Origin of the sequence: Candidatus Pelagibacter sp. HIMB1782 (assembly GCF_052047475.1) — a bacterium.
Classification (GTDB): Bacteria; Pseudomonadota; Alphaproteobacteria; order Pelagibacterales; family Pelagibacteraceae; genus Pelagibacter.
Genome location: NZ_JBNAKE010000001.1, coordinates 342,300 through 803,672 on the forward strand (window position 1 = coordinate 342,300; position 461,373 = coordinate 803,672).

A 461,373-nucleotide genomic window follows, 5' to 3' on the forward strand; every position below is an offset into this window, starting at 1 on the left:
CCTATAATTAACTCAGCTTCTGGATCAACCTCTGCTCTTACTTTGTTAACTGCTTCATCAACTTCAAAAAGTTTTAAGTCTTTACCACCAGTGATATTTACTAGTAACCCTTTAGCACCTTTTAAAGTATAATCGTCAATTAATGGATTGCTAATCGCCATCTCTGCAGCTTTAAGTGCTCTACCTTCACCTTCAGCTTCTCCAGTTCCCATCATTGCTTTACCCATTGAAGCCATTACAGTTTCAACATCAGCAAAATCTAAATTAATTAATCCAGGTCTTACCATTAAATCTGTAATACTCTGAACTCCATGCATCAATACGTTATTTGATAGATTAAAAGACTCTTCAAACGTTGTTTGTTCATTTGCAATTTTAAATAAGTTTTGGTTTGGAATAACAATTATAGTATCCACATGTTTTCTTAATTCTTCCAATCCTTGTTGTGCTCTTCTCATTCTAGAGGGGCCTTCATATAAAAACGGAAGAGTTACAACACCTACAGTTAAAATATTTAATTCTTTAGCAGCTCTAGCGATGACATGAGCAGCACCAGTGCCCGTTCCACCGCCCATACCAGCTGCAATAAAAACCATATTTGCACCTTGAAGTGTATTTACAATTTCATTTAAAGATTCATCAGCAGCCGCTTGTCCAATATCCAATTTTGCACCTGCACCCAAACCTTTCGTCAAATTTAAACCAATTTGAATTCTAGTTTTTGCTTTACTTAACTTTAAATCTTGAGCATCTGTATTTACGGCAATAAACTCTACTCCTTGAAGTTTATTATCAATCATTTCATTTATTGCGTTTCCTCCAGCTCCACCTACTCCTAAAACTAAAAGTCGTGGCTGAAGTTCTTTTATCTCTGGTGCTTTAAAGTTAATTGTCATCTTATTTCCCCTCGTTATTGTTTAAATGTTTTTCCCATTTAAGACTTGCTCGATTTAAGTTTGCTTTTTTTCTTGCTGATGTCTTAAATTTTTCAAATGCTGTTGGTTCCCAAATTTGAAAGGTTTGACCTTGACCAACAAACAACATGCTATTTTTTATTTTTGCATGTTTTAATAATTTTGATGAAAGAGAAATTCTACCTTCACTATCAAACTGTAAATTATTACTTTCAGCTAATATTGATGTTGCAAAATAATCTCTTTTTTCCTCAAAAGGATTTAGAGAGTCTATTGCTGAGGAAATTTTTTCAATTCTGTCTTGAGAGCATGCTTCTATAGAATAATTATTGAAAGATGGGTAACAAATTACTCCATTATAACCTAAATTGGACAAATGAGATCTAAAACTAGCAGGCACAGATACTCTTCCTTTCTTGTCCAATTTGTTCTCGTAAGTAGATAAAAACATGTTTTTTTAATTTTATAAATTCCATAAATGGGAATATTTGGGAATATATGGGTATTTAAAATGATAGTCAAATGTTGATTCTGTGCTTAATTAAAGTCATTTTATGAGGAAAAGTTTAAAATAATGGTTTAAAATTGATGAGTTCTTTCATTTATTTGTTTGCTAAGATAATGAGAGTGCTTATTGAAGCTATATTTAAATTTATGCTTCCAACCTTAAAAATAATTGTATTAATATTTTGTTTTTTCGTTTTTTAAACTGTGAAGTGCCAGATAAACTATAAGCCGGGTTCTGTCATTTAAACCTATCATTTGTCTAGGCTTAAGATCGCTCTTAAGCTCAAGCAACTAACCCTGATGACTAGCCAAGGACGGCTTTTAGTTTTGCAACAATGTCATCTCTACTTAGTCTTGCTCCCAGTGGGGTTTTCCAGCGTTCATTGTTACCAATAGAACCGGTGTGCTCTTACCACACCTTTTCACCCTTGCCATGTTATGGCGGTTTATTTTCTGTGGCACTATCCCTAGGGTTTCCCCCGCCAGGCATTACCTGGCACTGTGTCCTTGTAGAGCCCGGACTTTCCTCTTTAAAAAAAATTTAAAGCGATAAGTCATTTATCTGGCGAGATGAATTTATTATTAAACTTTAAAATTACAAGATAAATTAATTAAGCTTTCTAATTAGGTTTTCGCTTATTAATAAACACTCTTTATCAATTTTGCCATTTACTAGTTCTTGTCTAAATCTCCTCTGAAATGCAAATGTGATAATTTTATTATGTATGTTTTTATTTATTTTTAAGTTTCTGGTATAACCAATTTTATGAAGATTATTGATAAATTTTAATTTTAATAAATTATCTAATTTAAATTCTCTATATCTCTTAATTTTATTTAAATTTAAATCATGCCATATTCCTATTTTATTTTTTGATAAAAATTCCCATGGAAATTTCTCGCCAGGATCTAACTTTCTATCTGGTGCTATATCAGAGTGACCTAAAATTGATTTTGTACTAATTTTAAATTTTTTAACCAAAAACTTTGTTAATTTTATTAATGAGAACATTTGATTTTTTGAAAATTTTTTGTATTTAAATTCATGACCAGGATTGGTTATTTCAATTCCAATAGAATTTTTGTTTAAAGATTTATATTTTTTCCAACTAGAAATTCCTGCATGCCAAGCCTGATAATTTTCAGGTACCATTTTTATAATGTCACCATTATTTTTAATTAAATAATGACAACTAACCTTAGAGTTTTGATTTAATAATTTGTCTATTGCTTTTTTTTCAGATTTCATTCCAGTATAGTGAAAAACTATGAATTTTATCTCACTTTTTTTTCTTCTTTTTGGATCAAAATTTGGGGAATAATTTAGTATTATTTTCATACTCAATTTGGGTACAAATTTAGGCTATTTATTAACAATTTATCGTCACTTTTGAAATTTAATTCTGCTTTAATATTGAATTTTATATAATATAAGTTCTTATGTTAAAAAAAATTTCTATCTTACTATTTTCTTTATGTTTAATTACATTTAACGCTAATGCGGGATCTGATGGTGAATTAACCCTAAATCAAAATAAATCTGAAACCCAAAAAACTAAAGATTGTTTTGAAAAATTAAATAGAAAGACATTTGCTTTCAATCAAGGTCTTGATAAAGCATTAATTAAACCAATCGCAAAAAGTTATAGAAAACTACCTGAAGGTGTTCAAAAAGGAACCTCTAATGCTGTTAAAAATTTATCTACCTTGGTTACAATACCAAATAATGTATTACAAGGTGATGTACGAACAGCTCTCATAAATACAGCTCGACTTGCAGTTAATACAACCGTTGGGCTACTAGGAACTATCGATGTTGCAAACAAAATGGGTTTTCCAAAATATGAAAAAGAAGATTACGGTCAAACTCTAGGTAAATGGGGTTTTGGACCAGGTTGTTATATAGTTTTACCAGTATTAGGACCATCTACGATTAGAGATACAACAGGTTCTTTTGCTAACGTAATGGGTGGAGATCCTTGGTACAATGCTTCTGTACATGGAAACAATGAATTTCTTAGCGAAGGTCTTTATTTAACATCCAAGGCTATTAGTGGCATTGAGTTTAGAGCTAATAATATTGAGTCACTCGAAAACCTAGAAGAAAACTCTATTGATTTTTATGCATCTATAAGAAGTTTATATTTACAAGATCGAGAAAATAAAATTAAAAATATTCAAAGAGGTAACATAGAAGTTATCTATGAGGAAGATGATGGCTGGGAAGAAATTGAAAACAAATAAAAAACTAATCTAAAATATGAAAAAAATACTTATATTTTTACTATTATTAAATTTTAATTTTACAAATTCATTTTCAATAGAAGCTGATGTATTTGTTCAGTCTACTGTTAATAGGGCTGCTGAGACTCTAGGTGGAGGATTAACAAAAGAAGAAAGGATGGATAAATTAAAAAAAATAGCTTTAGATACAGTCGATATAAAAGGAATTGGTTTTTATTCGCTTGGAGTTCATAGAAAAAGTGCATCAGATGAACAAAAGAAAGAGTATGAAAAAGCATTTGCTGAATATTTTCTTCAAAGCTTTTCAAGCAGATTGGCTGAGTATTCAAATCCAATCATAAACGTAGATTCAAAGAAAAAAATTAATGAAAATTACACAATAGTTTCAAGTACTTTAGCAGCTACAGACAAAAGGCCAGCTGTTAAAATAGACTGGCGAGTTTATACAAAAAACAAAGATCAACCTCTAATTCGAGATCTTATTATTGAAGGTTTAAGTTTAGCTAGAACTCAGAAAGAAGAATTTAATTCAATTATTCTTAGTGCAGATGGTGACATTAATGCATTGATCTCAAAACTAAAAGAGTTCTCGAATAGTTAATAACTTTGAAAATTACAACAAAATCAATACTTTTAATTTCAGCTATAACTTCATCTTTTTTTTTAATTTTTACGTTATACAAAGGTATAATTTTATACTTTGTTAATGAGGCGTTAGAAGATACTTTTGTTGGGGGTAGTACGTCTGACATTTCAATTGTATTGTGGTTTATACTTTCAGGAATCTTAATGCTTATAACATTAATGTTTCTTTTTTTTATAAAAATAAAAGATTTAAAAAGTCAAAAAATCATTGTTATAGGATTAACATTTTTTTGGATATCAATCTCTTTCCTTTCAATATTTGTAAGTTTTTCAAATTTATGGATAACTTTAATTACGTTAACAATTGGTGTTATTTCATTATTAGCAATCAAAAATCTTAAAAAAGAAATAGTTAACGAGTTAAACAAAAAAGGCTTAACTGATAAAGAAATATATCTTTTGCAAAAACTAGCTGGGATAACAAAAAAATAATTTTGGTGGGCCCGCCAGGACTCGAACCTGGGACCAATACATTATGAGTGTACTGCTCTAACCAACTGAGCTACAGGCCCAAAACAACATTTAGTTATATCATTTTTATCAAGTTATCAATTAAAGATAAATCAATAATGGTGGGCCGTGTTGGTTACGCTCCAACTACCCCTGCAATGTCAATGCAGTACTCTACTATTGAGCTAACGGCCCAATCTAACTTTCTAAGAAACTTTTTAGTTGTTTAGATCTACTTGGATGTTTTAATTTTCTAAGAGCTTTCGCCTCTATCTGTCTAATTCTTTCTCTTGTTACAGAAAACTGTAAACCTACTTCCTCTAAAGTGTGATCAGTGTTCATCCCTACACCAAATCTCATTCTTAATACTCTTTCCTCTCTAGGGGTTAAAGTAGATAAAATTTTTGTAGTTGCTTCTCCAAGGTTAGATTTTATAGCTTGTTCTAATGGTGCTAGAGCTTTGGTATCCTCAATAAAATCTCCTAAGCTACTATCCTCTTCATCACCAACTGGCTTTTCAAGAGAGACTGGTTCTTTAGAAATTTTTAATACTTTTCTAACTTTGTCTAACGGCATTCTTAATTTTTGTGCTAACTCTTCTGGAGTTGCTTCCCTCCCAAATTCACTTAATATTAATCTTTGGGTTCTAACTATCTTATTAATAGTCTCAATCATATGAACAGGTATACGAATTGTTCTTGCTTGATCAGCTATTGATCTTGTGATTGCTTGTCTGATCCACCATGTTGCATAAGTAGAAAATTTATATCCTCTTCTGTACTCAAACTTATCAACTGCTTTCATTAATCCAATATTACCCTCTTGAATTAAATCTAAAAATTGTAATCCTCTATTTGTATATTTTTTTGCAATTGAAATTACTAATCTTAAGTTAGCCTCAACCATCTCTTTTTTAGCTATTCTAGATTCTTTTTCACCTTTTTGAATTCTACTAACTAATTTTTTAAAATCAGTAACTGAAATTCCAAGTTTATGACTAATTTCAATTAATCTTTCTCTAATATTTTTAAATTCCTCTTTATTTTTTGAAAAGAATTGTTTCCATACTAAATTTGTATCTAAAAATTTCTTAAGATTTGGATTTATTTCATTGCCAACATAAAATTTTATAAATTCATTTCTTGGTATTTTTTGATCCATTGCAAGTCTTAAAAGATTTCCTTCTAAAGAAATAATTTTTTTATTCTCAACATAATGTTTTTGAACAAGTTCTTCTAAAACAGATGGAGAAAGCTGAAGAGATTTAATATTTTCTAAAATATCATTTACAATTTTTTCGTAACCTTTTTCTTTTGCAGGTGTAAAGTTTTGTGAATTTAAAACACAATCTAACTTTTCTTTCTGATACTTAATTAGTTTTGTATATTCTTTAGTTAATGTATTTACTGTTTTTAATACTTTCGGTTTAATTTCTGTCTCCATTGCAGCAAGAGTAGGATTGAAATCATCATCTTCATCTGAAGAACCATCCTCTTTATCTGTTTCACCAGCATTTTTTTGTTTAGCACTTGGTCCAGTTGACTCATCTTCCATATAGTTAGTATCGATATCTATGATTTCTCTAACTAAAATTTCATCATTTTGAAGCTTTTCATTCCACTCGAAAAATTGTTGAGCTGTTATAGGGCTTTGAGATAATGCAATTAACATTACATCTTTTCCAGCCTCTATTCTTTTTGCAATTGCAATTTCTCCTTCTCTTGAAAGTAACTCAACACCTCCCATCTCACGCAAATACATTCTGATAGGATCATCACTTTTTTCAATTGTTTTACCTTCTTCTTTATTAGAATTTTCTTTTTTTCTAAGAACTTTAAAATCTGATTTTTTTTCAACTAATGAAATATTTTCATCTAAAATATGAATAAAAGCTTGAGCAAGATTTTCGTCTGATAAATTTCTTTTACCTAATGATTTGCTAAGCTCTTCATATGTAATAAAACCTCTATGAGTTCCACGACCCATTAATCTAGCAAATGATTTTGTAATAATTCTTTCCACAGCGATAAAATTGAAAGTCTTATATAATGTCAAATTTGTAAAAATCCATTACAAATTTGTCCAGATTAATTGAGATTCTGCTTTTTTTTGAGCTCTTTTAGCTCATTAAATGTGCTCTCGCTCATATCGACTGAGAACTTCGATTCTAACTCTTGAATTCTAAACTCAAGATCATAATTCATTAAATCTCGAGAAATATCTTCAAGCAATTCAATGATTTTCTGCTCATTTTCAGAACTATTTTTTAAGATATATTTTATTGGAGCAAATTTATTTATTTTTTCAATTAGCTGACTATCCAAATTTAAGTCCTGAACAGCTATTTGATTTTCAGATTTTAAAATTTTAATTATTTGTTTAAAGATTTTTTTATTAACTTCAGTAAATAATTTAATATTTTCAATTAAATGAATATTTGATTGCATTAAATTTAAATTGTTAATTACCAAATAAATTAAGGAAAATTCTTTAAGCTCAACTCCAGATAAAGATTGGCTTTCATTGTAATACTTCTTTGTAGCATCTAAAGATTTAGTTGGTTTTTTATAAGATTTTTTATTTTTTTGATTTGAATGAGGCGTTAATTCTGCAATTTTCTCTAAAAAATATTCTAATACATATTTTTTTATATAATTGTCCTTAATAGTTTTTGCTACCTCTCTTAATCTTTTTTCAAAAATAGCCATGGAAGAAGGGTTATTTTCAGTTTGTTTTTTATAGTGACTAAAAATAAATTGATGAATTGATAACTTAGATTGTTTTGTAAATTCTATGAAATTAGCTTTACCATTTTTATTTACATAACTGTCGGGGTCTTCTTTATTTGGTAAAAATAAAAATGAAATTTGTTTTTCTGGTTTTAATTCTTTAATTGAATTTTCTGCAGCTCTTAATGCTGCTTTATAACCACTTTCATCACCATCAAAACAAATAATGATATCATCAAAAAATTGATTAAGTATCAAAATCTGTTTATCAGTAAGTGAAGTACCAAGATTTGCAACAGCATTGTCAATTCCGTTTTTACTTAACCCAACAACATCCATATAACCTTCGACCAAATAAATATGATCTACTTTGTTTGATAATTTTCTAGCTATATCTAGATTATATAAATTCGATCCTTTTTTAAAAAATGAAGTTTCAGGTGAGTTAATATATTTTGCAAGATAATCTAGGTTTTCTATTATTCTTCCACCTAAAGCAATTGGTTGACCAGTTATGTTATTAATTGGAAAAATTAATCTTCCTCTAAATCTTTCAACATAAACTTTCTTTTTTTCATCTAAATAAAACAAACCAGTTTCAATTAAAGTTTGTTCACTATATTTATTTTTTAATTGTTCAAATATATTTGGATTTTTTTCAACATATCCCATTTTAAATCTTTTTACTTCCTCTTTACTTAAAGATCGATTTTTTAAGTACTCTCTAGCATTTGAATATTGTTCGTTTTTGATCAACTCATTATGGTAAAAATCAACATATTCATTATAGATAGATTTATACTCATTCCATTTTTTTTCTCGTTCTTCATCTTTTTTTGAAAACAAATATGGTTGCATACCTGCTAATTGAGCCAAATGTTTAACAGCTTCTCCAAACTTTAAATTTTGAGTTTTCATTATAAAATCAAAAATATTCCCATGTTCTGAAGTAGCAAAACAATGATAAAATTCTTTTTCATCATTAACAGTAAAAGAAGGTGTTTTTTCATTTTTAAATGGAGATAAACCCACAAATTCTTTTCCTCTTTTTTTTAATGAAACTGTTTTTGAAACAACAGTTGATACTTTCAACCTTGTCTTAATTTCATCTAAATACTCTTTGGGGTATTTCATTAACTATTAAATAATTCCTTGATTATTGATCCAGCTTTAGAAAAATCAATTTCATCAGAATGAGATTTCTTTAACTCGCCCATTATTTTTCCCATATCTTTAATGGAACTAGCGCCTAACTTAGCAATTAATTCGGCACATAGTTTTTTGGTGTCTTCTTCGCTTATTTGTTTAGGTAAGAAACTTGTTAAAATTTCATATTCATTTTGCTCAACTTCCAAAAGATCAGTTCTGTTATTTTTTTTATAGATTTCAATAGATTCGGCTCTTTGTTTAACCATTTTTTTAAGAAGATTTTTAATATCCTCATCGTCTGTATCTTTTTTGTCAGGCCCAGAGCGATTAGCGATGTCTAAATCTTTAATAGAAGATAAAATTAACCTGTAGGTTGATATTTTATTTTTATCTTTCAATTTTAGAGCATTTTTATATTCGTTTTCGATAGTGTTCTTTAAAGACATAATTTTTTTAATCTACTTCAAAGAAAAAATTCTTCAAAAGAAAAATTGTTTTTTTACAGTTTTATAATACATCTCTGTTGCGATAATAAAGCAATTATTGTATTAACCTTTAACTCATGAGTTGTAATTGATCAAAAATTCAAAAAAAATAAACTCAAAAAATAATCATCAAATTAATACAGGCGTTTTAGTTCTTGAAAATAAGAAAGTATTTAAAGGAATTGGTATTGGCTACGAGGGTGAGGCAACTGGAGAAGTATGTTTTAATACTTCTTTAACTGGTTACCAGGAAATAATCTCAGATCCATCCTATGCTGGTCAAATTATCAATTTTACGTTTCCACACATTGGAAATGTAGGTACTAATAAAGAGGATATAGAATCTGATAAGATATGGACTAGAGGAGTAATTTTTAATTCAGAAATTACCGATCCATCAAACTATAGAGCTTTTTTACATCTAGATGAGTGGCTTAAGAAAAATAAAATTGTTGGTCTAACTGGTCTTGATACTAGAAGTTTAACTAATTTTATTAGAGATAAAGGAGCACCAAAAGGAACAATTGCTTTCTCAAAAAAGCAAAAATTCAATATAAGCAAACTAACAAATACTACTTTAAAATGGAGTGGGTTAAAAAATCTAGATCTTGCTAAAGAAGTATCAACTCCAAAAAATTATATTTGGAAGGGTTTTAAAACTTGGAAAAAGAAAGATGGATTTGTAAAAAATAAAAAAAATCAATTTCATGTTGTTGCAATAGATTATGGAATTAAAAAAAATATTTTAAGATATTTTTCTGATTTCAATTGTAAAGTGACAGTTGTACATTGCAAGACATCTGCTGAAAAAATTTTAAGTCTTAAACCAAATGGAATATTTTTATCAAACGGTCCTGGAGATCCCGCTGCCACAGGAAAGTATGCGATAAATATAATTAAAAACCTTATTAAAAAAAACATTCCAATATTTGGTATTTGTTTGGGTCACCAGATTCTCGCTTTAGCACTTGGTGGTAAAACAAAAAAAATGAAGTTAGGTCATAGAGGTGCAAATCATCCAGTAAAAAATTTAATTCATGACAATGTAGAAATCACTAGTCAGAACCATGGCTTTGAGGTTGTTAAAGAAACTTTACCGAAACATATTGAAGTCACTCATAAATCATTATTTGATAATAGTATTGAGGGCATTAAGTTAAAAAATAAACCTGTATTTTCAGTTCAATATCACCCCGAGTCTAACCCTGGACCACAAGATAGTGTCTATTTATTTCAAGAATTTATTAACAATATGAAAAAAAATGCCAAAAAGAAAAGATCTTAAAAAAATATTAGTAGTAGGTGCTGGTCCAATTATTATTGGCCAAGCATGTGAGTTTGATTATTCAGGAACACAAGCTTGCAAAGCTTTGAAAGATGAAGGTTATAAAGTTGTTTTAATTAACTCTAATCCTGCAACAATCATGACAGATCCAGATGTTGCAGATAAAACTTATATAGAGCCAATCACCTTAGAAGTTCTAGAGAAAATTCTTATAAAAGAAAAACCAGATGCAATTCTTCCAACTATGGGGGGTCAGACTGCTCTTAATCTTGCAATGGAAGCAGAAAAAAAAGGAATTTTAAAAAAATACAAAATAGAACTTATTGGAGCAAATTCTAAAGCAATTTCTAATGCTGAAGATCGAAAGAAATTTAGAAAAAATATGATTGATATTGGTTTAGATTTACCAAAATCTGAAATTGTTAATAATATCAATCAAGCTTCTAAAGTTCTAAATAAAATTGGTTTACCTGCAATCATTAGACCCGCATTTACCCTAGGTGGTCTAGGTGGTGGAATAGCAAAGAATAAAAAAGAATATCTTAAAATTATAAAAAATGGATTACACGAGTCACCAGTTAGCCAGGTTCTTGTAGAAGAGTGTTTAGAGGGTTGGAAAGAATTTGAGATGGAAGTTGTAAGAGATAAAAAAGACAACTGCATCATCATCTGTTCAATAGAAAATATTGATCCGATGGGAATTCATACAGGAGATTCTGTAACTGTTGCTCCAGCTTTAACTCTTACTGATAAAGAATATCAAGTTATGAGAAATGCCTCTATTGCATGTTTAAGAAAAATTGGGGTTGAGACAGGTGGGTCTAATGTTCAATTTGCAATAAATCCAAAAAATGGACGAATGGTTGTTATTGAAATGAATCCTAGAGTATCTAGATCATCAGCACTTGCATCTAAAGCAACTGGATTTCCAATTGCAAAAGTAGCGGCCAAGCTCGCAGTTGGTTATACTTTAGATGAACTTAAAAATGAGATTACAAAAGTAACACCTGCATCTTTTGAACCAAGCATTGATTACGTGGTAACTAAAATACCAAGGTTTACTTTCGAAAAATTTTCTACTTCTCCTGCAACTTTAGGAACTTCAATGAAATCTGTTGGGGAGGCAATGGCTATTGGGAGAAACTTCAAGGAGTCTGTGCAAAAAGCATTGGTCTCTTTAGAAACTGGTTTTTCTGGTTTAGACCAAATATTCAATTTAAATAAAAAACAAATCGAAAAAAAACTTAAAGAGCATATTCCAAATAAAATGCTTCTTGTTGCTGAGGCTTTTAGAAAAAATATTAGTTTAAAAACAATTTACAGTTTATCTAAAATTGATCCTTGGTTCTTAGGACAAATTAAAGAGATTGTTGACAACGAGTTAATTATTAAAAAAAGAGGTCTTCCAAAAGATTATAATGAATTTAATAGAATTAAATCTATTGGTTTTTCAGACAAAAAATTAGCTGAACTTACTAATACATCAGAAGATATAATAAGAAGAAAAAGAACAGCTCTAAAAGTACTACCTGTATACAAAAAAGTTGATACGTGTGCTGCAGAATTTAAATCATTTACGCCTTACATGTATTCAACTTATCAAAGAAATTTCTCAATAAATTCCGAGTGTGAGGCAGATCCATCAAATAGAAAGAAAATAATAATTTTAGGTGGTGGCCCTAACAGAATAGGCCAAGGTATTGAGTTTGATTATTGCTGTTGTCAGGCAAGTTTTTCATTAAAAGATGCAGGTTTTGAGACGATCATGGTAAATTGTAATCCTGAAACTGTATCTACTGATTACGATACGAGTGATCGGTTATATTTTGAACCTTTGAAAGAAGAGTATGTATTTAACATTATTAAAAAAGAGCAAGAGAAAGGAAATCTAATAGGAGTTATTGCTCAGTTTGGAGGACAAACTCCAATTAAGCTTGCTAAATTTTTAAATGATAACAAACTTCCAATTCTAGGGACACAATATAACTCTATAGATTTAGCAGAAGATCGAGATCAATTTAGAAATTTGTTAATTAAATTAAATTTAAAACAAGCTGATAGTGGAATTGCAAAAACATTCAAAGAGGCAATCAAAATATCAGAGAAAATCGGTTTACCACTAGTGGTTAGACCTTCATATGTTTTGGGTGGAAGAGCAATGGAAATTGTTCATGAAAAAAGTCAACTAAAAAACTTTGTTGAAGAAGCTTTTAAAGCTGCTGAAGAAAATCCAATTCTAATAGACAAGTTTCTTGATCATGCAATGGAAGTTGATGTGGATGCTATTTCTGATGGAAAGGATGTTTATGTAGCAGGTATCATGCAACACATTGAAGAGGCAGGAATTCATTCTGGGGACTCAGCTTGTAGTTTGCCACCTATATCTATTAAACCATATCTAATTAAAGAGATAGAAAATCAAACAAAGAAACTAGCTCTAGCTTTAAAAGTAAAAGGTTTTATGAATATTCAATATGCAATTAAGAAAGATGAAATTTATATTATTGAAGTCAATCCTCGAGCTAGTAGAACTGTTCCTTTTGTATCAAAAGCAAAAGGGATACCACTTGCAAAGATTGCATCAAGAATAATGGCAGGTGAAAAACTTTCTAAATTTAATCTTAAAGATAGATCAAAAGGAATGTATGCTGTAAAAGAAGCTGTATTTCCTTTTAATAAGTTTCCTAATAGCGATTTACTTTTAGGACCTGAGATGAAATCTACAGGTGAAGTAATGGGTTTTGATAAAGATTTTGGAATGGCTTTTGCAAAAAGTCAGATTGCTGCAGCCAACTCACTTCCAAAAGAAGGCCTTGCATTTATATCTTTAAAAGACTCTCATAAAGATGAGGGTATTGATTTAGCTAGAGAGCTAATAAAGCTTAACTTTAAATTATGTGCAACAAAAGGTACTGCTGAATATATAAAAAAACATGGCATGAAATGTAAAATTATAAACAAAGTAAGCAGTGGTAGTCCTCATATTGTAGATGTTTTAGACTCAAATAAAATTGCACTTGTAATTAATACTGGTGGTGGAAACAGTGAGCACAGATTAAATGATGCTATTGCACTTCGAAGAGCAACTCTTAAAAATAAAGTTCCTTATTGTACAAATATGTCCACTGCTCTAGCATGTTTGGAAGCAATTAAATCTTTGAAAACTAAGAATCTAGAAGTTCAAGCTATTCAATAAATATCTATAGAAAAATTATATATTAAGCGTAGATAATAATATAAATTTTATTTTAAAAAAAACCCAATTTGGGTAAAAGATCACCTCATGCATTTACAAAATTACAAAATAATCGAAGATTTAGTCGCTTCAATATATACAAAAGATATATCAGACTTTGGTGACAGATCTTATTACCCTCAAATATTAAAATTAGTAAGCAGAATTAATTTAAAAAATTTCACAAATGAAAATCTAATTTGTGAAAATGAGGTTTTTTGCTCTAGTTCAAATGGAGCAAGTATTAATTTAATTTCAAGAAGTCTTGGTCTTCCAAGAGAAACTGTTAGAAGAAAAGTTTCAGAATTAATCAAGTTAAATTGGTTAATTAGAGACAATTCAAAAATTTATGTTTCTCAAGAATGTAGAAAAAAAAATTTAGAAAATAATGAAATGATTCTCAAAGAATTAATTGAGCTTTCTACAAAAATTTAAATTATGAATAATATTCAACATATAATTTTAAAAAATAAAAAAATAAATGAAGTGATGGTACCTAAAGCTTATTTAGAGAATAATGAATATAACGCTAAATTAAGCTATGAAGAAATGATAAACAAGATTAATGGTAAAGAGAAGAAGAAGAAGAAACTAATCTATTTTGTATCCACTGTTTCTGCCATAGCATTAATTGCTGCAAGCTATTCCTAAACTTAATTTTTTAAATTAAATTTAATATTTACCATCAGTAATAACATTCAAGTTTAATGATTTTGTTGACTATGTGTTTACTCTGATTATATTCAAGTCATGAGTTATCCAGAAAAAACTGAAAATGATGTGCTAATAATTACAGTTGGTGGAGAAATAGATCTAGAAAATTCAGGAAACTTAAGACAACAAGTACACGGAGCTTTAGATGACAATAAAGCTGTATCAGTTGATATGAGTGCTGTAAATTATATAGATAGTTCAGGAATTGCTGTACTGATTGAAAGTAAACAAAGAGCTGGAGAAGGAAGTAAAGAATTTAAAATAATTAAACCTAGCGAAGCTGTAGTTTCAGTTTTAAAACTTGCAAAACTAACAAGTTTTTTTGATATCGAAAATTAGATTTAAACTGATATCTAAAATTTTTTTCATAATATATAATTTAGAATAAAGTTGTAACAATTAAAATGATTAGAGTAATTAAAATAACAAATACTGCTCCACTTCCTAAGTCTTTAATTTTTTTTATTTCAGCATCATATTCTTTTGTTATTTTGTTGCATAATATCTCTATAGCAGAATTAATAATTTCTAATGCCAATAAAGTTACATAAGTAACAAAAATTATTAATTTAAATAAAATTTCAATATTTATAAAAACAAGATATGGTATTAAAAATAACCCTAAAATTAATTCAAGAATAAAAGAATTTTCCTTACAAGCGACATTTAATCCATTAATTGAATTTTTAAGATTAAAGAAAAGTTTTTTTATCATTTAATAAATTACACTATCATATTTTAAATAAATTTGTCTTAATTGTTAATTTGTAGATCTGCCTCTAATTGAACTTAAGAAATTTTAATAAATTTAAATAAATTTTTTTTAAAGTTTAGCAATTTTTTACGCGAGCAATATGACTTAAATAACTTCTAAATTTTATATTATTAGTACCTAAATCATTAGTGTTTTCACTTTTTTTTTTGTTAATAATTTCCAAAAAGATAGTTCCATAAAGAGGCCAGGATTTTTTAATTTCTTTACCGTTCTTATCCAAAGGATTTAATTCATGGTACCAATATTTCCTATTAACATTATATAAAGTTTTTATACCTAAAAATTCATCTTCAATAATTTTTCTTTCAATAACAGAATTTTTTGATGAATAATTTTTAAAATACGAAACCCATTCATCAAAAATTTTTGGATTTTTACCAAAAAGATTAGCTTTAAGATCTGATGATATGTAGTAATCTAAAACAGAATTATTGCAGCTATTAAACATTAACTCAATTTCATCTGTTAAAGGATCTCCATTAATATCTAGAAATTCATATTTGACACCTTTACATAAAACTTGAATATTTTTTTCATTTTTATACCTGGAGATATCATCGCTCACAGTATCAACCTTAATTTTACCCTTTATCTCCATTTTTTCACCGTATAGTACCGAACATTCATTTTTTAAATTCGTTAATAAATACTCGAAGGTGTCTGTTACTTTTGAACCAATATACATATTTAAATTTGATAATGGTTTATATCCTGCAAAAATTGCTATTGCCTCATCGTCTGCAGCTTTTTTAGCTTTAGGTTTTTCTTGTGTGAAAATAATAAATAATGAAAATAAGATAAGAACACCTAAAATTGAAAAAACAAAAATTTTTTTCATCAGAATATACTATAATAAAAAACAAACATATTAAGTCTACTAAATAATCTATCTTTTACTTTCAATAAAAATTATATATTTTTGTACAAAATAGATTGCAGATTCAAAATTTAAATATAAACAAACAAGCTATAATGAATTTAACTAAAAAAGATATTGTCAGTTTGCTGATATTGTTTTTAAGTTTTTTTATAATTACGCTCACATTTTGGATTACTAAAACCTTTGGTAAAAACGTTTATTATGTAGAAATTCTGTACAATATTCATATCGGTTATGAAGGTTTTAAAAACTCACCGAATACATATAAAATAGAGTTTGCTTTATACACATTTTTACCAGCTATTGTTTTAGCTTTTTTAGGTTTACTATTTGGTAAAAAATTAAATATTTTATTGAAGATTAATCAAGAACAAAAAAATTTATGGATTAATAAATATAAAAATTTTATTAAAAAAATTTTTTTTAATAAGTTTTTAAAAATAACATTATTCAATTCTTATATACTTTTGTTTTACTGTTCGTTATTTTTTATACTTCAATTTGGATTCTTTGAATATTTTGAAAAAAGTGCTCGTTATGAAGATTATCCAAATCTTTACAAAAACCCTTATACAATCAAATACAATAAACCACAGAAGAAAAAAAACTTGATATTATTTTATGTTGAGTCACTCGAGTATAATATTAGCAAATTATCTAATGATAATAAATCTGATCCTCTTACGCCCTTCAACGAAATTAAGGGAAAGAATGTTTATAATTTTAAGCACGCACCCTCAACAAATTTTAGTATTGCAGGTGTTGTGGCTAGCCAATGCTCAGTCCCTTTTGTTGTAGTGGTAAATACAAACATGGAAAAACTTCCTAAAGAAAAATTATATTGTTTGAGTGATGTATTGGCTAAACAAAATTATGAACAAGTGTTTTATATCTCCGTTGATCAACAATTTCAGAGTTTTGGACCTTTCAAAGAAAGGCACGGTTTTAAAGTTAATGATGCAAATATAATCAAAAAGGATTTTAGAACAATTGAAAAACCCTCAAATAAAATGGCTTGGGGAGGAGGTGTTTATGATAGCACCTTATTAAATCATGCCAAAAAAGAAATAATTAAAACTTACAAATCAGGAAAAAATTTTAATTTTACAATAATCAATACGGATACTCATCATCCATTTGGTTATTCTCCTGAATGTACAATAGGAGATATAAGTTCAGAAAGCTTACAAGCATACGAAGCTTATAAATGTTCCGGAACTTTAATTAAAAAATTTTTTAATGACCTGGATAGTCTGGGTATATTGGATGAAACTTTAGTTGTTATTTTAGGTGATCATTTAGCTTTTAGGGACCTTATTGGATCTTTAAGTAAAGAGGATGAGAGAAATATTTACTTTAAGACTAATTCAAACAAGAAAATTAACAGAGATAAAATAAATCATTTTGATATAGCACCAACTATTTTAGACGGCCTAGGGATTTTACCAGAAAATAACAAGCAGTTTGGTTTTGGTGTGTCATTATTTGAGGATAAAAAAAATTTTGATTATGATCAACACTACAATTTAGTAATGAGACCAGATATTCTAAGTAATTTTTATATGAGACGTCTATTAAAATTTGTACCGCCTGCAAGGACAGATGGTCAAGATCCTGGTCCAAACGCCACAATGATATTAACAATTGATTGATAATAAATTTAATTAAAAATTAAACAATATTTAAGTAAAACTTTATTATCTTATAATTTTCTTTAAAGAAAGTTTTGTAACTAATCTTATAATTTTTCGCAAAGTATATTTTTTCGTAAACATTAAAAACTTCATTTAATTTTATTTTGTCTTCATTAGAAAGTAACTTAAAAAGTTCTTGATGGGTAAGAGTTTTATTGTAAATTTTTTTTTTATTTCTTATTTTTTTAAACAAAGTTGAATAAAATAATTTTTTATTTAACAGAATTTGAATAGGTTTTATCAACAACAAAATACAAATGAAAATAAATAGATAAAATGAGTTAAACTTCAAATTCTCAAAAGTATTTTTTATAAATTCATTTCTAGATTGTTGATTATATTCTTGAAATTTATTTGTCCAAATATAATCAAAGTAGTCGTAATATAACTTAATCATATTTGATTTAAAAAAATCATTTTCTTTAACTAAATTTTGAGATTGTGAACTATTTGAGGATACGTTGTTAAAGCTAATAATATTAATTTTAGGAATAACTTGTGTAGGATCATATCTAATCCAACCTCTCTCTTCGATGTAACTTTCAACCCATGTATGAGCATCAGATTGTTTAAAAGTATAAAAATTTCCTAATTCGTTATAAGTTCCCCCCATGTAACCACTTACCAATCTTGTGGGTATATTCTGCAATCTTGCAAGAATAGCAAACATGCCTGCATAATATTCACAGTAACCTGTTTTAGTATCAAAGAAAAATTTCTCATAATTATTTGAATTATCTATATTTGGACTTAATGAATAAAAGTATTCACCATTAGAAAAGTGTTCCATTAGTTTATTTAAATACTCTTCATCAGAAGAAGAAGTGTTTTTAATTTTTAAAGACCAATTAAATAGTTTTTCAGAAAATGTATTGGGCAATTTTTTATAAAAATCTTGAAGGTCATCATTTAAATTAATTTGAAAATTAGTAGGTTTTATAAAATAAGGAGTTTTTTTATCAATTTTTTCAGATGTGTTAGCTGTTCCATTTAAGAAATTGTTTTTTACTAATTTGTTATCAAAATAAGAATTATTTAAAATAGGTAGCCAAGTTTTGTCATTGGGATAAACAATTAATTTTGACTTTATACTTTCTAAACTAATTTTTTTTATAATTGAAAAGCTATCTTTATAATTGTTGTGAAAAACTTCATTTGGAGCTGAGACCCAAGATCTTTCCAAGTTCAATAAATCAAATACTTTTACTCTAAAATATATAAGTTCATCAACTTTATCTTCTATAGCGTCGTAGATAAAAACCTTATCATTATTGTTCGATATTTGGCTAAAAGAACCTAATTCGATTTGTTCTGGAATTCCTAAATTATTTTTTGAAGTTTCAAATAATTTAATTTTTACTTCGTAACGAGGAAATATAAAATAAGTTACGCCAATTATTGATAATGCAATAATACCAATTAATAAATACTTTCCTATGTATTTTAAATTAAGTTGAATTACTTTTTGTTGATTTATTGAATAAAGATGAAGAATTGATAGCAGCATTAATAAAATTGAATTAGCTGAACTTAAGAAATCTTGACCATAAATTAGTGAGGTTACTGATAAAAAAATTATTGTAAAATTAAAGAAATAATAATCGTTTTTATTTTTAGCTTCAGAAAATTTAATAAATATTAACAATAAAACTGTATTTAAAAAAAATTCTTTCGACAATGTCTGATCATTTAATTTAAATTGGATATAAATAGCTAACAATCCAACTAAGTAAGAAAAAAAATTCTTAAACTTATATTGATAAAAATTTTGAAATATTGAAAAACCTAAAACTAATAAAAATAAAATTTGATTATAAAAATTCACATCAAACAAAAGTGTGGTCATAGAAAATACTAAAAGCAAATATGAGTTAATTTGAGGATTTAGAAAATTTAATCTAGACATTGGTAATAAATTTTAGCAACTCATTTTTATGTCTTAAAGATTTAGAATAACTAGATGTAAAATTTTTATATTTTAAAGCAAATTTTTTTTTTTGATTATAGAAATATTCAATTAAGTATGAGGCGTACGACAATGATAATTCAAAATTTGAATTGTCAAGCTTTTCTATATCAATCAAAATTTGGTTATTATTATCAATTCTTAAAAATTTTTTTATAAATAGTTTTTTCATAGTTGAATAATGCCTCCAGGAAATCCTAGATAAATTTTCACTTTCTTTTTGCTCCTCTATAGTTTCAAATTCATAATCGATATCATTTTTTAAATTTTGTTTTTCTAAGCTGCTAATTAGAAAACTAGGTGGTTTAATAGGCTCTGGATAAATAAATAGTTTTTGTTTAAGTTTTACAGTACCAAATGCCTTAATGATCCCAAATGGAAATACTGACTCTAATTTAATTCGAGGCATGTCTTGAACACCTCTTTTTTTAAAAAAATATTTTATATTAATCTCCTTGCCACTACTTAAATCAAAATTTTGTAATTTTTCTTTATCTAAAAGAAAATTAAGATTTAATCTGTCTTTTTTGTCTAGTGTTTGAATAAAGAAACTTAAATACACATTTCTGTTATTTGGGACTAAGTAATTTATTGGATCAATCCTGATTGAAACTAAATTTTGATAAGAAATGATAATAGAAATAAAATAAATTATGAAAAGAATAATTGAAATTAAAAGTCCAACATTATTTTGATAAAATATAGAAGAAGCAAAGGCAAAAAATATAAATACTGCCAGTTTAAATCCATTAATATTTGGAAAAATATATAAGTTTTTTTTAGTTAATAAATTTTTATGAAATTCAGAATTTTTTTCTAATTTTTTTTTTATGAACCTTTTCCACTTTTCAAAAATCATCAGGAATATTTATTTTTTTTAATATCTCTTGATCTATAAAATTAATAACATACTTTTTTTCTATAATATTAATTCTATGTTTCAATACATATGGGATAATATCTTTAACATCTTGTATGGTTACATAATCTTTTTCATTCAATATCGCTAATGATTTTGAAATCGCAACTATTTGTTTCAAGCATCTTGATGATATATGAACTTCTGAAAAATTTGAATTAAGAAATTGTTTAACTTCTTGAATATATTTATAAACTTTATCATTAATGTTTATTTCTTGAAGAGAGGTTAAATCCTTAAAATCAAATTGATTATTTCTTTTTATATCTAAATTATTTTTATTTTTTAAAAGAGTAAGTTGTTGCTGATCAGATAATTCATCTAAGGAAAAAGAGATCATAAATCTATCTAATTGAGACTCAGGTAATAAAGATGTACCTGATAAATCAGATGGATTTTGTGTTGCAATTACAATAAACGGATCGGGTAAAGTAAATGTTTCTCTATCTATTGTTACTGACTTTTCTTCCATGGCCTCTAGAAAAGCACTTTGTGTTTTTGGGCTAGCTCTATTTAATTCATCAGCTAAAACTATGTTTGTAAAAATTGGTCCCTTCTTAACTTCAAATTTATCATTTTTTAAAAAATTAAAACCTAAAATATCACTTGGTAAGAGGTCTGATGTAAATTGTATTCTTTTGAAATCTAAATTAAGTGCAGCAGTAATTGATTTTGCAAAAGTAGTTTTTCCAGTTCCAGGAAGATCTTCAATTAATATATGTCCACCAGATAGTATTGCTGCTAATGAAATTTTAATATTTTGATCATTTCCAACAATATCTTTTTTAATAGTTTTAATAATTTCTTTAAACATAAAATTTATTTATAAAAAAATTTCATCCTAAATTAATAGTAATGCCAAATAAAGGCGGGTGGCAAATTGTTAAGTACAAAATGTCTGTCATGATTCTTAAAATTGACTTTTTTAAATTGATCGAAAAATTTATAGCCCAATATAATAAACCAATCTAGTTGACCATTTTTAATATGTTCATTAATTAAACTAGTTAAGTCAATTCTTGTTTGATTTTTTATAAGTGGGATTGAAGTAAATAATCCATATTTATTTTTATAATTTCGAAGAAATTCTATTCCACAGCTATTTACAACATTGGAACTAGGGTATGTATTTTTTAATAATTTAACAAAATCCATGTCCCTCTCAACTATTGTTAAATCTTTATTTTGTATAAATCTTGATAAACTTCCAGTGCCACCCCCTATCTCTACAACATTTTTTATCTTAGTTTTATTTATAATATTAGAAATCTTCTTTGCAGAATTTTCAGAAGATTCTACTATAGCCCCAATATTTCTTGGATCTTTTAAAAATTTCTTAAATATTAAATTCATTTAATATATGTACTTTTCTCAAACTCATGTCTGTACAAAAGAATTATAAAATTTTTAATTGAACTAAACTTAAATGGTACTGTTAGAGTATCATCTTTTTTTTCAATTATATAAAATCCAGACTCCTCCAATCCTTCGCCTACGTTCATCTCATCTATAAAACTATAATGAGAAATTACCTTATTATGAGCAGATAGAATTATATTTTTACCCTTTTTTATTTCTAAATCTAAAACTGCTTCTTTTAATTTTTCTCCAATTTTGTTCCTATCTAGAGGGTGAAATGCAGTATAATGCAAAAGACCAGAGAATATTTTATCTATTTTATTAAATGCAAACAATGCTGTTTCAACAGCTCGACATGAGGGACTGCTAACAACTTCACTTATCTCGATATTGGCATGTGAAAAAGCTTCATTAATTAATTTAGACTCCTCAATTCCCTTTGGTGTTAAACAGGTTGCCTTATACCAAGAAAAATCTCTAGCATTGTACTTATTAAACAGTTCATAAGCATCAAAACCTTCAACTGAATTATTCCATTTTTCTCTTTCTGAATGTCTAAATAAAAGAATTAAACCTCCTTCTTTAACTCTTTCTGCCCAATAAAGTTTCTCTAAAGTATCCTTATCTAAATCAGTACTTATATTTTTTGATTTAAGAAAGTTAAGAATTTCATCCGAAATTTTATATGAAGTATCACTACCTTTAGTTTTGTTAACACTAATTTTTACTATAGTGTAATTATTTCTAAATTCTTGAAGAACAACATAAGTTAAGGAAGTACTCACCAATAAAACAAAAAATGTTAGAATAATATGTGTTTTATTTAATTTATGAACCATTTATAATTTGAGTGGTATGGTACTTTATAAAAAAAAACCCCTCTATTTAATTTTAATAAAGGGGTTTTTAAAACTTTAAAAGTTAAATTACTTTAATTCAAATAATTTTCCTTTTTCGTCTCCAGATGATCCCTCTGTATCATCAGCAGTTGCATAAGTTATAATAAAGTGACCTTTTGTTGCTGATGCCGTTGTTGCTTTTGCAGAAGTAAGCTCTGTAGCTGTAAGTCCTGCTCTAGATCCAGCTGTAAAAAAAGCGACGTTTATTTGTCCCTTTTCAAGTGCAGATGTATTTTGATTATATACTACTTGGCTTCCTCCTGCAGGATCGTAAGGATTTTTGAATACATTTCCATATCCTGAAGTGTCAAAATAGCAAACAGCACCATTTAGGAATTTACCAATATTTTTATCAGAAGCTTCACTATCGTACTTAGTAGTTGATCCTGCACAGTTAGTAGAATAGCTGTTAATTGCACCTGAAACAGTTTGAATACTATTATTTAATAGTGTTAGTTCTGTTTCCATAAATCTTTTAACTGAATTAAAATTAGCAATCGCAACTCTCTCTTTTGCTGAGTCTGTGTAACTTTGATAGCCTACGACACCAACTCCGGCTAATACACCAATAATTGCTACAACAACAAGTAATTCAACCAGTGAAAAACCTTTTTGTAATGTTTTTTTCATTTATTTACCTTTTTTTATCTTTAATTATTTAAATAATATTTGATCTAGATATATTAATTTTTTATTTTTAAGTCAAAGAAAGAATTATCTACATACTTTTGATATATAATATTTCTATATAAACGGCTATTAATACACAAAAAATCTATAGTTTTTTTGTCTTTCGCAAATTACTCATTAAGCAATTTTTTTGCTACATTTTCTATAGAACTTTCATTTTCCTTAATCCAATCTCTGGATTTTTTTGACACTATTCCTTTTACATATTTTTTAGCGTCAAAAAGATTGCTAAATTTTTTTAGAGGTTTTTTTGCTTCCTTGTTTATGTTGGTAGATTGAATTTTATCTAAAATACTTTTAATTTCATACTTTGAAAGTTGATCTTTTAAAAGGTTAAACTGTTTTTCTATTTCATTTTGGATATTTGGATAAAGTTCTTCCTTCATCTGATCTTGAATTAATTTTAATGTTTCATCCTTTGTTTCATGATCTTGATTTCTTTGTTTCATATTATTTTGCAGTATAGAATGACTATTTTGTAATTCTGATGAATGATACATTTGAAGCATTCTCATATTTTGCAAATCTATAACCTTGGAGATTTGATCAAACTTTTCCTGAAGTTTTTCAGACTCACTTTTATTTTTTTGTTTTTCTTCTATTTGATTTATTATTTCAGGTTCAAGATTTTGAATTTTTTGATTTATTTGATCAATTTTTTCAGCTGCTTCGTTTCTATAAGTCGATAAATTATCTAAAGTCTCTTCAATTTTATTATGAAGATTATTTAATGTATTTTCAATCTTTAAATTATAATCTTTTAAATCTTTTATTTTTTCATCAAGTTGTTTTTCAATATTTAAGTTTTCAGTAATTTTTTGCGGGTTGTTTAATTGATTAATATTATCATCTATTTTATTTGAAATTGAGCTGATATTATTTTGAATGTCATCAAACTGAGTATTTAATTGACCAATTTGATCCTCTAAATTCGCAAAATTTTTGTTTGCTTCATCTTCGTATTTTTCAAACTCCTGATGATAATTTTCATTAATATTGTTAAGTTTATTTTCTAAATTTTCCTCAGATCTAGTAAGAGCTTCAGTTAATTTTAAGTCAAGCTCATCATTAAATTTTTCAGAAAAAATATTTTTTTGATTTAATAACTCATCTAATTTCTCTGTAAGTTCAGAGCTATTTAAATCTAAATCATTTATTTTAGCGTTTAACATTTCTAGTTGCTCGTTAGAAAATGTCTGAGGAGTTGTAATTTCTTCTTTGACCACTTCATCATTTAATGTTTTTTCATAATCATTATCTTGATTACTAGTAACACTTTCAGCCACTACATTTGTTAGATTGACTATGTCGTCTACTTCCTCAATCAAATCAATTATTTTTTGATCATTAGTGTTAGAAATTTCATCTTTAAGTTCAATGATACTGTCATCAAGATTGCCAAAGTTAGACAAATCATTATTAGCTTCATCAATGTCACTTAAATTTTGTTCAACAACTTCGTTGTTTAGGAAGATTATTTTATTATTGCTATTTGCTTGTCTTGATTTTGATTGCAAAGATGTTTCCTTAGAAGAAGAAATAACAACGGTTTTATCAGTACCTGTAGACGACATTTTTGTTTCTATGTCATCTTTGAGATCAATTACCTGCTCATTGAAAATTTCCTTAAGCTTTTGAACATAAAGTTGTCTAGATAGTTTAAGTTTTTTATCTTTTAATAATTCGAGCCTAATTTCATCAAGAGTTTTTTTGATGTAAATTGGGGTTTTTTTCATATAATAAATTTTAAGAACGAATCATTTGCAGTTTATCAAATCTATAAATGATAGTAAAAAATTTATAATGTTTGGCTTGGGAAAAAATAAATCAAAAGTTGTTGAAGACGAATCAATTAAAGATAAATCAAAATTTGTTGTAGTAGGTTTTACTGTAATGATTTTTGCTTTATTGGCATTTTTAATTGCCGAAATTTACACTTCAATTCAACTTTCAAAACAAAATAAACTTTTAGCTAATTCCGGAAATATCCAACAAGAGTCTGACAATATTATTATTAAAATGGCCAAAATTGGAAAAGAGGTAAATGAAAGTGAGTATGAGTATATTAAGGAGATAATGAAATTTATGTCTCCAACTGAATTTCAAAATTTCAAAAATTCAATTTCGGGAATGGCGAGTGAATTTAATGTGCAAATTAATAGTTTGAATGAAAGTGAGAGTGATAAATTGGGAAAAAATTATTCAATTAATTACATCGAGTACCAATTCTTAAGTACCTATCAAAACTTAACTTATTTTAAAAATAAAATTGCAGAGAGTGATTTTAAAATAAATATAATTGATGAAAATATTTCTAGAGAAAATGCTAATTCTGAAAAAGTAATAGCTCAAGGAAAAATTGGAGTTTATGTTTTTCCTGGTAAAGAAAAATTACTGAAGGATAAATCAAAAATTATAGAAAAATTCAAAGCAGAAGAAGAAAAATTAGCTGCAAAAAGCAACGCTGAGACTGAAAATTAATAATAGATTTTTATTTTAACCCCAAAGGCTCCCTGATGTAATCATACATTGGTTTTAAAAATTCTAAATAGTCTTCCATAAATGGAAATGCCATTCCTACTTGATCTCTAAATGGAACTATCAAAATAGAAAAAACAATTAATAATAGTATAAGCAAATAAAAGAGTAATCTTGCTCTTCTGCCATCATTTGATTTTTGCTGATCTGCTTGTTGCTGTTCTTTTTCTATAAACTTTTTTGCCTCTAAAATTCTATCTTTTTTAAATAATTTTTGAAAGAAATTTAAATTTTTATCTCTTTCAGTTTTATATTCATCCATATTTTTATCCATCTCTTCTTTTGATGGAGGATCATTCGTTTCTTCATCTGTAAATATTTTAAAATTTGATATAACTTCTGGATTTTCTTTGTTAATTTCCTCTAAATTTTCTTCTCTGATTTCCTCTTCTGGCAAACTCTCCTCATGAGTGGGCAACAACTCTTCTGTATCACCTAAGCCCGTTGTTTGATCTATAGTTTCATCCTCTTGTAGTTGAGCTTTTGTTGTTGCGGCGAAATCCTTAATTTCCGCATCTTCCTCAATATTATTTTCGTTTTCTGTTAAAGAATTTTGATCTTCTTTAAGAGTTTCATCTTGATTGATTGGATTATTTCCTTGATCTGGGTGATAAAACCATACTTCAGAACATGAGCCACATCTAACTTTTGAGCCTTGTTCTGGCATTACTCCATCAGCTAATTTAAATTTTTTTTTCCCGCAAATACAATCGATAATCATATGTTGTAATTTAAAACTAATAATATAAAAAAATACATATGTCTATTGAACAAAAAATTGATGGAAATATAGGAAAATTGTTCGTTGATGGTGAGGTTGATTTAGATAGCTCTCCAGAACTAAGAGATAATATAAAAGACTTAATTGATAATGTTAAGACGATTGAGGTGCAACTCTCAAAAGTGAGCTATATTGATTCCTCTGGTATAGCTGCATTAGTAGAAGGTATGCAACTTTCAAAAAGTAAATCTAAAGAATTTTTTCTAACAGACGTTAGTAATGAAGTGATTAAAGTTATCAAATTAGCTCACTTAGATAAAATTTTTCAAATTAAAAATGTAACAGGTACAAATGCAGCTGAAGTAAGTTCAGAGCCAGAAACCATTCAAGAACCTGAGCAACAAGCAAGTGAAAATGTTGACCTTGCTCCTAGTGAAGAACCTCAGCAACAATATGATAATGAAGAAACAGAAAACAAGGAAACTGAGGAAACAAATCCTAGCATCAAAAGAGATGATGACGATGGAGATAAAATAAAATTTAAAAGATAAGTGCTTTCCTTATCACTGTTTATTATTGGATCTATTTTTGGTAGTTTTTATAATGTATGTATATATAGACTTCCTAATGATTTAGATGTCATTTCAAAACGATCATTTTGTACTTCTTGTAAATATAAAATACCTTTTTATCTAAATGTTCCAGTCATTTCTTACATCATAAATCTCGGTAAATGTAAAAATTGCAAAAGCAAAATTAATATCAGCTATCTTGTAGTCGAAATTTTAACAGCAATTTTATTTGTCTATGCTTACAGTTTGTACGGACTAAATATTAAAACTTTAGCATTCATTATTTTTTATTCAGGATTATTAATTATTTTTTTTACTGACTTAAAATATTATTTAATACTTGATAAAATTACCATTCCATTATCAGTTCTTGGTCTGATTTTTACTTTTTTTAAGCATAATCCTTTTGATGTTGATATATTTAGTTCTATTATTGGTGGGGTAATTGGTTATTTAATTATTTATATTATTAGATTTTTATTCTTTAAAATCAGAAAAGTAGAAGGCATGGGTTTAGGAGATGCCAAATTATTTCTAATGGTTGGTATTTGGCTTGGAGTAAAATCAATTTACTTAATCTTAGCAAGCTCAGCAATCACTGGGGCAATAATTGGTTCATTGATTATTTTTTTTTACAAAAAAGACAAAGATTTTCAAATTCCTTATGGATGCTTTATAGTCATAGCTTCTGCATTGTATCCATATCTAGGATCAGTCTTTTATAATTTGATTTAAAGATATATTGTTAGATAACTGATTCGTTTTAAAAATGAATAAATCTCTAGTAGCTCAAAATATTAAAAAAAATTATCAATTATTAGATAATAGACAATATGGTCTTGCTGAGCAAAATGCATGCAATCTTTTAAAACACGATCCTAACAATCATGAAATTTATAATTTAATTGGAGATATTCATTATAAACAAAATAACTTTGATAAATCAATTTGGTATTATTTTTCTTCACTAGATAGAAATTTTGATCGTAAAGCACTAAATAGATTGGGTACAAATATTTTTTTATTAAATAATAACTCTGCTGCGGAAAAAGTTTTAACAAATCTTTTAGCTCATGACCCTACTTATATAGATGGTTATTTAAGTTTAGGGCTAGTCTATGAACAAAGTAAAAAGTTAGAAAAAGCGATTGAGTGTTACAAAGCTGCCATTAAAATAGATCCCCAAGAAATAAAGGCATACTTAAGTCTTTCAACTTTATACAAACAAGAACAAAAATACGATGAAGCCATAAAAGTTTATCAACAAGGTCTGATAAACAATCCAAGTAATCATTTTATTCTAAGTAACCTTGGAAACTTATTCTATCTACAGCATAAATATGAAGATGCTATAATCTGTCACCAAAGAGCAATTAAAGCTAAACCAGATTCACACGTAGTACATTTTAATTTTGCAAATACCTTACTAAATGCTGGAAAATATTCTGAAGCAATTGAAATGTATAGAAAAACAATTGAACTAAATCCTAACTTTAACAAATCAAAAATTAATTTAGGTACTACTCTTTTATCAATGTCAAATTTTGAAGAAGGTTTCAAAGAATATAATCATAGAATATATGAAGATAAAAATTTTAAATCAGTACTTCATAAAAAAAATTTAATTTGGAATGGTCAAAATATTGAGAATAAAAAAATTCTAATTATTGCTGAAAGTGGGTTGGGTAATACTTTGCAATTTTCAAGATACCTTGAAACATTAAGTCAGCTTAATTGTAAAATTATATTTCAGTGTCAGGAAGAACTGCATCATTTCTTTGAGGATATGGTTTTTATAGAAGAAATTATTAGTAGTGAAAGTGAATATGATGATTATGATTATTGGATACCATTACAAAATTTAATTTATTTACTTACACCGGATCTTAATAGCAATTGTCCTTTTCCATCATCCATCAAAATTAATGACAACAAACTTCTAGAATGGGAAACGCTGATAGAAGTTAATAATAATGTAAAAATTGGTTTAAACTGGCAAGGTAGTAGTTTAAATCCTAGAGTTGCTAATAATTCAGTTTCTCTTAACAATTTTAAAAACATTGTAAAAAATCCATCAGCTACATTCATAAATCTTCAAAAAGGTTCGGCTGTATCTGAAATTGAAAAATTTAATTTGGAGGAAAATATTGTTAATTATGATTTGCTGATGGATGGTGGTTCAAAAAAATTCATCGATACTGCTGCGATAATAAAATATTTAGATCTCGTTATAACAACTGATACTTCAATTGCTCATTTAGCAGGAACACTTGGTACTCAAACTTGGTTATTGCTTCCCAAAATTTCTGATTGGAGATGGTTAAATTCTAAAGATGAAACTATTTGGTACGATAATTTTAGAATTTACAGACAAAAAGTCCAAGGAGACTGGTCAGATGTCTTTTCAAAAGTTGAAAAAGATTGCCAAGAATTAATTAAAAATATTAGCGAATTAAGAAAAACTTAATTTAAATTTTTCCAAAAATTTTTATTTATTTCTTTTGAAATGCTTTTTAGCCTAGAGATCATTAATTTTGATTTCTTTAACAATATTTCGTCTTTGGCTATAGCTTTTTTAAATTCTTTATGTTGAGCAATCATGAATGCATATAATTCTGCTTTATCTTCTGCAGAATTATTTCTTGCATAACCTGAGATAAATCCTTCTACTGAGGTATCTATTCCTGTGCTATCTTTTATCAAATCATCAGAGTAGTCTACCTTATTAATTTTTTCCCAAGTTTCATCTAATTGCATTAATGATAATTTAGAATCTATAATGTGATAGAATTCGTGATGGAACAAAAGTCTAATATAATTTTTTTTTGCTTTTAAGTCTTTAATTTCATTAACGACTGACAAATTTAAATAAAAAACTCCTGGTGATTGATCAACATGACCTGGTGCCAAACCACCTGGTTCAAATCCTAATGATTTGTCAGTTATTTTTTCACAAATCATTACATATTTTAAACCTGAGTTTTGTAAAAAAGATTCTGGATAGATACTTATTTCTTTTATTAGATTATTGGTAATATCCTCATAATTAGACTTTACTTGTCCACAAAAAAAATCTTTTTTGTTTTTAAAATTTTCTTTACTAATCAAAAAATCTATTCCTCTTGAAGAATAAACTTTTTTTGATTTAATATATTCACCTAAAACCTTTAAGCTCAATTTTGAGTTAATATATTTTGCATATCTGTTATATTTTAAATTTTTCTCCAGTGTTCTAAATCGAACTAGGCAATCAACTCCACCATCTTTTTTGCAGCTATCTAATGCTTGTTTGTCTAATTGATTTTGGGGTAAAGATCCCCACATCGTATATAAGTTACCTGAAACAGACTCAACTACACTGCCTCTAAATTTTTTATTGGTTTTTCTATTTTCTTCGATTGTAGAAATGTATTTTTTTACAAATTCTACCCTTTCCTGATAAGCTTTTTTTGCATCCGTGGTTATGCTTCCAGCATATAGATTATTTGGAAATAATAAAAAAAATATAACCAAAAATCTCATTAAACATTTTTGAAAAACTTTATACTAAAACTTGATTTAATATCTCTAAATTGTTCAGAATAACAAGATGCAAATATTTCTAAACTATTTTTTTGAGGGGCATCTGTTAAAACAAAGTTTAACGAATTATCATTAGGTTCCTTTTCTGTTAAATCAAAACTATTAAAATAATCTTTCCATAGAGAAATTTTATCTTTGCAATTATTTAAGTCTCCTTGTTTTTCATTATTAAAAACAATTATTGAATAAACTTGATTTTGAGAATTCGTATAAAAATAATAATTGTTAAAATGATTTGATAATATTTTTGGCTCTACTACAAAACAATTACCATCTACTAAACTTTTTTCACACTCTCCAATTATTTTTAGTTGATCTTTATTGAGTTCCGCTAAAAACAATTGATTAAAGATTTGATCTAGACGGTTTTTTGGAAGTAAAACGTCAGTATTTTTTGGTTTTAACAATTCTGTAAGACTTGAGACATCCAGACCTTCTTGCTCTTCAGTTTTTTTATCAAATATATCTTCTGGTTTATTTTCTTCTTGTCCAGGTAAATCACCTGACTCACCTGAAATTGCATTAAAATTAATTAAAAATAGTAATAAAAATATTTGAATAAATAGTTTCATTTATTTAAGACTGTATAATAATTAACTATTATTAAACATAAATCAATGAGTGAAGTAAATCTATCAACTATTCAAGAAATTAATAAACTTCCAGGTTTAAAAAAAGTAAAAGATGAGGTCAAAAAACTTGTTGCTTACCTTCAAAGTTCTAAAGAAAGAAAAGAAAAAGGACTTGAAGGAGGTCCATCATTAACTCTTCATTTAATTTTTTCTGGAAACCCCGGGACTGGTAAAACAACAGTTGCTAGATTTCTCGCAGAAATTTATAGAGAACTAGGATTAATACATGGCGGTAAACTAATTGAAGTTACAAGAAGCGATTTAGTTGTTGCAGAAAAAGGAAAAACAGCCGAAAGAGCTGCAGATAAATTCAACCAAGCAATAGATAATGTGTTGTTTATTGATGAAGCTTATACCCTGATCAACAAGAAAGATCCAAATGATTATGGTCAAGAAGCTATAGATGAATTGCTAAAATACATGGAAGATTATAGGGATAGACTGATAGTAATTGTTGCCGGTTATAAAAAAAATATGCAAAATTTTATAAATAGTAATGCTGGTTTAGTATCGAGATTTAAAAGAGAAATAATTTTTGATGACTATAATGAGTTAGAGCTTTATCAAATTTTTTATAAAATGTGTAGAGAGAACAGCTATGTAGTAGCAAACGATGCAAGCAATTCAATTAAAAACGCTTGTAAAAAAATAATTGAGGTTACTGGTGAGAGATATTCAAATGCGAGAGATTTAAGAAGATTTTTTGAAGACTGTATTCAAAATCAATCAGTTAGACTAGCTGAAAAAAATAATAAAACAAAATTAGATTTAATGATGATTAAAAAAGAAGACATAGAAAATACAATTGGAGACTTTAAATAGGAAAATGGACTATTTTAAATATTTATAAAAAAAATCACTGTTAAAATTAAAAAAATTATATATTAAGGTAATTTTTATATATAAAAATTATATAATATTATGTCCAATCAAGATTTTTTAAACCCTAAATTTTTAAAGTACTTTATAACAGTATCTGACAAAGGTAGCATTCTATCTGCTAGCACAGAGTTAAATGTTGCTCAACCATCTATAACAAGAGCGATAAAAATTATAGAAAATAGATTAAAAAAAAAATTATTTACTAGAACAAAAAAAGGTGTCTTATTAACTAAAGAAGGAGAAATTTTTTATCTAAATGCAAAGTCAATACTATCATTTAATGATAAAGTCATAGAAAATATAAAATCATTAAAAATTGAGGAAAAAACTAAAATAGTAAATCAAATTACTTTTGGAATCCCTGCTACCTTATCACACTCACATAAAGAAAATATTCTTTGGTTAATAAAAAAAAATAATTCAAATATTAGAATTAAAGTTGTTGAGGATGATAGTTTTGAAATGATTAACTTAATAAAACAAAATAAAATTGACTTTGCTATTACTTGTATAAATACACAAGATAAAAACATTTTAAAATCAAATCTTTACTCTGATCCATTCTGTGTAGCATTTTATAAAGGTCATAAGTTTCAAAACCTAAAAGAAATAAATATTGAAATGATAAGAAAAGAGAAAAATTATATATTTCGAAATACATGTGAATTCTTTTTTTATGACTATTTAGGAAAAAAGGGTGTGGTTCCAGGTTATTCCGAGGTTCAAAAAAATATTAAGATTAGGAAAGAAAATAGTAATGATAGAGATATCATATTTACTAATAGTGATACTACAGCTTCAGCATGTGTAAAAAGTGGATTAGGGGTAGCTATAATTCCTGAAAGTGTTGCAATAGATCACAAATTACTTTTTAAAAAAATAAGCAAACCCTCAATTAATAGGGAAATTTTTTTCATACAAAACAAACAAAACAAAAATACAATCAACACTTCTGATGAAGCTCTTAAAAATGCTTTATGGTTATAAATAAAATTTTCAGTTCAATTTCAAATTTAAAAAAATATTTAGGATTAATTATATTAGTTCTTTTAATTTCCTTTAAAATTCAAGACAGTAGCTTTGTCAAAAGAGTTGAGAATATTTCTTATGATATTTACCAATCTATATTTCATGAAGAAACAGAATTTAACGATGTGCTAATAGTTGATGTTGATGAAAAAAGTATAAACGATATAGGTCAGTTTCCTTGGAGAAGAGATGTTTTTGCAAATTTAGTTTATAAATTAAACGATCTTAATGCATCAGTTATTTCGTTTGACTTCTTTTTTAGTGAAGCAGACAAACAAAATCCTATTCGAGTTTTTGAAGAGTTCAATATTGAGAAAGATAATATTTTAGACTCTGATAAATTATTTATAGAAGCAATCAAAAGCTCAAATATAATTCTTCCAGTTTTGGGGGATATTTCCAAGATTAATAAATTAAACAACTCTAAACCAAAAATGAACTTGATAACTAGAGGAATGGATCCTGAACAATATCTTTATAAGTTTAAAAACAAAATTACCTCATTAGAACAAATGAACAATGAAGCTAAAGGTATTGGAAACATTTCATACTTAGACAATGATGATGGAGTTTTGAGATCTTTGCCAATGTTATTAAAAATCAATAATGATGTATGGCCATCGTTAAGCTTAGAAACTTTAAGACTTTTTCATAATCATAAAAGCATTTTGGTTAAATCAAGCAATAACGGCATAGAACAAATAAAAACTAGAAAATACTCAATAAATACAGATCCAAACTCAATAGTTTTTATAAATTACAAAAAATTTAATAAAAATAATTATGTTTCTGCAAGTGATGTACTAAATGATAAAATTTCTAAAGATAAAATAAAAAATAAAATAATTTTAATTGGAAGTTCAGCACAAGGTTTATTTGATTTTGTTAAAATACCAAACGGTAAAGTAATACCTGGAGTAGAAACTCATGCGCATGCAATAGAAAATATAGTAAACGATGATTTTATAATAAAAAATTTATTAACTGATATAATTGAAAATATTGTTTTACTAACTTCTTTGATTTTAGTTTTAATAATTCCAAAAAGAGTTAATCCAAAATTTAGTATACTATTTTTTATAGGAGTTGTTTTAACTCTTATGTCAACAAGCTTAATATTATATCAATTTAATTATTTTGTAGACGTCCTTTATACAATAATGGGTTCTAGTTTGTTGTTTCTTTTAACCCTATATTTTAGATATCTTCAAGAAAATGAAATTGCAATTGCTAACGAAAAAAAACAAATAATTTTAAAGAAAGAGAGAGAAATAGCAGGAGAAGTTCAGAAAAAATTATTTCCAAATACATTTGAAAATCAAAATATTCTTTGTGCAAAAAATGTCCCTGCAAGAGACGTCTCTGGAGATTATTATGATTACATCAAAATTTCAGATAATGAGTTTTACTTTACTTTAGCAGATGTCTCTGGAAAAGGTGTTAAAGCAGGAATATTAATGGCAAGTGCAGCAGCAGTATTTAGATCCATGGCAAAACTTGAAAAATCTGTTTCAACAATAGCAAGATATGTAAATAACCAAGTTGCTGAGTCTTCATATCAAGGAATGTTTATTACTGCAGTAATAGGAAGATATAAAATAAATGAAAAAAAAATTGAATATATAAATCTAGGTCATGAACCAATAATGGTCTATGATAATAATTTTAAGTTTGAGTATTACAAATCTACCCTCCCTCCCCTTGGAATTATGAAAATGGACAATGATGATTTTTTTCAAACTAGTGAAATAGAGTTGAATAATAAAAACTTATTGATCTATACAGATGGTGTTACTGAAGGATACTTGGAGAATAACAAAGAGCTAGAGGCAAAAGGAGTTGAAAATGAAATTGTTAACAATAAATTTAGATCGCCATCAAAAATTATTAACCATTTAAGCAGTATATTAACTAAAAGAAGTGAGCCTTTAAGAGACGATATTACGTGTTTAATAATTTCTGGATTCTCTAAACATGACTAAAAAAATATTTTCTATCCTAATTTTAATTTTTTCAGCAACAAACGTATATGCTGAATTATTTTTAAGTGAAATTTTAAATAAACCAACTGACTTAAAACAAGCATTAAAATTTGTTGATCAAGAGCAGGATAGAAAAATTAATGAGGCTATTTATGTTTTAGAAATATTAAATGAAAATTATACTAAAGAATTAGAAATCAAGATTAGACTATATTACCTTTATGAAAAAAATAATGACGAATTATCCGCAAAAAAAATACTCGATGAACTCAAAAAATTTAAAAATATACCTCAAGATATCCAAGATAAAATAAATAAAATTTATACTGTAGAGAGTAAATCTGAAACAACAGATCAAATAGTTATGGCTAACGACAAATCGGGTGGCATAAAGTATTCTGAAATACTTAATAACCCAACAGATTTAAAATTAAATTTAAAATTTGCAAAGCAACAAGAAAATTTAGGAAACTACAAGACTGTTATTGCCACCTTAGAGAGATTATCTGATCTTTACTCTGAAAATATCGATCTAAAGTTATATTTGTTATCAATATCATTAAAAATAGACTCTAAAGAAAGGACAAAAGCAATTATTGAAGATATTCAAAAAAGTGAAAAATTAACTGCTGATATTAGAGAAAAATTAAATTCATTAATTAAATCCTTAGAAAATCAAAAAAAAACAAAAAATGAAAATGAGTGGGTAAAATATGTTGATTTTGGTTTCAATCTATTTGAAGAAGACAACGTGAATACTGTTTCAAACTCAAAAACTTTATTCATTAGTGACACTATTAGTAATTATGCTGCAAACACAATATATGATGACACATATAATGAGTTTTTTGTAAGAAGCGGAGCATTTAAAAAACTTTCTGATACTTCAAATTTAAGTTTAAGCTTAAGTAAAAATATAACTGAACAAAATAAAGATAAAAATAAAGAAAATGATCTTGATAGCTTGTTTGTCAATTATAATAAACAATTTGAAAGAAACTATACTTCAGGATATTTCTCAATAAATAACAATAAATTTGTTAATGATGCTGAGAATGTCATTTACAATATGACATTAGAAAATAGATACTTAACTAAACCAAATCAAAATTTTTTAATATCCTCTAACCTAGGTGTTACAGATTATAGGACTGACTCAACATTCGCTTCTGCTGATAATAAAAATAATTCATATTATGGAATATCGACAGGTTACGAATATTTTTTTGAAGATAAAAGTAATATTAAATTTAAGTTAGGTTTTAATGAATATAATGCTAGGCTAGATTCTTATGGATATGAAAACAACTATTATAAAATCTCTACCTCGGGTGAAATTGGATTTTTAAATTATACAGTATCACATTCTAAAAACTCAAATAAATATGATAAAGCAGACACTTTTGTGAAAAGTGACCAAATTAGAGATGATGATATAACAACAAACAGTTTGGTTCTTAATGGAAATTTAGAAAAATTTTTAAATTATGATTATTTGAATAATGTTTATTATAATATTTCTTATTCTGATATAAGTTCACAATCAAATATTTTAAATTATGATTATGACAAGGAAATAATCAAATTTGGATTGACTAAAAGGCAAATGTTTTGAAAAAAATTTTTATCATTTTTGTTACTTTATTTTTAGCAAATAATTTATTTGCTGAGGAAAAAGTTATAGGAGCAATTTCACTTTCAATTGGAAAAATAACAAATCAAAAAGGACAAATCCTTCAAGCAGGAGATAAAGTATACTTTGGTGATGAAATTATATCTGATGGTAAATCAAAATCACAAATAATTTTTTTAGATGAAACAGTTTTAACTATAGGTGAAAGTACCTCAATTACAATTGATGAATTTGTATTTGACCCTAATACTTTAAATGGAAATTTTTTAACTACTTTAAATAAAGGAAGTGTTAAAGTTCTAAGTGGTTTAATTAACCAAAAAAATCCAGAAAACTTAGAAGTAAAAACTGCTGCAGGAACTATTGGTTCTAGAGGAACTGAATTTCAAACTATAGTTGATGAGGAAGAAAATGCTCAAGTTTTACTTATTGGACCAGGTGAGGATAATACTTTGGGATTAAGACCAGGTGCAGTTGAAGTCTTTAATGAGCTTGGAAGTGTAATACTTGATACTCCTTTTTCTTTCACAGAATTAACTTTTAATCAAATTCCAACACCACCTGTAGAAATTACACAACAGCAACTTCAGCAATTTCAAGACGCTATTGATATACAAGCAAATTTAGATGCTCAAAGTTTTGAAAATGCTATTAAAGAGGGATTGTTTGACGACCAACAAATAACAGGAAACGAAATAATAGGAGAACTGATAACAGATGCTCTAAACTTAAGTGATGGAGGATTAACATTTGATCAAATAGCTGATGTATTAGGTGTGGACATTACTCAACTCGTCGGTGAAGATTTACAAGCAGAATTTGAAAATGAAACTACAGAAAATCAAATTGCAATGGCAAATGCTGAAGGAGGTGACGGCCTTGCTTATATTTTACGTTATGGTGGTACAAATTTAGGTGATACAAATTATGGAGACTTTCAAGGTATCACTTCAGGAACTTATACTTACACTGGAAACAATATCAATATGGCGGCAACAAAAGGAACGGGTTCAGGAACTTTTAGTGGTGTAACAACGGTTAATTTTGCATCACAAACAATCAATAACACATATTCAGGAACTCTAACTTTAGATGGAAATGCAAATGTAGATTTTAGTTATTCTTTTACAACTGATTATTCAAATGGGACGGCTACAACATCTATGTGGGGAACAAATAACGGAATATTTAGTATTAATAATTCTAATGGCACCACAGCCTCTACAACTAAATCAGGTGAGAGAGGTTTTGATCCATCAAATTTTACTGCTGCAGCAGGAAATTATTATGCTGATGCTGCGACAGACTTTTTTAACGTTCAAATGAATGGATCACCAAACCCTTCAACAGGTTCTGTCGCTACAATTGCTCTTAATGTTACAGACTACAATGATGATGCAAGCGATACAGAAAATACAATAGATGGTCAAAGAACTGGAATTATGCCATCTAGGAATTAATATATAATAAAAAGTATATTTAAATTTAATTAAAAATTAAGGTCTGTATTTTGAACTTTGAGTTTGTCATAAAAAAAAATTTTTTAAAAATTATAATTATACTTTTTGTGTCTTTGTTTGCTCATAATGTTAAAGCAGAAGTTAAGTATAAAGAAATCTTAAACAATCCTACTGATTTAAAATTAAATTTAAAATATGCAAGAGAACAGGAAAAACTTGGTAATTTTAAAAATGTAATTGCTACTTTAGAAAGATTAACTGCTTTATATCCAGAAAATATTGATCTTAAATTATATCTCTTATCAATTGCGGTTAAGACAGACAGTACAGAAAAAGTTTTGAGACTTGTAAATGAAATAAGACAAACAGATGAAATAGATGAAAATACAAAAAGAAGAGTAGCTCAAGTTTTTGATGATATTAATAAAAAGAAAATTAATGAAACAAAAAAAGAAGCAATGCAACAAGCTAGAGATGTTGTAAACAAAGCTGAGCAAAAAAGAAAAGATAAAGCTCAAATTTCAAAATCAAATTGGATTTTTTATCAAGATTTTGGATGGAAAACAGCACTACATACAAATGTAGGAAGTATTTCTAATTCCCAAACAAAATATTCTTCTGGAGCAATTGTAGATATGACTGGAGTCAAAGGTGATAATATTGAAACAATTAATTATTTGTTAGGTGCAACTTATCAAATAAATAATAACTCAAATTTAAACCTATCTATTGGAACTTCAAGCTCAGAACAAAATAGAGGTACTTCAGACGAAAATGATACAAATTCATTTTCAGCTAGTTATAGTAATTTTTCTGAAAAAAATGTATTCAATGGATCTCTTTCTCTTACAGATACTAATACAAGAAGAGCCGCTGACAGTATTTCAAGAAATTTTAGTTTGAATAACAATTATAATATTTATGGTAACCATAAAATTCTTTCTGGTTTAGTTTTGACTGAGACAAGAGGAAATCAAAATCCTTCAAATGCATCTAAAAGACAGTCTAATACATTTAAAGCAGGTTTGAACGTTGGATATCAATATCTTTTTAGCGATAAACAATCTTTAACTTTAAAATATGCGTTTAATGAAACTGAAGCAATTGCCGATTATAACGGACTAACAGATGACTCTTTAACAATTTCTTACTCAAATAACTTTCCAATTAGTAGTTTTGGAATAAGTTATTCAAAAACTGACAAAGAATACAATCAAATAGATAGTTTCATTCATCCATCAATTATTAGAAATGACAATGTAGAAAACTATACTATTTCTTTGAATGGGAGCTTGGGTCAACTTTTTAATTCAACTAAATTTATTAAAACTTCTCAAAGAATAAAAGAAAATTTAAATACATTTAGTTATAGTTTGTCTTTGTCTGAAACTAACAACAACAGTAACTGGCTTCAAAACGATTATGAAAAGAAAACTTTTAATTTTGGTTTAACAAAAAGAATATATTTCTAATGAAAAAAACATATAAAATCTTTTCAATGAAAATGGCTTTATCTATAACCTTATTAATTTTATTAGGTATTTCATCGTCCTTAGCTAAAGAAATTGGAATTATTGGTTTTGTGGTTGGTGATGCATTTAATCAAGATGGAAAAAAATTAAATGTTGGAGACTCTGTTTATTTTGGAGACACTTTAGTCACTAAAAATGGAGGAAAATCTCAAATTTTATTCATAGATCAAACTGTGATGACTATTGGGTCTGGTACTGAGTTGACTATTGATGAATTTATTTTCGATCCAGAAACTAGCGACGGTAAACTACTTTCAACAATAAAATCAGGTAGTGTAAAAATATTAACTGGAAAAATTACTGAAAAAAACCCTGAAAATTTAGTAGTTGAAACCCCTGCAGGGACAATAGGATCTAGAGGAACTGAATTCAAAGCTTCAGTAGATGCAAATACCTCAAAAAGTAAAATACTACTAATTGGACCAGGACCTAAAAATTCACTTGGATTAAGACCTGGAGCTGTTGAAGTTTCTAATGCTGCTGGAACAGTTCTTTTAGATAAACCTTATTTATTTACAGAAGTAAATCAAAATACTCCTCCGAGACAACCAGTAATAGTTTCACAAAATGAATTAAAAAAATTCCAAGAGCTTGAAATAGAGCCAGAAATAGAAGTAACAGAAAATGAAAATACAGAGGAAGTTTTAGTTGCACAAAACGAAGATGAACAAAATGAAGAAGTTAAACAAATTATTCAAGATGAAATTTTTGGAGAAGATGAAGAGTTAAGTGATCTTGTTGTAGACACTTTAGTCACAGCATTGTCTAAAGATGATGGAGGTATAACCGCTCAATTACTTGGAAAATCTTTTTTGAATAGTGGAAAAAATATACCAAGATCCCTGATTCCAGAAGATGTAAAAAATCAGTTACCAGAGGGTCTGGATATTAATTCTCCAGAGGCAGATGATTTTTTTGCAAACGAATTACAAAATGAACTTGAGAAAGTCATGCTAATTTCAGCAAGGATAGAAAATGTAGATTTTGTTCCAACTGAATTAAATCAATTTAGCGCAGGACTAAATGACATTAAAGTACCCATCGTTAATGACCAGACTGGTGATGTTGTATTTTTAGAAATGGGAGATATAGACTTGAAACCTCAGTTTGCAAACATTGCTAGTAATGGAGGTATTGTTGAAAACTTTATACCTGAGCAGATAATCTTAAGAGGTCAAAACGAAATAGCAATTGATCTTGAAAGAGGTCAAATTTTTGAGCAACAAATTGATCCTCAAATGGAGGAATTAAATCAAAGATTTGAGACAGCACTAATATCTGGTGCCTCTCCTGAGGAATTAGATCAAATTATTTTTGAAATGGATAATGTAATATCTGAAGCTAATCAATCTGCAGAAGCATTTAGTTTAGTATCAATTGAAAACCAATTATCAAATGAAATTAGATTAGATGTTTTTACTAATGAAGAATTTAATCAGACAAAAGAAAGTTTTATATTTAATACAGACGATTATGCACAAAATTGGACAAACGCAGCTGATGAAGGATTGGTTCCAATTTTTCAATTAGATGGAAGTGTAACTTTTGTTGAAGAAGATCAAGCAGATATTGCCTGGCAGGAAGTGGATCAACAATATGAACAACAGTTTGCTGAACAATTTCCTGAAATTTATGAAGCAGAAAAAAGAGCAGAGGAATTAGCGCAAAAAGCAGATCAAGAAGCAAATTTATTATATTCAAGAGTAGATCAGGCTATTGAAGATGGAGCTTCAGAAGAAGAAATAAATCAACTTTATTCAGAAATTGATAGTCAATTAAACGAGATATATTCAGAAGTAGATGCTGCTTTTCAAGAAGTTGCACTAGCTGAAATAAAAACTGAAGTTATTGAAATTGGTGCAAATGAAATTATAGCTGAAAGTAGAGTTGAAGAAGATTTGTTGGCAGAAAGCAAAACAGAAGAAACCGAAACTATCTTTGATCTATCTTTAAGAGGTTATTTAGATCTTGCTTATGGAGACGAAATTGAACTCTTCGATACATCTATAATTGAAACTGACAGTTATAGTATAGGCACAACAACTTATTCTGACTTAAACACTAAATCTAGTGGTACAGAAACATTTACTGGAATAAGCACTACACTTTATGTAGATACTGCAGGAGGAGATGCGGCTAGCGCAGTAGATAGTCCTGGTGATACTGCAGGATCATTTGTACCTACTCACACAATTAATTATAGCTCAAGGACTATAAATCAAGGTATTGTTGCTAGTGATGTTCAAATAGGAAGTGCAGCAGCTAGAGATTTTACTATTGATAAAGATATAACTTATAACTCTACCTCTTCAGGAAATGCTACACCAGCCTCATCTTTTGAAGTAGATATGAGCGGTAATGTTTCTGATATAAATTCTTCCTTGACAGGCGATATAAGCAAAACCTTACCTGCAAGTGGTTATGATGATGGTGGTAGTGTAAGTTATTTTGTAACTGTTGAATCTAATTTTGAAAATTTATCAGGAAAATCTTTTGCTGACTCGGTTTCAACTACTGTAACTGTTCAAACAAAAGATGCTGATGGAACTACAAATCAAATATCTGGATCTTCAACAACTGGAAGAGATTAGATTAGTTATCTATTGTTCCAAGATATTGGTGTAACAGTTACAGCGTTTCTACTTCCAATTGCTTTCACAACTCCAATTTCCTGATTAAGTGTTGTATCGTTATAAACTAATTTGATTTTAATTTTTCTGTTTCCAGGTGTGAAATCGCTTGTATCAGTATTTTGATAGTACACTTTCTCCAATTCGTCTCTCCATTCTGCTATCGTTGGAGCCTCACCTGAAGGTGGTGTTATTTTTAATGGAGTATTGCCTGATCCATCAAACTCTGCAGTCCTGCTCCATCCAGTTGAAAGTGATATGTCGCCTGATGTATCAATTTTGACTGTATCTTCATCATCGATAAAAATACTATTATCCGTTCCATCATCATAAAAAGAAACTTCAGCTCTAACAGGACCTAATAATACATTAATATTATTGTCATCTTCTTCTATAGTTGCTCCTATGAAATCACCTACACTTCCACCAAATCTGACTATGTATCCTTCAACATCTGAGTTAGCTGCTCCGTCTCTTGTTAATATACCAGTGGTAGCTGAGTTCGTAGTTTGCTGGAAGGCAAGATAATCATTTGTATTTGCAGCTGGGTGACTACTAACCCAATTACTTGAGTTAAACGGCCCAACACGAACACTGTTTTGTGATGATCTTAAACTATTAACATTACAACTTGCTTCATTCTCAATATTATTCAGTTGAGTATTACTAAAATTTATTCTCAACCTCCAAAATTCTTTATCTTTCCAGGGCCCTGATGTATATCTCCAAAAACCTGGTCTATAGATCCCTCCCTGACATTCATCTGTACCGTTTACCCAAGCTTGTTTATCATTAGAAACTCCAAGAGCCTTTATTGCATCCAAATCAGCAGATGTTGTAACATTCGCAAGATAACCTTGAATACCACATAAGTTTTTATAACTAGATTGAAAATTTGCTTGATTATAACTTAGCTGAGTATCATTTAATTGATAGTAATGTTCAGCTCCTGTTGGTTTTTGAACATCTCCCAACAAAACTTCAATTTCTCTTGTGCCTGCTGTGGATGCATTGTGTTCAAAGTGCATAGATTTAACTAAATCTAAATAGTTTTGACATAGACCATCACCTGAAATAGTTACAGTTGATGTTTCGTTATTAGTTGCAGTTAGACTAAACTCAGACAATTCGTCTGCACCTACCACTAATTTATCACCTGATTGAGATCCTGATTTAATTTTTATTACTGCTTTAGTTACTCTTCTATCATATAAATTAATAGTTCTTTTTGTTGCTATTCTTACAACTGGGTCTCCAACATTTTCCAATCCTCCATATTCTAAAACTAAACCTCTTATTGAATAATCAGAATAAGAATCATCAGGTCCATTATTCCAATTATGAAGATCATTCCATGTCAACTCTGCGCTATCTGGGAAATGAGTTCCTAATAAATGGATACCGTGTTCTGAACGTTTAACATCATTTGGTTCTCCTGTTCCATTCCAATTTCTAAAAGGCATTCCATCAACAAATACCTCACCAACCTGTTGTCCTGTAGGTGCACTTCTTGTCCAAGTACCATTATTTGCAGAAGGAGAATTAGAAGCTTTTCTGGTTGGAGCAAAAGCTAATCCTCTATTATTATATATAAATTGTTCTGGCCCAGTCATCCATCTCCATATTGAACAATCACTATGTGATCTGTCATCAGCCTTGAAAAATCCATCATCAAAATAATTTTTTGTTCTAGTTCCTGAACTATATTCAACATCACTTCCGCTACCCTCAACACCTTTACCATTAGCTAAGGCAATTTTAGGATCTTTGTAGATTAATCTCATGCCACTCTGACTTTGAGGATTTGAATTGGCAGATGAAACATTAGAGGTGTTTGTGTTTCTGTAGAATTCATTTTGAATTCCTTCAAGTTCCCACATTTCACCATCTCCACTATAACCATTAAAAAAAGTATTGCCGTTAATAGGCTCTCTTGTGTCTAAATGAACTAAATCAAAATTGTTATCATTGACAACGACGACTCTATAAAATCCAGTATTATCGTAACTAGTTCCATCAAGTTGCATTTGATCACTATCTGTTGCACCAGAATCTACGTCATTAATTCTAATTATATCGTCATGATCTAAACCATGGCTAGTCACAGTAAGTCTAGCTGGTGTAGCAGTAGAAATTGCTGTAATTGATTTTGAAGTTGGTGGCGAGCTACTGCTTGTATATTTTTCAACAATATTCCTTAAATATTTATCAGTGGTATTAATTGCCTGACCACCTCTATAAAATTTAATTGTATCAAATTTTTTTAAGGCTAAAAAATCATCAGAAGAATCTGATAAATTTTCATTACTAAATCCTCCACATTTATTTAAATCACCAGGTGTAGTTTGATTTGCAGATTGAGTTAAACCTCCCATCCATCCATTGCCTACTGCTTTTTCAGTTACAATATCATTTTCAGACTCACTAGTTATTGTTGCTAAATAAGCAGATTTTCCAAAATACTCTAACTGTCTTGCTAATGAAAAGGCCTCGTTCATTCTTCGATTTCTATCGTTGAAAATATCATTATTTGAATTTCCGCTTGCTCTTCTGGGAAATTCATAGAATTCGTAAAAATGATTATAACCATCTCTATGTTCCTCAACGTGTAAAGGACCTAAAGAAAATAAAATTGTACGTTCTCCCAATGAAGGCAATGAATCATCATCTTCTGATAACTCAGTTCCATCAGTTCCATCAGTCCCCTCATTTGCATATGGATTTTCTCCCTCTTCTGCCTCTACAACTTTGTTATTAAAATAATAAATAGATTCAAAAGCTTGGTCCCAAACATCAATATCAGCACAAGGTGCGTTTGACTCGTTTCCTGTAAACAAAGTCCAAACTTCAGGATTATATATCGTTGGAGTTTTACTAATATCTAAAGATGATCCTCCTGTGATACTTTCTTCTGCTTGCCAAACTCTATTATTATACCAAACAAAGTCATCCTCAGAATAATCACTTGCAGGATCCCAATCAGAAGGCTTATCATCATGCACTAAAGTTAATACACCTGTTTCTAGGTTCCATCCTGGCCAATCATCACTAGTGTCACTATCAGAGTCTGATGAGGTATCGGCTGAAATTGCTGAAGGAGCATCTTCTGAGGTAGTAACATATTTTAAAAAATCTTCTGTTTCGTTATCATCATCATAATCTCCATCAGAATTTAAATCTGACGGCCCAACATATTTATCCTTTTCTATAGTAGCTCTGGCTACACAAAATTTTGTATCACTATCAACATCATCATTTTCATCATCAGGATCGTCATGATTTAACCTGAAGTAATCAAAGCCACCATATTCAACAACATAACCTGTGATGCAGTCTAACCCTCCTGAAGTACAATTAGGAAATCTTCTAAGATCATTCCAGTTACCGTTTACCCTGCCAGATCTATTTATTTCCATATCAGCGTATGGTTCTGCAGCATTATTAGGTTCTCCAGATTGCCAAGGAACAGTAAAAGAACTATTTAATTCAGAGGTTAGTATTCCCATATTAGGACCAGATTCTGACCTCATATTGGTTGCATTGGCAGTTGGGGACCTCCAATCAGAATTAGAAAGCCATATGAAATGTTGATCACTTGATGAGTCTAATCTTGTACCATAATAATTTTCTCTTGTTTCACCTGCAGCTACATGAAAAGGAGTAACACCTGTACATCCTGAGTCTGTGCTATTGTTACACATTACTGCATCTTTTATGAATTCATTTTCATCTGCACTTTCAATAGAAACGAGGTAACCTCTCATTCCACCACAAGTAGACGCTTCTGCTCTTCTTTTGGCTTCCCACCAATCTATAGAATTTCCCCTGTAACCTATCTCACTTCCAGTCACATTTGGTGCAGTTGAAAAATATTTATAATAATGTCCATAACTAGGATCATCATCTGCAGAGGGTACAAATTGAACACCATCACATCCACTTCCCAAAACCTCTACCCAATCATCTTCTATAAAACCCGTGCCAGATGATTTGCCAAGGTCGTTTTCTAAATAATACAATACATCCTCAAATTCAGCACAATCTCCTTCGTTGTAAGATGACGCTGCACTAAAGGTAGTAAAATCATCCAAGTTATTGCATTGCTCCATGGCTCTCTTAAAAACAGGAATATTAGTATTATCTATACCTGAATTATCGATATTTATTTCACCCGTAACTCCTTCTTGTCCTATGTAAGTATTTAAAGAAATTTTTAACGGTGTTCCCTCCTGACCTGTAAGATCATTTAAATCTTCTTCGGTTAAAGCTATCTTTCCAGTTCCTACATCTCCTTTTTGTACTGGTGCAGAAACTATTAATTCAAGAGGAACTATTTGGCCTTGAGGTCCATTACCACAAGATAAAATTTTGTAATAAACAACATCTTCTCCCGGTGGAACATTTATTGATGGTTCGTCATCAGTTGTTGACGTTACTGGATATTTTAATATTTCTGTTTTCCACAACGTTCCTTTGTTTCCAATCCCATAGATCGTTGCATCATTTTTTCTATCAGCTGCTCTTGATGTATTAAAATCTTTAGCAGTATTACCTGATCCTTCATTAAATTTATAATATGAAACAAGACCTGGTTCAGAACCAGTTAATCTTCTTCGATTATTGTTTGCAATATCAGTTTCAGACCTAGAAACATTCCATATTCTCATCTCCGCAATATTACCAAGCCAAGGAACACTTTGAATAATTGGTTTTCCAGTTAAATAACTGTTAGTATTGAAACCTTGAAGACCTTCTCCTATTGCTAATGGCCAATGGTCATCTCCTGGTAGTGTCTCAGGTGTGTTAGTATAGCCATAAGCTGATCTTGCGCCAATGTCAGCATCATAAGTACCAACCAGTTCACCATTCTGATAGATTCTAACATTATCTGTATCTGTACTACCTGGAGTTCCTCCATCCCATACCCAAGCAATATGAACCCACTCACCTTTAACTGGAGTTCCTACAGATCCATCTCCAGCTAGCACTACCTCTCCCAATCTTGGAGACCAATCATTATTTTTAATTTTAAATACAAGATCCCATAGCCTCCCGTATTCAAAAGCATGCATGTTATAAGTGTTATCGCTATCTTCCTGCATGTTCTTAATCCACATCTCAATAGTAAATTGATCAGAAGGAAAATCCTTAAATCTTTCTACTAAAGCAAATGATCTGTCAGTATAAACTGCATCTCTTCCGTTATTATTTGTATCACCCTGTTCTGAAAAATATATAGATCTAACTACATCCGCATGTCTTTGAACAAAGACCTCGTAAGACATGTCCTCAAATTTAGGATCATCTACTCCAAGATTAGCACTAATCTTTTTTGCATAATAAACATCTTCACTTGAATTAGTAAAACCATGTCTATTCAAACATTTATTATCTGAGTCATCTACATGCAGAGTGTTTTGAATATCGACTAAAGTAAAACTATTTGAGTTAAGTTGATCAGTGATCCATTTTTGACCTTCTTGCAAACCTGTTTCAGCAGCAAGATTTACTTGTTGCATGACAGAATTTCTTGAGACACTTTTTAAGTCATTGTCATAATAAAAAAACATTGCTCCAGTCATAATTGACAGTGCAGAGACCACAGCAATTACAAATACAAGAACAAAACCTCTTTGATTTTTTTTATTATTCATTATGAGTTGCTCCAGAGTTGTTGTCTATCAATGAAATTATGGGTTTGCTTACATCTGTTTGATAACATTCCAATAACTACATCTTCTCCGCCAACAGTCACTGTTTTTTCAGAAATTTTTACAGATGGTTGAACTGATCTTTCTGGAAAATCAAATGTAATTACAGCCTCATCCAATTCACTAGTCAAAGGAACAGTTTGTCGTCTAAATACTTTTTCCCCTTCTCGTCCTTGAATATAACCTTCAATAGTCATTGCAGCTTTTGTTTTGTATACAGTTATATTTTCCATTGCTGTTTCAGAGCAATCAACTCTATCCACATATACTTTTTCTGTGGTAGCTAATTGATTCCCTCTTAAATCTGTAGCAACAATTCTTACAGAGAAATATTTTTTATTTGAGGGTAAATTAGACCATCTAATATCAGAACTATCATTTAAAACTAAATAATACTTATCATCCTTTTGATCAATTCTGAACCTCGTACCATGATCTACATCTTTATCTGCATCATCGTTAGGAACTTCACCAAGATTAAATCTCACAAAATCATTTGTATCTGGTTCTTGCGTACTTGTTGTGTAAATTTCACCTACTATAAAATCTTTAGTATCATCTTCTGCAATATCAAAATTATTATTGTCTGTGATTGCTGTGCCGTTAGCTTCTTTGAAAGAAACCCCTGTTGGTGTTGTATTTTCTATATTGAAACCAATATAAACCTTCTTAATATCTGAAATTCTATTATTGGAAGTATCTTCTGACTGAACGGCATAATAAAAAGAATCAAATTTTGGAGTTCCGTCATTAAATCCATCTGCATAAGCTTGGTATCTAAAAGAACCATCGGCAAAGACATAAACAGTATTACCAGCTGTTGTTGTTACAGATGCTCTTGCGCCGCTATATGAATTTTTGTCTTGAGTATCATACATTTCACCAATGTTGGGAAGTTCAGTGTTATTTGCCCAAACAGCAGTTGTCGCTCTCCAATCCCCACTTAACCTACAATTCATTGACCTACTAGAACCATCTACATTTTGAGCTTTAAAACTACCAGTTTCGGCTGTTCCTCTACTGCCAACTTGAATACAAACGTCTGTAGTAGTAGATTGAACTAATACCTCAACATGCTCTCCGAAGGGATCATAAGATTTACTCAACAATCCATATATTCTATTGATGGTAAAATAATCGTCATCCATATAATAATATAAGTTTTGAGCTTTGGGCATTGGTTTATTTGAATCTGTTTTATTTGGTATAAACCTTGGAAGTCTTGCGATTTGAATATTTGAATACCTATTGTCTGGTTGTGAAAAAGAAACTATAGCAACCGAACCTTTTTGAAACCTTTGAAACCCATCGCCTGTTAAATCTTCTGTATCATCATCACCATCAGGTAAATTTACTTCTGTAGGTGTTGTATCTTCATTAAATGGCCAAGTTGATAATGTATGATCAAATAAATCTCCATCACTATCAAATCTATAATCAAAAGCTGTAAATCTTTGACTATTGGCGCTTGAAACATGAGGCTTATTATCTATGTTAGCTCTAAATTTATTTGGATGGTATGTTAAAGTTACAGTATTTTTAACACCAGTATTACGACCATGGCCACAATTCCATTTATGAGATGCACCAGGATTATAACTTATTCGAGAGAATGATCTTCCTCTACCTCCACAGTTTCTGAAACCAGTATTTGTTGGTCTAGTATTATCAAACCTTGCAAAAAGTCTGTTATACCCATTCTCATTAAAATCGGACATCTTAGATGAATTTGGAGTTGACCATCCTGTAAGCCTACTCATATCAGCATGTGATAAATAAGATCCCTCGTTGTAACCACAATTTCTGGTGTGATCAAACTCATAACCTTTAAAATGATGAAGATGTATAGCCGATCTGTTACCCTGAGCACCCCACCAAGACCATAAATACATATCATAAACCATATCCGCTGGTTCTCCCCACCAATCATTTTTTTCAGATGCAGACAAACCATCCCACTCTGTTTTATCATTGCTTCTTAATGAATTTCTTAATCTAGATGCACTAAATCCAGATGTACCATTTAAACTTTCATAATCTATTCCAGCACAAGCTCTAATTCTTCCATCAGGCCAAGTTTTTTGAACAACACTTGGTCTTTGATATCCTGCGGCAAATCCTAACATATCATCATCCATCCATGCGTTCATATTGTGATTACAATCTGGATAACCACCAGAACAAATCATTCCTTTTAAAACAAAAGAATCATATTCTTCTGTAGATGCTAAAAAAGATGGTGATGCTAAATTTTGTTGTATGTAGAATGACCTTCCATCATCAGTTAAATCATAATTAGGTCCACCATTGTAACTTGAGGTACCTCTTCTTTCATAATTTGCATTTCCATAAGTAAACCCCTTCGCTTCCCAGGTATGCAAATTTACATCCGAAAATTGAGGTGCATCATACTTCATTACTCTAACTGTATAGTCTTTATATGCCTCGTTTTGATTTACCCATGGCTGACTATCACAACTTGTATCCAAATCTGCTTTCAATCTAATCGTAAAGTCTTGGTAACCATCAGAATTAAAAGTATAATTGTCATCTAAATTATCTAAAGTACCTTCAAGTTTTAAAGAACCATCCCACTCCCCATCGTCTCCAGAACTATTATTATTGATATCATCATATCCAGAAGTAACAGTGAGACCTGGTGGTAAATTAGCAGCAGAGGTAGTTGTCACTAATTTCAATCTCATTTCATCATGACTCACACTTGGAATTCCAGTGATGGCAGGAGGTTTTTCGCTATTAAACACTATTGCATCATGTGTTTTTCTTAGACTAGTACCTCCGACTGTTTCTCCTTGATGGAGTATAATTATGTCATCTGAGGTTACAAAGTTAGCAAGCTGAATATCTCTTGTTAAATTATTAGCACATTGAACTTTAAGACTGCCAGTAAAAGGAATAACTGGAGTTCTGCTTTCATGTAGATCTTCTTCATCATAAACATAATAGGTTTTGCCACCGAAGTTAAGATTTCTCATGTAAGAAGAAGCTGTATATTTTTCTGTCACCTTTTCATCTTTGGAAACTAGAGTGATTTCAAAATCAATGTGTTTGCTTCTAATTCTAATTCCAATTTCATCAAAAAATTGAGCCACAGGCATCCAATCAACGTCAACTGTGGTATTAACAGCATCGTCCTCATCACAATTAGTAGTATTCCAAACTTTTTTCTTTAATACTGTTTTGTCAGTAATTGGAGAATAAGGAGCTTTTAACTCATATTTAATTAATTTTCTTTGAATGTTACCGCTATTGTCTTCGGTATCAAAACAAAAGGATACTATTTCTCCATATTCGGTATCATCCGAAACTTCTGTGCCATCTGTATTTAAAACTCTTACAGGTACCTGAACCTCACCATCTGTGCTATCAGGATGTTTATAACCTGCCATTTTGCTATCGTGTTGTAAAACATGCAATGCAAATCTTGCCTCTTGTTTCATGTTATTATGATTTATTTGTCTTACAAAAGTTCCCTGAAAATTACTATAAATTGTGTAAGTAGCACCCATTACGATTGTGGAAACAACAACGGCAACGAGTGCCTCTGTAAGCGATAATCCTTTTTGGGTTATAAATTTTTTTAAATTCATTTTAAGTTCCAGCTAAAAATAATCTTCTAAATTTTTCCTGAATCTTGTCTTGTTTAATAATTATGGTTACTTGTTTTTTTTTAACTGTTTCATAAACGTCAACACCATCTACTTGATCTGTGACTCCATCATTATCTTTGTCAACCGGAACATCTCTCTCGATATCTTCAACTTCTATTAATCTTTTGTCTCCAGTTCTTGCGGGACCCAGATGTTTTTTTAAAAGTGCTCCCCAATTATCTAAATCTGCTCTTACCTTTAAGTTTGTTTTTGAGGCAATATAAACTGGATCCTCAAATTTTGTCATATCCAAATCATTATATGGATCTAAACTACCTTCAGCATTAGAAATAAATGTAATTGGAGAATTTGCTGTAGCATCTGATGCCATATTTTTATTTGGCGTATCATCAGGAACATCTGATCTTTCTAATGATAAAGTAGTATTATTATCATCATCAAAATCAGTAGAGTCAGTAATCTCATACTTTCCTCCAACCCCTTCAATTATAATTTGATCACCATCACCTGGTAATTGGGCTAATCCCTTTACTTTTAAAGAAGCACCTGCGGTGGTATCTTCAAATACTTGAGGATTTCCATATTGGGCAGCTACTGGATTATAAACAGCTGCCAGTTCTTCAAACATTAATTCTACTGCATATGCAGCTTTGTCAAATTTTCTTAAGTTTGCAAAATCTCTTTCCTGATAAGACTGTAGTGTCATAAAAACAGTTATGGCTATACCTAAAACACCAGCTGCTGTCATCCCCTCAACTAAAGAAACTCCTCTCTGAAATTTATACTTTAAATTCATCACATTCGTTTACCGTTATTAAAAAAACCTGTTTTGTAAGTATGTAAATAATCTTTTTTTCCCCCGGCATTTTCAGAAGCTTGAATCTCCCCCCTAGCATTTTCAGGTGCAGAACCGTCAGGTAGAAAACAAAAAAAATTATTAGACGAAGAAACTTTTGTGCAGTTTCCTGTAGTGGATGAACACCTGCTAATTGTCATATGCTCAAGTTTTTTTGTTAAATTTTCAAGCTTAGTCCCTTTATCATCTGTGCCATCAAAATCAGAACACTTAGTTGCAGTAGATTTATGATATTCAACATTATATCTGTTTAATCCTTGAGCCTGCCAAACTTCTAAATCTGCAGTATTGTCGGTAGTATTATTTGAAATTCTAATTGTATAAGCGTTCCCATCTTCTAGTGAAAGCTGTCTTACATAATTTATTTGACCACGAATTGTTGCAAGATCAGTCTCATAATTTTCTTGATCACCGAAATTATCAATAGCTGGAAATCCCACAGCACCTATAATAGCTAGAATACCAATGGTAGTCATAAGCTCTAAAAGGCTAAAACCCTTTTCTTTAATTAGCATATAATTTTAACCTACTGCGTTTCCAATACTGAAGATTGGTAAGTATAAAGCAACCATAAGAACTCCAATAATCGCACCTATTAAAACAATCATTAAAGGTTCAATGATCGACGACAAAGCTGCAACCACGCCATCAAATTCTTCCTCATAATATGTTGCAATTGATTGAAACATTTCTTCCATATTTCCAGTTCGTTCACCAACAGCTGTTAATTGTGAAAGTGCAGGTGGAAATATATGTTCTTCTTTTTGAAGTAAAGCAGATAGAGTTTGACCAGTTACTATTTGTTTACCAATTCTTTCAAGAGCATAAATAAAAACAAGATTAGTTGTAACAGATTTTGAAATTTTGATTGTATCAATGATGCTAACACCTGCTCTTGTTAGATTGGCCATAATCATACACATCCTTGACACGGTTGCCTTGACAATTAAATCTCCAAATAATGGAAACTTTAAAAATCTTTTGTGCATGACATGTCTAAAACCTTCAATATTTTTATACATAAAATTATATGAAACTCTTATCATGATAATTATTCCAACTATTTTCATTAAATTAGTTGGATCAGCAATAAATCTACTTGCATTGACAATCACTAAGGTTGCTCCCGGAAGCTGAACACCCATAGATGCATACATTTTTTCAAAAACAGGAACAACTTTCCACAACATAAAAATTGTAATCACTGTTGCAACTGTCAAAAGCATTACAGGATAAAATAATGCACTTTTTATTCCTGATCTAATTTTTGCATTTTTCTCTAACAACTCTACTAATTTAATTAAAAACTCATCTAACTTACCGCTAGCTTCACCTGCAGAAATCATATTTAAATAAATATTATCAAATATTTTTGGATGTTTAGCAAAAGCGTCTGTTAAATTCATACCACCATTTAGATCTTTGACTATCGAATGAGCTGTCATTTTCATTTTCATATGAACAGTTTGATCTCTAATCATCATTATAGACTCTAAGATGGGTAAGCCTGCTTTGATCATTGTTGATACTTTTTTAGTGAACTGTAATAATTCTTTTGGTGGAACTTTAGCCCAAGGTCCAAAATTTAAATAAATATTTCCTTTTGCAAAAATAATAGGTGCGTTACTTAAGGGAATATCATCGAGAGATGGAGGTCCTTTAGTTTCTGACTTACCATTTCCTTTTTTAATTGAGGTAACAATAATTTTCTTTTTTCTAAGTTCTGCCGCAGCTGATTGTGGATTTGAAGCAGAAATTACACCTGAAATTTTTTTTCCCGCTTGTACTCCCGAGTACTGAAATGATGCCATATATTAAACTACTAGAATTCTTGAATACTCTTCTAAAGATAATATACCTTTTTTTATAAAATTTCTTCCAATAACTTGCATAGTTTTAAAGCCATCCTTAATTGCTACTTCAAGCATCTCATCTCCTCTGGCATCTCTTAAAATTGCAGCCTCTAAGTTAGGAGTTTTTTTTAAAACTTCATAAATACCTTGTCTGCCTTTGTATCCAGTATTATTGCATTCTGCACATCCGGCACCCATTTTGGGTTTAAATGTAATTAATTCCTCATCTTTAAAACCAATTTGTAATAAACTTTCTTTTGTAGATTTTTCGTCATCAACCGTGCATGAGGGACAATTTTTTCTAGCAAGCCTTTGCGCAACAATTAAACTTAATGCTGATGCAACCATAAAACTTGGAACACCCATGTTGACCAACCTTACTACAGTAGAAACTGCATCGTTTGTATGAAGGGTACTTAATAACAAGTGTCCAGTTAATGCTGCTTTAATTGCAATATCTACAGTCGATTTATCTCTTATCTCTCCAACCAAAATTACTTCAGGGTCTTGTCTTAAAAAAGATTTTAATATTGCTTCAAAAGTTAAACCAATTTCATTATTGGCTTGGATTTGTCCAACACCTTTTAAATAAAATTCTACTGGATCTTCAGCCGTCATTATATTTGTTCCAGGACTATTTATTTTTTTTATACATCCATAAAGAGTAGTACTTTTACCACTTCCTGTTGGTCCAGTAACTAAAACCATTCCTTGAGGAGCTGTAATTGCTGTAACTAAATTATCATAATCTTCTTTATCAAGACCTATTTGCTCTAAACCAAGATCAGGTCCAGCAGCTAGCAAACGCATCACAACTCTTTCACCTTCTTTTGCAGGTATAACAGAAAATCTAACATCTATGTCTACATCATCTTCATTTTTTGGTTGTGGATTTTTAAATTGAAGCTTACCATCCTGAGGTAGTCTTTTTTCTGAAATGTCACAACCTGACATAATTTTTAATCTAGTAATTACTGCATTGTAATTCTCCATCAAAAATTGTTTGAATTGTAACTGTTCTTGGAGAACCCCATCCTTTCTAAATCTTATTCTTGCCTCACCTCTTCTAAAAATTTCAATATGAATATCGCTTGTTCCACTAAAAAAAGACTCGTTTAAAACTTTATCAACAAACTCCACAACTGCATTTTCACCTCCAGAACTTTTGGAATTAGGAACCTTAACATTTAAATTTGGTCTAGAAATTGAAGAAGTTTTTTGTTGAACTGTTGTAGAACTTTTTGCCTCTTGAGTTGCTTCAATTACGGATTTAAATTTTAAAGCTTGATCTAAATTAGATGGTTTAGCAACATACAATTCGACATTACATCCAGTCATGCTTTTAATTTTGCCTGCCAATGTAGATTTGGTTGGATCAAATAAAGCAATTTTCAAAATTCTTCCATTTAATTCAAATGGGAGCATTTCATTTTCAATTATAAAATCCTTTGGAAGTTTTTTTACTGCATCTTTTTTAATGCTTTGTTCGGTTAAAATAGTTTTACGTAAAGCATAATTTCTAGAAACAGCTGAAACTATATCATCTTCGCTAACTAAATTATCATTAATTAGATACTCCAAAAGACCTAGGGGTGCCTTCCCATTACTTTCGTATTTTTTTTTAGCATCATTAAAGTTGGCCTCAGACAATTTTCCACTGTTTTTTAATAGATTTGAAATTTTTAAACTTATTTCAGGATTTATTGAGGGCATATGTAAAAATTATAAGTAAAATTATAATTTATACAATATTTGCACTTAAAAATATCAAGAGCTGTGTCTTGTTGTCTTGTTCAGTTTTTTGTTTAAAAAACATACCCAAAATTGGGATTTTTGAGAAAAAAGGAACATAATTTTCTGTATCAGTTCTAGTATTTTTATAAACACCACCAAGAACAGCAACATCACCAGCTGTAATTTGAACAATTGATGTAATTGATTCTTCATTTGTAGTTACACTTCCATCATCCTTTTCATCACCAGGATTATCGTTCGAAAGTTTTAAGTTAAGTTTAACTTTATCACCAATTATTTCAGGAGTTACTGTAATTGACAAGTTTTGTGGGATTTCTTCAGTGCTACCTGCCGCATCTCCCGATGCAGGTATTACTTTAACTAAAGTTGTACCTTGTGTAAGTTTTGCTTGTTCCCCATCCATTGCAAACAATTTTGGATTTGAAACTGTTTCTGTATTAGCGTCATTTACCGAACTATTAATGACAGCTTTCATTTTCGTCATTCCTATATTCCCAAATAAAAGAGCACCACCAGCAACATTTACTGCATCTGAATATAAACCTGTATTAGATAATGCAGCTGTTGAAGTGTTGCTTGGAGTGAATTCAGTTGCTGCACCAGGATTAGAGTCTATAGCGGTGTAAGTAATTCTATCTCTGCCCTCTTGTACATTAGTTATATTAGCTGCTATCAAATTAGCATTAAAATTTTTATTAAATCCATCTGTAGCATTAACAATATAAGCCTCTATCATTACTTGTTTTTTTTCTAAATCGATTTTGTTTAATATATTTTCTGCTTTATTTAATTGTGCGTAAGTTCCTGTGATCACTATTTGATTATTTTTTTCATCATCAATCATTGTCAAACCTTCAGCCTCGCCCATAATTTCTCCTAAAGGTTCGATTAAATCTGATGAATCTTGATAGAAAACTTTAAATATCTCTGTTATTAATATTGGAGTTTCTTCTCCATCATCACTTATTGAACTACCAATTTCTAAAGATGCCAAATTATTATTAGTCTCAATTGTGTTATCTATTTTAGATTTTTCCAAGTTTGCGTAAAACTCTTTAGTATGTACTCTCAATAAGCCAGATTCTTGATCAACTGTCATTATAAGACTGTTAATATCTAATATTGCGTATACAGCAGATCCCCAGTTTATATTTTCAAAATCAATTGTTATTTCTCCATTGACTTCATCACCAATAATTATATTTCTGTCAACTAAGCTAGCGAATAATTTTAAGGCTGATCGAACATTCATATTATTCAATTTTAGACTTACTTCTTTATCTTCTAATTTTTTAATTACTAAATTTCTGTCAATTAATTTAAGAGATTTTTTTTCAGGCTCTTTATTTTCAGTTAAGGAAATTCTTCTTACCAGTTTTTTTTCTTTTTTATTTTTATTTAATATATCTCTAGTATCTTCAGTAAATTGTCCTGACGTTTTTCTAAAATTTTCAGCACTTGCTTTAACATTAAATGATTCAATATCTTGGATAGCTCCTTTATCGTCCTGATCATAAGCCATTTTGGGTCTATCTGAATTGCTGCAATTAGATAAAAAAAGAACAATTAAGATTGATAAAATTAATTTATAAAAAATTTTCATTAATTAAATAAATCCTCAACATTTGTTACTGTATCGCCATCGTCATTATTATCATTGTTATCTGTTTGTAATTCGTCAACAATTTCATTATTTTCTTGATCATTTATATCGCTATCAACCAAATCATCAGATACAGATTGAGGTAATGATGCAATTGCCATACCCACTATTGGAGTATTGATTAAAAACTCATATTCTATGTTGTCTTCCAGCACAATCATTTTAGTCTTTTCGATGGAAACAATTAAACCATCTTTATTACCAATTCGATCTCCTTCCCTAACCAGAAATTCACTTCCACTTATTTCTATAATTGCTAGATTTTTTCTATCAATCTTATAGTCAGTAATACTTTTTTTATCTAAATTTTCATAAAGAATATTTGTATTTATATAAATTGGAATTTTAACTAATTGATTTTCATTTAAAATTACTGTGTTTTTTTCAAAAACATTAAATTCGATTAATTCATTTATTTCTCTTTCATATCTTTTGGCTATTTCAGCTATAGTTTCACTCTCATTTGTTACATGAATAAAGAAAGGCAATAATAATTTTTTTCCAATTAAAATAATATCTTCATCCTCTAAATTATTAAATGATGCAAGTTGTGTTGCACTTAGATTATATCTCTCAGAAATAGAATTTAAATTTTCTCCTTCTTTCACAATGTGAAATCTATTTGGTATTACTACTTTGTCACCAACAACTAGTTTTCTGGTTCCTGGATAAATTGCATTGGCAACTTCTATTTCTTTTAGTGAAAAACCATATCTAAACGCAATTTTTTCGATAGTATCATTTTCAGTTATGGTATGAGTTGTAGGAGTACTAGCTATATCTATTTTTTTTATTTTTGCTCTTTGAAATTTATGATTAGAATCTTTGCTTAACGCAACACCTTTTAATAAATACTCTTTCAAAGAATAAGCAACGATGGGATCAATATTTAAAACTCTTAGAGTTTCTGTGCTTTCAGGTTCAGCCTCTACAACTTCGATTACTTCTTCAGAATTATCAAACAATTCCTCAGCCAATTCTTTTTCACTAATTTCTTCATTTTCTAATGCCAAATCTGTTTCTGGTTCAGTTGTTTCTTCAATTTCTACTTTTATAACTTCTGGCTCTTTAACAATTCCAATTTCATTCGTGAATGGATCGCTGTAAGAATTGCTATGAAATAGTATTAAAAAAAATGATAGTATGAATTTTAATAACATTATTTTTTACCAGCCTTTAATAGTTTTGAAACTACAGTTTCATCATCAAAAACCTCATTCGTGACAGGCTTTAGAGATAATCTTGAATTAAATTTTTTAGTTATTTTTTCTTTAGGCAAATCTTCTACTTTAGGTACTGGCTGTCCTTCGATGGTATATAATGCCAATCGGTCTTGTTTAGAAAATTCTACCAATGCTTCGATCTTTGAGTCATTTACCACTTCATTTTGTGAAAAATTATTCATCATTCCAACAATAGCTTGGTCATTCATTGCAACCCCAGAAAATAAAATGTTGTTTTTTTCCTCTATACCAAAACTTGTTAGTCTTACATCTTTTGGGACTATTTGATTTAAACTGGCATAAAGATTTGCAGTTGTTTTTAAATTTGATCCAAATGAGGCAGCTGTTTTCGTATCTGCTTTTATTTTCTTAATTTTAGCATTGTATCCATTTAAAAGACTTTTTTTACTTTCTAGATCTTCTCCTAAAATTTTCACTGCATTTAATTTAGAAGAATTATCAATTAATTTAAAAATCTTAAACGGCACTACATGCCCTATAAAACCTAAAACAAAAATCATTGAGATCATTAAACAAAAATTACCCAAAGATTTTGATCTCCTGTTAATTTTTAATTGATTAAAATTAGACAACAAATTCACTGACATTATTTCGCTAGTTTCAAGATTAAAAGAATTTAATTTTCTTGATGCAATGCCAATTGCTTCTGAGGTGAGTGATTTATTACTCAATGAGTCGATATATTTTTTTGCACCATCAGAAATTTCAGCGGAGTCTTCAGGATTATAAATTTTTACAACAACATCTCCTAATTGTCTCTCAATTCCTTTTGATACATTTTTAATTTTTGATTTATCTGAAATTACTGTAACAATATTGATAGGATCAAATTCATACTTTGTTTCATACTCAACTAAATACTGTTTTATTTGAGAACCTAGTCTCTCAAAAATTTCATCCCAAAATTCTGTTTCTATACTTTCAACTTCTTCAACTGTATCAAGTAACACTTGGTCTGCTTCAATAATATTTAATTCTGAATATTGAAAACCTTTGTTAGAACAAATAGTAATGCTTTTCTCTTCTTTAGTATAATTTAAAACCACATTTGGAGTTTCGAAACCTTCTTTTCCAAGGAGAATTCCTTGAGTATTAATATGCGCGAACGGTGCAAGATCAATAACTACTGGGTTATAGCCCGCAAGTCTAAATATATTCGAATAAGTTTCTACGAATTTAATCTCCATAGCAACTAAAACTACATCCATTACACCAAGCTCTTCATTTACATTAACTACAGAGTAACTTGTTTCAAATTCATCTAAACTTTCTGGAGTTTCGTCAAACTGATCCCAAAATCCTCCTAAAGAAGTTGCTTCTTTTAAACTTTCTTCATCCATTATTGGAATTTGTAAATTATAAATTTGCGCTTTGGACGTATCTAAAGAAATTGCAACATCTTTTGTTTTGGTTTTAATTGAATCTAAAGCATTTTTTACTTGGTCACTTAAATATGTTGTTGCTGATAAAAAATCTTGATCATCTCCAATTCCTGCTATTTGCTGGTTAGAAAAATTATCAACTTTACAAATACCTTTTTTAAATGAAATTTCTGCTGCTTGAATAAATTTATCTCTAAAAACTACACCTATTACTCTCTCTTTTTTTGAGTGACTTTTTCCTATTAATTTTATGATAGGAGCAAATACTTTTGCGATAGGAGGACCAATTTTATCAATCATAATTTTTAAAAAACTGAATAAAATCACAATAATAAATACCGAATCGGTACACAAGCATTAGTTGTGTTACTTTATATATGTATCAACATTAAAAAAAACTTGAAAAGCAACAACTTTTAGAGCATCAAAACATTTATGAGTCTTCAAGATAAATTAAAATCATACCCAAAAGAATATGATTTATCAGATATTCATATCAGATCGAATCAACCATTTGCAATCAGAGAGAATGGAGAGATTAAAGTTTTTAGTGAAGATATTATATCAAGACAAGATATAGAAACTTTCTGGAAGCAATCTTTAGATAAAGCTCAATATGATTATTTAATCAGCAACGGTGACTTAGATTTTGCTGTTGTTGTTGATGGACAGAGATTTAGAGCAAACGGTTATTATTCTTCTTATGGACCAAGTATGGTTCTTAGAAAAATTATAAGTGAAATTCCTAATATAGAAAAACTAGGTTTACCCCCTGCAGCACATGAAGCGATTACTCATAAAACAGGTTTGGTGCTTGTTACAGGTCAAACTGGTTCTGGTAAATCTACATCACTTGCTGCAATGATAGATCAAATTAATTCCCATAGAGCAGAAAATATAATTACAATTGAAGATCCTATTGAGTTTGTTCATCCTGCTAAAAAAAGTATTATTTCTCAAAGGGAAGTTGGAAAAGATACTGGTAGTTTTGCAAAAGCATTGAAGTCCGCATTAAGACAAGATCCTGATGTAATTTTAGTTGGTGAAATGAGGGATCTTGAAACCATTTCATTAGCATTAACTGCTGCAGAAACTGGTCACTTAGTTTTTGGAACCCTACATGCAAGTAGTGCTTCTTCAACAATTACAAGAATTTTAGACGTCTTTCCACCAGCACAAAAAGAACAAGCACAAACAATGTTGGCTGGATCAATCAGATTAGTAATGTCTCAACAATTATTAAAAAAGAAAGGTGGAGGAAGAATTGGGTGTCATGAAGTAATGACAGGGACGCCAGCAATAAGAAATTTAATTAGAGAAGGTAAAACAGAGCAAATTCAATCTACTCTTCAAACATCTGCTAAAGATGGAATGTTTACAATGGAAAAATGTCTTGAGGGTTTAAAGCTCAAAAAATTAGTTGAGTAGATTAATTTGAACTTTCAGTAAATCTTTGTTGCGGAATTATTGCGGAAAAAGTTCCAGTACCAGTGCAATTACTTTCAGTTTGTTCGCCTAGGCCTCTGTTTACACTTGAAGGATTTGGATTATTTGCTCCTTCACATTTTAAGTTAAAATCTACATTACCTTTTAACTCAACTTCGACTTCTAAAAACTTTACATTGTTAGCTGTGGATTTTGTTATGATATTATTATAAAGATAGTTAGCTGCTAAAAATGCAAAAAAAGCTAAAAAGAATATTTTAATGTTATTTAAATTTTTTTTAAAATTTACCTTCATTCTTATTGTTATAGCTTTTATTCCCAAAAATTCTAATGCAAATATATATGAATTAAATTGTAAAAATAAAAAAAATAGAACCATATGGGTTTATTCAAATAAAAGAAAACAAATCATTTTAACAAAAATTAACAGTTCAAAAACAAAAGTAAATTTCAAGATGGATAGACAAACTCCATCATCTTTTACATCAAACGGTTCAATTGGGGGATTGCAGACTAATGTAACTTACAGTCAAAATTCTAACGAATTAGCAATGTTGCAAAAATCTTTAAGAGGTTCCAACCAATTTTATAAGTGCTCAAAACCAAAACTCATTAAAGAAGAATAGTTAAAAAATTAAAGTTAAAGTTGTACCTGGGCCCACTTCATTGTGTTTGTACTCACAAAATTTAGAAGTTTTCTTTATAAAGTATACCCCCAGACCTCCAGGTCTGACTTTATCTAAATCTCTTGGTTTAATAGTTTCTAGAGGTACTTGTTCACCGTAGTCAGTTATTATTACTTTAAGCTCATCGTCGTTTATAATTTCTAAATTTAAATCAATTTTTTGATCTTTTTTCATTTTATATGAATACCTAATTACATTTTGCAAAGCTTCATCAATTGCTAAAGTTACGCTTGGTATTTCGATATTTGGTAAATTTGATTTACAAAAATCCTCTATTTTAGATCTTATGTCTTTTAACTTAGATGGATTTGAAAGCATTTCTATATTCATAAATAAATTTCAATACTATTACCCAATATGGGTATATTAAATTAAAAAAAATAGTTTATAAAAGAATTATGAAAAAAATTTTACTAATTTTATTTGCATCATTAATATTTTTTCAAAACATAGTCAAAGCAGAAGTTGCTATGATTGGAGTTGTAGATGGAATGGTATGTATGGCATGCCAAGCAAAAGTTGAAAAAGAACTTAAAGCTGCAACAGGTGAAGGTAATGTTGAAGTTTCATGGCCTGAGGGAGTTGCGTTTATAAACTTTGAAAATACTCCAAATTTTTCTGAAGAGGACTTTAAAAAGGTAATTGAGAATGCTGGTTTTGCAGTTGGTAAAGTTGCTACCTTAAATGAAAAAATTATTGATCCAAAATCTGGATTAATTTCATTAAATAAATTTTAATTTTTTACTTTCCAATCTGTTTCAAAAGTCACATAGTTTACTTGTAAACATCGTCTTTCTTTAAGAATACTCTTTTTTTCCATGCCATGCCAAGTATTTGGCCCGCTGGTAAAAAGATAACCATAGTTATTTCTGTAAGGCAATGTTTTAACTTTCTCTAATTTTTCATTATAAAAATCTGTACCAAGATCTTCAGATTCATTAGTTTTATTTACAAAAATTAATCCTGACATTAATTTTTCTTTAATATCACAGTGTGGTTTGAGCCAAAAACCCTCTCTATCACAAATCACCTCTACCCTTACGTATGAGTTAGATAAATCTTTATTGATCATTTTAGATATTGTCTCAAATGTTTCTTTTGACTGAAGTTCATTTATAAATTTTACAAGATTTGGAAATTGCGAACTATTTTCTTTTGTTACAAAACATCTAAATTTTATTGCTTTGCCACCAGAGGAAATACCTTCTCTGAATTCTGCTGCTCCTCCATCAATTGCTCTTGTCCCGTCATAATTCAAATTATGCTCACTTAAATTTGGAATATCTGCTTTAATAATTTCTTCAATTGCTCCATCAGATAGAGCATTGCTATATTCCCAATGGTCAAATGGTGTTTCATATTTTTTTGAATTATTTTTTATGGAATTTAAAAATGACATTAAGATTGAATTTTTTCTTTAATAATTTCTGCTACTCTATTCGTTTCATCTAGTTTTTCATAGTTCCAATTTTCAATTTCCTCACCTAAGTTTCTAGTGATATTTAGTTCTCTAAATAAATTTCTAAATTTTTGGAATCTTTTGTCATTCTTTTTTGGTAAAATATTAGCAACATAGATTGGTTTGCCTGTCAAAGCAGCCTCAGAGATCATGGAGCTAGAGTCACATGTAACAACTATATTTTCAGATAAAGCTAAAGCAGATAGATAAGCTTTTTTATCTACATTCATTATTACTGTATGATTTTCTCCAAAAAACTCTTTTGCATAATGAATAGTATTTATTGGGGTTCTCATTGATGGAATTACTACTAATTGGAAATCATGTTTCTTCATTAGTTTATAAAACATTGAGAAAATGTGTTTCATATTTTTAGTTGAATAATCATAATATTTTGTTGGTCCTCCCATAATTAAGCACCAAATTTTTCTTTCGTCCTGTTTGATAAAAGATTTCAAATAATCTTTATTTTTTTTAATTTCTTTCTCTGAAAGATAATGAATAGCTCCCTTTGTGCTAATAACATTATCGCCATTAATTCCGTCATGTTCTGGAGCAACAATAAAATCAAAATGATTAAAATCTATTTTCGGATCTTGGATATGAATATTAAAAATTTTTTTTTTAGAAATACTTTTTAAGTGAATAGATGGAATTACGCTCTTTCTTCCGCATGAGATTATTAAATCAAAATCATTATCTTCAATCTTTTTATAAACCTTTTGAGAAATTGGAGTAAATTTAGGTGGAACAAGTTTCCAAATATTTTTTAGTTCAACCCTGTGGTGTGCAAAATCAATATCAAGTGCCTTTGCAAGTCCCTCGACTTGACTAATCATTCCATGCATTCCTTGAGTTAATAATAAACCTTTTAATTTAGACATTAATCACTATATAGCTTCCATATGAGTCAAAATCCAACTAAACACACAAAAGTGTTAATAATTGGATCTGGTCCTGCCGGATACACAGCAGCTGTTTATGCTGCACGAGCAATGTTAAATCCTATACTGGTTCACGGAGCTCAACCAGGGGGACAATTAACAACCACAACTGATGTAGAAAATTTCCCAGGCTTTGCAGAAGTAATTCAAGGACCATGGCTGATGGATCAAATGCGAGATCAAGCAAAAGCTGTTGGAACAGAAATGATAGAAGATCATATCGGATCAGTAAATTTAAAATCTACACCATTTGAAGCTGTCGGTGATAGTGGTCAAAAATATACTGCAGATAGCATAATTATTTCAACTGGTGCACAAGCAAGATGGTTAAATATAAAATCTGAACAAGAATTTAGAGGATTTGGAGTTTCAGCATGTGCTACATGCGATGGTTTCTTTTTTAAAGATAAAGAAGTTGCTGTAGTTGGAGGTGGTAATGCTGCGGTAGAAGAAGCCATGTTTCTTACAAAATTTGCATCAAAAGTAAAATTAATTCATAGACGAGATAGTTTGAGAGCAGAAAAGATGCTTCAAAAGAAATTGATGGAAAATAAGAAAATTGAAATTGTTTGGGACTCTGTAGTTGAAGATGTTTTAGGGGATAGTGAGCCAAAAAATGTTAAAGGGATAAAAATTAAAAATTTAAAAACTAAAAAAACAGAAGAAGTTAAATTAGATGGATTATTTATTGCTATTGGTCACGATCCAGCAACACAACTATTTAAAGATCAATTGGAAATGGATAAAGAAGGTTACCTGATTACTAAACCAGATTCTACTGAAACAAACATTCCTGGAGTTTATGCTGCAGGTGATGTTAAAGATAAAACTTTTCGACAAGCAGTTACAGCAGCTGGTATGGGATGTATGGCTGCATTAGAAGCAGAAAAATTCTTATCTCATTAGTTTGAGATTACAATTAATAACTAATTAAAAGGAGAAATGTTATGACTGATAGAGTGCTATTAACTGGAATAAGTGGATGGATTGCTAAACATACTGCAATAGAATTATTAAATTCAGGTTACGAGGTTTTAGGTACTGTTAGAAGTGATAATGTAATTTCTCAAACAAAAGAAACAATTAGTAAATATGCTTCAATAGATAAGTTATCTTTTATAAAACTTGATCTTTTAAGTGATGAAGGTTGGGAAGAAGCTGCAAAGGGATGTAAATATATAATTCATATGGCCTCTCCTTTTCCTATGAAAGTTTCAAAAAATAGAGAAAATTTAATACCAGTTGCAAAAGATGGAACTTTAAGAGTTTTAAATGCTGGTATCAAAGCAAATGCAGAGCAATTTGTAGTTACATCATCAATTGCAGCAATGTTTAGAAAGCCAAATAGATCAAATCCTTATTCATTTAATGAAAATGATTGGACCGATGAAAATTGGGTTGAAGGAGTTAATGATTATTTTCTATCCAAAACAGTTGCTGAAAAGGCAGCTTGGGAATTAATGGAAAGTAAAGGTATTAAAAATAAACTTACTTGTATAAATCCTGGTGGAGTATTTGGAGATGCTTTAGATACCAAAGGTGGGACCTCAATTGAATATGTGAGACAATTTTTAAAAGGTAAATTTCCAGCAACACCTAAATGGGGAATATTAATATCTGATGTTAAAGATGTAGCAAAATCTCATGTTGCTTGTTTAGAAAATTCAAAAGTTGGTGGCAGAAGATTAATTATTGGAAAAGAAGTTAAAACATTACTTGAGACATCAAAAATATTAGCAGAAGCATTGCCAGAGTATGCAAAGAAACTACCTAAAAAAACTTTACCAAATTTTATGGTGAAGTTTATTAGTATGCTAGACTCAAGTGCAAAAACCATGATCCCTGATCTTGAATTAGAGATGAAGCCAGAGACAAAATATGCTGAAGAATTAATTGGTTTTGAATTTAAACCAGCAAGTGGGGCTTTAATTGATGCTGGAAAATCAGTAGTAAGATTAGGCCTAGTATAAAAATTTTGTATAACCTCATCTTTAAATTTCAGGTATAAAATTAATCCAAATGAACAGAAGGAAATTTATAAAAACTGTAAGCCAAATTATGATTGCTTGGGGATTAAGCCCAAAGCTCGCGTTTGCCTCAGAAACTAATAAAATATTATCAGGAAAATTTTTCATAAATGGTAAGGAAGCAGAATTAAATTTTCAGGATTTAAATAGTACTACAATTGAAACAAAAGATGAAAAATCAATAATTAAAGTAAAAGATGATTTTTATTTGATAAGACCTGAAACTAAACTTCAATTTGTCTCAAAAAACTTAATAAAAGTTATTAAAGGTTCTGTTCATGCAGTCTTTGGAAAAAGACAAGAAGAGTTAAATGTTGAGATTCCTCACGGTACAATTGGAATAAGAGGAACTTCTATTTTCATTGATATTGAGCCTAAACAGAACAGAAGTTATTTTTGTAATTGTTACGGAGAAACAGTTCTGTATGACAAAAAAGGGAATTTATTAGAAACTGTAGTTTCATATGGACACGAATCTGGTGCACTTACAGAGGATGGAAAATTTAAAAGGTATGGAATTAATTATTTAAAAAATATTTACGCTTTAAGACACCCAAAAATATTTGATGAAGAAATGGAAAAAGTTGGGTGCATCGTAGAAAACAGCCATTGTACCTTAAAATGATTTTATTTTACTAAATTTGAAATTTGGTCTGATTCAAAAACTTTTTGATCAATATTATCATTTGCAAGTTTAATCATTGCTTTTGCGATTGTTTCTGAATGAATTGATCTCATTTTTCTAAGTGGTCCAACGAATAAAGGGTTGAGAAGCCTAAAAATTATTATTCCAATTTTCTCACCTAACCTGAACTCTTTTCTGTTACCCAATATAAATGAGGGTCTCATAATTCCTATTTTGGAAAAACCTAAACTGAGGATCTCTTCCTCTACAAGGCCCTTATATTTTAAATAATCTCCTGAACTTTTAGAATTTGCATATCCTGAAGATACAAAAAAATAAGATTTAACATTGTTTGATTTCGCAATTTGGGCTACTTGTTTTGGGATATTTAATTCAATTCTTTGATATTCGTTTTTATCAGGAGAATTTTTTTTTGTTGTCCCAATACAAAAAAAACATTCGTCTCCAACAATCTGTTCTTTATGCTTTTCTAGATTATTAAAATCAGTTTTAATTACTTCAACTTTTGAATTGTCTATTTGAATTGGAGAACGAACAAATATTTTAATTTTAGAATAATTATCATTCTGAATAAGTTGATTTAAAACATGACCTCCAACTAATCCAGTTGAACCAAATAGTAGTGAGGTTTTCACTTCTTAAGAAAGACTTTCACAGAAAGATTTTATTCTACCCATGGCTTTTTTCAAATTTTGCATTGAAGTAGCATAAGAAATTCTAAAGTATCCATCTAAACCAAATGCAGAGCCTTGAACAACTGCAACGTTAGATTGCTCAAGTAGTTTTTGAACAAACTCGGTATCAGTTTTCAATTTAGTTTTTTTATTTAACAATCCTTTGCAACTTGGAAAGACATAAAAAGCTCCGTTAGGTGTTAAACAATTTATACCTTTAATGCTATTTAAACTTTTAACTACAAAATCTCTTCTTTCTTTAAAAGCTTTTGATCTCTTTTTTATAAAACCTTGGTTTCCATTTAAAGCTTCAACAGCAGCAGCTTGACTGATTGATGAAGGATTAGATGTAGATTGAGATTGAATTTTACCAATTGCCTTAATGATGTCTTTTGGTCCAGCTGCATACCCTATTCTCCAACCTGTCATTGCATACGATTTACTAACCCCATTCATAGTTAAAGTTCTATCTTTTAATTTAGAATTTTGAGCAATCGTATAAAAATTAAAATTATCATATGCTATATGTTCATAGATATCGTCACTTAAAATATGAACTTTTTTATTTTTAATTAAAACTTTAGCTAAATCTTCAATTTCTTTTTTTGAATAACCTGCTCCAGTTGGATTGGAAGGTGAATTTAAAATCACCCATTTTGTTTTTTTAGTAATAGCTTTTTTTAATTTACTTGCAGTAAGTTTAAATCCTTCTTCTTCTGTGCACTTAACTATCTTTGGTTTTCCACCAGCTAATAAAACCATATCAGGATAAGAAACCCAGAAAGGTGCTGGAATAATAACCTCATCACCTTTGTTTAAAGTTGCCATGAAAGCATTATAAAGAACTTGTTTTCCACCAGTTCCAACAGTGATTTGATCTGTAGTGTAATTAATTTTGTTTTCTCTTTTAAACTTATCTACAATTGCTTTTTTTAAAGCAGGCGTTCCATCTACTGCTGTATATTTTGTGTCTCCACTTTTGATAGCTTTAATTGCTGCATTTTTAATATTGTCTGGCGTATCAAAATCTGGTTCTCCAGCCCCAAGTCCAATTACATCTTTTCCTGCAGCTCTAAGTTCTCTTGCTTTTTGGGTAACTGCAATAGTTGGTGATGGTTTAATTCGTTTTAAACTGTCTGATATTATGCTCATTGAAATATAAATAAATTCTAATACGCTGTTTAATATATGGAAAATACTTATCAAGATTTAATTACAGATATTCAGAGTAAAAATCCAAAAATTGGTGGAAAACTAGAAGGTGGAAAAAAATTCAAAATTAAATCTGATTTTAAACCTGCGGGTGATCAACCAGAAGCTATTAAAAAATTAGTAAACGGTGCAAATAAAGATCAATTTAATCAAGTATTACTTGGAGTTACAGGATCTGGAAAAACTTTTACAATGGCAAAAGTTATCGAGGCTACTAATAGACCTGCATTGATACTTGCTCCAAACAAAACGCTAGCAGCACAACTTTATGGAGAAATGAAAACATTTTTCCCAGATAATGCGGTTGAATACTTTGTTTCTTATTATGACTATTACACTCCAGAAGCGTACGTTCCAAGATCTGACACTTACATAGAAAAAGAGGCATCAATTAATGAGCAGATTGATCGAATGAGACACTCAGCAACTAGATCTCTTTTGGAAAGAGATGATGTTTTAATAGTAGCAAGTGTTTCATGTATTTATGGATTAGGTTCTGTTGAAGCGTACAGTAAAATGACACTAACTCTTCAAAAAAATTATGATTACAACAGAGAAGAAATAATTAAATCTTTAGTTGCTTTACAATATAAAAGAAATGATCAAAATTTTTATAGAGGAACATTTAGAGCAAGAGGAGAATACTTAGAAATATTTCCCTCCCATCTAGAAGATAGAGCTTGGAGGCTTTGTCTATTTGGAGATAAATTAGAACAGATAGAAGAGTTTGATCCTTTAACTGGTGATAAAGTTAGAGAACTAAGTTTAGTAAAAGTCTATGCGAATAGTCATTACATAACTCCTAAGCCTACAATCGAACAGGCAGTTATTAATATTAAAAAAGAATTAGAAATAACTTTAAAAAAACATAGAGCAGAAAATAAATTATTAGAAGCTCAAAGGTTAGAAGAAAGAACTAAGTTTGATTTAGAAATGATTGAAGCAACTGGTTCTTGTGCTGGAATTGAAAACTATTCAAGATTTTTATCTGGAAGAAAACCAGGTGAACCTCCTCCTACTCTATTTGAATATTTTCCAGATAACACTTTAATATTTGTTGATGAATGTCATGTAACTGTTCCACAACTTAATGGAATGTACAAAGGAGATAGATCAAGAAAAAGTACTCTTGCAGAATATGGGTTCAGACTACCATCATGTATGGATAATAGACCCTTAAAGTTTGAAGAATGGGATTTAATGAGAACTCAAACAGTATTTGTATCTGCAACACCAGGACCATGGGAACTAGAGCAAACAAAAGGAAAATTTATTGATCAAGTTATCAGACCAACTGGATTAATTGATCCTGTAGTTGAAATTAGACCTGCAAAAAATCAGGTAGATGATTTGATGCACGAATGTAAAAGGGTGATTGAAAACAATCATCGAGTTTTAGTCACAACTCTTACCAAGAAAATGGCAGAAGATTTAACTGAATATCTTCATGAAAATGGAATTAAAGTTAGGTACCTTCACTCAGATATAGATACTTTAGAGAGAATTGAAATAATGAGAGACTTGAGGATGGGTGTATTCGATGTTTTAGTTGGTATCAACTTACTAAGAGAGGGTCTTGATATTCCTGAATGTGCGCTAGTTGGAATTTTAGATGCAGATAAAGAAGGTTTTCTAAGATCAGAAACTTCTCTTATTCAAACAATAGGAAGAGCAGCAAGAAATGTAGATGGAAAAGTTATTTTGTATGCTGATAAAGAGACTAAAAGTATAAAAAAGGCAGTTGCTGAAACAGATAGAAGAAGAAATATTCAAATAGCTTATAATAAAAAACATAAGATTAGCGCTACATCAGTTAAAAAAGAAATAAGTGACATTTTAGAGAGTGTTTATGAAAAAGATTATGTAAAAATAAGCGAGGGTTCTAATGTTGGTGGAAACTTAAAGAAACATCTTAAAGCACTAGATAAAAAGATGAAAGAAGCTGCATCCAATCTTGAATTTGAAGAAGCCGCTAAAATTAGAGACGAAATAAGAAAGTTGGAAAGTAGCGAATTAGAAATTACATTAAATCCAAAAATAAGGCAGTATGATGTAAAAAATAAACTTTATCCTAAAGGTCGATCAACAATGGGAATGCCAGGAACAAAAGTTAAAAAAAAAAGAGATAAAAAATGGAAGCACGGAAAATAATTATTACTGGTGGAGCAACAAGAATTGGTGCTGCAATTGCAAAAAAATTATCTGGTCCTAATAAAGAAATTTTAATTCATTTTAATAAATCAAAATTAAAAGCTGAGAAGTTAAAAAAAGAACTATCAAATAATGGTACTAAAGTATACTTGGTTAAAGGTGATTTAAGTAAAGAAAATGATGTAAATAAAATTGTTAAATATGCAAAATCAAAACTTAAATATTTTGATTGTTTAATTAATAATGCCTCTTTGTTTGAAAATGATAAATTAGAAAACTTTACAACAGATAGTTGGGGGCAACATTTAAGAACAAATTTAAGAACACCTGCAATGTTATCAAAAGAATTTGCAAAAAATGTTAAAGGAACAAATAACAATATAATTAATATAATTGATCAAAGAGTTTTCAAACTAACTCCGTATTTTTTTTCGTACACAATTAGTAAAACTGGACTTTATACTTTGACTAAAACTAGTGCTATGAGTTTAGCTCCAAAAATTAGAGTAAACGGTATAGCACCTGGGCCGACTATTAAAAATCAAAGACAATCTGAAAAACATTTTAGAAAACAGTATTTAGCAACCCCACTAAAAAGACAAGTTGATGTTGAGCAAATATGTAATGCTGTTGACTTTTTTATAAAAAATATATCTATTACAGGTCAAGTTTTAGCAATAGATAGTGGGCAAAATTTAAACTGGCAAACACCAGATATAATGGGCAAAGAATGAAAAGAAATAATTTTAAGATCGTAAAAATAGATAAAAACAAAAGTCTTTTTAATTATGAAAAGAAAATTCTAATTAATGAACTAATTTTAAATTTAAAACTTGGCTATTATGACTTTGAAAAGAAAAAGCCTCAAAAAGTTAAATTTAGCCTAGAAATTGATTACGAGGATAAAAAGCCATCAAGTGATAAAGATATAAAATCAATTGTTAATTATGGAACAATTGTAAAATTGATCACAAAACTCGTTAAAAAAAAACATTACAACTTTCTTGAAACATTAGCTGAGTCTGTATTTGATGAATTATTCAAAGATCAAAGGATTGCTAAAATAATGTTGAAAATTGAGAAATTAGAAATTCTTAAGCAATGTTCATCTGTTGGTATTCAAATTACCAAAAAAAGAAGTCATGATAAGCTCTGAAATAGGAAAAGAGGTAATTAAAAAAGAGCTCTCGCTAGTCCCTAAACTTCCTGGTGTCTACAGGATGCTAAATGAAAAAAATGAAATCCTTTATGTGGGAAAAGCAAAAAATCTTCCTAATAGACTTAAAAGTTATGTATCTGAAAAAAATCATATAATTAGAACAGAGAGAATGTTGTCTCAAACTAGAAAATTAGAGATAACAACTACTTCAAATGAAAGTGAAGCGCTACTTCTAGAAGCAAACCTAATTAAAAAATTTAAACCAAAATTCAATATTTTATTAAGAGATGATAAGTCATTTCCGTTCATCTTTATTGGTAACAAAGATAAATGGCCACAAATCAAAAGACATAGAGGGAAAAAAACAAAAGAAGGATTTTATTTTGGCCCTTTTGCATCAGCAGGTTCAGCTAACTGGACTATAAAGATGATCCAAAAAATTTTTCATTTAAGAGTTTGTGATGATACTGTTTTTAAAAATAGAGAAAGACCTTGTATTCTTTATCAAATAAAAAGATGTTCTGGACCATGTGTTGGTTATGTTGAAAAAAGTGATTATCAACAAACAGTTGATGATGCTATTGAATTTGTATCAGGAAAATCAAGAAAAATTCAAAAAAATCTCTCAAGTCAAATGGAAAAGGCAAGTGAGGAATTAGATTTTGAAAAGGCAGTAATTTTAAGGGATAGAATTAAAGCTTTAAATATTATTCAATCTTCTCAAAGAATTAACGAAGCAAACTTAGTGGAAGCAGATGTAATTGCTGGATACAAAGAATCTGGAAAAACTTGTATTCAAGTATTTTTTTATCGTTCAAAACAAAATTGGGGTAACCAAGCTTTTTTTCCAAAACATGACCCTGATGAAAAATTAGGAGATATTTTAAATTCATTCGTTTCACAATTTTATGAAAACAAAAGTGTACCTTCTGCAATAATACTATCTGAAGAAATAAGTGAAAAAATTTTAATCGAAAAAACTTTAACTCAAAAAGAGGGAAAACAAATTAATATTAGTGTGGCTAAAAAAGGTTCAAAGCTAAAAGTAGTTAATCAAGCAATAAAAAATGCAAAAGATAGTTTGAATAGAAAACTTTATGAAAGTCAAAATAATCGGGAACTTTTTGATGAAGTTGCAAAAAAATTCAATCTTGAAACAAACATAAATTTAATTGAGGTTTATGATAACAGCCATATCCAAGGTACCAATAGTGTTGGCGCATTAATTGCTTATGGTGATGAGGGATTTATTAAAAAGAGATATCGAAAGTTCAACATCAAACATAAAAAAAATGAGCAGGATGATTATGGGATGATGAGAGAAGTATTAAACAGAAGGTTTAAACGTGCTGTTCAGGAAAAAGATAATTATCTCACTTTTCCTGATTTAGTATTAGTAGATGGAGGAAAAGGACAATATTCAGTAGCAAGAGAAAGTTTAAATGAATTGGGACTTCACGACATTCCCATTATTGCAATGGCAAAGGGTAAATTTCGTAATAGTGGAAATGAAACATTTTTTCACAATGGCAAAGAATATAAATTCTCAAAAAATGACCCTACTCTATTCTTCCTTCAAAGGATAAGAGATGAATCACATAGATTTGCAATCAGTGCCCATAGAGCAAAGAGAAAAAAAGGAATTAGCAAATCTTTACTGGACCAAATTGAAGGTATTGGAGCAATTAGAAAAAGAGCTCTACTAAACCATTTTGGGTCAGCGAGATCTGTTGAGTCTGCTAGTTTGGATGAAATTAAATCTGTTGAAGGTGTTGAAGAAAAAGTAGCAAAAAAGATATATAACTTCTTTCACGAATAATTATGTTAAAAAAAATTCCAAATATTCTGACAATAGGGAGAATAATAATTGTACCCTTCTTTGTTTTAGCATTTTATCTTCCAGGTTTTTATGGTGATCTAACTGCTTTAATTTTATTTATAATTGCTTCATTTACAGATTTCTTAGATGGCATGTTAGCTAGAATGTTAGGCCAAGAATCTAAATTGGGGGAACTATTAGATCCTATTGCAGATAAAATTATAGTCGCTACAGCTCTAATTTTATTGGTGATGGATGGAACAATTAGAAATTATGAAGTTATTGCAGCTATAATAATTTTAACTAGAGAAATTTTAATTTCAGGTTTAAGAGAATTTTTAGCAAAAGGTCAGATTAAACTTCCAGTTTCAAATCTTGCTAAACTTAAAACGGTATTACAAATGGTTGCTATTGGTCTTCTACTTTCAGGAGATACTGGAAATAAAATAATCAACTTTGAAGATTATAATGCTCAAACTATTGGAATTATTCTTTTATGGTTATCAGCTGCGCTTACTTTATTTACAGGTTATGATTATTTGCGAAAGGGTATTGATCACGCAATATCTGAAGATAATAAAGATTAAGCTGCTTTTTTCTTTCTCACCAGTGCTTGATAGCTTTCATTAAGATCAATGATTGTATCACAAACTTTGAATTGATTTTCTGCAATACAAGATACAGGTGTAACTTCAGCAGCAGTACCTGTTAAAAAGCATCCTACAAAATTAGGAAGTTCTGTTGGACTAATTTTTCTTTCATGTACTTTTATATTTTTTGATTTTGCAATTCCAATTACAGTTCTTCTTGTAATTCCATCTAAGAATGAGTCTGGGATTGGTGTGTGAATTTCTCCATTTTTATCTTTAAAAAATACATTGGCCCCTGTTGCTTCAGCAATATTACCCTCATGATCTAACATTAATGAATCTGTATAACCTTGTTTTTCAGCTTCATGTTTTGATAATGTGCAAATCATATACAAACCTGAAGCTTTAGTATCCCAAGGTATAGTATTAGGAGCTGGTCTTCTCCAGTTTGAAATATTTAATTTAATGCCTTCAACTTTTAGTTTTGGATCAAAGTAAGATCCCCACTCCCAAGTTGCAATCGCAACATGAATTTTTGTTTGTTGTGCTGATATAGCCATCATTTCAGTGCCTCTCCAAGCTACTGGTCTTACATATCCGTTTTCTACATTCTGAGTTGCAATTATTTTATTTGAAGCAGTATTTATTTGCTCTTCACTATAAGGAATTTCGAAACCCATTCTTCTAGCAGAATGAAAAAATCTAGATGTATGTTCCTCTAATTTAAAAATAGAGCCATCATAAACTCTTTCACCTTCAAATACACAACTGGCATAATGCAAACCATGACTTAACACATGTAGTTTTACATCTCCCCAATCAACAAGTTCATCGTTGTACCAAATTTTTCCAGATCTTTTATCGTACGGTATCATTAGTGAAAATATTTTAAAATATCAGTGAAAAATATCTTTGTATCTTTGATATGTCAATATAACTTACCCATTATGAAAGAACTTTTATATCTTAAAGACGATCAACTTAAGGGTTTAATTGAAAAATTATTTGTTAGTTACAGAGAGACATTTTCAGACTCTAAAAAAATTTTAGATAAATATTCAATTGGTGTAGCCCACCATAAGGTTATTCACCTAATTTCATCTTATGAAGGTATCTCTATTTCAGATCTTCTAAAAAAATTAAAAGTAACTAAGCAGAGCCTCAATAGAGTTTTAAAAGATTTAATAAAGTTAGATATCGTCATATTTAAGAAAAATGATCAGGATACAAGGGTTAAACATGTGTTTTTAAACGAAAAAGGAAAGAAAATATTTGAAGAAATTTTTAATTTACAAAAAAAAAGAATTTATTCTGCTCTTTTAAATTCAACTTCAGAAGAAGTTGTTAATTTTGACAATGTATTAAATAAAATAATTAATGGATAATTTTTTAGCTCATATTTTAGTAGTTGATGACGACGATGGTATTAGATCATTAGTAAAGAAATTTTTAAACGAAAATAATTATTTAGTAACTACAGCTGACAGTGCTGAAGATGCCTCAGAGAAAATAAAAATAATAAAGTTTGATTTAATTGTGCTCGATATAATGATGCCTGGAAAGAATGGATTAGAATTTATAGAAGAAAATAAAAAAAATCTAGATACTCCGATAATACTTCTTACTGCTAAAGGAGAAGCTAAGGAAAGAATAGAAGGTCTTGAAGTTGGTGCAGATGATTATTTGCCCAAACCATTTGAACCTAAAGAATTAATTCTAAGAATAAAAAACATTTTAGATAAGACAAAAAAAACTGAACAAAAAAGAATTATTGAATTTGAAAATGTCAAAATCGACTTAAATAAACTGTTAATTATTAGAGATCAAAAAGAATTTAAAATTAATAATACTGAAAAGACAATTTTAGAAAAAATGATTAATAGTCCTGGAAAAACATTTTCAAGAGAAGATATAGGAAAATTAATTAATCTTGATAAAGAAAGATCTATTGATGTTATTATTACTAGATTGAGAAAAAAAATTGAAATAGATCAAAAAAGTCCTAAGTTTTTGCAAACAATTAGAGGTGCAGGATATGTTCTCTGGATTGAGTAATTATTTCAAAAAAGTTTTACCAAAAAGATTATTTTATAGAGCACTCTTAATAGTTGCGGTCCCTGTAATTACTATCCAATTAATAATCACCATTGTTTTTTTTGATAGTTTATGGATTAAAACTAATAAAGGCATGACCAGAACCCTGGTTAATGAGATTAGTGCTTTTATAGAAGCTTATCAAAATGAGGAAAATGATAAGCAAGAAGTGAATAATCTTTTTTCATTGTTTCTAGATTTAAATATTGAATTGGTAGTTAATGAAAAATTAAGTGATCAAAATAAAGAAAGATGGTTTAGTCCAATTGATCGAACTTTAAGAAGAGAATTGAAGTCTAAATTTTCTCCTGAAATTTTCTGGTTTAATACTACAAACTATAAAGAACTAGTTGATTTAAGAATAAAATATGAAGATGGATATTTTAAATTTTTAGTTCCAAAAGATCGAGTCACTAGTACCTCTGCAAGAATATTTGCACTGTGGATTACAGTTCCTGCAATTATAATGGTTATTATTTCACTAATATTTTTAAAAAACCAAACGAGACCAATCACAAATTTAGCTCGCGCTGCTGAGAGATTTGGAAAAGGAGAAGACATAGAAGAATTTAAACCCTCAGGAGCACTTGAGATACGTCAAGCAGGTCATGAATTTGACAAAATGAGAAAGAGAATTGAAAGACATCTTAATCAGAGAACTGAAATGTTATCAGGCATTAGTCATGATTTAAGAACTCCTTTAACAAGAATGAAGCTACAATTAGCTTTTCTTAAAGATAAAGATGCAGTTGATAAGTTAACAGATGATATTAACGAAATGGAAAAAATGCTTAATGAATATCTGCAATTTACAAGCTCGTCATATGTTGAAAAAGACGAAATGTTTAATCTTTCAGAACTAATAGAGGAAATTATAAAAAAATATAATAATAAAAACATTTCTCATAATTTAATTCCTAGAATTTACATTAATGGTAGAAAGAACCTTATCAATAGATCTTTAAATAACTTGATTGATAACGGATTAAAATATGCAAACAAAGTTGAAATAAGCCTAACCAAAAAAAATACAAACCTATTTATAATTATTGATGATGACGGTCCAGGAATACCTAAAAAAGAACATGAAAACGTATTTAAACCTTTTTATAAGATGGACAAAGGGAGAAATGATTCAAAATCTAGTGTTGGTCTAGGACTGTCAATTGCTTCTGATATTATCAAATCCCATGGTGGCAACATTATGCTGGAAAAATCAAAATTTAACGGGCTAAGAGTTAAGATCTTTTTGCCGGTCTAGTTTTCTTCTTTTTTTTTGTTTCTAATTTTGAAATTTTATTTTCTAAATTTTCTACTCTCTTTGAAAGAATCTCAAATTCATCCTTACTAGTAAGTTTCATTTTAAAAACAAATTCATCTCTCTTTGACTTAAATATGTTTAAAATTTCAGATGATAAATCTTTTGAAGTTATTAATCCCTGCTCTAGTAGTTTTGCAAATTTATCAATTATAAATTTAGAATTTTTCATATTTGAGATATACAATATAGATATAATTTAAAATGTTCATCAATAATTTTGACCCAGTTGCAATAGAAATATTTTCTTTAGAAATTAGATGGTATTCTCTAGCTTATATAGCTGGTATTTTATTTGGATGGTTAATAGCAAAAAAAATTTTCTTAAAGAATTCTGAAATAAATAAAAACTTTGATGATTATATAACGTACTTAATCATTGGAATTATTTTAGGTGGAAGAATTGGTTATGTATTTTTTTATAATTTTGAATTCTATATCAATAATCTATTAGATATTTTAAAAGTATGGGAAGGCGGCATGTCTTTTCACGGAGGAGTAATTGGTATTGTTATAGCAACTATATTGTTTGCAAAAAAAAATAATCAAAATGCGTTTTTATATTTAGATGTCGTCGCTCTAGTCGCGCCTATTGGAATATTTTTTGGAAGAATTGCAAATTTTATAAATTCTGAACTTTATGGAACTATAACTAATTTACCCTGGGCAGTTACTTTCATACAAATAGATAATCAACCACGACATCCCTCACAAATTTATGAGGCATTATTAGAAGGTTTAATTTTATTTTTAATTTTAGTTTATTTTAGAAGTAGAGGAAATTTTGAAAAAACTGGATTGATTTCTGGATTTTTTTTAATTTTCTATTCAATCTTTAGATTTATTGTTGAATTTTTTAGAGTTCCAGATGATCAATTGGGATACCTAATATTCAATTTAACTATGGGTCAGTTAATAAGTTTTATCTTTTTGATAATTGGATTAATTATTTTCTTTTTGAAAAAAAATGAACAAGTCGACTAATTTACCTCTAGATCAATTTATCAATCACGCTCTTTACGATAAAGAAAATGGTTATTATATGAAAAAAAATCCCTTTGGAAAAGAAGGTGATTTTATTACGTCTCCCAACATCACAAGACTATTTTCAGAAATAATTGCGATTTGGGTAATAACTTTTTGGAAAAGCATCGGTTCACCTAAAAAATTTAACTTAATTGAACTTGGCGCTGGTAATGGAGAAATGATGAAAGTTGTGTCTGAAACATTAAAAAATTTTCCAGATTGTTTTAACTCCTGTAATTTAATGATTCATGAAAAAAGCTCATATTTAATTGATGAACAAAAAAAAAATTTAAATTCTGAAAAAATAATCTGGGTAAATGAAGTTGAAATCGATAACACATTTCCTTGCATTTATCTTGCAAACGAATTTTTTGATGCACTTCCAATAAAGCAATTTTTTAAAAAGGAGAATAATTGGTTTGAAAGGTATGTTAATTTAAAAACTTACAAAAAGGCTGAGTTCAATGATAAAGAAGTTGATATTAAAACAATAGAGCAAGAACTTAAATTTGAAATATCTAAGGACCAAGAAATTATAGAATACTCTCCAGAAGCATTTAAATATCTAGAGAAAATTTGTAAAATTATTGAGAAAAGAGATGGCGGACTTTTAATAATTGATTATGGATATTTAGATCTGAAAATAAAAAATACTATTCAAGCAATAAAAGATCATAAATTTTCAAACATATTAGAAGATATTGGCGACTCTGATATTACATACAATTTAAACTTTAATTTATATGCTAATTATATTAATCAATTTGAAAAACTAGATCATCTAATTACTAATCAAAAAAAATTCTTAACAAGTATGGGAATTTTGCAGAGAGCAGAGATTGTAAGTAATAATATAGCCTTCTCGCAAAAAACTGATCTATTTTATAGAATTAGACGTTTAATTGATGAAAAACAAATGGGAGAGTTGTTTAAAGTAATGTTGATAAAAATTAAAAATAATAAATTTAAAACAGGTTTTCAAATTGATTAAATCTAAAAAACTCTCAAAATATAAAACAATTAAACATGGTTTTTTTAATAGCATCGGTGGTGTATCAAAAAATATTTATAAAAGTTTAAATTGTGGTCCAGGTTCAAATGACAATAGTGCAAGGGTAAAAAAAAATTTAAATATTGTTAAAAATAAAATTTCCAAGAAATCAAAAAATATTTTTTTACTTAACCAAATTCATAGTAATAAATTCGTGTTTATTGACAAAAAGCATAAATCAAAAATAAAACCTAAGGCTGATGCAATTATTACTGACCAAATAAATTTACCTATTGCAGTTTTGACCGCAGATTGTGTGCCAATACTGGTTTTTGATAATCAGAGAAAAATGATAGCTGCAATTCATTCAGGATGGAAGGGTGCTTTTAAGGGAATTATATCAAAAGTGATTAAATTTATGATTAAGAGAGGGTCTAAAACAAAAAATATTACTGCAGTTATAGGTCCATCAATATCAGTTAAAAATTATGAAGTTCAAAAAGATTTTTATAAAAAATTTATAAGAAAAGACAAAACTAGTCATAAATTTTTTAAAATGGGTAAAGAAAAGTTATATTTTAACTTATCCAGTTATGTTAAATCATTAATTCTTAAGTCTGGTGTGAAAAAAATAGAAAAAATTGACGTTGATACATTCGATGCTAAAAATAAATTTTTTAGTGCTAGAAGATCAAAAAGTTTAAATCATGCTGATTATGGTAGAAATATTTCAATAATTATGCTTAATTAGGTTTTTTCATGAAATTATTATCAGGAAACAGCAATAAACCTCTTAGTAAGAATATTGCTAAATATTTAAAATCTAAATTAGTAAATTCAAGTATTAGAAATTTTTCTGATGGTGAAATTTATGTTGAGATTAATGAAAATATAAGAGGAAATAGTATTTTTATCATTCAATCTGTTTCTTCTCCAGCGAATGATAATTTAATGGAACTTTTATTGTGCATAGATGCTTTAAAAAGATCATCTGCCAAAAATATAACTGCTGTAATTCCATATTTTGGTTATGCAAGGCAAGATAGAAAGGTTGTGCCAAGAACCTCAATTTCAGCAAAACTGGTATCTAACCTAATTACAAAAGCAGGAGCAGATCGAGTGGTAACAGTAGATTTGCATGCAGGACAAATTCAAGGATTTTTTGATATTCCAGTAGATAACTTGTTTGCTACTCCTATTTTTGCAAGACACGTTAAGAAAAAAATTAAAAGTAAAAATATGATTTGTGTTGCTCCAGATGTGGGTGGTACTGAAAGAGCAAGATCTCTTGGAAAACTTTTAAATGTTGGTCTAGCTATAGTAGATAAAAGAAGACCTAAACCAGGACAATCTCAGGTTATGAATGTAATTGGGGATGTAAAAGGTAAGACATGTATAATTGTAGATGATATCATCGACTCAGGTGGAACAATTGTAAATGCAGCTAAAGCACTTAAAGATAGAGGTGCAAAAGAGGTTTACGTTTATATTACTCACGGTGTTCTTAGTGGTGAAGCGGTCAAAAAAATTAAAAATTCTGTTATTAAAAATTTGGTAATTACAGACACAATTGATAATAGTGACAAAATAAAAGGTGCAAAAAACATTGAAGTTTTATCTATTTCAGGGCTAATGGGCGAAGCAATTAAAAGAATATCAAATTCTACTTCTGTATCTGATTTATTTAAATAATTACCTTGTGTTATTAAGGATCTTAAGCTAAAAACCCTTGTTTTTATGAATACTTTAGAAGCTAACATCAGAGATACTAAAACAAAAGGCGAGCTAAACTCACTAAGAGATAATGGAGAAGTTCCGGCTATAATTTACGGCGGTGAAGCTCAAAACGAAAAAGTTTCTATATCTAAGAAACTGCTAAAGTCGATGTTAGAAGACTCAAATTTTTTATCTACAATTCTTACATTAAATGTGAACGGTAAACCACAAAATGTACTTCCAAGAGAAGTAAAATATCACATCTTGTCAGACGAACCTATACATGTTGATTTTTTAAGAGTTGTGCCTGGTCTAAAAATTAGAATTGAGGTTCCAGTTAAATTTATTAATCATGAAAAATCACCTGGATTAAAAAAAGGTGGAGTATTAAATATTGTAAGAAGAAAAGTTGAATTAAAATGTCCAAGTGAAAAAATACCTGACAATCTTTTAATTGATTTAGATGGTATTGATATTGGAGTAAGTTTTAAAATTTCGTCAATTAATCTAGATCCTGAAGTTGTACCAACTATTCAAGGTAGGGATTTCGTTATTGCAACACTTGCGGCTCCAACTGTAATGAAAGAGCCAGAAAAACCAGCTGAAGCTGAAGCTGCAGAGGGTGAAGCGGGTGCCGAGGCTGCTGCACCAGCTGAAGGCGATAAACCAGCTGCTGAAGGCGAAGAGAAGCCTGCTGAAGAAAAAAAATAAATTATTTAGACTGAAGTTTGTTTTCCATTAAAAAATTTTTATGCTTTTATTTGTAGGACTAGGTAACCCAACGCCCGATAGTGAAAATAATAGACATAATGTAGGTTTTAAAATTATAGACTCAATAAATAAAAAATTTGGCCTATCAAAACAGAAACCAAAATTTAAAGGTTTGCTTACAACAGGAAATGTTGGAGACAAAAAAATATATGCAATTAAACCTTTAACTTTCATGAATAATTCAGGAATTTGTATAAGAGAATTAATAGAATATTTTAAAATTGATGCCGAGGATGTCATAGTTTTTCATGATGATTTGGATGTGGAATTTGGAAAAATAAAAGCTAAGTTTGGTGGATCTAGTGCAGGTCATAATGGTATAGCTTCAATAGATAAATTTATTGGTAAAGATTATTCTAGAGTGAGAATTGGTATTGGGAAACCAAAAGATAATATGGAAGTAAGTGATTTTGTACTTCAAAACTTTGATGAAGATGAAATGGTTGGATTAGAAAAAATTACAAATAATATTACTGAGTCAATTTCAATATTAATTGAAAAAAAATTAGATCTATTTTCAAGTACAGTTAATAATAAATAATGAGTTTTAAATGTGGAATTGTTGGTTTGCCAAATGTTGGTAAGTCTACGCTTTTTAATGCACTAACAAATTCTAGTAAAGCACAAGCAGCTAACTTTCCATTTTGTACAATTGATCCAAATGTTGGTGTAGTTCCCGTACCAGATGAAAGATTGTCTAAATTATCAAAAGTCTCTAACTCTAAAAAGGTAATTAATACTACAATTTCATTCGTTGATATTGCTGGTCTTGTAAAAGGAGCTTCAAAAGGAGAAGGATTAGGAAATAAATTTCTTTCTCATATCAGAGAAGTTGATGCTGTAATTCATATGATTAGATGTTTTGATTCAGATGATATCCAAAATGTTAATCCTGATGTAAACCCAGTGAGAGATTTTGAAATTATTGAAACTGAAATGATGCTTGCAGATCTTGAAAGTATTCAAAAAAGATTGGAAAAAAATAACAAAAAAAATGTAGATGAGGAACAACTTAAAATTTTAGAAATTGCTCTAGATTGCATAAATAATGATAAAGATATTTCAGTTCTAAAAACACAATTTGATACGAAGCAATTAAATCAAAGCGGTTTATTATCAATTAAGCCAAAAATATATGTTTGTAATGTCGATGAACAAAGCGTTCAAAATGGTAATAAATATACAAATGATTTCATAGAAAAATTTGGGAATGAAAATACACTAATTGTATCCGCTGATATTGAAAATCAAATTAATGAGCTACCTGCTGAAGAGAAAAAAAATTATATGGAAATGATAGGTTTAAAAGAAACTGGATTAAATATGTTAATTCAAAAAGGTTACAATATTCTAGAGCTAGATACTTATTTTACATCAGGTCCTGAAGAAACAAGAGCATGGACAATTAAAAAAAATTGTACAGCTCCTAAGGCAGCAGGTGAAATACATACTGATTTTGAAAAAGGGTTTATTCGAGCTGAAACTATTTCTTATGAAGATTTTATAGCAAATGATGGATGGGTAAATTCTAAAGCAAACGGGAAAATGAGATTAGAAGGAAAAGAATATATTGTTAAAGATGGAGACGTATTAAACTTCAGATTCAACACGTGACCAAATTTTCTTCATACTAAAGTAAACTAAAATAGTTAAAATAATCAAATATACTATAGCTTTAAATCCCATTTGGTGTCTTGCTTCTAAGTGAGGCTCCGCAGCCCACATTAAAAATGTTGTTACATCTTTTGACATCTGTTCAACTGATGCATTAGTACCATCCCCGTACTCTACAATTCCATCTGATAATGGTGCTGCCATTCTGATCTTATTACCATACATATATTTGTTGTAATAAACTCCATCATCCAAAGTTACTCCACTTGGTGGATCTTCATAGCCTTGAAGTAAAGAATAAATATAATCAACTCCACCACCTCTAGCTTTAACTAAAACAGACATATCTGGTGGATAAGCTCCTCCGTTAGCTGCTTGTGCGGCTTTTACATTTTCGTATGGCATTACAAATTTATCCGAAAGTTTTGCAGGTCTAGTAAACATTTCACCATCAGCGTTTGGTCCATCTGTAACTTCAAAAGAAGCAGCGATTGCTTTTGCAGCTGCCTCTGAAAACTCTGGTCCACCCTCTTCTGATAAATTTCTATAGCTCAAATATTTCATTGAATGGCAAGAAGCACAAACTTCCGTATAAACTTGATATCCTCTTTGAAGAGCTGCTCTATCAAATTTTCCAAAAAGACCTTTAAAACTCCAATCTGTTTTAAGATAATCTACTTTTTCTGCAGCAAATGTTTGGACACTATTTAGAGAAAAAAATGAAAGTATTAAAATTAGTTTAAATAACTTTTTCACTTTATTTTATTTTACTTTCTCTGTGTTTTGCGGCTGCTAAGTTTGGTGATCCACCTAAAATAGGCTCTGTTATACTTAGTGGAACAGGTAATGTTCTTTCTTTAAATCCAAGCACAGGGAGAATAACCAAGAAATGTAAGAAATAATAGGCAGTGGCTACTCTTGCAATTAATAAATAAAGACCTTCTGCAGGCATTGCTCCCATGTAACCAAGAATTAAAACGTCTGCTACTAAAATCCAGTAAAACTGTTTATACAAAGGTCTAAATACTGCTGATCTAATTTTTGAAGTATCTAGCCAAGGTAAAGCTGCAAGTATTAAAATAGCAGATAGCATTGCAATTACTCCAAGTAGTTTATCCGGTACTGATCTTAGTATTGCGTAAAAAGGTAACAAATACCATTCTGGAACTATATGAGCTGGAGTTACCATAGGATTTGCCTCTATGTAATTATCTGCGTGACCCAAAATATTAGGCGTATAAAAAACAAAAAATGCAAAAACAATCATAAACATTAATAATGCAAAACCATCTTTAATAACAATGTATGGATGGAATGGGACAGTATCCTTAGATGGTTTTTTGATATCAATACCAACTGGATTATTATTTCCAGGTACATGCAGAGCCCATATATGTAAAATTACAAGTCCTGCTATTAAGAATGGGATTAAATAATGTAGAGTAAAAAATCTTGTTAAAGTTGGATTATCAACTGAGTATCCACCCCATAACCATGTTACAATTCCCTCACCTACTAACGGGATTGCACTAAATAAATTTGTAATAACAGTTGCTCCCCAGAAACTCATTTGTCCCCAAGGTAAGACGTAGCCCATGAATGCAGCTGCCATCATTAACAAGTAAATTACTATACCTATAATCCAAATTATTTCTCTTGGTGCTTTGTAAGAACCATAAAATAACGATCTAAAGATATGAATATACACAGCAAGAAAAAACATCGATGCACCATTTGCATGTATGTATCTAATTAACCATCCGTAGTTAACATCTCTCATTATATGCTCAACACTTTCGAATGCCATGTCAGCATGAGCAATGTAATGCATTGCCAAAGTTAATCCTGTTATAATTTGTGTGATTAAGCAAAAAGTTAAAATTCCTCCAAATGTCCACCAGTAATTTAAATTTTTTGGAGTAGGATAATCCGTTAAATGGTTTGCAAGAGTTAGTAACGGTAATCTATCATTAAACCATTGACCAACTTTTGATTTAGGTTGATAATCGTGATCACTCATAACAGCTGCACTATCCTATTTTAATTGTATTTGCGTTTACGAATTCATATTTTGGAACTTCCATATTCCAAGGAGCTGGTCCTTTTCTAATTCTCCCAGAGGTATCGTAGTGAGATCCGTGACAAGGACAAAACCATCCATTATAATCACCTTTGTCATTCAAAGGCACGCATCCTAAATGAGTACAAACTCCAAGCATGACTAACCATTCAGGATTTTTTGCTCTATCCTCATCTTTTTCTGGATGAATTAATTCTTCCATTTTAACAGATCTTGCTTCGTCGATCTCTTCTTGTGTTCTTCTTCTAATAAAAACTGGTTTTCCTCTCCATAGAACTGTAATTGTGTTTCCAGGTTTGACTGAACTTACATCTACCTCGGTACTTGCTAATGCTTTAACTGAAGCATCTGGGTTCATTTGATCTACCATGGGCCACACTACTGCTGCAGCTCCAACTGCACCTACAGCTGTGGTCGCTGTAAATAAAAAATCTCTTCTTTTTTTTGGCTTTTTATCTGACATTTTAAATAGTTTTTTGTTAAAAAATTAATTTAATATACGATTTCTTATAAGATAACAGTAATTTTTCTACTGAAAGAATGACACATTACGGATGAAACCTAGACCTAAAATTTCACTATACGAGCCAGATATTCCACAGAATACAGCTGCAATTATACGAACGTGTGCCTGTTTAGGGGCGGAATTAGAAATTATTGAGCCTTGTGGATTTTTATTATCTGACAAAAGGTTTAAAAGAGTTGTCATGGACTACATGGACTATGGTAAAATTAAATTCTACCAAAGTGCAGAACATTTTTTTGAAGAAAAAAAGAATCAAAGAATTGTTTTAATGACAACAAAGGGTTCTATAAATTATACTAAATTTAATTTTAAAGCTGATGATACAATATTATTTGGAAGAGAGAGTGCTGGTGTTCCAGAGAAGGTTCATAAGCTGATTGGTGATCGTCTAAAAATTCCAATGAATGAAAATGCGAGATCTCTAAATATAGCATCCTCAGTTGCAATAGTTTTGGCTGAAAGTTTAAGGCAAAATAATTTAATGTAATATGGACAATTCAATTAAAAAAGACCTAGCTAGCAATTGGTTCAAATTATTACAAAATGCAATTTGTAATGACATACTTGAATTAGAAAACAACAAAATAAAATTTGTATCAACTTCTTGGAAAAGAAACTCTAAAAAAGATGAAGGAGGTGGTGAATATAGAATTTTAAAAAATGGAAAAATTTTTGAAAAAGTAGGAGTAAATTTCTCAAAGGTATATGGAAAATTTCCTAAAAAATTTCAAAAAAATATACCAGGAGCTGAGAAAGATCCTAGATTTTGGGCTTCAGGAATTTCAATAGTTATGCATATGCAAAATCCACACATTCCAGCTATGCATTTTAATACAAGATATATCAGCACTCAAAAAAATTGGTTTGGAGGGGGAATGGATGTAACCCCAGCCATCAAAGATGATAATGAAAAAAATAAATTTCATAAAATTTTAAAGTTAATGTGTGATCAACATAATAAAAATTATTATAAAAAATATAAAAAATGGTGCGATGAATATTTTTATTTACCCCACAGAAAAGAAGCTAGAGGAATTGGGGGAATTTTTTTTGATTATAAAGATGATAATTTCGAAAAAGATTTTAAATTTGTAAGAGATGTTGGTATTACTTTTCAAATGATTTTTAATGAAATTATTAGAAAAAAAATTAACAAAAAATGGTCTTTAAAAGAAAAAGAGAAGCAGTATATTAAGAGAGGTCGTTACGCAGAATTTAATTTACTGTATGACAGAGGAACTAAATTTGGATTACAAACTGGTGGTAATGTTGAAGGAATTTTAATGTCATTACCTCCCTTAGCAAAGTGGAAATAAAAAATGGAAAAAGAACCTATAACTTCAAATGGTCTAAAAAAATTAGAGGAAGAACTCATTTTTTTAAAAGAAAAGAAAAGACCTGAAATAGTTGCTGCAATTGCTGAAGCAAGATCGCATGGAGATCTCAAAGAAAATGCCGAATATCATGCTGCAAAGGAAGAACAATCTCACAATGAAGGTAGGATTACTGAAATAAACGACATAATAGCTAGAGCTAATGTAATTGATGTAACTAAATTAAATAATGAGGGCAAAGTAATTTTTGGATCAACTGTATATTTAGAAGACTTAGATAGTGGAGAAAAAATAAATTATAAAATTGTTGGAAAAGATGAGGCTGACTTAAAACAAAAATTAATTTTCTTTCAGTCACCAATTGGAAAAGGATTAATAGGTAAAAATAAAAGTGATCTTGTGGAAATAAACACCCCTTCTGGCACAAAGAATTTTGAAATTAAAGACGTTAAATATATTTAACTTTTTACAATTTTTTCAACTTGTTTATCTGAAATTTGAAATCCATTTTGAACCCAGGTTTCTTCAATAAGTTTTAATTTATTACCTAAAATTTTACCCTCAGGAATTTTATACTTAGACATTAAAATATTTGCTCCAATTTTTAATTCAGGCAATGTTTTATTTTCATAAATTTTAAGTAATTTTAATAATTTATTTTCTACCTTACTTGAAAAGAACAATTTAAAATTAATTATATCAATCACGGTTTGTCTGCCATTATAGTAAAATATTTTATTAAAGTTTTTTTCTGTAAAACTTTTAATATTCACATTTTCTTTGAAAAAATAATGAATTAATTTGAGCCTCTTTTGATCTTTTTTTGAGATTTTAAATTTGTAAATAAAATAATCAGTATTGTCTGTTTCATCAATAATCAGTAATGCAATAATAAAAATAAAGTCAAAGCTACTGATAGCTTTAGAACTGAATGAATTTAGCTTCTTAAAATGATTAATATTTTTAAATTGTGGAAATACTATTTCTAATATTTCTAAACTTTGTTGATCTTCAAATAATTTGAGAAAATTTTTTGATTTAACTGTCTTTTTAAGTTCATCTAATAATCTTTCAGCAGATAAGTTCGAAATACCTTTGATATTTTTTTTAAATATTTTAATTATCTCTGTTTTATGATTTTCAGTTGAGTAATTGATATGAAAACGGAAATATCTTAATATTCTTAAATAATCCTCTTGAATTCTTTTTTCTGGATCTCCAATAAATTTTAAAACACCTTTATTTAAATCTAGCTTACCATTTTGTGGATCAAATAAATTTCCTAAACTATCAGAGTAAATAGCATTAATTGTAAAATCTCTTCTTTTTGAATCTTCTTTCCAATCAGAAGTAAATTCAACTTTTGCATGTCTTCCGTCTGTAGCAACGTCTTTTCTAAGTGAAGTAATTTCATAGTTTTTTTCATTTATTACTGCAGTTATCGTGCCGTGTTCTTTACCTGACTCAAAAAATTTAATTTGATGTTTATTTAGTGCATCACAAACTTCATCTGGTGTAATGTTAGTTGCTAAATCAATGTCATCTACTTCTTCTCGATTTATAATTTTTCTAATACATCCTCCAACAAATCTTAATTCACTATTTTCAGAATAATTGTTAATTGCTTCAAAAATTTTTTTTGCAGGAGTGTTCTCGGATATGTTTTTTATATTTTTACTTATGTAATTAAGATTTTTGGACCTAAAAAAAATTTTATCTAAAAATTTATCCATATATATGGCTGGGGCGCTAGGATTCGAACCTAGGATGCAGGTACCAAAAACCCGTGCCTTACCGCTTGGCTACGCCCCAATATTATAGTTCCTATAACACAAAAAAAATAAATTTATATAGTTTTTGATACATACAACCAACAATTTTTAAATTTCCTCTTAAATTGAACTTTTGCTGAATTACAGTCTTTGACTGATTTATAGTATGCAATAACTGTAGATCCAGACCCAGTCATTCTTACAAACTCAGGATTATTAGTCTTTTCTAAAAATAACTTAATCTTTTTTATTTGTGGGTATTTTGAAATTGCAACATCTTCTAAAGTATTACTTTGATTTTTTAAAAATTTATAACCAAACATATTTTTTTTTGGATTATTAAATTTTGGTTTTTTAAAATTTTTAACGTTAGAATAAATTTTTTTTGTCGCACAACCAAAATTGGGCTTTATTAAAAGCATATTTAGAGTCGGACAATTAAAAAATTTTTTGATTTTATTGTTTGAAAGTAAAACTGAGCTAGATGGGTCCATACCTAAAATAACATCAGACCCTATTTCAGAGCAAACCTCCAAAATTTTCTTTTCACTAATTTTAATTACCTTTTTTTTATTTAAAAAATTTAAAATACTCGCAGCATTAATAGAACCACCACCAAGTCCTGCTTTTTGAGGAATATTCTTTGTTATAGAAACTCTAAATTTTTGATTTAGCAATAATTTTTCTCGATCTAGTATTTGAAAGAGTTTTTGAACAGTATTTTTTTTTCCAATACCTTTCGCAAATTTCCCTTGAAAAGAAATATTATGTTTTTCACCTCCTTTTTTTTTTATTGAAATAACATCATACAAATCAATAAAACTAATGATGCTTTCAATTTTATGTAATGATTTATTTTTTCCTGTTACATTGAGAGCTAAATTGATTTTAGCATGAGACTTTAAATTTAATTTCATTGAATAGATTTAAAGCCAGTAATCAATTTTTTGTTTATATTTTCTCTCATATCATCTTCAGTATCATCAAAGCTCAACACACTATTCCAAAAATATCTCGCCTGAATTTTTTGATCTAGCTTCCACAATATATCTCCGTAATGATCATTTACTATTGGGTCATCAGGCATTAATTCTACAGCTCTTTTTAAATATTTTTCTGCTTCTTTATATTCCTCTATCAAGAAATATGCCCAACCAATTGAGTCAATAATATAGGGATCATTACTTTTTAAATCATATGCTATTTTTAACATTTCCATCGCTTCATCTATTTTGTAATCACGTTCTAACCAAGAATAAGCAAGATAATTTAGGACGTATGCATCATTAGGTCTTATTCTTAATGCATGAAGTAAATCTTCATCTGACTTCTCATAATTACCTAATCTTTCGTAACTCCCACCTCTTCGATATAAAATATCTGATTTAATTACAGATGTATCCTCTAGTGAGGAGATTAATCTTGAATAATTATCAATTGCAAGTTCATAATTTTTAGAGTTTTTGTAAAAATTCCCTAAATCAAAAATCATCTTTGGATTAGGTTTTTTAATATTTTTAAATTTAGACTCGATATAGCTTGTGCCCTTTTCATAATTTTGTTCTTTCACTATTATTTGCGCTTCTTTTTTAACTCTAAACCAATAATAAAACTCATCAGTCTCTTTAAATTTTCTTACTATTTTTTTTACCTTGTTGTATTCACCATCTGCAAAGAAATTTTCTGCAACAAGGGATAAATTAAATTCAAATTTAGGATTTAAGTATATTGATAAATTTAAATAAAAATTTGATTTTTCAAAATTATCTTGTGATGAATAAAGATTTGATATCAAAAATAAAAATTCACTAATTATATCATTGTGGTTTCCACATGAGAAAATTTTTTCAAAACTTTTAAACTTATTATTATCTATCCAGCTTTTGGTTTGAGTTAACAAAAGTGTTGAGCCAATATAATCAATTTGATCAATTACTGACTTTGCCTGATCAAACTCCTTATTCTGAATAAGATAATTTATATAAAAAAATATATATCTTGAATAATCACCTTGTTGACTGTTGATTAAATTTAAAAAGAAAGAGCTAGTTCTTTGATCATTATAATGACATCTTTGAAATGCCTCAGCTATTAATGATAAGTTTCCAAAATTTTTCTTATTAGGTAAAAGTTTTTTATTTTTAAAAGTGTAAATGTACTGCTTTAAAGTCTCAAAAATTACTAGATTAATTCTATTTTCTTCCTGAAATCTCAAACTTTGATCTAAGTAAATATCAGCTTTATCAAAATCATTTTTTTTCAAACTATCAATTATTAATAAAACATATGCATCAAAAAAATTGGAGTTACTTTTTTTTGAGTTATTTTTTATAACATTAATTGCTTGCGCTACTTTGTTTTCCAATACAAGAGAATTAACGTATCTTTTTAAATAATTGTCATGGCTGTTTAATAAAACTTTACTTAAATTGAAATATTTTAAAGCTTCTGAATTATCTCTATTTTCGTAAGCTATAATACCTGAAAAATAATTAGATAAATCTCTTGAGTTGAAATCATTAAAACTTGTACTTTTAGAATAAACGGGTGTCTGATAGGATAACACTAATAACAATATGATTTTAAATATTTTAGATATCATTTAATCCTTGTAAGGTGAAAAAATTGATAAATCAAAACGACAAATTAAACGAAGAATTAATAAATACAATAGAAGCCAATTTTGTATTTGATAAAAAACCTATTAATAGGTTTTCTGAGGTCAAAAAAGAAAGTGACATAAGTCAAAAAAATAAACACGATTTATTAGAAAATCTAAAGAAACAATTAAATTCAATTGAAAATTGTAAACTAAGAAATAATTCCAAAAATATTGTTCTTGGAGAAGGAAATATTGATAGTCCTATAATGTTAATCGGAGAAGCTCCAGGTGAAATTGAAGAAAAAGTTGGAAACCCTTTTAAAGGAGAAAGTGGAGAGCTTTTAGACAAAATGTTAATAGCAATAAATATTAAGAGACAAAATATTTATACAAGTTATGCAATAAATTTTAGACCACCAGAAGATAGAAAACCAACTTCACAAGAAATTAAACGTTACTCAAACTTTTTAAAAGAACATATATCTATTATTGATCCCAAAATTATAATTTTAATGGGTAGCACAGCTATGGAAGCTGTTACTGGGATTAATGAAAAAATATCTTCAGAAAGAGGTAAATGGAAGGAAATAATTTTAAATAATAATACTTATCCTTTAATGATAACTTTTAACCCTTCTTATTTAATTAGATATCCAGATAATAAAAAATATTCATGGGAAGATTTAAAAAAAATAAGAGAAAAAGTTAAAGAGTTAAAATTAACAATTTAATGAAATTAATAGCTGGTGTTGATGAGGTCGGCAGAGGTAGTTTAATAGGTCCTGTTTATGCTGCTGCTGTCATTCTCAAGAAATCTGCGGATCCAAAAATTTTAAAAGACTCAAAAGTGTTGAGTAAAAAAAAGAGAGAATATCTTTTTAATTATATTAAAAAAAATTCAATTTGGTCATTAGGCAAAGCTTCTGTTAACGAGATTGAAAAACTCAATATACTAAATGCAAGTTTACTGGCTATGAAAAGAGCTATATTAAAATTAAAAAAAAAACCAACTCTTGTATTGATAGATGGAAACAAAATTCCACAATTAAAAAATTATAAATTAAAATCGATCATAAAGGGTGATAAAAAAATTCCCTCAATTTCTGCAGCCTCTATAATAGCAAAGGTATCAAGAGATAGATTTGTTGCTACTCTATCAAAAAAAAACAAAGGTTATCATTGGGATAAAAATTTTGGATATGGAACTAAACAACACTTACAAGCATTAAAGAAACTAGGCATAACCAAACATCATAGAAAAACTTTCTCTCCTATATCTAGATTAACTTAATACTACATCTAGTTATCATTAAAATTCGATACACAAATCGAATCTAATTTTTTCAATCACAGGTTGACCGAGGAATCCATTTGGAGTCTAATTAATTTTTTACAAATGAAATCTGATTTTAAAAATAAAATAATTAACGGAAACAGTCTCGAAGAATTAAAAAAAATTCCACGTGAAACTTTTGATTTAATTTTTGCTGACCCTCCATATAATTTACAATTAAAAGGTGAATTGACTAGACCAGATAGATCAAAAGTAACCGCTGTAAACGACAAGTGGGATCAATTTGAAAATTTTAAAAAATATGATGAGTTTACGTATGAATGGCTTAATGAATGCAAAAGGATTTTGAAAAAGGATGGAGCTATTTGGGTTATAGGTAGTTACCATAATATTTTTAGAGTAGGAACTGCAATACAAAATCTAGGTTTCTGGATACTAAATGATGTCATCTGGAATAAAAATAATCCAATGCCTAACTTTAGAGGCACAAGATTTACAAATGCTCATGAGACTTTAATTTGGGCTTCGAAGAGTGAAAAATCAAAATACACATTTAATTATCAATCTTTAAAATGTTTAAATGATGATCTTCAGATGAGATCTAATTGGAATCTTCCTATTTGCAGTGGTTCGGAAAGACTTAAAAAAAATGGAAAAAAGATCCATTCTACTCAAAAACCAGAATCACTTTTACACAGAATTTTACTAGCTACATCAAATAAAAATGATTTAATTCTTGATCCTTTTTTAGGTTCTGGAACTTCTGCTGCAGTTGCAAAAAAACTAGGGAGAAATTATTTTGGTATAGAAAAAGAAAAGAATTATTTTAAAGCTGCTGAGGAACGTTTAAAGGCTACCAAACCAATTGAAGATGATTTGTTAGATACACTTAAAAATAATAGATCAAAACCAAGAATTCCATTTGGATCGTTGGTAGAGCTTGGAATAATTAAGCCTGGAACAAATATTTTTGATAATAAGAAAAAAATAACAGCAAGAATAATGGCTGATGGAAGTATCAAGCACAACCAAGCGGAAGGTTCTATACATAAAGTTGCAGCTACTATTTTAGGAGCTGAAAGCTGCAATGGCTGGACATTTTGGCATTGTGATATTAATGGCCGAACCTACCCAATCGATTACTTGAGACAAAGATTAATTTCTAAAAATTAATTTTTATAAATTTTACCTAAATAACTTTGCAAAAATTTTTTATTCTTAGCCAAAAGCTTTAAAAAAATATTTCTAAAAAAGATCATAATCGGATTTGATAAATGAAAAGCAAATTGATTAAAATCAGATCTTCTATTAATCATTTTCACTCTCTCCAATCTAGAATTATAAAAATCATTTTTTTGGTTAATTATAACTTCATGTAATTGATTGGCTCCTTCTATTGATTGTGAGGCTCCCTGAGCAAAAGAAGGAGAGAATGCAAAAAAAGCATCTCCAACTAAATAAATATTTTTGGGAGTAATAAATGGATTTTTACTTACAAAAACTGGAAACAATTTAATATCTTCAAGACTCTGAAATACTTTTGATGAAATTTTCTTGGATAATTTTTGTTTAATGTTCTCAATAAATGTACTTTCATTACAAAGATTATGGTTTTTTTGCTGATCAGAATTTAACTTATTCTTCAATATCCCAATGAAATTAAAATTTTTATCATTATTAAGTGGATATAATACATAGTGAAAATCTGATCCTAAAAATAAAGAAACATTCTCCTCGTTTATATTATCAAGACTTTGTTTGGATACACTGGCTCTAACAGCGATAGTGTTATTGTAAATTGGTTCTGAATTATTATTTGAAATTAATGACTTTCCTTTTGAAAATACACCATCTGAAATAATTAAATGATCACAAGTTATTTTTTCTTTATCAAAAGTTAAATTTATTGAATCATTACTGGATTCTATCTTGTCTAAACTGCAGTTAAACTGGATTGTATTTTTATCCAGTCCATTTATTAGAAACTGAAGTAATTTTGATCTTTTTAATGTTGTGTACTTACAATCATCAGAATTAAATTCTGAAATATCTAAATCGCAAATTTTCTTTGAATTTTTAATTTCATAAAAATCAATTTTTTTTGGATTAAATTTCTCTTTGTCCGACAAGGAAGAGAAGCCTAATTTGTTTAATAACTTTACGCTATTAACAGATAATTGAATACCATAACCTTCTTCTATTTCTAATGAAGTTTTTTTTTCATAAATTGTGACCTGATAATCTTTATTTCCTTTAAATAAGTTAGCTATAAACAGACCCGAAATACCTGCGCCAATAATTGCTATTTTTTTCATTTTTGACTTTCTAAGAATTTTATTATCTTTTTGGTAAATGTTGGAAGTACATAATTTTCAAGCTTTGTAGGATTTATCCAATTAATATTTTTGTCAAAGTTATGCTTCTTTTTATATTCAATTTTAATATTCATATTCATATTAGATATTTTAAAATTTAAATCTTTATCAAAATTTTTAGGATTATTTAATTGATCCATTGGAAAAATATTTAAATTTTTCAAAAAATTAAATTTATTATTTTTGATTAATAAATATTGATTATTTTTTTTATAAACATTTAATTTATAATATGTTTCCTTGTTAATTTTCTTAAATTTCACTAAATCAAAATTTTTATTTTTAAATGCTTTGCAATTATAAGATAATGGACATTTATTGCATGAAGGGTTTGTAGGTTTACAAATTAATGCACCGAGTTCCATCAAAGCTTGCGCATAATCGCTTGATCTTTTTGTTGATGTGCCAAAAATTTTTTTTTGATCTTGTAAGAATTCTTTTTTAATTTGACTTTGTTTCTTTAAATATAAATATCTTTTTAATACTCTTTCAATGTTTCCATCCAAAGGAATTATTGGTTTGTTAAATGCGATTGCTGAAATTGCACTCGCTGTATAATCGCCAATACCTGGTAATGATTTTAATTCATAAAAATCTCTAGGTATTTTTTTATTGAATTTTTTAACAATTATTTGAGCAGTTTTTTTTAAATTTCTTACTCTTGAATAATATCCAAGACCTTCCCAAAGTTTGGTTAATTTTCTATCATTATATTTTGATAACTTTTCAATATTAGGGATATTTTTAATAAATCTATTAAAATAAGGTATCACAGTAGCAACCTGAGTTTGTTGCAACATGAACTCACTAACCAATGTAAAGTATTGTTTCTTTTCTTGTGAAACCTTATTTCTCCAAGGTAAAGACCTCTTATTTATATCGTACCAATTGAGAATTTTATTTGTTATTATTAGATCTTTCATATGCAATTTAAAAATAATACTAAGCAGAGAAATAATAGCATTCAAGGGTTAAGATCTTTCAAAGACACTTTGCCAAAAAATCTAAAAAAAATTATTAATAAAAAAGGTCATATATATTCAGAAACACTGAGTAATTGGAAATATTTAGTTGGAAATGAATTGTTTAAAGTCTGTTTCCCAAAAACATTCAAAAACTCAAATCGATTTGGTGTGAGTACTTTAGTTGTAATGGTTAAAAGAGGCCATGAGGTAGATGTAGAATATTCAAAAAAAAATATTTTAGATAAAATGAATAATTTTTTCGGCTACGATGTTGTTGAAAAGCTCAAATTTATTAGCTTTGATGACGAACAAAAAACTAGCAGTTTGAATGAAATTAATTCTAATAATGTGGCAATTAGTAAATATCGAGATAAAATCAAAGATGTTAAAAACGAAAAGATTAAAAAATCATTAACAGAATTAACAAAAGTTTATAAAGAAAAATGAAAAAAATTATATTACTTGCCATAATTGTTTTGGGAAGCTTTTCAAATTTAAATGCTGAAGAAATAAAAAGAATTATTGTTGGAAATAAAGAAGCAAAAATAACTATAATTGCGTTTGAGTCACTAACTTGCAGCCATTGTGCTAATTTTCATAAAAACGTTTATCCAGAACTTAAAAAAGAATATCTGGACACAGGCCTTGCTAAAATAGAATTTAGACATTTTCCTTTAGATATTGCCGCCTTCAACGCTTCAAAAGTTGCTCAATGTAAAAATGATGGTAATGCTGATATTTTGGAAAGTTTATATGCTAACCAACAAAAATGGGTAAAGGGAAGCTCTATTGAAGAAGCAAATAAAAATCTTCAAATATTTTTAAAAAATGAAGGTTTCTCTATCGATTTTGAATCTTGTGTGAATAACAAAAATATTGAGGATTTTGTGTTAAATGACCGAATAGAGGGTGCAAAAAATTTCAAAGTAAACGCAACCCCTACGATAATAATAAACAACGAAAAATTCGAAAAAAAACTTAATTATAAAAATTTGAAAAAAGCACTAGAAAAAATGATATAAGTTAGTGCATGGAGTTTAAAAAAATCCAATTAAATGGATTTAAATCATTTGCTGAAAAAACAAATTTCTTAATAGAAGAAGGCCTTACTGGAATAGTTGGTCCTAATGGCTGTGGAAAGTCTAACATAGTTGAATCTTTGAGATGGGTAATGGGAGAGACCTCTGCAAAAAGTATGAGAGGTTCAGGAATGGAAGATGTAATTTTTTCAGGTACATCAAATAAAGCATCAAAAAATATTGCTGAAGTTTCCATAGAAGTAGAGAACAAAGAAAAAGAAGGTCCCATTCAGTATCGTGAATTAGAAAACATTCAAGTTAGACGAAAAATTGAAAAAGATAAGGGTTCTAAATTTTATATTAATGACAAAGAAGTAAGAGCAAGAGATGCTCAAATGTTTTTTGCAGATCTTTCAACGGGCGCACATTCCCCTTCTATGATTAGCCAAGGAAGAATTGGAGCTTTAGTGACAGCAAAACCTACTGACAGAAGAGCAATACTTGAGGAGGCAGCTGGAATTTCTGGTTTACATGTAAGAAGACATGAAGCTGAACTTAGACTCGGTGCGGCTGAAAATAATTTAAAAAGAGCTGATGAATTACGAAGGCAACAAGAAAAACAACTAGCAAATCTTCAAAAACAAGCTGAGGAAGCTACAAAATACAAATTAATTTCAGAAGAAATAAAAAAAATAGAGGCTGGTCTATATTATCTAAGATTATTGGATATCGATAAGGAGATAAGAATAGAAAATGAAATTAATACAGAGGCAGGAGGTGAAGTTGAAAGTTTCAACAATCAGATATCTGAACTTGAAAACTTAATAAAAACTTCAACCGATAAAGTTGCTCCACTTAGAGAAAAAAATATTGAGAATTTATCAAGAATACAGAGACTTAATTTGGAACTACAGAACCTAGATGAGGAAAATACTAGAATTCAAGATGAAATTGAAACAATTAAGAAATCAATAAAGACTTTAGACGAAGACATATCAAGAGAAAATGGAATTATTATTGATGCTAACTCTAATGAAAAAAGATTAAAGGAAGAAAAGTCAGATTTAATTGAAGTAGATTCAAAATATTTTGAAACAGAAAAGTTATCAAACGAAGATCTAGAAAATGCAAAAAATGAACTTGAAAGAGAGCAAAAAGAAGTTGACGAAGTTGTTAATAATTTAGCTGACGATACAATTAAAATAAGTATTGGTCCTATAAAGAATGTAAAAAATTCAATTACTAGAGCAAAAGAATTAATTGATAGTAATGAGATAAATCAAGCAGTTACATTACTAGATAGATGTAATATGGAATTAGACAATTTTATTAATGATTTAAAAAATGAAAAATCAAGAACAGAGCTATTAAGTGTAAATGAGAAATCTCAAAATATAAAAATACTTCAAGAAAAATATGCTGATGCATATAGTAAAAATCAGTCAATAAAGAATGAATCAGTAAAAAGAAATGAAAGAATAAAAACAATAGAGACTGAAATAGAAAGCTGGAAAAATCTTTTATCTAATTCAGAAAAGATGGTAAATGAATTAACTGAAAGAAAAAATAAATTATCTAAACAATTAAATGATTTAGAAAATCAGCCAAGAGTACAAGCAGAAAGAAAAGGTCAAATTACTGAAAATTTAAGAATTTCTGATGAAGAAAAAATAGAGAACGAAAAAATTATAGAAGAAACTGATAAAAAAATTGAAACTTTAAGAGCTCAACTAAATGAAATACAAGAGCAATCAATTCAAATTAGAGAGCGAAAAGCTAGCTCAGGTGCAACCATAGAAGGTTTACAAAAAAGAAAAAATGATTTGCTTGATAGGGTTAATACAGAATTAAATTTAACAGAAGAAAATATTTTAGAAAATTCAAATTTATTTGGAGTTGAAGAACTTCCAAATCATGTTGATCAAGAAGATGCATTAGATAAAAAAAAACAACAAAGAGATCAATTAGGTTCTGTAAATTTAAAAGCAGATGAGGAAACTAGTAAGTATGAAGAAGAAATAAAAAAAATGGAACAAGATCGTAGTGACCTAGTTACCGCAATTGTTAAACTTAAAGATAGTATTGATGAGCTAAATCAAAAAGGAAGGGAAAGACTTGTTGAGGCATTTGAAAAAGTTAACAGAAAATTTAATGAGGTTTATACAAAACTTTTTAATGGAGGAAATGCCAAGCTTGAATTAGTAGACTCTGATGATCCGTTAGAAGCTGGTTTGGAAATGTTGGTCAGTCCACCAGGAAAAAGGCTTCAATCTATAACTTTATTATCTGGTGGTGAACAAGCACTAACTGCCCTATCTTTAATATTTGCAGTATTTTTAACTAACCCTTCTCCAATTTGTGTTTTAGATGAGGTGGATGCTCCTCTTGATGATGCTAACGTTACAAGATTTTGTAGCTTGCTAGAGGAGTTAATTAAAATTACTAACACTAAATTTATAATTGTTACTCACCACGCCTTAACAATGTCTAAAATGAACAGGCTTTATGGAGTAACTATGCCACAAAAAGGGATAAGCCAACTGGTAGCTGTAGACCTACAAAAAGCAGAAAGTATGGTTGCTTAACCAAAATAAATGGCAAAAGACCCTTTTAAAACTCGCTTAGAGATTGCAAAAAGCAAGATTTCTAAGAAAAATCTTTATAACAAGAAGGATAATCCCTCGCCTATTGGAACTGCATTCAAAATGAGCACAGAACTTGTTTCTGCAGTGGCTGTCGGGACAATTATTGGGTTTATTTTTGACAAGACCTTTGGTACTAAACCCTGGTTTATATTAATATTTTTTTTTGTTGGGGTGATCGCTGGAATAACAAACGTGATTAGATCAGCAAAAAAGATGCAAAAATAAGTTAGTACTATGGCAGCAAACCCGATGTCCCAATTCGATGTTTATAGAATTGGACCTGAAATAAAAGTTGGAGCATTTGATATATCTTTTACAAACGCAAGTTTGTTTATGATTATAAGTACAGTTTCTATTCTATTAATTTTTAATTTAGGATCTAAGAAAAATTCAATCTTACCAAATAAAATTCAATTATTAGCGGAACTTAGCTACACCTTTGTTGCTAAAATGATTAGTGATACAGCTGGTTCTAAAGCAAAACCATATTTTGCATTTATTTTTTCATTGTTCATGTTTGTTTTATTTTGCAACATGTTTGGAATGATACCGTACACATTCACTGTAACTAGTCATATTATCGTTACATTTGTTCTTGCTGCATTTATCTTTATTGGCGTAACAGTAATTGGATTTATTAAACATGGTTTTGGATATTTAAAATTGTTTGTACCAAGTGGAGTACCAGCGGTATTACTTCCTTTAATAGTAGTTATTGAAATTATTTCTTATTTAAGTAGACCAATAAGTCTATCAGTTAGATTATTTGCAAATATGATGGCTGGTCATACAATGATGAAAGTTTTCGGAGGCTTTGTAATTAGTCTTGGAATAGTTGGTGGATGGCTTCCACTAAGTTTTTCGGTTGCATTAACTGGTTTGGAGATATTAGTTGCTTTTCTTCAAGCATATGTTTTTGCAATTTTAACCTGCATCTATTTAAATGATGCATTAAATTTACACCATTAATAACAGAGGAGGATATAATGGAATTAGAAGCAGCAAAAATGATCGGAGCAGGTTTAGCAGCAATAGCTTTAGCTGGTGCCGGTGTTGGTATTGGAATAATTTTTGGAAATTATTTATCAGGTGCTATGAGAAATCCATCAGCAGCTCAGAAACAATTTCCTAACCTACTTTTAGGTTTTGCACTTGCTGAAGCAACAGGATTATTTGGATTAGTTGTTGCATTGATTATTTTATTTGCGTTTTAAGTTAATGGTCAAAAAAATATATCTTCATCTAATATTTTTAAGCTTCTTTTTTATTAAAGAAGCTTTTGCCGCTGAAAGTGGAGGTATGCCTCAATTAAATCCAGAGTTTTGGGTTTCTCAGATTTTCTGGTTAGTACTTACTTTTGGGATAATGTATTTGGTTTTATCTAAATTAATTCTTCCAAAAATTAGTAACAACTTAGAGTCTAGAAAATCTCAAATTCTAGAAAATATTGAGGCAGCTGAAAAACAAAGAGAAGATAGTGAGACCAAACTTAAAGAATATGATCAAATAATTTTAAAAAGCAAAACTGAAGCTAATGCTATGTTTAATCAAGCAAGAGAAAAGGCAGTTAAAGATATAAACGCTAAAAGAGACGTTCTTGATAAACAAATAGATGACGAAATAGCTAAAGCGGAAAAAGAAATCCAAGCTTTAAGAGATAATGCGCCTGACAAAATAAATAAAATTGCTATAGAAACGTCATCTGAGTTACTTCAGAAATTGATTGGTGCTGAAGTAAATAATAGCAGTATATCAGCAATTGTTGACGATCTATCTAGAAGAAACGGAGATAAATACTATGGCAATTGATGCAACTTTCTGGGTAGCAATTTCATTTGTAATCTTCATCGGGGTTTTAGTTTACTTTAAAATTCCACAAAAAGTTTCTCAAATGCTTGATGGTATGATTTCTGACATCAAAAATGAGATAGATGAAAGTGAAAAATTGAGAACAGAAGCAAAAACTTTACTCGATAATGCTCAAAAAAAGTTAGATACAGCTAGTTCTGTAAGTAATGAAATTTTGGAAAATGCAAAAAAAGAGTCGGATAAGTTAATAATAGATTTAAATGATAAATTTCATAAATCATCAGAAATTAAAAAAAGTTTGGCTGAAAATAAAATTAGCCAAATGAAAGAGGCTGCATTGAAAGAAATAAAAGATGCTTCAATCAAAATAGCGGTAGACTCAGTAAAAAAAATCATAACTACTTCAGTTGATAAATCTAAACTGGATGCTGTATTTCAAAAAAATTTAGAAGAAACTAAAGAACAGCTAAAAAAAATAAACTCATAATACGGTTACAATTTCCTGAAAAAGCTATAAATTACAGCAATGAATTCTATAGTTATTGGATCTGGATTTGGTGGTATTGCTGCAGCAATAAGACTAAGAGCCAAAGGACACAAAGTAAAACTAATAGAAAAACATTCAGACCTAGGTGGAAGAGCTAGAGTTTTCAAAAAAGATGGTTTTACCTATGATGCTGGGCCAACAGTAATAACAGCTCCATATTTAATTAACGAACTATTCAGTTTGTTTAATAAAAATCCTGAGGACTACATAAAACTAACCCCACTTAAAATTTGGTATCAATTTGTTTTTGAGGACCAAACTAAATTTAATTACTCAGGTGATGAAATAGAAATGAAAAAACAAATTGAAAATTTAAATCAAGAAGATGTTAAGGGGTATGAAGATTTAGTAAATTTTACCAAAAAAATTTTTGAGAAGGGATTTTTAGAACTTGCAGATGTTCCATTTGATAAACCTTTTTTTATGATGAAACAGCTACCAGCATTATTAAAACTTAAGAGTTATAAATCAGTTTATTCATTAGTATCGTCTTATGTAAAAAATGAAAAATTAAGAAGGATGCTTAGTATGCATCCACTTTTGGTTGGTGGTAATCCGTTCACAACTACATCAATTTATGGGCTAATTCTTTATTTAGAAAAAAAATGGGGCATTCATTATTCAATGGGTGGTACGGGAAATATAATTAAAGGATTTGAAAAGTTAATGGAGGAAATAGAAATCGAAATAATAAAAAATACTGAGGTAAAAGAAATTATTACTAAAAATAATAAAATTACTGGTGTTGTAGTTGACAATGAAGAGATTATTGAAGCTGATAATGTTATTTGTAATGCAGACCCTCCTGCTTTTTATGAAAAGATGACTAGTAAAAACTTAAAAAATTCAATGCTGTTTGATTGGAAACAAAAGAGGATGGATTACTCAATGGGTTTATTTGTTTATTATTTTGGAACCAAAAAAGTCTATGAAAACGTTGAGCATCACACAATTAAATTTGGAAACAAATATAAAGAACATCTGGATGATATTTTTGATTATAAAAAATTAAATAACGATATTAGCTATTATCTACATAGACCTTCTGCAACAGATAAGAGCATGGCTCCTGAGGGTAGTGATTGTTTTTATGTATTGGTGCCAGTTCCAAATAATCAATCAAATATAGATTGGCAAATAGAAGGTGAAAAAATGAAAAATCTTGTAGTTGATAAAATGGAGAATGATTTAATGCCAAATCTTAGAGATAATATTGTATCAGACTTTTATCTTACACCTGATTATTTCGAGAAAGAACTAAATACAAAATATGGATCAGGTTTTTCAATTCAGCCTAAATTCACTCAATCAGCTTATTTTAGATTTCATAATAAATCAGAGATTTATGATGGTTTATATTTTGTTGGTGCTGGAACTCACCCAGGTGCGGGAGTACCAGGAGTACTTTCATCAGCAAAAGTATTAGATAAATTGATCTAGAATGTTAACTAAAAATTATTTAGCAACATATGCAAAATCATTTAATTGGGCTGGTTTTTTTTTACCAAAAAAAACTTATGATAAATGTTCTGCGCTTTATGATTTTTGTAGAGAAGCTGATAATATTGCAGATGATCCAGGAAAATTAGAAGACAAAATAATTAAATTTGAAAACTTTAAGAAAGATTTTTTAAATAAAAACTTTCAAAACATTGTTATTAAAAATATTTGGGAACTTATAGATGAATTTAATATTTCAACAAAAGTAATTAATGATTTATTTGATGGGATTAATTCAGATATTAAAGAAAGAGTGGAATTAAAATCAAAAAAAGAGTTATTAATTTACTCTTATAGAGTAGCAGGTACAGTTGGTTTAATGATGGCAAAAATTTTAAAAGTTAATAAGACAAATTCCTTGAAATCAGCTATCGATCTCGGAATAGCAATGCAGCTTACCAATATTTCAAGAGACGTAATTGAAGATAAAAATAATAAAAGAATTTATATCAATGAAAATTTCAACGATATAAAATCTACCATTTCTTTATCTGAAAGATTTTATGAAAATTCTTTTTACTCAATTAAAGAAATACCTTTAAGTTTCAGATTCTCTATTTTAGTTGCAAGACGAGTCTACAGAAAAATTGGACACAAAATAATTAATAAAAATAATTTAGAAAATTATAAAAATTCTGGAAAAATTTATGTAACAAAAATTGAAAAAATTATTGAAACTTTTTTATCAATTTTTGATTTAATAATTTTAACATTTACAAATAAAAATGATAATAACATTGAACATGATCATTCATTAATTAATGAAGAGATAAATTTAAATGAAAGATTTTGATTACATAATTATCGGTGGCGGTTGTGCAGGTTTGTCTTTGGCTTATGAACTTGAAATTTCTGATAAATTAAAAAATAAATCTTTGGCTATAATTGAGCCTAGGGATGAATATAAAAGAGATAAAACTTGGTCATTTTGGAAAGTATTTCCACATAATTTTGATGATTGTGTAAAAAAAAGTTGGGATAATTTTTCTATAAACATTCCTAATGATACAAGATTTATTGATTGTAAACTAACACCTTACCAATCTATAGATACTGGAAAATTTTATGACAAAATTCTTTCAAAACTTAAATTAAATGAAAATATAAAATTTTTTAAGAATATTAATGATATTGAATTATCAAATTCAATAATTTTTAACAGCGTTCCAAATTTTGAAAATAAGCCAAATAATTTGTGGCAACATTTTTGTGGTGTAGAAATTGAAACTGAAAAAGATTTTTTTGATGACCAAATATTTAACTTAATGGATTTTGCATGTGATCAAAAAAATGAGGTTCATTTTTTTTATACTTTACCTTTTTCAAAAAAAAGTGCTCTTGTGGAAACTACCTGGATATCAAATTTAAGTAATGAAAATATAAAAGATTATGATAATCAAATAGATCAATACTTAAAAAATCATTTAAATATCAGAAATTATAAAATCAATTTTAAAGAAGAAGGCTCTATACCTTTATTTAGAAATAAAAATTTAAAAAAATTAAATGAAATATATATTGGATCAGCCGGTGATATGACAAGATTAAGCACGGGTTATACTTTTTTAAATATTCAGGAACACAGCAAATATATAGCAGAAAACATTGAAAATATTTCTAAGGCTAAATTGTTTAAAATTAAAAAAAAATATGATTTTTTGGACAATATTTTTTTGAAAGTTTTAAGAAATAACTCTTCGGATATGGGGGAAATTTTCTTTAAAATGTTCAATAGTTCACCTAAGACTGCTATTAATTTCTTATCTAATAAAAGTAACTTTTTTGAAGATTTAGAAATAATTTTAAAAATGCCTAAATGGAAATTTTTAAAAGAATTATTTTAAATGACTAATCAATTCATTAAAAAAATTAATCTTAATCATTCATTTATATTTTTTTTGCTAGTTAATCTATTTTCTGTCGTGATGTTTAGATTAAATTATTTAGATATTTCATCATCAATATGCTTATTTTTAATTTTAACTATTGGAGTTTCACACGGTGCATTAGATAATATTAAAGGTAAAAAACTCCTTAAATTATTTAATTTTGAAAGAATATATATTTTCTATATCTTTTATATTTTTATAGCAGTTTGCGTCATTATTATTTGGTCACTCTTACCTGCAACCACACTGTTAGTTTTTCTTATAGTTGCAGCATTTCATTTTGGTAAAGAGGATACACAATTTTTAATAAACAAAAAATCGTACTTAATTCAATTATTATACCTTTTAAAAGGATTTCTCATAATTCTTGCCCCTCTTTTTTTTCATTTTGATGATACTGTGAAAATATTCAAATCATTACTTGTTGTTAATGAAAATTTTTATTTATTCTTAGAATTTTTAGAAGAAAAAAAGATAATCGAGATATCAATTATTTTGAGTTCATTATCAAGTATATTTTTATTTATTGATAAGTTTGAGTTAAAAAAATTCACTATTTTTTTCGATTATTTCTCAATTATAATTTTAAATTACTACTTTACTCCTTTAACAGCTTTTACAATTTATTTTTGTTTTTTACATTCTGTGAGGCACTCTATTTCACTTGCAATAGATCTGGATGAAGACAATCTCCAAAATGGACTAAAATTATTTATTTTAAAGGCTTTACCACTTACTCTTTTAACAATCTTTATTTCAATAATTGTATTATTTTTATTAAATGACGTTAATTATATAGATGATGCAATCTTAAAACTAATTTTTATTGGTTTGGCGTCTTTAACCTTTCCACATATATTGCTGGAATATTTTTTAGAGAAAAATGAAAAACAAACAAATTAAAATTTTACTTTCTGCTCCAAGAGGTTTTTGTGCTGGTGTTGAGAGAGCTATAGAGATTGTAGAAAAATCTATTCAAAAATATGGATCGCCGGTTTATGTTAGACACGAAATTGTTCATAACAAGCATGTTGTTGATAATTTAAAAAATAAAGGTGCTATCTTTGTTGAAGAATTAGAGGAAATTAATGACAAATCTAGACCTGTTATTTTTTCTGCGCACGGTGTTCCAAAAAAAATACCAGAAGATGCTGAAAATTATAAAATGACTTATGTAGATGCTACTTGTCCACTAGTTTCAAAAGTTCATAGAGAAGCGGAAAACTTAAATAAAGCTGGTTATCATATTATTTTGATTGGACATGAGAATCATCCAGAAGTAGTAGGCACTATGGGCCAATTACCTAAAGGATCTATTGATTTGGTTCAAAATGAAGCTGAAGCAATGGAGTATAAAACCAATCATAAAGAAAAATTGGCTTATATAACTCAAACAACACTATCCGTTGATGACACTAAAGAAATAATAAAGATTTTGAAAGATAGATTTACAAACATTAAAGAGCCAGCAAAAGAGGATATTTGTTATGCAACAACTAATAGACAAATGGCAGTAAAAAATATCGCAAAAAAGTGTGATATGTTTTTTGTAATAGGTAGTAGAAACTCTTCAAATTCAGTTAGACTTGTTGAAGTAGCAAAAAAATCAGGTTGTCAAAATTCACAACTTTTTCATTCTGAAAGTGAAATTCCTTTTGATCAAATACAGAATTCCAATACTATTGGTATATCATCAGGAGCATCAGCACCAGAAATTCTTGTAGAAGATTTTATTAATGAATTAAAAAAAAAATTTTCTATAAATGTTGAGGAAGTAGAAATTATAAAAGAAAATGTGGTCTTTAAAGTTCCTAACAAATTAAATTAAATGGCTGTATATACTAAGATAAATCAGAGTGATATCGATATAATAAACAACAAGTTTAATATTGAAAAAATTTTAAGTTTCCAAGGAATTACTAAGGGAATTGAAAATACAAATTATATTTTAAAATCCAAAAATAAAAAGTTTATTCTCACAATTTTTGAGAAGAGAGTTCTTCCAAAAGAGATTCCTTTTTTTATGAAATTAATGGATCATTTAAATGATTCAAAAATTATTTGCCCAAGACCACTTAAAACTAAAGACAAAAATTATTTAATTAAACTAAAAAATAAAACAGCTTGTATTGTCACTTTCTTGAATGGAAAAGATAAAAAGAAAGTTAACGAAAGTGACTGCTATGCTATTGGAAAAGCAATAGCTAAAATGCATCTGGTTACTAAGAAGATACAATTTACTAGAAAAAATTCAATGGGTGTAAAATATTTAAAACCTTTACTCCAGAGTATTAAATTTAAATCAAATAAAGGATCAAATTTGAAAAAATTTTTATTTAATAATTTTAATGATATTAAAAAAATTTGGCCAAAAAAACTTCCTTCTGGGATTATTCATGGTGATTTATTCGTAGATAATATTTTTTTTAATAAAAATAAGCTATCGGGAATTATAGACTTTTACTTTGCTGCTAACGATTACTATATGTATGAAATAGCAATCTGTATTAATGCACTATGTTTTGATGAAAAAAATAAAAAATTTGTAATTAATAAAAAGAAAGTTGATAAATTAATTAAGGGATACAACAGTGTTAAGAAAATTAAATTAAATGAAAAAGACAATTTAAATATTTTGTGTAGAGGTGCTGCTCTTAGATATTTGTTAACTAGACTATATGATTATACAAATACTCCAAAAACAGCATTAATCAAAATTAAGGATCCAAACGAATATTATCAAAAACTTATTACCCATAACAATTTGAATAGTTTTGAAGATTATTTGATTTAATGATTAAAATTTATACTGATGGCTCATGTTTGAAAAATCCAGGAAATGGCGGATGGGCAGCAATAATATGTACAGATAATGAAGTGAAAAAAATAAGTGGAAGTGAAAAAGATACAACAAATAATAGAATGGAATTAATGGCGACAATCAATGCATTAAAAGAAGTAAATTCTGAAGATTTGATAGAAATCTACACAGACTCTAAATATGTTAAAAATGGAATTACTGATTGGATTTACAATTGGATTAAAAATAATTGGAAAACATCTAATAAAGAAGATGTTAAAAATAAAGATTTATGGGTTCAATTGCATGATTTAAATAATAATTTTAAGATTAAGTGGAACTGGGTTAAAGCTCATGCTGGAAATCCACTAAATGAAGAAGTTGATTTATTAGCTAAAAAAGCTGCAAGTCTAGATTAATTTAAAGAAATTTTCTGCTGCTGAGATTTCACAAGATCCTGTATCTGCTTCTTCCTGAAGTTTAATAACCTTCATGTTATCAACAAACATCGTGTATCTATTGGATCTAATTCCTAACCCTCTGCCACTTTTATCAACATCTGCACCAATTTCTTTTGTGAAATTAAGAAATGGATCACCCATCATAACAATTTTTTCACCTACATCATTTTGTTTACCCCAAGCATTCATCACAAAGGGATCATTTACTGAAATACAAATTATATGATCAATACCTTTTTCTTTATATTGATCATGCATCTTAATATATCCTGGCAAATGTTTAGCAGAACATACAGAAGTATATGCCCCAGGTAGTCCAAATATTACAACTTTTTTGTCTTTAAAAAAATCTTCTATATTTTTTTTTACAGGCTCTCCATCTTGAAAAACAAAAATTTCTGAATTTGGTAGGTTATCGTTTTCTTTTATTTTCATTTGGATCTATCTTTAATATGTTCTTTTACTTTTTCAATATCATTTTCAATAATATCATAATTTTCTTTCTCATTTAATATAAATTGAAGTTCATTTGGTAACTCAGCTTTAATATTTATAGCACTTTTAATTGCATCAGGAAACTTACATGGATGTGCTGTTGCTAGCACAATATTATTACCATTGAGATTATGTTTATCAAAAGCTCCATAACCAATTGCAGTATGAGGGTCTAAAACAATATTAAATTCTTGATAAACAGACTTAATAATATCAAGTGTTTCGGTCTCGCTCATTCTTGCTGATAAGAAATCTTGATTAATTAAATTCAACTTTTCTTTATCAATTGAATATTTTCCTTCTTCTTTAATTTTCATCATGTCTTTTGATGTTTGTTCTGAATTCTTATCATTCAAATCAAAAATAAGTCTCTCAAAGTTACTTGCGATCTGTATATCCATACTAGGAGAAATAGTTTCTGAAACAGTTTCAGCCTCGTAATTACCGTTTGAAATAGCTCTATGGAGAATGTCATTTTGATTTGTTGCAACAATCAATTTATTAATGGGCAAACCCATTTTTTTGGCTAAGTAACCTGCGTATACATCTCCAAAATTCCCAGTGGGAACAGAAAAATTAGTGGGTTTAGTGTGATCTTCAATAAGATAATAGCTGTAAAAATAATAAACACATTGAGCAATAATTCTTGCCCAGTTAATTGAATTTACACCTGACATATTAATATCTTGAGAAAATTTTGTGTCAGAAAACATTGATTTAACTAAGTTTTGGCAGTCATCAAAATTTCCTTTAATAGCGATATTAAATACATTTTCATGTTTTCCAGTAGTCATTATTTTTCGCTGAACAGAAGAAACTCGATTATCAGGATGTAGTACAAAAATATTTAAATTTTCTTTTCCTTTTATTGCATCTATAGCTGCTGCCCCTGTATCTCCAGATGTGGCAACTACAATATTAATTTTTTCTTTTTGCTTGTTTAAATAAAATTCATAAAAATTTCCAAGAAGTTGCATAGCAACATCCTTAAAGGCTAGTGTTGGGCCATGAAATAACTCTAAGACTGATCGATCTCCTATTTTTATGAAATCAATTACATTTTCTCTCCTAAAAACAGAATAAGATTTATCAATTATTTTAGACAATTCATTTTTATCCATAAAATTTCCTATAAAAGGAAAAATAATTTTTTTTGCTAAATCTGAATAATTAAGTGATTTTAATTCTTGAATTTCTTTTTCACTATAGCTTGGAAGTGAGCTGGGAATGAACAATCCCCCATCATCAGCAAGACCTTTGATAAAAACATCCTTAAATTCGTAAGTTTTAGAAGTATCTCTAGTGCTGACGTATCTCATTTAATAATTTTTTTTTCTAAAATATAGATATATTAAAAGGATTGAAATCGCCATCGAAAACCAAGTAATTGCGTACTTTTTGTGATTGTTTGAAATTTTAGCAGTGATTACTCTTGGTCTTGGGTTTTCATAATTACCATTTAAGTAAATTATATATTTTGAAAAGTTTTTTCCTGTAAATTTTAAAATATCTTCTCTATCTAGTGTAAACCAATAATTTTTATCTACTTCATTCTTAGGTTTGAATGAGCTTGATTTTGATTGAAGCATTAAAGTACCAATAATATTTTTTTGATCAACAACATTAATCTCTGGTTTGTTTTTTTGGTCAAAAGATATCCAGCCTCTATTAATTAAATAATCTTCATTTCCAACTTTAATTGGGTTAATAACTTCAAATCCAGGTTTACCAGTTTCGTTAAGATTATAGAGATAAATTTGTTTTTCAAAATCAATTTGTCCTGATGTTTTTATTCTTAAATAATTTTTTTTTTCTACATTTTGAAGTTCAACAGGATCAATCTTTAAAGAATTTTCAATTTGACTGATTAGATCTAATTTCCAACTCAATCTATACAATTGCCAAAAGCCTAATGACAACAAAACTAAAATTATAAAATAAACGAAAACTGAAAATAGAAGCTTATTCTTCAAGGATTAAATATTAACTTCCCCAAACGTAGATAGCTGCAAACAAGAATAACCAAACAACATCAACAAAGTGCCAGTACCAAGCAGCTGCCTCAAAACCAAAGTGGTGTTCTTTAGTAAAGTGACCCAATCTTCCTCTCCATAAACAAACAGCAAGAAAAATTGTTCCAACAATTACGTGGAAACCGTGAAAACCTGTTGCCATGTAAAATACTGCACCATAAATATGTCCTGAATAATCAAATGTAGCATGATGATATTCGTAAGCCTGTAACAAAGTAAAAAAGAAGCCTAGTGCAACAGTTGCTGTTAATCCTTGAATAAATCCTTTTCTATCATCTTCTAATAAAGAGTGGTGAGCCCAAGTTACTGTAGTACCAGATAATAATAAAACTAGTGTATTGATTAATGGAATGTCCCATGGATCAAAAGTTTCTATGTCTTGTGGAGGCCAAACATTTCCAACAAACTCATTTGGGAACAAACTTATATCAAAATATGCCCAAAACCATGCAACGAAAAACATAACTTCAGAAGCAATAAATAACGTCATTCCATATCTATGATGGATTTGAACAACTGGAGTATGGTGACCTTGATGTTCAGCTTCAATCACAACATCTCTGAACCACATATAAGCTGCATAAATTACAAGAGCTAATCCCAAATACATTCCCCAAGATACATCATTGTGCATATAAAAAATTGCACCAATAGCTAATACCAAGCATGCAAAAGATGTAAATATGGGCCAAGGACTTGGGTCTACTAAGTGATAATCATGTTTTTTTTCAGCTGACATATTTTTTTAATTATGATTGTTTATAATAATCTGTCGAGAAAAAAGTATACGACATAGTTACATCCTGTAAGTTTTTAACTGTTGGATCATTTACCAGTTCTGGGTCCAAATAAAAAGTCATAATATAAGTTGCCTTCTCACCTGCCTTAAGTTCCTGTTTTTCGAAGCAAAAACAGCCTAATTTACTATAATATTTACCAAAACTTGCAGGCGAAACATTGAAACTAGCAACTCCATAAGTTGTTTCATCTCCATAGTTCTCAACCTCAAACTCAATTCTATTGACCTGACCAACCTTAACATCAATGACATTTGATTTAGCTTTAAAATCCCAAGTAAGATTATTTACATTCGTATCAAATCTTACACTTACAACTTTATCTAAAACTATCTTCGGGGCTTCTTTAGATACTTGGGTTGTTCCTCCAAAGCCAGTTACACGACAAAAAAGATCATATAAGGGCACTGCCGCAAAAGATAAACCTAACATTAAACAAAAAATACCTGCTAGAAGTAATGGAGTTAATGTTTTGCTCTTAATCATATCTGCCTATCAAATACGCCAACGTTATATAATGTAAAAACAAACAAAAAAACCATAAAAGCTAAAATTGCTAAAGCAGTAATAATATTTTTTTTCTTTGTTTTTTTATCAGGTGTTATCATAAAATTTTATCTATTAAGAAAAATACAAAAACTAAAAACAAATATAATATGGAGTATCCAAAAATTGTTTTTGCTTTTTTTGCATCAAACTTATTCTTCTTAAATTTGTAAAGTTCAAAACATAAGTAATTATAATAAATTGTCAAAATTAACGATGGAATTAAAAATACTAGACCAACAAAATTAATTGCATATGGGAAAACAATAACTGGCAACATTATTAACGAATAAACAAATATATTTAATTTTGTGCTTTCAACACCATTGGTCAATGGAAGCATTGGAATATTTGCTTTTTTATAATCATCAGATTTATATAAACTTAGTGCCCAGAAATGTGATGGTGTCCAAAAAAAGATAATTAGAAAGAAAGTTAATGGCTCAAGTGAAAGTGAATTAGTGGCTATAGTCCAACCAATTACAGGAGGTAATGCTCCTGCAGCGCCTCCAATAACAATATTTTGAGGCGTTTTTCTTTTAAGCCAAACAGTATAAACCAGCACATAAAACAAAATTGTAAATAACAATAAAGCTGCTGAAATTGTATTTGCAAAATAATCCAAAGCAACAACAGAAAATATTGATAAAGCAATACCAAAAATCAAAGCTTGATTTTTATTAACCTTCCCAGTTGGTATAGGTCTTAAACAAGTCCTTGTCATTAATGCATCTAAATCAGACTCGTACCACATGTTTAAAGCTCCAGCGGCACCAGCTCCAATAGAAACTAAAATAATTCCAATTATTGCATCTTTTGTTGGAATAATATTTGGCGCCATTAACAATCCAACCGCACAAGTAAAAATCACAAGAGACATTACTCTTGGCTTCATGAGTTTAAATAACTCAGAGAAATTGAATACGTCTTCTTGACTTAAATTTCTATTTTTTAACTTAGACTTAATCATTTAATTTTAGACAGAAAACCTAAATACTTTTTTAGGTAGTAGATTTTTCTGCACTCTCTTCATCTTCAAACTTTGGTAATTCATCAAAAGTATGAAAATTTGGAGGAGACGGTACTGTCCACTCTAAAGTTGTTGCCCCCTCACCCCAAGGGTTTTGTGCAGCAGCTTTTTTCTTGTAAAATGCATAAATTAGATTTGCGAAAAATACTCCTAAACCAATTACAGAAATATATGATCCAATTGAAGATATATAATTCCAACCAGCAAATGCATCTGGATAATCTGCATATCTTCTAGGCATCCCCGCTAAACCTAAGAAGTGTTGAGGGAAGAAAATTAAGTTTACACCAATAAATGTTAACCAGAAGTGTAATTGACCTAACCATTCTGAATACTCATAACCACTCATTTTTCCAAACCAATAATAAAAGCCTGCAAAGATTGCGAACACCGCACCTAAAGATAATACGTAGTGAAAGTGAGCTACTACATAGTAAGTATCATGCATTGCTGTATCTACACCTGCATTTGCAAGAACAACACCTGTAACTCCACCGACTGTAAATAAAAATATAAACCCTAAAGCCCAGACCATAGGTGTCTTAAATGATATTGAACCACCCCACATAGTTGCTATCCAAGAAAATATTTTAATTCCCGTCGGAACAGCAATGATCATCGTCGCTGCTAAGAAATAAGCTTTAGTATCCGTGCTTAAACCAACTGTATACATATGGTGAGCCCATACAACGAAACCAACTATTCCAATCGCTACCATTGCATATGCCATACCTAAATATCCAAATACTGGTTTTCTTGAGAATGTTGAAACAATATGACTGATCATTCCAAAACCTGGTAAAATTAAAATGTAAACTTCAGGGTGACCAAAGAACCAGAATAAGTGTTGGAATAATACTGGATCTCCACCTGTTTGAGCATCAAAGAATGCAGTTCCGAAATTTCTATCAGTTAATAGCATTGTGATTGCACCTGCTAATACTGGAAGTGATAAAAGTAATAAGAACGCTGTAACTAAAATTGACCAAGCAAATAAAGGCATTTTATGCAATGTCATACCTGGAGTTCTCATGTTTAAAATTGTAGTAATAAAGTTTACCGCTCCTAAAATTGAAGACGCTCCTGCTAAGTGTAAACTTAAAATAGCAAAGTCCATTGCTGGACCAGGTTGTCCTGCTGTAGATGATAAAGGAGGATAGATTGTCCATCCACCACCAACTCCTGTTTGACCTGGAGGGCCATCCATAAATATAGACATGATTAATAAAATAAATGAAGTTGGTAATAACCAAAACGAAATGTTATTCATTCTTGGAAATGCCATGTCTGGCGCACCAATCATGATTGGTACAAACCAATTTCCAAAACCACCAATCATTGCTGGCATAACCATAAAGAAGATCATGATTAAACCATGACCTGTTACTAAGACATTGTATAAATGATAGTTTCCACCCAAAATTCCATCACCTGGATGCATCAATTCCATTCTCATTAAAACCGAGAATGCAGTTCCGATCACACCTGCAACAATTGCAAATATAAGGTACATTGTACCGATATCTTTGTGATTAGTTGAATACGCCCAACGTTTCCAACCTGTTGGTGTATGATGATCGTCGTGTGATGCAGTTTGTGTATACATATTATTTACTCGCTAGTTTTTTAAATTGATCTTCTTCATTAATTTCTTTTGCAAATTTTATTTTAGCACCAGTAAGCCATTCTTTATATTCTTCTTCAGAAACTACTCTTACTGTAATCGGCATAAAAGCATGTTTAATTCCACAAAGCTCAGAACACTGTCCATAATAAGTTCCAACTTCTTCTGCTTTAAACCATGTTTCATTTATTCTTCCAGGAACTGCATCTCTTTTAACTCCAAAAGATGGTAAAGCCCAAGCGTGTAAAACATCATTTGCAGTAATTAAAACTTTAACTACTTTATTTACCGGAACAACTAGTTCATTATCTACAGCTAATAATCTTGGCTGATTTTCTTTTAAATCTTTATCTTCAATCATGTAAGAGTCGAAAATAATATTTTCATCTGGATACTCATATCCCCAGTACCACTGATAACCAATTGCCTTAACTGTTACATCTGCTTTTGGTATTGAGTCTTGTTTATATAAAATTTTAAACGATGGAACTGCCATCACGATTAAAATTAAACATGGAATTAATGTCCATAAAACTTCTACAGCAACATTGTGAGTTCTTTTTGAAGGAACTGGATTTGCTGATGCTCTAAATCTGATACATGCATAGACCATCAAAAATAAAACGAAAACGCTTATCGCAATTATGATTGGTAATAACAATTTGTCATGAAAATTAACTATATCTCTCATAGATTCCGAAGCTGCTTTTTGAAAACCCAATTGCCAATCTTTTGGCTGGTTGGCAAACGCAACTGCAGGAGTTAAAATTGAAAGAATTGTTAATATAATTTTTTTCATTTTTTTACCCTATATAGAACGTCTTCAAAAAAATTACACTTTAGTTTTCGCGACAAAATATCAATTTATGGCGTATTTTATGATCGATATAGCTGAAATTACAGCTGTTTCAGATCTCAATATATTCTCATTAATTTTCAATGGTTGAACACCACTAAATTTTAGAATCTTAGCTCTTTCCTCTTCAGAAAAATCTCCTTCTGGACCTATAATTACACATGTAGGTTTATCTGTAACCTTCTTTAAATCTACTTTGGTATTTTCAGAATTTAGATCAGTAAAAATTAAATCAACTTTATTGTTATTTAAAAAATCATCTAATGATTTTGGGTCTTCAATATCTGGAACATTAATTCTATTCGATTGCTCTGCTGCTTCAATAATTACTTTCTCTAATCGCTCTTTATTAATTTTACGAACAATCGTTCTATCAAATATTATTGGAATAAATTTTGTAACTCCTAACTCAGTTGCTTTTTGAATCATAAAGTTGAAATAATTTGATTTAATTGGAGAAAATGCCAACCACAATTCTTTTGGATTTTCTTTCTGTCTTAATTGTTTTGTAACATTAAATTCAACAACACCTTTTGAGATATTTAAAATTTTTGCTTCCCATTCACCACTGCTGTTAAATAATGAGAAAGTTTCATTTTCTTTAACTCTCATTACTTTGTTTACGTAATGCGATTGAGATTTATCAAGTGTACCAGTTAAATTATTAGATAAACTTTTAGAAAAATATAATCTAATGTTACTCATATTATTAAATTAGTTTATGAAAAATATTAAAGCAATAATTTTTGACGCTTACGGCACTTTATTCGATGTAAATTCAGCAGCAGAAAAATGCAAAGATAAAATTGGTGATAAGTGGGAGGCTTTTGCAAATTATTGGAGAACCACACAATTAGAATACACTTGGCTTAGAAGTTTAATGAAAAGACATAAAGATTTTTGGCAGATCACTGAAGACAGTTTGGATAAATCAATGAGTGTATTTAAAATAGACAATTCAATGAGAGATGAATTATTAGATCTCTATAAAATTCTCTCACCTTTTGAAGAAGTTCCAGAAGTATTAAAATCTTTAAAAGAAAAAAATTTTAAACTAGCAATACTTTCAAATGGTACACCTTCTCTACTGAATGAATTAGTACAAAGTAATAAATTAGACAATTTATTTGATGATATTTTTTCAATCGAAGAAGTTGGTATTTTTAAGCCTGACTCTAAAGTTTATGATATGCCAACAAAAAAATATAAAATTGAAAAAAATGAAGTTGCTTTTTTAAGTGCAAATACTTGGGATGTATCTGGAGGAGGAAACTATGGATATAATTCTATTTGGGTAAACAGAAATAATAATATATTTGATAAACTAGATTATATCCCTAAGAATAAGATTACTAATCTTAACGAACTAATTAAGATTATCTAATTCTATTCTCCTCAAAATTTTTATTTAACTTCTGAGAAATAGTTTTGGTATTTTTTTTATTCCAATCAGAAAAAGATTTTAAAATTGGAATAACCGAAAGTCCAAATTCTGTAAGAGAATACTCAACTTTAGGAGGCACTACTTGGTGAACCTCTCTATTTATAATTCCATCAATCTCTAATTCCTTGAGTTGTTTTGATAACATTTGTTGTGTGATTGTTTTTAACTCTTTTTTAAGTTTATTAAATCTCACTATTTTATTGTTAAATAAATAAAACAAAATTCTGATTTTCCATTTTCCACCAAGAAAATAAATTGCTCTTTCCGCTGGGCATTCAATATTATTTTTCATAATACTCATCTAAATACCTAATTTTATTTTTCAAGGTATGATTATGCATACTAGTATGAAAATATTGCGTTCTTGCAGAATTTAACCAGATCATTATTTAGATTAAAAATTAACAAAGGAGATTTATGAGCAAAGGAATAAAAGCAGGAGATCAACCTATTTCTATTGATGTTGAAAAAGGAAAAAATTATTTATGGTGTTCTTGTGGACAAAGTAAGAGCCAACCATTTTGTGATATGTCACATAGAGGAACAGAATTTAAACCAGTTAAATTTGTAGCTGAAGAAAATAAAACAATTTATTTCTGTCATTGTAAACAAACTAACAATCAGCCGTTTTGTGATGGTTCACACAACAAATAGACAATGACAAATATTTTAGATTTAGTTGGGAGAATATTTATCTCTCTAGTGTTTTTATTAAGTGGAATTAATAAAATTGGAAATTATGAAGGAACCATTGGTTGGATGGAGTCTTTGGGAATGCCAGGTATTTTTTTAATTCCAGCAATAATTCTTGAGATAGGAGCTCCAATATTAATAATGATTGGATATAAAGTAAAAATTTCTGCTGCTCTCTTAAGTTTATTTTGCATAGCAACTGCAATTATTTTTCACACAGATTTTAGTAATCAAATGCAATTTGTATCATTTATGAAAAATATAGCATTAGCTGGTGGATTTTTATTTTTGGTGATAAATGAATCAAAAGAGTTTAGTTTAGAAAGGAAATTAGCAAAATAAATGTCAAAAATTGAAGTAAGTAAAATTATAGATCCTATTCCAGCGTCAGATGGTGCGGGAGTAAAATTAAAAAGAAGTATTGGTGTTGAACCAAATTATTTTGATCCTTTCTTAATGCTAGATGAATTTGGATCTGAAAATAGCGAGGATTATATTGCTGGTTTTCCCCCTCACCCACATCGAGGAATTGAAACAGTTACTTATATGCTTGCTGGAGATTTTGAACACAAAGATAGCACTGGTGGTGAAGGAAGAATGACTGCAGGTGATGTTCAGTGGATGAAAACAGGAAGTGGAATTATTCATTCAGAGATGCCAGCTATGAAAGAAGGAAGACTTCATGGCTTTCAATTGTGGATTAACATGCCTGCTAAATTAAAAATGAGTAAGCCTGAGTATATTTATATTGATGCTGATAAAATGAGTGTTCATAAAGATGATCAGAAACAAGTAAAAGTTATTGCAGGTAAATTTGAAAATGCTGAAGGACCTGTAAAAGGTCATAATGTAGAGCCAGTTTACTTTGATGTGGAGTTAAAAAAAGATAAAGAATTTAATTTTAATATTCCATCAACTCACAATACATTTATTTATCTAATAAATGGCGAAATAGAAATTGGCAGTGAAAAACATGATAATGTTAAAGATAGTACTTTAATATTATTAACAAAAGGTGACGAGCTTAAAGTGAAAGCAAAAACAGATACTAAATTTCTAGTGATATCTGGAAAGCCAATAAATGAGGAAATTGCAAGAGGTGGACCTTTTGTAATGAATACTAAAGCAGAAATCTTGCAAGCAGTGCAAGATTATCATAATGGTACATTTGTAAAATAAATTATGAATTCAGTAATAATTTCAAAAGCAGGCGGACCAGAAGTTTTAGAATATAAAGAACTTAAACTTGAGGAACCAAAAGCTGATGAAGTAACGATTAAAAACCATGCAATTGGTTTAAATTATATTGATACTTATCATCGATCAGGACTTTATCCATTAACTCTACCCTCTCCAATAGGTCTAGAGGGAGCTGGAGAAATAACTAAAGTTGGTTCAGAGGTAAAAGATTTTAAAGTTGGAGATAAAGTTGCATACTGTGCAGCTCCTCTTGGCGCTTACTCAACTCATAGAAATTATCCAACTAAAAACTTGGTAAAAGTTCCTGATAGTGTTGATTTAGAAACTGCAGCAACTTTAATGACAAAAGGGATAACTACTTTTTATCTTTTACATAAAACTTATCCTGTAAAATCAGGAGAGGATATTTTATTCCATGCAGCAGCTGGTGGTGTTGGTCAAATTTTTGGACAATGGGCTAAAAGTTTAGGATGCAATGTAATTGGTACTGTCGGATCAGATGAAAAAATAGAAAATGCAAAACAAAATGGCTACGACCATGTAATTAATTATAACAAAGATAATTTTGCTGAAAAAGTAAAAGAAATTACTGAAGGAAAAGGATTATCTGTTGTTTATGATGGTGTTGGAAAAAATACTTTTGATGGTTCAATTGAATGTTTAAAGTTAAGAGGAATGTTGGTTTCTTTTGGTAATGCATCTGGACCTTTAGATCCTGTTAATGTTGCAAAATCAATTCAGCCAAAGGGACTTTATTTAACAAGACCAAGCATTATGCAGTATACAACAACAAGAGAAGAGCTGGACGAAGCTGCTAATAAAGTTTTTGAAATGGCTTCAAGTGGAAAAATAAAAGTAAAAATTTCAAAAAAATATTCTTTAAAAGATATCGCACAAGCGCACAAAGATTTAGAATCTAGAGTTCTTACTGGTCCAGCAGTTATACTTCCCTAATTTACATCTACATCCATATCAGACATATGGAGTTTAAGGGCATTTGTTGAAATTTGAATTTCTCTTATAAAAAAAATAATTGATATAATCATGGATAAACAACATGAGCCAAATATTACTCTAGCTGCAAATACTTCATCTAAATAAAGTGCAAAAACTGTAAGCATATTAAATAGGAAGCCAAATGAAGCGAATAAAATTGTCCATCTAAGAAGTGTTATCCTTCCACTTAAATTAATAAACTGCTTCTTCCATTCAGGAGGAATATGCTTTTCATAAACATGCTCATCATGAAGCTGACGAATTAAGATACTTAGAGAGTGAAATCTGTTGCTATAAACACTCATAAGTAACGGAATAGCTGGAAACATTAAGGCAGTTACTGTGTAGTCTATATTCATACGAATCAATTTGATTATGAAACTACCCTTTGTTATTTACAAGTAAAATATTATGAACCAAGTAAAACTTTTCATTGAGTTGACAAGATTAACGAAACCAATTGGTTTCATGCTTTTATTTTGGCCATGCGTATGGGGACTAACATTAGCATATGATTTTAATGCAGGTTTAAATAATTATTTTTTTTTTTGTATCCTTTTTTTATCTGGATCAGTTTTAATGCGATCAGCAGGATGTATTGTTAATGATATTGTTGATAGAAAATTTGATAAAAAAGTTGAGAGAACTAAAAATAGACCAATCGCATCAGGTAGAGTATCTGTAAAGTTGGCAATAATTTATGCAATTTCACTTTGCTTTTTAGCTTTTCTAGTTTTGTTAAATTTTAATTATTTTACAATTTTTATGGCTCTCATTTCAATGCCTCTTGCTTTCACATACCCATTAATGAAAAGAATTACTTATTGGCCACAATTGTTTTTAGGAATTACTTTTAACTATGGTCTAGTTTTAGGATTTATTGCTATTGATAATCAATTGTCATTAGTTTCAATTGCATTTTATATTGGAGCCATATTTTGGACACTTGGGTACGACACAATTTACGGATTTCAAGATATAAAAGATGATGAAATTATTGGTGTAAAGTCAACCTCGATTAAATTTAAAAATGATCCAAAAAAGTTTTTATTTATTTCTTACATTATATTTATTTTATCATTAGCTGTTGTTGGAATTTTAATGGATTTTAAAAGTATTTATTTTTTATTTATGATTTTTCCGATTTACCATTTGCTTTATTACCAAATTAATAAATTAAATACTGCTAATCCAGATGATTGTTTTAAAAAATTTAAAAGCAATAATTTTTTAGGGTTGTTGATCCTTTTAAATATTTTGATTGGAAAAATAATTTAAGATGAGTACAAAACAAATTATAAAAAGACTATATGAAGATTACATCAAGTTATACATTTTAAAAATATTACTAGCTGCTTTTTTTTCTATATTAGTTGCTGTAAGTACTTCTGCAACTGCCTGGCTACTAGATCCAGCAATAGAGAAAATTTTTCTTAATAAAGATAAAACTTTAATAATAATAATCCCTATTGCAATAATAATTGCTTTTTCAACAAAAGGAATTGCTCTATATCAAGCTAAAATTTTAATGATACACATATCAGAGGAAGTAAAAAAAATGCTTCAAATTGATATGTTAAAATCATTTATCAATGCGGATACACAAATCATAGAAAGTAAGCACACAGGAAAATACATTTCAAATCTTAGTTTTGATGTTGATCAAATAACAAGAATGCTTGCAGAAGCTTTTTTAAGTATTTTTAAAGATGGACTAACTTTAATTGGACTACTTTTTGTAATGTTTTTTCAAAATTGGAAACTATCTTTAATAGCGATAATAATGATACCCCTTGCAACTGTCATAGCTAGAAAGCTTGGAAAAAGAATGGGAAAAGTTGCAACAGAAGCACAAGAGAAATCAGGACACCTTAATAGATATTTTGTAGATTTATTTAAAAACCATAAAATAATAAAAATATTTCAAAGAGAAAATTTTGAAAATAAAAGATCAGAAGATTACGTTAACGCTTTAAAAGACAAATCAATTAAAATCAGGTCTGTATATCTTAGATCTACTCCAATCATGGAAGTCTTAACAGGTTTTATGATTGCACTATTAATATTTTACTCTGGTAAATTGATAATTAATGAAGAGCTAAATATAAATAATTTTTTCTCTTTTTTAGCGGCTATGATGCTTGCTTATCAGCCGGTAAAATCTTTAACAAAAGTAAATATAGCCATCAGCCAAGGATTATCAGCAGCAAAACGAATAATCCCCATTATAGATATAAAGAATGAAATTAGTAAAAATGAGAATAGTAAAGAAATATCATTAAGTGAAGGCACAATAAATTTTGAAAATGTAAATTTTGCTTATTACTCAAATCCAGATAAAGAAGTTTTAAAAAATATCTCAGTGAAATTTTCAGGAGGTAAAATGACTGCACTAGTTGGACAAAGTGGCTCTGGAAAATCTACATTACTAAACATGATTCCTAGAATTTATCATCCATTGGACGGTAAAATTAATATAGATAATCAAGATTTATCTGAAATAAACCTCTATTCATTAAGAAAACAGATTTCAATTGTTGATCAAAACACCACTCTTTTTGATGACACAGTATTCAATAATATTAAATACGCTAAACCTGATGCAACAAAAGAAGAAGTGCTTGAAGCAGCAAAACTGTCAATGAGTATAGATTTCATAAATAATTTAGAAAATGGATTTGAAACAAAAATTGGGGAGAATGGCGTAAAGTTATCTGGAGGTGAAAAACAAAGACTTTCAATTGCAAGAGCATTTTTGAAACAAAGTAAAATAATTTTACTAGATGAAGCTACTTCATCACTTGACTCTGATACTGAAGAAAAAATTCAAAAAGCTATAGAGGAGTTAATACACAACAAAACTACTATAGTCATTGCCCATAGACTTTCGACAATTTTAAATTCAGATAGGATTTATGTTATGGAGAAAGGTAAAGTTTTGGATTATGGCAAACACGATGAACTATTGATTAAATCTAATGCCTATAAAAACTTCTATGAAAAACAAATTCAAAAATAAAAATGTTTTTTGTTTATCAACTATTACTTTCTTTAATTTTTTTAATTTCTCCAATCATAATATTATTTAGAATATTAAAAGGAAAAGAAGACAAAAAAAGATTTACTGAAAAGTTTGCAATTTTCTCAAAAAAAAGAAAACCAGGAAAATTGATTTGGTTTCATGGAGCAAGTGTAGGGGAAATACTAAGTGTTATACCTCTAATTGAAAAGTATGAAAAAGATAAATCTATTGATCAAATACTTGTAACAACAACCACTTTAAGTTCAGCAAAAGTAGTTAAAAAATTTAACTTTAAAAAATTAGTACATCAATTTTATGTTATGGATATGGATTTTTTAACATCTAAGTTTCTTGATTTTTGGAAACCAAGTGTTGCTATTTTTATTGACTCTGAGATTTGGCCATCAATGTTCAAACAAGTAAAAAAGAGAAAGATTCCACTTTTATTATTAAACGCAAGAATTACAAAAAAATCTTTCAAAAGATGGAAAAAATTAAAATCATTTAGTTCCTCAATATTTAAATTAATTACTAAAGCGTATCCACAAAACTTTGAAACTATAAAATTTTTAAAAAGATTGGGTGTAAAGAAAATTAAGTATATTGGAAACCTAAAGTATGCAGAAAATTATAGTCAAAAAAGAGATTTGGCAGAAAGTAATTTAAGAAAAAAATTTAAAAATAAAAAAATTTGGATTGCATCAAGCACTCATAAGGATGAGGAAATTTTTTGTGCAAAAGCTCATTTGTTGCTCAAGAAAAAAATAAATAATCTAACTACCATAATAATACCGAGACACGTTAATAGAGTTAAAGAAATCAGCTCGAAACTAGAAAAATTAGATTTAAAAGTAGCTTCTCACACCTCAGGAATAAATAAATTAAATGATATTGATATATATTTAGTAGATACATTTGGCGAAACTAAAAAGTTTTATCAAATGGCTTACTCTGTATTTTTAGGGGGATCGATTGCCAATCGTGGAGGCCAAAATCCTTTGGAAGCTGCTCGTTTTGGGGCGCAAATTTTACATGGACCTAACATTGATAATTTTAAAGACGTCTATAAATTTTTAAGTGACTACAATATTTCTTCAAAAATCAATAATTATAAACAACTTGCATCTAAAATAGTGTTTAATATTAAAAAAAATAAAAGTTTAAAAATAAAAATAATTGGAAATAAAATTTTAAATAACACTATAAAAGAAATTAATTTCCAAATTAAAAATGAAATTTAAAAAACCTAAATTTTGGGATTATCCAAAACCAAATTTAATTGCATTTATTCTTTTACCAATTTCATTTTTTTTACAACTAGTAAAAATCTTAGTTCCTAAAAAAAATAAAAAATTTAAAATAAAAACCATATGTGTTGGAAACTTTTATGTTGGTGGTACAGGAAAAACTTCATTATCTATTAAAATTAATGAACTTCTAAAAACAAATAATATCAAGTCATGTTTTATTAAAAAAAATTATACCAATCAAACTGATGAACAAAAAATTTTAAATAATAATGGAAAAGTTTTTTTATCAAACAGCAGAATTGAAGCTTTGCAAAAAGCTGAAGAAGAAGGATTTGAAGTAGCAATACTGGATGATGGCCTTCAAGATAAATCCATTGATTTCGATTTAAAATTAGTTTGTTTTAATAATAATAACTGGATTGGAAATGGACTTACAATACCTGCGGGACCATTACGTGAAAGTATAAAAAATTTAAAAAATTATGAACATGTATTTTTAAATGGCAATTTAGAAAACTTGGATGTAATCAAAAATGAAATAAATCAAATAAGCTCAGGTATTAACATTCATATCGGCAAATACGTTGGATTAAACATGGACCAATTTGATAAAACAGATGACTATTTAGTTTTTTCTGGAATTGGTAATCACAATACATTTATTTCTATGATTAAATCTTATGGACTTAATATTAAGAAAGAAATTGAATTTCCTGATCATTACCAATATTCAAAAGAAGAAATAGTAAACATACTTAAACAAGCAGATAAGTTTAATTATAAAATTTTGACAACAGAAAAAGATATTTTAAGAATTGATCTTCAAGACTTAAATATAAATAAAATAAATTATATTAAATCTGATTTGGAAATAATCGATGAAGAAAAATTAAATAAAATAATTTTAAGTATATAATGAAAACAATTATTTATTTTTTCCAGTATATTTTTGTCACTATATTTTTTTCATTGTTTAAAATTTTAGGATTAAAAAAATCATCTTATTTAGGAGGCAAGATCTTTGAAAAAATAGGACCATTATTTAGATCTAAAATAATTATTGATAGAAATCTGAAAAAGGCTTTTCCAAATGTAGAGCAACGAAAGACGGATTTGATTACAAATATGATGTGGAATAATTATGGAAGAGTATTTGCAGAATATATGTTTATTAAAGATTTTAGATCAAAAAAATATAACTCAAACATTCAAATAGAAGGAAGTGAGATTTTAGATAATTTTAAAAAAAAAAATCAACAAGCAGTATTTATTTCGGGACATTTTGCAAATTTTGAATTGATGGCAATGCACTTAGAGAAAAGTGATATAGATCTTTGCGCAATATATAGGCCCTTAAATAATATTTATTTAAATAAGATAATGGAAAAAATAAGAAAAAATTATATTTGCAAAAATCAAATTAAGAAAGGCGTTGGTGGTTTAAGAGATTTACTAAATTTTATCAAGGAAGGTTACTCAACTGCATTAATGATTGACCAAAGAGTTTCGGAAGGAACTAAATCATTACTATTTAATGAAAAAGCTTACACAACTACAATTCCAGCTCAACTGGTTAAAAAATTTAATATGCCTGTTATACCCATATTTATTGAAAGATATGATGATATTAAATTTAAAATAAAAATAAATAAGCCCATTTATTTTAATGAACAAAAAACTATCCAGGAAATTACAGACGAATTAAACACTATTCTTGAAAAAATGATCTACTTAAAACCAGAACAATGGATCTGGTCACATAATCGTTGGAAATAAAATCAGGTTTTATCTAAATTTTCTCTTTTTATAAATGCCTCTTTGTAAGAAAAATAGGCTTCTTGTAATTCAACATTCCAATACGTTAATTTATCAAGATCTATTTTTTTTCCAGAAATTGCACATATAACATGATCACCTGGTTCAATAATTTGAATATTATTTGGTAAATATTTTATTTTGGCTAATTTTTTTAACATTTTTAGTTTATATACTTCTATATGAGAATTGGAATAATAGGAAGTGGTGGCAGAGAACATGCAATATGTGCTTCTATAAAAAAATCCAAAAAAATTGAAAAAATTTATTGTTTTCCAGGTAATGCAGGTACTGATAAAATTGCAGAAAATGTAAGTATTGATTTAAACAATTTTGAAATAATTAAAAATTTTATTCATGAAAATAATATTGAACTAATAATTGTAGGACCTGAAAAACCGCTAGTAGATGGACTGGTAGATTATTTAGAAAAATATAAAATAAAAGTATTTGGACCTAATAAATTAGCATCACAACTTGAAGGCTCCAAAATTTTTACAAAAAAACTGTGTGAAAAATTTAAAATTCCTACAGCTAAATTTGGAATTTTTGAAAATATCGAGAGTTCTAAAAAATTTTTAAATGAAGTAACCTTTCCTACAGTTATTAAAGCTGATAATTTAGCATCAGGTAAGGGCGTTTATATTTGTAACAGTTTAAGTGAAGCTATGTTAGCGGTTGAAGAAATATTTAATGGAAAATTTGGTCCCACAAAAAACCTTTTGATTGAAGAATTCTTAGACGGTGAGGAGATGAGTTTTTTTGTTGTATGTGACGGAAAATCATTTAAAACTTTTGACACCGCTCAAGATCATAAAAGAGTACTAGAGGGTGACAAAGGTAAAAATACAGGAGGCATGGGAGCCTACTCGCCATCAAGGTTGATAACAAAAGAATTAGAAAACAAAGTTATTGATAGAATAATTAATCCTACTCTTAAAGGTTTAGAGGAAATAGGAACAAACTATAAAGGATTTTTATATGCTGGCTTAATGATTGTTAAAAATGAGCCTTATCTTATTGAGTATAACGTTCGAATGGGAGATCCCGAGTGCCAAACTATACTGCCAAAACTTAAAACAGATCTTTTTGATGTCATTATTGCTGCTACAGATGGAAAGCTAGATAATTTAAAAATCGAATGGGAAGATTTGAAGAGTTTATGTGTTGTTGTTTGTTCAAAAGGTTATCCTGATGAATTTAAAAAAAATATTGAATTAGAAAATATAAAAAATGTATATGAAAATAAACATAACTACTTATTCCATGCTGGAACAAAAAAAGAGAACAATTCTGTATATGCAACAGGAGGCAGAGTTCTTAACTTTGTATCCACATCAAATGATTTTAGTGAAGCAAGAAAAAATATTTTTGAAAATATAAATAAGTTAAATTGGTCTAATGGTTATTATAGGAGAGATATTGGTTATAAGGTAATTAAGTAATGAGAATAATTTCAGGGAATTTTAAAGGAAAAAAAATTATTCAGCCCAAAGATTTAAATACTAGACCACTAAAAGATCTTACAAAAGAGTCTATTTTTAACATTATAGCTCACTCAAAAAAAATAAATATTGAAGTAGAAAACTCAATAGTGCTTGATTTATTTTCTGGAGTTGGATCTTTTGGAATAGAATGTTTATCTCGAGGAGCTAATTATGTATTTTTTTTAGAAAATTATAATGGAGTTTTGCCCGTATTAAAAAAAAATTTAGATTCTCTAAAAAATATATCAAATTATCAAATCATAGAAAAAGATATTTATAAAAATTTTAATTTTTTAAATTTAAAAACAAAATTTAATTTAATTTTTTTAGATCCTCCTTATAAAGATAAAAATTTCAATTATGTTTTAGAGCTAATTTACAATCAGGATATTTTAGAAAAAAATGGCGTCATAATAGTTCATCGACACAAAAATGATCCTATTGATTTGTCAAAAAATTTTAAATTGGTTGAAGAAAAAAAATATGGAATATCTAAAATATTTTTTTTAAATATTTAAGTTAATAATTTCTTTGTTTCTTTTTTAATTAATTCAACAGCTGGTTGATCAAATGGGTTAATATTTAGTGCTTTACCAATTAAAATTGTCTCTAAAATAAAAAAACAAAAAAGTTCTCCTAAAGTTTTTTCATCTCTTTTTTTGATTTCAAAACTTCTAAAAGGAATATTTTTTTTTCTGAAAACATTTTCTGTAGCTTCTTTTTGAGAAAAAATAACATTATTTAAGTTTTTATTTTTTAGATAATTTTTAGAGGATAGGATGTCAGAATTTTTTATTAAGCTACTTTTGTCGCCACCTACATAAAAAAAAGTATAAAAATTGTTGTTGAAACCGTCTAAATAAAGTTGCATTACACTGTGATTGTCTCTTGGCATTGTTGAAACTATAGGCAAAATACCTTTTCCAGCTTTTCCCAAACTTTCAGCAACTAACTGTTGATACCATTTAAATAAATTCTCTGAATTTTCATCATAATTTATAATTATTGAATTAAATTTATTTTGCTTAATAAAATATAGAGATGAAGCCACACTCGATGTAAGTGAGTTTAAAAATTTTGTATTCTTAATAATTGAATTTAATTGTTTAAACTTATTTGTATTTAGCCCCATGAGCTCAGCTGGCAACATTCCTACCTCAGATAAAACTGAATAACGACCGCCAATATAATTGTTGTGATGAATAATTTCTGCTTTCAACTTCTCTGCAAGAAGATAAAGATAGCTAGGATTATTTTCAGTTATAAATAAGTTCTCATCTTTTTTACTTATTAATATATTTGCATTAACTATTGTTTCAATAGTATTGCCAGATTTTGAAACTATTAAATTGGTATATTTTTTTTTATTTTTTTGTCTGAAAGGTTTTAAATTATCAATAAATGAAAAATTTTTTTTTACTTTTTGATTTAAAAAATCATAGATCGCTTGTGTTCCAAGAATTGAACCTCCCATTCCGATTAATCTATAATATTTATTTTTCTTAAATTTTGAGATGCTTTTTTTAGTATAATTAAATTTATATTTATTACTTAAAGAATTTATTACTTGAATATTGCTATCTAATAATTTGAAAAGAATCTTTTTATATTTATTTGAACTTTTTTTAAATTTAAATGACTTGAACTTTATACCAGAAGAAAGCATCAATTTTCTTTAATTTTTTCAAGTAAAGTTTCTTTTAAATTTTTATTTAATTCTTTTTTTTCATTTTGATTTTCTTCCTGATTTTCTGTTTTTGTGATTAAAGACTTGATTCCATCCTCTGTCTCATCGTCATTATTTTGTGAAATTTTATTTTCCTTTGGCTCTGGTAGTTCATTAAAACTTGGTGGCATTTTAAGTGGCATTTTTTTTTCAACTAAAAATTCATCACTATTTTCTTTTTTTGAATTTACGAACCCTTTTTCTAAGCCACAAGAGGATAAGAATAAAATTATTATTAAAATATTAAGTTTTTTAAACATTTTGATTTGATTTCTTTTTACCAATAATTTCCAATAAAATCATAAAAAATACTCCTAAGCTTATGAATATATCCGCTACATTAAATATAAACCAATGAAAGTCTCCGATATGAAAATCGATGAAATCTGGAACTGCTTTATAAATTAACCTATCAAAAAAATTTCCCAAGGCACCACCTAGTACGATTAAAAGTAAGTACTTTTTAAAGCCACTTTCCCTTGATGAATAAAAAGTAAGTACCAAAATCACTAACAATATTAAAAAAGTTAGCAAGTTATACATGTAATTTTCACTGAATGAAAAAATTCCAAAAGCTATACCTTCATTCCATATAAGATAAATATTTAAAAATTTAGATATATATATTTCTGACTGAAGATTAATTTTATCAAGATAAATTATATATAGTTTTGAAATTCTATCTAAACAAAAAATTGTTATTACAATAGATATAGAAAGATAATTTTTTTTAATAAAATTTTTGAGCACCATCAAGAGCTCTTTGGACAATTAGGTCTGTCACAACCTCCCTCATTAATTTTCCAACAAAGAGAACATTTTGAACCATCTGCTTTAGTTGTAATTGCTTTGATTTCTGAATTTTCCTTAAAAATCACTTCTGCTTTAGAAGTAATGCATAATTCAGAAAAATTTATATTTTGAGTTATATTTTCATATTTTTTATCAAGATATATTTTTATTGTAGCTTCCAAACTTGATCCAATTTCTTTGTTCGCTCTTTTTTCTTCAATGCTAATGTTACAAATATTTCTTATTTTGATTAATTCATTCCATTTCTCATTCAATTTTTCATTATTAAAAGTTGAAGGAAATTTTATAAATTTTTCTAAGTGTATACTTTTTCCATTATTAAAAACTAATCTATAAATCTCTTCAGTTGTAAATGATAAAATTGGTGCAAACCATTTGAGTAGAGAGTCTAAAATTATATTTAACAATAAGATAGTTGATTTTCTTTTATTAGAATTTACTGAATCGCAGTACAATGTATCTTTACGGATATCAAAATAAAAAGCTGAAAGATCCACTGTACAAAAATTTAATAATTCCTTGTAGAGATTATGAAAATCGTAATTTTTAAAATATTTTTTAAATGTTTCATTTAAATTGTACAACTTATGCAAAATATATTGCTCAAGTTCTGGAAGATCTTGAATATTAATTTTCTCATAATCAATTAATTCAAAATTGTCATTCAAGTTACCTAATAAATATCTGAAAGTATTTCTTATTTTTCTATAAGAATCTGCATGCTGATCTAGAATTGAATAATCAATTCTCAAGTCTTCTGAGTAATTAGAAGAAGCTACCCAAATTCGTAAAATATCTGCTCCATATTTTTTTAAAATATCTTCTGGAGCAATCACATTTCCTAATGATTTTGACATTTTTAAACCTTTACCGTCTACCACAAAGCCATGTGATAAAATTGAATCAAACGGCGCTCTTCCCCTAGTGCCACAAGATTCTAATAAAGATGAGTGAAACCAACCTCTATGCTGATCAGATCCTTCCAAATACATTGATGCTGGCCATTTTAGATCATTCCTTTTTTCTAATACAAATGAATGAGTTGATCCACTATCAAACCATACTTCTACAATATCGCTTAGTTTATCATATTCTTTTGCATCATATTTTTTTCCCAAAAATCTTTGAGGATCATCTGAAAACCAACAATCAGATCCCTCTTTTTCATAAATTGCTGCAATATTTTCATTAACCTCATCATCAACTAAAATTTCTTTAGTTTTTTTATTAACAAAAATAGGTAAAGGCACACCCCAAACTCTTTGTCTAGATACACACCAATCAGGTCTAGTCTCTATCATGGATTTTAATCTTTCTTTTCCTTTGCTTGGATAAAATACTGTGTCATCAATAGCTTTCAAAGCTTTGTCTCTTAATTTGTGACTTTCCATAGAAATAAACCACTGTGGTGTTGCTCTATGCACTAATGGAGCCTTTGATCTCCAAGAATGAGGATAAGAGTGAACAAGTTCTCCATTTGATAATAAATTTTTTTGTTCTTTAAGTTTCTCTATTACAATTGGATTGGCTTTAAATATATGTATTCCTTCAAATAATTTAACATTGTTAGTATATTTTCCATCACTATCTACTGTCTCTATAGCTTTGATTCCATTGTTTAAACATAAATTAAAATCGTCAGGTCCATGACTAGGTGCACAATGAACAATTCCTGTTCCTTGTTCAGTAGTTACGAACCTTGCTTCCAACATTGGAATTTCGTACTCGTACCCTAAATTTAAAAATGGATGATTGCAAATTGTTTCCTTAAACTTATCACCTTTAAACTTTTTAATCTCTTTATAATTTTTTATACCACACTCGTTAATTACTGACTCTAGTAAAGCTGCTGCAACAACTATTTTTCTGTTTTGAAAATCTCCCTCATCATTTACTTGCAATAAAACATATTCTAAAGCCTCATTATAAGCTAAAGCTTTGTTTGCTGGTATAGTCCATGGAGTTGTAGTCCAAATTATAATTTCACTTCCTTCTAGATCTTTGTTTTTTGATGACTTAACAGAAAAAGATGTGTAAATCGTATCTGACTTATGATCTTGATACTCTACTTCAGCATCAGCAAGAGCAGTTTTTTCAACAGTTGACCATAAAACTGGTTTATAGCCTCTATACAAACTTCCATCTTTTAAAAATTTACCAAGCTCTCTTACGATTTGAGCTTCTGCATCAAAGCTCATTGTAGAGTAGTAATTATCCCAATCTCCAACAACACCTAGTCTTTTGAATTGACCTTTATGAATTTCAATCCATTTTTCTGCAAATGATCTACACTCTTTTCTAAACTCAACTACAGGAACATCATTTTTATTTTTCTTATTTTTTTTGTATTCCTCTTCAATCTTCCATTCTATAGGTAAACCATGACAATCCCATCCAGGAACATAAATTGAATCCTTACCGTCCATTTGGTGGAATTTTACAATTATATCCTTAAGTATTTTATTTAATGCAGTACCCATGTGAATATTGCCATTCGCATATGGAGGGCCATCATGTAAAACAAACTTTTCTTTTCCTTTACTTGATTTTCTTAATTCATCATAAAGATTAATTCTTTTCCAATAATCTAAGATTTCAGGTTCTCTAGTTGGCAAGTTTGCCTTCATCGAGAAAGCTGTTTTAGGTAAATTTATATCAGGTTTGCTCATTTAGTTTTTTTTGCAATATTTAAATCAGATTTAATTTGTTTTCTAAGTTCATCAACATTCTTAAATTTTTTTTCTTTTCTAATAAACTTTAAAAACTGCACTGATAAAAGCTTATTATAAAGATTTCCAGAAAAATTAAACAAATGAACTTCAAGTAAGATTTTTTTTTGATTAAATGTGGGTCTGTAGCCAAGATTTGCTATACCACTCAATTTTTTTTGATTTTTTTTTCTTAATACTCTTACCGCATAAACTCCTGGCTGCGCTAGCACATAATCCTTAATATCTATGTTGCATGTTGGAAAACCAATTTTTTTTCCAACTTGTCTGCCCTTTTGAACTATTCCGTCAATAGTCCACTCTCTTCCTAAAAATTTATTAGCTCTATTTAAATTACCTTTTTCTAGCAAGTTTCTTATTAACGTTGAAGATACTATTTTTTTACTTTTTAAAAGCGGCTTTGGTTTAATTACTTTATAATTATAATTTTTTTCATTTTGAATAAGTAATTTAACATCACCTTCTCTTTTATTTCCAAATCTAAAATTATTACTTACAAATATAAACTTACAATTGAGTTTTTTATATAAAATTTCTTTTATAAATTTAATTGATTTTATTTTAGAAAAATTTTTATCAAATTTTTTTGTAATTATAAAATCTACTTTTAATTCTTTAAGTAATTCTAATTTTTGATTTACAGACGAAATTTTAAAATTCTTCAATGAATTGTTAAAATACATTTTGGGCATTGGATCAAAATTAATCACACCAATTTTTGAATTATATTTTTTTTTATATGATAGGGCTAATTTAAATAATTTTTGATGTCCTAAATGAAGACCATCAAAATTTCCAATTAATATAATTGAATTTTTGTGGTGATTATTAATATTGAAATTTTTATATAACTTTACCATTTTAATTCTGTTTGAGTAAAATTAACGATAGCTTCATACTCCTTTGAAACTTCAGCAACCCCTTTATTTTGTATTTCTTCTTTGTGAATTCCATTGCAAACCAACAGGGAATGGTAATTTAATAAGTTAGCACCTTTTATATCTGTATTTAGATTATCACCAATTGCCAAAACTCTCTTACCAACATTGTCTATAGACTGATTGTAAACTTCCGCATGAGGTTTACCAAAATAAATTACTTCTCCACCCATTTTTTCAAAAACCATAGCAACTGAGCCTGCACACAACTCTCTTATATTTCCTCTATCAACAATTAAATCTGGATTTGTACAAATCATTTTTTTTGTTGCGTGTTTTTCAAGCAGATTTTTATAATAACTTAAATCATCTTCATGGTCATCGAATAAACCTGTACAAAGTAAATATTCACTTTCATTTAGTTTGGTTGATTTATTATTTTTAAATTCATTGAACAAATCAAAATCTCTAGGAGGACCTATGTGAAAAAAATTCTTTGATTTAAAAGATGTTTTTAAAAAATTTAATGCTGCCTCTCCCGAGGTATAAACATGTTTTGTCAAATCTTCGCTCATGCCCATTTTTTCTAAAAATTTATTTACTGTAGTATTTGGTCTTGGAGCATTGGTTAAAAGAACAAAACTTTTATTTTTTTTCTTTAGTTCATTTAAAGTTGCTATTGCTGAGTTATGTAATTTGACACCATTATGAATGACCCCCCATAAATCTATGTAAAAAAGGTCATAATTATCAGCAATTGACCGAAGGCCATCTAAGTCTAAATTTTTGGTCATTATTTTACCTATAAACCATAATATTTAGATTTTCCTAGCATAATTACTCTGAAAAGATTCTCTTATCTTGAAATAGGCTATGAAATATCTATATGAGGCTCATATTTATATAGAATTATAAAGGAGATTTATGAAGTTTAAACCGTTACATGACAGAGTATTAATCGAAGTTTTAGACAGCAGTGAAAAAACTGCTGGTGGAATAATTATCCCAGATACAGCTCAAGAAAAACCTCAAGAGGGAAAAGTTGTTGCTGTTGGTGGTGGAGCTAAAACAGAAGATGGAAAAACAATTCCAATGGATGTTAAAGTTGGTGACAAAGTTTTATTTGGCAAATGGTCAGGGACTGAAGTCAAAATAGATGGCAAAGAATATAGCATAATGAAAGAGTCTGACATTATGGGTATTTCAAGTAAGTAATTTAATTTAAAGGAGAAAACAAAATGGCAAAAGTTGTTAAATTTGATGCTGAAGCAAGAGCAGCTATGATTAGAGGAGTAAATATCTTAGCTGATACTGTTAAAGTAACTTTGGGTCCTAAAGGAAGAAACGTAGTAATGGATAAATCTTATGGTGCACCTAGAATTACTAAAGATGGTGTTTCTGTTGCTAAAGAAATTGATCTTGAAGATAAGTTTGAAAATATGGGCGCGCAGATGGTTAAAGAAGTTGCTAGCAAAACAAATGATGAAGCTGGTGATGGTACAACAACTGCAACTATTCTTGCACAAGCAATTGTTAGAGAAGGTGTAAAATACGTAACTGCTGGCATGAATCCTATGGACGTTAAGAGAGGAATTGATGCAGCGGTTGAAGTTGTAAAAGAAAACTTAGTAGCATCAGCTAAAAAAGTAAAAGATAGTGATGAAATTGCACAAGTTGGAACAATTTCTGCGAACGGTGATAAAGAAATTGGAACAATGATTGCAAAAGCAATGCAAAAAGTTGGAAACGAAGGTGTAATCACAGTTGAAGAAAATAAAGGAATTGAAACTGAACTAGATGTTGTTGAAGGTATGCAGTTTGATAGAGGTTATTTATCTCCTTACTTTATTACAAATAGTGATAAAATGACTACAGAGTTGGACAACCCTTTCATTCTTTTACATGAAAAAAAATTAACAAACCTTCAGCCAATGGTTCCCCTTTTAGAAGCCGTTGTTCAAGCAGGTAGACCATTAATGATTATTTCTGAAGATGTTGAAGGTGAAGCTTTAGCAACTTTAGTAGTAAACAAGTTAAGAGGTGGTCTAAAAGTAGTTGCGGTAAAAGCACCTGGTTTTGGTGATAGAAGAAAAGCAATGCTTGAAGATATTGCTATCTTAACTGGAGGTCAGGTTATTTCTGAAGATTTAGGAATTAAACTTGAGAATGTTAAACTTGATGACCTAGGTTCATGTAAGAAAGTTAAAGTAGATAAAGATAACAGTACCATTGTTAATGGAAGTGGTAAAAAATCTGATATCGAAGGAAGATGTGCTTCAATTAAGCAACAAATTGATGAAACGACTTCTGACTATGATAGAGAAAAACTTCAAGAGAGACTTGCTAAATTGGCTGGCGGTGTTGCAGTAATCAAAGTTGGTGGTGCAACTGAAGTTGAGGTTAAAGAAAGAAAAGATAGAGTTGAAGATGCTTTAAACGCTACTAGAGCTGCAGTTGAAGAAGGTATTGTAACTGGTGGTGGTTGTGCATTGCTTTATGCTGCTCAAGATCTTAATAAGGTTAAAGCAAAAGGTGATGATCAAAAAGCAGGTGTAGAACTTGTTAGAAAAGCACTTGAAGCTCCAATCAGACAAATTACTAAAAACGCTGGCGTAGATGGTTCAGTAGTTGTTGGTAAATTGTTAGAGCAAAATAAAAAAACACACGGATACGATGCTCAAAGCGAAGAATATTGTGATATGTTTGCTAAAGGTATCATAGACCCGGTTAAAGTTGTAAGAACCGCTCTACAAGACGCAGCTTCAATATCTGGATTGCTAGTAACTACAGAAGCTATGATAGCTGACAAACCAGAAGAAAAAGATGCTGCAGGTGGAGGAATGCCTGGTGGTATGCCTGGAGGAATGGGCGGAATGGGCGGAATGGGCGGAATGGGTATGTAAACCTATTTAACCATTATAAATTATTTGAAAAAACCCGAGTTTAACACTCGGGTTTTTTTTTAGTTTCAAATTTTTTTTATTATGCACTGGTGATGATAATTAAAAATATTATGTCTACTTATAATTTTTATAGTTTTTTCTTTCTCATAATATTTCACTGCTTTGGTTATACCATCTAACCACCATCCTTTTAGACCATAATCATCAAGTACAATTAATCCATCATTGTTTATAAACTTAATAGAATTTTCTATATCTTTTTTAACAAATTCAAAAAGATGATTTCCATCTATATAAATTAAATCAAATATACTTTTATTTTCCAAAAAAAAATCATCTGAAGTTTTCCTACATAATTGAATTTTATTTTCCAATATATCTTTTTCAAAACGTTTATTAACATCTAAAAAATATTGGTCTTGAATATTTTGATTAGAGTGTTGTGTGTTTCCATACCAAGATTTTTGGTAGATTAAATCGCTATATGCAATCCATGGATCAACTAATATAAGTTTTTTTGGATTTAATTTTTGAAGCAATTGCTCAGAGAAATCTCCCTTATGTATACCTATTTCCAGTATAACTGGATTTTTAACTGATAAATATTTTTGAATTAAATCAATTCTACTTTTTGAAAACAATTTTTTAAAAATTTTTTTCATTATTAAAATGTATATTAAAGATGCTATAATAAAACAAAGTAAATTTTGAACAAATGATTATAGGTAAAAATTTTTTTATAATCGAAGTGCCAAAGACAGGTACTAGTTTTTTAAGAAATTATTTTAAAAGATATAAAGATATATCGATTACTACTCATCATGATACAGTTGAACACAATTTAAAATCTAATTTATTTAAAAAAAAATTTAAAGTAGGTGTTATAAGATCGCCATATTTTTGGTATCTATCATTTTGGAAATGGTCATGCATTAAAAAAAATATGTCACCTCTTTATAAAGATTTAACGTCTAAAAGAGTTAAAATGAAAAGGTTAAAATTTTCATCAAATATTTTTAAATATTTGGTGAGTCAAATTTCTAAAGATACAAACGAACTAAAAAAATTATTTTCAGATGCAAATTCAAAAAAAAATTTTAATAAAGTTTTAAAAATTTTACTAAATGCTAAATATAAAAATCTGATTAGTTCAGATTATAGTTTTATGCCTCATAAAAAACTCGGGTATATGAGTCATTATTTTTTTTATCAAAATGTATTAAGAAAAGATTACAATATTCTTTTCAAATCAAATTATAGTTTTGATCAAATGATCAAAAAGTTAAACTCGAAAATTTTTACAAACTATTATTTTAAAACTGAAAACCTAAACCAAGATCTCAAGAACTTTCTAAAAAAAGCAAATATTAAAGAAAAAAAAAATGATAATTTAGATAAAAATTCAACCTCTGACAAAAATAATGAAAATATATTTCAATTTTTTAATAAAAAAAACTTACAATTAATTGAAAAAAAAGAAAAATATATCTTTGACAAATTTAAATATAAAAAAATATCAAAAAGTATAAAGTGACCATAAATCTGTTAAAATATGTCCAAAAGATATAGTGGAAAGTCATTTAAAGATTCTAGTGTAAAGAAGAAACCAAAGTTGAGTTTTAAAGAAAAAAGAAAACTTAAAAAAGAAAAGTTAAAGAAATCTAATTAATCCTCAATATATTAAGATTTATCAAGCCAGATATGACTTTTTTTAAGTTTTAATATCAAATTAAATATGTATAAGAGCCAAATTTTATGAGCAATAATATTAGAAACATCACAATCATAGCACATGTAGACCATGGAAAAACAACTTTGATTGATAACTTAATGAAACAAAGTGGATCATTTAGAGAAAATGAAGTTGTTGATGAAAGATTAATGGACTCTGGGGAACTTGAAAAAGAAAGAGGAATTACAATTCTTGCAAAACCAGCATCAATAAACTGGAATAATTCAAGAATAAATATCATTGACACACCTGGACACAGAGATTTTGCTGCTGAAGTAGAGAGGGTTTTAAGCATGGCTGATGGAGCTCTTTTATTAATTGACTCTGCTGAAGGAGTGATGCCACAAACTAAGTTTGTTTTATCTAAAGCTTTAAAACAAGGTTTAAAACCAATTGTAGTTATTAATAAATTAGATAAAGCAGATCAAAGAGCCAATGAAGTTTTAGATGAAACTTTTGATTTATTTGTAAGTCTTGACGCAAATGAAGAGCAGTTAGACTTTCCAGTGTTATACGCAAGTGGAAGGTCTGGGTGGGCAGATAATGAAGTGGATGGGCCAAGAGAAAATTTAAATCCATTGTTAGACTTAATAGTAGAGCATGTTAAACCAGCTAATTTAGATAAGACCAAACCTTTTGCAATGTTATCAACTTTACTTTACTCAGATAGTTTTTTAGGAAGAAGCTTAGTTGGTAGAATTACACAAGGTACAGCAAAAGCAAACCAACCAATAAAAGCAATAAATTTAAGTGGTGAAAAAGTTGATGAAGGTAAATTAACAAAAATTTTTAGATATGAAGGAACCAAAAAAGTTCCAATTGAAGTTGGAGAAGCAGGAGATATTGTTGTAATAGCAGGATTAGAAAAAGCAAATGTTGCAGATACAATTTGTAATTTGGAAGTAAATGATCCTATACCAGCAACACCGATTGATCCTCCAACAATGTCAATTACAATAACTGTCAATACCTCTCCATTAGCAGGAACTGAAGGAAAAAAACTCACAAGTACTCAAATTAGAGAAAGACTAGTTCAAGAAGCACAAAATAATGTTGGAATTACTTTTTCAGAAAATGAGGGAAAAGATGCATTTGTTGTAAGTGGACGAGGTGAATTAATGTTGGAAATACTTCTTACTCAAATGAGAAGAGAAGGTTTCGAGATGACAGTAAGTCCTCCGAAAGTTTTATTTAAAACTGATGATCAAGGAAACAAACTTGAACCAATTGAAGAAATTACTATGGATTTAGATGAAGAACACTCTTCGAAAGTAATTGACTCCATGAATAGAAGAAAAGGTAAATTAATTGAATTAAAAGATACAGGCACAAATAAGAAAAGATTGATATTTCATGCTCCTACGAGAGGTTTGATGGGATACACAAGTAGGTTTCTAACTCTTACCAAGGGTGAAGGTGTAATTAATAGAATTTTCCACGACTACGGTCCTTTTGAAGGTGAAATGGAAGGCAGAAGAAATGGTGCATTGATTGCAATGGAACAAGGAAAAGCAGTAGCTTTTGCAATCTTTAACCTTCAAGCAAGAGGAGAAATGTTTGTTACCCATAATGATCCTGTTTATCCAGGTATGATTGTTGGATTATCACCAAAACCAGGTGACATGATCATTAATGTCATGAAAGGAAAAAAATTAACAAATATGAGAACACAAGGAACCGATGAAAATGTTGTTCTTACCCCTGTTAGAAAAATGTCAATAGCTGAACAACTAAGTATGCTAAACACTGATGAAGCATTAGAAATTACACCTGATTCATGTAGATTAAGAAAAGCTATTCTTGATCCTCATGAAAGAAAAAGAAGTGAAAAAACTAGCGCAGCAGCTTAACCAAATATTTTTCCTACTAAAAATAATCCTAAAGCTACACAAGGGCCAATTCCAAAAGCAAAAATTAGGGTACCAATTCCAACAGTTCCACCTAAATACCAACCAATAATTACAACTGTTATTTCTAAAAAAGCTCTAACCAATGCTATAGGTAAATTTGTTGTTTTTGTTAATCCTGTCATTAAACCATCTCGTGGACCTGGGCCTAGATTAGCGACTAAATAAATACCGCTACCAAGTCCTACTAAAATTACTGAAAGAACTGCTAGCAAGTATTTTGTAAAAATAGATGAAGGAGGTTGAAAATAATTAAGAGTAAAATCAATCATAGCAGCAATCACAATGATGTTAAATATTGTTCCAAGACCTGGTTTTTGTTTTAAAAAAATCCATAAAAAAAGTACTGCTACACTTACAAAAAAAGTTGCCGCACCAATAGATAGACTAGAGTTTAGGGAAATACCTTCGGCTAATACTGACCAGGGTGAATTTCCAGTTGTTGATAAAATTAATAAACCTTCTCCTAAACCAAAAATTGTTAATCCAAAAATTAAGAAAAATGATGTTGAAAATTTTGGCCTGAAATTCAAACTTTTATTTGAACTCCAATTTACTTTAGGAATATTTTTTATAGATAGAAACATCAAACACTGATACTTTTAAGTTACTTATTTTTATATTATTATCATGAAAAAAATTTTTATTAGTTTAATATTATTATTATTTACTTTTAACTCAAATGCCCATGTTGGTCATTATAATAACTTCAAAAAAATTGAACTTGAAATTTTAAGAAATAATGAAGTTATAGGCTATAATAATTATTCTTTTGCAAGAAAAGATAATGAAACAACTGTAAATAATAAATATAAATTCACAGTAAAACTGCTAGGTGCAACTATTTTTGAAGTGGAAGGTTTTGGTGAAGAAAAATATTTAGGTGATAATTTAATATCCTTTAAATCTAAAACACGTCAAAATAAAAAAGAAAAATTTGTCAATTTAATTTTAAATAATCGAACTAATAAATTTGATATTCAAGGATCTTCTTTTTCTGGTGAAGCTTCTTTAAAGAATACAATTGGAAATTGGTGGAGCCATAAATTGTTACAGGCAGAAAGCCAGATTAGTCCTATTTCTGGAAGTATAAAAGAACAACTAGTTACATTTATTGGCAAAGAAAAGATAACTATCAATGGAAAAGAATTTGAAACTGATCATTTCAAACTCACTTCTAAAGATATGACGCTTCCAGAAGATAAAAGATTAAATTTCGATATATGGCTTGATAAAAAAACTTCTGTAATAGTAAAAGTTACATACGAAAGAATGGGAAGTTGGGAGTATAGGCTTAAAAATATTGAGTAATTTTATCTGTTTATTTTCTTAAAAAGATCATTAGCACTAATCCATCCTGCTTCTAACCTTGGTCCAACAAACCAATCAGCACAAACTCCTAAATTAATTTTTGAATTCCAATAACTTTTAATTCTTAGAGGTTTAGAATTTGATGAATACATCCATCCATGATTTAAAGAAAACAGGACAGTACTTTTTTTAATACCAGTAAGATCAAAAAATTTATTGATTAAAATTTTTGAATTTAAATCTTTATTTTCTTTATTTTTCAAAATTTTTTTATTTGCCCACATTGCAGTACTTTGAAGTGTCCAAAATTCATAATTACTTTTAAATCTTAACTTACTGTTTTCTCTAGCAGCCCAACCTAAAATTTCATCATCAAATAAAAAACTACTAATGTTTTTTCCAGTTTTTTTTATTTTTATCATGACTGTAATATTTGCATCCATTTTTATTTCTTTTTTAATAAATGAATGATTAATAAATTTTTTTGCTAATTTAATTAATTGAGGATGTGGGCAGGTTAAAATAAGATTATCATAAAATTTATTATTGCCATCAGAAAAAGTAAGTTTCCATTTGTTTTTATTGTAATCAATTTTTTTTAATTCTTTTTGAAAATCACAATTGATCTTTTTTAATAAATATTTGCTAATAGCATTATTACCTTGTTTACCAATTATTTTTTGATGGTTTTTATCTTCTTTTATTTTTTTATTTTGAAAAATATGTCGACCCTTCCAATTTTTTAATATTTTTTTTGCTATGAGTTTTGTCGCAAATTTTTTAAACTCAGTAGTCTTAGGGGAAATATATTGAACACCATGATCAAACCCTACTTTTTTATCTAACCTTTTAAACGATGATCTGCCACCAGGACCTCTTGCTTTATCATAGAGATCTACAGAATGTTTTTTATTTAATAAATTTGAAATTGTAGCACCAGATATTCCAGATCCAATTACACAGTAAGTGCTCATTTACCTGCAACTGTCATTCCTTCTATCATCATAGTTGGTGAGTTAATGGAATATTCAAAATCTAAATCACTGGCCAAAGTTATATTTTTAAACATATCTTTGAAATTTCCCGCAATTGTTATTTCGTTTACTGGAAATTTAAATTCGCCATTTTCAATTAGGAAGCCTGTTGCACCTACTGAATAATCTCCTGTAACCAAATTGCTTCCATGGCCTATTGTTTCGGTTACATAAATATGTTTTGAATTACTTTTTAATAAATCTTCAAAACTAATATTTCCATTATCGAAATATAAATTTGTTGTACCACCAGATCTTCCATTTGATTTTAAATTAAGTTTTTTTCCATTGTAAGTATCGACTAAATAATTTTTTAAAACACCATTTTGTACAAGATTTAAAGTATCTGATTTTACTCCCTCTGAATCAAAAATTTGGGACCCAACACCTTTGTTAATATCTGGTTTATCAATAACATTTATTGTTTCTGTAAATATTTGTTCATTGATTTTATCTTTAAGAAAAGATGTTCCTCTAGAAATCGCAGATGACGATATAGCTCCTGCAAAGGCTCCCAACATCCCTTTTGCAATTCTTTTATCAAATATAATGCTTATTTTTTCACTTCCAATTTTATTTGGGCTTAGTTTTCTTATGGTTTGCTCAGAAGCTTTTTGACCAAGTTCTTTTGCGCTTTTAATGTCAGATAAATGACGTTTGCTTGTAAACTCATAGTCTCTTTCCATGCTATTTTCATCTTTGGCAACAGTAACACAAGATGCACTAAATGAAGATGATTTGTATCCATCACAAAATCCGTCACTATTTGCTAAAATAAAATTAGATTTATTTTCAGTAAAACTAGATTCTGTATTTATGATTTTTTCTTCTGAAGATGCAGCACTCTCAAGCTCTTTCAAATATTCAATTTTTTTTTCATTATCAAAATGTGTTTCATCATATAAATTTAAATTTTTTATTTCTTTAGCTAAAAGATCTTTATCTGGTAAAGAATTAAATTCATCTTCAGGAGTATTTTTGGTTGTTTCAAAACATTTTTCTATTAAGGTTTTAATGTTATCATCTAATAAATTTGATGAAGAAATTGATGATCTTTTTTTTCCCAAATAAGTCTCAATACTTATTGCTAATCCATCTGATCTATTAGACTCGTCTAAAGTATTATTTCTAAAATTTACAGTTTCAGAAATTGAATGAACTACTGTTACGCTTGATCCAGTCGCACCTAACTTTTTGGCTAAATCTAAGCAATATGATGCTTTTGATCTTAAGTATTCTTGATCCTTAACCATAATTTAAAGTTTTGTTCCACCAACAGTCATTTTATCTATTAAGATTGAGGGTTGAGCTACTCCAACCGGAACACCTTGTCCAGCTTTACCACAAGTTCCTATACCAGGGTCTAACATCATATCGTTTCCAACCATAGAAACTTCTTTTAAAATTGAAGGACCATCTCCGATTAATGTTGCCCCCTTTATCGGTGAACCGATCTGACCATTATTGATTTCGTATGCTTCGGTACAATTAAATACAAATTTTCCAGATGTAATATCAACTTGTCCTCCTCCAAAACTTACTGCAAAAATTCCTTTGTCTACTGATTTAATCATTTCTTCTTGAGTTTGGTTTCCACTCAACATCATTGTATTTCTCATTCTTGGTAAAACAACGTGTCTATAATTTTCTCTTCTTCCTGAGCCAGTCGATTTGGTGTTCATCAATCTAGCATTTAATCTATCTTGCATAAAATTCTTTAATATCCCATTTTCAATCAATACTGTTTTTTCTGTTGGTGTGCCTTCGTCATCAATAGTTAAGCTACCTCTTCTATTATCTATTGTTCCATCATCAACAATTGTGACTCCTTCGCTAGCAACTTTTTGGCCCATAAGATTATGAAATGCAGAAGTTTTTTTTCTATTAAAGTCTCCCTCTAAACCATGTCCAATAGCTTCATGTATTAAAATCGCTGGCCATCCAGGTCCTAAAACAACTTTCATTTCTCCTGCTGGAGCAGGTTTGCTTTCTAAATTTACCGAGGCAATTCTAAATGCTTCCTCACATACAGTTTTCCAATTGTCATTATTTAGATATTCATCATAAGATTGTCTTCCACCTATTCCATAAACGCCAGTTTCTTTTCTTCCATTTTTTTCTAACATCACAGATACATTAAATCTAATTAATGGTCGGACATCAGTTAATACCTCGCCACCTGATCTTATAATCTCAATAGATTTTTGTTCACCTGCAAAACTTGTAGTAACTTGTTTTACAGATTGATCTTTTTTTCTTAGATACTCATTTACTTTATTTAATACTTCTAATTTCGAATTTAATGTTTTCTGCTCTATGGGATTAATATCCTGATAAAATTTTTTATTAGTTCTTGAAATATCTTGGTTATAAGTACCTTTCATAGACTTCAGTGTAGATTTTAAATTTTCAGAAGATTTTTTTAATGAATCTTTTGATATTTCATTAGAGTGAGAATATGCAACAACCTCTCCTGTAATTGCTCTAAATCCAAAACCTAAATCTGAACTATAGCTTGAGCTTTTAATTTTATTATCATCTAATAAAATAGATTCGGATTTAGTGTCCTCCAAATATAGCTCACCATCATCACAATTTTGTAATGTATCAGATACTATTGCATCAGCATCTTTTCTTGTTAAATCAGATTTGTCAAAAAAATTACTCACTCGGTTTTAGATAGTGCTTTATTATTAATTTTCAACTAATCATTTGGCGCATTTACATGCTTAATTTTAAAGTTAATATAATTTTCTATGAAAGTTTATTTTAATAACTCTTGCAAAATTTGCAGATCAGAAATCAATATGTATAAAAAAGAGAATATTGAAGATATTGATTGGATAGATATTACTGATAACAAAGAAGCAGAAAAAGAAACTTCCAAAAATGACAAAGAACTTTTAAGAAGATTGCACATTAAAGAAAATGATCAAGTAATTGAAGGTGCAGAAGCTTTCCTTTATGTATGGAAGAGAATACCAAAATATAAATTTTTATATAGTTTTTTCAAACTTCCTATCATTTTTACAATTTTTAAATATGGATATGAAATAGTTGCGTATTTTTTGTATTTGAAAAATAAAAAACAATTAAAAAATTAATTAAGAAAAAATATCAAAATTTGACTCAATAAAGACATTGAGAGGATAAACATAATTAAAACTACAGAATACATCAGAGTAATAATTTTATTTCTTTTTCTTCTTAATCTTACAAAATTTTTGTCATCCAAATCTGATATGTCTCTTTCTCCATCAACTTCATAATCATAACTCCATCTCCAAGTTGATTGTCCTAACCTTTCGTCCTGACTATTAAAATATCTGATCCAAGCAAGTATATAACTTAGCAGCACATATAGAATTACCATTGCAATTATTCCATAAAACATAACCAATAATACTTAAATTAAATGAAATAATTAATTGTTATTTTTTGATCTTTTTCTTGCAATTAATTGAGTTAAAGAATCAACCATAGTGTCTGAAGCTTTAAATATTTCATTATTTTTAAATTCATGAGAGATGTTTTTTTCAGGATTAGTTTTGTCTTCAATAACTATACCTTCATCAGGAGAATTATTTTTAATATAAATTAATAATAACCATTCCTCATCAGGAGCCTCATCCCATTTAACAAATATCTCACCTGTTTCAAATCTTCTATCAATACATCGAAAAATAGACATGTGTCTTGTGATGTGTCTTTTATTTAGTTGGAAAACTAAACTACTGGCACTCCTATAAAAGCTTTCAAGAGCAAATTCAATTTTTTGTCTTGCTAATGTGTATTCTTTTTCTTTTCTTAATAATGTTTCCCTATCCTCATTACCTTGAATTTTAACACCTAATGCCTCTACTCTCTCTCTAATTTTTTGATCTCTTATTATTCTATATTTTTCTTTTAATTTCTCAATTCTCTGTTGAAGTCCTGCGTAATCTTCTCTCTTTTCTTTTAATGATATTCTTTCAAGTTTTTCTAATTCTTTAACTTCTCTTACTCTAAATTTTTCAATCTGTTTTTCTAATTTTAATTGTTGTAAAAATTTCTTTTGCTTTTCAGCTTGTTCAATTCTTAATAAAGCCTGTTCTTTTCGTAGGAATAATTTAATTTCTTTTGTTCTTTGTTTTTCTAATCTAATCTCTTCCTTTAATACCTGTTCATTAAGCTTTAATTTTAATTCTTGCTCTTTCCGCTTCTCTTGCTGTAAGGCTAGTTTTTCCTGTCTTTCTTGCTCTTGTTTTTCAAGTTTTATTCTTCTCTGCTCATCTTTTTTAAGAGTTTTATAATTACTGATTGTTTCAGATATTTTATCAAAAAATGCCTGAATATATTTTTCTATATTGAAATTTAATCTGAGTTTAAATTCAGGTTTTAGTGAATTTTGAAAATTAATTATTTTTAAAAGAAAACTTTTTTCTTTAGGTTTCTTTAGAATTTTTTTTTTTACTTTTGAAATATTTTTTTTTTTAACTTTAATTTTATTTGTTTTTTTAATTTTAGGTTTTATTTTTTTTACTTTAGAAATTTTTTTAGACCTTTTTGATTTTAACTGAGGTTTTTTTTTACTTTTTTTAATAGATTTATTTTGTTTTTTTTTTATTTTTTTCATTTAAAGGAAATTATTTTTTATCAATAAATTATTGATAAATATAGTCTCTTGTAACGGGTGTAGAGGTATAGTTTTTGGTTAGCTGAAACTGATATACAACTTGGTCTCCCCATTTAAAAGCCATTTCGCAACCCGCTAAATAGAATTCCCACATTCTATAAAAACGCTCATCAAACATGTTAATAATTTTATCTTTATTATTTATACAATTTTCCTTCCAATGCCTTAACGTATGAGAATAATGCATCCTTAATACCTCAATATCAGCCACAATTAAGCCAGCTTTTTCAATTGGAGTGGTTACTTCACTTAAACTTGGTGTATAGCCACCTGGAAATATGTATTTTGTAATCCATGGATGAGGATCTCTTGGTGGATTTACTGAGCCTATGGTATGAATTAATGAAACTCCATCGTCTTTAAGAAGTTTTTCAACTTGTGAGAAAAATTTTTTATAAAATTTTCTTCCCACGTGTTCAAACATCCCAACACTTACTATCCTATCAAATTTTTCATCAAGTTCTCTATAATCTATTAATTTAAACGTTAATTGGTTTTCTAAATTAAGTTCTTTGGCTTTTTGTTTACAATATTTTAATTGGTTTTCTGATAATGTGATTCCAGTAACTTCACAATTAGCTGATTTTGCAATATCAATTGCTAAAGATCCCCATCCACATCCAATATCAAGAACTTTTTGATTTGGCTTTATGTTTAATTTTTTAATTATATGTTGAATTTTGTTATTTTGAGCAGTCTCTAAAGTATCATTTTCATTTTTGAAATAAGCGCATGAATATTGTCTTTTAGGATCTAAAAATAAATCATAAAGTTCATCTTTAATATCGTAGTGATGTGAAACATTCATTTTAGATTTTTTGATAAAATTAAAATTTGTTAGATATCTATATGAGCCCCTCAATCTATTAATTAAATAACTAAAAAAATTTAAATCTCCTCTTCCAAAATTCATCAAAGATAAATCTAAAAAATCTGTAAGACTTCCATTCTCAATAACTATCTCTCCATCTGTATAAGCCTCACCAAAATAAAGGTCGGGATGAAATAATAATTTATAATGAAGATTTTTATTTAAAATTTTTACTTTAATTGGATTTTTATTTTTTGGTGTGCCTATAACATAATTTTTTGAATTAGCATCAACAAGGATAAACCCATCAGTTTTGAAAACATTATTTAAAAAACGAGCAAGTTGCATATAAATTTACCAATTTATTTAAAATTCAAATTTTCTAGGTCATTAAATAATTTTTTTTCCTCATTGTCAGTCAAAATTTTTAATGGAGGAAGTAAATTTTTATAATTTTGATCTTTTTGACCGAAAAAAGTATGTAAACCAGAGATTAAATTATAGTTTTCAAATGTAGATCTTACATCACATAGTTTTTGATTTTCTGTTTGCTCATTCTTTTTTAAGAAATCATCAAATACTTTTCTTGCTAATTTTGATGTTGCATTTGTTGTTGCTGTGATAATTCCAGAACATCCTAACTCAAGACCTTTCAATAATTTTGACTCTGACCCAGGCATCATAGAAAAATTATTGATTTTAATTTTTTCGAATAAATTATATGAACTATCTTTAACGCCAATTATTTGTTCAGAAAAATTTTCTACTAATTTATATATTATATCTTCACTAAATTTATATCCTGAGAGCTTTTCAAAATTATATAATAAAATTTTACTGTCAGGAATTTGCTTTATTATTTGAGCATAAAAATTAAATACGTCGTTATCTTCATATTTGTAATATGCCGGGGGCATAATTAAAAAATTATTAAATCCCAAAGATTTAGAAATTTTCATTATACTTACTGTATCGCCTAAAGAATTTAATCCTGTACCAATAATAAATTTTTCTCGCTGAACAGAAGTAGGTAAATTATTTATAAGATTTATTTTCTCACTAAGTGAGATTAATTGTGACTGTCCTGTGCTACCAAAAAAAACTACTCCATGACAACCATCATCGATAACTTTTTCTGCATGGGATATGGTTTTTTTAATATCTAATCCTAAATCTCTATTTAATATAGATAATGTAGCTGCATAAATTCCTTTTATCATAATAATATTTTATACTTAATTATAAGTTAAATTAAAAAAATTATTTTAAAAGATTTTTTATGAGAGTTGGAGTATTTTTAAATTATGTAGGTCTAGGTGCAAACATTATGCACCTGAGTTATTGTCATGAAATAGCTAAGATTTATGGACCAATAACACTTATAACTCTAGCAAAAAATCTTGATCAGGCTTTAGAAGATGATGGGTCAATAAAAGAAGTTATTATTTTAGAAAAAAATAAAAAAATTACAGATATACTTAAAATTTCTTCTAAATTAAAAAAATTAAAACTTGATCAAATATATATATTTTATCCTAGCCCTCGGTTATTTATAGCTGGAAAAATTGCAGGTATAAAAAAAGTTTTTTGTTATCCTTTTTTTAAAAAAAAAAAATTACATTTAGTTGATGCTGCAAAAAAATTCACTTGTGAAAAATTAAAGATAAATAATTGTGATACTGAAACAAAATTTCAAATTAGCGAGAAAAAAATTTATCAAACAAAAAAATTTTTTAATTCAAGTACGTTTAATATTGTAATAGGTGCTGGGTCATCTGGTCCAGATACCAGATGGGGAGAAGAAAATTTTATAAGTTTAATAAACAAACTAAACCAAATAGGTGAATTTTTTTTCTATATACAAGCAGGCCCTAATCAAAAAGATATTTCAGAAAAAATTATGAATAATATAGAAAAAAAAAATTGTTTAGATTTAAGTAATAAATCAATAAGAGAGGTAGTTCCATTCTTTGCTTTATGTGATCTCTATGTGGGAAACGATTCATTTATGCATCATGTTACCTCTCAATCTCAAAAACCAGCTATAGTGCTTTTAATAAATTCACCAAGAGCATACACTGATTATAGCAAATACTATCACAGAATAATTCCTCCAAATGCAAGTTTAGATAACATCAACCATAGTTTTCTTTACTCACCAAATTCAATCACTGTGAAGATGGTTGAAGAAAAAATTTTAGAAATAAAAAATAAGTAGATTAATTTATAAGAGTATCCTTAGCTTGATTTACTATTACTGCTAGATTATTTAATTCTGGATTTTTATCTGGGTGAATTTTTTTCATTATTTTTTTATAAGATGTTAAAACTTGTTCATTAGTGTAGTTTTTATTAGGATCAAGGTTAAGAATTTCACAAGCTTCATTTCTTGACATTGATTGTAAACTCTTATTTTGTGTCGAATTATTGAAATTAAATCTACCTGAATTTTTTAAAACTCTAACTAAACTCCACAATCTTAAAATTTGAAATAAAGTTATACCAGCCTTGGTTTTTATTAATGGTAAAACCGCTAATAAGAATGGAATTGAAAAAACATAACGTCCTGCAAATGCGATTAAAATTGCGAATATTACTGAACCAAATATTAATGTATTGCGAAAAATATTTTTAATTTTATTTGATTTAGAATTTACAAACCATTTCAAAAAAAAATAAATTAAAATAAAGATTATTATTGTTACAAAAAAAATATTCATATAATCACTAACTTATGAAAATACCACAACTTAAAAAAAAATTAGAGCTGAAATCCTGTCACAATACATCATGGGAAGATAACTATAGCTGGATACATCAAGAAAATATTTTAGAAGTCTTGCAAGACAAAACTAAGCTTCTTCCAGAAGTAAAAAAATATTTAGAAGATGAAAATGAATATACCGATTATCATCTAAAAAATACGAAAAATGTTCAAAAAATATTATTTGATGAAATTAAAGGTAGAATAAAATTGGATGATGAAAGCTTGCCTTTTAAAGATCATTCATATGAGTATTGGACAAAGACTACTGCCAAAGGAAATTATTCTATAAAATTAAGAAAAAAAATTGGTTCATCAGAAATTGAAGAAATTTGGAATGGAGATAAAGAAAAAGAAAAATTAAATGTTGAATATTTCGGTGTTGGAGATTTAGAGGTAAGTAACAATGATCAATATCTTGGGTACTCACTAGATACCAAAGGTTCTGAGTATTATACAATTTATGTAAGAAATATTAAAAATAATAAAATAATTTCAAAAGAAATCAAAGAAACATCAGGAAGTATAATTTTCAGCTTAGATGATAAGTATCTTTTTTATTCAAAGTTAGATGAAAATCATAGAGCTAGAAAAATTTATAGACATAAAATTGGAGATTTTGAAAATGAAGATGAACTAATCTTTGAGGAAAAAAGTGAAGCTTTCACTGTTAGTATTGGATTAAGTTCTGATGAAAAATATTATTTTATAAACACTTCAGATCACAATACTTCGGAGCAATATTACTTCAATGTAAATGAAGCAAAACCAAATCCAAAATTGATAATTAAACGTGAGAAAGGAATTCTTTACTCTGTAAATTCATGGAATGGAAAGTTTTATAATCATACAAATAAAGATGCAGAGGATTTTAAAATAGATATTTCAGAAGCTTTAGAAAATCAGATTTGGGAGACATTTATTCCTGCAAAAAAAGAAGTCTTAATTGGTGGACTTTCATTTTTAAATAACTGGATAATTAGATCCGAAACATCAGATGCTTTGGACAAATTGTTTGTTATTAATACTTCAACAAATAATGAAGAAGAGCTAATTTTTTCTGACGAAAAAGTATGTGTTCCTGGTGTTTCATTAACTCAAAAAAATAGAGACACAGATGAGGTTTATGTTTCATATTCTTCACCCAAAACACCTTCAAGAGTTTACAAATACAATTTAAAAACTAAATCTAAAATACTTGTGAAAGAACAAGAAATACCATCAGGCCATAATACAGATGATTATATAGTTGAGAGAATAGAGTTTAAATCCCATGATGGAAGAATGGTACCACTTACGATTACAAGACACAAAAATACAAAAATAGATGGAACAGCAAATTTGTTACTATACGGATACGGATCATATGGTAGTTCGATGAGTCCAAGTTTTTCATCAACAAGACTGAGTTTAATAAATAGAAATATTATTTGGGCTACTGCACACATTAGAGGTGGAATGGAAAAAGGAATGAAATGGTGGAAAGAAGGAAAGTTAACTAATAAAAAAAATACGTTTGAAGATTATATTTATGCTGCAAAATATTTGATAGAAAACAACTACACCTCAAAAAGAAAAATAATCGGAATGGGTGGATCTGCTGGTGGTTTATTAATGGGAGCTGTTGTTAATCAAGCGCCTGAATTATTTTTAGGTATAATTATGGCTGTTCCTTTTGTTGATTCATTAACCACAAATCTTGATCATTCTTTACCTCTCACAGTTGGTGAATTTGATGAATTTGGTAATGCCAAAGAAAACAAAGAGCACTTTGATTATATATTTTCATATGCTCCATATAATAATATAAAAAAAATGGATTATCCTCATATGCTAATAACAACTAGTTTAAGTGATAACAGGGTTTTGTTTGATGAACCTGCAAAATTTACAGCTAAACTTAGAGACTATAAAACTGATAATAATTTATTACTTCTTAAAACAGAAATGAATGCAGGTCATGGAGGTAAATCTGGTAGAGATGGAGCAATAGAAGAAATTGCACTCGACTACGCATTTGCATTAAAAATTTCAGAAAAAATTTAATTTTTCAGATATTGAAATCTTTTTAATCATACCTAGATATAAAATGTAAGTCGCCTTTTGGGGCTTGCATAAAATAAACTTGCTTAAAAAAGGAGGATATTATGACAAGTAAGGATCTATCTATATTTAACTCACTAAGACCTTTTTCAATTGGTTTTGACGATATGTTTGATCAATTTGAAAACATGTTAGGTAATGGAAGTTTGACAATGCAATCAAACTACCCTCCATACAACATTAGAAAAACTGGTAAGGATAATTATGCAATTGAAGTTGCATTGGCTGGTTTTAATAAAAATGATGTTGAGGTTGAGTTTGAAGATAATTTATTAACGGTAAGAACAAAACAAGTTGATAAATCTGAGAACAATGATGTTAATGGAGAAATAATTCACAAAGGTATTTCTCAAAGACAATTTGCAAGATCATTCACTATTGCTGATGATGTAAAAGTTAATGGTGCTGAACTTAAAGATGGTCTTTTAACAATATCTTGTGAAAGAATTATACCAGAGCACAAAAAGAAAAAACTTATAGAAATTAAATAAGTTTACCCTTACTTGCGAGGATTTATCCTCGCAGGTAAATTTTAAAAACATCCGTTAGAAGCAAATCCAATTACTAACTTATCTGGATTAATCTCAAATCTTCTCTCACATGGAAAGCCATACTTCTTAGTATTATAAATAAAAATAAAATTACCTTTTTCATTTTCAAAATCTTCATCAGGTTTTCCAAGTTCCATTTGTAATTTACTTGCTGATTGACCAATAAATTCACTCAACTTTTTATTTTCTTTTTGAATAGCTGCGTCTGTTTTTTGCTTAACTGTTTGACAACCAGAAACAAATAAAAAGATAAAAAATATAGTGAATAAAATCTTCAAATTTTTCATATTAATTACACTATCATTACAATTATGGCATAAATATAAACTTATGGGTTGAATTCTGTGAATAAAATGGACTTATTCAAAGTATTATCTAATAGAATCAAATAATTATCAGACTTTAGGAGGACAAATGCTTGATAATTATTTTAATTATAAAAAACACAAAACAGATTTTAAAACTGAAGTCATAGCAGGAACCACAACGTTCTTAACGATGGCTTATATAATGTTTTTAAATCCATTTATCTTATCGGGAGAATTCGCCGGACCCGAAAAAGGTTTCTTTGATTTCGGCGCGGTATATACAGCTACGATTTTAGCAACAGCTTTAGCATGTTTTATTATGGCTTTTTATGGAAAGACTTGGCCAATAGGACTTGCACCCGGAATGGGTATTAACGCATTCGTTGCATTTGGTGTATGTGCGGGAATGGGATACACACCTCAAGAGGCACTTGGTGCTGTATTGGTAGCAGGTGTATTATTCTTAATAATATCTTTAACGCCAATAAGAGCATGGCTAATTAACTCAATTCCAAAAAGTTTAAAATTAGGAATTGGTGCAGGTATAGGATTATTTTTAGCGATTATCGGATTACAAATTATGGAAGTGGTTGTAGATGATCCTGTGACTTTAGTTAAATTAGGTAATCTTGGAGATCCATTAGTTCTTTTAGGATGTGCAACTTTTATAGCAATCATTGTTTTAGAAAAAATGAATGTAAAAGGTAACATCATCATAGGAATTTTGGTATTTAGTATCATTGCTTGGGCTGCTGGCCTTGCTAAATTTAATGGTTTAGCTAGCTCACCTCCTCCAATGACATATCTTTTTGATTTTGATCTGTCTGCTGCAATGACTGCTAGTATGTCTACAGTAATATTCACTTTATTGTTTATCGACTTCTTTGATACAGCTGGAACTTTAACTTCTGTTGCAAACGTTGCAGGTAAAGTTGGTAAAGATGGAAAAGTTCAAGATATCAATAAAGCAATGTTATCTGACAGTGTTGGAACAGTTGCGGGTGCAATGATGGGAACTACTACTGTAACAAGTTATGTTGAGTCTGGTGCTGGTGTAAAAGCAGGTGGTAAAACAGGAATGACATCTCTTGTAATAGGTATTTTGTTTTTAGCATGTATCTTTTTTGCTCCTTTAGCAACTAGTTTACCTAAACAAATTGATGGTGCAGCTCTACTTTTTGTGTCTGTTCTTTTCGTAAGAAATATTACAGATATTGAGTGGAACGATATTTCTGAATCTGCTCCTGCAATACTTGCAATGATAGCAATGCCGTTAACATACAGTATTAGTAATGGAATTGCCCTAGCATTTGTTTCTTACGCATTAATTAAAATATTTACTGGAAAGTTTTCAAGCACTTCTCCAGCAATATGGGTAGTAGCAATACTTAGTGTTGTAAGTTTTGCTGTAAGTTAAATAAGATCTTAACAGGGCTAGTTTACTAGCCCTGTTAACTAATTTCTTTTAATTAATTCTTCAATAGATAATTCTTCGTAATGTTCAGTTGGCTGAACAATCCATGGGTCAGAATCTAGTCTTACAGGACAGAAATCTGGTTCGAAAGTTGATGACTTTTTTTTCCAAAGACAAGCAGTTTTAACTTCTTTTATAAAATCTTTTGTTTGAGGATAATTTTTTAACCACTCAATACTTTTATTTAAAGTTAAACCAGTATCAGAAAGATCATCTATCAATAAAACTTTACTAAAATCCTCGTTATTAGCTAATGAGCTTATTTCTCTAGCAAACATAAGTTCACCTTGCTTATCTTCCATTCCTTCGCCTGAATAACTTTGAATAACAATGTAGGCTATTGGTAATTTTAAAATCCTCGATAAGATATCAAGGATCGGTGCAGCACCTCTCATAATACCAATTAAAACTGTAGGTTTGTATTCCTTGTGAATTTGTATTGCCAGTTTCTCAACAATTTTTATATATTCATCAAAAGAGATTATAAGTTTGTCAGCCATGAAGTTTAGTATCATAAGTAAAAAAATTTAAAAAGGAGAAATGATGAAGGTTTACTGGATTGCTTTGTATAAAAAGATAGATAACCAAGAAAATATTAAAAAATATGGAGCTAAAGTTACAGATATAATTAAAAGTTATGGGGGTGTACCACTAGTAAGAGGAGGAAAGTTTAATACTTTAGAGGGAGAAACTTACCCAAGAACAGTAATTTGGGAATTTCCTAGTTATGAAAAAGCTATGGAGTGTCATGACTCTAAAGAATATCAAGAAGGTTGGGCGCTCGCAAAAGATACTACCGAAAGAAACTTACAGATAGTCGAGGCTTTTAATATTGAATAGGCTCAGGATCTATACTTCTCCAAAGATACCATGTGGCTACAGAACAATATGGGGAAAATCTTTTTTTCAATAAGTTTACATAGCTTTCTGGTGGAAGATATTTTTTATTATAATTTTTTGAAATAGCTCTTAAAAGTCCTATATCTTGTACAGGCCATATATCGGGACGATTATAAGTAAATAATAAAATCATTTCAGCTGACCATCTTCCTATTTGTCTTAGTTTAGATAAATAAATAATTGCTTCTTCATCAGACATACCTGGAATAACTTTGGGATTAAATGTTTTATTTAATACTTGTTCTGCTAAACTTTTTATACCCTTAACTTTTTGTCTACTTAATCCACAGCTCTTTAATTGAGAGCTTGATAATTTATTCACTGTTTTTGCATTAATTTTGTTTTTACATTTTTTTTTAAACTTTAAAAAAACTGAGTTAGCAGCAGCTACACTAATTTGTTGACCAATTATACTTTTACAAAGAGAAAAGAAAACATCTCGCCTTGATGTAAGAACAGTTTCTGATGGTGACTTATATTTTTTAATCAAAAAGGACATTGTTTTATCTTTTTTTGATAAATACTTTTTTGCTTTATTCCAATATGACGGAGTTTTACTCATGACGTGAAACAGATAGTTTTTTTTTCAAATACATTTCTCTTCTAAATATAATTATAGATGAAACAATAACTAATAAAGCACCTAACAAAGTTTTAGAAGTTGGTATTTCATTCCAAATAAAATATCCAAATATTATTGCGAAAACTAATCCAAGATATTTTAAAGGAGAAACCAAACTAACTTCTGAATATTTATAAGATTGTGATAGCCATAAATTTGCAAGACCACCTAATATACCAACCATTGATAACAAAAATAAATCAAGTAAACTTGGCAAGATCCATCCCTGATAAAACGATAAAAAACTTAGAAGCATTATCGAGAATGAAAAGAAAAAACTGATCAACCAAGCAGGTTCGGTTGATGATAATTTTCTTATAGCAATTGCTACATAGGAAAGACCTAAACAAAAAATAATTGGGTAAATATAATACACATTTAAAGCACTAAAGCCTGGCTCAGTAATAAATATTATTCCTAAAAATCCAACTAACACTGCCATCCATCTATATAAACCAACTTTTTCATTTAATAAAAAAATTGAAAAAATTGTAATAAAAATTGGTGCAGCAAAGGAAATACTTACAACAGTTGCCAAAGGTAAATTTCTAAGTGCAACAAATATAGAGACTAAAGCTATAAGTCCCGCTAAGCATCTTTTAAAATGAAGCACAGGTCGCGTTGTTTTATAGAAATCAAAATACCGATCTTTAGGGATAAGGAATAAAATTGGGATTATTCCACAAAAGCCTCTAAAAAACAAAACTTGCCCAACTGGATAATCATCAGACCATTTAACAATTAAATCCATTAGCGAGAAAGCGCATACAGATATAAACATATAAAAAAAGCCCAATTGATTTTTTGATATCATGTGATTAACTTAGATCAATTAAGGTATTTATCAATGGAAATAGCAATTTTAGGTTTAGGATGTTTTTGGGGACCAGAAATAAAGTTCAGCAAGCTTGATGGTGTTACAAAGACAGAAGTAGGATATTGTGGAGGTAACTCTAACAAAACAAATTATAAAGAAGTTTGTTCTGGTACAACCAATCATGCTGAAGTAGTTAAGTTAGAATTTGATCCAAATATAATTTCTTACGAAAATATTCTTGAACATTTTTTTAAATTTCATGACCCCACTACGTTAAACTCTCAAGGGCCTGACTTTGGAACTCAGTATAGGAGTGAAATTTTTTATACAAACGATGATCAAAAAACTATTGCACAAAAGATGGTAGAAAAAGAAAATATCAAACTATCTGGCAAAGTAGTAACAAAAATTTCATTAACTAAAAACTATTGTACAGCAGAAGAGTATCACCAAAAGTATCTAGAAAAAAGATAGTATGTCATTGGTTGATACAGATTGGCTAGAGAAAAATCTCGACAAAGTGAAGATAATTGATTGTTCTTGGCATATGCCTGCTGAAAATAGAAATGCTCAAGATGAATTTGATAAAGAGCATATCCCAAATGCTATTTTTTTTGATTTAGATAAAAATTCAAAACAAGACACTGACCTTCCTCATATGCTTCCAAGCTTAGTGGTTTGGAATGAAATAATTTCAGATTTAGGAATTTCAAAAGATGATCAAATTGTAATTTATGATAATTCAAATGTCATAAGTTCATGCAGAGGTTGGTATAATTTTATTTATTTTGGTCATGATCCAAAATTGGTTAATGTTCTTGATGGTGGTTTTAAAAAATGGAAAAGTGAAAATAAAAAGACCTCAAATATTTCAACAAATTTAAATAAATCTAAATATGAGGGTAATGAATTATCTAAACTTGTAAAAAATAAAGTCTTAATTGATCAAAATATTTCTAAAAAAGAATTCAAAGTAGTAGATGCGCGAAGTAGAGAAAGATTTGAAGGTAAAGCTCCTGATCCAAGAAAAAATGTAAGAAGTGGTTCTATTCCAAATTCAGTATGTTTGCCTTTTACAGAGGTAATAAATGAAAATAAGACTTTTAAAAATAAAGAGGAATTAAAAAAATTATTTCAAAAAATATCAAAAAATTTTGAGGAAAATTTAGTCTTTTCTTGTGGATCTGGTGTTACTGCTTGTGTTTTAGCGCTTGCATATTCTTTAGTTAATACTAAATATCACCCAACCATTTATGACGGATCTTGGTCAGAATATGGAAAAATTTAAATTATGAAAACATCAACTAAAATTACGAGTATAATCGTCATCTTCTTTTTAATTATTGCCATAGTGATTATTGGCAGAACAATGATTGGAAATCATTTTAAGAAAAAATTTAGTAAAAGACCTCCTCCTGGAATAATAGTGACCACAACACAAGAGAGAACTTTTGAAAATGTTATAAGTACATACGGAACAGCGGCACCAGTTAAAACTCAGTCATTTAAAGTTGAAAAATACGAGATATTAAAGCCGATAGATTTTAATAAAAAAGTTAAAAAAGGCGATGTTGTTGCTAATCTTAAGAATAGGAAAATTATTGCTCAATTTGATGGGGTTATTGGAAAAAGAGAATTTTCTGAAGATTTAGAAGTATCAAAATCTTCTTTATTGATTAATTTAGAGGATACTAGCTCACTGTATTGCGATGTTGATATACCAGAAATTTTTGTTCCATTTATAAAAGTTGGTTTACCTGTTGATATAAAGTTTTCTGGATATAAAAATAAAATTTATAAAGGTGAAGTTGACTCCTTCGCAAGCAGAATAAGTCAAGATACCAGATCATTAGCTACAAGAATAAAAATGGATAATAAATCTGGAGAAATTTTACCAGGTTCATTTTTAGAAATTTCAATTAAATACAATGTTAGAAATGGTTTAAGTGCACCTGACACAAGCACAATAGTCGAAGGTGAAAATATATTTATTTATAAAGTGGATGAGAAAAATAAAGTAATGAAAACAAATGTTACTGTAGGTGATAGATATTTAGGATTTGTAGAGATTTTAGATGGATTAAATAAAGGAGATAAAATTGTTGCTGAGGGTACAAAAAAAGTTAGACCAAATTTAACGATTAGACCTATAGAAAAAGGTGCAAAAAAAAAACAAGGAAATTCTGGTTGGGGTAAAAAAAAGGGATCCAAAAAAGCTGAAGAAAAAAAAGGTAAATTTGATTGGTTAAAAAATATTTTTAAAAAATCTGAAAAAGAAAAAAAATAATTAAATGTATATAACCGAAGTTAGTATTAAACGACCTGTTGTTGCTTGGGTAATGTCTTTAATTCTAATTATTTTTGGAATATTTGTTTTTGCGGAGCTACCAGTTCGAGAACTTCCAGATGGAATACAGCCTCCCGTAGTTCAAGTTCAAACAGATTATAAATCAGCGTCAGCAGAAATTATTGATGAAGAAATAACTCAAAAACTTGAAGACGTAATAGGTGGTGCAGAAGGTATTAAAAACATCGACTCTAGTTCTTTGAATGGACGAAGCAGAATTAATATACAATTTAATACAGATATTGATTTAGACGATGCAGCGAATGATATTAGAGAAAGAGTTGCTCGTGTTGTTGACAATTTACCTAGCGAGTCTAATCCACCCCAAATTCTAAAACAAGCAGCAGGTTTCACAACTACAATGTGGGTAGCACTGACATCTCCTACATGGGACGATCTTGATCTTGGAGATTATGCCGAAAGATATCTGATAGATGCTTTTTCAAGTGTTCCAAATGTTGGAAGGATCTTAGTTGGTGGACTAAGAGAGCTTAGTGTAAGAGTTTGGATAGATCCTATCAAATTAGCAGCCAATAACCTTACAATTCAAGAGGTTGAAAGAGCTTTAAGAAATGAAAATCTTAATATTCCTGCTGGTACATTAGAGGCAAATAATAAAGATTTAACTTTAAATATAGATAAGTCTTATTCAAACATAGATACTATAAAGCAACTACCGCTAAGAAAAAATAAAGATAAAGTAGTAATACTTTCTGATGTTGCAAATATAGAATTTGGACCTGTTTCAGAGAAAACTTTATTCAAAGCACAAAGTAAAAATGCACTCAACCTAAAAACTGTAGGAATTGGCATATACGCTAAAAGTGGTGCTTCAACAGTAGAGTTATCAAACCAAATTAAAGCCAAAATTAAAGAGCTGAATAAGTCACTTCCAGATGGACTAAGTTTGGAGATAGCATTTAACAGAGCAACATATATTGGTGCTGCAATCGAAGAAGTTTATAAAAGTTTAATTATTGCTTTTGTTTTAGTAGTTTTAATTATTTATCTTTTTCTTGGAAATCTTAAAGCGGTAATTGTGCCAGCTGTAGCTCTTCCTGTTAGTTTAATTGGTTCATTTCTTGGATTATACATTTTTGATCTCTCAATAAATATTTTTGTATTATTAAGTTTTATTTTAGCAATAGGAATAATTACTGATGACTCTGTAATTATGACAGATGCTATTTATACTAGAATAGAAAATGGTGAAACACCACTAGTTGCTGCTTATAAAGGTTCTAAGCAAATTACTTTTGCTATTATTGCAACTACTTTAATTTTAATTGCAGTGTTCTTGCCCCTTATATTTATTAAAGGAATATCTGGAACTTTATTTAAAGAGACAGCCATAGCGCTATCATTTTCAATTGTAGTATCATCCTTTGTTGCATTAACTCTATCTCCAATGCTTGGAAGTAAGTTTTTAAATAAAAAAGAAAAAGTTAATTTCTTAGTTAAAAAATTTAATAATAAATTTAAATCTTTTACTGGATTTTATATTGATTCACTCAAGTACTGGATAAATAGACAAAAAACTATTTCGATATTTATAATTTTTATCGTTGCAGCATCTGCTTATCTTTTTAATTTTTCAAAAAAAGAATTGCTGCCTATGGAGGATAGAGGTTCTTATTTAATAATAGGTTCGACAGATGAAGGTAGTTCATTTGAATATACTCAAGAAAAAGCTCAGATAATTGAAGGAAGAATATTAAGATTATTGCAAGCAGAAGATAGCCCATATGAAAGACTAATCATGAGAGTTCCTGGATTTGGAAGATCCGCAACATCTTATAACACTTTTATAATAATTGCTTTACTTGATGAATGGAAAAATAGGGAAAAAAATAGTCAAACTGTATTAAGAGAAGCTATTGGACAAGTGGTTTCGGTTCCAGAAACTTTTGCATTTCCAATATCTCCGCAAGGAATAAGAGTTTCAAACTACAACAAACCAGTACAGATGGTTATTTATGGGACAAACTATGAAGAATTAGAAGATATTCAAAATAGTGTTCTAAGAGAATTGAGAAAAAATAGAAATATGTTCAGAATTGAAAGTGATTACACAAAAAACAAACCTGAAGTTAAATTAATCACAAACAAAAATAGAGCTAATGACCTAGGTGTATCTACAGAAAATATAGGTAGAACTCTTGAAACACTTTATGGAGGAAAAAGAGTTACTTCATTTAGTAAAGAAGGAAGAGAATACCCAATAATATTACAACAATATTTAGCTGATAGACGTGATCAAGATGGATTATCAAAAATATTTGTAAGATCTGAAACAACTGGAAAATTAGTTTCAATAGCTAGTCTTGTTGAATTTGAAGAAAAAGGAACTGCAGAGGCACTACCGAGATATAATCGACAAAGAGCTGTTACAATTTCAGCTGCACTATCAGAAAATTACACACTAACTGAAGCTGTTAAATATTTAGAAGATGTAATGATAAAAGTTGCGCCTCAAAACCAAATTACTTGGAAAGGAAAATCAGAAGAATTGAAAGAAACTACAAACGAAATTTATTTAATTTTTGCTTTAGCTTTGTTGACTGCTTATTTAGTAATGGCAGCAACATTTAACTCTTTTGTACACCCTTTCATAATTATTTTGACAGTTCCTTTGGCTGTTTTTGGTGGTTTAGTATTTATTTTATTTTTAAATAGTTCAGTAAATATATTCTCACAAATTGCCTTAATCATTCTTATTGGTATTTCTACGAAGAATAGTATTTTAATAGTCGATTATGCTAATCAAATAAGAACTACAGGTGTTAAAATTCAAGAGGCAGTGTTGAAAGCCTGTAAGCTAAGAATTAGACCTATTATAATGACATCACTAAGTACTATGATTGCTATGATACCGTTGGTTATCGGAAATATAGGTCCTGGTGCTGGAGAGGGATCAAGATTAGCAGTTGGTGCAACTATTTTAGGTGGAATGATTATATCAACATTCTTTACTCTATATGTGACTCCTACAATGTATTTAGCATTAGCAAAAAATACTAAGAGGATTGATGCTGTAGATATAGAGCTGAAAAAACAATTAAATTAAAAAATAATATACTTACTTGTAGTTAATTTATTTTTACAATCTGATAATTGTTTTTTATAAATATTAGACTGTTTCTCAACTCTTTTAGCTAAGTTAATAACCTTGTTATTTTTTTTATAGTTTTTGTAATTTCCCCACCCCTCATGGTATGCAACATATTGTCTAAAAGCATCTTTCTTTGAAACTTTTAAAATTTTCTCAGTTTTGTTTGTATACCAACCAATAAAATCAACACTATCTTTAAATCTTGTTCTTGTTGCAAATTTATTACCTGTTTCTTCTTTGTATTGTTTCCAAGTACCTTTCACCGCTTGAGAATATCCAAAAGAACTAGAGGGTCTTTTGTAAGGAATAACTTTAAATATTTTTTGTCTTGGAGGTTTTGCCAACCAATCAAAACTAGATTCCATCTTTATAATAGCTAATTGTAAATACACTGGCGTACCCCACTTTGCTTCTGTTTTTTTAGCGTGCTTATACCATAGATATCTTTCATTAAATATTGAGCAACCATCTGCAGTATTAGATGGAATTGATGAGCAAGCAGAAAGTAAAATAAAATTAAATAATAAAAAATAATATTTATATTTTTGAAAAAAATATTTCATTAATCTAGTAGTTTTATTTATCAAATTAATTTAAAAGGTAAAAGATGAGTTATTTAGTTTTAGTTAGGCACGGTCAAAGTATTTGGAATTTAGAAAAAAAATTCACAGGATGGGTTGATGTTGATTTGACAGAAAATGGTAAATCTGAAGCAAAAAAAGCAGGTGAATTAATTAATAAAAACAACCTAACAATAGATCTTTATTTCTCATCTGTTCAATTAAGAGCCAAAAATACGTTAAAAATAATTCAAGGAGAATTAAAAGACAATAAAGTTCCTAGTGAGGCATGGGAATTAAACGAAAGACATTATGGTGCACTTACTGGTCTCAACAAAGACGAAATGAAGGTAAAATTAGGGGAAGATAAGGTACATCAGTTTAGAAGATCTTGGGATTTAAGACCTGATCCTCTAGACAAACAAAATCCATATCATCCATCTAATATAGAAATTTATAAAAATATTCCTGAAGATAAAATACCTAGTACAGAGTCTCTAAAAGACACTTATGAAAGAGTAATAGATTTTTACAAAAAGAAAATTGAAATCATAAATAATAAAAATATTTTAATATCTGCACATGGAAATTCAATTAGAGCTCTTTGCAAGTACCTATTTAATTTGGATAATGATGTAATTTCAAAATTAGAAATACCAACAGGTAATCCTTTACTTATTGAAGTAAATGGAGATAAAAAAGTTTTAAGTGCTAAATATTTAGACTCTGATAGAGCTAAAGATCTTTTAGTTTTTTGAAGATTTCCAAATTAGTTAAATGATAAAAATTTTGTTTGCTTTCATATCCATGTAAATCTTTGGTATCAATCAATTTGTTCCAAATTTTAGAAATTGAAAACTTTTCATTAGTTTCATTTTTAAACAATTTTTTACTTAATATCTGACAGCCGATGTAGATATAATTTTTATCTAATTTCTTGGTAATAAGATTATTTTCTAAATTGAAATCACCCTTTAAATTTTTATCAAAACTTAAATTTTTGTTCACTAATAAAAGAATATTTTTTAATTTTTCACTAAAATAGAACTTTTCCATTTTATTAATTTCATCAAAATACTCTTTTGTCCAAACAGTATCAGGATTAAAAACTATAAAATCATCTTCATTAGAATGCTTAATTAAATTTAAAATACCGCCTCCAGTATCTAAAATTTCTTTTCCATCTTCTATAATTTCAATATCAATATCAAAATTGTTATCTTTAAAAAATTTTGGAAAATGATCTTTTAAATAAAAGGAATTTATTAAAATTTTCTTAATTCCCAAACTTTTAATCAATTTAATGCACTTTTCCAACATTGTTACATTATGTAACTCTAACAATGGTTTGGGTGTATCTAATGTTAATGGGTTTAATCTTTTTCCATATCCTGCACATAATATTAACGCTGTATTTATTTTCATAATTTAATTAATAAATTCTGGAAAATTATTTTTTAATAATAATTTTAAATCCTTAAAAATCTTATTCTGTTTTAATCTGTAATCTATCATTTCCCATGCATAAGGGATTAATTGAATATATTTTTTTTTATTATCTCTGTAAGCAAGCCTTGTGAAAATTCCAATGATTTTTAAATTTCTTAGAACTGACAGTATTTCAAAGTCTTGTTTAAATTTAATTAAATTAATTTTTTTATTGGTTTTTATGTAATAATCAAAAATCTTTTTTTTTAATCTGTTGTTAGTTTTAAATCTAACATCATCTATCAATGACGCTAAATCGTAAGCTTTATTTCCAATAAGAGCATCTTGATTGTCAATTAAGCTAATTTGATTTTTAAAATACATTAAATTTGAAACATGAAAATCCCTATGTACAAAAGTAACGTTTTTATTATTAAGTTTAGATAATAATTTATTTATCTCATTTTTAATTTTTTTTTTTAATAAAGATTTATTTTTATTTAATTTTTTTTCAACATACCAGTCGCTAAATAATTTTGCTTCATTATATAAAATTTTATTTTTATATAACTCAAGTTTGTAATTTTGATTTAAAAAATTTTTTATCTTTTTAGTTTTTATACTTTGTAATTTATTAAGTATGTGAATAATATTTTTAAAAAATAAATACTGATTTTTTTTTTTATTTTTTAAAATTTTAAACAATGAAATATTCCCAAAATCCTGAATTTCAATAAAGTTTTTTTTATAATTATGGCTAATCAGATTTGGTGCGGAAATTTTATTTTTTATTAAAATTTTGTTGACCGCATCATAAATTAATAAATTTTTTTCTTTTTCTTTTTTTGCATAAACAACAATAGAGTTATTTTTTTTACTTCTATAAAATGTTCTAAATGATGCATCCCCTTTTATTTTTTGCAAATCTTTTGAATTTTTCATTCTAGTATATTCTTAATCAATGCCTGTGATTTCAACACTTCTATTATTTAGCTCATTTTCATAGTTAAATCTTAATACAATAACTTTTTCTTGAATATCTTTAACTAATTCTGGCCACTCAACAAAAGTTATTAAATTATTATCTTTTTCAAATATGTTTAGATCACTAGTATCTCTTTTATTTTTAATCCTAAATAAATCGTAATGTTTTATCTTCTTGGGACCTACTTGATATTCATTTAATAAATTAAATGTTGGACTTGAAACTTCTGTAATTGGAAAATCTGAACTTTTTTGAAATTCATTAATCAAATATTTTATAAATGTAGTTTTGCCCACACCCATTTCACCATATAAAAATATAATTTCTCCACCTTGCAAAAAATTTTTAAAACTTTTTGCTAAAACTTTTGTTGTTTCTTCTGAACTTATATCGATCTTGCTATTTTTAATAGCGATAGGCATCTGGTTTGAATGGGCCTTCTGTTCCAACACTTATGTAATCTGCTTGTTCTTTTGATAGTTTTGTTAATTTAGCCCCGACTTTTTTCAAATGTAATGTTGCTACTTTTTCATCTAAGTGCTTCGGTAAAACATAAACTTTATTTTCATAATTTTTATAGTTATGCCAAAGTTCTATTTGAGCAATTACTTGATTAGTAAAAGATGCGCTCATTACGAAACTTGGGTGTCCTGTTGCACAACCTAAATTAACTAACCTTCCCTCAGCTAATAGGATAATTCTTTTTCCACTTGGTAATTCGATTTCGTGTACTTGAGGCTTAACTTCTGTCCATTTATAATTTTTCAATGCCTCAACTTGAATTTCATTATCGAAATGTCCAATATTGCACAAGATTGCTCTATCTTTCATATCTCTCATATGATCAGCTGTAACTATATCTTTATTTCCAGTTGCTGTAACAACTATGTCTGCTCTACTAATAGCTTCTTCCATTAAAACTACTTCATAACCTTCCATTGCAGCCTGAAGTGCACAAATAGGATCTGCTTCAGTAACAAGAACTCTAGCACCACTTTGTCTTAAAGATGCGGCACTCCCTTTTCCAACGTCACCAAAACCAGCGACTATAGCAATTTTACCCGACATCATAACATCAGTAGCTCTTCTGATACCGTCAACTAAACTTTCTCTACATCCATATAAATTATCAAATTTAGATTTCGTAACAGAGTCATTAACGTTTATTGCAGGAACTAATAGAGAATTATCTTTCTCCATTTTATTTAATGCTTTAATTCCGGTTGTAGTCTCCTCAGAAACACCTTTTATATCTTTCATCAAATCTTTGTATTCATTGTGCATGATGGCAGTTAAATCTCCCCCATCATCTAATAACATGTTGGGTTTCCAATCAGGTTTTCCAACTATTGTTTGTTTAATACACCATAAATACTCTTCCTCTGTTTCACCTTTCCATGCATAAACAGGAATTCCAGCTTTCGCTATTGCTGCTGCAGCATGGTCTTGTGTAGAAAATATATTGCAAGATGACCATCTTACTTCTGCTCCAAGATCTACTAATGTCTCAATTAGTACTGCTGTTTGGATAGTCATATGGAGACATCCAATAATTCTAGCGCCTTTTAAGGGCTTTTCTTTTGAATATTCTTCTCTTAATGCCATTAAACCAGGCATTTCACTTTCTGCGATAGAAATTTCTTTTCTTCCAAAATCAGCTTGGGAAATATCTTTTACTTTAAAATCATCCATAGCGAGCTTTATACAGTTAAGTTCTATTTTATCAACTAAAGATTATAAACTAGGAAATTGTATTTCTATCAATGCTCCTTGCTTATCTAGCCTATTGGATGCTTCAATTTTTCCATCATGAAGATCAACCAAATTTTTTACAATATTTAAACCTAATCCTGAATGCTCACCAAAATTTTCTGGTCTATTACTGTAAAAACGATTAAAAATTTTTGAAGTATCTTTCTCTTTAAATCCTTGTCCTTCATCTAAAATTTTAACAATAACTTTTTTTTCTAATCCATTTGAAACATTCACGATTACCTCACTACCATCTTCACTAAATGAAATAGAATTATCCAATAAATTAGCAACGATTTGTTCAATCCTATTTTCTATTCCATTAATTAGATACTCTGACTTTCCATCATTTTGATAGTTTATACTTATATTTTTCTTGAATTTATAAATGTTGTTATAATCATCAACAACAGATTGGATAATTGGTTGTATATCTAGTTTTTTCATTTGCTCTTTACTAAGTGCAACTTCATCTTTCAACATTTGTGAATAATCTGTAATTAATCTTTCAATTCTTTGTACGTCATGAGTAAGAATATCTAAAAGCTTAGTTCTTTGATTTATATCTTTTGTATCTTTTAAAATTTCCGATGCACTTTTTAAAGATGCTAGTGGATTTCTTATTTCATGGACTAAATCTGTTGAGAAATTTTCTGCATGAGAAATTCGTTTTTGCAATTCATTAGTCATATCCTCCATTGAATTAGATAATAATCCCAATTCGTCATTTCTATTCTTCAAATTTTCAATTCCTGTTTTGCCAGGGTTTTTTTCTTTTACTTTGATTGTATATCCAACTAGGTTTTGAATTGGTTTAATAAAATATCTGCTAAGTACAAAAGAAAAAATTAAAATTACAAAACCAACTGATATAGCTGTTCTAATTACAAATGCTCTTCTCTCGTCTATAGCTGTCTTAATCTCATTGGCGTTCTCTGAGATAACTATAAAACCTAAATTATTTTCATCACTTTTTACATTTTTAACTGTTGTAACTTTAAATTGATTTAAATTATCTTCTGTAAAAGTATAATAATTTCCATAGTTATCTGAATTATTATACCTTTCTAATAAATTTTTAAATGAAGCCTTTGTTTCATTATTTTGAGAAGAATTATTTTCTTTGTTTTCATCTTCATTGACTTCTTCACTCAAACTTTCAAATTCAATTTTATCTAATCGTGTTGAAAAAGATCGTGGATCAAGATCTAAAGTATCAGTATCACCAATTAATTCTAATTTGTTATCAAAGAAAATGACTCTGTCTAAATTTTGAAAAATAAATCTTGTAGAAAATAAAAATTTTCTAATATCATTTTCCTGAAATTTTATACTCAATCTTTTAATATTATCAGTCGTATTATTAATAATATTAATATGATCTTCAGATTTTTTTTTTAATAAACTTGGTTCAATATTAGTAAGATAAATAAGTGTAAATAAACCAATAATTGTAAATATTACAAAGTTTATAAATAGAAATTTTTTAAGAATAGAAAGAGTCTTTAAGTATTTACTAAACATCAGCTAACATTCCATCTATATCCACTACCATATCTAGTTTCAATAGCTGAAAAATCAGGATCTACTTTTTTGAATTTTTTTCTTATTCTTTTGACGTGACTATCAATAGTTCTATCTTCAATATCTGTATCTTCTCTGTAAGCAATGTCCATTAGTTGGGCTCTTTCTTTAATAATCCCAGGTCTTTTTGCCAATTCTTTAACAATCAAAAATTCAGTAGTTGTTAATTTATCTGGCAATTGTTTGCCATTCCACTCACACTCAAGCTGAGATGGATCAAGTTTTAATCTACCATGTGATATTAAGCTTTTATTTTCCTCTAATGTATTATTTGAGTCTTTTTTTCTTAATTGAACTCTTATTCTTTCAATCAAAACTTTAATTGAAAATCCTCCAGATTTTTTTACAAAATCATCTGCACCTAATTTTAATCCTAGCAACTCATCAATTTCATCATCTTTGGATGTTAAAAATATTACCGGAAGAGAAGTTTTTTTTCTTAATTTTTTAAGTAATTCTTCGCCATCCATTTTAGGCATTTTAATATCAATAACTGCTAAGTCAGGTGGCATTCTAGTAAGACCGATTAATGCACTCTCTCCATCAATATATGTTTGAACTTTGAAACCCTCTTTTTCTAAGGCAATACTAAGACTAGTTAGTATGTTTCTGTCATCATCAATTAGAGCTATAGTTTGTGTTTGCATTTTTATTTTTACATATAAAAATATTAAATTGTTCTAAATTAGGCAATTGAATATAATTAGTGAAGCATTCCCCAATTATCACCAACATTTACATCAACTGTTAAAGGGGTAGAAAAAGAATGATAATCACTTTGAGTAACACTAGTCATCTCATTCTGTATTAACTTGACCATTGTCTTTTCCTCTTTTTTTGGGACTTCAAAAATAAGCTCGTCGTGTATTTGAAGAAGTATTTTTGATTTCAAATTTTTTTCTTCATTCAATTTTTTGTATAATCTGATCATTGCTAACCTCATAACTTCAGATGCTGACCCTTGTATTGGAGCATTAATTGCTGCTCTCTCTTGAAAATTTCTTACATTAAAATTTTTATCATTTATTCCATTAAAATGAGATCTTCTTCCGAATATGTTATTTACATAGCCACTTTTTCTACAAAACTTAATTGTGCTATCCATATAAACTTTAATTTCAGGAAATTTAGCAAAATAGGCATTAAGAAATTCTTCTGCTTCATAATTAGAAACATTTATTTGTTTGGCTAAACCATACTGAGAAATTCCATAAATTATTCCAAAGTTTATTGCTTTAGCCTTCCTTCTGTGGTCTTGATTTACCTTTTTGATATCAATATTAAATATTTGGCTAGCTGTTAATGAGTGAATATCCTCGTTATTGTTAAAAGCTTTTTTAAGTTCTTTAACATCTGCAAGATCTGCTAAAATTCTCATCTCAATTTGATTATAATCTGCGGATATTAATAAATGATCTTTTTTAGCCTTAAACGCTTTTCTTATATCTTTTCCATCTTCAGATTTAATTGGAATATTTTGCAAATTTGGATCACTTGAAGCTAATCTGCCTGTTGTTGTTGCTGCCAATAAAAAAGATGTGTGAACCCTCTTTGTATTTGGATTAATATGCTCTGGCAAAGCGTCGGAGTAAGTATTTTTTAATTTTGAAACCTGTCTCCAATCTAATACTAATTTTGGAAATTCATGACCTTTGAAGGCTAAATCTTCTAAAACACTTGCACTTGTTGCAAAACTTCCCTTTTTTGTTTTTTTTGTCCCTGCAATCTTAAGATCATTATAAATAATTTCTCCTAATTGTTTTGGTGAAGCAATGTTAAATTCTTTCTTAGAAATCTTGAAAACTTCTTTTTCAATTTGTTTAATTTTTTTATTAAATTTAGAAGAAAGAGAATTTAAAAATTTACTATCTACTTCAACACCTTCGATTTCCATAAATGCAAGTATTTTAATTAGTGGTTTTTCAAAAATCTCATAGATATTAAATAATTTTTCAGATTTTAAACTTTTGATAAATTTTTTATATAACCTGAAAGTAACGTCTGCATCTTCTGCTGCGTAATTTTTTGCTGTTTCTAATTCTACCTCACTAAAATTTATTTCTTTTTTGCCAGTACCAACAATTTCTTTAAATGAAATTGTTTTATGTCCAAGATGGATATCCGAAAGGGTGTCCATGTTATGTCTGTTTTTTCCAGCATCCAAAACATAGGACATAAGCATGGTATCCTCCATTGATGAAAGTGAAATGCCAAGTTTGTAGAGAACTATAAAATCAAATTTAATATTTTGACCAATTTTTTTAACACTTGGATCCTCTAATAAATTTTTTAATTTATTGATAACACTATCTTTATTTAAACAATCCTGAGATTTATGACCAACTGGGATATAACAAGCTTTTCCAATTTTTGAACAAAGTGAAATTCCAACTAAATCAGCCTGATGAGGGTCTAACGAACTTGTCTCTGTATCAACAGCAACTTCCCCCACTTCCTCTGCTTCTTCTATCCACTCATCAATTTCATCAATATCTGTAATTAGATGATAGTCTTTATTATTTATTGGTTTTTGTTTTTCAGTAGATTTTAAATTATTTTCAGATCCAGATAACTTTGGTTCACCATAAGCTGAAATTGCAGAACTTAACAATCTATTAAATTCCATTTCTCTTAAAAATTTATAAAGTTTATCTTTATCAACCTCTTTGAGTTTAAATTCTGTTAAGTTTTTATTTACTGGAGACTTATTATCTAGAGTTACAAGTTTTTTACTAATTAAAGCTTTATCTTTATTCTCTATTAAAGTTTCTCTTCTTTTGTTCTGTTTAATTTCATGAGCAGAGTCTAATAATTTTTCTAGAGTACCATATTTATTAATTAATTCTGCGGCTGTTTTAACTCCTATTCCTGGAACACCAGGTACGTTGTCACTACTATCGCCTGCTAAAGATTGAACATCTATAACTTTTGAAGCATCAACACCAAACTTTTTAATCACATCGTCCTCTGTGATAAATTTATTTTTCATAGGGTCAAAAATTCGAACACCTTTTTTATAAAGTTGCATTAAATCTTTATCTGATGAAACGATTGTAACTTTAGCCCCTTTTTTGAGTATTTGATCAACATATGTGGCTATGAGATCGTCAGCTTCATAGTTTGGCAAATCTACAGAAGGTAAATTAAACGCTAAAACTGATTTTCTAATATACTCAAACTGAGGTGCTAGATCATCTGGGGCTTCTGATCGATTAGCTTTATAATCACTATAAATTTCATTTCTGAAAGTCTTTCTGGCAGAATCAAAAATTACAGCAAAATGTGTTGGTTTTTGTAAATTTTGATCAGATTTTGAATCCTCTAATAATTTAAACAACATGCTACAAAATCCACTTACAGCACCTGTGGGTAGTCCATCACTTTTTCTAGTCAATGGTGGTAAAGCATAATAAGCTCTAAAAATATAACCAGAGCCATCAATTAAATAAAAATGATCTGTTTTTTGAATTTTATTCATGAAGATTAACAAATATTACATTGCTAAGAATTTCTGTATATAAAAAAATAAATTTAAACCTTTAAGCTAATATAGCTAGATTATTTTTTATATTTTGAGTATTATTTTACTATGGAACTTACAAAAAACTTAACACAAACAAAAATCATAAAATCTTTGTTAGCTGTGATTCTGGGTTCAATTGCTTTAACTATCTCTGCAAAAATTAAAATTCCATTTTATCCAGTTCCAATGACAATGCAGACATTTGTTGTTTTATTCTTAGGTGTAAGCCTAGGTTATAAAATTGGATTAGCTTCTGTAGGTTTATATTTATTAGAGGGGATTGCGGGATTACCTGTATTTTCAAACTCTCCAGAAAAAGGAATTGGTATAGTCTATTTTACTGGCCCAACGATGGGCTATTTAATTGGTTTTTTAACTGCTTGTTATTTAGCCTCAAAAATTAATACAAAAGATAGTTTTATAATTATTCTAACTAAATTAGTTATTGCAACATCTACAATCTATATCTTGGGTTTAATATGGCTGGGTACTCTGATTGGTTGGGATAAACCGATATTTTCACTTGGTGCAAAACCATTTTTATTAGCAGAACTATTTAAAATTATTATTTTAGCTTTAGCCGCTAAACAAATAATTAAAATAAGAAATATTATCTAGGGGATCTTTTAGATAGAATTCTTTGAAGAGTTCTTCTGTGCATCTTCAATCTTCGAGCTGTTTCAGAAACATTCCTATTACATAATTCAAATACTCTATGAATATGTTCCCATTTAACTCTATCTGCTGACATTGGATTTTCTGGTGGTGCAGCCTTTTTAGCTGGATCTGCCAACAATGCTTTTTCTACATCCTCTGCATCTGCTGGTTTTGCTAAGTAATCAATTGCACCTTCTTTAATAGCTGCAACTGCAGTGGGAATATTTCCATAACCCGTGAGCATTATAATTCTACTATCATTATTAGAAGATTGAATCTCCTTAACGACCTCAAGGCCATTACCGTCTCCAAGTCTTAAGTCCACAACTGCGAAACCTGGTTTTTTACTTTTAACAGATTCAACTCCCTTTTGTACACTCTCAGCTTGAAAAACTTCAAAACCTTTTTTTTCCATAGCTCTTGCTAATCTTTCTCTAAAAGGATTGTCATCGTCTACTATTAAAAGCGACTTATTTTCGAAATCGCTTAGATTTTGTAATTTGGCTTCGTTTTTCATCAGCCTTATATGGGGTCAAAATCTAATATTACAATATATGAAAATTGCGCAAATCAGCCTTGAATTATTTGCTTTACATTGCCTGTGTTTACATTATATGGCTCAAATTATTAAAGTTTTATTAAAAACTTTTTTTTATTAAATTTTTTTTGGAGGCATATGAAATGCAAAAATTTAAGTCAGTTGAAGAACTTATAAATCAACTGAAACCTGAAAAGCCTGTTTATTGTATTAGGAAGAAATCCATAGAGTCTTCGGTTAAATTTTTCTTAGATAAGTTCCCTGGAAAAATTTTATATGCAGTTAAAACAAACCCACATCCCGAAGTTATTCAAACAATTTTAAACACAGGTGTAAACCAATTTGATGTTGCCTCAATTGAAGAAATTAAAGCTATAAGAAAACTTACTCAAAATGCAAAATGTTCTTATATGCATACTGTAAAAAGTAGAGAAAGTATCAAAGAGGCCTATTTTAATTATGGTGTAAAAACTTTCTCATTAGACACAAAAGAAGAGTTAATCAAAATTATTGAAAGTACAAATAATGCAAAAGATTTAGAATTATTTGTAAGAGTTGCTGTTTCAAATGAGCATGCTGAAATTGATTTATCTAAAAAATTTGGAGCACTAACATCTGAAGCTGTAGGATTACTAAGATTAGTAAAACAATATGCAAAAAAAATTGGATTAAGTTTCCATGTTGGATCGCAGTGTATGCATCCAATTTCATATGCTAAAGGTATAAATGAGATTGGAAATATAATTAAAAAAACAAAAATAATCCCTGATACAATAAATGTTGGTGGAGGATTTCCAACAATTTATCCAGATTTAATTCCACAATCATTAGATGAATACTTCAATGAAATTAAAAAAAGTTTGTCTAATTTAAAATTAGAGAAGTTGCCAGAGATAATTTGTGAACCAGGAAGAGCATTGGTTGCAGAAAGTGGTTCAACAATTGTTAAAGTTAATTTAAGAAAAAAACAAAAACTTTATATAAACGATGGAACATATGGAACCCTATTTGATGCAGGCACACCTAACATAGTTTATCCATCTAAAATGATTAAAGAAAATTCAAATAAAATAATTTCAAAAAAATTGACTGCTTTTGATTTCTTTGGTCCTACTTGCGATAGCATGGATTATATGAAAGGACCTTTTTTATTACCAAATAATATTAAAGAAAATGATTACATAGAGCTTGGTCAACTTGGAGCATATGGATTAACTTTTAGAACACAATTCAATGGTTACTATTCAGATGAAATTTATGAAGTTGAAGATAAACCAATAATGTCAATGTATGAAAAAGACGTTAACAGCGCTCATATGGTTGCTTAATGTCAGACCAAAAAAATCCAGGACATAATAGTAAAAGAGATTTTTTAAAAAATCCTGTCGAACATATAGATATTACTTCGTTTGACTCTAGAGCAATTATTTCTTCAATGGAGAAAATGTCATTTGTATCTAGAGAGACTGCAAATGCAGCAAACATTTACAACGAAATGCTTAAAGATAAGGAGTGTACAATTTTTCTTACTTTAGCAGGATCAACATCTGCAGCAGGATGTATGAATATTTATAAAGATCTTGTTAAATACAATATGGTTGATGCAATTGTAGCAACAGGGGCATCAATTGTAGATATGGATTTTTTTGAAGCTCTTGGATTTAAACATTATCAGGGATCTCAATTTCAAGATGATACAGAATTAAGAGACAACTATATTGATAGAATTTACGACACATATATCGATGAAGAAGAGCTTCAAATGTGTGATAAAATTATTTGTGAAATTGCAGATACTTTAGATCCAAGAAGTTATACTTCGAGAGAGTTTATTTTAGAAATGGGAAAATATTTAAAAAAAAATTCAAAAAAGAAAGACTCTTTAATTGAAACAGCTTACGATAATAATGTTCCAATTTTTTGTCCAGCTTTCACAGATTCAAGTGCAGGTTTTGGTCTTGTAATGCATCAAGAAAAAAATCCTAAAAAACATATCACTATAGACTCAGTTAGAGAATTTAGAGAACTAACGGAAATTAAAATCAAATCAAAAGGTTCTGGTTTATTTATGATTGGTGGAGGAGTTCCTAAAAATTTTATTCAAGACACTGTTATTTGTGCTGAGCTTCTTGGTAAAAATGTAGATATGCATAAGTATGCTGTACAAATTACAGTTGCTGATAGTAGAGATGGTGCGTGTAGTAGTTCTACTTTAAAAGAAGCAAGTTCTTGGGGTAAAGTGGATATCACTAAAGAACAAATGGTATTTGCTGAAGCAACAAGTGTATTGCCATTAATAGCTAGCGATGCTTACCATAAAGGTGAGTGGAAAAATAGAGAACGAAAAAACTTCTCAAAAATATTTATATAAAATTGAAATACTTATCAAACAAACATGGTTTCTTAGGAATTGATAATACATTCAACTTCAAAGAAAAAGTAGTAGTCGTTCCATTTGGACTTGAAAAAACAGTTAGTTATGGCGGTGGAACAAAAAATGGACCAAAAGAAATTATCAAAGCTTCTCACCAAGTTGAACTATATGATGAGGAACTAAATTGTGAACCTTACAAAAAAATAGGTATCAAGACATTAAAACCATTCAAAATTGATAAAAATATCAAAGTAGCATTAAATAAAATTTCTAAAATCAATGGGGAAATTTTAGATAAAAAACTATTTCCAATGACTTTTGGTGGTGAACATTCAATTACACCAGGATGCATTGTTCCTTTTACAAAAAAATATAAAAATATTTGTCTTTTACATTTCGATGCGCACGCAGATTTGCGTGAAAGTTATAATGGTGAAAAATTTTCACATGCATCGGCAATAAGAAGATGTTTAGATTATAAAAATGTGTCTTTAGTCTCTTTTGGAATTAGAAATATATCAGAAGGTGAGATTCCATTTTTGAAAAAAAATTCAAATAGAATAGATATCTTCTGGGCAAAAGATAAAAAAAAATGGAATTTAAATAAATTTAAAAAATTAATAAAAAATAAGACTGTTTACTTAACATTTGATGTAGACGGATTAGATTCAAGTATTATGCCTGCTACTGGAACACCTGAACCAGGTGGATTGTTGTGGGATGAGACATTAGAGATAATTAGAATTGCTGCAAAAAATTCAAATATAGTTGGAGCTGACATTAATGAACTTTCTCCAATTAAAGGATTTAACTCATATAATTTTCTTGTTGCTAAATTAGCTTATAAAATTTTATCTTATAAATTTTTATATTAGACTTTAATAGGCTTAAATATTTTTAATAACATTCTAAATGGTATTAACATTATTAATGCTACTAGTATTTTAACACCCAAATCACCCAAAGATAAAGTAACCCAAGGAACTCCTGTTCCATAAAATGATATTGAGAAAAATAAAAAAGTATCAATAGTTGAACCAATTAATGATGAAGTTAGAGGTGCAACAAACCACTGTTTTTTTCTTAAACGATCAAATATTTGAATATCAAGCAATTGGGCTGTAAGGAAAGCCACTCCTGATCCAACTGCAATTCTAATGGATATTAAATCATCGAAGTTTGTTGATAAAAATAAAGTAAAAATAATTCCTATAAAAAAACCAAAATAAACTATTTTTCTCGCAATTATCTTTCCATAAGATCTATTTGCTAAATCGGTTATCAAAAAAGCTACAGGATAACTAAAAGCTCCATAAGTAAGAATTTCATTTAATCCATAATAATTTATTGGAAATTGAACAAGATAGTTTGAGGATAAAACAACCACACCCATCATTAAAGATAGGCTGATAAAAAATTTATTCATTAAGCAGATTTAGCTACTGGCTTTTTTTTATATGGTGATTTTAATAAAATAACTTTTTTAAGTTTTTTTAATCTTGGTGATATATTTTTATTTTTTACAGTTTTTAAGAATTCGTCAAAACTTCCCTTTTTATCAACTGATCTTACTCCTGAATTGCTAACTGTTAATTTTAAACTTCTTCCAGCTAGCTCACTTGTAAATTTTACTTTTTTTAAATTGGGTAAAAATCTTCTTTTAGTCTTATTGTTAGCATGACTAACATTATGACCCTTCATTGGAATTTTACCGGTTAGTTCGCATTTTTTTGACATAATTTCACTGCCTATATAAGGGGAGATATTAAGGGCGTCAAGTTTATTAAAATTAAGAAAGAGTTTTATTTCCAACGATTTCTGAAATATTTTTCACTCCATCTCTAAGAAGTAATTCTTTTAGCTCTTTTTTAATGTTTGCAGCAATGTTTGGTCCTTGAAATACCATCCCTGTATATAACTGAATATAATCTGCCCCTGACAAAAATTTATCATGTGCAGACTTTCCGGAATCAATACCTCCTACCCCAATTATTTTAATTCTACCATTTAACAATTTAAAGAATTTATTAATAAGTAAATTTGATTTTTGTTCAATTGGCTTTCCTGACAACCCTCCTTTTTGGTGTCGTTGAATATTTTTTAAATCATCTCTAGTACTTTCTGATGTATTTGAAATAATTATTGCAGATATATCATTTTCTAAAAGAATCTCTGATATTAATTCTATTTGCTTTAAATCAATATCTGGAGAAATTTTAACTACAATTGGAATTTTGGTTTTCAATTCATTTTTTTTATCTTTAATTGATTTTAATAATTCTTTTAATTTATTTTCATCATGAAAATTTCTTAGATTTTCAGTATTTGGAGAAGAAATATTAATTGTAATATAATCAGCAACTTCATGAAATTTTTCTAATCCAATTAAATAATCATTCAATCGATTATCAGAATCTTTATTTGGTCCAACATTTACTCCAAGTATTCCATTTTTTTTATTTGATTTTATTCTATTTAAAATAGTTTCAGATCCTTGATTGTTAAATCCCAATCTATTAATTAATGCTTGATCTTCAACTAATCTAAATACTCTTGGCTTTTCATTACCATATTGTTTTAAAGGAGTAACAGTTCCAACTTCAACAAAACCAAATCCTAATTTAAACAAAGGATTGTAAACCTCTGCATTTTTATCAAAACCAGCTGCTATTCCTATTGGGTTGCTTAAATCTTTGCCAAATATTTGTGTTTTAAAAATAGGATTATTTTTATTTTCATCAAATACATTTGATACCAAATTAAATTTTAAAGATTGAATTGCTAGAGTATGGGCTTTTTCTGGATCTAATTTGAAAATTAAAGATCTTAAATTTGAATACATTATTTGAGTTTACTCATTATAAGGTCTTTTGTTTCATTAACACCAAAAAAACTTATAAAAAATCCCATTCTTGGTCCATTTTCATCACCGAAAACCACCTCATAAATAAGTTTAAACCAATCTCTTAAATTTTCAGCATAACCATTTTCTTTTCCAGTAGAATAAATCAAAGTTTGAATTTCCTCTGGTGGCATCTGATCATTACATTTTTCTAAAGTTGAAATTAAAGCCACAAGAGCTTTTTTTTCATCTTCAGAAGGTGTTTTGTATTTTTTTTGAGACTTAATTACATCATTAAAATATCTAATTGCGTAACCTACTAATCCATCAAAAATAGGAAAGTTAGTTTCTTGAATATTGGGTTTGTATTTTTTTACAAATTTCCACAATAAATCTTTACTATCTGCATTACTTGTTTCGACTAAATTCAATAACATTGAAAAACTCATAATCATGTCTTCTTTTGGAATACTCCCATTGTGGACATGCCACACTGGATTCATTACTAATTGCTGCTCTGTCTGCTTTTTAGATTTTTCAATGTTATCCAAATATTCATCTACTGCTTTTGGAACTATTTCTTTATAAAGTTTTTTAGCTCTTTTTGGATTTTGATACATATATAGAGATAAACTTTCTGGTGAAGCATACTTCAACCATTGATCAATAGTTATTCCATTACCTTTAGATTTTGAAATTTTCTCACCTTTTTCATCTAGAAAAAGTTCATATGCAAATCCTGATGGATTCTTTTTACCCAATAAATTAATGATTTTTGTAGATAAAATTGCACTTTCAATCAAATCCTTACCATACATTTCAAAATCAACATCTAAAGCAAACCATCTCATTGCCCAATCTACTTTCCACTGTAATTTACAATTACCATCTAAAATACTACTCTCTAATTTTTTACCTTTATTATCGAATATTATTTTAGAATTAGACTGATCAATTTCTAAAACAGGTATCTCCAAAACATGACCTGAGTCAGGACATACTGGTAAAAAAGGACTGTATGTTTTTTGTCTTTCTTTCCCAAGTGTTGGTAAAATAATATTCATTATTCCTTCATAATTTTCTAAAATGATTTTCAAAGTAGGATTAAAAAAACCTGCCTTGTACAAAGATGTGGAACTTTTAAAATTATATTTAAAATTAAAACTGTTTAAAAAATCCTTTAGCATTTCATTATTATGTTCTCCAAAACTATTAAATTTTTGAAAAGGATCAGGTACTTGCGTTAAAGGTTTGTGAAGGTTTTGTTGCAACAATTCTTGATTAGGAACATTATCTGGAACTTTTCTTAAGCCATCCATATCATCTGAAAATGTAATAATTTCTGTTGGTAAATCTGTGAGTTGATTAAGTGCATTAACCATCATTGAAGTTCGTGCAACTTCTCCGAAAGTACCTATATGAGGTAATCCACTTGGACCATATCCTGTTTGGAGAGTAATCTTACCTTTTTTTTCAATAAAAGCTTTTCTTTCACGAAGCATTTTTTTAGCTTCAACAAAAGGCCAAGCACTTGTCTTTTCTAGGACATCTTTTTTAATCATGAATTGCTCTTTTTAACCTTAAACTAGTGATTATATTAATTCTTATAGAGTTGAAATTTATTTACCATAAAATATTGTTCTTTCAAAATGTCTAATTACAAAACTGTTTTTTTTACGCTTGGAATTCTGCAAATAATATTGGGTGTATCAATGTTCATCCCAATTATAGTACAATTCTTTTACTCAGAGATAGACTCTTCTTTCTTTGGCTCATCTATTGTAACCATAATCTTTGGAACTTTATTTTTTTTATCAAATTTAGATCACGATAAAAAACTTAATCTACAACAAGCTTTCTTATTAACTGCCCTATCTTGGATTAGTATTGCAGTATTTGGATCTTTACCGTTTGTATTCTCTAGTATTGAACTTTCAATTACAGACTCTTTTTTTGAAAGTATGTCAGGAATTACTACAACTGGATCTACAATAATCTCAGATTTAGAGAACGCACCAAAGGGTCTTCTTTTATGGAGAGCTATTTTACAATGGCTAGGTGGAATTGGAATAATTGTAATGGCGATTACTTTAATGCCTATAATGAATGTTGGAGGTATGCAATTATTTAAAATTTCAAGTAATGACTCTTCAGAAAAAATACTCCCTAAGTCAAAAGAAATAGCACTTAGATTAATTTATATTTACTCAGGATTAACAGGCCTTTGTGCAATCACTTATTGGATATTTGGTATGGGTAAATTTGACAGCTTAACCCACTCAATGACTACAATTGCTACTGGAGGCTTTTCTAACTACAACGAGTCAATTGGATACTTTAATAGTTTACCAATTGAGATTTCATCAATGTTTTTTATTATATTGGGAAGTATTCCTTTTATTGCTTATATTAAATTTATAAGTGGAAACAAAAAAATTTTTTTAAATGATATTCAAATCAAAACCTTTTTAAAAATTATAATATTCACTGTTATAATTTTATCTATTTACTTATTATTTTCTAATCAAGAAAACTTTAGTTTAAGATCAATATTTTTTAATACTATATCAATCCTGAGTGGTACTGGTTATGTAAACGCAGAATTTGATAAATGGGGCAGTTTTCCTATAACCCTGTTTCTTGCACTGATGTTTATAGGTGGATGCGCGGGTTCTACAGCTTGTGGTGTAAAAATATTTAGAATTCAAATTCTTTATCTATTTATTCTAAACCAATTAAAAAAAATAATTTATCCTAAAGGGGTATTTGTAATTAAGTATGATCAAAGTGCAGTTGATGAAAAGTTTATAGCTTCAATTATTTCATTTATTTATTTTTATATCGTAATATTTTTTATTCTTACTGCATTGTTATCATTAACTGGTTTAGATTTTATTACAGCTATCTCGGGTGCCGCTACATCTATTTCAAATGTTGGACCTGGTCTTGGTCCAATAATTGGCCCCAATGGAGATTTTTCTTCATTACCAGATCTTTCTAAATGGATTTTAACAGTTGGTATGATTTTGGGTAGACTTGAGCTATTTGCAATATTAGTATTATTTTTACCATCATTTTGGAAAAATTAATTATGTCTGAAATAAATAAAACATCCTGGTTAGAATCGATTTCAGTTTACAAAGATATTCGAATGTTAAGAATTTTATTACTTGGTGCAATCAGTGGATTTCCATGGGTCTTGATTGCTAGTAGTTTAAGTCTTTGGTTAAAAGAAGAAGGATTAAGTAGATCTACTATTGGATGGGCAGGACTTATTTTTGGGGTTTATGCTTTTAATTATCTTTGGGCACCAATTATAGATAGAATTCAAATTCCTTTCCTAACTAAAAAATTAGGTCACCGAAGAGGTTGGATTGTTTTAATGCAATTAGTAATTCTATTAAGTTTACTAGTTTGGAGTATTATAAATCCTACAGAAAATTTAGCGTTGATAATTACAGTTGGATTAATCATCGCTATAGCATCAGCAACTCAAGATATAACTGTAGATGCATTAAGAATTGAACAAATTAATGAAAATGAGGGAAAATCAATGGCAGCAGGTGCTGCAATGGCTGTAGTTGGTTGGTGGACAGGTTACAAATTAGGTGGTGTAGTTGCTTTATTTACTGCAGAGTTTTTTGAAAATATTGGTATCCAAGATTACTGGCAAGCAACTTTTTTAATATTAGGTATTTTAATTATTTTAATGAATATTGCTCTGATGTTTGTTCATGAGCCAGTAGAAACTGACAGACAATCAAAGCAAAAGGAAACTGATAATTTAATTAAAGGTAAACTAGGATCTAACAATATTATCACAACTTTTGTTGCTTATATAACTGGAACAATTGGTGGGCCCATTATTAGCTTCTTTAAAAAAAATGGTTTTGCCATAGCTGCAGGAATTTTAGGGTTTGTCTTTTTGTTTAAAATTGGAGAAGCATTCATGGGTAGAATGTCGATTGTATTTTATAAAGAAATAGGCTTTTCAAAAGGACAAATAGCAATCTATTCAAAAGGATTGGGTTGGATCACAACTGTCGTATTTACTTTAATTGGTGGCGTAATGGCTATGAGGGCTGGAACTATAAAAACTATGTTCTTTGCAGGAGGTTTAATGGCGGTTACAAATCTGTTATTTGCTGTCTTAGCATGGACTGGTAAATCTGAACTATTATTTGCAATAGCAGTTATTGCTGACGATATTACTGCAGCTTTTGCAACTGTTGCATTTGTAGCATTTATATCTTTACTGGTTGATCGAACATATACAGCAACACAATACGCATTACTTGCGTCTATAGGGACTGCTGGGAGGACAACTTTAGCATCATCATCAGGAGCTTTAGTAGATTGGTTAAACGGAGATTGGGGAACATTTTTTGTCTTAACAACTATTATGGTTATTCCTTCACTAATATGCCTATGGATGATAAAAAATAAAATTAAAATTGGTGCAAAATAAATTTTATTTTACAGGTAGTTTTTCTAATATTTATAAGAAATCCTCTAAATTTTCAGAAGTAACCTCACAAATATTGTATGGAGAAAAATTTAAAATTTTATCTAAAACTAAAAATTGGATCAAAATAAAATCTAGTTTTGATAATTATACTGGGTACATTCAAAATAAAAATTATTCAAAAGAATTTAAAGCTAATTATAAGGTAAGTAGTTTAAAAGCAAATATCTATAAAAAACCAAATTTAAAAACTAATACTTTTCTATCTTTTGGATCAAAGTTGTCAGTTAAAGAAACTAATAAAAATTTTGCCAGAATTGATAAAAATAAATGGATTAAAAAAAAAGATATAAAAAAAATAAATTATAAAGAAAACAATTTTATTAAAATCTTTAAACAATTTTTGAACATAAAATACATCTGGGGTGGAAAAAGTTACGGGGGAATAGATTGCTCAGCCCTATTACAAATATTTTACTATTATAATAATAAGTTTTTTCCTCGAGATACCAAAGATCAAATTAAATATTTTAAAGGAAACATAAAAAGAAATTATCAAAAGGGAGATATCATTTTTTGGAAAGGGCATGTCGCAATGTGTTTAAATTCCAAACAATTAATACATGCATATGGACCTGAAAAGAAAGTATTGATCATGCCTATAATTAAGACAATTAGAAGAATTGAAAATACAGCAAAACTTAAAGTTAAAAAAATAGCTAAAATTAAAATTTAGCTTCTTCCAAAATCTGGCTTATTAATATCTTGTTTGAGTTTGATTATTTTTGATCTGACTTTTTTAGTTTCAGTAAGCTTGTTAATAATAGATTTATTATTTTTTGAATTAATATCAGATTTAAATGATTTTAAATTTTTAATAAATAAATCAATAGCATTTGAAATATTTTTATTGTTATTAAAAAAAATATCTCGCCACATAATCTCATTAGAAGCTGCTATTCTTGAAAAATCTCTTAGTCCTCCTGCACTATATTTGATTAAATCATAGCTTTGTTTTTTCTCAAAATCTTGAGCTGACTTAACTAAATTATATGCAATTAAGTGAGGCAAATGACTAGTTATTGAAAAAATTTTGTCATGTTTTTCTGGTGACATGATTGTAACTTTTGATCCAATCTTCTCCCAAAATTTTTTCAGAAAATTTAAATTTTTTTTAATTGTATTTTTTTCTTTAATTAAAATACACCATCTACCCTCGAACATGTTGCTCTTTCCATGCTGTGGTCCACTTACTTCAGAACCAGCAATTGGGTGACTGGAAGTCCATGCAATTCCTTTTTTTAAAAATTTTTTTATTATTTTTGATGATTCAATTTTTGAAGAACCAACATCAGTAATTAATGTGTTAGGAGAAATATAATTATTTATTTTCATAATAATATTTTTGTATTCACTCATAGGTGTACAAAAAATAATAAAATTAGATTTTGTTACAGCTTCTTTTAATGAACTAACTACTTTTCCAGGTAATTTAAGATTTTTAATTCTTGATATATTCTTTTTTGACTTTTCATAAATATATACCTTATCTGCTAATTTATTTTTGTGTATAGATCTTAAAACTGAAGATCCAAGTAAACCACAACCTATGATTAAAATATTTTTCATTTAATTAAAAATCTTTCTCACTGCATTCATGAATATTAAATTTTCTCTAGATGAGCCAATAGTTAATCTCAATTTGTTTTTAATATGATAACCATCTTCAGTAGATCTTAATATAATTCCTTTATTTTTTAATTTTTGGTAAAGAAAATTTGCTGAATATTTACAGTCATCAAAATTTAATAGTAAAAAATTTGCCGATACAGCGTTTGAAAAAATATTATATTTTTCGAGAAATTTTTTAAGTCTATTTGCATAATTTAAATTATGTCTAATTGACTTTTGAATGAATTGCTTATCCTTCAATGACTCTATGGCCGCAACTTGAGCCAAACCATTTACATTAAAAGGTGGTTTAATTACATTTAACGCTCTAATTATTTGTTTCGATCCATATCCCCAGCCAATTCTTAATGAGGCCAAGCCAAACATTTTAGAAAATGTTCGTAATATAAATACGTTGTCTTTATTTTTAAATAATTCTAAACCAGAGCTGTAATCATCATTTTTCATATATTCTGAGTACGCGTCATCAATTACTAATAAAATATTTCTATTCAACTTTCTTCTAAGTTCTAAAGTCTCTTTTTTAGTTAAATATGTTCCTGTTGGATTGTTTGGATTTGCAATAAAAACTATTTTAGTTTTCTTAGATACTTTTTTCAATATTTCTTCAATTGAAACTTTAAAATTATTTTCTTTTGCAAATACAACTTTTGCACCAACAATTTTTGCATAAATCCTGTACATTAAAAAACTATATTGAGGAACAATCACTTCATCCTTTGGATGTAGATATAATTGACATAACATTTGAATTACCTCGTCTGAACCTGCTCCACATATTATTTTATCGAAATTGCATTTATATGCTTTAGATATTGCCATTTTAAGATTAGTAGATTTTCCATCTGGATATTTATCTAATACTAAATTTTTTTGAGATATTACTTTTTTTGCTAACGGGCTCATCCCTAAAGCAGACTCATTAGCTGACAATTTAATGACCTTATTAATTTTGTTAATTTTAGATTTGCCAGGCTTATAAGCTTCTATGTTAAATTTTTTAAATTTAGGTGTGCTCATTTTTTTTATTTTTATGAGCTCTTTATAGATAAAAAAACAAATATTTATAGAGAATATGATCTTATTTTAAAAAATTGACATAAATTACAAGTTCTTGTACAAAATTTATGCGCTGATTTAACTGAATTGCGAGCGCTTAAAAAAAACCGCTAAAATAGTTTTTTTTCTCACAATTCATCTAAAGGCCTTAAAATGAATACAGAAAAAAATATTAATACATTAATTATAAAGAAACCTCTTAAATTGGATTGTGGTAAAACTATAAACAATTTTCCAATTGCATTCGAAACTTATGGGTCTTTAAATGAGAATAAAGACAATGCTATATTAGTATTTCATGCACTAACTGGAGATCAATTTGTAACTGGTTTAAATCCTGTTACTAAAAAAGACGGTTGGTGGAGTTTTGCTGTAGGTCCAGACAAAGCAATAGATACCAATAAATATTTTGTTATTTGTTCAAATGTAATTGGTGGATGTATGGGATCTTATGGACCAAGCCATAAAGATCCTGAAACACAGAAAACTTTTGGAACTGATTTTCCAGTTATTACAATTAATGACATGGTGAATGCACAATATAATTTACTTGAACACTTTGGAATTGATAAACTATTTGCAATTACCGGAGGTTCCATGGGAGGTATGCAAGTTCTTCAATTTATCACCAACTTTCCTGATAAAGCTAAAACTGTTATACCCATTGCTACAACCTCAAGTCATTCAGCACAAAATATTGCTTTTAATGAACTAGGAAGACAAGCAATCACTGCTGACAGCGATTGGAAAGATGGAAATTATGAAGCTAATAACACCAACCCAGGTAAAGGGCTTGCTGTTGCAAGAATGGCAGCTCATATAACTTATCTCTCAAAAAAAGGTTTGCAGGAAAAGTTTGGGAGAAAATTGCAAGAAAGAGAAGATTTGAAATTTGGTTTTGATGCAGATTTTCAAATTGAGAGTTATTTGAGATACCAAGGATCTGTGTTTGTAGATAGATTTGATGCAAACAGTTACCTCTACATAACTAGGGCTATGGATTATTTTGATTTAGTTAAACAATTTAATGGAAATTTGTCTGATGCATTTAAAAATACAAAAGCTAAATTTTTTGTTATTTCTTTTACTTCTGATTGGCTTTATCCAACCCAAGAAAATAAAGATATTGTTATAGCTTTAAATTCTATTGGAGCAGATGTTGGTTTCGTAGAAATTGTATCTGATAAAGGTCACGACTCTTTTTTATTAGATGTTCCTGATTTTTTAAACGCACTAAAGAATTTCTTAGACAAATCTTATGCAGAGTTAAACAATGAAAAATGAATTTAAAGTAATATCAGATTTAATTGAAGATAATAAAAAAGTTCTAGATGTAGGTTGTGCAGATGGAACTTTGATGCAATTTTTAAAAGAACATAAAAATATAAATGTAAGAGGACTAGAGATTTCTAAGGAAAAAGTACAAGAATGTATTGCTAAAGGATTAACTGTAATAGAAGGTAACGCAGAGAAAGACTTAAAACAATTTCCTGATAAATCGTTTGACTATGTAGTATTGAGTCAAACACTCCAAGCATTTTTAAGCCCTGAAATTGTTTTAGATGAACTTTTAAGAGTTGGAAAAAAAGCAATTGTAACGATACCAAATTTTGGTAATTGGCAAGTTAGATTGCATCTATTATTTAAAGGCACAATGCCAATAACAAAATCTTTGCCAGAACAATGGCACAGTACACCTAATTTACATATGTGCACAATTAAAGATTTTGTAAATTTTATAAAATTTAAAGAAATTAAAATGATAAAAACTTTAGCTTTAAATAGTAACAACACTTCAAATATTACAAATAGTAATTTAGGAACTAAAAATTTATTTGCTGATCTTGGAATATTTTTAATTGAAAAATAAATGAAAGTTGAAATTATACCCTGCCTACAAGATAATTATAGTTATTTAATTATTGATAATGACAAACAGGAAGCATGTGTTGTTGATCCAAGTGAAGCTAAACCAATAATCAATTACTTAAACGATAAAAATATTAAATTAAAATATATCTTAAATACTCATCATCATTATGATCATGTTGGGGGTAATACTGAATTAAAAAAAAAATTTGGATCTGTTGTTTTAGGATTTAATGGAGATGCAAAAAGGATACCAGAGATTGATATCTTGTTAAAAGATAACGAAATTTGGAATAGCGGAAATTTTAAAGCTAAAATTATTCATATTCCTGGACACACAACAGGACATATTTGTTTTTATTTTTTTGAAGAAAACTTACTATTCACTGGAGATACTCTCTTCTCACTTGGATGTGGTAGAATTTTTGAGGGTACATATGAACAAATGTATAACTCTTTAAATAAATTAAAATCTTTACCTAAAGAAACAAAAATCTATTGTGGCCATGAATATACTTTAAATAATTCAAAATTCTGCTTAGAACATGATTCTGAAAACTCTTCTTTGTTAAAGAAAATAGAATTCATAAAACAACAAAGAAATAATAATTTGCCTACTATTCCATCAACCTTACAAGATGAAATTGATTGTAATATTTTTTTAAGAGCTAATGACCTAAAATCCTTTTCAAAATTAAGGGATTTAAAGGATAATTTCTAACTAATTCAGCTTGACTATAGGCTTCCGGTAACTATATTGCGGTTACTTAAAATTAATATTCATACTATGTCATACGCAGTAATAAAAACAGGTGGAAAACAGTACAAAGTTAAATCTGGTGAAATATTAAAAATTGAGAAATTACCAGATTCAAAGCCTGAAACTAAGATAGAATTTAATGAAATCCTAGCATACGGGGATGATAAAAACATTGAGGTTGGAACTCCTAATATTGAAGGTGCTAAGGTAGAGGCAGACTTAATTAAAAATAGTAAAAATAGAACAATTCTAATTTTCAAAAAAAGAAGAAGACAAAATTCAAGAAGAAAAAATGGACACAGACAACAATTTTCTTTGATAAGAATTAACAAAATTTTTTCAAAAGATGGTAAAGTATTATCTGAAGCTGAAAAAATTAAACCAGCTCCCAAAAAAGAAGAGGTTAAGGAAGCTGCAAGTAAATAGTTATTAGGTAAATTATGGCAACAAAAAAAGCAGGTGGATCATCGAGAAACGGACGAGATAGTGCTGGTCGAAGACTTGGTGTTAAAAAATACGGTGGAGAAACTGTAATACCTGGAAATATAATTGTTAGACAAAGAGGAACAAAAATTTTTCCTGGCGAAAATGTTGGAATGGGAAAAGATCATTCAATTTTTTCTGTTATCAAAGGTAAAGTTGTATTCAAAAAATCTAAATTAGATAGAACTTACGTTTCAGTAAAACCCAATTAATAGTACAACCAAGAAAATGTTGTATTATGAAATTTCTCGATCAAGTTAAAATTTATATTAAGGCTGGAAACGGCGGTGATGGTTCACCAAGTTTTAGAAGAGAAAAGTATGTTGAGTTTGGAGGACCTGATGGAGGCGATGGAGGCAGGGGAGGCTCTATCATTTTAAAATCAGAAGAAAACTTAAACACTTTAATTGATTACAGATATCAACAACATCATAAAGCTCAGCGTGGAGAGAATGGTTCTGGTCAAAATCGAACAGGTAAAAGTGGTGATGATTTGGTTTTAAAAGTTCCTCTTGGAACCCAGGTATTTGAAGAAGATAACAAAACTCTATTATTTGATTTTAATAAAAAAGGAGAAGAGTACATTGCTGCTAATGGTGGCAAAGGTGGTTTGGGAAATACTAGATTTAAAAGTTCTACAAACAGAGCTCCAAGAAAATTTACGAAAGGAACTTTGGGAGAAGAGTTTACAATTTGGTTACAACTTAAAACAATAGCTGATATCGGAATTATCGGATTACCTAACGCAGGAAAATCAAGTTTGTTGGCAGCACTTACAAACGCAAATCCTAAAATTGCTAATTATAAATTTACAACACTTAATCCTAACTTAGGTGTTGCTAGCTATGATGATAAAGAAATCACAATAGCCGATATACCAGGATTAGTAGAAGGTGCCCATGAAGGTGTTGGACTTGGGATACAGTTTTTAAAACATATAGAAAGATGCAAATCTTTATTACATTTAATTGATATTACTAATCTTGATCTTAAGGAATCTTATGATCAGGTTAAAAATGAACTTAAAAATTACAGTTCTAAAATGCTTGAAAAGAGAGAGTTAATTGTGTTTAACAAAATAGATTTAATTGATGAAGACACAGCCAAAGATGTAATTGATGATTTCTCTAAAGATAAAAATTGTGAGATAATGACAATGACAACTTTAAATAAAGAGTCGGTTTCAAAAATTAAGGCAAAATTATTATCCTATGTATCTTAAAAACTCGAAAATTATTGTTATTAAAATTGGTTCATCTTTATTAGTTGATGAAAATAAAAAAATTAGAAAAAAATGGCTTTCAAGCTTTGCGAGGGACATCAAAAAACTAAAAGATAAAAATCAAAAAATAGTCATTGTTAGTTCAGGTGCTATCGCTCTTGGATGTAAAAAAATGAATTTTAACAAAAAAAATATTAAGTTAGATAAAAGTCAAGCAATTGCCTCTATTGGCCAAATTGAACTAATGAATTTATTCTCTCAGACCTTCTCAAAATTCAAATTAAATATTTCACAAATTTTGTTAACTCTAGAAGATACGGAGGAACGAAGAAGATCCTTAAATGCCAAAAGAACATTCGAAAATTTATTCGAACTTGGATTTATCCCAGTTGTTAATGAGAATGATACAATTGCAACAACTGAAATAAAATATGGAGATAATGATAGATTGGCATCTAGAGTAGCTCAAATTACAAACGCTGATACGTTAATTTTACTTTCAGATGTAGATGGCCTTTTTACAAAAAATCCAAAAGTAAATAAAGACGCTAAACTAATAAAAATAGTAAATGATATAAACAAAGACTTAAAAGAAATTAATATCAAAGGAATTAATGAATATGGAAGTGGAGGAATGCAAACAAAAATTGAAGCTGCTAAAATTTGTCAATTAGCTGGCAGCAGTATGATTATTGCAAACGGACTGTATTCAAATCCTATTTCAAAAATTATTGAAAAAAATAATTGTACATGGTTCAGCCCAAAGGTCTCTAAACTTCATGCTAGAAAAAAATGGATAATTAGCTCAATTGCACCTAAAGGAAATATTGTAATTGATGATGGAGCCAAAAAAGCGTTAAAACTTGGAAAAAGTTTACTAGCTGCAGGTATTAAAAATGTATCAGGAAGATTTAACAAAGGTGATCACATAAAAGTTTTAGATAAAAAAAATAATGAATGTGCTAGGGGTTTAAGTTCTTTTTCTTCTGATGAAGTAAAAAAAATTATGGGACACCATTCGAATGAAATTCAAAAATTACTTGGGTATGTTGCAAAATCTGAAGTTATTCATAAAGATGATATGGTAGAAGTATAAATGAATAATTATATGAATTTAATCGGTGAAAGAGCAAGAAAAGCAAGTCAATATAAAATAGACACAAAAGTTAAAAATAGTGTTTTAGCCTCCTATGCTAAAATGCTTGACGAAAACAAAGGTTTAATAATTAAAGAAAATACTAAAGATATTAATTATGCAAAAAAAATAGGATTAAAAGAAAATTTAATTAATAGACTTCATTTAAATCAGAAAAAAATAAACGACATCAGAAATTCTATTATTAGTATTATTAGATTTAAAGATCCTATTAATCATGTTCTAGAAAAGTGGAAAAGACCTAATGGATTAAATATTAGTAGAGTATCAATTCCAATAGGAGTTATTGGTGTAATTTATGAAAGTAGGCCAAATGTTACATCAGATGTTGCAGGTTTATGTTTCAAATCAGGTAATGCAGTAATCTTAAGAGGAGGTTCTGAGGCAATCAATTCAAATAGAATTTTATCAAAACTTTTTAGAAAAGCGCTCAAAAAAAATAAAGTAGATGAAAACTTTATACAATTTATAGACTCTAAAAATAGAAAGATGGTTGATGTAATGCTTTCCAAAATGAAAGAATATATTGATGTTATAATCCCACGTGGTGGAAAAAATCTTGTAAGAAAAGTTCAAGAACTTTCTAAGGTTCCTATAATTGGTCATCTTGAGGGTATTTGTCATACATATGTCGATAAAGACGCTGAATTAAAGATGGCAAATAGAGTTGTTACAAACGCAAAATTAAGAAACACCAGCATATGTGGGGCGACCGAAACTATTATTCTACATAAAAATATTGTTAAAAAATTTAGCAATACAATCCTGGGTAATTTAGAAAAAAATGGTTGTAAAATTTATGGAGAAAAGACTTTGGCTAAATTTTATAAAGGTAAAATTTTTAAAGCTACTGAAAAAGATTGGTCTACAGAATATTTAAGCTCAGCAGTTTCTGTTAAAATAGTAAACAACCTCAATGAAGCTATAAGTCATATTAATAAGTATGGAACAATGCATACAGACTCAATAATTACAAAAAACAAAAAAACAGCTAATCAATTTCTAAAAGAAGTCAAAAGCTCTATTGCTATGCATAACACTTCAACTCAATTTGCAGATGGAGGTGAATTTGGGTTTGGAGGAGAAGTTGGAATTTCTACCAATGTACTACCACCGAGAGGGCCTGTAGGACTTAATCAACTTGTTTCATACAAGTATCAAATTACAAGTAACGGTAAAATAAGAAATTAATTTGAAATCAAATAAGACAAAAATAGGAATTTTAGGAGGATCATTTGATCCTGCTCATAAAGGTCATCTAGCTATTTCAAAAGAAGCAAAAAAAAGATTTGAGCTTAAAAACATTATTTGGGCAATCACAAAAAAAAATCCTTTTAAAAACCAGAGCAAAACCTCAGTTACTGAAAGAATAAAATTCTGTAAAAAAATTATTGGTAACAATTCATTTATAAAAGTGAGATTTTACGAAAATAAAATTAATTCAAATAAAACAATCGATTTAATCAATCATTTAAAAAAAAACAAAAATATTGAAATCTATTTTTTAATGGGAGCAGATAACTTAATAAATTTTCACAAATGGTATAAATCAAAATCTATTTCACAAAAGTGTAATATTTTAGTTTTCGATAGACATGGCTACAAAAAAAACTCATTAAAATCAAAGACATTTAGGGCTCTCGGTAATACCACCCTCAAATTCATAGAGTTTAATAAAGTCAACATTTCATCTTCTCAATTAAGAAAAATTTGATAGTCTAAATTTAATTAATGGATAAAATTTCAGATCTCAAAGAAATTGTAATCACCACATTAGATCTTAACAAAGCTGAAGACATAGTAACTATTGATCTAAAAGATAAAAGTTCGATGGCAGATTATATGATAATAGCAAGCGGTACATCATCTAGACATATACAGTCTTTATCTGAACAAGTGTTAGAAAAGCTTAAAGATAATGGAATTAAAGACTCTAAAATTGAGGGTAAAGAAAGTGGTGAATGGAAATTGGTAGACGGTATAGATCTAATCGTTCATATTTTTCATCCAGAGAAAAGAAAATTTTATGAATTAGAAAAAATCTGGTCAGAATTTATTCCTAAAGAAAAAGTAATGATATGAAAATAATTAAATATTACTCAATTATTTTTTTTTCATTTTTTTATTTAAGTTCAGCAAACTCTTCTGAAGTAGATATTTACAAAAAGATAGATTTATTTGGTGAGGTTTTAGAAAAAATAAATAGAGAATATATTGATGAGATCAATCAATCTGAGAGCATGGACTCTGCTATCAATGGCTTACTTCAATCTTTAGACCCTTATTCCTCTTATATGTCTCCTGAAATTCTAGAGGAAATGCAAACTGAAACTAGCGGTGAATTTGGTGGCCTTGGAATTGAGGTAAGTATGGAAGCAGGAGTTGTTAAAGTTATTTCACCTATTGACGACACACCAGCGTCAAAAGCTGGATTAAAAGCTGGTGATTACATTGTGAAAATTAATGATACTCAAGTTCAAGGGAAATCTCTAAGTGAAGCTGTTGATTTAATGCGGGGCCCAGTAGGTTCAAGTATAGAATTAACAGTTAGACGAAGAGGAGAAAAAAAAGCATTAACATTTAATATCACTAGAGAAATAATTGAAATTCAATCAGTCAAGTCAGAGTTATTAGAAGATAATATTGGTTATATTAGATTAACTTCATTTAATGAAAACAGTAGTGATCAAATAGAAAAACAAATAAAGAAATTAAAAAAAAATAAAAATCTTAGTTCATTTATTTTGGATTTAAGAAATAATCCAGGTGGATTACTAAACCAAGCAATAAGAATATCTGATTTCTTTTTAGAAAATGGTGAAATTGTCTCCACAAAAAGTAGAAAAAAATCTGATAATAGAAAATGGTTTGCAAAAAAAGGAGACATAACTGATGGAAAAACATTATTGGTACTGATAAATTATGGATCAGCTTCAGCATCAGAAATTGTTGCAGGAGCTTTAAAAGACCACAAAAGAGCAATTGTTGTAGGTGAGAACAGTTATGGCAAAGGTTCAGTTCAATCTATTATTCCTCTTAAAAATAGAGGTGCAATACGTTTAACTGTTGCAAAATATTATCTTCCATCTGGAAAATCTATATCTGAGGTTGGTGTACGTCCAGACATTGAAGTGAATGAAGAAGGTGATGATTTTAAAATAAGAACTGACACTGATAATCAACTAAATTACGCAATTAAATTACTCAACGGATAAAATGAAAAAAGATTTACATAATCTTCCACTAAGAAGTGGAGTAGGAATTGTTGTATTAAATAAAGAGAACAAAGTATTTGTTGCCAAAAGAATAGATAACCCTAAAAATTTTTGGCAAATGCCTCAAGGTGGCGTAGATGAGGGTGAAGATTTTTTAAAAGCTGCTTACAGAGAACTTGAAGAAGAGACCAGTATTAAAAATGTTGAATTAATAAAAGAATTAGATGGGACTATAACTTATGAACTTCCAGATAGATTACTTGGTTTGATTTGGAAAGGAAAGTACAGAGGTCAAAAACAAAAATGGTTTTTAATGAGATTTGTCGGGTCAGATAGTGAAATAAATATCAAAACTAAACACCCTGAGTTTTTAGAGTGGAAATGGGTAGAGCTAGACAAAATCACAGACTTAGTGGTTGATTTTAAACTACACGTTTACAAAGAAGTTAAAGATAAAGTAAAAAAAATTCTTAATTAAGAGTTTTTAAAACTTCAATTTTTTGATCTACTAAATATTTAGCTTGATCATTAATATCAGACTTCCCTGCCTCTTCTTCAGCTTTTTTCAGTAAATCCTGTTGAACAGATTTATCCATATCAGACAAATTATAAATTGAGCTTGTTAGAATAGATAAATTATTATTTTTAAACTCTACTATACCATCCTCAACATAATAATTTTCATCACCAGATTTTGAACTAACTTTGATAATACCTGGTTTTAAAAATGAGATAATTGAAATGTGATCTTTTAATATCCCCATTTCTCCCTCAAAAGCAGGTACTACTACTTCCGATACATCTTCTTTGACCAAAAAAGATTTTTCAGGATTTACTATCTCAATTTTAAATTCTTCGCTCATTAAGCTGCAGCTTCTTTTTCCATTTTTTGAGCCTTTTCAATAGCCTCTTCAATTGTACCTACCATGTAAAAAGCTGCTTCTGGCAAGTGATCATATTCACCCTTACAGATTGCATCAAATCCTTTGATTGTAGATTCAAGATCAACTAATTTTCCTGGTGAACCTGTAAATACTTCCGCAACAAAGAATGGTTGAGATAAAAATCTTTGAATCTTTCTTGCTCTTGCTACAACTAATTTATCTTCTTCAGATAATTCATCCATACCAAGGATAGCAATAATATCCTGAAGTGATTTATAAGATTGTAAAATTCTTTGTACATCTCTCGCAACTCTATAGTGCTCATCACCAACTATTCTTGGATCTAAAATTCTTGAAGTAGAATCTAATGGGTCTACTGCAGGATAAATACCAATTTCAGCTATTTGTCTTGAAAGTACAGTAGTAGCATCCAAGTGAGCAAATGATGTTGCAGGCGCTGGATCAGTCAAGTCATCAGCTGGAACATAAATCGCTTGCACAGAAGTAATTGATCCTTTGTTTGTAGTTGTAATTCTTTCTTGAAGATTACCCATATCAGTAGCTAATGTAGGCTGATATCCTACAGCTGAAGGAATTCTACCTAATAAAGCAGATACCTCTGAACCAGCTTGAGTAAATCTAAAAATATTATCAACGAAGAATAAAACGTCTTGTCCTTCTTGATCTCTAAAATATTCTGCAACTGTTAATCCAGTTAAAGCAACTCTTGCTCTTGCTCCTGGGGGTTCATTCATTTGTCCATAAACCAATGCAGCTTTAGAACCAGGACCATCTTGCTTGATTACTCCAGATTCCATCATCTCATGGTAAAGATCATTTCCTTCTCTAGTTCTTTCTCCAACTCCAGCAAAAACTGAAAATCCACCATGTGCTTTCGCAACGTTGTTAATCAATTCCATAATTAAAACTGTCTTACCAACACCAGCACCTCCAAATAGTCCAATTTTTCCTCCTTTGGCATATGGTGCTAATAAGTCGATAACTTTAATACCAGTAACTAATATTTCAGTTTCAGTTGATTGATCATTAAATTCAGGTGCAGCTCTGTGAATAGGCCAGCTTTCTTTGGTTTTAACCTCACCTCTTTCGTCGATTGGCTCACCAATTACATTAATAATTCTACCTAGTGTTTCTGGTCCAACAGGTACCTGGATAGGAGCATTCGTATTTACAACTTCATCTCCTCTTTTTAATCCTTCAGTAGCATCCATTGCAATAGTTCTTACAGTAGTTTCTCCTAAGTGCTGAGCAACCTCTAAAACCAATCTATTGTCACCATTTTTACATTCTAATGCTGTTAAAATTTCCGGTAATTCTCCCTCAAATTTTACGTCTACTACCGCTCCAATAACTTGTGTGATTATTCCTTTGCTCATAATTATAAACTTTCTGCTCCTGATATGATTTCTATTAGTTCTTTAGTAATTGCTGCCTGACGACTTCTATTATATTCGATAGTAAGTTTGTCAACCATTTCACCTGCGTTTCGGGTTGCATTATCCATTGCACTCATTCTGGATCCTTGTTCGCTAGCTGAATTCTCTAACATTGCCTTAAATATTTGTGTTGAAATATTTTTTGGCAACAAATTGCTTAAAATTTCATCTTCATCTGGTTCAAATTCGTAACTTTCATCTGAACTATTTTCACTTCCCTCATCATTTAAAGGAATTATTTGTTGAGCCTGTGGGATTTGCGTAATTACATTTTTAAATTTATTGTAGAAAATTGTACAAACATCAAATTCACCTGCTTCAAATTTTTCAATAATAATTTTTCCTACTTTGTCTGCATCAAAATAATTTGCATTTTTCGACTCTTTAAATGAAATGTTTTCGATTATTTTATCACCATAAATTCTCTTAAGCTGGTCATTGCCCTTTGAACCTACAGTGATAATTTTAAGCTCTTTATTCTCATCTAAAATTTTAGAAAAGTAACTTTTTGCTTTCTTAATTATGTTAGAATTAAATCCACCACATAGACCTCTATCTGATGTCATAACAACACAAAGGTGAACTTTGTCTTGTCCTGTACCAGCTAATAACTTTGGTGCATTTTCTTTATCTGAAATTCCACTAGAAAGGTTTAAAATTACATTGTTCATTTTTTCTGAATAAGGCCGTCCTTTTTCAGCACTTTCTTGTGCTTTTCTCAATTTTGCAGCTGCAACCATTTTCATAGCCTTAGTAATCTTTTGTGTAGATTTTACACTGGCTATTCTTTTTTTTAGGTCGTCTAAACTTGCCATATCAAATTAAGATTTAAGGGTTTCCTTTAATTGAGTAATCATTTCAACTAATAACTTTTCTTTATCCTCTTCAAGTTTTCCTGAACTTTGTATCGACTCAATAATCTCAGGTTTTTCTGATTTACATTTTTCAATGATTTTACTTTCAAAACCTGCAACGTCTTTTAAATCGATATCATCAAGATATCCTTTAACACCACAGAAAACCGAAATTACTTGTTCAGCAACTGTCATTGGAGAATATTGCTTTTGTTTTAAAAGCTCAGTTAATTTTGATCCTCTATTCAATAACTGCTGAGTAGAAGCATCTAAATCTGAACCAAATTGAGCAAATGCTGCCATTTCTCTATATTGAGCAAGCTCAAGTTTCATAGATCCTGAAACTTTTTTCATCGCTTTAGTTTGTGCAGATGAGCCTACCCTTGAAACTGATAAACCAACGTTAATTGCAGGTCTTATCCCTTGGTTGAATAATTCAGTTTCTAAGAAAATCTGACCATCCGTAATTGAAATTACATTTGTTGGAATAAATGCAGATACGTCTCCACCTTGAGTTTCAATAATTGGAAGTGCTGTTAAAGATCCTCCACCATGTTCATCACTCAATTTTGCAGCTCTTTCTAATAATCTACTATGTAAATAGAATACATCTCCTGGATAAGCCTCACGTCCTGGAGGTCTTCTAAGTAAAAGTGACATTTGTCTGTAAGCAACTGCTTGTTTTGATAAATCATCGTAAATAATCAACGCGTGCATTCCATTATCTCTGAAATATTCACCCATAGCACAGCCAGTATATGGAGCTAAAAACTGAAGTGGCGCTGAGTCTGATGCTGTTGCAGCAACAATTGTTGTGTATTCCATTGCACCAGCTTCCTCTAAAGTTTTTTGAATTTGTCTAACAGTTGATCTTTTCTGACCTACAGCAACATAAATACAATATAATTTTTGTTTTTCATCGCCTGATTCATTGATCTTTTTTTGGTTTATGATTGCATCAACTGCAACCGCAGTTTTTCCTGTTTGTCTATCACCAATGATTAATTCCCTTTGTCCTCTTCCGATTGGAACCAAACTATCAATTGATTTTAAACCTGTTTGCATTGGTTCATTAACTGATTGTCTAGGGATAATTCCAGGAGCCTTAACCTCTACTCTGCTCTTTTGTACACTTTTATCTAATGCACCCTTGCCATCAATTGGATTTCCTAAACCATCTACTACTCTACCTAGTAACTCTTTTCCAACTGGCGTATCAACAATTTTTCCAGTTCTTTTTACAACATCACCTTCTTTAACATTTCTGTCATCACCAAAAATTACAACACCAACGTTTTCGCTCTCTAAGTTTAGGGCCATACCTTTAGAGCCATCAGAAAATTCAACCATCTCTCCAGCCTGAACATTGTCAAGACCGTAAATTCTAGCGATACCATCACCAACTGATAAAACCTGACCTACCTCAGTAACCTCTGCTTTATCTCCAAAATTTTTTATTTGTTCTTTTAATATTTTTGTAACTTCTGAAGGATTTATTTCCATTTATGCCTCTATCATTCTATTTTCGATTTGTTGTAATTTACTTTTAATTGAGGTGTCAACCATAGTACTCCCTACCTGTACTACTAAACCTCCTATTAAACTTTCATCATGTTTGTAGTTTAATTTTATTTTTGAACTAAAGTTTTTAGTTAATTCTTCCGTAATTTGTTTAATTTCTTCATTAGATAATTGTTTAGCAGATCTTAATTCGGCTTTTAGTTCTCCCCTTTTTTCTGAACAGATCTCGATGAAACTTTTAAGAATTCTTTCTACAAAAAAGAACCTTCTCTTTTGAATTAAAAAACTAAAAAAATTTTTTAACAATTGATCAAATTTATAATTTTCTGAGATTGTATTAACTACTTTTAATAAATCATCTTGGCTTGTAGTTGGATCTTTTATTAAATTTGAAAAATCTTGGCTTTGTTCTAGCAATTTTAGAACTGAGAGTGACTGCTCTTCTATTTGGGATGTAACATTGCTTTCAGTAGATAATTCATAAAGCGCAAGTGAATACCTTTCTGCTGAAGTAATTGAAAATCCTGTGTCTTTGCTCAACTTGATACCTCTAAAATGTTGAAGATTATTTAAAAATCACGCTCTAATTAGCATATGACCTTTATGTCTTCAAGTGACTGATTGACGAAAAAGTCCTCTTTTTTGGGCCTAATTGAAGTTAATTGGATCAACATCAACTGAAAGTTTTATTCCTTTTGGAAATTTGTATTTTGGAACTGATTTTGCAATAGCATTTTGCAGTTTCATAGATTTTGAGCCTCTAATTAAAAATCTGACTCTAAAATTTCTTTTTAGTCTAAATATAGGAGCTTCAACTGGACCTAATATATTTCCCTCGATATTGTTTTCTAAATAATTTTTAAAGTCATAAGCCTCTTTTTCTAATTTTTTTTGATTTTCACCAGTCATAATCAGAGAAATAAATCTTTGATAAGGTGGAAGTTTATTTTTTTTTCTAATTTCCAGTTCTCTTTTTAAAAATATATCAGGATTTTTATTTGTAATTTCTAAAATCATATTTTTATTATTGTTATAGGTTTGAAAATATACTGTTGCAGGTTTTCCTGTTCTTCCAGCTCTTCCTGATAACTGATGATATAACTGCAAATTTTTTTCAGCTCCTCTTAAATCATTTCCGTTAGCTGATAAATCAATATCAACAACAACAATGCAATTTAAACTTGGAAAGTGAAATCCTTTAGAAATTAATTGTGTACCAACTAATATCTCGGTTTGATTATTTATAATTCTTTCTAATTTGCTTGATGAGTCTTTTTTATTCATTGTATCACTTGAAAAAATTTCAACTTCCTTATTAGGAAATTTTTTTTTAACTTCCTCAGATATCCTCTCTACACCAGGTCCACTAAAGACAAAATTACATTCACCCTCTTTTGAGCAATCTCTTTTTAAATCAGTTTTAAAACCACAATAGTGACATAATAAATTATTTTTATTTTTATGATAAACAAGGTTGATAGTACAATTTGGACAAGAATAGCTAGTTAAACAATTTTTGCACAACACATGAGGTGAAAAACCTCTTCTATTTAAAAAAAATAAAACCTGATCTTTTCTCTCAAGGTGAAAATTTACTTTTTCAATTATTTTATCTGATAACCAAGATTGTTTTTCAAGTTTAGTTTTATTAAGATCTATAATTTCATAATTTGGTAATGAAGCATTTTTATACCTCTCTGTAAGTCTTGATAAAGAATATTTTCCTTTTTGAATATTTTCAAAAGTTTCAATTGATGGAACAGCTGTTACTAAATTAACTGGTATATTTTCAAATGAAGCTCTAGAAATTGCCATATCTCGTGCATTATAAGTTACACCTTCATCTTGTTTAAATGATTGATCATGCTCTTCATCTACAATTATCATACCTAGATTTTTAAAAGGTAAAAATAATGATGATCTTGCTCCTATAATTACTTTAACTTCTCCATTTGATATTCCACTCCAAATTAATTCTTTCTTTTTTTTTGAAACTCCTGAGTGCCACACAGCCGCATTAAAACCAAAATATTCATTAAATTTTTTTTCAAATTGACCTGTTAAACCTATTTCAGGTAACAAAATTAACCCCTGATATCCTTGTTTTATAAGGTTTTTTAAAGCTTCAAAATACACAAGAGTTTTACCTGATCCTGTTGTTCCTTGTAACACATGTACTCTAAAATTTTGGTTAGTGCTTACCATTTCCTCATATGCTTTGATTTGATCTTTGGTTAATTTTATAGATGTATTTTTAATCTCACTTTTAAAATTATTATAAGAACTTAGCTCCTTATTTTCTATTGCATGACTACTTAATAAAATAAGCTTTAGAGCCATTCCTTTTGGAATAATATTGTACTCTGAAAACCAGTTTAAAAATTTAATAGTATTTTTTTTTAGAGGAGTCACATCTAACTTCCTCAAAACTTTTTTTATTTTAAACGTTTTGTTGCTATTTTTTTCAAATTCATCCCAAACTACACCTGTAATTTTTGATTTACCAAAAGGAACTTCTACATAGTCTCCCAATTCGAGATCAATACTACTTTCATAAGTAAATGGATGATCAAAAATATTAGGTAAAAGAATCGGAAATTTCATATTTTTATAATATGAAAAAAAATTAAGAGTGTATTGCTCTTTTATCTACTGATAATGCAGCTTCTTTAACTGCTTCTGAAAAAGTTGGGTGCGCATGACATGTTCTTGCTATATCTTCTGAACTTGCACCAAATTCCATAGCTACACCAATTTCTGCAATTAATTCTCCTGCGTGAGGGCCTATAATATGAGCTCCTAATACTTTATCTGTTTGCTCATCTGCTAAAATTTTTACAAATCCTTCAGCATCATCAATTGCTTTAGCTCTAGAATTTGCCATAAATGAAAACTTACCAACTTTATATTTTTGATTGAGTTCTTTTAATTGTTCTTCTGTTTTTCCTATAGATGCAACTTCTGGAGTTGTATACACGACACCAGGAATTGTATCATAGTTAACATGTCCAGATTGCCCTGCAATATTTTCAGCAACTGCAATTCCTTCATCTTCGGCTTTATGAGCAAGCATTGGTCCTACTATTACATCGCCAATAGCAAAAATATTTTCGACATTTGTTTTAAAAGTTTTGTCAGTTTTTATTCTTTTTCTTTCATCTAAATCAATTCCTACTGCATCTAAATTTAATCCATCAGTATTTGGCTTTCTTCCAACAGAAATTAATACCACATCACATTCAAAATTGTTTTTATTGCCATCTTTATCTACTGTTGAAACAACTGCTCCGTTTTTATTTTTCTGAATTGTTTCAACTTTGTTTTGCATATTAAATTTAATGCCTTGTTTTTTTAAGATTTTCATAAACTCAGATGAAATTTCTTTATCCATTCCAGGTGTAATATGATCTAAGAATTCTACGACCTGAACTTCTGAACCTAATCTCGACCAAACTGAACCCATCTCTAAACCAATGTAGCCACCTCCAACCACAACCATTTTATTTGGTACTTTTTCTAATTTTAAGGCCCCTGTAGAGGAAACAATTACTTTTTCATCAATATCAATTCCAGGTAATGAAACTGGTACAGATCCGGTTGCTATTACTGTTTTTTCTGACTCAATAATTGTCTCATTATTCTTATCATCTTTAATTAAAATTTGATTTTTTGATTTAAAGCTTCCGTGACCTTTAAAATAAGTAACTTTGTTTTTTTTTAAAAGAAATTCAACACCTTTAGTCAATATTGTTACAGCTTTATCTTTACTTTTCATCATCTTTTCAAGATTAAGTTTCACCTCACCTATCTCGATACCCTTATTGGATAAATTTTTAACTTTATGAAATTCTTCAGAGAGATTTAATAAACTTTTTGATGGTATACAGCCAACATTTAAGCAAGTTCCACCTAGTGAACCTCTAGACTCTATGCATGCTGTTTTCAAACCTAATTGTGCAAGCCTAATTGCACAAACATAACCACCAGGCCCTCCTCCAATAACTACAGCTTGAAATTTTTCTGACATTTAAATATCCAAAAATAATCTTCTAGGATCTTCTAGATTTTCTTTAATCATTTTTAAGAAAGAAACAGATTCTTTGCCATCAATAATTCTGTGATCATAAGAAAGAGCTAAATACATGATAGGTCTTATTTTTATTTCACCTTCTACTACCACAGGGCGCTCTACAATGTTGTGCATACCTAGAACACCTGATTGAGGTAAGTTTAGAATTGGAGTTGATAACATTGATCCATACACACCACCATTACTGATAGTAAATGTTCCTCCTTGTAAATCTTCAATTGTTAATTTTCCATCTCTAGCTTTTTCAGAAATATCTTTAATATTTTTTTCAATATCTGCAAATGAAAGCTCATCTGCATTTCTTAAAACTGGAACAACTAAACCTTTATCCGTACCTACAGCAAAACTAATATTATAATAGTTTTTATATATAATTTCATCGCCATCAATTTCAGCATTAACAGCAGGGAAATGTTTCAAGGCCACTACACATGCTTTAACAAAGAATGACATGAAGCCTAATTTAATTCCATATCTACTTTGAAAGTCTTGTTGATTTTCTTTTCTCATTTCCATTATATTTGTCATGTCAACTTCATTAAAAGTTGTAAGTAATGCAGCATTTTCTTGAGCTTGTTTTAATCTCTTAGCAATTGTCTGTCTTAGTCTGGTCATTTTAATTCGTTCTTCTTGACCATATTGAATTTTTCTCTCTGATGGTTTTGGATTTGCTCCCATTAGACCAATTAAATCTCCTTTTAAAACCTGACCATTTTTTCCTGAACCTTGAACTGAATTAACATCAATATTATTTTCAGTAACAATTTTTCTGACAGCAGGAGACAAAGTATCATTTTTATTATCTATTACTGGCGCTGGTTTTGGTGCTACTTCCTCAGTCAAAACTAAGGGCTTAGTTTTTTGAATTTCTGTTTTTTTATCTTCAAAAATTTCTGGTTCTTTTTTATTTGTATCTAATTTTATTACATTGTTTTCAGGAGGAGCTTCTTCAACTTGTTTGGGTTCCTCTTTTTTTTCAGTTGGTGTCACTTTTGCTGAACCATTTTCTGAAACAGAACCTAATAAAGCTCCAACTTCCACTGTGGAGCCATCTTGTGAATTAATTTCTGTTAAAACACCAGTTATTGGTGATGGGACTTCTAAATTAACTTTGTCAGTTTCAAGTTCTACAATTGGTTCATCAGCTTCAACTGCATCTCCAGTTTTTTTTAACCATTTTGCAACCGTTGCTTCTGTAATACTCTCACCAAGTACTGGAACTACTATTTTTTCACTCATTATAATTTAATCAAACACCTTATTAATTATTTCTTGTTGCTGAGAATTATGCCTCTTTGCATATCCAGTTGCTGGAGTTGCATCAGGGCTTCTTCCTATATAAGAAATTTCATTATATTTAGCCTTTAAAGTATCTAATGTCCATTGAATATAATCTCTCACTGAAAACCATGCTCCCATATTCTTTGGCTCTTCTTGACACCAAAAGAATTTAGCATTTTTGGCATAAGGTTTAAGTTCGTTTACTAAAGCTTTTGCTGGGAAAGGATAAAGTTGTTCTATTCTAAACATAATTACATCATCTCTTTTTAATTTTTCTCTAGCGTCAAGTAAGTCAAAGTAAACTTTGCCTGAGCACAAAATAACTTTTTTAATCTCAGAACTTTCTTTAAGTTTAATAAAACCATTTGATTTTGGATCGATCGCATGATCCCACAAAACTCTATGGAAAGTATTTTGTTTGTTAAAATCCTCTAAGTTAGAAACACAGTATTTATTTCTGAGTAATGACTTTGGAGTCATTATAATTAGTGGTTTTCTAAAATCTCTATGCATTTGACGTCTTAATGCATGATAATAATTGGCTGGAGTTGTACAATTCATAACTTGCATATTGTCGTTTGAACATAACTGTAAAAATCTTTCTAATCTAGCAGATGAATGTTCAGGACCTTGACCTTCGTATCCATGAGGTAACAACATTACAAGGCCTGACGCTCTATTCCATTTTCTCTCACCTGATGCTATAAACTGATCAATCACAACTTGAGCTCCATTTGCAAAATCTCCAAATTGAGCTTCCCAAATTGTTAGAGTGTTTGGTTCAACTAAACTGTAACCATATTCGAAACCTAAAACTGCAAGTTCAGATAAAAAACTATCTACTACTTCAAATTGTTTTTGACCTTTGACAATATTATTTAATGGAATATATCTCGAATTATCAATTTGATTTCTTAGTACAGAATGTCTTTGACTAAAAGTTCCTCTACCAGAGTCTTGTCCAACTAAACGAACTGGATATCCTTCAACTAACAAAGATCCAAACGCAAGAGCTTCTGCTGAAGACCAATCAATTCCCACTCCTTTTTCAATCGAGTCTCTTCTCGCATTTAATATTTTACTAATAGTTTTATGAATATTTTTTTCTGATGGTACTGTATTTATTTTTTTTGAAATTATTTTTAATTTCTCCTCATCAAAACCTGATATTCCTCTTTTATCTTTTCCTTTCTCAGGTTTATATCTTGACCATGTACCCTCAAACCATTCTATTTTAGGCTTGTAGTCTTTTGCACTTTTATATTGATCATCTAATAAATCTTTAAATGATTTAACATTTTGATTTAATAATTCTTGAGTAATTGATTTTTCATTAACCAGTTTATTCCCATAAATTTTATATACACTTGGGTGAGATTTAATTTTTTGATACATCAATGGCTGAGTAAACGATGGCTCATCTCCCTCATTATGACCAAACCTTCTGTAACAAATTAAATCTACTACAACGTCTCTATTAAATTTTAATCTGAATTCTGTAGCTATTCTGGTAGCATAAACAACTGCCTCTGGATCGTCTCCATTAACATGTAAAATTGGAGCCTCAACCATTTTTGCAACATCAGAAGGATAAGGTGACGATCTTGCGAATCGAGGACTCGTTGTAAAACCAATTTGATTATTTACAATTATATGAATAGTTCCGCCAGTGTTATGTCCAGGTAATCCTGACATGGCAAAACATTCTGCTACCACACCCTGTCCAGCAAATGCTGCATCACCATGAATTAGTATTGGGATAACTTTGTTTCTGTCTTTATCTTTATGAAAAAATTGTTTTGCTCTAGTTTGTCCTAAAACGACAGGATTTACTGCTTCAAGGTGAGATGGATTATCTGTCAAACTAACATGAACAGAATTTCCATCAAATTGTCTGTCAGAAGATGCACCAAGATGATATTTTACATCTCCAGCACTATCCTCAGAGTCATCACTATATTCACCAGCAAATTCATTAAAAATTCTTTTATATGATTTTTGTAAAACGTTAGCCAAAACATTTAATCTGCCTCTATGAGACATTCCAATTTTAACCTCTTTAATTTGTTGTTGACCGCCAATTTTAATTATTTGCTCAAGTGCAGGAATTAAACTTTCTCCTCCATCTAATCCAAATCTTTTTGTACCAACATACTTAGTTGCTAAAAATTTTTCAAAACCTTCTGCTTGAACTAATTTATTTAAAATTGCTTCCTTACCATTTTTGGTAAACTGAAGAGCTTTATCATCTTGCTCAATTCTATCTCTAAACCATTTTCTTTCATCAGGATTAGAAATATGCATAAACTCATAACCTATTTTTCCACAATAGGTTTTTTTCATAAATTTTAAAATTTCTTTAATATTGGCATACTTTTTATTAATCACTCCATTTAAGAAAATTTTTCTTTCATAGTTTTCTTTCTTAAAACCATAAAACTCCGGATGAAGTTCGTCTAAATATTCAGATTCTCTCATTCCTAAAGGATCAAGATCAGCTAGCAAATGTCCTCTTAATCTATAGGCTCTGATTAATGCAACAGCACTTATTGAATCTTTGTTAGAATCTGCAAGTAATTGAAAATTAAATTTTTCTGAAGTATTTATTTTTTCATTATTTAAATTAGTAATTTCATTTTCATCTATTTTCTTTTGAAGCTCATCGATATTTATTTTTGTTTTTTCTGGTCCCCATGATGGACCATTTATTTCATTTGCAATAACTTTTATTTCATCACCAATTCCTTCAAAGTAATTTAACCAACTTTCAGGGAGATCTTTATCTTTGTTGATGAATTTTAAGTACATTTGTTCAATAAACGCACTATTTGATTTATGTAAAAATGAATTTTTTTCGAAATCAAGATTTTTTGATGATGACATCTTTTTTATTTAATATATCCCTCTAAAAATATTTTTCAATTAGACAGTTTATCAAATAAAGTTTTACCAATTATTGATGGTGATTTTGCGACTGTAATTCCACATTCTTCCATTTTTTTTATTTTATCTTCTGCACCACCTTTACCTCCAGAAATAATTGCACCTGCATGCCCCATTCTTCTCCCTGGTGGCGCAGTAATTCCAGCTATAAATCCAACTGTTGGTTTTTTAATCTTATGGTTTTTCAAAAATTCTGCCGCTTCCTCTTCTGCAGAACCTCCTATCTCTCCAATCATTAAAATTGATTGCGTCTCTTCATCATTTAAAAACAGATCTAAACAATCTATAAAATTTGTACCATTTATAGGGTCTCCTCCAATTCCAATGCATGTCGATTGCCCTAATCCATTTTCAGTTGTTTGAGCAACCGCTTCGTAGGTTAAAGTTCCTGATCTAGATACAATTCCAACTGAACCTCTTTTATGAATATTACCAGGCATAATTCCAATTTTACATTCATCAGGAGTTATAATTCCTGGACAATTTGGACCTATAAGTCTGCTATTAGACCCATCTAATTTTTTTCTAACCTTAAGCATATCTTGAATTGGGATACCTTCAGTAATGCAAACAATTAATTCAACAGATGCATCGATAGCTTCTATAATTGCTGCGGCAGCAAATTTTGCAGGCACATAAATCATAGTGGCATCTGCCCCGACTGCATCTTTAGCTTCAGCTACAGAATTAAATACAGGTCTGTCTAAATGCTTTTGACCTCCCTTTTTAGGAGTAACACCTCCTACTAAATTTGTTCCATATTTTATTGCTTGCTCTGAATGAAAAGTTCCATGTGCACCTGTAAAACCCTGACAAATTACTTTAGTTTCTTTATTAACTAAAACTGACATTTATTTAATAGCCTCAACAATTTTCTTAGCAGCATCATCTAAGTTCTCTGCTGAAATTAATTTTAAACCTGAATTATCTAAAATTTCTTTTCCCTCTTTAAAATTTGTCCCTGCAAGTCGAACTACCAAAGGTACACTAATATTAATTTCTTTTGCAGCGTCCACTACTCCTTGTGCAAGCACATCACATCTCATTATTCCCCCAAAAATATTTATCAAAATTCCCTTCACATTTTTATCTGAAAGAATAATTTTAAATGCTGCAGAAACTTTTTCTTTTGAGGCTCCACCTCCTACATCTAAGAAATTAGCTGGCTCATTACCATATAATTTGATGATATCCATAGTTGCCATTGCTAGACCTGCACCATTAACCATACATCCAATACTTCCATCTAACTTAATATAAGCTAAATCATGTTTGCTAGCTTCAATCTCAGTTGGATCTTCTTCATTTAGATCTCTTAATTCTAAAATTTCAGGGTGTCTAAATAATGCATTAGAGTCGAAATTAACTTTCGCATCTAAACAAACAATTTTTCCCTCTTTTGTTAAAATTAAAGGATTCACCTCAACCATATTAGCATCTGTACTAATAAACATTTTATAAATCGATTTGATTAATGAAATTGCTTGATTTTTCACATCACTGTTTAAATCAAAAATTTTAATTACTGACTCACAATCTGCATCTGATATTTCTTCAGCTATATCAACTTTAGTTGTAATAATTTTTTCTGGATTTGAGCTTGCTACTTCTTCAATATCCATTCCACCCTGATCACTTGAAATAAATGCAATCTTTGAACTCGCTCTATCAACTAAACATGATAAATAAAATTCTTTTTCTATGTTAGAGGATTCTTCAACATATAATCGCTTAACTTCTCTTCCTTCTGGTCCAGTTTGATGAGTTACAAGTGTTTTTCCAAGCAACTCATTTGCTGAATTTTTTAATTCCTCAAGTGTATTAAGAATTTTAACTCCTCCAGCTTTACCTCTACCACCAGCATGAATTTGAGCCTTTAAAACATACTTTTCAGTTTTTAAATTTTTTGCTTTTTCAATCAAGTCATCAACACTTGTTGAAAAAAATCCTGCTGGAACTATTGCTCCATATTTCTTTAAAATTTCTTTTGCTTGATGCTCGTGAATGTTCATTATTATTTTGAAAGATCTGGATCTATTTTAGAAGCAGCTTCCCAAAGAGCTTTTACAGCATCAATAGAGTGCATAAACTCTTTATTTTCTTTTTCATCTAAATCCACTACTTCAATTTTCTCAACTCCGTCTTTACCAATTACAACTGGTACTCCAGCATAAACATTTTCTACTCCGTACTCACCATTTAACTGCACTGCGCAAGGTAATAATTTTTTTTCATCTTTTAAATATGATTCAGCCATTTGAACTCCCGATGCTGCAGGTGCATAAAAAGCAGAACCTTTTTCTAAATACTTGACGATTTCTGCTCCACCGTCTCTAGTTCTTTGATTAATTTCTTCAACTCTCTCTTGAGAAATCTTTCCCTCTTTCACAAGATCCAATAAAGGTTTGCCAGATACTTTTGTAAATCTTGGCATTGGAACCATAGTATCTCCATGACCACCCATAACCATTGCTTCAATCTCTCTTACAGGCACACCAAACTCTAATGATAAAAACAGTTTAAATCTTGAGCTATCTAAAATTCCTGCCATGCCGACAACTTTATTTGCAGGCAAACCTGAAAACTTTTGAAACGCCATAACCATCACATCTAAAGGGTTGGTGATACAAATTACGAAGGCGTTCGGTGCGTTTTCTTTTACCCCTTGAGCTACCTGTTTAATAATTTTTAAATTTATACCAAGAAGGTCATCTCTACTCATTCCTGGCTTTCTAGGAACTCCTGCTGTAATTATGATAACATCAGAATCTTTAATATCTTTATAATCGTCTGTACCTGATAATTTTACATTAAATCCATCAACTGATGATGATTGAGCTATATCTAAAGCCTTTCCTTTAGCTATTCCACTTGCAACGTCAAATAAAACAACTTCATCAACAAGCTGCTTTATTCCAATTAAATGTGCTAGTGTTCCACCTATTTGGCCAGCGCCAATTAAAGATATTTTTTTCATTTATTTCCTCTTATTTCATTGTTGGCATTACAAATTCTGCGTTTGTTCGCACACCTGAAGGCCATCGTGATGTTACAGTTTTAAGTTTAGTATAGAATTTTATTCCTTCCATGCCATGCATGCCACTATCTCCAAATAATGATCTTTTCCAACCACCAAAACTATGAAAGGCCATAGGAACTGGAATTGGAACATTGATACCAACCATTCCTACTTGAATTTTACTAGCAAATGTTCTACCTACATCACCATCTCTAGTATAAATACTTACTCCGTTTCCGTATTCATGATCATTGATTAGTTTTGCAGCCTCTTCAAAAGTTTTAACTCTAACTACAGATAGAACTGGACCAAAAATTTCTTCTTTATAAATTCTCATGTCTTTATTAACGTGATCAAATAAACAACCACCTATATAAAATCCGTTTTCATAACCTTGAAGTTTTAAATTTCTTCCATCGACAACTAATTTAGCACCTTCTTCAACTCCTAAATCAACATAACTTTTTACTTTTTCTAAATGCTCTTTTGTAACCAGAGGTCCCATCTCTGAAGTTTTATCCATACCAGGTCCTACTTTTAAGGCCTCTGCTTTTTTTGAAAGTCTTGAAACTAGTTCATCACCAATATCTCCAACAGCAACAGCAACAGATTGAGCCATACATCTCTCACCTGCAGATCCGTAAGCTGCACCCATCAATCCATTTACTGCACCATCCAAATCACAATCTGGCATGACTACTAAGTGATTTTTTGCACCTCCAAGTGCTTGTACTCTTTTTTCATTTTTAGCTGAATTTTCGTAGATATATTTTGCAATTGGAGTGGATCCAACAAAGCTTACAGCTTTAATATCTTTATTTTCTAAAATTGCATCAACAGCTTCTTTGTCGCCATTAACTACATTAAATACTCCCTCAGGCAATCCAGCTTCACTAAGTAACTCTGCTAATCTAAGTGGACATGAAGGATCTTTTTCTGAAGGTTTTAATATAAATGTATTTCCACAAGCAATTGCTATTGGAAACATCCACATTGGTACCATTGCTGGAAAATTAAATGGAGTAATTCCAGCTACTACCCCCAAAGGTTGTCTCATTGACCAACTATCAACATTTGTTCCAACGTTTTCTGAATATTCGCCTTTTAACAAATGAGGAATTCCACAAGCAAACTCAACTACCTCAAGCCCTCTTGTTAAAGATCCTCTAGCATCCTCAAAAACTTTTCCATGTTCTGATACTATTAACTTTGTTAACTCATCAGAGTTTTTTTCTATTAATTCTTTAAATTTAAATATTATCCTTGCTCTTTGTAAAGGAGGTTTTGCAGACCAAATTTCAAATGCTTTTTTGGCTGCTTCTACAGCTTGATCTAAATCAGATTTACTTGCAAGTCTTACCTCAGACTCTTGTTCTCCTGTTGCAGGATTAAATACTTTTCCTTTTCTATCAGACGAACCTGGAATTATTTTTCCATTAACGAAGTGCTCTATTAATTTCATGAATACGGTCTTTTAAATCAAAAAAACTTAATAGTCTATTTAAACATTGGCCGTAGCTAACATTTTTTTAATTTCTGCAATTGCTTTTGCTGGATTTAACCCTTTAGGACAAGCATTTGTACAATTTAAAATAGTATGACATCTATAAAGTTTTAATTCATCAGCAACTTTTTTTAATCTTGCTTTTCTTTCTTCATCTCTGCTATCAACAATCCATCGATATGCTTGCAGAAGCACTGCTGGACCCAAATATTTGTCTCCATTCCACCAATAACTTGGGCAAGATGTTGAACAACATGCACACATAATACATTCATAAGCGCCATCAAGTTTTGCCCTATCTTCTTGAGATTGATAAATTTCTGTTGTTTCTTTTTTTGAATTATTTTTTAACCAAGGTTCAATAGATTGATACTGTTTATACAAACCATCTAAATCACCAATTAAATCTCTTTTAACTTTCAAGTGCGGTAGCGGATATATGTCTATATCTCCATCAATTTCCGAATGTGGAGTTGTGCACGCTAAACCATTTTTGCCACCCATGTTCATAGCACAAGAACCACAAACGCCATGAGCGCAAGATCTTCTATAAGCTAATGTTGGGTCAATTTCGTTTTTAATTTTATTTAAAATATCTAAAACTTTTGAAGGACAATTATCCATATCGACTTCATAAGTATCAATTCTTGGATTTTCTTCGGTAGAAGGGTCCCATCTATAAACATTTACTTTTCTAAGATTTTTAGAGCCTGTTTTATCTTTAAAATATTTACCTTTTTTGACTTCAGAATTTTTTGGTAAATTCAATTGTACCATTAGTATACCCGCTCTTGTGGTGGGAAATATTGAACTTCATTAGTCAAAGTTGACTTGTGGACTGGTCTATAACTAATTTTTGTATTTTTTCCATCACACCAAGCAAGAGTATGTTGCATAAATTTATCATCATCTCTATTTGGATAATCATCTCTTGCATGAGCTCCTCTGCTTTCTTTTCTGTGATATGCAGATTCTACTGTTGTTACTGCTTGTCTAATTAAATTATCAAATTCTAAAGTTTCAACTAAATCAGTATTAAATACTAAAGATCTATCTTTAACAGAAATAGAGTCCATTCCATCATAAGTTTTTCTAATATCATCAACGCCTTCTTTTAAATTTTTTTCTGTTCTAAATACTGCACATTTAGATTGCATTGTTTTTTGCATTGAAAGTCTAAGTTCTGCAGTACTATTATTTCCATCTGCATTTCTTAACTTATCAAATCTATCTAAACATTTTTGTGTCTCAGTCTCAGGTAGTTCTTCATGAGGAGTTCCAGGTTTAACTAATTCTGCTGCTCTTTTTGCTGCGGCTCTTCCGAATACTACTAAATCAATTAATGAATTAGAGCCAAGTCTATTCGCACCATGAACAGATACACATGCTGCTTCTCCTATAGCCATCAGACCTGGAACAGTTTTTTCTGAGCCATTGACAGTTAAAACTTCTGCTTTGTAATTTGTTGGAATACCACCCATATTATAATGAACTGTTGGGACAACAGGTATAGGCTCTTTAGTTACATCTACATTTGCAAATAATCTTGCAGCATCAGTAATTCCTGGAAGTCTACTTTCAATAATATCTTTATCTAAATGACTTAAGTTTAAATGAACATGATCTTGATCTTTTCCAACTCCTCTTCCTTCATTTATTTCAATAGACATTGATCTACTAACAACATCTCTTGATGCTAAATCTTTTGCATTTGGAGCATATCTTTCCATAAATCTTTCACCCTTAGAGTTAGTTAGATAACCACCCTCACCTCTAGCACCTTCTGTTATTAACGTGCCATGACCATAAATTCCTGTTGGATGAAATTGAACAAACTCCATATCTTGAAGAGGCAATCCAGCTCTTAATACCATTGCATTTCCATCTCCAGTACAAGTATGCGCTGATGTAGCTGAGTAATAGACTTTCCCATATCCACCTGTAGCTATAATTACAGTATGAGCTCTAAATCTATGGATTGTTCCATCATTTAAATTCCATGCAATTAATCCCTTGCACGCTCCATCTTTCATTAAAAGGTCTAATGCAAAATATTCTATAAAAAACTCAGTGTTATGTTTTAAGGCTTGTCCATAAAGCGTATGAAGAATTGCATGACCAGTTCTATCCGCAGCAGCACATGTTCTTTGTACAATTCCATTTCCATAATTTTTTGTCATTCCACCAAAAGGTCTTTGATATATTTTTCCCTCTTCAGTTCTGCTAAATGGAACTCCATATTTTTCTAATTCTAAAACAGCTTTTGGAGCTTCTTTACATAAATACTCAATACTATCTTGATCTCCTAACCAGTCTGCACCTTTAACCGTGTCATACATGTGCCATCTCCAGTCATCTTCTCCCATGTTTCCAAGTGCAGCTGAAATACCTCCTTGTGCAGCAGATGTGTGGCTTCTAGTTGGAAATACTTTTGAAATACAAGCTGTTTTCAATCCAGCTTCGCTTAACCCAACAGCAGCTCTCAAGCCAGATCCGCCAGCTCCTAAGACAACTACATCATATTCATGATCTATAATATTATAAGCGCTCATTATTTTAGATTAAGTAAAATTATTATTGTTAATAATGGGATGATTATAGCAGAAATATAGAGAAGTCTGTTTGCGACATATTTGGTTTTTTCATTAGAAATATAGTCTTCAAAAACCTCACTAATACTTAAGGCAGAAAAAAAATAAGCAAAAATTAAAAATATACTAAATAAAAACTTATTTGTTTTGTTTGAAAAAAAACTAACCACTTCAGAATAATCTCCATCATAAACTGATATGAAATTAATTATAAACCAAAACATTAAAGGGACTAAAATTATTGATGATAATTTTAAAAACACCCATTTTTTTGTAGCTAAATTCATATTAAAAAAAGTTTTTTCCAATTAAGTAAAATAAAATAGTTAAAATTAATGAACCAAAGATCACCATCAAACCTGTTATACGAGTAGTCTTCAGTTCATAGCCATAACCCATATCCATTATTAAATGTCTGATTTCACTAAGTATTTGAAAACTAAAAGACCAAGCTAACCCTATTGCAACAAATTTTCCAATAAACGAATTAAAAAAAAAGTTTATCGAATCATATTTTGGTTCTCCTAAAATTAGCCAAGAAACCCAGACACAAACTAAAGTTATTGCTAAGATATTTATTATTCCAGTAATTCTATGAGAAATAGATACTAATGATGATATGTGCCATCTATAAATTTGTATATGAGGAGAAAGAGGTCTTTTACTTTCCATAAAAATTATTTTTTATTAATGTTTCAGCAATTTCAACTGCATTTAAGGCTGCACCTCTAAGTAAATTATCTGAGACAATCCACATATTTAAGCAATTCTTTTTAGTCTTATCTTCTCTAATTCTTGAAATGAATGTCTCATCTTTTCCAGCCGCTTCAAGTGGTGTTGAATATCCACCATCTTGTCTCTCATCAATAACTTTACAGCCTTCCATTTTCTCAAGACATTCTTTAATTTGATCAATTGTAAATTCTTTTTCTAATTCTAAATTTACTGCTTCAGAATGAGAAACTAAAACTGGTACTCTTACACAAGTTGCTGATAATTCAATATTTTGATCTAGAATTTTTTTAGTCTCATTGGTCATTTTTAATTCCTCTTTTGTGTATCCGTCATCAGCAAATACATCGATATGTGGAATTAAATTAAATGAAATTTGTTTTGTAAAATTTTTTGATTCAATTGCTTTGTTTTCTAGTGCTAGCTTAGTCTGTTCTACTAATTCATCCATTGGTGCTTTACCACCACCAGATACTGACTGATATGTAGCTACAACTACTCTTTTTATTTTAAATAAATCATGGATTGGTTTTAATGGTAAGACTAATTGTGCAGTTGAGCAATTAGGATTAGCAATAATATTTTTTTTTATATTTTTTAAGTCATCTGCATTTACTTGAGGTACAATTAAAGGAACATCAGGGTCCATTCTATAAAAACTAGAATTATCTATTACAATGCTCTCGCTTGCTGCTTTTGAAGCATAAGCTTCTGAAATTTTTCCACCTGCTGCAAAAAAAGTAATTTTTGCTTTTGAAAAATCAAAAGTCTCTAAATTTTCAACTTCTATGTCTTTTCCTTTAAAATTAATTTTTGAACCCGCACTTCTTTCAGATGCAACTAAAAAAATTTCTGAAATAGGCAAATTTTTCCTCTCAAGTACTTCTAGTACTTTTCTTCCAACATTGCCCGTGGCTCCGACTATAGCTATATTCATGATGGGGTTGTTATACTAAATGAAAGGTAAATCGCAAACTTTTCCAGCGCAATTATGTCCATTTACAACAACTTTTACATTTTGCTCAGGATTCCAGTATCCTTTTTTCATCATAGCTATACCAATTACTTTTTTGAAGTGAGGTGAATAGCAAGCAGATCTTAATTCTCCAATTAGGTTGTTGTTTTCATCTGTCAAATCTAGAGAACCTGTTACACTGATTTCATTAATATCAATTTTTATACCCATCAATTTTTTGGTAATTCCTTCTTCTTTTATTTTTATTAATTTTTCCTTACCCAAAAACTTTGCATCACTATCTAAGTTAACATACTTGTCAAAACCACACTCAAACGGGTTATCATTGTTATCCATATCGTTTCCAAATGATAATAGAGCACTTTCAATTCTCTCTATTAAATTAGGGCATCCAGGCTTAACATTAAATTCTTTACCAGCTTCAAATAAATGATCATATAATTTTTGACCAGACTCTGTATTTTGAACATAAATTTCATAGCCACCTTGCTTAGACCAACCTGATTGTGCAATTAAATGGTCAACTCCTTCAAAATTAAAATAATCAAATCCAAAAAATTTCAATTTAGTTATTTTTTCGCCAAATACTTTTTCCATTAACTTAAATGATTTTGGACCTTGAACAGCCATGATGTCTACATTTGGTTCAAAGATTTTCACATCAAATTTATTTCCAATTGCTAATCCTTTTGCAAATAAAATTACATCAGAGTCTGCAATGGATATCCACCATTTCTCCTGACTTAATCTCAGCACTACAGGATCATTAATTAATCCACCTTGGTCATCTATAATAGGACAATAATAACATCTACCATCTTTAGATTTAGATAAATCTCTACAAGTCATTAATTGAACTAATTTAGCTGAGTCTTTTCCTGAAATTTCAACTTGCCTTTCTGCTGCAACATCCCAAATTTGAACATGTTCTTTTAAGTGATGATAAGAATCTTCTACAGATCCAAAGGCTGCTGGAAGCAACATATGATTATAGATTGTATAAGCTGTTACACCTTGTTTTTCTATTCTTGAAGTATAAGGTGTACTTCTAAGTCTTCTAGATTTTGCTATTGAATAATTTTTCATTTATTTAAAAAATCTAAAACCTTGTCCCGCATTTCAAATGCTTTTTCAATCATAATCATATGCCCACATCCTTCAATTACATGAATAGTTGAATTTTTGATTAATTGAGAGAATTTTTTTCCAGATTCTAAATTAACCATTTTATCTAAAGAACCAAAAACAAGCATTGATGGAACCTCGATAGATTCAGCTGCTGTTGAACCATTTTTGTAATTATTACAAGCTATAAGATCTACAGCAAGTATTTCACTTATATCTTTTGGAGATTGAATAATTCTTTCAACTGGATTTCCACCTATAAATTTTTTTGAACCTTCATATCCCCACTTCATCATTAACTTTACTGCATCAGAATCTCCATTTTCTGCAAGCTCAATCAAATCAGGATGAACAGGCATTTTATTAGATCCACCTACAAAGACTATTTTTTTTAGTCTATCTTTGTATCTATGGGAATACTCAAGTATTTCTAAACATCCTTGTGAATGACCAACTAAAATTAAATTTTGAAGATCTAAGGCATCAAATACAAGTTCCAACCATTCTGCTATTTCCTCAATAGTTTTTAAACATGGCCCCTCAGAATTTCCATGTCCTGGTAGATCAATAGATAATACATTGAAATTATTATTTGAAAAAAATTGCTCACTTAATGACCAAACAATATGAGATAAGCCACTTCCATGAAGAAAAACAATGGTATCTTTGTTTTTATCTATACCTTTGCCATTGTCTGAAGCAAAAATACTTTTATTTTCGATTTCAAAATTCAATTAGATTCCTAAACTTTTTTTCTCAGTTCAAACTTCTGTATTTTTCCAGTTGATGTCTTAGGTAGTTCGCAAAAAACAACCTTTTTGGGAACTTTAAATCCAGCCAAAGTTTCTTTACAAAAATCAATTAATTCTTTTTCACTAACAGGCTTATCTTGAACCATCTCGATGAAAGCACAAGGTACTTCTCCCCATTTTTCGTCTGGTTTAGCAACTACCGCTGCTATTGAAACTGAAGGATGTTTAGACAATGTATTTTCAATTTCTATTGATGAAATATTTTCTCCCCCTGAGATAATAATATCCTTCGATCTATCTTGGATTTTTACATATCCATCAGGAAACATAACTGCCAAGTCACCACTATGAAACCATCCATCTTTCATTGCTTTATCGGTAGCTTCTTTGTCTTTAAAGTAACCTTTCATTACTACGTTTCCTCTAATCATGATCTCACCGATAGTTTTTCCATCTTTAGGAACTTCTTTCATCGTTTCTGGATCTAAAACTGTTACTCCTTCTGTATTAGGATACCTTACTCCTTGTCTTGCTTTAATCTCATTTTGTTTATCTTCATCTAAATCATTCCATCCATCATTCCACGCACATTGTGTAACATGACCATATGTTTCTGTAAGACCATAAACATGCATAACTTCAAATCCAAGAGATTTCATTTTTTTAAAAATAATACTTGGCGGAGGTGCTCCAGCAGTTAAGACATAAACTTTATGCTTTAATTTTTTTCTATCACTTTCTGGAGCTCCAGTTATCATATTTAAAACTATTGGTGCTCCTCCAAAATGAGTAATGTCATATTTATCAATAAGCTCAAAAATTTTCTTAACATCAATATTTCTTAAGCAAATTGTTCTTCCATTTAACATTGGAACTGTCCATGGATAGCACCAGCCATTACAATGAAACATAGGTACAACTGTTAAAAAGTTTAAACGATTAGGCATGTTCCAGGCAACAGTACTTCCCGTAGACATTAAGTACGCACCTCTATGATGGTAAACAACACCTTTAGGATTGCCAGTTGTACCTGAAGTATAACTTAAAGATATTGCCTGCCATTCATCATCAGGCATTTTCCAATCAAAATTTTCATCTCCAGTATTTAAAAAACTTTCGTATTCTAAATCTCCAATTTTTTCCAATTTCGATTGATCAGCATGTTTGTCGTTAATGTCTATAACAGTGATATTTTTATTTAAATTTTTTAAAGCTTTTTTTACTTCTACATGTAATTGTCTATCTACAACTAATACCTTCGCATCACTATGATTTAAAATATAATTAATTGTATTGGCATCTAATCTTATATTTATTGTGTTTAAAACTGCTCCTGTCATTGGAACTGAGTAGTGTGCCTCAAAAATTTCAGGAGTATTAAAAGCTAAAAAAGATACTGTGTCTCCTTTTTGAATACCAATTTTAGTAAGTGCACTGGCAAATTTTACTGCTCTTTTATAAACTTCATTCCAAGTATAGCTTCTATCCTCATAAACTATAGCCTCATAATCAGGATAAACATCTTTGGCTCTTTGTAAAAATGTTAGTGGTGTTAATGGAACATAATTTGCATTATTTCTATCCAGATTAATGTCGTAATGATTCATTATTAATTAAATTTAAACTTCATTATATTTGAGCTACCTGAAACTGCAGATTTATAATGATATTCTGCTCTTGGTAACACTTTTTCAAAGTAGAATGTAGCTGTATTAATTTTGTCTGAATAAAACTCTTTATTTTCTTCATAATCTTTAAAACTGATTTCTAAGATTTTTATCCATGAAAAAGCAATCGAAATATAACCAAGTGTTTTTAAATAGTCATTTGCAGCTGCAGAAACATCATCTTTTTCGATTTTACTTTTATCTACAATCCAACCAGTGAACTTTGATAAAATATCAAGATAATATGTAAGATCTTTTGTAAAAGATTTTACCTTTTCATGTTTGTTTTCACATTCAGATTTTATCATTTCTAAAAATTTAGAAATTACATCACCATTTCTATTTATTAATTTTCTAAATACTAAATCAGCAGCTTGAACTGAATTAGTTCCTTCGTATATCGGTGTAATTCTGTTATCTCTGTATAACTGTTCAATACCTTGGTCTTTAGTATAACCGTACCCTCCATGAATCTGCATAGCATCACTCGTAATCTCCATAGCTAAATCAGTAAATAAAGATTTAACTACAGGTGTCATCAAAGAAACATAATCAGAAGCTTCCTGTTTAATTTTTTCATCTGGATGATGAAGACTAACTTCAGTTTGTTGAGACAGCCAAAAGCATAAAGCTCTTTCTCCCTCAATTATTGATTTCATGTTTAATAAAGTTCTTCTTATGTCTGCATGGTCAATAATAAAATCTGCACCATTTGTAGATTTAGAATTATTAGTTTTTCCTTGTTTTCTCTCTTTTGCATAAGCAAGTGAATTTTGGTAAGCAATTTCTGAAATACCCAATCCCTGAATACCGACTACAATTCTTTCAAGATTCATCATAGTAAACATTGCATTTAAACCTTTGTCCTTAGGACCAATCATGTATCCTGTTGCATCATCAAAGTTTAAGACACAAGTTGCCGAACCTTTAATTCCCATTTTTGTTTCAATAGATCCTGTTGAAATACCATTTCTTTGTCCAACCGATCCATCTTGATTTACTAAAAACTTGGGTACTAAAAATAAACTTATTCCTTTTGTTCCAGGAGGAGAGTCAGTAGATCTTGCTAAGACTAAATGAACAATGTTTTCTGTTAAGTCATGATCACCTGATGTGATAAAAATTTTTTGGCCAGTTATTTTATAAGTTCCATCGGATTGACTAACTGCTTTTGTTTTAAGTAAACCTAAATCGGTACCACAAACAGGTTCTGTTAAGCACATCGTGCCACTCCATTTACCTTCTACAATTTTAGGTAAATATTTATCTTTTATTTCATCAGTAGCGTGATGATTAATACAATTGTATGCTCCAATACTTAATTCACTATAAAGTTTAAAAGATAAACTAGCTGAAGACAGCATTTCGTCAAAAAAAGCACTAACTGTTTTTGGCATTCCTTGACCACCATATTTTGGATCGCATGACAATGAAGTCCATCCATCCTCAATATATTTCTGATAAGCTTCTTTGTATCCTGGTGGTGTTCTAACTACACCATTTTCTAAAATTGCTGGATTTTCATCGCCTGCTTTAGCAAGTGGTAAAATTAAATTTTGATTGATTTTAGCTGCTTCTTCTAAAATATCTTTAACCAAATCTGAGCTAACTTCGTTATATCTTTCAAGATCATTATAATTTTTGTTATCTCTTAATTTTTCATAGAGAAACATCATATCTTTGACAGGTGCAGAATAACTTGGCATTTAAAAAGCTTAGAATACTTAGAGATTTATTGCAATTTTGAAATTATCGCATCGCCCATTTGCGAGGTAGATACTTCTTTCATGCCCTCAGAAAGGATATCTTTCGTTCTTAGACCGTCATTTAATACAGCTTGTACAGCATTTTCTAAAGCATCAGCTTCATTATCAAGATCTAAAGAATATCTTAAAGCCATTGCAAAACTTAATACTGTTGCGATTGGATTTGCTAGCCCTTTTCCTGCAATATCAGGAGCTGAACCATGTATAGGTTCATACATTGCTCTCATTTCACCATCTTTATTTTTTGCACCTAAAGATGCAGAAGGTAATAACCCTAAAGATCCTGTTAACATTGAAGCTTGATCTGAAAGCATATCACCAAATAGATTATCAGTAACAATTACATCAAATTGTTTTGGATTTCTAAGTAATTGCATTGCACAGTTATCTGCAAGCATGTGACTTAGCTCAACATCTTTGTATTCTTTTTCATGAAGTTCCTGAACTTCCTCTTTCCATAGTTGTCCAGCTTCCATCACATTAGATTTCTCACAAGAGGTAACTTTGTTTGATCTTTTTCTAGCAAGATCAAAAGCAACTCTTGCAACTCTAGTAATTTCACTAGTAGTATAAGTATGAGTGTTTATTCCTTTTCTTTCACCATTTTCTATTGGTTTAATACCTCTCGGTTCACCAAAATAAATTCCACCAGTTAATTCTCTTACAATCATTATATCTAAACCAGAAACCACTTCTGGTTTAAGTGTTGATGCGCCAACTAATTGTTCAAAACATATTGCAGGTCTCAAATTTGCAAATAATTTTAATTCTTTTCTTAATTTTAATAAAGCTCTCTCAGGTTTTTTTGAAAACTCAATATTATCCCACTTAGGTCCTCCTACTGCACCAAGCATGACAACTTCACTCTCTAAAGCTTTATAAAAAACTTCATCTGTTATTGGTGTACCGTGTTTATCGTAAGAACATCCACCAGCAAGATCTTCATCTATTTCAAAGTCTAAGGATTTTTTATCATTGAACCAATTAATTATTTTTTTAACCTCTTCAATTACTTCAGGTCCAATACCATCTCCTGGTAATAATAGAATTTTTCTTTTTTTAACTTTAATCATTAAAAATCCAAGGTTTTTTATCTTTTAATTGATTTTCAAAATTTTCAATTTTGTCAGATTTTTTTAAAGAAAGAGCAATGTCGTCTAAACCTTCTAGCAAACATTTTTTCTTAAATGGATCTATTTCAAATTTAATTTCGTTGTTTCCATAAATAATTTTTTGATCATTTAAGTCTACAGAAATTTCCTCTTTTCTATTTGCGTATTCAGAAAGTTCTTTTATTTTTTCTTCTTCGAGAATTATTGGTAAAATTCCATTTTTAAAACAATTACTATAAAAAATATCTGCATAACTTGAACTAATCACACAAGTAATTCCAAAATCTAACAATGCCCATGGAGCATGCTCTCTTGATGAACCACACCCAAAATTGTTTCCTGCAATTAAAATTTTTGAGTTATTAAATGGTTCTTGATTTAATACAAAATCATTAATTTCTTTTCCATTATCGTCATATCTCATTTCAAAAAACAAATTTTTTCCAAGTCCAGTTCTTTTTATTGTTTTTAAAAATTGCTTAGGAATAATCATATCTGTATCGATATTTACGATTGGTAAATAAGCTGGAATACTTTTTAATGTATTAAATTTTTGCATTTAACTTTGATACTTTCTTACATCATCTAAATTACCTGAGATTGCAGCTGCAGCTGCCATCCCAGGGCTTACTAGATGCGTTCTACCGCCTCTTCCCTGTCTTCCTTCAAAGTTTCTGTTTGAAGTAGATGCGCATCTTTCCTCTGGTTTTAATTTATCTGCATTCATTGCTAAACACATAGAACAGCCTGGCTCTCTCCATTCAAATCCTGAATTTACAAATATTTTATCTAAACCTTCTTGCTCAGCTTGTTCTTTAACTAATCCTGACCCGGGAACTACAATAGCATTTACATGAGATGATATTTTTTTGTCCTTTAAGATTTTGGCAGCTTCTCTTAAATCTTCAATTCTTCCATTTGTACAGCTTCCGATAAATACTTTATCTATCTTGATATCAGTTGCTGCCATATCGGGTGCTAATCCCATATATTTTAGTGCTCTTTCAATTGAGTTCTTTTTATCCTCATCTTTTTCATTTTGAGGATTAGGTACTTTTCCATCAATTGTAATTACATCTTGAGGTGAAGTTCCCCAAGTAATCATCGGTAATATATCATTTGCATTAAGATTTATTTCTTTATCAAAACTTGCATCAGCATCTGTTTTTAAACTCTTCCAGTATTCCAGTGCCTTTTCCCAATTTTCTCCTTTTGGAGACATGGGTTTACCTTTTAAATATTCAAATATTTTTTCATCTGGAGCAATTAATCCAGCTCTTGCGCCACCCTCAATGGTCATATTGCAAATAGTCATTCTCTGTTCAACACTCAAAGATCTTATTAAATCTCCTGCATATTCAACTACACAACCTGTTCCACCTGCAGTACCAATCTTTCCAATGATTTGAAGTATTACATCTTTAGATGTTACTCCTAATGGAAGTGTTCCATTAACATTAATTCTAAAATTTTTTGCTTTCTTTTGAACGAGTGTTTGCGTTGCTAGAACATGTTCAACTTCAGATGTTCCAATACCAAAAGCTAATGATCCAAAAGCTCCATGAGTTGCAGTATGACTATCTCCACATACAATAACTGTTCCTGGTTGAGTAAAGCCTTGTTCTGGTCCAATAATATGAACAATTCCTTGTCGTTTATCATCCATACCAAAAAGCTGCACACCAAATTCCTTACAATTTGATTCTAATGTATCAACTTGTATTTTAGATTCCTGGTCTGATATCCCTTTAGTTCTATCTGTCGTTGGAACATTATGGTCAGCAACAGCTAAAGTTAAATTAGGATGACGAACTTTTCTATTTGAATTTCTTAAACCTTCAAAAGCTTGTGGACTAGTAACTTCATGAATTAAGTGTCTATCGACAAACAATAAAGCTGTTCCATCTTCTTGCTGATCTACTAAATGATCATTCCAAATTTTATCGTAAAGAGTAGTGGACATTGAAAAAAAAATTATTTTTTTTCTGAAGTACTTTCTGTTGATTGTTCGGCAGTAGCTTCTTCTTTCTTAGGGGCTTCTTCTTTTGGAGCTTCTGCAGTTGGTGCTGCTTCTACTTTAGGAGCCTCTTCCTTTGGAGCTTCTGTTGGTGGCGCTACATTTTCTTCAGTAACTGTTTCAGGTTTTGCATCAACATCAATACCAATTTTTTTTCTAATTTTTTCAGCAATCCTTGCTGATTTACCTGTTCTATCTCTTAGATAATATAATTTTGCTCTTCTTACTTTTCCTGATCTAATAACTTTAATTGAGTCAATTAGAGTTCCATAAAGTGGAAATGTTCTTTCAACACCTTCACCAAAAGAAATTTTTCTAACTGTAAAAGACGAGTTTAAATCTCTGCTTTTTTTTGCAATACAAACGCCTTCAAAATATTGAATTCTCTCTTTTTTTCCCTCTGTAATTCTAACACCTACTTTAACTACATCTCCAGGGTAGAATTCAGGTATCTTTTTTTCTGAAAGTATTTTTTTAACGTTATGTTGATTTATCTCTTCAATTGTTTTCATAGTTATATTTATCAAATTAATTCTTCTTATATTTTTCCCATAAATCTGGTCTTCGGACGCGTGTTATAGCCTCAGATTGAGATAAACGCCAGTGTTTAATTTTACTGTGATCTCCTGACAAAAGTACTTCTGGAACCGCTTTTTCCTCCCAAATTTGAGGTTTTGTGAACTGAGGATACTCTAATAATCCATTTTCAAAACTTTCGTTTACCGTAGAATTCTCATTTCCCAGAACACCGGGTAAAAGTCTCAAAATACTATCAATCACCACAAATGCTGCTGACTCTCCTCCTGATAAAATAAAATCTCCAATACTAACTTCTTCTATATTTCTCGTGCTTAACACTCTTTCATCAACTCCTTCGAAGTGTCCACAAATTATCGAAACCGATTTTTCCTTTGATAGTTCTTTGGCATAATTTTGATCAAATTTTTTTCCTCTTGGAGATAAATATAATATTTTTTCTCCCTCATTTTTATTTTGATCTAATGATTTTGCTAATACATCAGCCTTCATCAACATACCTGAACCACCTCCATAAGGAGTATCATCTACAGTTTTGTGTTTATCATCAGCAGCATCTCTAATGTTTACTACTTTTAAATTCCAAATATTTTTAGACATTGCTTTTCCATATAGACCTTTAGATAAAGGACCAGGAAAAATATCTGGATAAAGTGTAAACACTTGAGCTTGCCACATATACTGTCCTTAGTTTATTTTTTTTCCTCAGCTGGAGCTTCTTCCTTTGGAGCCTCTGCTGCTGGAGCTGCTTCTGCTTTAGGAGCTTCTTCCTTTGGAGCCTCTGCTGCTGGAGCTGCTTCTGCTTTAGGAGCTTCTTCCTTTGGAGCCTCTGCTGCTGGAGCTGCTTCTGCTGCTGGAGCTGCTTCTGCTGCTGGAGCTTTAGGAGCTTCTGCAGCATCTTCCTCTTTTTTATTTCTTTCTTTTTTAGGAACAGCTTTATTTGGATTATTTCCAGCTGCTGGCATAGGGATTAAATCATTTTCACCTAAAATTCTTGCAACTCTTGTTGTTGGTTTAGCGCCTTGACCTAGCCAATATTTAATTCTTTCAGCTTCAAGACCTACTCTTTCTTTTTTATCTTTAGGAAGTAGTGGGTTAAAAAAACCAACTTTTTCTATAAATCTTCCATCTCTTGGGAAACGACTGTCAGCTACAACAACTTTGTAAACTGGTCTCTTTTTAGAGCCTCCCCTTGATAATCTAAGTTTTAACATTTGTTCTCCTTATTTTATTATTTTAGTTTATTAAATAGCTCTGGTGGTATCCCTTGATCAGACATACCTTTCAGATTTCCTTTTGACATCTTTTTCATCATTTCAGACATCATTTTAAATTGCTTAAGCAATTTATTGATAGTGGCTGGATCTGTGCCAGAGCCATTAGCAATTCTTTTTTTTCTTGAACCATCAATTACTTTTGGATTCTCTCTCTCTTTTTTTGTCATTGATAAAATGATAGCTTCGTTTTTTGTTATAATACTTTCGTCAATCCCCGCTGAATCCATTTGAGATTTAATTTTAGATACTCCTGGCATAAAAGACATGATCCCCTCAATGCCTCCCATTTTTTTCATTTGTCTTAATTGAGAAAGGTAATCTTCCATAGAGAATTGACCCTTTTTTAAATTTTCCTCAGCTTTTTTAATGTTCTCTTCACCTAAATCTTGAGCAGCTTTTTCTACAAGAGAAACAATGTCTCCCATTCCTAAAATTCTATTTGCTATTCTATCTGGATGAAATACCTCAAAATTTTCTATTTTTTCACCTATACCCAAAAATTTTATTGGAACATTTGATACATATTTCATACTCACGGCAGCTCCACCTCTGGCATCACCGTCAGCTCTAGTTAATATTATTCCAGACAAGTTAACTGTGTTTTTGAACTCTTTTGCAACTGAAGCAGCAACTTGACCTGTAAGAGAGTCCGCTACAAGAAAAGTTTCTGCTGGATTAATAATGCTCTCAATTTGCTTGATCTCGCTCATCATTTGTAAATCAATTTGAGTTCTCCCAGCTGTATCAAACAAAATTATATCTGCTCCATTTAGATTTGCTGCACTCATGGCTCTTTGGCAAATATCAGTTGGTTGTTGACCTTCAATAATTGGAAGTGTCAAAATATTATTCTGTTCACCTAAAGATCTAAGCTGTTCTTGTGCTGCTGGCCTATAAATATCCAAACTGACCATCATCACTTTTTTCTTTTTGTTATCTTCTAAATATTTAGCTAATTTTGCAGTAGAAGTTGTCTTACCCGAACCCTGCAAACCAACCATCATCATAGGAACTGGTGGTACAGCATTTAAATTTATGTCTGCATTGCTAGAACCTAGTAAGTTTACTAGCTCATCGTAGACAATTTTTACAACCATATCTCCAGGAGAAGTTGATCTTATGATTTCTTGTCCTAAAGCTTTAGGTTTTACGTTTTCAACAAATTCTTTTGCAACATCTAAAGAAACATCTGCCTCAAGCAATGCTTGCCTAATACTTCTCAGGCCCTCATCTACCTGAGCTTCATTCAGAGAGGGTGCTTTTTTTAAAGAAGAAAATATTTCTTCAAATTTATTTGTTAAATTTTCAAACATATATTTTTTTGTTACGCATAGCAGTAACGCACTAGTGGGCGAACTCTCGCTGACTAGTGTCGATCTCTTTGTTTCCAAAGACACCGCAAAGTTAATGTTTTTGCGGAAACGGCAACAACCTATAATAGAGGTTCAAAAAGTCAATAAATAAGTTAAATATCTAATTATGAATATTAAAGCATTTAAAATGGACGGTTTAGGCAATGATTTTGTAATTATTGATAATAGAGAAAAAGTTACAAATCTTACCAAAGACCAAATAATTAAAATTTGTGACAGAAACTTTATAGGATGCGACCAACTTATATTAATTAATAAAGACCAAGATTACGATGCTTCAATAGAATTTTTTAACTCTGATGGCGGGGTTTCTGGTGCATGTGGAAATGGTACAAGGTGTGTGGCTGAGCTATTAGGAAAAGAAAAAAATAAAGACACAATTATATTAACAACTTTATCTGGCCATTTAAAATCTCATATTTTAGGAAAAAAATTAGTATCTACTGAAATTGGTTTGGGCAGAACTAAATGGAATGAAATTCCATTATCTCAAGAATTAGAAACTAAAAACTTAAATATTAAAATTGTTGATTCAAATAATAATGAATTTTTTGGAGGAACGGCCGTCAATGTGGGAAATCCTCATATAATTTTTTTTGTGGAAGACAACGAACAATTCAAAATAGAAAAAATTGGCCCAGAAATAGAAAACCACAAACTGTTTCCAGAAAAATGTAATGTCACAATAGCCACAATAGTAGACAAAGAGTTAATAAAGGTAAAAGTTTGGGAAAGAGGAGCTGGTTTGACAAAAGCATGTGGAACTGCAGCTTGTGCTACTGCCTTTGCTGCTAAGCAGGCAGGACTTGCTAGCGATAAAGTTAACATCGAATTTTCTACTGGAAGATTGACGATATCTATAGATGAAAACAATAGTATCCACATGAAAGGTCCTGTTTCTGATATAAAAGAAATTGATATAGAAATTTAATGGGAATTTTCGAAAAATTTAAATCAGGATTTAAAAAAAGTGCTTCAGCTTTTACATCGGGCCTAAGAGATATAGTTGTCAAAAAAGAAATTGATGACAAAACTTTAGACAGAATTGAAGATTATTTAATTCAATCGGATGTTGGGGTAGCTTCTGCCTCAGAAATTAGAGAAATAATCTCAAAAACAAAAATAGATCCAAACAAAGATTTAACTGCTGAGATAAATAATATTCTTAAAGACTACATTATCTCAGTTATGAAACCTTTAGAAAATAATGAATTTTTTAAAAATAAAGAAAAACTTAATGCCATTTTAGTTTCTGGAGTTAACGGCGTTGGTAAAACAACAACTATTGGGAAAATTAGTAAAATATTAAAAGAAAATGGTAATAAAGTTATGTTGGCAGCATCAGATACATTTAGAGCTGCTGCTATAGAGCAATTAGAAAATTGGGCAAAAAAAATTAATGTTGAAATTACAAAATCTTCACAAGGATCTGATCCTGCATCTGTAGCCTTTAAGGCAATAGAAACTTCTATATCAAACAATTTTAATCAAGTTTTAATTGATACTGCTGGAAGACTGCAAAATAAAAAAAACCTAATGGAGGAATATAAAAAAATAGCAAACGTTACAAAAAAAATAGATGAAAGTGCACCTCATGATGTGATTTTAGTTTTAGATGCAACTTCAGGTCAAAACGTTTTAAATCAAGTTGAAGAATTTAATAAAATTATCCCAATTACAGGCTTAGTGATGACAAAATTAGATGGAACAGCTAAGGGAGGAATACTTCTGGCTGTAGCCAAAAAGTATAAAATACCAATTATTGCACTTGGTTTAGGTGAAAAGGAAGATGATCTGCAAATTTTTGAAGCTGAAAAATTTGCTGATGCGTTTACACAAATTACTTAATTAAATTACTAGATATTAAAGGTTTATAGAAACTACATCTGTAATTATCCTTAAATTTGTAGTGTCCACAGTCCTTTGCAATAGAGGAAATAATGAAATCAAACTTTCCATTAGTTGGATATAAATCTAATTTCTTTTCAACAATATCGTATTTGAAATTTACTTTTAAACTTTTAACAGCACTAATCATTACCAATGTTTTGTTATCCTTTAATAGATAATAAGCAAAATCATCTGGAAAAACTGGAAAATTATATTCCTTTAAAAAATTTTTTGCTTTTCTTGGAAACCATTCATGAGAAATCAATGGTGATGATACTTCTGTTTTATAATCATATATATAAAGATCTTTAGGGTAATCATTGATGTAATTACTTACTTCCCCTTTTGCTAATATAGCCTTTTCTCTTGGTTTAAAATACAAAGCAAAATTTTCATCATGCGAGTTCATTTGATCAAGAAAAAATAAATTTTCAATTGAAGACAAATTTTCTTTAGAAAAGGAGGTTCCTGAAATAAGAAGAGTCAAAAAAATATAAATGAATAATTTCTTCATGATTAGAAATTAATTAGAATTTTTGGAATAAAATTGTTTTGATTGTGGCTTAATTTAAACTTTTTATAAATGAACCTAGTTGGAAAACCATATTATTATCAAATTCCATCATATGATCGTCATGTTTGGTAAAATAAGAGGACTTTGGATCATTTGCTAAATCAAACATCTTCTTTCCCATTGAAAAAGGAACAATTTGATCTTTTTCACCATGCATAACTAAAACTGGAATATTAATATTTTTTATTTTTTCATCATTTTTATATTTATCTTTCAATATTAGAGAGACAGGAATGTATGGATAAAAATTCTTAGCTGCAGCAATCATGGAAGTGAAAGGTGTTTCTAAAATTAAACCAGCATATTTTTTATTTTGAGAAACCTCAGTTGCAATTCCTGTGCCAAGAGACTCTCCATAAATGATTAAATCACTGTCACTCAAACCTTTATTTTTAAGCCAGTTAATTGCACTTTTTCCATCCTCATATAAAGCATTTTCAGATGGTTTTCCTAAATTTCCACTAAATCCACGCCAAGCGATTATTAAAAAATTTACATCCATATTTTTAAAATGATTTAATTTATGAATTCTATTTTCTAGGCTTCCTGCATTTCCATGAAAATAAACAACAGTCTTAAATTTTTTCAAATCTTTTTCATGAAACCATCCTAAAAGGCTAATGTTATCTGCTGTTTGAATTTGAACTTTTTCTATTTCTACTTCTATTTTATCTCCTGAATAATTATTTTCCTGGGGATGATACATTAGGTTTCTTTGAAATATAAAAAGATAAGCTAGTAAAATAAAATATATAACTAAGATCCAAAATATAATTTGCAAAATTAATTTCCTAGGTTTTGGTATCATAATTTTTCTTTGCTAAGTAAACTCCAACAAAAACAAGTGCAGTACCAATATAATGAAATGTTTCTAAATTTTCATCAAACAATATAAATCCGTAAATTGCTGCATAGATAGTAAATACATACAAAGTAAAACCAGTAAGTGAAGCTCCTAAGCTTTCTTGAGCTTTCGTATATAAAGTAAATGCTATAATTCCTGGTGAAACGGCTGCAAATATAGTCCACAATAAAAAATCAGAATTAAATATAGTTTGTTCAAAATAAATTTCTTCTGCCAAATAAAATGGAAATAAACTTACTGCACCAAAAAAAGATATCATAGAAAATCTAGTAAAAATCGATAATTGAGATTTCCAGTAAAATAAATAAATCGAATATAAAGCCCAGCCAATAGCAGCAGCCAACATCCATAAATCTCCAATGGTGAAATTTAAATTTAGAAGTAAATTTAAATCTCCTTTAATAATAATTGCTAAAACTCCAACTAAACACGAAATCAAACCAATAATTTTTAATAAATTAATTTTCTCTTTAAAAAATATTGCAGAAATCATAATTATAAAAATAGGAGATGAGGTATAAATAATTCCCATATTTGTAACAGTTGTCGTTTTACCTGCTAAAAAAGGAAACGCCCCACAAACTCCACATCCCATTGCTCCTAGAAAAAATAATTTTGAGTATTCATTTTTAATAACTTTGAAATTTTTTTTTAATGATGAATATGTGAAAGGTAAAAGAAGTAAAAATACAAACGTCCACCTCCAAAAAGCTAACGAAATTGGGGGCACAAACTCAACACCACCTCTAGCAACAATTAAATTAGATGCCATAAATATTGGTTGAATAAATAAAAGAGATAAAGCTAATAAATTTTTATTTTGATTAGACAATTGTATATTAAGAAAAATTATTTTTTATCGAAAAACGCTTCGTAAACCATCATAAAGATTGCTCCACCCATCAAAATATAAACAGGAAGAACATCAAAAAATCCAATCATCGATGATCTAGTCAACGTTGTTGCAAGTCCTACTAAAAAAGCAATTGCAAGAAGAGAACCTAAAAATGTTGTAAATTTTTGCATTTAATTATTACATTCCTTTTCTAACCAATTAGCAACACCTAAAAATCTTTGATCATCATATTTTGCACCAATTAATTGTACACCCAAAGGTAAATTGTTTTCACCTTGAAGTATAGGTAATGATATACAAGGTGTACCTAAATAAGACCAAACTTTATTAAATTCTGCCGTTCCTGTACTTTTTAAACCTTTCAGTGCTACTCCAGGACTAGATGGGGATAAAACTCCATGATAATCCTCAAAAACTTCCTTATAAGAATCATAACTTCTTTTCATAAAATCTATAGCTTCTGCATATTCTTTTGCAGAATGTTTATTACCTTTTGAAATTGCATCTTGCATATACTTAGATAATTTTTTCTTATACTTTTTATAATAGAGTGAAAAATTATTAGCTAAATCTGTCTCATGAATTATTTGATGGTATTTATGAATATCTTTAAAGTACGAGGGTGTATCAAAAATTTCGATATTATTTTTGAATGATTTTATAAAGTATTCAAATGCTTCTCTTGATTTTTTTCCAAGAAGCTTCCAATGATCAGTTTTGTAAAAAATAAATTTAGGATCAAACAAAGGTCCTTTTTTTGTTTCTGCTAGCATTTCATCACTAGAGTAATGAACTGTTGCTGTATCATAATTATCTTTTTTGATTAAAATTTTAGCAAGAAGAGCAACATCTTCTACCGATCTTCCAAAAACACCAATGTGATCTAATTTTTCAGATGTTTTAAGAACTCCATTTCTACTTATTAATCCATAACTGGGCTTATAGCCAACAACTCCACAATAAGATGCAGGTCTTATAACCGAACCTCCTGTTTGAGAACCAATTGCAAGCGGAGCCATAAAAGAAGCTACTGCTGCAGCAGATCCGCTAGATGACCCACCTGGAGTTCTAGAATAATCATGAGGATTTGTAGTTTTTGGAGGGCCTAAAAAAGCTAATTCAGATGTTGCTGTTTTTCCCATCACAATCGCACCAGCTGAAATTAATAAATCAACTATTTCAGCATTCTGAGAATATGATTTGCCTTTTCTTATTGATGTTCCACATTCTGTAGGCATATCAAGAGTTCCAACAATATCTTTTACTGCAACAGGAATTCCATGAAGTGGACCAAGAGGTTTTCCTAAATTTCTATGTTCATCCGCCTCTGCTGCTTTTTCTAATAAAAGTTTTTTGTCAAAGTGCGCCCATGCTTTTACGTCTTTTTCAAATTTGTTTATTCTGTCGATATAAATTTTGCACAACTCTACTGAAGTAATTTGAGAATCTTTAATTTTTCCAGCAAGTTCTTCAACTTTTAACGAAAAAACATCTGTCATTTTTTTTTATTGTGCAAATAAAGTTTCTGGCAACCAAAGTGCTATTCCTGGGAACATATACATTAAAAACATTGCAAAAATTACAATTGCTAAGAAAGGCATTATTCCTCTAAATATATCCAAAAGTTCTACATTAGATTTTTGAACTCCTTTTAAATAATAGGCTGACATCGCCATTGGTGGAGTTAAGAAAGAAGTTTGTAAATTTAAAGCAATTAACATTGCAAAGAAATATGGATTAACACCAAATACCTCTAACAATGGCAAGAATATTGGAACAAAAATAATCAAAATTTCAGTCCATTCTAAAGGCCATCCTAAAAGGAAAATGATTATTTGAGTAATGATTAAAAACTGCCAAGTAGTAATATTTATAGAAGTAAAGAAGTGCTCAAATACTTCGTGTCCACCTAAATAAGAAAATACTGATGAGAAAGTCCAGGAACCAATAAACAACCACATGATCATTGCAGTTGTCTTAGCGGTTAAAAATACAGACTCTTTAAAGTTTTGCCATTTAAGTGTTTTATAAAACCATGATAAAAGGATTGCTCCAAAAGCTCCTGCTGCAGCTGCTTCTGCTGGAGTTGCAATACCTGCTAAAATAGTTCCCAAAACAAGCATAATTAAACCAAACAGCGGAACGAAAGAAACTAAAACTTCTTTTAGAATTTCACCAGTTGGTGGGATATCTTCTTTTGGAGGTCTAGGAGCTATCGATGGATTTAACCATGCTCTAAATACTGCATAGGCAATATAAAGACCTGCTAAAAGTAAACCTGGGAATATTGCTGCTGCAAAAAGTCTTAAGGGTGATAGTTGGGCTATTACGGAATAAACAATAAGCATAATGCTTGGTGGAATTAAAATTCCTAAACATCCACCAGCACAAATTATTCCTGACGCAAATTTTTTATCATATCCTGCTTTAACCATTGCAGGCCAAGCTAACAGTCCCATCAAAGTTACAACGGCACCAATAATTCCTGTTGCAGTCGAAAATAAAGTACACGTAATTAATGCAGCTACCGCCATTGAAGCTGGGAGCTTGTGTGCAGCCAATCTAATTGCAAAAAATAATTTAGCTACAATTCCTGCTCTTTCAACAAGATAGCCCATGAATAAAAATAAAGGTACAGCAGTAAGAACATTGTTGTCCATCACCGTGTAAGTGTTTTGAACAAACAATTGGAATATACGATTATCAAAAATGTGCTCCATCATTGTTGCATCGTAATATGCAAAATATCCAAACCCAATTCCCATAGCCATTAAAGTAAAGGCAATCGGAAAACCTAAGAGAACTGCAAACAAAAACATACCCATCATCAAAATTGCAATTTCTGGATTTGTTAAACTAAATAACATTTTTATCGTCCTCTTCTTGAGCTGTTCTCATTAAAACTTGTTCTGTTTCTTCAGCCACAACCATTCTTGCTGGCCACTGTCCTGTTTGAATACAAATAATTGATCTGAATACCTCGCTAATCCCTTGAATGATTAATAAAACACCAGCAGCTGGTATCATTGTTTTAACCATATAAATCTGAATTTGAGCTGGACTACTCCAACTAGTCTCTTTTATTTTCCAAGCAAGTGCTGCGTACTCGTACCCATAAAAAGCTAATGCAATTACTCCAGGAAAAAAGAAAATAAAATATAATACTAAATCAATCCAAGCCTGGGTTCTTTGACTAAACAATCTATATATAACATCTCCTCTCACGTGAGATTCCGTAGCTAAACAATAAGCTCCTGACATCATTAAAATTGCACCATACATTTGCATACTAAAATCAAAATTCCATAGCGTTGGAGAATTAAAAACGTAAGCCATCACTACTTCATAAACAGTTCCTCCCATTAAAACTACGATGCACCAAGAAAAAGCTTTTCCCATCGATGTGCTGAGAGTATCTGCAAATTGAATAAATGACTTCATATTAAAGAAATATATTAAAATACGTGTAAAAAAAAGGGGGTTTTTCAACCCCCTTTTAAATTTATTTTAAAGTTAATTAGATTTTAACTTTTTCGATTGGACCAAACTCATTTTCATAAGCTAATTTGTAGTTCGGTTGATTCATCAACAGATACTTCATAGTTCTCTTAGCGTATGCTTTTTGTGAGTCTACTACTTTCTTGAAGAAAGCGTCTTTAGCAGCAAACTCTCCTACAACTTTATCCCAGCCTTTTAATTGCTCAGCTAAAATTGCATCAGATGTTTGGTAAACGTTTACCTTATGCTCGTTCATCAACTTAGCAAGGTCAGTTGAATATCTAACCAATGCTTTGAAGTAGTTATCTGAGTTTGCAGCGTAAGCAGCATTTCTCAAGATAGCTTGATGAGCCGGTGAAAGGCTATCGTATCTTTTCTTGTTAATCGGCACTTCAAACATTTCCTGAGATTGGTGGAAACTTCCTAAGTGATAATGTTTAGATACGTCTTGCATTCCAAACTGTGAGTCTGATGTTGGGTTGTTAAACTCAGCAGCATCAATCAAACCAGTTTTCATGGCTGGTTGGATTTCACCACCTGGTAACTGTCTTACAACCATTCCCATAGCAGTTAAAACGTTAGTCGCTAGACCAACAGTTCTGTACTTCATACCTTTAACATCAGATACTTTAGTTACGTTCTTTTTGAACCAACCAAAAGGCTGTGCAGGCATTGGCATATGGAAGAAACCGTAGTAATTAAATCCTACGCTTTTTACAGCTTCATCGTATAAAGCTCTTCCTCCACCATACTCCATCCATCCCATAACTTCTTGAGATGACATTCCGTATGAAGGACCTGTTCCGAAAAGAGACGCAGCAGGGTTTTTTCCGTACCAGTATGCTGTCACCCAGTGACCCATATCTACTACTCCAGAACTAACCGCTTGTCCAATTTCAGAAGTTTTTACAACTGCTCCAACTGGTTGAACGTCAATTTTTAATTTACCATCTGACATATCGCTAACCATTTTCGCATAGTCTGACGCCATTTCGAAAAAGATGTTAGCACCTGATGGCCAAGCAGCTTGCATTTTTAAAGTAACGTGACCGTCACCTAAAGCAATGTTTGGCATAGCTACTGCTGCTGCTGTTGCTGCACCAGTTGCTGCCGCTGCTTTGAAGAACTTTCTTCTTGAAGGAGTTTTAGAACTCTTCAAAGATTTCTTATTCTTAATCATTTATTCTCCTCTAGTTAATTAACTTGGCGAGCACTAAAACATATTTTCATATTAGAGTCTTTCTAAAAAGTGACCTAGAATGGGTTAGATATAATTTTTTTACAATTATAGGTAGAATTTAAAACTTAAATTAATTTATTATTTTCGTAAATACAGCACTTTTCAGCTGGTATGTGAAGTTTAATTTTTTCACCTGGAATTTCAGTTTCTCTATTAACCTTAGACTTAATTTCAAAATTATCCATTCTTGCAGTAATCAATTTGTAATTTCCAAAATCTTCAACTTTTTGAACATTTACATCAACAAGATTTTCACTTTGATTTTTTGCAATTTTAATAAACTCAGATCTAATTCCTAATTTTATATTTTTACTTTTTAAATTAGACAAGTTTGTATTCGTCTTAATTACTGTATTATTTATTTTAACAGTATTTTCTGAAGTTGCTTCACTATCAAATAAATTCATAGCAGGTGAACCAATAAAGTAACCAACAAAAGTTGTATTAGGTCTTTCAAATAATTCTTTGGGTGAACCTGTTTGTACAACTTCTCCTTCGCTCATCACAATTATATTATCTGCAAATGTCATGGCTTCGTTTTGATCATGTGTTACATAAACTAAAGTTGTTTTGTATTGTTCGTTTATTTCTTTTAAGTTTCTTCTCAATCTAAATTTTAAATCAGGATCAATAACAGTCAAAGGCTCATCCATTAAAACTGCAGCAACATCTTCTCGTACCAAACCTCTTCCTAAAGATATTAATTGTTTTTGATCTGCTGTTAATTTTCGCGCAGGAGAGTTTAAAAAAGATTTTAAATTTAAAGTTTCTGCAACAGAGTTGACTCTTTCATCTATTTTGGCTTTTGAAAAATCTCTGCACTTTAATGGAAAAGCAAGATTTTCAAAAACTGTCATGGTGTTATAAATTACTGGAAACTGAAAAACTTGAGCAATATTTCTTTCTTCTGTTTTTAAATCTGTAACATCCTTATCATCAAATAATATTTTTCCAGCTGATGGTCTTACTAATCCAGAAACAATATTTAACATTGTTGTTTTTCCACATCCAGAAGGACCTAAGATTGCGTATCTATTTCCATTCTCCCAAGTCATCGAAAATGGATTTAATGCATAAACTGGATTTGGATCATTTGGATTGTAAGAATGTGAGATATTACTTAAATCAATTTTAGCCATTGTTTCCTCCAAATGGTGAGGATGCTAATTTACCATCAGCAGCAAAGGCGTAAGCTCTATCTATTTTAAAATCTATTTTAATCTTGTCATGAATTTTAAAATTCAAAACCTCTTCTATAGAAATAATAATTTTTATAGTTCCTCTTTTTAAATGGAGTAAAGTTTCAGAACCACTAATTTCAGCAAGCTCAACTTCAAATTCATGACCATTTTCATTAAGTTCAATGTCTGAAGATCTTAAACCAATCTTTAACCCGCTATCTGTTAACTTTGATAAATGATTGGGCGCTTTAATTTCAATACCTTCAAATCTTATTTGCTCATTAGATATTTCTGCTTCAATAATATTCATAGGTGGGTCGTTAGAAATTTCAGCAACTTTTAAAGAACTAGGGTTCTCAAATATTTCTTTTGCTGGACCTACTTGTAGCACTTTGCCTTCATCTAGAACAATTACTTCTCCATTTAATTCCATGGTTTCTCTTGGGTCTGTAGTAGAATAAATTAAGATAGTTTCATCTGCTAAACCTTTTGAAAACAAACTCTTAAATTCCTCTCTAAGCTGTTCTCTCAATTTGTAATCTAAATTAACTAAAGGTTCATCTAGCAATAATATTTTAGCATTTTTAACTAATGATCTTGCCAGAGAGACACGTTGTTGCTGACCACCAGACAACTCCTGTATTTTTCTGTTTTCATAGCCAACTAACCCAACTGATTTTAAAGACTCCATTACTTTACTTTTGATTTCTTCATTATCGATTTTTCTTTGTCTCAAAGGAAAAGCAATATTTTCAAATACATTTAAATGAGGATAATTAATAAATTGTTGATACACCATAGCTACATTTCTTTGCCAAACTGGAACCTTTAAAAAATCCTTACCATCAAATTCGATAGCACCACTATCTGGAGTTAAAAGTCCAGCTATAGTTTTTAATAAAGTTGTTTTACCTGATAAAGTTCTTCCAAGAATTGTGTATAAATTCCCCTCTTTAAAATTAAAAGACACTTCGTTTAGGTGATACTCTTCACTTGGTTTAAATGTTAAGTTGTTAGCAATTAAATTCATTATTTAATTGCTCCTGATAGATTTCCTTTAGATAGATATCTCTCAACTATGAAGGCTACTATAATTAATGGTGCAACTGAAACCAGAGCAGATGCTGATAAGCTCCACCATGGAGTAACAGATGAGTTCAAAGCAACAATTTTTACCGGTAATAACTGTACTTCTGTGAAAGTTAAAATGAATGCAAAGAAAAAGTCTATCCATCCAAAAATAATACAAAACATACCAGCAACAATTAATCCTGGTATTGAGTTTGGTAGCACCACTTTTAAGAAAGCTTGATAAGGATTACATCCATCAATCAAAGCTGTTTCATCAATCTCTCTTGGAACTTTATTAAAGAAATCAACCATAATCCAAACTGCAATAGGCATCAGTAAAACAATATAAACTACAATCAATCCTATGAGGCTATCTAATAAATTAATTGAACTTAAAAACAAAAAAAATGGAATTGATAAAACAATTGGTGGCATAATTCTTTGAGAAATAAAGAAAAATGTAATGTCATTGTTTTTTACAAAGCCTGCTTTAAAGGTGTATCTGGATAAAGCATAAGCTGACAATGTGCCAAGAATTATACTAATTAAACTTGCAGTACAGGTTACAAATAAACTATTGAAATAAGGTTCTACTATATCAACTCCACCTTTAGCTGGAGACTTTATCAAAACTTTCCAACCCTCTAAATTAGGTTCAAAGTCTACCCATGGTATATACGTAACTCCACCATTTACAGATTGAAAATCTTTAAACGATGTAGTTAAGGCCCAAAGAAAAGGAGCAACAACAAAGACTGCCCAAAAGACAATAAAAAAATATTTTAAAAATGTATAAAGCTTGCTCATAATTTATTCTTTTAAAAGTAATTTAGTTAAAACCTTTGCAATAATTGTTAAACTTATGATCATAATAATTAAGTAAGTAAAAGACATCGAAGCTGCGTATCCCATTTGAAACTCTCTTAATCCTTTAATAAAAATATAAAAACTTGACGTTTCTGTAGAGGTACCTGGCCCTCCTGATGTTAGGACATAAACGGTATCCATAATTTTTGATGCCTCAATTAATCTAATAATTATTGCACCAATTGATATAGGCGCCATTAGTGGGAAAGTTACATAAATAAATTTTCTTACTGGACTAGCTCCATCAATCGCAGCAGCCAAAAATGGTTCTTTAGGTAATGACAATAAACCCGCTAATAAAAGTAGAAACATAAACGGTGTCCACTGCCAAACCTCAACTATAATTACTGTAAATTTAGCTAAAGCTGGGTCTGTTAACCATTTGGGAGATAAACCAAAATTAGATAAAATATCATTAACAGGTCCTAAAGACTCATGAAAAAAAGTTCTCCAAATAACAGTCATAATTACTGGAGTTGTCATCATTGGAACTAAAAATAAAACTCTAAAAAATCTTTTAAATTTGATGTCTTTCCAAACCATATGTGCAAGAGCAAATCCAATCACATACTGGAGAATTACTGTTGTAACAGACAAAAAACTTAATCTAAAAAAAGACTCCCAAAATCTTGGGTCATCTGTAAATAGACGGATATAGTTTTCTATACCTATAAAATCTAAACCTGGATTATAACTATTCCATCCAGATAAACTTAATCGAACTACAAAAATAATTGGAAAAATTAAAATTCCAATCAGTACAAATAGACCTGGAAACAGAAAGAAATATTTATGCTTAAAGTTCATTTATAAAGTTGGATTATATTATTTTTTTTATATGTGGCCATTTTAATAAATGGCCACATAAATTAAGTATTATTATAGTTGGTTGTCTTCCATTTTAACACCAACAGCGTAGGCATCTCTTACTGCTTTTTTACCTACTCTGCTTACAATTGCTTCCCACTCTTTAGCAACTTCGTCTAATGCTTCTTGAGGAGACAATTGTCCTGCTAAAGCTTTAGAAGTTCCTGTAGCGACAGCACTTGTAAACTCAAATACACCTGGAACTCTTAAAGGGAAAACTCTATTTTGACTTTTCTCCATGTCTAAAAGTGTTTGAGTGTAACTGTTAGCGATCTCTGGATCCCAACCCATACTATTAATGTAAATATTAGGGTCGAAGTCAGAGTTTTTGAAAGGGTTAACACCAAATCTACCAATTGCTAAGTCAGCTTGGTGGTTTGCTCCATTTGAGAAGAAGCAAAGATAATCAAACGCCATATCTTTTACTTTACTTTTCTTAGCAACACCAACTGCCCAACCCCAAACAATGTAAGGAGCTTGGTTGTATTGGTTTTCCCAACTATTTGAAACTCTGTTCCAAACTTTGTTGGCACCTGGAAGAGGAGCTGCACCTACTTTGTTTTTAATAGGGCTGTCATCTTGCATCGCTGCAATAAATGCATCATCCCATGAAAAACTAAATAAAGTTTGTCCACCACCAAATGATCCAATTTCGTCACCTAGACCAAAGTTAGTTCCCCCTGGAGGAACATATTTAGTAGCTTCAACCCAATCAGTTAAAGCTTCAACGAAACCTGGATTATTAATGTTTGGTTTCATAGTTTCTAAATCAAAAAAGAAACCACCTGGAGTTCTTGGATTTTTAGCATATGCAACTGATCTGCTGAAAAAAGCTGCGAACATTAAGTCGTCTTTTTTCATAACTTCAGCTGAACCATATTCTAACTCACCATCTCCATCCCAGTCCCAACCATTAAAGAATTTTGCCATCTCAGCATATTCTTTCCAAGTTGTTGGAACTTTTAGATCTTTTCCTGTTTCTGCTTTATATTTTTTTTGCATTTCAGGATTATCAATGACGTCTTTTCTATATTTTAGATAGTGTCTGTCACCATCAACTGGATACTGGTACATAGTTCCATCCCAAGATGATACACCCATATGAGATTTAGTTACGTCTTTCATCTCTGTTGAGTTCATATACTTCTTAGGAACTGGTGCTAAATATCTTTTCCAGTCATTGATAAAGTTAGAAAATCCAAACACAATATCGTAAGGTGCTTGTCCAGCTTGAAAAGGAACCATTGCTTTAGAATACAAATCACCTGCTGGTGTATGAGTAACTTCAACTTTAGCTCCAGTTAATTTTTCAAACTGTTCAGCATGAAGAGCTGTTGGCTCTCCCATTACTGGAATTGCGTGAGTATTTATTTTAAGAGTTTTTCCTTTGTAATTTTTCTTAGACATTTCCTCATAAGAACAATCACCTGGAATATCTCCTGTTGCTTTGATATGTGGGAATTGATCACTCCACTTATCAGCATATGCCATAGGGCTAAATATCATCATACTTGATATTACAGCCGTTAAGCAGGTTTTTATTATTTTCATTATCACCTCTCTTTTTTTTTTACGGAACTAAAACAGCTCGTCCCTTAACCTTACCATCGTTAAGATCATGAAGCGCTTTATTAGCATCGTCTAAACTATACTCCTGCATAGAGAGCTTAACTTTACCTCTGTCAGCTAACTCCATTAATTCATATAATTCAGACCACGTTCCCACTAAATTACCTACAATTGTTTTCTCAGAAATAATTAAATCTACTGCAAGTGATTTAATTTCTTCTCCATATCCAACTATGTAGTAAAAACCACCATTAGAAGTCATTTGAATTCCCATGGCAGTAGATCCTTTTTCACCTACGAAATCAATTACAGCTTCAGAACCTTTTCCTTTTGTTAGTTCTTGAACTTTTTCAATTTCGTTTCCATCAATTAAAACTCCGTGGTCACCACCAAGTTCCATTGCATGTTTCAATGCTGCTTCAGATTTTTCAACAATAATAATATCTGCTGCACACATAGCTTTTAAACATTGAATAGCGATGTGACCTAAACCTCCTGCACCAATAATTGTACAACTCTGACCAGGTAGCAAATGTCTTGTTGCTTTTTTTACCACTCTATAAGCTGTAAGACCTGCATCTGAAAAAGGTGCAACATCTTTAGGCGCTAATACTTTTGGAAGTTTAATTAGATTTCTAACGCTAGTTTTTAATAGTTCAGCGTAGCCACCTTCTTTAATACTTAATCCAGGAAATGCGCCTGCTTCAGCATGCATATCATTACCTCTTCTGCAATCTAAACAAGTTCCTCCTGTTCCAGAAATAAGTGGGTGTAATATTACAGGATCACCCTTTTTAAATTCAGTAACGTCTGAACCTACATCTTCTACCCAACCAGCATTTTCATGTCCCATTACGCATGGTAATAATTTTCCATCTGGATCTTGGATGTGTTTCCATACTCCTTCAATAATATGTAAATCAGTTCTGCAAACTCCTGCAGCACCAATTTTAACTATAACGTCTGACGCCTTTTCAATTTTAGGATCTGGCATCTCCTCACCTGTGACCCAGACCTTTTCTTTCATTTCAGGGTCGTATTTATGCAAAACCTGTGCTTTCATTATTATCTCTCCTTTAATATTTCAGTAACACTATTAAAGTTCTGATGTAGAATGGAGTCAACGGCATCTTTATATGTACAGAAAGTTAACAATTACAACCTGTGGTTGGTTGTTGTATCTAAAAAAACAAATAAACTTTTAAAATGTCAAACTTAAGTCACTCAAACCGCGAACTTAGAAATATCCTACATAAAAGGAATATGAGCTCTTATGAGATGGGAAAAGATATTAACGAAAGTTGGTTAAGATGTATCAGTGAAGGCCTTGATCCATTTAATGATCCTAAACAAAGTGTAATTTCATCAATCGAACTAAAAGAAATAAAAGAGCGAAATGAATCTATCAGAAGAATAATTATTCCTGAACTAGAACTTCTTTATTCCCAAATAGCGGGAACAAATTTTATGGTAGCTTACTCAGATGAGAAAGGATTAGTCTTAGATACAATTTATGACAAATCTTGTTTACAAACTGACGTTGGTAAAACAGTAATACCAGGATCAATTTGGGCAGAAAAAATTTGTGGAACAAATGGTCTTGGATTATCTGTTGAACTAAAAAAACCAACTATCGTTTCAGGTAAAGAACACTTTTTTACTGCTCATGAAAATATATCGTGCTTTGCAAGTCCAATTATAAATTATGATGGTAAAATTATTGGTATTATAGATGCTTCAACAGACTCGATGTCCAGAGAACAACATACACTAGCTTTAGTAAGACTTGCTACTAGAAGTATTGAAACCAAATTATTTATTAAAAAGTTTGAAAACGAATTAATTATTTCTTTTCACCCAAGACAAGAATATCTAACTACAACTAGTGTTGGGATGCTGGCAATAAATGGGGATGGATTAATTGTGGGTGCAAATAACAATGCAAAAATTATGCTTAACGGACTAGTTGATTTGAAAAATGAAAATTTTAATAAAATTTTTACAACTTCATTTTCATCAATTGCGTCAGATATCTTAAATAATAAAACTCTAAAGATAACAGATCATTTAGGTTCATCTGTTTTTGTGGTCAAAAGTCAAAATTTTAAAGAAAGTAAATTTATAGAAACTGGCAAACAAAACAAAACTAACGCTTGTAAAAATTGCGAGGATACAAAAATTAAAAGAGAAAAGTGTATTCTAATTAGATCTACTTTTAGTGAAACTAATAATATTTCTGCAGCATCAAGAAAATTAGGTGTATCTAGAACTACAATTTATAAGCATCTAAATTAATTATTTTTTACTAAAAAATATAAATAAGAAGTTAAAGACGTAACTAGTACAAAAGACATTGCTAATTGAAATGAAGTTATTTCAGAATAATTTAAACTTAATCCTAAATCTATAATAAGGCCGATTATCCATTGCAGAAAAAAAGCACCTATAAATATTAACAAATTATAAGAAGTTAGAGCTTTGCCTGCATTAGATACAGAGAAAGCCATCCCAACTGCTGGCTGAATTAAGGACAAAAATACAGCTGAAACTATGAATAATGCCCAATGAATTGAATCTGTATTTGGACCTAGATAAATAATTACACCCAATACCAATAAACTTAATGGTGAACCATATTTCAATAATCTGATTGCATCATTAACGTTCTTTGAAAATTTCGGAACAAAATAGCCCCATATCAAAAATGATAGCAACATAAAAAAATAAATTAAAAATAACCCTTTTGCACTTTCTTCTGGTGTATACCCAGATACTTTTATCATCCAAGGACCAGCCCATAGTGTTTGGATAGCAAATAATCCTCCAGTGCTAAAAAAGCCCATTGGAATAACACTTCTGAAGAATTGATTTTGCCAAACAATACTCAATTTTGCATCATCGTTTTTCTGACTACCTTTTGAAGTCCACTGAGGAATAAAAATAATTATCAAAATTATACAAACCAAAGTTATGAAAGCTAAAAGCAAAAATATATTTCTCCAACCAATTATAGGTAAAAAAAATTGAACTGGTAAACTTGATGACAACATACCAATTGCACCGACCATTAACATCCATGAGTTTGCACGTTGTTGGGTTTCATCTTGATACCAAATCCGATAAGCTGTCAAAGGCCCCATTAAACAAGCTCCAACACCAACTCCTATAATAATTCTAGATACTAAAAGAGTTAAAAAATTCTGAGCGAGAGCAAATATTAATAAACCAACAATGGTTAATGATAAAAAGTATGAAACAATTTTTCTTGGACCTCTCATGTCTAGCATATAGCCTAAAGGGATTTGTACACTTGCAAATCCTAGAAAATATCCACCTCCCAATAATCCAAGCTCTCCCGCAGAAAGATTAAATTCATTTACTAATTCAGGTGAAATTGTTGCAGTTATTGCTCTTAAGAGAGTAGAAATAAAATATCCTAAAGCAAAAACTAAAAAAATTATAATAGCTTTTGATTTAGCTAGAACAGGTTTATTCATTAAAATTTAGTTAACTTTATTAACGCAATTACCAGTTCTAAAAAATTCTTCTATATTGTCTATTGCTAAATTTCCCATTGCAATTCTAGTATCTTTTGTAGCGCTTCCTAAATGAGGCAAAACAAAAACACTCGGGATTTTTAAATAACCAGGATTTAAGTTTGGTTCATTTTTATAAACATCTAATCCTGCAGCATAAATTTTTCTTCTATTCAATGCATCAATCAAAGCTTCATCATCAACTATATCACCTCGAGCAACATTTGTTATCACAGCACCTTTAGGGAAATACTCAACTGTCTCTTTATTTATTAGGTTTTCTGTTTCCTTTGTAGCTGGGCAACAGATAGATAAAACATCTGAAACTGAAAAAAGACTTTTTATACTGTCATGATAAATTGCGCCCTGCTCTTTATCTTCACTTAATTTTGAACGATTATGATAATGAATAACCATGCCTAAAGATTTAGCAATATTTGCAATTTTTTGACCGATACGACCCATACCTAAAATTCCTAGTCTTGTTCCTGTTAACTGTTTTCCAATTAAATAATCTGCGGACCATTTCCATCCACCCTCACGCGCAGATTCAATTCCTTCTGACGCTCTTCGACAAGCTCCTAATATAAGCAATATTCCTATCTCAGCTGTAGCATCTGACAAAACTTCTGGGGTATTAGTTACGGCAATACCTCTTTTTTTAGCAGCATCTAAATCAATATTTCCAAAACCAACTGCAAAATTTGAAATTATTTTAATACTATCTGGAAGTTTATTTATTGTATCAGCATCTAATTTTTCAGTTAAAGATGATAAAATTCCATCACATCCTTCACTCATTTCAATAATTTTTGATTGTGAATAAAGTTCATCATTTGAATTAAATTTAGCTTCAAATAATTTTGATGCTTTATCTTCACTCTCTCGGATCAGTCTTCTTGTAATTAAAATTTTTTTCATAAAACCCCTATTTTAAAATTTCAGGTTTGGGACCGCCTGTGTACCAATCCAAAACTTCAATTGTATGTAAAATTGGGACTTTAGTACCATGAGAAATTTGGGTAATACAACCAATATTTCCTGTTGAAATAAAGTCAGGATTTAAACTTTCTATGTTATTTACCTTATTTTTTAATAGTTGTTTTGCAATTTTTGATTGTAAAATATTATAAGTTCCTGCTGATCCACAACAAATGTGTCCTTGAGGAATTTCCATTATTTCATTATCAGTTTTTTCAAGTAATGAAATTGGTTGTGAATGAACTTTTTGACCGTGCTGCATTGAACATGCAGAGTGATAAGCAACTTTATATTTCTTTCCTTTAGATTTTATATTTAACTTTAAACTTTCAAAAATGTATTCAGAAATATCTCTTGTAAGATCTGATATGACTTTGGCTTTTTTACTTAACTCTTTGTCATCTCTAAAAATAAAACCATAATCCTTCATGGTAGTACCACAACCAGATGTATTAGATAAAATTGCATCTAAATTTCCCTTTTGATGCTCATCATACCAAGTATTTATATTATTTTTAAAATCTTGGTGAGCATCCTCTTCTTTTCCTAGATGGTGATTTAAAGATCCACAGCAACGAATTTTTTTTGGAACTACGACTTCAACCCCATGTCTATTTAACAATCTGATTGTTGCTTCATTTATTTGAGGTGAAATTTCTTTTTGTACACATCCAGTTAATAATGCAACTCTTGCTATTCTTTTCTTGTCTGAAACTTTATAAATCTCTTTAATAGGTAAAGTTTTTTTTGGAAAAGTTGTTGGCATTAATTCAATCATGTCTTTAATCTTTGTAGGCATCAAGAATTTGAATGGCATTGCCAATTTAACAAAAAAACTTGAAAGTCTAAATACTTTAACATTTGGTAAAGTGATTGATAAAAAATATCTAATTAATTTATCAAAAAAAGATCTTTCATAATTTTTTTCAATATATTTTTTTCCATGATCTATGATGTGCATGTAATTCACACCAGCAGGACAAGTAGTCATGCAGCTATAACATGAAAGACAACGATCGATATGCTTAACAACTTTTTCAGTTGGTTTTCTGTTATTTTCCAACATGTCTTTAATAAGATAAATTCTACCTCTTGGACCATCTAATTCATCACCTAATAGCTGATGTGTAGGACAAGTAGCATTACACATTCCACAATGAACACACTTTTTAAATACTTTTTCTGTAGCAAAATTATCAGAGTCTTTAAGTTGCTGTTCAGTAAATTTTGTCTGCATTAAATTCCTCTATACATTTTTCCAGGGTTTAAAATTCTTTTTGGATCAAAACTTTTCTTAATTTTTTCTGAAATCATTAAACGTATATCATCAACTGTAAAAATTGATTCTCCATAATCATAATCTGCTGAGGTTTTTATTACAGTTAAATAACCCCCAGCTTCCAAAGCTATTTTTTTTAGCTCTTTTATTTTTTCTTCTTTTTGTTCATCAACTTCTATCCAAAACAATGATCCACACCAATCCACAAAATATTTATATTTATTATCTAAAAATTTTAATAAATTTGATCCTTTTGCTGGAGGAATAACCATTCTGATTAAATTATTTTTTGTGTTCTCAAAAATTTCTAAATTATTAATTTTTTTCCAAAATGGTTCTGATTGATAAACATCTAAAGTAGAAGTTTCAAATTTACCAAGTTCAAGCTCTTTACTTAAATTTTTAATTTTTTCCTTAATTGAAATTTTATCTCCTTCTACTCTAAAAGCTAGAAAAGAAGTATTTGATTTTAAATCATTAAATTTAAATACAGAATTTTTTTTCTTTAAGAAATCATCATCCTTTGATTTGTTAGGAACATACACTGCTCCTGATATTTCACTGCTTGAACTTGATAACTTAATAAATAAATCAAAAATCTCTTCAGATTTATCAATATAAATTGCTATTGTATTTGATGAATCTTTTTTTGGTAAAACCTTTAAAGTGATTTCTGTTAAAGCTACTAATGTGCCAAAAGATCCAGCTATAAGTTTTGACAAATCATAACCTGTAACATTTTTAACTACTGTTCCACCTGATTTGATAAGATCCCCTTTGCCGTTTACTCCTTTAAAACCCAAAACATGATCTCTAACACTTCCAACTTTAAACCTTCTTGAGCCTGCATAATTACAAGATAAATAACCTGCAACAGTTCCTTTGTTAGATACACCATTTTTTATATAACCAAAATCAATAGGCTCGAAGGCTAATTCCTGATTATTTTCATCAAGTATTTTTTCAACTTCTTCAATTGGTGTGCAAGCCTTTACTTTAATATACAATTCTTCAGGTCTGTAATCTATTATGCCTGTTAACTTCGAAAGTGACATTGTATTTGCTGATTGAGCTTTATTTCCTATGAAGCTTTTAGAGTTATTTCCTATTATTTCTGTAGGAGAATCTTTTTTGTAAAGTTCTCTAATTAATTCTGAAACTTCACTTTCATTTTTTGGATAATAGATATTATTAGAATCTTGGAAGATCTGGGAATTTATCTTTGCTTTTATGGACATGAACCCTTCCTTCCTCCGCGCACTTTCTAAGAATAGGATATACTTTTCCAGGATTTAACAAGTTTTTTTCGTCTAATGATTTTTTAATATCTAACTGTTGTTGGATATCATTATCATTAAACATCTCACACATAAGTTCTCTTTTTTCAATACCAACTCCATGCTCTCCTGTGATTACTCCTCCAAGTCTTACGCAAGTTTTTAATATTTCTGATCCAAACTCTTCAGTTTTTCTTAACTGCTCTTTATCATTTCCATCAAACATAATTAATGGATGTAAATTTCCATCACCTGCATGAAAGCAATTTGCCACTGGTAAATTATATTTTTCTGAAAGTTTTTTTATTTCAAGTAAAGCTTCTGCGAGTTTACCTCTAGGTATTGAGCCATCCATACAGTAATAATCTGGGGCCATCGCACCACATGCTGGAAAAGCAGCTTTTCTTCCAGCCCAAAAAGATAGTCTTTCTTTTTCATTTTTGCTTAATTTTAAACTTGAACAATTATTTTTTTTACAAATTATCTCAACTTTTTTAATCAACTCATTTACTTCTGACTCTGTTCCATCAAGTTCAACAATTAATAATAATTCGGCATCTCTTGGATAACCAGCTTTGCTAAAATTATCTGTTGCTTCAATAAGAGCTTTGTCCATAATTTCCATTCCAGCTGGAACTATTCCGCTTGAAATTATTTCAGACGCTGCATCTCCTCCTTCTTTAATAGATGGAAAACCAATTAAAGCTGCTTTAACAACTTCTGGTTTTTTCAGAATCTTAACAGTTACTTCAGTAACAACGCCTAATAATCCTTCTGAACCGCAAATTAATCCCATAAGGTCATACCCTTCTTGATCAAAAGATTTTCCTCCAATTTTACAAATGGTTCCATCCATCATTACCATTTCTACACCTAAAATATTGTTTGTTGTGGTTCCATATTTTAAAGAATGAACACCTCCTGAATTTTCAGCCACATTACCACCTATTGAGCATGCTAATTGACTAGATGGATCTGGAGCATAATAAAAACCCTTATGTTCTACAGCATGAGTAATTCCTAAATTAGTAACACCAGGTTGAGTGATCACACATTTATTCTCATAATCAATTTCTAAAATTTTATTAAATTTTCCTAAACCTAAAAGGATGGCATCTTGCAAAGGTAATGCTCCACCAGATAAACCTGTACCAGCACCTCTTGGAACTACTTTGATATTTTCTTCATTACAATATTTAAGAATTTCACTAACTTCTTTAGTGTTTTCAGGCAAGACCACAGCTAAAGGCGTTTGGGTATAAACTGAAAGAGCATCAGTTTCATAAGGTCTCAATTCATCAGCTTCGCTTAAAACATTTTCTGGGTTAGTTAAACTTGATAGTTTTTTTACTATTTGAGATTTATTAGATACAATAGACCTATCAATTTTTGGCAAAGCTATTTCAGACATAGCTTAACCTAGCATTTTTTTGATATTTTCCAATGCGTTAGAAATGTTATCCTGAGATGCAGCAAAGCTAAATCTTACGTAATCTTTGCATGTTTTTCCAAATGCTGTGCCTGGGACAATAGCAACGCCCGCTTCATGCATAGCTCTTTTACAAAACTCTGAACCATCCATTCCAGTTCCTATAACTTTTGGAAATGCGTAAAATGCTCCCCCTGGCAAACTGCATTCTACTCCTGGTAAACTATTTAATCCTTCATGAATTAGTTTTCTTCTTTGTGTGAATTTTTCCATCATCAAATCAATTGAATCGTCTGGTCCATCAAGTGCTGCTATTCCTGCAAATTGAGCTGCAGCATTAACACAAGATACACTATTGATTAATAGTTTATTTATATGTTCAATTAATTTCTCTGGCCAAAAACTCCAACCAAGTCTCCATCCTGTCATTGAGTAAGCTTTACTCCAACCTTCTAAAACAATTAGTCTGTCTCTTAACTCTGGATAATTAAAGAATGTTGGCATTTCTTTATTGTCAAATATTTGTCTACTGTAAATTTCATCACTTAGGATTGTAACATGCGGATGTTTTTTTAAACCCTCTGCTAATTTATCAATTTCAGACTTCTCAACAAAACTTCCAGTTGGGTTGTTAGGGTTAATTAAAATTAACAATCTAGTCTTTTCAGTGATTAAAGATAAAATTTTATCTGCACTAAATTTTAAATCTTTATCTTCTGTTAAATCGTAAGGTACAGCAGTAGAGCCTGTATAATTAATCATAGACTCATAAATAGGAAAAGCTGGTGTAGGATGAATAATTTCTGCTCCTGGCTCCCCAAAACACTGTATAGCATAATGCATTGTAGGTTTACCACCTGGCATTATGATAATTCTTTCTGGATCTACTTCAGCGTTATATCTTTTCTTGATCCATCTAGTAACCGCTTGTCTGCACTCTAAAATTCCATTTGAAAGAACATAGCCATGGTGACCATCATCTAAAGCTTTCTTTGCAGCTTCAACTACATGTTTAGGTGTTTTAAAATCTGGCTGACCCAACCCAAGATGTATCATTGGGTTTCCTTGCGCTTCTAATTTTTTAGCTTCTGCTAAAACTGAAAAAGCACTTTCTGTTCCAAGTCTATCAAGTGACGCTGCTAGTTTCATAATAAAGTTGGAAAATATACATAAATAAAGTTAATTGTCTATTAAGATAAAATTTGAATTTCCTTAATTTATCTTAATTTCTGTAGATTATTTTTGATTGATCAAGATCTTTTACAGATTTACAGCCCATCAAAATCATATTTCTTCTAATTTCTTTTTGCATGTTCTCTAGTAATCTTTCAACACCTTGTTGTCCTCCAGCGCCTAAACTAAAAAGAAATGCTTTTCCAAAACTACAAGCTGTTGCGCCGGCTGCAAGAGCTTTTAAAACATGCGTTCCTCTTCTTACTCCACCATCTAGAATAATTTCTAACTTATCACCTACTGCATCTGAAATTGCTTTAACTTGATCAAAAGGTGATCTCGATCCATCCAATTGTCTTCCCCCATGATTAGATATCATTATCGCTGTACAGCCTATATCAATTGCTCTCTTTGCATCTTCAACAGACATCACACCTTTTAGTGCCATTGGTTTATTCCATTTTTTAATACAGTATTCTGCATCTTTCCAATTCATCGCTGGATCATATTGCTCATTAATATAATCCATTACTGATTTAGCTATGTTTGTTCCTTTGTCGGTTTTGTTTTTAATATTTGCTAACTCAAATTTTTTATTAGTAAAATATTTAAAAACCCAACCAGGTCTCATGGCAAAACTTAATAAACTATCTAATGTAAATTTAGGTGGAGTAGTAAAACCAGTTCTATGATCTCTTTCTCTATTTCCTGCAACTAATGTATCAACAGTAATGCACATACCGTCAAAATTTGCTCTGCTACATCTATCAATTAAATCATCAGTAATTGATTTATCCTTATGGATATAAAGTTGAAATAGTTTTGGACCACTGGAAATATTTGCAACTTCTTCTATAGAGAATGATGCCATCGTTGACATACTATAAATTGTATTAAATTTTTCTGCTGCTCTAGCAGAAGCTTTATCACCTTCTGGGTCATACAAACTTTGCATCGCTGTAGGAGACAAAAATAGAGGCATATCAATTTTTCTACCAAAAACTGTTGTAGATAAATCAGGTTCACCAACACTATTCAAAATATTAGGAACTAAATCACAGTCGTTAAATGAGTCTGTATTTCTGTTTAAAGTTATTTCATCATCAGCACCTCCATCAATATAATGAAATATTGGTGCTGGTAATTTTTTCTTGGCTAATTTTCTAAAGTCATCAAAATTATAGCAATCATTTAAATTCATAAAAGTGTATTAGAAGCTTTTAAAGAAATTAAACATATAACTATTTGCCCCAGGATTTTTATCTCCTATACTTGCATTAGATATATGATTATATGAAAAACCAAATTGACTGCTCTCAGACATATCTAAAGAAATTTGTAACTCAGATTTAAATTCTAAAACGTGACCTAAGTCTTTTCCATCACCTTCGTGATATAATCCTGGAGTAAAACTTGGATTAAAATTTAAAGAACCTATTTTATATTGTGCTTCTACTCCTGTATAAACATAAGCCGCACTATCTGCAGTTATAAGAGCACCAGTAATAGGTGATAAATTTCCAAGAAAAGTATCTCTATTTAAATTTTCATTTTGATGCTGAAAGCCAATTAATTCTGATTTTTTTCCATCGTCACTAAAATCAAACATCCCAGTATAAACGTTAAACTCCGTATTTAAATCTCTCTGTTTAATTTCCTCTGCATTTGATGAAATCGGAAACGCTAGAAATATAAGTAAAATCAGAATTTTTTTTAAATGCATTTTGGATTAATTTTTAAATTTTAGTTTTTTGAGGATTATTGCACCTCCAAGTAAAAATATCAATATTGGCAATAACCAAAGAATATAAGTATTTTTATTTAAACCAGGATCATACAAAATCCATTCTCCGTATTTTTCTTTAAAAAAATCATAAATTTGGTTTTCAGATAATCCTTCCTCAAGTTTTTTATCAACTAAAATTTTCATGCTATTTGCAAAATCTGAATCAGAATCATAAACGGATTGACCCTGACAAATTAAACACCTTAAATTTTTCGTAATCTTATTTCTTTCAAGCTGATCACTAGCAAATGATATTTTTGGAATTAATAATAAAATAATTAAAGCAATTTTTAAAATTTTCATTTTATTATCGAGTTAATTTCGTTAATTAATTTTTCATTTAATGGTCCAATGTATTTTGCAACTATTTTATTTTTATGAATCAAAAAAGTTTCTGGCACACCATATGCCCCCCACTCTATTGAAATTGTACCATCTTCATCTAATAAAATTGTTTCGTATGGATTTCCTAATTTTATTAGAAAATTTTGAGCATTATTAAAATTATCTTTATAATTTAGTCCAATTAAAGTTACTTTATTGTTTTCACTTAATTTCATTAAATAAGAATGTTCTTGTCTACAGGGTACACACCACGAGGCCCATATGTTTAATAAATAAAATTTATTTGAATTAAATATTTCTGACGAATTTACATTTTCTTTGCTATCAAATTTAATACTAGAAAAACTTGGAATATCTTTTTTTATTTCTGACTTGGGAGTATAAATATTTGTATTTTGCAAACCTTTATAAAATATTAAAAAAATAATTATAAAACTTATTACTACTATTGAAGGTATTAATTTATTTTTCATATTCTCTTTTTTAAAAAACTTAATATTCCACCAATACTTAATAATAATACTGATACCCATATCCAAAGCATAAAAGGTTTGTCTTGATATCTAACATTAAAATATTCCTGATTTTGCACTAAGTTTATGACAATAAATTTATCTTTCATTAAAGAAGTTTTAATATCAGCTTCGCTAGTTACTATATTTGGCTGATTGTAAATTCTTAACTCTGGAGTCATTTTATTAATTTTTCCATCTGAAGAAATTATTTTAAAATTTGCTACCACTGAGTTGTAATTTTTTTCACTTCTCTGGTTTACATCTTCAAGTGTAATTTTAATTTTTGAGTTTTCATAACTCTGACCAATTTTAAGATTGGTAATTACTTCGCTAGAAAGTAAATTATTAAATAAAATACTTAAAATTAATAAACTAAATCCAAAGTGAGCAATAGTTTGAGAAATGTTTTTATATTTTTTTGTAAAAAAATCCCTCACAGTAATAAAAAACAAATAAAATGCACTTGAGATTAAAATAGTGTTTACAAGTAAATTTTTATCAAAATTCTTAACTATCAAATAAGATATTAAAATCGATACAAATAATAAAAATATAAGAATTTTTTTACTCTCTAAGTTAGATTTAATCCATTTCAATTGAGGTCCAATCGCCATAGCGATTAAAAATGGAATTAAGAAAGGGATAATTAGTTTATGATAAAACGGTGGACCGACTGATATTTTTTCTGAAGAGATTACATCTAAAAAAATTGGATAAACTGTACCAATTAAAACCACAGATAAGAAATACATCATGAACCAATTATTCAATATAATTGCACTTTCTTTACTTACCCAAAAAAGATTTATTGAATTCTTTTGATCCTCTTTATGAAAAAAGAAAAAAATAAATAAAGAAATAAAAATTAAAACAAACAAAAATATTAATATAAATAGACCTCTTTCAGGGTCGTTTGCAAAAGTATGAACTGAATTAAGGATACCTGATCTAACTAAGAAAGTTCCACACATACTAAGTGTAAATGTAGCGATAGATAAAATTATAACCCAAGAAGTTAAAATCGATTTTTTCTCTAAAACCAATATACAATGTAACAATGTGGTTAATGCCAACCAAGGCATAAGAGATACATTTTCAACTGGATCCCAAAACCAAAATCCTCCCCAACCAAGTTCATAATATGCCCAAATAGAACCTAATAAAATTCCTAAAGTCAAAAATATCCATGAAGCTAAAGTCCATTTTTTTATATGAGTTGCCCAGCTTCCCGAAACCATTTTTAAAGTTGTGGCTGCTAATGCGGAAGAAAATATTATTGATGAACCAACATAGCCTAAATATAAAATAGGTGGATGAATTGCTAATGCTGGATCTTGCAATATTGGATTTAAACCTAAACCTTCTTCAGGAATTGGGAACAAGTAATTAAATGGATTAGAAGTTTTTAGTAAAAAAACAAAAAAACCAATAATTATAATCTGCTGAAATATTGTTGTTAGAGTTTTGTATTTTATTGATTGATTATTTGTTCTTAATAAAAAAATAAAAATAAATAATGTTAAAACCAACAACCACAATAACAAACTACCTTCATGATTTCCCCATGTTCCCGTAATTTTGTAAAATAAAGGTTTAGTAGTATGAGAATTATTAAATACAGTTTCATTACTAAAATCTGAAACTACAAAAGATAAAACTAAACCAAAAAAACTAATAACAACAAAAAATAATTGTAAAAATGAAAATGATAATATTTTAGTATCCAAAATTTCTGAATTTCTAAAATTTTGAACTGAAAAATAAATCAAAATTGAACCACTAATTAATCCTAAAATTAGTGCGTAATATCCAACAACGCTATAAATCAATTAATTTTCCTCCAATGCAGCTTTAACCTCTGGTGGCATATAATTTTCATCATGCTTCGCTAAAATCTTTGTTGCTGAAAAGAAATTTCTGTCTTTCAAAACACCTTCGGCTACAACTCCCTTTCCTTCTTCAAATAAATTTGGGACAGCGCCTGAATAAGTAACATTAATCTCATTTTTAAAATCTGTAATAATAAAATTCACTTCATTAGAATTCATACTAATAGAATTTTTTTTAACCATTCCACCTACTCTGATTTTATTATTTGTCAGCTCAGTTAATGACTTAATCTCTGAAGGAGATTGAAAATAAACTACGTTTTCTTCTAAAGATTTTAGAACTAAAAAAACAGTTAATATTAAAATTAATAAAATAGTCGAAACAAATAGAAATCTTAACTTAACTTTTCGACCATACATCGATCAAAAATTAGTTGTTTGTTGCGTCAGCTAAAATTTCTTTATTTATTCTTTGTGATTTTGCAGAATTAGCTTGTTCAGTGTTAAGTGATCCAAATTTAGCAACAAATTTATTTTGTTCTCTAATAAATTGAACTTTTGTTACTAAATATAAACTTAGGAAACTTAATAAAGTGAAACCAAATGCAGATAACACGTATACTGCATATCCATTCATAAATAATAAGTCGTTAATCATAGTCTATCTAAACCTTTGTTTTTAATTTTTATCAGTTCTGTATTATATTTCATTAAGAAAATTAACAACGAAAATAGAGCAAATGCCGCAGTCATTATCAATAATGGATAAAGCATTGATGAATGAATTGTGCTTTTAGACAAGATATTTATTGAGGCAGGTTGGTGAAGTGTGTTCCACCAGTCAACAGAGTACTTAATTATTGGCACATTAATAATTCCAAGAATGGTAATAAAGGTAGAAATTTTAAATACTTTTTCTTCATTTTCATAAATTCTCCAAGAGATTAGGTATAGAGCATAAAATAGAGCTAAAATTAACATCGAAGTAATCCTCGCATCCCAAGCCCACCATGTACCCCAAGTAGGTTTCCCCCAAATGGAACCTGTTACCAAAGCAATAATATTAAAAACAAAACCTGATGGTGCTAGACTTTTGGATATTAAAAAAAAATTTTTGTTTTTAAAAATAAATCCTGAAATTGATAAAACAGTTATCGAAGAAAAAATTCCAAGAGAAATCCATGCAGCAGGAACATGGACATACATAATTCTAACAGCGTCACTCTGCTTGTAATCTTCTGGAGACAATATGAGTGCTTCAACTAATCCAACAGATAAGACGACAACAAATAAAAATAAAACATATTTTGGTGCCTTCGAAGTAATTTGAAAAATTTTATTTGGCTCTAGAAGTTTAAACATATCTGTAATTTAGGGATTTATTTTAAAAATACTATTGAGAAAAATTATCTGATCAAGAATGAAGAGGGGGAGATAATAAAGAAAGATTAACTTTTAACACTCTTGATCAGAATATGAATAATTTTTATAGAATTAGTGTGGCCTAGATTGGAAATAAATGTGTTTGAATAATGATAGCTAATTAGAAAGCTTGAAATAACTTGAGCCTTTTTTACCTGAAAAAATTTCCTCTATTAATGGATGTTTAATAGGCTCGTCTGAATCGTCCATCAGAAGATTTTGTTCTGAAACATAGGCTTCGTAAGTAATTTCATCATTTTCAGCAAGTAAATGATAAAAAGGCTGATCTTTTCTTGGTCTAACATTTTTTGGAATAGACTGATACCATTCCTCAGAATTGTTAAACTCGAAATCTACATCATAAATAACACCTCTAAATTCGAAGTGCTTGTGTTTAACAATATCTCCAATTGAAAATTTAGCTTTTTGGATTGCCATGATAGTTAGTATGGGTATTTAAAAATAAAAATCAATGTAAAAAATATTAATGTTTTGTGATGTGGCAAATATGTTAATATCTTTTAAGTGAATAAATCTTTTTTAAAATTTGTTACTGATTTTGGACCTCTAGCAATATTTTTTTTCTATTATTACAATAGTGGGAAAAATTTATCAGTAGCAATTCCTCCCTTAATAGTTGCAACTATTATTGCATTAGCTGTTGTTTGGTTTTTTGAAAAAAAAATACCACCGATGCCTTTGTTAAGTGGAATTTTAATTACTTTTTTTGGAGGTCTCACTATCTACTTTAATGATCCAATATTTATTTATGTAAAACCAACAATAATAAATATCATGTTTGCTTTGGCTTTATATTTTGGAAAATACTTTACGAAAGAACCAGTGCTTAAAAAAGTTATGGGTAAATCAATACCTTTGTCAGATATCGGATGGGAAATTTTAAATCGAAGATGGATGTTTTTTTTCTTTGGTCTTGCATTATTAAATGAACTTGTTTGGAGAACACAAACTGAAGAATTTTGGGTCAATTTTAAAGTATGGGGAATGCTTCCAATAACAATAGTGTTTACTGGATTTCAGGTACCTTTAATAAATAAACATAAAATTGATGCGTAATAACTTAAGATTAGTTGTAAACAATCCACATAACAAAATAGAGGAAAAACAATTTTTTGAAAAAGATGAGCTTAAAATAATTTTAGATCTCTATGCTAAGATGGTTTCTGAAGGTTCTTGGAAAGATTATGGTCTCAACATTTCAAGCAAACAAGTTAGCTTTAGTGTATTTAGGAATACAGCAGAAAATGCACTATACAAAATCTGTAAAAATTTTAAGCCAAAAAATAAAAATTTAAAATATTTAATCACAGATACAAGCGGTAAGATTTTAAAAAATTCTTACGAACTTAAGTCTTTACTTAAAAATACTAATTGGAAGAAACTTCAAAAATAAATTATCGTCTTTGACCAAAAAGTCTTAACAACATTATAAATAGATTAATAAAGTCTAAGTATAATGTTAAAGCACCCATTACTGCTTTTTTTCCAACGATTTCACCAGAGTCACTTGCAACATACATGTTTTTAATTTTTTGAGTATCATAAGCAGTTAAACCTACGAAAATTAAAACACCTAAAATTGAAATTACAAAGTACATCATTGAAGACTTTAGGAAAATATTAACGATTGATGCAATAATTATACCAATCAATCCCATCATTAAAAATGATCCAAACTTAGTTAAATCTCTTTTAGTTGTATAACCATAAATACTCATCGCTCCAAAAGTTGCTGAAGTTATGAAGAACACTCTAGTAACACTTAAGCCAGTATAAACTAATAAGATTGAAGACAATGAAAGTCCCATTAAAGCTGCAAACACCCAAAATGTTGTTTGAGCTTTTGAAGCACTCATCTTATTAATTCCAAAACTCATGTAAAAAACGATACCCAAAGGAGCCAACATTACTAACCATTTAAGTCCTGACAAATAAATTGCATTCCCCATTTGTGTTAATCCAACAATTGCTCCTGATTGATCAGTCACGACTGACATCTTAAATGTTATTAATGCAATGATCCCTGTTAACAACACACCTGTTGCCATATAATTGTAAACTTTTAACATGTAGGCTCTTAAGCCTTCATCCATTACAGCTGCAGTTTGTTGCGCTGCTTTTGCTCTGTTCAATATTCCGTTTTTATCAAATTCCATAATATGCTACATATAATAGTCTTTTAATGATTATTCAAGACACCTTAAAAGATTAATAAAAAGTTAACATAAAACATTAATGAATTACAAAAAATTGGGAAATACCGATCTTGATGTAAGTACAATTTGTCTCGGTACAATGACTTGGGGAGAACAAAATACTCAAGATGAAGCATTTAAACAAATGGACTTTGCTTTAAGCAATGGAGTAAATTTTTGGGACACAGCTGAATTGTATGCAGTTCCTCCTCGTAAAGAAACTTATGGAGACACTGAAGAAATAATTGGTAATTGGTTTGAAAAAACAAAAAAAAGAAAAGAAGTTATTTTAGCTACAAAAGTTGCTGGTCCAGCAAGAGATTATTTAAGAAATGGAGAAAATAGTTTTACAGGTCCAAACTTAGAGTCGGCTTTGAACAATAGTCTCAAAAGACTTAAAACAGATTATATTGATTTATATCAACTGCATTGGCCAGAAAGAAATGTAAATAATTTTGGAAGACTTGGTTATGTTCATAAAGAAAATGAATGGAATAAATTTGAAGATGTTCTTGGGGAATTAGATAAATATATTAAAGCTGGGAAAATAAGATACGTTGGTCTTTCAAACGAAACTCCTTGGGGAGCGTTAAATTATTTACAGCTATCAAAAGATAAAAATTTGCCAAGAATGATGTCTATTCAAAATCCATACAGCTTACTAAATAGATCTTATGAAGTGGGATTAGCCGAGGTTTCTATTAGAGAAAAAATTGGATGCCTTGCATATTCGCCACTAGCAAGTGGATACTTAACGGGAAAGTACAGAAATAAAAATTTTCCTAAAGGATCAAGAATGGAAAGAGACTTTGATTTTTGGACAAGATATAGAAAACCTAACACAGAGGCTGCAGTAGAACTTTATTTTAAAATCTGTCAGAAACACAATTTAAATATGACTCAAATGTCTATTAAATTCTGTGAAATTCAAGAATTTATGACAAGTGTAATTATAGGTGCAACTACAATGGAGCAGTTGAAATCAGATATAGAAAGTGTAAATGTTAATTTATCTAATGATGTCATTGAAGAAATCAATCAAGTTCAAACAATTTATCCAAACCCATGTCCTTAATTAAAAAAATATTAATTTTATCAACTATACTTATCTTAAGTTCAAATCATCTATTTGCTCAGGAAGTAAAAAAAATTGGTAAATACAAAGATTGGGAGGCAATGGTGGCATATGAACCTGATGGCAAAGTATGTTTTGCTCAATCAGTACCTGTACTTCAAGCACCAAAATCAAACAAAAGAGATGCAAAATTATTTGTAACTTTTAGACCAGAAGAAAATATTTCAAATGAAGTAAGTGTTACTCCTGGATATGAATTTAATAACAAGAATTCTGTTATTGCAGCATCTGGAAAGAACAAATTTAAGTTTGATATAATGCAACAAGGATTTGCATGGATTGCTGATAACAAAATTGAAGTAAAAATGATTAGTAGAATGAAGAAGGGATCAAGAATAATGATTACTGGATACAATCAAAATGGATCCCAAACAATTGATCATTATTCTTTGCTTGGATTTACCAAAGCGTACAATGCATCAAAAAAAGCTTGCACATAATTAATAATTAAATGAAATCAAAAAATAAAATTGTACTTGCCTACTCAGGCGGTTTAGATACATCCATAATTTTAAAATGGCTTCAAGAAAATTATAACGCTGAAGTAATTTGTTACACTGCTGATGTTGGTCAAGAAATTGATAGAAAAAAAATTTTTAAGAATGCGAAAAAATTTGGTGTCAAAAATATTATTATCCAAGATTTAAAAGATGTTTTTGTAAAAGATTACGTTTATCCAATGATTAGAGGACATGCAATTTATGAAGGCGTGTATCTTTTGGGGACTTCTATTGCTAGACCATTGATTGCCAAAGACCAAATAAGAGTTGCTAAAAAATTTAAAGCTAATGCAGTTTCACATGGTGCTACAGGAAAAGGAAATGACCAAGTAAGATTTGAATTAGGCTATCATTACTTTGGACCAAAAATAAAAATTATTGCTCCATGGAGAATTTGGAAATTAAAATCAAGAACTGATTTAATTAACTATGCGAAAAAACATGGGATACCAATACCAAAAGATAAAAAAGGCGCTCCACCTTTTTCAGTAGATGATAATTTATTTCATACATCAACTGAAGGAAAAGTGTTAGAAAATCCGAAAAATTCTGCGCCTGAATTTATTTACCAAAGAACAGTTTCTCCTGAAAGAGCTCCAAACAAACCTTCATTTATTACCATCAATTTTAAAAATGGAGATCCCTTTGCAATTAATGGAAAAAAAATGTCTCCTTCTAAACTATTAGAAAAGCTGAACAATGTTGCTGGAAAAAATGGAATAGGAAGAGTTGATTTAGTTGAAAATAGATTTATTGGAATAAAATCTCGAGGGGTATACGAAACACCAGGTGGAACTTTATTAATTCATGCACATAGAGCAATCGAATCCGTAACTTTAGATAAAGAAACAATGCATAAAAAAGATCAGATTATGCCAAGATATGCTGAACTTATCTATAATGGTTATTGGTATTCAAAAGAAAGATTTAAACTTCAAAAAATTGTAGACCTTAAAAGAAACAAAGTTAATGGCTCAGTAAAACTTAAACTTTATAAAGGAAATGTAATAATCGAGTCTCGAATAACAAATAGTTCTGCCTACTCTATGAAAAAAGTTTCCTTTGAAGAAAACAAAACATTTAATAAATCTAATGTTGAAAGATTTATTAATTTTCATAAGAAAAAACTACGTTCTTAATTAAATTTAGGTCAATTTAACATTTGTTAAAACTTCTTAAAACTGTATCGTGAAATTATGGATTCATTAAAAAATTGGATGAAAGATGCTGCAAATATTTTATTTGACGACAGTAAAAACGACCTTCGAGCTCTTCCAAAAACTGTAAGATTACAAATTCTTTTAGTTCTAAGTTTTATTTGGACTACGGTTTTCAGTTTATATGTATTCTCATACACAACATTTGCATTTGGTTGGGCAGGTCTTTATGTGGCGCATGTAGGATTAATTTTTGCTGTGTATATGACTTTTAAACAATTTCATAAAGCAGAGGAAAGATCTAGCAGTGTATTTGAAACTAAAAATTTTGACCCATTTAAGATTATGGTAATTGTTTTTGTGATAGTATTTATATTTGTTTTTTCAAAAGGTATTGAAGTATTAACTAGTCCTAATCCAAGTTCTTATTCAATTCCTTATGATGGGCCGTCAAAATCAGTTTTTGAAAAATGGCTTCCATTTAGTAAAGATAAATAATGGACAAGATAGCAAAAAACTTACAACTAGCTTTGATGGTTATTATCTTAATCAGCACAGTTATTGCAGTTGGAATTGAGATGAAAAATATGTTCTTAAATCAATCTGTAACATTAGCTGATCTTCTATTAATGTTTCTTTATCTAGAGGTCCTGGCGATGGTTAGAGTTTTTTGGAACCAACAATCAATTAGTATTACTCTTCCACTGCTTATTGCGATTACTGCTCTTGCACGATTTATTATTTTACAAGGAAAAGAAATGGATCCTACTGCACTTGTTTATGAAGCGGTCGCGATTTTATTAATTGCTGGAGCAATTGTTGTCTTAAGATTGAGACATAGTGATAAATTGGGTCTCAAGAAAAAAAAATCAAAATAATTTAAAATGATGTTTGAAGCTTCAAGGGCTAAGGCCTTAAATCAATTAAATAATTTTATCGATAACGGTCTTGCAGATTATTCTAAATTAAGAAATTTTGATTTTGGTCCTGAAAAAAGATCTAATATATCATGCTTATCTCCATACATAACACACGGAATTATAAACGAAAAAGAAGTCATCCAGAAAACTCTAAGCAAATTTTCTTTTTCAAAAAATGAAAAATTTGTTCAAGAAGTTTTATGGAGAACTTATTGGAAAGGTTGGCTAGAGCTAAGACCAAATGTTTGGGCAGATTATCTTATTGAATTAAATCAAATAAAAAATGAACTTCAAAATAATAAAAATTATCTCTCAGCAATTGAGGGAAAAACAGATATTGAATGCTTCAATGAGTGGGTTAACGAGCTAAAAGAAAACAATTATTTGCATAATCACACAAGAATGTGGTTTGCTAGTATTTGGATTTTTACTTTAGAATTACCTTGGCAATTAGGTGCAGAATTTTTCATGAAACATCTTTATGATGGAGACGCTGCATCAAATACTCTAGGATGGCGATGGGTTGCAGGTGTTCAAACTCAAGGCAAACACTATCTTGCTAGTGAATGGAATATTAAAAAATTCACTAACAATAGATTCCAAAACATAAAATTGAACGAAAATGCTCCTCCGAAAATTTCAGAAAAATCTTATCAAATAATAAAACAAGATTTTACTAACCCACAAAATATTGAAGAAAAAAATCTTTTAATTTTTGATAATAATCTCTCATTTGAAATCACTGACTTTAAAGAAAAAAACTTTAAGAAAATTTACTTAGTTTCTAACAAAAATGAAAATAGATCTATTAAACTCAGTGAAAAATTAGTGAAATTTAAATCTCAGTTAATAGAAGACCAAGGACAAAGATTAAAAAATCAATCTATTGATTTTCAGTTAATTGATATAAGTGAAGTGACAAACATTGAAAATTGTTATGGTTTGTATCCAACAGTAGGTGAAAATTTAGACTACTTAAACTCGAATGATATAAATGTGAATTTTTTATACAGGAGCCTTGATCAGTTAGCTTGGCAATATTGTAATAAAGGTTTTTTTAATTTTAAAAATTATATTCCTAAAATTGTTTCAACCTTGAGCTAAAACCATCGAATCATACCTATAATTCCAGCAGTCGCATAGAAGAATTGAAGTAAAAGAATTCCTTTGTGGCCACCTCTATAAGCCCAAATTCCAATTAAGATAGCTGACAAAAGCAATAAACAAAATCCAAAAAATTCTATTCCTATATTTAAGGCCACAAATAAAGAATATAATATTGCTGTAATAACCCCTGCCCATTCAAAAATTTTATTATTCATAATTTTTATATATCTCTTCACGCTCACTTTTGTTCAAACCCTTTGTTTTTTCTAAAAATTCATTTCTTAACTCTCTTGTTTTAAAAATGTAAAAACAGACTGTATCTTTGCTGTGGTAGATTGCTTTAAGTTCATCATCTATATCGTTTAGCTCATTAGGTATTTCAGTCTTTATGCAAATCATAGAAGTTTTTTGAAATTATTATAAAGGATTGTAGAATAATTGTTCATGTCATTCATATTATCTTTTGCTGATTGATCAAACTTTTTTAAAGCATCACTCCCAAGCTGATCCTCTAAAGCTTTCTTATATTCAGGAACACATCCCCATTCATTGACTGTTGTATCTTTTATTTCTATATGAAATTGAATTCCATAAGCGTGGTTTTGATATTTAAATATTTGATATTTAGTAATCGGTGAGGAAGCCAATAAAGTTATATCATTATTATTTTCAATTCCCTGAACCTCATAGGAATGCCATTGTAAACTTTTTATTTTATCAGGAAATTGTGAAAACAAATTATCGTTTTCTTTTTCTTTAGAAAAATCAATATCCATAATACCAATTTCTGCAGGATTTGATTTAACAACTTTACCACCCACTACCTCTCCTAATAATTGGCAGCCCAAGCAAAAACCTAAATATGGTTTTCTCAAATCTACAACAAATTCTTTAATTTTTTTCTTTTCTTCAATTAACCATGGATATTCTTTTTCCATATAGGTATCCATTGGTCCTCCCATACAAAACATTCCATCAAATTTACTAAGATCCTCTGGTATTTTTTCACCTTCGTCTAACTCTATTGTGGTTAAATTAAATCCATCAGATAGCATTAAATCTTTAATGTAGCCTGGATCCTCTATTTTAATATGTTGTAGTACAATTATATTCATTATGATTAACTTAGCTTAGAACACTTTTTGGAACAATATTTTACTCTATCCCAATTAAGTTTCCATTTTTTTCGCCACGCAAATGGTCTTTTACATACAGGACATATTTTTGAAGGTAAATTTTGTTTTTTCATTTAATATTCTTTAAAATTTTTATTCCAAAGATCTAAAGCTTCATCCCAATTTGGAATATGATCACTTTCATAACCATATGTAGAACCTGTTGCAATTGCTCTAAAATTTCTCATTGCTTTTGAGTGCTCAGTTCCATTTAAATATTTAACCATCAGCTTTCTATCTTTCCAAGCTGTTAAAGTATGCTGGTATCCGTTAAATGGCTTCGTTTCACAAAATATGTTTCCTTCAGCTTTTTGTGCTGCCCTAAAAGATGGGATTGCTAATAACCAAAATCTTAATTTTGAAAAAAAATTTTTTGGCTTTAAACCAGTAATGGCAATATACATAAAGTTTAGTTTGTATTTTGTTTAATAAATTTATCTGCTTCAGATAAAATTAATTTTTTTCTATCAGTTTTCATTTTATCAAAGATACGGACCATCATTGAAAGACGAGGATTTTTTAAAAAAAATTTTCTGTTTCGATCTATGAATCTCCAATAAAGACCATCCATGGTATTACACCAATCACCTTTCTTAAAGTCCATCATTTTCATAAAATATGCAGATCCACAAATATAAGGTTTAGTGGCGAAAATCCCTCCATCACTAAACAATCCCATTCCATAAACATTGGGAACCATTACCCAATCTGATGAGTCTACAAACATCTCCATAAACCACTTGTAAACAATTGTGGGCTTTATCTCACAAAGGTTCATGATATTGGATAAGATCATTAATCTTTCAATGTGATGTGACCAACCATGATTGACTGCATTTTTAATCGCATAATCTAATGGTGGAAGACCAGTAGTACCCTCATACCATGAACTTTTCATTTTTCTATTCTGTTTAAAAAAATTTCCTGTTTCCATTTCATGCGAGTAGGACTGGTAAATTCCACGCATAAATTCTCTCCATCCAATTACCTGACGAACATAACCCTCTAAGGAATTCATTCTAATTTTATTTTTTTTATGAAAATCTAAAATTTTTTGGATTACAAATTCAGGTGTTATTATGCCTAAATTTATATAAGGACTTAAAGCGCTATGAAAAAGAATATTATCTTTTTGATCAACAGCATCCTCATAATCACCAAATAGATTAGATTTTTCTTTTATAAAAAAGTTTAAAAGTTTAACTACATCGTAATATTCAGTAGCAAACCAAAAATTATCTGTACTCCCTGGATGGTTTTTAAATTCCTTCTCAATAATAGGCTTCAATTTTTTTGTGTGACTAGTTTCATTAATTTTTGGAAATTTAGGAATTGATGTATCTTTTGGTAATTTATTTCTGTTATCTTCATCAAAACTCCATTTACCTCCGATTGGATTACCATCTGACCCCATCAATATTCCAGATTTTTTTCTAACATCCTTATAGAAAGTTGCCATAAATGGTTTTTTTGATTTTGATAAATAATTTTTAAAATCTTCTCTAGAATTTAAAAACATTGGTGTTTGAATTACATGCCAATTAATTTTTTCTTTTTTTAGAAATTGAGAAATTTTTTTTTCAAAAAATTTATCCTCTACTTCGAAACTAGAAATTTCTTTTATTTTTTTTTGAGTAATAATTTTTTTTAACTTTTTTAAATAATCATCATGAAACTCTTTGTCTTCAATTTTGACATAGTCTAATTTAAATTTATTTTTCTTTAACTCATCAGCATAAGATCGCATTGATGATAAAAATAATAAAATTTTTTGTTTATGATGCTTTTCATAGGTGCATAAACCCTTGTCTTCGGCCATAAAAAATAGATGGTCTTTTTTGAAGCGGTCAATGTATTTTGTTGGAAATAATTGATTGCCAAGTATAAAAAATAACTTCATATTTAAATATAACTAATAAAAATTTTTATGTCAGAAAAATATCTTATTTTTGGTGCAACTGGTTCGATTGGATCTAGTTTAGCAGAACAATTAAAAAATTCAGGAAATGATATTCATTTAGTTGCAAGAAATAAAAGTGAACTTGCTCCAATTGTAGAAAAACTTGGGTGCTCACATACTGTTGCGGATGTTTTGGAGGATGGATTTATAGAAAAAGTTAAATCAGATATTTCTGAAATTAAAGGATTGGCCTACTGTGTAGGATCCATAGACTTAAAGCCACTTAGAATGATTAATGAACAAGATTTTCAAAAATGTATGAAACTTAATCTTTATTCTGCTGTTGAAGCTATCAAGGGATATCAAGAAACTTTAAAAAAAAATAAAGGTTCAATTGTAATGTTTTCAACTGTTGCCGCACAAAGAGGTTTCACCAATCATGCAATTATAGCGTCAGCAAAGGCAGCTGTTGAAGGTCTGACTGTTTCTTTAGCTGCAGAATTTGCTCCAAACATAAGAGTAAATTGTGTGGCACCAAGCTTAACAAAATCTAAAATTGCTGAACCAATGTTAAAAAATGCTGCTTTAGCAGAAGGTATTGCAAAAGCTCATCCATTAAAAAGATTAGGGGAAGGAAAAGATTCAGCATCACTTGCTAAATTTTTACTTAGAGAAGATAGTTCTTGGATCACTGGTCAAGTTATAGCTGTAGATGGTGGTAGATCTAAACTTTCATAAAGTGAAAAAATTTATTTTTATATTTTTTTTTATTTTTATTTCTGCAACAGCAAATTCTAAAAATTATAATTTTGAAAAATTAGGGTCTTTTAGTGAACCATGGGGTTCAAGTTTCATTAATAATGAAGAATTAATTGTTACAGAAAAAGGTGGCAAAATTAAAATAATAAACATTGTTTCAAAAAATATTTCTGAAGTTGAACATAATTTAAACTATTTTGTTCATGGTCAAGGTGGTCTTTTAGATATTATTCATAAAGATAAAAAATTATGGATTTCATATTCAGAAAATAGAGGAGACTGGAAAACCAGTACCTCAATTGCAAAAGCATATTTAAATAAGAATTCTTTAAATTTTAAAAATATATTTCAAGCTGAACCACCTATTGAGTCTGGATATCATTTTGGATCAAGACTTGCTATCAAGGAAAATTATTTATTTGCTTCTGCGGGTGAAAGGGGCATGAATATGATTGCTCAAGATCCAACTCAACATCCAGGAAGTATTATTAGAATAAATTTAGATGGAACTATTCCAAAAGATAACCCTAAGTTTGAGAATAAGCCAGATTGGCTTCCAGAGATATACCAGATTGGAGTTAGAAATCCTCAGGGTTTAACTTTTTCAGAATTTGATGGAAAAATTTACATGAGCAATCATGGTGCAAGAGGTGGTGATTGGTTTGGAGAAGCGAAAAAAGGAGAAAATTATGGTTGGAAAATTTTAGGGTGGGGAGGAACAAATTACTCTGGAACTAAAATTGGTCCAAAATGGAAACCAGGATTTACAAAAGCCATTCAATATTGGGTTCCATCAATTGCTGCAAGTGCTATTACAATTTATAAAGGTAAAGAGTTTGAGGAATGGAATGGTCACGCATTAATTACTTCTCTTAAAGATAAATCTTTAAGAAAATTAATATTTTCAAACACATCTGAAATCCAAGAGGAAATTATTTTTAAGGATAAAATTGGAAGAATTAGAGACATACAAGTTCACCCAATTAATGGGAAAATTTATTTTTTAGCTGGGGATGATTTGTGGCTAATGGAAAAAAATAATTAATGTAATGAAAGAAAAACCTTATCATCATTTGTCAAATGGAACTTTTCGAAATCCTAAGGGTTCACCTGTTGTAATATCTAGATCAGGGAAATTTTCTTATAGAACTTTCAGTAAACTAAGAAAAAAAATTAGTCTTAATTTTCCAAATGAGCATATTGTCGAAAAAGAAAAAGTTAAATCTGATTTAGAAAAATACAAAAATGATGATTACGTTGCCTGGATTGGGCACGCTACTTATTTAATTAAATTAGGTAATACAACAATTATTACTGATCCTGTTTTTTCAAAAAATGCAGGTCCGTTAATATTTGGACCAAAGAGATTTACTAAACCTGCATTAGATCTTAAGGAAATTCCAAAAATAGATTTATTTTTATTAACTCATAACCATTATGATCATCAAGACATGTCAACTATCAGAAATTTTCCATACAAGGATGCGAAAGTATTAGTTCCACTTAACCTTGGAAAATATTTTAAGAATTATGAAGATGTAAATGAAATGGATTGGTATGATTACAAAAATATAAATAGTGATTTAAAAATAACCTTACTACCAGCAGTTCATTGGTCAAAAAGAAGTCTAACAGACACAAATAAAACTTTGTGGGGGAATTTTTTAATTGAATATAAAAATAGAAAAATTTTATTTGCTTGTGATACTGGTTATGGAAATATCTATAAAGAACTAGGAGAAAAATATGGTCCGATTGATCTTACTATGATCAACATTGGAGCATATAATTTTAAACCAATGTTCGATAAAACTATTTACCATACAACCCCAGAAGAAGCTTTAAATGTAGCAAAAGATCTTAAAAGCAAAAAAGTATTAGGAATGCATTGGGGGACTTTTGTTTTATCTTTAGAGCCAATTATGGAACCACCAATTCGATTTAAAGATAATGCAGAAAATTATGGATTTAAAAGAGAAGATGCAATTACATTTAATATTGGAGAGGTAAAATCCTTAAACGAATTATTATAACTACAATATAGTTATTCTGTGCATAATTCTATTACCTTTAAAAGGGGTAGCTTGGTGGAGCATGGATCTATTGTCCCAAATAGCTAACTGGTCTTTTTCCCATTCTAATGAGTATTGAAACTTTTTTTTAACTTGGTGCTTAAATAATTGTTTTTTAACTTTTTCAGAATTTTTTAAATTTGGAGAAAATCCTACAAGATGTCCGGGGCTGCAATAAATCGTATTTTTAGAGTTTATCTTTTTTATAATTTTATGAATAGATTTCAATTCTTCAATCTTTCTACCCTTCTCTTTTACTCTTTCTCTTGTAGTAACTGAAATTGGTCCTTCAGAAGAGTACCTTCCCTTCACTTTGAGTAATTTATTTTTTATTGATTTAGGCAAATAATCATAAGCTAAGTATTGAGAAGAAAATTCAGTATTTGCTCTACCCTTTTTAGGAACTAGTTTAGAATAAAGCATTGTAAATCTAGGTGGTTTTTTTGTGTAAATTGAGTCTGTGTGAAACTGTTCTCCAAAACTAGGTCCCTTATCTGTTGCTTTCCTTTGAACGACAGTAATTTGCTTATATTTCTTACTTAATCCTTTTAGTCTTGGATAATTTGCTAATTTCCCAAAATGTTTAGCAAACGCTATATAATGTGAAGAATTTAGTTTTTGTCTTCTAAAAAAAATCATACCATAAAGCTCAAGTGCTTTTAAAAAAATTTTAAAATCTTTTTTAGAAATTTTTTTAACGTTACCAATAATCTCAGCCCCAATATTTTTTTTATTGGGAATAATCTTAAACATGTCTAAATTTAATTATTCAGTAATTTACTTTTAGCTTTTTCAAACTCTTCTTGAGTAAGAGCTCCATTTTTATACAACTCATTTAATTTAGAAATTTCAGAACTTAGATCGTTACTATTTGAAGGTCTAATTACTGTTTCTGAATGTGATTCTGTGTCCTCAGGTTTATTTGGTCGATTATCAACTTTAGCCTTAAAACCCTTCATAATTGCAGAACCACCTAAGTAAAAAACAAATCCTAAAATTGGCACTGCTAAAGCAAAAAAAATAATTTTTTCCATTAATTAATCCTCATCCTCATCTCTCCAACCTTTTTCATACATCAAATATCCGGCTAAGATAACAGAAAAAACTCCAGCAATCATTCCAAAATCAAAACCAACTTGTTTGTTATATAAATACCAACCCAATTGAGTGGCTCCAATTGGAACAGCAGTTAATAAGATCATTATTATTGCAATTCTGTATTCGTATTTAGGTTTTTTCATCAGAAATAGCTTATCAAATACAACAGTAATTCAATCAGTTTAAATATCCTTGAGACAATTAAACTTATATAAAAAGTCTTTATTTTTGTGATCTTTTAAAACACTCAATTGTGTTTTTTAATAAACAAGCGATAGTCATTGGTCCCACACCGCCTGGAACTGGGGTTAAAGCTTTTGCATTTTTTGAAACATCTTCGAAATCAACATCTCCAACAATACCTTTATCAGTTTTATTGATACCAACATCAATTACTATTGCATCTTTCTTTACCCAATCTCCTTTTACAAGCTCAGGTATTCCAACTGCTGCAACAATTATATCAGCTTCTAAACATTCAGCTTTTAGATCTTTAGTTTTTGAATGAGTAATTGTTACAGTACAATTTTCTTTCAAGAGTAGTTGGGTCATTGGTTTTCCATTTAAATTTGATCTACCAACTACAACTGCTTTTTTTCCACTTAAATTTGGTTCAATTTTTTTAATTAACAAGTAACAGCCAAGAGGTGTACAGGGAACTGAGCTTTCATAACCCGATGAAAGATTTCCTACATTCATTGGATGAAAACCATCTACATCTTTAGAAGGATCAATGGCTTCAATTACTTTTTGCTTATCTATATGTTTTGGTAATGGTAATTGAACTAAAATACCCGAAACTGTTTCATCTTTATTTAGTTCTTCAATTTTTTCTAAAACAGTTTTTTCTTCAACACTATCAGGATATTTAATTACTTCTGATTTTAACCCTACTTCATTTGCTGATTTTTCTTTATTACGAACATAAATTTGGCTTGGAGTAAGATCTCCAATTAATATCACGGTTAAACCTGGGACTTTATTATATTTAGATTTAAGTCCTGATACTTCTTGTTTTAATTCTTCTCTTAATTCAGCTGCAGCTTTTTTTCCGTCAATTAAAATCATTTTATTTCTAAAATATTATTGGTGCAATGTAGAGCTTCATACACATTTCAATAAACCAAATCAATAGAAGAAGAATGATTGGTGAAATATCTAGTGATCCTAAATTGGGTAAAAAACGTCTAATTTTATTAAGTATTGGCTCAGTTAATTTATAAGTAAGCTCTAAAATTGAGTAAACAAATCTATTTTGAGTATTTAAAACATTAAATGCTATCAACCAGCTTATAACTACATTTGCTATTACAACATAAGAATACAGTTTCAAAATTTGTAAAACTAAATAAAAAATTGCTATCATTTTTTCTCAACATAAATTGACTGACTTGGAAAAGCAAAAGAGGCATTATTTTTTTCTACAATCTGCTTAATTTCAATTGCTAATCTCTCTTTAACTTCTAGAGAATTACTCCAACTATTTGAATTCGTAAAACATCTCACCAATAAATCTATTGAACTATCAGAAAACTTCTCAATTCTAACCGCAACCCCAGTTGATTGATTAAAGTCTTCACTGTTGTTTATATAACTTTCAATTTCCTCTCTTATTTTTTTTAATTGATCAATCGTAGAGTCGTACTGCAACGTGATTATCCATCTAATTCTCCAATTAGATGTTTCGCTAACATTAACCACAGCATTTTCTGCAAATTGAAAATTAGGAATAATCGCTAGAGATTTATCAAACTTTCTTATTGTTGTTGATCTAAAACCAATTTTTTCAACTGTGCCTTCAATAATCCCATCTACTGCAATCCAATCTCCAATTTTAAATCTTTTTTCAACTAATACTAAAATTCCAGAAATTAAATTTTTAAATAAATCTTGTGCTCCAAGCGCAACAGCAACCCCAAACAAACCAAGACCAGCAATAATTGGTCCTATCTTAATACCCCATAATTCTAGTACTGCAGCTAATCCTAAAATAAATATTAAAATCTTAAGTGATTTAATTATCCAACCAATAAGTTCTCTAGTTAAAAGTTTATCTAGTCCACTTAAGATATATGAAATGGGTTCTATAATTTGGTGAATAACCCAAAAAATTAATATCGTAATTAACGTTCTATTAATTGTATCAACTACTTCTCTACCCTCTGTTGAAAAAGTCATGTAGTAACTCGCAATAAAGAAACCTAAAACAATTGGTAAAAATCTAGCTGGACCAATTAATGACTGAACAAAAGTATCATCTAATTTGTTTGTTGTTCTTTTTGAGATAATTTCTAATTTTTTTATAATTAATTTACTAATTAACCCTCTAAAGACTAAAAAAAGTAAGAATATCCCTATTCCAATTAAAATTTGAAAAATATCAACACCAAGTATTCCTTTATTCCAAACAGATAAAAATATTTCAGAAAAATTATTTATTAATTCCATACCTAAATTTTATATAACAAAAACTCTTCTTCTCCAGGATTAAAAAGAAATATCTTTTTCCATTTGATTTCATTCAATATTGACGAGGTTTTTTCACCTATACACATCAAGTTTGTATTCATCCAAAAGTTTTCTGTTTGATAGATTTTTATAAAATTTAAGAAACTAGAGGCACTGTTTTGAGAATAAACATAAACAATATCTGGCATATTCTGCTTTAATTCATTAACAAAATTTTCATCAAAATTTTCAGTATGATTTACTTTATAATTAATAATACGTTTAACAGCATACCCTTCTTTTAATAATTGTTGGTCTAAATCAGTTGTTATTATCTCACCACTCACATAAAGAAGTGGAGTTTCTTTTAATTCATAATTTTGTAGAATTAGTTCTTTAAGATTTGAAACATTTCCTTCTGCTGCAATTGTATTTTGAAATCCCAAACTTCTAGCTTTTTTTTCTGTAGCACTACCAACACAAAAACAAATTAATTTTTTATTTAAATTTTCTATATTTAAATTTTTTACAGCATTAGAACTTGTAAAAATTAAACCACCATAATCACCAGAGTTAATTTCTTCATGTTGAACTTTTTGAACATTAATTAATGGTAGGTGAGATACTTTATGATCTAAAGATTGAAACTTAACTATCATTTCTGAACAATCTTCTATGGGTCTAGTTAACAAAATATGCATTTTACTTTTTATATGAATTATTTGATTTAATTTTTAAAGTGTTACCAACTTCTGTTCCAATTTCTTTAAACATATCAATATTACCAGATTTTTTTTCATAAAATATTTGGGAACCGTCTAATGAGAATAATTCAGCTTCAACTGTAATTCTATCCCCTTCTATAATTGAATGAGCACCTATTGCAGTTTCGCAATCACCTTCCAATACCTTTAAAATGTTTCTCTCTATATGAGCTCTCATATAAGTATCTTTGTGATTTATTTTTTCTAAAACTTTTACAATTTCTTCATCATCCTCTCTAGACTGTAAAGCAATAATACCTTGGCCTGCACTTGGAATAATTTGATCAGTCGAAAAAATTTCAGAAATTTCATTATCTAAATTTAAATATTTTATACCTGCATAAGACAAAACTATTGCATCATAAATACCTTCCTTTAGCTTTTTGATTCTAGTATCTACATTTCCTCTTATTAATTTACAGTTAACATCTGATCTTATTTTTTTAATTTGAAATTCCCTTCTATAAGATGAGGTTCCTACTATTGCATTATGTTTTAATTCCTTAATATTTTTCTTGTCATTTGTTATTAAAATTTCTCTTGGATCTGTCCTTTCTAAAAATGAATTTGTTCTAAGTCCTTCAGTTTCAATTGCTGGCATATCTTTTAATGCATGCACCGCTATATCAATTTTTTTTTCTTTCAGTTCTTTTTCAATCGTACTAGAAAATAAACCCTTACCACCGACCTCTGATAATCTTCGATCCTGGATTTGATCACCTTTTGTGGTTATTGTTTGAATGACAATCTGATCATCTTGTAAATCTAAAGCTTCAATAATTTTATCTTTAGCTTTTTGCGCATATAGCAAAGCCAATTTACTTCCTCTTGAGCCTATTATAATTTGTCTATTCATTAAAAATTTATTTCTTACTTGTATTGAGATTGTACAATTATTAAAAACTATTTGAATGAGTAAAAAACCCTTAATTCTTGGAATAGAAACTAGCTGTGATGAAACGGCAGCATCTATAATAACTGAAAATGACAAAGGAATTCCAACAGTTTTATCCAATATTGTTTCTAGTCAGGTTGATGTTCACAAAGAATTTGGGGGAGTAGTTCCCGAACTAGCCGCAAGATCACATATAGAAAAAATAGATTGGATTGTTAAAAAAGCAATTTCAGATAGTGGAAAAAAAATTGAAGAAATTGATGCTGTTGCTTCAACTGCTGGGCCAGGTTTAATTGTTTGTTTGTCAGTTGGTTTAAGTTTTGGAAAAGCTTTTGCAAGCGCAATTAATAAACCTTTTATAGCAGTTAACCATCTTGAGGGTCATGCATTAAGTCCTAAGTTAAATTCCCATTTAAATTATCCCTATCTATTATTATTAATTTCAGGAGGTCACTCACAATATTTGAGTGTTCGAGGTCTTGGAAAATATAAAAGATTAGGAACAACTATTGATGACGCATTAGGTGAAGCATTTGATAAAACAGCTAAACTTTTAGGAATTGAATTTCCTGGTGGACCACAAATCGAAGTTTTGGCAAAAAAAGGAGATCCTGAAAAATATGATTTGCCTAAACCAATTTTTAATAAAGGTGGATGTAATTTATCTTTTGCAGGATTAAAAACCGCAATTTTAAAAATTGCAAAATCTATAAAAACAGATCAAGAAAAATTTGACTTGGCAGCCTCTTTTCAGAAAACTGTTGAAGAAATTCTTAATAAAAAAACAAAGATTGCATTTGAAGAATTTGAAAAAGAAAATAAATTAAAAGAAAAAGTTTTTGTAGTTGCTGGTGGTGTTGCTGCTAACAAAAAAATTAGATCAATGTTAATTAATTTATGTGAGGCTAAAAATTATAAAAGTATATTTCCACCAATAGAACTTTGTGGGGACAATGCTGCTATGATTGCAATGGTAGGTTTGGAAAAATATAAATTAAATGAATTTAATACTTTAGATTACCCAGCAAAACCTAGATGGCCTTTAGATGAAAAAGCTGCATTTTTAAAAGGTGCGGGAGTACAATTATGATGAATTATTGGTTATTAAAATCTGAGCCAGATGTTTGGTCCATTGAGCAACAAATTAAGGCTGGCAAAAAAGGTGCACCTTGGGATGGTGTTAGAAATTATCAAGCAGCAAACAATTTAAAAAGTATGAAGAAGGGTGATCTATGTTTTTTTTATCACTCTAATATTGGCAAAGAAGTGGTTGGGATAGTAAAAGTAATTAAAGAACACTATTTAGATAAAACTGATAAGACTGGAAGATTTGTTGCAGTAACAGTCCAATTTAAAAGTAAGTTCTCTAAACCAGTAACCCTTGAAAATATCAAAAAAAATAAGGATTTAAGCGATTTAGCGCTTATTAAACAAAGTAGACTTTCAGTAATGCCAATTGATGATAAAAGCTGGAAAATTATAAATAACATGAGTAAAATTTAAAAAAAAAATAATCCATGCCAAAAAAAAAGAAAAAAGTTAAATCTAAAAAAAAAACTAAAGTAAGAAAGAAAACTGCAGTTAAGAAAAAAACTAAAGTTAAAAGAAAAAAATCAAAAAAAATTTTAAAACAAAGTGAAAAACCTGCTCCTGAATTAATTATAAAAACTAAACCTGAGTGGATCAAAAGTAGTTTGGCCAACAAAAGTAAATACGAGCAAAAATATTCTCAATCCATAAAAAATAACGATGAATTTTGGAAAAAAGAAGGAAAAAGAATTACTTGGATTAAACCTTATAAAAAAATTAAAGATGTTAAATACAGTTCTAAAGAAGTAAAAATTAAATGGTTTGAAGATGGAACACTGAATGCATCTGCAAACTGTATCGATAGACATCTAAAAGATAAAAAAGATAAAACAGCAATAATATGGGTTGGTGATGATCCAAAAGATAGTCAAAAAATTACTTACAAACAGCTTCATCAAAAAGTTTCTAAAGCAGCAAATGGTTTAAAAAAATTAGGCATTAAAAAGGGGGATCGGGTTACAATTTATCTTACAATGATACCAGAGCTTGCTATTTTAATGTTAGCATGTGTTAGAATTGGTGCAGTCCACTCAATTATTTTTGGAGGTTTTTCAGCTGACTCTATTTCTGGAAGAGTGAATGATTGTGAGTCTGAATACATAATTACAGCTGATGAAGGTGTTAGAGGTGGAAAAACTATTCCTTTAAAAGAAACAACTGATGAAGCATTAGAGAGTTGTCCCAATGTAAAAAAATGTATTGTTGTTAAACGTACGGGTAATTCAATTAGTTGGAATTATGATAGAGACGTTTGGTATCATGATCTAATTAAAGACGTTCCTTCTCAGTGTGAGCCTGAAGAAATGAACGCAGAAGATCCTTTATTTATTTTATACACATCAGGTTCAACTGGAAAACCAAAGGGAGTTTTACACACAACAGGTGGATACATGGTGTATGCATCTATGACTCATCAATATATTTTTAATTACAAACCAAAAGATATTTATTGGTGTACTGCAGATATTGGTTGGGTAACAGGTCACAGTTATATTATCTATGGTCCTCTTTCGAACGGTGCAACGACTATAATGTTTGAAGGAATACCAAACTATCCTGATAGTTCTAGATGGTGGCAGATAGTAGATAAATACAAAGTAAATACGTTTTATACTGCACCTACTGCAATCAGAGCTCTAATGAGGGAAGGTGATAAGCCTGTCAAAAAAACATCTAGAAAATCTTTAAAATTACTTGGAACTGTTGGTGAACCAATAAATCCTGAAGCTTGGATGTGGTATTACAAAACAGTTGGAAATTCTAAGTGCCCAATCGTAGATACATGGTGGCAGACAGAAACAGGAGGTATATTAATTGCTCCTCAAACAGGTGCTATTCCCCTAAAACCTGGCTCTGCAACAAAACCATTTTATGGAATAAAGCCTATGTTAGTTGATAAATCCGGAAAAGAGATAAAAGGACCTGGAGAAGGAAGGCTTTGTATAGCGCAATCATGGCCTGGACAAATGAGAACAGTATATGGGGATCATCAAAGATTCATAGATACCTATTTTTCTCAGTTTGAAGGTAAATATTTTACGGGTGACGGATGTCGAAGAGACAAGGATGGATATTATTGGATTACAGGTCGGGTAGATGATGTAATTATTGTATCAGGACACAACTTGGGTACTGCTGAAATTGAAAGTGCATTTGTGGCTCATCCAAAGGTAGCAGAGGCAGCAGTTGTAGGTTACCCACACGATATTAAAGGTAATGGATTATATTGTTATGTAACATTAAATGCTGGTGAAAGAGAAACTGGTGAACTTGAAAGAGATCTAAAACTTTGGGTTAGAAAACAAATTGGTCCGCTTGCTACACCTGACTTAATTCATTTCACTCCAGGACTTCCAAAAACAAGATCTGGAAAAATTATGAGAAGAATCTTAAGAAAAATTGCTGCAAATGAACATGGTCAATTAGGAGACACAACTACATTGGCCGATCCAAGTGTTGTAGATAGTTTGGTTGAGAACAGAAAAAATATTTAAAACTGTATTCTATCTTTAAATTCTTTTTTAATAACATCCCATTTTAAAATAACAGAATTTAAAACTATTTTTCGATCAAGAGTTTTTAATTCATCTGCTATCGGTGCCCATTTATACATTGCCAGAGCACTTGGATTGAAAGGACGGTCATTGTGATACTTCTCCCAATCAATTTTAATTAGTCTTTCATCAAATTCTTTTTTTGCTTCTTCGATGATATTCAAAGGCATATTATTTGTAGTTTCATCATCTAAAATTTTTAAAAAAATATCTTTAGCTTTGTCTAGTTCATTAAAACTATAATGAACTTTTAAATATGAAAAAGTGAAGAAAGTTAAATCTTGAAGAGCAACAGAATAAATATTCCATTTAGCTTCATTGACAGACTTCATAAATTCATCATTATCAAAATGAAGAACATATCTTGTCCCCATTCTAGTTTTTAAGTAACTATAAAGTGTAACTTGAGATACCCAGGCAGATTTTGTTTGGATAAACTCCTCTAACTCATCTAAAGTTTTAATTTTTGTTTTAGGAATAAAAGCTTTAAACAAAGAAAAAAAATAAACTTTGAAGTCACTTAAAGATAAATCTTTCCAACTTAATTTTTTTTTATCCATAAAAAGTTAATTTTATTGAAAATATTTGAAAAAATTAACCTAATACGGCTAATTTTACACTTTTATTCTCTTTCATAATGGTTAAGGTTTTATCAGTTATAACTAAAAAAGAGAGGTATACATGGCGAAAAACGCTCAACACTGGGAAAAGACCAGAGGCTTGCTATTTGTAACATTAGCAATCTGGGCTGTATTCTCAATGGGTATATTCCTTTTTGGAGCTGAAATGAACTCAGTTACTGGACCTTTTGGGTATCCATTAACTTATTGGTTCACATGTCAAGGTTCTCTTGCAATATTTGTAATCCTTATTTTCTGGTTTGCAGGTAGACAAGAAAAAATTGATGAAGAGTTCGGCTTCAGTGAAAAAGGAGACGACTAATGATTAAGGGTAATTTTATAGATAACTTGCCTAAAGTTTATGGAATCTACACAGGTGGATTTATAGGTTTCATAATCTTAATGGCGATTGGTGAGCAGATGGGTATGTCTGCAAAAGCAATAGGTATTTGCTTTGTAGGTTTTACCATTTTCATCTACGCAGCAATTGGTTGGCTATCTCGAACAGCCCAAGCAAGTAACTATTACGTAGCTGGAAGAACGGTTCCAACTGTGTTCAACGGAATGGCGACAGCAGCCGACTGGATGTCAGGTGCTTCATTCGTTGCAATGGCAGGTGGTATTTACTTCAAAGGTTATGGATATATGGCTTTGCTTGTAGGTTGGACAGGTGGTTATGTGTTGGTTGCAACTTTATTAGCACCATACTTAAGAAAATTTGGCTGTTACACAGTTCCAGATTTCGTAGGTACTAGATACGGTGGTAATACTGCAAGATTGATGGCTGTTATCGTTTTAACTGTTGCATCATTCACATATGTGACTGCTCAAATTAACGCTACAGGTACTATTGCAGCTGTTGCTTTAGATATCCCATTCCAATACGCAGTATATGTTGGACTAGTTAGTATTTTACTATGTTCAATGCTTGGTGGTATGAGAGGGGTAACTTGGACACAGGTTGCGCAATATATTGTACTAATTATAGCTTACCTACTTCCAGTATTCTGGATCAGTAACAACATTGGTGCGGGTTTCTTCCCACACTTCATGTTAGCTGATGAAGTTGCTAGAATTGGTGAGTTAGAACAACAGTATGGTTTTGTTAAAAACTCTGCTGCTGATTTAGCTACAGTACCTAAAGGGTTAGCTGGTATTACTAAGGCTCACTCTGAAGTTAACGCAACACCTTGGGCTTTCATCTCATTAGCATTAGCAATGATGATGGGAACAGCTTCATTACCACACGTAATGATGAGGTTCTTTACTACTCCAAGTGTAAAAGCAGCTAGAAAATCAGTAGGTTGGTCAGTATTCTTTATCTTCCTACTATATTCTTCTGCACCAATGTTAGCGACACTATCTAAACTTGCTTTGATTGATCCAAACTTACCAACAGGTATTATTGGTAAATCAATTGCAGAAGTTCAAGCAATCGATTGGTATCAAAACTGGAACCAAGCAAATCTGATGTTTGTAAGCGACTTTAACGGAAATGGAACTGTTGAATTAAACGAGTTCTTCATGGGTGGTAAAGCCGTTGTATTAGCAACACCAGAAATTGCTGGATTACCATATGTAATCTCAGGTCTAGTTGCTGCTGGAGGTTTGGCAGCTGCGATGTCAACTGCAGATGGTTTGATTCTTGCAATTGCAAATGCAATCTCGCATGACGTTTACTACAAAATGGTAGACCCTAAAGCTGAGACTGCTAAGAGACTAGTTGTTGCAAGGGTATTACTTGTAGTAATTGGTTTTGCAGGAGCAACTATTGCAGCAATGGAGATCCAAGGTATCTTAGGTTCAGTAATCTGGGCTTTTGACTTTGCGATGTCTGGATTGTTCTGGCCACTTGTACTTGGTGTATGGTGGAAGAGAGCTAATAAAGAAGGTGCTATAGCTGGTATGGTCTTAGGATTAGTTTCTGGTTTTGCGTATCTAATTTGGGTACGAAGTGGTGGAAGCGGATTCTTAGGCATTACTCAGTTAACATTTGGTATCTTCGGATCTACTGTTAGCTTAGTAGCTATGGTTGTTGTAAGTTTAATGACTTCAGCACCTAGCGCTGCAACACAAAAAATGGTTGATGATTCTAGGGTACCTTCGGGTGCATCTGTAATCGGCGGCCAAAAATAAATGATCTTTTTAAGGGGCGATTAATTTCGCCCCTTTTATTTATTTTTAAGATCAAATATAAATTCCTTAATGTCTGCTAACTTTCATCCTTTAGTTTATATAATTGACTACATACTTGGAATTATAATGTGGACTTTAGTTGGAAGAGTAGCAATGAACATCTTTCAAAGGGAAGATTCAAATTTTTTCTTTATGAAAGCTTTTGTAAAATTTACAAATCCACTATTAAAAATTTTTAAACCTGTTACCCCATCTTTCATAATACAACCATTGGTACCACTTTATGTAGCTTGGTTCTTTTTCATGATTAGATTTTATTTGATGCCTTGGATCTTGGGATATTCAGTTATGGGGATGTTGTCTTTTCCTCTTGAGAGTGAAATTTCTAGGCAGATTTATCAATTTTTTAATTCAATTAAATTTTAAAAATTGATACTAGTAAATCTAGATATCAATGAAAAATATACAAATATCACCATCAATTTTATCAGCTGATTTTAGCCAATTAGGTACTGAAATAAAAAGACTTGAGGAAGGTGGAGCTGATATGATTCATGTGGATGTTATGGATGGACACTTTGTTCCAAACTTAACAATCGGTCCTCCAGTAATTAAAGCTCTTAGAAAACATTGTTCATTGAAATTCGATGTTCATTTAATGATTTCTCCAGTGCATAAATACATAGATGATTATGCGAATGCGGGTGCAGATATAATTACTGTGCATCCAGAAGCAACTGATAATTTAGAAGACTCAATAAATAAAATAAAAAATCTAAAAAAAAAGGTAGGAGTATCTCTCAATCCTGAAACAAGTATAGATTTAATAAAAAATCTATTAAATAAAATTGATTTAGTTTTAATAATGAGTGTAAATCCTGGGTTTGGTGGTCAAAAATTTATGCCAGAAGCTTTAGAAAAAATTAAACAATTAAAAAAAATTAGAGAAATAGAAAAACTTAACTTTGATATTGAAATAGACGGTGGGATAAATTTTGATAATTGTAAAATAGCAATTGAAGCTGGTGCTAATATTCTTGTATCTGGTACAACGGTTTTTAAAAGCAATGATGGAGATATTAAAAAGAATATTAATTTATTAAAAACAAAATAAGTTAATGCAATCTCAAAATTCCTTAAATCTTTCTAATGGAATATTTTTTAAGTTAAAATCTTCATTTAAAAAATTATATAAAAATTCAAATTTTTATGAAAAACGAATTTCGAAAACTTTTGATAACAATTTTGAATATAAACCAAGTCCTCATCTTTTATCTTCAATTATAAAGTACCAGAAAAAAAAATATAAAATTGAAGATTTTGTAACTGAAACTATCTGGACAAACAATATTTCTTCTAAAGACTTTAAAAAACTAAACAATTTTTTTTGGTTTTTTAGTTTAGATTTAAAATCATCAAAGAAAACTACTCAATCAATTATTCTTAAATGGATTCATAAGAATGAAAGATTTGATGAAAATATATGGGAATTCAATATTACTGCAAAAAGAATTATTGCTTGGCTTTCCAATCATCAGTTAACTTATGAAGATAGTAATGAAGAATATAGATTGTATTTTAATCATATGCTTCAAAAACAAACTAACCATTTATTAAATGAGATCAAAAATTTAGATGAAACAGAAGAAAAGCTGATTGGATGTGCCGCAATAATTTTAACAGGTTTAGCGTATAAAGATGAGAAAAATTATTTAGAAAGTGGTTTAAATATATTAAAAAATTTAATCAAAAACTCTCTTGATAAACAAGGTTTTCCCAAATCAAGAAATATTCAAAATTTAGTTTTTTATCTTAAATATCTAATCATTATTAGAGAATGGTTTAAAGAATCGCAAAATCAAATTCCAGAATATGTTGATGAAACTATATATTATTTAGGATCCAGTTATGCTTTTATATGGCAAAACATAAAACAAGATATTTTTTTTAATGGAAATTATTCGTCTAATCATAATGAATTTGACCAATATTTAAAACGATTTGGATATACTTTTAAAAATCAAATTAATGAGTTAGCTGGATATACAATATTACAAAATAAAAAAATTATCCTAGCAGCTGACAATGGATCAAATCCTGAAACAATATATACCAAAAATTATCAGGCAGGCGCCTTATCTTTTGAAATTTTTTCTAACGATAAAAAATTAATTTCAAATTCTGGATATTATCCAGATCCAAAAAACAGACTAAATAAATTTTCCAAAAGCACCGCTTTACAAAGTACACTTTCAATTGAAGATTATTCTTCATCTGATTTTATTAAAGCTGGTAATAATTTGTTGATACAAAAAGATTTAAAAATTGATAATAAAAATATAGTTTTTGAGAAGAATTATTGGAAAATTTCAGCTAGTCATAATGGTTACTTTAAAAAATTTAAATTAGATCATCATAGAGAAATAGAATTTTACCCTGAACAATTTAAATTTATTGGTCATGACAAAATAGTGAGAAAAGATCCAGATAAGCAAATTAAATTTGATATTAGATTTCATCTTCATCCCGACTCTAAAGTTATGAAAACACAAAATAATAAGTTTATATTAATACAATTAGAAGATGAGGGTTGGCAATTTAGTTGTGATAACTATGATATAAATATTGATAATGGTTTATATTTCGGTAATAAAAATTCTTATCAAGAAAACCAAAATATATTTATCTCTGGCATGAGTAATGAAAGTGAACAAATAATTAAATGGGAAATAAGTAAAATATAATGAAAAAAATAAAGACTGCTCTTATTTCTGTATCAGATAAAAATAATTTAAAACCAGTTTTAGAAATTTTAAAAAAATATCACATCAAAATTATTAGTTCTGGTGGAACTTATAAAGAAATAAAAAAATTAAAATTTAATTGTTTAGAAGTATCTGATTTTACTGATTCACCTGAAATTTTAGAGGGAAGAGTTAAAACCTTACATCCAAAAATACACGCAGGAATCCTTAATAAAAGAAATAATAAATTACATTTAAATGACTTAAAAAAAAATAATTTTGAAAATATTGATCTAGTAATTGTAAATTTTTATCCTTTCGAAAAAACTTTAGAAACTACAAATAATCATAAAAAAATAATTGAAAATATAGATGTAGGGGGTCCCACAATGGTTAGGTCTGCTGCTAAAAATTATAATGATGTAACTGTGATTACTTCTGCAAATCAATATCAGGAATTAATAGATGAAATGAATAAAAATAATGGAGCTACATCATTAAATTTCAGAGAAAAACTATCAAGAACAGCTTTTACAGAAACTGCTTACTATGATTCAATAATCTCAAACTATTTTAATAAAAAAGCAAACATACACTTGCCAGATAAAAAAGTTTTTTCTGTAAATTTAATTGAAAAACTTAGGTACGGAGAAAATCCACACCAATTTAGTGGGTATTATTCAAAAAATTTAAAAACTAATTTAAAACAAATTCAAGGAAAGCAACTAAGTTATAATAATTATAACGATATATTTGCTGCCTTAACTATTTCAAAATCTTTACCAAAAAATAAAGGTACTGTAATTGTAAAACACGCAAACCCTTGCGGAATATCAATAAATTCAAATCCTACAGAAAGCTATAAATCTGCATTAGCATGTGATCCCATAAGCGCTTTTGGCGGAATTGTCTCTTGTAATTTTAAAATAAAAAAAAATCTTGCCGTAGAGCTTAATAAACTTTTTTTAGAAGTAATTATTGCTAATGGTTTTGATAGTGATGCTTTGAAAATACTTAAAACTAAAAAAAATTTACGTGTAATTGATGCAACAAATTATTCACTTAGTGAAATTACAAAATTCAATTCATCAAATGAAGCATTATTAGTTCAATCTGAAGACTTAAAAATATTCAAAAATAAAGATTTTAAAGTTGTATCTAAAAGAAAACCAAACCCTAAGCTGCTTAGAAATCTAATTTTTGCATTTAATGTTTGTAGATATGTCAAATCAAACGCAATTGTTCTTGCGAAAGATGAATCGATTGTAGGTATTGGATCGGGTCAACCAAGTAGATTAGATAGCTGTGAGATAGCAATTAATAAAATGATAAAATTTAATTTATTTGGAAATAATTTGGTCGCAGCATCAGATGCTTTCTTTCCATTTGTAGATGGAATTGAAAAATTAGTTCAAGCAGGGGTTCAAGCTGTAATTCAGCCTTCTGGATCAATTAGAGACAAAGAAATAATTAAATTTGCAAACGAAACAGATACTGTTCTGGTCTTTTCTAAGACAAGACATTTCAGACATTAGTAACTTTATCTATCTTAGCGGCTAAAATAAAATCATTTTCAGAAAGACCTTTAATAGCATGTGTGGTAATTTTAATATCTGCATAACCCCAACCAAAACTTATATCTGGATGATGTCCCTCTTCTTCAGAAATTTTACCAACTTCATTAACAAAATTTTGACTTTTTATAAAATTTTCAAATTTGAATTTTTTCTGTAAAAAAAATACTTTATTTTCGTCTTCTGTAATATCCCAGCCATCAACTTTCTTTTGATATTTATGAATATCAGATACATCAAAAGGAATAGCTCCTCCTTCGCAAGGTAAACATTTTTTACTTAAAAGATCTTCACTCATAAAATTTGGAGCGGGCAAAGGGGTTCGAACCCTCGACCTTCTCGTTGGCAACGAGACGCTCTACCACTGAGCTATGCCCGCTTATTTAAAAAATATTATAATTAGCGCCTTTTATAAATGCAAGTAATAATAATATCGTTTTAATAATAACCGGTCTCTTCAAGATTTTCTTTGAAAACTTTATTTAGTTTGTCAGCAAAATCCTTATCAAGAATATTTTTCCAATTATTATCTGGTCCTAAATTAAAAAATGAAATCATTTTATTTTTTCTCTTTGAATAGATAGCTTCAGAAAACCCTTCTTTCTTCTCATAATTTTTTAACTTATCAAATAATGTTGAGCTAACAGCATTTTTTAATTTATTGCTGTCTATTTTGCTCTCAATTTTTGTACATTTATTAATAAATTCTATTATTTCTTTGGTAACTGAAAATGTTTTTTCTAAAAGATCCTCATACTTCACAATTTTTATTGGTAAATCTTTTTGTATTTTCCACGATTTATAATTATTGAACCAAGAACTAATAAATTGGAAATTTCCGAAATCTAAGTCTCCTCTGTTATCATAAATATACTTTTTATGATTTATCATCCAAGCCAAAGAATCCTCATAATTTAACTCATAATGATTTGATAAAGATGTAATAACATTTCTTGGATCTCTTATTATGTAAACACAGCCTAAGGAGTTTTCTTTGTTTGTAAAAGGTAATTCATTTATTTTACCAAAAACATTGTGTGTTTTAAAAAAATGTAACTTTTTATCTTTGTTAATTCTTTCTTGAGCTTGAATCCAAAATCTAGAAGTTCCTATCACGTCTTTTGGATTATAAGAAAAACCGTCAAAATGTCTTTTTTCAGGAAACTGCCCAATATATTTTATGTACTCTTGTTTATAAATTCCATCTTTTGAATAATAATAGGAACTAATCAAAGTTCTCAACCAAGTATTTCCACTTTTAGGGTATGAGGCAATCCAGAAAATCATTTATAAAAAAATAATATAGAGTAAAATTTATTTTTTTGTTAATAATTATAAATGAAAAAATTTCCTGATATAATTTCAGTTTTCCCACTAAGTAATTTTATCATGTTTCCAAATACTACTGTTCCACTCAATATTTTTGAACCAAGGTATATAGATATGATAAATGATAGCATGAAAGCTGAAAGGCTAGTTGGAATGATACAGCCAAATTACAAAGATGATAAAAAAAATATTAAACCTGACTTATATCAGGTTGGATGCTTGGGAAAAATTATAAATTTTCAAGAAACAAAAAATGGTAATTTTTTAATAGAGTTGAAGGGATTGACTAGATTCAAGATTTTAGAGGAAATTAAAACAAATAATAAATATCGCTCGTTTAAAGTTAACTTTGATGAATTTCATGCAGATTTAAATAACTCAAAAGAAAATATTAAATTTTCAGATCTTGAATTGATATTCAAAGATCTAAAATTACTTTTTGAAAAAAAAGGATTTATAATAAATTGGAAAGCACTTGAAAAGCAAAGCCTAGATGAAACAATTAATGCACTTGCAATGGCGTCCCCATTTACCTTAGAAGAAAAACAAATTTTGTTAGAAGCTCCAAATCTTGATTTACGAAAAAATAAAATTTCTGAAATACTTAAGACTTATAGTTTTGATTTATACGAAAATAGTACACTTCAATAATTTAAAATAAGTTTCCATTATCAGCCATTTTAATTAGCGACTTGTTTATAAATGAATTTTTGCCAAAAAATTTTACAGACTTACTTAAAACATTTTTATTTATTTTATTGTCTAAATTAAAAAACTCATGAATTAGGTCTATTCCATTAGAAAAAATTACATTTCTTGACTTTGTTTTTTTTTCAAATTCACTATTAACAGAAGCATCTAAACTGAGTCCCAATTCAATTTTAGATCTAATTATATTCGTCAATTCTTGAATATCTCTAATTGTCATATTAAAACCTTGACCAGCTAGAGGGTGTACTCTGTGTATTAAATCTCCAAATGCTAAAATATTTTTATGATAATAATTCCTTAAATTTACAGACATTAACCTAAATGATTTAAATTTTTCTAATCGTTTAATTTGGTAAAAATTATTGTAACTATTCAATGAACTTAACAATGTTTCTTGATTTATTCTTGTTTTTTGATTGATCGAATAAACTATAGATGTTCTATAAGAAGAAATTGGCAAGAAAGCCAAAGGGCCCTTTTTTGTAAAAATCTGTCTTGCGATAATATTAGATATCTTTTTATGGGTAATCACACTTGTGTATGCAAAACTATCATATTTTTTTAAAATTTTTTTATAAAAAAATTTTTTAGTTAATTCATTAGAAAAGTCAGTATTGATTATTAAATCATATTTTTTTGTTAATTTATAATCTAATTTTTTTTGAATTTTTTTTATATTTTTATTTTGATTCAATTCTTTTTCTAAAATTTCATAAAGTTTATAATTCTCTACTATTGAAAATAATTGTTCGTTTTTATTATCAAAATTTAATAAACTATCTTTATCTAAATTTTCTGAGTAAATTTTTATATTTTTAATTTTCCAAATAATTTTTTTAATATCAACAACATGATTGCAAAAGTAATCCACATTACTCTTTGAAATACTTATGGTTCTTGATTTGTCTTGTTTTCGTTTTAAGAAAAAAATATCAACAGAAATACCAGTCTTGGCTAAAGCATTAGCTAAAGCTAAACTTGATAAACCAGATCCTGTAATACAAACTTTCATAATAATTTTAATTTTAACAACAAAAATTAGATGATACAAAGTGGTATAATTGATTTGTATAAATGGATTTAAAAAAAACAGCTAATTTATTACTTAATTTTACTATAAAACGATTAGCAGAAATTTTTGGCATTATAATTTCCTTAACAGGAATCCTGTTATTTATTGCACTTTTTTCTTATTCACCTGAAGATCCTAATTTTATTTTTCCTAAGGATACTGAAATTAAAAATATTTTGGGATTTCAAGGAAGTTTTATTTCTGATCTTTTTTTCCAATCAGTTGGATTTATTTCATTTCTAATATCTATTACCTATATAATTACTGGAATAAATATATTCCTTCATAAAGAATTTTTTTTAATAATTGAAAATACTTTTTTAGCAATAATTTATACTATATTTGGCACCCTTTTTCTTAACTATTTTTATTCTGATGCTTTTACACTTTATATTAATGGAAACGGAGGTTTTGTTGGAGATTATTTTGGTCAAACTTTTTTAAATTCTATCATTCTCATGAATGAAACATTAATTTATTATTTTTTAATCATAATAATAATTACTTTATTTTTAATAAGCATTAATTTTCACCCTATAAAATTCTATAATTTATCAATTAAACTAATAAATTTTTTTTCTAAGAAAGAAAATAAGTCTTATACAGATAGAAGTGAACTAATAAGTGAGTATATTCCTCAAGAAGAAATTAAAAATTTAATACAAGAGGATTTGCCATTTATTAAAGCAGAGAATAAATCAATTAATAAAAGTAAATTTCAATTACCAAAAATAGATTTATTAAAAGTTCCATCTAAGAAAGAAAGAGAAAACTCAAGCAAAAATGAATCGAATGATCCAAAATTTCTAGAAAAAATTCTAATGGATTTTGGAGTTAAGGGAGAAATTCAGAAAGTGAGTCATGGACCAGTTGTAACATTAAATGAATTTGAACCAGCTGCAGGTGTTAAAGTTTCTAAAATTATAAATTTATCTGATGATATTGCTAGAAATACTAGTTCTGAGTCTGCTAGAATTTCAACTATACCAGGTAGCAATACTGTTGGAATTGAGTTACCAAATAATTCCAGAGAAAATGTTTATCTTAGTGAAATTCTTAACAATGCAGACTTTAAAAGAAAGGAAACAAAATTACCAATTGCTCTTGGTAAAAATATTTCTGGAAAACCTATTGTAGGAGATCTTTCTTCAATGCCACATTTACTCATTGCTGGTACTACAGGTTCAGGAAAATCAGTTTGCATTAATACGATTATTTTATCACTTCTTTACCGTCACACACCTGAAAGATGTAAGTTTATATTAATAGATCCTAAAATGCTTGAGCTCTCAACATATGAAGGAATACCTCATTTACTCTGTCCAGTAATCACAGAGGCAAAAAAAGCTGCATCAGTGCTTGGTTGGGTAGTTAAAGAAATGGAGAGTAGATATAGGTTAATGACAAAAGAAGGTGTAAGAAATATCGATGGTTACAATACCAAACATAAGCTTCCAATGCCTTACATAGTTGTAGTTGTCGATGAAATGTCAGATTTAATGTTAGTGGCTGGTAAAGAGATAGAGAATTATATACAAAAGTTATCACAAATGGCTAGAGCTGCAGGCATTCATATTATTATGGCAACCCAAAGACCTAGCGTTGATGTGATTACAGGTACAATAAAAGCTAATTTTCCAACAAGAATATCTTTTCAAGTAACCTCAAAAATAGATAGTAGAACAATTCTAGGAGAGCAAGGAGCAGAACAATTATTAGGAAAAGGAGATATGCTTTATATGTCTTCAGCCAACAGAATAGTAAGAATTCATGCTCCATTTGTTTCAGATAATGAAATAGAAAAAATAAATAATTTTTTAAGATCACAAGCAGAGCCAGATTATATTGATGAAATTTTAAACTTCGCTGATGAAAAAGAATTAGGATCAAATACTGATCAAGGAGATAAAGATGAATTGTATCATCAAGCTGTTGAAATAATTAGATCTGAAGGAAAAGCATCTACCTCGTTTTTACAAAGAAAACTTCAAATTGGGTACAATAGAGCTGCACGAATAATAGATATGATGGAAGCTGATGGAATTGTTAGCAAAGCAAATCATGTGGGTAAAAGAGACGTTCTTTAATGTTGAGGTTGTTACTATTGGTTTGGCTAATTAGTTTATCTAGTGAAGTAAATGCAAATAATAAAAATCAAATAATTAATAAATTAAAAGATACTTTAAATTTAAATTTTGATTTTGAACAAGATATAAATGGAAAAATTGAGTTTGGAAACTGTACAATTCAATATCCAAAAAAAATGTTTTGTGCTTATGATCAAAAAAATAAAGTTATAGTTTCAAATGGAAAATCTTTAGTTATAAAATCTACTTCAAGCTATTACAGGTATCCTTTGGATAAAACACCATTAAATTTTATTTTAGATAAAAATTTCTTATTAAAAAAAATTGCCGAATTAAATGAAGAAATTATTAATAATTCTCTGGTCAAGTTTACAATAAATGAAAATAATCAATCAATAGAGATTTTTTTTGATATGAATAATTATAATTTAATTGGCTGGCAAACTAAGGATGTTTATCAAAATATTGCTGTCACACTTCTTTATTCAGTTAAATCAAATCAAATTGTTGACGAAAAAATATTTAAAATTCCTTTTCAAAATTAAATTTTAACAATTTCTGATTTAAATATTTTCATTCCTCTAGCTAGATAATTATTTAGTGCATTTTTATGATCCAAAGAACACGTATGAAGCCAAACTCTCTCTATATTTTGTTGAAATGATTTTTTAATAGCATTTGATAATAAAAATGAGCCTAATTTTTTATTTTGGTATTCCTCTAATATTCCAAAATATGCTATTTCCACTTCTTGCTTTTCGGAATGAATAATTAATTCAAAAAAACCAACTAAATCTTTTTTATTTTTCAATACAAATGTTTTAACATTTTTGTTGGATACGTATTTGATCCACTGCTCTTCTGTCCATATCAATCTATCAATCCACTTATGTTTTTTACCTATATTTTTATAAAAAAATTTATTTAACTGAAAATCAGTAGGTTCAATCAAATTAACTTTATAATCTTCTGAAGGTCGTTCACTATCTTTTAAATCATGCAGTGAATTTATTTCTAGATAATTTCTTTTAACTTCTTCTGTCACTCGACCATTTTTCCAACACGTTCACCGCCAAATAAATGAAAATGCAAATGAGGGACCTCTTGACCACCATGTTCACTAATATTAGTCAGTGCCCTATAACCATGGCCCACTTCTGTTGAAATACCAAGCTTTTTTGCAACTACGTTAATACCTTTAAAAAGACCCACCATCTCTTCTAATGATGCATTGTTACTAAAATCGTCAAGATCTATATATTTTCCCTTAGGAATTACTAAAGCATGAACTTTCTTTTGTGGGTTGATATCATGAAATGATAAAACATAGTCATTTTCATAAATTTTATTACAAGGTATCTCTCCACGTAAAATTTTAGCAAAAATATTATTCTCATCGTAACTCATTTTTTCCTTTTTTCTAATTCTTCCATTACTTCTTCGATTTTCACATCATTAGCTTCTAAATACATAAGTAAATGATAAAATACGTCAGCTGCTTCATGAATTTTATTTGTATTCTCTTCTATAGATTCAATTAATTCATTTATTTCTTCTAAGACCTTTGCTTTGCTGAGAGGTTTATCTGTAAGTAATTTATTTGTATAAGAACCTTCAACTGGATTATTTTTTCTTTCTCTTGCAAGTTTAATTAGATTTTCTAATGTGTTAAGCATATTAAATTCTAACAGGTATTCCTTTTGAATCCAAATATTCCTTTGCTTCTTTTACTGAGTGTTTACCATAATGAAATATTGATGCTGCTAAGACTGCACTAGCATTTCCCAATTTAATTCCATCAACCAAATGATCTAGATTCCCTACTCCGCCTGATGCAATGACAGGAATATTTACTTTAGATGAAATTTTAGACATGAGCTCAATATCATAACCTACCTGGGTACCATCTCTATCCATTGATGTTACCAATAGTTCACCTGCTCCACTACTTTCCATTTTTGAAGCAAATTCTATTGCATCAATTCCAGTATTATTTCTTCCACCATGTGTAAAAATTTCCCATTTATCAGCATTTTTTTTAGCATCAATAGCAACCACAATGCATTGTGAACCAAATTTTTTTGAGCTTTCAACTACTACCTTAGAATTTTGAACTGCTGCAGTATTAATAGAAACTTTATCTGCTCCACAATTAAGTAATTTATTTATATCATCTACACTTCTGACACCTCCCCCAACTGTTAATGGAACAAAGCATTTTTTTGAAGTTTTTTCTACAACATCATAAATTGTATCTCTATTTTCATTTGATGCAGTGATATCTAAAAAACAAATTTCATCTGCTCCTCCGTCAGAATAAATTTTAGCTTGTTCGACAGGATCTCCTGCATCCTTCAGATCAACGAAGTTAATTCCTTTTACAACACGGCCATTTTTAACATCTAAACAAGGTATAATTCTGTTCTTAAGCATTTACTTCCTTAACTAATTCATCCAATATAATATCACCATCATAAATAGCTTTTCCAACTATTATACCTTCAATATTTTTATTATTTATTTCCTTTGCTTTTTTAATATCAAGTATTGATGAAACTCCACCAGATATTATAACAGGACAATTAGATTTATCAGCAACCTTAACAGTTCCTTCAAAGTTAGGACTTTGTTTCATACCATCTCTATTAATATCAGTATAAATAAGTCTGCTTACACCATAATCATTCACATCATTTAAATAATCTAAAGTTAATTGGTTAGAATTTTCTTTCCAACCAGAAATAGATAAATAACCATCTTTAGCATCTAAACCTAATGCAATTCTATTTGGAAATTTTTCGCAAGCTTGTTTTAAAAAATTTTTATCTTTTATTGCAGCACTTCCTAAAATAACTTTTTCAACACCAACATCAGTATATTTCTGAATACTCTCAAGATTTCTGATACCTCCACCAATTTCAATATTAAGATCAAATTTTTTTACTATTTCTTGAATAATATCTAAATTAATTGTTTCTCCAGTTAAAGCTCCGTCTAAATCTACTATATGCAAGTTTTTAAAACCATGATCTTTATATTTAGCCGCTTGTTCAACTGGTGACATTTCATACTCAATTTTTTTATCAAAGTCTCCTTTTACTAATCTCACACATTTTTTGTCTTTTATATCTATCGCGGGAAAAATTTTCATAATTTTATAAATTACTATAAATATAATCTAATCTAAAGTGAGATTTAAAAATCATCTTGTAGTTATTTCCAACTAAAAAATCATTCACAAATTTAAATTTATCATCAGCAATCTCAATCAATATCAAACACTTATTTTGACTTAAATTATTAATCAAACCTTTCAAGACACTTATTTCATGACCTTCAACATCAATTTTTATACATAATTTTTCATTTTGATAATTTATCATTTCATCACCAACTTTTAAGTTTGCGCTAAATACTTTTGAATCTTTTTTGTCATGATAATCTTCAAAAATAATTGAATTTGTTTTTGCATATCCATGTTTATACCAAGTAATCATTTTAATTTTTTTATTTGAGTCTGATAGTCCTTGATTAAAAATTTTTATATTTTGAAAGTTATTCTTTCCAAGAGTTTTATTAAATTTTTCAAAAGCATCTAAATTTGGTTCAAATGCAATTATTTTTAAATTTTTAAATTTATTTGCAAAATAAAAAGAAAAATATCCAGAATTAGAGCCAATATCTAAAAATATTGAGAAACTATTTTTATTAAATTCTGTTTCTAAAAATTTAACAGCATCATCTTCATATTTTTTGTGTATAATTATTTGTCTATCTACTGGATCTAAAAAATCTAAATAAAAATAAACTTCATTTATTTTATAAAAACCCCTATTTATTTTTAAAAATTTTAATATTCTTATACCTAAAGATGGAATTAATCTTTTTAGAATTGGGAACTTAACAAGATATTTTATCACTATAATTTTAAAAAATTTTGAATAACCTTTAAACCTTCTGCATCACTTTTTTCAGGATGAAATTGTGTCCCAAAAATATTTTCTTTTTCGACAGAACAAACAATTTTTGTTGAATAATCTGTTGTTGCGGAAATCACACTTTTATCGTCTGGGATAAATTCATAACTGTGGACGAAATACATATGAGAATTATTCTTTATATTTTTAAAGATCCTACTATGTTTTAAAATATTGATTTCATTCCATCCAATATGTGGAAGTTTGAGTTTTCCATTTTGATTATCTATTTTCGATACTTTCCCAGATATCCAACCAAGGCCTTTAGTTTCTATTTCTTCATACCCGATATCTGCAAACATTTGTAATCCAACACAAATACCAAGAAGAGGTTTTTTATTATTAATTGCAAATTCATTCAAAGTATCAACTAAACCATTGATATTGTTTAAAGCATCAACACAACTTTTAAACGAACCCTGCCCTGGCAAAACTACTTTATCAGAAAATTTGATCTTTTTTAAATCTGAAGTTACTTCGATATTTACTTTATTTTTAGCAACTTCTTTAAATGAATTTATTACCGAGCTTATATTGCCGGAATTATAATCAACAATTGTTACGTTCATTAAAATTATAATGAGCCTTTAGTAGATGGAATACTCTTTTTACTTCTTGGATCCATTTCCAATGCTTCTCTAAGAGATCTTGCTAAAGCTTTATAACAAGACTCAATAATGTGGTGACTATTATCACCATAAATATTTTCAACATGCATTGTAATGCCGGCAGATTGAGAGAATGCTTGAAACCATTCTTTAAATAATTCAGTGTCCATTTCACCAAGTTTTTCAACTTTTAATTTTACTTTCCATATTAAATAAGGTCTATTTGAAACATCTATTGCAACTCTAGTTAATGTTTCATCCATTGGAATAACTCTGTGTGCATATCTTTTAATACCTACAAATTTCTTTGCAGCTTTTTTTAAAGCTTCTCCAATTGCAATTCCTGTATCTTCAGTTGTGTGGTGAAGATCAATATGAGTATCACCTTTTGCTTTTACTTTCAGATCAATTAGAGAATGCTTTGATAGTTGTTCAAGCATATGATCTAAAAAACCTATTCCAGTATCAATTTGGTATTTACCTTTACCATCAATGTTTAATTCAACATTGATACTGGTTTCTTTTGTTTTTCGAGAAACTTTTCCTTTTCTAGCCATATATTTTAAATGGTATACATACTTAATCCAACTATATCAATATCAGTCTAGATACTTGAAGTATCAAAAATAGTTACCATTTATTAGTTATGACAACAATTGTATTGGTTAGAAAAAATAATGAAGTTGTGGTTGCTGGTGATGGACAAGTAAGTATGGGAAATACTGTTGTCAAAAGCACAGCTTCAAAAGTTAGAAAAATTGAGAAAAGAGATGTCGTAGCAGGATTTGCAGGATCAACTGCTGATGCGTTAACTTTATTCGAAAGATTAGAAGGAAAATTAGAAAAACATGCTGGTAATTTATCAAGAGCTGCAGTTGAGTTAGCAAAAGACTGGCGAACTGATAAATATTTAAGAAGATTAGAAGCATTAATGGCTGTTGGTGATAAAAATAATAGTTATATTATTTCTGGAACTGGTGATGTTCTGGAGCCTGAAGGTGATGTAATAGGAATAGGTTCTGGTGGAAATTATGCCTTAGCAGCTGGAAAAGTTTTAATGGAAGGTAATTTATCTGCAGAAGAAGTTGCAAAAAAAGCAATTAAAGTTGCAGCAGATATTTGTGTTTTTACAAATGAAAATGTTAAAGTTGAAAAAATATAATGGATAATTCAAACGTAACACCTTTGCATCCTAAAGAAAAAACTCAAAAAGAAGAAGCATCTTTAGTAAGTGCTCTTTCACCAAGAGAGATAGTTTCAGAATTAGATCGTTTTGTTGTTGGCCAAAATAAAGCAAAAAAAGCTGTTGCTGTTGCATTAAGGAATAGATGGAGAAGACAGGCTTTAAAAGGTGAAATGAAAAATGAGGTTTTGCCAAAAAATATTTTAATGATTGGACCAACAGGGGTTGGAAAAACAGAAATTTCTAGAAGACTTTCAAAACTAGCAGAAGCTCCCTTCGTTAAAGTTGAAGCAACTAGATTTACAGAAGTCGGATACGTTGGAAGAGATGTAGAACAGATTGTTAGAGACTTAATTGAAATTGCAATTGCAATGGAAAAAGTAAAAAAAAGAAAAGAAGTTTATGCGCAAGCTCAAAAAGCAGCTGAGGAAAAAGTGCTAGATGCTTTAGTAGGGAAAAAGGCAAGCCTTGCAACAAGAGAAAGTTTTAGGAAAAGACTAAGAAATGGTGACTTAGATGACAATGAAATAGAGATAGCTGTAAGCGACACAGGTTCTAACGGTGCATCTTTTGAAATCCCAGGAATGCCAGGTGCTAATGTTGGTATGATAAACATTGGAGAAATGATTGGTAAATCTATGGGAAACAAAGAAAAAAAGAAAAAAATGTCGGTTAAAGAATCACATGAAATTTTAATTAATGATGAATCGGACAAACTAATTGAACAAGATAAAATTGTTAAAGCTGCTAAATTATCAACAGAGAATAATGGTATAGTTTTTTTAGACGAAATAGATAAAATTTCAGCTAGAACTGATAGAGTTGGTGGTGATGTTTCTAGAGAGGGTGTGCAAAGAGATTTATTACCTCTTATAGAAGGAACAACAGTAAACACCAAACATGGTCCAATCAAAACTGATCATATTTTATTTATTGCATCAGGTGCTTTCCAACTTGCAAAACCATCTGATCTATTACCAGAGTTACAAGGAAGATTGCCAATACGAGTTGAGCTAGAAGCTTTAACTAGCGAAGATTTTAAAAGAATTTTAAAAGAACCAGACTACAGTTTAATAAAACAATATGTGGCTCTTTTAAAAACTGAAAATGTAGAGCTCGAATTTTCTGATGATGGTATTGATACAATTGCAAACATTGCATCAGAAGTAAATGCTACAGTCGAAAATATTGGAGCAAGAAGGTTACATACAATCATTGAAAAAATATTAGATGATATCAGCTTTACAGCAACAGACAGAGCGGGTGAAAAAATTATAATTAATAAAGATTATATTAATAAAAACCTTGATAATTTAGTTAAAGATACTGACCTTTCTAAATTTATACTTTAAGTTCTATAAGTAACCCAACTCTACCATTTCTTTTTTAAAGGCTTCTTCAATATTTTTTTTTGTCTCTATATTTAGTAATTTTTTCCAATCATTTTTTGGACCAAGATTAAAAAAAGGTATCTTTTTACCAGTTTGCAAATTTACTTTTCCTTCAAAAAAACCTTTTTGTTCCTCAATTTCTTTCATCTTATGAAAATCGGTTGTCTCAATTACATTTTTAAATTTTTTTTGATTAATAATGAATTTTGTGTTCTTTAATTTATATAAAAATTTTAGAATTTTTTTAAAAATAAAATCTCGATTGTTAATTAAATCTTCATATTTAATTAACAAATATCTATCTTGATATTTAAAAGACTTCCAACTTCTATAATGACTACTCCAATTTCCAGTATAAACTATTATCTGATCATTTTTATCAAGACTATAAATATTGCCACCCATACGTGTAGTATTAATAAGTTTATCTGCAGCTTTCTCGATTGATATATTAGCAAAATTAGCCCAAGAAGTTACAACATTTCTTGGGTCTCTCACAATATAGATTACACCTAAAGAATTTTTTAAATCTGTAAATCGATGGCCTTCTATATCAAATAAATAACTATGGGTTTTTAAAAATTGAATAGAATTTTTTTTATTAAAAGTTTCTTGAGCTGCTATGTAATTTTTAACAATCTCCCTTTCATTCCTAATATTAATTGCCATTTTTTCAAACAATGAAGTTTTAGGAAATTGTTTAATATTTTTAATTAAATCAAAGTTGTATATTCCATCTTTGGAAAAAAAATAAGCAGCTAACATAGATCTTATTAAAGTGTTGCCACTTTTGGGATAAGATGCAAGCCAAACAATCATAATTTAAAAAACTAATAAAATTTTATTTTAACTTTTTTAAATATATATAAAAAGCACCACTTCCTCCATCATGTATTTCTGCATCGGTAATCTCATTAATTATATTCATTAAAATTTTATTATTTGAAATGAATTCAGGAACTGAATATTTTAAAATACTCAAATCTTTTGAAACATAAGGATCTTTCTCGACATCGGAATGAATTCCTTTTCCAGTAACAACAATTAATTTACCAACCTTTTCTTCATATGATTTAAGTATAAATTTTTCTATAGCTGTATTTGCTTGTTCAAGAGTATATCCGTGAAGATCTATAGATCTTACTTGTAATGGATTTTTAAATTCTGGTTTAAAATCTTTATCTAGAATTTTTTCCTTACTTGAAATAAAGGTTTGCCAATCTTTTTTATCTTTATTTGATAATTTATCGTTCAATTATGTTAAAATATTAACTAACTGCCAGTTAGGATTTGCTGAAGTTGTATCTCTAGAAAAAACCCAGGTATCATAAATTTTTTTAATTTTTTCAGGATCTCCAGAAACAATTTTTTTTTCTTTATCTTTAATACAAGTAATAACCTCAGCTATAAAATCTACAGTTACATTTAAAATATTTCCAATTTTTTTGTATTCTTTAATCTCAGCTTTATTAACTCCGATAAAAGTTATTTCTGCAAAATGTCCTCTTTTTGCTCTTTCTTTTAACGCATCATCAAACTGATTGTAAATTTCTCTATTTAACAAAGGTTTAGCGTTTGTAATTTTGTTATCGTTATCACTAAAATCAGTAATAATTGTTTCGTAAGCAATTCTTGCTCCCTTTAAAAATTCTTTTTGAGCCTCATCATCAAAATTTTCTTTAGGTTTTATAGATTTTTCAACTTTAATGTTTTTTAATACTTCCTTAAATTGTGCTGGCGATTTACCTTCGAAACCAGTTCTTTTACCAAGAATTCCTCTTAGTCTTAAAAAAATAAACCCAGCAATCATTGCTAATAGAATGATATCTATATATTCGAAACTATAATTCATGGTTAGATAGTAATTACTCTGTTGATTAATTTCAACCAGCAATTTAGATTAAGGACAAATGAACCCAATATTTTTAAGTATAATTTTAGTTCCAGTTGTTGAAATTTACGTTTTAATTAAAGTTGGATCTGGAATTGGTGCAATTACAACCATTCTGTTAATATTCATAACAGCAATAATAGGCATTTATTATGCAAAATATGAGGGTTTAAACACATTAAGATCAGGTTTTGTACAATTAAATAAAAATGAAATTCCAGCTTTTGAAGTAATGTCTGGTGCAGCTATTGCTTTTGCCGCATTATTATTAATTGTGCCTGGTTTTGTTACGGACCTTATTGGTTTTTTATTAATTTTTCCACCAAGTAGAAAAATATTATTTAAAAAATTTTCAAAAAAAGCAGATAAAAATAAATTTAAAAAAAATAATTTTATTGATGGTGAATTTGAAGATATAGAAGATGACAATGACAGAAAAATTTAAAGTAATTGGAAAATACATTAAGGATATGTCGAGTGAAACTCCTGATCTTGAGACATATTTATTCGTAAAAGATTACATATCTAAATATCAGCTTGGTATAGATATAACCTCTAAACCTTTAAAAAATCAGCATATTGAAGTTAATACTGTTTTAAAATTTGAAGATAAAGCAGGAAATAAAAAGAAATCTCATTTTGAGATAACGTACTCATCGATAGTTAAAATTAATATAGAAGTAAAAGAAAAAGAAGAACTGCAGAAAATAATTTTATGTGATGTACAAACTTCAATATATCCAGATATGGAAAAATCTTTATTAGATCTTTTGCACAATTCTGGTTATCCTGGAATTAAATTTGAAAAAAAAATAGATTTTGAAAGTTTATATAATCAAAAATTTAATTAATAATAATTTTTTTTTAATTGGTCTTTTAAATATTTTTTGTGATTACTTAATTCTTCGTCTGTAGGTTTTACAATTTTTTTGAAATAAGAAATTTTAGAATTATCAAACACTTTTTCACCAATGTATGAATTTTCAAAATTAAGTTTGGGTTCTTTCTGATCAATTAAATTAACATAAACTTTAAATAAAAGATCGCAATCTATTAACGCTGTATGATGAACTCTTCTAGAATTATCTATTCTGAATCTTTTACACAATGCATCTAAACTTGATGCAGAGCCTGGGAATTTGTTTCTAGCCAATTCAAGTGTATCCAATATTTGATTATTAATTTTTTTCTTTCCTAATAATGATAGCTCATTATTCAAATGCGCAATATCAAATTCTGCATTATGAATAATTAAGCTTTTACCTTCTATAAATTTTAGAAACTCTTCAGCAATTTCACTAAATTTTTTTTGTTTTGCTAAAAATTCATCAGAATAACCATGCACTTGGAAAGCTTTTTCTGAAACTTTTCTCTCAGGATTCAAGTAAACGTGAAATTTTTTTTTTGGAATTAAATTATCAAGCTCTAAACAACCAATTTCTACAATTCTGTGGCCTTCTTTAACTGAAATACCAGTTGTTTCTGTATCTAAGACTATTTCTTTCATTTAGCTAATTTCATTTAATATTTTTTTAATTTCTTTTTTAACAGGATTTTTTGTAAATGTATTTTTAATTATATATTGTGATTTTTTTTTTTTATAATTTAGATCAAATTGGATTTCTCTGAATATATTAATAATTTTATTGTTATAGTTAAACCTTTTTTTTATTTTCCTATCAATGTCTTTTTTTTTAGATTGAACAAAAACCAATATATCTTTTTTATTGTAAATTTTATTTTCGAATAATAGCGGAATATCCAATATGACGATTTTTTTATTTTTGTTTTTTTTGAGAAATATTTTTAATTTTTTTCTAACTTCTTTATGAACAATATTGATTATCTTTTTTAAATTATTTTTATTTTCTAATATTGCTTTTATAATTTCATTTTTATTTACAGGAAAAGTTAAAATATATTTCGGCAATGTTTTGTTGAGTTTTGTAAAAATTTTCTTATCTTTTTGATATAATTTCGAAACTTCGTGATCGGCATTAAAAACTGGATATCCAAAATTATTTGCTACAAATGTTTTTCCAGATCCAATTGCTCCAACTATACCTATTCTAATCATTTTTTAATAATTTTAATATTTCATTGTTTACTTGTGGTTCAATCATATGCCATAATTTAAATGCTTCAAAAGCCTGATAAATAAACATTAATTTACCGTTATCTATTTTGTTTCCTAGTTTTCTACCTTCTTTTAAAAAATTAGTTTCACTTGGATTATAAATAACATCATAAAACAGTTTATCGTCCTTAATATTTGAAAAGTCTAAATTAATAGTTTCATTATTTAATCCAAGGCTTGTAGCGTTAATTATTACATCAAAATCAGGCAACTTGCCCCATTCTGTAACACTTATATTTTGGAATTGCTCTTTTAATTTTTCTGCTTTTTCTTTGGTTCTATTGCTAATTGTTATTTCGGATACCCCCATTTTATTTAAAGCAAAAATAATTGAAGGAGTTACTCCGCCAGCACCTAAAATAAAGATTCTTTTATCCTTGATAGTATATTTTAAACTTTTGATAGCTTTTTGAAAACCCACAATATCTGTATTATGTCCAATTAAAAGATCATCTTTCAAAATTATTGTATTTACAGATTGAGTCTGATTTGCTTCGAAGCTTAATTCGTCTAAAAAAGGAATTACAGATTTTTTGAAAGGCACTGTTACGTTACACCCTGCTAATTCTTTTTTTTTAATTTTATTTATAAAATTTTTAATTTGGTTTTCTTCCAATTTAATTTTATCATAAATAGCATTAATATTATTTTCTTTTAGCCAATGATTGTGAAGAATTGGAGACAACGAATGATTTATAGGATTACCAATTACTGCGTATTTCTTCATTTGAGCAAATTTAAATACTCTTTGATTTTTGTGATGGGCAAACCCATAATCGTATCTACATCTCCCTCTATGCTGCTGAACAAATTTCTGCCCTCTCCTTCAATCTGATAAACATTGTAAGCATAAAGATTTTCATCTGTTATTTTGGACAAATAACTTTCTAACTCCATATCTGAAAAATTTTTCATTTTTAGAGTAGCTTTGTCTGTATAATTCCAAATCATTGACCCATTTTTTGAAATACAAACTGAGCTTATTAAAAAATGTGATTTACCATTCAGTTTTTTTAATATTTTCATTGCTTCTTCTCTACTCTCGGGTTTTGATATTAATTCTCCATCTAGGTCAATAACACTATCAGCGCCAAGAACTGTTTCTCCTAGCCTTTTACCACTAACTTTATTTGCTTTTAATTCCGCCAAATTTTTTGAGATAATATCAGGAGTGGCTTTTTCCTTAATTAGAGCTAATTTTACTATATCTTCGTCAATGTTTGAAGGTTCAACGATATTTTCTATATTGTTTTTATCTAAAATATCTTTTCTCACCTTACTTTTGGATGCCAGGATAATTCTATTTTGCATTGTTTAAATATATTTCGTGTATTTTGATAATAGAAGCAGCTGTTTCTTCAACAGATTTTCTTGTAACATCTATTAAGGGCCATTTGTATTTTTTAAATGTTTTTTTTGCTTGAAGAACTTCTTTTTTAATACTTTCTAAGTTAGTATAATCTATATTTTCCTTTTCTTTTAATGAATTCATTCTGTTTTTTCTTAAATCTGCCAATCTTTCGGGTTCTGTACTTAATCCAACAACGCAAGTCACATGAGGATTTTGTTTGAGTTTCTCTGGTAGAGAATTTTCATTAACCAAAGGAATATTTGATGTTTTAAAACCTTTATTAGCAAGATAAATAGAAGTGGGTGTTTTACTGGTTCTACTAACACCAACAAGTATAATATCAGATTTTTCTACTTCGCTTAATAAATTACCATCATCATGATTCATGGTAAATTGAATTGCTTCAATTCTATCATAATATTCATCATTCAAAACATGTTGGCCACTTGGTTCGTGAGTAGCTTTTTGATTTAAAATTTTAGAAAAATTTAAAATTAAATTACCCAGCACACCAAAGCATGGTATCTTTTTTTTTTCACTCTCATTAGCTAAATACTTGGCAAGGTTGTTGTCTACGATAGTATATAAAATTATTGAATTTTCGTTTTTTTTGGCATCTTCTAAAATTTTTAGAATTTGATTTTCTGTTCTTGTGAAAGAATAAGAATGAACTTTATATTCTATATTTAAAAATTGTGCTTTAAGAGCTAAAAATATTCTATCTAAAGTTTCTCCAGTTGAATCTGAAATTAAATAAATTTGATATGTATTACTCATGAAAAAATTGTTAATAAATTTGTATTATTTTAATTAAGTTATAAAATTTTAAATCTCCCTTAAATCTCTTGTAAAAGCTGATTTTTATTAACAATAATAATAAATAGACTAAAACAATCCACAAAAATTAAAATAACCAAAAAAGCTTCATTTTAAACAATTTTAATCGTCAAACATATTGATAAATTGTGAATATAATGTTTATAAAAAATAATCACCTTTATTCACAAGATATATTAATACTACAATAATTATAAAGGCTCTTATATGAAACTTTTAAACAAAGTAATTATTAATAAAGACACTTCATTTAATCCTATATGGATAATGAGACAAGCAGGTCGATATTTACCAGAGTTTAGAAAAATTAGAAAAGAAAATCCTGATTTTATTAATTTATGTTTAAATGATAGTTTATCAGCCGAGATAACTTTACAACCATTAAAAAGATTTGATATTGACGCTGCAATAATTTTTTCTGATATTTTAATGTTACCTTACGGTTTAGGTCAAAAAGTAAGATTTGAGAAAAATTTTGGTCCCAAATTAGATAATCTAGATTTAAACGAGATAGCAAAATTAGATGAAATAGATTTTGTTGAAAAAATATATCCTGTATATAAAGCAATAAAAAAAGTAAGCACTGATCCAATTGTAAAAGATAAAAATACTATTGGATTTGTAGGAGCCCCTTGGACTCTTTTAGTTTATATGATTAATTTAAAATCTCCAAAAAAAGATTTGAATAAAAACTTTTTTAAAGATGAATTTTTAATAAACAGAATTTTATTAATTATAGAAAAATTTTTAAAAGTTCATATTAAAAACCAAATAGACAATGGGGCAAATGTTATTCAAATTTTTGACAGTTGGGCAGGTTTATTAGAAGAAAAAGATCTACCAAATTATATCTACTCTCCTACTTTAAATTTAGTGGACTATGTTAAATCTTTAAATGTACCAGTAATATGTTTTCCAAGAGAAATTAAAAATTATAAAGAGTTTTGTGAAATTGTTAAACCTGATGCAATAAGTATCGATTATAATGTTGATCCTAAAAAAATTCTTAAAAATATAAAAATTCCAGTTCAAGGGGGTCTAGATCCCAAAGTTCTTTTAACAGATTATGAAAATTTAAAAAAAGAAACCTCTAAATATTTGGAAATTTTCAAAGATCACCCATATATATTTAATTTAGGACATGGTATTCTTCCAGAAACAAATCCAGAGATGGTCGAAAACTTAATTAAAATAGTAAAAAATAGTTAAATAATGGATAAAAATCATCCACCAATAAAATATGGGAAAACGGGGGTTTTGCTAATTAACCTGGGCACACCAGACTCAACAAATTGGTTTGATATTAGGAAGTATTTAAAAGAATTTCTCACAGACAGAAGAGTGATTGAAGTAAATCCCATAATTTGGCAAATAATTTTAAACCTATTTATCTTAACCTTCAGACCTTCTAAAACCGCTAAGGCTTATAAAGAAATTTGGATGAAAAATGAAAATATGTCACCACTTCTTTATTATACAAAAAAACAGAGCGAGAAAACTTCTAAGTTATTACAAAAAGATAACATCGTTTTAGATTTTGCAATGAGATATGGAAATCCAAGCATTAAAAGTAAAGTACACAAATTACACGAGATGGGCTGCGAAAATTTAGTAATTCTTCCTCTTTATCCTCAATATGCAGCTGCAACAACGGCAACGGCTTGTGATGAAGTTTATAGAACACTAATGAAAATGAGATGGCAGCCTTCCCTGAAAATAATACCACATTATGAATCTAATCCTCTCTACATAGAAGCATTAGTTAATTCAGTTAATAAAAAAATTAATGAAATTGATTGGAAACCAGACCTAATCATAGCTTCATACCACGGCATACCAAAAAAATATTTTGATAAAGGAGACCCGTATCATTGCTATTGTTATAAAACAACGAGACTTATTTCAGAAAAGTTTAATTCTATAAAAATCAAAACTACCTTCCAGTCAAGATTTGGTCCACAAGAATGGCTTCAACCGTACACTGACAAAACATTAGAAAATTTACCTAAAGAAGGAATTAAAAATATCCTCACAATTTGTCCAGGCTTTTCATCCGATTGTGTGGAAACATTAGAAGAAATATTAATTCAAGGTAAAGAAAGTTTTATAAATGCTGGAGGAAAAAACTTTGATATGGTTCCATGTTTAAATGACAATGATGACCATATTATTTTATTAAAATATTTAATTGAAAAAAATATTTGATTAATGAATACTTATTTGCTTTTTAAGTCCTTACATTTAATTGCTGTTGTTTCCTGGATGGCTGGTCTTTTATATCTTCCAAGAATTTTTGTTTATCATGTTGAAAACAAAGAAAAAAAAGAAACGACTGATATTTTTATTTTGATGGAGAAGAGACTATATAATTACATTATGCGTCCTGCTATGTTGCTAACATGGGCTTTTGGATTAATATTAATTTATTTAATTGGCTTTGAAGTTTTTTCAAATTTATGGATGCAAATCAAATTGGTGTTGGTATTATTTCTATCAATTTATCATGAATATTTAGGCAAATGTCTTCGAGCATTGAAAAATGAAACAAACGTAAGATCTTCTAAATTTTTTAGAATTATTAATGAAGTACCAACTGTAATTTTAATTATTGTAGTATTTTTAGCTATTTTTAAGCCAATCTAGGGTTGAAATAACAAAAACAGCATATATATTATATCTATTGATAAGTCCTTATCAGAAAACTAATCATGAATATTCAAGAACTAAAACTTAAATCATCTGAACAGCTTATTACACAAGCAGAGGAGCTTGGTATTGAAAATGCTAGCACACTAAGAAAACAAGAAATTCTTTTTGCTATTCTAAAAAAAGTTGCAGAAAAAGAAGAAATCACAGGTGTAGGTGTTTTACAGCTATTACAAGATGGTTTTGGTTTTCTTAGAGCAATGGAGTCTAATTATCTTCCAGGACCAGATGACATTTATGTAAGTCCAAGTCAAATAAGAAAATTTGGTTTAAGGACAGGAGATACTGTTGAAGGACCAGTCAGAGCCCCTAAAGAAGGTGAAAGATATTTTGCATTATTACAAGTGAGTAAAATAAATTTTGAAGAGCCAGAAAAAGCAAGACATAAAATTGCATTTGATAACTTAACACCATTATACCCTGACAAACAATTGGTCATGGAAATCGAAACAACTAAGGTAGAAAAAAAACTAGACCTTACTCCAAGACTAATTGATTTAGTTAGCCCAATTGGAAAAGGTCAAAGATCAATAATTATATCGCCACCCAAAGCTGGTAAAACTATGATCTTACAAAGTATTGCAAACTCAATAGCCAAAAACTATCCAGAGTGTTACCTTATAGTCTTATTGATAGATGAACGTCCAGAGGAAGTGACAGATATGCAAAGGACTGTAAAAGGTGAAGTAATTAGCTCTACTTTTGATGAACCGGCACAAAGACACGTAGCTGTTGCTGAAATGGTTATAGAAAAAGCAAAAAGATTAACTGAACATAAAAAAGATGTTGTTATCTTATTAGACTCAATAACAAGACTAGGAAGAGCATATAATGCTGTAATACCAAGTTCGGGAAAAGTTTTAACAGGAGGTGTAGATGCAAATGCGCTTCAGAGACCAAAAAGATTTTTTGGTGCTGCAAGAAATATTGAGGAAGGTGGTTCATTAACCATTATTTCTACTGCTTTGATTGATACTGGAAGTAGAATGGACGAAGTTATTTTTGAGGAATTTAAAGGAACAGGTAATAGCGAAACTGTTTTAGATAGAAAAATTGCAGATAAGAGAATCTATCCTGCAATTGATATAACAAAATCTGGAACAAGAAGAGAAGAACTCTTGTTTGATAAAAATGATTTACAAAAAATGAATGTATTAAGAAGAATAATTGCTCCTATGGGAACTATGGATGCAATAGAGTTTATAAATTCAAAATTAAAAGATACCAAAAACAATGCTGAGTTTTTTAACTCAATGAACAAACCAGCATAAGAATTTTTTATAACATTTTAAGTTTTACAGTGATGCAAATTTGAAGATATAATCTTCAAATGACAATTTATGCTTTATCAACTGGACCTGGTGTTTCAGGTGTTGCAATTGTTAGAATTTCAGGAGAACAATCTTCAAAAGTAATTAAGATCCTTACAGGCAAAAAGGTTCCTCAGCCAAGAGTAGCAACGTTAAGAAAAATCAATAAAATCAACAGTTCTGAGCTAATTGACGAGGGTATAATATTATGGTTTCCAGGGCCTGAGAGCTACACAGGCGAAGATATGGTCGAGATACAAGTCCATGGAAGCAAAGCTGTAGTAGATGCCCTTCACTTTTCTATTTCTCAAATTGAAAACTGTAGATTAGCAGAGCCAGGCGAATTTACTAAACTTGCATTTCAAAATGGAAAAATAAACTTATTAGAAGCAGAAAGTATAGCTGATCTAATTTCATCTGAAACAGAAATTCAAAGACAACAAGCAATTAAAATTATGAATGGTAAGTCAGCAGATCAATTCAATTTTTTAAGAGAAAAACTTTTAAAAATTTTATCTCATGTTGAAGCTAAAATTGACTTCCCCGATGAAGATTTGCCAAACAATATTTTGGATGAAATCAAAAATGATTCAAATGATGTTATTCAAAAAATTAAAAAGATTTTAAATGATCAAAAAGTTGGAGAAAGAATTAGAGAAGGGTTTAAGATTGCAATTCTTGGACCTACTAATGCAGGGAAATCTAGTTTAATAAATCATTTATCAAATAGAGATGTTGCAATTGTTTCTGAAATAGCTGGTACCACAAGAGATGTCATAGAAACTCATCTTAGTATAGATGGTTATCCTGTAATAATATCTGATACAGCAGGAATACGAGAATCTAAAGATGAAATAGAAAAAAAAGGTATTAAATTATCTTTAAATAGAGCCGAAGAAGCAGATTTAAAGCTTGTAGTGGTGGATGCAAAAAGCGTTGATTTGACTGATGTTTTGAAGAGTTTATTAGATGAGAATGCAATTTTAGTTATAAACAAGTCTGATCTTTTAGAAAAAGAAATTGATTCAGAAATTAAAAATATAAATCATGTTTTAATCTCAATTAAAGATAATAAAAATATTGATGAACTAATTTCAAAAATAAAAAATAATTTAAAAAATAAATTTATAACCAGTGATGATATTTTAATTACAAGAGAAAGACACAGACAACATTTGGAACAGTGTTTAGATCATTTGAATAACTTTAATCAAAAAAAAGAAATAGAAGATTTTGATAAAGCAGCAGAAGATTTAAGATTAGCTACTAGACATTTGGGTATGATCGTTGGAAAAGTTGATGTAGAGGAGATATTGGGTAGTATTTTCAACGATTTTTGCATCGGTAAGTAATCCCCTATTTTCCTTATTTTTTAGGTATTTTTTATCCAAAACTATTGATAATTAACGCTTATTTACTAAAAATTAAGCCTGTCTTGTAAATTATGTATTCACATATAAATTCAACCCATGAAAAATGATTTGTCATTTGATGTAGTTGTAATTGGTGGAGGTCATGCAGGATGTGAGGCAGCTGCTGCTTCTGCTCGACTAGGAGTTAACACTGCCCTGTTCACCCATAAAATAGAAACTATTGGTGAGATGTCATGCAACCCTGCAATTGGTGGTTTGGGCAAAGGTCATTTAGTTCGAGAAATAGATGCGCTCGATGGTGCAATGGGAGATGTTGCAGATAAATCAGGCATACAATTTAGATTATTAAATAGAAGTAGAGGTCCAGCCGTACGTGGACCAAGAACTCAATCAGATAGAGCACTTTACCGTAAATTTATGCAAGAAAAACTTGTAAACTACTGTAATTTAAGTATTTTTTCTGATCCTGTAATAAAATTTATTTTTAATAAAAACACTATAAGTGGTTTTGAAACTAAAGAAGGAAAAAAAGTATCATGCAACAAGTTAATACTAACAACAGGAACTTTTTTAAATGGCTTGATACATATAGGTGATGAAAGAACACCAGCAGGCAGGTACGATGAAAAACCTTCAACAGGTTTAAGTGAACAATTAGCAAAATATGATTTTAAAATTGGAAGATTAAAAACTGGAACACCTCCCAGGTTAGATGCAAGAACGATTAATTTTGAAAATCTTGAAGAACAATTTGCAGATGATGATCCTTATTATTTTTCTTTCCTAACTAAAAAAAATTTAAATAAACAAGTGTCATGTCGAATGACTTATACCAATGAGAAGGTTCATAAAATTATAGAAAAAAATTTATCTAAAAGTGCAATGTACTCAGGTAATATAAAAGGAGTAGGTCCAAGATATTGTCCATCTATAGAAGATAAGATAGTTAAATTTGCAGATAAAGTTCGTCATCAGATTTTTTTAGAGCCAGAAGGGCTTAATGATCACACAATTTACCCAAATGGGATCTCAACATCGCTCCCAGCAGAAGTACAAGAAGAAATATGTAATAATATCAGAGGTTTAGAGAATGTTACCATTATAAGACCAGGATATGCTATAGAATATGACTATATAGATCCACGTGAACTATTCTTAACCCTTGAAACTAAGAAGATCGGCAATCTTTATCTTGCAGGGCAAATTAATGGAACAACAGGATATGAGGAAGCGGCTGCACAAGGACTTATAGCTGGTATTAATGCAGCTTTATCTGTTAAAAATTCTGAGCCTTTTATCCTTGATAGATCTGATGCCTACATTGGAGTAATGATTGATGATTTAGTTACTAAGGGAGTAGCAGAGCCATATCGTATGTTTACATCAAGAGCAGAATATCGATTAAGTTTGAGAGCAGATAATGCAGATCAAAGATTAACAGCTAAGGGAATACAAATTGGATTAATTGGAGAGGAAAGAAAAGCTATATATTTAGATAAATTCGACAAAATTGAAAAAATTAATTTAAAAATGAGTAAATCTAATATTTCACCCTCTAAAGCAGAAAAATTCGGAATTAAAATTGCAAAGGATGGAATATTGAGGTCTTCAAATGAGGTGTTAACTCAAAAAGATGTTAATATGAGCAAAATTAGAGAAATATGGCCTGAAATACCATATTTTAACAAAGAAATTGATGAACAAGTAGAAATTAATGCTCATTACATGGGGTATTTAAAGAAGCAAAAAGCAGATATTTTAGCATTTAAGAGGGATGAGAACTTAATTATTCCTGATAAAATTAATTATGATGAGCTTTCAGGTTTGTCTAATGAGGTTAAAGCTAAATTTAAAGAAATAAAGCCTAAAACTATGGGTCAAGCTTTAAGAATTGATGGAATAACCCCAGCAGCTGTATATATTTTGTTGTCACACGTAAAAAGAAAGTCTATTAAGCATATAGCTTAATGGATCAAGAAATTTTAAATTCTTACTCTAGACTTAATGATCTAAATGTTTCACGTGAAACATTTTTAGACTTTGAAAACTATATATCTCTGATTCTGGAAAAAAATAAAAAAATAAACATAATTGGTCAAAATACAGCATCAAAAAATGGAATAATTGAGCGTCATATTATTGATTCTGCGCAAATAATTGATTTTGTTGATTTAAATTGTAATACAACCACAGATTTAGGATCTGGAGCTGGTTTACCAGGAATTATAGTGGCAATTATACTAAAAAACATGAAAAATAAAATGAATGTGCATTTGTATGAAAAAAGCTACCATAAAAGCCATTTTTTAAAAGAAGTTTCAGAAAAATTAAATTTAAATACAAAAGTTTTTCAAAAAAATATTTTTGAGATAAAAAATTTAGAGACAGGAACAATTATGTCGAGAGCATTTAAACCTATGCCGGTTGTTTTAGATTTAGTTTATGAAAATTTTTCAAAATATAAAAATTTAATTTTCTTTATGGGCAAAAACGGAAAAAAAGTTTTTGAAAATTCTAAAAAAAAATGGAATTTGGAATATATAGAAAAGAAAAGTTTAACTAGTAAAGATTCATTTTTAATAAATATAAAAAAAATTAAAAAAAAAAATTAAAAAAAAATTGAAAAAAATTAAATGCAAATTATTTCAGTCATAAATCAAAAGGGTGGGGTAGGAAAAACTACAACAGTAATAAATCTCGCAGCTGGACTGTCAAAACATAATAAAAAAATTTTAGTTATAGACCTAGATCCACAGGGAAATGCAACTACAGGTCTTGGATTATCTAATATGGAAAACTCAAGCGACACAATTTACGGGGTCTTGAATGGAACTAAAGAAATTTATCAAGTAATAAAGAAAACTCAGTTTGAAAATTTGGATTTGGTAACTTCTAATGTTGACTTATCTGGTCTAGAGGTTGAAACAGCTGATGATATAAATAGAGCTTTTATTTTAAAGCGTAAATTAGCCGCTTATTTAAATGATTCTAGAGCATCCTATGATTATATACTGATAGACTGCCCACCTTCACTTAGCCTGTTGACTGTTATGGCTCTTGTATGTTCAAGGTCGCTTTTGGTTCCTTTGCAGACAGAATTTTTTGCTCTTGAGGGATTAACGCAGCTTATGAAGACAATTGAAAGAATAAAAGTAAGTTTAAACCCAGAATTAAAAATCAGGGGTATACTTTTAACAATGTATGACAAGAGAAATAAACTATCTTCACAAGTTGAAAAAGAAGCAAGAGATTATTTTAGCGAAAAAGTTTACTCAACAGTAATACCAAGGAACGTTAGATTGTCAGAGGCGCCTTCTCATGGAATGCCAGTTTTAATTTATGATAAATCATGTCCAGGTAGTAAGTCATATTTTAGTTTTACTGATGAATTTATAAATCAAGAATCAACAATAGGAAGTGCTGCTTAATGGATAAAATCAAAAAGGGTCTGGGGAGAGGTTTATCATCATTGATTGGTGAGGTTAAAGTAGAGCCAGAGAAAAACCAATTACAAATAAGCGATCTTGTGCCAAACAAGTATCAGCCAAGAAAAATATTTGATGAAAATAATTTAATTGATTTAACAAATTCAATTAAAGAAAGGGGAATGATACAACCAATCATTGTTAGAAAGTCAAATGATAGTGAGGGAAAATTTGAAATAATAGCTGGAGAGAGAAGGTGGATTGCAGCACAAAGGGCTGGCTTACACAATGTTCCTGTTGTTATTACTGAAGCTGATAATTTAAAATCTTTAGAATTTGCAATTGTAGAGAATGTTCAAAGGCACGATCTAAACCCTCTTGAAGAAGCACAAGGTTACAGGAGATTAATTGATGAATTTTCTTATGATCAAGAAAAAGTATCAAAATTTATTGGAAAAAGTCGAAGTTATATTACCAATTCTTTAAGACTTTTAAATTTACCAGAAGATGTAATAAAATTAATTGAAACTCAAAAGTTGACAGCTGGTCATGCTAAAATTTTAGTTGGGCTCGATAATGCCAGCTTTGTAGCAAATAAAATCATAGAAAAAAAATTATCTGTAAGACAAGCAGAGAATTTTGTTAAAATTTTCAAAAATAGAAAAAAATCAAGTTTAACAAAAGATACAAATATTATTGCACTAGAATTGTCAGTATCCAATAAGATTGGATTAAATGTAGATATAAAAAATAATAAAAGAAATAAAGGAAAAATTTCTTTTGAATATAAAGATCTAGATCAACTTAATAAAATAATTGATATAATTAAATCTCATTATTAAATTTTTGTAAGGTTTGTTTAATTACAAAATTATATAATAAGTGAACACCAGAGTTTAAATTTTTTTTTATTAAAATCTCAATTTCACTTATTTCAAATATTAATTTTTTTAAATTTTTTATATTCCAACTCATTATTTGTTTTTTAACAATTTCCTTATCTTTCCAAAAAATAGGAGGTCTAGCACTAGAAATTGTTAAATCTATATTTTTATTTTTTTCATAATCTTGAGCTAGAGTTAGAATTCTTTTAGTTTTACTTAAAAAAATTCTTAATACAGCAATACAGTCTTCGTTCTTAAAACTATTTTCATTTAAAATATTGATTGTTTTATTTTTATTTTTTGCCAGGCAATTATCTACTAGTTCTGTTGTGCTATAATCTTCTGATAAGTTAATCAGCTTTGACAAAGTTTCTGTAGTAATTTTTTTCCCATTTTTAACAAAATACTTTATTTTTTTTAATTCATTTAAAAGATTTTCCCTATCGCCTGAGTTTTTATTTAATATTTGATTCAAATTAATTTGAGAAATTGGAATTCTTTCGTCTTTAAAAAAGTCTATAGCTGATTTTAAAAGCGTTTTTTCTGTATCAGGATAAAAAGGAATACATACTAAATTTCTTTCTTTTTCAAATAAAGATCTTAGTTTAGACTTTTTTTCTAGGTTTTCTGCAGTAATAATAACTATATTATTTTCTAAACTTTTATCAAAAATTTCATTTATAACCTTCAGTATTTTATCAGTAGATCTATTGATAATTATTGTTTTGTTTTTATCAAACAGAGATTCAACTAATATATTTTCAAAAAAAATTTTTTCATTTTCTAAAATCTCTTTTTCATCATACTGGAAACGTTCTCCATCACTAAATGCTATTTTATTTATGGTATCCTTTATTAGGCTGGTATTTTTACCATAAAGTAGAAACAATTTTGTTTTTTTTAGATCAATTTTTTCAATCTCGAAATACTTTAAGATCATTTATTTTTTCTTAAATTTAGTATTAATCTTCTAACTATTGATTGAGCAAAATCTTTTTTTATAATTTGGATATAATTCTTTTCCTCAACAGTATCACTTATTTTGTCAATCTTAAATTCTTCTATAAAAAAAATATCCCTTTCTTCTTTGTCTGAGGTAATTTTTAAACTAACTTCCGCTCTTAGATTATATTTAGTTATTTCACCTTTAGAATTTTTTGAAATTGATATTTTCTCAAATTTGCTATCCAGGTCTAATTTTATGATATTATAATCATCTTTACCATTGGCATATCTTGATAATTGAGATTTAATTGCATTGTTAAGATCTCTATCTCCAGAGGAATTTTGTAATTTTAGAATAAAATCAACCCCGTCAAAGCCTTTATATTTAGGCTCAAATCCACATGAGGTGCTTAAGAATAGTATTATTATAATTGGTAATAATTTTTTTATCATTAATTAGATTATAATATTTATAAGCTTATTTGGTATATAAATTTTTTTTCTTATATTTTTATTTGTTAAATATTTTTTTAAGCTTGTATCTAATTGAATCTTATTAATTAAATCATCTTCTTTAAGATTTCTATCAGAGTTAATAATTCCTCTTTTTTTACCATTTATCTGTATTACGTAATTTACTGTTTCTTCATGCAAAAGTTGTTCATTATATTTTGGCCATTCTAATGAGTTTATATTTAATAGTTTAAGACACTCGTTAGCAAAATGCGGAATTATAGGTAACATTGTGATTAAAATTTTTCCATAATTTTCAATCAAGGTTTCTTTCTTATATTTTTTTATTAATTCTTTAGAATAAAAATTTTGCATCTCATGCAAATTTGCAATTAAGATATTGTAACTAAAATTATTAAGACTATTGTTTACTTTTTTTATAAATTTATTAGTAAATTTTTCCAAACTATTGTTTTCTTTTTCGTCATGATTTTTTTTAATTTCTTCAATTACTTTTTGATTTAAATTCCAAAGTTTTTGAATAAATTTATATGAGGATGCAATACCTTCATCTGACCATTGAACATCCTTTTCAGGTGGGCTATCTGATAATATAAATAGTCTAGCGGCATCAGCTCCATAAATATTTATAATTTTTTCAGGATCTACTGTGTTTTTTTTTGATTTGGACATAGATTCTGATGGTCCAATTTTTACTTCTTGTGACGGATCACTTTTCAATACTTTTTTTCCATTTTTAAGATCAACTTCATCTGGACTTAACCAATTGTTATCTTTATCTTTATAAGTTTCATGACAAACCATACCTTGAGTAAATAATCCTTTAAAAGGTTCTTGTATTTCAAAATTATTATTATTATATGAAAGTGCTTGCATAAAAAATCTCGAATATAAAAGATGAAGAATTGCATGTTCAACTCCTCCAATATATTGATCAACAGGCATCCAATATTTCATTTCTTCATAATCAAATCCATATCCTGTCTTTTTTGGTGAACAAAATCTTAGAAAATACCAAGATGAATCAACAAATGTATCTAAGGTATCAGTCTCTCTTGTGAAGTTTTCATTTTCAATTTTAATATTTTTCCAGTCGTGTTCTTCATCTAGCGGGTTCCCATTTGAAGTAAACTTATTTATTTTTGGCAATTCAACAGGGAGCAAATTCTTTGGAATTTTATGAGGGTTTCCATCCTTATCATAGATAATTGGTATTGGACAACCCCAATACCTTTGTCTTGAAATTCCCCAATCTTTTAAACGAAAGTTAATTTTCTTTTTTCCTAATTTATGTTCCTCTAGATATTCAATTGATTTTAGAATTGCCTCGTTAGGTGATTTAAGATTGTTTAAAAATGAAGAATTAATAATATAACCATCATCTGTAAATGCTTTGTCTTTTACTTTAAAGTCTGTTTTATTTTTTTCAGGAGATACGACTGTTTTAATTTCTAAATTATATTTTATTGCAAAATCTAAATCTCTTTGATCATGTGCTGGACATCCAAAAACCGCCCCTAATCCATAATCCATTAAAACAAAATTCGCAAAGTATACAGGAACTTTTAAATTAGGATCTAATGGATTTGAAGCTATGAGATTTGTCTTAAAGCCAATTTTTTCAGCATTAGCAATCGACTCTTCAGTAGTACCTGTTTTAGAACACTTTTGTTTAAACTCTAAAAATTCCTTATCATTTTCATAAAACTTAGAAATAGGATGATCAACAGACAAAGCTATAAATGACATTCCAAAAAGAGTATCAGGCCTAGTTGTGTAACACTCAACCTCACTTATATTTTTAGACGGATCATCAATTTTGAATTTTACTTCACAACCAAATGATTTACCTATCCAATTTTTTTGCATTATTTTTACTTTGTTTGGCCACTCTTCAAGATTGTCTAAATTGGACAATAATTCCTCAGAAAATTTTGAAATTTTAAAAAACCATTGATTTAGTTTTTTTCTTTGCACTTCAGCGCCTGATCTCCACCCTTTACCGTCTATAACTTGTTCATTTGCTAGTACTGTTTGGTCTACAGGATCCCAATTTACATAATTTTCTTTTCTGTAGACAAGACCTTTATCAAACAATTCTAAAAAAAATTCTTGTTGATGTTTATAGTATTCGGGTGAACATGTTGAAATTTCCCTATCCCAATCAATCGCCAAACCCAGTTTTTTCAATTGAGTTTTCATTGTAGATATATTTTTTTCAGTCCATGTTTTAGGATCTAAATTATTTTGTCTTGCAGCATTTTCTGCTGGCATTCCAAAAGAATCCCATCCCATTGGATGCAACACATTATAGCCCTGTAAAGATTTGTATCTTGCCAAAACATCACCAATTGTATAATTTCTTACATGTCCCATATGAATTTTACCCGAAGGATAGGGAAACATTTCTAGGCAATAAAATTTTTTTTTATTTTTTTCTAATTTTGTTTCAAAAGTTTTCTCTTCTTCCCAAATTTTTTGCCACTTACTCTCAATTTCTTTGAAATTATATCTTTCCACTTTGATCGATGGTACTAGTTATCTTTTTTGTCTTTGTTTTGAGCTTCTTTTTTGTAAAGTGTTGCTTTTTTTAATATTTGTTTTTTTAGTTCTGGAGCTAACTCATCATTAATTTCTTTTATGATACAATTAGACATATTATTACATTTTTTATTAAACACTTTGATGTCCAATGCATCTGCCCTAACCTCATTTGTTAAAAATCTTATTGAGATTTTTATACTTTCTCCACTTAAACTTTGATCAGCAGCGTACCAATCAGTGACAATAATACCACCACTATAATTAACAGAGCTTAAAGGCATAAAATCAATTGCATCCAATGAAGCTCTCCATAATTCATTAGAGCTTGCAAAGTCAAAAACACCACCTTTTGGTCCACTAAAAGCATCATTTAATTTGAAGCCTCTTCCTTCTTCAAGGTTTTTTTTAACTCTTAAAGCGGGATCGGCAGGAAACTTTCTTGCATCACTTCCAGGTAACTTAAATTTTCCATCTGGACCTTTGCAAGAAATTAAAAAAATTGGCAGAATAAAAAAAATTGTGAAAATTCTTAAAAAAAGTTTAGATTTATTTTCTCTCACTTTGATCCATCCTGTATTTTGTGAACTGTGGCAACTATTTTAATATTAATAAATAATTTGTATCTATATAGAAAAAATTTCATAAATATAGGTTTTTCAGGGTATTTTAGTGTTGTAAAAATATCACATATTAAAAATTATATTCAAAAATGAAATTAAACAGAAACCATTTATCAGTTTAAATGCTAAAAACACGCTGTTTATTATTAATAATTAACAATAACTTAAGGAGTAATTAATATGAACAAATTTAAAAAAATCGGACTATCTGCATTAGCTGGTTCGCTAGTTGCTTTCTCTGCAAACGCAGGTGAAATGACAGTAACTGGTGGAGCTTCTGTAGGTGTTGAACACATTAACGGTGGTGCTGCTAACGGTGGTAAGTCTTTTTACATGGGTAATCAACTTACTTTCTCAGGTGGTGGTGAGTTAGACAATGGTATGAATGTATCATTATCTTTCGTGATTGACGAATTTGACAATGACACTACTTCAACTTCTGGACCTGCAAATGGTTCAATTTTTGATGGTCACTCACTTTCAATTGGAATGGATGGCTTAGGAACTTTAACTTTCCATGGTGAAGGTGGTGGTTCAGCTGTTGGTGATATGGACGGTTCTGCTGCCGGTGGTATGTGGGATAACTTCCAAGCCGCTGCTGATGAGCCTAAATCAGGTAAAGCATCAGATGATATGATCACTTATGCTCTTCCTTCATTGTATGATGGTTTAGCATTAAATGCATCTTACACACCAACAGGTGATGGTGGAGCTGCTTCATCAACTTCATGGTCTGCAACATACACAGGTATTGAAGGTTTAACTATTGCTTATGGTACTGGTGAAGACAACAGTACATCTGTAGAAGCTGATGCAACTGCATGGAAAGTATCTTATGCATATGGTCCAGTAACTGTAACAGCTACTGACCTTGAGTATGATCATGGAACAAGTACATCAGACAGAAATATGGAGTCTCAAGCGATCTCTTACACACTTAGCGATGAAATTTCACTTTCATACGGTGTAGAAGAAATCACTGATGGTTCTGCATCTTCTGAAACAGCTGAATTTTCAGGTTTCGGAGTATCTTACACAGCTGGTGGTATGACACTAACTGCTAAGTCTCAAGAAGCTAAAAACATCAGCTACTCAACAACTGCAACTGAAGACCAAGAGCTTTGGGTTGTAGGTGCATCATTTGCATTCTAATTTGATTTAGATCAAATAATTTAAAAAGGGCCCCTTTTTAGGGGCCTTTTTTTTATCTTTTACTTATTCAAAGTAAGATATTCCTGCAAAACTAGATAATTTTATAAGATTAATTTGTTTTTTGTTTTTTTTTGTTATTCCACCTAATACAATTTTATCTTTTTTAGTAAGTCTTGATAATAATTTCAATCTATTAATTCCTAAATAATTTTTATTTTTTTTGAATAATGAGGATAAAACAATTTTTTCAACTTTTTGTTTTTCTTTAGTTCTAATTTCTTTAATGTTATGTGCTGATCCAATAATTACAAAATTTTTTTTAAAAGAGTAAGCTAAATGTTTTAAATCAGTATTAAAAGCTGGAATGTATGCACCATCTAAGTTTAATTTCAATGCTAATTTTATGTTATTTGATAAATAAAATTTAATTGATTTTTTTTTACAAAATTTTTTAATTTCTACAATAATCTTTTCATCTAGCAGTTTTGTAGAATAGTTTCTGTAAATTATGATAGTTTGTTTGTCTTGTTTGCTAATATTATTTGTATCAAATTTATTTATAAAGTAATATTTGATCATCTTGTTTGTATGCATAATACTGTAAAAAATTTATTAGATATTGAAAATAATATTAAAAATCATCTTAATAAATTAAATATTAATAATAATCCTAATATTATTGCTGTATCTAAGACTTTTAGTATAGACAAAATCCTACCGCTTATAGATTACGGTCACGTTGATTATGGTGAAAATAAAGTTCAGGAAGCTGTTGAGAAATGGACAGAAGTAAAAAAAAATAATTCAAAAATCAAACTTCACATGGTTGGGAAATTACAAACTAATAAGGTGAAGTTTGCTGTTAAAATCTTTGATTATATTCATTCAGTAGATAGCCAAAAACTTGCAAAAAAAATATTTGATGAACAAAGTAAATTAAATAAAAAAATTAAAATATTTTTACAAGTTAATATTGGAGATGAAAGTCAAAAATCCGGGATAAATAAAAATGATGTAAACCAACTTATTTCTTATTGTAAATACATAGGCCTAGACGTAATTGGTTTGATGTGTATCCCTCCTGTAAATACTGACCCAGAATGCTTTTTTGAAGAAATTAAAAAATTAAATAAGGCCTCAGGTTTAAAGGAATTAAGTATGGGCATGTCTTCAGATTTTTTATTAGCTGTTAAACATCAGGCCACTTATGTAAGGATAGGATCTAGTATATTTGGTCAGAGATATTAAAAGATTTTTATTTTGGAATTTCTTTTAATTAATTTTAGCATAATTAAAAAATCTTTTTTGCTTAAAGCAACACATCCAGCTGTTGGTTTGTAGTCTTTAGTTAGATGAATAAAAATACAACTTCCTAGACCAACGATAGTCTTTTTGTAGTTGTACTTAATTGGAATTAGCAAATCGTACTTATGATCTTTCCTTTTCAATTTTTCATGTCTCATTTTTTTTTCTATTTTAATTAATTTGTTATATTTTTTTGGAAAACGAATATCATCGCACCAACCCATTTCTTTTTTAATTTCTATACTTTTTATTGAAGTTAAAGGTTTTTCTATTCTATCTTTTCTATAATACAAATTTCCAATTGCAAAAGTTCCTTTTGGTGTTTTTTTATCTCCTTCTTTTTTATTTCTGGTAGAACCATTTTCGCCAATACAGCAGTTAAACTTAAATTGATCTATTTCAAGTGTATGTTTATTTTTAACAAAAATTGTCATATTCTCTTTTAGTGAGTAATCAAAATTTAATAATATATAAATTTAGTAAATTATATCAAATTTTTGATGAACTTAGATTAGATTTAAATTTCAACATTATCTTTGTGAGTGATGAAAATTCTTTAAATGAGACAATTAAAAAACTTCATAATTATTTAATTATATCAAATAAAAAATATCTAAATTTCAATCATCAATTTGTTTTAGATAATATACCAATTAATATTTTTAAATTAATTGAAAAAATAAATATTGAATTTTTAAAAATACAATTCAACATTCAGTCTGAAGTTAAAGTAAAAAATTATATTATTAACCTGAATTCAAGAGAAATGATTATGAATAATAAAAATCTTAAATTGACTGAAAAAGAAATAAATACAATTACTTATTTATCTGATTCAAATGAACCAGTAAGTATTAATGAATTAGAAGAAAAAGTTTGGTGTTATCAATCAGATATAGAAACCCACACTGTTGAGACTCATATATATCGATTGAGAAAAAAAATTTTAAACACATTTGATGATGATAATTTTATAATTAGTGAAAAAAATGGTTATAAAATTAAATAAGAAAAACCCATTTTCTAAAGACTTGTTTAGTAGAAAATATAAACAAAAAAGAGTTAAGCCCAAAAAGGGTAAAGGAAGTTTCAAACGAAAGAAAAATTAAATTTATAGTCTTGCTCCAATTTGTTGGATTACTCTTGATGACATTTCAGTACCTTTTTCAAGACATTCTCTTGTAGATAATTTATTAATGTAACCATGTAAAAAACCAGCAGCAAAAAGATCACCTGCGCCTGTAAGATCAACAATTTTCAAATTTTTTTGTATATCACTTTCAACAACTTCATCACCATTAATTGCAACTGCACCTTTTTCTCCTCTAGTTACAATTATTAATTTGTTAAGTTGTTTTGAAAAATTTACAACTTCATCAAAATTTTTTGCGTCAATTAAAGAAGTAATTTCTTGTTCGTTAGCAAAAGTTATATTGAGTTTGTTTTTAACTAAGTTCAAAAAATGAGGTTTGTGTCTATCCACACAAAATAGATCTGAAAGAGACATTGCGACTTTATTTGCACTATTTATAGCTTTATCAAATGCCTTTTTGGGTTCTCCTTCATCCCACAAATAACCTTCTAAAAATATCATCTCACTTTTTTTAATAGCATCAGAACTAATATCATTTTCATTAATTTTTCCTGCTGTACCCAAAAAGGTGCACATTGTTCTTTCTGAATCTGGAGTTACTAATATTAAACATGTTCCTGTTGGCAATTCTTCTCTCTTTTTTGAATAAAAGTATTCCACATTTTCTTTTTTTAATCCTTCTTCATAATTACTACCAAATTTATCATCTGAAACTTTTCCTATAAATCCAGCTTTATTTCCAAGCTGAGATATACCAACTATTGAGTTTGCAACTGACCCTCCTGAAACTGTTTTTTCAATCTTGAGATTTGTTAATAAGTTTTTGAATTCATTTTCATCAAAAAATAATTTCATCGTACTTTTTGTAAGTTTGTTTTTATCAATAAAATTATCATCAACTTTACAAATGACATCCACAATAGCGTTTCCTATTCCTAAAATTTTCATGTTAAGCCTTTTTGGTAATAACAGGTTTTTTTCTATTTGGGTAGCAAGTAGTGCATATTTTACAACTTAACCCATAACAGTCTCTGGCTTTACAGTATTCTCTTCCATAAAATATTATTTGGAGATGAAGCTTAGACCAAGTTTTTTTTGGGAAAATTCTCTTTAAATCTTTTTCAGTTTGAACTACATTTTTTCCATTTGTTAAACCCCAACGTTGTGCAAGTCTGTGAATATGAGTATCAACAGCAAAAGCTGGATATCCAAAACCTTGGGACATTACAACACTCGCTGTTTTATGACCTACACCAGGCAGTTTTTCAAGTTCTTCAAAAGTTTTGGGTACTTTACCTCTGTGCTTTTCTAAAACTTGTTTTGACATTAAGTAAATACTTTTGGCTTTAACTCTAAAAATTCCAATTTTTTTGATTAATTTTTCAATTTTTTTTCTTCCTAATTTTACAAAATGTTCTGGCTTATAATATTTTGGGTATATATCCTTAGTCACATTATTAACATTTAAATCAGTGCACTGAGCAGATAACAGTACAGATATTAATAATGTAAATATATTTTTACTTTTTAAAGGAACGGGTGTTTTAGGATAAATTTTATTTAAAGTTTTAATTATGATTTTTGCTTTTTGTTTCTCATTCATTATGAAAAGTTAAGCAAATCTCTCATCGAATATAATCCTGGTTTTTTTTTCATTAACCATTTAGAGGCAGTTAAAGCTCCATCTGAATAAAGTGCTCTATCAAAAGCCTCATGGTTTAATGTAATTATTTCTTTTCCACTTGAGAATTTTACTTCATGTTCACCAATAATTTCACCTTTTCTAATTGAGTTAAAATTAATTTTTTTTCCATAAGGAAAAGATTTTTTATTTAAGAATTTTTTACCAATTAATTTATATAAATCTTTACTCTTCCCATCAGCAATTCCTTTGCCAAGCATTAATGCTGTGCCGGATGGATAGTCTTTTTTATGTTTGTGGTGTACTTCAAATATCTTGCTCAAGTATTCCTCATTTAGTGATTTAGAGGCAATTTCAGTTAAATACATTAGTAAATTTACACCTAAACTCATGTTACCAGCTTTTAAAATAGCTATTTTTTTTGAATATTTTTTAATTTGATTTTCTTGGGCTCTAGTAAATCCAGTGGTACCAATTACTACTTTTTTTCTTAATTTTGATGCTATTTTTAATATTTCAAGGGTGCACTTGGGAATAGTAAAATCAATAATTACATCAATTTTTTTAAAGGCTTTATCAGAATTTAATTCAGGTTTAATTCCATTAAATTTTTTATTTACTAATCTATTTTCTGTTAGTGTAACTAATTTAAAATTTTTATTTTTTTTTGATGATTTTATGAGCTGTTGACCCATCCTACCCATACATCCTGAAATAGCTAAATTAATTTTTTTCATTAAGTGATAAAATATAGAAGTATCATAAGAACAATTATAATGACACCCCAAATACTTAAATTTTTAATAAATACTTTTTTCTTTAGGTTTGATTTTATGAAGCTAGGTAAAATTAGAATTAGTATTAATATTAAAGCTATTGATGGAATTATTTCTTCTATACCCATAATTTAATTTTTCCAAAAATCTTTAGCTTTTTGAAAAAACTTTTTAATACTTGGATTTGATTTATCGTTTTCTATTTCTCTAAATTGTTCCAATAATTCTTTTTGTTTTTTATTTAGATATACAGGCACCTCTGTTTTTACCTGAACATATAAATCACCAAAATCACCTCTTCTCATAAATGGCATTCCTTTGCCTTTTAATCTAAATTGTTTACCATTTTGAGTTCCATCTGGAATTTTTATTTTTGCTCGCCCACCATCAATTGTTGGTATTTCAATGGTAGTTCCAAGAGCTGCATCAGCAAGAGATAGGGGAAACTCAAAAAATAGGTTTTCATCTGATCTTTTAAATAGTTCATGAGAGTGAACATTTATAAATAAATATAAATCGCCTGTAGCACCACCTCTGCTGCCAGCCTCACCTTTTCCGGCAAGTCTTATTCTAGTACCATCATCTACTCCTTTAGGAATAGTTACAGATATTTTTTTGGATGTTTGTTTTTTCCCCTGACCATTACAATCATTACATGGATTAGTAATTTCTTCACCATTACCATTACATTGTGGACAAGTTTGTTGAACAGTAAAGAAACCCTGGTTAGATCTTATTCTTCCATTGCCTCCACAATAAGAACATCTGTCTGGAGAATAACCTGGTTCTGAACCATTACCTTTGCAAGTTCCACATTGTTCAGTGGTTCCAAATTTTATATCTTGTTTTTTCCCATGATAAGCTTCTTCTAACGAAATTGATAAATCGTATCTTAAATCTGAACCTCTGGTATTTGATCTTCTGTTTCTCGATCTTCCACCACCTCCAAAATCTCCAAAGAAATCTTCAAAAATATCTGAAAAATCAGCTCCACTAAAACCACCAAAACCACCACCCGGTCTACCACCACCATTTTCAAAAGCAGCATGTCCAAAGTTATCGTAGTTTTGTTTTTTTTCTTTGTCTGAAAGTATTCCGTAAGCCTCACTAGCTTCTTTAAATTTTTCCTCTGCTTTTGAATCGCCTGGATTTTTATCTGGATGATATTTAACTGCTAGTTTTCTATACGCAGATTTTAGTTCATCAGGACTTGCGCTCTTGTTAACGCCTAGGACATCATAATAGTCTCTTTTAGCCATCAAATTACCCCAGACAATTAAATGTCAGTTTATGCGCTTTTTTCTTTATTCTCGTCTTTTACTTCTTCGAAATCAGCATCAACAACATTTTCGTCTTTTTTACTTGTATTATCTTCACCATCATCTTTTCCCGATTCTGGTTTAGCACTTTGTTGTGATTTGTAGATTGCTTCTCCAAGTTTCATTGAAGCTTGAACCAAAGCTTCTGTTTTTTTCTTGATATCTTCAATATCTTCACCTTTTAGAGCTTCTTTTACAGCAGATGATGCATCTTCAATTGCTTTTTTCTCTGTATCTGAAATTTTTGATCCATGCTCTTTTAAGTTCTTCTCTGTTGAATGAATTAAAGTGTCTGCTTGGTTTCGTACATCAACTGACTCTCTTTTCTTTTTGTCAGCTTCTTTGTTAGCTTCAGCATCTTTGACCATTTTTTCAATTTCTTCATCACTTAATCCACCAGAAGCTTGAATTTGTATCTTTTGCTCTTTACCAGTTCCTTTGTCTTTTGCTGAAACATTTACGATACCGTTAGCATCAATATCAAATGTAACTTCAATTTGAGGAACTCCTCTTGGAGCTGGAGCAATACCTACCAATTCAAAATTACCTAATAACTTGTTATCAGAAGCCATTTCTCTTTCACCTTGTAAAACTCTAATAGAAACAGCTGGCTGATTATCTTCAGCAGTTGAGAATACTTGGCTTTTTTTAGTTGGAATTGTTGTATTTTTATCAATTAGTTTTGTTGAAACACCACCAAGTGTTTCAATACCTAATGATAACGGTGTAACGTCTAATAAAAGAACGTCTTTAACATCTCCTTGTAACACCCCTGCTTGAATAGCAGCACCCATTGCAACTACTTCATCAGGGTTTACACTCTTATTAGGGTCTTTTCCAAAAAAGTTTTTAACTTCTGCTATAACTTTTGGCATTCTAGTCATACCACCAACCATAACCACTTCATCTATCTCACTTGCAGTAATTCCTGCGTCTTTTAAAGCAGTTTTACATGGAGGCATTGTTCTAGCAATTAAGTCTTCAACTAAAGCCTCAAGTTTTGCTCTAGTCATTTTTAAATTAATGTGTTTTGGACCAGTTTTATCTGCAGTTATAAATGGCAAATTTATATCTGTTTGTTCTGCAGATGATAATTCTATTTTTGCTTTTTCAGCTGCTTCCTTTAATCTTTGTAAAGCAAGTTTATCTGATTTAAGATCAATACCATTATCTTTCTTAAATTCAGAAATTAAATAGTCAACGATAGCATTATCAAAATCTTCACCACCTAAAAAAGTGTCACCATTAGTTGATTTAACTTCAAACACGCCATCACCTAACTCAAGTATAGAAACATCAAATGTTCCTCCACCTAGATCGTATACAGCAATTTTTTTATTTTGTTTTTTATCCAAACCATAAGCAAGTGATGCAGCAGTTGGTTCATTTATAATTCTTAAAACTTCAAGTCCTGCAATTTTACCTGCGTCTTTTGTTGCTTGTCTTTGTGCATCGTTAAAATATGCTGGTACTGTTATTACAGCTTTTGTTACTTCTGATCCTAAATATTTTTCTGCTGTCTCTTTCATTTTTTGTAAAATGAAAGCAGAGATTTGAGATGGAGAATATTTTTCTCCTTTTGCTTCAATCCAAGCGTCTCCTTTTTCAGAGTTAACTATTTTAAATGGTGCAGCTTCAACATCTTTTTTTACTGTTGGATCATCAAAATTTCTTCCGATTAATCTTTTAACTGCAAAAATTGTGTTTTCAGGATTTGTTACTGCCTGTCTTTTAGCAGGTTGACCTATTAATTTTTCATTTTCATTAGTAAATGCAACTACCGAAGGTGTCGTTCTTGCTCCTTCTGCATTTTCTAAAACCTTAGCTTGCGTTCCTTCCATTACCGCAACACAAGAGTTGGTTGTTCCTAAGTCTATTCCAATTATTTTACTCATAATATTATTGTCTCTCTTTCGTCATATAGGGTTTAAATTTGAAACTACAAGTTGATCTCATTATTATTTATCTCCTGAATTTTCCTGATTTTGTTCAGTTTTTTCTTCTTTTTTGGTAATTTTTTTTGAGACACCAACTAATGAAGGTCTTAAAAGTCTATCTTTAATAGTGAAGCCCTTTTGAATTTCTTGAACAATTGTCCCAGCTTCTTTAGTGTCATCTTCAATCTCCATCATTGCTTGATGAAAGTTAGGATCTAGTTTTTTATTAATACAATCAATTGGTTTAATATTGTTTTTTTCAAAAATAGAAATTAAATCTTTCTTTATTATTTCTAAATGCTCCAGTGTCTTTTTTAAAGCGTCTGTTTCTTTTAACTTGTCATCACTTTCTAAAACATGTTTAGAACGATCTAAGTTATCAATTAAATTTAACGCTTCTTTAGCAAAACTAGAGCCTCCATACTCAAAGGCATCCTCTTTTTCCTTTTCAAACCTTCTTCTTTGATTTTCCATTTCAGCAAAAGTTCGTGCCAGTTTATCTTCTAGTTCAGTAATTTTTTCTTCTGGAGTTGGTTCTTTAATCTCTTCTTTAGTTTCCTGAGGTGTTTCTTGTTCATTTTCACCTGCTGAGCTTTCCTCAGGTTTTTCTGTTTCTTTTTCTAAATTCTGATTTTCGTGTTCTGGAGTATTGTTTTGGTTTTCTTCTTTTTCCATAGGCACATATATGGTAAGGAATTTAATTATTTCTAGATGTCTAAGCAAAAAATTAAACAATTACTAATTGGCACTAATAACAAAGGTAAATTAAGAGAAATTAGGAATTTGTTACCAAATTACATCAAAATTTACTCTACATCTAATTTTAAACTTAAAAGTCCTGCTGAAAATGGAAAAACTTTTGAGGAAAATTCCTTAATCAAATCAAAACATTTTTCTAAAAAGACTGGTTTAATATGTTTGGCTGACGACTCTGGTTTGGAGATAGATCATTTAGATAAAAGACCTGGAATTTATTCTGCACGATGGGGAGGAAAATCTGGGGATTTTAATAAAGCTATTAAAAAAGTATTTAGAGAGTTAGATAAAAAAGATAAAAATTGGAAAAATAAAAAAATTAAAGCAAGATTTGTTTGTGCTTTATCAATCTCGCATTTAAATAAAAAAATTACTTGTGTAGTAGGCAAAGTTGAGGGTCGAATATCAAATGAGCCAAAGGGGAAAAACGGATTTGGTTATGATCCAATTTTTATTCCACTAAAAAAATCTAAAACATTTGGTGAAATGAAACCATCTCAAAAATACAAAATGGACCATCGCTATCAAGCTTTCAAAAAGCTTAAAAGATTTCTGTAAGTTTTTTATCTTCTATTTTATAAAAATTTAATCTGTGATTAATTTTGTTATCTTTAATATCAAAAATTCCTATCTTACCTTTAAATGAATTTTTTTTCCTAAATAATTTATTCATTTTCGAAAGATCTGATTTCAATGAAAGATAATATACTAAACCTACCAAATCATAACTTAACAGCGAGAGATGGGATGGGTTTTGATTAAAAGCATTAAAATATTTAATTTTATAATCATCAAAATTTTCTTTATTAATTGATGGATAATAAATTGGTTGAATATTTGTTTCTTCCATTAAACTTTCATCAAACCATTGGTTAAGGGTTATAAAGTATTTATTTTTTGGAGACACATCAGTGTAGAGCAAAGAGGTTGCAACGCTTTTAAGGCTTTCATTAAAATCAGATATAACAACTGCATCAAAATTTACATTTCCAATTGTGTATTTTTTTTCCAAGCTTTTAATTTTTCTTTCTTTATTTGGTTCATTTGACTCTTGAATTCTTTTTATTTCATCCGCTAGATTTTGTTTTCTAATTTTGTATTTAGTTATTTCCTCAATTTGTTTTGTAAGTTTTGTTGGCTCAGTATTATATTCGAAATTTTTAAAAACTTTTATTTTGGAATTTTTAACACCATCTTTCACTTCAAATTCAAAATTCTGAATTGGTGTTAAAAAAAGAGTTTTTTTTAAATTATTATTATCTAAAAATTTTTTTATAGTATTAAACTGTGATGTGGAATTTATTCCAGCAGAAATTACATTTTCAGGTAAATCTAAAGTTTTGTTTGTTAATGATAAAAAAGTTAAATCCTTCATCTCGTCTAAGTAAGTTAAACTTTCATGAAATATTGGCCCAATAACAATTTTTATTCCCATTTGTTTTAATTCAAAAGCAGACTTAAGAGTTTGGTTAGCTCTTGTTGCAGTATCTTTTGGATAAATTTCAATTAAATCATTATTAATATCTTTAACGGCCAAACTTACGGCCTTAATAATAGATGATCCCAGATCCTTATTTTCTCCAGTGATCGGAACCAACAGTCCAATTTTTATTTTTTCATTGGCATTAACTAAACTTAAGAAGTTTAAGAATAAGAGAAGTAAAGAAATAGAAATAATTTTGATAATCTTTTGCATTTTGATGTTATTATATAATTTTTAAGCTGAATTATGATCACAAAACCACAATTTAAACCAAATGATTATAAAAATGGGCTTTATTTAGTAGCAACACCAATAGGTAATTTAAAAGATATATCATTTAGATCATTAGAGGTTCTGGAAAAATCAGATTATATACTTTGTGAGGATACACGTGTTTCTAAAAATTTATTAGAAAAATATCAAATTAAATCAAAATTGATTTCAAATCATAAATTCAATGAAAAAAAAAATACATTACAAGTAATTGAATATTTAAAATCAGGTAAATTAATTTCACTTATATCAGATGCGGGAACTCCAAGTATCTCTGATCCAGGTTTAGTATTGGTAAATGAATGTATAAGAAATAATCTTAATATATTTTCAATACCTGGACCGTCAGCAGTTACAACCGCTGTTGCAGCAAGTGGGTTTTCAGATAAGTTTTTATTTTATGGTTTTTTACCAGAAAAAAAAAATCAAATTGAAGATGAATTAAAAAAATTATCAAATTTTAATCACAGTTTAGTTTTTTTTTCATCATCAAAAAAAATAAATAAACTTATTCCTGCATTTAAAAATTTTTTTAATGGAAGAAAAATAGTTTTCTGTAGAGAGCTCTCTAAATTGTATGAAGAGTATATTAGAAAGAATATTGATGAATTGGAATTATTTAACAATGAATTAAAAGGTGAATTAACAATAGTTATTTCTGAAAAAAAAGAGGAAAAAGCTTCGCAAATGTTAAGTGAATCAGATATTAATTTGATTAAGAAGATGATTAACAAATTAACTATAAAAGAAATTACAGATTTAATATGTAGCAATAAAAATATTCCCAAAAAAGTGGTTTATAATTTTTGCTTAAAATTAAAAAATGAAATTTAAAATTTTAATAATTATTTTTTTATCGATTATTTTATCAGGTTGTGTGCCAGGAGTTAGCTCAACTGGTTTATTCGGTACAGGAGTATCAGTAGCAATTGACCCAAGAACTGTCGGAACACAAATAGACGACTCTATTATGCAAAAAACAATTTCAAGTAAAATACTTGCTATGGATAAAAAACATTTTTTAAAAGTTAAAACTAAAGTTTTGGATGGAAGAATATTTATTACTGGAAAAGTTGATGCACCAGAAGAAAAATTAAAAATTACTAAAATTGCCTGGGAAACAAAAGGTGCTAGATCGGTAAGAAATGATATCAAAATAAAAGAGGAATTTAATTTTAAGCAGTCAGCAAAAGATTTACTTATAACGTCTCAATTAAGAACTGCCTTGATAGTAAATAAAAATATCAAAGCAACAAATTATCAAATAGATACTTATAAAAAGAAAATTTACGTTTATGGAATAGCTTTAACTGATGAAGAAAAAGAAATGGTTATCAGTGAAGCAAAAGAAATTCTTGATGTAGAAGATGTTGTTGCAAGTATTTTGCTACTTGAAGATTTGAGAATTCAAAAAAATTAATCTATTTTATATTCAATTACCTCAGATGAATAAGCAGCTATTGAAGCTAAATTGATAATTTCTGATGTTGAAGATCTAAGAGGAGCAATTTCAATTGGCAAACCAAGTCCAATCAATAAGGGTCCTATAACTTTAGTATCACCTAAAGTTTTCATTAGTTTATAAGATATAGCTGCACTATGTTGTCCAGGCATTATCAGAATATTTGCTTTACCTACTATTTTTGCAAAAGGGTACAGTTCTTCATAATCAGGATTTAAAGCAACATCAGGCTGCATATCACCATCAAATTCAAAATTAACTTGTTTATCTTTTAAAATATCTACTGCCGTACGAATATGTTTTGTTCTACTTGTCAAAGGTTGTCCGAATGTGGAATGTGAAACAAATGCTATTTTTGGATCAATTCCAAAAAGTCTTACTACTCTTGCAGCTGAAATTGCAATCTCAGCCATTTCTTCTGATGTAGGGTATTCATGAACACTTGTATCTGCAATGAAAATAGTTTTTCCCTTATTGACAACCATGTTTAGTCCAAACATTATTTCACCTTTTCTAACATCAACAACTTGTTTAATTTTTTCAAGAGATGCTCCAAAACGTCTAGTATTTCCTGTAACTGCACCATCCGCATCTCCACAAGCCACCATGCTAGTAGCCCAGACTACTCTATCGTTTCTGACCATTCGATCACAATCTCTTTCTAATAAACCTTGTTCTCTTTGAAGTTTTTTAAATAGATGATTTACGTATTTTTTTCTTTTTTCTTCATCTTTTGAATTGGTAATTTCGATATCAAAATTTTCGCTGTAACCTATATTTTTAATTTGCTCTTTAATTTTACTTTCTTTACCAACTAAAATTGGAATACCAAGTTTTGAATTTTTAAATGCTATTGCAGCTTTTAAAGTATTTTCATCTTCACCATCTGCAAAAACAATTCTTTTTTGATTCTTTTTAATGAACGAGTTTATACCTTGCATAATTGTAACTGTTGGGTCTAATCTTTGTTTAAGTTGCTCTTTATAGATTTCAAAATTATCAATTTTTTTTCTAGCAACCCCACTTTCAATAGCAGCCTTAGCTACAGCAGCTGGAATAACACTAATTAATCTTGGATCAAAAGTTGATGGGATTATATAATCCTTTCCATAATGAGGCCTTTCACCTCCCATGGCTGCCACAACTTCATCTGGAACATCTTCTCTAGCAAGTTTTGCTATAGCTTCAGCAGCAGCAACTTTCATTTCTTCATTAATTGTTTTTGATCTCACGTCTAGCGCACCTCTAAATATGTAAGGAAATCCAATTAAATTATTTACTTGATTGGGATAATCTGATCTTCCAGTTGCAATAATCGCATCATTTCTTACATCGTTTATTTCTTCAGGTGTAATTTCTGGATCAGGATTTGCACATGCAAATATAATTGGATTTTTAGACATGCTTTTAACCATATCTTTTTTCAAAACACCTTTAGAAGATAATCCTAAGAATACATCAGCCCCTTTAATTGCATCACTTAAAGTTCTTAAATCTGTATTAATTGCAAATCTTGATTTCCATTGATCTATACCTTCCGCTCTTCCTTTATAAATCACACCTTTTCGATCTAGCATTATTACATTTTCAGATTTTACACCTGAGTTAATAAATAACTCTGTACATGCCTGAGCAGATGCACCAGCACCATTAACTACAACCTTTATATCTTTGATTGATTTTCCACTTATGTCGAGTGCATTCAGTAAAGCTGCTGTTGTGATAATTGCTGTTCCATGTTGATCATCATGAAACACAGGAATATCTAATATTTCTTTAAGTTTTTGCTCTATGATAAAACAATCTGGTGCAGCTATATCCTCTAAATTTATTCCTCCAAAACTTGGAGCAAAGTTTTTAATTGAATTGATAATTTCATCAGCATCTTTACAGTCTATTTCTAAATCAATCGAATCTATATCTGCAAATCTTTTAAATAGTACTGCCTTTCCTTCCATAACTGGTTTAGAGGCTAATGCACCTAAGTTGCCCAATCCTAAAATTGCAGAACCATTACTAATTACAGCTACTAAATTTCCTTTACTCGTATAATCATAAGCTGCTTCTGGATCCTCACTTATTTTTTTAACTGGGGCAGCAACCCCTGGAGAATAAGCAAGAGCAAGGTCTCTTTTTGTAGTCATATTTTTGGAAGAGATTATTTCGATCTTGCCAGGTTTCTTATCTTTATGAAAATCTAAAGCTTCTTTATCTGTGTAATGATCAATCTTTGTTTTTTTCATTTTTATTAAACTGAATACAAACTTTATCTATTTTATATTTTTTATTATTTGGAATATTTGATCTATATATTCTGATAATAAGTATACAATTAGGGTAAAATTAAGACTAATATGATTTATGAACTTAATTAAGTCAACAGGCACATTTAGCTTTTATACCATCATTAGCAGATTGCTTGGATATATTAGAGACATATTAATTGCAATATTTCTTGGAACAGGTTTGTTGGCAGATGCTTTTTTTGTGGCATTTCGAATTCCAAATACATTTAGAAGATTATTCTCAGAGGGAACTTTCAATGCCGCCTTTGTACCTAGCTATACTTCTGAAATGAACAAAGGAAAAAAATCTGCAAACGATTTTGCAAATAATATTTTTAATCTTTTATTTTTAGGTCTCTTAATTTTAACAATAGTTGTTCAAATTTTTATGCCTGGATTTGTATCAATTATTGCCCCAGGTTTTGTAGATGATTTAGAAAAAATGGATTTAGCTATCAGTTTAACAAGGATTACTTTTCCTTTTTTATTATTTATTAGTTTAGCATCTTTTTTTTCTGCAATATTAAATTCTCATAATAAATTTGCTGCAGCTTCAGCAGCACCAATTTTATTAAATGTTATTTTAATAATTGTTTTATTATTTTCTAAAGCTTTAGGAGATGAGCTTGTTTACTATTTATCATACGGTGTATCCTTAGCAGGTTTTTTACAATTAATTTTTTTATATTATTTTGTTAAAAGATTTTTTTCATTTAAATTTAAGTTAGCAAGTGATGAAAAAGTAAAGTTTTTTTTTAGAAAACTATTACCGAGTATTTTTTCATCTGGCGTAACGCAAATCAATATTTTAGTTGGAACAATTATTGCTTCCTTTCAAGCTAGCGCAGTTTCTTATCTTTATTATGCAGACAGAATTTATCAGATCAATCTAGCTATAGCTGGTATTGCCATTGGAGTTGTGATTTTGCCACAACTTTCAAGGTTTATAGACACCAAAAATGAAGAAAAAATTTCTCTTATTCAAAACAAAGCTTTAGAGCTAAGTTTATTTTTAAGTATTCCTGCAACAATAGCTTTAATGATTGGTTCAGAGCAAATAATTTCAGCGTTATTTGGTTATGGTAATTTTAATAAAGAATCTGTTAATAATTCAAGTCTTTCTTTATTCTATTTTGCCTTAGGTTTACCTGCTTTTGCTTTGATAAAAGTTTTTTCAAGTTTTTTCTTTGCTAATCATAATACAAAAATACCATTTTATATTTCGTTAATTTCGGTTCTTTTAAATATTTTAATTAGTATTTATTATTTTAACAAAATAGGTTTTATTATAATTCCAATTGCAACTTCAATTTCATCTTGGTTTAATGCAGTAGTACTTTTTATATATTTAAAAAATAATAATTTATTCTATTTTCAAAATAACTTTTTTTTAAATTTCTTTAAAATAATTTTTGCATCAATTTTAATGGGATTATTCTTTAATTTTCTATTAAACTTTTTTGAAAATCAACTTTCATTTTATTATAGCTTTAAATCAATTTATTTAATCTTAAGCGTATTATTTGCACTATTCTTTTACATATTTATTTGTTATTTCATCAAAGCTTTTAAAATTAGTGATATTAAATTAAACTATTAAAAATATGGGTAAAAAAATATTTTCTGGTGTTCAGCCAACAGGCAATCTTCACCTCGGTAATTATTTAGGTGCAATCAAAAACTTTGTAGACCTTAATAATGACCCTGATAATGATTGTATATTCTGTGTGGTTGATCTGCACGCAATTACAGTTAAACAAGACCCAAAAGAGCTAAAAAATAATATTCGAGAGACCGTAGCTACTTTTATAGCAAGTGGAATTGATCCCAAAAAAAGCATTATTTTTAATCAATCTGGTGTAGCAGCCCATTCAGAGGGAGCTTGGATTTTGAGCTGTGTTGCTCGAATGGGTTGGTTAAATAGAATGACACAATTCAAGGAAAAAGCAGGTAAAGATAAAGAAAAAGCAAGTGTTGGACTGTATTCATATCCTGTTTTAATGGCAGCTGATATTCTTTTGTACGATGCGACTCATGTCCCTGTTGGCGATGATCAAAAACAACATCTTGAGCTATGTAGAGATATTGCTCAAAAGTTTAATAATGATTTTGATAAAGATAATTTTTTGCAGGTACCTGAACCTTTAATTCAAAAAGAATTTTCTAGAATTATGAGTTTAAAAGATGGATCAAAAAAGATGAGTAAATCTGAATTATCAGATTTAAGCAGAATTAATTTAACAGATGACAAAGATGCAATAGTAAATAAGATAAAAAAAGCAAAAACTGATCCATTACCAATGCCAAGTAGTGTTGAAGAATTAAAAGAGAGGTTAGAAGCAAAAAACCTTCTTGGCATATATTCTAGTTTAAACAATTCAACTTTACAAAATACAGTCGAAAACTTTTCAGGTAAAAATTTTTCTGAATTTAAAAATCAACTTTCTGATTTATTGGTTAAAAAGATTGAACCTATATCTTTGGAAATTAAAAAACTTTTAAATGATCAACCTTATTTAGATAAAATCCTTCTAGAAGGAGTTGAAAAAGCAAACTCAATTGCATCAAAAAAGATAGATAGAATTAAAGAAATACTAGGATTTTAATATAATTTAAATATCAAGTTTAAATTTTAGAAATAAGCTCTATATATATTTACAACATGTTCGTACAAACTGAAATAACACCAAATCCAAATTCTTTGAAATTTCTTCCTGGGAAGAAAGTATCAAACAGTGGTCCTTATGAAATAACAACTAAAGATCAAATAAATAATGATTTGGTTAGAAATATCTTATCAGTCAATGGGGTTGAGGGTATTTTTTTAGGACAGGATTTTATTTCAGTAAATAAAAATGACCAAATTAAATGGGACGAAATTAAACATATTGTTATTTCATTAATAAATGACTTTTATTTAGATGGTAAAGAATACGTAATTGATGAAAATGAAGAAGAAAAAAATAATAATCTAAGTGAAATTGAGGAAAAAATTGTAAAAATTTTAGATCAAAAAATTAGACCTGCAGTTGCAAGAGATGGTGGTGATATAAAATTTAAAGAATTTAAAGACGGAATAGTAAAAGTGCAACTACAAGGAAGTTGTTCAGGCTGTCCAAGCTCGACAATGACTTTAAAGCAGGGAGTACAAAATCTTCTCTGTCACTATCTTCCAGAGGTAAAAGAAGTTGTTGCGATATAATAATTTATGAAAAAAAATTTAATCAAATTTCAATTTAGTAAAAATAAAAGCATTAATTCTATTTCTAGATTTATGTTAAGTGGAATTTTTTTAATCTCATTTTTTTATGTAACTCCAATGTTTATTAACTTTGCTGAAAAAAACTTTAATCATAAGGAATTTACAAATAATTCTAAAAATCTTTTATTAAAAAAACTTAATACAAATGGTTTAATTGAAGAAGATATCTCAGGTGAAGTAGATGAGATGGATTTACTTTATGATATTTTAGAGGAAAATAATTCAGAGATTAATTTAGTCAGGTATACAACCTCAGAAATCAATTCATTATTTAAAGAGGTAAACTATAACTTAAAAGATGTGAGAGAAAATAAACTCGTAAAGCCTATCGATATAGGACTTCTTCCACATGAAATAAATGACATCTCTAGTTCAAAGAAAAAAAAGGATATGTTTATTAAAATAATCCTCCCATTGATTGTTAAAGAAAATACTAAAATTAGAATAGATAGAAAAAGACTCTTTACGATTTTAAATAAAAGTAGCAATACTGATATCGAAAAAAAATGGCTTGAGAAAAAATTTAAACAATATGGTGTTAGGCAAAATGATTTTTCATCATTAAAGGTAAGAATGGATGAAATTCCAGCTTCGTTAGCAATTGCACAAGCAGCAAAAGAAACAGGTTGGGGCACTTCAAGATTTGCAAGAAAAGGAAATGCTTTATTTGGTCAATGGACATGGTCAGGTGAAGGTTTAAAACCTAAAGAAGCTGACAAAGGTGAAACTCATAAAGTCATGAAATTTAATAGTTTACAATTATCTGTGAGAGCATATTTAAGAAATTTAAATACTCATAAATCTTACATAAACTTAAGAAAAGCTAGGAGTGAGTTGAGAAGTAATGATAAACCACTTGATAGTATAGTTTTATCCAAACATTTAGATAAATATGCTGAAACAGGAAATCAGTACATCGAAGTTCTTCAAAAAATAATTAATCAAAATAAATTGAAAGATTTTGATGAGGCAAGATTGTTGCCATCTAGTAAGGATTTAGAAAGCTTAATTTAATTTTTCTTGATTGGAAATTGAACTCCAAACCATCTCCATTTTCCATTATCATTTAAAGAACAGTTGATCCTACCTCTTCTAGGTTTAAAAGGTTCTCTAAATTCAATAGTTAAGATTTGATTAGATAAATTAGTTTTAGATTTATCCCACTTGTCTCCTTCGTTGGAATAACATGTAATATTTCTTAAATTTTTTTGTTCTTTAAAAAATTCAACTTCAAAATTTGGTGGATTATCATTTATTGTAAGCTGTTTTTCACTTGGAGATAAACTTTTATATTCTAAAGGATAATAATTAATTATAGATTTAAATCTTTTAAGTTCTCCATATTTTTCATTTATTGGAAATCTTGGTAATTCAAATTTATTTTTATTAAGATCAATAACTCCAGAATGTTGACCAAATGCGTATTTAAAGTTTTGAGAAATATAATCTCTCATAAATTTAGAGTATTCACCAAATGGATAAGAGAATAGATCAGGAATATAATTAAGTTCCTGTTTAAAAATTTTGTTTGCAGTTTCAATATCTAAAATAAAATTTTCTTCAGTTTCTTCAATTAGGTATTCGTGGCTATGTGAATGATGTCCAATTAGTGAAAAATCTACCGCATCAATTTCTCTAATTTGATCCCAGGTCATATAACCCTTGTTTCCAACTGGTTCTGTTGAAACAAAAAGTATAAATGGAATTTTGTTATCTCTTAAATGTGGCCAAGCTTCATTGTAAAATGATTCAAAAGCATCATCAATTGTTATCAAAACTTCTTTTTCTGATTTTGAAGTTTTAAATTTTGAATCAAATTCATTAGGATTAAGAAAATTGTATTTAGAATTTTTAACAATTTCTAAGTGCTTCTTAAATACCTCTATATTAATATTAGTTGATGGGTATTTATGTTCATTAAATCGATGATACATTATTGATAAAATCCCATTATCTTCTGAATAAAATTTGATATTATTTTCATCTGCTTTAGAACTAAAACTAAAAAACAAAGATAAAATGAATAAACTTATAATTGATGTAGCTGGAGATAAAATTTTTTTAATGATCATAGCCAATGATCATATTTACAATATTACTCATGAGAATACTAAAATAAATTATGAAAAATTAACTTTGATAATAAAAGAATTTTTAGAATCAAATAAATTTGAATTCAAGGATATTAACAAAATATACATTAACAGAGGCCCAGGAAGTTTTGCGGGGATTAGAAATTCCATCTCTGTTGTAAAGGCTCTTAAATTAGCAAAAAATATTGATTATTATTGCTATAGTTTAAAAGATTTTAAAGGTGAAAAAGATGTAAAATATGAAAATGTCCCTTATTTGTGCGATAAATTTAAAATTAAAAAAAATTTGATTAACCCTATTTATATAAGTTAAAATTAAATTATGTCTGAAACGATTGAACAAAAATGTTTAGCAAAAGGTGTGAAATTGACAGATCAGAGAAAAATAATTGCTCAGGTCATGTCCGAGTCTACTGATCATCCTGATGTTGACGAACTTTACAATAGAGTTTCAAAGATAGATAATAAAATAAGTATTGCTACCGTCTACAGAACAGTAAAATTATTTGAAGAATCTGGAATACTTACTAAGCATGAGTTTAAAGGTGGAAAAGCCAGGTATGAAGAGCTCAATGAAGGACATCATGATCATTTAATAGATGTGAAGTCAGGTGAAATAATAGAATTTGTTGATGAAGAAATCGAAAAACTTCAAAAAAAGGTAGCAGATAAATATGGTTACACTTTAGTTGATCACAAGCTTGAACTTTATGGGATAAAAAAAAAATCCTAAATTAAAATGCAAAAAATTTTCATTAAAACATTTGGTTGTCAAATGAACGAATATGATTCAAATAGAATTTTTGATTCAGTAAAGAAAATTGGTTATCAAAAAAGTGAAAACCTAGAAGAAGCTGATTGTTATTTATTGAACACTTGTCACATCAGAGATAAAGCAAAAGAAAAAGTTTATTCTGAAATAGGAAGAGTTAAAAAAAGCTTTAGAGCTAAAAAAAAACCATTAGTAATAATTGCAGGGTGTGTTGCTCAAGCAGAAAACCAAGAGATGCTTAAACGTGAACCTTATATAGATTTAGTAATTGGCCCTCAAGCCTATCATAAGATTAACGAAACAATTCTGAATCATATTGAAAAAAGAAAAAAAATTGAACAAACAGATTTTGATGCTGTTTCAAAATTTAAATATTTTAGTAAAATAAAGAATGAGGCAGGTAAGATTTCATCTTTTTTAACTATTCAAGAAGGATGTGATAAGTTTTGTCATTTTTGTGTGGTTCCATATACTCGTGGACCAGAATATTCTAGACCATTCAATCAAATAATTGAGGAGGCAAATTATTTGTCAGATAATGGAGCAAAAGAAATCATACTTTTGGGACAAAATGTAAATGCTTACACTGATAATAGTAATAGTAAAAGACTATCTGATTTGGTTTTAGAAATTGAAAAGATTAAAGACATAAAAAGAATTAGATACACAACTTCGCATCCAAATGATATGACTGACGATTTAATTGAAGTATATAAAGTCTCTAAAAAATTAATGCCTTTAGTTCATCTTCCAGTTCAGAGTGGATCCGATAGGATTTTAAAGTTGATGAATAGAAAACATAAAATTGATCATTATTTAAAAGTTTATGACGAATTGAAAAAAATTAATCAATCAATTGAATTTTCAAGTGATTTTATTATTGGTTATCCTGGTGAAACTGAAGAAGATTTTCAAAGTACAGTCGATTTAATTAAAAAAGTTAATTTTATAAATTCTTACTCATTTATTTTTAGTCCAAGGCCTGGGACAAAGGCAGAAGCTTTAGATTTAATTGATAAAAAAACTTCAATGGAAAGGTTAGAATTTATTCAAAATTTATTATCTGAAAATCAAACCCAAATGAACAAAAAATTAAAAAATAGAACAATTGATGTCTTGGTTGAAAATTTAACTGAAGATAAATCCAAAGCTTTTGGCAGAACTGAATATATGACATCAGTAATTTTTAATGGTAAAAGAGAACATATTGGAAAAATTGTGAAAGTAAAAATTACAAATAGTAATAGAACTACATTGTTTGGAGAATTGTTAAGCAACCCAGATCAAAAGGTGGCATAATCTTTGAATAATACAATTAAAAAAAAAATCGATACCACTCTAAAATTTGTTTACTCAGATAACAATTCATTAAGTGTAATATTTCACAACAACGAATTACTCATGGGTGTTGCTGGAGAATTTAATAAAAATTTAAAAGAATTAGAAAAGATGACTAACTCTAGTTTGTATTCTAGGGGAAATTCAATAATGATAAAATCAGATCCACAAAAAAATGAATTAATAAAAAATGCAATTCAATTTTTAACTGATCAATTTATAAATAATGGTTCAATCGAAAATAAAGATCTTATATCATCAGTTGATCAATTTATGATTAAAGAAAAAGTTAAAAATAATAATGTAACTGACATTATAAAAACACCAAAAAAATCAATTATTCCCAGATCCGAAAAACAAAAAAGCTATGTCAGAGCTTTAAGACAAAGTGATATTGTAATCTCAGCAGGTCCAGCTGGAACAGGAAAAACTTTTTTAGCTGTTGCAGTTGGTTTGACTATGTTGTTAGAAAAAAAAATAGAAAGAATTATTCTATCTAGGCCTGCTGTTGAAGCAGGAGAGAGACTTGGCTTTTTACCCGGAGATATGAAAGAAAAAGTAGATCCGTATTTAAGACCTTTATATGACTCTTTGTACGACTTATTCGATTTTGAAAAAATACAAAGAATGATAGAAATTGGTGATATCGAAATCGCTCCTTTGGCATTTATGAGAGGTAGAACACTAAAAAATTCTTTTGCTATATTAGATGAAGCGCAAAATGCAACTGATACACAAATAAAAATGTTTTTAACAAGGATCGGTGAAAATTCAAAAATTGTAGTCAATGGAGATCCCACTCAGATAGATCTACCTAACAAAAGTATGTCAGGATTAGTCAGATCAAAAGAATTATTGGGGCATCTAAATGAAATTTCAGTTGTAGACTTTGATCATTCAGATGTAGTTAGACACCCGCTGGTTTCTAAAATTGTAAAAGCCTACTCTAAAAATGATTAATTTAAACGTCTTCTCAGAAGAGAAGGCTTGGTCTAAAAAACTTAATAAAAAAAATTTTTTTTTTAAAAGTATTTGTGATGCTTTTCCAAAAAAATATAAATTTTTTAATAAAAAAATAAGTTTATCTTTACTTCTTTCAAATAATAAAAAAATTAAAATTTTAAATAAAAAATTTAGAAATAAAAATAAATCTACTGATATTTTATCTTTTCCATCTAGCAAAAAATTAAAAATATCAAAGCAAACTTACTTAGGAGATATGATTATTAGTTTTAATTTTATGAATAAACCAAAATCACAAACAGATAAACAATTTAAAGAAAAAATAATTAAAACATTTATTCATGGTTTTTTACACTTGTTAGGATTTGATCATGTAAAAAATAAAGATTATTTAAAAATGTTAAAAGAAGAAGATAAAATATTTAAATCAGTTATTTCAAAAATTAAGTAAATTGAAAAAAAATTTATATATTGATATAGTTTATTTATTGTTTCTTGGTGCGGTAACTTCATTAAGTTTACCACCTTTCAATTTATTAATAATTAATTTTCTATCCTTTAGCTTATTCTTTATTTTTTTGATTAAAAAAAAAGAGAGCAAACATAAATTATTTTTTTTCTATGGCTGGCTATTTGGATTTGGATATTTTCTAACAAATATATATTGGATCTCTATTTCATTAACATTTGATGAAAATTTTAAATTTTTAATTCCATTTGCTCTAATTTTAGTTCCTTCTTTTATTGCGTTATTTTATGGTTTTGTTTGTTATTTGTTTATTCTCTTTAAACCAAATAAAATTTTGAGTTCAATTTTATTATTTTCTGTAATCTTTGGTTTTCTAGAATTCATTAGAGGTTCGATTTTATCAGGTTTTCCTTGGAACTTAATTGCATATAGTTTTTCAAATCATTTAGAAATTCTAAGCATAACATCTTTAATAGGCACATATTCTTTTAACTTATTTTGTATAACTTTGTTTCTAAGTCCTGCACTTTTCATTTTACGGAATGACAAAAAAGATTTAATTTTTTGCTTAATTTTACCTTTAATATTTTTATTATTTTATTTCTTTGGATATTCAAATAAGCAGGATTTTTACAATAGTGATGTTAAAAAACTTGATTACAAAATAAGATTAGTTGGTACTGATATTTCTTTAGATAGGTTTTATTCAAGAGAGGGGCCTTTATCAACTATAGAAGATCTTATAAATATTAGTTCACCAAATAAGAAAGAGAAAACAGTTTTCATTTGGCCAGAAGGTATATTACCTGGAATTTCACAGGATCAAATTCAAAGTTATGATTATTTATTTAATGAAAGTTTTAACGAAAATCACTTACTCATTTTAGGCATCAACAACAAATCAAAAGTTAATGATCAAGTTAAGTATTACAATTCTTTATCTGTTTATGATCATAATCTTAATTTATTAAATTATTATAATAAAATAAATCTTGTACCGTTTGGCGAATTTTTACCTATGGAAAATTTATTAAAAAATGTAGGTCTCAAATCTTTAACTAATAATTATCAATCCTACTCAAAAGGTAAAAAAAGGGAAATTATAGAGTTAAATCAAAAAAATTTTTCTATAAAATTTTTACCATTAATTTGTTATGAGATAATTTATTCTGGAAAATTATATAAAAATCATGACTTTGATATAATAGTAAATATTTCTGAGGATGGATGGTTCGGTCAATCAATAGGACCAGAACAACACTTTGTTCACAGTATATTTCGAGCTATCGAAAGTGGAAAATATGTAATTAGATCAGCTAATAACGGAATAGCTGCGGTAGTAAATCCTCTCGGTATCGTTGAGGAAAAAATTAACTTTAATGAAGTTGGATATATTGATTTTACGAAAATGAGAAAAAATCAACCAACAGTCTTTTCTAAATATGGGAATAAAATTTTTGGTTTAATAATTTTATTGTATATTTTTTTAATATTTTCATTTAATAGAATTAAAAATGAGTAATTTAAAAAATTTCCTATTTACAAGCGAGTCAGTTTCAGAGGGACATCCAGATAAAGTATCAGATAGAATTTCTGATATGGTTGTTGATAGTTACATTTCTGGAGATCCTTATTCAAGAGTTGCTTGTGAAACTTTAACGACAACAAACAAAGTTGTGCTTGCAGGTGAAGTAAGAGGACCTGAGATTAAAAAAGATGATTTAATCGAAAAAGTAAGAAATTGCATAAAAGATATTGGATATGATCAGGAAGGATTTACCTGGAAAGAAGCAACAAAAATAGAAAGTCATTTGCATTCTCAATCTGCTGATATTGCAATGGGTGTGGACTCATCTGGAAATAAAGATGAGGGTGCAGGAGACCAAGGTATAATGTTTGGTTATGCATGTAATGAAACAGATGTATTTATGCCTGCACCAATTCATTATTCGCATAAAATTTTAAGACTTATGGCCGAGGATAGAAAATCTGGTAAATTAAAAAATATTGAACCTGACTCAAAAAGCCAAGTTACATTCAAATATGTTGATGGTAAACCGACTAAAGTAAAATCTGTTGTTATATCATCTCAACATTCTTCTGATGTTAATCAAGCCCAAGTAAGAGAATTATTAAGACCGTATATGTTAAAATCAATTCCAGAAAAATTTCTTAAAGATTTTAATGAGGAAGAGTTTTATGTTAACCCAACTGGTAATTTTGTAATTGGTGGTCCAGATGGAGACTGTGGTTTAACAGGAAGAAAAATTATTGTGGATACTTATGGTGGAGCAGCACCCCATGGAGGAGGAGCATTTTCAGGTAAGGATCCTACAAAAGTAGATAGATCTGCTGCTTATGCGGCAAGATACATTGCTAAAAATGTTGTTGCTTCAAAAATAGCAGATAAATGTTTGATACAGTTAGCTTATGCAATAGGAGTTTCAAAACCTTTATCAATTTATGTTGATTTGTTTGACAATGATTTAGATAAAAACAAATTTGTTGTTGATAAGATTAATGAAAATTTTGATCTCAGTCCTAGAGGAATTAGAGAGATGTTAAACCTTAATAGACCTATATATGAAAAAACAGCAGCCTATGGTCACTTTGGTAGAACTCCAGGAGATGATGGATCATTTTCTTGGGAAAAAACTGATAAAATCAACGTTTTTTCTAAATAGTTTCAGTTGAATTAAAAAAAAACTTTACTATATTGCCCTTACATTGTTGAATTATCAAAATGGGCTCTGGCCCATTTTTTTTTGGAGCAGATAAAAATGTTAAATAAAAGAGCAGATAAATTAGAATTATTAAGAATTGCTGAAGCAGTAGCTTTAGAAAAATCGATAGATAAAGAACTTATAATTAGTTCTATGGAAACAGGGATAGCTAAAGCAGCCAAATCTAAGTTTGGTCAAGAAAATGAAATTAAAGTTTCAATTAATAGAGACAATGGAGACATAGAATTGTTCAGAAAACTTATTATTTCTGAAAATCCTGAAAATGCAAATACAGAAATAAAATTAGAAGATGCGATAAGTCTTAATGAAAATAACAAAGATAAATCAATCGGTGATGAAGTTCTTCAGCCATTACCATCTTTTGATTTTGGTAGAATAGCTGCTCAAACTGCAAAACAGGTAATAAGCTTTAACGTTAGAGAAGCAGAGAGAGAAAGACAATTTAATGACTTTATAGACAAAAAGGATACAATTTTAAGTGGTATTGTTAAGAGATTAGAATTTGGAAGTGTTATTGTTGATCTAGGTAGAACAGAAGCCATAATCCAAAAAAATGAATTAATTCCTAGAGAAAATATTAAAGCTGGTGATAGAGTAAAAGCTTATTGTTATGACGTAAGAAGAGAGCCAAGAGGTCAGCAAATCTTCTTGTCTAGAGCTCATCCAAAATTTATGGAAAAACTTTTTGTTCAAGAAGTGCCAGAAATATATGATGGATTAATCGAAATTAAATCTTCTTCAAGAGATCCAGGAAGTAGAGCAAAGATTTGTGTTAAAGCAGTTGATACATCATTAGACCCTGTTGGAGCTTGTGTTGGTATGAGAGGTTCTAGAGTTCAGGCAGTTGTAAATGAACTTCAAGGAGAGAAAATTGATATTGTGAATTGGTCAGAGGATGCTGCAATATTAGTATCAAACGCTTTGTCGCCTGCAGAAGTTCAAAGAGTTAATGTTGATGCAGAAAGAAAAAAACTTGATGTGATTTTAACTGAAGAAAATTTGAGTAAAGCAATTGGTCGAAGGGGTCAAAATGTAAGATTGGCAACCAAGTTGTTAAATTATGAAATTAATATTATGACTGATGCAGAAGACTCTGAAAGAAGACAGTTAGAATTCAAAGAAAAAACAGATAATTTTGTTAAAAACTTAGAATTAGATGAAACTTTAGGTCAGTTATTAGTTGCTGAAGGTTTTTCAACAATAGACGATATTAAAGATAGCTTGCCAGAAAATTTAACCAAAATAGAGGGAATTGAGGAAGAAACAGCAATTGCGTTAATTGATAGAGCAAAAGAGTTTCATCAAAAAGATCAAGAAGATATATCGGAAAGAATTAAAGAGCTTGGTCTACAAGATTCTCTTATCAGCCTTAAAGGTCTAACTCCAGGAATGCTAGTTACATTGGGTGAACAAAAAATATTAACATTAGAAGATTTTGCGGATCTTGCATCTGATGAACTTACTGGTGGTTACGATGTAGTTAAAGGAGAGAGAGTAAAAATTCAGGGGTATCTAGAGGATTTTGCTTTATCTAAAGAAGAGGCAGATGAATTAATTATGTCTGCTAGAAATATAATCTATAAAGATTGAGAGATGAGCAATGGAGAAAAAAACAAAATTAACAATATCCGGCTCTGCAAAGAAATCTATAAGAAATATTGAGATAGCTAAAACTCAAGGAAAAAATTCTAGAGTTATTGAAAAACAAGGTGGAAAATTCACTAATAGAGGTGGATCGTTTAGACCTGGTTTAGGAAAACCAAAATCTACCACTTCATTTAATAGGGGTGCACCATCAAAACCGTCTTTTGCACCAAAATCTCCTCCAATTACAAGCGATTTTGAAAGAAGAAAACTGGCAGAGCAAAGAGCTACCAAAAGACTTAAGGGAGATAGTGAAAAAGATAAAAAAACTTTAAAAGCTGGAACAAAAAAAAGAGAATTAAAATTAACTGTTTCAAGAGCATTAAGTGACGAAATAGAAGCAAGAGAAAGAAGTTTAGCATCAGTTAAAAGAGCTCGACAAAAAGAGATGAAAAACTCTTCCAAAGAAGAGGCACAAGAAAATTCAAAACCAGTAAAAAGAGACATCAATATTCCAGAAGCAATTACTGTTAGAGAGTTAGCAAATAGAATGGCGGAACAGTCTAGCAATGTAATTAAATATTTATTTGGAATGGGTGTAACTGTAACAATTAATCAAACTTTAGCCGCTGATACAGCTGAATTTCTTGTTAAGGAATTTGGACATAATCCAATAAGAGAGGAAAAAGCAGAGGAAATTATTCAAAAAATAAAAGCTACTAGAGTAGAAAATTTAAAAAATAGACCACCTATTGTTACTGTTATGGGCCATGTTGATCATGGTAAAACTTCTGTTTTAGATGTTTTAAGAAGCGCTAATGTTGTTTCAGGAGAGTTTGGTGGAATTACTCAACATATCGGAGCATACCAAATTGAAAGTCAAAATAATAAATTAACTTTTATAGATACACCAGGTCACGCAGCTTTTACAGAAATGAGAGCTAGAGGCTCTAAATTAACAGATGTAGTTGTTTTGGTTGTTGCAGCTGATGATGGAGTGAAGCCACAAACAGTTGAGTCTATTAAACACGCAAAAGCAGCAAATGTTCCAATAGTAGTTGCAATAAATAAGTGCGATCTTCCAGAAGCTGATCCGCAGAAAATTAAAAACCAACTACTTGAACATGAGTTAATTGCAGAAGATTTATCTGGAGACACTTTAATGGTTGAGGTTTCTACAAAAACAAAACAAAACTTAGATAAGTTAGTTGAGTCTATAATTTTACAAGCTGAAATATTAGATCTTAAAACAGATTATGAATCTAAAGCTACAGGGATTGTATTAGAATCAAAAATAGATGTTGGAAGAGGACCGGTTGCAAACATTATTGTAACGACAGGTACTCTTAAAAAAGGTGATTTTTTTGTAAGTGGTTTAAAATGGGGAAAGGTTAGAGCAATTATTAATGATAAAGGTCAAAATATTACCGAGGCTCCACCTTCAACTCCCATAGAAGTTTTGGGCATAAATGGTGCTGCTAAAGCTGGAGATGATTTTATTGTTTTAGATACTGAAAAAGAAGCTAAAACCCTGAGTGAAAATAGAGCTCAAGAGAGCAAAGATGGAAAAAACCCATTAACGTTTGCGACACAAGATTCTGCTTTTTCAGATAAATCTTCAGAAGAATTAAATTTAATTATTAAATCTGATGTACAAGGATCATCTGAGGCTATCAAAAATGCAATTGCTCAAATTAAACACGAAGAAGTTAAGCCAAAAATAATATTAGCAGATATAGGAATGGTAACAGAAACTGATGTTACATTGGCTAAAGCATCTAATGCTGTTCTTATAGCCTTTAATGTAAAACCGAGCAAAGAGGCTAAAAAACTTGCTGAAAATGAAAAAATAAAAATCTCTTCTTACAATATCATTTATGAGGTCTTGGACTATGTTAAACAAAAAATGTCTGGACTATTATCTCCTGATGTTCAAGAAACAATTACTGGAACAGCACAAATTCTTGAGATATTCAAAGTTTCAGGTGCTGGAAAAGTTGCAGGTTCAAAAATTACTGAAGGTGAAATAAATAGTAATTCCGATGTAAGAATTATTCGAGACGGTGCAATAATTTATACAGGAAAAGTTTCAACAATTTTCAGAGAAAAAAACCAAGTAAAACAAGTTAGTGATGGTCAAGAATGTGGAATTACCGTTAAAGATTATATGGATTTCCAAAAAAACGACACAATAGAGGCATTTAGTGTTACATCTACAGAGAGATCGATTTAATGGCTGATAGAATAGGAAAACCAGTATCACAAAGACAGCTTAGAGTCGGAGAGATGATTAAGCAGTCTTTAAGCATGATTTTTATAAGAAATGAGGCTAAGGTGCCGAATTTAGAAACAAATACTATAACAGTTACTGAGGTTAGAATGAGTCCTGATTTAAAAATTGCTAAAGCATATGTTCTTCCATTGGGAGGAAAAGATGCTGAAGAAACAATTAATGTTTTGAAAGAATACTCGTTTTTAATAAGAAAAATTTTATCACAAAAAGTGGTTATGAAATTTTTACCAAAATTACTTTTTAGAAAAGATGAGTCTTTTGAGTATGCGGAAAAAATAGAAAACTTAATAAAACAAACAAATAAATAGGAAGAAAGAGGCATGAATAAAAAGGCACAAGAATTAGCAATGCACGATAAAGATACTGGATCTTCAGAAATCCAAATCGCTTTGCTAACAGAGAAAATTGAAACTCTCTCTAAGCATATTAAGCAATTCAAGAAGGATAAACATTCATCTGTTGGATTGTTGAGAGCGGTAAATAGAAGAAAGAAATTGTTAGAATACCTAAAGAAAAACAAAATGGATTCTTACAAAAATGTACTGTCGAAATTGAATTTAAGAAAATAGAAGTCAAGATAGATAGAACGGAATGGAACGAAACGAACGAAACGAAATGGAAATGAAATGTTTAAAGTATACAAGAAGGAAATTGAAGTAGCGGGAAAGAAGATAAGTTTAGAAACAGGTAAAGTAGCAAGACAGGCAGACGGTGCAATAATCGCAACATGTGGAGAGACAGTCGTACTAGCAACAGTAGTGGGGGCAAAAAAAGTAAATCCTGATATGGATTACTTTCCATTATCTGTAAATTACCAAGAGAAATATTATGCAGCTGGAAAAATTCCAGGTGGATATTTTAAAAGAGAAGCAAGACCAACTGAGAGTGAAACATTAATCTCTAGATTAATTGATAGACCAATCAGACCTTTGTTTCCTGATGAATTTAAAAATGAAGTACAGTTATTACCAACTGTAATTTCATATGACAAAGAAAACGAACCAGATATTTTATCAATCACTGCTTCATCAGCAGCATTAGCTATATCAGGAATGCCATTTATGGGACCTGTAGGAGCCTCAAGGGTTGGATTTATTGATGGAAAATATGTTTTAAACCCATCTAAAGCAGAGTTAGAAAAATCGAAATTAGATTTAGTTGTAGCAGGTACAAAAGATGCTGTGCTTATGGTTGAGTCAGAGGCAAGCGGTTTAACTGAAGAAGAAATGTTAAACGCAGTTAAATTTGGTCATGAAGGCTTTGTTCCAGTTATTGAAATGATTGAGGAGCTTGCAAAAGAATGTAGAAAACCTGAATGGACAGTTGAGAAAAAAGATTTATCTGAAGTTAAGAAAAAACTTGAGGAATCTTTTACTGAAGATCTCAAAAAAGCTTTTGCTACAAGAGATAAACAAGATAGATCTAATCAAATTTCTGAAATTACTGATAAAGCTAAAAAACTTTATGAGGAAGATGAAAACTACACAGATCTTGATGTTAACAGTCAGCTAAAAAGTCTAGAAAAATCAATTGTTAGAACCGATATCCTAAAAAATAAAAATAGAATTGATGGAAGAGGTTTATCTGATGTAAGACCTATCGAGTGTGAAGTGGGTATTTTACCTAGAGCTCATGGTTCTGCATTATTTACTAGAGGTGAGACACAAGCAATTGTTGTTGCAACTCTAGGAACTTCAGATGATGAACAAAGAATTGAAAGTTTAGATGGGCTTCAGAGAGAACGATTTATGCTTCACTATAATTTTCCTCCTTTTTCAGTTGGAGAAACTGGAAGAATCGGAACTGGTAGAAGAGAAATCGGACATGGTAAATTAGCTTGGAGAGCGATTAACTCTTCATTACCAACTAAAGAGGCATTTCCATATACCTTTAGAGTAGTTTCAGAAATAACTGAGTCTAATGGTTCTTCTTCAATGGCTACTGTTTGTGGAACTTCTCTAGCGTTAATGGATGCTGGAGTGCCAATTAAAGAGCCAGTTGCAGGTATTGCAATGGGTTTAATTAAGGAAGGTGATGACTTTAGTGTCTTATCAGACATTTTAGGTGATGAAGATCACCTAGGGGATATGGATTTTAAAGTTGCTGGAACTAAAGATGGAATTACTTCTCTTCAAATGGATATCAAAATTACAGGTATTACATTTGAAATCATGGAGCAAGCATTAAGCCAAGCTAAAGATGGAAGAGTTCATATCTTAGGAGAAATGAATAAAGCATTATCAGCTTCAAGATCTGATGTTGGAAAACATACTCCAAAAATGGAACAAGTTAATGTTGATAAAAAAGACATTGCTGCTGTCATTGGAAAAGGTGGTGCAACAATCAGAGAAATAGTTGAAAAATCAGGTGCGAAAGTAGATGTAAATGATGAGGGTGTAGTAACAGTTGCTGCTCCAGATGAAGAGTCTAGAAACATCGCAATGCAGATGATTAAAGACATAACTGCAAAAGCTGAACTAAATAAAATTTATTCAGGTAAAGTAATGAAGATTATGGAATTTGGTGCATTTGTTAATTTCTTAGGAAAACAAGATGGGCTTGTTCATATCTCAGAACTTGCAGATAAAAGAGTTGCTAAAGTAACCGATGTTGTCAAAGAAGGCGATGAGGTAAAAGTTAAAGTGATTGGCTTTGATAGAGGTAAAGTTAAACTTTCTATGAAACAAGCTACTGAATAATTAATAGCTTAATTTTAAATTTTAAACCCCCTGAATGAGAGTTCTGGGGGTTTTTTTTAACTAAAATTAACTAAATTTAGCTGATATTCTTTGGGTCAGGCATTCCAACTTTATTATATCCTGCATCTACATAGTGAATTTCACCAGTAACTCCGTTTGCAAGATCGCTTAATAGATATAATGCTGAATTTCCAACATCATGGATATCTACGTTTCTTTTTAGAAAAGAATGGTCTTCATTCCATTTATATAGGAATTTTGCATCTCCAATTGCAGAAGCTGCTAATGTTTTAATAGGGCCTGCACTTATTGCATTTACTCTCATGCCCTTTGCGCCCAAATCTCGAGCTAGATACTTAACACTAGCTTCTAAAGCTGATTTACAAACACCCATTACGTTATAATTTGGAATTGCTTTAGTAGACTCGTAAGTTAAAGTTAATAAACTTCCGCCTTGTTTCATTACCTTTGAGGCTTCTTTTGCTACTTCGGTAAATGAAAAGCATGAGATTAACATACTTCTTAAAAAGTTTTCTCTAGTGGTATTTAAATATTCACCTGATAGCTCTGATTTATCAGAGAAAGCAACTGCATGAACCACAAAGTCAATTTCACCCCATTGGGATTTGATATCTTCAAATAATTTTACAACCTCTTCTTTTTTTTCAACATCACAACTAAATGTAACGTTTGAATTTAATTTTTCTGCTAAAGGAACAACTCTTTTTTTCAAAGCATCACCTAAATATGTAAATGCTAGTTCTGCCCCTGCTTCAGCAAGTTTTTGAGATATACCCCAGGCAATAGATCTTTCATTTGCAACACCCATGATTAATCCCTTTTTGCCTTTCATTAAACTCATAAATTAAACCTTTTCAAAAATTAAAGCTGCATTAGTTCCACCAAAACCAAAGCTATTTGACATTACTGTATTTAAAGTTACTCCCGTTTCAGTTTTTGAAACTATAGGAAATTTCTTAGCTTCTTCATCCATCTCACTTATGTTTGCAGAGCCAGCTATGAAATTATTCTTCATCATTATCAAACAGTAAATTGCTTCATGAACTGAAGCCGCACCAAGTGGATGTCCTGATAAAGATTTTGTCGAACTAATCTTTGGGATATTGTCTCCAAAAGTATTTTTAACTGCATTTAGCTCCGTGATATCTCCAACTGGAGTAGAAGTTCCATGAGTATTGATATAATCAATTTTATTTTTGGCAGTAGACATTGCCATTTGCATACATCTGACAGCACCTTCTCCTGATGGAGCTACCATATCGTATCCATCTGAAGTTGCTCCATAACCAGTTAATTCTGCGTATATTTTAGCACCTCTTGCTTTAGCGTGTTCATATTCCTCTAGCACTAATACACCTGCACCACCTGCAATTACAAAACCATCTCTTGTTTTGTCATATGCTCTTGATGCTGTTTCGGGTGCATCATTATATTTTGACGATAAAGCAGTCATCGCATCAAACATTGCCGTCATTGCCCAATGAACTTCTTCACTTCCACCTGCAAAAACAACATCTTGTTTTCCCATTTGAATTAATTCCATTGAATTACCAATACAGTGGCCACTTGTTGCACAAGCAGAACTCATTGTGTAGTTGGTTCCTTTAATTTTAAATGGAACAGCAAGTGTTGCAGAAGCTGTACTTGCCATTGTTCTTGGAACAATGAATGGTCCCATTAATTTTGGAGTTTTAGCCCTTGTTTTATCCGCAGCCAAAATAACATTTTCAATTGATGGACCACCAGAACCCATCACGATTCCAGTTTTAAAATTGCTAACTTCAGTTTCTTCTAATCCCGAATCCTCAATAGCTTCTTTCATTGCAATATAATTATAAGCTGAACCTGAACCCATAAATCTAATTGTTTTTCGATCGATATGATCTTGTAATTTTATATTTGGTTTGCCATGAACATGACTTTTAAGATTATGTTCTTTATATTCCTCAGCATAAGATATTCCTGATTTTGAATTAATTAATGATTGATGAACTTCCTCTTGGTTGTTTCCCAAACAAGAGACAATTCCTAATCCTGTAATTACTACTCTTCTCATTATTTAAATAACCCCACTTTCAAACTTTCTGCTGAATATATTTTTTTGTCATCAGCAAGTACAATTCCATTGGCAAGACCAACAGTTGTTCCACCAGGCGACATAATTTTTTTCATATCTATTTCGTACCTTACATTTTTAACATTTTGTAAAACTTCACCAGTAAATTTTACAGTACCAACTCCTAGAGCTCTACCTTTGCCAGGATTTCCTAGCCAGCCCAGAAAAAATCCAACTAGTTGCCACATAGCATCTAAACCGAGACACCCAGGCATGACTGGATCCTCTTTAAAATGACAGTCAAAAAACCATAGATCGTTTTTTATATCTAATTCAGCCTTTAAAGAGCCTTTATTGAAAGATCCATTATTCTCGTTGATTTCAGTTATCCTATCAAACATCAGCATTGGAGGAAGTGGTAATTTTGCATTACCTGGTCCAAAAAGATTACCATTTCCACAACTTATTAGATCGTCATATGAGTAGGAATTTTTTTTCATATTTTTTGAGAAACCTTATTACTTGATTTAATACCAATATAATATAATAAAACTGTATATTTTTATTCATACATTAGAATAATTATAAAATACAATGGTAAAAAACTGTAATTTTGTTGAAAAATTAAGAGATTTAGGACTTAGACCCACTAAACAAAGGGTTAAAATGTGTGAAGTTCTATTTAATAGAGAAAAAACTTTTCATTTTACAATCAATGATCTCGTAAAAATGATTTCTGAGGAGATGAATGAAAAAATTTCTTTAGCAACAGTTTATAACACTGTTCATGCATTTCAGAAAAAAGGTTATTTAAAAGAAATTTCGATTAACAGCGATAAAAGTTATTTTGATACAAACACGTCTGTTCATCATCATTTTTATGATGAAGATACTCATCAGCTAATAGATTGTGATGAAAATGATATAGACCCAGTAAATATTAAAAAAAATATTACAGGAAAAAAAATAAATTCAGTTGAAGTTTTGGTTAAAGTTGCGAGTGATAATCAAACTCAAAAATAATTCAATTAAATCAATTATATAAAATCTAGATTATAATAATTCTAAACTATTGACATTAAAGTTTTAGACACTATATGGTCTATAAAGTTAAATTAAGGAGAAAAAAATGTCTTTAAAAGGAAGTAAAACAGAAGAGAACTTAAAAGCAGCATTCGCTGGTGAGAGTCAAGCAAATAGAAGATATCTTTATTTTGCACAAAAAGCTGACATCGAAGGTTATAATGATGTAGCTACAGTATTTAGATCAACAGCAGAAGGTGAAACTGGTCACGCACATGGTCACTTAGAATACCTTGAACAAGTTGGAGATCCAGCTACTGGGAAACCAATTGGTGAAACTAAAGCAAATTTAGCTTCAGCAATTGAAGGAGAAACGCATGAATATACTGACATGTACCCAGGTATGGCTAAAACTGCAAGAGAAGAAGGTTTTGAGGAAATTGCAGATTGGTTTGAGACTTTAGCAAAAGCTGAAAAATCTCATGCTGGTAAATTCCAAAAAACTTTAGAGTCTATTGCCTAAATAATATTCATTAGTGGGCGTTTACCGCCCACTAAATTTAACAAAATTTCTAAAATCAAAAAAAATGAAAGAGCAACTTTTACAATTAATAAAAGATTGGTTTAATGAACCAGTGGTATTAGTTTCTTTATCATTAATTATAATTTCTAATATAATCGTATGAGCAAAGAAGGAAGTCTAGACGCCCCAATACGTCACCCTATTGATTTTGAGCATCCAGATTTTTTAAATCCTGAAAAATTAGATGCAGAAATGCGAAGAGTGTTTGATATTTGCCATGGATGTCGAAGATGTTTTAATCTTTGTGATTCCTTTCCAAAATTGTTCGATATGATTGATGAGTCTGAAAATGAAGACGTAGAAAGTTTAAAAAGTGAGCAATTTGCTCCGGTTGTTGATGCCTGTACTCTTTGCGACATGTGTTTTATGACCAAATGTCCTTATGTACCTCCTCATGATTTTGATCTTGATTTCCCTCATTTAATGTTGAGGTACAGAACGGCACAGAAAAAATTAGGCAAATTACCAAGTGTTCCATTGCAATTAGCTCAAATAGATAGAAATGCAAAAATTGGGGTTTTATTTTCTAAAATAATTAATTGGGCATCAGATATAAAAAATAAGTTGTTCAGAAAAATATTAGAGGTAGTTGCGGGTATCGATAAAAGGGTTCAACTTCCAAAATACAATTCAGAAACTTTTTCTAACTTTTTTATGAAAAATAATTACAAAATAAACTACGAGACAAAAACTAATGATAGAAAAGTTGTAATTTATTCTACCTGTTTTGTTAACTTTAATAAAAAAAATACGGGTGTTGCAGCTTTAAAAGTTCTAAAGAAAAATGGAGTAGAAGTTCAAGAAGCCTATCCTGGATGTTGTGGAATGCCATTCTTGGAGCAAGCTGATCTTCCTAAAGTTGTGGAACAGGCTAAAAAAGTTTCTAAAGATTTAGTTGAATGGATTAACAAAGGTTACAAAGTTGTTACATTAACCGCTAGTTGTGGTTTAATGTTAAAATTTGAATGGCCATTGCTTTTACCTAATGATGATAAAATAAAAAAATTATCTGCAAACGTTATGGATATTGATGAGTATGTTGTTGATATTGCAAACAATGAGGGATTAGCAGATGGTTTACAAGAAATAGATGGTGGAGTGACAGTGCACCATGCGTGTCATGCAAGAGCACAAAACATGGGTATCAAAGCGAGAGATATGCTTAAACTTATCCCGAATGTTAAAATTGATGTTGTAGAGAAATGTGCTGGGCATGGTGGAACTTTTGGTGTGATGAAAGAAACACATGATCTGGCCAATAAAGTAGGAAGACCAACTGCAAGACAAATTAAAACAAAAAATAACAAGTACATGGCTTCTGATTGTCCTTTAGCAGGTAAGCACTTAAAGCAGCTTGAAGTGGATACTAACATCTCCAATGATGAGGCACTACATCCTATCGAATTGATGGCTAAAAGTTATAAGTTATGATTATGCCAAGAGATAAAAGAGAGATACAAAAAGAAGACATAATGCCATTGGATGTCTACACAAAAAATAGAAGAGAATTAAGAAAAAATATTGTTGAATTTAAAAAAAATAGAAGAATTGCATTAGGACCTTATGCAACTTTTTATTTTGAAAGTTACGAGACAATGTTAGCTCAAGTTCAAGAAATGTTATATATTGAAAAAGGTGGAGATGAACAACTTAAAGATGAGTTGTCAGCATACAATCCTCTAATACCAAATGGTAAAGAATTAACAGCTACTTTGATGTTTGAAATAGACAATCCTATATCACGTGCAGCTTTCTTAGGAAAAGTGGGTGGAATAGAAGAAACAGTGTTTATGAAAATTAATGGAGAAAAAATAAAAGCTATACCAGAGGAAGATGTTGATAGAACATCAGCTGAAGGAAAAGCTTCTTCAGTTCAATTTATTCATTTTAATTTTTCAGATGACCAAATAGCTAAATTTAAATCTGAAGAAATTGAAGTTGAAATAGGAATAGATCATAAAGAATATTCCCATACTACCAAGCTGTCTGTAGAGAACAAAAAGTCACTTTCTGCTGATTTTAGTTAATTAAATCCCCAGATATTATCTGTTTTAACCCAACCTTGAAATTCTCCAGAGGTTATTCGACACCATTCTTGCTCACACTTTTCTAATATTAACAACCTACCTTCCTCAATAAGAGCAATTGGTTTTGCAAAAGATGTAGGGTTTTTAAATAAAATTTTATCCTTGGTTGCAATTACAGAATTATTTTTTTTTAATTGAGATATATGTATCCAACCACCATTATTTTTAAAGTCTATAATTCTTCTAAAGTTTTCTTTTTTATCTATTTGTTTTAAAGGAAAGTTAATTTTTTTGTAAACATATTTTACATCTGAATCAAAACTTGGACCATACCTAACGTTTACTTTATTTTTTTTTAAAGAAACAAATATTTCATCAGCTGAACTTATTGAAATTGATAAGATAAAAATTAAAATTATTCTTATAATTAATTGCATAGACAGTTTTTTCTTTTTTTAATTTTTGCTTTTCTAAAATTTAAATTTAATAAATCAATAATTAAAATATAATTATTTAAACTTTGGCCTATATTTAAAATATTTTTTAAAATTTCATTAGCTTGCATCGTGCCAACTATTCCCGCTACAGTTCCCAGGATTCCTTCATATTCACAATTGAGTATTTCATCTGATATTTTTTCCTCTTGATAAAAACATCGAAGGCATGGTTCTTTTTTATTTTTGAAATTAAATGTAAAGATATGACCATCAAATTTACTTATAGCACCAGTTACCAAAAACTTTTTATACTTTAAACTTAAATCATTAATTAGAAATTTACTTTCAAAATTATCAGTTCCATCAACAATATAATCGTAATCTTTAATAATTTTTTGAAAATTAGATTTATTTAATTTGTAATTAAAAATTTTTATATTTGTTAAAGAATTAATGTTGTTTAATTTTTTTTTAGCTATTTTGACTTTTAGTTGATTTAAATCTTTCTGATTGAATAAACTCTGCCTATGAATATTTGAAAGGCTTATTCGATCATGATCCACAATTCCTAATGAGCCAACCCCTGACCTAGTCAAGAATTCTGCTACTGGGCACCCGAGACCACCCATGCCTATTATTAATACTTTTGCATTTGTAATTTTATTTTGACCTAAAATACCAATATTTTTTAATATGATCTGTCTTGAAAAACGTTCGATTTGTTTTTTGTTTAGTTTTTTGCTCATTTTCCTGTTGAGCCAAATCCGCCTTCGCCTCTAATTGTTTCTGGAAGCTCATCTGTTTCTTCAAAATTCATTTTTATCACTGGTGCAAGAACCATTTGAGCTATTCTGTCTTTATTGTTTATTAAAAAATCTTCTTTTCCGTGATTGTAAAGTATTACTTTTATCTCACCCCTGTAATCACTATCTATTGTTCCTGGTGTATTTAAAACACTAATATTATTTTTTGCTGCTAAACCTGATCTAGGTCGTATTTGAATTTCAAATTCATTTGAAAAAGCAACGGCAATTCCAGTTGGAACTAAACAAGAATTTTGGGACTTAAGTATAATAGGTTCTTTTATAAATGCCATAAGATCCATTCCCGAAGCTCCTTCTGTTTTGTAGGCAGGTAGCTCTATTGAAGGATCTAATTTTTTAACAAGGATTTTTGCCATTAATTTAATTGATCAATTATTCTATCAACTATTTCTTCAGAAATTTCAGATTTTCTTTTGTATGGTAGGACTTCACTTTTTAAAGATTTATTTTTGTAGTGGATTAGAACTTCATTATAATCAGAGTTAAATCCAATATTTTTTTTAGAAACATCATTAGCAATTATCCAATCACAATTCTTTTTATTTAATTTTTCTTCTGCATTTTTAAAAACTTCGTTTGTTTCTGCTGCAAAACCAATCACAATTTCAGGTCTCATTGAATTATGATTTGATATATAATTTAAAATATCAATATTTTTTTCTAAATTTAAATTTAATGCTTCTTCTTTTTTTATTTTTGTTTGAGATTTATTTTTTACTTTAAAATCTGATACTGCTGCTGAAAAAATTGCTACATCTACAGGTAAATTCTCTTGTGTAGCAGCAAACATTTCATCTGCTGTTTCAACTTCAATGAGTTTAATATCTTTTTCTACTTCTAGATTAGTTGGTCCTGAAATCAGTGTTGTATCAAAACCTTTTTTGAATAGACATTTAGCTAGTTCATATCCTTGTTTGCCACTTGATTTATTTGTTATAAAACGCACAGGGTCGATATACTCATTTGTTGGGCCCGCAGTAACTAAAGCTTTAAATTTTTTATTTTGACTTTGGTTTAAAAAAAATTGGTTTAACTCATCCGCAATTTTTAATGGTTCTGACATCTTACCTTCTCCGTATTCCCCGCATGCCATATCTCCTATTTCTGGACCAATAAACTTATAACCAAAATCTTTTAATTTTTTTAAATTAGTTTTTGTAGATTTATGCTCCCACATTCTAACATTCATCGCTGGTGCTAAATAAATTTGTTTATTTGAAGCAAGTATTACAGTAGAAGCCAAATCATCTGTAGTACCTTGTGCTAATTTTGAAATTGTATTTGCTGTAGTTGGTGCAACGATAACTACGTCTGCCCATCTAGAAAGTGAAATGTGATCCATTTCAGTTTCGTTTTCTAAGCTAAACAAATCACTATAAACTTTACCTTGAGATAATGATGCTACTGATAATGGAGTTACAAATTCTTTAGCACTAGAAGTAAGTATAGTTTTTATTTCTGCACCATTTTTTTTTAATAATCTAATCGTTTCAAGACTTTTATAAGCTGAAATACCACCACAAATAATAAAAAGAATTTTTTTGTTATTAAGATTTTTCATTTGCAGAATTAAAATACTATAAGACCAAAAATTACAAGAAGTAATAAACCAATAATAGATTGGTTTCTAAATGCTATCATTTCAGATTTTTTATCGTTTAAAGCTGTATAAGAATTGGAGTTTTGAGGAATTTGTCCGCTAGCTAAAAATGTTAGAGCTTGATTTGCTTTGTCCATGATTTCAGGTAACTCAGGTAATCTTTTAATTACTTCAGTGCTATTTTTAAGTGTCTCGTTAAAATTATTTATAGGATCTTTTGTTTCTCTTAACCAATTTTCAAGAACTGGTTTAGAGGTTGTCCAAATATTAGTGTTAGGATTTAATTTTCTTGCAACACCCTCAACTACAACCATTGTTTTTTGTAACATCAACAATTGAGGTTGAGTTTGCATATTGAATTTTTCTGTAACATCAAAAAGCTGTTTTAATAATTTTCCACCTGAAATATCTTTAACCTCTTGACCAAATATTGGCTCTCCTATTGACCTTAATGCTTGTGCTAGATCATCTATTGGCACATTTTTAGGGACTAATCCTGCTACTAAGTGAACCTCAGCAACTTTTTTATAATCTCTTTGTATAAATCCAAATAAAATTTCAGCTAAAAAACGTTTACTCATTTTGTCTAATCTACCCATTATGCCAAAATCTATTGGAGCTATTTGACCGCTATCATCAATAAATATATTTCCTTGGTGCATATCAGCATGAAAAAAACCATCCCTTACAGCATGTCTTAAAAAATGCTGGATAATATCCTCAGCAATTTTATTAGTATTTAAATTTCTTTTTTTCAGCTCTTCTGTTTCACGAATAGATACTCCGTCTATCCAATCTAATGTCATTACATTCTCACTAGTAAAGTTCCAATAAATTTCAGGAACTTTGAATCCAGCATCATTTTTTGTATTTTCTGCATATTCATTTGCGGCTGCTGCCTCAAACCTTAAATCCATTTCTAGGTTGGTTATTTCTTTCAACAAAAAAACAACTTCCACAAGTTTTAATCTTTTAGTTTTTTTTAAAAATGACTCAATGATAAATGCAAATAGCATCATCGCATCAATTTCTTCATTAAATATTTTTTTTATGTCTGGTCTTATAATTTTTATTGCTACATCTTTAATTGTACCATTGTCATTTATTTTAGCTTTATGAACTTGTGCTATTGATGCAGCAGCAACTGGCTCACTTAAATCAATAATAGAATTGTAAGCATCATTGCCTAAATCATTTTTAATTATTTCTTTTGCTTGATTAATAGAAAATGGTGGTACACGATCTTGTAATTTTTCCAGCTTTGTAGAAAGTTCTTCTCCTATAATATCAGGTCTAGTAGCTAAAAATTGACCTAATTTTATAAAAGTTGTACCCATCGACTCTAATGATTTTGAAAGTCTTTCACCATCATCTTGGGCATGATTACTCAATTCTTTTTTTTCAAAAGATATTGCTAATAGCTGAAATAAAATTGTGATTGCGACCGGCGGTTTTTTAAATTTAGAGGCAATATCTAAAATATCAGATTTTGCAATTTTTCTTCCTAATTTAAATAAAGTAATTAATTTTCTTAGCATTATATTTTCCAACCACTATGGATAGAAACTATACCACCTGAAAAGTTCCTATAATTACATTTCGTAAAATTATGCTTTTTCATTAAGTCAATTAATTCTTCCTGATTAATAAATTCTTCAATACTTTTTACTAGATATTCATATGGTTTTTTATCGCCAACAATAAATTGACCAATATGAGGAATTATTTTTGAATAGTTTTTATAAACAAAATCTAGGTTAGAGTTTTGAATTTTTGAAAATTCTAAACATAAAAATCTTCCACCTGGTTTTAATACCCTATAAGCTTCGGATAGAGCTTTATCTAAATTCTTTGTATTTCTAAGACCAAAACTTATTGTGTAATAATCAAATTCGTTGTCTTGAAGTGGAAGCTTTTCAGCAGCTGCATTGATCCATTTTATATTTTTATAATTAGATAATTTTTGTTTGCCTTGACTAATCATACCTTTATTTGGATCTATACAAGTGACTTCTGACATTTGATTTGTACTATTCAAAAATAATTTACCGATATCTCCAGTTCCACAAGCAACATCTATTAACTTTCTATTTGGAGATGGTTTCATTATATTGATTAGACTTTTTTTCCAAAATCTATGAATGCCCAGTGACATGAAATCATTCATCAAGTCGTATTTACTATAAACTTGATCAAAAACACCTTCCACAAGGCCTTTTTTATTTTGAAGATATTGTTGCATAAAAAAATATATATTGAATATAGTGAGAAATGCCAGAATTACCAGAAGTAGAAATTGTTAGACAATCTTTAGACAAAAAAATTAAACAAAAAAGTATTAAAAAAGTAATTATTAGAAATAAAAATCTTAGGTTTCCACTTCCAAAAAATTTTAGTTCTTTTTTAATGAATAAAAAAATTATTAAAGTAGATAGATTTTCCAAGTATTTAATATTGAATTTTAAAAGTGGAGAGTTTTGTTTGATACATTTGGGTATGTCTGGAACCATACACATCATTGATAGTAAAAAAAAATTAAAATTTACTAATGCTAGTTTTTATCATTCTCCTATATTACCAAAAAAACATAATCATATTGAATTAATATTTAATTCTTTGAAAGTAATTTATAATGACCCAAGAAGATTTGGTTTTTTTGAGTTAGTAGAAAATAGTGAAAAATTAGAAAGTAGATTTAAAAATTTAGGACCAGAACCATTCAATTTAAATTTTAATATGAATTATGTTTTTAATTATTTCAAAGGAAAGAATAAAAATATTAAAACATTTTTATTAGATCAAAAATTTGTTTCTGGAATTGGGAATATTTATGCAAGTGAAATTTTATTTCTAAGTAAGATTTATCCATTTAAAAAAGCAAGTTTGTTAACTAGAGAAGATTGTAAAAAAATTATTTACTATTCAAAAAAAATTTTATTAAGAGCAATTAAAAAAGGTGGTTCAAGTATTAGAGATTTTAAGGATACGTTGGGATCTTCTGGAAACTATCAAAAAGAGTTTAAAGTATATCACCAAGAAGGATTAAGATGTAAAACTATAGGATGTACCGATACTATACAGAAAAAAATTGTATCAAATAGATCTACTTTTTTTTGTAATTCCTGCCAAAATTAGCCAAATATTTAGTTGACCGTTTTCAGTTCTCAAGCTATACCCCTGCGCATGGCAAATACAAAATCAGCTATTAAACGTATAAGACGTATTTCTAAACAAACAGCAGTTAATAAAGCTAGAAAAAGTAGATTTAGAAATGCATTAAAGAAAATGAACGCTTTAATTGATACCAAAAAGAAAGATGAAGCGTTAAAATTCTTACCTAAATTAAACTCTGAGTTGATGAAAATTGCAAAGACTGGTGTAATTAAAAAACAAAATGCATCAAGAAACGTCTCAAGAATAACTAAAAAGATTGCAGCAATTTAAAAACCTTAAGTTGTTTCGAAGATAAATTTCACACACACATTATATAAGATCTAAATATTTTCAAATTACTATATTTAGATTTAGTAAATCTTTGATCTTACACAATACAATCAATGTTTGATTCAATCTGTATTTGATTCAATCAAAAATTTTATTTTTAAGAAAATTTAAAACTAATTTAAAAATTTGTGTCCATAAAAAAAAATGATTGTGACAATAAATTCTACAATTGCAGATTTAATTTTTTTTTAATTTTAAATTTAATACTTGTTGCAAAATTTTTTAAATCGTTCTAACTGAGATCTTCCCTTAAGTTATGAATAAATCTTTTACAAATAAAAATATTAATAATTTTGCTTCAGAAGAGATCGATTGGCAACAAATTCAATCTGAAATGAAGAATAAATTAGGTTTGGAAATTTATGAAAGTTGGTTAAAAAAAATATCATTTCTTGAGGAGCATAATAATTATTTACTTTTATCTGTTCCAACTAGATTTATTAGAGACTGGATTACTTCGAGGTATTTAGACCAAATTCTGAAAATAATTAAATTGTATAAAAAAGGTATAATTAGAATTGAATTTAAAATTATTGATCAAAAAGTTGATAAGGATTTAAAAGACACAACAAATATTGAAAATACCCAAAATGAAAATGTTTCATTTATAAAAGACTCGTACCTTCAGTACAATCGAATAGATCCAAACAAACGATTTGATAACTTTATAACTGGATCAAGCAATAAACTTGCATATGAAGCTTCTATAAAGGTTACAGAAACCATCTCTCATTATAATCCACTCTATATTTACGGTGGTGTAGGAATGGGGAAAACTCACTTATTAAATTCTATTGGTTTTGAGATGAAGAAAAAAAATAAAGTGATGTTCATTTCAGCTGAACGTTTCATGTATCAGTTTGTAAAATCAATTAAATCAAATGATATGGTTAAGTTTAAAGAATATTTTAGAAACACTGATATTTTATTAATAGATGACATCCAGTTTATTAGCGGCAAAGAAGCAATGCAGGAAGAATTTTTTCATACATTCAATGCTTTGTTAGATAAAGGATCGCAAATTATAGTATCTGCTGATAGAGCACCTAATAAATTAATGCGTATTCAAGAGAGAATTAAATCTAGATTTTCAGGTGGATTGGTTGTTGACATTCAAAAACCTGATTTAGAATTACGAAAAAAAATAGTTCAAAAAAAAACAGAAGAATTAAACAATTTATATGCAGATCAGCTTCAAGTATCAAAAGATATACAAGATTTTATCAGCAATGAGATCTCAGGAAGTGTTAGAGAATTAGTTGGAGCAGTTAATCGAATAGTATCCTTTTCAAGAATTTATAACAAAGTTCCAAATTTACCTGAAACTAAAGTGGTATTAAAAGATCTTTTAAATATCTCAGAAAACAAAGTAACAATTGACTTAATACAGACTATTGTGTGTAAGTTTTTTAAGATAAGCAAAAATGAAATGCTTTCTTCAAGAAGATCAAGATATCTTGTAAGACCTCGACAGACAGCAATTTACTTAACTAAAATTTTAACTTCAAAATCATTACCAGAAATAGGTAGAGAATTCTCGAATAGAGATCACACAACAATTATCCATTCTGTTAAAACAATTGAGAAAATTAAAGAAAAAGATCCAGAAATGGTAGATAATATCAATAAACTTAAAAATCAGATATTATACAATAACAAAGAAAATGAAATTTAACGTCAACCAACAAGACCTTCAGCAAGCACTAAATTATTGTCAGGGTGTAATCGAAAAGAGAAGCACGTTACCAATTTTATCTAATATTTTATTAGATGCTAGTAATTCTAAATTAACAATTACTGCTACAGATCTTGATTTAATTTTTATACACCAGCTAAATAATGTTGAAATTCTTGAAGAAGGAAAAACAACAACAACCTCGTCAATTATGTATGACATAATCAGAAAATTAACATCAGGAAAAAAAATTAATCTTACTCTTACCGATGTAAGTAAATTACAAGTAGAATCGGAAAAATCTATTTTTAATTTGAATTGTATTAGTGCTACCGAGTTTCCATTGACTGATGAAAATTTTAATGAAAATGAATTTATTATAAAATCAAAACAATTATTGAAACTTCTAAACAAATGTAAGTTTTCTGTTTCAAATGATGAAACTCGACATTATTTAAGTGGTATTTATTTTCACCAAACTGAAGTTGAAGATAAAAATTATTTAACAGCTGTTGCTACTGACAGTCACAGAATGTCGATTTCAAAAATCAGGCTAGATGAAAAAATTGAATTTGACCCTGTTATACTTCCCAAAAAAACAATTTTTCAACTTTGTTCACTGTTAGATAGTTATGATGGTGATGTAAAAGTATCAAATCTAAAGTCAAAAATTAAGTTTGAACTGAATAATAGTATTTTAATTTCAAAACTTATCGATGGAAAATTCCCGAATTACATTCAGGTAATACCTAAAAATAATCATAAAAAATTAGAAATTGATTTAAAACTTTTCTTAAACTCAGTTGATAGAGTGGCCTCTGTATCTCTGGATAAAAAAGATGGTGTAAAATTTAATTTATCAAATGATACTCTTAACCTTTCGGTAAATAATACTAATAGCGGAGACGGAAAAGAAACATTAAATGTTAAATTTGATCACGACTTAGAAATAAGTTTTAATTCCAGATATTTGATTGATGTAGCTTCACAATTAGATGGTGATAGAGTCGAAATCTTCTTTAATGATACGGGTTCACCAGCTTTAATAAAAGATCCAGGCGATTTCGACAGTATTTATGTTGTGATGCCAATGAAGGGTTAATTTATTAAATCTAATTCTTGATAGATATTTTTTTCTAGAGTTTTTAAAAATTCATTTTTTTCTAGCCCAGCTGAAATAGGTTTTAATATTGATATAGTAATTGTTCTATTACTATTTTTTCCACCTTTTTTTGGCCATACGTAACCAGAGTTTATGGCTACTGGTAAACAATTTATTTTTAATTCTTCATATATCCTTGAGGCTCCTTTTTTAAATGGAGTTCTGTCATCAGGTAATACCCTGGTACCTTGAGGAAAAATAATTAATGGACGATTTGATTGTGATATTGTGTTTGAAATATCATTAAAAAAACCCAAATTATCTTTAGTTGTTTTATTTCTATTTATTGAAATTGATCCTATTTTTTTTAAATACCAACCAAATATTGGAATTTGGAGAAGCTCTTTTTTTAAAATAAAAACTGGTGAATTAAAAATAGTTTGCAAATAAAAAGTTTCAAACATTGATTGATGAGATGCAGCAATAAAAAATTTATCCTCTTTGATTATATTTTCTTCACCTTTGATAAGGATTTTTACTGAAAGGATAAACCTTAAGCAAACACCAGTCCAATAGCCCATTAATTTGCCACCAATTAAAACTATTTTTCTTGGTAGGAAAAAAGAAGGTAAAAAAATTATAGAAATAAAAATAATTCCAGTAAAAAAAATTATTGAAAATAAAATGTTTCTTATCATTGTCTCAAAAGCTAAATTAAATCTTTATGCTTTTGTCTTTTTCTAATTATTTTTATTTTGTTGTTTTTAATTAATATTTCTAATGGTTTTGTTCTTAAGTTATAATTCGAACTTAGTGACATTCCGTAGGCACCAACATCACATATTGCAACATAGTCTTTTTCTTGAAGTTCCTGAAAGTTTTTAATAGTTACAAACTTGTCTGTAGTTTCACATATAGGTCCTACAAATTCATAAGTTTTTTTGGAAACTTTTCCAGATTTAATAACAGGTAAAGTTTTGTGAATTGCACCATATAATGCTGGTCTCATTAAATCATTCATTGCTGCATCTAATATAATGAATTTTTTACTTTCACTGTCTTTTATATAAATTACTTTTGTAATCAATGTTCCAGAATTTCCTATTATAGATCTTCCTGGTTCAAATATAATTTTACATTTTTTATTTTTTAAAAATTTTTTAATAGCTAAATTATATTTTTTATAATTAAGTTTTTTATTTTTATCTGCATAAGAAATTCCCATACCACCACCTAAATCGATGTATTCAAATGTATGAGATGTTTTCTTTAAAATATTATCGACTACTTTAAGCATCTTTTCATAAGGCTTATGATCTAAAATTTGGCTTCCAATATGAACACTTAGGCAATTAAGATCTATATTTTGTGAACTTTTGCAATATTCAATTATTTCATAAAATGTTTTTTCATTTACACCAAACTTATTCTCTTTTTTACCAGTCGAAATTTGGCTTAATGTTTTTGCATCAGTATTAGGATTTAATCTTAAACCAATTTTTACAATTTTATTTTTTTGTCTAGCCACTCTATTTATTTCTACTACTTCACTTTTAGACTCTGCGTTTATTAGTAAAATTTTTTTATCTATTGCGTAACTTATTTCATTTGTAGTTTTGCCAACTCCTGAAAAGACAATTTTTTTTGGACTAATACCTGCTTTAAGAGCCATCATCATTTCACCAACAGATACTACATCAGCTCCAAAACCAAATTTTGATATCTCATTTATTAAATTTACATTGGTATTTGATTTAACTGCGAAACATATCAATGGTGATATTGATTTAAAATTTTTTTTAAAATTTAAAATATTTTCTTTTAACCTTGAGTAAGAATAGCAATATGTTGGTGTACCATATCTTTTTGCAATTTTTAAAAAGTTAACTTTATCAATAGATAATTTTTTATTTATGTATTTCATTACACTCTATTTTTAGAGAATAGATTTAAATAAACTTGTTTTTTGTCTTCTTGGTATACAGGGTCACCTTTCTTGCCACATGAAAATAACAGCAGCAACATAACTAACGTAAATGTGATTTTTTTTATCATTTTAATTTCTTATATTTAGTTATCATTTTTTTTATATTTTCAAAAGAAGTTCCCCCAAATGATTTTTTTGAATTTATAGAGTTTTTTAAATCGAAAATTTCTAAAACCTTTTCTGTCAATTTTGGCTCAATTTTTTTAAGTTCATTTAAACTTAATTCGTTTAAATTTTTCTTTCTTTTTTCAGCCATGTTAACAATAGCAGCTGTTTTTTGATATGCCTTTCTAAATGACATATTGTGTTCTCTAACTAAATAATCAGCTAGATCTGTTGCTGTAATATGACCCTTATTTGCAAGTTCAAGCATTTTCTTTTTATTTGCACTGCAATTTTTTAAAACTTCATCAAATATTTTTAAGCAATTTATTAAAGTATCATTGGAATTAAAAACCAATTCCTTATCATCCTGTAAATCTTTAAAGTAGGATAGTGGCAAGCCTTTTAGTATCGTTAACATAGAAAAAAAATTTCCGTAAGAAGTACCAGTTTTTCCTCTTAGATATTCTAAGAGATCAGGATTCTTTTTTTGAGGCATAATCGAAGAGCCTGTAACAACTTTATCTGATAAGTTGATTAAGTTAAATCCATCTGAATTCCATATAATTAATTCCTCTGCAATTCTAGAAATATGCATTGAACATACTGAAATAGCGTAAAGAAAATCTAGCACAAAGTCTCTATCCGAAACTGTATCTATTGAATTATTAGTTGGTCTTTTAAATCCAAGTTTTTTAGATGTAAAATTTCTATCTATATTAAACGAAGTGCCTGATAGAGCTGCTACACCTAATGGACTTTCATCTAAACTATTTAAATTGTTTAAAAATCTTTTTTTATCTCTAGTAAACATTTCCACATAAGCCATTAAGTAATGGCCAAATGATATAGCTTGAGCATTTTTAAGATGAGTAAAACCTGGCATGATAGTCTCTATATTTTTTTCAGCCAGATTAATTGTGCTTTTGATTACTTTATCTATATTATTATTAATATCTTTTGTTGCAGTTTTAATCCAAATTTTAAAATCAGTTATTACCTGATCATTTCTTGATCTAGCTGTATGAATGTATCCAGCTTCATCACCAATTATTTGAAATAATCTTTTCTCTATATTCATATGAATGTCTTCATATTTTTTATTAAATTCAAATTTTTTGTAAGTTATTTCTTTATAAATTTTATTTAGACCATAAATAATTTTATTTTTTATTTTAAAGGAAATTATCTTTTGTCTAAAAAGCATTTCAACGTGTGCAATGGATCCTTGTATATCTTCTTTGTAAAGTCTCTTATCTATATCAATAGAATTACCAACTTTTTGAAATAGGTTTGATGCCTCTTTTTGTATTCGCGTGTTCCATATTGCTTGGTTGTTTTTATTTTTTGCCATGATATTTAGTTATACCTAATTAATATGAGAATTTTAGCATTATTTATTTTTTTAATTACAACTGTAGAAGCCAGTGATTTACCAAACATTAAAAATATTGTTATTCATAAAGTTCCAAAAACGTATGAAAATGTATTTTTTTTAAATAAGAAAAATGAAAAAATTAAAATTAATGATTTCAAAGGAAAATTGTTAGTTTTAAATTTTTGGGCTACTTGGTGTCCTCCGTGCAAAGAAGAGATGCCTTCATTAGACAATATGCAAGCAAATTCATCACTTAATAATTTAAAAGTTTTTCCTATTAATATTGGGAAAGAAAAACTGAATAAAGTTGAAGAATTTTTTGTAAAATTAAATTTAAAAAATTTGGAACCTTTTTTTGATCCAGAAGTAACTTTAGCTAAAACTTTTTCTCTAAGAGGAGTTCCAACATCAATATTTATAAATAAAGAAGGCAAGGAATTTGCCAGGGTTCTTGGTGACATAGACTTTAATGACAAAGATTTTTTAAAGTGGATTGAGAGATATAATTAGTTTTTAAAAAAATATGCGAAAGCTACCAAAACAAGTATGGCCACAAATTGCAGCAGTACTCTAAGCTGCATTAGTTTATTTGAATATTTTTTACTTGTTTCTCCACCTTTAAATAAAGTTCCAATACCCAAAACCAAAACTATTCCAACAGCTATTAAAAGAGCTATAGATAAAATTTTAACTAATATTCCAGAAAACATATTATTATTGTAGTGTGTTTTTAAAAATAAAAAACATAATAAATCATCTATGACATTTTGCCTTAATTCAATCATCATCAAACCAGAAGAAGGAACAGAAATTAAGAATGCGATAATTTTACTTCATGGGTATGGTGGAGATGGAAAAGACATAAGTATGTTAACTTTAAATTGGAAAAGACATCTGCCAAACACTATTTTTATTTGTCCTAATGGACATGAAAAGTGTGCAATTAATCCATCAGGATATCAATGGTTTGATTTAACCAAAGAAGATCAATCTTATATTCTTGAAGAGTCAATTAAAGCTGAAAATGTTATTAAAAAATTTATTGAGGAAGTTAAAATTGAATACAACTTATCAAATCAACAAATTTGTTTATCAGGCTTTAGCCAGGGCTGCATGATGTCTTTGAATGTTGGTCTTACCTCAAATGAAAAATTTTTATGTGTCGTAGGATTTTCAGGGAAAATAATAGATCAAATTAATTTGAAAGATAGAATCAAAAATAGCACAGATACATTACTAATACATGGTGATGTCGACCAAATTGTTCCATCAACACATTTACTTGAAGCTAAAGATTTTTTAATTCGAAATAATATTCCTGTTGAAACGTTATTAATAAAAAATTGCGACCATCACATTCCTATCGAGGCATCAAGTACAGCATTAAATTATATTTTAAAAAAAATTTAACATCTGATCATATTGATTATGATGCTAAACTAAGTTAATGTTTTAATGTGAACAACTTTATTGAACAAGATGTATCATTAGAAAAATGTCCTGCATTAGTTCTTAATGCTGATTACAGACCCCTAAGCTATTACCCACTATCATTATGGTCATGGCAAGACACTGTGAAATCAGTTTTTCTTGATAGAGTTATAATTGTAAGTCATTACGATAGAACTATCAGAAGCCCTTCATTTAATATGAAGCTACCAAGTGTTATAGCTTTAAAAGACTATATTGTTCCTCAAACGAAACCAAGTTTTACTAGATTTAACGTTTTTTTAAGAGATAAATTCTCTTGTCAATATTGTGGAAGTAATGAGGAACTTACTTTTGATCATTTGCTTCCAAGATCTAAAGGTGGAGAAACAAATTGGGACAATGTTGTTACAGCTTGTTCAGCTTGTAATGTAAAAAAAGGTGGAAAATTATTAAAACATTCAGGAATGAAATTAAATCAATATCCATTCAGACCTTCAACAGAAGATTTACATAAAAATGGTAAGAACTTTCCTCCTAACTTTTTACACAAAAGTTGGATGGATTATTTATATTGGGATGTTGAATTAGAAACTTAAATTTTTTCAGAAATATTAATTGCAATTTTAGAACCAGTTTTAATTATTTTATCTAAAATACTGTAAGGTCCCTTTTTAGTTGCTCCCTTTTCATAAGCGATATCTTTATGGTTAAGCTCATCTTCTCTAAATTTTGTAATTTTGTTTTTGAGAAATTTTTCATCTTCATCTAATTGATTAATTTGATTTAAGTAGTGTTCATCAATTACTTCCTCTACAGATGCTGTGCATAGCATGGCTGCCTTTTTCCCTAATAAAGTAGAACCAAATCCTAAACCAACACCTAGTAAATCCCACAGTGGTAAAAGTTTTGTAGGAGCAATGTTTCTTTTTTTAATTTCATTTTCAAAAAATTCACTATGTTCTTTTTCATGAATTTTCATATCTTCTATGATTTTTTTCAAATTTTCATCTTTGACAAATGTATTTAAAGCTAATAATTGACCTTCATATATTTTAACTGCTCCACGCTCACCAGCATGATCTACCCTTATAAATTCTTCAATTTTTTTTTTACTTACTTTTGGCATAGTTTAAATAAATTTTTAATGCATTGATTGTAATTAGAATAGAAATTACAATATTATACGTTGTAAGTGATAATCCAAAAATTTTAAATGTTACATCTTTGCAGCTCACTTTTTGTTCTTGCAATTGTTTTAAAATTTCTTCTTTGGAAGTTGCCTCAGAGCCATTTTTTAGGTCACAAACTAAAGACTCTTCGATAAATCCTTGTTCAATACCAAAATGATAAACTGATAAGATAGTAGCTGCTAAAAAAACTATTACCAATAAAACCAAAAATATTTTTTCAAACTGATAAAATTTATAATTCAAGAGTATAATTACTATTGCAATTACATATGGAATTCTCTCTAAGATACAAAGATTGCATGGTTGATGACCCAAAATATATTCAATAAAGAACGCTGACATTAAAGCAACGAAACTGACTAATAAAATTAGGTTAAGAAACAATGATTTGTTATTAAGCATTAAATTTAAAAATTAAAAATATAATTCCTAATACTATAACTATTAAAATTCCAATTATAGTGAACCATTTTGAACCATGCTTCTCCATGAATTCGGTAAATAAGTCACCAAATTTATAAGATAAATAAGCAACAATAAAAAATCTAAGGCTTCTCGAGATTAAACTTACAACAATAAATACAGGTAAACTAAAACCAACAACACCGCTAGCAATAGTGAATGCTTTATAGGGAAGAGGAGTAAATCCTGCTAGAAAAAGAATACTTAGCCAGGCAAAAAAACCTGATCCCTGAGACAAACTTGTCTTCAAATTTTCTACTTTATTTTCATAACCATAAAATTCAATTACATGAATAGCTAAATCATAAAACAAATAACCTAGTAAATATCCAAAAACTCCACCTAAAACTGAAAATATAGATGCGATTAAAAATATTTTAAAATATTCTTTTTTTTTAGCAATCACCATAGGAATAATCATTACATCTGGAGGTATAGGAAAAAATGAACTTTCAGTGAAGGAAACAATTCCTAAGTATAATTTTGAACTTTTGTGAGCAGCTAAATTTAAACAATATTTATAAAGACTTTGGAACATTTTTTAGTTTTAATATAATTTTAGTTCTTATACTATTTAATTATAATTGAATATAACGGGCGAATGGCGGAACTGGTAGACGCGCACGACTCAAAATCGTGTTTCGCAAGAAGTGAGAGTTCGATTCTCTCTTCGCCCACCAAAGTTTATGAATATAAAAAACTATAATAATCTTTTAGAATTATTTTATAATCAGTATACAAAAGAAAAAGCAGATCAAATTTTTCTAAAATCCTTAAAAAATCCAAACGATAAATTTTCTTGGAGAGATACTTATTTGAATATTATAAAATTAAGCAATGAGCTTAAATCTTTAATTCAAAAAAAAGATAGATGTTTATTAATTTCAGAAAATAGACCTGAATGGATGATATCTGATTTAGCGATAATGTTAGCAGGTGGAATTACCGTGCCAGCCTATACCACTTATACCGAAAGAGATTATGAATATTTAATTGATGATTGTAATCCATCAGTAATAATTGTCTCAGATCAAGTTCAATATAATAAAATTAAAAATATAATTTCTATAAAGCCATTTATAAAAAAGGTTATCACCTTTGATCAAATTGACAGTCAATCTGATACTATATGCGTTAAAGACATTTTTTTGAGGAACGACTGTGAAGAGATCGATTTTTTAAAATTAGAAATTTCAAGAAAAGATGTAGCTTGTATTATTTATACATCAGGAACTCAAGGTAACCCCAAGGGAGTAATGCTTAGTCATGGGGGGATTTTAAATAATTGTGAAGGTTCTATTTCACTTTTAAAAGAGATAATATCTTACAAACCTAAATTCCTAACTTGGTTACCATTATCTCATTCTTATGAACACACCGTTCAGTTTGTCCAAATAGCAATAGGTGCCGAAGTTTACTACGCAGAAAGTATAGATAAGCTAATTAAAAACATGGGGGAGTGTAGTCCAGATATTATGACAGCTGTTCCAAGATTTTATCAGAATCTGTATCAAAAAATTAATTCAACTTTTAATAAAGCTACTGGCTTTAAAAAATCTCTAATAAACAAAATGCTATATCTAGGAGAAAAAGTACTAACAAATCAAAAACTTACTTTTTTTGAAAAAGTGCAAAATACAATCTGTGAAAAAATAGTTAGAAAAAAAATAAAAGCTCAGTTTGGAGGTTCTTTAAAAGCATTCATTTCTGGAGGAGGTGCGCTAGATAAAGAAGTGGGTGTTTTTTTAAATTCGATAGGTTTACCGACTTTGCAAGGGTATGGGTTAACTGAAACTTCTCCAGTTGTAAGTTGTAACCCAATAAAAGATATAAGGATAGATACAGTAGGTCCTGCTTTTAGTGGAAATGAGGTGAAAATTGCTGATGATGGTGAAATTCTGGTTAAAGGTGAAAACGTTATGTTAGGTTATTGGAATAAAAGGGAAGAGACTGAAAAAGTTTTAAAGGATGGCTGGTTATACACTGGAGATATAGGACATTTTGAAAATGGATACTTAAAAATTACTGATAGAAAAAAAGATATTTTAATTACACCAGGTGGTGACAATATTTCACCTGTAAAAATTGAAAATGACTTACTGAAAATTGAATATGTAGAGCAAGCATTAGTTTATGGAGATAACAAACCATATTTAATAGCTATTTTAGTTTTAAATAATAATGATAGTAATGTGTCAGATGAAAACATTTCAAAAGAAATAGAAACAATAAATAAAAACTTATCTAAGATAGAAAAAATTAAAAAGTTTTTTGTAATTAAAGATCAATTTACAATTGAAAATGGATTAATGACACCAACCTTAAAGTTAAAAAGATATAAAATTATTGAAAAGTATAAAAGTGAAATAGAAAAACTTTATTAAATTTCTTTAAATTAAGAGTTTATTTACCGCATAAACATTAACTAAATTAATAAAAAAATTTTTTACAAAAAATAAAAAATAAAAAATATTTTTTTTAAAATTCGCTTTTAATTAATGATTTGACATAAGTTGTATAAAAAAATAAAAATAAGTTAACAGCGAATCAATTTGATTCGTTAAACTAAAAAGGGAGCTAAAGATGCCTAAGAAAAGAAAAAAAGCGGCAAAGAAAACTAAGAAAAAAGCTAAGAAAAAAGCTAAGAAAAAAGCTAAAAAGGCTAAGAAAAGAAGAAAGTAATAACTTAGTATTCTTTACAAAAAACGCTTCTCATAACTTTTTGTGTGAGAGGCGTTTTTTTTTATTCGTCTAAAGGTTCGTCAGTTTCAGAAATAGGTTCTTCGACAGGTAAATCAGCAGTTGGAGTTTTAGGAGTGGCGCTAATAGCTTGTGTTTGTCCACCAACATTTCTCTTTAATGCTTTATCTAATTTTTTTTGAGTATCTTCTGGTGATAAATTTAAAATTATCTGAAATTCTGATTGCATTCTTTCATAAGCTTTTTCAAAAAGTTGTCTTTCACTATAAGATTGATCAACCATAAGATCATCACCTTTGTTTAGATCTCTTACAACTTCAGCTAATTCATAAATTTTACCTGATGAAATTTTTGCCTCATATTCTTGTGCTCTTCTACTCCACATTGATCTTTTGATTTTTGGTTTACTTTTTAATATAGAAATACATTTGTTTACTTGATTAATTGTTGCTAAAGGCCTTAGGTGAGACTGTTTGTTAACGGGTACCATACCATTAGCTTTATCTTTTTCAAATTTGATAACGTATGTTTCAACATCAATACCACCGATATTTATTTTTTTAAATTCTGTAATTTGACCAACGCCATGTTTTGGATAAACAACATAATCTTTAATTTTAAATTCTCTTTTTTCAGTTTCTTGTTTTTTAACTTTTTTTATCTCAGGTTTAACCTCATTAGTTTTTGATATTCTTAAATTATCAACTTTCGTTTCATCTTGCGTTTCAGTAGTTTTTGAAACTTTTTTTATTTTAGGAGATTTATTTGGAATTTTCTTTAATACTTTTTTAGCTCTTTTTACTACTACTTTTTTGACTTTTTTAGTTCTAGTTTTTACAACTTTTTTAACTTTAGTTACTTTTTTCTTTTTAACTTTTTTTGTCATTTCTTTATCTGATTTACCTTTAAAGATTTTCTTTAAAATACTTTTCGTACTTATTTTGCTCATTTTTAAATTTTTCGTGATCCGCTGGGGGATCTTTTTTCTCACTTATGTTTGGCCAGATTTCTGAATATTTTTTATTGATCTCTAACCATTTTTCGCTTCCAGGTTCTGTATCTGCTTTTATAGCATCAACGGGGCACTCTGGCTCACAAACGCCACAATCTATACACTCATCCGGTTTAATTACAAGCATATTTTTACCTTCATAAAAACAATCAACCGGACAAACGTCTACACAATCAGTAAGCTTACACTTAATACAATTGTCGTTTACAATATAAGTCACTCTTTACTTTCCTCTTTTAATCTATGCTTAATATCCCCCATAGTTTTACTGTCAATGTATAAAAGTCCCGCTAATCTTCTCATAAGATTTGTTTCATACATATCCGCATCTTCATTAGAATAAATAATTGACCAAAGAGCTTCCACTATTTTAATTTTATCTTTTTCAGGTAAATTTTTAATTTCTCTTGTGAAGTCTAAAATTTGGTTTGAATTTTCCTCAATAATTTTTGCATCTTGTATAGTTTTTGTGATTTTTTCACTTTCAAGGCCCAACTCTAGAAGTGTTTTTTTAATTATTTCCTCTTCTTTGTCAGTATAATTTTCATCTATTTTTGCAGTATGGATTAATAAAGCACAAACTTTTACTATAAAATTATTCTCTTCTTTTTTATCTGTCTTTCTAAAAAACATAAAATTAACCTAACTTGAGATTTTTAAGAACTTTAAATGGATTTTCATTTGAAACTTTTTTGTTCTGTATCTTTTTGAATTTTTTAACAGGATTATATTTAAAAAACATGTCTTGTTCTTTCTCATAAGTTTTATAACCCATTTTTTGTAATAATTTTTTAAAGTTCTCTTTGCTGCACCCTAAAAGATTTAACATTTCAGGTATCATTTTTATTTCATTATTTTCTTTTGAAGTAGCATTAATAATTTGTACAAAGAGTCTTTCAAGAATATCTATTCTTACAAAAAGATTATCAAATTTTTCAAATCCACAGAGAAGCATAAAATTTTTATTTTTAGAATCTTTATCTTCTAAAAAATTTAATCCAAAAGTTGGTGGTTTTAAATTATAGAATTTTTGATGAAAATTTTTCCACAATAAGGTTCTTAAAGATACAGCATCTGGTTTTATAAGCTGATAAAGGAATACATGGTATCTTCCAAATTTTACACCCAATTCTCTAAGTACTTTTCTGTCTATTTGTTCAAGATTTTTTAAATAATCAGAAACTTGTTCTCTTTTTAAAACACCATTATTTTCATAAAGCTGATAAGCCAAAGCCTTAATTGAAGACTTATCTTCTTTAATGTTTTTTAAATCTATTAAACTTTTCAAGACATCACTAATTTTAGAGTTTAGCCATTTTTGAATAAAATCATTTAGTTTTTGTTTTGGATTTTGTTCAATAATGTCATCAACAACTAAAGTAAAATTAGGACTTAAATAATCATTTCCTGGTAACAGTCTAGCAATTGGAAATTCATTCCAATATATTTTAAAATCCTCTTTTAAATCTATTAATCCCGTATCTATAATTGATTGAATTCTTTTATCAAACTCAGGTCCAATTGATTGTCTAGCAGCTTTTTTTAATGATTTGATATCAGTTTCAAGAGAGCCTTTTTTTAAATCTAATTCTAATTTCAAACCTTTGATTTTACCAATAAACTGATCATCTATTTTAACGTCATTGTTCTGTAATATTTCAGTTTTGAATTCCATGTCTTGTTTTAAACCTCTTGCAAGTATACTTGCTCTTTTGTCGATAAAAGTCTTGGTAAGTTCTTCATGAAGTCTATCAGAAAGTCTATCTTCTAAATGTTTTGTTTTTTCTATCCAATAATTTTGATTTTCTACCCAATTATTTTTATTTGAAACATAAGACCAAGTTCTTACATTTGCAATTCTATTTGATAAAGAATCTACATTTCCCTCTAATTTATCAAGTTTCATGAGCTGTAATCTCATGTAATCTTCTGAAATTAGACCTTTTTCACTGTTTAAAAATTTAAAAACATTTCTGATCACTTCATAATGATTGCCGTAGGTTTTTTTAACAAAATCAGGTATCTGACAACATTCCCATAATAATTTGAGAGTTCTTTCGTTAAATTCTAGATTATTTTTTTCATCTTTTATAAAATATTTTAGCGCTCTTTCATCCTCACATTCGTGAACTTTTCTTAACCATTCCATCTGGGGTCTTTCTTCAAGACTTTTAATCAGTGAATTTGGGTTATTGAAATTAAGATCAGAATTTCTCCAGAATAAAGTTCTTATTTCTTCAAATTTATGTCCTTCAATTAATTCCACTTCTTCAGGTGAAATTTCTTTACAATCACCAGTTATTCCAAAACCACCATCATTTAAATATCTTCCAGCTCTTCCCGCTATTTGACCTATTTCAGATAAATTTAATTTTCTTAATTTTTTTCCATCAAATTTTTTAAGATTTGAAAAATATACATAATCTAGATCCATATTTATTCCCATTCCAATAGCGTCAGTGGCAACTAAAAAATCGACATCTCCAGATTGGTAAAGTTCTACTTGAGCATTTCTTGTTTTAGGACTTAATGAACCCATCACTATAGCTGCCCCACCCTTTTGTCTTCTTATTAATTCTGCTATTGCATAAACTTCCTCCGCTGAAAAAGCTATAATTGCAGTTTTTCTATTTATCCTTGATATCTTTTTATGTCCGGCATAAGTGAGTTTTGACAATCTATCTCTATTAATAAATTCTAAATCCTCGTTTAATTTAGATATGATGTTTTTAATAGTACTAGAACCCATTAGCATCGTAAGTTTTTCACCTCTTAAATTTAATAATCTATCTGTGAATATGTGACCTCTTTCATGATCTGCACACATTTGGATTTCATCTATGCCCACAAATTCTAAATGTTTTTCAATAGGCATTGATTCGACTGTGCATAAATAATATTTTGCGTTTGTAGGAATTATTTTTTCTTCACCAGTAATTAAAGCAACTTTGTCTATACTAATTTTTTTTATTACTTTATCGTAAACCTCTCTTGCTAATAATCTTAATGGGAACCCAATCATTCCGCTGTCAAAAGATAGCATTGTGTCAATTGCAAGATGAGTTTTACCTGTGTTTGTTGGACCAAGAACAGCTGTAATTTTATTTTTAGGCATTTCTATCTTTGGTGTATAATTTTTTTTACCTACCAGATATTGTTAGTGCTAAAGAACAAAAATAGACTAAAACATGACCGAATCGGAGGGTAAAAAGTTCTCATTTTTATATTAATATTAATGAGAATATCATAATTGAGATTAATTCTATAATAGTAATTTAATAAAATAAAAATGACCAATAAACTTTGGGAAGCATCTTTAAAAGAGAAAAAAAATTCAAATCTTTATGCTTTTGAGAAATTTATTTCAAATAAAATCAAAAAAAAATTTAATTTAAATTACAAAACTTTTTTAAATTGGACTGTTAAAAATTCTGCTGAGTTTTGGAATTATTTTTGGGAATTTTCAGAAATTAAAGGATTGAAAAGTAAAAAAAAAATTAAAAAATCCAAAATATTTTATAAAAATTTATTCTTACCAGGTAGTAAGTTAAATTTTGGTGAGAATTTATTATCAAAAAATAATGATGATAAGGCAATCACTTTTATAAGTGAAAATGGCTTTAGAGAAGAAAAATCTTGGAGAGAATTAAATTTAAGTACAGGCAAAATTGTAAAGTTTTTAAAGGAAATTAAAATTAAAAAAGGAGACAGAGTTGCAGCTTATATGCCTAATACTATCGAGACAGTTGAGGCGTTTATAGCAGCGAGTACTATAGGAAGCATTTGGTCATCATGCAGTCCTGACTTCGGTATTAAAGGTGTTGTTGAAAGATTTTCTCAAATTAATCCAAAAGTTTTGTTCATTACAGACCAGTATTTTTACAACGAGAAAAAAATTAATGTATTAGAGAGATTATCTGAAATTTTAAAATCTATTCCATCAATTAAAAATGTTGTGATTGTTAATTATCCTGGAAAAAAATATGTCACTAATAAAAGTAAATATAAGAAAATAAATTTAATTAAATGGCGAGAGATTATTCAAAATCAATCTGAAAAAATAAATTTTAAAAAGTATGATTTCGAAAGCGAGTTGACTATTTTATATTCAAGTGGAACAACTGGAAAACCAAAATGTATTTGCCACAGAACTGGTGGAGTTCTTCTTCAACATAAGAAAGAACACCAATTACATTGCGATATAAAAGAAAATGATAACGTGTTTTATTTTACCACTTGTGGTTGGATGATGTGGAATTGGTTAGTAAGCTCGTTAGCTTCAAAGGCATCAATAGTACTTTTTGATGGTTCTCCAATGTATAAATCAAGTGATTTACTTTTAAAAATAGCACAAAGAGAAAAAATTACTCTGTTTGGAATTAGTGCTAAATATATTGATGCTCTAAGAAAATTAGAACCTAATCTTAAATTTAAATATAAACTTCAAAAATTAAAAACAATATGTTCAACAGGTTCTCCTTTATCAAGTGAAGGTTTTAAATATGTTTACAAAAATATTAAAAAAAAAGTTCATCTCTCATCTATTTCGGGCGGAACAGATATTGTATCATGTTTTGTTTTAGGAAATATATATCAGCCAGTAAATATTGGTGAAATACAAAATTCTGGCTTAGGTTTAGATGTTGATGTCTTTAATGATAGCGGTAAATCTTTAAAAAATTCTAAAGGTGAACTAGTTTGTAAAAATCCATTTCCATCAATGCCTATTAAATTTTGGAATGATAAAAATGACATAAAATTTAAAAAAGCTTACTTCAATAGATATAAAAATACCTGGCATCATGGAGATTATGCTGAAAGAAGAAATACCGATGGTTTTATTATACATGGAAGATCTGACACTACCCTTAATCCAGGAGGTGTAAGACTTGGTACTGCTGAAATATATTCTGAGGTTGAAAAGTTTAAAGAAATTAAAGAAGCACTAGTAGTTGGTCAATCTTGGGATAATGATATAAGAATAATTCTTTTCGTTGTAATGAGTAATGAATACATACTTAATGATTCTTTACTTAATAGAATAAAAACTAAAATAAGAATAAATGCATCACCAAGACATGTCCCTAGTAAAGTAATTGTTGTAAAAGATATTCCAAGAACTAAAAGTGGTAAAATTGTTGAGCTTGCAGTTAAAAGCACTATAGAAGGAAGTGTTGTTAAAAATAAAGAAGCTTTAGCAAACCCAGAAGTTTTAAAACAATATCAAAATTTGAAACAATTAAGTTATTAAATGTTAAAAAATATAGTTAAAGATTTAAAACCATCTTCTACGCTAGCAATTAATGAAGCTTCAAAAAAACTTGAAGATGAAGGAAAAAAAATATTTAAATTTGGTTTTGGACAATCACCCTTTAAAGTTCCAAAAGACGTAGTAGAGGAGCTTAAAAATAATGCGTATCAAAACAAATATTTGCCCATGCAAGGTCTTTCAGAACTAAGACAGTCTGTTGCAAAATACACATCAAAGAAAAAAAATTATGAATATAATTCTGAAAATGTCATCATAGGACCAGGCTCTAAAGAGTTGATGTTTTTACTTCATGTAATATTCTATGGTGAAATTATATTGCCAGCACCTAGTTGGGTTTCTTACGCGCCACAAGCAATATTAGGAAGAAACAAAATTCAAATTTTACAAACAAAAAGAGAAAATAATTGGTTCCCTACAGCTCAAGAAATAGAGGAAGTAATATTAAAAGATAAAAATAAAAATTATTTATTATTTTTAAATTCCCCCAATAATCCTTCAGGACAAGTTTGTGAAAATTTAGAAGAGATTTCTAATGTTGCAAATAAACATAATCTTATAATTTTATCTGATGAGATATATTCAGAACTGACTTTTACAAAAAATTATAAGTCTATTTCAAATTTTTGTCCTGAAAAAACAATTATCAGTACCGGCCTAAGTAAATGGTGTGGAGCTGGTGGTTGGAGATTGGGATATTTTATTGTTCCAGAGAGCTTAAATGACATAAAAAATATGATTAATGTTTTAGCCAGTGAAACCTTTTCATCAGTAAGTGCGCCTATCCAATATGCTGCGATAAAAGCATATGAAAACAATCATAGTAAATACATTAATAAATCTAAAAATATTTTAAAGGCTGTCGGCAATTATGTTTATCAAAATTTAAAATCTAACAAAATTTTAATCAATGAACCTCAAGGAGGTTTCTATTTAATGCCTGAATTTTTAAATTCTAAATTTAAAACTTCATCAGAAATGTGTGGAAATATTTTAAAAGAAACAGGTGTTGCATTATTACCTGGATCAGATTTTGGATTTAATGAGAGTAAAATGCTAGCAAGATTAAGCTTTACTGATTTTGATGGAGAAAAATTTATGAGCAGTATTGGAGATAATCAGTCTATTGATTTTGATATAATTGAAAAGTTGGCACCAAAGGTTGTAGAAGGTGTTAATAATTTAAAAAAATGGTCAGAAAATCTTTAAAATCAACCTATACATCTGTTATAATTTTTTGGTAAAGTTTATTTATAAAAAATAACGACATACAATTATAGAGAAGGAAGAATAATGAAAAAAATAATCACATCTCTATCAAGTGCTTTACTGATTTTATTTGCATCACTGTCCTTAACTACAGTTGCTAAATCAGCTGAGTTCTTTACGATAGGAACAGGCGGACCTACTGGAGTATATTTCCAAACAGGTAACGCTATATGTAAAATGCTTCACAAATCAGCAATTAGTGCTGAGCATGGAAGAAGCAAGGGTACAGCTAAAGCTTATAGATGTACTGCTCCATCGACAGGTGGTTCAAATTATAATATTGGACAAATAGCAGCTGGAGAATTTCAATTTGGTGTAGCTCAATCTGACTGGCAATATCACGCAGTGAATGGTTCAAGCAAATGGGAAGGAAAACAGTTTAGTGATTTGAGAGCTGTTTTTTCAGTTCACAACGAACCTTTTCAAATTTGGGCTAGAAAAAAAGCAAGAATTAAAGATTTTGCAGACTTAGAAGGTAAAGTAGTAAACATTGGTAACCCTGGTTCTGGTCAGAGAGGAACTATGGAAGAGCTAATGAAAGCTATGGGTGTTGATAATAGTTTCTTTAAATCAACGACAGAGTTAACTTCTTCAGAGCAAGTGAAAGCTTTATGTGATGGTAAAATTGATGCATTTGGTTATTCGGTTGGATTTCCAAATGGTGCAATGGAACAAGCAGCAACTTGTGCCGCTAAAGCATCTCCAATCAATTTGACTGGACCAGAAGTTCAAGGCTTAATTGATGGTGCTGATTACTATGCGCAGGCTGTAATTCCTAAAGGCACTTATACAAAACAGAAAAAAGATGCTACTACATTTGGTGTTAAAGCAACTGTGGTAACTTCGGCAGATGTTTCTGAAGAATTAGTGTACTTAGTTACAAAAGCAGTTTTTGAAAACTTTGATGATTTCAAAAAACAACATCCAGCATTTGGATTTTTGGAAAAGAAAAACATGATTAAAGATGGTTTATCTGCTCCACTACATCCTGGTGCAATTAAATATTATAAAGAAGCTGGATTAATGTAATCTAAGTTTTTTACTTTTTAAAAGGCCTGGTAATTTTTACCGGGCCTTTTTTTTATGGTATGAATATTTCTTATGAGCGATTCAATTAGCGCCAATATAAAAAATAAAATAAGCGAGGATTTATCACCAACTAGAAACATTACTGGATTTCATTTAAAGGTAGTTTCAGCCATAGCTATCATTTGGTCCTTATTTCAACTTTGGTACGCATCACCATTTCCATTTATGTTGAATATTGGAATGTTCAAAGGTTTGCCTGCGAGAGCAATACATTTAGGATTTGCATTAACTTTAGCATTTTTAATCTACCCAGTAGCAAAAGGAAAAAAAATTTCATTTTTTGATATTATTATAAGTTTTGTGGGTGCTTTTTCTTGTCTCTATATTTATTTTTTTTACGATCAATTAGTAGAAAGGGGTGGTGTCCTTTTAAGTTTGAAAATTACTGATAAATTTAATTTTCCAGTAGAATTAATTTTAGGAGGATGTGGTATTTTAATTCTTTTAGAAGCCACAAGAAGAGCAATTGGATTACCTTTGGTAATTATTGCAACTTGTTTTTTATTATTTTCATATTTTGGTAGGTATGCACCAGAGATAATTTCTCATGGAGGCTTGTCTTTAAATAGATTAGTAGGATTTCAATGGTTGGATCAAGAGGCAATATTTGGAATCCCTATTGGTGTTTCTGTAGATTTTATTTTTCTGTTCGTTTTATTTGGTGCCTTACTTGAAACGGCAGGTGGTGGTAAATATTTTTTAGATTTAGCCTTTGCGATGGTTGGTAAAATGAGAGGTGGACCAGCCAAAGCCGCAATTCTAGGTTCAGGAATGACTGGCTTAATCTCAGGATCATCAATTGCTAATACCGTAACTACTGGGACATTTACTATTCCAATAATGAAAAAAACAGGTTTCTCTAAAGAAAAGGCAGGTGCAATTGAGGTTTCATCATCTGTAAACGGACAAATAATGCCGCCAGTGATGGGTGCCGCAGCATTTGTAATGGCAAGTTTTATTGGAGTTACTTATTTTGAAATAGTTAAACATGCTTTTTTACCTGCAATTATTTCTTATATTGCTCTATTTTATATATCTCACCTAGAAGCTTTAAAATTAAATCTTAAAGGGATGGAGGATGCTGACGTTCCTAATTTGAAAAAAACATTTTTATCTGGAATTCACTTTTTAATTCCTATTTTTGTTTTAATTTATACTCTTGTTTATTTAAGGTTTACTGCCTCGTATTCAATTTTTTATGCAACAATTACTTTAATTTTAGTCAATCTGATCAACTTAATAATTAAAAATAATTATTCTAAAGACTCTTTTAAAGAATGGTTTAATCAAACAATCGTTGGTTTTGAAAAAGGAGCATTAAATATGGTTGCAGTTGGTATTGCAATTGCTACAGCTGGTATCATAGTAGGTGCAGTTGGCTCAACAGGCTTAAGTACAAACTTAATTATTGTCATAGAATCAATTGCTAAAGATAATGTCACAATACTATTATTTTTAACTATAATTTTGTGTTTATTATTAGGAATGGGTTTACCAACCACTGCAAATTATGTTGTAGTTGCATCTTTGATGGCAACTGTTTTAGTTGATGTTGGTAATGCATCTGGATTTATTTTTCCATTGATTGCAGTCCATTTATTTGTTTTTTATTTTGGATTGATGGCAGATGTAACGCCGCCAGTAGGTTTAGCTTCTTATGCAGCTGCGGGAATATCTGGAGGAGATCCATTAAGAACTGGAGTTCAAGCCTTCTGGTATAGTTTAAGAACAGGAATATTACCAATAGTCTTTTTGTTTAATCATGAACTTTTACTGATTGATATTGAGAATATCTGGCATGGGCTTATTGTTATTATAACTTCACTAATTGGAATTTTAGTTTTTACATCAGCAACTCAAGGTTGGTTTATAAATAAGCTTAAATGGTATGAGATTATTATTTTTTTAATTATTTCTATTTCTTTGTTGTCTCCAGATTTTGTTTTAAATAAATTTTATCCAAAATATAATTATGAAGAAATTAGTAAAATAAATTCATTAAAATTAGATTCAGAAAAAGAAATTCAAATTAAAATAACAAGACCTAGTTTATATGGAGAAAGATATAAACTTTTTGTAATATCAAAAAATACATTTGAGGATCATTTTACTCTAGAGGATTATGGGATTACTTTATTAGAGCAGGATGAAAAAATAATAGTTGATAATTTAAAATGGAATGGAGAAGCAAAAAAAAATGGTTTTGAAATGGGAGACTATATCAGTGAATTCAAAATTGAAAATTCTGACAGACCGTCGAAAAATATAGTTTATCCAATTGCTTTAATTTTATTAGTTATTTGTGGATATTTTAATATCAGAAGAAAGGAATGAATTAACCACCTGGACCTAAGTTTGAAGGTTTAACTTTTAAAATTTTCCAAACTCCAGTTGCTGATGTTATAATTTTATTGTTACATTTTAGCTCACAAAATAAAAATATTAATGTATTTGTTTTTTTTAATATTTTTGTGTGCCCAATAATTTCATCACCAACTTTTGAGGCACCAATAAATTTAATATCTAACGAAATAGTTACACATGGAGCATTACCAGCAGATCTGTGAGCTGCGGTTCCAGCACCAGCATCTATTAATGCTGATAGATAGCCTCCATGAGTTATTCCTGCAGCATTTAAGTGATTTTCATTTATAGTAGATTTAAATTCATATTCAGTTTCAGAAATGTTTCTAAACAAAACACCTCCATTATGTTTCATGAACCCTGGGGTTAAACTTATTTGTTCAAATTCATTACTCATAAAATTTACAATACAATTGTTAATAGCAATAATAACAATGCGATAATTATAAAAAAGTAAATTACTGATTTTTGTAAAGATGCTTTTAAAAGCCAATCAATCATTTTTATCCTTTTTTGGTGGACCGCCCAGAACTCGAATCTGGAATCTCCCGGTTCGTAGCCGAGCGCCTTATCCAATTTGGCCAGCGGTCCAAAATTAATTTTATTAAAGATACTGTATTTTGAGGTTTTATTAACAAATTTTGTTCAATTAAAACACAGCTTTGCATAAAAAGATTAATTAATGTGATAAAATAACATAAAAATATATTTTATTTGAGTGTATAAGCCTTTTAAATAATGAGCGAAAAACTACTTGTTCCTGACATCGGTGATTTTGAGAATGTTGAAGTGATAGAATTACTTGTAAAGCCAGGAGATACAATCAAGGAAAATGATCCAGTAGTTACAATTGAAAGTGATAAATCTAGTGTTGAAATCCCATCAACTATTTCAGGAAAAATTGATACCGTTAATGTCAAAGTAGGTGATAAAGTTTCAAAAGGTGATTTACTTTTAAGTTTAAGCAATTCAACCAAAAGTCTTCCAGAGAGCAATCTTCCTAAAGATACAGAAAATATTATTAAACAAGCTGAGGAAGCAATGGCTGTAAATAAAGAGGAGCCGATGAATGTTCCAGAGCCAGCTAAAGAAAAAAAACAATCTATAATTCAAGTTACAAATGGATTAGATACAGATCCTTTAGAAACTCAAGATTGGCTAGAGTCTTTATCTGCAGTAATTTCAAAAGATGGAAATCAAAGAGCTCATTTTTTAATTAAGGAATTAATTAACAAAGCCTATCGTGAAGGAGCAAATATTCCTTACACCCAAAATACTCCGTATATAAATACCATTCCTCCTGAGGCTGAAATAAAATCAAATGGAGATCAAAATATTGAGAGAAGAATAAGATCTCTGATCAGATGGAATGCAGCTGCAATGGTAGTAAGAGCTAACAAAAAATTTCCAGAATTAGGTGGACACATAGGAACCTTTGCATCTGCTGCAACTTTATATGATGTTGGAATGAATCATTTTTGGAGAGCAAAAAACAATAAATTTGGAGGTGATCTAGTATATTTCCAAGGACACAGTGCACCTGGAATGTATGCTAGAGCATTTTTAGAGGGTAGATTAACTGAGAAACAATTAGATAGTTTTAGACAGGAAGTAAAACCTGGAGGATTATCTTCATACCCTCACCCTTGGCTAATGCCAAATTTTTGGCAATTTCCGACTGTTTCAATGGGGTTAGGACCAATGCTTGCAATTTATCAAGCAAGATACATGAAATATTTAATCAATAGAGGATTGATTAAAGATGAAGGACGAAAGGTCTGGGCTTTTTTAGGAGATGGTGAAATGGATGAACCAGAATCCATGGGTGCAATTGGATTAGCAGCTAGAGAAAAACTAGATAATTTAATTTTTGTAATTAATTGCAATCTCCAAAGACTTGATGGACCTGTAAGAGGAAATGGAAAAATTATACAAGAACTTGAAGGTAGCTTCAGAGGTGCTGGATGGAATGTAATAAAAGTTATTTGGGGTTCATATTGGGACTCATTATTAGCTAATGACAAATCTGGTCAATTAGTAAAAATTATGAATGAAACTGTAGATGGTGAATACCAAGCCATGAAAGCAAGAGATGGTGCATATGTACGAGAAAAGTTTTTTGGAAAAAATCCAGATACTTTGGAGATGGTTTCATCTATGTCAGATAAAGATATTTGGAGATTAAATCGAGGAGGACACGACCCCCATAAGGTATACGCAGCTTATGATAAAGCAATTAAAAACCAAGGAAGTCCAACAGTTATTATTGCAAAAACAATCAAGGGATATGGAATGGGAAAAACAGGTGAAAGTGTAAACACTACTCACCAAACTAAAAAATTAGATGTGGATGATCTTATGTATTATAGAGATCGTTTTGACGTTCCTCTAACTGATGAACAAGTTAGAAACATAGAATACTTTAAGCCTGATGAAAAATCTCCAGAGATTAGATACATAAAAGAAAGAAGGCTTAAACTGGGAGGTTATTTGCCAGAGAGATCAACCTTTGCAAAACCTATTAAAGCACCATCAAAAGATATTTTTGATTTTATGAAAGTTTCAACTGGTGAAAAAGAAATGTCTACCACAATGGCGCTGGTCAGAATGTTAACTAATTTGTTAAGAGATAAAAATATTTCACCTAGATTAGTTCCAATTATCCCAGATGAAGCAAGAACATTTGGTATGGAAGGTTTTTTTCAAAAAATTGGAATATACGCTCATGAAGGACAGAAATATGAGCCCGAAGATGCTGCACAACTAAGTTCTTATAGAGAAGATAAAAGTGGACAGGTACTTGAAGAAGGAATTAATGAGGCAGGAGCGATGTCTTCTTGGATAGCAGCTGCAACTGCTTACACAAATCATGATATTGAAATGATACCGATATATATTTTTTATTCTATGTTTGGATTTCAAAGAATTGGAGATTTAGCTTGGGCTGCTGGTGATAGCCAAGCTAGGGGTTTTTTAGTTGGTGCAACAGCCGGAAGAACAACACTAGCAGGTGAAGGATTACAACATCAAGACGGACATAGTCATTTGATTGCATCAACAATTCCTAATTGTGTAACTTATGATCCTACATTTCACTATGAATTGGCAACTATTTTTAGAGAGGGTCTAAGAAGAATGCATGAGAAGAAAGAAAATGTTTTTTATTATATTACAACAATGAACGAAAATTATTCACATCCTGAAATGCCTAAGGATAAAAATTGTGAAGAGGGAATTCTTAAAGGGATGTATAAGATAAAGGAATTTAACAAATATAAAAAAACGAAACTTCAACTTTTAGGCTCAGGAACGATATTAAGAGAGATGATGTCAGCAGCTGAAATTTTACAAAACGACTATCAAATTGATAGTGAAATATGGAGTGTTACAAGTTTTAATGAGTTAAGAAAAGATGGCATGGAAGTTGAAAGATATAACCTTCTAAATCCCGACAAAACTCCTAAAAAATCATATGTAGAGCAATGTCTTGGAAGTACTGAAGGACCAATTATGGCAGCATCTGATTATATGAGAATGAACTCTGATCAAATAAGACCTTACACAAACAATAAGAGCTTTTATTCTCTAGGTGCAGATGGTTTTGGAAGAAGTGATACTAGAAAAAATTTAAGAAAATTCTTTGAGGTAGATAAAGAACATTTAGTAGCTTATGGATTAAGTATTTTAGCAAAAGAACAATTGATAGCTTCAAAATATGCAAAAGATGCTATGAAAAAATACAAAATAGATGGCGATAAACCTATGCCTACAAAATTATAATGTCAGATATTGAAATTAAGGTACCAAATATAGGAGATTTTAAAGATGTTGAGGTTATTGAGGTATTAGTAAAAAAAGGCCAATCAATTAAAAAAAATGACCCTTTAATTACAATAGAAAGTGATAAGTCTAGCGTAGAAATACCATCTAGTTTTGAAGGTAAAATTTCTAACTTAAATATAAAAGTTGGAGATAAAGTATCTGAAGGAGATTTAATTTTAACTTTAGAAAAGTCATCACAGATAAATCAAAAAGTTGAACAAAAGCCAATAATAGAAAAAGAGTTCAAAAAAATTGAAGTAATAGAACCTGAAGTTCAACAAGAAACTAAAGTTTTAAATAATGTATCTAACATTTCATCAGCAAGCCCAAAAGCTAGAAAATTTGCTAGAGAACTCGGTGTAGATATAAATAAAGTTTTAGGAAGCGAGAGAGATGGAAGAGTAGTTGAAGATGATATAAAAAAATTTGTAGCGTTAAGATCAAACAATAAAGTTGAAGTTGTTGAGGAAAAAAAATCAAACAAAATTAAAAATGAATTTGAGCATTCAGATTTTGGTGAAATAGAGATCACAGATATACCAAGAGTAAAAAAATTATCATCAAAGTATTTAACAAATTCATGGACCACTATACCTCATGTTACAAATCATGATGAGGCTGATATTACAGAAATGGAAAGCTTCAGAAATTCTTTGACTGATATTTATACAGGAGAAAAAATTAAAATTACTCCTTTAGCATTTATTGTAAAAGCCTTAGTTGCTTCGCTACAAAAGTTTCCAAGTTTTAATTCCTCAATTGATGAAATTGAAACCGGCAAAATGACAATGAAAAAATATTACCATGTAGGTATAGCTGTTGACACTCCAAATGGACTAATGGTTCCAAAAATTAGAAACGCTAATAATAAAAAAATTTCTCATATTAGTAGAGAGTTGAGAGAGGTAAGCGAGCTTTGTAGAAATTTAAAAATAGACAAAAAAGAATTGTTTGGTGGTTCGATGACCATTACTAGTTTGGGTGGAATAGGTGGATCATTTTTTACACCAATAATAAATTATCCTGAAGTAGCAATTTTAGGAGTAGGAAGATCAGAGAAAAAACAAATTTATATAAATGGAAAGTTTCAAACTAGAACAATGTTACCGATTTCTTTGTCTTATGATCATAGAATTATTGATGGTGCTGAGGCAGCAAGATTTAACAATGATCTTAAAGAAAACTTAGGCAAAAATTTTGCTTATAAGCTAGCTGTATAATTAAAAATGTCTAAGCCCATTTCCCTATTAAGTGCTTTGTTATGCACTTTTATATGGGGCACAACTTTTATTGCTCAAGATACTGGCATGGACAATATTGGTCCTTTTACATTTAATGCTGTTAGATTTTTTGTTGGTTTTTTAGCTATTACCCCACTAGTAATTTTATTTGAATTAAAAAATTTTAAACCAGAATTAAAAACAGATAAAAAAACGTTTGTAATTTATGTGTCTTTAATAGGATTGTCCTTATTTTTAGGTTCTGCATTACAACAGGTTGCTTTGCTCTATACAGATGTTGCGAATGCAGCCTTTTTTACGATCTTTTATGTACCAATGGTGCCTATCATAATTTATTTGTTTGGAAAAAAATCAATTCATTGGAGTGTGTGGCCTTCAGTAATTTTGTGTTTAATTGGAGGATATTTATTAACAAATTTTTACGATGCAACTGTTAGGCTGGGAGATGCTTTGGTTGTACTAGGAGCTTTATTTTGGAGTACACATATTATATTTACTGGAATTATTATTTCTAAATACAATCTTCCGCTTACAATTGGAGCAATTCAAACTTTAATCGTAGCTATTTTATCTTTTTTAATTGGAATTCTTTACGAAGAATTTGTTTGGAACAACATTCTAATGGAAATATATTCCATATTATATGCTGGAATATTATCTGGAGGATTTGCATTTGTATTACAGATTTATGCACAAAAAAACATTACACCTGCACCAGCAGCAATTATTTTCTCCCTTGAGGGTGTATTTGCAACTGTAGCGGCATGGTTTATTTTAAATCAAGTATTAGATATAAATAATATACTTGGATGTTTTTTTATTTTGTGTGGAGTTTTATTATCACAATTACTCCCACTTATAAAAAAAAAAAATTTAATAAATTAAACTAAACAATACTAAAGCAATTATTATTCTATAAATTACAAATGCATTCATAGAAAACTTATTTATAAAAATTAAAAAATATTTAACTGTTAAAAAAGAAAGAATAAAAGAAGATATAATTGCAATTATTACCAAATAATTAAATTCTGTTGGTTGATTAAAAATATCTTTTAAACTAAGTACACTTGCACCAGCTAATGCTGGGATAGATAGTAAAAAAGATATTTTACTCGAATCTACTCTATTAAATTTTAAAATCCTCGCAGCTGTTATTGTAATACCTGCTCTGCTTACTCCAGGTATCAATGATAAAATTTGCATTATTCCTACAAATAGAATTGATTGAATATTTAAATTTGTAGAAATTTTTTTATCAAAACGACTCTTGTCAGAGATATATAAAACAACTGCAAATATTAAAGTTGTCCATGCAATAGTTTCAATGTTTCGTAAACTATAAATTAGCCCTGTGGTATACAAAAAATATCCAAAGATTATTAATGGAATAGATCCAATAACAATTAAACTTATTAGTCTTTTATTTTTATTTATGTTTAATAACTCTTCTTTAAAGTAATAAACTATTGCAAAAAGAGATCCAAGATGAAGGCTTATATCAATTAGTAATGAGCTAGATTTAAATTCATATAAACTTGAAACTAAAATTAAATGCGCAGAAGAACTTATTGGAAGAAATTCTGAAACTCCTTGAATTGCTGAAAGGATTAAAACTTCTATAATATTCTGAAACATAATTTCTTCGTAGCTTATAAAGCTTATATTTCAAACAATACGATTTGATCATAGTAGCTATGCATTTATTAGAAACCTGTTTATTTATAACAAAAATGAGAGTTTAAAGGTCAATAAATATGACCTATTTAATGCTTTATTAAACAAAATCATTATATAATTTGCCTAAAATTATATTTTATATGACTGACAAGATGTTAAAATTTGTAAAAATAGGTCAACAAACTCCACCTAAAAGAGAGGTTGATCAAAGAAAAAAGGATTTTAACGAGATATATGACGAATATATCAATGAAAAAGCTAAAGAGCAATCAAGCAGATGTTCTCAATGTGGAGTTCCTTTCTGTCAGGTTCATTGTCCTTTAAGTAACAATATTCCTGATTGGCTAAAGTTAACTGCTGAAGGAAGATTAAAAGAAGCATACGAGCTTTCCCAAAGCACTAACAATATGCCTGAGGTTTGTGGAAGAATTTGTCCGCAGGATAGATTATGCGAGGGAAATTGTGTAATTGAGCAGTCTGGTCATGGAACAGTTACAATTGGTTCTGTTGAAAAATATATAACAGATAACGCCTGGGAACAAGGTTGGGTTAAACCAATTGAAGTTACAAATGAAAAAAATCAAAGTGTTGGAATTATAGGAGCTGGTCCTGCCGGATTAGCGGCGGCAGAACAGTTAAGAAAAAATGGGTATAAAATTACAGTTTACGATCGTTATGATAGAGCTGGAGGATTGTTAATATATGGAATTCCAAATTTTAAATTAGAAAAAGAAATAGTTCAAAGACGAACAAAGCTTTTAAAAGATGGTGGAATAGAATTCATACAAAATTTTGAAGTTGGAAAGGATGCAAGCTTAGAGCAATTAAGAAAAAAACATGATGCAGTATTAATTGCAACAGGAGTTTACAAAGCAAGAGAAGTTAATTTACCAGGTAATGATTTAGATAACATTTTTCCAGCAATGGATTTTCTTACAGCATCAAATAAGAAAGGATTGGGCGATGATGTTGAATTATTTGACAAGGGAATTCTAAATGCTGAGGGAAAAGATGTTGTTGTAATTGGTGGAGGTGATACAGCAATGGATTGTGTGAGAACTTCAATAAGACAAAAAGCAAAATCAGTGAAATGTTTATATAGAAGAGATAAAGAAAATATGCCTGGTTCAGCAAGAGAAGTTGCAAATGCTGAAGAAGAGGGTGTTAAATTTGTATGGCTATCTAGTCCTAAAGAATTTAAAGGGACTAATAAAGTAGAAAATTTAATTGTAGATCAAATAAAGTTAGGTGAACCAGATGAAACTGGCAGAAGAAAACCTGAAGTACAAGAAGGATCAAGTTATGAAATAAAAGCAGATATGGTTATTAAAGCTCTTGGATTTGATCCAGAGGATTTACCTAATTTATTTGATAGCAATGAACTTCAAGTTACAAAATGGGGAACAATAAAAACAGATTTTGATACTATGGAAACTAATCTAAGTGGTGTTTTTGCGGCTGGAGATATCGTTAGAGGAGCTTCATTAGTTGTTTGGGCAATTAAAGATGGGAGAGACGCAGCAGTTTCCATAAAAAATTATTTAGAAACAAAATCCAAAAATGAGAAAAAAGTTGCTTAATGAAAACTTATAAAAAAAATTTTGATCTACTTAAGAAAAACAATGTCTATTCTGAAGATATGGAGCATGATGCTTGTGGAGTAGGTTTAATAGCTTCAACAGAGGGAAAAAAATCCAGGAATGTTGTTGAGTATGGAATTGAAGCTTTAAAAGCTGTTTGGCATAGGGGTGCGGTAGATGCCGATGGAAAAACAGGAGATGGAGCTGGAATTCACGTAGAAATTCCAAAAGATTTTTTTATTGAAAAAATTGAGGTTACTGGACACACACACGATAATTCTGAAATCTGCGTAGGAATGATTTTTCTTCCACGTAATGACTATGCTGCACAAGAGAGCTGTAAAACAATTGTTGAAAGCGAACTAACGAAAAATGATTTTAATATTTATGGCTGGAGACAAGTTCCTGTTAATCCAAAGGTTTTAGGTGAAAAAGCTTTTCAAACTATGCCTGAAATTATTCAGGTACTTTTCAAACCTCATAATAAAGAGCTTACAAATAAAGATTTGGAGAGAAAAATTTATGAGACAAGAAGAAAAATCGAAAACGAAGCTTTCAAAAAATCATTAAATAATTTTTATATTTGTTCATTAAGTTCAAAGTCAATTATTTACAAAGGAATGTTTTTAGCTGAAGCAATTTCAGAATTTTATTTAGATTTAAATGATGAAAGATTTGTATCAAGATACGCAATATTTCATCAGCGGTTTTCAACCAATACGGCTCCAAGCTGGAATCTTGCTCAACCATTCAGAGCAATTGCACATAATGGAGAAATTAACACTTATAGAGGAAATAAAAATTGGATGAAAGTTCATGAGCAAGAAATGAATAGTCCATTATTTGATGATATAGAAAATCTTAAGCCAGTTATTCAACAAGGAGCCTCAGATTCTGCAGCTTTAGATAATGTTTTCGAATTATTAAACATTTCAGGTCAACCTGCACCATTAGCTAAACTAATGTTAGTTCCAGATGCATGGTCTAAGAAGAATAAGACTTTGCCAAAAGATCATCAGCAGTTATTTAATTTTTTAAATAGCACAATGGAACCTTGGGATGGGCCTGCCGCTATAGCCGGAACTGACAATGAGTGGGTTATTGCAGCAAATGATAGAAACGGATTAAGACCTTTAAGATATGCAATCACAAAGGATAAGTTATTGTTTGCAGGCTCAGAAACTGGGATGATCGAACTAAATGAAAAAAGAATTTTATCAAAAGGAAGATTAGGTCCTGGAGAAATTATAGGAGTAAGAATCGAAAAAGGTAAAGTATTTACTAATAAACAAATTAAGGATTACTTAGCAAAAGAGTATAAACATTTTAATTCACAAATTATTGATTTAGATGACAAACTAAATATTGAAGATGAAAAAAATTCTTTTTCAGGGGATGATTTAAGAAGAAGACAGTATACTTTTGGAATTAGTTTAGAGGATCTTGAATTAATTTTACACCCTATGGCTGAGGATGCAAAAGAGGCTACAGGATCTATGGGCGACGACACCCCTTTAGCTGTGTTATCAGATAAATATAGACCTCTGTACCATTTTTTTAGACAAAATTTTAGCCAAGTTACAAATCCACCAATAGACTCTTTAAGAGAAAACAAAGTGATGAGTTTAAAAACAAGATTTGGAAATCTAGGCAATATTCTAGATTTTGATAATTTAACAAAACAGAATATTTATGTTCTTAATAGCCCAATTTTATCTAATTCTCAGTTTGAAAAATTCATCAATTTTTTTGGAAATAATTCAGCAATAATTGATTGTACTTTTGAAGAAAGTAACAGTTTGTATGAAGCTATTAAAAAAATTCAAAAAGATGCAGAAATTGCTGTTAGACAGGGTGTTACACAACTAATTCTTAGCGATAAAGATTTATCAATTTCAAAACTTCCAATTCCAATGCTGCTTGCAGTTGGTGCAATCAACTCTTTTTTAATTGAGAAAAAATTAAGAGGCTATGTGTCAATCAATGTCCAATCTGGAGAAGCATTAGATACACACTCTTTTGCAACTTTAATTGGTGTTGGAGCAACAACAGTAAATCCTTATTTGGCGTTCGACAGTTTATATCAAAGATTTGAAAAAAAATTATTTGGAAAGTTTAGCTTTGAAGAATGTGTTGAAAGATACATTAAATCTGTCAATGCAGGTTTATTAAAAATTATGTCTAAGATGGGTATCTCTGTTTTAAGTTCTTACAGAGGTGGATGCAACTTTGAGACTGTTGGATTAAGCAGAACTATTGTTTCAGATTATTTTCCAGGAGTTGTGTCTAAAATTTCTGGTATTGGACTTACTGGAATCGAAAAAAAAATAAGAGCAATTCATAAAGAAGCATTTGAAAGTACTGATACAATTCTTCCTATTGGAGGTATTTATAGATATAGAAAAAATGGAGAAACACACCAATATCAAGGGAAACTTATACATTTACTTCAAAGTGCAGTTGGTTCTAATTCTTATGACGCTTATAAAAGATATGCAGAAGGTATTTATAATTTACCACCAATAAATTTAAGGGACTTAATTGATTTTAGAGAAAAAAAATTAAAGGGATCAATAGATATTTCAGAAGTAGAACCAATAGAAAATATTTTAAAAAGATTTGGAAGTGGAAGCATGTCTCATGGCGCTTTATCTAAAGAGGCACATGAAACTTTGGCTACAGGCATGAATAGAATTAAAGGTGCTTCTTGTAGTGGTGAAGGCGGTGAAGATGAAAAAAGATTTAAAGTGTTAGATAATGGAGATAGTGCAAACTCAAGAGTAAAACAAATAGCTTCAGCAAGATTTGGTGTAACAGTTAATTATTTAAACAATTGCAATGAGATTGAAATAAAAATTGCACAAGGTGCAAAGCCAGGAGAAGGTGGACAGCTCCCAGGTTTCAAAGTTACTGATGAAATAGCAAGGTTAAGACACTCAACGCCTGGAGTAACACTAATTTCTCCTCCACCACACCACGATATTTATTCAATTGAAGATCTTGCGCAGCTTATTTATGATTTAAAACAGATTAATCCAAAAGCGAGAATTGGAGTAAAACTAGTTGCTTCCTCAGGAGTTGGGACTATTGCTGCAGGAGTTGCCAAAGCAAAAGCAGACATAATATTAATTTCAGGACATAACGGTGGTACTGGAGCTACCCCGCAAACAAGTGTAAAATATGTAGGTATTCCATGGGAGATGGGATTAACAGAGGCTAATCAGGTTTTAACATTAAATAATCTTAGACACACAGTTACACTTAGAACTGATGGGGGGATTAAAACAGGTAGAGATGTCGTTATAGCAGCCATGATGGGAGCAGAAGAGTATGGAGTTGCAACAACGGCTCTAGTTGCAATGGGATGCATAATGGTAAGACAATGTCATTCGAATACATGCCCCGTTGGTGTCTGTACTCAAGATGAAAAATTAAGAGAAAAATTTACTGGAACACCAGATAAGGTTGTTAATCTATTTACGTTTATAGCAACTGAGGTTAGAGAAATTTTAGCTAAATTAGGTTTTAAATCATTAAACGATATTATTGGTAGAACTGACTTACTTAGACAAGTTAGTAAGGGTTCAGATAATTTAGATGATTTAGATTTAAATCCTTTGTTTGTTCAAGCAGATACTGGGAACAATACTAGATACTGTGAAAACCAAGAAATTAATTCAGTGCCAGATACTCTAGACCAAGAAATATGGCCAGAGATTGAAAAGGCTTTAGATAATTCTGAAAAAATTGAAAAAGAATATTTAATTAAAAATACTCATAGAGCAGTTGGGACAAGAATTTCTCATCATTTATATAAAAAATATGGCTATGAAAAACTTGATGATAATTTTTTAATATTAAACTTTAAAGGATCAGCTGGCCAATCTTTTGGAGCCTTTTCATCCAAAGGTTTGAAGTTGGTATTAAAAGGTGATGCAAATGATTATGTTGGCAAAGGTCTTTCAGGAGCTACAATTTCCATAAGACTACCAGAGGAAAGTAACTTAGTTTCAAATGAAAATACTATCTTGGGAAATACAGTTCTATACGGAGCAACATCTGGAAAACTTTTTGCAGCCGGTCAGGCTGGTGAAAGATTCTCTGTAAGAAATTCAGGTGCAGTTACAGTTATTGAGGGATGTGACTCGAATGGTTGTGAGTATATGACTGGTGGAACTGTAGTAATTCTTGGAGATGTTGGAGATAACTTTGCTGCTGGTATGACAGGTGGTATGGCATTTATCTATGACAAATCACAAGAATTTGAAAAAAAAGTAAACCCAGAGTCAGTAGTTTGGCAGAATGTTGAAACAGATTATTGGAAAGAAAGTTTAAAAAATTTAATCAAAGAACACCATGAAGAGACAGGATCTTTGTTATCTAAAGAAATAATTGAAAATTATGATAATGAAATTAATAATTTCATTCAGGTTTGTCCTAAAGAAATGTTGGATAAACTTAAAAACCCTATCAGTTTAAAAAAAGTTATAAAAGAAGTTAGTTAATTAATAATTTTAATTCTTTTAAGATTATATTAAGCCATTTCTTATTTGATAAGCTATGGTCACCTTTTTTTACAATGATCAATTTCTTTTTTGCTTTTGGAAATATTTTTAAAACTTTTCTAGAAAAACTTACCGGCACAGCTTCATCATATTCACCATGCACCATGGTAACATTGATTTTTGAATTTATTTTTTTATTTAAAACTCTATTTTTTCTTCCATCTTTTATAAGCTGATAAGTGATTGGATACTCATAATTTCCATGTTTTAGGTGGTATATACCATTTTGGATTGTTTCTTGCTTTATTTTTTTGGAGAATTTTTTCCACATCAAATTTTCTAAAAACTCAGGTGCCGACCCAATTCCTAAAAATCCCATAATTTGTTTTTTAAATATTTTGAATTGTCGTAAAGCAATCCAAGCGCCCATACTTGAACCAATGACATAAAAATTATTATTTTTTATATATTTATTTATTAATATAGAAGTTTCTTTAGTCCACTTTGAAATATTTCCATTTGTGAATTTACCTGTAGATTTTCCATGACCTGAATATTCTAAAGCAAGAAAACTTATTTTATTTTTTCTTGCAAATTTTAAAAAAGCTTCTGGCTTTTTTCCTTCAAGATCTGACATAAATCCATGCAAGAAAACTATGAATGGAGAATTTTTATGAATTTTACAAATATGTCTAATTTTCTTAGTCTTTGAAATTTTGTGGAATCTGAAATTTGCCATAATCGTTTATAAGAATTGTTAATTAATATATAATCATATCAAATGTCATCTAATTTAAAAGTTTTGCAAGTAATACCAAAACTTGGATATGGTGGTGCAGAGACCGGCTGTTATGATATTGCTCACTATTTGCCAGAAAACGGTTGTAAATCATTTATAGTTACTAGTGGTGGTGAGTTACTTAAATTTGTAGATAAAAATAAAGTAAAAGTTTTTAGACTTCCAGTTCAAAGTAAAAATCCAATATTAATTTTAATTAATGCAATAATTTTAACTTTTATTATTTTAATTAATAATATTTCGATCATACACGCCAGAAGTAGAGCGCCTGCATGGTCTTGTTTAATAGCCTCCAAGATAACAAGTAGGAAGTTTGTAACTACATTTCATGGAACTTATAATTTCAAAAGTAATTTGAAAAAATTATATAATTCAGTAATGGTTCGATCTGATTTAATTATTGCAGGATCAAATTTTATTTTTTCACACATCAAAGAAAATTATTCAAATTATTTAAATCAAAAAAAAAAATTATTAGTAGTATTTAGGGGAATTAATGTTGATTATTTTGATCCTACTACAAAACTTGAATCTGAAGAAAAAAAATTATTAAAACAATGGGAAATAGAAAAAGATAAAAAGATTATACTTTTGCCTGGTAGATTAACTACCTGGAAGGGACAAGAGGTGTTTATTGAAGCAATCAATCTGGCAAATATTGAATTAGGTTATGAGGCATTTTATGCTGTTATCCTTGGAAGTGATCAGGGAAGAGATTTGTATAAAAAAAAACTAATAAGACTTTCAGAACAATATAGGTTAACTAAACAGCTAAGATTTATCGATCACTGCAAAGATATGGCATTAGCTTACAAAGTGTCTGATATAATTGTTTCAGCTTCTATTGAACCAGAAGCTTTTGGTAGAGTTTCTGTAGAGGCCCAATCTATGGAGAAACCAATTATTGCGAGTAATATTGGTGGCTCTAATGAGACTGTCATTGATGAAAAAACAGGCTATTTATTTAAAGCGGGTGATGCAAAGTCTTTAAGTCAGAAAATTTTAAAAACACTGACAATTGACGAAACTCAATTAAAATTAATTGGTGTTGAAGGAAGAAAAAATATAGTTCAAAAATTTAATGTTGAAAAAATGTGCTTTTCTACTTATTCAGAGTATAAAAGATTAATAAATTAAATGCCTATAATTACATTACCTGATGGAAATAATATTGATTTCCCAAATAAAGTTACTGGATTAGAAGTAGCAGAAAAAATTAGCAAATCATTAGCTAAACAAGCAATGGTGATAAGTGTAGATGGTGAGTTAAAAGACTTAGAACATCTAATTGAGAAAGACTGTTCAGTAAAAATTTTTACATCTAAAAATCCTGAGGGTCTAGAAACCATTAGACATGATACTGCTCACATATTAGCAATGGCAGTACAAGAATTGTTCCCAGGAACACAAGTTACAATTGGCCCTGTAATTGAAAACGGATTTTATTATGATTTTGCTAGAAAAGACCCATTTACAGAAGACGATTTAACAGAGATTGAAAACAAAATGAAAGAAATTGTTGATCGAGATGAGATTACTAAAAGGGAAGTTTGGGACAGAAATAAAGCCATAGATCATTTTAAAAAAAAAGGTGAGATCTATAAAGCTGAGTTAATTGAAGCAATACCGGAGAATGAAGATGTTTCAATTTATTTTCATGGAGATTGGCATGATCTTTGTAGAGGACCCCATCTTTCCTCAACAGGTAAAATTGGAAAATACTTCAAATTAATGAAAGTTTCAGGAGCTTATTGGAGAGGTGATTCAAACAATGAAATGCTTCAAAGAATTTATGGTACAAGTTGGGCTTCTCAAAAAGATTTAGATGAGCATCTAAAAAGAATAGAAGAAGCAGAAAAAAGAGATCATAGAAAATTAGGAAAAGAAATGGACTTGTTTCATTTTAGAGAAGAAAGTCCAGGCTCAGTTTTTTGGCATGAGAGAGGGTGGGCATTATTTCAAAAATTAATTAATTATATGAGAAGCAGACAAGATGCTGCTGGATACAAAGAGGTAAATACACCTGAAATTTTAGACCGACAATTGTGGGAAAAATCTGGTCACTGGGAAAAATATGGAGAGAATATGTACACTTCAGAAACTCCTGATGAAAAAGTGTTTGCGATAAAACCAATGAATTGTCCTGGTCACATACAAGTATTTAATCAAGGATTGAAAAGTTATAGAGATCTTCCATTACGTATCACAGAATTTGGTAAGGTTCATCGTTACGAACCATCAGGTGCCTTACATGGTTTACTTAGAGTAAGAGCTTTTACACAAGATGATGCGCATATTTTTTGTGCAGAAGATCAAATTACGAGTGAGTGTTTAAATGTAACAAATTTAATATTAGATATTTATAAAGATCTTGGTTTTGAAAACGTGATTTTAAAATATGCTGATCGACCGGAGGTTAGAGTTGGAGATGATGAGGTTTGGGATAAGGCAGAAGCTTCACTTCTTGAAGCAGTTAAAGCTTCTAAGTTAGAATATAGCATCAATAAAGGTGAAGGTGCCTTCTATGGTCCAAAAATTGAATTTGTTTTAAGAGATGCTATTGGAAGAGATTGGCAATGTGGAACCTTGCAAGTTGATTTAAATTTACCTGGAAGATTAGATGCATCATATGTTGATAAAGACGGAACAAAAAAAGTTCCTGTTATGCTTCATAGAGCGTTGTTTGGTTCTCTAGAAAGATTTATAGGAATATTGATTGAAAATTATGCTGGCAAATTTCCTTTTTGGATTTCACCTTTACAAACAATGGTAATTCCAATTTCAGAAGAATTTAATGATTACGCAATAGAAGTATCTAAAAAAATTAAAGATGCAGGCATAAGTTCTGCAGTTGATATTAAAAATAATAATTTAAACTATAAAATTAGAGATCATTCTTTGGCGAAAATACCTCTTTTATTAATTTGTGGTAAAAAAGAAGTTGACTCCAATTCAGTAACGATTAGAAGGTTAGACTCTAATAAACAAGAAAATATGGATATAGATTCATTTTTAAAAACTTTCTCTGCTTTAAATAAAGCAACATCAAACTAAGTGGCAGATTTCAAACAAAATTACTTCCAAAGAAGAACAAAGGATAGAGGTCCAAGATCTAATAACAGAATATCTTCACCAGATGTTCAAGTAATTGCAAGTGATGGTGAAAATCTTGGAGTGATCAGTACTAATGAAGCTATATCAATGGCAAAAAACCAAGGATTAGATTTAATTGAAATTGCACCTAATGCAAACCCACCTGTATGTAAAATTATGGATATGGGTAAGTATAAATATGATGCTCAAAAAAAAGCAAATCTTGCAAAAAAGAAACAAAAAATAATTTCATTAAAAGAAATTAAAATGAGACCTGTAACAGAAACTCATGATTACGAATTTAAGGTCAAAAATGCAAAAAAATTTATCTCCAAAGGAGATAAAGTTAAATTTACTATCAGATTTAAAGGGCGAGAGCTTCAACACTCTCATTTAGGCAATGAACTGATGGGTAAAATTAAAGAGGATATGAAGGATATTGGCAGAGTAGAGTTGCAACCCAAATTTGATGGGAAGCAAATGATTATGGTAATTCAACCTTTATAAGCCTTAATAGAGGTTGTAAAATTTCAACATTCTTTGTATAAGTCCGCAGAATTATGCCAAAATTAAAAACAAAAAGCTCAGCAAAAAAAAGATTTAAAATATCAGCTAAAGGTAAAGTTATATCTGCTCAAGCAGGTAAAAGACACGGTATGATTAAACGAACGAATTCACAAATTAGAAAATTAAGAGGCACTACAACTTTGTCTAAACAAGATGGCAAAATTGTTAAATCATACATGCCTTACAGTTTAAGAGGGTAACAATGGCAAGAGTTAAGAGAGGCGTAACAAGTAAAGCAAAACATAAAAAAGTTTTGAAAGCCGTAAAAGGTCAGTGGGGCAGAAGAAAAAATACTATCAGAGTTGCTAAACAAGCTATGGAGAAATCCATGCAATATGCTTACAGAGATAGAAGAAATAAAAAAAGAGATTTCAAATCATTATGGATACAGAGAATTAATGCCGGTGTAAGAGCAGAGGGTATGACTTATTCAAAATTTATTAATGGTTTAAGTAAATGTGGTGTTGCAATAGATAGAAAAATTTTAGCTGAAATTGCTTACGATAGTCCGGAAGCATTTAAAACAATTGTACAAAAAGCTCAATCCGCTTTAAATTAATCCCTATTGTTTTTATTTCTTAAGGAAATAATCTACTAATATGTCAGACATAAAAAATATTAGAGATCAATTTTTATCAAAGCTTAAAAATGAGCTAAGCTTAGATGAAATCAATTCAATCAAAACAGAGTTATTTGGAAAAAATGGTCAAATTTCATCTTTATTCAAAACTGTAGGATCAATACCAGAGTCTGACAGAAAAACTTTTGCAGCTGATTTAAATAAAATAAAAGATGAACTCCAATCTTTAATTTCAGAAAAGATTAAAGAAATAGAAACAAAAGAAGTTAATCAAAAACTTGAAAAAGAAAAAGTTGATATAACTTTACCTGGAAGACCTTTTGTTAGAGGAAAAATTCATCCTGTATCTCAAACTATAGATGAAATTTCATCTATATTTTCTGAAATAGGTTTTAGTGTTGAAGAAGGACCAGATGTAGAAAATGAATATAATAATTTTACTGCACTAAATACTCCAGATAATCACCCAGCTCGTGATATGCACGATACTTTTTATTTAGACGAAAATAAGGAAGTTTTGTTAAGAACGCATACTTCACCAGTTCAAATTAGAACTATGTTAAAAGACAAGCCACCATTTAAAATTATTGCTCCAGGTAGAACATATAGATCAGATAGTGATCAAACACATGCGCCAATGTTCCATCAGGTTGAGGGCCTTCATATAGATAAAGATATTAACATGGGTCATTTAAAGGGATGTTTAAATTATTTTATTAAAGAGTTCTTTGAAGTGGAAAAAATCAAAATGAGATTTAGACCAAGTCATTTCCCTTTTACAGAACCATCTGCAGAAGTAGATATTGGTTACGAAATTAAAGATGGTAAAATTGTTATAGGAGAAGGGGATCAGTGGCTTGAAATTTTAGGATGTGGAATGGTTCATCCAAATGTTTTAAAAAATGTTAAAGTTGATCCTGCTAAATACCAAGGATATGCATTTGGCATAGGTATAGACAGGTTAGCTATGCTAAAATATGGTATTAATGATTTAAGAGCTTTCTTTGACTGTGATTATAGATGGTTAAATCATTTTGGATTTGATCCTCTTGATGTTCCTACAAATTATAGAGGTCTAAGTAGATGAAGATAACATTTGATTGGTTAAAAGATCATTTATCTGTAAGTACCAAGGAAGAGAAGTTACTTGAGAAATTAACTGATATTGGACTTGAAGTTGAAAGTGTTGAAAATTTATCTGCAGGTTTAGATTTATTTAAAGTAGCAAAAATTTTAAAAACCGAAAAACATCCTAATGCAGACCGTTTAAAAGTTTGTGATGTTGATGTGGGTGAAAAAGAAATTAAGAAGGTCGTATGTGGTGCACCGAATGCTAGAGAAGGTTTAATCACTGTTTATGCTCCTCCTGGTGCGGTTATTCCAAAAAATAAAACTAAATTAGTTATAGCAAAAATTAGAGATGTTACATCTTATGGTATGCTTTGTTCTGAATCAGAACTCAATTTGTCTGAAGAAAGTGATGGGATTACTGAGCTTTCGTCTTCGAAATACAACAATAGTATCGGAAAAAGTTTTTTTACTCAATCTAGTTCTAATTTGATTGATTTATCGATCACACCCAACAGACCGGACTGTCTTGGTGTTAGAGGGATAGCTAGAGATTTAGCAGCTTCAGGCTTTGGTAAATTAAAAAAGATAAAAGAACAAAAAATAAAATCGAAAAAATCTCAAAAAATTAAAGTAAAAATTACAAACGAAAAAAACCAAGGATGTTTTTCTTTTGGAAGCTGTTTGGTAACAAATGTAAAAAATACTGAAAGTCCAAAGTGGTTAAAGGATAAATTAATTTCTATAGGTCAAAAACCTATTTCAGCAATTGTTGATATTACAAATTATGTAATGATTGATATTAATCGTCCATTACACGCATATGATGCTGATAAAATTGAAAAAGGTATAATTGTTAGAAACTCAAAATCAGGTGAAGAGTTTACGGCTTTAGATAACAAAACCTATAAACTTGAAGATGATATGTGTGTAATTAGTGATGACAAGGGTGTGTTAGGACTTGGTGGTATCATTGGAGGTACAAGGTCTGGGACAGAAATGGATACACAAAACGTTTTAATCGAGTCAGCTTATTTTGATCCAAGATCAATTAGAAGAACAGCAAAAAGATTAAATATTGATACAGATGCAAAATTTAGATTTGAAAGAGGAATAGACCAATTATCAATTGAAGAAGGTTTAAATAAAGCAGCTTTTTTAATTAAAGAAATTTGTGGTGGTGAAATTAGTAAGCTAGATATTCAAAAAATTAGTACATTTAAAAATCAAGTAATTAAATTTGATCCAAATTCATTTGAAAAAGTTACAGGTTTTAAAATTCTAACAAAAGATATGTTAAAAATTTTAGACAACTTAGGTTTTACATGTAAAAAAGATAAAAAAGTTTTCAAACTAAGTATTCCATCGTGGAGACCAGATATTACTCAGGAAATAGATGTTGTTGAGGAATTGGTAAGAATAGTTGGTTATGATAAAATAAAGATAGAAGAACCTATCAAAGAGAGAAAAAAATCCACTTTAACACAAACTCAAAAATTGTTTCATTTCCTTCAAAGATCTGTTGCTTCAAAAGGTTATTTGGAGGCAATTACTTGGTCTTTCACAGATGCAAAATATAATAATCATTTCAAAGGACAAAATGATGAATTAAAAATTGTGAACCCTATAAGTTCAGAATTGGGAGTTTTAAGAAATTCAATATTTTCAAATTTAATTATGTATATGAGCAAAAATATAGATAGAGGATTTAAAGATTTATCTATTTTTGAAATAGGACCAACATTTTTTGGAAAACAACCTGGTGAACAAAATATAGTAGTTTGTGGTTTAGCAGCTGGAAAAAAATCTCGTCTTTCTTGGTTAGAAAAAGAGAGAAATGTCGATGTTTTTGATATTAAAAAAGATGTAGTTCAAACTTTAGTTGAAGCAGGTTACGATGCAGAAAAATTTTTTATTGATGATGAAACACCTGATTATTATCATCCGGGAAAATCAGGAAGATTATTTTTGAATAGAGGTAAAGAAAGTGTGGCTGCATACTTTGGTGAAATTCATCCAAATATCATTAAGCAAATAGATTTGAAAACCGAGTCTTTAGTAGGTTTTGAAATATTTCTTGATAATTTAAAATTACCAAAAAAATCATTAAAAGATCAAAAAACAAAATATTCTGTTTCAGATTATCAAAAGTCAGAAAGGGATTTTGCTTTCATAGTTGATAAGAAAATAAAGGTTCAAGATTTGGTAAACGTCATATCAAATGTTGATAAAAACTTGATTTCAAACATTAAAGTTTTTGACGTTTATGAGGGTGACAATATTCCTGAAAACCAAAAATCAATTGCGATCAGTGTTACAATTCAATCTCAAGAAAAAACTTTAAAAGAAGCAGATTTAGATCAAATAAATAAATCAATTATAGAAACAGTCGAAAATAAAACTGGCGCTAAAATTCGATCCTAAAGCCAATGAGTTCAATCGATAATATAAGAAATTTTGCAATCATTGCACATATTGATCATGGAAAATCAACTATTGCAGATAGAATAATTCATAGTTGTGGTGGCTTGACTGAAAGAGAGATGAAAGCCCAAGTTTTAGACTCAATGGATATTGAGCGAGAGAGAGGTATCACAATAAAGGCTCAAACAGTAAAGCTAAATTATAAAGCTAAAGACGGAAAAGAATATATTTTAAATATTATAGATACCCCGGGCCATGTAGATTTTAGCTATGAGGTAAGTAGATCATTATATGCATGTGAAGGATCAATTTTGATTGTGGATAGTACACAAGGAGTTGAAGCCCAAACTTTAGCAAACGTTTATCAAGCATTGGATTCAAATCATGAAATTGTTCCCGTATTAAATAAAGTAGATTTACCAGCGTCTGATTTAGATAGAACAAAAAAGCAAATTGAAGAAGTTATTGGTATAGATACTGAAAATGCCATTCCTTGCTCAGGAAAAACTGGAGAGGGAATAGAAGATATTTTAGAGCAAATAATAACTAATTTACCGGCTCCAAAAGGAGAAAGTACGTCAGATTTAAAATGTTTATTAGTAGACAGTTGGTACGATACCTATTTAGGTGTTGTTATATTGGTTAGAGTGATTGATGGTAAACTATCAAAACACATGAAGATTAAAATGATGTCCACCAATCAAGAATATATTGTTGAAAAAGTTGGTGTTTTTACACCAAAGCCAGTTGATATTGATGAGTTAAAAACAGGGGAAATTGGTTTTATTACTACTGGTATAAAAGTATTATCAGAAACAAAGGTTGGTGATACTATTTGTGATGCAGTAAACCCATTAAAAGAAGCATTACCAGGTTTTAAACCAAGTAAACCTGTAGTATTTTGTGGATTATTCCCTGTAGATAGTTCAGAGTTTCAAAAATTAAAAGATGGTTTGGCAAAGTTACAATTAAATGATGCAAGCTTTTCTTATGAACCAGAATCGTCTTCTGCTTTAGGTTTAGGATTTAGATGTGGGTTTTTAGGTTTACTTCATTTAGAAATTGTAACAGAAAGACTTGAAAGAGAATTTGATGTAAATTTGTTAACAACAACTCCCGGAGTTGTTTACAAAGTTAATTTAAATAACGGAGAAATCATGGATTTACAAAATCCATCAAGCTTACCAGATCCTACTTTAATAAAATATATAGAAGAACCTTGGATAAAAGCCACTATTATTACCCCAGACCAATATTTAGGTTCAATAATTAAAATGTGCCAGGATAAAAGAGGAATACAAACTAATCTCAGTTATTCTGGAAATAGAGCAGTTGTAAATTATGAGCTTCCTTTGAATGAAGTTGTATTTGATTTTAACGATAGTTTGAAATCAATGACTAGTGGATACGCTAGTTTCGATTATGAAATTATCGAACACCGAGAGGGAGAATTAGTTAAACTTGGTATTTTAGTAAATAGTGAACCTGTGGATGCATTAGCTATGATGATACATAAAGATTTTGCTCAAAAAACCGGTAGAGAAGTTTGTGGAAAATTAAAAGATTTAATACCTAGACATAATTTTATGATACCAGTTCAAGCTGCTATAGGAGGAAAAATAATTGCAAGAGAAACAATTAAAGGTTTTAAAAAAGATGTATTAACTAAAATTCATGGTGGTGGAGCTACAGATCGTAAAAGAAAACTACTTGAAAAGCAAAAAAAGGGAAAAGCAAGATCAAAGCAATTTGGAAGAGTTGAAATTCCTCAGGAAGCATTTATTGGAGTATTAAAAATAAAAAGTAAAAACTAATTTTTTTTTTCAAAAAATATATCGTATTCTATCATTTTTCCATCTTTTGTTCTTAGACCATTTTCAAAAAAAATTGGTTCGAAATTATTTTCTTTCATAAATTGTAAAATTTTCCAATGACTACTTTGATTTTGATAAAGTGGAATTACAGACATTTCAGATTTAATATATTTAATTTTATTTAAATATTTTCCTAAACTTTTTAAAACTTCTAGATCATTACCTTGAGTATCGGTTTTAAGAAAAATGGAACTTTGTTGTCTTAAATTTTTTTTGATAAAATCATCTAACCTTAAAAAATTAATATTTTGAGTTGATACAATATTTGTTTTCTTCAAATTCTCTTTAAGTATCTTGTTTTGCTTTTTGATAGAACTTAATGTAGATCCAGTATCAGCTGAAATATAAAATTTTTTTGTGGAATTTTTATTATTTATTCCAAAATTGTAAATTTTTACTTCTTTTCTATTTTTAAATTTATCTTCCAATTTCTTTATAAGATACGGATTTGGTTCAATTAAAAAAACTTCTTTGAAATTATTTAATAATTCATAGGAAAACTCTCCATAATTGGCACCCACATCTATTAAAGTATCACATTTGTTTTTAAATAATCTCAGTTTTATAATGTCATTTATTAAATTAGATTTTTTAATTTTGCTAAAAGAATAGCCATAATAATTAAAAATTTTCTTAAGCATAAACTATTATATGATTATTAATTCTTAAATAAAATATAATATTTAAAATTATTAAAAGGAGAGGTGGCCGAGTGGTTTAAGGCGCACGCTTGGAAAGCGTGTATAGAAATTTCTATCGTGGGTTCGAATCCCACTCTCTCCGCCACCAAAAAATACTAATTTATTAAAAGCAAAATAAAAAAAAAAGATTATATTTAGGCTATGAAAATTTGTATTTTATATAGCTCCCCAAAACTTGGAGATCTATTTTTACACCTACCATTTATTAAAGCAATTTCAGAAAATTATAAAACAAAAGTTTCTGTTTGTGTCAATCAACACATAAATATTAAAAGTATTTTAAAAGAACAGAGTTATATTGATGAGGTGTTTGAAAGTTATTTTAGAAGAGGGAGATACTTTTTTAAAGATCTGTTAAATCTTTCAAATGAACTTAAAAAAAAAAATTTTGATAAAGCTTTTATTTTAGAAAAAACAAAAGGAACTGCAATTGCATGTAAATTAGCTAGAATTTCTAAAATATATGGGTTTGGAATTGGTTCACAAAAATATTTTGTTAATAATGAAGTATTATTAAAAAAAGAAGATCTGAGGTATAACTATACGGAACAATCGAAAAAGTTTTTAAATAAATTAAATATAAATGTAAATTTTAATGATAGATTCTTAAGTTTGAAAAATTTTGAAAATTTATCGCTTTTAAATGAATTTAAAAAATTTCCTAAACCTTGGGTATGCTTAGCAGTTGACTCCACAGAAAAGAACAGAATTTGGCCAATGAAAAATTTTTCTATGGTGGCTGATCAGTTATATGAAAAAAAATTAGGCAACACTTTTTTTGTTATAAATTCACAAAATTACGAGAATTATTTTCAAAATTTAATTAATAATTCCAAAAATCCAAATTTATTTTTAGATTGTAAAAAATATAATAGAAAAGAAATTATAAATATAATTAGTTTATGTGAATATTTTGTTGGAATTGACTCTGGACCATCATGTGTTGCTGGAGCTTTGCAGAAAAAAACATTTTGTATTATAGGTGCAACTGACGCAACTTTACCTCAGTATGGGTCAATGATTAAAATAAAAAGTCATATTTATAACTCAAGTAGAGAAATTGGTATAAAAAGATGTGGAGATAATTTTGCCTCAGACAATAGTGAAGTTAAAACTATAAAAGCAGAACATGTAACTGATATAATAATAAACAATCTTGAAGTTAGCTGACGCTTTTGAAAAATTGTATATAATCTTAAAAAAGTGTTGATATTAAACACTTTTTTTAAATATCGTTTTAGATTTAAGAAATTTAAAACTAATAAATTTATTAAAAAATGATATAAATTTATCTCTCCATTATTTTAAAATGACAAAAACAAATACTTATCAAGCAGACTCTATTAAAGTTCTAAAAGGTTTAGAAGCTGTTAGAAAAAGACCGGGGATGTACATAGGAGATACCGACGATGGTACTGGTTTGCATCATATGGTTTATGAAGTTGTAGATAATTCTATAGACGAGGCATTAGCGGGTCATTGTAAAAATATTAATGTAAAAATTAACCCTGATGGAACAATTACTGTGAATGATGATGGAAGAGGTATTCCTGTTGACCTGCACAAAGGGGAAAAAAAATCTGCAGCTGAGGTAATTATGACTCAACTTCATGCTGGAGGTAAGTTTGATCATGACTCATATAAAGTTTCTGGTGGACTACATGGAGTTGGTGTTTCAGTTGTTAATGCATTGTCAGAAAAATTAGAATTAGAAATTAATAGAGATGGAAAAAAACATTTTATAGAGTTTAAAAATGGTGAAGCAAAATCACCTCTAAAGGTAGTTGGCAAATCTAAAAATACAGGTACTCAAATAACATTCTTACCTTCAAAAGATATATTCTCATCAATTAAATTTAGTGCAAATGTTTTAATTAAAAGAATGAGAGAGTTAGCTTTCTTAAACAAAGGTATTAAAATAATTTTTACTGATGCTAGTCAAAAAAAAGAAAAAATATCTGAATTTAAATATGATGGTGGTGTTTTAGAGTTTGTAGATTTTTTAGATGAGAAAAGAGAAAAACTACAAAATAAAAATGGTAATGATTTATTTCGAAAACCAATTTACATTGAAGGCAAAAAAAATAACATTGAAATAGAGTGTTCATTAAAATGGAATGCTGGTTATACAGAAGATATATTTCCATACACCAATAATATTTATCAAAAAGATGGTGGAACACATTTATTAGGTTTTAGAAGTGCTCTTACAAGAGTCGTAAATAAATATGCCAATGAAAATAATTTATTAAAAAAGAATAAATTAGCTATTTCAGGAGATGATATTAAAGAGGGCTTAACGTGTGTGCTTTCAACTAAAATCCCTGATCCTAAGTTTTCTTCACAAACCAAAGATAAGCTAGTTTCGTCTGAGGTAAGAATGATTGTTGAAACTTTGGTAAATGAAAAATTATCAATTTGGTTTGATCAAAATCCATCAATTGCCAAAATAGTTTTGGCTAAAGTTATTCAAGCAGCTATGGCTAGAGATGTTGCAAGAAAAGCGAGAGAAAATGTAAGAAGAAAAGGAGCCCTTGAGTTAAGTGGATTACCAGGAAAATTAGCTGATTGTCAGATAGGAAAACAAGAAGGTACGGAATTGTTTATAGTTGAAGGAGACTCAGCAGGTGGTTCTGCTAAACAAGGAAGAAACAGAGCAAATCAAGCGGTTTTGCCTTTAAGAGGTAAAATTTTAAACACTTATGTAGAGGACATAAATTTAAAAAAAAATGGCAATGGCAATGGTAATGGTTCAGATCTAAGAACAAAAGCTCTTGCAAAAATGATATCTTCAAATGAGATAGTAACATTAATTAATGCACTGGGACTTGATCCTAAATCTCAGGAAATAGATTTAAAAGATCTAAGATACGGTAAAATAATTATAATGACCGATGCTGATGTTGATGGTTCTCACATAAGAGCATTGTTGTTAACTTTTTTTAATAACAAACCATTTAATAAATTAATTGAAAATGGACATGTTTATTTAGCCCAACCACCATTGTTTAAAATTAATAAAGGTTCAAAAGGGATTTATATTAAAGATGAAAAAGAATTAGAGGATTATATCGTAAATAATAACAAGGAATTAAAGAAATTGAAAAGAGGCTCAAAAGACTATTCAAATGCATTAGATTTAGAAAAATCAAAAATGAATATACAAAGGTTTAAGGGTCTTGGTGAAATGAATCCAGAAGAGTTGTGGAATACAACTTTAGATCCTGAAACTAGAAATTTGCTTCAAGTGCAGTACTCTAAAGATCTTAAAAAAGATCAAAGTCTTATCCATACACTAATGGGAAGTGATGTTGCGTTAAGAAAAGATTTCATAGTCTCAAATGCTATCAATGTAAAAAATCTTGATATTTAAAAATGAAGTTTTTTGAAACTTCAAAACACCACTCATTCAAAAAATCTATTTATATTACCTTAAGATGGATTGGTATAATTGGACAGCTAATTGCAGTTAATTTTGTATACTTTGTATTAGATTTTAAATTTGACTTTATAACCTCTAATCTAATTATAATCATTGGAGTTATAAGTAATTTTTACTTAATTTTTATTTATAAAAAAACTCAATTATCCGACAGATCAGCTTTCATTTTTTTAGTTATTGATATTTTGCAATTAGCTATTTTGCTTTACTTGTCAGGTGGAATTCTTAATCCATTTGTTATCTTTATAATTATTCCAAGTGTATTTTCATCATCTAATTTAAGTTTTAGAACAAATACTATGCTTGTGTTGTTAACAGCTTTATCAATTATATTGTTAACTTTTTATTCAACAGAATTACCTTCTCCACTTGGAGATCATTTTCATGTAAGCCCTTATTATTATTACTCTATCCCGATTGCTTTGATTATTGCTCTTGTTTTTTTAAATTATTTTGCGATGACATTTGGAACTCAATCTAGGTTAAGAAAAGAAGCTCTTACGAAAATGGAAGAAGTAATGGCCAAAGAACATGAACTATTGTCCTTGGGTGGTCAAGCGGCAGCAGCTGCTCATTCATTAGGAACACCTCTTTCAACCATAAAAATAATTACTCAAGAATTACTAAAACAATTTGAAGGCAATAAAGACGTAGAAAAAGATATTAATTTATTATCTAGTCAGGTTGAAAGATGTAATGAAATATTAAAAAAATTAACTTTAAATCCAGACGAAGAGGATGAGTTTATTGATATAGATATTACAATTAGAGATTACCTAAATGAAATTATAAATTCATTTAAAGAGATAAGTACAAAGAAGTTTATTTTTAATTTTGATCAAGACTCTAATTCGAAAAAAATAGTTAAATCTATAGAAATTGTTTATGGACTAAGAAATTTTATAGGTAATGCTAATAAATTTTCTGATGAAAATATTTTCATAAATTTAAAGAGTGATAGTGAATTTACCGAAATAAGTATTGAGGATGATGGTCCAGGTTATCCAAAAGATATTTTATCAAAAATAGGAGAGCCATATTTAAAATCAAATAATCCTCAAGATAAATCAAAAACAGGACTAGGTTTAGGTTTGTTTATAGGAAAAACACTGTTAGAAAAAAATTTTGCTTCTGTTATATGTAGAAACTCTAAAACAAGATCTGGCGCAGAAGTAATAATTAAATGGAGAAATACAGATTTATTTAATATTTAATGAAATTTTTTCTTTGTTTCGAACAAAGAGCTAAGTTGAGATATCATTACATCTCCTAACTCATTTACATCAGTAATTTTTATAGCTCTGTTGTAATATCTTGAAACATCATGTCCAATACCAATCGCTAAAATTTCAATATCAGATTTATTCTCAATAAATTTGACCATCTTCTTCAAATGTTTTTCTAAAAAATCTCCTGAATTTACTGAAAGTGTTGAGTCATCAACTGGAGCTCCATCAGAAATTACCATTAAAATTTTTCTTTCTTCTTTTCTTTTTTTAATACGGTTGTATGCCCAAGATATAGCTTCGCCATCAATATTTTCTTTTAACAAACCCTCTTTTAACATCATGCCTAAATTATTTTTTGCTTGTCTCCAATGTGTATCCGCACCTTTATAAATTATATGTCTTAGATCGTTAAGTCTTCCAGGTGTTTTTGGTTTTGAATTTTTAGTCCAAAATTCTCTACTCTGTCCACCTTTCCAGTTTTTTGTAGTAAATCCTAAAATCTCTACTTTGACCGAACATCTTTCGAGTGTCCTTGACAAAATATCTGCACAAATAGCAGCAATTGTTATTGGTCTTCCTCTCATAGAACCAGAATTATCAATAAGTAAAGTTACAACTGTATCTTTAAAATCTAAATCCTTTTCTTTTTTAAATGACAAAGAGTTATATGGATCCATTATTATTCTTGGTAACTTTGAACTATCAAGTAAGCCTTCTTCTAAATCAAATTCCCAAGCTCTATTTTGTTTCGCTAGTAATTGTCTTTGAAGTTTATTAGCTAACTTGGTAATTACATCTTGGAAACCAATTAACTGCTGATCTAAATTTTTCCTAAGTTTAGTAGCTTCATCTGCATTTTCTAGATTTTCAGCTTTAACCACTTCGTCGTATTGTGTAGTAAATATTTTATAATCTATATTCGCATTATCAATTTTTTTTTGAATTACTTGCTCAGAGTTTTGCTCATCAGACTCAACATCAGATAATTGCTCATCCAAATTAAACTCGTCTATACTATAATCGGAATCAACAGATGCCTCTGTTTGCTGTTCATCATTTTCATCTTTGCTATCTTCATTATCTTTATTTTGGTCATCATTTGAGGGATTGTCTTGACCTTGATCTTGATTTTCTTCCTCTTCTTGGTCTTCCTCATCGCTTTGAAAAATATCCATTTCTTCAAGTATTTCAGAAAATTTAGAACTGTATGTGTTTTGATTTTCTAAATTATTTAACAAAAACTCTTTATGCTTCTTAATTGATTGCTCAAAATCTTTTTCCCAGAAATTAAGCATTCTAGAAGTTAAAGGATTTAGGTCTATATTATGAAAATTTTTAAGCATATATAGCTCAAATGCTTCAGCAACAGGAACGTCTTCTTTTGTTTTAAGCTGATCTTTTCTTTTACGATTAACTATTTGTGAATAGTTTTCAGAAAAATTTTTTTGAATACCTTTTAACATTTTGCCTCCTAGGGCTTCATATCTAATCTTTTCAGCTATATTATATAAAGATCTAGATGAAGTGTTTGAAGGTAAATTTTTTTTGTAAATTTTTTCATTAGAAAACCTTTTTTTAAGTGCTGTAGAGTCTGTTTCAGCCCTTAATTTTATAAAATCACTTGGACTGGTTAGATCATTTATTTCAAAAGATGAAATATCTCTCGTTTTTTTATCTTCAGAAGATTTGTTGTTTATATCAATATCGTCTGCGATTACTTTTGCTGTTGAAGATAAAGCAATTCTAAATTTTTCTTTTAAATTTGTTTCTTTATTGCTCATTTAAATTTGAATATTGATCAAAGACTCAGGCAATTCTTCACCAAAACATCTTTGATAATATTCCGCGATTGTATTTTTCTCAATATCATCGCACTTATTTAAAAAGGTTACTCTAAATGCATATCCAGTATCCTTAAAAATTTCAGAATTTTCAGCCCAATGAAGGACTGTTCTTGGACTCATTACAGTAGATATATCTCCAGCAATAAAACCTTTTCTAGTTAAGGATGCTACTTTAATCATATTAGCAACTTTTTCTTTTCCCTTAGCATTATTTAAATTTTTATTCTTTGATAAAACTATATCCATTTCTCTATCTAGGCTTAGATAGTTTAATGTTGTTACAATATTCCATCTATCCATTTGACCTTGGTTAATTTGCTGTGTTCCGTGATAAAGTCCAGTAGTATCACCAAGCCCAACTGTATTAGATGTAGCAAACAATCTGAAATACTTATTTTGACTTATTACTTTGTTTTTATCTAGTAGTGTGAAATTTCCTTCAGCCTCTAAAACTCTTTGAATAACGAACATAACATCAGGTCTTCCAGCGTCATACTCATCAAATACTAAAGCAACTGGATTTTGAATTGACCATGGTAGAATACCCTCATTAAACTGTGTGACTTGTTTTCCATCTTTTAGGACAATTGCATCCTTACCTATTAAATCTATTCGACTAACATGACTGTCTAAATTTACTCGAATACAAGGCCAGTTTAATCTTGCAGCTATTTGCTCTATGTGTGTTGATTTTCCAGTACCATGATATCCTTGTACTAATACTCTTTTATTGAACGCAAATCCTGAAATGATTGCAAGTGTAGTATCTCTATCAAATTTATAGTTTTTATCTATTTCAGGCACATATTCACTTTTTTTTGAAAACGCATCTACTTCCATTTCAGAATCTATTCCAAAAGATTGTTTTAAAGAAACTTTTATGTCAGGTTGAATGTTAAGATTTGGAGTCAATTTTTTCCCTATAAGTGTTTTTTAGCTGTGTGTAAGCTAAAGTGATCAGTTTTAATTTTTCCTCGTATTTTTTATTTCCGGCATTCATATCAGGGTGAAATTTTTTAACAAGCACTTTGAATTTTTCTTGTATTTTTTGCCATTTTAAACCCACAGATATTCCCAATATTCCAAATGCTTTAATATCTTTGTGATCGAATTTAAATTGACGCATATGATTATAGTCTCCATTGAATTTATCTTTATCAAATTCATCTTTTAATGTTGTGTTCCATAGGACTTTAAAAAAATTATCAGAAGAACTAAAATTTTGAGTGGGTTTATGCCAAGTCATATCTGACTTTAAAAAATTGATTACTTGATTATCGCTCATCCCTGAAAAATAATTCCAGTTTTTGTTAAATTCTTTAACATGTTCCAGACAAAGCATTCTATATTTCCTGCTATTATCCTTCTCAATTGGCGCTCTGTATTCACCAATTTCATTACAATTATTCCAGTCACAAATATTTTTCATGATATAATATTTACTATATGGATATAAATGAATTAATTGCAATTATAAAAAAAAAATTATCAGATCAAATAAATATTCAAAGTATAGATATAGAAGATAAATCTTTTCTTCATAAAAATCACAAAGGTAATCAGGAAGGCAAATATCATTTAAAATTAAGTATAGTTTCTGATGAGTTAAAAAATATGAACAGAATTGAAAGCAATAAAAAAATTTACAAAGTATTAGATAAAGAGTTGAAAGAAACTATTCACTCAATTCAAATTCAATTATCTTAAGTAATCATTAAAAAATTTTTTCAGTCTTTGTTTTGGATATTCAATATTAATTTGTGGAGATCCAATTTTTTTTAAAAGTACTAAATTAATTTTTTGAGATTTATTTTTTTTATCCTTTGTCATGAAAAATAATATTTTATTTATATCTTTTTTTTTAAAAAATTTATTAACAGATATTGATAGATTTAGATTATTGATATGATTTAAAATTAGGTTGTAATCACTTTTTTTAAGTATTTTTAAATTTAAACTAAAACTTAATGCTGTCTTTATCCCTAGGATTACTGCTTCACCGTGATTTAATTTCTTATTGTAATTTAAGCTTGCTTCATAAGCATGGCCAAATGTATGTCCAAAATTTAAAACTTTTCTTAAATTTTTTTCTTTCTCGTCTTTTTCAACTACATTTTTTTTAATTTTACAGCTTTCATAAATTGCTTTTTCAATAAATGGAGAACTCAGTTTGGTAATTTTATTCACATTTTTATTTAAAAATTTAAAGAAATTTTTATCTCTTATCAGAGAATGTTTTAAAACTTCACCATATCCACAAACAATCTCTCTTTTTGGCAACGATTTAAGAAAATCAACATCTGATATAACTAGGTTCGGTTGATAAAAACTACCAATTAGGTTTTTTCCATAATGTGAATTTATGCCAGTTTTACCACCAATTGAAGAGTCAACTTGGGATAAAAGTGTTGTTGGTATATTTATAAATTTCATACCTCTTTTAAAAATACTAGATGCAAAACCACTTACATCACCTGTAATGCCCCCACCTATTGATATTATACAGTCATCTCTAGAAAAGTTTTTATTTAATAAAATTTCTAAGATCTTATTAATAATATTAAAGTTTTTATTGGCCTCGCTGGCATTAAAAAAACATATATGTATTTTCTTTTTTTTTAATGAATTTTTTATTTTAGTGATAAATTTTTTTGGCACATTTTTATCAACTACAAGAAGACATTGATTGAATGTTAAGGAATTATTTTTAATTATTTTTGATAGGTTGGTAATTAAATTTGATCCAATTATTATTGGATATTTTTGAGTTTTTGTTTCAATTTTTAATTTATTTGGTTTCATAAATTTCTTTAATTTTGCTTACTATTTCATTTTTTGTAAGATTATCACATTTGATTTCATATAAGGCTTTAGAATAAATGTTAGTTCGTTTTTTAATTAAATCAATTAAATCATTATCTGTAGCATTAATTGTTAAAGGTCTTTTTTTGCTATTTTTAATTCTTTCAACTAAAATTTTTTCATTCCAATTTAACCAAAATGAATAATGATTTTTTAAAACTTCATTTCTAATATTTTTATTTGCAAAAGCACCTCCCCCAAGAGAGACAACTGTAGAACTAAGTTTTAACTTTTTAAGTGTAGTTTTTTCCTCAATTTTTCTAAAATATTCTTCTCCTTTTGTTTCGAATATTTTTCGAATTGTTGTATTTAAATTTTTCTCTATTTCTTTATCTACATCTACAAAATTTAATTTAAATTTTTTTGCTACTAAAGAGCCTATAGAACTCTTACCAGATCCCATCATACCTAGAAAAACTAGATTTTTTTTTGATTTCATAAGTTTAAATATTGAAAAAACACAAATATGTCTTAATTTGAAATTAACTAAAGTTATATGCAATTCAACAAAAATACAAGTTCAGGTAAAAAAAGTATAATCGGACTAGTTGTTAAATCTATTTTTGGACTAGTAATTGTTCTTGGCGTTGTTTTAATTCTCAATTCAATTGATTTTCCTGCTCCTAAAAAGGAAATTGAAAAAATTATTCCTAATGAAAATTTTAAAATTGTTAAATAAAAAATTCTTTTTTATTTTTTTAAGCTATCTAATTATTTTAAATCCTATTCAAGCAGAAGATAATCCAATTGATATATGGAATCTTGAAAAAAAAGAAAATGAAACTGTTGAGGAAGCAGTTATTACCGAAGGTGAAAATAATAATGATCAAATAAGTGTTTTTGATATGCAGTCAGATAAAAATACTGGCTCGATAGAATTAGATGAAAATTTAATATCAAAAGAAGTCAAAATAGTAGGATTATACGATCCCGCAGAACACGGTTTGACTATTGATATGTGGACGAATTCTGATGGTCAAAAGTTAAAAAATTTATTCAACAGTTTAGAGAAAATTAATCTTTCTAATGATGCATTAGAAATTATGGAAGTCTCATTATTAACTAACGCTCATTATCCTAATCAAAATATTACTGAAAATGAATTTTTAAAATTTAAATCTGATTGGCTAATCAAAAATTCTAATTTAGAACTCATTGAAGAATTTTTGGTTAATAATCAAATTGTAAATTCTCATCCCAAACTAACCAGACACTTATTAGATAACTATTTATCAGATAAAAATATAAAGAAGACTTGTGAATTTTTTACAAAAATTAAAGAACCAGTTGAAGATGAGTATTTATCTAAATTAAATTTATATTGTTTAGTAAATTATGGAAAAAATGAAGAAGCCCAATTAATTCTAGATCTTAAAAAAGAGTTAGGTTTTCAAGATGAGTATTTTGAAAATAAAATGAATTACCTGTTTGGTTATATTGAAGAAGCATCCAAAGAAGTCTCTGAAAGTTCAGTGTTTGAGTTTCATTTAGCTCATAGAACAAATCCAGAATTTTCATTTGAACCCAATGAAAATACGCCTAAATTAATTTGGAAATATTTATCAAATTCAAATTTACTACCAGATCTAAGTAATGTTGACATAAATGATCAAGATAAAATCTTAATTATTGAAAAAGCTGCAAATTATAAAATTTTTTCAGAAAAAGAATTATTTGAATATTATAAAAAATTTCAATTTAATATTGATCAATTGTTAAGCGCAACTGATACTTACAAGTTGCTGTCTCCGTTAGAAGCTAGAGCGTTAATTTATCAAAGAGCACTTTTAACGAGTGAACCAGAATTAAAATTGAAATTTTTACAGTTGCTGAAGCAGTTATTTGAGGATAACAAAATTGGTTTAGCTTTTGATAAAGAGCTCAATAACTTTTTGAAGGAAATTGAAGCAAATAATGTTCCTTCAGATTATTTAAGTTTTTATAATAACTATTCAAAAAATCAGAATTCAGAGTTCAAAAAAATTCAATACAACAATAATATTTTACATCAATCTAAGTGGGTAAATTATTTTAGAGGAGATTATTCAAAATCTGAAATACAAGAAGATTTAAAAAAATTTCTTGATAGAATAATTTTTAGTAATGAAACTTTGTCCATTAAAGATATAATTTTTATAGAAAGTCTGAAATCAGATGGAGTAGAAATACCAAACGAGTATGAAAGTTTGTATTCACAAAAACCTTTTGAATTTGACGAAAATTTAGCTGAGTTGATAGAAGCAAATGAAGTTGGAACAGTTTTATTATCTTTAATTGAGATAATAGGTAATGACAAAATAGAAAATATTGATGAAAAAAGACTTTATTTTATTTCGAATACCTTAAATCAAATAAATGCTGACCTAATTAGAAATAAACTTTTGCTAAAAGTTCTTCCTTTAAAAGTATAAAAATTATAATAACATATAAATTTTATGGCGATAAGAACGATTATTACAGAACCAAACAAATTACTTCGACAAGTATCAAAAACTGTAGAAGCCGTTGGAAGTGAAGAGCAAAAATTAATGAATGATATGCTCGATACAATGTATGATGCTAATGGTATTGGTCTTGCAGCAATTCAGATTGGTATACCAAAAAGAATTATAGTGATGGATATAAGCAAGGATGAAAACAAAAAAGAGCCTAGATACTTTGTAAATCCAGTAATAAAAAATAAAGATCCACTTAAGGCAACTTATGAAGAAGGGTGTTTGTCTGTGCCAAATCAATTTGCTGAAATTGATCGACCGAGTAAATGCGAGGTAGAATATTTGGATTACAATGGAAAGAAACAGTTACTAAAGGCAGATGGATTACTTGCAACATGCATACAGCATGAAATGGATCATTTGGAAGGGATATTATTCATCGATTATCTCTCAAAACTAAAAAAATCAATGATCATAAAGAAACTTTCAAAATTAAAATCAAATACAGCTGAAGTTTAAAAAATGTCAAAAAAGTTAGTGTTTATGGGTACGCCCATGTTTGCTGTACCAATTTTAAAATCTTTATATCAAAATGGATATAATATTTCTTATGTTTATACACAGCCACCTCAAAAATCAAAAAGAGGACAAAAAATTAATAAGTCTCCAATACAAGGTATTTCTGAAACTTTAAATTTAGAATATAGAACGCCGCCAGTTATAAATAATGAAGAGGAGTATAATTTTTTAAATTCTTTAGATGCTGATTTAGCAATAGTTGTTGCTTATGGACAAATCATACCTAAAAAATTTCTAAACCTAACTAAAAAAGGTTTTATAAATATACATGCATCTTTACTGCCTAAATGGAGAGGTGCTGCACCAATTCAAAGGTCAATTATGAATTTAGATCAGGAGACTGGAATAAGTATAATGAGAATTGCTGAAAAATTAGATACAGGACCAGTTTGTAATAATTATAAAATCCAACTTAATGAAAATTTGAATGCGTTAGAAATTAGTGAAAAGCTTTCTAGCTTAGCAGCAGAAAAAATTTTAGATAACGTAGATGATATTTTAGATGGTAAAGCAAATTTTATTGAGCAGGATCATTCGAATGCAACCTATGCATCTAAAATTCAAAAAACTGAAGGTCAAATTAACTGGGATGAAAATGCTGAAAAAATTATTGGTAAGATAAACGGTTTATATCCATCCCCAGGAGCATTTTTTATGTTTAATGGAGAAAGATATAAAATTCTAAAAGCTCAAGTTGGAAGAGCTCAAGGAACTCCAGGGTTAGTATTGAGTGATAATCTTGAAATTGCTTGTGGTAATAATCAATCGATAATTATTAAGGAAATTCAGAGGCAAGGGAAAAGACCTCAAAATATTGGTGAATTTATTCAAGGTTCACAGATAAAAAAAGGTTCAAATATATAAATGTTTAGATATCAGCTTTTGATAGAATATTTAGGCACAAATTACAAAGGTTGGCAAATTCAAAAAAAAAATAAAACCATTCAAGGAATACTTCAAGACAAAATTAGAAAGTTATTAAAAGAAAATATTACTATAGTCGGATCGGGTAGGACAGATGCTGGTGTTCATGCTATCGAGCAGTCAGCACATTTTGATTTAAAAAATAAATTATTGAACTTAGATAAATTTATTAACTCAATTAATCACTTTTTAAAAAATGAAAATATTACAATTCTTAAAATAAGAAAAAGAACTAGTAACTTTCATTCAAGATTTTCTGCAAAAAAGAGAGTTTATAAATATTTCATTTTAAATAGAACAAGTTCACCTGTGATTGAAAAAAATCAAGTTTGGCATGTAAGAAAAAAATTAGATTTAGATTTGATGAAATTAGGGGCAAAAAAATTAGTTGGTACTAAAGATTTCTCAACATTTAGGGCTTCAAGTTGCAATGCTAAGAGTCCAATTAGAACGATGGATTTTGTAAAATTAAAATCTTTAAATGATAAAATAGAAATTCAGTTTAAATCTCAATCTTTCCTTCAACAGCAAGTACGATCTATGGTTGGTTGTTTAAAATATTTAGGTGAAAAGAAATGGGATTTAAAAAAATTTGACAAAGCTCTAAAGTCTAAAAAAAGGTCACTGTGTGCTCCTCCAGCACCACCTACAGGATTGTTTTTATCTAGAGTTTTTTATTAGATTTTTTTTATTACTCATGGCAAATTTTTTATTTATTCGCCATCTAGACTCTGCTCTTACAATGTACCCACAACAATTTTTTGACTTACACTTACATGGAAATTGTTTGTAATTTTCATCATAACCAAAACCATAATCACAGGTAAATTCTTCACCTTTTTTGATATCTTTAATAGCTTTAACCCAAATTTTTAAACCTTTACCATCGTAATCACAATTATTGTCACAAGAATGATTAATTAATCCTGCAGTATTCCATGGAAAATCTCCATCAAGGTCATATTTTTTGTTGATAGTAAATAAATAGATTGGTTTACTATTGTCATATTTATCAGACTCTTCAGTTTGTTTTTTTGTAATTAGTTTACCAACGTAATCGATTATCTTTGTACCTTCTTTGATATCTTTAGTAGCATAAAGTCCTCTACCTTTTTTATCGATATCAGATTTTTTAATTTTATATAATTTCATTGAGTTTTATTTAGTTTTTTATTTGGAATTATCAATTAAATTCTATTAAAGCATCAACATGTCTTTGAGTACTATCTTGTAGTGCTTTTAAGTCATATCCACCTTCTAGTATAGATACTACATTACCTCTACAAAATGATTTTGAAATTTCTAAAGTTCTTTTTGTAATTGTATAATAATCTTCAGCATTAAGTTTTAATTGTGCTAAAGGATCATCAATATGTGCATCAAAACCTGCAGAAAACAATAGAAATTCTGGTTTAAATTCTTTTAATTTTTTTAATACTAGTTCATATGCATTTAAATATTCTCTAGCACTTGTTCCAGCTTCAAGTGGAATATTTAAAATATTATTAAATTTTCCAATCTCTTTTTCCGAACCTGAACCTGGATAATATGGAAATTGATGAGTGGAAATATATAAAACTTTTTCATTGTTGAAAAAAATATCTTGTGTCCCATTTCCATGATGGACATCAAAATCAATTATAGCTATTTTTTTATAACTATATTTTTCAATTAAATAATTAGCTCCAACTGCAACATTGTTGTAAATACAAAAGCCCATTGCTTTCTCTTTTTCTGCGTGATGACCTGGTGGTCTTACTGCGCAAAAAGCATTTTTAAATTCTTTTTCCTCCACACCATCAATCGCTGTTATAATTGATCCAACAGCGTCCATTGTTGCTTCTTTGCTACCAGGGGAGACAACTGTATCTCCATCTAAAAAATTAAATCCATTTTGAGGGTATGATCGATCGACATGATCAATATATTCAGAAGAATGAGTTTTTATTAATATTGATTTTTCAAATTTTGAAGGCTTTTTCCATATTAAATTTTTGTTATCTAATTTTTTAAAGTTATCAATAACAGCTGTAACCCTGTCTATTTTTTCAGGATGTCCATCTCCTGTATTATGATTTTTGTATGTATCAGAAGTAATTAAAGCTGTTTTCACTTAAAATAATTCTTTAAAATATTTGAATAAATTAAAGTTAATTTTTTTAAATCACCTAAAAAAACTGCCTCATCTACTTTATGCATTGTTTTTCCAACCAAACCAAATTCTAAACAGGGAGCAATTTTTCTAATAAATCTTGCATCAGATGTGCCTCCTGTTGTTGAGAGTTCAGGCTTAATTTTAGTAATCTTTTTAATTATATCTTGTATCATATATGTAGTTTGATTTGGTTTAGTTAAAAAAGCTTCACCAGATACACTATATTCAATTTTGTAATTTGACTTATTTTTATTACAAATTTTCTTCAATATTTTATTTATTTTTGTTTTAATTGAATTCGATGAATGTTTGTTATTAAACCTAATGTTAAAAGTTGCATTAGCTAAACCTGGAATTACGTTATCAGCAGTATTATCAATATTTATTTTTGTAACTTCTAGGTTTGTTGGCTGAAAATCTTTTGTTCCTTTATCAAATTTAATTTCCTTCAATTCTTTCAATATTTGAACAAGAGTAGTTGATGGATTGTTAGCTCTATGAGGATAAGCAACATGGCCCTGAATACCTATAATTGAAAGTCTGCCAGTCATACTTCCCCTTCGACCAATTTTAATCATTTCTCCCAATTTATTTGGATTAGTTGGTTCTCCAACTAAACAAAAATTAATTTTCTCTTTTCTTTTTTTTAAGTATTCAACAACTTTTTTTGTACCGTTAATAGCAATTCCTTCTTCATCACCTGTAATTAGTAAGCTTATAGATCCATCAAATTTTTTATTATTTTTAACAAAAATACTGACAGCAGAAACAAAGGCTGCAATAGAGCTTTTCATATCATTTGCTCCTCTTCCAATTAAATGTCCTTTTTTAATTGAGGGTCTAAAAGGATTTACTGTCCAATCTTTTAAGTTTCCAGCAGGTACAACATCTAAGTGACCAGCGTAGCAAAAATTTGGACCTTTAGTTCCAAGTCTTGCATAAAGATTTTTTACTGGTTTAGTGTTTTTTTCATGAAACTCTAATATTTTAGTTTTGAAACCAAGTTTTCTTAATTTTTTTTCTAAGAATTTCATTACCCCAGCATCTATTGGTGTTATAGATGGGTAACGAATTAGCTCTTTGGCTAATTGTAATTCATTAATGGTTTGCATTTTAATCTCTTAAAAGATCGTTTACTGATGTTTTAGATCTTGTTTTTTCATCAACTTGTTTGATGATTACTGCACAATATAACGAGGGTGCGGCAGGATTATTTTTGTCTGGTAATGATCCAGGGACAACAACTGAGTAAGGAGGTATTTTACCGTGAGTTACTTCACCAGTTTTTCTATTAACGATTTTAGTTGATTGGCCAATATACATACCCATACTTAATACTGATCCTTCACCAACTATTACCCCTTCCACAACTTCTGACATAGCACCTACAAAAACATTATCTTCAATAACAGTCGGAAGTGCTTGTGCTGGCTCTAAAACTCCACCAATACCAGTTCCAGCTGAAATATGACAATTTTTTCCAATCTGACAGCAACTACCTGCACGACTAAATGTATCCATCATTGTTCCTTCATCTATGTAAGCACCAATATTTACATAACTTGGCATTAGAACAACATTTTTAGCAACATATGATCCTTTTCTCATTGCAGTATTTGGTACCATTCTAAAACCTGCTTTTTCAAAATCAGCATTTGACCATCCGGCCGTTTTTCCTTTTAACAAATGAGCTTTATCTCTCCAAGCTGAGTAGGGACCATCTAAAGTTTCCATTCCATGAATTCTAAAACTTAACATAATTGCTTTTTTTAGGTGTTGATGAGTTACCCATTCACCATCAATTTTTTCAGCAACTCTAGATTTACCACTATCTAGATCTTCTATTACTTGATTAATAGTATCTTTTAATTTTTGATCTGAATTTTGATTAACTTGATCTTTGTTTTCCCAAGCTTCATTTATAATGTTTTCTATACTCATAGTTTTATTGGTTTTTTAATAACCTTATTTCTTTTAAAAATAAAGTAAGATTTTCAATTTTATAATCAATATATTCTTTATTAGATTCTTTTTTGCCCCATTCCTCATCATTAATTAACCAAGCAGTAATTGTTCCTCGCTCTTTACCTATCGATAAGTTTTTTGCTATATCTTCAATGTACAAAGTTTCTTTTGGATCAATTTTGAATTTTTCTACCATTAAATCGAAAGCTTTAGCTTCTGGTTTTGGGTGATATTCTGCATCTACGATATCAAATATGCCTTCAAATTGGTCGTCAATTCCTAGTGTTGTGGTGATGTGCTTTACATGATTGTAACTACCATTAGTGAAGACAAATTTTCTTAAATTTATATTATCTAACTCATATCTTAATTCCGTATCTTTTTCTAAAAAAGATAAATCAATATCATGAACAAAATCTAAAAATTCTTTAGGATCAATTTCATGATGTATCATTAGACCATTTAAGCTTGTGTTATATTTGTGAAAGTAATTTGTCTGAAGTTCTTTGGCTTTTTTTAAATCTACATTAAGTTTACTTGAGATATATTCAGTCATTTTTCTACTTACTTGGCCAAATACTGCCTCTAGGTCACTATAAAGTACACCATCACAATCAAATAGAATATTTTTAATATGGCTTAAATTTTTCATTGTCTAATTAAAGTTCCAGATCCCTCATCTGATAAAAGTTCAAATAGAACAGAATGATTTTTTCTTCCATCTATTATAACAACTCCTTTTACTCCGTTACTAGCTACATCTAAGCAATTATTTATTTTTGGAATCATACCACCAGTAATTGTTTCATTATCGATTAAGTTTTTTATAGACACTGAATTAATTTCCGGAATTAGATTTTTATTGTTATCCAAAACACCTTCTACGTCACTCAATATAATTAACCTTCTTGCGTTAATTTTTTTAGCAATAAAGCCAGCTGCAGTATCTGCATTGACGTTATAAGTTTGATCATTTTTATCTAAACCTAAGGGAGCAATAATAGGCACTTTTTTATCTGCTATAATTTTATCTATTATTGATTGATCTACATTTGTAGGAGAGCCCACAAAACCAAGCTCTTCATTTTCTTGTACAACTGTTAAAATATTATTTTCCTTGGAATTAATACTCTGACTTTCGCAATTTTGCTGAACTAGAGCATTGATAATTTCTTTATTAAAATCAATTAATACTTCTTCTACAACTTTAATAGTTTCTTTATCAGTTACCCTTAATCCTTTTATAAATTTACTTTCTAAACCTATCTCATTAAGTTTATTGCTTATTCTTTTCCCACCTCCATGAACAATAATAGGAGTAAATCCTAGTTTATTTAGTGTTGAAATATCTTTAATAAAAATATCAAAAAGATTTTGATCAATTAAAACGCTACCACCACATTTAATAACAATATATTCATCGTTATATTTTTCTAAATATTTTTTTACTTCTTCAGTTGAAGGACCATCGAGTGGTAGAATTGTTTTTAATTCTTCTTCTTTAATATCCAACATTAAGTTGTTGTTTTAACAGTGGTTCGTTTCATTATGAAAACTTGTTGTGCCATAGTTAAAATATTATTTACTGTCCAATATATTACCAACCCTGCTGGGAAAGGTGCCAAAATTATTGTTAAGAATAATGGAAAGAACATAAATATTTTTGCTTGCATCGGATCTGTTGGTGCAGGATTTAATTTTTGTTGAACCCACATAGAAACACCCATCGCAACAGGCCATGCTCCAATGACTAAAAATGATGGTACATCATAAGGCAATAATCCAAATAGATTAAACAAAGAGGTAGGGTCTCTCTCAGATAAATCATGTATCCAGCCATAAAAAGGCATTTGTCTCATTTCAATCGTTACAAATAAAACTTTGTATAAAGCAAAGAAAACTGGAATTTGTACTAGTATTGGTAAACAACCAGACATCGGGTTTACTTTCTCTTTTTTATAGAGAGCCATCATTGCTTGTTGCAATTTCATTTTGTCATCTTTGTGTAGCTCTTTTAGTCTCGCCATTTCAGGCTGTAAGGCTTTCATTTTTGCCATGCTTCTAAACGAAAAGTTTGCAAGTGGAAAAAATGCTAATCTTATACAAATTGTAATTGCTATAATCGCTAGGCCATAATTTCCGAGTAATTTAAAGAAATAATCTATTCCAAAAAATAAAGGTTTGGTAATAAAGTATAAAAATCCCCAATCAATTGTTAAGTCAAATTTATCAATGTTTAAAGATTCAGCATACCCATCAATTACATCAACTCTTTTTGCAGCAACAATGATTTGTAAGGTTTCTTCAATCAATGAATTTTCATTAAGTTCCAATGGTTCTGTTGATACAAAATTTGCTCTAAACTTATCTTTATAATCAAATGTTGTTTTAAATTCTTTTTCTCTAGGTGGAATTAGTGAAGTTACCCAGTATTTATCTCCAATACCTAGCCATCCTTTTTGAGCTGTTCTTGAAAATTTCTTCTCTTGTATATCATCATAATCTTCTTCAATTAATTCATCATCTAAATCTGCAATCAAACCTTCATGAAGAATATAGAAGTTAGATATATCAGGTATTTCATTTCTAATGATTTGCCCATAAGTATAAAAATCATATTTCTTATTGGTAGGATTGATAACACTTTGTTTGATTGTAAATAAGAATTTTTCATCTAAGGCAATCTCTTTTTCAAATGTTATACCTTGATCATTTGTCCAGGATAATTTTATAGGAGATTGATCTGTTAACTTATTATTTCCTGAAACTTTCCAAATAGAATTTGAATTTGGAATTTCAACATTTTTATCAGATGTAATAAAACCACTTTCAATTAAATAACCATCTTTTGAATTTCTTGGTGAAAGAAGTGTAACTTTTTCCTGAGAGTCTAGACTGACATTATATTGCTTAAAAGTTAGATCATCAATAACACCACCTTTAAGTGAAATAGAACCAACAATACTCTCATTCTCAAAATTAATTCTTTCACTTTGATTTAAAGCTTCTTCTCTAGAAATTTCAGCAACATTTTCTTTTTGATCTAATGAAGGTGTATCGCTGTTTTGTTCAACTTTATTTCCTTCAGCCACATTTTCTTTAGTAATTGGTGGAGGAGCAAAAAATAGTGAATACAAAACTATAACTGCTGCTGATAATGAAATTGCTGCTACTATATTTTTAGTATCCATATTATTTTAATTTTGTGTTTTTTTTAACAGGATCAAAACCTTCACCACCACCTAAAAATTTGATTGGGTGACAAGATAAGATTCTTTTAATACTTAAAAATGATCCTTTTAACAAACCAAATTCTTTAAGTGCATCAATACTGTATTCTGAGCACGTAGGTAAATATCTACAAGAATGTCCAAATAAAGGACTAATCAAATATTTATAACCTTTGATAATTTTAATTAATATACTTGTAAAAATATTCATTATTTTATTTTTTCAAAATCCTGAAATAGAGTTTCTTTTATTAATTTGTATTCATTATTTAGCATAGATGACTTAGCGATAACAAGGAATGAATAGTTAAAATTTATTGATATTTTTTTAACTGCTTCGTTTAAAATATTCCTTAATCTTCTTTTAATCTTATTCCTCTTAACTGCATTCCCTAATTTCTTTTTTGTTACAAAGCTAATATTGAGTTTATTATTATTTTTATTCATTAATTTACCAAAGAAAATAGTTACATACTTATTCGAGAACTTTTTTTGTTTAAGTAAATTTTTAAATTCTTCGTTTTTTGAAAGAGCAACAATTTTGCTTTTCATTAATTTACACTGATACAGTTAAAGATTTTCTTCCTCTGGCTCTTCTTCTAGCTAAAAGTTTTTTTCCACCTTTAGTTTTCATTTTCGATCTAAAGCCGTGTTTTCGAGCTCTTTTCTTATTTGAAGGTTGGTATGTTCTTTTCATAAATAAATTGATTAAATTTTATAAATTTTGCCCCTTTATATTAGCAATAATAAAAATAGCAAATAGAAGATTTAGGAATAAAGTAACAATATTTATGGAAAAAACAAAAAAAATTAAACTATTTATAGGTTTATCTTACTTATTAATTGTTAGTTTATTTTTATATTTTTTTTTTTCAAAATTCAGTCTTCAGGAGATTACATCCTATGATTTTTTGAGAAATAACAGATCTTATTTAATTGAGTTGAAGAATTCTAATTTATTTTTAGTTTTAATTTCTTTTTTGTTTCTAACTGTGCTTTGGGTATTTCCTTTTCTAGGCTTTGGATCTCCTGTAGCACTCATGGGTGGCTTTATTTTTGGGAAATGGATAGGAGCTATTATTGTGGCTGCTGGTTTAACTATAGGTGCTACATTTTTATATATTTTTGGAAATTACTTTTTAAAAGAATTAATTAGAGAAAAATTTTTAAACAAATTTCAAAATCTTGAAAAAAAATTTCAAAAATCTGAATTTATTTATTTATTAATCTATAGAATTATTGGAGGAATTCCTTGGCAACTACAATCTCTTTTGCCTCTTTTATTTAACGTAAAAATTAAAAATTATTTTTTTTCCACTTTTTTTGGAATTATTCCAGGTGTGTTTTTAATTGCATCTATAGGTAGTGGTATGGAAAAAATTATTGATCTTAATAGTAAAGTTCCTAAAATAAGTGATATAATATTTTCCCCTGATATTTATTTACCTCTTTTAGCTTTTTTTGTTTTAATTATTTCTACTATCTTGTTTAGGAAAAGATTTTACAAAGATTAATGGTGCTCCCACCCTGTACTGACCAGGGAATTAGTCATTACCAATGACTTGTTATGCCATTTAACTACAGGAGCTAAAATACATTTAGTAATTTATTGATAATAAAGCATTTTTTTCAAATTATTGCCTTAATTTTTTGATCATAATGATCTATATCTACTAAAAAAATGTTATGGGAATTCACTACGATTATAAATCTACAAAAGGCAACAAGCTTATGGAGAAGCAAGCTAAAAGAGAAAGAAAGCTTGCTGAAAAAAAAGCTAAACGTTTAGCTAAAGAAGGCCCAAAAAAAGAAGAGCCCACATCAAAACCATTAGATCCTAATAAACCAATATCATTAGATTTTTTGACTAATCCCAACAAAGAATGAGTTCAAAAGATAAAAATGAGCGTTTGAGCTTAGCTTTAAGAAAAAACTTAAAAAAAAGAAAACTATTCCAAAAAAAAAACAAAAAAAAATCTAAGTAATGTCTATTCAGCCTGACTCGTGGATTAAGAAGATGTGCAAAGAGCACAACATGATTGAACCATTTTTAGATCATCAAGTTGCAGAGGGAAAAATATCATATGGATTAAGTAGCATGGGTTATGATGTTAGGATCTCTGATGAATATAGAATATTCACTAATGTAAATAATTCCTTAGTTGATCCAAAAAATTTTTCAGATGATAATTTTATAGAGAAAAAGGGACCACATTGCATTATTCCTCCAAACTCATTTGTTTTAGCTAAAACAGTAGAATATTTCAGAATTCCAAAAGACGTACTTTGTATATGTGTTGGTAAAAGCACTTATGCAAGAACAGGTATAATTTGTAATGTAACTCCTATTGAAAATGAATTTGAGGGAAATATAGTTATAGAGCTAAGCAACACTACACCTAATCCAGCAAAAATTTATTCTAATGAAGGTATAGCCCAATTTTTATTTTTTAAATCAGAAACTCAACCAGAGACAACTTATAAATCTAAGAACGGTAAATATCAGGGACAAACTACTATTCAGGTTGCTAAAATTAAAAAGTAAGTTATGGACAAATTTCTGATTGATGGTCCTAGCAAAATCAAGGGCAAAGTTTCAATATCAGGTTCTAAAAATGCATCATTACCAATATTAGCAGCTACATTACTTTTTGATTTACCAGTAACTATCAAAAACTTACCAAGAGTAAAAGATATTAGCACTATGCTTAATTTACTTAAGTCTCTTGGATCAAAAATCGAACTTTCTAAAGATAAAAAAACTGCAAAAATTTCAAACAATAAAAATATGAAAACTTTTGCTAGTTATTCATTAGTTAAAACAATGAGAGGTTCAATTTTAGTATTAGGACCATTAGTTGCAAAATATCATAAGTCAAAAACATCATTACCAGGTGGGTGTTTAATTGGAGCAAGACCAGTTAATTATCATTTGTCAGCTTTAGAAAAACTTGGGATGAATTATGAAATTAAGGACGGTTACATTTTAGCAAAATCTAATGGCAAGCTTAAAGGTGGAACAATTAAATTTCCTAAAATTACTGTTGGCGCAACTGAAAACTCTATAATTGCTGCATGCCTGGCAAAAGGAAAAACAGTATTAAGAAACTGTGCTGTTGAGCCAGAAATAAAAGATCTTACAAATTTTCTTAATTTAGCTGGTGCAAAAATTAGTTGGAAAGGAAGAACATGTGCTATTAACGGAGTAAGTTCATTAAAATCAACAAATTATTCAGTGATGGCTGATAGAATTGAAGCTGGTACTTTTTGCGTAGCAGCAACCTTATCTAAAGGAACTTTAGAGATTAACAATTTGGATCCAAAAATAATAAATACAGAACTTAATTTATTAAAAAAAACAGGGGCAAAAATAAAATTAAGCAAAAATAAAATTAATATTAATGGACCAGAAAAAATTAAGTCTATTAAAAATATTAAAACAAAAGAGTTTCCAGGAATACCGACAGATCTACAGGCGCAATTAATGGTCTTAATGTGTAAAGCAAAAGGAAAAAGCTCAATCACAGAGAATATTTTCGAAAACAGATTTATGCATGTTGCTGAATTACAGAGATTGGGCGCAAATATTACTACTAAAAATAATAAAGCTTATATTGAGGGAAATACGAAATTTATTGGTGCAGAAGTTATGTCTAGTGATCTAAGAGCATCAGTGGCACTTGTCTTAGCAGCTTCGGTTGCGCAAGGGAAATCTGTAATTAACAGGATTTATCATTTAGACCGTGGTTATGAAAAAATTGAAAATAAATTAAAAAATATTGGTGTTAAAATAAAAAGATTAAAAAGATGAACAAATATTTAGCCAAAATTATTGCTACAGACAAAGAGGGATTGCAAATGATTTCAGCTTGTAGCTCAGGAGCTAAAGTAAAAGTTTCAGACATTAAGTATCTAGAATCTAATAAAGTATTTTTATTATCAATTGAACGTATTAAATTAGAAAATGAAAATGAGGACAAAAAAGTCAATAGTATTTGCAGATTTGATTTTGTTGATAAGGTAAAGTCAAAAAATATTGATCAATCAAATCAAGAATTGGTTTTAGAATTAGTAGGAATAGATTATTTGAAAAATAACGATGTTTATGAAATAAATCTTTTTTTTAGTAATAATGCTCATATCGCTTTGACCGCTGAAACGATTGAAGCAATATTAGAAGATCAAAGTGAAATAAAGTAGAGATGAAGGTTTTAAATAGCAGTAAGAAAAATTTTGGTAAATTATTAGATAATTTGTTATTGCAAAGAAAGAGAAAAGTTCAATCTAGCTCTGTTTCAGTCACTAACATTATTAAAGATGTTAAAAAAAATGGTGATAAAGCTTTATTAAAATATGAGAAAAAATTTAATAAAAATTCAGTAATCAAGCCTAGCTCAAATCAAATTCAAAAATCAATTCAATCATTAAATTCTATTGTAAAACAATCTATCGATACTGCTTACAACAGGATTTATAAATTTCATTCATTACAAAAGTTTAAAAATATTTCTTACACTGATAAATTTAAAAATAAACTTGAGTATAAATATTTACCTTTAGAGTCAGTTGCAATTTATGTACCTGGTTCAACTGCATCCTATCCATCTAGTGTATTGATGAATGCAATTCCAGCTATTGTTGCTGGTGTAAAAAGAATAGTTATGATCAACCCAGGCTATAAAGGAAAACAAAATCCTGCAGTATTATATGCTGCCAAAAAATGTAAAATTAAGGAAATTTATTCAATTGGTGGACCATCTGCTATTGCTGCAGTTTCTTATGGAACAAAAAAAATTAAAAAGGTTAATAAAATTGTAGGTCCTGGAAATGCTTATGTTGCAGCTGCAAAAAAAGAAGTTTTTGGAGATGTTGGAATTGAGGGCATGACTGCTGGTCCTTCTGAAGTTACAATAGTTTGTGACAAGCATTCTAATCCAGAATGGGTTGCAAGTGATTTAATAGGACAAGCAGAACATGATGATCTTGCACAGTGTATATTAATTTCAAAAGATAAAAATTTATTAAATAAAGTTAAAACTGAAATAATTAAACAATTAAAAGAAATTCCAAGAGAATCTATTGCAAAGAGAAGTTTGCAAAATAATGGTATTTTAATGCATGTGAATTCAGATAAAAAAATTATCGATATTGTTAACAAAATAGCTCCAGAGCATTTAGAGTTAAATGTTAAAAATTATAAATCTATTGTTTCAAAAATAAAAAATTCAGGATCAATTTGTTTAGGAAAATATGCTGTTATGGCTATGACGGATTATAATGTAGGTTCAAACCATGTTTTACCAACTAACGGATCAGCAAAATATTCAAGTGGTATAAGTGTAAACGAATTCTACAAAAGAATTTCATACATAAACCTATCAAAAAAGGGTATTGAAAGTCTTGGACCATCAGTTATAACACTTGCAAATTATGAAGGCCTGGTTGGCCATGCTCAATCAGTATTAAAAAGAATAAGGAGAAAATAAATTTGTCAAAACAAGACTTACTTGAATTCAAGGGGACTGTGATAGACCTACTTCCGAATGCAATGTTTAGAGTTAAGCTAGAGAATGGTCATACGGTTACAGCTCACACAGCAGGTAAGTTAAGAAAAAACAGAATTAGAGTTCTTCAAGGTGACAATGTAACTGTGGAGATGACACCTTACGATCTTACTAAAGGAAGAATTATCTTTAGAGGATAAATAAGGCTGAGTAGCTCAGGAGTAGAGCAGAGCCCTGAAAAGGCTTGTGTCGGAGGTGCGAATCCTTCCTCAGCCACCACCACAAAGTTTGATCTTGAAATACCTGTAAAAGAAATTAACTTAATTAATATAATAAATAACAAAAGGACAAAGAAATAAGATGAGTACACTACAAGGTAAAATAAAATGGTATAATGGTAAAAAGGGATATGGCTTTATAGAGAGAGAGGACAAAGAGAAAGATGCCTTTGTACATGCTTCAGCTGTAAAAGCTGCTGGAATGAGATTTCTTAATGAAGGTGATAAACTTGAATTCACATTAGAAGACGGTCCTAAAGGTCCTTCTGCAGTAAATTTAAAAAAAATAGACTAATTTTCGTAAAATTTCTAAAGGACGTTATTTCTACATTTAGTAGATTAACGTCCTTTTTTTTTATTTCAGCCTTGAATATTAATAATTTTTGTCTAAAAGGCTGACCATGAATATAAATATTACATACAGAATTACTTATAGAAGTACTCACAGAAACTGTTTCCATAGCCATTAGGCTATTTATTTATATTATAATTTTCATTCCACATAAAATAAGATAATAACTAAAGGATAAGCTTTGGTGGTGAAATAGTATCACGTCGGTTTGTGGATCCGAAGTCGTAGGAGCGTAACCTACCCAAAGTACCACTAAAATGGAAAAAAATAAAAAACTCAATCCTTCCTTACCATCTGGATTTGAAGATCGTTGGAATAAAAAGTTAGTTTTAAAAAAACAACTTTTAAAAGTGATTGAAAAAAATTTTTTAAAATTTGGAGCTGAACCATTAGAGACACCTTCTTTTGAGATCAGCGAAAATATTGGTTCGTTTTTAGCAGAGGACGAAGATAAACCTATGTCTGATGTATTCTCATTTAAAGATGGCGATAAAAATATTACTCTTCGATACGATCTATCTAGTCCTTTAGCTAGATTTGTTGCTCAAAACAACCAAGAGCTTCCATCAATTTACAAAAGATATGCAATTCAAAATGTTTTTAGAAATGAAAAAGCAGGAAATGGAAGATACAGAGAGTTCATGCAGGCTGATTTTGATATTGTTGGAAATGTAAATTCAGCCCAAGCTAATGCAGAACTTTGTAATTTAATCTCGAGTACACTCTTAGATTGTGGTTTGAATAAAGATCAATTTACGATCAATATTAGTAATAGAAAAATTGTACAAGGTTTAATTGATGATTTAAAAATATCTGAAGATAAGCAATTAAAAGTAATTAGAGCTATTGATAAATTAGATAAACCTGGATTTGGTTTAAAAGGTGTTGAAGATCTTCTTAAAAAAGAGAGAAAAGATGCAAGTGGCGCAGTTACAAAAGGTGCCGATCTAACAGACGAACAAGCATTACAAATTTTAAATTTTTTAAAAATAAAAGATTTAAAACAATTAAAAGAAAATTTAAAAAATCCGTTGTCTCAAGAAGGAATTAAAGAGCTTGAGGAAGTTTTTGAAATTTTAGGATTTGGTTCTAATTTAGAACAAGTACAAACCAATTTTACAATTGTTAGAGGTTTAGCTTATTATTCTGATTTTATTGTTGAAACTAACTTAAATTTTAAAGTTACAAATAATAAAGGAAAAGAAGTTGATATTGGCAGTGTTTGTTCAGGAGGTTCTTATGCTAAGCTTATTTCAAGATTTAAAGGGGTAGATATTCCAGGTACAGGGATTAGTTTTGGTGTGGATAGATTGTTATTTGCACTTTTACAATTGGATCAGATTAAGGTCGATGATGAAAAGCCTGTTTTAGTCTGCGTGATGGATGAAAAATATCTAAAAAATTATTACGAAATTGTAGACCAATTAAGAGAAAATAACATTAATGCAGAAATTTTTTTAGACACAAAGAAAAATTTAGGTAAGCAATTAACCTTGGCAAACAAGCGTGAATTAAATGTAGCAGTTATATGTGGTGACAATGAATTTAATGAAGGCACAGTAACGATAAAAAATCTTAAAGGTGTTAAAGGTGAAAATAACAAAACATTTCCAAAATCAAATTTAATAGATGAAATCAAAAAACTTATCTGAAAACATTCTTAGATCAGTAAAATCTAAGGGTTACAAATATATAGATTTACCATCGGTAATTGAGGCCAATCATATCGTTCAAAGGTCAGGAGAAAACTTTAGAAAATTCATTTTTTCATTTACTGATCAAAATGGTAGTGAGTTATGTCTTAGACCAGATTTAACAATTGCTTCTTGCCTAAGATACATAGAAAATAATTTAAAAGGAAAAGAAAAAATTTTCTATAGTGGTCAAGCTTATAGAAAATCTGAAAATAAAAGTGATTCTATTATCCGAGATCAAATTGGATTTGAAATTTTAGGTTCTAAAGATGAAAAAAATGATGATAAAGAAATTATCAATACCTCACTAAAATCTCTTCAAAATATTAAATATTCTTCAGGTAAATTAACAATAGGGAATGTTGAGATATTTAATTTGTTAATTTCAAAACTAGATATCCCAAAAAGATGGAAATTAAGATTATCAAGACATTTTTGGAGAGAAGATTACTTTAATGATCTTCTAAAAAGATTAGAAACAAACTCTGATGTAGATCCAACTATCGTTGAAATAGATAAAAAGCGTTATTCAAAAATGCTAAAACAAGATCTATCAAAAGTAATAGCAGGTAGAACAATTAATGAGATATTAAATCGATTTGATAACAAAATTAAAGATCCAAGAAGAGCTAGTAAAGGTAAAGGAGTTTCAAAAATTATTAAAGACTTCTTAAAAATCAAATGCCCAATAAATGAGGCCGCATCTGAGTTAAACAAATTTTTTAAAAAAAATAGAATTAATTTGGTGGTTGATCAAAGGTATTTTCCTGTCTCTAAAAATAAAGTTTCAAAACTAAATGTAGTATTTTCAACTTCTTTTGGAAGACAATTGGAATATTACACAGGAATGGTTTTTAAAATTGATGTTAAATCAAAAAATAAAATAAAAAATATTATTAATGGTGGTCGTTATGATCGATTAATTTCTGATCTTGGGTCAAAAAAACAAATATCAGCAGTTGGGGCTGCATTAAATTTAAATTATTAATGAAGAAAAATATTATAAATATTGGAATTCCTAGCAAAGGCAGACTCAGAAAAGATGTCTTAAACATATTTAAAAAAAATAAATTAAATCTAATTTCAGAAAGAGGAGAAAGAGATTTATTAGGTTCAATTAAACAAAAGAAAAATGTTAAAATTTTATACCTTCATGCAAGAGAAATTATAGAAAGACTTGGAGATGGTTCATTAGATCTAGGATTTTCTGGTTTTGATTTATTACAGGAAAGTGAGATAAATATTCAAAAGAAAATTAATGTTATTAAAAAATATGATTTTGGGAAGGCCACGTTAGTAGTTGCAATTCCAGATCCTTGGATTGATGTTCAAACTATTGCTGATTTAGAGGAAATAGCATTTGAATTTAGAGATAAGAAAAAGAAAAGATTAAGAGTTGCAACCAAATATCCAAATTTAACAAGAGAATTTTTATTTTCTAAAGGGGTTACTCAATTTAAATTAGTAGATAGTTTAGGTGCTACGGAGGCATATCCTTTTACTGGTTCATCAGAAATAATTACTGACATCACTTCGACGGGGGAAACTTTAAAAGCTAATAATTTAAGAGTTTTAAAAGATGGTGAAATATTAAAATCGGAGGCTTGTATGATGATGTCTAAATCATCGTCTAAAAATAAATCTCTTCAAAGTTTAGCTAGATTACTTTCTAAGAATTAAATCTTTCCAATAAATAAGAATAATTTTAATAATATCTAGGTTTCGAAGGATTGCATAAACACTCACTAGTATTCCTAAACCAATAATAATTTTAAGTATTAATAATAATTCCATTACATATTTTATATATGATATAAAGTGATTCATGGAAGCTATATTTTTAGTTATTTTAATTCTGTTGCTCGGAGTAGTTTCAGCAATTCTTTACTTAAATTTGAGATCTAAGCCTGAAGATCAAAAAGAAAATAAAGAAGCTGAAGAAATAGCTAATTTAAAATCAGAAATCTCAAGTTTAAAGGATACCTTAAATACAACAATCAATAGCTCACTTGGAGCAATGTCTACTTCATTTAACAATCTGTCTACCGGAGTAACAAAAGATATGACAGAAGCTTTAACTAAAGTAGATGAAAAAGTTGGAAATTTTAATCAACAAGTTCAATTATTAAACCAAAGCCAGGAGAGTATAACTAAGATTTTGGCTGGGGTTAAAAAATATGGAACACTTGCGGAGTTTAGTTTGGATGCACTGATTAAAGATTTGCTACCAGCTTCTCAATTCATGACAAATGTGAAAATGAAAGAAAATACAAGTGAGAATGTAGAATTTGCAATCAAGCTTCAAGGTGATGTTTTAGTTCCAGTTGATAGTCATTTTCCAGTTGAGAAATTTAAAGCAATTACCGATGGTCATGACGCGGAAGATAAAAGGTTAGTTGCTGATGCTAGAGCAAAATTAGCCACTGCATTTAAAGCAAAAGCTAAAAGTGTAAATGAAAAATATATCGTACCACCAAAAACTACTGACTTTGCAATTGTGTATGCTCCTACAGAAAGTTTGTACAAAGAATTAACTGAATACCAAGACCCAAGTACAAAAGAATTATTAACTCAAGAATTAATGAAAAAATATAAAGTTGTAATTTGTGGCCCTAATACTTTATCAGCATATTTGCAATCTTTACACATGGGATTCCAATCCTTGAAAGTTCAAAAGGGTGCAACTGAAATTTACAATCATTTAAAAACAATAAGTACAAGATTTTCAAAACACTTTGACAACATAGTAGTTCTTAGAAAAAAATTAGAAGATGCTATGAGTGTAGTTGATAAATTTGGAACAGATGCAAGATCAATAAATAGAACTTTGGAAAGTATAAAAGATCCAGAGCAGGTAGAGAAAGCTGTACAAACAGACAACGTTGAAAAATTTGTTGATAAACAAAGACAAATTAAAAATTAATTTCTTTTTTTTGATAATACCATTTATAAGAAATCTCATGCAATGGAATCGTAAATATGATTATCCAAAATCTTCAAGAGCAACTGTTGATGGCATTAGAAGATATCTTTTGGGAGAAGAAAAATTACCAAGCGTTACTTCAATTTTAGATGTTACTAAATCTGAGGAGGATAAAGCAGCATTAGCAAATTGGAGGGAGAGAACAGGATATAAAGAAGCCGAGGCTATCACAAAAGCTGCAAGTAGTAGAGGTTCACAAATGCACAACTATTTAGAATCTTATTTGCTTGGGAGAGAAAATTTAAGTTTTTTTGATGATAATGAACAATATAAATTGATGGCAAAAGAAATAATAGATCATGGTTTAAAAAATAGATTGGAAGAAATATGGGGTGTTGAGTGTACACTGTACTATCCAGATAAGTATGCTGGCACTGCGGATTGTGTTGGAGTTTATGAAGGAAGAGAAACAATCATAGATTTTAAACAAAGCAATAAACCAAAGAAAGCTGAGTATATCGATTCATGGTTATTACAAACCAGCGCGTATTCTTTGGCTCATAATGTTGTGTATAACTCTAATATCACTTCTTGTGTAATCTTGGTCTGCACTGTAGATAAATTATTCCAAGAATTTAAAATTCAAGGACATGATTTAGTTATCTATCAAAATTTGTTTTTAGGAAGATTAAAAAAATTTCATGAACTATCTAATTTAACTTAAAATATAAGAAAATATGGACAAATTTGTAATCTACGACACTGAAACAACTAATAGCACTATTTGGGGATCAATTATTGAGGTTGGAGCAGTCGTTGTTGATAAAAATTTAAATGAAATTGGTAAGTTAAATATCAGAGGCAGAATGCCAGAAGGAGAAGTGCCAAGTGCTAAAGCTCTATTGGTAAACTCAACAAGTATAGATTTACTTACCAAAGGAAACTATTCTCATTATGAATTCTTAGGAGCAGTTGAAAACTTCTTCTCAAAAGCTGCACCAGCATTATTCATGGGATGGAGTAACTTAAATTTTGATAGACGTATGTTTCATTTTAATTTTTTTAAAGGTAACAGATATCCTTATATTACTCACTCATCTCCAAATAAAGAACACGACGGTCTTCATGTTGCAAGAGCTGCACAAACAATAAATTCTGAAACTTTAAAAACTGAACTAACAGATGCTGGAAATGAAAGTCTTGCTCTTGAAGGTTTAGCAAGACAACAAGGATTTGATACTTCACAACAACACACTGCATATCATGATGCATTTACAAGTTTAAAAATTTTAAGAATTATTAAAGAAAAGCATAACGATAATTGGGAAAAATTTTTAACTACCTCTACAAAGAGTAGTGTGGAATCTATTTTAAAAGGAGAAGGTATTTATTCAATTTTTGAAAATGTTAAAGGAAGAAATATGATGTATTTAGTATCAACATTACATCCAGAACATTGTTTTCATCCAACCTATGCTTCTTGGGGATATTTGTGGGATTTAAGAAGAGATCCAGAACCTTTTTTAAACATGTCAGTTAATGAGCTAAAAGCTAATCTTAAAAAAATAAGTCCTAAAGCTTTAAGAGTTATTAAAACAAATAAAGCGCCTGTAGTATTAGATAAAAAATTTGCTTTAAAAGAAAAAGCCTATGCAGATATTGATTTGGAAACAATTCAAAAAAGAGCCAAATTAGTTAGATCTAGCGAAAACCTATGCAAGAATATTCAAATCATTAATAGGGAAGCTGCAGAAGAAAAGGCTCAAACTCAAAATCAAGAAGATTTACTTCCTGAGGAAACATTGTATGAGAAATTTGTTCCAAACAAAGATACTGCTTTATTTAAAACATGGCACAGCTCGTCATGGGAAGACAAATTAAGATTACTAGATAAATTTCAAGATAAGAGATGTGCATGGTTTGGACAAAAAATTATTTACCAAGAAGCACCTCACGTATTACCACCTGATTTATATAAAAATATTAAAAGTGAGATAGCTAGAAGAATTTTAAGTAAAAACAGAGAAAAGTGGCAAACTATAGCAATGGCTTACACCGAAATAGACACCTTGAGAGACCAAGCATCTAATAGAGATGATGAAGAAGAACTAAAAAAATTGGATGAAATAAATGAATTTATTATGTCTATTGAAAAAAAATATGAAATTGCATAGTTGACTTTAAAACTTAAATTTATAGAAAGGATTTATGCTTATAGATTTTAAAGATGAAGATTTTGATAGTAAAATCAAAAATGAAGATATTTCAGTAATCCAGTTTTCAGCTGCTTGGTGTGGACCTTGCAAAGCTTTAAAACCAGTGATGGATAAATTAGCTGATGAATACAAAGGTAAAGCTGGTTTTTATTATGCTGATGTAGAAGATGGTGGAATAAACACTGGAAGTGCTGCTGGCATAAGAGGCGTACCAACTGTTATTATTTACAAAAAAGGTGTTGAAGTAGATAGAAAAGTTGGTGGGGTACCTGAAAGCCACATGAAAGAATTTTTAGAAAAAAATATCTAATTCAAATTAAGTATTTCTCCAGCTAGATAAAGAGAACCTGTAATTAAGATTATATCGTTTTTCTTGACCGAAATAGACTTGATTGCATCAAATATATCTTCTTTGTACTGAACATTTTTGAATGAATTTAGTTTGTTTTTTAATTCTTTTCCGCCAATTGAATTAGGTTGGTTTGGAATATCAATAGTGGTCAAGGTTGAGATATTTTTAAAATAACTAATATACTCATTATGATCCTTGTTGGACATCATACCTAAGATTATGTGTTTATTACAATCTAAAGTTTGGAGGTATTCATTTACCACTCTAGCTCCATCAGGGTTATGATCCCCAGAAACTAATAATGTATTATTTTTTACAAGTTCTTTTAGTTTTCCAGATTTAATTTCCTGTAATCTTGCAAGATTATTAATATTTTGAATACCATTTTCTATTTCATTGCTTTGAATTCCAAGATTTAAAGTTCTTATAGTTGCAATAGCAGTTGATATATTTTCTAATTGAAACTGACCAAGAACGTTCGGTATAGGAAGTTTCAAACCTCCCAATTTATCCTCGTAGTAAAAAAAACCATTCTCTTGAATTGAATAACTATAGTCTTCATTAAAAAATAACTTATTTGAAGAGTTATTTTTTATAGTTTTTTTAATACATTCCATTGTCTGTTCTTTATTTTGTTTAGCGATAATAATATTTGAATTAAGTAAGACTGATGTTTTTTCAAAAACAATTTGCTCAATTGTTTGATTTTCTTTTGGAAGCCAGTCGAGATGGTCTTTACTTATAGATGTTACTATACTTGCAAGATTACTCTTTAAAATATTGGTAGCATCAAAACGGTGGAATAAACCACTTTCTATTAAGTTGATATTGTCAGGATATTGGGCAGCTTTATAAAAAAAACAAGCTGATAACATTTCAAAAACAGTTATTGGTTCGTTATTATTAACTTTTTCAACCTCTTCTAATAAATCAGCTAATTCCTTGTCATTTAATTCCTGATTATTAAAAATAAATCTTTCATTAATTTTTTGTATATGTGGGCTCGTATATACATTGCATTTTAAATTCTTCTCCTTAAGAATTGCATAAATAGCCTGGATGGTAGAGTTCTTTCCATTAGTTCCTACAACTGATATGGCCTTAATTTTATCTTGAGGGTTTCCTAATTTCTTACAAAGATTTTGAATTCTATCTAAAGATAAATCTATTTCTTTAGGATGCAACTTTTGAAAATTGCTGAGTATCTTCTGAAGTTTCATTTTGCTCAGAACTTATAGCAGAATTTTGTTTTAACAATATTGATAATAAAGTTCCTATTTTAGATGCTAGATCTCTTCTCTCTACGATTAAATCAACAAACCCAGTTTTCTCAACATACTCACTTTTTTGAAAACCTTCAGGCAATTCCTCTTTTACTGTTCCTTGAATAACTCTGGCACCTGCAAATGCAATTAAAGCACCAGGTTCAGCAATATGAATGTCTCCTAACATTGCATAGGAAGCAGTTATTCCTCCTGCGGTAGGGTCTGTAATACAAACTAGGTAAGGTAAACCATTTTTCTTTAATTCATTAATTGCAAGTGTAGTTCTTGTCATTTGAGATAATGAAATTAAACTTTCCATCATTCTCATTCCTCCACCAGCACTTATACATATAAATGGCGTTTGATTTTCTATTGCATGTTGAATTCCATATAAAAATGCTTCACCTTCTGCAGCAGCCATTGATGCCCCTAAAAAATCAAAATCAGATGCAACAGCAGTAATTTTAATATTATTAATTGTCCCAGATGCAACCATCATTCCACAATCTAATCCGGTTTTCTTACGAGCACTTTTTAACCTATCTTTGTAAGATTTAGAGTCTGTCCAATTTAAAGGATCATCTTTTGGAATTGGTGTTTTAAAAACTTCATAGTTGTTTTTTCCAAACAAAATATCAAATCTTTGTTTTGGTTTAATTCTATGATGTTTATTACAATCTGGACATACCCAAAGGTTTGCTTCTAAATCTTTTTTTAAAATTGGACCACGACAACAACTCGTCCATTCACTTTTTGCGATATCTTCTTTAGTAGCTCGTTCACGTATAGCAGTTTTTATCTTTTCACCTGCTTTAATAATTTTGGTTATCCAGTTCATTGAATTTTATTTCTTAATCTTTTAACGATATTAGTAACATTTGTGACAGTATTTTGTCTTCTTTCAATTGATTTAGATATTTCCTTACATATCGCACTACCAACTACTAGACCATCAGCTTTTTTAAGAGATTTAATCGTCTTTTCTGTAATACCAAAGCCAATCACCACATTTTTTGATTTATTTTGATTTTTAATTTTATTGTATCTTTCCAAGATTTTCTTTGGGGAAACTTTTAGTTTACCCCCTGTAGTTGACAACATGCTAATATAGTAAACCATATCATGAGAGTCTTTTATTATTTTTTTTAATCTAATTTGAGAAGTAGTAGGTGAGACCAGCTGTATAAAATTCACTCCACTCTTTTTACATCTTGATGCAAAACTTTTGTTTTCAGGATAAGGCAAATCTACAACAATTAGTCCATCTACTTTTGATTTTTTACATTTATCTAAAAATTTATTTTCATCGTACTGAAAGATCATATTGTAATAACCCATTAGTATAATTGGAGTATTTTTTTTTGATTTTTTAAAATTTTTTGCAATTGAAAATACATCATTAATTTTTATACCATTTTTAATTGCTCTATAGGCACTGGTCTGGATTTGACCTCCATCAGCTATGGGTGTGTTGTGAGGAAAACCCAATTCACAAATATCAGCATAGTCTGAAATAGACTTAAGAATTTCTAAAGATTTTTTTTTAGTATTATCACCTGCAACTGTATAAGTCAGTAAGGCAGGTCTATTTTCTTTTTTTGCATTTAAAAAAGCTTTTTTAAGTAGAGAGCTCATTAATGTTTTCCCAATCTTTCTCTTAAAATATCTCTATCTTTTTTTGCATCACCACAAGAGTTAACAATTATAATTGTGTCTTTGCTTAATTTTGGAGCAATTTTTATTGCCTCAGCAAAAGCATGACTTGGTTCTAAACTTGGATTAAGTTTTTCAAATTTAGTAACCATGACATGGGCATTAAGTGCATCCTCATCTGTTGCATAAGTATATCTTGCTCTTTTTGTATCTTTTAAAAAGCAATGAATAGGACTAACTCCAGGATAATCTAAACCAGCACTTATAGATTCTGTATCATTAATTTGTCCTTCATTATTTTGGCAAACATACGAAGCTGCTCCGTGCAAAATACCAACTTTTGCATTTCTACTTAGTGGTGCTGCATGAAGTTTAGATTTTTTAGGACCTCCAGCTTCTACACCAATTAATTCTATTTGTTTTTTATCAAAATCAATAAACTCACTCCAAAATCCATATGCAGAACTACCACCACCAACACAATTAATTAACTTAATTTTATTTGGAATTTTTTTAAATTCTTCTTTAAGCTGTATTCTTAATTCTCTAGAAATTTGTGCAGTTGACCAACCACATATTTTAACAAAGATATTTGGACCAACAGTACTACCAACGCACATGTGTGTATTATCACAATTAGATACCCAATATCGCATACATTCACTCACTGCATCAACTAAAGTCTGACTTCCAGAATAAACAGGTACTATTTCTGCACCATTCTTTCTCATAGCATCACAATTTGGTTTTTGCCTTTTAATGTCTTTTGCACCCATAAAAATTTTACATTTAAGTCCAAATTTTTTAGCTGCCATACTCAACATTTTTCCTGCATACCCAGCACCAGTATCGCCAACAATATATTTCTTACCCATAGCTTTACAAATTAGTGCATGAACAGTGGCATTATAGATTTTATGTGCACCTCCATTTGCTTCTGAAACTACCTTTGCCCATATTTGAGCTCCACCCAAATGGTTAGATAAGTTTTCTAATTTTACAAAAGAGGTTGGAGATCCAATATAATTTTTAAAATAATAGTCTCTTTTTTTTAAAAAGGCTTTATTATTTCTAAGTTTCCTAAATTCTTTTGTTAAATCCTCCACAGGTTTTTTTAAAGTTTCAGGTATAAAACTACCACCAAACTTTCCTCCCCAGAAACCTTGTTGATCGTGTTGATCAATTAATGGAACACCTTTTTTAAGCTTCATTTTTAATTTCATTAACTTTATTTAAAAAAAATTCTATTTTGGATACGTCTTTTAATCCAGATGTTTCTACACCACCAGATAAATCTATAAAATTTGCCAAATTTTTAAAATTTTTAAGCTCATCATTGTATTGAATATTTCCAGCAATCATTAATTCCTTATTTAATTTGATATTTTTAATCAAGTCATGATCAAAAGACTGACTTTTCTCGTAGCCCTTACTATCAAATAAATATATATCAGTATGATCAGAATATAATTTATAATTACTCAAATCAGACTTTGATTTTATTGTGAAAGCTGTAATAATTTTCTTTTGATATTTTTCTTTTATCTCTTTTATTTCCTCTGGTGTACAATCATATAGTTGATAGTAATCAAAAGGTAAGTTTTTAATTTTCTCTAAAATATTTTTATTTGGTTTTACCAGAACAGCAACATAGTAACTTTGTTTTTGATTATTGATCAAAAGTTTTTCTAAATTTTCGTATTCAACATATCTAGAACTTTTTGGATAGTTGCAAATAAATCCTATAAATGTTGGTGGGTGAGGATGATTAATTAAAAAATTTAAAGTATCAGGATCAGAAATCCCACAAATTTTACAACCCTTAATCATCAGTATAAATGATTAATTAATTTTTTAATATTATTCTTAATATTACCTTTTGTAAGAGATCTTCCAATTACCACTCCCGAAACTTTATTTTTGAAAGCATCTCTTGGTGTCATTACTCTGGCTTGATCGTTCATATTATCACCTGGCAATCTGATACCAGGCGTTATGATAAAAATTTTTTTATATTTTTTTCTAATCATTTTTGCTTCTTTTGCAGAACAAACTATCCCATCACATCCAGATTTTTTAACAATTCCAGTTTGCTTTAAAACTAGTTGGTTAACTGTTTTAGTATGACCAATTTCTTTTAAGGATTTATTGTTAAGACTAGTTAGGATTGTAACCCCTAAGACTTTTAAATTTTTATTAATCTGTTTAGCTTTTTTTTTGATGGCTTTAAGCATGTTAAGTCCACCATTTGCATGTACAGTAATATATTTACAATTTTTTAAATCCTTTAAACTATCAATTGCTGAAAAAGCTGTCTGTGGAATATCATTTATTTTTAAATCCAACCAAAAATCTGATTTATATTTTTCTAAAAATTTTCTTCCATTTTTTGAGTAAAAAAATTGTAATCCAAATTTTGGAATAATATTTAATTTTTTCGTATTAATATTTTTAAGAATTTTCTTTATTTGATTGAGATTTGAAGTGTCACAAGCGACAAATATAGTTTTATTCTCCATTATTAATCTTTTTAAACATTTCTTTGCTCATTTTCCATGATATTACTTTCTTTTCAGGAACTGCAACTTTTTCGCTAGTTTTTGGGTTTCTTCTAATGGAGGCTTTTTGAGTTTTAACTCTAAATGTTCCAAAATTTCTTAATTCAACTCCGTCTCCTCTACGAAGTGATCTTTTTATTTCATTTAAAATTATATCAGTAAATTTCTCTAAATCTTTTTTTAAGAAATTTGGGTAGTTGTTAGAGAGTTGTTTTAGAAGCTTTGATTTTACAATAGCCAATTTATAACTTCTTCAATTATTCTTTCTCTTCTTCTTTTTTCTTTAAATCCTCAGATAATGATGAAAAAGGTAGGTTTTTACCAGAACCTTCAGATCCATATTTTTCAAGAGCTTCTTTTTTCTCAATTTCCTCAAGTAATCTAATGCTTAATGTTACTTTTCTCTTATTCATATCCAAATCTGCGATCGCACAGTCTAATTTTTCACCTCCTGTCCATCTACTTGGTCTAGCATCAGCAGCATTAATTGCTATTGCAGATTTTTTAATCTGGAAGTCCATTTCACAACCTTCTGGTCTTACTATAAGTCCTTTGTTATCAGTTGAAACAACTTTAACAGTTATTGTTTGATTTTTTGACTTATCTTTAAACCAGTCAAATGGATCTGCTTGAGTTTGTCTTAAACCTACTCTAATTTTTTGTTCAGAGGATTTGATTTCTAATACCTTAACCTTAAGCTTATCACCTTTTTTATATTTAGAGAGTTCTTCTTCTCCATTATTTAAATACGTTAAATCATTACAATGTAAGAAAGCATCAATATCTAAATCTTCAATTTTAACAAATAAAGAATATTCATTCTTGTTTACAACTTCACCTTCAACAATAGTATCTACTGGATATTTTTTCTCAAATGTTTCAAAAGGATTATCTTGAGTTAATCTATGTGATATTGCAACACGTCTTTTGTCTTTGTCAATCTCAGTAATTACACAATCTATTTCATCACCTACTTTGAACATTTTTTTTGCTGAAATATTTTTTTTAGTCCAACTTAGTTCGCTTGAATGAAGCAAGGTTGTTAAACCTGGTTCTAGCTCACAAAAAGCCCCAAAGTCCATTAATTTTACTACTTTAACTTTGTAGATTTTATTCAATTCGTAATTTTCAATATGCTCAAAAGGATCTGGAGATAATTGTTTTACTGAGCATCCAACTTGTAATTTTTCTTTATCAACACTAATAACTTTTAGGTCGTGTTTTTCACCTATGTTAAATACTTCATCCGGATGATTTACTCTTGAATAAGAAATTTCTTGTAAATGAACCAATACATCTAATTCACCATTGACATTAAAGAAGCAACCAAATGAACTGTATCCTTTTACTTCAGCACCTTTTATAATGTCACCAACTTTGTATTTTTCAACTATTTTTGCTTTATCTTCTTTTTTAAAAGATGAAATTATTTCTCTTCTAGATACGCAGGCATTCCCTCTAACTTTGTCTAGTTTGATAAGCGCAAATTTTTGTGGCTCATTCATTAAATGACTTATGTCTTTTAAAGGTTTATCACTTATCTGTGAACCAGGCAAAAACATAAGTGAGCCAGTATCAATATGTTCGACTATGCATCCACCTTTGCACTTAGATGTAATTTTACCCATGATGGGTTCATTTTTTTCATATGCTTCAACTAGTTTGTCCCAACCTTTAATTTTTTGAGCTTTACTTGCAGAAACTAAAACTTCACCATTTTTATCTTCAATTTTTTCAAGTAAAACTGGAATAGTTTCACCAACTTTGATTTTCTCTGAAAGACCCATGCTCTTTAATTCGTTAATATCAAGAACCGGTTCTGATTTTAAACCTTCGACAAATAAAAATACAAATTTTTCAGTAATTTTATTAATTTTACCATCAATTATTTTACCTTCTTCTATTTGTACTTTTGAAAGCTGACTACTTAGTAATTTTTCGAATTCTTGAGATGCTGGATTAGATAAATCTTTGTAAATTTCCATTAATTATTAATTTTCCTGTCTATTATTTTTTTTATTTTTAAAAAACATGCCCTTTTATTAAGGTTTGTCGTATTAATCAATAGTGAATCTTTTGTTTTCTTTAATGGAGATATTTTTCTATTTAAATCACTTTTATCGCGATTTTTAATGCTTTTTAAGACTTCTTCATAAGTTGTTATTTTTTTTAGTCCTTTTAATTCTTTATATCTTCTTAATGCCCTAGTTTTTACATTTGCAGTAATATAGAATTTAAAGTCAGCATCAGGAACAATATTATATGTGATATCTCTACCATCTAAACAAGAACCTTTGTATTTTTTTGGCGGGTTGTAAGCAAAATTAATTTGAAATGAGTGCACCATATTCCTAATAGATTTAATTTTAGAAATTACAGAGGCTTCAGTTCCTATCTTATCGGATAATAAATTTTTATCTGAAAGATCTTTTATTTTTAATGAGTTTATCTTTGATTTTATAAATTTATTATTAAATTTTTTTGGGAATTTAATTTTTAAATAAGCAATAAATCTATAAATTTTTCCAGTATCAAGGTAAAAAAGATTATAATGATCTGATAAAGCTTTTGCTAAAGTTCCTGCACCTGCTGCTGCTGGAGAGTCAATTGCAATTTTTAAAATGTTTTTTCTTTTAATCATTTTTTTAAATCTTCAATTATTTTTAAAAAATTTGGAAATGATGTATTTATTGAATCTTTATCATGAAGTATCCATTTTCCACCAAAAGATAAGGCTGCAACTAAGCTTGTCATAAAAACTCTATGATCTTTCATATAATTTTTTATGACAATTTTTTTATTAAAATTTAAATTAAGATTTGGATTACCGTAGATTTTAATAGAGTTATTCGTTGCAATTGTTTTTATTCCTAAATTTTTTAAGATTTTTGCAGCCCATTTTAACCTTGGGCTTTCTTTTTGATTTAATTCACCTAGGTCTTTAAAATAAGAGACACCTTTAGCTTTAGCTGCAACTAAAAAAATAACTAAAAATTCGTCAATCGCTCCACTATTTAATTTTGTGGGACAATTAATTGATTTAATATCTTTTGCACTTAGTATTTTTAAATCAGCTTTCTCTTCTCCTTTGTAAATTTTTCTATTTTTAAAGATAATTTTCACTCCCATTTTTTTTAAAATAGTAATAATGCCTATTCTTGATGGGTTTATATTTACATTTCTAATTACTAATTCTGAATTTTTTGACAGAGCTGTTAGAACAATGAAGAACGCACTAGAGCTTATATCAGAGGGAATATCGTAATTTAAAGTATGAATTTTTTTTACTTTTTTAATTTCAATTTCATCAAAATTTTTATTTTTTTTAATTCTAATAGGTAATTTCAAATGTTTACATAATAGCTCAGTATGATTTCTTGATTTTTTTGCTTTAATTTTTGTAGTTCCATCAGTCCTCATAGCTGCAAAAATAATCGAACTTTTGCATTGTGCTGAGCCTCTTTTTTCGAAGTATTTAATTGGTTTTAATTTTGATGTACCATATATTTTTAATGGTAGAAAACTTTTATTTCTTAATTTAAATTGAGCACCAAACTTACTCAAAGGCTCTGATACTCGTTTAAAGTCTCTTTTAGATAAACTTTTGTCACCCACTAAAGTAATTGGATTAGATGAATTCACTAACAAACCAAGAATAAGTCTTCCCAAAGTGCCTGAATTTTGAGCATCTATTTTTAAGTTTTTTTTATATTTATAGCCGTCTATTCCTTTACCAAATATTTTACATTCTTTTTTATTTAAAATTACCTTGATACCTAGTTTTTTTACAGCTTCTATTGCAGCCAAGACATCTTCTGAAATTAGTAAATTTTTAGCTTTTGATACACCCTCTGCCAAGGATGAAAATAGTACCCATCTAATACTTATACTTTTATCGCCGCTTACTATAATTTTTTTTTTAAAATTATTTAGTTTTTCATTTACAATTAATTGGTTTGGCATAAAGACTAATTAAACTTAAAGCTATCACCAAAGTATGCATTTTTAGCATTAATATTGTTTACTAGGTTTGATGGTGTATCTTGAGCGATTATTTTACAATTGCTCAAGATCATAGCTACGTCCACACAAGCCAATAAGTCTCTTGCTTGGTGGTCACATATACAAATTGTAATTTTAGTTTCTTGTTGCAAACTTACTATTATTTCTTGGAGCATTTTTATTGTCAAAACATCTAAAGCAGCAAAACATTCATCTAAAAGTAATACTTTTGGGTCACTTAAAAGCGATAGAGCAATCACCAACTTTTTTTTTTGACCTCCAGATAAAAATTTTGCCTTGATATCCTTTACATTTTCAAGTTCAAACTTTGATAGTAGATAATTAATTTTTTCACTTCTTAAATTTTTATTATCAATTACAATTTCGCTAATAGCTTTTAAATTATCTTTAAGAGATAAATCATTAAAATAACCTCCATACTGAGGAACGTAACCAACTTTGAATTTTTTTGCTCTTAGATAAATAGGATAATTAGTTACATCTTCACCATTAATTTTGATTTGGCCACTAACTGTATTAATTAAACCTGTTATCAAATTAAATATAGTTGATTTACCAACACCATTAGGACCAAGCATACCAAAAATTTGACCTTCATTAATTTTGAAATTTATAGAATCTAAAATAAGCCTCTTTCCATAAGAAAGAGTTACATTATTAAACTCAATTATGGGTCTTTGATTTTTGAATGATTTAATTCTGAACTTTTTAATTACGCCCATATTAATTTTTACTCTTAATATTTATTTTTTTATTTTGTTCATACATAAAAATTTTTGAGTCTTTTGTTTGTATGTCCATTTCCATAGCATCTGCTTTTAATATATTATCAGGTCCTGTGTAAACAATATTTCTAGATATCAGCATTAGATTTTTTTCTAGAGAAAAATCAAGATATTCTCCTGTTATATTTTTATCTAAATAGTCAATGTTTACATTTTGTGAAAATATTGTATCAAAATTTTTTGTATTATATTTACCATAATCAGATTTAATAATAATTGTTTCAGAATTTTTTAGATTAATTAAAGCTTTTACGCTAGTGAGGTAGATTATATCTGGATTTTTAATATCAATTTCACCTATTTCAGCGTTAATTATATATTCGTTGCCCCTGGAATCTTTAGAAATATAATTTACCTCTTTTATTAAGTTCGACGAATAAGAATTATCTATTGCACTTAACTCTTCATTTGTTTCTAAATTTTTATTAGGGAAAAATTCCTTTTTACCTATGTATACAATTATAAAAATTAAAAATATTAGAGATAAAGCATATATTTTTTTTAATGCCATTTATGAAATATTAGCACTCAAAATATTATGCACATGAATTACACCAATAGTTTTTTTTTTATTTTTTTTATCATAAACACATAAAGATGTAATTTTTTTAGCATTCATTAGAGATAATGCTTTAACAGCCAATGCATCCTTGGTTATGCCGATTGGTTTTTTGGTCATTATTTTATCAGTATTTAAAATATGAAGATCTTTCTTGTTTTGATTAAATCTTCTTATCTGACCATCAGTAATTATTCCTGTGGTTACTCTTTTTTGATTTCTTACAATTAAGACACCTAATTTTTTATTACTCAATATCTTTAGCGCTTTATCCATTTTCAACTTCTCATCTACAAATGGTATTTTTTCTCCAGTTATCATTAAATCTTCTACAGTCATTAGCTGTTTACCTAAGCTTCCAGCAGGATGTAATTTTTTAAAATCCATTTTGCCAAATTTTTTAAATTTCATGGTTGAAATTGCCAAAGCATCTCCCAAAGCTAACTGTGCTGTAGTACTTGAGGTGGGCACAATTCCTTCTGCTTCATTTACCTTAGGTATTACAAGTTTGATATCTGATAATTTATAAAGGGGAGAGTCTTTTTTAGAAACTATAGAAATTAACAAAATTTTATTTCGATTTGCATATTGAATTACATTTTTTAATTCTTGTGTTTCTCCAGAATTACTAATTAAAATTAAAATGTCTTTTTTAGATATCATTCCGAGGTCACCGTGTGAAGCCTCACTTGCTGAAATAGCAAAAGAAGGAGTTCCAACAGAAGCAAGTGTAGCTGCAATTTTAGATGCAATTAATCCACTTTTTCCTACACCACATAGAATAACTTTTGACTGACAATTT

The 461,373-nt window shown here is 29.1% G+C and carries 475 protein-coding genes, 8 tRNA genes and 1 other RNA gene (2 of these 484 running past the window's edge); 226 read left to right on the plus strand and 258 right to left on the minus strand.

Going from position 1 to position 461,373, the window contains the following annotated elements:
* The 4 genes from ftsZ to ACTTAO_RS01825 form a co-directional block, all read right to left on the minus strand.
* Positions 1 to 896, minus strand: the 5' portion of a protein-coding gene (gene ftsZ, locus ACTTAO_RS01810) for a cell division protein FtsZ (protein ID WP_440690683.1). Its footprint begins 580 nt before the window's first position; the window shows 896 of its 1,476 coding nt (coding positions 1-896); it begins with the start codon at positions 894 to 896; its stop codon lies beyond the left edge, outside the window.
* Between the two features lies 1 nt (position 897).
* Entirely contained in the window at positions 898 to 1,365 is a 468-nt protein-coding gene (gene mraZ, locus ACTTAO_RS01815) for a division/cell wall cluster transcriptional repressor MraZ (protein WP_440690684.1), read from the minus strand.
* Between the two features lie 264 nt (positions 1,366 to 1,629).
* Positions 1,630 to 1,987: RNase P RNA component class A (gene rnpB / locus ACTTAO_RS01820), an RNA gene on the minus strand.
* Between the two features lie 41 nt (positions 1,988 to 2,028).
* A complete protein-coding gene (locus tag ACTTAO_RS01825; protein ID WP_440690685.1) occupies positions 2,029 to 2,760 on the minus strand; it encodes an N-acetylmuramoyl-L-alanine amidase in 732 nt (243 codons plus the stop codon).
* Between the two features lie 101 nt (positions 2,761 to 2,861).
* Between ACTTAO_RS01825 and ACTTAO_RS01830 the strand changes: the two genes are divergently transcribed.
* Genes ACTTAO_RS01830 through ACTTAO_RS01840 form a run of 3 tightly spaced genes read left to right on the plus strand, consistent with a single transcriptional unit; the run spans position 2,862 to position 4,742 of the window.
* Positions 2,862 to 3,665: an MlaA family lipoprotein gene (locus ACTTAO_RS01830; protein WP_440690686.1), complete on the plus strand. Its 804-nt coding sequence runs from the start codon at positions 2,862 to 2,864 to the stop codon at positions 3,663 to 3,665.
* A 16-nt stretch (positions 3,666 to 3,681) separates the two neighbouring features.
* The gene (locus ACTTAO_RS01835) at positions 3,682 to 4,266 is read left to right on the plus strand and encodes an MlaC/ttg2D family ABC transporter substrate-binding protein (RefSeq protein WP_440690687.1); all 585 of its coding nucleotides are present in this window, start codon (positions 3,682 to 3,684) and stop codon (positions 4,264 to 4,266) included.
* 5 nt (positions 4,267 to 4,271) lie between these two features.
* Complete coding sequence (locus ACTTAO_RS01840; RefSeq protein WP_440690688.1) at positions 4,272 to 4,742, plus strand: hypothetical protein; 471 nt, start codon at positions 4,272 to 4,274, stop codon at positions 4,740 to 4,742.
* A 3-nt stretch (positions 4,743 to 4,745) separates the two neighbouring features.
* Here the strand turns inward: ACTTAO_RS01840 and ACTTAO_RS01845 are convergent.
* The 5 genes from ACTTAO_RS01845 to ACTTAO_RS01865 form a co-directional block, all read right to left on the minus strand.
* A tRNA-Ile gene (locus ACTTAO_RS01845) sits at positions 4,746 to 4,822 on the minus strand.
* A gap of 58 nt (positions 4,823 to 4,880) precedes the next feature.
* Positions 4,881 to 4,955: transfer RNA gene (locus tag ACTTAO_RS01850), tRNA-Val, on the minus strand.
* A 3-nt stretch (positions 4,956 to 4,958) separates the two neighbouring features.
* Positions 4,959 to 6,782: an RNA polymerase sigma factor RpoD gene (rpoD, locus tag ACTTAO_RS01855; RefSeq protein ID WP_440690689.1), complete on the minus strand. Its 1,824-nt coding sequence runs from the start codon at positions 6,780 to 6,782 to the stop codon at positions 4,959 to 4,961.
* A gap of 65 nt (positions 6,783 to 6,847) precedes the next feature.
* The gene (gene dnaG, locus ACTTAO_RS01860) at positions 6,848 to 8,623 is read right to left on the minus strand and encodes a DNA primase (RefSeq protein WP_440690690.1); all 1,776 of its coding nucleotides are present in this window, start codon (positions 8,621 to 8,623) and stop codon (positions 6,848 to 6,850) included.
* Positions 8,623 to 9,084 carry a GatB/YqeY domain-containing protein gene (locus ACTTAO_RS01865; RefSeq protein WP_440690691.1) on the minus strand — a complete coding sequence of 154 codons (462 nt, stop codon included), beginning with the start codon at positions 9,082 to 9,084 and terminating at the stop codon, positions 8,623 to 8,625. Before ACTTAO_RS01865 ends, dnaG begins: the two co-directional genes overlap by 1 nt.
* Positions 9,085 to 9,211: 127 nt before the next feature.
* Here ACTTAO_RS01865 and carA point away from each other — a divergent pair, with 127 nt between their 5' ends.
* From carA to ACTTAO_RS01890, 5 genes are all read left to right on the plus strand, one after another.
* The gene (gene carA / locus ACTTAO_RS01870; RefSeq protein WP_440690692.1) at positions 9,212 to 10,408 is read left to right on the plus strand and encodes a glutamine-hydrolyzing carbamoyl-phosphate synthase small subunit; all 1,197 of its coding nucleotides are present in this window, start codon (positions 9,212 to 9,214) and stop codon (positions 10,406 to 10,408) included.
* Complete coding sequence (gene carB, locus ACTTAO_RS01875; RefSeq protein ID WP_440690693.1) at positions 10,386 to 13,604, plus strand: carbamoyl-phosphate synthase large subunit; 3,219 nt, start codon at positions 10,386 to 10,388, stop codon at positions 13,602 to 13,604. Before carA ends, carB begins: the two co-directional genes overlap by 23 nt.
* Before the next feature lie 87 nt (positions 13,605 to 13,691).
* Entirely contained in the window at positions 13,692 to 14,078 is a 387-nt protein-coding gene (locus tag ACTTAO_RS01880; protein ID WP_440690694.1) for a hypothetical protein, read from the plus strand.
* A gap of 3 nt (positions 14,079 to 14,081) precedes the next feature.
* On the plus strand, positions 14,082 to 14,294 hold the full coding sequence (locus ACTTAO_RS01885) for a hypothetical protein (protein WP_440690695.1): 213 nt from the start codon (positions 14,082 to 14,084) through the stop codon (positions 14,292 to 14,294).
* A 99-nt stretch (positions 14,295 to 14,393) separates the two neighbouring features.
* A complete protein-coding gene (locus ACTTAO_RS01890; RefSeq protein ID WP_440651017.1) occupies positions 14,394 to 14,696 on the plus strand; it encodes an STAS domain-containing protein in 303 nt (100 codons plus the stop codon).
* A 40-nt stretch (positions 14,697 to 14,736) separates the two neighbouring features.
* Here ACTTAO_RS01890 and ACTTAO_RS01895 read toward each other — a convergent pair whose 3' ends face one another.
* Positions 14,737 to 15,072, minus strand: coding sequence for a diacylglycerol kinase (locus ACTTAO_RS01895; protein ID WP_440690696.1), 336 nt, complete (start codon positions 15,070 to 15,072; stop codon positions 14,737 to 14,739).
* 115 nt (positions 15,073 to 15,187) lie between these two features.
* Positions 15,188 to 15,970 (minus strand): hypothetical protein, encoded by a 783-nt coding sequence (locus ACTTAO_RS01900; RefSeq protein ID WP_440690697.1) that lies wholly within the window; start codon positions 15,968 to 15,970, stop codon positions 15,188 to 15,190.
* A gap of 134 nt (positions 15,971 to 16,104) precedes the next feature.
* Here ACTTAO_RS01900 and ACTTAO_RS01905 point away from each other — a divergent pair, with 134 nt between their 5' ends.
* Positions 16,105 to 17,664 carry a sulfatase-like hydrolase/transferase gene (locus ACTTAO_RS01905; protein ID WP_440651014.1) on the plus strand — a complete coding sequence of 520 codons (1,560 nt, stop codon included), beginning with the start codon at positions 16,105 to 16,107 and terminating at the stop codon, positions 17,662 to 17,664.
* 19 nt (positions 17,665 to 17,683) lie between these two features.
* On the opposite strand, the gene ACTTAO_RS01910 is transcribed toward ACTTAO_RS01905, so the two are convergent.
* The 7 genes from ACTTAO_RS01910 to ACTTAO_RS01940 form a co-directional block, all read right to left on the minus strand.
* Positions 17,684 to 19,612: a transglutaminase family protein gene (locus ACTTAO_RS01910; RefSeq protein ID WP_440690698.1), complete on the minus strand. Its 1,929-nt coding sequence runs from the start codon at positions 19,610 to 19,612 to the stop codon at positions 17,684 to 17,686.
* On the minus strand, positions 19,605 to 20,531 hold the full coding sequence (locus tag ACTTAO_RS01915) for a hypothetical protein (protein WP_440690699.1): 927 nt from the start codon (positions 20,529 to 20,531) through the stop codon (positions 19,605 to 19,607). Before ACTTAO_RS01915 ends, ACTTAO_RS01910 begins: the two co-directional genes overlap by 8 nt.
* Entirely contained in the window at positions 20,521 to 21,405 is an 885-nt protein-coding gene (locus ACTTAO_RS01920) for an AAA family ATPase (protein ID WP_440690700.1), read from the minus strand. Before ACTTAO_RS01920 ends, ACTTAO_RS01915 begins: the two co-directional genes overlap by 11 nt.
* A gap of 32 nt (positions 21,406 to 21,437) precedes the next feature.
* On the minus strand, positions 21,438 to 21,944 hold the full coding sequence (locus ACTTAO_RS01925) for an rRNA adenine N-6-methyltransferase family protein (protein WP_440690701.1): 507 nt from the start codon (positions 21,942 to 21,944) through the stop codon (positions 21,438 to 21,440).
* Positions 21,941 to 22,789: a hypothetical protein gene (locus tag ACTTAO_RS01930; protein ID WP_440651009.1), complete on the minus strand. Its 849-nt coding sequence runs from the start codon at positions 22,787 to 22,789 to the stop codon at positions 21,941 to 21,943. The genes ACTTAO_RS01925 and ACTTAO_RS01930 overlap by 4 nt, the downstream gene beginning before the upstream one ends.
* 87 nt (positions 22,790 to 22,876) lie before the next feature.
* Positions 22,877 to 23,479, minus strand: coding sequence for a type IV pilin protein (locus ACTTAO_RS01935; RefSeq protein ID WP_440690702.1), 603 nt, complete (start codon positions 23,477 to 23,479; stop codon positions 22,877 to 22,879).
* A 170-nt stretch (positions 23,480 to 23,649) separates the two neighbouring features.
* Positions 23,650 to 25,275, minus strand: a complete 1,626-nt coding sequence (locus ACTTAO_RS01940; protein WP_440690703.1) for a hypothetical protein — start codon at positions 25,273 to 25,275, stop codon at positions 23,650 to 23,652.
* Positions 25,276 to 25,342: 67 nt separating this feature from the next.
* Between ACTTAO_RS01940 and ACTTAO_RS01945 the strand changes: the two genes are divergently transcribed.
* Complete coding sequence (locus ACTTAO_RS01945) at positions 25,343 to 26,020, plus strand: hypothetical protein (protein WP_440690704.1); 678 nt, start codon at positions 25,343 to 25,345, stop codon at positions 26,018 to 26,020.
* A gap of 10 nt (positions 26,021 to 26,030) precedes the next feature.
* Here ACTTAO_RS01945 and ACTTAO_RS01950 read toward each other — a convergent pair whose 3' ends face one another.
* Positions 26,031 to 26,798, minus strand: a complete 768-nt coding sequence (locus ACTTAO_RS01950; protein WP_440690705.1) for a hypothetical protein — start codon at positions 26,796 to 26,798, stop codon at positions 26,031 to 26,033.
* A gap of 38 nt (positions 26,799 to 26,836) precedes the next feature.
* Between ACTTAO_RS01950 and ACTTAO_RS01955 the strand changes: the two genes are divergently transcribed.
* The 3 genes from ACTTAO_RS01955 to ACTTAO_RS01965 are packed head-to-tail and all read left to right on the plus strand — an operon-like array spanning position 26,837 to position 29,837.
* On the plus strand, positions 26,837 to 27,349 hold the full coding sequence (locus tag ACTTAO_RS01955; protein WP_440690706.1) for an STAS domain-containing protein: 513 nt from the start codon (positions 26,837 to 26,839) through the stop codon (positions 27,347 to 27,349).
* Complete coding sequence (locus ACTTAO_RS01960) at positions 27,350 to 28,105, plus strand: prepilin peptidase (RefSeq protein ID WP_440690707.1); 756 nt, start codon at positions 27,350 to 27,352, stop codon at positions 28,103 to 28,105.
* A 34-nt stretch (positions 28,106 to 28,139) separates the two neighbouring features.
* Positions 28,140 to 29,837, plus strand: coding sequence for a tetratricopeptide repeat protein (locus ACTTAO_RS01965; RefSeq protein ID WP_440651002.1), 1,698 nt, complete (start codon positions 28,140 to 28,142; stop codon positions 29,835 to 29,837).
* Here ACTTAO_RS01965 and ACTTAO_RS01970 read toward each other — a convergent pair.
* Both ACTTAO_RS01970 and ACTTAO_RS01975 read right to left on the minus strand, forming a co-directional pair.
* A complete protein-coding gene (locus tag ACTTAO_RS01970) occupies positions 29,834 to 30,892 on the minus strand; it encodes a putative zinc-binding metallopeptidase (RefSeq protein WP_440690708.1) in 1,059 nt (352 codons plus the stop codon). The two genes, ACTTAO_RS01965 and ACTTAO_RS01970, sit on opposite strands and share 4 nt — an antisense overlap.
* Complete coding sequence (locus ACTTAO_RS01975; protein WP_440690709.1) at positions 30,892 to 31,524, minus strand: hypothetical protein; 633 nt, start codon at positions 31,522 to 31,524, stop codon at positions 30,892 to 30,894. The genes ACTTAO_RS01970 and ACTTAO_RS01975 overlap by 1 nt, the downstream gene beginning before the upstream one ends.
* Before the next feature lie 45 nt (positions 31,525 to 31,569).
* On the opposite strand from ACTTAO_RS01975, the gene ACTTAO_RS01980 reads away from it, so the two are divergent.
* The 7 genes from ACTTAO_RS01980 to ACTTAO_RS02010 all read left to right on the plus strand — a co-directional run bounded on the left by ACTTAO_RS01980 (position 31,570) and on the right by ACTTAO_RS02010 (position 42,693).
* Positions 31,570 to 32,406 carry an AAA family ATPase gene (locus tag ACTTAO_RS01980; protein ID WP_440650999.1) on the plus strand — a complete coding sequence of 279 codons (837 nt, stop codon included), beginning with the start codon at positions 31,570 to 31,572 and terminating at the stop codon, positions 32,404 to 32,406.
* 99 nt (positions 32,407 to 32,505) lie between these two features.
* Positions 32,506 to 33,453, plus strand: coding sequence for a LysR family transcriptional regulator (locus ACTTAO_RS01985; RefSeq protein ID WP_440690710.1), 948 nt, complete (start codon positions 32,506 to 32,508; stop codon positions 33,451 to 33,453).
* Complete coding sequence (locus ACTTAO_RS01990; protein WP_440690711.1) at positions 33,444 to 35,477, plus strand: CHASE2 domain-containing protein; 2,034 nt, start codon at positions 33,444 to 33,446, stop codon at positions 35,475 to 35,477. The genes ACTTAO_RS01985 and ACTTAO_RS01990 overlap by 10 nt, the downstream gene beginning before the upstream one ends.
* Complete coding sequence (locus ACTTAO_RS01995; protein WP_440690712.1) at positions 35,470 to 37,092, plus strand: hypothetical protein; 1,623 nt, start codon at positions 35,470 to 35,472, stop codon at positions 37,090 to 37,092. Before ACTTAO_RS01990 ends, ACTTAO_RS01995 begins: the two co-directional genes overlap by 8 nt.
* A complete protein-coding gene (locus ACTTAO_RS02000; RefSeq protein ID WP_440690713.1) occupies positions 37,089 to 38,570 on the plus strand; it encodes a FecR domain-containing protein in 1,482 nt (493 codons plus the stop codon). Before ACTTAO_RS01995 ends, ACTTAO_RS02000 begins: the two co-directional genes overlap by 4 nt.
* A gap of 50 nt (positions 38,571 to 38,620) precedes the next feature.
* Positions 38,621 to 40,042 (plus strand): hypothetical protein, encoded by a 1,422-nt coding sequence (locus ACTTAO_RS02005; RefSeq protein WP_440690714.1) that lies wholly within the window; start codon positions 38,621 to 38,623, stop codon positions 40,040 to 40,042.
* On the plus strand, positions 40,042 to 42,693 hold the full coding sequence (locus tag ACTTAO_RS02010; RefSeq protein WP_440690715.1) for a FecR domain-containing protein: 2,652 nt from the start codon (positions 40,042 to 40,044) through the stop codon (positions 42,691 to 42,693). Before ACTTAO_RS02005 ends, ACTTAO_RS02010 begins: the two co-directional genes overlap by 1 nt.
* A 5-nt stretch (positions 42,694 to 42,698) precedes the next feature.
* On the opposite strand, the gene ACTTAO_RS02015 is transcribed toward ACTTAO_RS02010, so the two are convergent.
* From ACTTAO_RS02015 to ACTTAO_RS02055, 9 genes are read right to left on the minus strand one after another with little or no spacing between them, the layout of a single operon-like run.
* Positions 42,699 to 48,386, minus strand: coding sequence for a LamG-like jellyroll fold domain-containing protein (locus ACTTAO_RS02015; protein ID WP_440690716.1), 5,688 nt, complete (start codon positions 48,384 to 48,386; stop codon positions 42,699 to 42,701).
* The gene (locus ACTTAO_RS02020; protein ID WP_440690717.1) at positions 48,386 to 52,054 is read right to left on the minus strand and encodes a PilW family protein; all 3,669 of its coding nucleotides are present in this window, start codon (positions 52,052 to 52,054) and stop codon (positions 48,386 to 48,388) included. The genes ACTTAO_RS02015 and ACTTAO_RS02020 overlap by 1 nt, the downstream gene beginning before the upstream one ends.
* Before the next feature lies 1 nt (position 52,055).
* Complete coding sequence (locus ACTTAO_RS02025) at positions 52,056 to 52,871, minus strand: type IV pilus modification PilV family protein (protein WP_440690718.1); 816 nt, start codon at positions 52,869 to 52,871, stop codon at positions 52,056 to 52,058.
* The gene (locus ACTTAO_RS02030; protein WP_440690719.1) at positions 52,871 to 53,446 is read right to left on the minus strand and encodes a pilus assembly FimT family protein; all 576 of its coding nucleotides are present in this window, start codon (positions 53,444 to 53,446) and stop codon (positions 52,871 to 52,873) included. The genes ACTTAO_RS02025 and ACTTAO_RS02030 overlap by 1 nt, the downstream gene beginning before the upstream one ends.
* A 6-nt stretch (positions 53,447 to 53,452) precedes the next feature.
* Positions 53,453 to 54,742, minus strand: a complete 1,290-nt coding sequence (locus ACTTAO_RS02035; protein ID WP_440690720.1) for a type II secretion system F family protein — start codon at positions 54,740 to 54,742, stop codon at positions 53,453 to 53,455.
* 3 nt (positions 54,743 to 54,745) lie between these two features.
* A complete protein-coding gene (locus tag ACTTAO_RS02040; RefSeq protein WP_440690721.1) occupies positions 54,746 to 56,497 on the minus strand; it encodes a GspE/PulE family protein in 1,752 nt (583 codons plus the stop codon).
* Between the two features lie 28 nt (positions 56,498 to 56,525).
* Positions 56,526 to 58,142: a secretin N-terminal domain-containing protein gene (locus ACTTAO_RS02045; protein WP_440690722.1), complete on the minus strand. Its 1,617-nt coding sequence runs from the start codon at positions 58,140 to 58,142 to the stop codon at positions 56,526 to 56,528.
* A complete protein-coding gene (locus tag ACTTAO_RS02050; protein WP_440690723.1) occupies positions 58,142 to 59,362 on the minus strand; it encodes a LysM peptidoglycan-binding domain-containing protein in 1,221 nt (406 codons plus the stop codon). The genes ACTTAO_RS02045 and ACTTAO_RS02050 overlap by 1 nt, the downstream gene beginning before the upstream one ends.
* Positions 59,362 to 61,128, minus strand: coding sequence for a PilN domain-containing protein (locus ACTTAO_RS02055; RefSeq protein ID WP_440633778.1), 1,767 nt, complete (start codon positions 61,126 to 61,128; stop codon positions 59,362 to 59,364). Before ACTTAO_RS02055 ends, ACTTAO_RS02050 begins: the two co-directional genes overlap by 1 nt.
* A 135-nt stretch (positions 61,129 to 61,263) precedes the next feature.
* Between ACTTAO_RS02055 and ACTTAO_RS02060 the strand changes: the two genes are divergently transcribed.
* Complete coding sequence (locus ACTTAO_RS02060) at positions 61,264 to 62,256, plus strand: type IV pilus twitching motility protein PilT (RefSeq protein ID WP_440633777.1); 993 nt, start codon at positions 61,264 to 61,266, stop codon at positions 62,254 to 62,256.
* A gap of 1 nt (position 62,257) precedes the next feature.
* Here ACTTAO_RS02060 and ACTTAO_RS02065 read toward each other — a convergent pair whose 3' ends face one another.
* On the minus strand, positions 62,258 to 62,569 hold the full coding sequence (locus ACTTAO_RS02065) for a hypothetical protein (protein ID WP_440690724.1): 312 nt from the start codon (positions 62,567 to 62,569) through the stop codon (positions 62,258 to 62,260).
* 160 nt (positions 62,570 to 62,729) lie between these two features.
* Here ACTTAO_RS02065 and ACTTAO_RS02070 point away from each other — a divergent pair, with 160 nt between their 5' ends.
* A complete protein-coding gene (locus ACTTAO_RS02070; protein ID WP_440690725.1) occupies positions 62,730 to 62,900 on the plus strand; it encodes a hypothetical protein in 171 nt (56 codons plus the stop codon).
* Here the strand turns inward: ACTTAO_RS02070 and ACTTAO_RS02075 are convergent, their stop codons facing one another.
* Positions 62,901 to 63,290: an ATP-binding protein gene (locus ACTTAO_RS02075; protein ID WP_440690726.1), complete on the minus strand. Its 390-nt coding sequence runs from the start codon at positions 63,288 to 63,290 to the stop codon at positions 62,901 to 62,903. It lies immediately after the preceding gene.
* 68 nt (positions 63,291 to 63,358) lie between these two features.
* On the opposite strand from ACTTAO_RS02075, the gene ACTTAO_RS02080 reads away from it, so the two are divergent.
* Positions 63,359 to 63,697 carry a heavy-metal-associated domain-containing protein gene (locus ACTTAO_RS02080; protein ID WP_440650980.1) on the plus strand — a complete coding sequence of 113 codons (339 nt, stop codon included), beginning with the start codon at positions 63,359 to 63,361 and terminating at the stop codon, positions 63,695 to 63,697.
* Here ACTTAO_RS02080 and ACTTAO_RS02085 read toward each other — a convergent pair.
* Positions 63,694 to 64,359, minus strand: coding sequence for a hypothetical protein (locus ACTTAO_RS02085; protein ID WP_440650979.1), 666 nt, complete (start codon positions 64,357 to 64,359; stop codon positions 63,694 to 63,696). The two genes, ACTTAO_RS02080 and ACTTAO_RS02085, sit on opposite strands and share 4 nt — an antisense overlap.
* Complete coding sequence (locus ACTTAO_RS02090) at positions 64,359 to 65,303, minus strand: mitochondrial fission ELM1 family protein (RefSeq protein ID WP_440690727.1); 945 nt, start codon at positions 65,301 to 65,303, stop codon at positions 64,359 to 64,361. Before ACTTAO_RS02090 ends, ACTTAO_RS02085 begins: the two co-directional genes overlap by 1 nt.
* 21 nt (positions 65,304 to 65,324) lie before the next feature.
* Here ACTTAO_RS02090 and trxB point away from each other — a divergent pair, with 21 nt between their 5' ends.
* Genes trxB through ACTTAO_RS02105 form a run of 3 tightly spaced genes read left to right on the plus strand, consistent with a single transcriptional unit; the run spans position 65,325 to position 68,015 of the window.
* Positions 65,325 to 66,269: a thioredoxin-disulfide reductase gene (gene trxB, locus ACTTAO_RS02095; RefSeq protein WP_440690728.1), complete on the plus strand. Its 945-nt coding sequence runs from the start codon at positions 65,325 to 65,327 to the stop codon at positions 66,267 to 66,269.
* Between the two features lie 41 nt (positions 66,270 to 66,310).
* Positions 66,311 to 67,333, plus strand: coding sequence for an NAD-dependent epimerase/dehydratase family protein (locus ACTTAO_RS02100; protein ID WP_440690729.1), 1,023 nt, complete (start codon positions 66,311 to 66,313; stop codon positions 67,331 to 67,333).
* Between the two features lie 49 nt (positions 67,334 to 67,382).
* Positions 67,383 to 68,015 (plus strand): hypothetical protein, encoded by a 633-nt coding sequence (locus ACTTAO_RS02105; RefSeq protein ID WP_440690730.1) that lies wholly within the window; start codon positions 67,383 to 67,385, stop codon positions 68,013 to 68,015.
* A 2-nt stretch (positions 68,016 to 68,017) separates the two neighbouring features.
* Here the strand turns inward: ACTTAO_RS02105 and ACTTAO_RS02110 are convergent, their stop codons facing one another.
* Both ACTTAO_RS02110 and ACTTAO_RS02115 read right to left on the minus strand, forming a co-directional pair.
* Positions 68,018 to 68,671 carry an NAD(P)H-binding protein gene (locus ACTTAO_RS02110; protein WP_440690731.1) on the minus strand — a complete coding sequence of 218 codons (654 nt, stop codon included), beginning with the start codon at positions 68,669 to 68,671 and terminating at the stop codon, positions 68,018 to 68,020.
* Positions 68,672 to 68,674: 3 nt separating this feature from the next.
* Positions 68,675 to 69,862: a pyridoxal phosphate-dependent aminotransferase gene (locus tag ACTTAO_RS02115; RefSeq protein ID WP_440690732.1), complete on the minus strand. Its 1,188-nt coding sequence runs from the start codon at positions 69,860 to 69,862 to the stop codon at positions 68,675 to 68,677.
* Positions 69,863 to 69,898: 36 nt separating this feature from the next.
* Here ACTTAO_RS02115 and uvrB point away from each other — a divergent pair, with 36 nt between their 5' ends.
* Genes uvrB through pgsA form a run of 5 tightly spaced genes read left to right on the plus strand, consistent with a single transcriptional unit; the run spans position 69,899 to position 75,638 of the window.
* The gene (gene uvrB, locus ACTTAO_RS02120; RefSeq protein WP_440690733.1) at positions 69,899 to 72,073 is read left to right on the plus strand and encodes an excinuclease ABC subunit UvrB; all 2,175 of its coding nucleotides are present in this window, start codon (positions 69,899 to 69,901) and stop codon (positions 72,071 to 72,073) included.
* Positions 72,055 to 72,807, plus strand: coding sequence for an SDR family oxidoreductase (locus tag ACTTAO_RS02125; RefSeq protein WP_440690734.1), 753 nt, complete (start codon positions 72,055 to 72,057; stop codon positions 72,805 to 72,807). The genes uvrB and ACTTAO_RS02125 overlap by 19 nt, the downstream gene beginning before the upstream one ends.
* A complete protein-coding gene (locus ACTTAO_RS02130; protein WP_440690735.1) occupies positions 72,804 to 73,229 on the plus strand; it encodes a dihydroneopterin aldolase in 426 nt (141 codons plus the stop codon). The genes ACTTAO_RS02125 and ACTTAO_RS02130 overlap by 4 nt, the downstream gene beginning before the upstream one ends.
* Positions 73,216 to 75,051 (plus strand): excinuclease ABC subunit UvrC, encoded by a 1,836-nt coding sequence (gene uvrC, locus ACTTAO_RS02135; RefSeq protein ID WP_440690736.1) that lies wholly within the window; start codon positions 73,216 to 73,218, stop codon positions 75,049 to 75,051. Before ACTTAO_RS02130 ends, uvrC begins: the two co-directional genes overlap by 14 nt.
* Positions 75,052 to 75,053: 2 nt before the next feature.
* The gene (gene pgsA / locus ACTTAO_RS02140; protein ID WP_075506378.1) at positions 75,054 to 75,638 is read left to right on the plus strand and encodes a CDP-diacylglycerol--glycerol-3-phosphate 3-phosphatidyltransferase; all 585 of its coding nucleotides are present in this window, start codon (positions 75,054 to 75,056) and stop codon (positions 75,636 to 75,638) included.
* On the opposite strand, the gene ACTTAO_RS02145 is transcribed toward pgsA, so the two are convergent.
* Positions 75,635 to 76,516 carry a branched-chain amino acid aminotransferase gene (locus ACTTAO_RS02145; RefSeq protein WP_440690737.1) on the minus strand — a complete coding sequence of 294 codons (882 nt, stop codon included), beginning with the start codon at positions 76,514 to 76,516 and terminating at the stop codon, positions 75,635 to 75,637. The two genes, pgsA and ACTTAO_RS02145, sit on opposite strands and share 4 nt — an antisense overlap.
* Positions 76,517 to 76,588: 72 nt before the next feature.
* Between ACTTAO_RS02145 and ACTTAO_RS02150 the strand changes: the two genes are divergently transcribed.
* The 3 genes from ACTTAO_RS02150 to ACTTAO_RS02160 are packed head-to-tail and all read left to right on the plus strand — an operon-like array spanning position 76,589 to position 78,996.
* Positions 76,589 to 77,026 carry a MarR family winged helix-turn-helix transcriptional regulator gene (locus ACTTAO_RS02150; RefSeq protein ID WP_428080895.1) on the plus strand — a complete coding sequence of 146 codons (438 nt, stop codon included), beginning with the start codon at positions 76,589 to 76,591 and terminating at the stop codon, positions 77,024 to 77,026.
* Complete coding sequence (locus ACTTAO_RS02155) at positions 77,019 to 77,696, plus strand: response regulator (protein ID WP_440650969.1); 678 nt, start codon at positions 77,019 to 77,021, stop codon at positions 77,694 to 77,696. Before ACTTAO_RS02150 ends, ACTTAO_RS02155 begins: the two co-directional genes overlap by 8 nt.
* Positions 77,677 to 78,996, plus strand: a complete 1,320-nt coding sequence (locus ACTTAO_RS02160; RefSeq protein ID WP_440690738.1) for an ATP-binding protein — start codon at positions 77,677 to 77,679, stop codon at positions 78,994 to 78,996. Before ACTTAO_RS02155 ends, ACTTAO_RS02160 begins: the two co-directional genes overlap by 20 nt.
* On the opposite strand, the gene ACTTAO_RS02165 is transcribed toward ACTTAO_RS02160, so the two are convergent.
* Positions 78,974 to 79,225, minus strand: a complete 252-nt coding sequence (locus ACTTAO_RS02165; protein ID WP_075506383.1) for a hypothetical protein — start codon at positions 79,223 to 79,225, stop codon at positions 78,974 to 78,976. The genes ACTTAO_RS02160 and ACTTAO_RS02165 overlap by 23 nt on opposite strands.
* 32 nt (positions 79,226 to 79,257) lie before the next feature.
* Here ACTTAO_RS02165 and lgt point away from each other — a divergent pair, with 32 nt between their 5' ends.
* Genes lgt through ychF form a run of 7 tightly spaced genes read left to right on the plus strand, consistent with a single transcriptional unit; the run spans position 79,258 to position 85,171 of the window.
* Complete coding sequence (gene lgt / locus ACTTAO_RS02170) at positions 79,258 to 80,037, plus strand: prolipoprotein diacylglyceryl transferase (protein ID WP_440690739.1); 780 nt, start codon at positions 79,258 to 79,260, stop codon at positions 80,035 to 80,037.
* The gene (locus tag ACTTAO_RS02175; RefSeq protein WP_440690740.1) at positions 80,021 to 81,070 is read left to right on the plus strand and encodes an SAM-dependent methyltransferase; all 1,050 of its coding nucleotides are present in this window, start codon (positions 80,021 to 80,023) and stop codon (positions 81,068 to 81,070) included. Before lgt ends, ACTTAO_RS02175 begins: the two co-directional genes overlap by 17 nt.
* Positions 81,063 to 81,821, plus strand: coding sequence for a peptidoglycan editing factor PgeF (pgeF, locus tag ACTTAO_RS02180; protein ID WP_440690741.1), 759 nt, complete (start codon positions 81,063 to 81,065; stop codon positions 81,819 to 81,821). The genes ACTTAO_RS02175 and pgeF overlap by 8 nt, the downstream gene beginning before the upstream one ends.
* An 8-nt stretch (positions 81,822 to 81,829) precedes the next feature.
* Entirely contained in the window at positions 81,830 to 82,762 is a 933-nt protein-coding gene (locus ACTTAO_RS02185; RefSeq protein WP_440618924.1) for a ribose-phosphate pyrophosphokinase, read from the plus strand.
* Between the two features lie 45 nt (positions 82,763 to 82,807).
* On the plus strand, positions 82,808 to 83,497 hold the full coding sequence (locus tag ACTTAO_RS02190; RefSeq protein ID WP_440650963.1) for a 50S ribosomal protein L25/general stress protein Ctc: 690 nt from the start codon (positions 82,808 to 82,810) through the stop codon (positions 83,495 to 83,497).
* Positions 83,498 to 83,537: 40 nt separating this feature from the next.
* A complete protein-coding gene (pth, locus tag ACTTAO_RS02195; protein ID WP_440618927.1) occupies positions 83,538 to 84,098 on the plus strand; it encodes an aminoacyl-tRNA hydrolase in 561 nt (186 codons plus the stop codon).
* Positions 84,098 to 85,171 carry a redox-regulated ATPase YchF gene (gene ychF / locus ACTTAO_RS02200; RefSeq protein WP_440690742.1) on the plus strand — a complete coding sequence of 358 codons (1,074 nt, stop codon included), beginning with the start codon at positions 84,098 to 84,100 and terminating at the stop codon, positions 85,169 to 85,171. The genes pth and ychF overlap by 1 nt, the downstream gene beginning before the upstream one ends.
* Here ychF and ACTTAO_RS02205 read toward each other — a convergent pair.
* The 3 genes from ACTTAO_RS02205 to petA are packed head-to-tail and all read right to left on the minus strand — an operon-like array spanning position 85,148 to position 87,714.
* Positions 85,148 to 85,906, minus strand: coding sequence for a cytochrome c1 (locus ACTTAO_RS02205; RefSeq protein ID WP_440647128.1), 759 nt, complete (start codon positions 85,904 to 85,906; stop codon positions 85,148 to 85,150). The two genes, ychF and ACTTAO_RS02205, sit on opposite strands and share 24 nt — an antisense overlap.
* A 22-nt stretch (positions 85,907 to 85,928) precedes the next feature.
* Positions 85,929 to 87,191 (minus strand): cytochrome b, encoded by a 1,263-nt coding sequence (locus ACTTAO_RS02210; protein WP_440613798.1) that lies wholly within the window; start codon positions 87,189 to 87,191, stop codon positions 85,929 to 85,931.
* 10 nt (positions 87,192 to 87,201) lie between these two features.
* Positions 87,202 to 87,714, minus strand: a complete 513-nt coding sequence (gene petA, locus ACTTAO_RS02215; protein WP_075506393.1) for a ubiquinol-cytochrome c reductase iron-sulfur subunit — start codon at positions 87,712 to 87,714, stop codon at positions 87,202 to 87,204.
* 91 nt (positions 87,715 to 87,805) lie between these two features.
* Between petA and ACTTAO_RS02220 the strand changes: the two genes are divergently transcribed.
* The 3 genes from ACTTAO_RS02220 to greA are packed head-to-tail and all read left to right on the plus strand — an operon-like array spanning position 87,806 to position 89,573.
* Positions 87,806 to 88,264 (plus strand): tRNA (cytidine(34)-2'-O)-methyltransferase, encoded by a 459-nt coding sequence (locus tag ACTTAO_RS02220; RefSeq protein WP_440650960.1) that lies wholly within the window; start codon positions 87,806 to 87,808, stop codon positions 88,262 to 88,264.
* A gap of 1 nt (position 88,265) precedes the next feature.
* On the plus strand, positions 88,266 to 89,093 hold the full coding sequence (gene hemF / locus ACTTAO_RS02225; RefSeq protein ID WP_440690743.1) for an oxygen-dependent coproporphyrinogen oxidase: 828 nt from the start codon (positions 88,266 to 88,268) through the stop codon (positions 89,091 to 89,093).
* A 3-nt stretch (positions 89,094 to 89,096) separates the two neighbouring features.
* Positions 89,097 to 89,573, plus strand: coding sequence for a transcription elongation factor GreA (gene greA / locus ACTTAO_RS02230; RefSeq protein ID WP_440633748.1), 477 nt, complete (start codon positions 89,097 to 89,099; stop codon positions 89,571 to 89,573).
* Here the strand turns inward: greA and ACTTAO_RS02235 are convergent.
* From ACTTAO_RS02235 to ACTTAO_RS02250, 4 genes are all read right to left on the minus strand, one after another.
* Positions 89,570 to 90,844: a CCA tRNA nucleotidyltransferase gene (locus tag ACTTAO_RS02235; protein WP_440690744.1), complete on the minus strand. Its 1,275-nt coding sequence runs from the start codon at positions 90,842 to 90,844 to the stop codon at positions 89,570 to 89,572. The two genes, greA and ACTTAO_RS02235, sit on opposite strands and share 4 nt — an antisense overlap.
* 5 nt (positions 90,845 to 90,849) lie before the next feature.
* Positions 90,850 to 90,923 (minus strand) — tRNA-Gln (locus ACTTAO_RS02240).
* A 34-nt stretch (positions 90,924 to 90,957) separates the two neighbouring features.
* The gene (locus ACTTAO_RS02245; protein WP_440690745.1) at positions 90,958 to 91,800 is read right to left on the minus strand and encodes a 4-(cytidine 5'-diphospho)-2-C-methyl-D-erythritol kinase; all 843 of its coding nucleotides are present in this window, start codon (positions 91,798 to 91,800) and stop codon (positions 90,958 to 90,960) included.
* Positions 91,797 to 93,485, minus strand: coding sequence for a tetratricopeptide repeat protein (locus tag ACTTAO_RS02250; protein ID WP_440690746.1), 1,689 nt, complete (start codon positions 93,483 to 93,485; stop codon positions 91,797 to 91,799). Before ACTTAO_RS02250 ends, ACTTAO_RS02245 begins: the two co-directional genes overlap by 4 nt.
* A gap of 14 nt (positions 93,486 to 93,499) precedes the next feature.
* On the opposite strand from ACTTAO_RS02250, the gene ACTTAO_RS02255 reads away from it, so the two are divergent.
* The 3 genes from ACTTAO_RS02255 (at position 93,500) to ACTTAO_RS02265 (ending at position 95,952) form a co-directional block, all read left to right on the plus strand.
* Positions 93,500 to 94,216 (plus strand): uracil-DNA glycosylase, encoded by a 717-nt coding sequence (locus tag ACTTAO_RS02255; RefSeq protein ID WP_440672671.1) that lies wholly within the window; start codon positions 93,500 to 93,502, stop codon positions 94,214 to 94,216.
* The gene (locus ACTTAO_RS02260) at positions 94,216 to 94,776 is read left to right on the plus strand and encodes a ribonuclease HII (RefSeq protein WP_440690747.1); all 561 of its coding nucleotides are present in this window, start codon (positions 94,216 to 94,218) and stop codon (positions 94,774 to 94,776) included. Before ACTTAO_RS02255 ends, ACTTAO_RS02260 begins: the two co-directional genes overlap by 1 nt.
* Positions 94,777 to 94,881: 105 nt before the next feature.
* Positions 94,882 to 95,952 (plus strand): site-specific DNA-methyltransferase, encoded by a 1,071-nt coding sequence (locus ACTTAO_RS02265; RefSeq protein ID WP_440690748.1) that lies wholly within the window; start codon positions 94,882 to 94,884, stop codon positions 95,950 to 95,952.
* On the opposite strand, the gene ACTTAO_RS02270 is transcribed toward ACTTAO_RS02265, so the two are convergent.
* Entirely contained in the window at positions 95,949 to 97,094 is a 1,146-nt protein-coding gene (locus tag ACTTAO_RS02270; protein WP_440690749.1) for an FAD-dependent monooxygenase, read from the minus strand. The genes ACTTAO_RS02265 and ACTTAO_RS02270 overlap by 4 nt on opposite strands.
* Positions 97,091 to 98,077: an A/G-specific adenine glycosylase gene (locus tag ACTTAO_RS02275; RefSeq protein ID WP_440690750.1), complete on the minus strand. Its 987-nt coding sequence runs from the start codon at positions 98,075 to 98,077 to the stop codon at positions 97,091 to 97,093. The genes ACTTAO_RS02270 and ACTTAO_RS02275 overlap by 4 nt, the downstream gene beginning before the upstream one ends.
* On the opposite strand from ACTTAO_RS02275, the gene ACTTAO_RS02280 reads away from it, so the two are divergent.
* The 15 genes from ACTTAO_RS02280 to rnhA are packed head-to-tail and all read left to right on the plus strand — an operon-like array spanning position 98,078 to position 110,747.
* Positions 98,078 to 98,566: a DUF721 domain-containing protein gene (locus ACTTAO_RS02280; protein WP_440647015.1), complete on the plus strand. Its 489-nt coding sequence runs from the start codon at positions 98,078 to 98,080 to the stop codon at positions 98,564 to 98,566.
* Entirely contained in the window at positions 98,563 to 99,141 is a 579-nt protein-coding gene (locus ACTTAO_RS02285; RefSeq protein WP_440690751.1) for a thioredoxin domain-containing protein, read from the plus strand. The genes ACTTAO_RS02280 and ACTTAO_RS02285 overlap by 4 nt, the downstream gene beginning before the upstream one ends.
* A gap of 8 nt (positions 99,142 to 99,149) precedes the next feature.
* On the plus strand, positions 99,150 to 101,723 hold the full coding sequence (locus tag ACTTAO_RS02290) for a chromosome segregation SMC family protein (RefSeq protein ID WP_440690752.1): 2,574 nt from the start codon (positions 99,150 to 99,152) through the stop codon (positions 101,721 to 101,723).
* A gap of 9 nt (positions 101,724 to 101,732) precedes the next feature.
* Entirely contained in the window at positions 101,733 to 102,008 is a 276-nt protein-coding gene (locus tag ACTTAO_RS02295) for an AtpZ/AtpI family protein (RefSeq protein WP_440690753.1), read from the plus strand.
* Positions 102,009 to 102,017: 9 nt separating this feature from the next.
* Positions 102,018 to 102,752: a F0F1 ATP synthase subunit A gene (locus ACTTAO_RS02300; RefSeq protein WP_075506408.1), complete on the plus strand. Its 735-nt coding sequence runs from the start codon at positions 102,018 to 102,020 to the stop codon at positions 102,750 to 102,752.
* 17 nt (positions 102,753 to 102,769) lie between these two features.
* Positions 102,770 to 102,997 carry a F0F1 ATP synthase subunit C gene (locus ACTTAO_RS02305; protein ID WP_006997791.1) on the plus strand — a complete coding sequence of 76 codons (228 nt, stop codon included), beginning with the start codon at positions 102,770 to 102,772 and terminating at the stop codon, positions 102,995 to 102,997.
* Between the two features lie 4 nt (positions 102,998 to 103,001).
* Positions 103,002 to 103,592 (plus strand): F0F1 ATP synthase subunit B family protein, encoded by a 591-nt coding sequence (locus ACTTAO_RS02310; protein ID WP_075506409.1) that lies wholly within the window; start codon positions 103,002 to 103,004, stop codon positions 103,590 to 103,592.
* On the plus strand, positions 103,582 to 104,079 hold the full coding sequence (locus ACTTAO_RS02315) for a F0F1 ATP synthase subunit B family protein (protein WP_179850435.1): 498 nt from the start codon (positions 103,582 to 103,584) through the stop codon (positions 104,077 to 104,079). Before ACTTAO_RS02310 ends, ACTTAO_RS02315 begins: the two co-directional genes overlap by 11 nt.
* 39 nt (positions 104,080 to 104,118) lie before the next feature.
* A complete protein-coding gene (gene crtI / locus ACTTAO_RS02320; RefSeq protein WP_440690754.1) occupies positions 104,119 to 105,579 on the plus strand; it encodes a phytoene desaturase family protein in 1,461 nt (486 codons plus the stop codon).
* A 1-nt stretch (position 105,580) separates the two neighbouring features.
* Positions 105,581 to 106,432 (plus strand): phytoene/squalene synthase family protein, encoded by an 852-nt coding sequence (locus ACTTAO_RS02325; RefSeq protein WP_440672780.1) that lies wholly within the window; start codon positions 105,581 to 105,583, stop codon positions 106,430 to 106,432.
* The gene (locus ACTTAO_RS02330) at positions 106,419 to 107,483 is read left to right on the plus strand and encodes a lycopene cyclase family protein (protein WP_440690755.1); all 1,065 of its coding nucleotides are present in this window, start codon (positions 106,419 to 106,421) and stop codon (positions 107,481 to 107,483) included. The genes ACTTAO_RS02325 and ACTTAO_RS02330 overlap by 14 nt, the downstream gene beginning before the upstream one ends.
* Positions 107,484 to 108,431, plus strand: coding sequence for a Brp/Blh family beta-carotene 15,15'-dioxygenase (locus ACTTAO_RS02335; RefSeq protein WP_440690756.1), 948 nt, complete (start codon positions 107,484 to 107,486; stop codon positions 108,429 to 108,431).
* A complete protein-coding gene (gene ispH, locus ACTTAO_RS02340; protein WP_440690757.1) occupies positions 108,412 to 109,356 on the plus strand; it encodes a 4-hydroxy-3-methylbut-2-enyl diphosphate reductase in 945 nt (314 codons plus the stop codon). The genes ACTTAO_RS02335 and ispH overlap by 20 nt, the downstream gene beginning before the upstream one ends.
* Entirely contained in the window at positions 109,357 to 110,322 is a 966-nt protein-coding gene (locus ACTTAO_RS02345) for a homoserine kinase (protein WP_440690758.1), read from the plus strand.
* Positions 110,322 to 110,747: a ribonuclease HI gene (rnhA, locus tag ACTTAO_RS02350; RefSeq protein WP_440690759.1), complete on the plus strand. Its 426-nt coding sequence runs from the start codon at positions 110,322 to 110,324 to the stop codon at positions 110,745 to 110,747. Before ACTTAO_RS02345 ends, rnhA begins: the two co-directional genes overlap by 1 nt.
* Here rnhA and ACTTAO_RS02355 read toward each other — a convergent pair.
* Genes ACTTAO_RS02355 through ACTTAO_RS02400 form a run of 10 tightly spaced genes read right to left on the minus strand, consistent with a single transcriptional unit; the run spans position 110,739 to position 118,875 of the window.
* Positions 110,739 to 111,224: a peroxiredoxin gene (locus tag ACTTAO_RS02355; protein WP_440690760.1), complete on the minus strand. Its 486-nt coding sequence runs from the start codon at positions 111,222 to 111,224 to the stop codon at positions 110,739 to 110,741. The genes rnhA and ACTTAO_RS02355 overlap by 9 nt on opposite strands.
* The gene (gene thrC, locus ACTTAO_RS02360) at positions 111,221 to 112,603 is read right to left on the minus strand and encodes a threonine synthase (protein ID WP_440690761.1); all 1,383 of its coding nucleotides are present in this window, start codon (positions 112,601 to 112,603) and stop codon (positions 111,221 to 111,223) included. Before thrC ends, ACTTAO_RS02355 begins: the two co-directional genes overlap by 4 nt.
* A complete protein-coding gene (locus ACTTAO_RS02365; RefSeq protein WP_440690762.1) occupies positions 112,604 to 113,257 on the minus strand; it encodes an SURF1 family protein in 654 nt (217 codons plus the stop codon).
* 10 nt (positions 113,258 to 113,267) lie between these two features.
* Positions 113,268 to 114,056 (minus strand): cytochrome c oxidase subunit 3, encoded by a 789-nt coding sequence (locus ACTTAO_RS02370; RefSeq protein ID WP_075506420.1) that lies wholly within the window; start codon positions 114,054 to 114,056, stop codon positions 113,268 to 113,270.
* A 10-nt stretch (positions 114,057 to 114,066) separates the two neighbouring features.
* Positions 114,067 to 114,600, minus strand: a complete 534-nt coding sequence (locus tag ACTTAO_RS02375; RefSeq protein ID WP_256998103.1) for a cytochrome c oxidase assembly protein — start codon at positions 114,598 to 114,600, stop codon at positions 114,067 to 114,069.
* Positions 114,597 to 114,722 carry a serine protease gene (locus ACTTAO_RS02380; protein ID WP_075506421.1) on the minus strand — a complete coding sequence of 42 codons (126 nt, stop codon included), beginning with the start codon at positions 114,720 to 114,722 and terminating at the stop codon, positions 114,597 to 114,599. The genes ACTTAO_RS02375 and ACTTAO_RS02380 overlap by 4 nt, the downstream gene beginning before the upstream one ends.
* A complete protein-coding gene (cyoE, locus tag ACTTAO_RS02385) occupies positions 114,719 to 115,630 on the minus strand; it encodes a heme o synthase (RefSeq protein ID WP_440690763.1) in 912 nt (303 codons plus the stop codon). The genes ACTTAO_RS02380 and cyoE overlap by 4 nt, the downstream gene beginning before the upstream one ends.
* Before the next feature lie 31 nt (positions 115,631 to 115,661).
* Positions 115,662 to 117,296: a cytochrome c oxidase subunit I gene (gene ctaD, locus ACTTAO_RS02390; RefSeq protein ID WP_075506423.1), complete on the minus strand. Its 1,635-nt coding sequence runs from the start codon at positions 117,294 to 117,296 to the stop codon at positions 115,662 to 115,664.
* Between the two features lies 1 nt (position 117,297).
* Entirely contained in the window at positions 117,298 to 118,113 is an 816-nt protein-coding gene (gene coxB / locus ACTTAO_RS02395; RefSeq protein ID WP_440690764.1) for a cytochrome c oxidase subunit II, read from the minus strand.
* A gap of 60 nt (positions 118,114 to 118,173) precedes the next feature.
* Positions 118,174 to 118,875 (minus strand): RsmE family RNA methyltransferase, encoded by a 702-nt coding sequence (locus ACTTAO_RS02400; RefSeq protein ID WP_440690765.1) that lies wholly within the window; start codon positions 118,873 to 118,875, stop codon positions 118,174 to 118,176.
* 16 nt (positions 118,876 to 118,891) lie between these two features.
* On the opposite strand from ACTTAO_RS02400, the gene ACTTAO_RS02405 reads away from it, so the two are divergent.
* Positions 118,892 to 119,554, plus strand: a complete 663-nt coding sequence (locus ACTTAO_RS02405; protein WP_440690766.1) for a haloacid dehalogenase type II — start codon at positions 118,892 to 118,894, stop codon at positions 119,552 to 119,554.
* On the opposite strand, the gene ACTTAO_RS02410 is transcribed toward ACTTAO_RS02405, so the two are convergent.
* Positions 119,547 to 119,906, minus strand: a complete 360-nt coding sequence (locus ACTTAO_RS02410; RefSeq protein ID WP_440676628.1) for a winged helix-turn-helix transcriptional regulator — start codon at positions 119,904 to 119,906, stop codon at positions 119,547 to 119,549. The genes ACTTAO_RS02405 and ACTTAO_RS02410 overlap by 8 nt on opposite strands.
* A gap of 125 nt (positions 119,907 to 120,031) precedes the next feature.
* Here ACTTAO_RS02410 and ACTTAO_RS02415 point away from each other — a divergent pair, with 125 nt between their 5' ends.
* Genes ACTTAO_RS02415 through ACTTAO_RS02430 form a run of 4 tightly spaced genes read left to right on the plus strand, consistent with a single transcriptional unit; the run spans position 120,032 to position 122,461 of the window.
* Entirely contained in the window at positions 120,032 to 120,268 is a 237-nt protein-coding gene (locus ACTTAO_RS02415; RefSeq protein ID WP_262589802.1) for a CDGSH iron-sulfur domain-containing protein, read from the plus strand.
* Positions 120,269 to 120,271: 3 nt separating this feature from the next.
* Positions 120,272 to 120,649 (plus strand): DoxX family protein, encoded by a 378-nt coding sequence (locus ACTTAO_RS02420; RefSeq protein ID WP_440690767.1) that lies wholly within the window; start codon positions 120,272 to 120,274, stop codon positions 120,647 to 120,649.
* Positions 120,650 to 121,486 (plus strand): pirin family protein, encoded by an 837-nt coding sequence (locus ACTTAO_RS02425; protein ID WP_440690768.1) that lies wholly within the window; start codon positions 120,650 to 120,652, stop codon positions 121,484 to 121,486.
* A 3-nt stretch (positions 121,487 to 121,489) separates the two neighbouring features.
* Positions 121,490 to 122,461: a quinone oxidoreductase family protein gene (locus ACTTAO_RS02430; protein WP_440690769.1), complete on the plus strand. Its 972-nt coding sequence runs from the start codon at positions 121,490 to 121,492 to the stop codon at positions 122,459 to 122,461.
* On the opposite strand, the gene ACTTAO_RS02435 is transcribed toward ACTTAO_RS02430, so the two are convergent.
* Positions 122,458 to 122,862: a DUF2721 domain-containing protein gene (locus ACTTAO_RS02435; protein WP_075506429.1), complete on the minus strand. Its 405-nt coding sequence runs from the start codon at positions 122,860 to 122,862 to the stop codon at positions 122,458 to 122,460. The two genes, ACTTAO_RS02430 and ACTTAO_RS02435, sit on opposite strands and share 4 nt — an antisense overlap.
* Before the next feature lie 52 nt (positions 122,863 to 122,914).
* On the opposite strand from ACTTAO_RS02435, the gene ubiA reads away from it, so the two are divergent.
* The 5 genes from ubiA to ACTTAO_RS02460 are packed head-to-tail and all read left to right on the plus strand — an operon-like array spanning position 122,915 to position 128,551.
* Positions 122,915 to 123,781, plus strand: coding sequence for a 4-hydroxybenzoate octaprenyltransferase (gene ubiA, locus ACTTAO_RS02440; RefSeq protein WP_440690770.1), 867 nt, complete (start codon positions 122,915 to 122,917; stop codon positions 123,779 to 123,781).
* A 1-nt stretch (position 123,782) separates the two neighbouring features.
* Positions 123,783 to 125,522, plus strand: a complete 1,740-nt coding sequence (locus ACTTAO_RS02445; RefSeq protein WP_440690771.1) for an ABC transporter ATP-binding protein — start codon at positions 123,783 to 123,785, stop codon at positions 125,520 to 125,522.
* A gap of 2 nt (positions 125,523 to 125,524) precedes the next feature.
* Positions 125,525 to 126,766, plus strand: a complete 1,242-nt coding sequence (locus ACTTAO_RS02450; RefSeq protein ID WP_440690772.1) for a 3-deoxy-D-manno-octulosonic acid transferase — start codon at positions 125,525 to 125,527, stop codon at positions 126,764 to 126,766.
* A complete protein-coding gene (lpxK, locus tag ACTTAO_RS02455; protein WP_440690773.1) occupies positions 126,756 to 127,691 on the plus strand; it encodes a tetraacyldisaccharide 4'-kinase in 936 nt (311 codons plus the stop codon). Before ACTTAO_RS02450 ends, lpxK begins: the two co-directional genes overlap by 11 nt.
* Entirely contained in the window at positions 127,691 to 128,551 is an 861-nt protein-coding gene (locus ACTTAO_RS02460; RefSeq protein WP_440690774.1) for a lysophospholipid acyltransferase family protein, read from the plus strand. The genes lpxK and ACTTAO_RS02460 overlap by 1 nt, the downstream gene beginning before the upstream one ends.
* Before the next feature lie 2 nt (positions 128,552 to 128,553).
* On the opposite strand, the gene ACTTAO_RS02465 is transcribed toward ACTTAO_RS02460, so the two are convergent.
* Positions 128,554 to 128,751: a DUF2093 domain-containing protein gene (locus tag ACTTAO_RS02465; protein WP_440690775.1), complete on the minus strand. Its 198-nt coding sequence runs from the start codon at positions 128,749 to 128,751 to the stop codon at positions 128,554 to 128,556.
* Between the two features lie 21 nt (positions 128,752 to 128,772).
* Here ACTTAO_RS02465 and purD point away from each other — a divergent pair, with 21 nt between their 5' ends.
* The gene (gene purD, locus ACTTAO_RS02470) at positions 128,773 to 130,035 is read left to right on the plus strand and encodes a phosphoribosylamine--glycine ligase (protein ID WP_440690776.1); all 1,263 of its coding nucleotides are present in this window, start codon (positions 128,773 to 128,775) and stop codon (positions 130,033 to 130,035) included.
* A complete protein-coding gene (rsmD, locus tag ACTTAO_RS02475) occupies positions 130,035 to 130,595 on the plus strand; it encodes a 16S rRNA (guanine(966)-N(2))-methyltransferase RsmD (protein WP_440690777.1) in 561 nt (186 codons plus the stop codon). The genes purD and rsmD overlap by 1 nt, the downstream gene beginning before the upstream one ends.
* On the opposite strand, the gene ACTTAO_RS02480 is transcribed toward rsmD, so the two are convergent.
* The 6 genes from ACTTAO_RS02480 to ACTTAO_RS02505 are packed head-to-tail and all read right to left on the minus strand — an operon-like array spanning position 130,592 to position 137,017.
* Positions 130,592 to 131,743, minus strand: coding sequence for a glucose-6-phosphate isomerase (locus tag ACTTAO_RS02480; RefSeq protein ID WP_440690778.1), 1,152 nt, complete (start codon positions 131,741 to 131,743; stop codon positions 130,592 to 130,594). The genes rsmD and ACTTAO_RS02480 overlap by 4 nt on opposite strands.
* Complete coding sequence (locus ACTTAO_RS02485; RefSeq protein ID WP_440690779.1) at positions 131,743 to 132,063, minus strand: DUF3035 domain-containing protein; 321 nt, start codon at positions 132,061 to 132,063, stop codon at positions 131,743 to 131,745. The genes ACTTAO_RS02480 and ACTTAO_RS02485 overlap by 1 nt, the downstream gene beginning before the upstream one ends.
* Positions 132,056 to 132,556, minus strand: coding sequence for a signal peptidase II (gene lspA / locus ACTTAO_RS02490; protein WP_440690780.1), 501 nt, complete (start codon positions 132,554 to 132,556; stop codon positions 132,056 to 132,058). The genes ACTTAO_RS02485 and lspA overlap by 8 nt, the downstream gene beginning before the upstream one ends.
* Complete coding sequence (gene ileS, locus ACTTAO_RS02495; RefSeq protein ID WP_440690781.1) at positions 132,556 to 135,285, minus strand: isoleucine--tRNA ligase; 2,730 nt, start codon at positions 135,283 to 135,285, stop codon at positions 132,556 to 132,558. Before ileS ends, lspA begins: the two co-directional genes overlap by 1 nt.
* Complete coding sequence (locus ACTTAO_RS02500; protein WP_440690782.1) at positions 135,282 to 136,205, minus strand: bifunctional riboflavin kinase/FAD synthetase; 924 nt, start codon at positions 136,203 to 136,205, stop codon at positions 135,282 to 135,284. Before ACTTAO_RS02500 ends, ileS begins: the two co-directional genes overlap by 4 nt.
* Positions 136,199 to 137,017, minus strand: a complete 819-nt coding sequence (locus ACTTAO_RS02505) for a TIGR01459 family HAD-type hydrolase (protein WP_440690783.1) — start codon at positions 137,015 to 137,017, stop codon at positions 136,199 to 136,201. Before ACTTAO_RS02505 ends, ACTTAO_RS02500 begins: the two co-directional genes overlap by 7 nt.
* 130 nt (positions 137,018 to 137,147) lie before the next feature.
* Here ACTTAO_RS02505 and groES point away from each other — a divergent pair, with 130 nt between their 5' ends.
* Complete coding sequence (gene groES / locus ACTTAO_RS02510; RefSeq protein ID WP_075506443.1) at positions 137,148 to 137,438, plus strand: co-chaperone GroES; 291 nt, start codon at positions 137,148 to 137,150, stop codon at positions 137,436 to 137,438.
* A gap of 23 nt (positions 137,439 to 137,461) precedes the next feature.
* A complete protein-coding gene (gene groL, locus ACTTAO_RS02515) occupies positions 137,462 to 139,126 on the plus strand; it encodes a chaperonin GroEL (protein WP_075506444.1) in 1,665 nt (554 codons plus the stop codon).
* A gap of 65 nt (positions 139,127 to 139,191) precedes the next feature.
* On the opposite strand, the gene ACTTAO_RS02520 is transcribed toward groL, so the two are convergent.
* Entirely contained in the window at positions 139,192 to 139,788 is a 597-nt protein-coding gene (locus ACTTAO_RS02520; protein ID WP_440690784.1) for a class I SAM-dependent methyltransferase, read from the minus strand.
* Between the two features lie 53 nt (positions 139,789 to 139,841).
* On the opposite strand from ACTTAO_RS02520, the gene ACTTAO_RS02525 reads away from it, so the two are divergent.
* Together ACTTAO_RS02525 and typA are read left to right on the plus strand one after the other, a co-directional pair.
* Positions 139,842 to 140,660: a hypothetical protein gene (locus tag ACTTAO_RS02525; RefSeq protein WP_440690785.1), complete on the plus strand. Its 819-nt coding sequence runs from the start codon at positions 139,842 to 139,844 to the stop codon at positions 140,658 to 140,660.
* 221 nt (positions 140,661 to 140,881) lie between these two features.
* Positions 140,882 to 142,708 carry a translational GTPase TypA gene (gene typA / locus ACTTAO_RS02530; protein ID WP_440690786.1) on the plus strand — a complete coding sequence of 609 codons (1,827 nt, stop codon included), beginning with the start codon at positions 140,882 to 140,884 and terminating at the stop codon, positions 142,706 to 142,708.
* On the opposite strand, the gene yczE is transcribed toward typA, so the two are convergent.
* Positions 142,705 to 143,352, minus strand: a complete 648-nt coding sequence (gene yczE, locus ACTTAO_RS02535; RefSeq protein WP_440690787.1) for a membrane protein YczE — start codon at positions 143,350 to 143,352, stop codon at positions 142,705 to 142,707. The genes typA and yczE overlap by 4 nt on opposite strands.
* 43 nt (positions 143,353 to 143,395) lie before the next feature.
* On the opposite strand from yczE, the gene ACTTAO_RS02540 reads away from it, so the two are divergent.
* Positions 143,396 to 144,076, plus strand: coding sequence for a DUF6134 family protein (locus ACTTAO_RS02540; protein ID WP_440690788.1), 681 nt, complete (start codon positions 143,396 to 143,398; stop codon positions 144,074 to 144,076).
* Between the two features lie 2 nt (positions 144,077 to 144,078).
* Here ACTTAO_RS02540 and ACTTAO_RS02545 read toward each other — a convergent pair whose 3' ends face one another.
* Genes ACTTAO_RS02545 through tldD form a run of 3 tightly spaced genes read right to left on the minus strand, consistent with a single transcriptional unit; the run spans position 144,079 to position 147,779 of the window.
* Positions 144,079 to 145,050 carry an NAD(P)/FAD-dependent oxidoreductase gene (locus ACTTAO_RS02545; RefSeq protein ID WP_440690789.1) on the minus strand — a complete coding sequence of 324 codons (972 nt, stop codon included), beginning with the start codon at positions 145,048 to 145,050 and terminating at the stop codon, positions 144,079 to 144,081.
* On the minus strand, positions 145,047 to 146,363 hold the full coding sequence (locus ACTTAO_RS02550; RefSeq protein WP_440690790.1) for a TldD/PmbA family protein: 1,317 nt from the start codon (positions 146,361 to 146,363) through the stop codon (positions 145,047 to 145,049). The genes ACTTAO_RS02545 and ACTTAO_RS02550 overlap by 4 nt, the downstream gene beginning before the upstream one ends.
* A gap of 3 nt (positions 146,364 to 146,366) precedes the next feature.
* Entirely contained in the window at positions 146,367 to 147,779 is a 1,413-nt protein-coding gene (gene tldD, locus ACTTAO_RS02555) for a metalloprotease TldD (protein ID WP_440690791.1), read from the minus strand.
* Positions 147,780 to 147,866: 87 nt separating this feature from the next.
* On the opposite strand from tldD, the gene ACTTAO_RS02560 reads away from it, so the two are divergent.
* A complete protein-coding gene (locus ACTTAO_RS02560) occupies positions 147,867 to 148,214 on the plus strand; it encodes a DCC1-like thiol-disulfide oxidoreductase family protein (protein ID WP_440650911.1) in 348 nt (115 codons plus the stop codon).
* Here ACTTAO_RS02560 and ACTTAO_RS02565 read toward each other — a convergent pair.
* The 4 genes from ACTTAO_RS02565 to ACTTAO_RS02580 are packed head-to-tail and all read right to left on the minus strand — an operon-like array spanning position 148,211 to position 151,816.
* Positions 148,211 to 148,504, minus strand: coding sequence for a hypothetical protein (locus ACTTAO_RS02565; protein ID WP_440677666.1), 294 nt, complete (start codon positions 148,502 to 148,504; stop codon positions 148,211 to 148,213). The two genes, ACTTAO_RS02560 and ACTTAO_RS02565, sit on opposite strands and share 4 nt — an antisense overlap.
* A gap of 30 nt (positions 148,505 to 148,534) precedes the next feature.
* On the minus strand, positions 148,535 to 149,725 hold the full coding sequence (locus tag ACTTAO_RS02570) for a hypothetical protein (protein WP_440690792.1): 1,191 nt from the start codon (positions 149,723 to 149,725) through the stop codon (positions 148,535 to 148,537).
* Positions 149,726 to 149,753: 28 nt separating this feature from the next.
* The gene (locus tag ACTTAO_RS02575) at positions 149,754 to 150,944 is read right to left on the minus strand and encodes a class I SAM-dependent methyltransferase (RefSeq protein ID WP_440690793.1); all 1,191 of its coding nucleotides are present in this window, start codon (positions 150,942 to 150,944) and stop codon (positions 149,754 to 149,756) included.
* 14 nt (positions 150,945 to 150,958) lie between these two features.
* Positions 150,959 to 151,816 (minus strand): dihydrodipicolinate synthase family protein, encoded by an 858-nt coding sequence (locus ACTTAO_RS02580; protein ID WP_440690794.1) that lies wholly within the window; start codon positions 151,814 to 151,816, stop codon positions 150,959 to 150,961.
* A 59-nt stretch (positions 151,817 to 151,875) separates the two neighbouring features.
* On the opposite strand from ACTTAO_RS02580, the gene ACTTAO_RS02585 reads away from it, so the two are divergent.
* Positions 151,876 to 152,814 carry a glycosyltransferase family 9 protein gene (locus tag ACTTAO_RS02585; RefSeq protein WP_440690795.1) on the plus strand — a complete coding sequence of 313 codons (939 nt, stop codon included), beginning with the start codon at positions 151,876 to 151,878 and terminating at the stop codon, positions 152,812 to 152,814.
* 1 nt (position 152,815) lies between these two features.
* Here ACTTAO_RS02585 and ACTTAO_RS02590 read toward each other — a convergent pair whose 3' ends face one another.
* On the minus strand, positions 152,816 to 153,316 hold the full coding sequence (locus ACTTAO_RS02590) for a J domain-containing protein (RefSeq protein WP_440690796.1): 501 nt from the start codon (positions 153,314 to 153,316) through the stop codon (positions 152,816 to 152,818).
* Positions 153,317 to 153,330: 14 nt separating this feature from the next.
* Here ACTTAO_RS02590 and ACTTAO_RS02595 point away from each other — a divergent pair, with 14 nt between their 5' ends.
* Together ACTTAO_RS02595 and ACTTAO_RS02600 are read left to right on the plus strand one after the other, a co-directional pair.
* Positions 153,331 to 155,406 carry a S9 family peptidase gene (locus ACTTAO_RS02595; RefSeq protein ID WP_440690797.1) on the plus strand — a complete coding sequence of 692 codons (2,076 nt, stop codon included), beginning with the start codon at positions 153,331 to 153,333 and terminating at the stop codon, positions 155,404 to 155,406.
* Positions 155,407 to 155,507: 101 nt separating this feature from the next.
* Positions 155,508 to 155,954 carry an Hsp20 family protein gene (locus ACTTAO_RS02600; RefSeq protein ID WP_440653084.1) on the plus strand — a complete coding sequence of 149 codons (447 nt, stop codon included), beginning with the start codon at positions 155,508 to 155,510 and terminating at the stop codon, positions 155,952 to 155,954.
* A gap of 41 nt (positions 155,955 to 155,995) precedes the next feature.
* On the opposite strand, the gene ACTTAO_RS02605 is transcribed toward ACTTAO_RS02600, so the two are convergent.
* On the minus strand, positions 155,996 to 156,301 hold the full coding sequence (locus ACTTAO_RS02605) for a hypothetical protein (RefSeq protein ID WP_440633046.1): 306 nt from the start codon (positions 156,299 to 156,301) through the stop codon (positions 155,996 to 155,998).
* A 127-nt stretch (positions 156,302 to 156,428) separates the two neighbouring features.
* On the opposite strand from ACTTAO_RS02605, the gene ACTTAO_RS02610 reads away from it, so the two are divergent.
* Positions 156,429 to 157,739 carry an NCS2 family permease gene (locus tag ACTTAO_RS02610; protein WP_075506462.1) on the plus strand — a complete coding sequence of 437 codons (1,311 nt, stop codon included), beginning with the start codon at positions 156,429 to 156,431 and terminating at the stop codon, positions 157,737 to 157,739.
* Positions 157,740 to 157,777: 38 nt separating this feature from the next.
* Here the strand turns inward: ACTTAO_RS02610 and ACTTAO_RS02615 are convergent, their stop codons facing one another.
* The gene (locus ACTTAO_RS02615) at positions 157,778 to 158,296 is read right to left on the minus strand and encodes a phosphoribosyltransferase (protein WP_440690798.1); all 519 of its coding nucleotides are present in this window, start codon (positions 158,294 to 158,296) and stop codon (positions 157,778 to 157,780) included.
* A 43-nt stretch (positions 158,297 to 158,339) separates the two neighbouring features.
* Between ACTTAO_RS02615 and ACTTAO_RS02620 the strand changes: the two genes are divergently transcribed.
* The gene (locus ACTTAO_RS02620; RefSeq protein ID WP_440633386.1) at positions 158,340 to 158,636 is read left to right on the plus strand and encodes a DUF1330 domain-containing protein; all 297 of its coding nucleotides are present in this window, start codon (positions 158,340 to 158,342) and stop codon (positions 158,634 to 158,636) included.
* Here the strand turns inward: ACTTAO_RS02620 and ACTTAO_RS02625 are convergent.
* Both ACTTAO_RS02625 and ACTTAO_RS02630 read right to left on the minus strand, forming a co-directional pair.
* Positions 158,623 to 159,258, minus strand: coding sequence for a DNA-3-methyladenine glycosylase family protein (locus tag ACTTAO_RS02625; protein ID WP_440672662.1), 636 nt, complete (start codon positions 159,256 to 159,258; stop codon positions 158,623 to 158,625). The genes ACTTAO_RS02620 and ACTTAO_RS02625 overlap by 14 nt on opposite strands.
* Positions 159,251 to 160,132, minus strand: a complete 882-nt coding sequence (locus ACTTAO_RS02630) for a DMT family transporter (protein WP_440690799.1) — start codon at positions 160,130 to 160,132, stop codon at positions 159,251 to 159,253. Before ACTTAO_RS02630 ends, ACTTAO_RS02625 begins: the two co-directional genes overlap by 8 nt.
* 33 nt (positions 160,133 to 160,165) lie before the next feature.
* On the opposite strand from ACTTAO_RS02630, the gene msrA reads away from it, so the two are divergent.
* From msrA to ACTTAO_RS02650, 4 genes are read left to right on the plus strand one after another with little or no spacing between them, the layout of a single operon-like run.
* On the plus strand, positions 160,166 to 160,609 hold the full coding sequence (gene msrA, locus ACTTAO_RS02635) for a peptide-methionine (S)-S-oxide reductase MsrA (protein WP_440690800.1): 444 nt from the start codon (positions 160,166 to 160,168) through the stop codon (positions 160,607 to 160,609).
* A 1-nt stretch (position 160,610) separates the two neighbouring features.
* Positions 160,611 to 161,423, plus strand: a complete 813-nt coding sequence (locus tag ACTTAO_RS02640; RefSeq protein ID WP_440690801.1) for a rhodanese-like domain-containing protein — start codon at positions 160,611 to 160,613, stop codon at positions 161,421 to 161,423.
* Between the two features lie 3 nt (positions 161,424 to 161,426).
* Positions 161,427 to 162,422: an efflux RND transporter periplasmic adaptor subunit gene (locus tag ACTTAO_RS02645; protein WP_440690802.1), complete on the plus strand. Its 996-nt coding sequence runs from the start codon at positions 161,427 to 161,429 to the stop codon at positions 162,420 to 162,422.
* A gap of 4 nt (positions 162,423 to 162,426) precedes the next feature.
* Positions 162,427 to 165,549 carry an efflux RND transporter permease subunit gene (locus ACTTAO_RS02650; protein ID WP_440690803.1) on the plus strand — a complete coding sequence of 1,041 codons (3,123 nt, stop codon included), beginning with the start codon at positions 162,427 to 162,429 and terminating at the stop codon, positions 165,547 to 165,549.
* Here ACTTAO_RS02650 and ACTTAO_RS02655 read toward each other — a convergent pair.
* Positions 165,546 to 166,157: a transglycosylase SLT domain-containing protein gene (locus tag ACTTAO_RS02655; protein ID WP_440690804.1), complete on the minus strand. Its 612-nt coding sequence runs from the start codon at positions 166,155 to 166,157 to the stop codon at positions 165,546 to 165,548. The two genes, ACTTAO_RS02650 and ACTTAO_RS02655, sit on opposite strands and share 4 nt — an antisense overlap.
* 44 nt (positions 166,158 to 166,201) lie before the next feature.
* Here ACTTAO_RS02655 and ACTTAO_RS02660 point away from each other — a divergent pair, with 44 nt between their 5' ends.
* Positions 166,202 to 166,912 (plus strand): 2,3-bisphosphoglycerate-dependent phosphoglycerate mutase, encoded by a 711-nt coding sequence (locus tag ACTTAO_RS02660; RefSeq protein WP_440690805.1) that lies wholly within the window; start codon positions 166,202 to 166,204, stop codon positions 166,910 to 166,912.
* Here ACTTAO_RS02660 and ACTTAO_RS02665 read toward each other — a convergent pair.
* The 7 genes from ACTTAO_RS02665 to polA are packed head-to-tail and all read right to left on the minus strand — an operon-like array spanning position 166,890 to position 175,381.
* The gene (locus tag ACTTAO_RS02665) at positions 166,890 to 167,579 is read right to left on the minus strand and encodes a sugar phosphate nucleotidyltransferase (protein WP_440690806.1); all 690 of its coding nucleotides are present in this window, start codon (positions 167,577 to 167,579) and stop codon (positions 166,890 to 166,892) included. The genes ACTTAO_RS02660 and ACTTAO_RS02665 overlap by 23 nt on opposite strands.
* Before the next feature lie 3 nt (positions 167,580 to 167,582).
* Positions 167,583 to 168,524 carry a phosphotransferase gene (locus ACTTAO_RS02670; protein WP_440690807.1) on the minus strand — a complete coding sequence of 314 codons (942 nt, stop codon included), beginning with the start codon at positions 168,522 to 168,524 and terminating at the stop codon, positions 167,583 to 167,585.
* Between the two features lie 12 nt (positions 168,525 to 168,536).
* Positions 168,537 to 168,989, minus strand: coding sequence for a tRNA (adenosine(37)-N6)-threonylcarbamoyltransferase complex ATPase subunit type 1 TsaE (gene tsaE / locus ACTTAO_RS02675; RefSeq protein ID WP_440690808.1), 453 nt, complete (start codon positions 168,987 to 168,989; stop codon positions 168,537 to 168,539).
* Complete coding sequence (gene ahcY, locus ACTTAO_RS02680; protein ID WP_440690809.1) at positions 168,973 to 170,259, minus strand: adenosylhomocysteinase; 1,287 nt, start codon at positions 170,257 to 170,259, stop codon at positions 168,973 to 168,975. Before ahcY ends, tsaE begins: the two co-directional genes overlap by 17 nt.
* A gap of 42 nt (positions 170,260 to 170,301) precedes the next feature.
* Positions 170,302 to 171,843: a sensor histidine kinase gene (locus ACTTAO_RS02685; RefSeq protein ID WP_440690810.1), complete on the minus strand. Its 1,542-nt coding sequence runs from the start codon at positions 171,841 to 171,843 to the stop codon at positions 170,302 to 170,304.
* Positions 171,843 to 172,550 (minus strand): response regulator transcription factor, encoded by a 708-nt coding sequence (locus ACTTAO_RS02690; protein WP_440613724.1) that lies wholly within the window; start codon positions 172,548 to 172,550, stop codon positions 171,843 to 171,845. Before ACTTAO_RS02690 ends, ACTTAO_RS02685 begins: the two co-directional genes overlap by 1 nt.
* A gap of 56 nt (positions 172,551 to 172,606) precedes the next feature.
* A complete protein-coding gene (gene polA / locus ACTTAO_RS02695) occupies positions 172,607 to 175,381 on the minus strand; it encodes a DNA polymerase I (RefSeq protein WP_440690811.1) in 2,775 nt (924 codons plus the stop codon).
* A gap of 111 nt (positions 175,382 to 175,492) precedes the next feature.
* On the opposite strand from polA, the gene ACTTAO_RS02700 reads away from it, so the two are divergent.
* Positions 175,493 to 176,044, plus strand: coding sequence for a biotin transporter BioY (locus tag ACTTAO_RS02700; RefSeq protein ID WP_440613722.1), 552 nt, complete (start codon positions 175,493 to 175,495; stop codon positions 176,042 to 176,044).
* Here the strand turns inward: ACTTAO_RS02700 and ACTTAO_RS02705 are convergent.
* Positions 176,037 to 176,600, minus strand: a complete 564-nt coding sequence (locus ACTTAO_RS02705) for an ActR/PrrA/RegA family redox response regulator transcription factor (RefSeq protein WP_440613721.1) — start codon at positions 176,598 to 176,600, stop codon at positions 176,037 to 176,039. The genes ACTTAO_RS02700 and ACTTAO_RS02705 overlap by 8 nt on opposite strands.
* Positions 176,601 to 176,764: 164 nt before the next feature.
* Between ACTTAO_RS02705 and ACTTAO_RS02710 the strand changes: the two genes are divergently transcribed.
* From ACTTAO_RS02710 to speB, 3 genes are read left to right on the plus strand one after another with little or no spacing between them, the layout of a single operon-like run.
* Positions 176,765 to 177,949, plus strand: a complete 1,185-nt coding sequence (locus tag ACTTAO_RS02710; protein WP_440613720.1) for a type III PLP-dependent enzyme — start codon at positions 176,765 to 176,767, stop codon at positions 177,947 to 177,949.
* On the plus strand, positions 177,949 to 178,992 hold the full coding sequence (locus ACTTAO_RS02715) for a 1,9-bis(guanidino)-5-aza-nonane synthase (protein WP_440690812.1): 1,044 nt from the start codon (positions 177,949 to 177,951) through the stop codon (positions 178,990 to 178,992). Before ACTTAO_RS02710 ends, ACTTAO_RS02715 begins: the two co-directional genes overlap by 1 nt.
* Positions 178,993 to 178,994: 2 nt before the next feature.
* A complete protein-coding gene (gene speB, locus ACTTAO_RS02720; protein ID WP_440690813.1) occupies positions 178,995 to 179,870 on the plus strand; it encodes an agmatinase in 876 nt (291 codons plus the stop codon).
* Here the strand turns inward: speB and ACTTAO_RS02725 are convergent.
* Genes ACTTAO_RS02725 through ACTTAO_RS02740 form a run of 4 tightly spaced genes read right to left on the minus strand, consistent with a single transcriptional unit; the run spans position 179,867 to position 183,399 of the window.
* Positions 179,867 to 180,421 carry a queuosine precursor transporter gene (locus ACTTAO_RS02725; protein ID WP_440690814.1) on the minus strand — a complete coding sequence of 185 codons (555 nt, stop codon included), beginning with the start codon at positions 180,419 to 180,421 and terminating at the stop codon, positions 179,867 to 179,869. The genes speB and ACTTAO_RS02725 overlap by 4 nt on opposite strands.
* Entirely contained in the window at positions 180,421 to 180,732 is a 312-nt protein-coding gene (rpmB, locus tag ACTTAO_RS02730; protein WP_075506505.1) for a 50S ribosomal protein L28, read from the minus strand. Before rpmB ends, ACTTAO_RS02725 begins: the two co-directional genes overlap by 1 nt.
* 52 nt (positions 180,733 to 180,784) lie before the next feature.
* Positions 180,785 to 181,837, minus strand: coding sequence for a quinone-dependent dihydroorotate dehydrogenase (locus ACTTAO_RS02735; RefSeq protein WP_440633064.1), 1,053 nt, complete (start codon positions 181,835 to 181,837; stop codon positions 180,785 to 180,787).
* Positions 181,837 to 183,399, minus strand: a complete 1,563-nt coding sequence (locus ACTTAO_RS02740) for a lysine--tRNA ligase (RefSeq protein WP_440633065.1) — start codon at positions 183,397 to 183,399, stop codon at positions 181,837 to 181,839. Before ACTTAO_RS02740 ends, ACTTAO_RS02735 begins: the two co-directional genes overlap by 1 nt.
* An 87-nt stretch (positions 183,400 to 183,486) precedes the next feature.
* On the opposite strand from ACTTAO_RS02740, the gene ACTTAO_RS02745 reads away from it, so the two are divergent.
* The 3 genes from ACTTAO_RS02745 to ACTTAO_RS02755 are packed head-to-tail and all read left to right on the plus strand — an operon-like array spanning position 183,487 to position 187,038.
* Entirely contained in the window at positions 183,487 to 184,926 is a 1,440-nt protein-coding gene (locus ACTTAO_RS02745) for a TrkH family potassium uptake protein (RefSeq protein ID WP_440690815.1), read from the plus strand.
* 2 nt (positions 184,927 to 184,928) lie between these two features.
* Positions 184,929 to 186,305, plus strand: a complete 1,377-nt coding sequence (locus tag ACTTAO_RS02750) for an AmpG family muropeptide MFS transporter (RefSeq protein ID WP_440672578.1) — start codon at positions 184,929 to 184,931, stop codon at positions 186,303 to 186,305.
* Complete coding sequence (locus ACTTAO_RS02755; RefSeq protein WP_440653123.1) at positions 186,295 to 187,038, plus strand: C40 family peptidase; 744 nt, start codon at positions 186,295 to 186,297, stop codon at positions 187,036 to 187,038. The genes ACTTAO_RS02750 and ACTTAO_RS02755 overlap by 11 nt, the downstream gene beginning before the upstream one ends.
* On the opposite strand, the gene ACTTAO_RS02760 is transcribed toward ACTTAO_RS02755, so the two are convergent.
* Together ACTTAO_RS02760 and hisC are read right to left on the minus strand one after the other, a co-directional pair.
* Positions 187,035 to 187,931 carry a prephenate dehydrogenase gene (locus tag ACTTAO_RS02760; protein ID WP_440654949.1) on the minus strand — a complete coding sequence of 299 codons (897 nt, stop codon included), beginning with the start codon at positions 187,929 to 187,931 and terminating at the stop codon, positions 187,035 to 187,037. The genes ACTTAO_RS02755 and ACTTAO_RS02760 overlap by 4 nt on opposite strands.
* Entirely contained in the window at positions 187,932 to 189,014 is a 1,083-nt protein-coding gene (gene hisC / locus ACTTAO_RS02765) for a histidinol-phosphate transaminase (protein WP_440690816.1), read from the minus strand.
* Between the two features lie 192 nt (positions 189,015 to 189,206).
* Here hisC and metX point away from each other — a divergent pair, with 192 nt between their 5' ends.
* From metX to ACTTAO_RS02825, 12 genes are all read left to right on the plus strand, one after another.
* Positions 189,207 to 190,337: a homoserine O-acetyltransferase MetX gene (metX, locus tag ACTTAO_RS02770; protein ID WP_440672575.1), complete on the plus strand. Its 1,131-nt coding sequence runs from the start codon at positions 189,207 to 189,209 to the stop codon at positions 190,335 to 190,337.
* A complete protein-coding gene (metW, locus tag ACTTAO_RS02775; RefSeq protein ID WP_262589873.1) occupies positions 190,327 to 190,923 on the plus strand; it encodes a methionine biosynthesis protein MetW in 597 nt (198 codons plus the stop codon). Before metX ends, metW begins: the two co-directional genes overlap by 11 nt.
* Entirely contained in the window at positions 190,924 to 191,643 is a 720-nt protein-coding gene (gloB, locus tag ACTTAO_RS02780) for a hydroxyacylglutathione hydrolase (protein WP_440672573.1), read from the plus strand.
* A 66-nt stretch (positions 191,644 to 191,709) separates the two neighbouring features.
* Complete coding sequence (rplU, locus tag ACTTAO_RS02785; protein WP_075506490.1) at positions 191,710 to 192,108, plus strand: 50S ribosomal protein L21; 399 nt, start codon at positions 191,710 to 191,712, stop codon at positions 192,106 to 192,108.
* Positions 192,109 to 192,122: 14 nt separating this feature from the next.
* Positions 192,123 to 192,377: a 50S ribosomal protein L27 gene (gene rpmA / locus ACTTAO_RS02790; RefSeq protein ID WP_075506491.1), complete on the plus strand. Its 255-nt coding sequence runs from the start codon at positions 192,123 to 192,125 to the stop codon at positions 192,375 to 192,377.
* Between the two features lie 26 nt (positions 192,378 to 192,403).
* Positions 192,404 to 193,387, plus strand: a complete 984-nt coding sequence (gene cgtA, locus ACTTAO_RS02795; RefSeq protein ID WP_262589877.1) for an Obg family GTPase CgtA — start codon at positions 192,404 to 192,406, stop codon at positions 193,385 to 193,387.
* The gene (proB, locus tag ACTTAO_RS02800) at positions 193,377 to 194,483 is read left to right on the plus strand and encodes a glutamate 5-kinase (protein ID WP_440613704.1); all 1,107 of its coding nucleotides are present in this window, start codon (positions 193,377 to 193,379) and stop codon (positions 194,481 to 194,483) included. The genes cgtA and proB overlap by 11 nt, the downstream gene beginning before the upstream one ends.
* Positions 194,484 to 195,734: a glutamate-5-semialdehyde dehydrogenase gene (locus ACTTAO_RS02805; protein ID WP_440690817.1), complete on the plus strand. Its 1,251-nt coding sequence runs from the start codon at positions 194,484 to 194,486 to the stop codon at positions 195,732 to 195,734.
* The gene (gene nadD, locus ACTTAO_RS02810; RefSeq protein ID WP_440691096.1) at positions 195,730 to 196,257 is read left to right on the plus strand and encodes a nicotinate (nicotinamide) nucleotide adenylyltransferase; all 528 of its coding nucleotides are present in this window, start codon (positions 195,730 to 195,732) and stop codon (positions 196,255 to 196,257) included. The genes ACTTAO_RS02805 and nadD overlap by 5 nt, the downstream gene beginning before the upstream one ends.
* A gap of 17 nt (positions 196,258 to 196,274) precedes the next feature.
* Complete coding sequence (gene rsfS, locus ACTTAO_RS02815) at positions 196,275 to 196,625, plus strand: ribosome silencing factor (RefSeq protein WP_075506496.1); 351 nt, start codon at positions 196,275 to 196,277, stop codon at positions 196,623 to 196,625.
* Complete coding sequence (locus tag ACTTAO_RS02820) at positions 196,622 to 197,758, plus strand: S41 family peptidase (RefSeq protein ID WP_440690818.1); 1,137 nt, start codon at positions 196,622 to 196,624, stop codon at positions 197,756 to 197,758. Before rsfS ends, ACTTAO_RS02820 begins: the two co-directional genes overlap by 4 nt.
* 1 nt (position 197,759) lies before the next feature.
* The gene (locus ACTTAO_RS02825; RefSeq protein WP_440653135.1) at positions 197,760 to 198,236 is read left to right on the plus strand and encodes an RNA pyrophosphohydrolase; all 477 of its coding nucleotides are present in this window, start codon (positions 197,760 to 197,762) and stop codon (positions 198,234 to 198,236) included.
* Here the strand turns inward: ACTTAO_RS02825 and atpC are convergent.
* From atpC to ffh, 29 genes are all read right to left on the minus strand, one after another.
* Positions 198,229 to 198,621: an ATP synthase F1 subunit epsilon gene (atpC, locus tag ACTTAO_RS02830; RefSeq protein ID WP_440633077.1), complete on the minus strand. Its 393-nt coding sequence runs from the start codon at positions 198,619 to 198,621 to the stop codon at positions 198,229 to 198,231. The genes ACTTAO_RS02825 and atpC overlap by 8 nt on opposite strands.
* Complete coding sequence (atpD, locus tag ACTTAO_RS02835; protein WP_262589885.1) at positions 198,621 to 200,039, minus strand: F0F1 ATP synthase subunit beta; 1,419 nt, start codon at positions 200,037 to 200,039, stop codon at positions 198,621 to 198,623. Before atpD ends, atpC begins: the two co-directional genes overlap by 1 nt.
* A 2-nt stretch (positions 200,040 to 200,041) precedes the next feature.
* Positions 200,042 to 200,914, minus strand: a complete 873-nt coding sequence (locus tag ACTTAO_RS02840; protein WP_075506072.1) for a F0F1 ATP synthase subunit gamma — start codon at positions 200,912 to 200,914, stop codon at positions 200,042 to 200,044.
* A 6-nt stretch (positions 200,915 to 200,920) separates the two neighbouring features.
* Complete coding sequence (atpA, locus tag ACTTAO_RS02845; RefSeq protein ID WP_440690819.1) at positions 200,921 to 202,456, minus strand: F0F1 ATP synthase subunit alpha; 1,536 nt, start codon at positions 202,454 to 202,456, stop codon at positions 200,921 to 200,923.
* Positions 202,457 to 203,014: an ATP synthase F1 subunit delta gene (gene atpH, locus ACTTAO_RS02850; RefSeq protein WP_440690820.1), complete on the minus strand. Its 558-nt coding sequence runs from the start codon at positions 203,012 to 203,014 to the stop codon at positions 202,457 to 202,459.
* Between the two features lie 108 nt (positions 203,015 to 203,122).
* On the minus strand, positions 203,123 to 205,078 hold the full coding sequence (gene priA / locus ACTTAO_RS02855) for a replication restart helicase PriA (protein ID WP_440690821.1): 1,956 nt from the start codon (positions 205,076 to 205,078) through the stop codon (positions 203,123 to 203,125).
* Positions 205,079 to 205,100: 22 nt separating this feature from the next.
* Positions 205,101 to 206,501, minus strand: a complete 1,401-nt coding sequence (gene lpdA / locus ACTTAO_RS02860; protein WP_440690822.1) for a dihydrolipoyl dehydrogenase — start codon at positions 206,499 to 206,501, stop codon at positions 205,101 to 205,103.
* Positions 206,502 to 207,803 carry a 2-oxoglutarate dehydrogenase complex dihydrolipoyllysine-residue succinyltransferase gene (gene odhB / locus ACTTAO_RS02865; RefSeq protein WP_440690823.1) on the minus strand — a complete coding sequence of 434 codons (1,302 nt, stop codon included), beginning with the start codon at positions 207,801 to 207,803 and terminating at the stop codon, positions 206,502 to 206,504.
* A 6-nt stretch (positions 207,804 to 207,809) separates the two neighbouring features.
* Positions 207,810 to 210,728, minus strand: coding sequence for a 2-oxoglutarate dehydrogenase E1 component (locus ACTTAO_RS02870; RefSeq protein ID WP_440690824.1), 2,919 nt, complete (start codon positions 210,726 to 210,728; stop codon positions 207,810 to 207,812).
* A gap of 35 nt (positions 210,729 to 210,763) precedes the next feature.
* Entirely contained in the window at positions 210,764 to 211,639 is an 876-nt protein-coding gene (gene sucD, locus ACTTAO_RS02875; RefSeq protein ID WP_075506079.1) for a succinate--CoA ligase subunit alpha, read from the minus strand.
* Positions 211,640 to 212,800 carry an ADP-forming succinate--CoA ligase subunit beta gene (gene sucC / locus ACTTAO_RS02880; protein WP_440690825.1) on the minus strand — a complete coding sequence of 387 codons (1,161 nt, stop codon included), beginning with the start codon at positions 212,798 to 212,800 and terminating at the stop codon, positions 211,640 to 211,642. It abuts the gene before it with no gap.
* 2 nt (positions 212,801 to 212,802) lie between these two features.
* Positions 212,803 to 213,765 (minus strand): malate dehydrogenase, encoded by a 963-nt coding sequence (gene mdh, locus ACTTAO_RS02885; protein WP_440690826.1) that lies wholly within the window; start codon positions 213,763 to 213,765, stop codon positions 212,803 to 212,805.
* A 10-nt stretch (positions 213,766 to 213,775) separates the two neighbouring features.
* Entirely contained in the window at positions 213,776 to 215,269 is a 1,494-nt protein-coding gene (locus tag ACTTAO_RS02890; protein ID WP_440690827.1) for a CoA-acylating methylmalonate-semialdehyde dehydrogenase, read from the minus strand.
* 39 nt (positions 215,270 to 215,308) lie between these two features.
* The gene (locus tag ACTTAO_RS02895) at positions 215,309 to 216,088 is read right to left on the minus strand and encodes a succinate dehydrogenase iron-sulfur subunit (protein ID WP_440675733.1); all 780 of its coding nucleotides are present in this window, start codon (positions 216,086 to 216,088) and stop codon (positions 215,309 to 215,311) included.
* A complete protein-coding gene (sdhA, locus tag ACTTAO_RS02900) occupies positions 216,088 to 217,863 on the minus strand; it encodes a succinate dehydrogenase flavoprotein subunit (RefSeq protein WP_440690828.1) in 1,776 nt (591 codons plus the stop codon). The genes ACTTAO_RS02895 and sdhA overlap by 1 nt, the downstream gene beginning before the upstream one ends.
* Complete coding sequence (gene sdhD / locus ACTTAO_RS02905; protein ID WP_440635420.1) at positions 217,863 to 218,189, minus strand: succinate dehydrogenase, hydrophobic membrane anchor protein; 327 nt, start codon at positions 218,187 to 218,189, stop codon at positions 217,863 to 217,865. The genes sdhA and sdhD overlap by 1 nt, the downstream gene beginning before the upstream one ends.
* A gap of 1 nt (position 218,190) precedes the next feature.
* Positions 218,191 to 218,574, minus strand: a complete 384-nt coding sequence (gene sdhC, locus ACTTAO_RS02910) for a succinate dehydrogenase, cytochrome b556 subunit (RefSeq protein WP_440690829.1) — start codon at positions 218,572 to 218,574, stop codon at positions 218,191 to 218,193.
* Positions 218,564 to 219,571 (minus strand): aspartate-semialdehyde dehydrogenase, encoded by a 1,008-nt coding sequence (locus ACTTAO_RS02915; RefSeq protein ID WP_440690830.1) that lies wholly within the window; start codon positions 219,569 to 219,571, stop codon positions 218,564 to 218,566. The genes sdhC and ACTTAO_RS02915 overlap by 11 nt, the downstream gene beginning before the upstream one ends.
* 15 nt (positions 219,572 to 219,586) lie before the next feature.
* Positions 219,587 to 220,696 (minus strand): dimethylsulfoniopropionate demethylase, encoded by a 1,110-nt coding sequence (locus ACTTAO_RS02920; protein ID WP_440690831.1) that lies wholly within the window; start codon positions 220,694 to 220,696, stop codon positions 219,587 to 219,589.
* Entirely contained in the window at positions 220,693 to 221,469 is a 777-nt protein-coding gene (locus ACTTAO_RS02925; protein WP_440690832.1) for an alpha/beta fold hydrolase, read from the minus strand. Before ACTTAO_RS02925 ends, ACTTAO_RS02920 begins: the two co-directional genes overlap by 4 nt.
* Before the next feature lie 8 nt (positions 221,470 to 221,477).
* Positions 221,478 to 223,094, minus strand: a complete 1,617-nt coding sequence (locus tag ACTTAO_RS02930) for an acyl-CoA synthetase (protein WP_440690833.1) — start codon at positions 223,092 to 223,094, stop codon at positions 221,478 to 221,480.
* A 2-nt stretch (positions 223,095 to 223,096) separates the two neighbouring features.
* Positions 223,097 to 224,860, minus strand: a complete 1,764-nt coding sequence (locus ACTTAO_RS02935) for an acyl-CoA dehydrogenase family protein (RefSeq protein ID WP_440650859.1) — start codon at positions 224,858 to 224,860, stop codon at positions 223,097 to 223,099.
* Between the two features lie 26 nt (positions 224,861 to 224,886).
* Positions 224,887 to 225,993, minus strand: coding sequence for a 3-isopropylmalate dehydrogenase (gene leuB / locus ACTTAO_RS02940; protein ID WP_440690834.1), 1,107 nt, complete (start codon positions 225,991 to 225,993; stop codon positions 224,887 to 224,889).
* Complete coding sequence (gene leuD / locus ACTTAO_RS02945) at positions 225,986 to 226,591, minus strand: 3-isopropylmalate dehydratase small subunit (RefSeq protein WP_440613682.1); 606 nt, start codon at positions 226,589 to 226,591, stop codon at positions 225,986 to 225,988. Before leuD ends, leuB begins: the two co-directional genes overlap by 8 nt.
* On the minus strand, positions 226,592 to 227,995 hold the full coding sequence (gene leuC, locus ACTTAO_RS02950; protein ID WP_440650858.1) for a 3-isopropylmalate dehydratase large subunit: 1,404 nt from the start codon (positions 227,993 to 227,995) through the stop codon (positions 226,592 to 226,594). It abuts the gene before it with no gap.
* A gap of 11 nt (positions 227,996 to 228,006) precedes the next feature.
* Entirely contained in the window at positions 228,007 to 228,561 is a 555-nt protein-coding gene (gene rplS / locus ACTTAO_RS02955) for a 50S ribosomal protein L19 (RefSeq protein ID WP_440690835.1), read from the minus strand.
* Between the two features lie 16 nt (positions 228,562 to 228,577).
* Positions 228,578 to 229,264, minus strand: a complete 687-nt coding sequence (gene trmD / locus ACTTAO_RS02960) for a tRNA (guanosine(37)-N1)-methyltransferase TrmD (protein WP_440619077.1) — start codon at positions 229,262 to 229,264, stop codon at positions 228,578 to 228,580.
* Positions 229,265 to 229,278: 14 nt separating this feature from the next.
* Positions 229,279 to 229,800, minus strand: a complete 522-nt coding sequence (rpsP, locus tag ACTTAO_RS02965; protein ID WP_440690836.1) for a 30S ribosomal protein S16 — start codon at positions 229,798 to 229,800, stop codon at positions 229,279 to 229,281.
* Positions 229,801 to 229,817: 17 nt separating this feature from the next.
* A complete protein-coding gene (ffh, locus tag ACTTAO_RS02970) occupies positions 229,818 to 231,176 on the minus strand; it encodes a signal recognition particle protein (protein WP_262589911.1) in 1,359 nt (452 codons plus the stop codon).
* Positions 231,177 to 231,342: 166 nt separating this feature from the next.
* On the opposite strand from ffh, the gene dapF reads away from it, so the two are divergent.
* Together dapF and ftsY are read left to right on the plus strand one after the other, a co-directional pair.
* Complete coding sequence (dapF, locus tag ACTTAO_RS02975; protein ID WP_440690837.1) at positions 231,343 to 232,167, plus strand: diaminopimelate epimerase; 825 nt, start codon at positions 231,343 to 231,345, stop codon at positions 232,165 to 232,167.
* Positions 232,167 to 233,084, plus strand: a complete 918-nt coding sequence (gene ftsY / locus ACTTAO_RS02980; RefSeq protein ID WP_440690838.1) for a signal recognition particle-docking protein FtsY — start codon at positions 232,167 to 232,169, stop codon at positions 233,082 to 233,084. The genes dapF and ftsY overlap by 1 nt, the downstream gene beginning before the upstream one ends.
* On the opposite strand, the gene ACTTAO_RS02985 is transcribed toward ftsY, so the two are convergent.
* The 14 genes from ACTTAO_RS02985 to ACTTAO_RS03050 all read right to left on the minus strand — a co-directional run bounded on the left by ACTTAO_RS02985 (position 233,077) and on the right by ACTTAO_RS03050 (position 246,777).
* Positions 233,077 to 233,640: a hypothetical protein gene (locus ACTTAO_RS02985; protein ID WP_440690839.1), complete on the minus strand. Its 564-nt coding sequence runs from the start codon at positions 233,638 to 233,640 to the stop codon at positions 233,077 to 233,079. The genes ftsY and ACTTAO_RS02985 overlap by 8 nt on opposite strands.
* Before the next feature lie 49 nt (positions 233,641 to 233,689).
* Positions 233,690 to 234,406 (minus strand): alpha/beta hydrolase, encoded by a 717-nt coding sequence (locus ACTTAO_RS02990; protein WP_440690840.1) that lies wholly within the window; start codon positions 234,404 to 234,406, stop codon positions 233,690 to 233,692.
* 85 nt (positions 234,407 to 234,491) lie between these two features.
* The gene (locus ACTTAO_RS02995) at positions 234,492 to 235,397 is read right to left on the minus strand and encodes a DMT family transporter (RefSeq protein ID WP_440690841.1); all 906 of its coding nucleotides are present in this window, start codon (positions 235,395 to 235,397) and stop codon (positions 234,492 to 234,494) included.
* 17 nt (positions 235,398 to 235,414) lie between these two features.
* A complete protein-coding gene (locus ACTTAO_RS03000; RefSeq protein ID WP_179850415.1) occupies positions 235,415 to 235,591 on the minus strand; it encodes a hypothetical protein in 177 nt (58 codons plus the stop codon).
* Positions 235,592 to 236,920 (minus strand): amidase, encoded by a 1,329-nt coding sequence (locus ACTTAO_RS03005; protein WP_440690842.1) that lies wholly within the window; start codon positions 236,918 to 236,920, stop codon positions 235,592 to 235,594.
* 6 nt (positions 236,921 to 236,926) lie between these two features.
* A complete protein-coding gene (locus ACTTAO_RS03010; RefSeq protein ID WP_075505833.1) occupies positions 236,927 to 238,288 on the minus strand; it encodes a TRAP transporter large permease in 1,362 nt (453 codons plus the stop codon).
* Entirely contained in the window at positions 238,278 to 238,862 is a 585-nt protein-coding gene (locus ACTTAO_RS03015; RefSeq protein ID WP_440635401.1) for a TRAP transporter small permease subunit, read from the minus strand. Before ACTTAO_RS03015 ends, ACTTAO_RS03010 begins: the two co-directional genes overlap by 11 nt.
* A 76-nt stretch (positions 238,863 to 238,938) precedes the next feature.
* On the minus strand, positions 238,939 to 240,099 hold the full coding sequence (locus ACTTAO_RS03020) for a TRAP transporter substrate-binding protein (RefSeq protein WP_075505835.1): 1,161 nt from the start codon (positions 240,097 to 240,099) through the stop codon (positions 238,939 to 238,941).
* Positions 240,100 to 240,224: 125 nt separating this feature from the next.
* Positions 240,225 to 241,298 carry an ABC transporter ATP-binding protein gene (locus ACTTAO_RS03025; protein WP_440690843.1) on the minus strand — a complete coding sequence of 358 codons (1,074 nt, stop codon included), beginning with the start codon at positions 241,296 to 241,298 and terminating at the stop codon, positions 240,225 to 240,227.
* On the minus strand, positions 241,291 to 242,370 hold the full coding sequence (locus ACTTAO_RS03030) for an ABC transporter ATP-binding protein (protein ID WP_440690844.1): 1,080 nt from the start codon (positions 242,368 to 242,370) through the stop codon (positions 241,291 to 241,293). The genes ACTTAO_RS03025 and ACTTAO_RS03030 overlap by 8 nt, the downstream gene beginning before the upstream one ends.
* Positions 242,370 to 243,218 carry a carbohydrate ABC transporter permease gene (locus ACTTAO_RS03035; RefSeq protein ID WP_440633108.1) on the minus strand — a complete coding sequence of 283 codons (849 nt, stop codon included), beginning with the start codon at positions 243,216 to 243,218 and terminating at the stop codon, positions 242,370 to 242,372. The genes ACTTAO_RS03030 and ACTTAO_RS03035 overlap by 1 nt, the downstream gene beginning before the upstream one ends.
* Positions 243,219 to 243,221: 3 nt before the next feature.
* Positions 243,222 to 244,085, minus strand: a complete 864-nt coding sequence (locus tag ACTTAO_RS03040; protein WP_075505839.1) for a carbohydrate ABC transporter permease — start codon at positions 244,083 to 244,085, stop codon at positions 243,222 to 243,224.
* Between the two features lie 72 nt (positions 244,086 to 244,157).
* Complete coding sequence (locus tag ACTTAO_RS03045) at positions 244,158 to 245,696, minus strand: extracellular solute-binding protein (protein ID WP_440635396.1); 1,539 nt, start codon at positions 245,694 to 245,696, stop codon at positions 244,158 to 244,160.
* 19 nt (positions 245,697 to 245,715) lie between these two features.
* Complete coding sequence (locus ACTTAO_RS03050; protein WP_262589926.1) at positions 245,716 to 246,777, minus strand: NAD(P)-dependent alcohol dehydrogenase; 1,062 nt, start codon at positions 246,775 to 246,777, stop codon at positions 245,716 to 245,718.
* 200 nt (positions 246,778 to 246,977) lie between these two features.
* Here ACTTAO_RS03050 and ACTTAO_RS03055 point away from each other — a divergent pair, with 200 nt between their 5' ends.
* Positions 246,978 to 248,009: a GAF domain-containing protein gene (locus tag ACTTAO_RS03055; RefSeq protein ID WP_440690845.1), complete on the plus strand. Its 1,032-nt coding sequence runs from the start codon at positions 246,978 to 246,980 to the stop codon at positions 248,007 to 248,009.
* Here the strand turns inward: ACTTAO_RS03055 and ACTTAO_RS03060 are convergent.
* From ACTTAO_RS03060 to hspQ, 15 genes are all read right to left on the minus strand, one after another.
* A complete protein-coding gene (locus tag ACTTAO_RS03060; protein WP_440690846.1) occupies positions 248,006 to 249,211 on the minus strand; it encodes an MFS transporter in 1,206 nt (401 codons plus the stop codon). The genes ACTTAO_RS03055 and ACTTAO_RS03060 overlap by 4 nt on opposite strands.
* A gap of 6 nt (positions 249,212 to 249,217) precedes the next feature.
* Positions 249,218 to 250,171 carry a 2-hydroxyacid dehydrogenase gene (locus ACTTAO_RS03065; protein ID WP_075505843.1) on the minus strand — a complete coding sequence of 318 codons (954 nt, stop codon included), beginning with the start codon at positions 250,169 to 250,171 and terminating at the stop codon, positions 249,218 to 249,220.
* Between the two features lie 7 nt (positions 250,172 to 250,178).
* Positions 250,179 to 251,468 carry a glycolate oxidase subunit GlcF gene (glcF, locus tag ACTTAO_RS03070; RefSeq protein ID WP_440650843.1) on the minus strand — a complete coding sequence of 430 codons (1,290 nt, stop codon included), beginning with the start codon at positions 251,466 to 251,468 and terminating at the stop codon, positions 250,179 to 250,181.
* A complete protein-coding gene (locus ACTTAO_RS03075; RefSeq protein ID WP_440650842.1) occupies positions 251,468 to 252,748 on the minus strand; it encodes an FAD-binding protein in 1,281 nt (426 codons plus the stop codon). The genes glcF and ACTTAO_RS03075 overlap by 1 nt, the downstream gene beginning before the upstream one ends.
* Positions 252,702 to 254,198: an FAD-linked oxidase C-terminal domain-containing protein gene (locus ACTTAO_RS03080; RefSeq protein WP_440635392.1), complete on the minus strand. Its 1,497-nt coding sequence runs from the start codon at positions 254,196 to 254,198 to the stop codon at positions 252,702 to 252,704. The genes ACTTAO_RS03075 and ACTTAO_RS03080 overlap by 47 nt, the downstream gene beginning before the upstream one ends.
* 3 nt (positions 254,199 to 254,201) lie before the next feature.
* Positions 254,202 to 255,365 carry a pyridoxal phosphate-dependent aminotransferase gene (locus tag ACTTAO_RS03085; RefSeq protein ID WP_440690847.1) on the minus strand — a complete coding sequence of 388 codons (1,164 nt, stop codon included), beginning with the start codon at positions 255,363 to 255,365 and terminating at the stop codon, positions 254,202 to 254,204.
* Between the two features lie 73 nt (positions 255,366 to 255,438).
* Complete coding sequence (locus tag ACTTAO_RS03090) at positions 255,439 to 256,590, minus strand: alpha-hydroxy acid oxidase (RefSeq protein ID WP_440690848.1); 1,152 nt, start codon at positions 256,588 to 256,590, stop codon at positions 255,439 to 255,441.
* A gap of 9 nt (positions 256,591 to 256,599) precedes the next feature.
* Positions 256,600 to 257,112 (minus strand): acyloxyacyl hydrolase, encoded by a 513-nt coding sequence (locus ACTTAO_RS03095; protein ID WP_440613658.1) that lies wholly within the window; start codon positions 257,110 to 257,112, stop codon positions 256,600 to 256,602.
* A gap of 6 nt (positions 257,113 to 257,118) precedes the next feature.
* Entirely contained in the window at positions 257,119 to 257,478 is a 360-nt protein-coding gene (locus tag ACTTAO_RS03100; protein WP_440619104.1) for a cytochrome c-type biogenesis protein, read from the minus strand.
* A complete protein-coding gene (locus ACTTAO_RS03105) occupies positions 257,475 to 257,993 on the minus strand; it encodes a DsbE family thiol:disulfide interchange protein (protein ID WP_440690849.1) in 519 nt (172 codons plus the stop codon). Before ACTTAO_RS03105 ends, ACTTAO_RS03100 begins: the two co-directional genes overlap by 4 nt.
* Positions 257,990 to 259,864 carry a heme lyase CcmF/NrfE family subunit gene (locus ACTTAO_RS03110; protein WP_440690850.1) on the minus strand — a complete coding sequence of 625 codons (1,875 nt, stop codon included), beginning with the start codon at positions 259,862 to 259,864 and terminating at the stop codon, positions 257,990 to 257,992. The genes ACTTAO_RS03105 and ACTTAO_RS03110 overlap by 4 nt, the downstream gene beginning before the upstream one ends.
* The gene (ccmE, locus tag ACTTAO_RS03115; RefSeq protein ID WP_262589939.1) at positions 259,865 to 260,284 is read right to left on the minus strand and encodes a cytochrome c maturation protein CcmE; all 420 of its coding nucleotides are present in this window, start codon (positions 260,282 to 260,284) and stop codon (positions 259,865 to 259,867) included. It lies immediately after the preceding gene.
* Between the two features lie 10 nt (positions 260,285 to 260,294).
* Positions 260,295 to 260,522, minus strand: a complete 228-nt coding sequence (locus ACTTAO_RS03120; protein WP_440650833.1) for a heme exporter protein CcmD — start codon at positions 260,520 to 260,522, stop codon at positions 260,295 to 260,297.
* Positions 260,519 to 261,226, minus strand: coding sequence for a heme ABC transporter permease CcmC (gene ccmC / locus ACTTAO_RS03125; protein WP_440690851.1), 708 nt, complete (start codon positions 261,224 to 261,226; stop codon positions 260,519 to 260,521). Before ccmC ends, ACTTAO_RS03120 begins: the two co-directional genes overlap by 4 nt.
* Before the next feature lie 177 nt (positions 261,227 to 261,403).
* Positions 261,404 to 261,724, minus strand: a complete 321-nt coding sequence (gene hspQ / locus ACTTAO_RS03130) for a heat shock protein HspQ (RefSeq protein ID WP_262589942.1) — start codon at positions 261,722 to 261,724, stop codon at positions 261,404 to 261,406.
* An 87-nt stretch (positions 261,725 to 261,811) separates the two neighbouring features.
* Between hspQ and ACTTAO_RS03135 the strand changes: the two genes are divergently transcribed.
* Positions 261,812 to 262,363, plus strand: coding sequence for a septation protein A (locus tag ACTTAO_RS03135; protein WP_440690852.1), 552 nt, complete (start codon positions 261,812 to 261,814; stop codon positions 262,361 to 262,363).
* On the plus strand, positions 262,356 to 262,700 hold the full coding sequence (locus ACTTAO_RS03140) for a DUF2794 domain-containing protein (RefSeq protein WP_440690853.1): 345 nt from the start codon (positions 262,356 to 262,358) through the stop codon (positions 262,698 to 262,700). Before ACTTAO_RS03135 ends, ACTTAO_RS03140 begins: the two co-directional genes overlap by 8 nt.
* A gap of 1 nt (position 262,701) precedes the next feature.
* On the opposite strand, the gene ACTTAO_RS03145 is transcribed toward ACTTAO_RS03140, so the two are convergent.
* The gene (locus tag ACTTAO_RS03145; protein ID WP_262589945.1) at positions 262,702 to 263,463 is read right to left on the minus strand and encodes a Bax inhibitor-1/YccA family protein; all 762 of its coding nucleotides are present in this window, start codon (positions 263,461 to 263,463) and stop codon (positions 262,702 to 262,704) included.
* 79 nt (positions 263,464 to 263,542) lie between these two features.
* Here ACTTAO_RS03145 and ACTTAO_RS03150 point away from each other — a divergent pair, with 79 nt between their 5' ends.
* From ACTTAO_RS03150 to ACTTAO_RS03175, 6 genes are read left to right on the plus strand one after another with little or no spacing between them, the layout of a single operon-like run.
* The gene (locus ACTTAO_RS03150) at positions 263,543 to 264,577 is read left to right on the plus strand and encodes an aldo/keto reductase (protein ID WP_440690854.1); all 1,035 of its coding nucleotides are present in this window, start codon (positions 263,543 to 263,545) and stop codon (positions 264,575 to 264,577) included.
* The gene (locus tag ACTTAO_RS03155; RefSeq protein WP_440672524.1) at positions 264,568 to 265,077 is read left to right on the plus strand and encodes an invasion associated locus B family protein; all 510 of its coding nucleotides are present in this window, start codon (positions 264,568 to 264,570) and stop codon (positions 265,075 to 265,077) included. The genes ACTTAO_RS03150 and ACTTAO_RS03155 overlap by 10 nt, the downstream gene beginning before the upstream one ends.
* A gap of 11 nt (positions 265,078 to 265,088) precedes the next feature.
* Complete coding sequence (locus ACTTAO_RS03160; RefSeq protein ID WP_440690855.1) at positions 265,089 to 266,276, plus strand: argininosuccinate synthase; 1,188 nt, start codon at positions 265,089 to 265,091, stop codon at positions 266,274 to 266,276.
* Positions 266,277 to 266,333: 57 nt separating this feature from the next.
* On the plus strand, positions 266,334 to 266,792 hold the full coding sequence (locus ACTTAO_RS03165; protein ID WP_262589950.1) for a hypothetical protein: 459 nt from the start codon (positions 266,334 to 266,336) through the stop codon (positions 266,790 to 266,792).
* Positions 266,792 to 267,172: a phosphate-starvation-inducible PsiE family protein gene (locus ACTTAO_RS03170; protein ID WP_075504930.1), complete on the plus strand. Its 381-nt coding sequence runs from the start codon at positions 266,792 to 266,794 to the stop codon at positions 267,170 to 267,172. The genes ACTTAO_RS03165 and ACTTAO_RS03170 overlap by 1 nt, the downstream gene beginning before the upstream one ends.
* A 6-nt stretch (positions 267,173 to 267,178) precedes the next feature.
* Positions 267,179 to 268,318 (plus strand): FAD-binding domain-containing protein, encoded by a 1,140-nt coding sequence (locus ACTTAO_RS03175; RefSeq protein ID WP_440690856.1) that lies wholly within the window; start codon positions 267,179 to 267,181, stop codon positions 268,316 to 268,318.
* Here ACTTAO_RS03175 and ACTTAO_RS03180 read toward each other — a convergent pair.
* From ACTTAO_RS03180 to ACTTAO_RS03205, 6 genes are read right to left on the minus strand one after another with little or no spacing between them, the layout of a single operon-like run.
* A complete protein-coding gene (locus ACTTAO_RS03180; protein WP_428078984.1) occupies positions 268,315 to 268,536 on the minus strand; it encodes a hypothetical protein in 222 nt (73 codons plus the stop codon). The genes ACTTAO_RS03175 and ACTTAO_RS03180 overlap by 4 nt on opposite strands.
* The gene (locus tag ACTTAO_RS03185; protein WP_440690857.1) at positions 268,529 to 268,720 is read right to left on the minus strand and encodes a hypothetical protein; all 192 of its coding nucleotides are present in this window, start codon (positions 268,718 to 268,720) and stop codon (positions 268,529 to 268,531) included. Before ACTTAO_RS03185 ends, ACTTAO_RS03180 begins: the two co-directional genes overlap by 8 nt.
* Complete coding sequence (locus ACTTAO_RS03190) at positions 268,717 to 269,436, minus strand: type 1 glutamine amidotransferase (protein ID WP_440672520.1); 720 nt, start codon at positions 269,434 to 269,436, stop codon at positions 268,717 to 268,719. Before ACTTAO_RS03190 ends, ACTTAO_RS03185 begins: the two co-directional genes overlap by 4 nt.
* Positions 269,437 to 269,441: 5 nt before the next feature.
* Positions 269,442 to 269,570, minus strand: coding sequence for a DUF2256 domain-containing protein (locus ACTTAO_RS03195; protein WP_440690858.1), 129 nt, complete (start codon positions 269,568 to 269,570; stop codon positions 269,442 to 269,444).
* Positions 269,571 to 269,900 carry a hypothetical protein gene (locus ACTTAO_RS03200; RefSeq protein WP_262589956.1) on the minus strand — a complete coding sequence of 110 codons (330 nt, stop codon included), beginning with the start codon at positions 269,898 to 269,900 and terminating at the stop codon, positions 269,571 to 269,573.
* A 5-nt stretch (positions 269,901 to 269,905) separates the two neighbouring features.
* Positions 269,906 to 271,396, minus strand: coding sequence for a cryptochrome/photolyase family protein (locus ACTTAO_RS03205; protein WP_440690859.1), 1,491 nt, complete (start codon positions 271,394 to 271,396; stop codon positions 269,906 to 269,908).
* A 27-nt stretch (positions 271,397 to 271,423) separates the two neighbouring features.
* On the opposite strand from ACTTAO_RS03205, the gene ACTTAO_RS03210 reads away from it, so the two are divergent.
* The 3 genes from ACTTAO_RS03210 to ACTTAO_RS03220 are packed head-to-tail and all read left to right on the plus strand — an operon-like array spanning position 271,424 to position 274,188.
* Entirely contained in the window at positions 271,424 to 272,134 is a 711-nt protein-coding gene (locus tag ACTTAO_RS03210; RefSeq protein ID WP_440690860.1) for an SDR family NAD(P)-dependent oxidoreductase, read from the plus strand.
* The gene (locus ACTTAO_RS03215) at positions 272,109 to 273,200 is read left to right on the plus strand and encodes a PQQ-dependent sugar dehydrogenase (RefSeq protein ID WP_440690861.1); all 1,092 of its coding nucleotides are present in this window, start codon (positions 272,109 to 272,111) and stop codon (positions 273,198 to 273,200) included. Before ACTTAO_RS03210 ends, ACTTAO_RS03215 begins: the two co-directional genes overlap by 26 nt.
* A 4-nt stretch (positions 273,201 to 273,204) precedes the next feature.
* Positions 273,205 to 274,188 carry an MBL fold metallo-hydrolase gene (locus ACTTAO_RS03220; RefSeq protein WP_440690862.1) on the plus strand — a complete coding sequence of 328 codons (984 nt, stop codon included), beginning with the start codon at positions 273,205 to 273,207 and terminating at the stop codon, positions 274,186 to 274,188.
* On the opposite strand, the gene ACTTAO_RS03225 is transcribed toward ACTTAO_RS03220, so the two are convergent.
* The 8 genes from ACTTAO_RS03225 to hemC form a co-directional block, all read right to left on the minus strand.
* Positions 274,189 to 274,980 carry a TauD/TfdA dioxygenase family protein gene (locus tag ACTTAO_RS03225; protein WP_440690863.1) on the minus strand — a complete coding sequence of 264 codons (792 nt, stop codon included), beginning with the start codon at positions 274,978 to 274,980 and terminating at the stop codon, positions 274,189 to 274,191.
* Between the two features lie 8 nt (positions 274,981 to 274,988).
* Entirely contained in the window at positions 274,989 to 275,261 is a 273-nt protein-coding gene (locus ACTTAO_RS03230) for an SHOCT domain-containing protein (protein WP_440619134.1), read from the minus strand.
* Positions 275,262 to 275,264: 3 nt separating this feature from the next.
* Entirely contained in the window at positions 275,265 to 275,468 is a 204-nt protein-coding gene (locus ACTTAO_RS03235) for a hypothetical protein (protein ID WP_262589965.1), read from the minus strand.
* A 79-nt stretch (positions 275,469 to 275,547) separates the two neighbouring features.
* Positions 275,548 to 276,393 (minus strand): bifunctional methylenetetrahydrofolate dehydrogenase/methenyltetrahydrofolate cyclohydrolase FolD, encoded by an 846-nt coding sequence (gene folD / locus ACTTAO_RS03240; protein ID WP_440635371.1) that lies wholly within the window; start codon positions 276,391 to 276,393, stop codon positions 275,548 to 275,550.
* 7 nt (positions 276,394 to 276,400) lie between these two features.
* On the minus strand, positions 276,401 to 276,691 hold the full coding sequence (locus ACTTAO_RS03245) for a YggT family protein (RefSeq protein WP_262589968.1): 291 nt from the start codon (positions 276,689 to 276,691) through the stop codon (positions 276,401 to 276,403).
* Positions 276,688 to 277,773: a mechanosensitive ion channel family protein gene (locus ACTTAO_RS03250; RefSeq protein WP_440635370.1), complete on the minus strand. Its 1,086-nt coding sequence runs from the start codon at positions 277,771 to 277,773 to the stop codon at positions 276,688 to 276,690. Before ACTTAO_RS03250 ends, ACTTAO_RS03245 begins: the two co-directional genes overlap by 4 nt.
* Before the next feature lie 2 nt (positions 277,774 to 277,775).
* The gene (locus tag ACTTAO_RS03255) at positions 277,776 to 278,474 is read right to left on the minus strand and encodes a uroporphyrinogen-III synthase (RefSeq protein WP_440690864.1); all 699 of its coding nucleotides are present in this window, start codon (positions 278,472 to 278,474) and stop codon (positions 277,776 to 277,778) included.
* 1 nt (position 278,475) lies between these two features.
* A complete protein-coding gene (gene hemC / locus ACTTAO_RS03260; RefSeq protein ID WP_440690865.1) occupies positions 278,476 to 279,393 on the minus strand; it encodes a hydroxymethylbilane synthase in 918 nt (305 codons plus the stop codon).
* 55 nt (positions 279,394 to 279,448) lie between these two features.
* On the opposite strand from hemC, the gene tsaD reads away from it, so the two are divergent.
* Genes tsaD through acs form a run of 3 tightly spaced genes read left to right on the plus strand, consistent with a single transcriptional unit; the run spans position 279,449 to position 283,016 of the window.
* Positions 279,449 to 280,522, plus strand: a complete 1,074-nt coding sequence (gene tsaD / locus ACTTAO_RS03265; RefSeq protein ID WP_440690866.1) for a tRNA (adenosine(37)-N6)-threonylcarbamoyltransferase complex transferase subunit TsaD — start codon at positions 279,449 to 279,451, stop codon at positions 280,520 to 280,522.
* Positions 280,522 to 280,935 carry an EVE domain-containing protein gene (locus tag ACTTAO_RS03270; RefSeq protein WP_440678791.1) on the plus strand — a complete coding sequence of 138 codons (414 nt, stop codon included), beginning with the start codon at positions 280,522 to 280,524 and terminating at the stop codon, positions 280,933 to 280,935. Before tsaD ends, ACTTAO_RS03270 begins: the two co-directional genes overlap by 1 nt.
* 14 nt (positions 280,936 to 280,949) lie before the next feature.
* Complete coding sequence (gene acs, locus ACTTAO_RS03275) at positions 280,950 to 283,016, plus strand: acetate--CoA ligase (protein WP_440690867.1); 2,067 nt, start codon at positions 280,950 to 280,952, stop codon at positions 283,014 to 283,016.
* Here the strand turns inward: acs and ACTTAO_RS03280 are convergent.
* The gene (locus ACTTAO_RS03280) at positions 283,013 to 283,636 is read right to left on the minus strand and encodes an esterase (RefSeq protein ID WP_440690868.1); all 624 of its coding nucleotides are present in this window, start codon (positions 283,634 to 283,636) and stop codon (positions 283,013 to 283,015) included. The two genes, acs and ACTTAO_RS03280, sit on opposite strands and share 4 nt — an antisense overlap.
* A gap of 121 nt (positions 283,637 to 283,757) precedes the next feature.
* On the opposite strand from ACTTAO_RS03280, the gene ACTTAO_RS03285 reads away from it, so the two are divergent.
* The 6 genes from ACTTAO_RS03285 to purH all read left to right on the plus strand — a co-directional run bounded on the left by ACTTAO_RS03285 (position 283,758) and on the right by purH (position 290,111).
* Positions 283,758 to 284,018 (plus strand): DUF4212 domain-containing protein, encoded by a 261-nt coding sequence (locus tag ACTTAO_RS03285; protein ID WP_440633151.1) that lies wholly within the window; start codon positions 283,758 to 283,760, stop codon positions 284,016 to 284,018.
* Positions 284,018 to 285,832: a sodium:solute symporter family protein gene (locus ACTTAO_RS03290; protein WP_440690869.1), complete on the plus strand. Its 1,815-nt coding sequence runs from the start codon at positions 284,018 to 284,020 to the stop codon at positions 285,830 to 285,832. Before ACTTAO_RS03285 ends, ACTTAO_RS03290 begins: the two co-directional genes overlap by 1 nt.
* Positions 285,833 to 285,901: 69 nt before the next feature.
* Positions 285,902 to 286,258, plus strand: coding sequence for a hypothetical protein (locus tag ACTTAO_RS03295; protein ID WP_440690870.1), 357 nt, complete (start codon positions 285,902 to 285,904; stop codon positions 286,256 to 286,258).
* A 28-nt stretch (positions 286,259 to 286,286) separates the two neighbouring features.
* Positions 286,287 to 286,946, plus strand: a complete 660-nt coding sequence (gene rpe / locus ACTTAO_RS03300; protein ID WP_440690871.1) for a ribulose-phosphate 3-epimerase — start codon at positions 286,287 to 286,289, stop codon at positions 286,944 to 286,946.
* Positions 286,947 to 286,950: 4 nt separating this feature from the next.
* On the plus strand, positions 286,951 to 288,576 hold the full coding sequence (locus ACTTAO_RS03305; RefSeq protein WP_440690872.1) for a heparinase II/III domain-containing protein: 1,626 nt from the start codon (positions 286,951 to 286,953) through the stop codon (positions 288,574 to 288,576).
* The gene (gene purH, locus ACTTAO_RS03310; RefSeq protein WP_440690873.1) at positions 288,576 to 290,111 is read left to right on the plus strand and encodes a bifunctional phosphoribosylaminoimidazolecarboxamide formyltransferase/IMP cyclohydrolase; all 1,536 of its coding nucleotides are present in this window, start codon (positions 288,576 to 288,578) and stop codon (positions 290,109 to 290,111) included. Before ACTTAO_RS03305 ends, purH begins: the two co-directional genes overlap by 1 nt.
* Here the strand turns inward: purH and ACTTAO_RS03315 are convergent.
* From ACTTAO_RS03315 to ACTTAO_RS03325, 3 genes are all read right to left on the minus strand, one after another.
* Positions 290,101 to 290,448, minus strand: a complete 348-nt coding sequence (locus ACTTAO_RS03315) for a 4a-hydroxytetrahydrobiopterin dehydratase (protein WP_440690874.1) — start codon at positions 290,446 to 290,448, stop codon at positions 290,101 to 290,103. The two genes, purH and ACTTAO_RS03315, sit on opposite strands and share 11 nt — an antisense overlap.
* Positions 290,449 to 290,454: 6 nt before the next feature.
* Positions 290,455 to 290,529, minus strand: a tRNA-Gly gene (locus tag ACTTAO_RS03320).
* A 59-nt stretch (positions 290,530 to 290,588) separates the two neighbouring features.
* Complete coding sequence (locus tag ACTTAO_RS03325; protein ID WP_440690875.1) at positions 290,589 to 291,437, minus strand: sulfotransferase domain-containing protein; 849 nt, start codon at positions 291,435 to 291,437, stop codon at positions 290,589 to 290,591.
* A 51-nt stretch (positions 291,438 to 291,488) separates the two neighbouring features.
* On the opposite strand from ACTTAO_RS03325, the gene ACTTAO_RS03330 reads away from it, so the two are divergent.
* Positions 291,489 to 292,130, plus strand: coding sequence for an LON peptidase substrate-binding domain-containing protein (locus tag ACTTAO_RS03330; protein ID WP_440690876.1), 642 nt, complete (start codon positions 291,489 to 291,491; stop codon positions 292,128 to 292,130).
* Position 292,131: 1 nt separating this feature from the next.
* Here the strand turns inward: ACTTAO_RS03330 and ACTTAO_RS03335 are convergent, their stop codons facing one another.
* Complete coding sequence (locus ACTTAO_RS03335) at positions 292,132 to 293,202, minus strand: FAD-dependent monooxygenase (RefSeq protein WP_440690877.1); 1,071 nt, start codon at positions 293,200 to 293,202, stop codon at positions 292,132 to 292,134.
* 62 nt (positions 293,203 to 293,264) lie between these two features.
* On the opposite strand from ACTTAO_RS03335, the gene ACTTAO_RS03340 reads away from it, so the two are divergent.
* Both ACTTAO_RS03340 and ACTTAO_RS03345 read left to right on the plus strand, forming a co-directional pair.
* Positions 293,265 to 295,349: a DNA translocase FtsK 4TM domain-containing protein gene (locus ACTTAO_RS03340; RefSeq protein ID WP_440690878.1), complete on the plus strand. Its 2,085-nt coding sequence runs from the start codon at positions 293,265 to 293,267 to the stop codon at positions 295,347 to 295,349.
* Positions 295,349 to 295,894, plus strand: a complete 546-nt coding sequence (locus ACTTAO_RS03345) for an outer-membrane lipoprotein carrier protein LolA (protein ID WP_440690879.1) — start codon at positions 295,349 to 295,351, stop codon at positions 295,892 to 295,894. The genes ACTTAO_RS03340 and ACTTAO_RS03345 overlap by 1 nt, the downstream gene beginning before the upstream one ends.
* Here the strand turns inward: ACTTAO_RS03345 and ACTTAO_RS03350 are convergent.
* The 8 genes from ACTTAO_RS03350 to hisB are packed head-to-tail and all read right to left on the minus strand — an operon-like array spanning position 295,891 to position 300,491.
* Positions 295,891 to 296,394, minus strand: coding sequence for a GNAT family N-acetyltransferase (locus ACTTAO_RS03350; RefSeq protein ID WP_440690880.1), 504 nt, complete (start codon positions 296,392 to 296,394; stop codon positions 295,891 to 295,893). The two genes, ACTTAO_RS03345 and ACTTAO_RS03350, sit on opposite strands and share 4 nt — an antisense overlap.
* A complete protein-coding gene (locus ACTTAO_RS03355; RefSeq protein ID WP_440690881.1) occupies positions 296,391 to 296,756 on the minus strand; it encodes a histidine triad nucleotide-binding protein in 366 nt (121 codons plus the stop codon). Before ACTTAO_RS03355 ends, ACTTAO_RS03350 begins: the two co-directional genes overlap by 4 nt.
* Positions 296,753 to 297,025, minus strand: coding sequence for a phosphoribosyl-ATP diphosphatase (hisE, locus tag ACTTAO_RS03360; RefSeq protein WP_440690882.1), 273 nt, complete (start codon positions 297,023 to 297,025; stop codon positions 296,753 to 296,755). The genes ACTTAO_RS03355 and hisE overlap by 4 nt, the downstream gene beginning before the upstream one ends.
* Position 297,026: 1 nt before the next feature.
* Entirely contained in the window at positions 297,027 to 297,782 is a 756-nt protein-coding gene (gene hisF / locus ACTTAO_RS03365; protein ID WP_440690883.1) for an imidazole glycerol phosphate synthase subunit HisF, read from the minus strand.
* On the minus strand, positions 297,775 to 298,500 hold the full coding sequence (gene hisA, locus ACTTAO_RS03370; protein WP_440690884.1) for a 1-(5-phosphoribosyl)-5-[(5-phosphoribosylamino)methylideneamino]imidazole-4-carboxamide isomerase: 726 nt from the start codon (positions 298,498 to 298,500) through the stop codon (positions 297,775 to 297,777). The genes hisF and hisA overlap by 8 nt, the downstream gene beginning before the upstream one ends.
* Positions 298,501 to 298,504: 4 nt before the next feature.
* The gene (locus ACTTAO_RS03375; RefSeq protein ID WP_440690885.1) at positions 298,505 to 299,269 is read right to left on the minus strand and encodes an FkbM family methyltransferase; all 765 of its coding nucleotides are present in this window, start codon (positions 299,267 to 299,269) and stop codon (positions 298,505 to 298,507) included.
* Positions 299,269 to 299,895, minus strand: a complete 627-nt coding sequence (gene hisH, locus ACTTAO_RS03380; protein WP_440690886.1) for an imidazole glycerol phosphate synthase subunit HisH — start codon at positions 299,893 to 299,895, stop codon at positions 299,269 to 299,271. Before hisH ends, ACTTAO_RS03375 begins: the two co-directional genes overlap by 1 nt.
* Before the next feature lie 5 nt (positions 299,896 to 299,900).
* Positions 299,901 to 300,491, minus strand: a complete 591-nt coding sequence (hisB, locus tag ACTTAO_RS03385) for an imidazoleglycerol-phosphate dehydratase HisB (RefSeq protein ID WP_440619165.1) — start codon at positions 300,489 to 300,491, stop codon at positions 299,901 to 299,903.
* Between the two features lie 89 nt (positions 300,492 to 300,580).
* Between hisB and hslV the strand changes: the two genes are divergently transcribed.
* Entirely contained in the window at positions 300,581 to 301,096 is a 516-nt protein-coding gene (hslV, locus tag ACTTAO_RS03390; protein WP_440690887.1) for an ATP-dependent protease subunit HslV, read from the plus strand.
* Entirely contained in the window at positions 301,096 to 302,469 is a 1,374-nt protein-coding gene (hslU, locus tag ACTTAO_RS03395) for an ATP-dependent protease ATPase subunit HslU (RefSeq protein ID WP_440690888.1), read from the plus strand. Before hslV ends, hslU begins: the two co-directional genes overlap by 1 nt.
* A gap of 3 nt (positions 302,470 to 302,472) precedes the next feature.
* Here the strand turns inward: hslU and ACTTAO_RS03400 are convergent, their stop codons facing one another.
* From ACTTAO_RS03400 to ACTTAO_RS03410, 3 genes are read right to left on the minus strand one after another with little or no spacing between them, the layout of a single operon-like run.
* A complete protein-coding gene (locus ACTTAO_RS03400) occupies positions 302,473 to 303,327 on the minus strand; it encodes a sulfotransferase domain-containing protein (protein WP_440690889.1) in 855 nt (284 codons plus the stop codon).
* A gap of 22 nt (positions 303,328 to 303,349) precedes the next feature.
* Positions 303,350 to 303,763 (minus strand): Smr/MutS family protein, encoded by a 414-nt coding sequence (locus ACTTAO_RS03405; RefSeq protein ID WP_440690890.1) that lies wholly within the window; start codon positions 303,761 to 303,763, stop codon positions 303,350 to 303,352.
* A complete protein-coding gene (locus tag ACTTAO_RS03410; protein WP_440690891.1) occupies positions 303,764 to 304,360 on the minus strand; it encodes a Tim44/TimA family putative adaptor protein in 597 nt (198 codons plus the stop codon).
* Positions 304,361 to 304,418: 58 nt separating this feature from the next.
* Here ACTTAO_RS03410 and ACTTAO_RS03415 point away from each other — a divergent pair, with 58 nt between their 5' ends.
* Together ACTTAO_RS03415 and ACTTAO_RS03420 are read left to right on the plus strand one after the other, a co-directional pair.
* Complete coding sequence (locus ACTTAO_RS03415; protein ID WP_440690892.1) at positions 304,419 to 304,844, plus strand: FxsA family protein; 426 nt, start codon at positions 304,419 to 304,421, stop codon at positions 304,842 to 304,844.
* Entirely contained in the window at positions 304,828 to 305,250 is a 423-nt protein-coding gene (locus tag ACTTAO_RS03420) for a protein-export chaperone SecB (protein WP_440690893.1), read from the plus strand. Before ACTTAO_RS03415 ends, ACTTAO_RS03420 begins: the two co-directional genes overlap by 17 nt.
* On the opposite strand, the gene dnaQ is transcribed toward ACTTAO_RS03420, so the two are convergent.
* From dnaQ to ACTTAO_RS03445, 5 genes are read right to left on the minus strand one after another with little or no spacing between them, the layout of a single operon-like run.
* Positions 305,247 to 305,906: a DNA polymerase III subunit epsilon gene (gene dnaQ / locus ACTTAO_RS03425; RefSeq protein WP_440690894.1), complete on the minus strand. Its 660-nt coding sequence runs from the start codon at positions 305,904 to 305,906 to the stop codon at positions 305,247 to 305,249. The two genes, ACTTAO_RS03420 and dnaQ, sit on opposite strands and share 4 nt — an antisense overlap.
* Positions 305,907 to 306,476 (minus strand): dephospho-CoA kinase, encoded by a 570-nt coding sequence (gene coaE / locus ACTTAO_RS03430; RefSeq protein WP_440690895.1) that lies wholly within the window; start codon positions 306,474 to 306,476, stop codon positions 305,907 to 305,909.
* Positions 306,469 to 307,263, minus strand: a complete 795-nt coding sequence (gene aroE, locus ACTTAO_RS03435; RefSeq protein ID WP_440690896.1) for a shikimate dehydrogenase — start codon at positions 307,261 to 307,263, stop codon at positions 306,469 to 306,471. The genes coaE and aroE overlap by 8 nt, the downstream gene beginning before the upstream one ends.
* Positions 307,260 to 307,847: a Maf family protein gene (locus tag ACTTAO_RS03440; protein WP_440690897.1), complete on the minus strand. Its 588-nt coding sequence runs from the start codon at positions 307,845 to 307,847 to the stop codon at positions 307,260 to 307,262. Before ACTTAO_RS03440 ends, aroE begins: the two co-directional genes overlap by 4 nt.
* On the minus strand, positions 307,837 to 308,664 hold the full coding sequence (locus tag ACTTAO_RS03445) for a pyruvate, water dikinase regulatory protein (protein WP_440690898.1): 828 nt from the start codon (positions 308,662 to 308,664) through the stop codon (positions 307,837 to 307,839). The genes ACTTAO_RS03440 and ACTTAO_RS03445 overlap by 11 nt, the downstream gene beginning before the upstream one ends.
* A 267-nt stretch (positions 308,665 to 308,931) precedes the next feature.
* Between ACTTAO_RS03445 and hemE the strand changes: the two genes are divergently transcribed.
* The 9 genes from hemE (at position 308,932) to ACTTAO_RS03490 (ending at position 318,380) form a co-directional block, all read left to right on the plus strand.
* Complete coding sequence (hemE, locus tag ACTTAO_RS03450; protein WP_440690899.1) at positions 308,932 to 309,933, plus strand: uroporphyrinogen decarboxylase; 1,002 nt, start codon at positions 308,932 to 308,934, stop codon at positions 309,931 to 309,933.
* 3 nt (positions 309,934 to 309,936) lie between these two features.
* Positions 309,937 to 310,929 carry a ferrochelatase gene (hemH, locus tag ACTTAO_RS03455; RefSeq protein ID WP_440690900.1) on the plus strand — a complete coding sequence of 331 codons (993 nt, stop codon included), beginning with the start codon at positions 309,937 to 309,939 and terminating at the stop codon, positions 310,927 to 310,929.
* A gap of 3 nt (positions 310,930 to 310,932) precedes the next feature.
* A complete protein-coding gene (gene hemJ, locus ACTTAO_RS03460) occupies positions 310,933 to 311,367 on the plus strand; it encodes a protoporphyrinogen oxidase HemJ (RefSeq protein ID WP_440690901.1) in 435 nt (144 codons plus the stop codon).
* A gap of 65 nt (positions 311,368 to 311,432) precedes the next feature.
* Positions 311,433 to 312,701 (plus strand): transcription termination factor Rho, encoded by a 1,269-nt coding sequence (gene rho / locus ACTTAO_RS03465; RefSeq protein WP_440690902.1) that lies wholly within the window; start codon positions 311,433 to 311,435, stop codon positions 312,699 to 312,701.
* Positions 312,702 to 312,760: 59 nt separating this feature from the next.
* Positions 312,761 to 314,092, plus strand: a complete 1,332-nt coding sequence (gene mnmE, locus ACTTAO_RS03470) for a tRNA uridine-5-carboxymethylaminomethyl(34) synthesis GTPase MnmE (protein ID WP_440690903.1) — start codon at positions 312,761 to 312,763, stop codon at positions 314,090 to 314,092.
* Between the two features lie 117 nt (positions 314,093 to 314,209).
* Positions 314,210 to 316,081: a tRNA uridine-5-carboxymethylaminomethyl(34) synthesis enzyme MnmG gene (mnmG, locus tag ACTTAO_RS03475; protein ID WP_440690904.1), complete on the plus strand. Its 1,872-nt coding sequence runs from the start codon at positions 314,210 to 314,212 to the stop codon at positions 316,079 to 316,081.
* Positions 316,081 to 316,725, plus strand: a complete 645-nt coding sequence (locus ACTTAO_RS03480; protein ID WP_440690905.1) for a 16S rRNA (guanine(527)-N(7))-methyltransferase RsmG — start codon at positions 316,081 to 316,083, stop codon at positions 316,723 to 316,725. The genes mnmG and ACTTAO_RS03480 overlap by 1 nt, the downstream gene beginning before the upstream one ends.
* 21 nt (positions 316,726 to 316,746) lie before the next feature.
* Positions 316,747 to 317,541: a ParA family protein gene (locus ACTTAO_RS03485; protein WP_440690906.1), complete on the plus strand. Its 795-nt coding sequence runs from the start codon at positions 316,747 to 316,749 to the stop codon at positions 317,539 to 317,541.
* Positions 317,541 to 318,380 carry a ParB/RepB/Spo0J family partition protein gene (locus ACTTAO_RS03490; protein WP_440690907.1) on the plus strand — a complete coding sequence of 280 codons (840 nt, stop codon included), beginning with the start codon at positions 317,541 to 317,543 and terminating at the stop codon, positions 318,378 to 318,380. Before ACTTAO_RS03485 ends, ACTTAO_RS03490 begins: the two co-directional genes overlap by 1 nt.
* On the opposite strand, the gene holA is transcribed toward ACTTAO_RS03490, so the two are convergent.
* Genes holA through ACTTAO_RS03510 form a run of 4 tightly spaced genes read right to left on the minus strand, consistent with a single transcriptional unit; the run spans position 318,364 to position 322,945 of the window.
* Positions 318,364 to 319,362: a DNA polymerase III subunit delta gene (gene holA, locus ACTTAO_RS03495; RefSeq protein WP_440690908.1), complete on the minus strand. Its 999-nt coding sequence runs from the start codon at positions 319,360 to 319,362 to the stop codon at positions 318,364 to 318,366. The genes ACTTAO_RS03490 and holA overlap by 17 nt on opposite strands.
* Complete coding sequence (locus ACTTAO_RS03500; protein WP_440690909.1) at positions 319,359 to 319,820, minus strand: hypothetical protein; 462 nt, start codon at positions 319,818 to 319,820, stop codon at positions 319,359 to 319,361. Before ACTTAO_RS03500 ends, holA begins: the two co-directional genes overlap by 4 nt.
* A gap of 3 nt (positions 319,821 to 319,823) precedes the next feature.
* Positions 319,824 to 322,361: a leucine--tRNA ligase gene (gene leuS / locus ACTTAO_RS03505; RefSeq protein ID WP_440690910.1), complete on the minus strand. Its 2,538-nt coding sequence runs from the start codon at positions 322,359 to 322,361 to the stop codon at positions 319,824 to 319,826.
* Between the two features lie 14 nt (positions 322,362 to 322,375).
* Entirely contained in the window at positions 322,376 to 322,945 is a 570-nt protein-coding gene (locus ACTTAO_RS03510) for a DUF3576 domain-containing protein (protein WP_440690911.1), read from the minus strand.
* Between the two features lie 240 nt (positions 322,946 to 323,185).
* Here ACTTAO_RS03510 and ACTTAO_RS03515 point away from each other — a divergent pair, with 240 nt between their 5' ends.
* The gene (locus ACTTAO_RS03515; RefSeq protein WP_440690912.1) at positions 323,186 to 324,157 is read left to right on the plus strand and encodes a porin; all 972 of its coding nucleotides are present in this window, start codon (positions 323,186 to 323,188) and stop codon (positions 324,155 to 324,157) included.
* 63 nt (positions 324,158 to 324,220) lie between these two features.
* On the opposite strand, the gene ACTTAO_RS03520 is transcribed toward ACTTAO_RS03515, so the two are convergent.
* The gene (locus tag ACTTAO_RS03520; protein ID WP_440690913.1) at positions 324,221 to 324,736 is read right to left on the minus strand and encodes a thiamine phosphate synthase; all 516 of its coding nucleotides are present in this window, start codon (positions 324,734 to 324,736) and stop codon (positions 324,221 to 324,223) included.
* A 9-nt stretch (positions 324,737 to 324,745) separates the two neighbouring features.
* Between ACTTAO_RS03520 and ACTTAO_RS03525 the strand changes: the two genes are divergently transcribed.
* Entirely contained in the window at positions 324,746 to 325,405 is a 660-nt protein-coding gene (locus ACTTAO_RS03525; RefSeq protein WP_440690914.1) for a YggS family pyridoxal phosphate-dependent enzyme, read from the plus strand.
* On the opposite strand, the gene ACTTAO_RS03530 is transcribed toward ACTTAO_RS03525, so the two are convergent.
* Positions 325,402 to 325,896, minus strand: coding sequence for a L,D-transpeptidase family protein (locus tag ACTTAO_RS03530; RefSeq protein ID WP_440690915.1), 495 nt, complete (start codon positions 325,894 to 325,896; stop codon positions 325,402 to 325,404). The genes ACTTAO_RS03525 and ACTTAO_RS03530 overlap by 4 nt on opposite strands.
* A gap of 11 nt (positions 325,897 to 325,907) precedes the next feature.
* On the opposite strand from ACTTAO_RS03530, the gene ACTTAO_RS03535 reads away from it, so the two are divergent.
* The gene (locus ACTTAO_RS03535) at positions 325,908 to 326,471 is read left to right on the plus strand and encodes a response regulator transcription factor (protein ID WP_440690916.1); all 564 of its coding nucleotides are present in this window, start codon (positions 325,908 to 325,910) and stop codon (positions 326,469 to 326,471) included.
* 102 nt (positions 326,472 to 326,573) lie between these two features.
* Here ACTTAO_RS03535 and ACTTAO_RS03540 read toward each other — a convergent pair whose 3' ends face one another.
* The 6 genes from ACTTAO_RS03540 to grpE all read right to left on the minus strand — a co-directional run bounded on the left by ACTTAO_RS03540 (position 326,574) and on the right by grpE (position 332,904).
* On the minus strand, positions 326,574 to 327,503 hold the full coding sequence (locus ACTTAO_RS03540) for an adenosine kinase (protein ID WP_440690917.1): 930 nt from the start codon (positions 327,501 to 327,503) through the stop codon (positions 326,574 to 326,576).
* Position 327,504: 1 nt separating this feature from the next.
* Positions 327,505 to 328,158, minus strand: a complete 654-nt coding sequence (gene nth / locus ACTTAO_RS03545; RefSeq protein WP_440690918.1) for an endonuclease III — start codon at positions 328,156 to 328,158, stop codon at positions 327,505 to 327,507.
* Positions 328,158 to 328,934 carry a 4-hydroxy-tetrahydrodipicolinate reductase gene (gene dapB, locus ACTTAO_RS03550; RefSeq protein WP_440690919.1) on the minus strand — a complete coding sequence of 259 codons (777 nt, stop codon included), beginning with the start codon at positions 328,932 to 328,934 and terminating at the stop codon, positions 328,158 to 328,160. Before dapB ends, nth begins: the two co-directional genes overlap by 1 nt.
* Before the next feature lie 170 nt (positions 328,935 to 329,104).
* Positions 329,105 to 330,232, minus strand: a complete 1,128-nt coding sequence (gene dnaJ / locus ACTTAO_RS03555; RefSeq protein ID WP_440690920.1) for a molecular chaperone DnaJ — start codon at positions 330,230 to 330,232, stop codon at positions 329,105 to 329,107.
* Positions 330,233 to 330,261: 29 nt separating this feature from the next.
* On the minus strand, positions 330,262 to 332,187 hold the full coding sequence (gene dnaK / locus ACTTAO_RS03560) for a molecular chaperone DnaK (protein WP_440690921.1): 1,926 nt from the start codon (positions 332,185 to 332,187) through the stop codon (positions 330,262 to 330,264).
* 63 nt (positions 332,188 to 332,250) lie between these two features.
* The gene (gene grpE / locus ACTTAO_RS03565) at positions 332,251 to 332,904 is read right to left on the minus strand and encodes a nucleotide exchange factor GrpE (RefSeq protein ID WP_440690922.1); all 654 of its coding nucleotides are present in this window, start codon (positions 332,902 to 332,904) and stop codon (positions 332,251 to 332,253) included.
* A 36-nt stretch (positions 332,905 to 332,940) separates the two neighbouring features.
* Here grpE and rdgB point away from each other — a divergent pair, with 36 nt between their 5' ends.
* Entirely contained in the window at positions 332,941 to 333,543 is a 603-nt protein-coding gene (gene rdgB / locus ACTTAO_RS03570) for an RdgB/HAM1 family non-canonical purine NTP pyrophosphatase (RefSeq protein ID WP_440690923.1), read from the plus strand.
* On the opposite strand, the gene ACTTAO_RS03575 is transcribed toward rdgB, so the two are convergent.
* Positions 333,527 to 334,681, minus strand: a complete 1,155-nt coding sequence (locus tag ACTTAO_RS03575) for an ABC transporter substrate-binding protein (protein WP_440690924.1) — start codon at positions 334,679 to 334,681, stop codon at positions 333,527 to 333,529. The genes rdgB and ACTTAO_RS03575 overlap by 17 nt on opposite strands.
* Positions 334,682 to 334,714: 33 nt before the next feature.
* Here ACTTAO_RS03575 and rsmI point away from each other — a divergent pair, with 33 nt between their 5' ends.
* The gene (gene rsmI, locus ACTTAO_RS03580) at positions 334,715 to 335,575 is read left to right on the plus strand and encodes a 16S rRNA (cytidine(1402)-2'-O)-methyltransferase (protein ID WP_440690925.1); all 861 of its coding nucleotides are present in this window, start codon (positions 334,715 to 334,717) and stop codon (positions 335,573 to 335,575) included.
* Positions 335,565 to 336,161 (plus strand): BON domain-containing protein, encoded by a 597-nt coding sequence (locus tag ACTTAO_RS03585; RefSeq protein ID WP_440648164.1) that lies wholly within the window; start codon positions 335,565 to 335,567, stop codon positions 336,159 to 336,161. Before rsmI ends, ACTTAO_RS03585 begins: the two co-directional genes overlap by 11 nt.
* Here the strand turns inward: ACTTAO_RS03585 and ACTTAO_RS03590 are convergent.
* Entirely contained in the window at positions 336,158 to 338,446 is a 2,289-nt protein-coding gene (locus ACTTAO_RS03590) for an NADP-dependent malic enzyme (RefSeq protein ID WP_440690926.1), read from the minus strand. The genes ACTTAO_RS03585 and ACTTAO_RS03590 overlap by 4 nt on opposite strands.
* Positions 338,447 to 338,564: 118 nt before the next feature.
* Here ACTTAO_RS03590 and murJ point away from each other — a divergent pair, with 118 nt between their 5' ends.
* The 4 genes from murJ to ACTTAO_RS03610 are packed head-to-tail and all read left to right on the plus strand — an operon-like array spanning position 338,565 to position 342,764.
* Complete coding sequence (murJ, locus tag ACTTAO_RS03595) at positions 338,565 to 340,088, plus strand: murein biosynthesis integral membrane protein MurJ (protein WP_440690927.1); 1,524 nt, start codon at positions 338,565 to 338,567, stop codon at positions 340,086 to 340,088.
* 4 nt (positions 340,089 to 340,092) lie between these two features.
* On the plus strand, positions 340,093 to 341,094 hold the full coding sequence (gene trpS / locus ACTTAO_RS03600) for a tryptophan--tRNA ligase (protein WP_440655146.1): 1,002 nt from the start codon (positions 340,093 to 340,095) through the stop codon (positions 341,092 to 341,094).
* A 56-nt stretch (positions 341,095 to 341,150) separates the two neighbouring features.
* Positions 341,151 to 341,690 carry a NifU family protein gene (locus tag ACTTAO_RS03605; RefSeq protein ID WP_440690928.1) on the plus strand — a complete coding sequence of 180 codons (540 nt, stop codon included), beginning with the start codon at positions 341,151 to 341,153 and terminating at the stop codon, positions 341,688 to 341,690.
* Positions 341,691 to 341,696: 6 nt separating this feature from the next.
* Positions 341,697 to 342,764 (plus strand): glucosaminidase domain-containing protein, encoded by a 1,068-nt coding sequence (locus ACTTAO_RS03610; protein WP_440690929.1) that lies wholly within the window; start codon positions 341,697 to 341,699, stop codon positions 342,762 to 342,764.
* Here the strand turns inward: ACTTAO_RS03610 and ACTTAO_RS03615 are convergent.
* The gene (locus tag ACTTAO_RS03615) at positions 342,761 to 343,762 is read right to left on the minus strand and encodes a polysaccharide deacetylase family protein (protein ID WP_440690930.1); all 1,002 of its coding nucleotides are present in this window, start codon (positions 343,760 to 343,762) and stop codon (positions 342,761 to 342,763) included. The two genes, ACTTAO_RS03610 and ACTTAO_RS03615, sit on opposite strands and share 4 nt — an antisense overlap.
* 7 nt (positions 343,763 to 343,769) lie before the next feature.
* On the opposite strand from ACTTAO_RS03615, the gene ACTTAO_RS03620 reads away from it, so the two are divergent.
* The 12 genes from ACTTAO_RS03620 (at position 343,770) to pnp (ending at position 356,705) form a co-directional block, all read left to right on the plus strand.
* The gene (locus tag ACTTAO_RS03620; RefSeq protein WP_440690931.1) at positions 343,770 to 344,156 is read left to right on the plus strand and encodes a peptidase M22; all 387 of its coding nucleotides are present in this window, start codon (positions 343,770 to 343,772) and stop codon (positions 344,154 to 344,156) included.
* Positions 344,157 to 344,165: 9 nt separating this feature from the next.
* Positions 344,166 to 344,576 carry a Fur family transcriptional regulator gene (locus tag ACTTAO_RS03625; RefSeq protein ID WP_262590055.1) on the plus strand — a complete coding sequence of 137 codons (411 nt, stop codon included), beginning with the start codon at positions 344,166 to 344,168 and terminating at the stop codon, positions 344,574 to 344,576.
* 6 nt (positions 344,577 to 344,582) lie between these two features.
* Positions 344,583 to 345,914, plus strand: a complete 1,332-nt coding sequence (gene miaB, locus ACTTAO_RS03630; RefSeq protein WP_440690932.1) for a tRNA (N6-isopentenyl adenosine(37)-C2)-methylthiotransferase MiaB — start codon at positions 344,583 to 344,585, stop codon at positions 345,912 to 345,914.
* Positions 345,915 to 345,917: 3 nt separating this feature from the next.
* The gene (locus tag ACTTAO_RS03635; RefSeq protein ID WP_440690933.1) at positions 345,918 to 346,913 is read left to right on the plus strand and encodes a PhoH family protein; all 996 of its coding nucleotides are present in this window, start codon (positions 345,918 to 345,920) and stop codon (positions 346,911 to 346,913) included.
* A complete protein-coding gene (gene ybeY / locus ACTTAO_RS03640) occupies positions 346,906 to 347,367 on the plus strand; it encodes an rRNA maturation RNase YbeY (RefSeq protein ID WP_440690934.1) in 462 nt (153 codons plus the stop codon). Before ACTTAO_RS03635 ends, ybeY begins: the two co-directional genes overlap by 8 nt.
* A gap of 1 nt (position 347,368) precedes the next feature.
* A complete protein-coding gene (lnt, locus tag ACTTAO_RS03645) occupies positions 347,369 to 348,907 on the plus strand; it encodes an apolipoprotein N-acyltransferase (protein WP_440690935.1) in 1,539 nt (512 codons plus the stop codon).
* Entirely contained in the window at positions 348,900 to 350,069 is a 1,170-nt protein-coding gene (gene metK, locus ACTTAO_RS03650) for a methionine adenosyltransferase (RefSeq protein WP_440690936.1), read from the plus strand. Before lnt ends, metK begins: the two co-directional genes overlap by 8 nt.
* Before the next feature lie 96 nt (positions 350,070 to 350,165).
* Positions 350,166 to 351,719, plus strand: a complete 1,554-nt coding sequence (gene nusA / locus ACTTAO_RS03655; protein ID WP_440690937.1) for a transcription termination factor NusA — start codon at positions 350,166 to 350,168, stop codon at positions 351,717 to 351,719.
* A 10-nt stretch (positions 351,720 to 351,729) separates the two neighbouring features.
* Entirely contained in the window at positions 351,730 to 353,946 is a 2,217-nt protein-coding gene (infB, locus tag ACTTAO_RS03660; RefSeq protein WP_440690938.1) for a translation initiation factor IF-2, read from the plus strand.
* Positions 353,946 to 354,314: a 30S ribosome-binding factor RbfA gene (gene rbfA / locus ACTTAO_RS03665; RefSeq protein WP_075485631.1), complete on the plus strand. Its 369-nt coding sequence runs from the start codon at positions 353,946 to 353,948 to the stop codon at positions 354,312 to 354,314. The genes infB and rbfA overlap by 1 nt, the downstream gene beginning before the upstream one ends.
* 12 nt (positions 354,315 to 354,326) lie before the next feature.
* Positions 354,327 to 354,575: a 30S ribosomal protein S15 gene (gene rpsO, locus ACTTAO_RS03670; protein WP_075485648.1), complete on the plus strand. Its 249-nt coding sequence runs from the start codon at positions 354,327 to 354,329 to the stop codon at positions 354,573 to 354,575.
* A 57-nt stretch (positions 354,576 to 354,632) separates the two neighbouring features.
* Positions 354,633 to 356,705, plus strand: a complete 2,073-nt coding sequence (gene pnp / locus ACTTAO_RS03675; RefSeq protein WP_440690939.1) for a polyribonucleotide nucleotidyltransferase — start codon at positions 354,633 to 354,635, stop codon at positions 356,703 to 356,705.
* Between the two features lie 76 nt (positions 356,706 to 356,781).
* Here the strand turns inward: pnp and ACTTAO_RS03680 are convergent, their stop codons facing one another.
* Genes ACTTAO_RS03680 through fabA form a run of 3 tightly spaced genes read right to left on the minus strand, consistent with a single transcriptional unit; the run spans position 356,782 to position 359,282 of the window.
* Entirely contained in the window at positions 356,782 to 357,567 is a 786-nt protein-coding gene (locus ACTTAO_RS03680) for an enoyl-ACP reductase FabI (protein WP_262590066.1), read from the minus strand.
* 3 nt (positions 357,568 to 357,570) lie between these two features.
* Positions 357,571 to 358,782, minus strand: coding sequence for a beta-ketoacyl-ACP synthase I (gene fabB / locus ACTTAO_RS03685; protein ID WP_440690940.1), 1,212 nt, complete (start codon positions 358,780 to 358,782; stop codon positions 357,571 to 357,573).
* Positions 358,782 to 359,282, minus strand: coding sequence for a bifunctional 3-hydroxydecanoyl-ACP dehydratase/trans-2-decenoyl-ACP isomerase (fabA, locus tag ACTTAO_RS03690; RefSeq protein WP_440690941.1), 501 nt, complete (start codon positions 359,280 to 359,282; stop codon positions 358,782 to 358,784). The genes fabB and fabA overlap by 1 nt, the downstream gene beginning before the upstream one ends.
* A 94-nt stretch (positions 359,283 to 359,376) precedes the next feature.
* Here fabA and ACTTAO_RS03695 point away from each other — a divergent pair, with 94 nt between their 5' ends.
* The 4 genes from ACTTAO_RS03695 (at position 359,377) to ACTTAO_RS03710 (ending at position 362,415) form a co-directional block, all read left to right on the plus strand.
* The gene (locus tag ACTTAO_RS03695) at positions 359,377 to 359,805 is read left to right on the plus strand and encodes a Fur family transcriptional regulator (RefSeq protein ID WP_262590069.1); all 429 of its coding nucleotides are present in this window, start codon (positions 359,377 to 359,379) and stop codon (positions 359,803 to 359,805) included.
* A gap of 106 nt (positions 359,806 to 359,911) precedes the next feature.
* Positions 359,912 to 360,328 carry a rubrerythrin family protein gene (locus ACTTAO_RS03700; protein WP_262590070.1) on the plus strand — a complete coding sequence of 139 codons (417 nt, stop codon included), beginning with the start codon at positions 359,912 to 359,914 and terminating at the stop codon, positions 360,326 to 360,328.
* Between the two features lie 159 nt (positions 360,329 to 360,487).
* Positions 360,488 to 361,819 carry a (Fe-S)-binding protein gene (locus ACTTAO_RS03705; RefSeq protein ID WP_440690942.1) on the plus strand — a complete coding sequence of 444 codons (1,332 nt, stop codon included), beginning with the start codon at positions 360,488 to 360,490 and terminating at the stop codon, positions 361,817 to 361,819.
* 2 nt (positions 361,820 to 361,821) lie between these two features.
* Complete coding sequence (locus ACTTAO_RS03710; RefSeq protein WP_440690943.1) at positions 361,822 to 362,415, plus strand: DUF3501 family protein; 594 nt, start codon at positions 361,822 to 361,824, stop codon at positions 362,413 to 362,415.
* On the opposite strand, the gene ACTTAO_RS03715 is transcribed toward ACTTAO_RS03710, so the two are convergent.
* The 6 genes from ACTTAO_RS03715 to ubiE are packed head-to-tail and all read right to left on the minus strand — an operon-like array spanning position 362,412 to position 367,518.
* Positions 362,412 to 362,852 (minus strand): SH3 domain-containing protein, encoded by a 441-nt coding sequence (locus tag ACTTAO_RS03715; RefSeq protein ID WP_440690944.1) that lies wholly within the window; start codon positions 362,850 to 362,852, stop codon positions 362,412 to 362,414. The genes ACTTAO_RS03710 and ACTTAO_RS03715 overlap by 4 nt on opposite strands.
* The gene (locus tag ACTTAO_RS03720) at positions 362,843 to 363,598 is read right to left on the minus strand and encodes a HesA/MoeB/ThiF family protein (protein WP_440619263.1); all 756 of its coding nucleotides are present in this window, start codon (positions 363,596 to 363,598) and stop codon (positions 362,843 to 362,845) included. The genes ACTTAO_RS03715 and ACTTAO_RS03720 overlap by 10 nt, the downstream gene beginning before the upstream one ends.
* The gene (gene dut / locus ACTTAO_RS03725; RefSeq protein ID WP_440635124.1) at positions 363,595 to 364,032 is read right to left on the minus strand and encodes a dUTP diphosphatase; all 438 of its coding nucleotides are present in this window, start codon (positions 364,030 to 364,032) and stop codon (positions 363,595 to 363,597) included. Before dut ends, ACTTAO_RS03720 begins: the two co-directional genes overlap by 4 nt.
* Positions 364,032 to 365,237, minus strand: a complete 1,206-nt coding sequence (coaBC, locus tag ACTTAO_RS03730) for a bifunctional phosphopantothenoylcysteine decarboxylase/phosphopantothenate--cysteine ligase CoaBC (RefSeq protein WP_440690945.1) — start codon at positions 365,235 to 365,237, stop codon at positions 364,032 to 364,034. Before coaBC ends, dut begins: the two co-directional genes overlap by 1 nt.
* Positions 365,238 to 365,245: 8 nt before the next feature.
* Entirely contained in the window at positions 365,246 to 366,814 is a 1,569-nt protein-coding gene (gene ubiB / locus ACTTAO_RS03735; RefSeq protein WP_440690946.1) for a 2-polyprenylphenol 6-hydroxylase, read from the minus strand.
* Positions 366,814 to 367,518 carry a bifunctional demethylmenaquinone methyltransferase/2-methoxy-6-polyprenyl-1,4-benzoquinol methylase UbiE gene (ubiE, locus tag ACTTAO_RS03740; RefSeq protein ID WP_440690947.1) on the minus strand — a complete coding sequence of 235 codons (705 nt, stop codon included), beginning with the start codon at positions 367,516 to 367,518 and terminating at the stop codon, positions 366,814 to 366,816. The genes ubiB and ubiE overlap by 1 nt, the downstream gene beginning before the upstream one ends.
* 29 nt (positions 367,519 to 367,547) lie before the next feature.
* On the opposite strand from ubiE, the gene mutM reads away from it, so the two are divergent.
* From mutM to dnaN, 4 genes are all read left to right on the plus strand, one after another.
* Positions 367,548 to 368,411 carry a bifunctional DNA-formamidopyrimidine glycosylase/DNA-(apurinic or apyrimidinic site) lyase gene (gene mutM / locus ACTTAO_RS03745; RefSeq protein ID WP_440690948.1) on the plus strand — a complete coding sequence of 288 codons (864 nt, stop codon included), beginning with the start codon at positions 367,548 to 367,550 and terminating at the stop codon, positions 368,409 to 368,411.
* Positions 368,412 to 368,459: 48 nt separating this feature from the next.
* Positions 368,460 to 368,720 carry a 30S ribosomal protein S20 gene (gene rpsT, locus ACTTAO_RS03750; RefSeq protein ID WP_262590084.1) on the plus strand — a complete coding sequence of 87 codons (261 nt, stop codon included), beginning with the start codon at positions 368,460 to 368,462 and terminating at the stop codon, positions 368,718 to 368,720.
* 316 nt (positions 368,721 to 369,036) lie between these two features.
* Positions 369,037 to 370,455 (plus strand): chromosomal replication initiator protein DnaA, encoded by a 1,419-nt coding sequence (dnaA, locus tag ACTTAO_RS03755; RefSeq protein WP_440690949.1) that lies wholly within the window; start codon positions 369,037 to 369,039, stop codon positions 370,453 to 370,455.
* Complete coding sequence (gene dnaN, locus ACTTAO_RS03760) at positions 370,445 to 371,557, plus strand: DNA polymerase III subunit beta (protein ID WP_440690950.1); 1,113 nt, start codon at positions 370,445 to 370,447, stop codon at positions 371,555 to 371,557. The genes dnaA and dnaN overlap by 11 nt, the downstream gene beginning before the upstream one ends.
* On the opposite strand, the gene ACTTAO_RS03765 is transcribed toward dnaN, so the two are convergent.
* From ACTTAO_RS03765 to argH, 4 genes are read right to left on the minus strand one after another with little or no spacing between them, the layout of a single operon-like run.
* A complete protein-coding gene (locus ACTTAO_RS03765; protein WP_440648219.1) occupies positions 371,554 to 372,255 on the minus strand; it encodes a lysophospholipid acyltransferase family protein in 702 nt (233 codons plus the stop codon). The two genes, dnaN and ACTTAO_RS03765, sit on opposite strands and share 4 nt — an antisense overlap.
* An 11-nt stretch (positions 372,256 to 372,266) precedes the next feature.
* Positions 372,267 to 373,481: a diaminopimelate decarboxylase gene (lysA, locus tag ACTTAO_RS03770; protein WP_440648221.1), complete on the minus strand. Its 1,215-nt coding sequence runs from the start codon at positions 373,479 to 373,481 to the stop codon at positions 372,267 to 372,269.
* Positions 373,481 to 373,612 (minus strand): hypothetical protein, encoded by a 132-nt coding sequence (locus ACTTAO_RS03775; RefSeq protein ID WP_440690951.1) that lies wholly within the window; start codon positions 373,610 to 373,612, stop codon positions 373,481 to 373,483. The genes lysA and ACTTAO_RS03775 overlap by 1 nt, the downstream gene beginning before the upstream one ends.
* The gene (argH, locus tag ACTTAO_RS03780) at positions 373,609 to 375,000 is read right to left on the minus strand and encodes an argininosuccinate lyase (RefSeq protein WP_440671972.1); all 1,392 of its coding nucleotides are present in this window, start codon (positions 374,998 to 375,000) and stop codon (positions 373,609 to 373,611) included. The genes ACTTAO_RS03775 and argH overlap by 4 nt, the downstream gene beginning before the upstream one ends.
* 24 nt (positions 375,001 to 375,024) lie before the next feature.
* On the opposite strand from argH, the gene ACTTAO_RS03785 reads away from it, so the two are divergent.
* Entirely contained in the window at positions 375,025 to 375,534 is a 510-nt protein-coding gene (locus ACTTAO_RS03785) for a TlpA family protein disulfide reductase (protein ID WP_440690952.1), read from the plus strand.
* Here ACTTAO_RS03785 and ACTTAO_RS03790 read toward each other — a convergent pair.
* The gene (locus ACTTAO_RS03790; RefSeq protein ID WP_262590092.1) at positions 375,531 to 375,734 is read right to left on the minus strand and encodes a twin transmembrane helix small protein; all 204 of its coding nucleotides are present in this window, start codon (positions 375,732 to 375,734) and stop codon (positions 375,531 to 375,533) included. The genes ACTTAO_RS03785 and ACTTAO_RS03790 overlap by 4 nt on opposite strands.
* Positions 375,735 to 375,783: 49 nt before the next feature.
* Between ACTTAO_RS03790 and ACTTAO_RS03795 the strand changes: the two genes are divergently transcribed.
* Together ACTTAO_RS03795 and ACTTAO_RS03800 are read left to right on the plus strand one after the other, a co-directional pair.
* Entirely contained in the window at positions 375,784 to 376,434 is a 651-nt protein-coding gene (locus ACTTAO_RS03795; protein WP_440655733.1) for an alpha/beta hydrolase, read from the plus strand.
* Positions 376,435 to 376,481: 47 nt separating this feature from the next.
* A complete protein-coding gene (locus tag ACTTAO_RS03800) occupies positions 376,482 to 377,051 on the plus strand; it encodes an HNH endonuclease (protein ID WP_262590094.1) in 570 nt (189 codons plus the stop codon).
* On the opposite strand, the gene ACTTAO_RS03805 is transcribed toward ACTTAO_RS03800, so the two are convergent.
* Genes ACTTAO_RS03805 through ACTTAO_RS03815 form a run of 3 tightly spaced genes read right to left on the minus strand, consistent with a single transcriptional unit; the run spans position 377,048 to position 378,645 of the window.
* Positions 377,048 to 377,581, minus strand: coding sequence for a demethoxyubiquinone hydroxylase family protein (locus ACTTAO_RS03805; protein WP_262590095.1), 534 nt, complete (start codon positions 377,579 to 377,581; stop codon positions 377,048 to 377,050). The two genes, ACTTAO_RS03800 and ACTTAO_RS03805, sit on opposite strands and share 4 nt — an antisense overlap.
* Positions 377,565 to 378,047 (minus strand): disulfide bond formation protein B, encoded by a 483-nt coding sequence (locus ACTTAO_RS03810; protein WP_440671974.1) that lies wholly within the window; start codon positions 378,045 to 378,047, stop codon positions 377,565 to 377,567. The genes ACTTAO_RS03805 and ACTTAO_RS03810 overlap by 17 nt, the downstream gene beginning before the upstream one ends.
* Positions 378,040 to 378,645 (minus strand): YqaA family protein, encoded by a 606-nt coding sequence (locus tag ACTTAO_RS03815; protein WP_262590097.1) that lies wholly within the window; start codon positions 378,643 to 378,645, stop codon positions 378,040 to 378,042. Before ACTTAO_RS03815 ends, ACTTAO_RS03810 begins: the two co-directional genes overlap by 8 nt.
* A gap of 57 nt (positions 378,646 to 378,702) precedes the next feature.
* On the opposite strand from ACTTAO_RS03815, the gene ACTTAO_RS03820 reads away from it, so the two are divergent.
* A tRNA-Leu gene (locus tag ACTTAO_RS03820) sits at positions 378,703 to 378,787 on the plus strand.
* 6 nt (positions 378,788 to 378,793) lie between these two features.
* The gene (locus ACTTAO_RS03825) at positions 378,794 to 380,491 is read left to right on the plus strand and encodes an AMP-dependent synthetase/ligase (protein ID WP_440690953.1); all 1,698 of its coding nucleotides are present in this window, start codon (positions 378,794 to 378,796) and stop codon (positions 380,489 to 380,491) included.
* Between the two features lie 359 nt (positions 380,492 to 380,850).
* On the opposite strand, the gene ACTTAO_RS03830 is transcribed toward ACTTAO_RS03825, so the two are convergent.
* From ACTTAO_RS03830 to ACTTAO_RS03845, 4 genes are read right to left on the minus strand one after another with little or no spacing between them, the layout of a single operon-like run.
* The gene (locus ACTTAO_RS03830) at positions 380,851 to 381,756 is read right to left on the minus strand and encodes a CarD family transcriptional regulator (RefSeq protein WP_440690954.1); all 906 of its coding nucleotides are present in this window, start codon (positions 381,754 to 381,756) and stop codon (positions 380,851 to 380,853) included.
* Positions 381,713 to 382,039: a ferredoxin FdxA gene (gene fdxA, locus ACTTAO_RS03835; RefSeq protein WP_075484280.1), complete on the minus strand. Its 327-nt coding sequence runs from the start codon at positions 382,037 to 382,039 to the stop codon at positions 381,713 to 381,715. Before fdxA ends, ACTTAO_RS03830 begins: the two co-directional genes overlap by 44 nt.
* Entirely contained in the window at positions 382,036 to 382,452 is a 417-nt protein-coding gene (locus ACTTAO_RS03840; RefSeq protein WP_440690955.1) for a TerB family tellurite resistance protein, read from the minus strand. The genes fdxA and ACTTAO_RS03840 overlap by 4 nt, the downstream gene beginning before the upstream one ends.
* Positions 382,453 to 382,456: 4 nt before the next feature.
* Positions 382,457 to 384,934, minus strand: a complete 2,478-nt coding sequence (locus ACTTAO_RS03845) for a helicase-related protein (protein WP_440690956.1) — start codon at positions 384,932 to 384,934, stop codon at positions 382,457 to 382,459.
* A 174-nt stretch (positions 384,935 to 385,108) separates the two neighbouring features.
* On the opposite strand from ACTTAO_RS03845, the gene ACTTAO_RS03850 reads away from it, so the two are divergent.
* The 4 genes from ACTTAO_RS03850 (at position 385,109) to ACTTAO_RS03865 (ending at position 391,780) form a co-directional block, all read left to right on the plus strand.
* Positions 385,109 to 387,070, plus strand: coding sequence for an acetoacetate--CoA ligase (locus ACTTAO_RS03850; protein ID WP_440690957.1), 1,962 nt, complete (start codon positions 385,109 to 385,111; stop codon positions 387,068 to 387,070).
* Positions 387,071 to 388,297, plus strand: coding sequence for a pyridoxal phosphate-dependent aminotransferase (locus ACTTAO_RS03855; protein WP_440690958.1), 1,227 nt, complete (start codon positions 387,071 to 387,073; stop codon positions 388,295 to 388,297).
* Positions 388,298 to 388,381: 84 nt separating this feature from the next.
* Positions 388,382 to 389,386 carry a TAXI family TRAP transporter solute-binding subunit gene (locus ACTTAO_RS03860; protein ID WP_440690959.1) on the plus strand — a complete coding sequence of 335 codons (1,005 nt, stop codon included), beginning with the start codon at positions 388,382 to 388,384 and terminating at the stop codon, positions 389,384 to 389,386.
* Between the two features lie 72 nt (positions 389,387 to 389,458).
* Positions 389,459 to 391,780: a TRAP transporter permease gene (locus ACTTAO_RS03865; RefSeq protein WP_440690960.1), complete on the plus strand. Its 2,322-nt coding sequence runs from the start codon at positions 389,459 to 389,461 to the stop codon at positions 391,778 to 391,780.
* A 1-nt stretch (position 391,781) separates the two neighbouring features.
* Here the strand turns inward: ACTTAO_RS03865 and ACTTAO_RS03870 are convergent, their stop codons facing one another.
* Complete coding sequence (locus tag ACTTAO_RS03870) at positions 391,782 to 392,207, minus strand: PaaI family thioesterase (RefSeq protein WP_440619311.1); 426 nt, start codon at positions 392,205 to 392,207, stop codon at positions 391,782 to 391,784.
* Between the two features lie 117 nt (positions 392,208 to 392,324).
* Positions 392,325 to 392,401: transfer RNA gene (locus ACTTAO_RS03875), tRNA-Arg, on the minus strand.
* A 147-nt stretch (positions 392,402 to 392,548) separates the two neighbouring features.
* On the opposite strand from ACTTAO_RS03875, the gene aceE reads away from it, so the two are divergent.
* The 3 genes from aceE to ACTTAO_RS03890 are packed head-to-tail and all read left to right on the plus strand — an operon-like array spanning position 392,549 to position 397,758.
* Entirely contained in the window at positions 392,549 to 395,590 is a 3,042-nt protein-coding gene (aceE, locus tag ACTTAO_RS03880) for a pyruvate dehydrogenase (acetyl-transferring), homodimeric type (RefSeq protein WP_440690961.1), read from the plus strand.
* Positions 395,590 to 396,852 carry a 2-oxo acid dehydrogenase subunit E2 gene (locus ACTTAO_RS03885; protein ID WP_440690962.1) on the plus strand — a complete coding sequence of 421 codons (1,263 nt, stop codon included), beginning with the start codon at positions 395,590 to 395,592 and terminating at the stop codon, positions 396,850 to 396,852. The genes aceE and ACTTAO_RS03885 overlap by 1 nt, the downstream gene beginning before the upstream one ends.
* A gap of 6 nt (positions 396,853 to 396,858) precedes the next feature.
* Complete coding sequence (locus ACTTAO_RS03890; protein ID WP_440690963.1) at positions 396,859 to 397,758, plus strand: DMT family transporter; 900 nt, start codon at positions 396,859 to 396,861, stop codon at positions 397,756 to 397,758.
* Here ACTTAO_RS03890 and ACTTAO_RS03895 read toward each other — a convergent pair.
* Positions 397,747 to 398,511: an undecaprenyl-diphosphate phosphatase gene (locus ACTTAO_RS03895; protein ID WP_440690964.1), complete on the minus strand. Its 765-nt coding sequence runs from the start codon at positions 398,509 to 398,511 to the stop codon at positions 397,747 to 397,749. The two genes, ACTTAO_RS03890 and ACTTAO_RS03895, sit on opposite strands and share 12 nt — an antisense overlap.
* 182 nt (positions 398,512 to 398,693) lie before the next feature.
* On the opposite strand from ACTTAO_RS03895, the gene ACTTAO_RS03900 reads away from it, so the two are divergent.
* Together ACTTAO_RS03900 and gltB are read left to right on the plus strand one after the other, a co-directional pair.
* Complete coding sequence (locus tag ACTTAO_RS03900) at positions 398,694 to 400,133, plus strand: NAD(P)-dependent oxidoreductase (protein WP_440690965.1); 1,440 nt, start codon at positions 398,694 to 398,696, stop codon at positions 400,131 to 400,133.
* A complete protein-coding gene (gene gltB / locus ACTTAO_RS03905; RefSeq protein WP_440690966.1) occupies positions 400,133 to 404,638 on the plus strand; it encodes a glutamate synthase large subunit in 4,506 nt (1,501 codons plus the stop codon). Before ACTTAO_RS03900 ends, gltB begins: the two co-directional genes overlap by 1 nt.
* Here the strand turns inward: gltB and ACTTAO_RS03910 are convergent.
* The gene (locus ACTTAO_RS03910; protein WP_440690967.1) at positions 404,631 to 405,377 is read right to left on the minus strand and encodes an alpha/beta hydrolase; all 747 of its coding nucleotides are present in this window, start codon (positions 405,375 to 405,377) and stop codon (positions 404,631 to 404,633) included. The genes gltB and ACTTAO_RS03910 overlap by 8 nt on opposite strands.
* Before the next feature lie 42 nt (positions 405,378 to 405,419).
* On the opposite strand from ACTTAO_RS03910, the gene ACTTAO_RS03915 reads away from it, so the two are divergent.
* The 8 genes from ACTTAO_RS03915 to lepA are packed head-to-tail and all read left to right on the plus strand — an operon-like array spanning position 405,420 to position 414,983.
* Positions 405,420 to 406,574: a glycosyltransferase family 4 protein gene (locus ACTTAO_RS03915; RefSeq protein ID WP_440690968.1), complete on the plus strand. Its 1,155-nt coding sequence runs from the start codon at positions 405,420 to 405,422 to the stop codon at positions 406,572 to 406,574.
* Positions 406,575 to 408,491: a threonine--tRNA ligase gene (gene thrS / locus ACTTAO_RS03920; protein WP_440690969.1), complete on the plus strand. Its 1,917-nt coding sequence runs from the start codon at positions 406,575 to 406,577 to the stop codon at positions 408,489 to 408,491.
* Positions 408,492 to 409,037, plus strand: coding sequence for a translation initiation factor IF-3 (gene infC / locus ACTTAO_RS03925; protein ID WP_075505925.1), 546 nt, complete (start codon positions 408,492 to 408,494; stop codon positions 409,035 to 409,037).
* 53 nt (positions 409,038 to 409,090) lie between these two features.
* Positions 409,091 to 409,297, plus strand: coding sequence for a 50S ribosomal protein L35 (rpmI, locus tag ACTTAO_RS03930; protein ID WP_023854436.1), 207 nt, complete (start codon positions 409,091 to 409,093; stop codon positions 409,295 to 409,297).
* A gap of 2 nt (positions 409,298 to 409,299) precedes the next feature.
* Positions 409,300 to 409,656 (plus strand): 50S ribosomal protein L20, encoded by a 357-nt coding sequence (gene rplT, locus ACTTAO_RS03935; RefSeq protein WP_440633264.1) that lies wholly within the window; start codon positions 409,300 to 409,302, stop codon positions 409,654 to 409,656.
* A 40-nt stretch (positions 409,657 to 409,696) separates the two neighbouring features.
* A complete protein-coding gene (gene pheS, locus ACTTAO_RS03940; protein WP_440650647.1) occupies positions 409,697 to 410,764 on the plus strand; it encodes a phenylalanine--tRNA ligase subunit alpha in 1,068 nt (355 codons plus the stop codon).
* Complete coding sequence (pheT, locus tag ACTTAO_RS03945) at positions 410,761 to 413,169, plus strand: phenylalanine--tRNA ligase subunit beta (protein ID WP_440690970.1); 2,409 nt, start codon at positions 410,761 to 410,763, stop codon at positions 413,167 to 413,169. The genes pheS and pheT overlap by 4 nt, the downstream gene beginning before the upstream one ends.
* 5 nt (positions 413,170 to 413,174) lie before the next feature.
* The gene (lepA, locus tag ACTTAO_RS03950) at positions 413,175 to 414,983 is read left to right on the plus strand and encodes a translation elongation factor 4 (RefSeq protein ID WP_440690971.1); all 1,809 of its coding nucleotides are present in this window, start codon (positions 413,175 to 413,177) and stop codon (positions 414,981 to 414,983) included.
* On the opposite strand, the gene ACTTAO_RS03955 is transcribed toward lepA, so the two are convergent.
* On the minus strand, positions 414,980 to 415,684 hold the full coding sequence (locus tag ACTTAO_RS03955) for an FkbM family methyltransferase (protein WP_440690972.1): 705 nt from the start codon (positions 415,682 to 415,684) through the stop codon (positions 414,980 to 414,982). The two genes, lepA and ACTTAO_RS03955, sit on opposite strands and share 4 nt — an antisense overlap.
* 57 nt (positions 415,685 to 415,741) lie before the next feature.
* Between ACTTAO_RS03955 and ACTTAO_RS03960 the strand changes: the two genes are divergently transcribed.
* The 4 genes from ACTTAO_RS03960 (at position 415,742) to ACTTAO_RS03975 (ending at position 420,400) form a co-directional block, all read left to right on the plus strand.
* Positions 415,742 to 415,829: transfer RNA gene (locus tag ACTTAO_RS03960), tRNA-Ser, on the plus strand.
* A 56-nt stretch (positions 415,830 to 415,885) separates the two neighbouring features.
* A complete protein-coding gene (locus ACTTAO_RS03965; protein ID WP_440690973.1) occupies positions 415,886 to 416,914 on the plus strand; it encodes a glycosyltransferase family 9 protein in 1,029 nt (342 codons plus the stop codon).
* Positions 416,915 to 417,053: 139 nt separating this feature from the next.
* Positions 417,054 to 419,117: a DNA gyrase subunit B gene (locus ACTTAO_RS03970; protein WP_440690974.1), complete on the plus strand. Its 2,064-nt coding sequence runs from the start codon at positions 417,054 to 417,056 to the stop codon at positions 419,115 to 419,117.
* A gap of 2 nt (positions 419,118 to 419,119) precedes the next feature.
* On the plus strand, positions 419,120 to 420,400 hold the full coding sequence (locus ACTTAO_RS03975) for an ActS/PrrB/RegB family redox-sensitive histidine kinase (protein ID WP_440690975.1): 1,281 nt from the start codon (positions 419,120 to 419,122) through the stop codon (positions 420,398 to 420,400).
* Here ACTTAO_RS03975 and ACTTAO_RS03980 read toward each other — a convergent pair.
* The 3 genes from ACTTAO_RS03980 to ACTTAO_RS03990 are packed head-to-tail and all read right to left on the minus strand — an operon-like array spanning position 420,397 to position 423,688.
* Positions 420,397 to 422,196, minus strand: coding sequence for a cobaltochelatase CobT-related protein (locus tag ACTTAO_RS03980; protein ID WP_440690976.1), 1,800 nt, complete (start codon positions 422,194 to 422,196; stop codon positions 420,397 to 420,399). The two genes, ACTTAO_RS03975 and ACTTAO_RS03980, sit on opposite strands and share 4 nt — an antisense overlap.
* Entirely contained in the window at positions 422,197 to 423,171 is a 975-nt protein-coding gene (cobS, locus tag ACTTAO_RS03985) for a cobaltochelatase subunit CobS (protein ID WP_262590123.1), read from the minus strand.
* A complete protein-coding gene (locus tag ACTTAO_RS03990; protein WP_428079254.1) occupies positions 423,155 to 423,688 on the minus strand; it encodes a J domain-containing protein in 534 nt (177 codons plus the stop codon). The genes cobS and ACTTAO_RS03990 overlap by 17 nt, the downstream gene beginning before the upstream one ends.
* A gap of 17 nt (positions 423,689 to 423,705) precedes the next feature.
* On the opposite strand from ACTTAO_RS03990, the gene ACTTAO_RS03995 reads away from it, so the two are divergent.
* Positions 423,706 to 423,966, plus strand: coding sequence for a BolA family protein (locus ACTTAO_RS03995; protein ID WP_440650634.1), 261 nt, complete (start codon positions 423,706 to 423,708; stop codon positions 423,964 to 423,966).
* On the opposite strand, the gene aroB is transcribed toward ACTTAO_RS03995, so the two are convergent.
* Together aroB and ACTTAO_RS04005 are read right to left on the minus strand one after the other, a co-directional pair.
* Complete coding sequence (gene aroB, locus ACTTAO_RS04000) at positions 423,958 to 425,061, minus strand: 3-dehydroquinate synthase (RefSeq protein WP_440690977.1); 1,104 nt, start codon at positions 425,059 to 425,061, stop codon at positions 423,958 to 423,960. The two genes, ACTTAO_RS03995 and aroB, sit on opposite strands and share 9 nt — an antisense overlap.
* The gene (locus ACTTAO_RS04005) at positions 425,048 to 425,560 is read right to left on the minus strand and encodes a shikimate kinase (RefSeq protein ID WP_440690978.1); all 513 of its coding nucleotides are present in this window, start codon (positions 425,558 to 425,560) and stop codon (positions 425,048 to 425,050) included. Before ACTTAO_RS04005 ends, aroB begins: the two co-directional genes overlap by 14 nt.
* 57 nt (positions 425,561 to 425,617) lie before the next feature.
* On the opposite strand from ACTTAO_RS04005, the gene ACTTAO_RS04010 reads away from it, so the two are divergent.
* From ACTTAO_RS04010 to truA, 5 genes are read left to right on the plus strand one after another with little or no spacing between them, the layout of a single operon-like run.
* A complete protein-coding gene (locus ACTTAO_RS04010) occupies positions 425,618 to 425,800 on the plus strand; it encodes a hypothetical protein (protein ID WP_075505937.1) in 183 nt (60 codons plus the stop codon).
* Entirely contained in the window at positions 425,775 to 427,532 is a 1,758-nt protein-coding gene (locus tag ACTTAO_RS04015; protein ID WP_440690979.1) for a hypothetical protein, read from the plus strand. Before ACTTAO_RS04010 ends, ACTTAO_RS04015 begins: the two co-directional genes overlap by 26 nt.
* Positions 427,533 to 427,556: 24 nt before the next feature.
* Entirely contained in the window at positions 427,557 to 428,075 is a 519-nt protein-coding gene (gene def / locus ACTTAO_RS04020) for a peptide deformylase (RefSeq protein ID WP_440690980.1), read from the plus strand.
* Between the two features lie 3 nt (positions 428,076 to 428,078).
* Positions 428,079 to 428,999: a methionyl-tRNA formyltransferase gene (fmt, locus tag ACTTAO_RS04025; protein ID WP_440690981.1), complete on the plus strand. Its 921-nt coding sequence runs from the start codon at positions 428,079 to 428,081 to the stop codon at positions 428,997 to 428,999.
* Complete coding sequence (truA, locus tag ACTTAO_RS04030) at positions 429,000 to 429,740, plus strand: tRNA pseudouridine(38-40) synthase TruA (protein ID WP_440690982.1); 741 nt, start codon at positions 429,000 to 429,002, stop codon at positions 429,738 to 429,740.
* Here the strand turns inward: truA and ACTTAO_RS04035 are convergent.
* The 10 genes from ACTTAO_RS04035 to rpmH are packed head-to-tail and all read right to left on the minus strand — an operon-like array spanning position 429,720 to position 437,106.
* On the minus strand, positions 429,720 to 430,211 hold the full coding sequence (locus ACTTAO_RS04035; RefSeq protein ID WP_440690983.1) for an SET domain-containing protein: 492 nt from the start codon (positions 430,209 to 430,211) through the stop codon (positions 429,720 to 429,722). The two genes, truA and ACTTAO_RS04035, sit on opposite strands and share 21 nt — an antisense overlap.
* 31 nt (positions 430,212 to 430,242) lie before the next feature.
* A complete protein-coding gene (locus ACTTAO_RS04040; protein WP_440690984.1) occupies positions 430,243 to 431,172 on the minus strand; it encodes a histone deacetylase family protein in 930 nt (309 codons plus the stop codon).
* A complete protein-coding gene (dapE, locus tag ACTTAO_RS04045; protein WP_440690985.1) occupies positions 431,169 to 432,326 on the minus strand; it encodes a succinyl-diaminopimelate desuccinylase in 1,158 nt (385 codons plus the stop codon). The genes ACTTAO_RS04040 and dapE overlap by 4 nt, the downstream gene beginning before the upstream one ends.
* Before the next feature lies 1 nt (position 432,327).
* Complete coding sequence (dapD, locus tag ACTTAO_RS04050; RefSeq protein WP_440690986.1) at positions 432,328 to 433,155, minus strand: 2,3,4,5-tetrahydropyridine-2,6-dicarboxylate N-succinyltransferase; 828 nt, start codon at positions 433,153 to 433,155, stop codon at positions 432,328 to 432,330.
* Between the two features lie 4 nt (positions 433,156 to 433,159).
* Complete coding sequence (locus tag ACTTAO_RS04055; protein ID WP_440690987.1) at positions 433,160 to 433,831, minus strand: pyrimidine 5'-nucleotidase; 672 nt, start codon at positions 433,829 to 433,831, stop codon at positions 433,160 to 433,162.
* Positions 433,828 to 434,694 carry an acetylglutamate kinase gene (gene argB / locus ACTTAO_RS04060; protein ID WP_440690988.1) on the minus strand — a complete coding sequence of 289 codons (867 nt, stop codon included), beginning with the start codon at positions 434,692 to 434,694 and terminating at the stop codon, positions 433,828 to 433,830. The genes ACTTAO_RS04055 and argB overlap by 4 nt, the downstream gene beginning before the upstream one ends.
* A complete protein-coding gene (yidC, locus tag ACTTAO_RS04065; RefSeq protein WP_440690989.1) occupies positions 434,694 to 436,370 on the minus strand; it encodes a membrane protein insertase YidC in 1,677 nt (558 codons plus the stop codon). The genes argB and yidC overlap by 1 nt, the downstream gene beginning before the upstream one ends.
* A 1-nt stretch (position 436,371) precedes the next feature.
* Positions 436,372 to 436,620 carry a membrane protein insertion efficiency factor YidD gene (gene yidD / locus ACTTAO_RS04070; protein ID WP_440672713.1) on the minus strand — a complete coding sequence of 83 codons (249 nt, stop codon included), beginning with the start codon at positions 436,618 to 436,620 and terminating at the stop codon, positions 436,372 to 436,374.
* Positions 436,620 to 436,961 (minus strand): ribonuclease P protein component, encoded by a 342-nt coding sequence (gene rnpA, locus ACTTAO_RS04075; protein ID WP_075505950.1) that lies wholly within the window; start codon positions 436,959 to 436,961, stop codon positions 436,620 to 436,622. The genes yidD and rnpA overlap by 1 nt, the downstream gene beginning before the upstream one ends.
* 4 nt (positions 436,962 to 436,965) lie before the next feature.
* Positions 436,966 to 437,106: a 50S ribosomal protein L34 gene (rpmH, locus tag ACTTAO_RS04080; protein ID WP_023854404.1), complete on the minus strand. Its 141-nt coding sequence runs from the start codon at positions 437,104 to 437,106 to the stop codon at positions 436,966 to 436,968.
* 94 nt (positions 437,107 to 437,200) lie between these two features.
* Here rpmH and ACTTAO_RS04085 point away from each other — a divergent pair, with 94 nt between their 5' ends.
* The 16 genes from ACTTAO_RS04085 to ACTTAO_RS04160 all read left to right on the plus strand — a co-directional run bounded on the left by ACTTAO_RS04085 (position 437,201) and on the right by ACTTAO_RS04160 (position 449,686).
* Positions 437,201 to 437,923, plus strand: a complete 723-nt coding sequence (locus ACTTAO_RS04085) for a TVP38/TMEM64 family protein (protein WP_440690990.1) — start codon at positions 437,201 to 437,203, stop codon at positions 437,921 to 437,923.
* Positions 437,924 to 438,095: 172 nt separating this feature from the next.
* On the plus strand, positions 438,096 to 438,296 hold the full coding sequence (locus ACTTAO_RS04090) for a hypothetical protein (protein ID WP_075505952.1): 201 nt from the start codon (positions 438,096 to 438,098) through the stop codon (positions 438,294 to 438,296).
* A 97-nt stretch (positions 438,297 to 438,393) separates the two neighbouring features.
* A complete protein-coding gene (gene dcd / locus ACTTAO_RS04095) occupies positions 438,394 to 438,954 on the plus strand; it encodes a dCTP deaminase (RefSeq protein WP_075505953.1) in 561 nt (186 codons plus the stop codon).
* A gap of 3 nt (positions 438,955 to 438,957) precedes the next feature.
* Complete coding sequence (gene murA / locus ACTTAO_RS04100) at positions 438,958 to 440,220, plus strand: UDP-N-acetylglucosamine 1-carboxyvinyltransferase (protein WP_440690991.1); 1,263 nt, start codon at positions 438,958 to 438,960, stop codon at positions 440,218 to 440,220.
* Complete coding sequence (locus ACTTAO_RS04105) at positions 440,217 to 440,609, plus strand: DUF2948 family protein (RefSeq protein WP_440690992.1); 393 nt, start codon at positions 440,217 to 440,219, stop codon at positions 440,607 to 440,609. Before murA ends, ACTTAO_RS04105 begins: the two co-directional genes overlap by 4 nt.
* 2 nt (positions 440,610 to 440,611) lie before the next feature.
* Positions 440,612 to 441,895: a histidinol dehydrogenase gene (gene hisD, locus ACTTAO_RS04110; protein WP_440690993.1), complete on the plus strand. Its 1,284-nt coding sequence runs from the start codon at positions 440,612 to 440,614 to the stop codon at positions 441,893 to 441,895.
* Positions 441,896 to 441,897: 2 nt separating this feature from the next.
* Positions 441,898 to 442,113: a translation initiation factor IF-1 gene (gene infA, locus ACTTAO_RS04115; RefSeq protein WP_023854397.1), complete on the plus strand. Its 216-nt coding sequence runs from the start codon at positions 441,898 to 441,900 to the stop codon at positions 442,111 to 442,113.
* A 4-nt stretch (positions 442,114 to 442,117) separates the two neighbouring features.
* A tRNA-Phe gene (locus tag ACTTAO_RS04120) sits at positions 442,118 to 442,192 on the plus strand.
* Between the two features lie 81 nt (positions 442,193 to 442,273).
* Entirely contained in the window at positions 442,274 to 442,486 is a 213-nt protein-coding gene (locus ACTTAO_RS04125) for a cold-shock protein (RefSeq protein WP_440690994.1), read from the plus strand.
* Positions 442,487 to 442,800: 314 nt separating this feature from the next.
* On the plus strand, positions 442,801 to 444,195 hold the full coding sequence (gene hisS / locus ACTTAO_RS04130) for a histidine--tRNA ligase (protein ID WP_440690995.1): 1,395 nt from the start codon (positions 442,801 to 442,803) through the stop codon (positions 444,193 to 444,195).
* Positions 444,173 to 445,225, plus strand: coding sequence for an ATP phosphoribosyltransferase regulatory subunit (locus ACTTAO_RS04135; protein ID WP_440690996.1), 1,053 nt, complete (start codon positions 444,173 to 444,175; stop codon positions 445,223 to 445,225). The genes hisS and ACTTAO_RS04135 overlap by 23 nt, the downstream gene beginning before the upstream one ends.
* Positions 445,225 to 445,917, plus strand: coding sequence for an ATP phosphoribosyltransferase (gene hisG, locus ACTTAO_RS04140; RefSeq protein ID WP_440690997.1), 693 nt, complete (start codon positions 445,225 to 445,227; stop codon positions 445,915 to 445,917). The genes ACTTAO_RS04135 and hisG overlap by 1 nt, the downstream gene beginning before the upstream one ends.
* A 145-nt stretch (positions 445,918 to 446,062) precedes the next feature.
* The gene (locus tag ACTTAO_RS04145; protein WP_440690998.1) at positions 446,063 to 447,160 is read left to right on the plus strand and encodes a DNA recombination protein RmuC; all 1,098 of its coding nucleotides are present in this window, start codon (positions 446,063 to 446,065) and stop codon (positions 447,158 to 447,160) included.
* A gap of 37 nt (positions 447,161 to 447,197) precedes the next feature.
* Entirely contained in the window at positions 447,198 to 447,884 is a 687-nt protein-coding gene (locus ACTTAO_RS04150) for a hypothetical protein (protein ID WP_262590152.1), read from the plus strand.
* A gap of 13 nt (positions 447,885 to 447,897) precedes the next feature.
* Entirely contained in the window at positions 447,898 to 449,334 is a 1,437-nt protein-coding gene (locus tag ACTTAO_RS04155; RefSeq protein ID WP_440690999.1) for an exonuclease domain-containing protein, read from the plus strand.
* 34 nt (positions 449,335 to 449,368) lie between these two features.
* Positions 449,369 to 449,686 carry a thioredoxin family protein gene (locus ACTTAO_RS04160; RefSeq protein ID WP_440691000.1) on the plus strand — a complete coding sequence of 106 codons (318 nt, stop codon included), beginning with the start codon at positions 449,369 to 449,371 and terminating at the stop codon, positions 449,684 to 449,686.
* On the opposite strand, the gene ACTTAO_RS04165 is transcribed toward ACTTAO_RS04160, so the two are convergent.
* The 13 genes in view from ACTTAO_RS04165 to ACTTAO_RS04225 are tightly spaced (at most 16 nt apart) and all read right to left on the minus strand, a layout consistent with a single transcriptional unit that may run on beyond the window.
* Positions 449,683 to 450,948, minus strand: a complete 1,266-nt coding sequence (locus ACTTAO_RS04165) for a bifunctional folylpolyglutamate synthase/dihydrofolate synthase (protein ID WP_440691001.1) — start codon at positions 450,946 to 450,948, stop codon at positions 449,683 to 449,685. The genes ACTTAO_RS04160 and ACTTAO_RS04165 overlap by 4 nt on opposite strands.
* Entirely contained in the window at positions 450,902 to 451,831 is a 930-nt protein-coding gene (locus ACTTAO_RS04170) for an acetyl-CoA carboxylase carboxyltransferase subunit beta (protein WP_075505966.1), read from the minus strand. Before ACTTAO_RS04170 ends, ACTTAO_RS04165 begins: the two co-directional genes overlap by 47 nt.
* Complete coding sequence (trpA, locus tag ACTTAO_RS04175; protein WP_440691002.1) at positions 451,828 to 452,628, minus strand: tryptophan synthase subunit alpha; 801 nt, start codon at positions 452,626 to 452,628, stop codon at positions 451,828 to 451,830. Before trpA ends, ACTTAO_RS04170 begins: the two co-directional genes overlap by 4 nt.
* A complete protein-coding gene (locus ACTTAO_RS04180; protein ID WP_440691098.1) occupies positions 452,628 to 453,857 on the minus strand; it encodes a tryptophan synthase subunit beta in 1,230 nt (409 codons plus the stop codon). Before ACTTAO_RS04180 ends, trpA begins: the two co-directional genes overlap by 1 nt.
* Positions 453,847 to 454,476: a phosphoribosylanthranilate isomerase gene (locus tag ACTTAO_RS04185; RefSeq protein ID WP_440691003.1), complete on the minus strand. Its 630-nt coding sequence runs from the start codon at positions 454,474 to 454,476 to the stop codon at positions 453,847 to 453,849. Before ACTTAO_RS04185 ends, ACTTAO_RS04180 begins: the two co-directional genes overlap by 11 nt.
* The gene (gene pyrF, locus ACTTAO_RS04190) at positions 454,476 to 455,165 is read right to left on the minus strand and encodes an orotidine-5'-phosphate decarboxylase (RefSeq protein ID WP_440691004.1); all 690 of its coding nucleotides are present in this window, start codon (positions 455,163 to 455,165) and stop codon (positions 454,476 to 454,478) included. The genes ACTTAO_RS04185 and pyrF overlap by 1 nt, the downstream gene beginning before the upstream one ends.
* A complete protein-coding gene (locus ACTTAO_RS04195; protein ID WP_440691005.1) occupies positions 455,155 to 455,445 on the minus strand; it encodes an HU family DNA-binding protein in 291 nt (96 codons plus the stop codon). The genes pyrF and ACTTAO_RS04195 overlap by 11 nt, the downstream gene beginning before the upstream one ends.
* 16 nt (positions 455,446 to 455,461) lie before the next feature.
* Entirely contained in the window at positions 455,462 to 457,189 is a 1,728-nt protein-coding gene (locus ACTTAO_RS04200) for a S1 RNA-binding domain-containing protein (protein ID WP_440691006.1), read from the minus strand.
* Positions 457,189 to 457,845, minus strand: coding sequence for a (d)CMP kinase (gene cmk, locus ACTTAO_RS04205; RefSeq protein ID WP_440691007.1), 657 nt, complete (start codon positions 457,843 to 457,845; stop codon positions 457,189 to 457,191). The genes ACTTAO_RS04200 and cmk overlap by 1 nt, the downstream gene beginning before the upstream one ends.
* On the minus strand, positions 457,842 to 459,167 hold the full coding sequence (gene aroA / locus ACTTAO_RS04210) for a 3-phosphoshikimate 1-carboxyvinyltransferase (RefSeq protein ID WP_440691008.1): 1,326 nt from the start codon (positions 459,165 to 459,167) through the stop codon (positions 457,842 to 457,844). The genes cmk and aroA overlap by 4 nt, the downstream gene beginning before the upstream one ends.
* A 5-nt stretch (positions 459,168 to 459,172) precedes the next feature.
* The gene (locus ACTTAO_RS04215; protein ID WP_440691009.1) at positions 459,173 to 459,949 is read right to left on the minus strand and encodes an ATP-binding cassette domain-containing protein; all 777 of its coding nucleotides are present in this window, start codon (positions 459,947 to 459,949) and stop codon (positions 459,173 to 459,175) included.
* 1 nt (position 459,950) lies between these two features.
* Complete coding sequence (gene lptC / locus ACTTAO_RS04220) at positions 459,951 to 460,523, minus strand: LPS export ABC transporter periplasmic protein LptC (protein WP_440691010.1); 573 nt, start codon at positions 460,521 to 460,523, stop codon at positions 459,951 to 459,953.
* Positions 460,524 to 461,373, minus strand: partial view of a KpsF/GutQ family sugar-phosphate isomerase gene (locus ACTTAO_RS04225; RefSeq protein WP_440691011.1) — the 3' portion only. Its footprint extends 119 nt past the window's final position; only the last 850 of its 969 coding nucleotides appear in the window; the start codon falls outside the window, past its right edge — the gene reads right to left on this strand; the stop codon is at positions 460,524 to 460,526. It lies immediately after the preceding gene.

What these genes read in the sequence shown, in the direction of transcription:
- mraZ (WP_440690684.1), bottom strand. Translation starts at nt 1,365, where the DNA reads ATGTTTTTATCTACTTACGAGAACAAATTGGACAAGAAAGGAAGAGTA.
- ACTTAO_RS01825 (WP_440690685.1), bottom strand. Translation starts at nt 2,760, where the DNA reads ATGAAAATAATACTAAATTATTCCCCAAATTTTGATCCAAAAAGAAGA.
- ACTTAO_RS01830 (WP_440690686.1), top strand. Translation starts at nt 2,862, where the DNA reads ATGTTAAAAAAAATTTCTATCTTACTATTTTCTTTATGTTTAATTACA.
- ACTTAO_RS01835 (WP_440690687.1), top strand. Translation starts at nt 3,682, where the DNA reads ATGAAAAAAATACTTATATTTTTACTATTATTAAATTTTAATTTTACA.
- dnaG (WP_440690690.1), bottom strand. Translation starts at nt 8,623, where the DNA reads ATGAAATACCCCAAAGAGTATTTAGATGAAATTAAGACAAGGTTGAAA.
- ACTTAO_RS01865 (WP_440690691.1), bottom strand. Translation starts at nt 9,084, where the DNA reads ATGTCTTTAAAGAACACTATCGAAAACGAATATAAAAATGCTCTAAAA.
- carB (WP_440690693.1), top strand. Translation starts at nt 10,386, where the DNA reads ATGCCAAAAAGAAAAGATCTTAAAAAAATATTAGTAGTAGGTGCTGGT.
- ACTTAO_RS01880 (WP_440690694.1), top strand. Translation starts at nt 13,692, where the DNA reads ATGCATTTACAAAATTACAAAATAATCGAAGATTTAGTCGCTTCAATA.
- ACTTAO_RS01885 (WP_440690695.1), top strand. Translation starts at nt 14,082, where the DNA reads ATGAATAATATTCAACATATAATTTTAAAAAATAAAAAAATAAATGAA.
- ACTTAO_RS01890 (WP_440651017.1), top strand. Translation starts at nt 14,394, where the DNA reads ATGAGTTATCCAGAAAAAACTGAAAATGATGTGCTAATAATTACAGTT.
- ACTTAO_RS01895 (WP_440690696.1), bottom strand. Translation starts at nt 15,072, where the DNA reads ATGATAAAAAAACTTTTCTTTAATCTTAAAAATTCAATTAATGGATTA.
- ACTTAO_RS01900 (WP_440690697.1), bottom strand. Translation starts at nt 15,970, where the DNA reads ATGAAAAAAATTTTTGTTTTTTCAATTTTAGGTGTTCTTATCTTATTT.
- ACTTAO_RS01905 (WP_440651014.1), top strand. Translation starts at nt 16,105, where the DNA reads ATGAATTTAACTAAAAAAGATATTGTCAGTTTGCTGATATTGTTTTTA.
- ACTTAO_RS01910 (WP_440690698.1), bottom strand. Translation starts at nt 19,612, where the DNA reads ATGTCTAGATTAAATTTTCTAAATCCTCAAATTAACTCATATTTGCTT.
- ACTTAO_RS01915 (WP_440690699.1), bottom strand. Translation starts at nt 20,531, where the DNA reads ATGATTTTTGAAAAGTGGAAAAGGTTCATAAAAAAAAAATTAGAAAAA.
- ACTTAO_RS01920 (WP_440690700.1), bottom strand. Translation starts at nt 21,405, where the DNA reads ATGTTTAAAGAAATTATTAAAACTATTAAAAAAGATATTGTTGGAAAT.
- ACTTAO_RS01925 (WP_440690701.1), bottom strand. Translation starts at nt 21,944, where the DNA reads ATGAATTTAATATTTAAGAAATTTTTAAAAGATCCAAGAAATATTGGG.
- ACTTAO_RS01930 (WP_440651009.1), bottom strand. Translation starts at nt 22,789, where the DNA reads ATGGTTCATAAATTAAATAAAACACATATTATTCTAACATTTTTTGTT.
- ACTTAO_RS01935 (WP_440690702.1), bottom strand. Translation starts at nt 23,479, where the DNA reads ATGAAAAAAACATTACAAAAAGGTTTTTCACTGGTTGAATTACTTGTT.
- ACTTAO_RS01940 (WP_440690703.1), bottom strand. Translation starts at nt 25,275, where the DNA reads ATGAAAAAAACCCCAATTTACATCAAAAAAACTCTTGATGAAATTAGG.
- ACTTAO_RS01945 (WP_440690704.1), top strand. Translation starts at nt 25,343, where the DNA reads ATGTTTGGCTTGGGAAAAAATAAATCAAAAGTTGTTGAAGACGAATCA.
- ACTTAO_RS01950 (WP_440690705.1), bottom strand. Translation starts at nt 26,798, where the DNA reads ATGATTATCGATTGTATTTGCGGGAAAAAAAAATTTAAATTAGCTGAT.
- ACTTAO_RS01955 (WP_440690706.1), top strand. Translation starts at nt 26,837, where the DNA reads ATGTCTATTGAACAAAAAATTGATGGAAATATAGGAAAATTGTTCGTT.
- ACTTAO_RS01965 (WP_440651002.1), top strand. Translation starts at nt 28,140, where the DNA reads ATGAATAAATCTCTAGTAGCTCAAAATATTAAAAAAAATTATCAATTA.
- ACTTAO_RS01970 (WP_440690708.1), bottom strand. Translation starts at nt 30,892, where the DNA reads ATGAGATTTTTGGTTATATTTTTTTTATTATTTCCAAATAATCTATAT.
- ACTTAO_RS01975 (WP_440690709.1), bottom strand. Translation starts at nt 31,524, where the DNA reads ATGAAACTATTTATTCAAATATTTTTATTACTATTTTTAATTAATTTT.
- ACTTAO_RS01980 (WP_440650999.1), top strand. Translation starts at nt 31,570, where the DNA reads ATGAGTGAAGTAAATCTATCAACTATTCAAGAAATTAATAAACTTCCA.
- ACTTAO_RS01985 (WP_440690710.1), top strand. Translation starts at nt 32,506, where the DNA reads ATGTCCAATCAAGATTTTTTAAACCCTAAATTTTTAAAGTACTTTATA.
- ACTTAO_RS01990 (WP_440690711.1), top strand. Translation starts at nt 33,444, where the DNA reads ATGGTTATAAATAAAATTTTCAGTTCAATTTCAAATTTAAAAAAATAT.
- ACTTAO_RS01995 (WP_440690712.1), top strand. Translation starts at nt 35,470, where the DNA reads ATGACTAAAAAAATATTTTCTATCCTAATTTTAATTTTTTCAGCAACA.
- ACTTAO_RS02010 (WP_440690715.1), top strand. Translation starts at nt 40,042, where the DNA reads ATGAAAAAAACATATAAAATCTTTTCAATGAAAATGGCTTTATCTATA.
- ACTTAO_RS02015 (WP_440690716.1), bottom strand. Translation starts at nt 48,386, where the DNA reads ATGAATAATAAAAAAAATCAAAGAGGTTTTGTTCTTGTATTTGTAATT.
- ACTTAO_RS02020 (WP_440690717.1), bottom strand. Translation starts at nt 52,054, where the DNA reads ATGAATTTAAAAAAATTTATAACCCAAAAAGGATTATCGCTTACAGAG.
- ACTTAO_RS02025 (WP_440690718.1), bottom strand. Translation starts at nt 52,871, where the DNA reads ATGAATTTAAAGTATAAATTTCAGAGAGGAGTTTCTTTAGTTGAGGGG.
- ACTTAO_RS02030 (WP_440690719.1), bottom strand. Translation starts at nt 53,446, where the DNA reads ATGCTAATTAAAGAAAAGGGTTTTAGCCTTTTAGAGCTTATGACTACC.
- ACTTAO_RS02035 (WP_440690720.1), bottom strand. Translation starts at nt 54,742, where the DNA reads ATGGCATCATTTCAGTACTCGGGAGTACAAGCGGGAAAAAAAATTTCA.
- ACTTAO_RS02040 (WP_440690721.1), bottom strand. Translation starts at nt 56,497, where the DNA reads ATGCCCTCAATAAATCCTGAAATAAGTTTAAAAATTTCAAATCTATTA.
- ACTTAO_RS02045 (WP_440690722.1), bottom strand. Translation starts at nt 58,142, where the DNA reads ATGAAAATTTTTTATAAATTAATTTTATCAATCTTAATTGTTCTTTTT.
- ACTTAO_RS02050 (WP_440690723.1), bottom strand. Translation starts at nt 59,362, where the DNA reads ATGTTATTAAAATTCATACTATCATTTTTTTTAATACTATTTCATAGC.
- ACTTAO_RS02055 (WP_440633778.1), bottom strand. Translation starts at nt 61,128, where the DNA reads ATGATTGATAAAATTGGTCCTCCTATCGCAAAAGTATTTGCTCCTATC.
- ACTTAO_RS02060 (WP_440633777.1), top strand. Translation starts at nt 61,264, where the DNA reads ATGAGTCTTCAAGATAAATTAAAATCATACCCAAAAGAATATGATTTA.
- ACTTAO_RS02065 (WP_440690724.1), bottom strand. Translation starts at nt 62,569, where the DNA reads ATGAAGGTAAATTTTAAAAAAAATTTAAATAACATTAAAATATTCTTT.
- ACTTAO_RS02070 (WP_440690725.1), top strand. Translation starts at nt 62,730, where the DNA reads ATGGATAGACAAACTCCATCATCTTTTACATCAAACGGTTCAATTGGG.
- ACTTAO_RS02075 (WP_440690726.1), bottom strand. Translation starts at nt 63,290, where the DNA reads ATGAATATAGAAATGCTTTCAAATCCATCTAAGTTAAAAGACATAAGA.
- ACTTAO_RS02080 (WP_440650980.1), top strand. Translation starts at nt 63,359, where the DNA reads ATGAAAAAAATTTTACTAATTTTATTTGCATCATTAATATTTTTTCAA.
- ACTTAO_RS02085 (WP_440650979.1), bottom strand. Translation starts at nt 64,359, where the DNA reads ATGTCATTTTTAAATTCCATAAAAAATAATTCAAAAAAATATGAAACA.
- ACTTAO_RS02090 (WP_440690727.1), bottom strand. Translation starts at nt 65,303, where the DNA reads ATGTCTAAATTAAAAGGTTTATTATTAACTCAAGGAATGCATGGAATG.
- trxB (WP_440690728.1), top strand. Translation starts at nt 65,325, where the DNA reads ATGAGTCAAAATCCAACTAAACACACAAAAGTGTTAATAATTGGATCT.
- ACTTAO_RS02100 (WP_440690729.1), top strand. Translation starts at nt 66,311, where the DNA reads ATGACTGATAGAGTGCTATTAACTGGAATAAGTGGATGGATTGCTAAA.
- ACTTAO_RS02105 (WP_440690730.1), top strand. Translation starts at nt 67,383, where the DNA reads ATGAACAGAAGGAAATTTATAAAAACTGTAAGCCAAATTATGATTGCT.
- ACTTAO_RS02115 (WP_440690732.1), bottom strand. Translation starts at nt 69,862, where the DNA reads ATGAGCATAATATCAGACAGTTTAAAACGAATTAAACCATCACCAACT.
- uvrB (WP_440690733.1), top strand. Translation starts at nt 69,899, where the DNA reads ATGGAAAATACTTATCAAGATTTAATTACAGATATTCAGAGTAAAAAT.
- ACTTAO_RS02125 (WP_440690734.1), top strand. Translation starts at nt 72,055, where the DNA reads ATGGAAGCACGGAAAATAATTATTACTGGTGGAGCAACAAGAATTGGT.
- ACTTAO_RS02130 (WP_440690735.1), top strand. Translation starts at nt 72,804, where the DNA reads ATGAAAAGAAATAATTTTAAGATCGTAAAAATAGATAAAAACAAAAGT.
- uvrC (WP_440690736.1), top strand. Translation starts at nt 73,216, where the DNA reads ATGATAAGCTCTGAAATAGGAAAAGAGGTAATTAAAAAAGAGCTCTCG.
- pgsA (WP_075506378.1), top strand. Translation starts at nt 75,054, where the DNA reads ATGTTAAAAAAAATTCCAAATATTCTGACAATAGGGAGAATAATAATT.
- ACTTAO_RS02145 (WP_440690737.1), bottom strand. Translation starts at nt 76,516, where the DNA reads ATGATACCGTACGATAAAAGATCTGGAAAAATTTGGTACAACGATGAA.
- ACTTAO_RS02150 (WP_428080895.1), top strand. Translation starts at nt 76,589, where the DNA reads ATGAAAGAACTTTTATATCTTAAAGACGATCAACTTAAGGGTTTAATT.
- ACTTAO_RS02155 (WP_440650969.1), top strand. Translation starts at nt 77,019, where the DNA reads ATGGATAATTTTTTAGCTCATATTTTAGTAGTTGATGACGACGATGGT.
- ACTTAO_RS02160 (WP_440690738.1), top strand. Translation starts at nt 77,677, where the DNA reads ATGTTCTCTGGATTGAGTAATTATTTCAAAAAAGTTTTACCAAAAAGA.
- ACTTAO_RS02165 (WP_075506383.1), bottom strand. Translation starts at nt 79,225, where the DNA reads ATGAAAAATTCTAAATTTATAATTGATAAATTTGCAAAACTACTAGAG.
- lgt (WP_440690739.1), top strand. Translation starts at nt 79,258, where the DNA reads ATGTTCATCAATAATTTTGACCCAGTTGCAATAGAAATATTTTCTTTA.
- ACTTAO_RS02175 (WP_440690740.1), top strand. Translation starts at nt 80,021, where the DNA reads ATGAACAAGTCGACTAATTTACCTCTAGATCAATTTATCAATCACGCT.
- ACTTAO_RS02185 (WP_440618924.1), top strand. Translation starts at nt 81,830, where the DNA reads ATGAAATTATTATCAGGAAACAGCAATAAACCTCTTAGTAAGAATATT.
- ACTTAO_RS02190 (WP_440650963.1), top strand. Translation starts at nt 82,808, where the DNA reads ATGAATACTTTAGAAGCTAACATCAGAGATACTAAAACAAAAGGCGAG.
- pth (WP_440618927.1), top strand. Translation starts at nt 83,538, where the DNA reads ATGCTTTTATTTGTAGGACTAGGTAACCCAACGCCCGATAGTGAAAAT.
- ychF (WP_440690742.1), top strand. Translation starts at nt 84,098, where the DNA reads ATGAGTTTTAAATGTGGAATTGTTGGTTTGCCAAATGTTGGTAAGTCT.
- ACTTAO_RS02210 (WP_440613798.1), bottom strand. Translation starts at nt 87,191, where the DNA reads ATGAGTGATCACGATTATCAACCTAAATCAAAAGTTGGTCAATGGTTT.
- petA (WP_075506393.1), bottom strand. Translation starts at nt 87,714, where the DNA reads ATGTCAGATAAAAAGCCAAAAAAAAGAAGAGATTTTTTATTTACAGCG.
- ACTTAO_RS02220 (WP_440650960.1), top strand. Translation starts at nt 87,806, where the DNA reads ATGAAACCTAGACCTAAAATTTCACTATACGAGCCAGATATTCCACAG.
- hemF (WP_440690743.1), top strand. Translation starts at nt 88,266, where the DNA reads ATGGACAATTCAATTAAAAAAGACCTAGCTAGCAATTGGTTCAAATTA.
- greA (WP_440633748.1), top strand. Translation starts at nt 89,097, where the DNA reads ATGGAAAAAGAACCTATAACTTCAAATGGTCTAAAAAAATTAGAGGAA.
- ACTTAO_RS02235 (WP_440690744.1), bottom strand. Translation starts at nt 90,844, where the DNA reads ATGGATAAATTTTTAGATAAAATTTTTTTTAGGTCCAAAAATCTTAAT.
- ACTTAO_RS02245 (WP_440690745.1), bottom strand. Translation starts at nt 91,800, where the DNA reads ATGAAATTAAATTTAAAGTCTCATGCTAAAATCAATTTAGCTCTCAAT.
- ACTTAO_RS02250 (WP_440690746.1), bottom strand. Translation starts at nt 93,485, where the DNA reads ATGATATCTAAAATATTTAAAATCATATTGTTATTAGTGTTATCCTAT.
- ACTTAO_RS02260 (WP_440690747.1), top strand. Translation starts at nt 94,216, where the DNA reads ATGAAATTAATAGCTGGTGTTGATGAGGTCGGCAGAGGTAGTTTAATA.
- ACTTAO_RS02265 (WP_440690748.1), top strand. Translation starts at nt 94,882, where the DNA reads ATGAAATCTGATTTTAAAAATAAAATAATTAACGGAAACAGTCTCGAA.
- ACTTAO_RS02270 (WP_440690749.1), bottom strand. Translation starts at nt 97,094, where the DNA reads ATGAAAAAAATAGCAATTATTGGCGCAGGTATTTCGGGTCTGTTTATA.
- ACTTAO_RS02275 (WP_440690750.1), bottom strand. Translation starts at nt 98,077, where the DNA reads ATGAAAGATCTAATAATAACAAATAAAATTCTCAATTGGTACGATATA.
- ACTTAO_RS02280 (WP_440647015.1), top strand. Translation starts at nt 98,078, where the DNA reads ATGCAATTTAAAAATAATACTAAGCAGAGAAATAATAGCATTCAAGGG.
- ACTTAO_RS02285 (WP_440690751.1), top strand. Translation starts at nt 98,563, where the DNA reads ATGAAAAAAATTATATTACTTGCCATAATTGTTTTGGGAAGCTTTTCA.
- ACTTAO_RS02290 (WP_440690752.1), top strand. Translation starts at nt 99,150, where the DNA reads ATGGAGTTTAAAAAAATCCAATTAAATGGATTTAAATCATTTGCTGAA.
- ACTTAO_RS02295 (WP_440690753.1), top strand. Translation starts at nt 101,733, where the DNA reads ATGGCAAAAGACCCTTTTAAAACTCGCTTAGAGATTGCAAAAAGCAAG.
- ACTTAO_RS02300 (WP_075506408.1), top strand. Translation starts at nt 102,018, where the DNA reads ATGGCAGCAAACCCGATGTCCCAATTCGATGTTTATAGAATTGGACCT.
- ACTTAO_RS02305 (WP_006997791.1), top strand. Translation starts at nt 102,770, where the DNA reads ATGGAATTAGAAGCAGCAAAAATGATCGGAGCAGGTTTAGCAGCAATA.
- ACTTAO_RS02310 (WP_075506409.1), top strand. Translation starts at nt 103,002, where the DNA reads ATGGTCAAAAAAATATATCTTCATCTAATATTTTTAAGCTTCTTTTTT.
- ACTTAO_RS02315 (WP_179850435.1), top strand. Translation starts at nt 103,582, where the DNA reads ATGGCAATTGATGCAACTTTCTGGGTAGCAATTTCATTTGTAATCTTC.
- crtI (WP_440690754.1), top strand. Translation starts at nt 104,119, where the DNA reads ATGAATTCTATAGTTATTGGATCTGGATTTGGTGGTATTGCTGCAGCA.
- ACTTAO_RS02325 (WP_440672780.1), top strand. Translation starts at nt 105,581, where the DNA reads ATGTTAACTAAAAATTATTTAGCAACATATGCAAAATCATTTAATTGG.
- ACTTAO_RS02330 (WP_440690755.1), top strand. Translation starts at nt 106,419, where the DNA reads ATGAAAGATTTTGATTACATAATTATCGGTGGCGGTTGTGCAGGTTTG.
- ACTTAO_RS02335 (WP_440690756.1), top strand. Translation starts at nt 107,484, where the DNA reads ATGACTAATCAATTCATTAAAAAAATTAATCTTAATCATTCATTTATA.
- ispH (WP_440690757.1), top strand. Translation starts at nt 108,412, where the DNA reads ATGAAAAACAAACAAATTAAAATTTTACTTTCTGCTCCAAGAGGTTTT.
- ACTTAO_RS02345 (WP_440690758.1), top strand. Translation starts at nt 109,357, where the DNA reads ATGGCTGTATATACTAAGATAAATCAGAGTGATATCGATATAATAAAC.
- rnhA (WP_440690759.1), top strand. Translation starts at nt 110,322, where the DNA reads ATGATTAAAATTTATACTGATGGCTCATGTTTGAAAAATCCAGGAAAT.
- ACTTAO_RS02355 (WP_440690760.1), bottom strand. Translation starts at nt 111,224, where the DNA reads ATGAAAATAAAAGAAAACGATAACCTACCAAATTCAGAAATTTTTGTT.
- thrC (WP_440690761.1), bottom strand. Translation starts at nt 112,603, where the DNA reads ATGAGATACGTCAGCACTAGAGATACTTCTAAAACTTACGAATTTAAG.
- ACTTAO_RS02370 (WP_075506420.1), bottom strand. Translation starts at nt 114,056, where the DNA reads ATGTCAGCTGAAAAAAAACATGATTATCACTTAGTAGACCCAAGTCCT.
- ACTTAO_RS02375 (WP_256998103.1), bottom strand. Translation starts at nt 114,600, where the DNA reads ATGATTAAGAGCAAAACATTAACTCCATTACTTCTAGCAGGTATTTTT.
- ACTTAO_RS02380 (WP_075506421.1), bottom strand. Translation starts at nt 114,722, where the DNA reads ATGATAACACCTGATAAAAAAACAAAGAAAAAAAATATTATTACTGCT.
- cyoE (WP_440690763.1), bottom strand. Translation starts at nt 115,630, where the DNA reads ATGATTAAGTCTAAGTTAAAAAATAGAAATTTAAGTCAAGAAGACGTA.
- ctaD (WP_075506423.1), bottom strand. Translation starts at nt 117,296, where the DNA reads ATGTATACACAAACTGCATCACACGACGATCATCATACACCAACAGGT.
- coxB (WP_440690764.1), bottom strand. Translation starts at nt 118,113, where the DNA reads ATGAAAAAAATTATATTAACAATTCTTTCAATTTTAACTCCTGCAGTT.
- ACTTAO_RS02400 (WP_440690765.1), bottom strand. Translation starts at nt 118,875, where the DNA reads ATGAGTAACATTAGATTATATTTTTCTAAAAGTTTATCTAATAATTTA.
- ACTTAO_RS02405 (WP_440690766.1), top strand. Translation starts at nt 118,892, where the DNA reads ATGAAAAATATTAAAGCAATAATTTTTGACGCTTACGGCACTTTATTC.
- ACTTAO_RS02410 (WP_440676628.1), bottom strand. Translation starts at nt 119,906, where the DNA reads ATGAAAAATAATATTGAATGCCCAGCGGAAAGAGCAATTTATTTTCTT.
- ACTTAO_RS02415 (WP_262589802.1), top strand. Translation starts at nt 120,032, where the DNA reads ATGAGCAAAGGAATAAAAGCAGGAGATCAACCTATTTCTATTGATGTT.
- ACTTAO_RS02420 (WP_440690767.1), top strand. Translation starts at nt 120,272, where the DNA reads ATGACAAATATTTTAGATTTAGTTGGGAGAATATTTATCTCTCTAGTG.
- ACTTAO_RS02425 (WP_440690768.1), top strand. Translation starts at nt 120,650, where the DNA reads ATGTCAAAAATTGAAGTAAGTAAAATTATAGATCCTATTCCAGCGTCA.
- ACTTAO_RS02430 (WP_440690769.1), top strand. Translation starts at nt 121,490, where the DNA reads ATGAATTCAGTAATAATTTCAAAAGCAGGCGGACCAGAAGTTTTAGAA.
- ACTTAO_RS02435 (WP_075506429.1), bottom strand. Translation starts at nt 122,862, where the DNA reads ATGAATATAGACTACACAGTAACTGCCTTAATGTTTCCAGCTATTCCG.
- ubiA (WP_440690770.1), top strand. Translation starts at nt 122,915, where the DNA reads ATGAACCAAGTAAAACTTTTCATTGAGTTGACAAGATTAACGAAACCA.
- ACTTAO_RS02445 (WP_440690771.1), top strand. Translation starts at nt 123,783, where the DNA reads ATGAGTACAAAACAAATTATAAAAAGACTATATGAAGATTACATCAAG.
- ACTTAO_RS02450 (WP_440690772.1), top strand. Translation starts at nt 125,525, where the DNA reads ATGTTTTTTGTTTATCAACTATTACTTTCTTTAATTTTTTTAATTTCT.
- lpxK (WP_440690773.1), top strand. Translation starts at nt 126,756, where the DNA reads ATGAAATTTAAAAAACCTAAATTTTGGGATTATCCAAAACCAAATTTA.
- ACTTAO_RS02460 (WP_440690774.1), top strand. Translation starts at nt 127,691, where the DNA reads ATGAAAACAATTATTTATTTTTTCCAGTATATTTTTGTCACTATATTT.
- ACTTAO_RS02465 (WP_440690775.1), bottom strand. Translation starts at nt 128,751, where the DNA reads ATGTTAAAAAAATTAGCCAAAATAAAATATTTACCAAATAATATTCAA.
- purD (WP_440690776.1), top strand. Translation starts at nt 128,773, where the DNA reads ATGAGAATTGGAATAATAGGAAGTGGTGGCAGAGAACATGCAATATGT.
- rsmD (WP_440690777.1), top strand. Translation starts at nt 130,035, where the DNA reads ATGAGAATAATTTCAGGGAATTTTAAAGGAAAAAAAATTATTCAGCCC.
- ACTTAO_RS02480 (WP_440690778.1), bottom strand. Translation starts at nt 131,743, where the DNA reads ATGCTTTCTTCTGGTATAAAGTTCAAGTCATTTAAATTTAAAAAAAGT.
- ACTTAO_RS02485 (WP_440690779.1), bottom strand. Translation starts at nt 132,063, where the DNA reads ATGTTTAAAAAACTTAATATTTTAATAATAATTTTATTCTTATCCTCT.
- lspA (WP_440690780.1), bottom strand. Translation starts at nt 132,556, where the DNA reads ATGGTGCTCAAAAATTTTATTAAAAAAAATTATCTTTCTATATCTATT.
- ileS (WP_440690781.1), bottom strand. Translation starts at nt 135,285, where the DNA reads ATGAGCAAACCTGATATAAATTTACCTAAAACAGCTTTCTCGATGAAG.
- ACTTAO_RS02500 (WP_440690782.1), bottom strand. Translation starts at nt 136,205, where the DNA reads ATGGTAAAGTTATATAAAAATTTCAATATTAATAATCACCACAAAAAT.
- ACTTAO_RS02505 (WP_440690783.1), bottom strand. Translation starts at nt 137,017, where the DNA reads ATGACCAAAAATTTAGACTTAGATGGCCTTCGGTCAATTGCTGATAAT.
- groES (WP_075506443.1), top strand. Translation starts at nt 137,148, where the DNA reads ATGAAGTTTAAACCGTTACATGACAGAGTATTAATCGAAGTTTTAGAC.
- groL (WP_075506444.1), top strand. Translation starts at nt 137,462, where the DNA reads ATGGCAAAAGTTGTTAAATTTGATGCTGAAGCAAGAGCAGCTATGATT.
- ACTTAO_RS02520 (WP_440690784.1), bottom strand. Translation starts at nt 139,788, where the DNA reads ATGAAAAAAATTTTTAAAAAATTGTTTTCAAAAAGTAGAATTGATTTA.
- ACTTAO_RS02525 (WP_440690785.1), top strand. Translation starts at nt 139,842, where the DNA reads ATGATTATAGGTAAAAATTTTTTTATAATCGAAGTGCCAAAGACAGGT.
- typA (WP_440690786.1), top strand. Translation starts at nt 140,882, where the DNA reads ATGAGCAATAATATTAGAAACATCACAATCATAGCACATGTAGACCAT.
- yczE (WP_440690787.1), bottom strand. Translation starts at nt 143,352, where the DNA reads ATGTTTCTATCTATAAAAAATATTCCTAAAGTAAATTGGAGTTCAAAT.
- ACTTAO_RS02540 (WP_440690788.1), top strand. Translation starts at nt 143,396, where the DNA reads ATGAAAAAAATTTTTATTAGTTTAATATTATTATTATTTACTTTTAAC.
- ACTTAO_RS02545 (WP_440690789.1), bottom strand. Translation starts at nt 145,050, where the DNA reads ATGAGCACTTACTGTGTAATTGGATCTGGAATATCTGGTGCTACAATT.
- ACTTAO_RS02550 (WP_440690790.1), bottom strand. Translation starts at nt 146,363, where the DNA reads ATGGTTAAGGATCAAGAATACTTAAGATCAAAAGCATCATATTGCTTA.
- ACTTAO_RS02560 (WP_440650911.1), top strand. Translation starts at nt 147,867, where the DNA reads ATGAAAGTTTATTTTAATAACTCTTGCAAAATTTGCAGATCAGAAATC.
- ACTTAO_RS02565 (WP_440677666.1), bottom strand. Translation starts at nt 148,504, where the DNA reads ATGTTTTATGGAATAATTGCAATGGTAATTCTATATGTGCTGCTAAGT.
- ACTTAO_RS02570 (WP_440690792.1), bottom strand. Translation starts at nt 149,725, where the DNA reads ATGAAAAAAATAAAAAAAAAACAAAATAAATCTATTAAAAAAAGTAAA.
- ACTTAO_RS02575 (WP_440690793.1), bottom strand. Translation starts at nt 150,944, where the DNA reads ATGCAACTTGCTCGTTTTTTAAATAATGTTTTCAAAACTGATGGGTTT.
- ACTTAO_RS02580 (WP_440690794.1), bottom strand. Translation starts at nt 151,816, where the DNA reads ATGATAAAAGGAATTTATGCAGCTACATTATCTATATTAAATAGAGAT.
- ACTTAO_RS02585 (WP_440690795.1), top strand. Translation starts at nt 151,876, where the DNA reads ATGAGAGTTGGAGTATTTTTAAATTATGTAGGTCTAGGTGCAAACATT.
- ACTTAO_RS02590 (WP_440690796.1), bottom strand. Translation starts at nt 153,316, where the DNA reads ATGAATATTTTTTTTGTAACAATAATAATCTTTATTTTAATTTATTTT.
- ACTTAO_RS02595 (WP_440690797.1), top strand. Translation starts at nt 153,331, where the DNA reads ATGAAAATACCACAACTTAAAAAAAAATTAGAGCTGAAATCCTGTCAC.
- ACTTAO_RS02600 (WP_440653084.1), top strand. Translation starts at nt 155,508, where the DNA reads ATGACAAGTAAGGATCTATCTATATTTAACTCACTAAGACCTTTTTCA.
- ACTTAO_RS02605 (WP_440633046.1), bottom strand. Translation starts at nt 156,301, where the DNA reads ATGAAAAATTTGAAGATTTTATTCACTATATTTTTTATCTTTTTATTT.
- ACTTAO_RS02610 (WP_075506462.1), top strand. Translation starts at nt 156,429, where the DNA reads ATGCTTGATAATTATTTTAATTATAAAAAACACAAAACAGATTTTAAA.
- ACTTAO_RS02615 (WP_440690798.1), bottom strand. Translation starts at nt 158,296, where the DNA reads ATGGCTGACAAACTTATAATCTCTTTTGATGAATATATAAAAATTGTT.
- ACTTAO_RS02620 (WP_440633386.1), top strand. Translation starts at nt 158,340, where the DNA reads ATGAAGGTTTACTGGATTGCTTTGTATAAAAAGATAGATAACCAAGAA.
- ACTTAO_RS02625 (WP_440672662.1), bottom strand. Translation starts at nt 159,258, where the DNA reads ATGAGTAAAACTCCGTCATATTGGAATAAAGCAAAAAAGTATTTATCA.
- ACTTAO_RS02630 (WP_440690799.1), bottom strand. Translation starts at nt 160,132, where the DNA reads ATGATATCAAAAAATCAATTGGGCTTTTTTTATATGTTTATATCTGTA.
- msrA (WP_440690800.1), top strand. Translation starts at nt 160,166, where the DNA reads ATGGAAATAGCAATTTTAGGTTTAGGATGTTTTTGGGGACCAGAAATA.
- ACTTAO_RS02640 (WP_440690801.1), top strand. Translation starts at nt 160,611, where the DNA reads ATGTCATTGGTTGATACAGATTGGCTAGAGAAAAATCTCGACAAAGTG.
- ACTTAO_RS02645 (WP_440690802.1), top strand. Translation starts at nt 161,427, where the DNA reads ATGAAAACATCAACTAAAATTACGAGTATAATCGTCATCTTCTTTTTA.
- ACTTAO_RS02650 (WP_440690803.1), top strand. Translation starts at nt 162,427, where the DNA reads ATGTATATAACCGAAGTTAGTATTAAACGACCTGTTGTTGCTTGGGTA.
- ACTTAO_RS02655 (WP_440690804.1), bottom strand. Translation starts at nt 166,157, where the DNA reads ATGAAATATTTTTTTCAAAAATATAAATATTATTTTTTATTATTTAAT.
- ACTTAO_RS02660 (WP_440690805.1), top strand. Translation starts at nt 166,202, where the DNA reads ATGAGTTATTTAGTTTTAGTTAGGCACGGTCAAAGTATTTGGAATTTA.
- ACTTAO_RS02665 (WP_440690806.1), bottom strand. Translation starts at nt 167,579, where the DNA reads ATGAAAATAAATACAGCGTTAATATTATGTGCAGGATATGGAAAAAGA.
- ACTTAO_RS02670 (WP_440690807.1), bottom strand. Translation starts at nt 168,524, where the DNA reads ATGAAAAATTCAAAAGATTTGCAAAAAATAAAAGGGGATGCATCATTT.
- tsaE (WP_440690808.1), bottom strand. Translation starts at nt 168,989, where the DNA reads ATGCCTATCGCTATTAAAAATAGCAAGATCGATATAAGTTCAGAAGAA.
- ahcY (WP_440690809.1), bottom strand. Translation starts at nt 170,259, where the DNA reads ATGGATGATTTTAAAGTAAAAGATATTTCCCAAGCTGATTTTGGAAGA.
- ACTTAO_RS02685 (WP_440690810.1), bottom strand. Translation starts at nt 171,843, where the DNA reads ATGTTTAGTAAATACTTAAAGACTCTTTCTATTCTTAAAAAATTTCTA.
- ACTTAO_RS02690 (WP_440613724.1), bottom strand. Translation starts at nt 172,550, where the DNA reads ATGCAAACACAAACTATAGCTCTAATTGATGATGACAGAAACATACTA.
- polA (WP_440690811.1), bottom strand. Translation starts at nt 175,381, where the DNA reads ATGAATAAAATTCAAAAAACAGATCATTTTTATTTAATTGATGGCTCT.
- ACTTAO_RS02700 (WP_440613722.1), top strand. Translation starts at nt 175,493, where the DNA reads ATGGAACTTACAAAAAACTTAACACAAACAAAAATCATAAAATCTTTG.
- ACTTAO_RS02705 (WP_440613721.1), bottom strand. Translation starts at nt 176,600, where the DNA reads ATGAAAAACGAAGCCAAATTACAAAATCTAAGCGATTTCGAAAATAAG.
- ACTTAO_RS02710 (WP_440613720.1), top strand. Translation starts at nt 176,765, where the DNA reads ATGCAAAAATTTAAGTCAGTTGAAGAACTTATAAATCAACTGAAACCT.
- ACTTAO_RS02715 (WP_440690812.1), top strand. Translation starts at nt 177,949, where the DNA reads ATGTCAGACCAAAAAAATCCAGGACATAATAGTAAAAGAGATTTTTTA.
- ACTTAO_RS02725 (WP_440690814.1), bottom strand. Translation starts at nt 180,421, where the DNA reads ATGAATAAATTTTTTATCAGCCTATCTTTAATGATGGGTGTGGTTGTT.
- rpmB (WP_075506505.1), bottom strand. Translation starts at nt 180,732, where the DNA reads ATGTCAAAAAAATGCGAACTAACCGGTAAAATTCCAATGAAGGGTCAT.
- ACTTAO_RS02735 (WP_440633064.1), bottom strand. Translation starts at nt 181,837, where the DNA reads ATGTATTCAAATTTAAGATCTTTAATTTTCAAATTAGATCCAGAAAAA.
- ACTTAO_RS02740 (WP_440633065.1), bottom strand. Translation starts at nt 183,399, where the DNA reads ATGATTAAAAAAGATGTCCTAGAAAAGACAAGTGCTTGGCCTTTTGTT.
- ACTTAO_RS02745 (WP_440690815.1), top strand. Translation starts at nt 183,487, where the DNA reads ATGTCTAATTACAAAACTGTTTTTTTTACGCTTGGAATTCTGCAAATA.
- ACTTAO_RS02750 (WP_440672578.1), top strand. Translation starts at nt 184,929, where the DNA reads ATGTCTGAAATAAATAAAACATCCTGGTTAGAATCGATTTCAGTTTAC.
- ACTTAO_RS02760 (WP_440654949.1), bottom strand. Translation starts at nt 187,931, where the DNA reads ATGAAAAATATTTTAATCATAGGTTGTGGTTTACTTGGATCTTCAGTT.
- hisC (WP_440690816.1), bottom strand. Translation starts at nt 189,014, where the DNA reads ATGAGCACACCTAAATTTAAAAAATTTAACATAGAAGCTTATAAGCCT.
- metX (WP_440672575.1), top strand. Translation starts at nt 189,207, where the DNA reads ATGAATACAGAAAAAAATATTAATACATTAATTATAAAGAAACCTCTT.
- metW (WP_262589873.1), top strand. Translation starts at nt 190,327, where the DNA reads ATGAAAAATGAATTTAAAGTAATATCAGATTTAATTGAAGATAATAAA.
- gloB (WP_440672573.1), top strand. Translation starts at nt 190,924, where the DNA reads ATGAAAGTTGAAATTATACCCTGCCTACAAGATAATTATAGTTATTTA.
- rplU (WP_075506490.1), top strand. Translation starts at nt 191,710, where the DNA reads ATGTCATACGCAGTAATAAAAACAGGTGGAAAACAGTACAAAGTTAAA.
- rpmA (WP_075506491.1), top strand. Translation starts at nt 192,123, where the DNA reads ATGGCAACAAAAAAAGCAGGTGGATCATCGAGAAACGGACGAGATAGT.
- cgtA (WP_262589877.1), top strand. Translation starts at nt 192,404, where the DNA reads ATGAAATTTCTCGATCAAGTTAAAATTTATATTAAGGCTGGAAACGGC.
- proB (WP_440613704.1), top strand. Translation starts at nt 193,377, where the DNA reads ATGTATCTTAAAAACTCGAAAATTATTGTTATTAAAATTGGTTCATCT.
- ACTTAO_RS02805 (WP_440690817.1), top strand. Translation starts at nt 194,484, where the DNA reads ATGAATAATTATATGAATTTAATCGGTGAAAGAGCAAGAAAAGCAAGT.
- rsfS (WP_075506496.1), top strand. Translation starts at nt 196,275, where the DNA reads ATGGATAAAATTTCAGATCTCAAAGAAATTGTAATCACCACATTAGAT.
- ACTTAO_RS02820 (WP_440690818.1), top strand. Translation starts at nt 196,622, where the DNA reads ATGAAAATAATTAAATATTACTCAATTATTTTTTTTTCATTTTTTTAT.
- ACTTAO_RS02825 (WP_440653135.1), top strand. Translation starts at nt 197,760, where the DNA reads ATGAAAAAAGATTTACATAATCTTCCACTAAGAAGTGGAGTAGGAATT.
- atpC (WP_440633077.1), bottom strand. Translation starts at nt 198,621, where the DNA reads ATGAGCGAAGAATTTAAAATTGAGATAGTAAATCCTGAAAAATCTTTT.
- atpD (WP_262589885.1), bottom strand. Translation starts at nt 200,039, where the DNA reads ATGAGCAAAGGAATAATCACACAAGTTATTGGAGCGGTAGTAGACGTA.
- ACTTAO_RS02840 (WP_075506072.1), bottom strand. Translation starts at nt 200,914, where the DNA reads ATGGCAAGTTTAGACGACCTAAAAAAAAGAATAGCCAGTGTAAAATCT.
- atpA (WP_440690819.1), bottom strand. Translation starts at nt 202,456, where the DNA reads ATGGAAATAAATCCTTCAGAAGTTACAAAAATATTAAAAGAACAAATA.
- priA (WP_440690821.1), bottom strand. Translation starts at nt 205,078, where the DNA reads ATGAAATTTCCGATTCTTTTACCTAATATTTTTGATCATCCATTTACT.
- lpdA (WP_440690822.1), bottom strand. Translation starts at nt 206,501, where the DNA reads ATGTCAGAAAAATTTCAAGCTGTAGTTATTGGAGGAGGGCCTGGTGGT.
- odhB (WP_440690823.1), bottom strand. Translation starts at nt 207,803, where the DNA reads ATGAGTGAAAAAATAGTAGTTCCAGTACTTGGTGAGAGTATTACAGAA.
- ACTTAO_RS02870 (WP_440690824.1), bottom strand. Translation starts at nt 210,728, where the DNA reads ATGTCATCATCAAAAAATCTTGATTTCGAAAAAAATTCATTTTTACAT.
- sucD (WP_075506079.1), bottom strand. Translation starts at nt 211,639, where the DNA reads ATGTCAGTTTTAGTTAATAAAGAAACTAAAGTAATTTGTCAGGGTTTT.
- sucC (WP_440690825.1), bottom strand. Translation starts at nt 212,800, where the DNA reads ATGAACATTCACGAGCATCAAGCAAAAGAAATTTTAAAGAAATATGGA.
- mdh (WP_440690826.1), bottom strand. Translation starts at nt 213,765, where the DNA reads ATGAAAAAAATATCTTTAATTGGCGCTGGCCAAATAGGTGGAACACTA.
- ACTTAO_RS02890 (WP_440690827.1), bottom strand. Translation starts at nt 215,269, where the DNA reads ATGAAATTAATAGAGCACTTCGTTAATGGAAAAATAATTCCAGGTTCG.
- ACTTAO_RS02895 (WP_440675733.1), bottom strand. Translation starts at nt 216,088, where the DNA reads ATGGTACAATTGAATTTACCAAAAAATTCTGAAGTCAAAAAAGGTAAA.
- sdhA (WP_440690828.1), bottom strand. Translation starts at nt 217,863, where the DNA reads ATGAGCGCTTATAATATTATAGATCATGAATATGATGTAGTTGTCTTA.
- sdhD (WP_440635420.1), bottom strand. Translation starts at nt 218,189, where the DNA reads ATGAATTTAGCTACAAAAAAATGGGTGTTTTTAAAATTATCATCAATA.
- sdhC (WP_440690829.1), bottom strand. Translation starts at nt 218,574, where the DNA reads ATGGAAAGTAAAAGACCTCTTTCTCCTCATATACAAATTTATAGATGG.
- ACTTAO_RS02915 (WP_440690830.1), bottom strand. Translation starts at nt 219,571, where the DNA reads ATGAATATAGCTATAGTCGGAGCCACGGGCAATGTTGGAAGAAAAGTA.
- ACTTAO_RS02920 (WP_440690831.1), bottom strand. Translation starts at nt 220,696, where the DNA reads ATGAAAAATTATTCAATAGCAAAATCTAGAAGACTTAGAAGTACACCT.
- ACTTAO_RS02930 (WP_440690833.1), bottom strand. Translation starts at nt 223,094, where the DNA reads ATGAATCATTACGACATTAATCTGGATAGAAATAATGCAAATTATGTT.
- ACTTAO_RS02935 (WP_440650859.1), bottom strand. Translation starts at nt 224,860, where the DNA reads ATGCCAAGTTATTCTGCACCTGTCAAAGATATGATGTTTCTCTATGAA.
- leuB (WP_440690834.1), bottom strand. Translation starts at nt 225,993, where the DNA reads ATGATTAAAGTTAAAAAAAGAAAAATTCTATTATTACCAGGAGATGGT.
- leuD (WP_440613682.1), bottom strand. Translation starts at nt 226,591, where the DNA reads ATGCAAAAATTTAATACATTAAAAAGTATTCCAGCTTATTTACCAATC.
- leuC (WP_440650858.1), bottom strand. Translation starts at nt 227,995, where the DNA reads ATGTCCACTACTCTTTACGATAAAATTTGGAATGATCATTTAGTAGAT.
- rplS (WP_440690835.1), bottom strand. Translation starts at nt 228,561, where the DNA reads ATGAAAACAATTGAAGAGATAAATCAACATAACGTTAAAAAAATACTT.
- trmD (WP_440619077.1), bottom strand. Translation starts at nt 229,264, where the DNA reads ATGTGGCAAGCTCAAGTGTTTACACTTTATCCAGATATTTTTCCTGGT.
- rpsP (WP_440690836.1), bottom strand. Translation starts at nt 229,800, where the DNA reads ATGTTAAAACTTAGATTATCAAGGGGAGGCTCTAAAAAGAGACCAGTT.
- ffh (WP_262589911.1), bottom strand. Translation starts at nt 231,176, where the DNA reads ATGTTTGAAAATTTAACAAATAAATTTGAAGAAATATTTTCTTCTTTA.
- dapF (WP_440690837.1), top strand. Translation starts at nt 231,343, where the DNA reads ATGAATATTAAAGCATTTAAAATGGACGGTTTAGGCAATGATTTTGTA.
- ftsY (WP_440690838.1), top strand. Translation starts at nt 232,167, where the DNA reads ATGGGAATTTTCGAAAAATTTAAATCAGGATTTAAAAAAAGTGCTTCA.
- ACTTAO_RS02985 (WP_440690839.1), bottom strand. Translation starts at nt 233,640, where the DNA reads ATGAAGAAATTATTCATTTATATTTTTTTGACTCTTCTTATTTCAGGA.
- ACTTAO_RS02990 (WP_440690840.1), bottom strand. Translation starts at nt 234,406, where the DNA reads ATGTATCATCCCCAGGAAAATAATTATTCAGGAGATAAAATAGAAGTA.
- ACTTAO_RS03000 (WP_179850415.1), bottom strand. Translation starts at nt 235,591, where the DNA reads ATGCAAAAATTTACAACATTTTTAGGTTCTCTTCTTGCAATTGCTTTT.
- ACTTAO_RS03005 (WP_440690842.1), bottom strand. Translation starts at nt 236,920, where the DNA reads ATGACAGATGTTTTTTCGTTAAAAGTTGAAGAACTTGCTGGAAAAATT.
- ACTTAO_RS03010 (WP_075505833.1), bottom strand. Translation starts at nt 238,288, where the DNA reads ATGTTATTTAGTTTAACAAATCCAGAAATTGCAATTTTGATGATGGGT.
- ACTTAO_RS03015 (WP_440635401.1), bottom strand. Translation starts at nt 238,862, where the DNA reads ATGAAGTCATTTATTCAATTTGCAGATACTCTCAGCACATCGATGGGA.
- ACTTAO_RS03020 (WP_075505835.1), bottom strand. Translation starts at nt 240,099, where the DNA reads ATGATTAAGAATAAGAAATCTTTGAAGAGTTCTAAAACTCCTTCAAGA.
- ACTTAO_RS03025 (WP_440690843.1), bottom strand. Translation starts at nt 241,298, where the DNA reads ATGGCTAAAATTGATTTAAGTAATATCTCACATTCTTACAATCCAAAT.
- ACTTAO_RS03030 (WP_440690844.1), bottom strand. Translation starts at nt 242,370, where the DNA reads ATGAATTTAATTGCTAACAACTTAACATTTAAACCAAGTGAAGAGTAT.
- ACTTAO_RS03035 (WP_440633108.1), bottom strand. Translation starts at nt 243,218, where the DNA reads ATGAGCAAGCTTTATACATTTTTAAAATATTTTTTTATTGTCTTTTGG.
- ACTTAO_RS03040 (WP_075505839.1), bottom strand. Translation starts at nt 244,085, where the DNA reads ATGAACTTTAAGCATAAATATTTCTTTCTGTTTCCAGGTCTATTTGTA.
- ACTTAO_RS03045 (WP_440635396.1), bottom strand. Translation starts at nt 245,696, where the DNA reads ATGAAAATAATAAAAACCTGCTTAACGGCTGTAATATCAAGTATGATG.
- ACTTAO_RS03050 (WP_262589926.1), bottom strand. Translation starts at nt 246,777, where the DNA reads ATGAAAGCACAGGTTTTGCATAAATACGACCCTGAAATGAAAGAAAAG.
- ACTTAO_RS03055 (WP_440690845.1), top strand. Translation starts at nt 246,978, where the DNA reads ATGAGCTCTTATGAGATGGGAAAAGATATTAACGAAAGTTGGTTAAGA.
- ACTTAO_RS03060 (WP_440690846.1), bottom strand. Translation starts at nt 249,211, where the DNA reads ATGAATAAACCTGTTCTAGCTAAATCAAAAGCTATTATAATTTTTTTA.
- ACTTAO_RS03065 (WP_075505843.1), bottom strand. Translation starts at nt 250,171, where the DNA reads ATGAAAAAAATTTTAATTACAAGAAGACTGATCCGAGAGAGTGAAGAT.
- glcF (WP_440650843.1), bottom strand. Translation starts at nt 251,468, where the DNA reads ATGCAGACAAAATTTACTGAACAGCAACTTAAAGACTCTGATAATTTT.
- ACTTAO_RS03075 (WP_440650842.1), bottom strand. Translation starts at nt 252,748, where the DNA reads ATGTCCATAAAAGCAAAGATAAATTCCCAGATCTTCCAAGATTCTAAT.
- ACTTAO_RS03080 (WP_440635392.1), bottom strand. Translation starts at nt 254,198, where the DNA reads ATGTCTGAAATAGCTTTGCCAAAAATTGATAGGTCTATTGTATCTAAT.
- ACTTAO_RS03085 (WP_440690847.1), bottom strand. Translation starts at nt 255,365, where the DNA reads ATGAAACTAGCAGCGTCACTTGATAGACTTGGAACAGAAAGTGCTTTT.
- ACTTAO_RS03090 (WP_440690848.1), bottom strand. Translation starts at nt 256,590, where the DNA reads ATGAATTTAAATGATTGCTATAATTTTGATGACTTTAGAAAATTAGCC.
- ACTTAO_RS03095 (WP_440613658.1), bottom strand. Translation starts at nt 257,112, where the DNA reads ATGCATTTAAAAAAAATTCTGATTTTACTTATATTTCTAGCGTTTCCG.
- ACTTAO_RS03100 (WP_440619104.1), bottom strand. Translation starts at nt 257,478, where the DNA reads ATGAAAATTTTAAAAATTGCTTTAATTATTTTATTATTAATTCCAAAA.
- ACTTAO_RS03105 (WP_440690849.1), bottom strand. Translation starts at nt 257,993, where the DNA reads ATGAAAAATAAATTAATACCTTCAATAGTAGTAATAAGTTTTATAATT.
- ccmE (WP_262589939.1), bottom strand. Translation starts at nt 260,284, where the DNA reads ATGTATGGTCGAAAAGTTAAGTTAAGATTTCTATTTGTTTCGACTATT.
- ACTTAO_RS03120 (WP_440650833.1), bottom strand. Translation starts at nt 260,522, where the DNA reads ATGATTAACGACTTATTATTTATGAATGGATATGCAGTATACGTGTTA.
- ccmC (WP_440690851.1), bottom strand. Translation starts at nt 261,226, where the DNA reads ATGTTTAAACTTCTAGAGCCAAATAAAATTTTTCAAATTACTTCGAAG.
- hspQ (WP_262589942.1), bottom strand. Translation starts at nt 261,724, where the DNA reads ATGGCAATCCAAAAAGCTAAATTTTCAATTGGAGATATTGTTAAACAC.
- ACTTAO_RS03140 (WP_440690853.1), top strand. Translation starts at nt 262,356, where the DNA reads ATGCGTAATAACTTAAGATTAGTTGTAAACAATCCACATAACAAAATA.
- ACTTAO_RS03145 (WP_262589945.1), bottom strand. Translation starts at nt 263,463, where the DNA reads ATGGAATTTGATAAAAACGGAATATTGAACAGAGCAAAAGCAGCGCAA.
- ACTTAO_RS03150 (WP_440690854.1), top strand. Translation starts at nt 263,543, where the DNA reads ATGAATTACAAAAAATTGGGAAATACCGATCTTGATGTAAGTACAATT.
- ACTTAO_RS03155 (WP_440672524.1), top strand. Translation starts at nt 264,568, where the DNA reads ATGTCCTTAATTAAAAAAATATTAATTTTATCAACTATACTTATCTTA.
- ACTTAO_RS03160 (WP_440690855.1), top strand. Translation starts at nt 265,089, where the DNA reads ATGAAATCAAAAAATAAAATTGTACTTGCCTACTCAGGCGGTTTAGAT.
- ACTTAO_RS03165 (WP_262589950.1), top strand. Translation starts at nt 266,334, where the DNA reads ATGGATTCATTAAAAAATTGGATGAAAGATGCTGCAAATATTTTATTT.
- ACTTAO_RS03170 (WP_075504930.1), top strand. Translation starts at nt 266,792, where the DNA reads ATGGACAAGATAGCAAAAAACTTACAACTAGCTTTGATGGTTATTATC.
- ACTTAO_RS03175 (WP_440690856.1), top strand. Translation starts at nt 267,179, where the DNA reads ATGATGTTTGAAGCTTCAAGGGCTAAGGCCTTAAATCAATTAAATAAT.
- ACTTAO_RS03180 (WP_428078984.1), bottom strand. Translation starts at nt 268,536, where the DNA reads ATGAATAATAAAATTTTTGAATGGGCAGGGGTTATTACAGCAATATTA.
- ACTTAO_RS03185 (WP_440690857.1), bottom strand. Translation starts at nt 268,720, where the DNA reads ATGATTTGCATAAAGACTGAAATACCTAATGAGCTAAACGATATAGAT.
- ACTTAO_RS03190 (WP_440672520.1), bottom strand. Translation starts at nt 269,436, where the DNA reads ATGAATATAATTGTACTACAACATATTAAAATAGAGGATCCAGGCTAC.
- ACTTAO_RS03195 (WP_440690858.1), bottom strand. Translation starts at nt 269,570, where the DNA reads ATGAAAAAACAAAATTTACCTTCAAAAATATGTCCTGTATGTAAAAGA.
- ACTTAO_RS03200 (WP_262589956.1), bottom strand. Translation starts at nt 269,900, where the DNA reads ATGTATATTGCCATTACTGGTTTAAAGCCAAAAAATTTTTTTTCAAAA.
- ACTTAO_RS03205 (WP_440690859.1), bottom strand. Translation starts at nt 271,396, where the DNA reads ATGAAGTTATTTTTTATACTTGGCAATCAATTATTTCCAACAAAATAC.
- ACTTAO_RS03210 (WP_440690860.1), top strand. Translation starts at nt 271,424, where the DNA reads ATGTCAGAAAAATATCTTATTTTTGGTGCAACTGGTTCGATTGGATCT.
- ACTTAO_RS03215 (WP_440690861.1), top strand. Translation starts at nt 272,109, where the DNA reads ATGGTGGTAGATCTAAACTTTCATAAAGTGAAAAAATTTATTTTTATA.
- ACTTAO_RS03220 (WP_440690862.1), top strand. Translation starts at nt 273,205, where the DNA reads ATGAAAGAAAAACCTTATCATCATTTGTCAAATGGAACTTTTCGAAAT.
- ACTTAO_RS03225 (WP_440690863.1), bottom strand. Translation starts at nt 274,980, where the DNA reads ATGTTTAAGATTATTCCCAATAAAAAAAATATTGGGGCTGAGATTATT.
- ACTTAO_RS03230 (WP_440619134.1), bottom strand. Translation starts at nt 275,261, where the DNA reads ATGGAAAAAATTATTTTTTTTGCTTTAGCAGTGCCAATTTTAGGATTT.
- ACTTAO_RS03235 (WP_262589965.1), bottom strand. Translation starts at nt 275,468, where the DNA reads ATGAAAAAACCTAAATACGAATACAGAATTGCAATAATAATGATCTTA.
- folD (WP_440635371.1), bottom strand. Translation starts at nt 276,393, where the DNA reads ATGATTTTAATTGACGGAAAAAAAGCTGCAGCTGAATTAAGAGAAGAA.
- ACTTAO_RS03245 (WP_262589968.1), bottom strand. Translation starts at nt 276,691, where the DNA reads ATGATAGCAATTTTTTATTTAGTTTTACAAATTTTGAAACTGTATTCT.
- ACTTAO_RS03250 (WP_440635370.1), bottom strand. Translation starts at nt 277,773, where the DNA reads ATGGAATTAATAAATAATTTTTCTGAAATATTTTTATCTGTTTGGAAT.
- ACTTAO_RS03255 (WP_440690864.1), bottom strand. Translation starts at nt 278,474, where the DNA reads ATGCATATTTTGTTAACTAGACCCATAGAAGATTGTTCAGAAATGATA.
- hemC (WP_440690865.1), bottom strand. Translation starts at nt 279,393, where the DNA reads ATGAATAGACAAATTATAATAGGCTCAAGAGGAAGTAAATTGGCTTTG.
- tsaD (WP_440690866.1), top strand. Translation starts at nt 279,449, where the DNA reads ATGAGTAAAAAACCCTTAATTCTTGGAATAGAAACTAGCTGTGATGAA.
- ACTTAO_RS03270 (WP_440678791.1), top strand. Translation starts at nt 280,522, where the DNA reads ATGAATTATTGGTTATTAAAATCTGAGCCAGATGTTTGGTCCATTGAG.
- acs (WP_440690867.1), top strand. Translation starts at nt 280,950, where the DNA reads ATGCCAAAAAAAAAGAAAAAAGTTAAATCTAAAAAAAAAACTAAAGTA.
- ACTTAO_RS03280 (WP_440690868.1), bottom strand. Translation starts at nt 283,636, where the DNA reads ATGGATAAAAAAAAATTAAGTTGGAAAGATTTATCTTTAAGTGACTTC.
- ACTTAO_RS03285 (WP_440633151.1), top strand. Translation starts at nt 283,758, where the DNA reads ATGGCGAAAAACGCTCAACACTGGGAAAAGACCAGAGGCTTGCTATTT.
- ACTTAO_RS03290 (WP_440690869.1), top strand. Translation starts at nt 284,018, where the DNA reads ATGATTAAGGGTAATTTTATAGATAACTTGCCTAAAGTTTATGGAATC.
- ACTTAO_RS03295 (WP_440690870.1), top strand. Translation starts at nt 285,902, where the DNA reads ATGTCTGCTAACTTTCATCCTTTAGTTTATATAATTGACTACATACTT.
- rpe (WP_440690871.1), top strand. Translation starts at nt 286,287, where the DNA reads ATGAAAAATATACAAATATCACCATCAATTTTATCAGCTGATTTTAGC.
- ACTTAO_RS03305 (WP_440690872.1), top strand. Translation starts at nt 286,951, where the DNA reads ATGCAATCTCAAAATTCCTTAAATCTTTCTAATGGAATATTTTTTAAG.
- purH (WP_440690873.1), top strand. Translation starts at nt 288,576, where the DNA reads ATGAAAAAAATAAAGACTGCTCTTATTTCTGTATCAGATAAAAATAAT.
- ACTTAO_RS03315 (WP_440690874.1), bottom strand. Translation starts at nt 290,448, where the DNA reads ATGAGTGAAGATCTTTTAAGTAAAAAATGTTTACCTTGCGAAGGAGGA.
- ACTTAO_RS03325 (WP_440690875.1), bottom strand. Translation starts at nt 291,437, where the DNA reads ATGATTTTCTGGATTGCCTCATACCCTAAAAGTGGAAATACTTGGTTG.
- ACTTAO_RS03330 (WP_440690876.1), top strand. Translation starts at nt 291,489, where the DNA reads ATGAAAAAATTTCCTGATATAATTTCAGTTTTCCCACTAAGTAATTTT.
- ACTTAO_RS03335 (WP_440690877.1), bottom strand. Translation starts at nt 293,202, where the DNA reads ATGAAAGTTTGTATTACAGGATCTGGTTTATCAAGTTTAGCTTTAGCT.
- ACTTAO_RS03340 (WP_440690878.1), top strand. Translation starts at nt 293,265, where the DNA reads ATGGATTTAAAAAAAACAGCTAATTTATTACTTAATTTTACTATAAAA.
- ACTTAO_RS03345 (WP_440690879.1), top strand. Translation starts at nt 295,349, where the DNA reads ATGTTGAGGTTGTTACTATTGGTTTGGCTAATTAGTTTATCTAGTGAA.
- ACTTAO_RS03355 (WP_440690881.1), bottom strand. Translation starts at nt 296,756, where the DNA reads ATGAGTTACGATGAGAATAATATTTTTGCTAAAATTTTACGTGGAGAG.
- hisE (WP_440690882.1), bottom strand. Translation starts at nt 297,025, where the DNA reads ATGCTTAACACATTAGAAAATCTAATTAAACTTGCAAGAGAAAGAAAA.
- hisF (WP_440690883.1), bottom strand. Translation starts at nt 297,782, where the DNA reads ATGCTTAAGAACAGAATTATACCTTGTTTAGATGTTAAAAATGGCCGT.
- hisA (WP_440690884.1), bottom strand. Translation starts at nt 298,500, where the DNA reads ATGAAAATTTTTCCCGCGATAGATATAAAAGACAAAAAATGTGTGAGA.
- hisH (WP_440690886.1), bottom strand. Translation starts at nt 299,895, where the DNA reads ATGAACGTAACAATTGTTGATTATAATTCCGGCAATATAAGCTCGGTA.
- hisB (WP_440619165.1), bottom strand. Translation starts at nt 300,491, where the DNA reads ATGGCTAGAAAAGGAAAAGTTTCTCGAAAAACAAAAGAAACCAGTATC.
- hslV (WP_440690887.1), top strand. Translation starts at nt 300,581, where the DNA reads ATGACAACAATTGTATTGGTTAGAAAAAATAATGAAGTTGTGGTTGCT.
- hslU (WP_440690888.1), top strand. Translation starts at nt 301,096, where the DNA reads ATGGATAATTCAAACGTAACACCTTTGCATCCTAAAGAAAAAACTCAA.
- ACTTAO_RS03400 (WP_440690889.1), bottom strand. Translation starts at nt 303,327, where the DNA reads ATGATTGTTTGGCTTGCATCTTATCCCAAAAGTGGCAACACTTTAATA.
- ACTTAO_RS03410 (WP_440690891.1), bottom strand. Translation starts at nt 304,360, where the DNA reads ATGAATTATAGTTTCGAATATATAGATATCATTCTATTAGCAATGATT.
- ACTTAO_RS03415 (WP_440690892.1), top strand. Translation starts at nt 304,419, where the DNA reads ATGAACCCAATATTTTTAAGTATAATTTTAGTTCCAGTTGTTGAAATT.
- ACTTAO_RS03420 (WP_440690893.1), top strand. Translation starts at nt 304,828, where the DNA reads ATGACAGAAAAATTTAAAGTAATTGGAAAATACATTAAGGATATGTCG.
- dnaQ (WP_440690894.1), bottom strand. Translation starts at nt 305,906, where the DNA reads ATGAAAGAAATAGTCTTAGATACAGAAACAACTGGTATTTCAGTTAAA.
- coaE (WP_440690895.1), bottom strand. Translation starts at nt 306,476, where the DNA reads ATGATTAGAATAGGTATAGTTGGAGCAATTGGATCTGGAAAAACATTT.
- aroE (WP_440690896.1), bottom strand. Translation starts at nt 307,263, where the DNA reads ATGAAGAAATACGCAGTAATTGGTAATCCTATAAATCATTCGTTGTCT.
- ACTTAO_RS03440 (WP_440690897.1), bottom strand. Translation starts at nt 307,847, where the DNA reads ATGCAAAATAGAATTATCCTGGCATCCAAAAGTAAGGTGAGAAAAGAT.
- ACTTAO_RS03445 (WP_440690898.1), bottom strand. Translation starts at nt 308,664, where the DNA reads ATGAGTAATACATATCAAATTTATTTAATTTCAGATTCAACTGGAGAA.
- hemE (WP_440690899.1), top strand. Translation starts at nt 308,932, where the DNA reads ATGAAACTTTTAAACAAAGTAATTATTAATAAAGACACTTCATTTAAT.
- hemH (WP_440690900.1), top strand. Translation starts at nt 309,937, where the DNA reads ATGGATAAAAATCATCCACCAATAAAATATGGGAAAACGGGGGTTTTG.
- hemJ (WP_440690901.1), top strand. Translation starts at nt 310,933, where the DNA reads ATGAATACTTATTTGCTTTTTAAGTCCTTACATTTAATTGCTGTTGTT.
- rho (WP_440690902.1), top strand. Translation starts at nt 311,433, where the DNA reads ATGAATATTCAAGAACTAAAACTTAAATCATCTGAACAGCTTATTACA.
- mnmE (WP_440690903.1), top strand. Translation starts at nt 312,761, where the DNA reads ATGACAATTTATGCTTTATCAACTGGACCTGGTGTTTCAGGTGTTGCA.
- mnmG (WP_440690904.1), top strand. Translation starts at nt 314,210, where the DNA reads ATGAAAAATGATTTGTCATTTGATGTAGTTGTAATTGGTGGAGGTCAT.
- ACTTAO_RS03480 (WP_440690905.1), top strand. Translation starts at nt 316,081, where the DNA reads ATGGATCAAGAAATTTTAAATTCTTACTCTAGACTTAATGATCTAAAT.
- ACTTAO_RS03485 (WP_440690906.1), top strand. Translation starts at nt 316,747, where the DNA reads ATGCAAATTATTTCAGTCATAAATCAAAAGGGTGGGGTAGGAAAAACT.
- ACTTAO_RS03490 (WP_440690907.1), top strand. Translation starts at nt 317,541, where the DNA reads ATGGATAAAATCAAAAAGGGTCTGGGGAGAGGTTTATCATCATTGATT.
- holA (WP_440690908.1), bottom strand. Translation starts at nt 319,362, where the DNA reads ATGATCTTAAAGTATTTCGAGATTGAAAAAATTGATCTAAAAAAAACA.
- ACTTAO_RS03500 (WP_440690909.1), bottom strand. Translation starts at nt 319,820, where the DNA reads ATGATAAAAAAATTATTACCAATTATAATAATACTATTCTTAAGCACC.
- ACTTAO_RS03515 (WP_440690912.1), top strand. Translation starts at nt 323,186, where the DNA reads ATGAACAAATTTAAAAAAATCGGACTATCTGCATTAGCTGGTTCGCTA.
- ACTTAO_RS03520 (WP_440690913.1), bottom strand. Translation starts at nt 324,736, where the DNA reads ATGATCAAATATTACTTTATAAATAAATTTGATACAAATAATATTAGC.
- ACTTAO_RS03525 (WP_440690914.1), top strand. Translation starts at nt 324,746, where the DNA reads ATGCATAATACTGTAAAAAATTTATTAGATATTGAAAATAATATTAAA.
- ACTTAO_RS03530 (WP_440690915.1), bottom strand. Translation starts at nt 325,896, where the DNA reads ATGACAATTTTTGTTAAAAATAAACATACACTTGAAATAGATCAATTT.
- ACTTAO_RS03540 (WP_440690917.1), bottom strand. Translation starts at nt 327,503, where the DNA reads ATGAAAATTTTAGGAATAGGAAACGCTATTGTGGATGTCATTTGTAAA.
- nth (WP_440690918.1), bottom strand. Translation starts at nt 328,158, where the DNA reads ATGAATGAGAAACAAAAAGCAAAAATCATAATTAAAACTTTAAATAAA.
- dapB (WP_440690919.1), bottom strand. Translation starts at nt 328,934, where the DNA reads ATGAAAAAAATTAATTTAGCTATTTCAGGATGTATGGGTAGGATGGGT.
- dnaJ (WP_440690920.1), bottom strand. Translation starts at nt 330,232, where the DNA reads ATGGCTAAAAGAGACTATTATGATGTCCTAGGCGTTAACAAGAGCGCA.
- dnaK (WP_440690921.1), bottom strand. Translation starts at nt 332,187, where the DNA reads ATGAGTAAAATAATTGGAATAGACTTAGGAACAACCAACTCTTGTGTT.
- grpE (WP_440690922.1), bottom strand. Translation starts at nt 332,904, where the DNA reads ATGGAAAAAGAAGAAAACCAAAACAATACTCCAGAACACGAAAATCAG.
- rdgB (WP_440690923.1), top strand. Translation starts at nt 332,941, where the DNA reads ATGTCTAAGCAAAAAATTAAACAATTACTAATTGGCACTAATAACAAA.
- ACTTAO_RS03575 (WP_440690924.1), bottom strand. Translation starts at nt 334,681, where the DNA reads ATGCAAAAGATTATCAAAATTATTTCTATTTCTTTACTTCTCTTATTC.
- rsmI (WP_440690925.1), top strand. Translation starts at nt 334,715, where the DNA reads ATGATCACAAAACCACAATTTAAACCAAATGATTATAAAAATGGGCTT.
- ACTTAO_RS03585 (WP_440648164.1), top strand. Translation starts at nt 335,565, where the DNA reads ATGAAATTTAAAATTTTAATAATTATTTTTTTATCGATTATTTTATCA.
- ACTTAO_RS03590 (WP_440690926.1), bottom strand. Translation starts at nt 338,446, where the DNA reads ATGAAAAAAACAAAGATTGATCATTACACAGATAAAGAAGCTTTAGAT.
- murJ (WP_440690927.1), top strand. Translation starts at nt 338,565, where the DNA reads ATGAACTTAATTAAGTCAACAGGCACATTTAGCTTTTATACCATCATT.
- trpS (WP_440655146.1), top strand. Translation starts at nt 340,093, where the DNA reads ATGGGTAAAAAAATATTTTCTGGTGTTCAGCCAACAGGCAATCTTCAC.
- ACTTAO_RS03605 (WP_440690928.1), top strand. Translation starts at nt 341,151, where the DNA reads ATGTTCGTACAAACTGAAATAACACCAAATCCAAATTCTTTGAAATTT.
- ACTTAO_RS03610 (WP_440690929.1), top strand. Translation starts at nt 341,697, where the DNA reads ATGAAAAAAAATTTAATCAAATTTCAATTTAGTAAAAATAAAAGCATT.
- ACTTAO_RS03620 (WP_440690931.1), top strand. Translation starts at nt 343,770, where the DNA reads ATGAATAAACTTATAATTGATGTAGCTGGAGATAAAATTTTTTTAATG.
- ACTTAO_RS03625 (WP_262590055.1), top strand. Translation starts at nt 344,166, where the DNA reads ATGTCTGAAACGATTGAACAAAAATGTTTAGCAAAAGGTGTGAAATTG.
- miaB (WP_440690932.1), top strand. Translation starts at nt 344,583, where the DNA reads ATGCAAAAAATTTTCATTAAAACATTTGGTTGTCAAATGAACGAATAT.
- ybeY (WP_440690934.1), top strand. Translation starts at nt 346,906, where the DNA reads ATGATTAATTTAAACGTCTTCTCAGAAGAGAAGGCTTGGTCTAAAAAA.
- metK (WP_440690936.1), top strand. Translation starts at nt 348,900, where the DNA reads ATGAGTAATTTAAAAAATTTCCTATTTACAAGCGAGTCAGTTTCAGAG.
- nusA (WP_440690937.1), top strand. Translation starts at nt 350,166, where the DNA reads ATGTTAAATAAAAGAGCAGATAAATTAGAATTATTAAGAATTGCTGAA.
- infB (WP_440690938.1), top strand. Translation starts at nt 351,730, where the DNA reads ATGGAGAAAAAAACAAAATTAACAATATCCGGCTCTGCAAAGAAATCT.
- rbfA (WP_075485631.1), top strand. Translation starts at nt 353,946, where the DNA reads ATGGCTGATAGAATAGGAAAACCAGTATCACAAAGACAGCTTAGAGTC.
- rpsO (WP_075485648.1), top strand. Translation starts at nt 354,327, where the DNA reads ATGAATAAAAAGGCACAAGAATTAGCAATGCACGATAAAGATACTGGA.
- pnp (WP_440690939.1), top strand. Translation starts at nt 354,633, where the DNA reads ATGTTTAAAGTATACAAGAAGGAAATTGAAGTAGCGGGAAAGAAGATA.
- ACTTAO_RS03680 (WP_262590066.1), bottom strand. Translation starts at nt 357,567, where the DNA reads ATGAGTTTAATGAAAGGCAAAAAGGGATTAATCATGGGTGTTGCAAAT.
- fabB (WP_440690940.1), bottom strand. Translation starts at nt 358,782, where the DNA reads ATGAGAAGAGTAGTAATTACAGGATTAGGAATTGTCTCTTGTTTGGGA.
- fabA (WP_440690941.1), bottom strand. Translation starts at nt 359,282, where the DNA reads ATGAAAAAAAATTCCTACTCATATGACGATCTAATAAGTTGTGGAAAT.
- ACTTAO_RS03695 (WP_262590069.1), top strand. Translation starts at nt 359,377, where the DNA reads ATGGTAAAAAACTGTAATTTTGTTGAAAAATTAAGAGATTTAGGACTT.
- ACTTAO_RS03700 (WP_262590070.1), top strand. Translation starts at nt 359,912, where the DNA reads ATGTCTTTAAAAGGAAGTAAAACAGAAGAGAACTTAAAAGCAGCATTC.
- ACTTAO_RS03705 (WP_440690942.1), top strand. Translation starts at nt 360,488, where the DNA reads ATGAGCAAAGAAGGAAGTCTAGACGCCCCAATACGTCACCCTATTGAT.
- ACTTAO_RS03710 (WP_440690943.1), top strand. Translation starts at nt 361,822, where the DNA reads ATGCCAAGAGATAAAAGAGAGATACAAAAAGAAGACATAATGCCATTG.
- ACTTAO_RS03715 (WP_440690944.1), bottom strand. Translation starts at nt 362,852, where the DNA reads ATGCAATTAATTATAAGAATAATTTTAATTTTTATCTTATCAATTTCA.
- ACTTAO_RS03720 (WP_440619263.1), bottom strand. Translation starts at nt 363,598, where the DNA reads ATGAGCAAAAAACTAAACAAAAAACAAATCGAACGTTTTTCAAGACAG.
- dut (WP_440635124.1), bottom strand. Translation starts at nt 364,032, where the DNA reads ATGGCAAAAATCCTTGTTAAAAAATTAGATCCTTCAATAGAGCTACCT.
- coaBC (WP_440690945.1), bottom strand. Translation starts at nt 365,237, where the DNA reads ATGAAAAATCTTAATAACAAAAAAATTCTTTTTATTATTTGTGGTGGT.
- ubiB (WP_440690946.1), bottom strand. Translation starts at nt 366,814, where the DNA reads ATGCTAAGAAAATTAATTACTTTATTTAAATTAGGAAGAAAAATTGCA.
- ubiE (WP_440690947.1), bottom strand. Translation starts at nt 367,518, where the DNA reads ATGCAACAATATCTTCAAAATAAAAAAGGCCTTGTGGAAGGTGTTTTT.
- mutM (WP_440690948.1), top strand. Translation starts at nt 367,548, where the DNA reads ATGCCAGAATTACCAGAAGTAGAAATTGTTAGACAATCTTTAGACAAA.
- rpsT (WP_262590084.1), top strand. Translation starts at nt 368,460, where the DNA reads ATGGCAAATACAAAATCAGCTATTAAACGTATAAGACGTATTTCTAAA.
- dnaA (WP_440690949.1), top strand. Translation starts at nt 369,037, where the DNA reads ATGAATAAATCTTTTACAAATAAAAATATTAATAATTTTGCTTCAGAA.
- dnaN (WP_440690950.1), top strand. Translation starts at nt 370,445, where the DNA reads ATGAAATTTAACGTCAACCAACAAGACCTTCAGCAAGCACTAAATTAT.
- ACTTAO_RS03765 (WP_440648219.1), bottom strand. Translation starts at nt 372,255, where the DNA reads ATGATAAGAAACATTTTATTTTCAATAATTTTTTTTACTGGAATTATT.
- lysA (WP_440648221.1), bottom strand. Translation starts at nt 373,481, where the DNA reads ATGAAATACATAAATAAAAAATTATCTATTGATAAAGTTAACTTTTTA.
- ACTTAO_RS03775 (WP_440690951.1), bottom strand. Translation starts at nt 373,612, where the DNA reads ATGATAAAAAAAATCACATTTACGTTAGTTATGTTGCTGCTGTTATTT.
- argH (WP_440671972.1), bottom strand. Translation starts at nt 375,000, where the DNA reads ATGGCAAAAAATAAAAACAACCAAGCAATATGGAACACGCGAATACAA.
- ACTTAO_RS03785 (WP_440690952.1), top strand. Translation starts at nt 375,025, where the DNA reads ATGAGAATTTTAGCATTATTTATTTTTTTAATTACAACTGTAGAAGCC.
- ACTTAO_RS03790 (WP_262590092.1), bottom strand. Translation starts at nt 375,734, where the DNA reads ATGTTTTCTGGAATATTAGTTAAAATTTTATCTATAGCTCTTTTAATA.
- ACTTAO_RS03795 (WP_440655733.1), top strand. Translation starts at nt 375,784, where the DNA reads ATGACATTTTGCCTTAATTCAATCATCATCAAACCAGAAGAAGGAACA.
- ACTTAO_RS03805 (WP_262590095.1), bottom strand. Translation starts at nt 377,581, where the DNA reads ATGCCAAAAGTAAGTAAAAAAAAAATTGAAGAATTTATAAGGGTAGAT.
- ACTTAO_RS03810 (WP_440671974.1), bottom strand. Translation starts at nt 378,047, where the DNA reads ATGCTTAATAACAAATCATTGTTTCTTAACCTAATTTTATTAGTCAGT.
- ACTTAO_RS03815 (WP_262590097.1), bottom strand. Translation starts at nt 378,645, where the DNA reads ATGTTCCAAAGTCTTTATAAATATTGTTTAAATTTAGCTGCTCACAAA.
- ACTTAO_RS03825 (WP_440690953.1), top strand. Translation starts at nt 378,794, where the DNA reads ATGAATATAAAAAACTATAATAATCTTTTAGAATTATTTTATAATCAG.
- ACTTAO_RS03830 (WP_440690954.1), bottom strand. Translation starts at nt 381,756, where the DNA reads ATGAGCAAAATAAGTACGAAAAGTATTTTAAAGAAAATCTTTAAAGGT.
- ACTTAO_RS03840 (WP_440690955.1), bottom strand. Translation starts at nt 382,452, where the DNA reads ATGTTTTTTAGAAAGACAGATAAAAAAGAAGAGAATAATTTTATAGTA.
- ACTTAO_RS03845 (WP_440690956.1), bottom strand. Translation starts at nt 384,934, where the DNA reads ATGCCTAAAAATAAAATTACAGCTGTTCTTGGTCCAACAAACACAGGT.
- ACTTAO_RS03850 (WP_440690957.1), top strand. Translation starts at nt 385,109, where the DNA reads ATGACCAATAAACTTTGGGAAGCATCTTTAAAAGAGAAAAAAAATTCA.
- ACTTAO_RS03855 (WP_440690958.1), top strand. Translation starts at nt 387,071, where the DNA reads ATGTTAAAAAATATAGTTAAAGATTTAAAACCATCTTCTACGCTAGCA.
- ACTTAO_RS03860 (WP_440690959.1), top strand. Translation starts at nt 388,382, where the DNA reads ATGAAAAAAATAATCACATCTCTATCAAGTGCTTTACTGATTTTATTT.
- ACTTAO_RS03865 (WP_440690960.1), top strand. Translation starts at nt 389,459, where the DNA reads ATGAGCGATTCAATTAGCGCCAATATAAAAAATAAAATAAGCGAGGAT.
- ACTTAO_RS03870 (WP_440619311.1), bottom strand. Translation starts at nt 392,207, where the DNA reads ATGAGTAATGAATTTGAACAAATAAGTTTAACCCCAGGGTTCATGAAA.
- aceE (WP_440690961.1), top strand. Translation starts at nt 392,549, where the DNA reads ATGAGCGAAAAACTACTTGTTCCTGACATCGGTGATTTTGAGAATGTT.
- ACTTAO_RS03885 (WP_440690962.1), top strand. Translation starts at nt 395,590, where the DNA reads ATGTCAGATATTGAAATTAAGGTACCAAATATAGGAGATTTTAAAGAT.
- ACTTAO_RS03890 (WP_440690963.1), top strand. Translation starts at nt 396,859, where the DNA reads ATGTCTAAGCCCATTTCCCTATTAAGTGCTTTGTTATGCACTTTTATA.
- ACTTAO_RS03895 (WP_440690964.1), bottom strand. Translation starts at nt 398,511, where the DNA reads ATGTTTCAGAATATTATAGAAGTTTTAATCCTTTCAGCAATTCAAGGA.
- ACTTAO_RS03900 (WP_440690965.1), top strand. Translation starts at nt 398,694, where the DNA reads ATGACTGACAAGATGTTAAAATTTGTAAAAATAGGTCAACAAACTCCA.
- gltB (WP_440690966.1), top strand. Translation starts at nt 400,133, where the DNA reads ATGAAAACTTATAAAAAAAATTTTGATCTACTTAAGAAAAACAATGTC.
- ACTTAO_RS03910 (WP_440690967.1), bottom strand. Translation starts at nt 405,377, where the DNA reads ATGGCAAATTTCAGATTCCACAAAATTTCAAAGACTAAGAAAATTAGA.
- ACTTAO_RS03915 (WP_440690968.1), top strand. Translation starts at nt 405,420, where the DNA reads ATGTCATCTAATTTAAAAGTTTTGCAAGTAATACCAAAACTTGGATAT.
- thrS (WP_440690969.1), top strand. Translation starts at nt 406,575, where the DNA reads ATGCCTATAATTACATTACCTGATGGAAATAATATTGATTTCCCAAAT.
- rpmI (WP_023854436.1), top strand. Translation starts at nt 409,091, where the DNA reads ATGCCAAAATTAAAAACAAAAAGCTCAGCAAAAAAAAGATTTAAAATA.
- rplT (WP_440633264.1), top strand. Translation starts at nt 409,300, where the DNA reads ATGGCAAGAGTTAAGAGAGGCGTAACAAGTAAAGCAAAACATAAAAAA.
- pheS (WP_440650647.1), top strand. Translation starts at nt 409,697, where the DNA reads ATGTCAGACATAAAAAATATTAGAGATCAATTTTTATCAAAGCTTAAA.
- pheT (WP_440690970.1), top strand. Translation starts at nt 410,761, where the DNA reads ATGAAGATAACATTTGATTGGTTAAAAGATCATTTATCTGTAAGTACC.
- lepA (WP_440690971.1), top strand. Translation starts at nt 413,175, where the DNA reads ATGAGTTCAATCGATAATATAAGAAATTTTGCAATCATTGCACATATT.
- ACTTAO_RS03955 (WP_440690972.1), bottom strand. Translation starts at nt 415,684, where the DNA reads ATGCTTAAGAAAATTTTTAATTATTATGGCTATTCTTTTAGCAAAATT.
- ACTTAO_RS03965 (WP_440690973.1), top strand. Translation starts at nt 415,886, where the DNA reads ATGAAAATTTGTATTTTATATAGCTCCCCAAAACTTGGAGATCTATTT.
- ACTTAO_RS03970 (WP_440690974.1), top strand. Translation starts at nt 417,054, where the DNA reads ATGACAAAAACAAATACTTATCAAGCAGACTCTATTAAAGTTCTAAAA.
- ACTTAO_RS03975 (WP_440690975.1), top strand. Translation starts at nt 419,120, where the DNA reads ATGAAGTTTTTTGAAACTTCAAAACACCACTCATTCAAAAAATCTATT.
- ACTTAO_RS03980 (WP_440690976.1), bottom strand. Translation starts at nt 422,196, where the DNA reads ATGAGCAATAAAGAAACAAATTTAAAAGAAAAATTTAGAATTGCTTTA.
- ACTTAO_RS03990 (WP_428079254.1), bottom strand. Translation starts at nt 423,688, where the DNA reads ATGAAAAATATTTGTGACTGGAATAATTGTAATGAAATTGGTGAATAC.
- ACTTAO_RS03995 (WP_440650634.1), top strand. Translation starts at nt 423,706, where the DNA reads ATGGATATAAATGAATTAATTGCAATTATAAAAAAAAAATTATCAGAT.
- aroB (WP_440690977.1), bottom strand. Translation starts at nt 425,061, where the DNA reads ATGAAACCAAATAAATTAAAAATTGAAACAAAAACTCAAAAATATCCA.
- ACTTAO_RS04005 (WP_440690978.1), bottom strand. Translation starts at nt 425,560, where the DNA reads ATGAAATCAAAAAAAAATCTAGTTTTTCTAGGTATGATGGGATCTGGT.
- ACTTAO_RS04010 (WP_075505937.1), top strand. Translation starts at nt 425,618, where the DNA reads ATGCAATTCAACAAAAATACAAGTTCAGGTAAAAAAAGTATAATCGGA.
- ACTTAO_RS04015 (WP_440690979.1), top strand. Translation starts at nt 425,775, where the DNA reads ATGAAAATTTTAAAATTGTTAAATAAAAAATTCTTTTTTATTTTTTTA.
- def (WP_440690980.1), top strand. Translation starts at nt 427,557, where the DNA reads ATGGCGATAAGAACGATTATTACAGAACCAAACAAATTACTTCGACAA.
- fmt (WP_440690981.1), top strand. Translation starts at nt 428,079, where the DNA reads ATGTCAAAAAAGTTAGTGTTTATGGGTACGCCCATGTTTGCTGTACCA.
- truA (WP_440690982.1), top strand. Translation starts at nt 429,000, where the DNA reads ATGTTTAGATATCAGCTTTTGATAGAATATTTAGGCACAAATTACAAA.
- ACTTAO_RS04035 (WP_440690983.1), bottom strand. Translation starts at nt 430,211, where the DNA reads ATGAAATTATATAAAATTAAAAAATCTGATATCGATAAAAAAGGTAGA.
- dapE (WP_440690985.1), bottom strand. Translation starts at nt 432,326, where the DNA reads ATGCAAACCATTAATGAATTACAATTAGCCAAAGAGCTAATTCGTTAC.
- dapD (WP_440690986.1), bottom strand. Translation starts at nt 433,155, where the DNA reads ATGAGTATAGAAAACATTATAAATGAAGCTTGGGAAAACAAAGATCAA.
- ACTTAO_RS04055 (WP_440690987.1), bottom strand. Translation starts at nt 433,831, where the DNA reads ATGAAAAATTTAAGCCATATTAAAAATATTCTATTTGATTGTGATGGT.
- argB (WP_440690988.1), bottom strand. Translation starts at nt 434,694, where the DNA reads ATGTTGGATATTAAAGAAGAAGAATTAAAAACAATTCTACCACTCGAT.
- yidC (WP_440690989.1), bottom strand. Translation starts at nt 436,370, where the DNA reads ATGGATACTAAAAATATAGTAGCAGCAATTTCATTATCAGCAGCAGTT.
- yidD (WP_440672713.1), bottom strand. Translation starts at nt 436,620, where the DNA reads ATGAATATTTTTACAAGTATATTAATTAAAATTATCAAAGGTTATAAA.
- rnpA (WP_075505950.1), bottom strand. Translation starts at nt 436,961, where the DNA reads ATGAAAAGCAAAATTGTTGCTCTTTCAAAAAACGAAGAATTTAAAAAT.
- rpmH (WP_023854404.1), bottom strand. Translation starts at nt 437,106, where the DNA reads ATGAAAAGAACATACCAACCTTCAAATAAGAAAAGAGCTCGAAAACAC.
- ACTTAO_RS04085 (WP_440690990.1), top strand. Translation starts at nt 437,201, where the DNA reads ATGGAAAAAACAAAAAAAATTAAACTATTTATAGGTTTATCTTACTTA.
- ACTTAO_RS04090 (WP_075505952.1), top strand. Translation starts at nt 438,096, where the DNA reads ATGGGAATTCACTACGATTATAAATCTACAAAAGGCAACAAGCTTATG.
- dcd (WP_075505953.1), top strand. Translation starts at nt 438,394, where the DNA reads ATGTCTATTCAGCCTGACTCGTGGATTAAGAAGATGTGCAAAGAGCAC.
- murA (WP_440690991.1), top strand. Translation starts at nt 438,958, where the DNA reads ATGGACAAATTTCTGATTGATGGTCCTAGCAAAATCAAGGGCAAAGTT.
- ACTTAO_RS04105 (WP_440690992.1), top strand. Translation starts at nt 440,217, where the DNA reads ATGAACAAATATTTAGCCAAAATTATTGCTACAGACAAAGAGGGATTG.
- hisD (WP_440690993.1), top strand. Translation starts at nt 440,612, where the DNA reads ATGAAGGTTTTAAATAGCAGTAAGAAAAATTTTGGTAAATTATTAGAT.
- ACTTAO_RS04125 (WP_440690994.1), top strand. Translation starts at nt 442,274, where the DNA reads ATGAGTACACTACAAGGTAAAATAAAATGGTATAATGGTAAAAAGGGA.
- hisS (WP_440690995.1), top strand. Translation starts at nt 442,801, where the DNA reads ATGGAAAAAAATAAAAAACTCAATCCTTCCTTACCATCTGGATTTGAA.
- ACTTAO_RS04135 (WP_440690996.1), top strand. Translation starts at nt 444,173, where the DNA reads ATGAAATCAAAAAACTTATCTGAAAACATTCTTAGATCAGTAAAATCT.
- hisG (WP_440690997.1), top strand. Translation starts at nt 445,225, where the DNA reads ATGAAGAAAAATATTATAAATATTGGAATTCCTAGCAAAGGCAGACTC.
- ACTTAO_RS04145 (WP_440690998.1), top strand. Translation starts at nt 446,063, where the DNA reads ATGGAAGCTATATTTTTAGTTATTTTAATTCTGTTGCTCGGAGTAGTT.
- ACTTAO_RS04150 (WP_262590152.1), top strand. Translation starts at nt 447,198, where the DNA reads ATGCAATGGAATCGTAAATATGATTATCCAAAATCTTCAAGAGCAACT.
- ACTTAO_RS04155 (WP_440690999.1), top strand. Translation starts at nt 447,898, where the DNA reads ATGGACAAATTTGTAATCTACGACACTGAAACAACTAATAGCACTATT.
- ACTTAO_RS04160 (WP_440691000.1), top strand. Translation starts at nt 449,369, where the DNA reads ATGCTTATAGATTTTAAAGATGAAGATTTTGATAGTAAAATCAAAAAT.
- ACTTAO_RS04165 (WP_440691001.1), bottom strand. Translation starts at nt 450,948, where the DNA reads ATGAAACTTCAGAAGATACTCAGCAATTTTCAAAAGTTGCATCCTAAA.
- ACTTAO_RS04170 (WP_075505966.1), bottom strand. Translation starts at nt 451,831, where the DNA reads ATGAACTGGATAACCAAAATTATTAAAGCAGGTGAAAAGATAAAAACT.
- trpA (WP_440691002.1), bottom strand. Translation starts at nt 452,628, where the DNA reads ATGAGCTCTCTACTTAAAAAAGCTTTTTTAAATGCAAAAAAAGAAAAT.
- ACTTAO_RS04180 (WP_440691098.1), bottom strand. Translation starts at nt 453,857, where the DNA reads ATGAAGCTTAAAAAAGGTGTTCCATTAATTGATCAACACGATCAACAA.
- ACTTAO_RS04185 (WP_440691003.1), bottom strand. Translation starts at nt 454,476, where the DNA reads ATGATTAAGGGTTGTAAAATTTGTGGGATTTCTGATCCTGATACTTTA.
- pyrF (WP_440691004.1), bottom strand. Translation starts at nt 455,165, where the DNA reads ATGGAGAATAAAACTATATTTGTCGCTTGTGACACTTCAAATCTCAAT.
- ACTTAO_RS04200 (WP_440691006.1), bottom strand. Translation starts at nt 457,189, where the DNA reads ATGGAAATTTACAAAGATTTATCTAATCCAGCATCTCAAGAATTCGAA.
- cmk (WP_440691007.1), bottom strand. Translation starts at nt 457,845, where the DNA reads ATGATTAAAAGAAAAAACATTTTAAAAATTGCAATTGACTCTCCAGCA.
- aroA (WP_440691008.1), bottom strand. Translation starts at nt 459,167, where the DNA reads ATGCCAAACCAATTAATTGTAAATGAAAAACTAAATAATTTTAAAAAA.
- ACTTAO_RS04215 (WP_440691009.1), bottom strand. Translation starts at nt 459,949, where the DNA reads ATGGGCGTAATTAAAAAGTTCAGAATTAAATCATTCAAAAATCAAAGA.
- lptC (WP_440691010.1), bottom strand. Translation starts at nt 460,523, where the DNA reads ATGGCATTAAAAAAAATATATGCTTTATCTCTAATATTTTTAATTTTT.